Source organism: Pseudomonas sp. 18173 (assembly GCF_050432945.1).
In the GTDB taxonomy this organism is placed as follows: domain Bacteria; phylum Pseudomonadota; class Gammaproteobacteria; order Pseudomonadales; family Pseudomonadaceae; genus Aquipseudomonas.
The window spans coordinates 1-455,986 of sequence record NZ_JBKFTN010000001.1 but is presented as its reverse complement, the minus strand read 5'-3'; the positions used below and the strand labels follow the sequence as shown (position 1 = coordinate 455,986).

The following is a 455,986-nucleotide window of genomic DNA, read 5'->3' as shown; positions in this document are numbered from 1 at the left end:
CGTTGAACGAGAACGCCACCAGCACCACGATTGGCGCGTAGAGATACAGGTAGAACAGGAAGCTGAAGCCGCCGAAACCGGGGAAGTCCTGCACGCCCAACGTATTGCGTTTGAACAGGCCGATCATCATGCACCTCCTTTGGCGATGCGCTGGCGCTCGGCACGCAGGGCATAGACCGTCAGAACCAACATCACCGCGGCCATCAGCACCAGCGACAGGGCTGCACCGAAGGGCCAGTTACGGGCATCGCTGAACTGCCGGAAGATCAGGTTGCCAAGCATCATTCGCGTGCCGCCGCCGAGCAGTTCCGGGGCGATCATCGCTCCCAGGCAAGGCACGAAGGTGAGGATGGCGCCGGCAAGAATCCCCGGTTTGGCGATCGGCAACACCACCTTGCGCAAGGTACGCACGCGCCCGGCGTAGAGGTCCTGGGCAGCCTCGAGCAGGCGGGTGTCCATTTTTTCCAGGGTGGCGTAGATCGGCAGCACGACGAAGGGCGCATAGGTGTAGACCAGCCCCAGCAGCACTGCGCCGTCGGTGTAGAGCAATTGCAACGGCTGATCGATGACCCCGAGCCCCATCAGGCTGTTGTTGATCACCCCGGTGTTGCGCAGCAGCAGAATCCACGCATAGGTGCGGATCAGCAGGTTGGCCCAGAACGGCACGGTGATCAGGAAGATCAGCAGGCCTCGGCGATGGGCCGGTTGCATGGCCAGCCACACCGCGACCGGAAAGCCGATCAACAGGGTGATGATGGTCGTCAGCCCGGCGATGCCGATGGAGCGCAAGGCGATGATCAGGTAGGAGTCGGCGAAGGCCAGGCTGTCATCCAGTTGCCGCTCGAACAGCAGTGAGGTGTAGGCGTCGCCGCTGAATACCTTGTTCACTCCGCCGTAGGGGTTGGCTTCCATCAGCGAATAACCGATGACGATGAGGATCGGCACGATCAGAAACAGGCCGATGGCAATCAGTGCGGGGCTGACACCGAGAAAACTCTGGAAAGCCCGCCGACGTTCCAGCGTGTTGGCAATCGGTAAAGCGTGCATGGCAATTCCTCGTGCTCAATCGTGCAGGACGCTGGCGCTACCCTGGTCGAACAACAGGCCGGCCTGGCTTCCTGGTGCGAAGCGTTTGCTCTGGTCGACGCAGTTGGGGGTGCGCACGGTGAGGCGTGAACCGTCACTCAGGCTGACCTGGTATTGCAGGTCGGTGCCGAGGTAGATCTGCGCTTCGATCCGGCACGGCAAGGCGCCGTCGGTATTGCCTGGCACCAGATGCAAACGCTCGGGGCGCACGGACAATGCAACGTTGGCGCCGACCCGCACATCGCTGCACGGCTGCGCGGGTAGCGGATGTCCGGCCGGGCCGGCGAACCAGGCCAGGCCATTTTCGACGCGAGTGACCGTGCCTTCGATGAAGTTGGTTTCACCGATGAAGTCCGCGACAAAGCGATTGCGCGGGCGCTCGTAGATGTCTTCCGGGCGGCCGACCTGCTGCACTTCGCCTTCGGACAACACGGCGATGCGGTCGGACATGGTCAGGGCTTCTTCCTGGTCGTGGGTGACGAAGATGAAGGTGATGCCGGTACGCGCCTGGATGGTTTTCAGCTCTTCGCGCATGGCCTGGCGCAGCTTGAGGTCCAGCGCCGAAAGCGGTTCATCGAGCAGCAACACTTTCGGGTGTGGCGCCAATGCACGAGCCAGGGCAACGCGCTGTTGCTGACCGCCGGAAAGTTGCGCCGGCTTGCGGTTGGCGAAACGTTCCATCTGCACCAGGGCGAGCATCTCGCGCACCCGTTCGGCCATTTGCGTTTTGTTCAGGACTTTGCCCATCGGGTGGGATTCAAGGCCGAAGGCCAGGTTCTCGGCGATGGTCATGTGCGGGAACAGCGCGTAATGCTGAAACACCGTATTGACCGGGCGCTGGAAGGGCGGGCGGTCGGCGATGTTTTCGCCGTAGAGCAGAATCTCGCCTTCGGTAGGGAATTCGAACCCGGCGATCATCCGCAGGAGCGTGGTCTTGCCGCAGCCCGAAGGGCCGAGAAGGGTGAAGAATTCGTTGTCACGAATGTCCAGGTCGATGCTTTTCAGCGCCACCGGACCGGTGCTTGGATCACCGTAGACTTTGCGCACTGAGCGGATGGACACCGCCAGCGTTTGCAGCGAATGCAGGGCATTCATGCGTTACCTCCGATTCCCCCATCGCCCGCGAGTGCTGTAGACAGCTGAGCCGTCGGACCATGGATATTATTTTTCTGGGCAGGATCGAGATTGCGTTCGGGTGTTGTAACCAGCTGTTTTTTTGTTCTGCTGTGGCTCGATTATCAGCGAGGGGTTGCGGCGGGCGAAACTTCAATTTTAACATAGGGGCTGTTAAAAAATTTAACAGCCAAAGGCGTACACAAGCCATGCCTGACCACCGTTTGCCGCCGCTCAACGCGGTGCGTGCCTTTGATGCCGCGGCCCGGTTGGGCAGCTATGTCGAAGCCTCCAAGGCCTTGCACGTGACCCAGCCGGCCATCGGCCGCCATGTGAAGTTGCTGGAGGACTGGCTGGGCATTCAACTGTTCGAGCGCACCTCGCGCGGGGTCAACCTGACGGCGGCAGGGGAGAAGTACCACCGCAAGATCAGCGCTGCCCTGCAACTGATCATCGATGCAGGAAAGGAGGCGCAGCCCAAACACGCCGAGCGCTGGCTGCGCATCATGGTGGTGCCGGGGTTCGCCAAGCGCTGGCTGATGCCGCGCATCGAGACCATGCGCCATCTGCGTCCGGGATTGAAGTTCGCCATCGAACCCAATTCGACCTTCACCGAAGTGGATGGCAAAAGCGCGGACCTGGGCATCGTCTACGGGGTGGACGGCCAATACGCCAACTCGCGCACCAGCCTGATTTGTCCTCGGGTATTTCCGATCTGTTCCCCCGAGTATCTGGCCAGCGTCGAACCCATCGACAGCCCCGCGGACCTGGTGCAACACAACCTGATCCACGTCGATGACGGCGAGTGGTGGAACCTGTGGTTCGCCGCCAACGACCTCGACATGCACCTCAATTCGGACATGCTCTACGTCAACAACGACCACGCGCTGTCGGTGGCCGAGAGCGGGCAGGGCATTGCGCTGGCCAATGAAGTGCTGGTGCGCGAAGAACTCCGTAGCGGCAAGCTGGTGCGGGTGGTGGACGCGCAAGTGAAGCTGGAAAGCTATCGGGTGCTCACGCCGTCCGCCGAGCTCTCGGCGGACGTGGCGTGGTTTATCGACTGGCTCAAGACCGAGCTGGAGCAGGACTTCCCGGAGGCGGTGATCCGCGTCTGAGAAGTCCGACTGCACTCAACTCAAACGGAAACGCCCGGTGTTGTCGCTGAGGGCCTTGCTGCCGTGGCTCAAGGTGTCCGCTGCCTGGTTCACCGCGCGGGCGCCTTCAAGCAGACGCACCGCCGCCTGATCGACCTGCTGGATATTACCGCTGACTTCGTCGGCGGTACTGGCCTGTTCCTCCACCGCCGTGGCGATTTGCGCCAGGGTATCGGTGACGCTTTGCACTGCACTGGCGATATCCCCGAGCCGCTCACCCAGGCCTGTCACTGCCTGTGCATCGGATTGCGCCTGACCACAGGCCGATTCCATCAGGCTCACGGCTTCGTTCACCGTGTTGCGCAAGCTATCGACGGTGCCGGCAATCTGCGCAGTCGAAGATTGCGTACGTTGCGAGAGGCTGCGCACCTCATCGGCCACCACCGCAAAGCCGCGACCTTGTTCGCCGGCCCGAGCCGCTTCGATTGCGGCGTTGAGTGCCAACAGGTTGGTCTGCTCGGCGACGCCGCGAATGGTGTCGACCACCAGCTGGATCTGCTGCCCCTGCTCGCTGACCCGGCCCAGCGCCGCTGCGGTTTCATTCAGGCGTTGGTTGAGTTGCTGGATGCTCGCGGTGGTGCGCTGGCTGTCACGGCTGCTGTCGGCGGCAATGCGCCGGGTGTGCTGGGCGCTCCCGGACGCCTGTTCGCAACTGTGGGCCACCCCTTGTGAGGTGGCGGCCAGTTGCGTCGCCGCGGCGGCAATCTGGCTGATCTGCAACTGCTGGGCTTCGACTTCGCCCAAGGCGTCGCTGGCGTGATGGTTGAGGGTTTGCACGGCGTGGCTCAATTGCAGGGTTTCGTGATCCACCCCTTGCAGGCTGGTGCGCAGTTGCACCACGGCGACGTTCAGTGCGGTGCTGATGGCCGCGAGTTCATCGCGACCCTGAACCGGTACTTGCAGGCTCAAGTTGCCATCGCGCAAGGCCTCGGCCAATACCGTGATGCCGCTGGCGCTGCGACGGATCGAAGCTTGCAAACAGATGAACAGATACAGCGCGGCCAACAGCAGGCAGCCCAACACGGTGGCCACCACAATGAACTGGCGGATCGCCGAGCTGTGGTAGTAATCCAGGCGTTGATCCAGCGACACCAGCGACTGCTGGCGCAATGAGGCGAGGTCAGAGAGCAGGGCGTCAAGACTGCGTTCGAAGTCATCCGGCTTGAGGTTGATGCTGCCGCCGAACACGCCGTCATCCAGCACCTTCAGGCCGGCGTCCAGGTGCTTGAGGCTGTCATGGTATTGCCCGGCCCAGGTTTGCAGGGCGCCGGGCAGGCGCGCTTCGAGCAGGCCTGCGGTTTTCACCAGCTGCTCGCGCGCATCGCCGATGCGGCTGCGCAAGTCGCGCAGTTGCAGGCGGCTTTGCAGAGTGAACTGCCCGGATACTACCGATGCCTGGCCCACCGCCGCCAGGCGACCGACTCGCTCGATCAGGTCCGGCGCATGCTGGGTGGAGATCTGCGTCAGCAAGTAGGTTTCCAGCCACGGGGCCAGCGTCAGGCGATTGTCCATGGCGATCTGCTCACGCAAGGCTTGCAGGGCGCTCAAGGCGTTGGTGAAGCGATCATAGCCATCCGGCCACCAACCGACATTGCTCAGGCTTTTTGAGTCGAGGCCATCGAGGGTGGTTTGCAGGGCCTGGTAACGCGACAGCGTTTCACCCTCGGCACCTTCTTTTTGCAGGGCATTGCCCAACTCGGCAGTGGCCTGGCTGACGGCGGGTTGAGCCGCATCGAACGCCGCCATCGCCGCGAGGGTGGCGGGTGTCGGTTGGCGATTGGTTTCCGTGGCGCGCCAGCGGGCGGCGCGATCACGCTGGGCGGCGAGCAGGTCATCCAGTGCATCAAGTGCAAGCAGTTGCCGCACCCCGGCGCGTTCGCCGGAAATCAGGCTGAGTTTGTCGCGATAGTCCTGGCCGATCAACCACAAGCTGCCGGCCAGCGGCAGGATAAACAGCAGAAACAGCAGCTGGAATTTGCGTGCAAAACCGAAACGCCCCAGCAACCCGATCCCCGGTGATAAAAAAGCCTGCATGCCCCATGACTCCTCTGGACACCACGCACCATCGGCGTGCGTCGGAGGTTGTTGCACCGCCGACTCGTGCCCTCTTAAAAGGCCTCGAAAGTTCACCCTTGTCCGCTCTGTGGGCCGACTCTGTGGCGAAACTTCCCATTGTCGGCCTCCTTTGTAAGGAAGCCGCGTTCAAGCAGACAAGCAAGGCAAGATTCAGACCATGGCTATGCGCCATCAACGCTGCGGCGATGAAAATCGAAGTCGTTAGCAGGCTAAGGGGATGGCGTTGCTGCACTGAAAAATGGCACATTGACGGACCTGCCCGTTTGCACCCACCTGTTGTACGGAAAACCCCATGGCTATCAGCAACGCCCAGACCGGTTCAGTGCCGGCGTCCCAAAGCAGCCCCCTGGTGATGCGCATCATTGGCGCGGTGGCGCTGGCGCATTTGATCAACGACCTGATCCAGTCGGTATTGCCGTCGATCTACCCGATGCTCAAGGCCAACTATGGCCTGACCTTCACCCAGGTCGGCCTGATCACCCTGACGTTCCAGTTGACGGCCTCGTTGCTGCAGCCGTGGGTCGGTTACTACACCGACCGCCATCCCAAGCCGTGGCTACTGCCGGCGGGCACGGTCTGCACCTTGATCGGGATTCTGATGATGTCGGTGGTCGGCAGCTTCCCGATGATTCTGCTGGCGGCGGGTTTGATCGGCATCGGATCTTCGACCTTCCACCCCGAGGCATCTCGCGTGGCGCGCCTGGCTTCAGGCGGGCGCTTCGGGCTGGCGCAATCGACCTTCCAGGTCGGGGGTAACGCAGGCTCGGCGTTCGGCCCTTTACTGGCGGCGGCGATCATCATTCCCTTCGGTCAAGGGCACGTGGCGTGGTTCGGCCTGTTCGCGGTATTTGCGCTGTTCGTGCTCTACCGGATCAGCCGCTGGTACGCCAACCACTTGAACCTGTTCAAGCTCAAGCAAGGTCAGGCGGCGACTCACGGCCTGTCCAGGGGGCGAGTGATCAGCGCGCTGGTGGTGCTCGGGTTGCTGGTGTTCTCCAAGTATTTCTACATGTCCAGCCTCACCAGTTACTTCACCTTCTACCTGATCGAGAAATTCGACCTGTCGGTCGCCAGTTCGCAGTTGCACCTGTTCCTGTTTCTGGGCGCGGTAGCGGCGGGGACATTCTTCGGCGGGCCGATCGGCGACAAGATCGGGCGCAAGGCGGTGATCTGGTTTTCGATCCTCGGCGTTGCACCGTTCACCTTGCTGCTGCCCCATGTCGACCTGTTCTGGACCACCATTCTCAGCGTGGTCATCGGCTTCATTCTCGCCTCGGCGTTCTCGGCCATCGTGGTGTACGCCCAGGAATTGGTGCCGGGTAATGTCGGGATGATCGCCGGGGTGTTCTTTGGCCTGATGTTTGGCTTCGGCGGGATTGGCGCGGCATTGCTGGGCCATCTGGCGGACATTCACGGCATCGAGTACGTGTACTACCTGTGTTCGTTCCTGCCGTTGTTCGGGGTGCTGGCGATTTTCCTGCCGCGAACCAAAAAGGCCTGACCCGACACCAATCCCCCCTGTGGGAGCGGGCTTGCTCGCGAAGAGGGCGTGTCAGTCGACGTCTATATCGCCTGAAACACCGCTTTCGCGAGCAAGCCCGCTCCCACAGTGGTTCAGTGGTGGGGCGGGTGATTGTTTCAGGCACAAAAAAGCCGCGTATCAAACGCGGCTTTTTTGTGGGCGGTGTGCTTACACGTTGAAGCGGAAGTGCATCACGTCGCCGTCTTTGACGATGTAATCCTTGCCTTCCAGGCGCCATTTACCGGCTTCCTTGGTACCGGCTTCGCCCTTGTACTGGATGAAGTCGTTGTAGGCGATCACTTCGGCGCGGATGAAGCCTTTTTCGAAGTCGGTGTGGATCACGCCAGCGGCTTGTGGTGCGGTGGCACCGACGCGGACGGTCCAGGCGCGAACTTCTTCGACACCGGCAGTGAAGTAGGTCTGCAGGTGCAGCATTTCGTAGCCCGCGCGGATCACGCGGTTCAGGCCAGGCTCTTCGAGGCCCAGGGCTTCGAGGAACATGTCTTTTTCTTCGCCGTCATCGAGCTCGGCGATTTCCGCTTCGATCTTGTTGCACACCGGAACAACCACGGCGCCTTCTTCTTCGGCGATGGCCTTGACCACGTCCAGGTGCGGGTTGTTTTCGAAACCGTCTTCAGCGACGTTGGCGATGTACATGACCGGTTTGGTGGTCAGCAGGTGGAAGCCCTTGATCACCGCTTTCTCGTCGGTGCCCATGTTCTTCATCAGGCTGCGCGCCGGCTTGCCTTCGGTGAAGTGAGCGATCAGTTGCTCCAGCAGGCCTTTCTGGACCACTGCGTCCTTGTCACCGCCCTTGGCGTTGCGCGCGACTTTCTGCAGTTGTTTCTCGCAGCTGTCGAGGTCGGCGAAGATCAGTTCCAGGTCGATGATTTCGATGTCGCGTTTCGGGTCGACGCTGTTGGAGACGTGAATCACGTTCTCGTCTTCGAAGCAGCGGACCACGTGGGCGATGGCATCGGTTTCACGGATGTTGGCCAGGAACTTGTTGCCCAGGCCTTCACCTTTCGACGCGCCGGCAACCAGGCCCGCGATGTCGACGAATTCCATGGTGGTCGGCAGGATGCGCTTTGGATTGACGATGGCCGCCAGGGCGTCCAGACGCGGATCCGGCATCGGCACGATACCGCTGTTCGGCTCGATGGTGCAGAAGGGGAAGTTCTCGGCCGCGATCCCGGATTTGGTCAGGGCGTTGAACAGGGTGGACTTGCCGACGTTAGGCAGGCCGACGATGCCGCAATTGAATCCCATGGTGTTTCCCCTCGGATAAGAGTCAGGCCTTCTGGCTGTGCAGGTTTTTCATCGCGCGGTTCCATTCACCGGCGAGGATATCCGGCAGCACGCCGAGGGCAAAGTCGATGCTGGCATCGAGTTTTTCCTGTTCGGCGCGTGGCGCACGACCCAGGACGAAATTTGAAACCATACTGGCGACGCCCGGGTGGCCGATGCCAAGCCGCAGGCGATGAAAGGTATTCTGATTGCCCAGTTGCGCAATGATGTCGCGCAACCCGTTGTGACCGCCATGGCCGCCGCCCACTTTGAGTTTGGCAACGCCCGGAGGCAGATCGAGTTCGTCGTGTGCCACGAGGATTTCTTCGGGCTTGATGCGGAAGAAACCTGCAAGGGCCGCCACGGCCTGGCCGCTGCGGTTCATGTACGTGGTGGGAATCAGCAGACGAACATCCTGACCCTGATGCGAAAAGCGCCCGGTCAGGCCGAAATATTTGCGGTCCGCCACAAGGTTCACGCCTTGTGCGTTCGCGATGCGCTCAACAAAAAGGGCCCCTGCGTTATGCCGGGTCTGTTCGTATTCAGCGCCTGGATTTCCCAGGCCAACGATCAGTTTGATGGCAGTCACGATAGGGGCCCTTCATTGGAGTGGTGGATAACATCGCCGCAATCAGGGTGTGCGGCGAAAGTGGACGAAAATTGCTCATTTACCATGATGTAAACTCCGCGTTCTCGCCCGCTTTCTCGCTACGCTCTAGTCCGCGATGTTTCCGGTCACTCCGGCAGCGCAGAGTAAATTACTCTGCAGCGCCTTCTGCAGCTTCTGGAGCAACACGTGGAGCGTGGACGTTGGCAACAGCCTTGTCATCACCGTGTGCCAGAGCAACGAACTCAACGCCTTTAGGGGCTTTGAGGTCGGACAGGTGAATGATCGAACCGATTTCAGCGTTAGCCAGGTCGACTTCGATGAACTCAGGCAGATCTTTCGGCAGGCAGGAAACTTCGATCTCGCCAACAACGTGGGAGATTTCGCCGCCTTTCTTGGTTGGTGCTTCTTCGTTGATGAAGTGCACTGGAACGATAGCGGTCAGTTTCTGGCCAGCTACAACGCGTACGAAGTCAGCGTGCATCACGTGGCCTTTGGCCGGGTGACGCTGCAGGGCTTTGATCACGACGTTCTGCTTGGTGCCACCAACGTTCAGCTCGATGATGTGGCTGTAAGCCGCTTCGTTTTCGAGCAGTTTGGCAACTTCTTTGGCCAGCATGCTGATGGATTCAGGGGCTTTGTCGCCACCGTAAACTACAGCTGGAACCAGGCTTGCGAGACGACGCAGGCGGCGGCTCGCACCTTTCCCCAGGTCGGAACGCACTTCAGCATTCAGAGTAAAATCGTTCATGTTGTATCTCCAAAATAACCACACTCGCCCCAGCGTTTGCGACCAGCGCTAAAGGCGATATGGGCAAAAAAGCCCCGCCCCGACAGGAATGCCGGGGCGGGGCGCTTTTCGTCAACGAGACATTTCGAGAAGGGCAGGGCCCTTAGCGGAACATCGCGCTGATCGATTCTTCATTGCTGATGCGGCGGACCGCCTCGGCAACTACCGGTGCGATATCCAGTTGGCGGATACGCGCACAGGCTTGTGCTGCAGCGGACAGAGGAATGGTGTTAGTCACCACCAACTCGTCCAGCACGGAATTTTCAATGTTTTCGATCGCCCGACCCGACAGCACCGGGTGCGTGCAGTAGGCGAAAACCTTGGCTGCGCCATGCTCTTTCAGGGCCTTGGCCGCGTGGCACAGGGTGCCGGCGGTATCGACCATGTCATCGACCAGAATACAGGTGCGCCCTTCGACATCACCGATGATATGCATCACTTCAGAGTGATTGGCTTTCTCACGGCGTTTGTCGATGATCCCGAGATCCACGCCCAGGGATTTGGCAACGGCACGTGCACGCACGACGCCACCAATGTCCGGGGACACGATCATCAGGTTTTCGAAGCGCTGATCTTCGATGTCATCCACCAGAACCGGGGAGCCGTAGATGTTATCTACCGGAATATCGAAGAAACCCTGGATTTGGTCAGCATGCAGATCAACCGTGAGAACACGGTCGATGCCGACTACGGTAAGCATGTCAGCCACGACTTTCGCGCTGATAGCCACACGTGCGGAACGCGGACGGCGATCCTGACGGGCATAACCAAAGTAAGGAATAACAGCAGTGATACGAGTAGCCGAGGAGCGGCGGAAGGCATCAGCCATCACTACCAGTTCCATCAGGTTATCGTTGGTCGGAGCGCAAGTCGGCTGAATAATGAAGACATCTTTACCGCGGACGTTTTCATTGATCTCGGCTGTAATTTCGCCGTCGGAGAATTTACCGACAGAGATGTCACCGAGAGGGATATGCAGCTGACGTACGACACGCCGAGCCAGATCGGGGTTAGCGTTCCCCGTAAAGACCATCATCTTGGACACGCGCAGTACCTGAAGGCTGAGGGTAACCTGGATGAGTATAGGAAAATGGCAGGGGCGGCTGGATTCGAACCAACGCATGGCAGGATCAAAACCTGCTGCCTTACCGCTTGGCGACGCCCCTGTATCTGTTGCAACGATTACCCTGTAATCGGTTCCTTTAGAGCAGACTTTGCAGCTTGCGATGCAACATCGAAACGTTGCTTCCTTTTGCTACAAACCCTGTAAGGGTCTCTGTAAGAAGGGCCGAGACTTTATCAGCTTCAGCTTTGCTTGGGAAGCCCCCAAACACACAACTTCCAGTTCCGGTGAGTTTTGCTTCGGTAAATTTACCTAACAAATTCAAAGCGTTACGTACCTCTGGATAACGCCTTGTTACCACCGGCAAGCAGTCATTTCGACTGTTTCCCTTGGGAACGGGGCGCACTTTAATGGGAGGAGTGTTACGTGTCAACAACGGATCTGAAAAAATTTCTGCCGTACTTACAGAGACTTGCGGCACCAGCACGAGATACCACGGTTCTTCCGGGTCGACAGGGGTCAGTTTTTCCCCCACGCCCTCAGCGAAAGCCGCGTGGCCACGCACGAAAACCGGGACGTCGGCGCCCAGGGTCAATCCCAGGCCAGCCAGGCGATCTTCATCCCAACCCAATTGCCACAGGTGATTGAGGCCGAGCAAAGTCGTTGCGGCATTCGAACTGCCGCCGCCAATGCCGCCGCCCATGGGCAGGATTTTTTCGATCCAGATGTCGACACCCAGTGCGCACCCGGACTGTTCCTGGAGTTTTTTCGCGGCCTTGACGATCAGGTTGCTGTCGTGGGGCACGCCTGCGAATTCGGTGTGCAGTTCAATGACGCCGTCATCACGCAGGGCATAGGTGATTTCGTCACCGTAATCGAGGAACTGAAACATCGTTTGCAGTTCGTGGTAACCGTCTTCGCGGCGACCGAGGATGTGCAGCATCAGGTTGAGTTTGGCCGGCGAGGGCAAAGTCAGGCGATTGGCAGGCATGTCACGACCCCAGTTTGCGTGGTTGCCAGGCCTTGATCACCAGTGTGACGTCAAGGTCGGTGCCATGCAGCTTGATTCGCTCGGGCAGCCAGTAACCGTTTTGCTGGGTGTAGTCGGTGTATTCGACCTTCCAGCCATCCTGTTCGAGGTTGGCCAGGCGGCTGTCGGCATCCAGTGTCAGGTGGCTCTTGCTGTCCGGAGCCGGAAGCCCGCGGACCCACCAGGCCAGGTTGGACACCGGCAACTTCCAGCCCAGCTGCTCTTCGAGCAGCACTTCGGGGTTCGGTGCGTCGTAACGCCCCTGGTTGGCAACTTCCAGCGAAACCTTGCCCGGCCGGCCGGTCAGGCGTGCCGCGCCACGACCCAGCGGGCCGGAGAGGCGAATGTCGTAGTAGTCCTGGCGTTGCAGCCAGAACAGCGTGCCGCTGCCGGAGTCTTTCGGCGCGCGAATGCCGATCTTGCCGTCGATCTGCCAGCCATCGAGACTGGTCAGTTGCTGTTTGTGCTCACGCCATTGGGCTGGATTGCCGTGCCCCTCGACCGATTCGCGGGGACCCAGCCCGGCGCAACCGGCGAGCAGGGCGATAAAGCTGAAAACGATGAAATGGCGCAAAAACATAATCCTAAAGAGTCTCTGATCCGGTCAGGCGTTTGATGGTGCCGCGCAATGTCGGGCTGTCAGGCTGTTCCTTGAGGAACTTGCCCCAGACTTGTCTGGCTTCACGCTGTTTGCCATTGGCCCACAGGACCTCGCCCAGGTGAGCGGCGACTTCCTGATCGGGGAAGCGATCCAGGGCCTGACGCAACAGGCGCTCGGCTTCGTCGAGGTTGCCCATGCGGTAATTCACCCAGCCAAGGCTGTCGAGTACCGCCGGGTCTTCCGGACTGATCTGGTGCGCCTGTTCGATCAGGGCCTTGGCTTCGGCATAGCGCGTGGTGCGGTCGGACAGGGTGTAGCCCAGGGCGTTCAACGCCATGGCATTGTCCGGGTCGCGCTTGATGATCGTGCGCAGGTCTTTTTCCATCTGCGCCAGGTCATTGCGTTTTTCTGCCTGCATGGCGCGGGTGTAGAGCAGGTTCAAGTCGTCCGGGTATTTCTGCAAGGCCTGTTGCAGAACATTCCAGGCCTTGTCGCCCTGATTGTTGGCGGAAAGGGTTTCGACTTCGATCAGGTACAACTGGATGGCGTAATCCGGCTGCTCATCGCGCTCTGCCGCCAGTTTGCGTTGAGCTTCGGCGGTCTTGCCGTTGTTCATCAGGATGTCGGCCTGACGCAATTGCGCCGGCAGGAAATCACTGCCCGGGCCAACCTTGGCATATTCGATCAGGGCGCCTTGCGGGTCGTTTTGTTCTTCGGCGATGCGGCCGAGATTCAGGTGCGCCGAGTCGACATGGCTTTCCCGGGCGATCAGGTCTTCAAGATGGCCCCTGGCCTCTTTCCAGTCCTTGGCTTCCAGACAGACCAGCGCCAGGGAGTAACGCAGTTCGTCGTCTTCAGGGTATTGCTGGACCAGGCTCGAGAACTCGGCCTTGGCGTCGTTCATGCGGTCCTGTTCAACCAGCATGCGTGCGTAAGTCAGGCGCAGGCGCTTGTCATCCGGGTATTTCTTGATGCTTTTCTGCAGCAGCGGCAGGGCTTCGTCACCGCGATTGAGGGTTTGCAGCAGGCGTGCGCGCAGCAGGATCGGAGCGATTTCGCCATCGTCCGGCGGATTGTTTTCCAGCAGCGTCAACGCGCCTTTGGCGTCGCCATCCTGTTGCATCAGCAGCGCCTTGCCGAAAATCAGCTGGCTGTTGTTCGGATGACGCTGCAGCAAACGGTCGAAGCTTTGCATCAAGCCGTTGCGGGTGTCCTGGTCGGTGTCGGCCGCGGACAGCGCGAGGAAGTCGAAATGGGTGTCGCCCTTGCCTTGCAGGACTTTCTCCATATAGGCCATGGAGTCGTCATAACGCCCGGCGCGTGCCAGTTGCACGGCGGCGGCACGTTGCGCTTCGAGGTCGTCGGGGGCGTTCCTGGCCCAGATCAGCGCGGTATCCAGGGCGGCCTGGTCGGCGCCCAGGTATTCGGCGATACGGAATGCCCGCTCGGAGATGCCCGGATCCTGGGTGTTGATGGCCTGGGTCACATAGTTGTCCAGCGCAATGTCGAAACGATTGCGTTGGCCAGCCAGTTCGGCGCTCAACAGGCTGAAGATGGTTTCCTCGCTGAAGGAGCTGTAGACCTTGGGCTTTTCTGGAGCCGGGGTGCTGTCTTCAACCGGCGGCGTACCGTCCGGCGAAACGGGTGCCAAGGCCTGGCAGCCGCTGAGGAAGACAAAAGCGAGGAGCAACGCGGAAGATCTATTCATATAGGAAGAGGACGACTAACCTGCGGTCAGATCATCATGACACAAGCTTTCGGCCAAACATAACCGGCCCGCCAATTTACCCGCGCGGCGGATCCGGCGAAACCTGGGAGGCCTTTAAACGAGAACCGCTCGCAACCTCGGCGTTGCCTACCGGCGCGATAGATATCCAATAGTTGTTCTGATTCCGTCGAAGTAGGACAATTACCGGCTTCACGTCACAATCAGCGACTTTGAATGGCCTTCCTTGCACTCGGTATTAACCACAAGACTGCTTCAGTAGACGTCCGCGAGCGCGTGGCTTTTACCCCTGAGCAGCTGGTTGAGGCCCTGCAGCAGCTCTGCCGACTCACCGACAGCCGCGAAGCTGCGATCCTCTCCACCTGCAATCGCAGTGAACTTTATATAGAACAGGATCACCTGTCGGCGGATGTCGTGCTGCACTGGCTGGCCGAATATCATCATTTGAGCTTCGATGAGCTGCGCGCAAGCGCCTATGTGCACGAAGATGATGCGGCAGTTCGTCACATGATGCGGGTGGCTTCCGGGCTCGACTCGCTGGTGTTGGGTGAACCGCAGATCCTCGGCCAAATGAAGTCGGCTTATGCCGTGGCCCGCGAGGCTGGCACCATCGGGCCATTGCTCGGGCGGCTGTTCCAGGCCACGTTCAATGCGGCCAAGCAGGTGCGCACCGATACGGCGATCGGCGAGAACCCGGTATCGGTGGCGTTTGCCGCGGTGAGCCTGGCGAAACAGATTTTCAGCGACCTGCAGCGCAGCCAGGCCTTGCTGATCGGAGCCGGCGAGACCATCACCCTGGTCGCCCGCCATCTCCATGACCTGGGTGTAAAGCGCATCGTGGTCGCCAACCGTACCCTGGAGCGCGCGAGCATTCTGGCCGAACAGTTCGGCGCCCATGCCGTGTTGCTGTCGGATATTCCGGCGGAGCTGGTACGCAGCGATATCGTCATCAGTTCCACTGCCAGCCAGCTGCCGATACTGGGCAAGGGTGCAGTGGAAAGCGCCTTGAAACTGCGCAAGCACAAACCAATATTCATGGTGGACATCGCCGTTCCGCGCGACATCGAGCCAGAAGTCGGCGAGTTGGACGATGTTTACCTCTATAGCGTCGACGATCTTCACGAAGTGGTCGCCGAGAACCTCAAGAGCCGCCAGGGCGCAGCCCAGGCCGCCGAAGAGATGGTCTCGGTCGGCGCCGAAGACTTCATGGTCCGCCTGCGTGAATTGGCGGCGGTGGACGTGCTCAAGGCCTATCGTCAACAGAGCGAACGCCTGCGTGACGAAGAATTGCAAAAGGCCCAGCGCCTGCTGGCCAACGGCAGCAGTGCCGAAGAGGTGCTGGTGCAACTGGCTCGCGGGCTGACCAACAAACTGTTGCACGCACCGAGCGTGCAGTTGAAAAAGCTCTCTGCCGAAGGTCGCCTGGATGCGTTGGCGATGGCCCAGGAACTCTTTGCCCTCGGTGAGGGCTCATCGGATAGCTTTTCGGATAAAAAACCGCAATGAAAGCGTCACTGCTCAATAAGCTGGACATTCTCCAGGACCGTTTCGAGGAATTGACCGCCCTGCTGGGCGACGGCGAGGTCATTTCCGATCAGAACAAGTTCCGCACCTATTCCAAGGAGTACGCGGAAGTTGAACCGATCGTGAACGCCTATAAACAGCTGCTGAAAGTGCAGGCCGACCTTGAAGGCGCCCAGGCTCTGCTCAAGGACAGCGACCCGGACATGCGTGAAATGGCCGTGGAAGAAGTCCGCGAGGCCAAGGAGCGCCTGGTCACGCTCGAAGCCGACCTGCAGCGCATGCTGTTGCCCAAGGACCCGAATGACGGGCGCAACGTGTTCCTCGAAATCCGTGCCGGCACCGGCGGCGACGAGGCGGCGATTTTCTCCGGCGATCTGTTCCGCATGTATTCGCGCTACGCCGAACGTCGTGGCTGGCGAGTGGAAATTCTCTCGGAAAACGAGGGTGAACACGGCGGTTATAAAGAGGTGATCGCCCGGGTCGAGGGCGACAACGTCTACGGCAAGCTGAAATTCGAGTCTGGCGCCCATCGCGTGCAGCGGGTGCCGGCGACCGAGTCCCAGGGCCGTATCCACACGTCTGCCTGCACCGTGGCGGTATTGCCCGAGCCGGACGAACAGGAAGCCATCGAGATCAACCCGGCCGACCTGCGCATCGATACCTATCGCTCCTCCGGCGCCGGTGGCCAGCACGTCAACAAGACCGACTCGGCTATCCGTATCACGCACTTGCCGTCCGGCATCGTGGTCGAATGCCAGGAAGAACGTTCACAGCACAAGAACCGTGCCCGGGCGATGTCCTGGTTGTCGGCCAAGCTGAACGACCAGCAGACCTCGGCCGCGGCCAACGCCATCGCCAGTGAGCGCAAGTTGCTGGTCGGTTCCGGTGATCGCTCCGAGCGCATCCGCACCTACAACTTTGCCCAGGGCCGGGTCACCGACCATCGGGTCAACCTGACCTTGTATTCCCTCGACGAGATCCTCGCCGGCGGCGTCGAGGCGGTGATCGAGCCGTTGCTGGCCGAGTACCAGGCCGATCAACTGGCAGCGATAGGTGAGTAAATGACGATCATTGCCAGTTTGTTGCGCGCCGCCGATTTACCCGACTCGCCGACGGCGCGTCTGGATGCCGAATTGTTGCTGGCGGCGGCGTTGGGCAAGTCCCGCAGTTTCCTGCACACCTGGCCGGAACGCATCGTGCCGAGCGAAGCGGCGCTGACGTTCGCCGAGTATTTGCAGCGCCGCCGCAGCGGCGAGCCGGTGGCCTATATCCTCGGCCAGCAAGGTTTCTGGAAGCTGGATCTGGAAGTGGCGCCGCACACGCTGATCCCGCGCCCGGATACCGAACTGCTGGTGGAAGCTGCGCTGGAGTTGTTGCCGGCCACTCCGGCCAAGGTCCTCGACCTGGGCACCGGCAGTGGCGCGATTGCCCTGGCCCTGGCGAGCGAGCGTCCGGCCTGGAGCGTCACGGCCGTGGATCGCGTGCTGGAAGCGGTGGCCCTGGCCGAACGCAATCGCCAGCGCCTGCATCTGACTAACGCCAAGGTCCTGAGCAGCCATTGGTTCGGTGCCCTGCAAGGTCAGCGTTTTCAACTGATCATCAGCAATCCGCCGTACATTGCCGCGGCCGATCCGCATCTGGTCGAAGGCGATGTGCGCTTTGAACCGGCCAGCGCCCTGGTGGCCGGTGTCGACGGGCTCGACGATCTGCGTCTGATCGTCGCCCAGGCGCCAGACCATCTCGACGCTGGCGGCTGGTTGATGCTCGAACATGGTTATGATCAGGCCGAGGCGGTCCGCGATTTGCTGCTGACCCGTGGTTTCGAGGAAGTTCACAGCCGCACCGATCTGGGCGGTCACCAACGCATCAGTCTGGGGCGCCTGCCGTGCTGAATGATCAGGAGTTGCTGCGTTACAGCCGGCAGATTCTGCTGCAACACATCGATATCGACGGCCAGTTGCGGCTCAAGGACAGCCGCGTATTGATCGTCGGCCTCGGAGGCCTCGGCGCGCCAGTGGCGCTGTACCTCGCCGCCGCAGGCGTCGGCGAGTTGCATCTGGCGGACTTCGACACGGTCGACCTGACCAACCTGCAACGCCAGATCATTCATGACACCGACAGCATCGGCATGGGCAAGGTAGATTCGGCGATCAAGCGCCTGACAGCGATCAACCCCGAGATCCGCTTGATCGCTCATCGTGCGGCGCTGGATGAAGATTCCCTGGCCGCTACGGTAGCCGCCGTGGACCTGGTGCTCGATTGCTCGGACAATTTCTCCACCCGTGAAGCGGTCAATGCCGCTTGTGTGGCGGCTGGCAAACCGCTGGTCAGCGGCGCGGCGATTCGCCTCGAAGGGCAATTGTCGGTGTTCGATCCGCGGCGGCCAGAGAGCCCGTGCTACCACTGTTTGTACGGGCACGGCAGCGAAGCCGAACTGACCTGCAGCGAAGCCGGGGTGGTGGGGCCGCTGGTGGGGCTGGTCGGCAGCCTGCAAGCGCTTGAAGCGCTGAAGTTGCTGGCCGGATTCGGCGAGCCGCTGGTGGGGCGCCTGCTGTTGATCGATGCCTTGGGCACGCGTTTTCGCGAATTGCGGGTCAAGCGCGATCCGGGCTGCAGCGTCTGTGGATCTTCACATGCGTGAGGCGCCAATCGGCGTATTCGACTCCGGCGTCGGTGGGCTCTCGGTGCTGGCCGAGATCCAGCGCTTGTTGCCCAACGAGACGCTGATGTACGTCGCCGATTGCGGAAATGTTCCCTATGGCGAGAAAACCCCGGAATTCATCCAGCAGCGTTGCAGCGTCATGGCCGACTTCTTTCAGCAACAAGGCGCCAAGGCCCTGGTGCTGGCCTGCAACACGGCGACGGTGTCCGGCGTTGCCGACTTGCGCCGCGACTATCCCCAATGGCCCATCGTCGGCATGGAGCCGGCAGTCAAGCCGGCCGCCGCCGCCACCCGCTCCGGCGTGGTGGGGGTACTGGCAACCACCGGCACCTTGCAGAGCGCCAAGTTCGCCGCATTGCTCGACCGTTTCGCCACGGACGTGAAAGTGATTACCCAGCCATGTCCCGGGCTGGTGGAACTGATTGAAAACGGTGATCTGCGCAGCCCCGAGCTGCGCCAGCTGTTGGCCAGGTATGTCCAGCCATTGCTCGCCGCCGGCGCGGACACCCTGATTCTCGGCTGCACCCATTACCCCTTTCTCAAGCCGATGCTCCGGCAGATGATCCCCGAGGACATCAGCCTGATCGACACCGGTGCTGCCGTCGCACGGCAACTCCAGCGGCTATTGGCCGAAGGCGAACTGCTCGCCGAAGGGCCTGCCCGTGAGGCGCAGTTCTGGACCAGCGCCGATCCGCTTCATTTCAGAAATATCTTGCCGATACTGTGGAATACCCATGGCGTTGTGCGAAGCTTCAACAGGTAAAAGATTGGCCGGGGGAATACGAAAAATCGGGTGAACTTCTGATTGATCGCTGACTTCTATAAGCGTTGCAGGGCTTGGCAACATAAAAATCATACGAAATCGTTCGGAAAAGGAAGTTTCTCGTGAAGCGACTATTCTGTTTGGCCGCGATTGCGGCCGCATTAATGGGGCACACCTTTACTGCGCAGGCGGCAGGTGTGGAATTTGCGGTTGGTCAGACCAGCGATTCGACCATGACGTATCGACTGGGCATGCAGTTCGATTGGGACCAGAGCTGGTGGCAGAGTGACGTCGGTCGCGTGACCGGCTACTGGAGCGGTGCGTATACCTACTGGGAAGGCGACAAGACCTCGAGCAACAACAGCCTGTCGTTCTCTCCTGTGTTCGTCTACGAATTTGCCGGTCAGAACGTCAAGCCGTATGTTGAAGCAGGCATTGGCGTGGCGGTGTTCTCCCATACCCGGCTCGAAGACAACAACATCGGCGGTGCTTTCCAGTTTGAAGACCGTATCGGTTTTGGCCTGCGCTTCAATGGCGGCCATGAAGTCGGGATCCGCGCGACGCACTATTCCAACGCCGGGCTCGCCAGTTCCAACGACGGTGTAGAAAGTTACTCGCTGCATTACACGTTGCCGTTGTAAGACACGGTGCTGTTTTGGATGTGGGAGCGGGCTTGCTCGCGAAAGCGGATCAGCATTCAACAGTAATGTTGACTGGTACGCCGCTTTCGCGAGCAAGCCCGCTCCCACATTTGTATTTTGGTGACTTCAAAACTAGCGATACGCCGTCGAAATCCCCTGGCGTTCGTCGATGCACTCCGGTGCGCCCATCTCGAACTCCCGGCAGATCAGCGGGCGTTTTTCGTAGATGGTGCACATCATCGTGTTGCGATCCAGTGCCGCACACCAGCCGTCGTCCAGGCGCAGCATGACTTCCCCGCCCCAGTCATCGGTATCGATGAACCGTTCAGGCACACCCGTATCGGTGATCAGCATGACTTCGAGCTGACAGCAGCAGGCTGCGCAGCTCGAGCAGGTGATTGCGGGTTCCGCGATTTGCGTATGGGGGATGGTTTTCATGGCGCGCAGTGTAAGGCAGTCGCCGGGAGCTGTGTGAAAGGTCGGACGGACGCAGGTCAGCCCCCGGGGTACCGCTGCCGATGATGGCGTTTTTCAAGGTTGATCCTTGCCCGGTGGCTGGCTACGCATCATGCGTTTGCCGATCTCCAGTTTCACTTGGTCCGGCTGTCTGGAGAGCGGCCAGAGGGTGGCCATGAACGCTGCCGGGAAAGTGATTTCGAGAGGGCGGTCCTGGAGTTTTTCGAAGATGTGTCGTGCGGCTTTCTCCACGGGCCAGCTCAAGGGCATGGGGAGTCCGTCTTTCATCGTCAGCGGCGATTCGACGCAACCGGGGCTGATCACCGTGACTTCTATGCCTTCGGGAGCCAGGTCGATGCGCAGGGAGTCGAACAGATAACGCAGCCCTGGCTTCGAGGCGCCGCAGGCTTCTGCCCTGGGCAGCGGCAGGTAAGTCACGGTACTGGCCATGGCCACCATATGCGGGGCGGTGCCGGCACGCAGCAAGGGCAGGGCGGTGTCGATGCAATAGCTGCTGGCCAACAGGTTGGTGCGCACCACATGCTCGACAATTGACGCGTCGAACTGCCTGGCGTCCACATATTCGCTGGTGCCGGCGTTGAGTATCACGGTGTCCAGCGAGCCCCAGTCCTCTGCTATCTGCTCGCCAATTTCGCGGACGGTCTGGCTGTTGGTCAGGTCTCCGGCGACCACCAGCACTTGTCCCGGATAACGTAGCGACAAGACTTTGAGCGGTCCCGGCGAGCGTGCACTGACGGCCAGGTGCCCACCGGTCTTCAGGATTTCTTCGGCCAGGGCGGCACCAATGCCGCTGCTGGCGCCGGTCAGCCAATATCGGCGTGGAGGTGTACGACTCATCCCAAGCTCCTTATCAGCCAGGCAATTGCCCGGTCCGCCAAATGTTCCAGGTTGTCTTTTCCAAGCGTCATCAAGTGCCGGGCAAACGGCTTCAGGAGACTACTCATGGGCACTCCCTGCCAGCTCGGCGGAGTGTTGCCGTGAGGGCAGGTTCTTGAACGCCGTCAATGCGCGCGTTCGGGAGGTACTCAAGTCGACGATCGGTGAGGGGTAATCCACCACACCAAAAAGGCCGCCGAGACTGGCGGGGTTGTGCACTTCTTTCTTGTTCAGCCCAGCCAGTTCCGGCAGCCAGTGTTTTATGAACAGGCCTTCCGGGTCGAATTTTTCCGACTGGCTCAACGGGTTGAAAATCCGGAAGTAAGGCGCCGAGTCTGTGCCGGTGGAGGAACTCCACTGCCAGCCACCATTGTTCGCCGCCAGGTCGCCATCGATCAGGTGGCGCATGAAAAAACGTTCGCCTTCGCGCCAGTCGATCAGCAGGTTCTTGGTCAGGAACATCGCCACCACCATGCGCAGGCGGTTGTGCATCCAGCCGGTAGCCAACAGTTGGCGCATGGCCGCGTCGATGATCGGCAAGCCGGTACGCGCCTGTTGCCAGGCGGCCAGCTCTTCGGGGGCGTGGCGCCAGGCCAGCGCTTCGGTTTCCGGGCGAAACGCGCGGTGCCGGGACACCCGTGGATAACCCACCAGGATGTGTTTGTAGAACTCGCGCCACAGCAGTTCGTTGATCCAGGTGACGGCGCCGGTCTTGCCGCTTTCGAACTCACCCTGATTGCTGTTCAAGGCGGCGTGCAGGCATTGGCGAGGAGAAATCACCCCGGCGGCGAGATAGGCCGAGAGCTGGCTGGTGCCGGGTTTTGCCGGGAAGTCGCGTTCGTGATGGTAATGCTCGATCTGTGCATCGCTAAAACTGTCGAGGCGACGCCGGGCTTCGGTTTCGCCCGCCGGCCACAGGCCGCGCAGGTTATCAGCGGGCGTCGCGAATCCTTCGACACTCAAGGGGATCGCATCGCTGGCAATGTTAAGCGGCGCTTGCTTGTGCGGTGCGCGGACCAGGCTGGGCAGCGAGTGGTGCAGGCGTTCGTAGCAGACTTTACGGAACTGGCTGTAGACCTGAAAGTAAGTGCCGGTCCGGGTCAGCACACTGCCTGGCTTGAACAGCAACTGATCGAGGTAGTGATGAACTTCGATGCCTTCGGCCTCGAGCGTGCTGGCGACCGCGGCATCGCGACGGGATTCATGGATGCCGTACTCTTCGTTGAGGTGCACTGCATTGACTTGCCATTGTCGGCACAGCTTCAGCAGCGCGGCTGGAGCGTCCTCCCAGCGAGGGGCCCGGCGGACCAGCAGGGGAATGTTCAGTTGACCCAGTTCGCGGCTCAACTCGCGCAGGTTACGCAGCCAGAAGTCCACTTTGCAGGGCGCGTCATCGTGTTCCAGCCATTGTTCCGGACTCAGCAGATACACAGCCACGCACGGGCCTCGAGCCGCGGCAGCCGAGAGGGCGGTGTTGTCATGCAGGCGCAAGTCGCTGCGCAGCCAGATCAGTTGCATGTCGGTAGCCACGCGATTCATCTAAATCAGCCCGCGCTGAATGAGTGCCTGATGTGCCGACAATGGATCCTCGGCCAGGTACAAATCAGCGATCCCGATAGTACTTGCGGACAACTCGGAGTGGTGGATGCACACCGTTGGTCCGGCAATCATTTTTGGGCAACCGACACCTTTGAAAAGTTTCGGCAGTTGCGTCAGGTTAATAGCCTGGCTGGAGTACAGCAGAACACCACAGGGTCGCAGTAGTTCAACCGCCAATGCCAGTTCACCGACAGGCAGCGATCCGTCGAAGACCTCCACCGGGCAATCGGCACTGCTGATCAGCCAGGCCGTTAGCCACAGCTGAGGCTCCATGGGCAAGTCCGAGTGGTTGATCAACAGCAGCGGCGCGGCGCGCAGCTGACGATTGTTATGGTAAATGCGTGCGCCGAATTTGCTGCGCAGCCAGGCACAAAAAAACACCCGCTCCATCTGCGCACCGAACTGACCTTGCCAGCGTAGCTCCAGAGCGGCGAGCAGGGGCATCAGCAAGTGCTCGCACAGGGTTCGCGGCGGATACAGCGCCATTGCCTGATTCACGCTGTCATCGAGCGCGCGTTCCTGCAATTCGCTGACCGCCTTTAGCAACGTTTGCAGCAAGGTGTGCCATTCGTTGTCGACGGGCTCGCCGAAGGCTTGCGGTGTGTCGAGCAATTGCTTGACCTGGCTGACGGCAACACCACGGTTGAGCCAGGTAAGGATGGCCTGAATGCGTAGTACATGGTCGGCCGAGAACAACCGGTGCCCCTTGGGAGTGCGTTGCGGCACGATCAGGCCGTAGCGCCGCTCCCAGGCGCGCAAGGTCACGGCATTGACACCGGTTTGCCGCGCCACTTCACGAATCGGCAGCCAGCCTTCGTCCAGCGCCTTTTTTATGTCATCGCCAAGGTCTTCGCGGGCGCTGGTGTCGAGTACTTTTTTCATCAGATGGCATTTCGCAGGCTGAGGTTTTCCGGGTGCGGTTGCAGGTAAACCTGCTGTGCGATGTAAGGATCCGGGTATTGGCGGAAATAGTGTTTGAGCAGTGTCAGCGGCACCACCAGCGGCACGATGCCCAGGCGATACTGGCTGATCACATGCTGCACTTCGTGCTTGTCTTCGCGGCTGATGGCCTGTTTCAGGTAGCCACTGAGGTGCTGCAGGACATTGGTATGGGTACCGCGGGTGGCGCACTTTTTCAGGGCCGCCATCAGTTCACTGAAATAACGCATGCCCAGTTCGTTCGGATCGGTATGGCCCATGTTGCCCAGCAGGTTGCCGAGCACTTTGTATTGCTGCGGGTTGTGCGCCATCAGCAGGTATTTGTAGCGCGAGTGAAAGTCCGTGAGACCACGCCGGGTCAGGCCTTCCTGGCACAGCTGCTGCCAGGCGCTGTAGGCGAATACGCGAGTGAGGAAGTTTTCCCGTAGCACCGGATCGTTGAGCCGGCCGTCTTCCTCTACCGGCAAGTCTGTGTGCAGCAGGCAGAAAGCCCGGGCGTAGATCCCGCGACTGCCACCGTCTGCCCGTGCGCCGTTGGCGTGGTAGACCTTGACCCGCTCCAGGCCACAGGACGGGGAATTCTGCATGAAGATATAGCCGCAAATATCCCCCAACTGTACCGCCATGTCGCGGCCGTAGGTGGCCAGCCGCTGTGTCACGTTAAGGCTGTGATCGAGGGTTCCCACGGCTTCGGGGTAATCGGCACCGCTCACCAACCGAATCGGTTGACGTGGCACGCCGAGGCCGATGGCGACTTCCGGGCAGACCGGGATGAAATCGAAGTAATCAGTGAGGGTGCGGCTGCACAGCCGCGACTCCTTGTGCCCGCCGTTGTAGCGCACGTCGAGCCCCATCAGGCAGGCGCTGATGGCTATTTTCGGTTTGGCGGGGGAGTGGGGCATCGGAGCACCTCGAATCTGAACCTGTACAAACACACGGGTCTGTACAAGATAACTTCATCATAGATTCGAAGTTATACAAGTCAAATTTTATGTATAGATTTTTGACCGGCTGCTGTCCATGGCGACAGCAGCGACTTACTCGGGTCGATGCCCTTTACTGCAGATGTTCATGCAAGCGGCGGGCGGCTTCCTGACCGCTGAGCCAGGCCCCTTCAACGCGCCCGGACAGGCACCAGTCGCCACAGGCGTACAGCCCCAGGTCGGCATCGGCCAGGGTGCCCCATTCGTGACTGCTGGCGGGGCGGGCGTAGAGCCAGCGGTGGGCGAGGCTGAAGCTCGGCGCGGGCATGGAGTCGTGCAACAGTTCGGCGAATGCGCCATGCAGTTGTTCGATCACGGCCTCCTTGGACAGGTCGATGTGCTGGCGACTCCAGGCGCTGGTGGCGTGTAGCACCCAGGTGTCGAGGGTGTTGTCGCGCCCGGGTTTGCTGCGGTTGCGGGCCAGCCAGTCGAGTGGGCTGTCCTGTACGAAGCAGCCTTCCATGGGGGTTTCCAGTGGCGTTTCAAAGGCCAGGGCAATGGCCCAGGTCGGGTCCATTTTCACTCCGGCGGCGGCGCCCGCGAGCTTCGGCGCCGATGCCAGCAACGCCGTGGCTTGTGGCGCTGGCGTGGCAATGACCACGTGGCTGAACGGTCCGTGGGTGAAGCCCTCGGCGTCCTGCAGATGCCAGTGTTCTTCACCGCGATAGACCTCGGTGATCCGGCAGGCGAAATGCACTTCAAGGTCACCGAGCAGGGCGCGGGTGATGGCGCTCATGCGGGGCGTACCGACCCAGCGGGTCTGCTCGTCCGGCGACAGGTTGAGCTGGCCGCCATGGTAGGTGTACAGCTGCGGTGTCCATTCGGCGACCCAGCCGTTGGCTTGCCAGCGCTGGACTTCCGTGACAAAGCGGCGGTCGCGGGCGGTGAAATATTGCGCACCCATGTCCAGGGCCCCCGCATCGCTGCGCTTGCTCGACATGCGTCCGCCGCTGCCGCGGCTTTTATCGAACAGGTGAACCACATGCCCGAGGTCGGTCAGGGCCTGGGCGGCGGAGAGTCCGGCAATGCCGGTGCCAATGATTGCGATAGGTACAGTCATAGGGGCCTCGTTTACCTTTCTGTACAGACTACGCCGGGGTTCAAACCTGTACAATATTGTTTTTTGGTATAACTTTTAGCGTTCTTGTTCTCATAGCTTGGCCTATTGTTAAACATAGAGCCTGCTCGATACCAAAGATCCCTGCTTATAAAAATAGACTAATGGACAGGGTAAAACGCCACGCGAGGAAGAAGTCATGCACATATTGCTGACCGGCGGTACTGGTTTGATAGGACGTCAGCTTTGCCGGCATTGGTTGGGGCAGGGCCATCGCCTGACAGTCTGGAGTCGCAAGCCGGAAAAAGTCGCGAAAATATGTGGTGTCCAAGTGCGTGGAATTGCTCGTCTGGAGGATCTGGGGCAGGAGCCGGTGGATGCGATAGTCAATCTTGCCGGAGCGCCGATTGCCGATCGGCCCTGGACACACAAACGTAAAGCCTTGTTGTGGAGCAGCCGGATCACACTGACCGAAACCTTGCTGGCGTGGCTTGAAAGTCGCGAGCAGAGACCACGGGTCCTGATTTCCGGCTCTGCTGTCGGCTGGTATGGCGATGGAGGCGAGCGTGAACTGACCGAGGACTCGGCGCCGGTCAGCGAAGACTTCGCCAGCCAGTTATGCATCGCCTGGGAGGAGACGGCGCAGCGGGCTGAAACCCTGGGCATTCGCGTCATGTTCATCCGTACCGGGTTGGTGCTGTCGGCGCAGGGCGGCTTTTTGTCGCGTCTGCTGCTGCCGTTCAAGCTGGGCCTGGGAGGCCCGATCGGCAACGGCCGGCAGTGGATGCCGTGGATTCATATCGACGATCAAATCGCCCTGATTGATTTTCTTCTGCACCGCAACGAGGCCAGCGGTCCCTATAATGCGTGCGCGCCCAAACCGGTGCGCAACCGCGAGTTTGCCAAGGCGTTGGGCAGCGTGCTGCATCGCCCGACGTTCATGCCGATGCCGGCCTTCGCATTGAAGGTGGGGTTGGGCGAGCTGTCGCTGTTGTTGCTGGGTGGTCAACGGGCCACGCCGGTTCGCCTGTTGAAGGCGGGTTTCACCTTTCAGTTCACGGATTTGCGCGCGGCTCTGGACGATCTGTCCGGTCGCCTTTGAATAGGACGTTGCATGACCGATCACGCGTTGCTTCTGGTCAACCTGGGTTCACCTGCCTCCACCTCGGTGGCGGATGTACGCAGCTACCTCAATCAATTTCTGATGGACCCGTACGTAATCGACCTGCCATGGCCGGTTCGACGCTTGCTGGTGTCGCTGATCCTGATCAAGCGCCCCGAGCAGTCGGCCCACGCCTATGCCTCGATCTGGTGGGACGAGGGCTCGCCGCTGGTGGTGCTCAGCCGTCGCCTGCAACAAGCCATGACCGGCCAGTGGCAGCACGGCCCGGTCGAACTGGCGATGCGCTACGGCGAGCCGTCGATCGAGTCGACGCTGGTGCGCATGGTCGCGGCGGGGCACAAGCGAATCACGCTGGCGCCGCTGTATCCACAGTTCGCCGACAGCACCACCACCACGGTCATTGCGGAGGCCAGGCGTGTTGTGCGCGAGAAGAACCTCGACGTGCAACTGTCGGTGCTCCAGCCTTTCTACGATCAACCGGAATACCTCGATGCGCTGGTGGCCACGACCCGGCCGCATTTGCAGCAGGACTTCGATCACTTGTTGATGAGTTTTCATGGCTTGCCGGAACGGCATCTGAAGAAGCTCAACCCAGGGCACAGCTTCGAGGGTGGCGGTGATTGCTGTGCCGGGGCGCCACCTGAGGTGGTCGCCACCTGTTATCGCGGCCAGTGCCTGCGTACGGCGGCAGAGTTTGCCAGGCGCATGGGGTTGCCGGAGGGCAAGTGGTCGGTGTCATTCCAGTCGCGTCTGGGGCGCGCCAAATGGATCGAACCCTACACCGAAGCACGCCTCGATGAACTGGCCAAGAGCGGCGTGAAAAAGGTTCTGGTGATGTGTCCGGCGTTCGTTGCCGATTGCATCGAGACCCTGGAAGAGATCGGTGATCGCGGCAAGGAGCAGTTCCGCGCAGCAGGAGGAGAGGAGTTGGTGCTGGTGCCGTGCCTCAACGATGACCCGCATTGGGCGAAGGCGTTGAGTACGCTGTGCGAAAGGGCGCCGTTGGTGCTTTAAAAGTATCGCGAGCAGGCTCGCTCCCACAGGGAAATGCATTTCAAACTGTGGGAGCGAGCCTGCTCGCGAAAGCTATTTCATAAACAGCAAAGTTCTTGAAGCATTACAGCAGCGGCTCATCCGCCTTCTTGTGCTTCCAGCTGTCATTGCCCGGCAGGATCAGATTCAAGCCGATTGCTACCACCGCGCACAGCGCGATGCCCTTGAGGCCGAAATCGTCCGGCCCGGTGCCGGTGCCGATCAGCACGCCACCGATCCCGAATACCAGGGTCACCGAAACAATCACCAGATTGCGCGCCTCGCCCAGATCGATCTTGTGGCGAATCAGCGTGTTCATCCCCACTGCGGCAATCGAGCCGAACAACAAGCAGAGAATCCCGCCCATCACCGGCACCGGAATGCTTTGCAGCAGTGCGCCGAACTTGCCGATAAACGCCAGGCTGATAGCGAAGATCGCCGCCCAGGTCATGATTTTCGGGTTGTAGTTCTTGGTCAGCATGACTGCGCCCGTCACTTCGGCGTAGGTGGTGTTGGGCGGGCCGCCGAACAGACCGGCCGCCGTGGTGGCAATGCCGTCGCCGAGCAGAGTGCGATGCAGGCCGGGTTTCTTCAGGTAATCGCGACCGGTCACGCTACCCACGGCAATCACGCCACCGATGTGCTCGATGGCCGGGGCCAGCGCCACCGGAACAATGAACAGGATCGCCTGCCAGTTGAATTCCGGCGCGGTGAAGTTCGGGATGGCGAACCACGGTGCCGCAGCAATCTTCGCAACATCGACCACGCCGAAGTAGAACGACATGCCGAAGCCGACCAGCACGCCGGAGATGATCGGCACCAGGCGGAAGATGCCCTTGCCGAAAACCGCGACGATCAGCGTGGTCAGCAGCGCTGGCATCGAGATCAGCATCGCCGTCTGGTAATGAATCAGCTCACTGCCGTCGCCAGCCTTGCCCATGGCCATGTTGGCGGCAATCGGCGCCATGGCCAGGCCAATCGAAATGATCACCGGACCGATCACCACCGGTGGCAGCAGGCGGTCGATGAAACCGGTGCCCTTGATCTTCACCGCGAGGCCGAGAAAGGTGTAGACGAAACCTGCCGCCATCACGCCGCCCATGGTCGCGGCCAGGCCGAACTGGCCCTTGGCGAGAATGATCGGGGTAATGAAGGCAAAGCTCGATGCCAGGAACACCGGCACCTGACGCCCGGTGACGATCTGGAACAGGATCGTCCCCAGGCCGGCCGTGAACAGCGCCACGTTCGGGTCGAGACCGGTAATCAGCGGCATCAACACCAGGGCGCCAAAGGCCACGAACAGCATCTGTGCACCCGACAGCACCGTGCGCCAGAGCGGATCGTTGAACTCTTGCTGCATGCTCACGCGTCCTTCTGCTTGGTGCCGAAGATCTTGTCACCGGCGTCGCCAAGCCCCGGGATGATGTAGCCGTGCTCGTTCAACTTCTGATCAATGGACGCGGTGTAGATGATCACGTCCGGGTGTGCCTTCTCGACTACAGCGATGCCTTCCGGCGCGGCGACCAGCACCATGGCGCGGATGTCCTTGCAGCCTGCCTTTTTCAGCAAGTCGATGGTGGCAACCATCGATCCGCCGGTGGCGAGCATCGGGTCGATGATCATGGCCAGCCGCTCGTCGATTTCCGGCACCAGTTTCTCTAGATAGGTGTGGGCTTCGAGGGTTTCCTCATTGCGGGCAACGCCCACGGCGCTGACCTTGGCGCCCGGGATCAGGCTGAGCACGCCTTCGAGCATGCCGATGCCAGCGCGCAGGATAGGGACTACAGTGATTTTCTTGCCGGCGATCTTCTCGACCGACACGGTGCCGCACCAGCCTTCTATATCGTAGGTTTCCAGCGGCAGGTCCTTGGTGGCTTCATAGGTCAACAGGGCACCGACTTCCTGAGCGAGCTCGCGAAAATTCTTGGTGCTGATGTCTGCACGGCGCATAAGGCCAAGTTTATGACGGATCAGCGGGTGGCGGATCTCTTGGATGGGCATGGGGAAAGGCTCCGGCGGCGGGCAAAAAAACCGGCCTAGATTAATCTATCCGAGGGTGTTGTCCTATAGACATACAGTACGTTAGTCCACAAACGCTTGATCTGGCCGTGCGGGATGCGTACCTTTGCCCGCTTTTCCTGACTTCCAACCCCCCCTGGAGAGCGCCATGTCCGCTGATCTCGAGCATATCCGTCAAATCATGCGAGAGGCTGACTGCCTGTACACCGAAGCTGAAGTCGAGGCGGCCATCGCCCGCGTCGGTGCACAAATCAACGAACAAATGGCCGACAGCAACCCGGTGGTGTTCTGTGTGATGAACGGCGGGCTGATTTTCTCCGGCAAGCTGCTGACCTATCTGCAGTTCCCGCTGGAAGCGTCCTACCTGCACGCCACCCGCTATCGCAACGAAACCAGCGGCGGCGACCTGTTCTGGAAAGCCAAGCCGGAAGTGTCCTTCATCGACCGTGATGTGCTGATCATCGACGACATCCTCGACGAAGGTCACACCCTGGGCGCAATCATCGACTTCTGCAAACACGCTGGCGCACGTAAAGTGCACACCGCCGTGCTGATCGACAAAGACCACGACCGCAAGGCTCGTCCGGACCTCAAGGCCGATTTCGTCGGTCTGCCGTGTATCGACCGTTACATCTTCGGTTACGGCATGGACTACAAAGGCTACTGGCGTAACGCCAACGGGATTTTCGCCGTTAAAGGAATGTAAGACATGGATACGCCGCGCTTTCTGGATCAGACCTTGTTTACCGAGCTGGCCGGGAAAGCCGCGGCCAATCCTCGTGGGCGCCAGCATCACAACTTCCATCAGATGGAAGACGCTTGCCATCGCATGGCGGTGGGTTTGCAGCCGTCCACCTATGTCCCGCCGCATCGGCATTTGGGCGACAACAAGGCTGAAACCCTGTTGGTGCTCAAGGGCCGGCTGGGCGTATTGATCTTTGACGAGGCCGGTGCGGTGCTGAGCAAGACCGTGCTTGAGGTCGGTGGCGACTGTGTTGGCGTGGACCTGCCAGCCGGTGTGTTCCACGGTCTGGTGGTGCTGGAACCCGACAGTATGATGTTCGAATGCAAGGCCGGCCCTTACCGGCCGGTCGGCGAGGGTGAGCAGGCACACTGGGCACCACGTGAAGGCGAGCCCGGTGTTGCCGGGTATCAGGCCTGGATGCGCGCGCAGTTCGATTGATTGATTTTTCACCCTGTAGGAGCGAGCAGGCTCGCGATGGTCGTCAACGATAACGCTGGGAGCCTGATACCCCGCGGCGTTCCTGCGTCCATCGCGAGCCTGCTCGCTCCTACAGGGACGCGTTCATCCTTGGAGCCAGCCATGAGCCTTTTGATCCGCAGTTGCGCCGCTTTGTTGCTGACCCTCAGCCTGCCTCTGGCCGCAGCGCCTGCGCCTATGCATGCACAGTTCCTGCCGCCCGATGACTTGACCCTGCGTGACAGCGAACCCGAGCAGCAACAACTGCTGCAGGTTACCGAATACTCGGTGGTGGTCGGCAGCCAGCGTCAGTCCAGTCAGCAGCCGATTCCGGTCACTTCGCCGCTGCTGGTTCGACTCAAGGGCAAATCCCTGAACAAAGGCGCCACCATCAGTCAGGTGCTGGTCAACTTCGACGGCGAAAGCAAAAGCCTGAAGAAACCGGTCTATGACGCGCCAAGCAAGACCCTGACGCTCTATTACCCGCTGGCGCAATACCGGGTGGTAATCGACTTGTTGCGCAACGACACGGTGTATTGCCAGTTTCTCAGCTATGCCAATGGGCATGTCTGGGCCGATCTGCACACCGGCAGCACTCGTGCGCGTTGAGCCCTGTGCCTGCGCAGGGGTAAACTGCCCGCCCCGTGAAATGTCTGCGAGCTGGAGTCGGCAATGCGTAAAGATAAAAAACAAGTGATTGGTGACGAGATCGGCGATGAGCAGATCAAGTTGTTCCTCGATTTCGAACCGGTCGACGCGACTTCTCCGTCCCTGCACAAGCTGGTCAAGGCCTACCGTGGCCTGCGCATCGATGATTTCGAGCGTTTCCTGACGTTTTTCGTCGAGGCGGGTTACGACGTGAACGGCAAGGACGAGCACGGCAATGACTTCGTTGCCCTGATCAAGGATCAGCGCAACGCGGCGGATTACATCGAATTGATCGAAAAAGCTCGCGGCTGAATAAATGCAGCCATAAAAAAACGCCCTGTTCTCAGTGAGAGCGGGGCGTTTTTCATGGTGCCGAATCAAGCGTAGCTTTCGGTCTCGCTGCTGGCTTCAACCAGTTCCAGGGCGACGTTGTTCTGCGCGTTGATCTTGCGATACAGCGCAGCGTCGGTTTCCAGAACCTTTTCCCGGGCCGGGAAAATTTCGGCCAGTTTGGTGGCCCATTCGCCCTTGGCTTTGCTCGGGAAGCATTTTTCGATCAGCTCGAGCATGATCGAAACGGTGACCGAAGCACCTGGCGAAGCGCCGAGCAGTGCCGCCAGGGAACCGTCCTTGGCTGCGACCAGTTCGGTGCCGAATTGCAGGATGCCGCCTTTTTTCGGGTCTTTCTTGATGATCTGCACCCGCTGGCCGGCCACTTCCAGGCGCCAGTCCTCGGGTTTCGCCTGCGGGTAGAAGCGACGCAGGGAATCCAGGCGCTGCTCCATCGACTGCATCACTTCGCTGACCAGATACTTGGTCAGGTCCATGTTGTTTTTCGCCACGGCGAGCATCGGGCCGATGTTGCCGGCACGAACCGACATCGGCAGGTCCATGAAGGAGCCGTGCTTGAGGAACTTGGTGGTGAAACCGGCATACGGTCCGAACAGCAGGGACTTCTTGCCATCGACCACGCGGGTGTCCAGGTGCGGCACGGACATCGGTGGCGAACCCACCGCCGCCTGGCTGTAGACCTTGGCCTGGTGGTGCTTGACCACTTCCGGGTTGTCGCAGCGCAGCCACTGGCCGCTGATCGGGAAGCCGCCGAAGCCTTTGCTTTCTTCGATGCCCGAGGCTTGCAGCAGCGGCAGTGCCGCGCCGCCAGCGCCCAGGAAGACGAATTTGGCGTCGACTTCACGGGTGTTGCCGCTGTTGACGTCCTTGATGCTGACAGTCCAGCCGCCGTTGCTGCGCTTGAGACCGGTCACGCGCTTGCAGTACTTGACCTGGGCATCGGGTGCGCTGGTCAGGTGCTTGAGCAACTGGTTGGTCAGGGCGCCGAAGTTGACGTCGGTGCCGTTGATCACGCGGGTGGCGGCCAGGGTTTCGCCAGCGTCGCGGCCAGGCATCATCAATGGCATCCACTCTGCCATCTTTGCCTTGTCTTCGGTGTACTCCATGTCGGCGAAGGCGTGGTGCTTGCTCAGCACCTTGAAGCGTTCCTTGAGGAAGGACACGCCGCTGTCGCCCTGCACGAAACTCAGGTGTGGCACCGGGCTGATAAACGATTTGCACGAGCCGAACGTGCCTTTTCGGGTCAGGTACGACCAGAACTGCTTCGACACCTCGAACTGGGTGTTGATGTGCACGGCTTTCTTGATGTCGACGGCGCCATCGGCTGCCTGCGGCGTGTAGTTGAGCTCACACAGCCCGGCGTGACCGGTACCGGCGTTGTTCCACGGGTTGGAACTCTCCGCGGCACCGGAATCCATCAGCTCGACGACTTCCAGCTTGATCGCGGGGTCGAGCTCTTTGAGCAGTACCGCCAGGGTGGCACTCATGATGCCGGCCCCAACCAGTACTACGTCGACTGCTTCGTTATGCGCCATTTAACGCGTCTCCAAAATCTGCAGCACCAAATTGACGGCATGGCTGCCAGGAGTGACGGGGCGTGTCTGTGTTGCCCCAGGTACCCATGGCAGGATCGCCATGTCCGAATCTTCGCAATTTTTTGCAACTTCGACGGACGCTACCTGCCGGGTCTAAAGAGTCCCATGAACTCATTTCAACGAGCGGCTGGCAATTCGACTTATGGTCGATACATCCGTTTGTGCAACCAAATCCGTAGCGGACAGGCTTCAGGCTCCGGTATTCGAGGAGTACTCGGTCCTGTGTCGTCGGGCTGTTGTAGACGCTAATGGTGCATGTTCAGACGCAAAACTATTCATTTGCTCGCCACACTCTTGTGAAGTTGTGAAAACCCGTTTTTTTCACGCTCTTTTGAAGACGTGAACCTCAAAAAGGGCTGTCCCAGCCTGGCACCGTGCCCGGATGGTTGGCCGCCAGGCAATACGTGGCGGGCAAATCGGGCAAACAGCTCAGTGACCGAGCGTAATGACAGCTCTGCAGATTCGCGAAAAGTGGAGGTTTTGCTCGACAAAACAGCAAGCGCGCCAGCTTCACTCGATCTGTGTGGGCGGCTCTCTGTGGGCGGTGCGGGGTGTCAATACAAGCGCATTGACGATGCTGCGAGGCCCGATCAGGAGACGTCCTTATAATCGGGGGGAGATTGTATCTAAGAAACGCAGGGAATTGGTCGTGTTTAATGACTTTTATTAGGTGTTTGGTCAGGTCGACATCAGTTGCCGGGTTCGCGAGCCTGGCTGGTGCTGTGGCGAAAGGACGCGGGTGCTGGCAGGCAGCGGCTGATTCAGCCAGTTCAGGCGGATTTCATCGATTTCAACCCAGCCATCGCCCATGGGCTGGAGGCTGCACTGCCTGAAGGCCTGGCAGTGGCCATTGTGGTCGAGCAGGGCAAAGCAGCGATGCAGCGGGCGCGGCGCGAACAGGGAAATCAGATGGCGCATGGTGGAGTACCTTGTTGTTTTTCTGTAGAAAACGATAATCGCAAGCCATTACATGCAAGTGTATGAGTGGTGACATCTGTGTGACAAGGTCTGCTTTTCAAGGGGGGGGCAGAGATTTCAGTAAACACTGTGAGGCGCTGGTTACCCGCAGTGGCGCACCGCTATACTGCAAGCCTGTTTGTGCCTGATTCTGGAGAGAAAAGCATGTTGCAACGCCTGTTGTTCGGTTTGATCACTGTGACCAGTTTGACCCTGGTTGGCTGCGCCCACAGCCCGCAACAACTGAGCCCGGAACCCAAGCTGACCGCGCAGTTGGCCCCGGTCGGCCATGGCCAGCCCGTTGTGGTGCGTGTAGTGGATGGTCGTCCGTCGCCGACACTGGGCACCCGTGGCGGCCTGTATCCGGAGACCAGCGCGATCACCGTGCAGGGCGCGCAGATCCTGCCGAAGCTGCAGGCCCAGGCTGAAGCCGCCGTGCGTCTGTTGGGCTTTACCCCGACGAACAACGCCATGAATGCACCGCAACTGACCGTGACCCTGGCAGAGTTGAAGTACCAGTCGCCCAAGGAAGGCATGTACGTGACCGAAGCCACCATCGGCGCGACGTTCCGCTCTGATGTACAGAACGCCAACCGTCGCTACAGCGGCCGTTATGGTTCGTCCCTGGACCAGCGCTTCGGCATGGCGCCGAACCAGGAAACCAACACCAAGCTGGTCAGCGATGTGTTGAGCGATGCGTTGACCCGCCTGTTCAAGGACCCGACCGTGGGTCAGATTCTCGGCGAGTAATGCGAGCCACTGTAGGAGCGAGCTCGCTCGCGATGGACATAAGGGCGCCGCGGAGCATCAGAATTCCCGCGTAATCGTTAACGTCTATCGCGAGCAAGCTCGCTCCTACAGGGGGCAAGGGAATCACGCCGCCTGCGAGTAGAAATCCAGCACGCTCACACCGGTCAGCAAATCCGTTTCCGGCAAATCCGCATGTTGATGTCCACCCAAGGCGCAATACACCAGCCAATGGCGGTCTTGAACGTTGAAGGCGAGGCTGCCGACGAGGGCTTGTTGTTCTTCGCTGGGGGTGATGAGGTAAAGACGATCCTGGTTTTCGGCGTGGAGCATGACGTAGTCCGTGTCGGTTTCGAGGCGCGCATGGTCGCCGATACAGATGACGAAGCCGTGACGCAGGACAGCCATTGATCACTTGCTTCGTTATTTGTCGGAAACCGAGGGCAGGTGCGCAGGCTTTCGGTAGAATCCGCGCCGCGGTCGCCGGTCCGGCGCGTGCCACCTGTTTTGCTTGAGGTTTGTGATGTCGCTGCACTTGATGACGCTGTTTACCGCCCATCCCGCCAAATTGATCAATCTGCTGGCCTTGCTCTTTGCCTTTCCGGGCGGCTGGTTGCTGCACGCCACCCGTCGTCGTGAAATGCGCGCGATGGCCAGCTTGCAGGCACAGCGCCAGAGCAGCCCCCGCGTGGAGCCCACGCTGGATTGGGCGACCTTGCGCATGAACCGGTTTTTCTACATTTTCGGTTTTGCCTGCATGGGGATGGCATTGCTGGTGTCGTGGATCAGTACTCAGGTTTGAATCTGAAGTAAACCCTGTGGCGAGGGGGCAAGCCCCCTCGCCACAAGTCGGCGCCGTTTTTGCATCTGGCCGAAACCGCTTACAGCGGCAACCCTGCCTTCACCCGGTACTGGTTGCGCACCGGTGTCGCATATTGCAGCACCAGGAATGGACGATGCTCTTCAGGGCAGGCGTCCAGGCGGCGTTGCCATTCTTCCTGGGCCTTGGCCAGTTCCTCGGCCGGGAACACTTGCGCAGCTTTTGGTACCGGCAGTTGCGGGTCCGCGTCTTTCCATTGTGCATAAGCCAGGTAGTGCACCGGGAACAGGCGATAGCCACTGAGGATTTGCTTGTCCATCTCGACCGCCAATTGTTTGGTGTCTTCGAACAGGTCGGTGATCGGTGCGGCAAAGTTCACATGCACCCGGCCCTTGTAGCCGGTGATGCCCTTGGCGATGCTCACGTCATCCTCGCCCGGCACCTTGGTGTAGCTGCCGGTGGTGGCGCGGATGTAAAGCTCGCGGGCCTTGGCCTGATCGCACGGGTCGTATTCGTAGCTGATCGACACCGGGGTCAGGTTCAGCGATTGAATGACTTCACCGAACGGCTCGTCCTTGCGACTCATGTGGAACATCTTGAGGATCGCCGATTCGGTACGGTCGTCACCGTCCTTGGCGCGTCCCTCGGCCTGGGCGATCCAGATCGAGGCGCAATCGTTGCGGATCGAATGGTTGATGTACGCCGACAGCAATTGATAGGCCGCCATTTTCTCCCGGCGTCCGCTGATCGAGCGGTGCACGATGAAGCTCTTGTTCAGGCGCATCAGGTCGCTGACGAAAGGCTTTTGCAGCAGGTTGTCGCCAATGGCGATGCGCGGGGTCGGCAGACCGGCGTGGTATACGGCATAGTTGACGAAGGCCGGGTCCATCACGATATCGCGGTGGTTGGCGATAAACAGGTAGGCGCTGCCGGACTTGAATTGCTCCACCCCGGTATAGGTGACACCGTCGGTGGCGCGCTCGATGGTGTGGTCGACGTAATGCTCGACTTTGTCCTGTAGCGTGGCCACGGAAGTAATGCCGGCAAACTCACGGCGCAGGCGATGAGCTATAAGAGGTTTGAGCGCCCAGCCTAAAGCGCCGGCGAAACGCGGGAAGCGGAAGTGGGTGAGGATATCTAGAAACGCCTTGTCGCCAAGCAGCCGTGCCAGCACTGCCGGGACTTCACTGTCGTCGTAAGGACGGATGGCATCGAATTCGCCCATCATGCTCTCTTGTTAGAAACGGCTAGGGTAAGTAAAGGTTTTCATCGAAAACCGGCGGGGCACGGTCTGAAAAAGTAGCCAGACAAAAATAGCCCTGCAAATAGACCGGCGATTATACGCACAAGTCACTTGGGAGACCGCGATGCTGGAAAGCGCAGTATATGAATGTCCGTATTGTGGTGAGGAGGTCGAGACCTCCGTGGATCTGTCGGGGGGCGATCAGACCTACATTGAAGACTGTCAGGTGTGTTGCCGGCCGATCACCTTTGTACTGCAGGTCGATGGCCAGGACTGGTTTCTGGAAGTCTTCAGCGAAAACGAGTGAGGTGCGCCCATGCAGCGAATCTACGAACCGGAAAACCTGATGGAAGGCGAACTGCTGCAAGGCATGCTCGCCAGCGAGGGCATCGAGGCGCATCTGGTTGGGCGAGATTTGCTCGGCGGCAGTGGTGAATTGCCGATCTATGGCCTGCTCGGGCTGTCGGTCGAGAACGACCAGGCCGAATACGCCCGCGAGCTGATCACCGCGTACAATGCCGCGCTGCCGCTGTCCGGCGATGAACCGGACAGCTTTCCCGGCACGCTGGTCTGTTAGGCTGGCGTTCGTTTGATCAAGAGCCGTGTTGCCCCATGTGTGGACGTTATGCCCTGTTTCGCTGGAATCCCGCCTTTGCGGCACTGCCCGGTTTTCCCGCCGACCAGCAGGCGCAGTGGAACATTTCCCCCAATGATTCGGTGTTGATGCTGCGGGCCGCGCCTGACGGCCAGCGCACACTTGCCCGCGCCCGCTGGGGTCTGACGCCGCCGTGGCTGACCGATCTGTCCCGAACGCCGGCCCACGCCCGTGCCGAAACCGTTGCTGAACAGCCGATGTTTCGCGAAGCCCTGCGCTTGCGCCGCTGCCTGTTGCCGGCCAATGGTTTCTACGAATGGCGCGGCACCACCCGCAAGCGGCCGTACTGGCTGACGCCGGGGGAGGGCTCGTCGCTGTTTTTCGCAGCAATCTGGGAGGCGTATCCGGTTCAGGAGCAGGTGTGGCTGAGTACGGCGGTGATCACGCAACCGGCGGCGAGCCAGCGGCGACCATTGATTCTTGATGAGGCGGGGCAGGCGGCATGGCTGGATCCGGATACACCGCTGCACGCCTTGCAAGCCTTGCTGGCCAGTGAACCCGCCGCGTTGCGCGAACGGGTGCTGGCGAACATGGTGAATGATCCGAAGCTCAATGGGCCGGAGTGTCTTACTCCGGGTTGAGTTATCTGGTGTCTGTGCTGGCCCCTTCGCGAGCAAGCCCGCTCCCACACTGGAACTCTGTTGTACGCATATCCTGTGTTCACAGAAGATCAAATGTGGGAGCGGGCTTGCTCGCGAAGGGGCCTTCGGATCAGACCCTGAACTGATTGATCAACCGCCGCTGCTGCTCGGCCAGTTTGGTCAAATCCGCACTGGCGGCACTCGACTCATCCGCGCCGCCCGCCACTTCATTGGCCACTTGCCCGATGTTGATCACGTTGCGGTTGATGTCGTCCGCTACCGCACTTTGCTCTTCGGCCGCGCTGGCAATCTGGGTGTTCATGTCGTTGATCACCGACACCGCCTGAGTAATGGTTTCCAGTGCTTCGGCGGCCTTGGCAGCGTGCTGCACGCTTTCGTCCGTGCGGTTCTGGCTGTCTTCCATGACTCGCACCACATCCCGCGTGCCCTGCTGGAGTTGCTGGATCATGGTCTGGATTTCTTCGGTGGCCTTTTGTGTCTTCTGCGCCAGGTTGCGCACCTCGTCGGCCACCACGGCGAAACCTCGGCCCTGTTCTCCGGCGCGGGCGGCTTCGATGGCGGCGTTCAAGGCCAGCAGGTTGGTCTGCTCGGCGATCCCGCGAATGGCGGTGAGGATGGCGTTGATGTTTTCGCTGTCCTTGGCCAGGGTTTGCACCACGCCGACGGCCCGGCCGATCTCCACGGCGAGGGCGCCAATCGAGTCCGACGTGTCGCGCACGATCTGCATGCCCTGGCTGGCGGCCTGATCGGCATGGCTGGCGGCCTGTGCGGCCTGGGTCGCATTGCGCGCCACGTCCTGGGCGGTGGCGGTCATTTCCTGCACGGCGGTGGCGACCTGATCGATCTCGGCCATTTGTTTGTGTACACCGGTGTTGGTGCGGATGGCGATGTCGGCGGTGTGTTCCGACGAATCGCTGACACTCTGCACCGAAGTCACCACCTGGGTGATCATCGCCTGCAACTTGGCCAGGAACGTGTTGAAGCCTTTGGCGATCGAACCCAGTTCATCGGCGCGGTCGCTGGTCAGGCGCCGGGTCAGGTCGCCTTCGCCCTGGGCGATATCGTCGAGCATGGCCACCATCTGCTTGAGTGGACGGGCGATGCCGTGGCCTACCAGCCAGATCACCAGCAAGCCGATACCGGCAATCACCAGGCCGACCATCGCCATGCCGAAGGTGTCGGATTTGCGCTGTGCGTTCAGGTCGGCCTGGAGTTTTTGCAGGTCGGCCATCACGGCGTCCAGCGGCAGTTGCAGCATCAAGGTCCAGCGGGCGTCGGTCTGGCCGATGCCGAAAGGCAGGTACAGCTCGATCCGGCCCTGGGCCTTGTCGACGCTGTAGGTGACTTCGCCGCGCTTGAGGCTGGCCATGTTGGCGATCTGCTTGCTGTCGAGGATGTCGCTGACTTTTTCACCGAATTTGCTCGGATCCTTGGTGTACGCAACGATCCGGCCATTGCCGCCAACCAGGGCCATTTCACCTGCGCCGCCGTAGAGCTTCTGGTTGGCGCCCAGGAGCATTTCCTGGATGAAGTTCACCGACAGGTCAGCGCCGACGATGCCCTGGAAGGCACCGTTGAGCATGATCGGTTCAATAAAGGAGGCGAGCATGACGATTTTGTCGCCCACCTTGTAGGGCGCCGGATCGATCACGCAGGATTTTCTGGTTTCTTTCGAGCACAGGTAGTACTCGCTGGCGCGCACGCCTGTGGACAGGGTTTTCTGGTCGTCGACGTCCACCAGTTTGTCCAGGCCCAGGGTGCCGTCGTCGTTGCGGAACCACCAGGGCAGGAAGCGCCCGTTGCTGGCGTCGATGCCGACCACCGGGGTGCCGACGTAGGCTGCATCGTTGTGATCCAGTGCGTCTTTTTCCCAGCCGATGTAGGTGCCGAGGATTTTCGGGTTCTTGACCACGTTTTCCTTGATCAGGCCGATCAGTTGCTCGCGGCTGAGGCTCAGGGCGGGTTTGCCATCGGCACCCGGTGTGCCGATCAGGGCGTTGACCCGCACCAGTGCGCCGGCAATCAGCAGCGGCGCTTCGAGTTCGCGCTGGATCTGGCTGACCTGGGTTTGTGCCAGGGACGTCAGGCGTTGTTCGATGACTTGCTCGAATTGGGCCTGGGTCCGCTCCTGGACCATGTCTTGCGTGCGTGCCCCGGAAAACAGCGCGTACACCACCAGCGCTGCCACGACACTAAGGACGATGGCGCCGGCAAGGGCCGCCACGGAAAACTGGATCGACTTGAATTTCATGGGGGGGCTCCACACGCGAAAGGACGTCTGCGGAGGTGTATCGGCAGGGTGTCGGGCGAGCATGAGTGCGGGCTTTTGAAATGGCTGCTTTTGCGTGGCGGATGTCGCAATTGAATCCGTGCGCGGCGTGATGGGCTGCGGCTCGCCGCGGAATGTGAATTTTTTCCTGCACGGATGAGAGCTTTGTCCGAATTGTGCGTCTTATGTCCGTTGTATCTGGCGTCGATACAATTCCACGCCTAGGATACGTGCATGTTTTCAGGGAGTTTTTCGATGAACAAGATATTGACTTTGTGTGCGCTGAGCGCAGGCCTGCTGCTCGCCGGTTGCCAGTCGGTCAATACCACCAGTGGCGGCGCTGTCGGCGTCGAGCGCAAGCAGTACATGTTCAGCATGTTGTCCTCGCAAGAGGTTGACCAGATGTATGCCCAGTCCTACCAGAAGACAGTGGGCGAAGCGTCCAGCAAAGGTGTGCTGGACAAGACCAGCAATGAAGCCCGGCGGGTTCAGGCGATTGCCGACCGGCTGATTGCCCAGACGCCGAACTTCCGTCCGGACGCGGCCCAGTGGAAGTGGGAAGTCAACCTGATCAAGAGCGATGAACTCAACGCCAACTGCGGGCCCGGCGGCAAGATCATTTTCTACACCGGGTTGATCGACAAACTGCAGCTGACCGACGATGAAATTGCCGCGGTCATGGGCCATGAAATCGCCCACGCCCTGCGTGAGCACGGTCGTGAGGCCATGTCCAAGGCATATGGGATCGAGATGGCCAAGCAGGGCGCCGGCGCCTTGTTGGGTCTGGGCCAGGACAGCCTGGCACTGGCGGACACGGTCGCCAACTATGGCATGACGTTGCCCAACAGTCGTGAAAACGAGAACGAAGCGGATTTGATCGGCCTTGAGCTGGCTGCACGCGCCGGCTACAACCCGAACGCAGCGATCAGCCTGTGGGGCAAGATGAGCAAGGCCAACGAAGGCGCGCCGCCGGAGTTCATGAGCACTCACCCGTCTTCCAGCAGCCGGACCGCTGCGTTGCAGGCGGCGATACCGAAGGTTATGCCGCTGTACGAGCAGGCCAGGAAGTACTGATAGTCATGCGGTGAGGCTGCTGGCCTCTTCGTCGGAACGCCGCCTGGAGCAAGCCCGTTCCCGCACTGAATCTCCATTGATTGCAAATTTTGTGTGCACTGGAGATCAAATGTGGGAGCGGGCTTGCCCGCGATGAACGATAGCGCGGTCTTACTGACTTACCGCGTCAAACCCACCCGCTGCTCTGCATCGCCTTGTACACCGCGACAATCGCCAGGATGAAGAACGCTGACGCCGCCAGTCGACGGATCAGGGTCAATGGCAATTTGTCCGCGGCAAAGTTACCGGCCAATACCACGGGCACGTTGGCAATCAGCATGCCGAGGGTGGTGCCGATGATCACCAGCCACAACTCCGGATATTGCGCAGCCAGCATCACGGTTGCGATCTGGGTCTTGTCGCCGATTTCCGCCAGGAAGAACGCGATCAGCGTGGTCAGGAACGGCCCGAACTTGCGGGCGGTGCTGGCTTCGTCGTCATCCATCTTGTCCGGCACCAGGGTCCACAGTGCGGTTGCGGCGAAACTCGCGGCGAGGATCCAGTGCAGCATCGTGTCCGAAAAGAAACTGCCGACCCAGGCACCGACTGCACCGGCGGCCGCGTGGTTGGCCAGGGTCGCGGCGACGATACCGGCGATGATCGGCCAGGGCTTGCGGAAGCGGGCAGCGAGAATGAGCGCGAGCAGTTGCGTCTTGTCGCCGATTTCGGCCAAGGCAACGATTGCGGTAGGTACGAGTAGTGAATCCAGCATCAGGGGGTTTCCTAAGGGGCGGGTCGACACGGCTATGACACGTACAGCCTTCCCGCCCCGGGTAAGGTGTTCGTGTCATAGGTCTTGTCAAACCCTGCGATCCATCTGATGTGGATGCTTGGGTCGCATACGCCATGGTCTGAGGACCAAGTATGTTGACGCATGCCGGACGAGCGTGGCGCTCGTGGGAGACTACTCCCCTAGGACGGAGCGGATTCTGCCTAGGCAAAATCCATTCGGCAAGCCTTCTTTTTCAAAAAGGCTTCAGCCGCGTTTGGCCCGGTAGATGCGAAACCCCTGGCCTTCGGCCTTGATCGTACAGGGGCCCAGATGTTCTTCGATCAGCGGCTGGTATTTCAGGAAACTGTTCGCCACCAAGCGCAGTTCGCCGCCGTTTTTCAGATGTTTGGCTGCTTTTCGCAGCAAGTTTTCCGTTGCGAAATAGTCGGTGTGCACGCCGACATGGAACGGCGGATTGCTCAGGATCGCACTCAAACCCATCGGTGCCGCATCGATTCCGTCACCGGTAATCACTTCGGCTTCCAGACCATTGGCTGCCAGCGTCAGGCGGCTGCTGGCGGCGGCAAAGGCGTCCACATCCAGCATCGTCACTTGATTGTGCGGGTAGCGACGTTTCACCGCCGCGCCCAGGACCCCTGCGCCGCAACCGAAATCGAGCAAGTGACCGCCAGGCAGCTTGTCCAGATGCTCCAGCAGCAGCGCGCTGCCGCGATCGAGGCGACCATGACTGAACACCCCCGGCAGGCTGATGACCTTCAACGGGCCTTCGGCCAGCGGCAGTTCGTAGGTCTGCGCCAGGCTTTCCAGCGGTTTGGCTTGCGGGGCATTGGCCACGGTGACTTGCCAGAGCTGGCAATGCCGTGCGCTGTCGAGCTTGCGTGGCTTGCCGAACGGGTTGAGTTGTTTGGCGGCACCTTCGATGCCGCTTTTTTTCTCGCCCACCAGATACACCTCGCGACCTTCCAGCTGTGAGGCCACCGCGTTGAGGACGTAGTCGGTCAGGTCCCTGGCCTTGGGCAAAAACACCACGGCGCCATCGAACCCGCGCTCAGGCGCGCTCACGCCAAAATGGCTACGCCCGGCAAAGCGGGCTTCCAGCACGGCCTGATCGCCGGCGTGCCAGCACCAGCCGTGAGCCTCGGGCAAACGGCCCAGCAAGTCGTCGGCGGGTAAACCGGCCAACAGCACCGAACCCTGGAATAACTCGGCCTGACGAAGCAGTACTTCACTGCGCGGATCCATAACTGCTCCCGTGAAAAAAAGTGCCGCAGTTTATCAACTGACGACCCGCAGCGCCTTACCGCTGAAGTACCCCAGTGCGTTTTCGGTGACTTGGCCAACGATTCGCTGGCGCGCTTCACGGCTGCCCCAGGCATTGTGCGGGGTGACGATCAGGCGCGGGATGTCGTGGGCCAGCAGCGGGTTGCCATTGATCGGAGGCTCGACGCTCAATACGTCCGTGGCGGCGCCGCCCAGGTGCCCGTTGCGCAAGGCGTCGGCCAGCGCCTGTTCGTCGATCAGGCCACCGCGCGCGGTGTTGACCACGAACGCGCCGGGCTTCATGGAGGCCAGTTCACGGGCGCTGATGAAATGCCGGGTATGTTCGTTGAGCGGGCAGTGCAGGGTCAGGGCATCGACCTGTGGCAGCAGTTCATCCAGTGGCAGGCGGTCTGGCCGGGCAGGGCGCCCGGGAATTTGCCCCAGCAGGACGCGCATGCCGAAGGCTTCAGCCAGCCGTGCGACTGCGCCGCCCAGTTCGCCGTGGCCCAGCAGGCCAAGGGTTTTGCCTTGGAGTTCGACAATCGGATAGTCCAGCAAACAGAACTGTTTGGCCTGCTGCCAGCGGCCTGCGCCGACGGCTTTCTGATAATCGGCCAGGCGCGTGGCCAGGTTGAGCAGCAGCATGATCGTGTGCTGCGCCACCGATGGCGTGCCGTAGCCCTGGCAGTTGCACACGGTAATCCCGTGGGCGCGGGCGGCGGCGAGGTCGACGTTGTTGGTGCCGGTGGCGGTGATCAGGATCAGCTTGAGATCAGGGCTGGCGGCCATGGCGGCGGCATCGATCAGGATCTTGTTGCTGATGGCGACGGTAGCGCCCTTGAGGTGTTCGATGACTTGATCAGGCAGCGTCTGGGCGAACAGCTGCAGTTCGCTGAAGCAGCTGCGCAGCGGGTCGAGGTCAAGGTCGCCGAGGTCCAGGGACGGGTGGTCGAGGAAAACGGCGCGGCGAGTGTTCGTCATCAACTGTACCTTTTGTGCAATGAACTGAAGGCGTAACCTGCCGAGCCTACCAGATGGAATTAATAGTTACGCTTGGCCTGAAGGAGCCCCCATGTACTGGACAGAGTTCTTGACCGTTGCCCTGATTCACCTGCTGGCCGTGGCCAGCCCCGGCCCGGACTTCGCCGTGGTGGTGCGCGAGAGTGTTACCCACGGTCGCCGTGCGGGCACCTGGACCGCGCTGGGCGTGGGTTCTGCGATTTTCCTGCACGTGGGTTATTCCCTGTTGGGCATCGGCCTGATCGTGTCCCAGTCGATCGTGCTGTTCAATGCCTTGAAATGGGCCGCCGCCGCTTACCTGCTGTACATCGGTTACAAGGCACTGCGCGCGCAACCGGCCAAGCCTGTGGCGGACGATCTGCACAAGGAAGCCGGCGAACGCACGGCCCGGGGTGCCTTCACCTCGGGTTTCGTCACCAATGGCCTCAACCCGAAAGCCACGCTGTTCTTCCTCTCGTTGTTCACCGTGGTGATCAACCCGCACACACCGCTGGCGGTGCAGGCCGGTTACGGGGTTTACCTGGCGGCGGCGACAGCGACCTGGTTCTGCCTGGTAGCGATGTTGTTCAGCCAGCAGCGCGTACGCGCCGGATTCGCACGCATGGGTCACTGGTTCGACCGGACCATGGGCGCGGTGCTGATCGCGATTGGCGTGAAGCTCGCTTTTACCGAGATGCATTGATTCCGTAAGTACGACAGGCAGCAAATCTCTGTAGGTGCTGGCGCAACGCCAGCATTTGCAGGCCCCTGCAAATCATTCCTTTGGCTGATTTGGCTGACGATCAAGGGCACTACAGTGCGTACTTTCAGTCACGTCCGTGCAGTCAGAAAAAGGGATTCTTATGTTGCAGACTCGCGTTATCCCCCCGGCCGAAGGTGCGTACCAGTATCCGCTGCTGATCAAGCGGCTGCTGATGTCCGGTGCCCGTTATGAGAAAACCCGCGAGATCATCTACCGCGACAAGTTGCGCTACAGCTACCCGACCCTGATCGAGCGGGTGGCCCGTCTGGCCAACGTGCTGACAGCGGCCGGGGTCAAGCCCGGGGATGCCGTGGGTGTGATGGACTGGGACAGCCATCGTTACCTGGAGTGCATGTTCGCCATCCCGATGATCGGTGCGGTGATCCACACCATCAACGTGCGCCTGTCGCCGGAACAGATCCTCTACACCATGAACCACGCCGAGGACCGCTTTGTGCTGGTCAACAGCGAGTTCGTCGGCCTCTACAAGGCCATCGAAGGGCATCTGACCACCGTCGACAAAACCCTGCTGCTGACGGACCTGCCGGAAAAAACCGCTGACCTGCCGAACCTCGTCGGCGAATACGAGCAACTGCTGGCCGCAGCGAGCCCGCAGTACGACTTCGAGGATTTCGACGAAAACTCGGTCGCGACCACGTTCTATACCACCGGCACGACCGGCAATCCCAAGGGCGTGTACTTCACCCATCGGCAACTGGTGCTGCACACCATGGGCGTGTCGACCATCATGGGCGCGATCGATAGCGTGCGCCTGCTGGGCACCAACGACGTGTACATGCCGATCACCCCGATGTTTCACGTGCATGCCTGGGGTTTGCCGTATGTGGCGACCATGCTCGGACTCAAGCAGGTGTACCCCGGTCGCTATGACCCGGAATATCTGGTGGAGTTGTGGCGCAAGGAGAAGGTCACGTTCTCCCATTGCGTACCGACCATCCTGCAAATGGTCCTCAATGCCAAGGCTGCGCAAAACGTCGATTTCGGCGGCTGGAAAATCGTCATCGGCGGCAGCGCCCTGAACCGCACGCTGTACGAGGCGGCCAAGGCCAAGGGCATTCAGTTGACCGCTGCGTACGGCATGTCGGAAACCGGGCCGCTGGTGTCGTGTGCGCACCTCAACGACGAATTGATGGCCGGCACCGAGGACGAGCGCACCACCTACCGGATCAAGGCTGGCGTACCGGGGCCGCTGGTGGAGGCGGCGATCGTCGACACCGAAGGCAACTTCCTGCCCGCCGACGGCGAGACCCAGGGCGAACTGGTGTTGCGTGCACCGTGGCTGACCGAGGGGTATTTCAACGAACCGCAGAAGGGCGCCGAACTCTGGGCTGGCGGCTGGTTGCACACCGGCGACGTGGCGACCCTGGACAGCATGGGCGTGATCGACATTCGTGACCGCATCAAGGACGTGATCAAGACCGGTGGCGAGTGGATTTCCTCGCTGGACCTCGAAGACCTGATCAGCCGTCATGTGGCGGTACGTGAAGTAGCAGTGGTGGGGATCCCCGATCCGCAATGGGGCGAGCGGCCATTTGCCCTGGTGGTGCTCCGCGAGGGTCACGTAATCGGGGCCCGGGAACTCAAGGAGCACCTCAAGCCGTTTGTGGAGCTGGGGCACCTGAGCAAGTGGGCGATTCCGAACCAGATCGCCCTTGTTACTGAAATTCCCAAGACCAGCGTCGGCAAACTCGACAAGAAGCGCATTCGTGTCGACATCACCGAATGGCAGGCCACCAACAGCACCTTCCTCTCGACGCTTTAAGCGCCTCTCGGCGTGCCCGAAAGGGCACGCCAGCCCCACCAAGCAAGCGCTTGGCTTGTCAAATCGAAATTTTCAGCCATCCTTGCCGGGCCGACGGGTGTCGGACTGGCGAAAGGACTGTTCCAGAGTGGCTGGCAGCTGCAAATCACACTTTAGAGGGATCAAGCACTACTACCTGCTGGCTATAGTCCGCTCAAGGATTTTTAAGAACGGAGCAACCGCACAAACGGGGGCGATGCAACTTTGGAGTGACTTTGGGATGCCATGGCTCCCTGTTATCCACAGCGTTTTTAGAAGTGCTCACTGCCATAACAATAAAATGCACATGGAGTAGCGTCGATGACATCAGTAAACCAGTTCTGGCGCCGGGCGAAACTGCCCCTGGCCGTCAGTCTTGCCTCTACGCTCGCCGGGCCAGCATTCGGCGTCAGTTTCAACGTAGGTGAAATCGAAGGTCAGTTCGACTCATCCCTGTCGATTGGTGCCAGCTGGTCTACTCAGCAGCCGAACAAGAACCTCATCGGTGTCAACAACGGCGGCAAGGGTTTGTCCCAGACTTCTGATGACGGTCACCTGAACTTCAAGAGCGGGGAAACCTTCTCGAAGATCTTCAAGGGCATCCATGACCTTGAACTGAAATACGGCGATACCGGCGTTTTCGTCCGTGGCAAATACTGGTACGACTTTGAGCTGAAGGACGAAAGCCGTCCGTTCAAGGACATCAGCGATGACGGTCGCAAGGAAGGCGCCAAGTCCGCCGGTTCCGAACTCCTCGACGCCTTCGTCTACCACAACTACTCCATTGCCGATCAACCGGGCTCCGTGCGTCTGGGCAAGCAGGTCGTGAGCTGGGGTGAAAGTACCTTCATTGGCGGTGGCATCAACTCGATCAACCCGATCGACGTGTCGGCATTCCGCCGTCCGGGTGCCGAGATCAAGGAAGGCCTGATCCCGGTCAACATGTTCTATGTGTCCCAGAGCCTGACCGAAAATCTTTCGGCCGAAGCGTTCTATCAAATTGAATGGGACCAGACCGTCGTCGACAACTGCGGCACGTTCTTCTCCCAGCCAGACATCGTTGCCGACGGCTGCGATAACAACCTGCGCGTGCTGGCCAAGCGCTCGCAAATTCCGGCCATTGCCTTGGGGCCTTTGGCCGCCAATGGCGTCAACGTCAACGAAGAAGGCGTTCTGGTACAACGTGCCGGCGATCGCGATGCCCGTGACAGCGGCCAGTGGGGCGCGTCCTTCAAGTACATGTTCGATCCGCTGGACACCGAGTTCGGCGCCTACTTCATGAACTACCACAGCCGTGCGCCGATCTTCAGCGCCACCGGTGCGCCGCAGTCGGTCTATAACACGGCAGCGGGGCTGCCAGGCCCGTTCGCCGCGCTGGCGCCATTGCTGGTGGCCGGTAACTCGAAGTACTTCATCGAATACCCGGAAGACATCCGCCTCTACGGCCTGAGCTTCTCCACCACCCTGCCTACCGGTACGGCGTGGAGCGGTGAGATCAGCTACCGTCCGAACGCTCCGGTGCAACTCAACACCACCGACATCCTGTTCGCCGGTGTACGCCCTCTGGGCAATGGCAACGCGAACAATCCGTTGACCAATGCATCGCTGCTTAACGGCGTGCCTGGTCAAGACCTGCACGGCTACCGTCGCAAGGAAGTCACCCAGTTCCAGACCACCCTGACGCACTTCTTTGACCAGGTCATGGGCGCCAGCCGTCTGACCCTGGTGGGTGAAGTGGGTGTGACCCACGTTGGTGGCCTGGAAAGCTCTTCGGATCTCCGTTATGGCCGCGATCCGGTCTACGGCCCGGGTGAGTTGCCAGCCTCTGGCGCGCTCGATACCTGCGTGGCGCTCAACACCAGCACCATCAACGGTGCAGGTCCAGGTACACCGACCAACAACCGCAGCCGCAATTGCACCAACGAAGGCTTCACCACCCCGACTTCGTGGGGCTACCGCGGTCGCGCCATCTGGGAATACAACGACGTGTTTGCCGGTGTGAACCTCAAGCCGAACGTTGCCTGGTCCCACGACGTGAGCGGTTATTCGCCTGGCCCTGGCGGCAACTTCGAGGAAGGCCGCAAGGCGGTGAGCCTGGGTGTCGACGCCGAGTACCAGAACACCTACACCGCGAGCCTGGCCTACACCAACTTCTTCGACGGCAAGTACACCACCGTGGATGACCGCGACTTCGTTGCGCTCAGCTTCGGCGTGAACTTCTAAGCACTGTATTTTCAGGACGAACACACATATGAAAATAACAAAGAGTCTGTTCCACGCCGGTGTTCTGGGCCTTTCGCTGCTGGCGACCAGTGTCATGGCAGCGGTTCCCCAGGCCGAAGCCGACAAGCTGGGCAAGAGCCTGACCCCGATGGGCGCCGAAATGGCGGGTAACGCCGACGGTTCGATCCCGGCCTGGAAACCGATGCCGAAGAATGCCGGCAGCGTCGACAGCAAAGGCTTCCTGTCCGATCCGTATGCCAGCGAAAAACCGCTGTTCACCATCACGGCGCAGAACGTCGATCAATACAAAGAGAAGCTCGCCCCGGGCCAGTACGCGATGTTCAAGCGCTACCCGGAAACCTTCAAGATGCCGGTGTACCCGTCCCATCGCGGTGCCACCGTGCCGGATGACGTGTTCGCCGCCATCAAGAGGAACGCAACCAACACGGAGCTGGTGTCCGGCGGTAACGGGCTGAAAAACTTTGAAACTGCGGTACCGTTCCCGATTCCGAAAACCGGTGTGGAAGTCATCTGGAACCACATCACCCGCTATCGCGGCGGCAGCGTGACCCGTCTGGTGACCCAGGCCACGCCACAGCCGAACGGTTCGTTCAGCCTGGTGTACTTCCAGGACCAGTTCGTGTTCCGCGACAAGATGAAGGATTACGACCCGAAAAACCCGGGCAACATCCTGTTCTACTTCAAGCAGAAAGTAACCGCTCCGGCGCGTCTGGCCGGTGGTGTTTTGCTGGTGCATGAAACCCTCGACCAGGTAGCGGAACCACGCTCGGCGTGGGTCTACAACGCCGGCCAGCGTCGTGTGCGCCGTGCACCGCAAGTGTCCTATGACGGCCCGGGTACCGCAGCTGACGGCCTGCGTACTTCCGACAACCTGGACATGTACAACGGTGCGCCGGATCGTTACGACTGGAAACTCGAAGGCAAGAAAGAGATGTACATCGCCTCCGACGCCTACAAACTCGATGATCCGAAGCTCAAGTACACCGACATCATCAAGGCCGGCCACATCAACCAGGACCTGGCTCGTTACGAGTTGCGTCGTGTGTGGCATGTGGTTGCAACCCTGAAGGAAGGTCAGCGTCACATCTACGCCAAGCGTGACTTCTACATTGACGAAGACACCTGGCAAGCTGCGGTGATCGATCACTACGACGGTCGCGGTCAACTGTGGCGCGTCGCCGAAGCCCATGCCGAGAACTACTACGACAAGCAAGTGCCGTGGTATGCCCTCGAAGCTCTGTATGACCTGCAGTCGGGTCGTTACCTGGCGCTGGGCATGAAGAACGAAGAGAAGTCGGCCTATGACTTCGGCTTCACTGCCACCACCAGCGACTTCACCCCGGCAGCCCTGCGTCAGGATGGTGTTCGCTAAGGTGAACTGAGTAGCGACGCACCCTCTGAAAACGCCCCGACTGGTTCGGGGCGTTTTTTTTGCTTGTAGACTTTTTGTAGCCATTTGTAGCAATTACCTTCATTCCCTATCCGTTTACGGCTAGTCTGCGGACATCTGCAACGCCGCCACCCGCAATTCAAACAAGAGCCGGCTATGACTGATTTGTCTACACCCCCAGGTTCTGCACAGGTTGCCGTCGCGACACTCGACGGGCGCTTCTTCCGCCCGCCGTTGCCCGACGGCCACGTGCTGCGTCCACGTTTGTGCGAGCGCCTGAGCGCCGGGCTCGCGGGCAGGTTGTTGCTGGTCAGCGCACCGGCAGGGTTCGGCAAGAGTTCGTTGGCGGTGGAGTTTTGTCAGGCATTGCCGGCGCACTGGCAAAGTCTCTGGCTGGGGTTGAGCCCGCGGGACAGTGACCCCGGGCGTTTTCTCGAGCGCCTGCTCGAAGGCCTTCAGGACTATTTTCCGCACCTGGGCAGACAGTCCCTCGGGCTGTTGAAAATGCGCCAGCGCCATCAGCCGTTCGCGTTCGAAGAATGGCTGGACGGCCTGCTCGACGAGTTGGCCGTGCACCTGTCCACCGCGACGCCATTGCTGCTGGTGCTGGATGATTACCATCTGGCCCAGGGGCCGGTACTGGACCGTTGCCTGCAGTTTTTTCTCAATCATCTTCCCGATGGTTTGCTGGTGATGGTCACCAGCCGGCAACGTCCCGACTGGCACCTGGCGCGGCTGCGCCTGTCGCGACAACTGCTTGAATTGCATGAACAGGATTTACGCCTGACCCACGACGAGGCCTTGAGCCTGCTCGACCGGCACAGCAGTTCCCTGCGCGGTGAGGCACTGGAAAACCTGATCCAGCGCAGCGAAGGCTGGGTTGCGGGACTGCGCTTCTGGTTGCTGGCCGCTTCGGAGGCGGGCAGCGATGGGGCGCTGCCGCAATCCTTGCACGGTGGGGAAGGGCTGATCCGTGATTATCTGCTCGAAGAAGTCATCGATTGCCTGCCCGCCGAGGTCCAGTCGTTCCTCTATGACACGGCGCCCCAGGAACGTTTTTGCAGCGAATTGTGCGATGCCGTTCGCGATGCCCATGACAGTGCGGAGATCCTGCGCTTCCTGTCGGCTCACCAGGTGTTCCTGGTGCCTCTGGACGAACATGGCCACTGGTACCGCTACCACCATCTGTTTTCCGATCTGTTGCGCACGCGGCCGACTTCCCAGTCGATGGTCCCGGCCGCCAGCCTGCACCTGCGTGCCTGTCGCTGGTTCAATGCCCAGGGACTGCTCGATGAGGCTGTGGAGCAGGCCTTGCGTGCCGGACACCTGGACGTTGCGGCGAACCTGGTGCAGAACCTCTCCGAAGAGCAGCTGCTGGCCGAGCAGAATGTCGGCATGTTGTTGCGCTGGAAAATGGACTTGCCCGACAGTTTGCTGATCAGCACACCGCGCCTGATCGTGCTGTATAGCTGGGCGCTGGGGATGGCTTGCCAACTGGATGCCGCCGAGGAGCTGGCCAGCCATTTGAGCCGCTTCCTGCCCGCTCCCTCGGCCACCGCCCAGAAGTCCATGCTGGCTCAGTGGCTGGCGCTGAGCGGCATCATTGCCCGTGGGCGCGGCAACCGCGAACTGACATTGCGGTACTGCCGCGAAGCGCTGGAAAGTCTGCCGTCCAAGCGTTACGGCCAGCGCCTGATGTGCCTCTCGACCCTGTCCAACCTGGCCATTGCCGACGGTGATTTGTGGCAGGCACGAGGGCTGAACCGCGAGTCGCTGGAGCTGGCGCAACGGGTCGGCAACCCGTTGTTCGAAGCACTGGCGCACTACGACCGCGCCCGGGTGTTGCAAGCGCGCGGGGAAATCTGTCGGGCACTGGAGGAAGTCCGTCAGGGATTGCAGCGCCTGCAGAGCCTGTCCGCACAACGGCTGTATGCCGTCCGCGCCCGGCTGACTTTGTACGAAGGCTTTTTGCTGGCCCAGCGCATGCAACCGCAATTGGCCAGGGTGCGGTTGCAGGCTGGCTTGAGCGAGGCGCGCGCCTGTCGTGACATCAGCGTGCTCATTGGTCACTGCGTGATTGCCAGGCTGGAAGGCAGCAGCGGCGAGTTCGCCAAGGCCTTTGCCGAACTCGCCGAAGCTGAACGACTGATGCACATCTGGGACGTGCCGCCGATCTACTACCTGGCGATGATCACCCTGGTCAAATGTGAACTCTGGCTGGCCCAGGGGCGCACCGATCTGGCCGAAGCCTGGCTGGCACGTCTGGGGCAGACCTATAACGGCGAAAACGGGGCAGCACCACCAGAGTTCCACCCGCAATTGCCGCTGCATATCGAATTGCAACAAGCCTTGCTGGATGTCATCCAGGGCCAGCCGATGCTGGCTGAAGGGCGTTTGAATGCGTTGCTTGAGCATGGTCAGCAAAGCGGTCGGCAGATGCTCAGTGCCATGGCGTTGACCCAGAAAGTGGCGTTATTGCTGGGCACCGGACGGGAACCGGAAGCACGCAAGGCACTGGCGCAGGCGCTGGACGCTGCCGGTGGAGGGGTGCTGCAACCCTTTGAATCCTTGCTGGCCGAGTACCCGGACTGGCTACGTGGGCAACTTCAACTCTGTCCGCCAACCCCCGTTTCCCTGAATCTCAGTGAAAAACTGCCGGCACTGGCTGCCCGTTCCGGACTGGAGTCCTGCATGGCCGCGGAACAGCTCAGTACGCGGGAGTTGGCGGTATTGCGATTGATTGCCCAGGGCTGTTCGAACCAGGAAATCAGCGATCAGCTGTTTATCTCCCTGCACACGGTCAAGACTCACGCCAGCCACATCAACAGCAAGCTCGGTGTGGAGCGGCGTACACAGGCTGTAGCTCGGGCCAAGGAGTTGGGGGTGTTGGTGTAAAGTACAGCGGACTTTCTAGTGTGGGGGCGGGTATTAGTGACTCTGTGCTGCAAGAGTGGAGTTGTAGTAAAAAAACGGGCCAAGTTTGAAAATATTGGCCAGTAATCAACCCGGGAGCGCCCCACACTGTTCAATGCGGTTACTCTCGGTGCGACTCTCAATTTCTCCGTCTGGCCCAATGTAGATATCTGTGTTTGGCCATTTCGGTTTGACCCGTATGCAGTGTGATTTACCTCCGTTATTCCAGTAAAACTCCATAAAAAATTTCGCGTCTGGGAAGATATGACCGGGGCCTCCAGTCACTTCACCAGGGTAAAGTTCTCCCTTCGAGATCTCGTGCTGCACATTCAGGATGTAGCCTAGGCGCCCTTGGCCTTTTTCAGAAAAGTAGAAGTTCACCTGAGGTGCGGCGAAGTACCAAAAGAGGATGGGTGCGAGCAATAGAATGACCCAGCCGCACCATGTATTCCTGGAATGGGGCTTATTTACAGATATGGTCACGAATACCATCACCCCAGCTTGTGCGTGGTAAACCCAAGACCTCATCCATCAGCATCTTCACTGTTATCCCGCCGTTCGGTTGAAGTCTGTAGAGTTTGATACCAATGCTGATAGATACCCTGTCTCCGATGTCGTCCCACGCTCGCATCCCTTCGATGTCCGCCGACCGACGTGGACCCGGTCTTTTATCCCATTTTTGTATTTTACGGATGGAATCTGAGGCAATTTGTTCGACTCCAGCTCCATCCAAAAGGAGACTTTCGGAAAGTCCTCCCGCCATCCCTACGTATCCATAGTGCACGTTTGACCATATGTCGTAGAAGTAGTCGAACATACCTTGTTTCTGCCAGGGTCCGCCAAACTGTAGCCCTATCGTAACCTTGTTATCCCAGGGTCTGTTCTGACCTACGCGCTCTGCCCAAAGAGCCATGGCCGTCAACCTGTTTCCTGACTCAATTGCTTTGAAGTTGGGTGGGGAAAGGCGTGCGTACCAAGGTAGTTTTCTGAACTTCTTATGCTCAGCATCAGCGTCAAAATTGTTGAGGTTCTTCATCTTCACTATGGACGGATGAGTAATATTGCGGTTCATTTCCCCGGCAATGTAGCTCGCTACCTCTTCCATCATGTCCGGGTCGTTGCAATCGACAGGTCGCGTTTTTATCTCAACTGGTTTTTGATCACTTTGTAGAGATTTTGTCGTCGATATTTGATCAGAATGCCTCGTCGGATGAGTAACACTTTGAGTGTGCTCGGAGCGGGTGGCGCGAGGCGAAGGTGCGGGAGCAATCAGCCGATTGGTACCTGGTGGGCAGCCGCAGTGAACTGCTGCACCGTCCAGTACAGTTGGAACGCCGTGCCATTTCATAGCGGGTAGGCTGTCAACGATAACGCCGGTTCTTCCGCATTTTTTACATGCAGTGGTCTTGTCCCCGAGTCGTAGCACAGCACGCCCTCCATGTGTCGCACAGGGCAAGCTACTGATACACATGGCTCCTGTCGTGGTCAGGTCGCCGTGCAATCCTTGTCCTAACCCGTTAGCTGTTCCTCGCCCCATGATTCAGTCCTTGTGTTGTTTGCAGGGACGAGCACGCTAGGTTTGGCGGCACAGGAGTTAAATCAGACGTTTCCTTGAATGATGTAGGCGGATTCTGCAATCAGGCAGGTGATAGGCGGCGGACGGCATCGGCGATGTCGACGGGCTGTGCCAGAATAGGCCATCCATTTACTCCAGGAACGCCCATGGACGCTGTCAAACCTGCGCTTATCCGCGAAACCTTCCCCGTCGGCCCTTTGCAGTGCAACTGCACGATCATCGGCGATCCGGTGACGAAAAAGGCCATCGTTGTCGATCCGGGTGGCAATCATGAGCTGATCCTGGCGCGTCTCGATGCCCTGGGGCTGAAAGTGGTCAGCATCATCCATACCCATGCCCACCTCGATCATTTCCTCGCTTCCGGTCAACTCAAAGAGAAAACCGGCGCGACGCTGCACCTGCACAAGGAAGACCAGTTTCTGTGGGACAACCTGGAAATGCAGTGCCAGATGTTCGGTGTGCCTTATACCCCGGTGCCGTCACCGGATCGCTGGCTGGCCGATGATGAAGAGCTGGCCTGCGGCTGCGGTGTGGCGCTGCACACGCCGGGTCATACGCCGGGCTCCATGAGTTTCTGGTTTTCCGAGGCCAGGCTATTGATTACCGGCGACACGCTGTTTCGTCGCGGAGTCGGGCGCACGGACTTGTGGGGTGGCGATCAGGCGACCATAGTGCGTTCGATCAAGCAGCGTTTGTACACCCTCGACGAAGAGGCGACGGTGGTAACCGGGCATGGTCCGGACACCCGCCTGGGCGATGAAATGCGCGAAAACCCGTTTGTACGGGCCTGATTTGTAACGAGCGGAATTTTTAATCCAGGAAGTGATCCAACGCCCGCAAAGGCTGATGCCTCGGTCCGTTGCACCACAGAATGCAAAAAAGTAGGAGCTTTACATGTTCACCACGCGTCGTTTGATTATTCTCGCTACAGCTGTGGCCGTTTTGTCCGGTTGTGCCACGCCTAACCCTTACGGCGGTCAGGGCCAGGCTCAGGGCCAGGCGGATAGCAGCTCCGAAGGCATGAGCAAGACCGCGAAATACGGTGGCCTCGGCGCGCTGGCCGGTGCGCTGGCCGGTGCTGCCATCAACCACGATAACCGTGGCAAGGGTGCGCTGATCGGTGCTGCAGTGGTCGGTGCTTCCGCCGCCGGTTACGGCTACTACGCCGACCAGCAAGAGAAAAAGCTGCGCGCCAGCATGGCCAACACCGGTGTTGAAGTGCAGCGCCAGGGCGACCAGATCAAGCTGATCATGCCGGGCAACATCACGTTCGCGACCGATTCGGCGAACATTGCTCCAAGTTTCTATCAGCCGCTGAACAACCTGGCGGGCTCGCTGAAAGAGTTCAACCAGAACCAGATCGAGATCGTCGGCTATACCGACAGCACCGGCAGCCGCCAGCACAACATGGATCTGTCCCAGCGTCGTGCGCAAAGCGTGGCAACCTACCTGACCTCGCAAGGTGTCAGCGGGACCAACCTGAGCGCTCGCGGCGCCGGTCCCGATAGCCCGGTTGCCAGCAACGGCGACGTCAATGGCCGGGCGCAGAACCGCCGTGTAGAGGTCAACCTCAAGGCGATTCCGGGTCAGGAGTATGGTGCTCAGCAGGGTGCGGTTCAGTAATACCTATAAGCTCTGACTGAATCCTGGGTGTAAAAGAACCGTTCGGTCCTTCTGGGTCGAGCGGTTTTTTGTGTCGTCGATTCCGGCCCCTTCGCGAGCAGGCTCGCTCCCACAATTGATCTTCAATAGACACGAATTCTTTGATCAAAGAAGAACCCTGTGGGAGCGAGCCTGCTCGCGAATAGGCCAGTACAGGCAACAAAGAACGCAGAAACAAAAAAGCCCCCGGACAATCACTTGTCCGGGGGCTTTTTATTGCGCGGGTCTGATTACTTCTTCAGGCCGTAATGCTCATCGAGCATGCCCGGCGCGTTCGGGGCTTTCGGGGCGTAGTCGCGAGGCGGCTCCTGATTGCGCGGCGGCGTCAGGCGTTCCCGTGGAGCCTGCACCGCATCGGCGTGCAGGGAGGCCAGCAGGCGTTGGCGAGTCTGTTCGTCCAGGGCCAGGCGGTTGGCGCCCTCGGCGAGATGATCCTGCACTTCCTGATAGCTCGCAGTCAGTTTCTTGACCAGCGTTGCAGTGCTGTTGAAGTGGGTCACCACTTCGTTCTGATAACTGTCGAAACGTTCCTGAATGTCGTCCAGCTGACGTTGCGTGCTGCTAGGCGCGGCATTCGGCGCAAGGCGAGCGATCAGAAACCCAATGGCGACACCCACAACCAGGGCAAGAGTCGGTAACAACCAAACTAAGAGCGAGTGTTCCACGAGTCCTTCCTCTATAAACGGCTTTGCTTTACGTTAACGGCTCGAACCTGCGCTGTATACCGCGATTCACTCGCAATAGACAGCCACAGACAATTTGCTAGACGAGTCGACCCGATTCGAGGTCACGGAGTTCCTTCCTTGCTGATGCGTGAAACCCCTGTAGTGATTGATGGCCCGGTGGGTCAACTGGAAAGTCTGTATCTGGACAATGAGCAGCCGCGCGGTATTGCGCTGATCTGCCACCCGAACCCGGTGCAGGGCGGCACCATGCTCAACAAGGTTGTCTCGACCCTGCAGCGCACGGCACGTGATGCCGGTCTGATTACGCTGCGCTTCAACTACCGAGGCGTCGGTGCCAGCGAGGGTGTCCACGACATGGGCACCGGTGAGGTCGATGATGCCCAGGCCGTCGCCGCATGGCTGCGGGAAAAGCACCCGGATTTACCACTGACCCTGTTCGGTTTTTCCTTCGGCGGTTTTGTTGCAGCAAGTCTCGGCGGCCGCCTGGAAGCCAGGGGCGAACAGCTCAAGCATTTGTTCATGGTCGCGCCAGCGGTCATGCGCCTCGGCGATCAGGATCAGTTGCCGCGGCACGGCGAACTGACCCTGATCCAGCCGGAAACCGACGAAGTGATCGATCCACAAGTCGTTTACCAATGGTCCGAGAAGCTCGAACGCCCCCATGAGCTGCTGAAAGTGGCAGAATGCGGACACTTTTTTCATGGCAAGCTGACCGATCTCAAGGATCTGATCCTGCCGCGTCTCTCGAATTGATTGCAGTCTGACAAGCGATTACCCATGACGACTCGTACCCGTATCCTCACCGGCATCACCACCACCGGCACGCCGCACCTGGGCAACTACGCTGGCGCCATCCGCCCGGCGATCCTTGCCAGCCGTGACAGCAATGCCGATTCGTTCTACTTCCTGGCCGACTACCACGCCCTGATCAAGTGCGATGACCCGCTGCGCATCCAGCGCTCGCGTCTGGAAATCGCCGCGACCTGGCTGGCCGGTGGCCTGGATGTCGATCGCGTGACCTTCTACCGCCAGTCCGACATCCCGGAAATCCCCGAGCTGACCTGGCTGCTGACCTGCGTCGCCGCCAAGGGCCTGCTCAACCGCGCCCATGCCTACAAGGCTTCGGTGGACAAGAACGTCGAGACCGGCGAAGACCCGGACGCGGGCATCACCATGGGCCTGTACAGCTACCCGGTGCTGATGGCGGCGGACATTCTGATGTTCAACGCACACAAGGTGCCGGTCGGTCGTGACCAGATCCAGCACGTGGAAATGGCGCGGGACATCGGTCAGCGCTTCAACCACCTGTTTGGCCAGGGCAAGGAGTTCTTCACCATGCCCGAGGCGCTGATCGAAGAGAGCGTCGCCACGTTGCCGGGCCTGGATGGCCGCAAGATGTCGAAGAGCTACGACAACACCATTCCGCTGTTCAGCAGCGCCAAAGAGATGAAGGACGCGATTTCGCGGATCGTCACCGACTCCCGCGCGCCGGGCGAAGCCAAGGATCCGGACAATTCGCACCTGTTCACCCTGTTCCAGGCATTCGCTACCCCGGCGCAGGCCGACGAGTTCCGCAGCGAGCTGTTGCAGGGGCTGGGTTGGGGCGAGGCGAAGAATCGTCTGTTCCAGCTGCTGGACGCCGAACTGGGCGAATCCCGCGAGCGCTACAACCAGCTGATCGAGCGTCCTGCGGATCTGGAAGACATCCTGCAACACGGCGCGAAAAAGGCCCGTGCTGTCGCGACGCCGTTCCTCAACGAACTGCGAGAAGCGGTGGGCTTGCGCTCATTCGTTGCTCAGGCTCAAGTGGCGGCGACCACCAAGAAGAAAGCCGCGAAAGCCGCGCGTTTTGTCAGTTTCCGCGAAGACGACGGCAGTTTCCGCTTCCGTCTGCTGGCGGCCGATGGCGAACAACTGCTGCTGTCGTGCAACTTCGCCGATGGTAAAACCGCCGGTCAGGTGACCAAGCAACTGCAGGCGGGCCAGGCATTGGATGTGCGCAGTGACGAGCTGGGCTTCAGCGTCTGGCTCGAAGGCCAGTGCGTTGCCGACAGCCCGGCCTTCGCCGACAGCGCCGCACGCGACGCGGCCATTGAAGCCTTGCGCATTGCCCTGACACCGGTTCAGGAATAAACAACGGTTCGGCCTGACCAAGGGCCGATTGCCATTCCGGCGGGCCGTCGCTACAGTGTCGGCCCGTTTTTGTTGCCTTGCTAACGAATTATGACGCCCCTAGAACGATATCAAGCTGATCTGAAACGCCCGGAATTCTTTCATGACGCCGCGCAGGAAACTGCCGTGCGCCATTTGCAGCGCCTGTACGACGACCTGGTCGCGGCCGAGCAAAACAAGCCGGGCCTGCTGGGCAAGTTGTTTGGCAAGAAGGATCAGGCCCCGGTCAAGGGCTTGTACTTCTGGGGTGGCGTAGGTCGCGGCAAGACTTACCTGGTGGACACCTTCTTCGAAGCGCTGCCCTTCAAGGAAAAGTCCCGTACGCACTTCCACCGCTTCATGAAGCGCGTGCACGAAGAGATGAAGACCCTGGGCGGCGAGAAAAACCCGCTGACCATCATCGCCAAGCGCTTTGCCACCGAAGCCCGGGTGATCTGCTTCGATGAGTTCTTCGTCTCCGACATCACCGACGCCATGATCCTGGGCACCCTGATGGAAGAGCTGTTCAAGAACGGCGTGACCCTGGTCGCGACTTCGAACATCGTGCCGGACGGCCTGTACAAGGACGGCCTGCAACGCGCGCGCTTCCTGCCGGCCATTGCGCTGATCAAGCAGAACACCGAGATCGTCAACGTCGACAGCGGCGTCGACTACCGTTTGCGTCACCTTGAGCAGGCGGAACTGTTCCACTTCCCGCTCGACGAGGCGTCCCACGAAAGCCTGCGCAAGAGCTTTCGCGCGCTGACACCGGAATGCACGGCAGCCATCGAGAACGATGTGCTGATGATCGAAAACCGCGAGATCCGTGCCCTACGCACCTGTGATGACGTGGCCTGGTTCGACTTCCGCGAACTGTGCGACGGCCCGCGCAGCCAGAACGACTACATCGAACTGGGCAAGATCTTCCACGCCGTGCTGCTCAGCGGTGTCGAGCAGATGAGCGTCACCACCGACGACATCGCCCGACGTTTCATCAACATGGTTGACGAGTTCTACGACCGCAACGTGAAACTGATCATTTCTGCCGAGGTTGAGCTCAAGGACCTGTACACCGGTGGCCGCCTGAACTTCGAGTTCCAGCGGACCCTGAGCCGACTGCTGGAAATGCAGTCCCACGAATTCCTGTCCCGGGCGCACAAGCCGTAGGACGATTCGGAAAATGAAAAAGGCCTGCAAATGCAGGCTTTTTTTGTGCGCCGAAGAACCCTGGAGTTCATCACAATCCCCTGTGGGAGCGGGCTTGCTCGCGAAGGCGTCGTGTCAGTTGATACTCTTTTTGCTGACACTCCGCTTTCGCGAGCAAGCCCGCTCCCACATGGGAAAATTGTTGGGCTGAGACCTACGCAGCCTGCTGAAACTGCTGCCGATACTGGTTCGGCGACAACTCCGTGTGCTGGCGGAACAGTCTCGCAAAGAAGCTCGCGTCGTCGTAGCCGACCTCGTAACTGATGGTCTTGATGCTCTTGCGGCTGCCGGACAGCAGGCCCTTGGCGGTTTCGATGCGCAGGCGTTGCAGGTAATGCAGCGGCTTGTCGCCGGTGGCGGTCTGGAAGCGGCGCATGAAGTTGCGGATGCTCATGCCGTGTTCGCGGGCGACGTCTTCGAAGCGGAACTTGTCGGCGAAGTGTTCTTCGAGCCAGTGCTGGATCTGCAGGATGATCACGTCCTGGTGCAGCTTCTGGCCGCCAAACCCGATGCGTCCAGGTGAGTAGCTGCGCTGCACCTCATACAGAATGTCCCGCGCCACGGCCTGGGACACATTGGCACCGCAGAAACGCTCGATCAGGTAAATGTACAAATCGCACGCCGAGGTGGTGCCGCCGGCGCAGTACAGGTTGTCGGCGTCGGTCAGGTGCTTGTCCTGATTGAGCTGAACCTGGGGGAAGCGTTCGGCGAAAGCATTGAAGAAGCGCCAATAGGTGGTCGCTTCCTTGCCATTGAGCAGCCCGGCTTCGGCCAGCCAGAAAACACCGGTGGCCTCGCCGCACAGCACGGCACCGCGCGCATGTTGCTGGCGTAGCCAGGGCAGGACTTGCGGGTAACGTTTGCAGAGGCTGTCGAAATCGTCCCAGAACGCGGGAAGAACGATGATGTCGGCGTTTTCCAGGCCGCCATCCACCGGAATCATCACATCGCTGAAAGTGTTGACCGGTTTGCCGTCGGGGCTGACCAGGCGGGTTTCGAACGCCGGTGTCAGGCCCTGGCCCAGCTGTTTGCCGTAGCGCAGGCTGGCGAGGTGGAAGAAATCCTTGGCTTGCATGAGGGTGGAAGCGAAAACCCGGTCGATGGCCAGGATGCTGACGCGCCGCAGGGGCGTGGAGGCTTGGTTAGACATAATTCAACTTTATTTTTATAGGGGGAAGTGGTCACCAGACGGCTGGATCGTCTTATTTTTTGTCGGATGTGTCCAGTGTCCTGTATCGGAAGCGAGGCATAGTCTCTGAAGGTCAACTCCTTCTAAAAACAAAGAAAAGGTGCCGCATGATCCCCAGAACCTTGTTCAGTCCCGAGCACGAGCTTTTCCGCGACAGCGTGCGCACGTTCCTCGAAAAAGAGGCGGTGCCGTTCCATGGGCAGTGGGAAAAACAAGGCTATATCGACCGTCAGCTGTGGAACAAGGCAGGGGAGGCGGGGATGCTGTGCTCGCACCTGCCGGAAGAGTACGGCGGTCTGGGGGCGGACTTTCTCTACAGTGCGGTGGTGATCGAAGAGGTCGGGCGACTTGGCCTGACCGGCATCGGTTTTTCCCTGCACTCGGACATCGTGGCGCCGTACATCCTGCATTACGGCAGTGAAGCGCTGAAACACAAATACCTGCCCAAGCTGGTGTCCGGCGAGATGGTTACCGCGATCGCCATGACCGAGCCGGGCGCCGGTTCCGATCTGCAGGGCGTGAAAACCACGGCCGTGCTCGATGGTGACGAGTATGTGATCAACGGCTCCAAGACTTTCATCACCAACGGTTACCTGGCTGATCTGGTGATCGTCGTCGCCAAGACCGATCCGAAGGCGGGCGCGAAGGGCACCAGCCTGTTTCTGGTGGAGGCCAATACGCCGGGCTTCGACAAGGGCAAGCGCCTGGAAAAGGTCGGGATGAAAGCCCAGGACACCTCGGAGCTGTTCTTCCAGGACGTGCGTGTGCCCAAGGAGAACCTGCTGGGCCAGGCCGGGATGGGGTTTGCCTACCTGATGCAGGAGTTGCCCCAGGAGCGCCTCACGGTGGCCGTTGGCGGGCTGGCTTCAGCTGAAGCGGCGCTGCAATGGACGCTGGACTACACCCGCGAGCGCAAGGCGTTCGGCAAGTCGATCGCGGATTTCCAGAATACCCGGTTCAAACTGGCGGAGATGGCCACGGAAATCCAGATCGGCCGCGTCTTCGTCGACCGCTGCCTGGAGCTGCACCTGCAAGGCAAGCTCGACGTGCCGACGGCGGCGATGGCCAAGTACTGGGGCACCGACCTGCAATGCAAGGTGCTCGACGAGTGCGTGCAGTTGCACGGTGGTTACGGGTTCATGTGGGAGTACCCGATCGCACGGGCATGGGCGGATGCGCGGGTGCAGCGGATCTATGCCGGGACGAACGAGATCATGAAGGAGATCATTGCGCGGTCGCTTTGATTGGCGCTGACTGCCAGTCCGTCTTCGCGAGCAGGCTCGCTCCCACAGGTACGGCGTAAACCTTGTGGGAGCGAGCCTGCTCGCGAATGGCACTATGAATCAATCAAGGTGCCGGATTCGGATGATCCTTGTGAATCGCCTCGATTCCTTCCAGCACTTCCTCCGACAGTTTCAGGTCGAAACTGGCAATGTTGCTCTCCAGTTGTTCCATGGTCGTGGCGCCGATGATGTTACTGGTCACGAATGGCTGCTGCGTGACGAACGCCAGGGCCATTTGCGCCGGATCCAGGCCGTGTTCGCGGGCCAATGCCACGTAACGGCTGCAGGCGGCTTCCGACTGCGGGTTGAAATAGCGGCTGAAGCGGCTGTAGAGGCTCAGGCGGCCCTTCGGCGGGCGAGCGCCACCTTCGTACTTGCCTGACAGGAAACCGAACGCCAGCGGCGAATAGGCGAGCAGGCCGCATTGTTCGCGGATGGCGATTTCCGCCAGGCCGACTTCAAAGCTGCGATTGAGCAGGTTGTACGGGTTCTGGATCGACACGGCACGCGGCCAGCCCCGGGCTTCGGCCAGGGCGAGAAAGCGCATGGTGCCCCATGGCGTTTCGTTGGACAGGCCGATGTGGCGGATCTTGCCGGCGCGGACCTGCTCGTCCAGCGCTTCGAGGGTGTCCTCCAGCGGCGTCAGGTTGGCTTCGATCTTGTGCTTGTAGCCAAGCTGGCCGAAGAAGTTGGTGCTGCGCTCCGGCCAGTGCAACTGGTACAGGTCGATGTAGTCGGTCTGCAGGCGCTTGAGACTGGCATCCACGGCTTCGGTGATGTGCTGTCGATTGTGTCGAAGGTTCTTGTCGCGGATGTAGTCGATGGTGTTGCCCGGGCCAGCGATCTTGCTGGCCAGGATCCAGTCGGCGCGGTCGCCGCGGCTCTTGAAGTAATTGCCGATATAGCGTTCGGTGGTGGCGTAGGTTTCGGCCTTGGGTGGCACCGGGTACATCTCGGCTGTGTCGATGAAATTGATTCCGGCACTCTTGGCCCGTTCAATCTGGGCGAAGGCGTCTGCCTCGCTGTTTTGCTCGCCCCAGGTCATGGTTCCGAGGCAGATGGCGCTCACGTTCAGGTTCGTTCGGCCTAGCTGGCGATAGTCCATCGGGTGCTCCTTGGGCAAAACAATCATAAAAGCAGGTTGAAATATTTTTCGCAATCTGCATAATTGCGCACCTCTTTCTGCAGTGGAAGTGATGCGCCGCCGCCGAAGAATCTTGCCGTTGAACGGACGCGCCGACCCGAGCCCCCGAAAGCGTCTGTATCCGGCTGCCTTTGACTTGTCAAAGTACGCACTATTCAGTAAGATCCGCCGTCTAATTTACAGGGCGGCCCCTGAGGCTATAAAGAATGAAAACTTTTACTGCTAAACCGGAAACAGTAAAGCGCGACTGGTTTGTCGTCGACGCTGCTGGTCAGACCCTGGGTCGTCTGGCCACCGAAATCGCGAGCCGTCTGCGTGGCAAGCACAAGCCTGAGTACACTCCTCACGTTGACACCGGCGACTACATCGTCGTAATCAACGCTGAGCAGATCCGTGTTACCGGTGCTAAAACCACTGACAAAATGTACTACTCCCACTCCGGTTTCCCGGGCGGCATCAAGTCGATCAACTTTGAAAAGCTGATCGCCAAGGCCCCTGAGCGCGTGATCGAGACCGCGGTCAAAGGCATGCTGCCTAAGAACCCGCTGGGTCGCGACATGTACCGTAAGCTGAAAGTCTATGCGGGCGCTGCACACCCTCATACTGCTCAGCAGCCCCAAGAACTGAAGATTTAACGGAATAGTTCATTATGTCGGCGACTCAAAATTACGGCACTGGCCGTCGCAAGACCGCAACCGCACGCGTTTTCCTGCGTCCGGGTACTGGTAACATCTCCATCAACAACCGTTCGCTGGATAATTTCTTCGGCCGCGAAACTGCCCGCATGGTAGTTCGTCAGCCGCTGGAATTGACTGAGACTGTCGAGAAGTTCGACATCTACGTCACCGTGATCGGCGGTGGTGTAAGTGGTCAGGCTGGCGCAATCCGCCACGGCATCACTCGCGCTCTGATGGACTACGACGAGACTCTGCGCAGCGCCCTGCGTAAAGCCGGCTTCGTAACCCGCGATGCTCGTGAAGTTGAACGTAAGAAAGTCGGTCTGCGTAAAGCGCGTAAGCGTCCGCAGTACTCGAAGCGTTAATTCGCTTTCACGTTCAAAAAAGAACGCCCAGTATCCTCACGGAGCTGGGCGTTTTTTTATGCCTGCGATTTATCAAAGAATTGCGCTGTGACAACTTGCCACATCCGCAGACGCCCTATACTACAAGGCTTGGGGGTGATGGGCTCCGGTAATTACCTTGTCAGGATTGGGGCTTTTCATTACCATTCGGCAAAATTTTTATAAGTACATAGATTTACTTAGTAGATGCCTGATTTAACAGGCCACAAAGCTGATGGGAGAGGACTGAATGAGCAATGACGGCGTGAATGCAGGCCGGCGTCGCTTCTTGGTAGCAGCCACATCCGTGGTGGGTGCTGCAGGAGCGGTGGGGGCTGCGGTCCCGTTCGTGGGGTCATGGTTTCCCAGTGCCAAGGCGAAAGCCGCCGGTGCACCGGTGAAAGTGAATGTCAGCAAAGTCGAGCCAGGCCAGCAGATGATTGCTGAGTGGCGCGGCCAGCCGGTGTTCATCGTCCGCCGTACACCGGAAATCCTGGGGAATCTGAAGAAGATCGAGGGCCAGCTCGCCGATCCGACCTCCAAGAACTCGACACAACCGACTTACGTTGATCCGGAAATCCGTTCGATCAAGCCTGAGGTACTGCTGCTGATCGGTATCTGCACGCACCTGGGTTGCTCGCCGACCTTCCGTCCTGAAGTGGCACCTGCGGATCTGGGTAAAGACTGGGTAGGCGGTTATTTCTGCCCTTGCCACGGTTCCCACTACGATCTGGCTGGCCGCGTCTACAAGTCGCAACCTGCGCCTTTGAACCTGCCAGTTCCCCCGCATTCCTATGAGACCGATGAGATCATTGTCATTGGCGTCGATACGGAGAAAGCGTGATGAACAAATTCATGGATTGGGTTGACGCGCGCTTTCCCGCAACCAAGATGTGGGAAGACCATCTCAGCAAGTATTACGCTCCAAAAAACTTCAACTTCTTCTATTTCTTTGGCTCCCTGGCGCTGCTCGTTCTGGTCAACCAGATCGTTACCGGTGTCTGGCTGACCATGAGCTACAACCCGTCGGCGGAAGAGGCGTTCGCCTCCGTCGAATACATCATGCGCGATGTCGAGTACGGCTCGATCCTGCGTCTGCTGCACTCCACCGGCGCTTCGGCGTTCTTCATCGTGGTCTATCTGCACATGTTCCGTGGCCTGCTCTACGGTTCGTACCAGAAGCCGCGTGAGCTGGTGTGGGTCTTCGGCATGCTGATCTACCTGGCGCTGATGGCCGAAGCCTTCATGGGCTACCTGCTGCCGTGGGGGCAGATGTCCTACTGGGGTGCCCAGGTGATCATCTCGCTGTTCGGTGCGATCCCGGTCATCGGCAACGACCTGACCCAGTGGATTCGTGGTGACTACCTGATTTCCGGCATTACCCTGAACCGCTTCTTCGCCTTGCACGTGGTTGCCCTGCCGATCGTTATCCTGGGTCTGGTGGTGCTGCACATCCTGGCGTTGCACGAAGTCGGCTCGAACAACCCGGACGGCGTGGACATCAAGAAGCACAAGGACGAAAACGGCATACCGCTGGACGGCATTGCCTTCCACCCGTACTACACCGTGAAAGATATCGTCGGTGTGGTGGTGTTCCTGTTCATCTTCTGCTCGATCGTGTTTTTCTTCCCGGAAATGGGCGGCTACTTCCTCGAAAAGCCGAACTTTGAAGTGGCGAACGCCTTCAAGACCCCAGAGCACATCGCTCCGGTCTGGTACTTCACCCCGTTCTACGCCATCTTGCGTGCGATTCCGGACAAGCTCCTGGGTGTGATCGCCATGGGCGCGGCCATTGCCGTGCTGTTCGTCCTGCCATGGCTGGACCGTAGCCCGGTCAAGTCGATGCGCTACAAGGGCTGGCTGAGCAAGATCTGGCTCTGGGTGTTCTGCATCGCGTTCGTGATCCTGGGCGTGCTGGGCGTATTGGCCCCGACCCCTGAGCGTACGTTGCTGTCGCAGGTGTGTACCTTCCTGTACTTCGCCTACTTCATTCTGATGCCGTTCTACACCAGGCTCGAGAAGACCAAACCGGTTCCGGAAAGGGTGACTGGCTGATGAAAAAACTATTTGCTGTATTGATGCTTGCTGCGCTGCCAGTGTTCGCTTTCGCAGCTGAACACGGTGGCCCCGAGCTGGAAAAAGTCGACATCGACGTTTCCGATAAAGCCGCCATGCAAGACGGCGCGCGTACGTTCGCCAACTACTGCATGGGTTGCCACAGTGCCAAGTTCCAGCGCTATGAGCGTGTTGCCGATGACCTGGGCATTCCCCATGATTTGATGATGGAGAAGCTGATGTTCACCGGTGCCAAGATCGGCGACCACATGAGCATCGGCATGCAGCCGGCGGACGCCAAGGCCTGGTTTGGCGCGGCGCCACCGGACCTGACCCTGGTTGCCCGTGTTCGCGGTACTGACTGGCTCTACGGTTACCTGAGGTCGTTCTACGAAGATCCTGCGCGCCCATGGGGTGTGAACAACAAGGTCTTCCCGAACGTGGGTATGCCTAACGTCCTGGCCGGCCTGCAAGGTCGCCAGGTGGTTGGCTGCAAACAGGTTCCGATCGTCGAGGGCGGCAAGACGCAATATGACCCTCTGACTGGTACGGCGCTGACTCATGAAGCGTGCGACCAACTGACCATCGTGCCGAAAAGCGGTGCCCTGACTACAGAGCAGTTCGATGAGAAGGTCAAGAATCTGGTAACCTTCCTGGCTTACTCGGCTAACCCGGTTAAGCTGCAACATCAGCGCATCGGTACATACGTATTGCTGTACCTGGCGTTCTTCTTCGTATTCGCTTACCTGCTCAAGCGCGAATACTGGAAAGACGTGCACTGATAAAGCTTCAAGCTATTGCTGTTAATCGCGCGCGCCCAAGGGCGCCTCTGAGGATGTAGCGAAACTGGTGATCCAGTCGTTACGGGAGGCGCCCTCTGGGCGCGCTCGTTTTTCCGCGTTCGATTATTTCTACAAGCGAGGAGGATCGCCATGGGCGTGACCAATCGGTTGGCCTGTTACTCCGACCCCGCCGACCACTATTCCCACCGAGTGCGCATCGTACTGGCAGAGAAGGGTGTCAGCGCCGAGATCATTTACGTGGAAGCTGGACGCCAGCCACCTAAACTGATTGAAGTGAACCCTTACGGCAGCTTGCCCACCCTGGTCGATCGCGACCTGGCGTTGTGGGAGTCGACTGTGGTGATGGAATATCTGGATGAGCGTTACCCGCACCCGCCGCTACTGCCGGTTTATCCCGTGGCGCGTGCCAACAGTCGCCTGCTGATGCATCGCATCCAGCGTGACTGGTGTGGCCTGGTGGATCTGATTCTTGATTCGCGGACCAAGGAGGCGGCCCGTGCCGTGGCCCGCAAAGAGTTGCGCGAAAGCCTGACGGGTGTGTCGCCACTGTTCGCCGACAAGCCGTTTTTCCTCAGTGAGGAACAAAGTCTGGTGGATTGCTGCCTACTGCCCATACTCTGGCGATTGCCGATTCTGGGTATAGAACTGCCGCGGCCGGCCAAGCCGCTGCTTGATTATATGGAGCGCCAGTTTGCGCGTGAGGCTTTCCAGGCGAGTCTGTCTGGTGTCGAACGCGACATGCGCTAAGGCTTAAGGAGCCGCTATGAACTCCAGTCGACCTTATCTGGTCCGCGCGCTCTATGAGTGGATTGTGGACAACGATTGCACCCCGCACATGCTGGTCAATTCCGAGTATCCGTCGGTACAGGTGCCTCAGGGGTTTGCCAGTGACGGCCAGATCGTCCTGAACGTATCGCCCCAAGCTGTGCGTCACTTGCACATGGACAACGAGGCGGTCAGTTTCGAGGGGCGCTTTGGTGGCGTGCCGCATACCCTGTACGTGCCGATTGCTTCGATCCTGGGTATCTACGCCCGGGAGAATGGCCAGGGCATGGTGTTTGATCTGGAATCGCCGATGGGCGAGGACGATGAGATCGAACCGGATGACGATCTTCCGCCACCGGACAGCGAGCCGCCGCGCCCAAGCGGTCGGCCGAGTTTGAAGGTGGTGAAATAAAAAAAGGGTGATCCGCAAGGGTCACCCTTTTTTATTTCGCCACCTTCAAACGATGTAGGAGCGAGCTTGCTCGCGATGGACGTGAACGATGATGCGTGCAGTCTGAATGAACGCAGTGTCATTGCGTTTTTCGTCGGAACGCCGCCCGGAGCTAGCTCGCTCCTACAGGGTCAGTCGATGTACTCGAACAGCTTCACAATCTTCTGCACACCGGAAACCCCTTGCACCAGGTTGGTCGCCTGCGCGGCTTCCTGTTTGGTCAGCAGGCCCAGCATGTAGACGATGCCGTTTTCAGTGACAACCTTGATGCGCGAGCCGGGGATGTTCGCATCGGCGAGCATCTGGGTTTTGATCTTGGTGGTCAGCCAGGTGTCGTTCTGGCGTGCCAGCAACGAGGAGGGTGGCAGGATTTGCAGTTCGTTGTGCACCTGTTTCACACGCTGGACGGCGGCGGCAGCCTGTTCGGCCTTGGCCTTGAGGTCTGCGCGTGGCGTTTGCCCGGCGAGCAGCACGACGCCGTTGAAGCTGGTGACGACGATGTGCGAATCCTTGTCCAGGGCCGGGTCGGCCTTGGCGACGTTCACGCCAACCTTGGTGTCGATCAGGGAGTCATCGATCTTGCTGCCCAGTGTGCGAGTACCGCGGTCATCTTCAATCGGTGCTTCACGGCTGGCCGTCACTACCGAGGTGCAGCCACTGATGCCGAGGCACAGGGTCAAGGCCAACAGGCCAAGGCGATTAGGGGTCATTCTTCACTCCCGAACAATTGGCTGTCGATCAAATCGCAAAGGCAATGGATCGCCAGCAGGTGGACTTCTTGAATACGAGCGGTGACGTTGGCCGGTACGCGAATCTCGACGTCCTCGGGCAACAGCAGCGACGCCATGCCGCCACCATCACGACCCGTTAATGCTACGACAATCATTTCGCGATCATGTGCGGCCTGGATCGCCTGAATTATGTTGGCCGAGTTGCCGCTGGTGGAGATAGCCAGCAGCACATCGCCCGGTTGGCCGAGTGCGCGGATCTGCTTGGAGAAGATTTCGTTGTAGCTGTAGTCATTGGCGATCGAGGTGATCGTCGAGCTGTCGGTCGTCAGGGCGATGGCCGGCAGGCTCGGGCGCTCGCGCTCAAAGCGATTGAGCAGCTCGGACGAGAAGTGCTGGGCGTCGCCGGCAGAGCCGCCGTTGCCGCAGGAAAGCATTTTGCCTTCGTTGAGCAGGGCGTTGACCATGACCTGGCTGGCTTGCTCGATGTGCGGTGCAAGTACTTCCATCGCCTGTTGCTTGGTGTCGATACTGGCCTGAAAAAGCTGGCGAATTCGGGATTGCATGTCCATCTGTGTGACCTTAAGTAGCGCGGCTGTTCGGCACGTGAATGTGCAGCCCGCAAAGCAAAGAGCAAAAGTGTTGGGTGGTAGTGTCCGGTTCGCAATGCCGACGATCAGCCGTCGAAGGCATTCTGTAGCCAGTTCAACTGATCGAGATTGCTGTCGATGGCAATCACGTCGAAGCGGCAAGGGGAATTGGCCCAGCGCGACTCGCACTGAAGAAAATACTGCGCGGCGAAAATCAGTTTTTGCCGTTTGCGCTCATCGATGCTATCGAGCGCGCCACCCCATTGAGTGTTTTTTCTGTAGCGGACTTCAACGAATACTACTGTATCGCCATCTAGCATGACCAGATCAAGCTCGCCGCGTTTACACAACCAGTTCTGCGCCAGCAGGCGCAGACCCTGTTGTTGAAGATGCTCGAGCGCATGGCGCTCGGCATCCTTGCCGCTTTGCTGGCGTGACCTGTCGGGCATCAGCGAGTGGTGTCCGGCAGGCGCTGGACCTGGCCATTGGCGAACTGGGCCCATGGCAACTGGCGCACGACACGCTGGCTCTGGGTCATGCCAAGGCTGCCCGACTCGCCGTCGATTCGGCTGTCCGGCAGAGACTTGAGCTGGCCCAGGCGTGGCGCCAGTCGATAGGCGTCCACGCCCATGGCATACAGGCGCCCCAGGCTGCCGGCGGCTTGTGGCCACTGGGCGGTGACCTGGCGGCGCAGCGGGTCGTTGGCGTCCAGCAACCATGGCGTCTCGCAGAAGCGGATGCCATTCATGTCGTTGTACTGGTTGACGTCACCGCTGGCACTGAACACGTGGGAGGTGGCGTAGACCGGAACATCGCCTGCGTACTGGAAGTTCAGGGTCGGTTTGATCTGCTGGGCCTGTTGCGGTGTTGCGGCCAGGAAGATGAACTCGATGTCCTGGCGGCGCGATGGCTGGGCGGCGACTTGCGAGCCAACAGTGCTTTGCAGGCTCTTGGCGCGACCTTCGCTCTGACGCAGCTGGAACATGTCGGCAATCTGCTGGGCCAGCTGGACCGGTTGATCGACGCGTTCGGTGGCAATGATGGTGCCGCCATTGGCTTGCCAATCCTGGCTGAACGCCTTGAGCACGCGGTCGCCCCATTCACCTTTCGGCACCATGATGGCGGCGCGATGCAGGCCGTCGGCGCGAGCGCGGCGCGACACTTCACGGGCTTCGTCTTCAGCGGCCAGACCGAACTGGAACAATTGCGCCGGACCTTGGTCACCCTCGCTGTAGTTCAGCGCCAGGGTGGTGATCGGCAATTGCGGGCGGGTGCTCAGCTGTTTGACCAGCGGCTTCTCCAGCGGCCCGACGACCAGTTGCACGCCATCGGCCTGGGCCTTGCGGTAGAACTCGTCCATGGAGGTCAGGTGCGAGCTGTCATAAAACTCGATGGCGGGCGGCTTCTGCCCGGCCTGTTGTGCCTGGTAGTGAGCGGCCATGAAACCGTCGCGCAGTGCTTTACCGACCGAGGCCAAGGGGCCGTCCTGAGGCAGCAGCAGGGCGATTTTGCTCAGGGGCTGGCTGGCCAGCTCCTTGAGTTGGGTCAGTGGCTGCGGCAATTGGATGGCGGCCGGGTGTTTCGGATGCTGTGCGCGCCAGTTATCGATGGCGGCCTGTTGCTGCTCAAGGGTGCCGGCGGACTTCACGGCCAGCGCCAGGGCCATCCAGCCACCGAGATCGTCGGTGGTGTTGGGCTGCAGCTGGTCGGTCGGCAGCGAAGCGATCAGGGCCCAGATGGCTTCGTGGTTTTTGCTCGCGGCTTCACCTTTGAGCATCGGGGCAATGAAAATGCGCTCGCGAGCAGCGGCGAGGGGCTGGCCATCAGCTTCCAGGGCGCGGGCGTGAACGGTGCCGGTGCGCACCTGTTGCTCTACCGGCAGTTCGCTCAAGCGCTGCAGGCTTGGGTGGCTCAAGGCCGTCAGCGCTGCCTTGGGCTGATTGCGGGTCATGGCCAGTTCAGCCGCCAGGGTGTTGGCGAAAACCTGTTGGCCCGGCTTGAGTTGCTCGATCGGAACCTGTTGCAGGATTTGCGCGGACTGGCCGGCATTGCCCTGGTGATAGGCCAGGTCGGCAGCACTCAAGCGCAGCAGGGCGGCATCTTCCGGTGATTTGCTTTGGGCGGCTTTCGCGAGCAGTTGCTCGATACTGGCGTCCGGTGTCCGTGGAAGTTCGCCAAGGCTGGAGGAGGGCGAGCTGGCGCAAGCCGCCAGCAAGGCAGCGAGGCAGAGGGCAGATAACAGCCGCAGGCAAGCGATCATGTAAGCGTTCCTGATACTCGATCAAATTAGCGTGGAATTGTACCCAAGCACTGGCCGGGGCGCGATGTTAGTGGCGTGAATCGATCAATTTAGCTGGTGAAAATGTTGCGCCAGTGCACAAACGGTCGGCGATACCTCGTTTGCTTGCGCGTATCGTGAGTCTCGCTACGCGCTACAATGGCGACTTTTACCGATCATGAGGTGTGCGCTTTGACTGCTCCAGGTGCTTTGAATTCCGCTGCTGGCTCGCTTTATGTGGTGGCGACGCCCATCGGCAACCTGGATGACATCAGTGCGCGGGCGCTGAAGATCCTGCGTGAAGTGGCCTTGATCGCCGCGGAAGACACCCGTCATTCCCAGCGCTTGATGCAACACTTCGGCATTTCGACGCCATTGGCAGCCTGCCATGAGCACAACGAGAGGGATGAAGGTAGTCGCTTTATCACGCGTCTGCTTGCCGGTGACAACGTGGCGTTGATCTCCGACGCCGGGACGCCGCTGATTTCCGATCCGGGATATCACCTGGTGCGGCAGGCCCGGGCAGCGGGTATCGATGTGGTGCCGGTTCCGGGGGCCTGCGCTTTGATCGCAGCGTTGTCGGCGGCGGGGCTGCCTTCCGACCGATTCATTTTCGAAGGTTTCCTGCCGGCCAAGGCGGTGGGGCGGCGAGCGCGCCTGGAGCAGGTAAAGGAAGAGCCTCGCACCTTGATCTTCTATGAGGCCCCGCATCGCATTCTGGAATGCCTGCAAGACATGGAGCTGGTGTTCGGCCCTGAGCGCCCGGCGCTGCTTGCCCGTGAGTTGACCAAGACGTTTGAAACGCTCAAGGGGCTGCCGCTGGCCGAGCTGCGCGAGTTCGTCGAGTCAGACAGCAATCAGCAGCGTGGCGAGTGCGTGGTGTTGGTGGCGGGCTGGTCTGCCCCCGAGGAGGAGGGCGCCGTCAGCAGCGAGGCGATGCGCATCCTCAACCTGTTGCTCGAAGAAATGCCGCTCAAGCGTGCGGCAGCTTTGGCGGCGCAGATCACCGGCGAGCGAAAGAATGTGCTGTACCAGATTGCCCTGGATAAACAGAAAGGCGAGTAAAACCCGACGCGCAGGCGTGCTGAAGGGCGCTTGGTGCTTGTTCTTCGGGCGCTCTGCCGGTAACCTTCGCGGCGGAGAGTCGATCGGACAGTCGCTGCCCTCTATGAAAATTAGGGGGGGGAGGAAAGTCCGGGCTCCATAGGGCGAAGTGCCAGGTAATGCCTGGGAGGCGTGAGCCTACGGAAAGTGCCACAGAAAATAACCGCCTAAGCGCTTCGGCGCCGGTAAGGGTGAAAAGGTGCGGTAAGAGCGCACCGCACGTCTGGTAACAGTTCGTGGCTAGGTAAACCCCACTTGGAGCAAGACCAAATAGGGTCCCAAGGCGTGGCCCGCGCTGGGACCGGGTAGGTTGCTAAAGATGTCCAGTGATGGCCATCGTAGACGAATGACTGTTCAAGACAGAACCCGGCTTACAGATCGACTCTCCACCTTTTTTCACCCCTCTGCTTAAATTGTTGAGCAGGGTGCTGGTGGTAGCAATGAGCGCGTAATTGGGGTGGTCGCATAAACTCCCCGTAGTAGCCAATTCCCTCCTTGCACAATCGTCAGCAGAACCTCTTTTGTAATACCAAAAAAATCTTACTCTTAATAAATCACTTTAACTTCTGAATGCAGCCTCCTGTGCTGATTCAAGTTATCGGGCAGTTTCATCTGCCGGATTCTCGTTACCCCTCCGTTAATGCTCCTAAATCTCAGTTCTGTAAGGGTTTTCCTTTGATCCGCGCCTTGACGGTGTGGTGGGCGCATTCCTATAGTGTGCGCAAGTGGCGGAAAGTGGCATGAAGTGGGTTTTTTGAACTCAAAACGCTAAAATTTGGAGAAACGCTGACGTGTTTCGCGGAGCCAACGCTATCAGTCTCGATGCAAAGGGCCGTCTCGCCATGCCGAGCCGGTACCGTGACGAGCTCGATTCGCGTAGTTCCGGTCAATTGATCGTAACAATTGATGCCGTTGATCCTTGTTTGTGTGTTTACCCCCTCGATGAGTGGGAAATTATTGAAACCAAACTGCGCGCACTGCCTTCGCTTCGCGAAGAAAACCGCCGCCTGCAACGTTTACTGATTGGCAATGCCGTCGACCTCGAGCTCGATGGCAGTGGTCGTTTCCTGGTTCCGCCGCGTCTTCGCGAATATGCCAAGTTGGATAAGCGCGCGATGTTGGTGGGCCAACTGAACAAGTTCCAATTGTGGGACGAGGATGCCTGGAACGCGGTTTCTGCCGCTGACCTGGCTGCTATTCAACAACCGGGCGCCATGCCTGATGAACTGCGTGATTTGATCCTGTGACTATTGATAGCGGCTTTAACCACATCACCGTACTGCTTGACGAAGCCGTCGAGGCTCTCGCCGTACGTCCTGATGGCTGCTATCTGGATGGCACGTTCGGGCGCGGCGGGCACAGCCGGTTGATCCTCAGCCAGCTCGGTCCCGATGGCCGGTTGCTCGGATTCGACAAAGATCCACAAGCGATTGCCACCGGGCAGACGCTAGCGGCCGAAGACGGCCGCTTTGTCGTTGTGCAGCGCAGCTTTGCCGAGCTCGGTTCGGAAGTCGCCGAACGCGGTCTGGCCGGCAAGGTCAGCGGGGTTCTGCTGGATCTTGGCGTGTCTTCGCCACAGCTCGACGACCCTGAGCGCGGCTTCAGTTTCCTCAATGACGGCCCGCTGGACATGCGCATGGATCCGTCCCGTGGCATCAGCGCTGCCGAATTCGTCAACACCGCACCCGTGGAAGAAATCGCCCGCGTGTTCAAGGAATACGGCGAAGAGCGTTTCTCCGGTCGCATGGCCCGTGCCGTGGCCGAGCGTCGCGATATCAAGCCATTCGAGCGCACCGGTGACCTGGCCGAAGTCCTGAAAGTCGCCAACCCGGCGTGGGAAAAGGGCAAGAACCCTGCAACCCGTGCATTCCAGGGATTGCGTATTCACGTCAACAACGAACTGGGTGATCTGGAGACCGGCCTCGAAGCCGCGCTGGAATGCCTGGAAGTGGGCGGTCGCCTGGTGGTGATCAGCTTCCATTCGCTGGAAGACCGCATCGTCAAACTGTTCATGCGCAAGCTGGTGAAAGGCGAAGCCGACAACCTGCCGCGCAACCTGCCGGTTCGGCACGTCGCCTTCGAACCGAAAATCAAAGTCCATGGCAAAGCGCAGACGGCCTCCGACGCCGAACTCAAAGCCAACCCACGTTCCCGTAGCGCTGTCATGCGTGTGGCGGAGAAGCTGCGGTGAGCAAGCTTTTCGCCAAGCCATTGCCCGGCGGAAGCTTCTTCATGCTGCTGCTGTTTGTTGCCGTGCTCGTTTCGGCCATCGGCGTGTCTTATAGCGCCCACTGGAATCGCCAGTTGTTGAACACGCTGTACAACGAATTGAGCGTGCGCGACAAGGCGCAGGCCGAGTGGGGCCGGTTGATTCTGGAGCAGAGCACCTGGACCGCCCACAGCCGTATCGAAGTGCTGGCCACCGAACAGTTGAAAATGCACATCCCCGGTGCCGCTGACGTGAAGATGGTGGCGCCATGATGAAACTCGAGGGGGCACTCTTTCCCTGGCGGTTCCGCGTGGTCCTGGGTTTGCTCGGCGTCATGGTGGCTGCGATTGCCTGGCGCATCATCGACCTGCAAGTGGTCGACCGTGACTTCCTTAAAGGTCAGGGCGATGCACGCAGTGTCCGTCATATTCCGATTCCGGCTCACCGCGGTCTGATCACCGACCGTAACGGCGAGCCTCTGGCCGTCAGTACTCCGGTAACCACGCTGTGGGCCAACGCCAAGGAAATGCAGCTGGAAAAAGACAAGTGGCCAGCATTGGCCGCCGCGCTGGGGCAAGATCCCAAGGCCCTGACCGAGCGTCTTGAAGCCCAGGCCAACAAGGAATTCATCTACCTGGTGCGCGGGCTGACGCCTGAGCAGGGGCAGGCCGTGCTCGACCTGAAGGTGCCGGGTGTCTATGGCATCGAAGAGTTCCGGCGTTTTTATCCTGCCGGCGAAGTCACCGCCCATATGGTCGGGTTTACCGACATCGACGATCACGGTCGTGAAGGTGTCGAACTGGCCTACGACGAATGGCTGGCCGGGGTCCCCGGCAAGCGCCAGGTGATCAAGGACCGGCGCGGCCGGTTGATCAAGGATGTCCAGGTCACCAAAAACGCCAAGGCCGGCAAGCCCTTGGCGTTGTCCATTGACCTGCGCCTGCAATACCTGGCCAACCGCGAATTGCGCAACGCGATCATCGAGAACGGCGCCAAGGCCGGCAGCCTGGTGATCATGGACGTGAAGACCGGCGAGATTCTCGCGATGGTCAACCAGCCGACCTACAACCCGAACAACCGTCGCAACCTGCAACCGGCGATGATGCGCAACCGCGCGATGATCGACGTGTTCGAACCCGGTTCGACCATGAAGGCGATCTCGATGAGCGCCGCGATCGAAACCGGCCGCTGGAAGCCGAGCGACACGGTCGAGGTGTATCCGGGTTCGTTGCAGATCGGCAAGTACACCATCAAGGACGTATCCAAGACCGAAGGCCCGGTGCTCGACCTGACCGGCATCCTGATCAACTCCAGTAACGTCGGCATGAGCAAGGTCGCGTTCGACATCGGCGGCGAAACGATTTTCCGCCTGGCGCAGAAAGTCGGCCTCGGCCAGGACACCGGCCTGGGCTTCCCGGGCGAGCGCGTCGGCAACCTGCCGAACTACCGCGAATGGCGCAAGGCGGAAACCGCCACGCTGTCCTACGGCTACGGTATCTCCGTGACCGCGATCCAGTTGGTCCACGCCTTCTCGGCCCTGGCCAACAACGGTCGCCTCGCCCCGTTGACGCTGATCAAGACCGACAAGGCGCCGCAAACCACCCAGGTGTTGCCGGAGGCCGTCGCGAAAACCATGCAAGGCATGCTGCAACAAGTGATCGAGGCCCCGCGCGGTGTGTTCCGTGCGCAGGTGCCGGCCTATCACGTGGGCGGCAAATCCGGTACTGCGCGTAAAACCTCGGTGGGCACCAAGGGCTACGCCGAGAACTCCTACCGTTCGCTGTTCGCCGGATTCGGCCCGATGAGCGACCCGCGCTACGCCATCGTGGTCGTCATCGATGAGCCGACCAAGGCCGGTTACTTCGGTGGCCTGGTTTCCGCACCGGTGTTCAGTCGAGTGATGTCGGGCACCCTGCGCCTGATGAATATTACCCCGGACAACCTGCCACCCACTCAACAAGCGAACGCTACACCGGTCGTTCCGCTGAAAGCCAATGGAGGGCGCGGCTGATGTCTCTGAGCCTGAACAAGATTTTCCCTCACGCCGGCCACGATCTGCTGATTCGCGAGCTCGCCCTGGACAGCCGCAATGTGCGCGCGGGTGATCTGTTCCTCGCCGTGCCTGGCGGGAAGTTCGATGGGCGTGCGCACATTGCCGACGCCTTGCAACGCGGTGCTGCTGCAGTGGCCTATGAAGTCGAAGGCGCCACGGTCCTGCCGATCACTGAAGTGCCGCTGATTCCGGTCAAGGGGCTGGCGGCCCAGTTGTCGGACATCGCCGGGCGTTTTTATGGCGAGCCAAGCCATCACCTGAACCTGGTGGGCGTCACCGGCACCAACGGCAAGACCAGCGTGACTCAGCTGGTGGCCCAGGCGCTGGACCTGCTTGGTCAGCATTGTGGTCTGGTTGGCACACTTGGTTGCGGTTTCTACGGCGCGCTGGAAAGCGGCCTGCACACCACGCCGAACCCGATTGCCATGCAGGCGACCCTGGCGGACCTGAAAAAGGCCGGGGCCAAAGCCGTGGCGATGGAAGTTTCTTCCCATGGCCTGGACCAGGGTCGTGTGACGGCACTGGCCTTCGATGTGGCGGTGATGACCAACCTGTCCCGCGATCACCTGGATTACCACGGCACCATGCAGGCCTATGGCGAAGCCAAGGCCAGGCTGTTTGCCTGGAATGATTTGAAATGCCGCGTGGTCAACCTCGACGACGAGTTCGGTCGGCAACTGGCCGCGGACAAGCGCGAGTCGCGACTGATCACCTATAGCCTGGAAGACTCCAGTGCCTACCTGTATTGCCGTCAGGCGCAATTCGACGACGAAGGCGTGCGCGCCACGCTGGTCACGCCACAGGGCGAGCATCTGTTGCGCAGCGCCTTGCTCGGTCGTTTCAACCTGAGCAATGTCCTGGCGGCGGTCGGCGCGTTGCTCGGTCTGGATTACGCGCTGGACGAAATCCTCCAGGTGCTGCCGAAACTCGAAGGCCCGGCCGGGCGCATGCAGCGTCTGGGTGGTGGCTCGCAGCCGTTGGTGGTGGTCGATTACGCGCACACCCCGGATGCCCTGGAAAAAGTACTGCTGGCTCTGCGTCCACACGCCAAGGGCAAGCTGCTATGCCTGTTCGGCTGTGGCGGTGACCGTGATCGCGGCAAGCGTCCGCTGATGGCGGAGGTGGTCGAGCGTCTGGCCGATCGCGTGCTGGTCACCGATGACAATCCGCGTACGGAAGACCCCTCGGTGATTTTCGATGACATCCGCGCCGGTTTCACCGCTGTGGATAAAGTGGAGTTCGTTGCCGGTCGCGGTCAGGCGATTGCCCGGTTGATCGCCAGTGCCTCTGTGGATGACGTGATTGTCCTGGCCGGTAAAGGTCACGAGGACTATCAGGAAATCAACGGCGAGCGTCATGCCTTTTCCGATCTGGTCGAGGCTGATCGCGCCTTGACCGCGTGGGAGGTGGCCCATGCTTGAGGCCTTGAAACTGAGCGAACTGACTGGCGCGCTGAATGCTCGCCTGGTGTCCACCGATGCCAGCTTCGACGGCGTCAGCATCGACAGCCGCGCGATCAAGCCTGGCCAACTGTTCATTGCCCTGGCCGGTCCGCGTTTTGACGGTCATGACTACCTGAATGAAGTCGCCGCCAAAGGCGCGGTCGCCGCGCTGGTCGAGCGCGAAGTCGCCGATAGCACCTTGCCGCAATTGCTGGTCAAGGACGCCCGCCAGGCCCTCGGCCAGTTGGGCGCGCTCAATCGTGCGGCGTTCACCAAGCCTGTCGCCGCCGTCACCGGTTCCAGCGGCAAGACCACGGTCAAGGAAATGCTCGCAAGCATCCTGCGTACCCGCGGTTCGGTACTGGCGACCCGTGGCAACCTGAACAACGACCTCGGCGTGCCGCTGACCCTGCTCGAACTCGCCCCGGAACACGACGCGGCGGTGATCGAGTTGGGCGCATCGCGTCTGGGTGAAATCGCATACACCGTGGGGCTGACCAGGCCACACGTGGCGATCCTCAATAACGCAGGGACCGCCCACGTAGGCGAGTTCGGCGGGCCGGAGAAAATCGTCGAGGCCAAGGGCGAAATCATCGAAGGGCTGGCGGCCGATGGCGTCGCCGTACTCAACCTCGATGACAAGGCGTTTGGCATCTGGAAAGCCCGCGCAGGCAACCGCAAGGTGCTGACGTTTGCCCTGAGCAACACACAGGCGGATTTCCACGCCAGTGACCTGGCCACCGATGCCCGTGGTTGCCCGGCGTTCAATCTGCATGGCCCGGAAGGTGTGGAGCGCGTTCAATTGAACCTGCTCGGCACCCACAACGTCGCCAACGCCATGGCCGCCGCCGCTGCCGCCCATGCCTTGGGTGTGTCGCTGTTCGGCATCGCCACCGGTCTTGGCGCGGTGCAACCGGTCAAGGGCCGGACCGTCGCGCAACTGGCCACTAATGGCATGCGCGTTATCGATGACACTTACAACGCCAATCCCACCTCCATGTGCGCCGCCGTTGATATACTGGCCGGCTTTTCCGGTCGCACCGTCCTGGTGCTCGGAGATATCGGCGAGTTGGGCGAATGGGCGGAGCAGGGGCACCGCGACGTGGGCGCGTACGCCCGTGGCAAGGTTTCTGCGCTGTACGCCGTCGGGCCAATGATGGCTCACGCCGTGAACGCCTTCGGTCCTCAGGCTTTTCACTTCAGCACGCAGGCTGAACTGATCAAGGCCCTGGGCGCCGAACAAGACACAAACACCACCATTTTGATCAAGGGATCGCGCAGCGCTGCGATGGAAAACGTCGTCGCCGCCTTGTGCGGGTCCAGTCTGGAGAAACATTAATGCTGCTGCTGCTAGCGGAGTATCTGCAACAGTTCTACAAAGGCTTCGCGGTCTTCCAGTACCTGACCCTGCGCGGGATTCTCGGTGTACTGACCGCGCTGGTCCTGTCGCTGTGCTATGGCCCCTGGATGATTCGCACGTTGCAGAACCGTCAGATCGGTCAATCCGTTCGCAACGACGGCCCGCAGTCGCACCTGTCCAAGTCGGGTACGCCGACCATGGGCGGCGCGCTGATTCTGTCGTCCATCGGTGTCAGCACCCTGCTCTGGGCTGACCTGAGCAATCGTTACGTCTGGGTCGTGTTGCTGGTGACCTTGCTGTTCGGCGCCATCGGCTGGGTCGACGACTACCGCAAGGTCATCGAGAAAAACTCCCGCGGCCTGCCAAGCCGCTGGAAGTATTTCTGGCAGTCGGTGTTTGGCCTGGGTGCGGCGATCTTCCTTTATGTGACCGCCGCCACTCCGGTGGAAACCACACTGATCCTGCCGATGCTCAAGGACTACAGCATTCCGCTGGGCGCAGGCTTCATCGTCCTGACCTATTTCGTGATTGTCGGTTCGAGCAACGCGGTCAACCTGACCGACGGCCTCGACGGCCTGGCGATCATGCCGACGGTGATGGTGGGCGGTGGCCTGGGCATTTTCTGCTACCTGTCGGGTAACGTGAAATTCGCCGAATACCTGCTGATTCCCTACGTACCGGGCGCGGGTGAGCTGATTGTGTTCTGCGGCGCGTTGATTGGTGCGGGCCTGGGTTTCCTCTGGTTCAACACCTATCCGGCTCAAGTCTTCATGGGCGACGTCGGCGCACTGGCGCTAGGCGCGGCCCTGGGCACCATCGCGGTGATTGTTCGTCAGGAAATTGTCCTGTTCATCATGGGCGGCGTGTTCGTGATGGAAACCCTGTCCGTGGTCATTCAGGTCGCCTCTTTCAAACTGACCGGTCGCCGCGTATTCCGCATGGCGCCCATTCACCACCACTTTGAACTCAAGGGCTGGCCCGAGCCACGCGTGATCGTCCGTTTCTGGATCATCACCGTGATTCTCGTGCTGATCGGCCTTGCCACCCTGAAGCTGAGGTAGAAACTCGTGTCTCTGATCGCTTCTGACCACTTCCGCATCGTTGTCGGCCTCGGCAAGAGCGGCATGTCCCTGGTTCGCTTCCTGGCGAACCGGGGCGTGGCGTTTGCCGTGGCCGATACGCGGGAAAATCCGCCGGAACTGGCCACGCTCAAGCGTGACTATCCGCACGTGGAAGTGCGTTGTGGCGAGCTGGATGTCGAGTTCCTGTGCCGTGCCGACGAGCTCTACGTGAGCCCCGGCCTGGCGCTGGCGACCCCGGCCCTGCAGGCCGCCGCAGCCCGTGGCGTGAAATTGTCCGGCGACATCGAGCTGTTCGCGCGTAACGCGAAGGCGCCGATCGTGGCCATCAGCGGTTCCAACGCGAAAAGCACCGTCACCACCCTGGTCGGCGAGATGGCGGCTGCGGCCGGCAAGCGCGTCGCGGTGGGCGGCAACCTCGGCACCCCGGCGCTGGATCTGCTCAGTGACGACGTCGAGCTGTACGTGATGGAACTGTCGAGCTTCCAGCTGGAAACCACCGACCAGCTCAACGCTGAAGTGGCGACCGTGCTCAACGTCAGCGAAGACCACATGGATCGCTACAGCGGTCTGCCGGCGTACCACCTGGCCAAGCACCGGATCTTCCGTGGTGCCCGGCAGTTCGTGGTCAATCGCCAGGATGCCCTGAGCCGTCCCCTGATGGGCGAGGGCCAGCCATGCTGGACCTTCGGCCTGAGCAAACCGGATTTCAAGGCCTTCGGTATCCGTGAAGAAGACGGCGAGAAATACCTGGCCTTCGAATTCCAGAACCTGATGCCGGTGCGCGAGTTGAAGATTCGCGGCGCCCATAACCAGTCCAACGCCCTGGCGGCCCTGGCCCTGGGCCATGCGGTCGGCCTGCCATTCGATGCCATGCTGTCGAGCCTGCGCACCTTCGCTGGCCTCGAGCATCGCTGCCAATGGGTCCGTGACCTCGACGGCGTGGGTTACTACAACGATTCCAAGGCCACCAACGTCGGTGCTGCGCTGGCCGCCATCGAAGGTCTTGGCGCAGACATCAAGGGCAAGGTCGTGCTGATCGCCGGTGGCGACGGCAAGGGTGCGGAGTTCAAGGACCTGCGCGATCCAGTGGCGGCCAACTGCCGCGCCGTGGTGCTGATGGGCCGCGACTCCGACAAGATCGGCGAGGCCATCGGCGACGCCGTGCCGCTGATCCGCGCCGGTTCCCTGATCGAAGCGGTCGAGCAATGCCGCGCCGCCGCACAGCCGGGCGACGTGGTACTGCTGTCGCCAGCCTGCGCCAGTTTCGACATGTTCAAGAACTACGAAGACCGTGGTCACCAGTTCGTCCAAGCCGTGGAGGATCTGGCATGAGCCTCAAAGGCATCATCAAGCCGTATCCGTCGCCGATCATCACCGGTCGCGGTATCGACCTCGATTTCCCGATGCTCGCCGGTTGCCTGGCGTTGCTCGGCCTGGGGCTGATCATGATTGCCTCGGCATCGACCGAAGTGGCGGCCGTGCAGTCGGGCAGCGCCCTGTACTACATGATTCGCCACCTTATCTACGTGGTGCTGGGCCTGGGTGCCTGCATCGTCACCATGATGATCCCGATTGCCACCTGGCAACGCCTGGGCTGGCTGATGCTGCTGGGTGCGTTCGGTTTGCTGGTGATGGTGATCGTTCCGGGGATCGGCCGTGAGGTTAACGGCTCGATGCGCTGGATCGGCTTCAGTTTCTTCAACGTCCAGCCCTCCGAGATCGCCAAGGTGTTCGTGGTGATCTACCTCGCCGGTTATCTGGTGCGTCGCCAGAAAGAAGTGCGGGAAAGCTGGATGGGCTTTTTCAAGCCGTTCATCGTGCTGTTGCCGATGGCGGGCCTGCTGCTGATGGAGCCGGACTTCGGTGCCACCGTCGTGATGATGGGGGCGGCGGCGGCGATGCTGTTCCTTGGCGGCGTCGGGCTGTTCCGTTTTTCCCTGATGGTGGTCCTGGCCGTCGGAGCGGTGGTGCTGTTGATTCAGATGCAGCCGTATCGAATGGCGCGCCTGACCAACTTTGCCGACCCGTGGGCGGACCAGTTCGGTGCCGGCTATCAGTTGTCCCAGGCATTGATCGCATTCGGTCGTGGCGAATGGCTGGGCGTTGGCCTGGGCAACAGCGTACAGAAACAGTTCTACCTGCCGGAAGCCCACACCGACTTCGTGTTCTCGGTGCTCGCCGAAGAGCTGGGTGCCGTGGGTTCGCTATGCACCGTGGCACTGTTCGTCTTCGTGTGTATTCGTGGCATGTACATCGGTTTGTGGGCTGAGAAGGCCAAGCAGTTTTTCGCCGCTTATGTCGCCTACGGCTTGTCGTTCCTGTGGATTGGTCAATTCCTGATCAACATCGGCGTGAACGTGGGCTTGCTGCCGACCAAGGGGCTGACCCTGCCGTTCCTCAGCTATGGCGGCAGCTCGTTGGTTATTTGCTGTGCCTGTCTCGGCTTGTTGCTGCGCATCGAGTGGGAAAGTCGAACCCACCTGGGCAGCGAGGAGATGGAGTTCCATGAGAGCGACTTCGCCGAGGAGCCGAACCATGGGCGCTAACGTGATGATCATGGCTGGCGGCACCGGTGGCCACGTGTTCCCGGCGCTGGCCTGTGCCCGCGAATTCCAGGCGCGCGGCTATACCGTGCACTGGCTCGGCACGCCGCGTGGCATCGAGAACGATCTGGTGCCGGCGGCCGGTATCGAGTTGCACCGGATCAATGCCAGCGGTCTGCGCGGCAAGGGCAAGCTGTCACTGCTCAAGGCACCGTTCATGTTGCTCAAGTCGGTCTGGCAGGCGCGCGCGATCATTCGCCGTCTGCAACCGGTCTGCGTCGTGGGCTTTGGTGGTTTTGTGACCGGTCCTGGTGGTGTTGCGGCCAAACTGGCCGGTGTGCCGGTGATCGTTCATGAGCAGAACGCCGTGGCCGGTACCGCCAATCGGTTGCTGGTGCCGTTGGCCGCCCGAGTCTGTGAAGCGTTCCCCGACACCTTTACCCTGTCCAGCAGCCGGCGGACCACCGGAAATCCGGTGCGCACCGAACTGTTCCTCGAGACATCGCGACCTGCCCTGGCCGGTCGCAAGGCGCGTTTGCTGATTCTGGGCGGAAGCCTGGGCGCAGAACCGTTGAACAAGTTGCTGCCTGAAGCCCTGTCGCAAGTCGCTGCCGATTTGCGTCCGGAAGTGTTCCATCAGGCCGGCAAAAACCACGATGAAGTGACTGCAGAGCGCTATCGCGCGGCTGGCGTCGAGGCGCAGGTGCAGCCTTTCATCAAAGACATGGCCCAAGCCTATGGCTGGGCCGACCTGGTGGTATGTCGCGCAGGCGCGCTGACCATCAGTGAACTGGCCGCCGCCGGTCTGCCCTCGATGCTGGTGCCTTTGCCTCACGCCATCGACGATCACCAGACCCGCAACGCCGAATATTTGGCCCGTGAAGGCGCAGCCTTCCTGATGCCGCAGAGAACGACTGGCGCAGCGGATCTTGCCGCTCGCCTGACAGAGGTCCTGATGCAACCACAACGACTCAACGAAATGGCTAGCGCGGCACGCCGCCTCGCCAAACCCGATGCCACCCGTAACGTGGTCGACAGTTGCCTGGAGGTGGCCCATGGTTGAGAGTCAGAAAGCCATGCCACAACCGGAAATGCGCCGTATCCGTCGCATCCACTTCGTCGGTATCGGCGGCGTGGGCATGTGCGGGATTGCCGAAGTGTTGCTGAACCTGGGTTATGCCGTGTCCGGTTCCGACCTCAAGGCTTCGCCTGTGACTGAACGCCTGGAGTCCTTCGGGGCGCAGATCTTCATCGGCCACCGCGCCGAGAACGCTGCGGCCGCTGACGTGCTGGTGGTGTCGAGTGCCGTCAACACCTCCAACCCGGAAGTCGCTACCGCGCTGGAGCGCCGTATTCCGGTGGTGCCGCGTGCAGAGATGCTGGCCGAGCTGATGCGTTATCGCCATGGCATCGCCGTTGCCGGTACCCACGGCAAAACCACCACCACCAGCCTGATCGCTTCGGTGTTCGCCGCCGGTGGCCTGGACCCGACGTTCGTGATCGGTGGCCGCCTGAATGCCGCGGGTACCAATGCCCAGCTCGGCACCAGCCGTTACCTGATCGCCGAAGCCGACGAAAGCGACGCCAGCTTCCTGCATTTGCAGCCGCTGGTGGCCGTGGTCACCAACATCGACGCCGATCACATGGCGACCTACGACGGTGACTTCAACAAGCTGAAGAAAACCTTCGTCGAATTCCTGCACAACCTGCCGTTCTACGGTCTGGCGGTAGTGTGCCTGGACGATCCGGTGGTGCGTGAAATCCTGCCGCAGGTGAAACGTCCGACCGTTACCTATGGCTTCGGCGAAGACTGCGACGTGCGCGCCATCAATGTACGCCAGCAAGGCATGCAGACCTTCTTCACCGTGCTGCGCCCTGACCGCGAGCCGCTGGATGTTTCGGTCAACATGCCGGGTAACCACAACGTATTGAACGCTCTGGCAACCATCTGCATTGCCACCGACGAAGGCGTCAGCGATGAAGCCATCGTCCAGGGCCTGTCCGGGTTCCAGGGTGTCGGCCGACGCTTCCAGGTCTACGGCGAACTGCCGGTGGAAGGCGGCAATGTGATGCTGGTCGATGACTACGGTCACCACCCGACGGAAGTCGCGGCCGTGATCAAGGCCGTACGCGGTGGCTGGCCGGAGCGCCGCCTGGTGATGGTCTACCAGCCGCATCGCTACAGCCGCACCCGTGACCTGTACGACGATTTCGTCAATGTACTGGCCGATGCCAACGTACTGCTGCTGATGGAAGTCTATCCGGCCGGCGAAGAGCCGATTCCGGGTGCCGACAGCCGCAAGCTGTGCAACAGCATCCGTCAGCGTGGCCAGCTCGACCCGATCTACATCGAGCGTGGTGTCGACCTTGCGCCAGTGGTCAAGCCGCTGCTGCGCGCCGGTGACATCCTGCTGTGCCAGGGCGCCGGTGATATCGGCGGTCTCGCACCAAAACTGCTGAAGAGTGAGCTGTTCGCCGGCGCCGTAGCCGCACCGGAGAAGGGGAAGTTGAAATGACTGCTGCCTACGCCAACCTGGTCTCCACGATCGCGCCGAAAGATTTCGGCCGCGTCGCCGTGCTGTTCGGCGGCAAGAGTGCCGAGCGCGAAGTCTCCCTGAAGTCGGGCAACGCCGTACTCGACGCGCTGCTGAGCGCCGGTGTGGATGCATTCGGCCTCGACGTGGGCGATGACCTGCTGCAGCGTCTGCAGAGCGAAAAGATCGACCGCGCCTTCATCATCCTCCACGGTCGCGGCGGTGAAGACGGCAGCATGCAGGGCCTGCTCGAATGCCTGGGCATTCCGTACACCGGCAGCGGCATCCTGGCCTCGGCCCTGGCCATGGACAAACTGCGCACCAAGCAGGTCTGGCACGCTCTGGGCATTCCGACGCCACGTCACGCGGTCCTGTGCAGCGAGGCTGATTGTATTTCGGCGGCGACGGAACTGGGCTTCCCTTTGATCGTCAAACCGGCCCATGAAGGTTCAAGTATCGGGATGGCCAAAGTGAGTTCCTCTCCTGCGTTGATCGACGCATGGAAAGCGGCCAGTACCTACGATTCGCAAGTGTTGGTCGAGCAATGGATCCACGGTCCGGAGTTCACCATCGCCACCCTGCGTGACCAGGTGTTGCCACCGATTGCCCTGGGCACGACGCACAGCTTCTACGACTACGACGCCAAGTACATCGCCAACGATACCCAGTACCGCATTCCGTGCGGTCTGGACAGCGCCAAGGAACGGGAACTCATGGACCTCACGGCCAAGGCCTGTGAAGCGCTGGGTATCGCCGGTTGGGGCAGGGCAGACGTAATGCAGGACGCCGACGGGCAGTTCTGGTTCCTGGAAGTCAACACCGCACCGGGCATGACCGATCACAGCCTGGTGCCGATGGCGGCCCGTGCCGCCGGTCTGGATTTCCAGCAACTGGTCCTGGCGATTTTAGCCGCAAGCATCGAGCCACGAGGTTAAGACCATGCAAGGCGCTCAGCTCAGACATCAGCCTCCCGCACCCGGCCGCAAGCCGGTGCCACGGGGTGCCAGCCGAATGGTGGCCAAAGAGCCGATGTCCGTGCGCCTGCCGAAAGCCAACTTCGGTTTTCTCAAAGCGTTGTTCTGGCCGGTGCTGCTGGTGGCTTTGGGCTTCGGTACTTACGAAGGCGCGACACGGTTGTTGCCCTATGCCGACCGGCCGATCACCAAGATCAACGTGCAGGGCGACCTGAGTTACATCAGCCAGCAAGCGGTGCAGCAGCGAATCGCCCCGTACGTGGCGTCGAGCTTCTTCACCATCGACCTGGCGAGCATGCGCACCGAGCTGGAACAGATGCCATGGATTGCCCACGCCGAAGTGCGCAGGGTGTGGCCGGATCAAGTGGTGATCCGCCTGGAAGAACAACTGCCGGTGGCTCGCTGGGGCGACGAATCGCTGTTGAACAACCAGGGGCAGGCGTTTACGCCGCGCGAGCTGGCGAATTACGAACATCTGCCGCAGCTGTTCGGCCCACAGCGGGCCCAGCAGCAAGTGATGCAGCAATACCAGGTATTGAGCCAGATGCTCAGGCCGCTGGGCTTCTCGATTGCGCGCCTGGAGTTGCGTGATCGCGGCAGCTGGTTCCTGACCACCGGCCCCGGCAGTGCCGGCCCGGGTATCGAACTGCTGCTGGGACGCGGCAACCAGGTGGAAAAGATGCGCCGCTTTATTGCCATCTATGACAAGACGCTCAAAGAACAGATTACGAACATTGCGCGCATCGATCTGCGCTACGCCAACGGCCTCGCCGTTGGCTGGCGGGAACCTGTAGCGCCTACGACAGCCCAACCCGCTGTCGCGAAGAATTAAGAGAGGCAGGACCCCATGGCAAACGTGCAAAGCGGCAAAATGATCGTCGGTCTCGATATCGGCACCTCCAAGGTGGTGGCGCTGGTGGGTGAGGTTTCGGACGACGGCACGCTGGAAATCGTCGGGATCGGTACCCATCCGTCCCGTGGCCTGAAAAAAGGCGTGGTGGTGAACATCGAGTCCACCGTGCAATCGATCCAGCGCGCCATCGAAGAAGCGCAGCTGATGGCGGGTTGCCGTATTCACTCGGCGTTCGTCGGTGTGGCCGGCAATCACATCCGCAGCCTGAACTCCCACGGCATCGTGGCGATTCGCGATCGCGAAGTCAGCTCGGCGGACCTTGAGCGCGTGCTCGACGCGGCCCAGGCCGTGGCGATCCCGGCTGACCAGCGCGTGCTGCACACCCTGCCGCAGGATTACGTGATCGATAACCAGGAAGGCGTCCGCGAGCCACTGGGCATGTCCGGCGTGCGTCTGGAGGCCAAGGTCCACGTGGTCACCTGCGCCGTCAACGCCGCACAGAACATTGAAAAATGCGTGCGTCGCTGCGGTCTGGAAATCGACGACATCATTCTCGAACAGCTGGCTTCCGCGTATTCGGTGCTGACCGATGACGAGAAAGAGCTGGGCGTGTGCCTGGTGGACATCGGTGGCGGTACCACCGACATCGCGATCTTCACCGAAGGCGCGATTCGTCACACCGCAGTGATCCCGATTGCCGGCGACCAGGTGACCAACGACATCGCCATGGCGTTGCGCACCCCGACCCAGTACGCCGAAGAAATCAAGATTCGCTACGCCTGCGCCCTGGCCAAGCTGGCCGGTGCCGGTGAAACCATCAAGGTGCCAAGCGTTGGCGACCGTCCGCCGCGCGAGCTGTCCCGCCAGGCCCTGGCCGAAGTGGTCGAGCCGCGCTACGACGAACTGTTCACGCTGATCCAGGCCGAACTGCGCCGCAGCGGCTACGAAGACCTGATCCCGGCCGGCATCGTGCTGACCGGCGGCACGTCGAAGATGGAAGGCGCAACCGAACTGGCCGAGGAAATCTTCCACATGCCGGTCCGCCTGGGTGTGCCGCATGGCGTGAAAGGTCTGGATGACGTAGTGCGCAACCCGATCTATTCCACCGGCGTCGGCCTGTTGATGTACGGCCTGCAGAAGCAGTCCGACGGCATCTCGTTCTCGGGCATCGGCAGCCGCGACAGCTACAGCAACGAAGAGCCACAGGCTCCGCTGCTGGACCGCCTGAAGAAGTGGGTCCAGGGCAATTTCTGAAGATATACCGCAACACCGTTACACCGAAGCACGCAGTAGGCGAAAAAACTAGAGAATGTAAAGGAGAGGGAAAATGTTCGAACTCGTAGACAACATCCCCGCAAGCCCGGTAATCAAAGTTATCGGTGTCGGCGGTGGCGGCGGCAACGCTGTCAACCACATGGTCAAGAGCAACATCGAAGGCGTCGAATTCATCTGCGCCAACACCGATGCTCAAGCGCTGAAAAACATCGGCGCGCGCACCATCCTGCAACTGGGCACCGGCGTGACCAAGGGCCTGGGCGCTGGCGCCAACCCTGAAGTCGGCCGTCAAGCCGCCCTGGAAGACCGTGAGCGCATCGCCGAAGTGCTGGCCGGCACCAACATGGTGTTCATCACCACTGGCATGGGCGGCGGTACCGGTACCGGTGCTGCGCCGATCATCGCCGAAGTGGCCAAGGAAATGGGCATCCTCACCGTTGCGGTGGTGACCCGTCCGTTCCCGTTCGAAGGCCGCAAGCGTATGCAGATCGCCGACGAAGGCATCCGCATGCTCTCCGAAAGCGTCGACTCGTTGATCACCATTCCGAACGAGAAGCTGCTGACCATCCTCGGTAAAGACGCCAGCCTCTTGTCGGCTTTCGCCAAGGCTGACGATGTACTGGCCGGTGCCGTTCGCGGTATCTCCGACATCATCAAGCGTCCGGGCATGATCAACGTCGACTTCGCCGACGTGCGTACCGTGATGAGCGAAATGGGCATGGCGATGATGGGCACTGGCTGCGCCAGCGGTCCGAACCGTGCACGCGAAGCCACCGAAGCGGCCATTCGCAACCCGCTGCTCGAAGACGTGAACCTGCAAGGCGCTCGCGGTATCCTGGTGAACATTACCGCCGGTCCGGATCTGTCCCTGGGCGAATACTCCGACGTGGGCAGCATCATCGAGGCATTCGCCTCCGAGCACGCGATGGTCAAGGTCGGTACCGTTATCGATCCGGACATGCGCGACGAGCTGCACGTGACCGTCGTTGCCACCGGTCTTGGCGCTAAAATCGAGAAACCTGTTAAGGTCATCGACAACACCGTCCACACCTCGATGGCTGCACAGCCACAACAACAGGCCCCTGTTCGTCAGGAAGCTCCAGCGGTGAACTACCGTGACCTGGACCGTCCGACCGTCATGCGCAACCAGGCCCAGGCCGGTGCTGCGACTGCCGCGAAGATGAATCCGCAAGATGACCTGGACTACCTGGACATCCCGGCTTTCCTGCGTCGTCAGGCCGATTGATGAAATGTATCAGGGGTATTCGGGTGATTGGTGTTCAGCAAAGGTCTGGTCTGCTATCATCGCCAGCCTTTGTTGATACCAGTTCGCAATTTGCGCTGAAGCGGCCCATGCCATGATTAAACAACGCACCCTGAAGAATATTATCCGTGCCACAGGTGTCGGCCTGCACTCCGGGGAGAAGGTCTACCTGACCCTCAAGCCAGCGCCTGTCGACACCGGCATTGTGTTTTGTCGCGCCGACCTCGATCCCGTGGTGCAGATTCCTGCCCGCGCGGAAAACGTTGGTGAAACCACTATGTCGACCACGCTGGTTAACGGTGACGTCAAAGTGGACACGGTAGAGCACCTGCTCTCGGCCATGGCAGGCCTGGGCATCGATAACGCCTACGTCGAGCTCTCCGCGTCCGAAGTCCCGATCATGGATGGTAGCGCCGGACCTTTCGTATTCCTGATTCAATCGGCTGGCCTGGAAGAACAGGACGCCGCCAAGAAGTTCATCCGCATCCTGCGTGAAGTGACAGTGGAAGATGGCGACAAGCGCGCTACTTTCGTCCCTTTCGACGGGTTCAAGGTGAGCTTCGAGATCGATTTCGATCACCCGGTTTTCCGTGACCGCACCCAAAGTGCAAGCGTGGATTTTTCCAGCACTTCGTTCGTAAAAGAAGTCAGCCGCGCCCGTACCTTTGGTTTCATGAGTGACATCGAGTACCTGCGCAAGCACAACCTCGCACTCGGCGGCAGTGTTGAAAACGCTATTGTGGTCGACGCCGATGGCGTACTGAACGAAGACGGCCTTCGTTATGAAGACGAATTCGTGAAGCACAAGATTCTCGATGCAATTGGTGACCTCTACCTGCTGGGCAATAGCCTGATTGGTGAGTTCAAGGGCTTCAAGTCCGGCCACGCACTGAACAACCAGCTGCTGCGCAAGTTGATTGAGCAGACAGATGCCTGGGAAGTCGTGACGTTCGAAGACGCCAGCACTGCACCGATCTCTTACATGCGCCCGGTTGCGGCCGTGTAAGCAAAAAACCTCTCTAGTTTTTTAAAGGCTACCTTCGGGTGGCCTTTTTTTATGCCCTGATTTTATGTTGTCTGGCAGGCCGCCTTCGTCGGAACGCCGCCCGGAGCAAGCCCGCTCCCACAGGGGGACGCGGTCAACTGTGGGAGCGGGCTTGCTCGCGAAGAGGCCGGTCCATTCAGCATAGAGTTCACTTGGCACAAACAACCCGATTACGCCCCGCATCCTTGGCCTGATACAGCGCCTTGTCCGCACTGAACAGCAATTGCTCCAGGCTGATATCACTGGTCGCCGTCCACGTGGCAATGCCGATACTCACGCTCATCGGCGGCTCACCCGGGTCCACCAGCGGCAGTTTTTGCACCGCCTCACGGATATGTTCGGCGATCTTGCGCGCGCCTTCACTGTCGGTTTCGGCCAGGATCACCGAGAACTCCTCACCACCGTAGCGTGCTACCAGATCTGCCGGGCGGTGCACATTGGCGCGGATGACCTCGGCCAATGCGCGCAAGGCTTCATCGCCTGCCTGATGCCCGTGCCGGTCATTGAAGGCCTTGAAGTGATCGGCATCGATCATCAGCAATGACAACGGCTTGCCGCTGCGCTGCGCCCGAAACCATTCATGACGCAGGGTCTGGTCAAGGGATCGACGGTTGGCCACGCCGGTCAAGGCGTCAGTGGCCGCCAATTGCGCCAGTTCCTGCTCGGCACCGTGGCGCAGGCGCAGCTCGCGGCAGAGCAACCAGGTCAGCCACAACAAACCGATGCACAAAACCCCGGTAGCACCGCTGATCACATAGGCGGTGCGGTTCCAGGTGGCGAACACGTCATCGATGGAAAGGGCAACGATGACGGTCAGCGGCAGATTGCCGACCCGGGAAAAGGTGTACAGGCGTCGTTGATGGTCGACACTCGACACGCTTTCGAAAGTTCCACTGCGCTCCTTCAGCATGCGCACGACGTTGGGGCGGCTGGAGAAGCTTTTACCGATGGAGTTCTGTTCCCGGTACGGTTTCTGCGCCAGGAGAATCCCGTCATCGTTGATGATCGCCAACGTGCTGCCGATGCCGATGTCGAGGCTGTTGAACAACTGATCGAAGTAGCTCATGCGCATCGACGCCACCGCGACCCCCATAAACTCACCGGTGGGCGAGGAAATGCGCCGGCTGAAACTGATGCGCCATTCGTCACTGTCATCACAGTCGCAGCGCGGCTTGAACGGTCGGCTGATGAACATGCCGGTGTCGTGATTGGAGACATGGGCCAGGAAATAGTCGCGATCGGCGAAGTTGCCCGGTTTCGGTTCGATCAATGACGAGTCGGCCAGTACGTCGCCGTGCTTGTCCAGCAGCAGGATGTCGCCCTTGTAGCGCGCGGTGGTGGAGCGGTCGAACAGCACCAGGTGACGGATCTGTGGCGAGACCTGTTTCAGATCGTCCCGTTGGGCGGCGGCAATCAGGCCCTGCAAGGTCAAATCATAGAGTTCGACCGTGCGCAGGACATCGGCATCGATCAGTTGCGCAATGGTGGTCGCGCTGCGTGTGGCGGTCTGTTGGGCGTAGGCATGTTCGCGGATCAGCAGGAACGTGACGATGCACAGGATCGAGATGACCGTCAGGGTACTGCCGAAGATCACCATGATCTCGGGTCGCCCGGGCGGGCCTTGAACATGTGGGGTGCGACTTGCGGTCATAGGGCTGACGTCTGCTGGATGGACGTAGTAAGCGTAGTTGCATAAACGTGGCAGCCGGGTGAATCGTTCCTGATGCTCGAACGATTGATCAATGACAGGGGGGCAGTAAGTTTCTTTGCAAAAGCTGCAATGAAAGTTGAGTCGCCACGATAAAAAAAAGCCGCTGACAGCAGCGGCTTTAAGACAACTTTTCAAAGGGAAGAGCCAATGAAAGTGTCGAGGGAAACAGGTGTGACAGCTACGGATCAGCTGTCTTTTTCGGCCTGTGGCTGGGCCTGGGCGCTGGATGCTTGCGGAGCTTGGGCGTCTTGCGCAGCCTTGGCCGTCATCTCGACCTGATGCTCTTCGAACGCCGCGGAGCGTGCGGCGCCATGCGCGACGAAAGTCTGCGATTCTTCCGCCATCGCCAATGGCGACAGGAACAAAGAGGACAAAACGAAAGCGCTGGCAATACCCATACTGTTGGACATCTTTAAAACCTTCTTGCTTGGCAAGTGCTGTTTGGTGCGGGCAAAGATAAGGATCTGGAGCGAAGGGAAAAAGAGCGGATTCATGAAAGGACTGTTGCGGTAACAGCAATAGTTGGTTGACCGCACACTTGTGTTCACCCGAACTTCATGTGGGAGCGAGCCTGCTCGCGAAAGCAACACCTCGGTCCTTGGGTTGCACCGCGTTGCCTGATTCGCGAGCAGGCTCGCTCCCACAAAGGAGAGGTGTCAGACAGGCAGATGAATGCCGAAGGTATTCATCCCGTGGTCGCTGCGCACGAACACATCGCCGCCATGCATCAATGCAATCGCCTTGACGATGGCCAGTCCCAGGCCGTGATTGTTGCCGCTGTTGCTACGCGAAGCATCGACTCGATAGAAACGCTCGAACAGCCGTGGCAGGTGTTCACGGGCAATCGGCGAACCGGGGTTGGCGACGCCGATGCTGACCTGGTGTTCTGCAGCTTCAATGCGCACTTCAATCACCTGCCCCGGCGCGGTGTGCTGCACCGCATTGTTCAGCAGGTTGATCAGCGCCCGGCGCAGATGGGCAATCTCGATGCGCACTTGCGCGTCACCACTGACCTCGACCCGGACCTGAGCGTCTTCGAGAATGAAATCCAGATATTCCAGGGTCGTGGCCACCTCATCGGCCAGCGAGGTGGCGGTGAGTTTGGTCGCCTTGCTGCCCTGGTCGGCGCTGGCGAGGAACAGCATGTCGTTGATGATCGAACGCAGCCGCTCAAGCTCTTCGAGGTTCGATTGCAGCACTTCGAAGTAATGCTCGGCGGAGCGTCCGCGGGTCAATGCGACCTGGGTCTGGCCGATCAGGTTGGTCAGTGGCGAGCGCAATTCGTGGGCGACGTCGGCATTGAACGATTCAAGGCGCGAGTAGGCTTGCTCGACCCGTTCCAGGGTCGAGTTGAACGAGCTGACGAATTGATCGAGTTCCGGCGGCAAGGGTGACAATCGCAAGCGTCCCGAGCGCAACGGCGGGGCCAGGCGCTGGGCTTCCTGGGACAGTTTGATCAGCGGCTTGAGGCCGATCCGCGCCACCCAATAACCCAGCGCCGATGCCAGCAGCACGCCGACGATCGCCAGGCTGATCAGCGCGATCAGCAGTTGATGCTGGGTATGGAAAAACGTTTCGGTGTCGATGGCGATCATGAAGCGCAGCGGTGGGCGCTGGTCCTTGGCCGGGAACTCGCTGACCAGCACTTTCAGCGGATACGGGTGATCCGCCAGTTGCATGTCCCGCGTGCCCAGCGGCCCTTGGGCAAAGGCGCGGACCTGCGGGGTCAGGTTGCCGTATTCGTAGTGCGGATCGCCGCTGATGATCCAGAAACTGATGCGCTTGTCTTCTTCGCTCAGCAGGTTGAGCTTGTTGTTGATCTTCACCCAATGCTCGGGCGTGCCGTAACGGCCGACCGTGGATTCGAGCACGCTGTAGCGCGCATCCAGTTCGGCTTCGGGTAACAGGCCAAGGCCTTTGTCGACCTGCTGGTACAGCGCCCAACCGATCAACAGAAACACCAATAACGCCACCAGGGTGAACATCCCGCTCAGCCGCAAGGCGATTGAATTACTAGACACCACGGCTCTCCAGCACATAACCCATGCCGCGAATGGTGTGCAGCAGTTTCTCTTCGAACGGCCCGTCGAGCTTGGCCCGCAGGCGTTTGATCGCGACTTCGACGACGTTGGCGTCACTGTCGAAATTGATGTCCCAGACCATTTCGGCGATGGCGGTTTTCGAGAGGATTTCACCCTGGCGGCGAGCCAGCACGCTGAGCAGCGAGAACTCCTTGGCGGTCAGGTCCAGCCGTGTGCCGCCACGAGTAGCCTTGCGACTGATCAAATCTATCCACAGGTCGGCGATGCTCACTTGCACTGGCTCATGGCCGCCGCTGCGCCGGGTCAGCGCTTGCAGGCGTGCCACCAGTTCAAGGAAGGAAAACGGTTTGCCCAGATAGTCATCGGCGCCGTCACGCAGGCCTTTGATGCGATCTTCCACACGTTCGCGGGCGGTGAGCATGATCACCGGGGTTTGCTTGCGCGCACGCAAGGCGCGCAACACGCCGAAGCCATCGAGGCCCGGCAACATCACGTCGAGGACGATCACCGCGTAGTCGCTCTCCAGCGCCAGGTGCAGGCCTTCGACCCCGTCCCGCGCCAGATCCACGGTGTAACCCTGTTCCGTCAGACCGCGGTGCAGATAATCCGCGGTTTTTTCCTCGTCTTCGATAATCAGAACACGCATGACCCTGCCTCAGTCTGTGCTCGCCAGCGCTGGCACTGGCGAAGGTTTGGGCCTGTGAAACAACCGCTCCAGCCACAAGTATATGACCGGCGTGGTGAACAGCGTCAGGGCCTGGCTCACCAGCAAGCCGCCAACCACCGCGATCCCCAGGGGCTGGCGCAGCTCGGCGCCGGTGCCGTAGCCGAGCATCAGCGGCAGGGCGCCGAGCAGGGCGGCGAGGGTGGTCATGATGATCGGCCGGAACCGCGTGAGACAGGCCTTGAAGATCGCTTCCTCAGGCGACAATCCGGCATTGCGCTGCGCTTCGAGGGCGAAGTCGATCATCAGGATGCCGTTTTTCTTGACGATACCGATCAACAGCACCAGGCCGATCAAGGCCATGATCGAAAAGTCCTGGCCGCAAATCCACAGCATGATCACCGCGCCGAGACCCGCCGAGGGCAAAGTGGAAATGATCGTCAGCGGATGCACGAAGCTCTCGTAGAGCACGCCGAGAATGATGTACACCGCCACCAGCGCCGCCAGAATCAGCCACGGCTGGCTGGCCAGAGAACTCTGGAACGCCTGGGCCGCACCCTGGAAATTGCCGCTGATGGCGCTCGGCATGCCGATGTCGACCTTGGCCTGGTTGAGCATGATCACCGCATCGCCCAGCGCCACGCCCGGCGCCAGGTTGAACGACAGGTTGGCGGCCGGGAACATGCCGTCATGGGCGATGGACAGCGGGCCGACAGTTGGCGCATCGAATTTGGCCAGGGCCGACAAGGGCACCATTTGCCCGCTCAGGGGCGAGCGCAGGTAGAAATAGTTGAGGCTTTCGGCCTTGCCGCGCTGTTTGGTGTCCAGTTCCAGAATCACGTTGTACTGATTGACCTGGGTCTGGAATTCGTTGATCTGGCGCTGGCCGAATGCATCGTACAGGGCTTCGTCGACGTCGCTGGCGGTCAGGCCGAAACGCGCCGCCGCGCTGCGGTCGATGCTGATGTGGGTAATGCTGCCGCCCAGTTGCAAATCGTTGGAAATGTCGCGGAACGCCGGGTTGGCGCGCAGTTTTTCCGTCAGGCGCTGGGTCCAGGTGCTGAGTGTGCCGCCGTCGTTGCTCTTGAGTACATATTGGTACTGGGCACGGCTTGGCCCGGAGCTGAGGTTGATGTCCTGGCCGGCGCGCAAGTACAGGACAATGCCCGGCACTTTCATCAGTTGCGGACGAATCCGGTCGATGAACTGACTGGCCGAGACATCGCGGTCGCTGCGTTTTTTCAGGGTGATCCAGAAGCGGCCGTTGGCGATGGTCTGGTTGCTGCCGGAAACCCCGACCGAGTGCGAGAACGTTTCCACCGCTGGGTCGGCGGCGACAATTTCCGCCATTGCCAGGTGTTTTTTCACCATGTCGCCGTAGGAAATGTCGGCAGCGGCTTCGGTGGTGCCAAGGACAAAACCGGTGTCCTGGATCGGGAAGAAACCTTTCGGGATCAGAATGTACCCGGTAACGGCCAGGCCCAGTGACAGGCAGAACACGCCGATCATCAAGCGTTGATGGGCGAGGGCACGGCGCAGGCCTTTTTCGTACCATGCCAGCAGGCGCTCGCCAAAGCCTGGTTTGTCGTGGGCGTGATGCACCGGCGCGCGCATGAACAGCGCGGCCATGGTCGGCGCCAGGGTCAGCGACACCACCACGGAAATCAGGATGGTCGAGGTGGCGGTCAGGGCGAATTCCTTGAACAACCGCCCGACCACGCCACCCATGAACAGCAGCGGGATGAACGCCGCCACCAGCGAAAAGCTGATCGAGACCACCGTGAAGCCGATCTCGCCAGCACCCTTGATCGCCGCTTCGCGCATGCCGTCGCCGGCCTCCAGGTGCCGGTGAATGTTTTCCACCACCACGATCGCATCGTCGACCACAAAGCCCACGGCCACCACGATCGCCACCAGCGTCAGGTTGTTCAGGCTGAATCCCATGACGTACATCAGCGCAAAGCTGGCGGTCAGCGAAACCCCGAGCACCGCCGAGACAATCAATGTTGCCGACAACTGGCGCAGGAACAGCGCCATCACCGCCACCACCAGCATGATTGCAATCAGCAGGGTGATTTCCACTTCATGCAGCGAGGCACGGATGGTCTGGGTGCGGTCGATCAGCGTCTTGACCTGCACCGAGGCGGGGAGCATCGCTTCCAGTGCCGGCAAGGCGGCCTGGATGCGGTCCACGGTTTCGACGATGTTGGCCCCCGGCTGGCGGAAGATCACCAGGTTCACCCCCGGTTGCGTGCCCGCCCAAGCCTGGACGTAGGCATCTTCCGAACCGTTGACGACTTTGGCGACGTCGCGCAGATGAACCGGTGCACCGTCCTTGTAGGAAACAATCAGCTGGCTGTAGTCCTCCGGATGGAACAACTGGTCGTTGGTGGACAGGGTCGAGATGCTCGATTCCCCGTACAGCGCGCCCTTGGCCAGGTTGAGGCTGGTCTGCTGGATCGCCAGGCGGATGTCGGCGAGGGTCAGGCCGATGGCCGCGAGTTTGTCCGCCGACACCTGGACGCGGATCGCCGGACGTTGCTGACCGGTGATTGCAACTTGGCCTACACCGTCGACCTGGCTGAGCTGACGGGACAACAGGGTTTCCGTCAGGTCGCTGAGCTCCGGGCCGGGCATCTGCGAGGAGTTGACGCTGAGGATCAGCACCGGGCTGTCGGCCGGGTTGACCTTGCGCCAGGTCGGCAGGTTCGGCATGTCCTTGGGCAGCTTGCCCGCGGCGGTGTTGATCGCCGCCTGCACTTCCTGGGCGGCGGTGTCGATGCTCTTGTCGAGGGTGAATTGCAGGGTCAGGTTGGTCGAGCCCAGTGCACTGCTCGAGGTCATCTGGGTCACGCCGGGAATGGCGCTGAATTGCACTTCAAGGGGTGTGGCCACCGAGGAAGCCATGGTTTCCGGGCTGGCGCCGGGCAGTTGCGCGGCCACCTGGATGGTCGGGAACTCTGCCTCCGGCAACGGCGCTACCGGCAGGCGCGGAAACGCGATGACGCCCAGCAGCACCAGGGCGAACGTCAGCAGGACCGTGGCCACCGGGTGGTCGATGCACCAGGCTGATATCGAACCGTGGCCCTTCATTGCGCCGCCTCCGATTGCACCACTTGCGACGGCTCGGTCAGTACCTGCACCGTCGAACCCGGTTTGAGCCGCGACTGACCATCGCTGACCAGCACGTCACCGGGCTTCACGCCCTTGATGATGTCCTGGCCGCTGCCTTGATAGACCATCTGCACCTGCACGGCTTCGACTTTGTCACCATTGACCCGGTACACGAAGTGCTGGTCCAGGCCACGTTGTACGACGGTTGGCGGTACCACCAACGCATTTTTGTCCAGGGCTGTCTGAATCTTTACCGTCACCAGCAGACCCGGCCACAGCTTCTGGCCCGGGTTGTCGAATTCGGCCTTGGCGCGGATGGTACCGGTGCTGGCGTTGATCTGGTTGTCGATCAGGGTCAGGTGACCTTCGCCGAGCAGGTTGCCGGTTTCGCCGTCGGTGTCGGCGCCGATGTAAGCCTTGACCTGGGCGTGCTGTGGGTCGTTGATCAGGCCCTGCAAGGTCGGCAGCATTTGCTGCGGCAGGGAGAACTCCACGGAGATGGGGTCGATCTGGGTCACGGTGAACAGGCCCTGGACGTCGCTCATGCGCAGGAAGTTGCCTTCGTCGACGGTGCGAATACCGACACGACCGCTGACCGGGGAGTGTATTTGCGTGTAGGAAAGCTGTACCTCGGCGGAATCAATCGAGGCCTGGTTGCCTTGGGCGGTGGCCTTGAGTTGGTTGACCAGCGCCTGTTGCTGATCGTAGGTCTGCTTGGAGACCCCGTCGTCGACGCTGAGCAATTTGTAGCGCTTGAGGTTGACCAGCGCCACTTGCAGTTGCGCCTGGTTTTCGCCCAGTTGTGCCCGGGCCTGGTCGAGGCTGGCGCGGATCGACCGGTCGTCGATGGTGGCCAGCAGGTCGCCTTTTTTCACCAGTTGGCCTTCCTTGACCAGCAGTTTGGTGAGAATGCCGTCGATTTGCGGACGGACCACGACGCTGTGCAGGGACAGCACCGAACCGATGCCGCTGACATAGCGCGGCACGTCTTTTTCGGCGACGGCGACCACGCGCACGGGGATGGCGCTGGGGGCGGCGAGCTTGGCCTTGGCCGGTTTGGCGGCATACCACAGGCCCAGCGCTGCCAGGACAATCAGAAGGGCGACGAGCAGGGCGGGTTTTTTCTGGATTCGCATGCGAGTGGGGCGCCGGGGCTGGGTGGTCGGTGGGTCGGTGGGGCGGTGGGTATTTTCCTTTATAAACCTGTTTGACGGTCAGGAGGGTGACGGCTAACTGACGGCGCTGTCAGTTTGGCCTTGGCGGCCTCTGGGCCGACCATGTTCTTGGTTGACCGTGTATATATCCGTTTTTTGGGTTGTGGCGGCTGGTGGTTTCGCCCTTACGGCGACTCACTTTTTTTACAGGCGCCTAAAAAAAGTAAGCAAAAAAACGCTCGCCCCGAACGTCCGGCCCCTCGCCAGGGCTCGGGGTTCCTTCGCTCCGGTGTCCATCCGGGGGCATTGCCCTCCGGTCGGCTTCGCGCGACCTACATGCAATGAGTTCGCCTGCGTCGAACGGCGCTGCGCGCCCATCCCCGGATGAACGCCTCCGCTCAGCCTGCCGAGGGGGCGGGTGGATCAAGATCAAGAGCGGCAGGCGAGCTAACGCTCGGCCTGCTCTTCTCTTCTGTAGGAGCGAGCTTGCTCGCGATAAACGGCAGAACACCGCGGGATGTCAGGCTGCCAGCGTCATCGTTGACGACCATCGCAAGCAGGCTCGCTCCCACAAAGGCTCAGTTCGCCACCCGAACCCCACCCAGGCTCCCGCTCAATTCATACGCCGCCAATTCCGCCTGGTGCGCGGCCAGCAATTCCGGCAACGATCCACGCAAGTACTCGACCCAAGTCTTGATCTTCGCGTCCAGGTATTGGCGCGACGGGTAGATGGCGTACAGGTTCAGCTCCTGCGAGCGGTATTTGGGCATCACGCGCACCAGCGTACCGTTGCGCAGGCCGTCTATTGCGGCGTACAGCGGCAGGACGCCAACGCCCATGCCGCTGATGATCGCGGATTTCATCGCGTCGGCGGAGTTCACCAGGAACGGTGAGCTGTTGATGGTGACCATTTCCTGGCCTTCAGGGCCGTCGAAGGCCCATTTCTCGAGCGGAATCACCGGGCTGACCAGGCGCAGGCAGGCGTGGTTGAGCAGGTCGCTGGGTTTTTGTGCGCAGCCATTGGCTTTGACGTAGGCCGGCGAGGCGCAAACGATGCTGTAGGTGATGCCCAAGCGCTGGGAGACGAAACCCGAATCCGGCAGTTCGCGGGCAAGGACGATGGACACGTCGTAGCCCTCGTCCAGCAGATCCGGCACGCGGTTGGCCATGGTCAGGTCGAAAGTCACGTCCGGGTGGGTCTTGCGGTAGCGGGCGATGGCGTCGATCACGAAGTGCTGGCCGATGCCGGTCATGGTGTGCACTTTCAGTTGCCCGGCCGGGCGTGCGTGGGCGTCGCTGGCCTCGGCTTCGGCTTCTTCGACGTAGGCCAGGATCTGCTCGCAGCGCAACAGGTAGCGCTTGCCGGCTTCGGTCAGGGCGATGCGACGGGTGGTTCGGTTGAGCAGCCGGGTTTGCAGATGGGCTTCCAGGTTGGAGACCGCGCGCGAGACGTTGGCCGTGGTGGTGTCCAGTTGTACGGCGGCGGCGGTGAAGCTGCCGGCTTCGGCCACGTAACTGAAGGCGCGCATGTTTTGCAAAGTGTCCATGGGGTGCTCTCGGGTGCGATGGCAAATTGTGACACGAAGTTTCAGGGGCGGTGACCCCCTACCTACGGATTATCTCGTTAACGGTAACAAAGATTCACAGGAATCCCAGCTTATCGCCCTTCAGGCCGCCCCATAGAATTGCGCTCACCTCAAGAACACCCCACCTCAGGAAATCGCAGCAGTGCCGCGTCGCATCAGCAGAGCGCTTCAGCCGCTCAGTGTTTTGGCTTTAACCCTGGCAATCAGCGGCTGCATCGGAACCGGAGGTATTGCCCCGCAGGACAAGGCGCTGGAGGCCAATTCACTGGCCACCGACGAAGCGATCCAGAGCGCCGCGCAAGATGCGCACTGGCCCACCGCGCAATGGTGGCAGGCCTATGGCGACCCGCAACTGAACCGCTGGATCGACCTCGCCCTGCAAGGCAGCCCGAGCCTGGCCATGGCCGCCGCCCGGGTCCGTCAGGCCAGGTCCATGGCGGGCATAGCGGAAGCGGCCGAGTCGCTGCAGATCAATGGCGAGTCCACCCTCAAACGTCACAACTGGCCTACCGACCAGTTCTATGGCCCCGGCGAGCTGGCCAACAGCACCACCTGGGACAACAACGCCGCGCTGGGTTTCAGCTACGCCCTCGACCTCTGGGGCCGCGAAAGCAATGCCACCGAGCGCGCCGTGGACATGGCGTACATGACAGTGGCTGAAGCCCGCCAGGCACAGCTCGAATTGCAGGACAACATCGTGCGGGTCTACATCGAGCTTTCGCTGTATTACGCACAGCGGGACATCGTCGAAGCGACCCTCAAGCAGCAACAGCAGATCCTTGAGCTGGCGCAGAAACGTCTGAATGGCGGCATCGGCACTCATTTCGAAGTCAGCCAGGCTGAAACCCCGTTGCCGGAAACCCATCGCCAGATCGATGCCCTCGACGAAGAAATCGCCTTGAGCCGCAACCAGCTCGCCGCCCTCGCCGGCAAGGGCCCGGGGGAAGGCGCGCAGTTGCAGCGGCCGACGCTGTCGCTGGGTGCGCCACTGAAACTGCCGTCCGCGCTGCCGGCGCAATTGCTCGGGCAGCGTCCGGACGTGGTCGCCAGCCGCTGGCAAGTGGCGGCGCAGGCGCGGGGCATCGACGTTGCCCATGCCGGTTTCTACCCCAATGTCGATCTGGTCGGCAGCCTCGGTTACATGGCCACCGGCGGCGGGGCGCTGGAGTTCCTGACCGGCAAGAAGCTCAACTACAGCGTGGGACCGGCGATTTCGTTGCCGATCTTCGATGGCGGACGTTTGCGCGCGCAATTGGGCGAAGCCTCGGCGGGGTATGACATCGCCGTGGCCAAGTACAACCAGACCCTGGTCAATGCCCTGAAAAACATCTCTGACCAGTTGATCCGCCGCGAGTCCATGGACAAGCAACAGGCATTCGCCGCTGAGTCGGTGGCCACTGCGCAGAAGACCTACGACATCGCCATGATCGCCTACCAGCGCGGCCTGACCGACTACCTCAACGTGCTCAATGCCCAGACCCTGCTGTTCAAGCAGCAGCAAGTGCAGCAGCAGGTCCAGGCGGCGCGCTTGACCGCCCATGCCGAATTGGTGACCGCGTTGGGCGGTGGTCTCGGTGCCGGTAATGACGTACCGAAAGCCGAGCAGACCCAGGCGCCGAAAACCCCGAGCCTGTTGCGTTGAACACAAGACCTGTGGGAGCGAGCCTGCTCGCGATGAGGGCGGCATATCCACCATTGATGCCGACTGATGCTCCGCTATCGCGAGCAAGCTCGCTCCTACATTTTTTTTGAGCAGGATTTCATGACTCCCTTGCCCGCACCCTTGCGCTGGCTGTATTCCCTGGAATGGCGCCGGGGTTTCTTCGACTGGGCACGCAGCGACGGCGTGACCTGGGTGTACATTTTCAAGGTGCTGATTGCGGCATTCCTCACGCTATGGCTGGCCATGCGCCTGGAACTGCCGCAACCGCGCACGGCGATGATCACCGTGTTCATCGTCATGCAGCCGCAAAGCGGTCACGTGTTCGCCAAGAGCTTCTATCGCTTTCTCGGCACACTGGCCGGGTCGTCGGTGATGGTCGCGTTGATTGCGCTGTTTGCGCAGAACACTGAACTGTTCCTCGGTTCGCTGGCGATCTGGGTCGGTATCTGCACGGCCGGCGCCGCCCGCTGTCGCAACTTCCGCGCCTACGGTTTCGTACTCGCCGGATACACCGCGGCGATGGTTGGCTTGCCCGCGTTGGCCCATCCGGAAGGGGCGTTCATGGCGGCGGTCTGGCGGGTGCTGGAAATCTCCCTGGGGATTCTGTGCTCGACCTTGGTCAGTGCCGCGATCCTGCCGCAATCGGCCAGTGCCGCGATGCGCAATGCCTTGTATCAGCGCTTCGGCGTGTTCGCCTTGTTCGTTACCGATGGCTTGCGCGGTCGCAGCCGGCGTGAGGCGTTCGAGGCCGGCAACGTGCGCTTCATTGCCGAAGCCGTGGGCCTGGAAGGGCTGCGCAGTGTCACGGTGTTCGAAGACCCGCACATGCGTCGACGCAACGGTCGGCTCAGTCGCTTGAACAGCGAATTCATGGGCATCACCACCCGCTTCAACGCCTTGCACCAGTTGCTGGAGCGCCTGCACGACAGCGGCACCGATCATGCCGTGGCGGCGATCAAACCGGGCTTGCAGGACCTCGCCGAATTGCTCGATGGCTTCAGTGGTCGCGCCCTGACCAGTGCTGATGCAGCGCGCCTGGTCACGGCTTTGACAGCCTACAAGGCAGGGTTGCCGGCGCGGGTGCGCCACCTGCGGGCGATTTTTCAAGAGAGCAACCCGAGCGACGCCGAGCAGCTGGATTTCCACACGGCCTACGAACTGCTCTATCGCTTTGTCGACGACTTGCACAGTTATGCACAGACCCACGCATCCCTGGCCGATCACAGTCACGAACGGGAGCGCTGGGACGAACCGTTCACCCCGCAAACCAACTGGCTGGTGTCGGCGGCTTCGGGGATTCGCGCCGCGTTCATTCTGGTGGTGCTGGGCAGTTATTGGGTGGCCACGGCGTGGCCGAGCGGGGTGACCATGACCCTGATCGCCGCCGCGACCGTGGGCCTGTCCGCCGCCACGCCGAACCCGAAACGCATGGCATTCCAGATGGCCTGCGGGACGTTTCTCGGGGCGCTGATCGGGTTTGTCGAGATGTTCTTTATCTTCCCGTGGATCGATGGCTTCCCTTTGCTGTGCGTGATGCTCGCACCGGTGATCGTGCTCGGCGCGTTTCTGGCATCGCGGCCGCAATACGCTGGCGTCGGGGTGGGCCTGCTGATCTTCTTCAGCATCGGTTCGGTACCGGACAACCTTACGGTCTACAACCCCTACACCTTTATCAACGACTACATCGCCATGGTGCTGGGCATGTTGGTATGCGCGGCGGCGGGGGCGATCATTCTGCCGCCCAACAGCCGCTGGTTGTGGCGGCGCCTGGAGCAGGATCTGCGTGGCCAGGTGGTGTATGCCATCAGCGGCAAACTCAAGGGGCTGGCGTCGAGTTTCGAAAGCCGCACCCGTGACCTGATGCATCAGGCCTATGGTTTCGCGGCGGGTCAGCCACAAGTGCAGCGCAATCTGTTGCGCTGGATGTTCGTGGTGCTCGAGGTCGGTCACGCCATCATCGAGTTGCGCAAGGAACAGGCGATTCTGCCGGTGCATCCAGCCTATGCCGAATCCCAGCCATGGCGGCAGTCGATCCGGGTGATGGGGCGTGCGCTGGTGCGGCTGTTCCTGCAACCGAACGGCAGCAACCTCGAGCGTGCGCTGATCGCTGTCGATCACGCGATCAGTCGTGTGCAGTCCACCGACGAACCCTTCGCCCCCCACTTCGATACCTCGGCGTTGCGCCGGGTGAAGAGCTACCTGCACTTCATCCGCACCTCTCTGCTCGATCCGCAATCACCGCTGGCCGGCTACATGAATGCCAACGCCAAGCCGCAAGGACTTGAACATGCCTCGTGAAATTGCCTTCCACGGCCTGTACATGCCGACCATGACCCTGATGTTTTTCATTGCGGCGGCATTGGCCTGGGCACTGGACCGCTTCCTCTCCGGGTTCGACCTGTACCGCTTCTTCTGGCACCCGGCGTTACTGCGCCTGAGTCTGTTTACCTGTCTGTTCGGCGCGTTGGCGCTGACTGTCTACCGTTGACTCTCTATTACTGAGAATGCCCCGATGAAAAAGTTTTTCAGCCTGCTCGCGACCCTGTTGGTGCTGGCCCTCGCGCTGTGGATCGGCCGCTCCTTGTGGGAGCACTACATGAACACGCCATGGACCCGTGACGGCCGCGTGCGGGCCGACATCATCAACGTCGCCGCCGACGTCACCGGCGAAGTGGTGGACGTGCCGGTGCGCGACAACCAGTTGGTGAAGAAGGGTGATTTGCTGATGCAGATCGACCCCGAGCACTACCGCCTCGCGGTGAAGCAGGCGCAAAGCCTGGTGGCCTCGCGCAAGGCGACCTGGGAGATGCGCAAGGTCAATGCCCACCGTCGCGCCGATATGGACAACCTGGTGATCTCCCGGGAAAACCGCGACGACGCCAGCAATCTCGCCGACTCGGCCCTGGCCGATTACCAGCAGGCCCAGGCGCAACTGGAAGCCGCTGAACTCAACCTCAAACGCACTGAAGTGCGCGCAGCGGTGGACGGCTACGTCACCAACCTCAACGTGCATCGCGGCGATTACGCGCGCATCGGCGAGGCGAAAATGGCCGTGGTCGACATGAACTCGTTCTGGGTCTACGGCTTCTTCGAAGAAACCAAGCTGCCCCACGTGCGCGTGGGTGACAAGGCCGACATGCAACTGATGAGCGGCGAAGTGCTCAAGGGCCACGTCGAAAGCATCTCGCGTGGCATCTACGACCGCGACAACCCGGAGAGCCGCGAGCTGATCGCCGACGTCAACCCGACCTTCAACTGGGTGCGCCTGGCACAGCGGGTGCCGGTGCGCATTCACATCGATGAAGTTCCGGAGGGCGTGCTGTTGGCGGCGGGGATTACTTGTACGGTGGTGGTGAAGCAAGGCGATGGTGCTTAACCCATTCCCCTGTAGGAGCGAGCCTGCTCGCGAAAAAACTGAGAGCGACGCGTGCTTTCGGAATGCCTGCGTTATCGTTGACGTCCATCGCGAGCAGGCTCGCTCCTACAGTTGATCAGCAAAACGTCTCATGCAGATGTCGCCAGATCACCCGGCCATCCGCCTGTTTTTCAAACACGACCGTGGAGCGGCGATCCGAGTGCAGCCCGGTCGCATCGGTCTGTTGCTCGCGGTAACTCACGGTCGCGCCGCCGTCGTGCAGGGCAATGCCACGCAATTCGCTGAGCTCGATGCGGAACCCGAGCTTCTTGCCGCCGGCCAACGTGAACAGTTCGTTCAGCGCGTCAAAATCCAGCACCCGACCGAGTGGCGAGACCATGGAAAACTGCGGCGAAAAACGTGTCAGCAGGTGTTCGAGTTCGGACAGGTCCCGTTCTTCGGCCAGCCATTGTTCGATGGCTACGTGGGCCTGGATCACTTCTTCGAAGTATTCGGTGTAGTCGGTCATTTTGTTTCCTGAAATTCTTTGGTGTCTGTTCTGACGCCTTCGCGGGCAAGCCCGCTCCCACAGGTCATGCGCAGATTTTGAAATGGCGCTAATCCTGTGGGAGCGGGCTTGCCCGCGAAGAACGATGACTCGGATTCAGAGCTGCCCACGCAGCCCGAACCGCTTCATCAACCCGGATTCGAGCAACCCCTTGGGCAGCAAACTCGCCATCAGCGGCAACGCCCGACTGCCATTGCCGAGACGAAGCAACCGCGGCGGTTTGGCCTGCTGCACAGCCTTGAGCAATCCGGCGGCAAACTCGCTGGCCGGGGTCGGCCTGTCCTGGGACGCCCTGGCCCGGGCGCGTATGCCTTCGCGCAGGGGGAACCACGGCGATTGTTCACTGATCAGCTGCTCGGCTTCGTGGCCGGCATTCTTGGCGAAACTGGAAGCGATGGCCCCCGGCTGGACTTCCATGACCCGCACGCCGAACGGCGCCAGTTCCATGCGCAAGGCATCGCTCAAGGCATGCACGGCGGCTTTCGAGGCGCAGTAAGCGCCGGCAAATGGCGTGACCAGTACGCCGGATACGCTACCGATGTTCACCACCAGCCCCTTGGCCCGACGCAACACCGGGAACAAGGCGCGGGTAACGCCGACGATGGCGAACACATTGGTTTCGAACTGTCGCTGCATGGCTGGCACACCACCATCGAGCAGCGGCCCCATGGCGCCATATCCTGCGTTGTTGACCAGCACATCGAGGCCACCGGTCTGTTGGTTGATCCGCTCGCTCAAGGCTTCGAGCGCCACGGCGTCGTTGACATCCAGTTGCACGGCCGTGAAGCCGGCGGCGGTGAGTGCCGCGACATCTTCGGTCTTGCGGGCGCTGGCCCAGACCTCATAGCCGGCGACCTTGAACGCATCGGCAAGGGCGCGGCCAATGCCGCTGGAACAACCGGTAATCAACGCAACGGGCATGGCGCATTCCTTGTGCAGATAGTGGGGGGGAGGTCAGTCGGAAAAACTACCCTGCAATCGCTCGGCGCGAAACTCCAGGGTTTCCGGACGGTAGCCGGGGCGCAATGGCGGCAGCGGCAAGCAATCTTCCCAGTTGCCACCGGCCTGCAATTCGCCGGGGCCACGATAGCGCGGGGCGGTGTATTGATTGTCGGCCAGGTTCACCGTGTCGCCCGGTGCATAAGCCGCGACCCGCCAGCGCAGTTCCGTCAGTGGCACGTCGTTGCCGTTGTTCAGGGTCAATTGCAACGGGCGGTCGGCGGGACACTGCTGCGGCGCATAACTGATGCGCAACTCCAGGCGTTGCAGTTGCTTGAGTTCGCGGTGGTCCATCCAGATGACCCAGGTCGCGACAATGCCCAGCCCCACGGCGGCGGCCATGGAAACGGGCAAGGCCTTGGCCGGATAGCGCAGCAACAGGATCAGCCAGGTGATGACCAGCAGGACGCCGATGAACATGGGGCGCAAACCTCGGTGATGTAGAAGACCATCGTACCTAAGCGCGGGTGGGATTGGCGATAAGCGAGATTTTTGTGGTGGATGTGATGGCCTCATCGCGGGCAAGCCCGCTCCCACAGCATTGGAGTGAGCACAAGATCTGTGACCAACTCATAACTTGTGGGAGCGGGCTTGCCCGCGATGAGGCCAGCCGAAGCAATAGAAAATCCAAAAAAAAAAAAAGCCCCCGGTCCAGCCCGCTGCGGATAGGGAACGCAGCAGGTGGGTCGGGGGCTTAATGTTTACAGATGTTTACTGCGCGATAGTCTTCACCGAAACCCCACGCTCAACCGGCGTCGACCGCCCGTAGATATCCTCGAACCGCTCGATATCGTCCTCGCCCAGATAGCTACCGGATTGCACCTCGATGATCTCCAGCGGAATCTTCCCCGGGTTACGCAGGCGATGCACCGAAGCAATCGGAATGTAGGTCGACTGGTTCTCGGTCAACAGGAACACGTTCTCGTCGCAGGTCACCTCGGCGGTGCCGCTGACCACGATCCAGTGTTCGGCGCGGTGGTGGTGCATCTGCAGCGACAGGCACGCGCCCGGCTTGACCGAGATGTGCTTGACCTGGAAGCGGCCGCCCATGTCCACCGAGTCGTAGGAGCCCCATGGACGATAGACCTCGCAATGGTTCTGGGTTTCGCTGCGGCCCTGTTCGTTGAGGGTGTTGACCATCTGCTTCACGCCCTGGACCTTGTCCTTGTGGGCGATCATCATGGCGTCCTTGGTTTCGACCACGACGATGTTTTCCAGGCCGATCACCGACACCAGCTTGCCGTTGCCGTGGATCATGCAGTTGCGGCTGTCCTGGATCACCACGTCGCCTTTGCTGACGTTGCCGTTGGCGTCCTTTTCATTGACTTCCCACAGCGACGACCAGCAGCCGACATCGCTCCAGCCGGCGGTCAGCGGCACGACGCAGGCACGTCGGGTTTTTTCCATTACCGAGTAGTCGATGGAATTGTCCGGGCAGCAGGCGAAGGTCGCTTCGTCGAGGGTGACGGTGTCGGCATCCTGCTTGCTGCGTTCCAGGGTCAGCAGGCAGGTGTCGTAGATGTCCGGATCGTGCTTTTTCAGCTCTTCCAGGAAGCGGCTGGCGCGGAACAGGAACATGCCGCTGTTCCAGAAGTAACCACCGGACTGGACGAACTCGGTGGCGCGCTTGACGTCCGGTTTTTCGACGAAGTGCGAGACGCGGCTGACGCCTTCTGGCAGCAGCGAATCGTTGGTCGACTTGATGTAGCCATAACCGGTTTCCGGCTTGGTGGCCGGCACGCCGAACAGCACCATTTCACCGTTTTCGGCAGCGACGGTGGCCAGGGCCAGGGCGCGCTGCAGGGCTTTCTGGTCTTCCAGCACGTGGTCGGCCGGCAGCACCAGCATCAGCTCGTCGCGACCTTCGTTGACCAGCATCATCGCGGTCAGGGCCACGGCCGGCGCAGTGTTGCGACCGAACGGCTCCATCAGGATGCGCTGGGTTTCCAGTTTGCGCGCAGCCAACTGCTCGTTGACGATGAAACGGTGGTCCTTGTTGCAGACCACGATAGGCGTGTCCATACCTTCGAACACCAGGCGTTCCAGGGTTTGCTGGAACAACGTGTGTTCGCCGGTCAGGGCCAGGAACTGCTTGGGGAATTGCTTACGGGAAAGCGGCCAAAGACGTGAGCCGCTACCACCTGACAAGATCACCGGAATCATGTTGTTACTCCTTGAATATCGATTGGTTAGAGCTACTGCGTTCTGTCGTTTCACTCTTGTTTTTGTTCCGTGTCCGACCTGACACCTCGGTCCCTTGTAGGAGCGAACTTGTTCGCGATGTACGTCAACGAAAACGCGGGCTGTCTGGATAGACGTGTTGCCTTTGCGTTTTTCGCGAGCAAGCTCGCTCCTACAGGGGGACATGGGTCAGTCCGGAAAATTGATTAGCGCGTCGATACCGGGCGTTTCACCCAGACCGGCGACAGGCTGCTGCCGTTGCCGGTGACGTACAGCACCGCGGCTTCACCGCGTTCCAGGGCAACCGGTTTCACGTCGCCGACTTTGGTTGCGCCGTCATAGAGCGCCAGGCTGACTTTCACCGGGTTGATTTCACGTTCGCCACGGCCCTTGGCGGCCACGTTCGGCACCACGTCGGTCTTGCCGTCGGCGGTTTTCAGGGTCAGCGTCTTGTCGCTGAGGTTCTGTACGCGTACCAGGGATTTCTGCTTGTTCTTGAACGGCGGTTCCTCGATCAGTTGCGGTGCGCCGCTGGCGTTGTTGACCAGGGTGTAATAGTGGTCGCCGGCCAGTTTCACCGGCAGGGTCTGGCTACCGACCTTTGCGCTGTAGTCACCGCCCGGCATGAAGCTGAAGTCACTGCTGGCCAGTGGCGCGACATCGCTCAGGTTGGTGCTGCCGACGGTGGCGCTGACTTCGGCGTTGCTGGCGTTGTAGATGCGCACGAAGGTCGAGCCTTTCGGTGCGGTCGGGCCGTAGAGTGCTGCGTCGCCACCGGCGAAGGCCTGGGTCGACAGAACGCCCATGCCGGCAACCAGTGCAAAGGTCTTGGCGAGACGACGAGGAGTAGTGAAAGTCATGGAAGTACCTCTCTCTTTCAGTTTTGCGCCCGGTCGGGCGTCTCGGATTTGTTGTTGATGGCTACGTTTTGTTGGCGCGCGCCGGCTTGTTTAAGCTCTGCGACCCACTGCGGGTCGGCGTCGCCGATTTCGTTGTTCACGGGCAGATATCGTTCTGGAAACTCCCAGATCAGCACCTGTGGCGGGCTGTTCTTGAAGGCATCGCTTTTGAGGTAGCTGAGCATCGGCAGAATCGGGCCGTGGCCGTCTTCGGCGTAATTGACCACGTCACTGTGCAGCGCTTGCTTGAGCGCACCGACGAAGTTCCAGTTTGGGTTGGCGCTGTAGCTGGTGCCGATCAGGGCCACCGGCACTTCGGTGTTGGCGAACAGGGCATCGTCACCGGCCGGCTGGTCATCGGCTGCCACGGTGTTGCGCTTTTGCAGCGACTCTTGTGGCGGCATCAGGTTTTCGAACAGCGGGTCCAGCGGCAGGAACAGACGCAGGTCGCCCTTGTGGGTGATTTTCTCCGCAGGTTCGGTGACGAAGCGCTGTGGCTCGCCGCTCAGCGGGTACTTGTCGGCAATGGTCCGGGCCAGGCGGTTGGCGGCGATTTCGGCGCCTTCCGGGGTCCAGTGAGTATCGGTGCGCAGGAACACTTGCTGGCCATTCTGCTTGGCCTGTTGCAGCGGGCCGAGCAGGTCAGGGGCGGGAATCCGGTCGGCGGCCAGGCGCTGGTGGAAGTCCTTGTAGAGGTTGGCGTGGATGCTCGCCGGTTTCACCTCGCCGAGGTGTTCCGGGTACAGGCGCACCTTGGCTGGCACCACGGCCATGACCAGTTGCACGCCTTTTTCCTTCAGGGTCTGGCGCACGCCTTCGACCAGCGCGTAGTTGCCTTGCAGGTTCAGTTCTTCGTTGACCACCGGGTGGAATTCTTCATCGCTGTACAACCACTGGTCGCGGCCGAGCACCACGCCCGGACGACCTTCGTTGAACAGTTTGAAATCCAGCGCAGCCCAGAGATTGGTGCCCAGGCGCTTGATCGGGAACTCGTCGTCGTAGTGGGTTTCCACGGCTTTGGTCCAGCGACCGTTGAGCACCGTTGCATCGGCGTTGGTGCTGAAGCCGAAGAAGCTGCGCACCGACCACAGACCGAGCACCAGCAGGGTCACCAGGAACAGCGCGATGTAGAAGATGCGTAATGAGCGGGTCATGGTCAGATCCCTCAGAACTGGAAGTAAAGGAACGGCGAGAAGCTTTGCGCCGAGAGTTTGAGAATCGAGGCGATGAACAGCAGCAGCACCAGCGCACGCATCACGTAGCGCGACCAGTCAGCGGTCCAGTAGGCCGGTTGCACCTGGGCTTCGACGCCAACGGTGTAGCCAGGCTGATGGATGCTCGCCGGGTTATCCCCAGGCACGGCCTTGATCGTTCCCGCTGTCGCGGCGGCCGGGCCGTCGGCGTCGACGTTCACGGCAGGCTTGGTCTTGGCCGGTGGCTGATTGGTGTAGAAGTCGCGCAGGCCGAAGAACGCCAGGGTCACGTAGGCCACGATCAGCGTTGCCACTTGCAGGCCGGTGAGGCTGGCCTGGTTGAGTTCCGACAGCGACCAGTCACCAAAGCTGAACATCGCGCCGTACATGCGTGCGGCGACGTGCAGGTTTTCTGCGCGGAAGATCACCCAGCCCATCACCACCAGCAGGAAGGTCAGCACCCAGCGGATCGGGTTGAAACTGCGCGGCGAGGTGTTCAGGCCGATGGCTTTTTCAATGGCCAGCCAGCTGCCGTGCCAGGCGCCCCAGACGATGTAGGTGATGTTCGCGCCGTGCCACAGACCACCGAGCAGCATGGTCAGGAACAGGTTGCGATAGGTCATCAGCGTGCCTTTGCGGTTACCGCCCAGGGTGATGTACAGGTAGTCACGCAGCCAGGTCGACAGGCTGATGTGCCAGCGCCGCCAGAACTCGGTGATCGACTGACTGACATACGGCTGCTTGAAGTTTTCCATGAAGCGGAAACCCATCATCAGGCCCAGGCCGATGGCCATGTCGCTGTAACCGGAGAAGTCGAAATACAACTGCGCGGTGTACGCCAGCGCGCCGAGCCAGGCATCGCCCGTGGTCGGGTTCTGCAGGGCAAAGCAGTGGTCGGCCACGACGGCCAGGGTGTCGGCGATGAAGACTTTCTTGATGAAACCCTGCATGAACCGCGTGCAGCCCTCGGAGAACTTGTCGAGGGTGTGGGTGCGGTTGTTGAACTGGTCGGCCAGGTCGCGGAAACGCAACACGGGGCCGGCGATCAAGTGCGGGAAGATCGCCACGAACGCCGCGAAGTCGATCAGGTTACGGGTCGCCGGGGTGTCGCCACGGTAGACGTCGATGATGTAGCTGATGGACTCGAAGATGTAGAACGAGATCCCGATCGGCAGCAGCACGTGGGTCAGGATGAAAGGCGAAAGACCCACCGAGGTCATCATCGCGTTGATGCTGTCGACGCCGAAGTTGGCGTACTTGAAGTAGCCGAGGATGCACAGGTCGACGGCCACGCCGAGCAGCAGCCAACGCTGCGCCGGTTTGGTCCTGACCCCGGCGGCACCGACTTTCAGGCCGATCCAGTAGTTCCACAGCGTGACGCCGGCGAACAGCGCGAGGAAGTCCACACGCCACCAGGCGTAGAACACGTAGCTGGCAATCAGCAGCAGCAAATTGCGATAGCGTTGCCCGCTCAGGTAGTACAAGCCGAGAAAGATCGGCAAGAACAAAAACAGGAACACGTTGGACGAGAAAACCATCCCGATCTCTCCTTGTTTGAATCAACAGTCAAGGGCCAACGGCCCCCCCAAACCCCCCATGAAAAACCGGGGGGCAACACACAAAACTCAAACCTTGCACTGGACCCCTGTGGGAGCGGGCTTGCTCGCGAAAGCGGTTTGTCAGTCGACATCAATGTTGAGTGTCAGACCACATTCGCGAGCAAGCCCGCTCCCACATTGGGAATGTGTTTGTCTTAAGAACCTTTGTTGCCTTTTTCATTGGCCGGGTCGTAGACCTTGGTCAGGTCACCGCCGAGGCGGAAGGTCTTGAACGGCTGCATCTGGTGTTTCTTCGCCAGCACCTCGGGCGAGCAGGTGTAGAGCGAGCAGTACGGTTCGAGCCAGGCAAATTTCATGTCCTCCTTCAGGTCGGTCATGTCCTGTTCCTTGCCGTTCTTTTTCTCGAACTGGTCCGGGTCCTTCACCCCGGACAGCACCCGGTCAGCCAGGCGTTTGAGCGCGCCGTTGTTTTCCTGGCGAAGATCCACACCGTTGACCTGGGCGAAACTGGCGATCATCGCCAGCGGCGGCAGGGCGTAGTTGTGGTAAGCCAGGGCTCGCTGCTGACGCTTGAGTTCGTTGGGCAGGTAGCCATCGGCGTCGACCTGGTTGGTGCCGACCTTGAATTCCTTCACCGCCCAGTCGAACAGGTCGCGACGGTTGGTGGCGACGGAGGTGGCCATCACCGACCACGCCGCCCAGTACGAGTGGTTGTTGGTCTGGTCGAGCGGCAGGTTGTCCCAGTCGCTGACCACCTGGTCGGCCATCTTGCTGAACCAGGCTTCGATCAACTGCGCTTGCTGTTGATGGGTGGCCAGCGGGTGGGAGTCGGAAAACTTCAGGCGGATATAGGCCGAAGCCATGCTGCCCAGCGCCCATTTGCGCATCGACTTGCCGGTGTGGTTGAAGTCCTTGGACATCAGCGCGTCGGCCTGGGCCCAGGCGGTCAACCAGTCGAGCGTGCACTCCAGCTGTTCCGGGCGACCGTCACGCATGAACTGCATCACGCGCTTGCTGGTGCCGCGCTCGATCTTGGTGATGTCGGCGGTGCTTTCGCGGAAGGCTTTTTCCGACTGCACGTTCAGAGTCGCGCGGGCCTTGTCCGAACCTTCGTACTTGCTGCGAAATTGCAACGAGCCGGTGTACGGCGTCGGCATCGCATCGCAGCCTTCGCTTTTGTCGCCCGTCTTGAATTTATCCACAGGCGCAAAATAGCCCTGGGGTGGACGCAGTGGCGCGGCCGCTTGCGTGACCCCGGCGAACATCGCCAGACTCAGGAGCGTCGGTGCCAACAGGGTTGAACATTTCGGATAGCGCATGGCAGACCTCATTGCCCGACCGAAGCAGTACGCTGCTCGGCGCCCGGGAATACGTTGCGTTTGCAGATTTTCGCTTCGACTTTCCGAGGCGCGGCACCGGCTTCGGGGCCCTGGACTTCAACGGCCAGCAGGTTCTGCGAGGCCCAGTCTTCATCCGTGCGCAATTCGAAAGCGAAACGCCCGTCAGTCTCGGAGGTTTCCGGTTTGTCGATCTTGATGTCCTCGTGGCGACCGTTCATGTACCAGAGGGTGGCTTGCAGGGTTTTCACCGAAGTGTCGGCGAAGCGGATGTCGACCTGGTGGCTGCTGTTGCGCAGGTCCATGTTCTTGCTGTTGACCATCAACTCGTTTTTGCCCGGCTTGAGCGTGGTGCTGCCGGACATCTGCGCCTCCTTGCCTTCGCAACCGTTGTCGAGCAACGCCATCATCTGGCGGTAGATGGTTTCCTGGTCGAGGCGGTACAGCGGCGAGAATTCCCAGATGAGAATCTTCGGCGGGTTCTTCTGGAACTCGTCGCTGCCCAGGTACTGCAGCATCGAACCTTCCAGGCCGCCGCCGGGGAACGCCACGTTGAGGATGTCGGCGCCGATGGCCTCCTCTAGGAACCCGGCGAAGTTGTAGTTCTTGCCGCTGTGGGAGGTACCCACCAGGGTGATTTGCGGATTGCCGGAGTCGCCGAACAGGTCGCCATCGCCCGCTTCGCCCTTCGGCTCGGTGGTGAACTGATCCATGTACTGGATCGCGTAGCTGGTGCCACAGAGTTGACCGGCCATGTTGTGCAGGGTTCCGGTCTTGCCCATGCGACCCGACTTTTTGGTCTCGAATTCGCGCTTGGGAATGTCGGCGAATTCAGGCATCTGCTTGACCTTTTCGGCGACGATTTTCGCCGTGCGCTGGGCACCGTACGGCGTCCAGTGCTGGTCGCCACGGAAGTAGAAATCGTGGGCGGGCAGGGTGTCGGGCAACGACTCGTTGGTCAGCGGCGAAAGGTCCGGGACGACATAGCCCATCTGCGCGAAACGACCGAGCATGCTCTTGTAGTTCTGCAGCGCCTTGTCGAAGTTGAAGCTGGCTTTCTCCGCCGGGTTGAGCTTGTTGCGGTTCACCAGGCCACGGGTCGGCTGGTAGACGATGACCAGTTCCACGCCTTTGCTCTTGAACGCATCGTGCAGTTGTTTCATGCGTTTGTAGCCGGCGGGCGTGGTATCGAATTCGGTGCGCAGGTCTTCCTGGGTGCGGAACAGCCAGTCGCCCTGGGCCTGTACCAGGGTGGTGAAGTTCTGCTGGTAACGGGTGGTGTAGTTCTTCGCGTCGTGGGCGGCCGGGCACAGGCTGCAGCACGGTTCGGCACTGAACTTCGGTGCCTGGACTTCATCGGCACGCGCGCCACCGCTGGCCGCGAGAATGCCGGCGGTCAGGGCCGACAGGCTGAGTAATTTGATCAAGTGTGGGTGCATAAGATTGTCCTCAGTCCCGCATTTCGGTCTGGCGTTCGACAGGGTCGATCAGCACGGCTTTCTGCTGGCGCACCAGCAGGTCGAGAATTTCATCCTGGCGATCGCCAAGGATGCCGGTGAAGCTGATGCCGCTGGATTTGGTCGGTGCGAGCATCGACACGCGATACAGCTCGACACTCAGCGGCGAGTCGATGGACAGCGGCCCGCTGCCGTTGGCCGCCAGTTCACCACCGACCACGATCAGCGATACCTGGGCATCGAACGGGTCGAGCTTGATGTCACGGTCGGTGTTGGAGAGGTCCTTGATGTGCCCGTAGACGCCGGTCAGGCCGTTGGCCATGGCGACGTTTTCGTACAGGCGAATGTTCACGCTGTTACGAATGCGGATGCCGTGGCGCTTGTTGCTCAGCACACGGTTGCCCCACAACAGGTTGTCGGCACTCTCGTAGAGGGTGATGCCGTCGGTGTGGTTCTGGTAGATCTCGTTGTGGGCGATCAGGTTGTTCACGCTGTTACGGTCGATCACCAGCCCCGAGAGGTGGTTGTCGTAGCTGCGGTTGTTGAAGATGAAGCTGTCGTTGACCTCACGGGAAATAATGATCCCGTGCTTCTTCTTGGTCCCGTACACCGTGTTGTCGGCGATGATCAGGCCGTGGGAGCGGTCGTGCGGGTCGATGCCGTAGACGATGTTGTCTTTGTAGGTGTTGCCCTTGACCACGAAGTCGCGGGTTTCATAGCAGTAGAAGCCGTACCACATGTCCGAGAATTCGGAGCCGACGATCCAGCCTGTCGGTTCAGGACGCTTGAGCACCTTGGCCATGTTCGGCGTGTACTGGGAAATACTCACGCCATAGGACTTACTGTTGGCGTAGCCGAAACTGGCGATCTTGCTGTTGGCGATGTAAGTCTCGGTGCCGCCCCAGGCGAGCAGGAACGGACGGAATTCCTTCGGCGAGTTGAACGTCGCCGGACCGTTGTCCTTCTCGCGCCAGCCGGTGATCTTGGTGTCGCGCACGAACAGCTGGCCGTCGTTGACCAGGAACGAACCGGCCTCCTGGGACAGGCGCAGTTCCTGGGTCTGTTTGTCGATTTCCAGGATGCCGTGGCGACCGACCACGATCGGCAACTTCGCCAGGTAAACGCCAGGCGCGGTTTCGATGACGTACCTGGGTTGCTTCTTCGCCAGGTCCTTGAGGTTCATGTAGCCGTCGTCGACGAAGATCGCCTGGGGGATGCCGTGCTGACGCACTACCCACTCGGCCATCTTGTTGTCGCCGCCGATGAAGTCCTTCAGGGCGTCTTCCTGCATCATCCGGCGCACGCTGATCTTGCCGGCCTTGCTGCGCACGACTTTCGCGGCGACGGCCTCGGCGGTATAGCCCGAAATATCCGGCAGCTTCGGCGTGGCCAGTTCCAGCGGCGCGATCGGCGCGCTGCTGACGGTGTAGGTCTTGGCCTGTTGCAGTTCCTTGGCGATGGTGGCCGCGTGTGCCGGTTTGGCCGGCTCTACATTGGCAGGCTCTGCATTGGCGAAGGCGGCCGAGCTTGCCAGCAGCATCGCGCCGGCCAACAAGGTGAGCGAACCTCGCTTCGAATTGTTCATGTCGGGCACTCCCTTCGCGGCTTGCATCAGAAGCGCCAGATCACGTCGATGAACGCGCGGTGCATGTACGAATCGACCTGACTGCCGTAGGCATCGCCCGGCTTGAACACACCGCCACGGAAGCGCACCAGGGCCGAAGGCTCATCGATGGACTGGCTCAACGCCGCCGGCAACAGGCCTTGCTTGAAGTACTTGGTGACCACCAGGTCCATCTCCTGACCGAGGTCCTTCTCGCCATCGTTCAGCGGCAGCGAAGTACTGGAGAGGATCGCGCCGGTGACGTCGTCGGTGTTGTTCTCGACGGCGTTGATGCCGTTGTTGCCGATCGGTTTGTTGCCGTCGACGCGCCAGAATTTGTGATAGATCAGGCTGGCGTCGTATTCGTCGTTGAGCATCCACGAGCCGAACAGCGTGGCGGTCTGCATGTTGCTCATTTCGCCACGGAAGGCTTCGCCGAAACGGTGCACCCGCGAGCGGGTGCCGGTGTAGTTCGAGCGGTTGCTTTCCAGGCCGTTCTGTTGGTACTCGGCGCTGGCGCGGGCATAGGCGGCACCGACTTGCCATTGTGGATCGAGGCGCAGGCGCACGCCGACATCGGTGGCCCAGCCGTTGAGGTCTTCACCGCGCTTGGCTTCAGCCGGCGGCGTGCCATTGGCGTTCAGTGGGTTGACCGTATCGGTGTCGCCGCGCATGCCGGTGATGCTGCCCCAGTAGTTGACCGTGTTGGTGTTGCGCCAGTTATAGGCATCACTGTCGGCGGTCAGGCCGATCCAGCTGATGTCGCCGTTCTGTTTCTTGTCCAGCGAATCGGCCGGTACACCTGGCTCCGGGAAGTCGAGCTTGCCGTTGTCATGGGTGTGATGACCGCGAATGCCGACCCAGTTGCCGGGCGTCCACTGATAGGCGGCATCGGCGTAGGCGTGCAGGCGATCCTTGTCCTTGGGCGACAGTTCGGTCAGGTCGGTGCGGTACTCGCTGAAGCGTTCGGCGATACCGACGTTGGCCCGCAACAAGGTGGTGTCGAAGGTCCAGTTCAGGGCTTCGATGTTGGTGTCGCGCCATTGACCGTCGTCGTTGCGCAGGCGCTGGCGACCGAACTTGAGAATCTCGCCGGGGTAGGGCGTAAAGCCGCTGTAGCCGACCCAGAACTCACGCATGGCCAGGTAGTTTTTCTTGGCCTTGCGATCACCGTTGTCGGTGGTCTGGGTACCGTCGGACTGTTGCAGGGTATCGGTCTCGATGATGTCGGTGGACGTCACCGCCTGACCCATGGCGTAGGCACTCCACGCGCCGCTTTCGCCATAGACCCACGGACGCAGGTCGAGGCCGACGCCATTGACGTCGCCACCAGGAGCGGTGCCCAGATCACTGTCGTCTTCGGATTGGCCGGTGATTTTCACTTCCAGGCCAAAGTTCTTGGTTTCAGTCATCGCAGCAAGCGTCGGGCAGGACCAGATCAGTGCGAACGTCAGGCCAATGCCGGCCTTCATGAATGGATTCAACTTCATAGGGATTCCTCGCCGTCTTCGTCTTGCAGGGCTTTGAGTTCCGGCGTGTTCGGGCTCAGGGCACCGCGCACGGCCTGTTCTTGTTTCAACAGGCGTTGGGCCTCGGCCAGCCGGTCAGGCGGCAGTTGCGTTTGGAGTGTTTGCGCAAGCTCGGTGGCTTGCGGCGTGTTCTGGGCCAGGGCCAGTTGGCTGAAGACATAGGCATTGAGCGGATCAGGCTTGGTGCCCTTGCCTTGGGAAAACAGTTGGGCGATGGCGAAGTCGGCGCTGTTCTGGCCGTTACGCGCAGCGGTCAACAGATGGTCGAGCGCTTTCTGCGGATAGACCTTGCCCAGGTAGCCACGGCGATAGATCTGGCCGAGGTAGTAATCGGCGGCGACTTCGCGGCCGACGGCTTTCTGGAAGTGCGCTTCGGCGACCTTGGCATCAGCCGGCACCAGTTTGCCTTCGTAGTAGAGCTTGCCCAGCAACAGTTCGGCGCGGGGCTGGTCGGCGGCGCGGCCGTTGTCCAGGTACTTCATCATCTGGTCGACGTCGCCCAGTTCGGGGAAGTCGTAGAGCAGTTGCGCAAGGGAGACCCACGAGGCCGGGTAGCCCGGTGCGATCGGCTCGAGCAGCGACTGTGCGGTTTTCTCGTCGGTCTTGCCCAGGGACGAATCGGCGAGCACACGGGCGACGCTGTCGACGCGCTGCGCCGAAACGCTGCCGCGAGCGTGAGCCGCTTGCAGCTGCTTGATCAGCTCGGCCTGTTGCTCAGGCCTGGCCTGTTTCTGATAGACCGTGGCCAGTTCGACGTAGCAGATGTCGTTGGTGTTGAGTGCGGCCTTGCAGATTTTTTCCACATCATCCAGATGTTGGTCATAAGTGCCCTGGGTGCGATAGAGCAGCACTTGCGCCAGGCCGGCTTCCGGTTTGTTCTCGGCGCGCCATTGGCTGATTTGCTGCTGCGCGTTCACGTTGGGAAAGCTGTGCGGGTATTGCAGGTACAGCATCGCCAGCGGGATCAGCGTGTTGCCTTCGCCCGCGGCGGCGGCTTTTTTCAACAGGGTTTCGGCTTCGTGCTGCTCGGCTTCGGTGGAGCCGGGCTTGGCCACCAGCAGACGACCGAGGCGTGCCTGGGCGCGCGGCGAAACGCTGGCCGCGGCGCGGTAAGTCGCCTCGGCCTGTTTCATCTGCGCCGGGTCACGGCTGTCGACCTGGATGTCGGCCAGACCGACCTGGGCTTCGCTGTAGCCCAGGTCTGCCAGTTGCCGGTAATTCTGCGCCGCGGTGACGGTATCACCGCGCTTGAGCGCTTCGTTGGCCAGACGCTGGTCGGGCAGGCCGGCGCAACCGGCAAGGCTTACCGCCAATGCAACGGCACACAGAGACCCCATGTGGGAGCGGGCTTGCTCGCGAAAGCGGTGTGTCAGTCGGCACTGATGTTGAATGTCAGAACGCATTCGCGAGCAAGCCCGCTCCCACAGGGGCTGCGGTGTGTTCAGGATAGGTGGAGTCGTCACAGGCATGTCCTCCGGTTACAGACCAACAGCCATGGCTTTGTCGATCAGCCAGTTCAGGTTCGGGCCACGGTCGCTGCTCACTTCCACCGGACGACCGGCGAGGGAGCTGTCCAGGGTTTCGTCCGGCTGGATCAGCACGCGGATGTCGGAGGACAGGTCGGCGCTTTTCAGGCTGGTGCTGCTGACGATCTTGCCGGTGCGAGAGTGGTCTTCGCCGGCGATCTGGAAGCGCACCGAAGTACCCGGGCGCACGTCGCTGAACTGGCGATAGGAGAAGCGCGCTTCGACGTTGGCTTCACTGCCCCGCGGGACCAGCTGGAAGATCACGTCACCCTTGCTGGCGTACTGGCCGTTGGCGACCATTTGCTGGGCCACGGTGCAGTCGCAAGGCGAGGTCAGGGTGCCGGTCATTTGTTTGCCGAACAGCTCTTCAACCTTGGCCGGTTGCAGTTGGTCTTCGTCCAGATGGCCCTTGAGCACGTCGAGCATGCTGGTGCTGAAGGTCGCCAGCGGTGCACCTTTGGCGGCCACGCCGTCGGTTTTTATCAGGCTCTGCACGGTACCGTCGCGAGGCATGGTGATATTCACGCCAGGCACACTGACCAGGCCGGCCTGGGCGTGGCTGACGAAGTACATGCCGTACACCGATTTGAAAACAAAACCGAACGCGGCCAGGCCAACCACGAAGACCCCGAGGCTGAAGGTCACGGCTTTCATGCGCCCGAACGCGGTCATGCCATGGCCGCCGTCCTTGACCTTGCGCGCCTTGGTGAAGTTGTCGCGCTGCAGGGTCGCGAGCATTTCACCCACGCTGACGATGTCGCCGGCCAGGTGCGAAGTGATCAGGTGGCGCAGGGTCGAGATGTCCCGTGGTTCCAGGTTCTGGAACTGGCAACCGGCGCGTCCGGTATCGCGATCGTAGGAACGCACCTGCAGTTCCACATCCATGGCCAGGCCGAGGTTGTCGATGAGAAATTGCAGGCGGGCCTTGTACACGTCGCCGGTCTTGAGCGGCAGTTGACCGGCATTGAAGGCCAGGCCACCAGCGGACAGGTCGATCACCCGGGCTTCGACCGGTGTCCGGTCAGGGCCGAAGAAGCGCAACTTGGCCGGGATTTTCACTCGGGCGTGTTGGCGCTGGGCTTCGGATTCATGCACTACGTTGGCGTTGACGGCGGTATTCATAAAGGCGATTTCCTGGTTAATTCAATAAGGGGGCGGTCAGACCATCAACAGCAGCACGGCGACAAAGATGCTGCCGGCAGAGAAGGTCATGGTCCGAGACGACCAGGTGTTGAACCAACGTTGAAAGCTGGCGAGATCACGGGTCAGGGAAGTGGGCTGGCGAGTCCAGGATTGTTGGTCGAGGCGGAAGAACACGTAGATCTTCACCAGCGCGCCGACGATCTGGTTGTAATAGAGAATCGCCGGGTAGGCCGGGCCGATCCGGTGTCCGGAGCACGACAGCAACAAGGTCAGGATGAACCGGGTGATGCCGATCCACAGCAGGTACACCAGGATGAACGCGGTGCCGTACTTGAAGCTGGCGATCAGTGCCACGGTCAGGCCCAGCAGCGAGGTCCACATCGATACGCGCTGGTCGAACAGCACCACCGAGGTGAACACGCCGAGGCGTTTGATCCCAAGGCCCAGGGCACGGGAGTTCTGCCGCAGGTTGTTGCCGTACCAGCGGAACATCAGTTTGCGGCTGGCCTTGATGAAGCTCTTTTCCGGCGGGTGTTCAACGGTGTTGATCGCCGCGTCGGGTACGTAGAACGTGTCGTAGCCAAGGCGCATCAGGCTGAACCAGCTCGACTTGTCATCGCCGGTGAGGAACTTGAAGCGACCCAGGCGCCAATGTTGCAGCGAGTCGCTTTCCACGTCGGCGATGAAGTCCGGGTTGGTGACCACGGTAGCGCGGAACACCGACATGCGGCCGGTCATGGTCAGCACGCGCTTGGACAGGGCCATCGAGCACATGTTGATGTGGCGCTGGGCGAAACGCAGCTTGTGCCATTCGCTCATGATGTAGCCGCCGCGCACTTCGCAGAATTCGTTGGTGGTCAGGCCACCGACGTTGCCGAACATCTGGAACCACGGCACGGTCTTGAGCACCACGCCTTCGGCCAGCACGGTGTCGCCATCGATCACCGCGACCACGGCGCGATCATCCGGCAGGTGCCGGGAGATGGCGCGGAAGCCGTAGGCCAGGCCGTCGCGTTTGCCGGTGCCGGGAATGCGCACGAAGTCGAGCTTGACCCGGGACGGCGGGTTCATCCGGTTCCACAGGCTCTTCACCAGCAGCTCATCGGACATTTCCACGATGGAGCAGACCACGGTGGTCGGCAGGCCGCAGTCGATGGCCTCGCGGATCACCGAGCTGTAGACCTGCGCAGTGGTCAGGGCGTCGATGCGGAAACTGGTGACCATCAGGAACACGTGGGACGGGTCAGCCGCTTTGCCCAGCTTGCGCACTTTGCGCCGCAGGTACGGGTAGACGATGTACAGAAAAATCATGCCGCGCACAAAGTGAGTGGCACCCATCGAGTAGCGCCAGATACCCACGGCGCCAATCAGGAAAATGAAGTCCTTCGACTCGGAGTCGAACGTGGACACGGGCAACGCCATGGCGAGGCCCATCAGTAAACTCAGGTAGAACAGCCAACCGGCGGCCTGGAGTAGGCCGTGTTTTAGCCTGTGCATAATCGGAATCCTTAAGTCAGTTGCAAGCCCCAAGCTTCAAGCCCCAAGCGAGGAGCCTTGAACTTGCGGCTTGGAGCTTGAAGCTTGCGGCTGCCTTACCAGCAGATACCTTCGGCGCGGCCAGTGGTGCTGGTGGCCTTGGACATGAAGCCGACCAGGTCGATCACTTGCTTGCCGTGTGGAACTTCCTGCACCAGCGCGCGGAATTTCTCGTCGCGGTTGCCGAGGATGATCACGTCGGAGTTGTTGATCACCGCGTCGAAGTCGGAATTGAGCAAGGACGAGACGTGAGGGATCTTCGACTCGATGTAGTCCTTGTTGGCTCCGTGAACGCGGGCGTACTCGACGTTGCTGTCGTAGATGCTCAGGTCATAACCCTTGCCGATCAGCATTTCCGCCAGGTCAACCAGCGGGCTTTCGCGCAGGTCGTCGGTGCCGGCCTTGAAGCTCAGGCCCAGCAGGGCGACTTTGCGTTTGTCGTGGCTGGAAACGATGTCGAATGCGTTCTGTACCTGGGATTCGTTGCTGCGCATCAGCGAGTTGAGCAACGGCGCTTCCACGTCCAGGGAACCTGCGCGGTAGGTCAGGGCACGCACGTCTTTTGGCAGGCACGAGCCACCGAAGGCGAAGCCCGGGCGCATGTAGTACTGGGACAGGTTGAGGGTCTTGTCCTGGCAGACCACGTCCATCACTTCGCGACCGTCGACACCGACTGCCTTGGCGATGTTGCCGATTTCGTTGGCGAAGGTGACCTTGGTGGCGTGCCACACGTTGCAGGTGTACTTGATCATCTCGGCGACCGCGATGTCCTTGCGGATGATCGGCGCGTCGAGCTCTTCGTACAGCGATTGCAGAACGTCACCGGACGCTTTGTCGAACTCGCCGATGACGGTCATTGGCGGCTGGTCGTAGTCGGCGATGGCGGTGCTTTCGCGCAGGAACTCAGGGTTCACGGCCACGCCGAAATCAACGCCGGCCTTCTTGCCGGAGCAATCTTCGAGAATCGGGATGACCACGTTGGCGACGGTCCCCGGCAACACGGTGCTGCGCACGACGATGGTGTGGCGGGTGGTCTTGTCACGCAGGACGAAACCGATTTCGCGGCACACTGCCTCGATGTAGTTCAACTCCAGATCGCCGTTCTTTTTGCTCGGCGTGCCCACGCAGATCATCGACAGGTCGGTGTCGCGAATCGCCTCGGCGAAGTTGGTGGTGCCACGCAGACGACCGGTCTGGATGCCCTGGGCCAGAAGTTCGCCCAGGCCAGGTTCGACAATCGGCGATTTGCCGGCATTGATCATGTCGATCTTGTCTTTGGCCACATCGACGCCAACGACGTCATGACCCCGTGCAGACAGGCAACCGGCACATACTGCGCCAACGTAACCCAAACCGAAAATGCTGATGCGCATCGCAATTACCTCTGTATTGATCAAGCCATTAGATGGCCGGAGTTAATGGTGTTCAGCGGTGATAGTGCACTCGCAAGTACGCCGTACAGGCGCAACGATGCCGTGTGCTGGCATATAAGTTACGAGTGTCTAAATAAATGCACTCAAGGTGTGCGCAACTAGGCCTTGTTGTTATGAATTGCCCTGTTATGCAGCCGATCCTCTTTTCAAAAGGTGCAGGTGCAAAGGCCTTGCACGCTTGATGTCAGGCCGAAAGCCCGTAAATCAGGCGCTTTGGTGCTCGGGTGAGCACGTTTGTAGGGGCGCTGCCTTGGCCTTGTAGGGGATAGTCATATCGCGTTATCTCCTGTCCGCTCGCTGTTGTCCAAATCAGTGATTAGTCGGCACAAGTTATTATTACAACTTCGCTACACGAATCGCTTATCTGCGTAAGTTATCTCGTACAAGCTCGGCGAGAATCGTTACCGGTGGTATGAACGGCACGTTTGGACATAGTTCCAGTCCACTCATCGTGAAAACTGAAATTTTTTGAAATATTGAGAAAGATGGCACTGCTCTCAAATTGATAGCACTTGCCGTTTCGCCCTTTATATATAGGCGGATAATTGCAGCGGATAGTTTTTTGCCACTACTGTTAAAAAAAGTCAGTGCCACTACGCAAAAAAATGATTGAAGTCGAGTGAAACTAAAGTTAGAAAACAGGGCGATGTGTTTTTGGCGCCAAGAAAATGGCGAAATGGCGAGGGAAGGTTGAAGTGGATCAAGGGTCGACGCACGAGGGCTGTGAAGGTCGTGCGCCGACCGAATGCATCACTCTGATGCGTGATCGCGCAGGAACACCAGGTTGTCCGGTTTGGATAGTTCGGCGCTGTAGCGATAGCCTTGAACGTCGAATTGCTTGAGGGCGGCCGGATCGTTGATGCGTTCTTCGATGACGAAGCGGCTCATCATGCCGCGGGCCTTTTTCGCGTAGAAGCTGATGATCTTGTACTGGCCGTTCTTCAGGTCCTTGAATTCGGTATTGACGATGCGTGCGTTCAAGGCACTGCGTTTGACCGCCGAGAAGTACTCGTTGGACGCCAGGTTGAGCAGCACCTCATCGCCTTGATCGACCAGGGCTTCGTTCAGCCATTCGCTGATGCGTGTACCCCAGAAGGCATACAGGTCCTTGCCCCGGGCGTTGGCCAGTCTGGTACCCATTTCCAGGCGATAGGGTTGCATCAGGTCCAGCGGGCGCAGCAGTCCGTACAGGCCGGACAACATGCGCAAATGTTGCTGGGCATAGTCGAAATCGGCTTCGCTGAAGGTTTGCGCATCCAGCCCGGTGTACACGTCGCCCTTGAAAGCCAGTAGCGCCTGTTTGGCGTTTTCCGGGGTGAACGCAGGCGTCCAGCTGCCGAAACGCGCGGCGTTGAGCCCGCCGATCTTGTCGGAAACGTGCATCAATTCGCTGATCTGCGCCGGGGACAACTCGCGCAATTGCAGGATCAATTCCTGGGAATGGTCGAGGTACTGCGGCTGGGTGAAGCGCTGGGTCGCCGGCGGTGTTTCATAGTCGAGGGTCTTGGCGGGTGAAATCACCATCAGCATGAAGTCGTCTCCTTTAATCGTGGCGGCGATTCTAGGGGGTTGCCGGCGTTGACTCCAGCTATCAAGTCCATAGGTGATGGCCGGTGGCCTTGCACCAAACCCTGTGGGAGGGGGGGGGGGGGGAGGGGGGGGGGGGGGAGGGGTAAGAGAGGAGGGAGGGGGGGGGGGGGGAGGGGTAAGAGAGGAGGGAGGGGGGGGGGGGGGAGGGGTAAGAGAGGAGGGAGGGGGGGGGGGGGGAGGGGAAAGACAGGGGGGGGGGGGGTGGGAGGTGGGATTGGACCAAACCCTGTGGGAGCGGGCTTGCTCGCGAATGCGGTGTATCAGTCGACATTTTCGGTGAATGTCATACCGCATTCGCGAGCAAGCCCGCTCCCACAATGGTTCGTTGTTGCTGCGGGAGTTGTATCTGGATCAGCTATAGTGCCGCGCGGGTTTTGTTATGGAGACATCCCATTGCGCAGTGTTTTTCTTATTTCGATCTGGCTACTGAGCTTCGGCGCCCTCGCGGCACCGGGCGATGTGGCGACGCTTGATCGCAGCACCTGGCCGGAAAAACTTGGCAACCCGACGCTGTTCGACGTGGCGTCGAGGGCCGAGATCCTCATGTTTTCCAGTGTGCTGTTGGCCAGCGAGTCGCTGGATGAACCCGCCCTGGCCCAGCGTCTGGGCCTGCGCACGATCAACCTGGAGTCGGTCAACCGGGTTCGCCAGCGCATGTGGCAACGGCTGCTGAGCAACTACAACCACGCCCAACAGAGTTGCGACCAGGATGCTTCCTTCTGTTTTCTGGTCGAGGACATGCCCACCTTGCGCGAGCAAGCTGCCAAGTTCCAGGTCAGTGCAGACAGCTACTACATCAAGTGGGCCGACCCAGGCCGTGCGTTCCACACCCAGTACCTGGACGAGCAGTTGCGCAAGGCTGCGCTGTTCCCGCAAACCAGCAGCGAAGTCGATCGTTTTGGCGACTATGAGCGCACCGGCGAGCAAATGCATGACCGGCTGTTTCTGCTGACCTTCGACAGCGCTGCCAACGCCGCGCCGGACAATACGGCCTGGGTCAGCGAGTACCTGCGCAAGTCGAACATGAACGGCACGTTCTTCGTTCTCGGCAAGGACATCCAGGCCCGTTTGACGGAGCATTCGGTAAGTAACCTGCAAGCGACCTACTCGACCCAGTGCATCGGCGTGCAGGGCTGGGAATTCCGTTCCCACAGCCACTGGCAGGACTGGCAGGACTCGGTGCGCCGCAGCGCCGAGCTGGTCAAGAGCAAGCTGCCGGAGAACTACGTGCCACTGTTCCGCCCCCCCGACGGACAGCGCCGTTCCGATGCCGAAAGCTTCTTCAAGACCCAGGGTTTGCAGGTAGCGCTATGGGACATCGATGCCCAGGACGGCGCCGGCAAACTCAAGGGCAACCAGAGTGCGCAACGGGTGCTGACCCTGATGCTGCTGTGGCGGCATGGGGTGATCAATTTCAATGCGAAGCAGGATGGCGTGAAAACGGCGTTGCCGTGGCTGGTGACGCAAACGGCGCCAGTCGGGATCGGCTGGGAAGACTGTCAGGACGCGTTTCGCTGAAAGCGGCGAAAGCCCGTAAACATTGGGTTTATGGCGATTTTGGAGGGGAATTCGTTGCAGGTGGACTTCCGACTTTAAACGGGTGATGGCAGTCCGCCAAGTGTTATTGGTCACTCTGAAAAATAAACTTCAAAAAAGCGTCAAAGTACTTTTTTCTGTCACACGTTTTGGAGTATTACGAAGACAGACCGCCGAAACCTGCAACACAGGTGGCGTCTCCCAAGACCCCGCATGTAGGCAGAACACTTGAGTCCCCGCAGGTGTATTCGGCAGTCACTTCGAGGCGCAGCACCGTCAGGGTATTGCGTCGACTGGCTCCCACAAAGGTGACCGAGTATGGATGATCACGGACGTAGCTCTTCTTCCAACCAGCCAATCCTTTATGTACTCGATACCAACGTATTGATTCACGATCCAAACGCGCTGCTCAACTTCGAAGAACACCACGTCGCGATCCCGATGACCGTGCTTGAAGAGCTCGACAAGCTCAAGAGCGGGCATCACAGCGTTGCCGCAGAATGCCGCCAGGCCATTCGGCTGATCGACAAGACCCTGGGCGATGCCTCACCCGAGGACGTCGAGCAGGGTGTGCCGATCCAGCGTGGCAAAAGCGGCCCCAAGGGTTTGCTGTCAATTCTGATGAGTCGCAATGCCGAGCCGAACCTGATTCTGCCCGAGCACCTCAATGACAACAAAATCATCAACCAACTGATCGACCTGCACGCGCGCGACCCGAAGAAGCCCGTGGTGCTGGTCACCAAAGACATCAACATGCGCCTCAAGGCGCGCGCCTGCGGGATCGCGGCCGAGGACTACAGCACCGACCAGCTGGTCGACGACGTGTCCTTGCTGCCCAATGGCTACCACAACATGACCGGCTCTTTCTGGGACCGCGTGAGCAAGGTCGAAACCCGTCAGGACCATGGCCGCACCTGGCACCAGGTGCAGTTGATCGACAACCTGCCGGCGGTGCACATCAATGAATTCATCATTGATGAGCAAGGCTTTGTCGGCTGGATCAAGGAGATTGAAGAAGACCGTTTGCTGATCCTCGACCTGCACCAGGAACCGCTGCTGCACCAGGAGGCCTGGGGCCTTAAGCCGCGGGATATCTATCAGAGCCTGGCGTTATACGCCTTGCTCGATCCGGACATCCACCTGGTCAACCTGTCGGGTGCAGCAGGCTCGGGTAAAACCATCCTGGCGCTGGCTGCCGCGATTGAGCAGACCATGGTCAGCAAGCGCTATCGGCGCATCATCGCCACCCGTAGCGTGCAGGGCCTGGACCAGGAAATCGGCTTCCTGCCCGGCACCGAAGCGGAAAAAATGGAGCCGTGGCTGGGCGCCATCACCGACAACCTCGAAGCCTTGCACATGGATGACGAAAGCACCCATGGCAGCGTCGACTACATCCTCAGCAAAGTGCCGTTGCAGTTCAAATCCCTCAACTACATCCGGGGCCGCAGTTTCCAGCAGAGCCTGATCCTGATCGACGAATGCCAGAACCTCACGCCGCACCAGATGAAAACCATCATCACCCGTGCCGGCGCCGGTTCCAAAGTGGTGTGCCTGGGCAACCTGGCGCAGATCGACACCCCTTACCTGTCCGCGACCAGCTCCGGGCTGACCTACCTCACTGAACGCTTCAAGGACTTCCCGAACGGTGTGCACATCACCCTGCAAGGAGTGCCACGTTCGATCCTGGCCGAATACGCCGAATCGCATCTGTAACTGTCCACCGGAACCGGGCGGCCTCACAGCCGCCCGGTTTTTTGTGGAAGTATGAAAAACCTGTGGGAGCGGGCTTGCTCGCGAAAGCGGTAGATCAGTCGATGTATGTGGTGACTGGAATACCGCTTTCGCGAGCAAGCCCGCTCCCACATTGTTTGTGGTGGGCCGACAATCGTGCGTGCGAAAAATTGACCCGCAGGTTTACAATCGAGGCTCCTGATCAGGAGTAATCCCGTGCTGACTCATCTCGATTCCCAAGGTCGCGCCAACATGGTCGACGTCACTGAAAAAACCGTGACATTCCGTGAGGCGACGGCCCAAGCGCTGGTGCGCATGCTGCCCGAGACCCTGCAGATGATCGTCAGCGGCGGTCACCCCAAGGGTGATGTGTTTGCCGTGGCGCGCATTGCCGGCATCCAGGCGGCGAAGAAAACCAGCGACCTGATTCCCCTGTGCCATCCGCTGATGCTGACTGGCGTCAAGGTCGAGCTCAGTGCCGAAGGTGACGACTCGGTGCGTATCGTGGCGCGCTGCAAGCTGTCCGGGCAGACCGGTGTCGAAATGGAAGCCCTGACCGCTGCCAGCGTCGCCGCGCTGACCATCTATGACATGTGCAAGGCCGTGGACCGCGGCATGACCATCGAAAGCGTGCGTCTGCTGGAGAAGGTCGGCGGCAAGAGCGGACATTTCCAGGCGGAACAGCCATGAACGTGACCGTGAAGTTTTTCGCCCGTTACCGTGAAGCGTTGGGGCTGGACTCGGTGAAGGTCCAGGGCGATTTCGCCACTGTCGACGATGTCCGTGCACTGCTGGTCCAGCGTGACGGTGCCGAGGTATTGAGCGAGCAAAACCTGATGTGCGCCCGCAATGAAGACCTCTGCCAGCTCGACGAGCCGGTGAGCGAGGGCGATGAAGTGGCGTTCTTTCCGACCGTGACCGGAGGCTGAGGCATGGCGATTCGCGTGCAGTCCACCGCGTTCGACCCGGGTGCCGAAGTCAATGCCATGCACGACGCCAATGTCGGCGTCGGCGCGGTGGTGAGTTTTGTCGGCTACGTGCGCGACTTCAATGACGGCCTCGACGTGGCCGGGATGTTCCTCGAGCACTATCCGGGCATGACCGAAAAAGCCCTTGGCAAGATCGCCATCGAGGCCGAACAACGCTGGCCGTTGCTCAAGCTGGAAGTGCTGCACCGCATCGGCGCCCTGGAGCCGGGCGAACCGATTGTCTTCGTCGGCGCGGCCAGCGCCCATCGCCAGGCGGCATTCGACGCCTGCGCCTTTGTCATGGATTACCTGAAAACCCGTGCACCGTTCTGGAAGAAAGAAAACACCAGCGACGGGCCGCGTTGGGTCGAGGGGCGTGACAGCGATCATGCGGCGGCGGATCGCTGGAAGCAGTAGATCCTGCGGCGTTCTTTAGTCAGTCTTCGCGGGCAAGCCCGCTCCCACAGGTCCGGTGGTGTACATAAAATTTGTGTACGACTTGGACATTGTGGGAGCGGGCTTGCCCGCGATGAGGCCATCTGGTTCACCCTATAACCTCCTGAGACACCACCCGACCATCGGCCGGTACGGGCCGCATTTGCCTCATTGACGACTTATACATAAAAGTCCAGTATGGAATTATAAGTACAAAAAAGGTTTCCACCGTTTCAGCTTTTTCTTCTCTCTTGCCAAACCAACAACAACCCGCGAGAAAACGAACATGAAGAAGTTCCCCCTCATCACCGGTCTGGCCCTGAGCCTGTTGGCGTGCAGCAGCGTGTTCGCCGCCGAGAAAACCCTGCGTATCGGCATCGAAGCTGCTTATCCACCATTCGCCTCGAAAACCGACAAAGGCGAAATCGTCGGTTTCGACTATGACATCGGCAACGCCCTCTGCGCGCAGATGAAGGCCAAGTGTGTGTGGGTCGAAGGCGAGTTCGACGGTCTGATTCCTTCCCTGAAGGTGAAGAAAATCGACATGGCGCTGTCGTCCATGACCATCAACGAAGACCGCAAGAAGTCGGTGGACTTCACCCACAAGTACTATTTCACCTCGTCGCGCCTGGTCATGAAGGACGGCGCGGTGGTGGATGACCAGTACGCCAGCCTCAAGGGCAAGACCGTCGGCGTGCAGCGCGCCACCACCACTGACCGTTACGCCACCGAGGTGTTCGAGCCCAAGGGCATCAACGTCAAGCGCTACAGCAACAACGAAGAAATCTACATGGACCTGGCGGCCGGTCGTCTCGACGCGATTTTTGCCGACACCATTCCGCTCAATGACTTCCTGTCGATGCCGCGTGGCCAGGGTTATGCCTTTGTCGGGCCGGAGCTCAAGGATCCGAAGTATGTGGGCGAGGGGGCCGGGATTGCCGTGCGCAAGGGCAACACCGAACTGGTCAGCGAGCTGAACACGGCCATTGATGGCATTCGTGCCAGTGGTGAGTACCAGAAGATTTCCGAGAAGTACTTCAAGTCTGATATCTACGGCGACTGACAAACCGCCATCGCTGGCAAGCCAGCTCCCACAGGTTCAGCGGTGTACATGAGTTTTGTGTACGGCTCGGACACTGTGGGAGCGGGCTTGCCCGCGATGAGGCCGGAGATACCACCGCAAATCTTCAGCCTTTCAATTCCTTCAAATGCTTGTACACCGTCGCCCGGCCCATGTTCAGCACATTGGCCACGTAGTTCGAGGCGCTTTTACCCTTGAACGCGCCTTCGGCGTGCAACGCCAGCACCAGCTCGCGTTTGTGATCGCGGGTCAGCAGGTTCAGGCTCAACTGGCGCTCTCGCAGCCAGGCGTGGAGGAAGGTGTTGATCCGCTCCTGCCAGTCATCGCGGAACAGTGCATCCGGTTGCGGGATCAGCTTGGTCGGCGACAGGAACAGATCCAGGGCGGCCTTGGCATTCTCGAACAGCGAAATATTCAGGTTGATGCACAGCACGGCCAGCGGATGCCCCTCGCTGTCGCGCAGGACGGTGCTGAGGCTGCGAATCTTCTGACCATCCCAATTGAGCTTTTCGTACGGCCCGATGTTTCGTTCGCTGACATCGTCGCTGAGCATGTCTTCCAGCGCCGAGTCGTCGCCGATTTCCCGCTTGGACAGGTTGTTGGCGATGTAGTCGACCTTTTGCGTGCGCAGGTCGTGCAGCACCACTTCGGCGTGGGGGAAAAACAGCGTGGCGATGGCGTCGGCGATCGCGTGGAAGTTATCCAGCGACGTGTCATTCAGGGCCGAGTCTTTTTCGGGGGCGTTCATTTGATGGAACTCCAGGCAGCGTCAACGCCCCGGCAAAGGGGCGCTGAAAGTGTGCCGTAATCGTATGGGCACGTCACCTGAGGATCAGGATCGGCCGAGGCGGGCAGGGGAGAGCATTTCGGCGTTCAGGCCGAAACGGCCGAGCGATTCGGGCAATGCCGCGCCGCGCACCAGTGCCGCGCCGGCCTGACCCATGGCCGGCGAAGTCTGGATGCCATAACCGCCTTGCGCCGCGACCCAGAACAGCCCCGGCACCTGTGGATCGAAGCCGGACAGCAGGTCGCCGTCGCTGACGAAGCTGCGCAGGCCGGCCCAGGTCCGGGTCGGGCGGCGAATGGTCAGGGTCGTGGCCTCTTCGATCTGGTAGATGCCCATGGCAATGTCCAGCTCTTCGGGCTGCACGTCGTGGGGTTCGACCGGGTCGGCGTTGGCCGGCGAGCCGAGGAACATCCCGGCGTCGGGTTTCATATAGAAGGATTCGTCGAGGCTGACCAGCATCGGCCAATGGTGGATGTCCACGCCCTCCGGGCCGGCGAAGATGAACGCGGCACGGCGTTTCGGTTGCAGGCCCAGCGGCTGCGCACCGGCCAGTTCACCGATCTTGTCGGCCCAGGCGCCGGCGGCGTTGATGATGACCGGGGCGCTGAAGGTTTGGGTGCCGGTCTGGACCTGCCATGCACCTTGGCCGTCGCGGCTCAGGCTGACGACTTCGCTGTCGGTATGCACTTCGCCCTGGTTGCGACGGATGCCGCGCAGGTATCCCTGATGCAAGGCATCGGTGTCGATGTCGCTGGCGGTCGGGTCGTAGATGGCGCCGTGGACCTTTTCCCGGCGCAGGATCGGCACCAACGCGCAAGCTTCGTCGACGCCGAGCAATTGCATCTCTGGCACCGTGGTTTTTGCGCTCTGGTACTGGCGGTTCAATTCGTCCGGGTCACCGGTGAAATCCACGGTCATTTCGCCGCGCGGGGTCAGCAGCGGGTGTTCGCAGAAACCGCTGGGCGGGTTGTCGAAAAAGTCCCGGCTGGCCAGGGTCAGCGCCCGCACTTGTGGGGTGCCATAGGCTGCGGTGTACAGAGCAGCCGACCGGCCGGTGGAGTGATAGGCCGGATGGGATTCGCGCTCGAGCACGATCACGCGGCCGTGCTGCGACAGCCAGAAACCGGTGGAAGCCCCGGCAATCCCGCCGCCGATGATGATGAAATCTGCCTGGCTCATGAACGTCTCCTGATAACGCGCGATGCCAATGGTTCGGTACCTTGTAGGAGCGAGCTTGCTCGCGATGGTGTGTCAGTCGACACAGTGTTGCTTGATCCACCATCGCGAGCAGGCTCGCTCCTACAGGGGATTGTGGTGTTAGTGAGATAGGCGATAGATCGCATTGGCCAGCGAAATGTCTTCCAGGCCCAGGCCGATGGAGCGGAAGTACACGTGACGGTCGTAGTCGGGGCGCTGCACCTTCGCACTGAGCAGGTCAGGCAGGTCGCCGACAATCGCGCTCCTGTCCCAGCGGTGCTGTTCGGCGGCGATCAGCATTTCGCCGGCCGAGCCTGGGGTGGTCAGTCGATAGTCGCAGAACACCTGCATGTCATTGAGGCTCTGCGGCGGCACTTCGTGGGCACGCGGCGCGTTGGTGCTGATGGAGGTGATCAGCGCCGGTTTGCGCAAGCTCGACGGATCGATCACCGGCCCGGCGGACGAGGTGCAGAGCATGATCACGTCCGCGTCCTGTACGGCAGCTTCACGATTGTCGACGACGTTCAGGCGTGGCTCGATGTTTTTCAGCAGGCTCACGGTTTCGGCATCTTCGTGCAGGCTCGGCGAGTACAGGCTGATGCTCTGCCAGTCGCGCAGGCCTTTCACGTAATGCAGGTGCGCCTGGGCCACTTTGCCGCTGCCGATAATGGCCAGGCGATGGGCTGTGGGCGGCGCGAGGGCGTCGACCGCCACGGCAGTGGTGGCCGCAGTGCGTGCGGTGGTCAGTTCTGCGGCATCGCATAGCAACAGCGGCTGCCCGGTTTGCATCGACATCAGCAGCGTCCACGCCGTCACCAATGGCCCTTGGTCACGGACGATGTATGGCGAAGTCTTGATCCCGTACACGCCGTCTTCGGCCAGCACGCCCAGGTAATTGATGAAGTCGCCGGCGCCCTGCGGGAACTCCACCAGTTGCTGCGCCGGTTGCACCGCTTGCCCGGCGGCCAGGTCGCGGAACAGCTTGCGCAGGATCTGCGGCACATCGACTTGCGCCAGATACTCGCGGGCCTGGGCTTGGGTGATCACTTGGGGCGTGCTGGACATGGTCGGCTCCGGGATTCGAATTAAACTAATTTGTCTATTATGGACTTTTAGTTCTCGCGAACAATATCCGGACGAAAAAAAAGCGCAGTCCGTTTCCGGCTGCGCTTGTTCGTGCAACGTCACTCAGTGTGGACGTTTGCGCTCAACCGCCCGCAACAGATGCGTCGGCGGTGTTTCACAGCTGATCTTGCGCCCCAGCTTTTCCTCGATGGACGGTAGCTGGTAGGAGTCGTCTTCACCGGCAAAGCTGATGGACACGCCGTCGGCGCCGGCACGTCCGGTACGTCCGATTCGGTGCACGTAGTCGTCCGGCACTTCCGGCAGGGTGAAGTTGATCACATGGCTGATGCCGTCGATGTGGATGCCGCGACCGGCCACGTCGGTGGCGACCAGCACGCGGATCTTGCCTTCGCGGAAACCTTCCAGGGTCTTGATGCGCTTGTGCTGCGGCACGTCGCCGGACAGTTGCGCGGCGTTGATGCCGTCACGCACCAGGCGTTCTTCGATGCGTCGCACTTCATCCTTGCGGTTGGCGAAGACGATGACCCGCTCCCAACCGTTGTCGTTGACCAGGTTGTAGAGCAGTTTGTATTTGTCGGCAGCGGCCACCGCGTAGATGTGCTGCTCGACGTTTTCGTTGGCCACGTTGGTGACTTCGATTTCGACGATGGCAGGGTCGGTGGTCCATTGCTTGGCCAGGTTCATCACGTCTTCGGTGAAGGTCGCGGAGAACAGCAGCGTCTGACGCTCGGACTTCGGTGGCGTCTGGCGAATGATCTGGCGCACCTGCGGGATGAAGCCCATGTCGAGCATGCGGTCGGCTTCGTCCAGCACCATCACTTCGACCATGTCCAGATGCACGTCGCCGCGCTGGTTGAAGTCCAGCAGGCGGCCCGGCGTGGCCACGAGGATGTCGCAGTGGCGGGCTTCGAGGTGCTTGAGCTGCTTGTCGAAGTCCATGCCGCCGACGAACGTCATGACGTTGAGGCCGGTGTACTTGGTCAGGTCGGCGGCGTCCTTGGCGATCTGCACCACCAGTTCGCGGGTCGGCGCGATGATCAGCGCCCGTGGCTCACCCATGTAGCGCTCTTTCGGCGGCGGGGTTTGCAGCAACTGGGTGATGATCGAGATCAGGAACGCAGCGGTTTTGCCGGTACCGGTCTGGGCGCGGCCGATGGCGTCCTTGCCCGCGAGGGTAAAGCCCAGCACCTGTGCCTGGATCGGCGTGCAATACGGGAAGCCCAGGTCCTGGATGGCATGCATCAGTTCAGGGGCGAGCTTGAAATCGTGGAAGCGGGTTTTGCCTTCCTGGGGTTCGACGACGAAGTCTTCGAGTTTCCATGGGATGACCGGCGCCTTGGGCTTGGGTTCGCGGCGCGGTTTGGCGGGTTTCGGCGTGTCGCTGCGCGGCTGCTCCTGGGCTGTGATCGCCGCAGGCTGGGCTGCTTCTACGGTCTTCGGCTCATGCTTGGGTGCCGTCGTGGTGGCAGCCCGTTCAGACTGACTGCCGTCGGTGCGGTGGCTGGAAGCGTGAGACGCAGCGCTGGGGACTGGCGCGAGTTGCTCAGTCTCGCTTTTACCGAACATTTTCTTGAGTGCTTTGAGCACGGTCATCTCATCAATTGGTTAAGGAATGTACGCCGGGCAGTGTAATGCAAGAATCGGGCGCGGCGTAGAGGGATGGATCAAAGGGCGCTTTTAATCCTGAATGCTTAACGCAAGCGCTCGGTGAGCCAGGTGCCGATGTCGCGAATTTCTTCGGGTAACACTTCGTGACCCATTGGGTACTCCTGCCATGTCACGGTGACACCACGCTGCTTCAAATGCTCGTAGGCACTGCGTCCCATCGAGTTTTGCACCACATCGTCAAACTGGCCGTGCATCGACAGCACCGGAATGCGTTGCTGGCTCGCGGACAGTTCCAGTCCGCCGCTGAAGGTGGGGGCATAAGTAGAAAGGGCAACGACGCCACCCAGTGGTCCCTGCCATTTCAGAAACGCGGTATGGAACACCACGGCGCCGCCCTGGGAAAAGCCGGCCAGGAAAATCCGCGAGGCGTCTATTCCGATAGCTCGCTGGGTGTCGATCAGCTTGATGATCCTGTCGGACGACTCTTCCAGCTGCTCGCGGTTGATCGCCCGTGCCGGGCTCATGGCCAATATGTCGTACCAGCTCGGCATCTCGTAGCCGCCATTGATAGTGACAGCACAGGTGGGGGCCTGAGGGAGAACGAAGCGGGTGCTCAGCAAGGTTTCCTGCAGCGCTTCGGCCACCGGCAGGAAGTCGTAGCGATCGGCGCCCAGGCCGTGCAGCCAGATGACGCAGGCGTCTGCGGGCTTTACGGGTTCAAGAATCAGGGGCTCGGTCATGTCTGCTCCAAAGTTGTGCGTGCGCGCTCATTAAGTGCGTGATCCAAGTGCGCGCCAGGTTGATCCGTTAAGAAGATGTCGCAAGGTTACAAGTTTCGCTATTGACCTGTCTCGCAAGTGCCTCGGGAAGAGGTCTGGTACGGGCTTTGCTATGGAAAAGCCTGTACGAAAAATCCCACGTCTGTCGGTAACACTATCAGGCCATTGTTGGCAGTGGGATAGCAAAAAATTCCGGTGATGGATGTTCGCCAATGGCCGCTACGGGGCTTCGCGAACGTGAAAGGGCTACAGCCCGTTCGGCCGACTGGTGAGGGTGAGTTTTCCATGATGTGGATTTTCTCCTACTAGACTCATAGCTAACGTCTTACGTCGGTTGACCCCAAAACAAGCCAACACGGGTCGACTACGCCTCAAAAGGGTGCGACAGGACTCACGCTCCGACACAACAAGAGCAAAACTGGAGGTTTGAATGAAGATGTTGAAATCCACCCTGGCTATCGTGACTGCAGCCGCAGTACTCGGTGTCAGCGGGTTTGCCCAGGCGGGCGCAACCCTGGATGCAGTGATGAAGAAAGGCTTCGTGCAGTGTGGCGTCAGCGATGGCCTGCCGGGCTTCTCGGTTCCGGATTCCACCGGCAAGATCGTGGGTATCGATGCTGACTACTGCCGTGCAGTAGCGGCTGCTGTCTTCGGCGACGCGACCAAGGTCAAGTTCAGCCAGTTGAACGCCAAGGAGCGCTTCACCGCGCTGCAGTCCGGCGAAATCGACATCCTTTCGCGCAACACCACCATGACCAGCTCCCGTGACGCGGGCATGGGCCTGAAGTTTCCAGGCTTCATCACCTACTACGACGGCATCGGCTTCCTGGTAAACAACAAGCTGGGCGTGAAAAGCGCTAAAGAACTGGACGGTGCAACCATTTGCATCCAGGCCGGTACCACTACCGAGCTGAACGTTTCCGACTACTTCCGCGGCAACGGCCTGAAGTACACCCCGATCACCTTCGACACCTCCGACGAAAGCGCCAAGTCGCTGGAATCCGGTCGTTGCGACGTACTGACCTCCGACAAGTCCCAGCTGTTCGCCCAGCGCAGCAAGCTGGCAACGCCTACGGACTACGTGGTTCTGCCGGAAACCATTTCCAAGGAACCTCTGGGCCCGGTCGTGCGTAATGGCGACGACGAGTGGCTGGCCATCGTGCGCTGGACTGGCTACGCCATGCTCAACGCGGAAGAAGCCGGCATCACTTCGAAGAACGTCGAAGCCGAAGCCAAGGCCACCAAGAACCCTGACGTTGCCCGTCTGCTGGGTACCGACGGTGAATACGGCAAAGACCTGAAAGTGAAGAAAGACTGGGTCGTGCAGATCATCAAGCAGGTAGGCAACTACGGCGAAGTGTTCGAGAAAAACCTCGGCAAGAGCACTCCGCTGGAAATCGACCGCGGGCTGAACGCTCTGTGGAACGCTGGCGGCATTCAATACGCACCACCAGTGCGCTGATGGTTCTGTCACCCGGTGGGCCAACCACCGGGTGATGTTCTGTTCCATTATTTCCGGGGCACTTCATGCAAAATTCAATCGGCGCACCAAAGCAGAGGCTCAGCCTCAGCGATCCGAAAGTGCGTGCGTGGCTATTCCAGATCATCACCATTGTCGCGGTGGTCTCGATGGGCTGGTATCTGTTCGATAACACGCAGACCAACCTTCAGCACCGGGGCATTACCTCGGGCTTCAGTTTTCTGGAGCGCAGTGCCGGTTTCGGCATCGCTCAACACCTGATCGACTACACCGAAGCGGACACTTACGCCCGGGTGTTTGTCATCGGCCTGCTCAACACCTTGCTGGTGACCTTCATCGGCGTGATCCTGGCGACGATCCTCGGCTTCATCGTCGGTGTGGCGCGGCTGTCGAAGAACTGGATCATCGCCAAGCTGGCGACGGTGTACGTGGAAGTCTTCCGCAACATTCCGCCATTGCTGCAGATCCTGTTCTGGTACTTCGCGGTGTTCCTGACCATGCCGGGGCCGCGCAACAGCCATAACTTCGGCGACACCTTCTTCGTCAGCGCCCGCGGCCTGAACATGCCCGCCGCGCTGATGGCGGATGGTTTCTGGCCATTTGTCGCCAGCATCGTGGTGGCCATCGTCGCCATCGTGCTGATGAGCCGCTGGGCCACCAAGCGCTTCGAAGAGACGGGTGTACCGTTCCACAAGTTCTGGGTCGGCCTGGCGCTGTTCCTGGTGATCCCGGCCTTGTGCGCGCTGATTTTCGGCGCACCGCTGCACTGGGAAATGCCGAAGCTGCAGGGTTTCAACTTCGTCGGCGGCTGGGTGCTGATCCCGGAACTGCTGGCGCTGACGTTGGCCCTCACCGTGTACACCGCAGCGTTCATCGCCGAGATCGTGCGTTCGGGCATCAAGTCGGTCAGCCATGGCCAGACCGAGGCGGCGCATTCCCTCGGCCTGCGCAACGGTCCGACCTTGCGCAAGGTGATCATCCCGCAAGCCCTGCGCGTGATCATTCCACCGCTGACCAGCCAATACCTGAACCTGGCGAAGAACTCCTCGCTGGCGGCCGGCATCGGTTATCCGGAAATGGTCTCGCTGTTCGCCGGTACCGTGCTCAACCAGACCGGTCAGGCGATCGAGGTGATTGCCATCACCATGAGCGTGTACCTGGCGATCAGTATCAGCATTTCCCTGCTGATGAACTGGTACAACAAGCGCATTGCGCTGATCGAGCGGTAAGGAAAAGCGCATGAGTACTCATACTTTCAAACCTGACATGCCTCCACCGAGCAGCAGCATCGGTGTGGTGGCGTGGATGCGCGCGAACATGTTCTCCAGCTGGCTCAACACCCTGCTGACCCTGTTTGCGTTCTACCTCATCTACCTGGTGGTGCCGCCGATCCTGCACTGGGCCATCCTCGACGCCAACTGGGTGGGCACGACCCGCGCCGACTGCACCAAGGACGGCGCCTGCTGGGTGTTCATCCAGCAGCGTTTCGGCCAGTTCATGTACGGCTATTACCCGCCGGAACTGCGCTGGCGCGTGGACCTGACGGTGTGGCTGGCGATTGTCGGCGTGGCGCCGTTGTTCATCTCGCGTTTTCACCATAAAGCGGTGTACGGGCTGGGCTTCCTGGTGCTGTACCCGATCTTTGCCTACTTCCTGTTGCATGGCGGCATCTTCGGCCTGACCAACGTGGCGACCAGCCAGTGGGGCGGCCTGATGCTGACCCTGGTGATCGCCACTGTCGGCATCGCCGGTGCGCTGCCACTGGGGATTATCCTGGCCCTGGGTCGTCGTTCGAACATGCCGGCGATTCGTGTGGTCTGCGTGACCTTCATCGAGTTCTGGCGCGGCGTGCCGTTGATCACGGTGCTGTTCATGTCCTCGGTGATGCTGCCGCTGTTCCTGCCCGAAGGCATGAACTTCGACAAACTGCTGCGGGCCCTGATCGGCGTGATCCTGTTCCAGTCGGCCTACGTGGCCGAAGTGGTGCGCGGTGGTCTGCAAGCGATTCCCAAGGGGCAGTACGAAGCGGCCGCCGCGATGGGCCTGGGCTACTGGCGCAGCATGGGTCTGGTGATCCTGCCGCAAGCCCTGAAGCTGGTGATCCCCGGCATCGTCAACACCTTCATCGCGCTGTTCAAGGACACCAGCCTTGTGATCATCATCGGCCTGTTCGACCTGCTCAACAGCGTCAAGCAAGCCGCTGCCGACCCGAAATGGCTGGGCATGGCCACCGAAGGCTATGTGTTCGCCGCCCTGGTGTTCTGGATTTTCTGTTTTGGTATGTCGCGCTATTCCATGCATCTGGAACGCAAGCTCGACACTGGCCACAAGCGCTGAAGCGCCGTACCTAATTTAGGAAGTTCTTTTATGAGCGAAGCAATCAAACAGCCTGTGGGCCCTGAAGGCATTATTCAGATGCAGGGCGTGAACAAGTGGTACGGCCAGTTCCACGTGTTGAAAGACATCAACCTCAACGTCAAGCAGGGTGAGCGTATCGTCCTGTGCGGGCCGTCGGGTTCGGGCAAGTCCACCACCATCCGCTGCCTCAACCGCCTGGAAGAACACCAGCAGGGCCGCATCGTGGTCGATGGCACGGAACTGACCAACGACCTCAAGCAGATCGAAGCGATCCGCCGTGAAGTCGGCATGGTGTTCCAGCACTTCAACCTGTTCCCGCACCTGACCATTTTGCAGAATTGCACCCTGGCGCCGATGTGGGTGCGCAAGATGCCCAAGCGCAAGGCCGAGGAAATCGCCATGCACTACCTGGAACGCGTACGCATTCCGGAGCAGGCGCATAAATACCCGGGGCAACTGTCCGGCGGTCAGCAGCAGCGTGTGGCGATTGCCCGCGCACTGTGCATGAAGCCGAAAATCATGCTGTTCGACGAGCCGACCTCGGCACTCGACCCGGAGATGGTGAAGGAAGTGCTCGACACCATGATCGGCCTGGCCGAAGACGGCATGACCATGCTTTGCGTAACCCACGAAATGGGCTTCGCCCGCACCGTGGCCAACCGTGTGATCTTCATGGACAAGGGCGAAATCGTCGAACAGGCCGCGCCGAACGACTTCTTCGATCACCCGCAGAACGATCGCACCAAGCTGTTCCTGAGCCAGATTCTGCATTGATCGAACCCAGGCACTGAAATAAACCCGGACATGTTCCGGGTTTTTTTTACCCGCGATTTAACGTCCGAATGCAAAACCTTGTGGGAGCGGGCTTGCTCGCGAAAGCGGAGTGTCAGGCAACGTACTCGTTGAATGTTATGCCGCCTTCGCGAGCAAGCCCGCTCCCACAGGGGGGTGCTACCGACTCCATTGATCATGCGTCAATTTTGAACGGTTGCCCTCTTGGAGCAAGCTGACTACCATGTCAGAAAATTCATCCTATGATTGGATGAAAGGGCGAATTCCATGTCAGAAATTTCTCCATTAGTGAAACGATCCTTGGTCGATCAGGCCCTGGACCAGTTGCGCCTGCGGATCAACCAGGGCGTTTGGGCCGTGGGCCAGCGCTTGCCCACCGAGCCCGAGTTGTCTGCCGAGCTGGGCATCAGCCGCAACACCGTGCGCGAAGCCATGCGCGTGTTGGCGTTTTCCGGGTTGATCGAGATCCGCCAGGGCGACGGCAGTTACCTGCGGGCGGTGGTCGATCCGCTCGATACCTTGAAGGCGCTGTCGCGCTGCTCCCTTGAGCAGGCCCGGGAAACCCGGCACATCCTTGAAGTCGAGGCGATCGGCCTGGCAGCCTTGCGCCGCACCGATGAAGACCTGGTGGCATTGCGCGAGGCGCTGGGTGTCAGCGGCAGCCACTATCACGGCGATCTCGATACCTACATCGCCTGCGATCTGGTGTTCCACCGTCGTCTGGTGGACGCCGCGCACAACCCGACCCTCAGCGAGTTGTATCGCTATTTCTCCAGCATCATCGGCGCGCAATTGCGCCAGACCCTGAGCATCGTCCCGCGCCGCCAGGAAGTGTTCGACCTGCACATCGAGTTGCTCGATGCCGTCGAACAACGCGACCCGGAACGGGCCAAAGCCCTGTCGAGGCAGTTGATCAATGAACCTTGAAACCGAGAAGCCCATGCGACGCAGTGATTTATCCACAGCGCAAAAACGTTCGGCAGAGCTGGAAGAGCTGCTGATCGACGCCGAGGCCGATGACGAACAGGTGCAGCAAACTCACCCGGTCCTGCGCCGGCCGTGGCTGTTGCTGCTGGGCCTGATTCTGGTGGCGCTGAACCTGCGCCCGGCGCTGTCAAGCATGGCGCCGATGCTCAGCGAGGTCTCGAAGACCCTCGGCTTGTCGGCGTCCACGGCGGGATTGCTGACCACGTTGCCGGTGCTTTGCCTTGGCCTGTTTGCACCGTTGGCGCCGGTGCTGGCGCGCCGCTTCGGTGCCGAGCGGGTTGTGTTGGGCATTCTTCTGACCCTGGCTGGCGGGATCATCCTGCGCAGTTCGTTCGGTGAGATCGGCCTGTTTGCCGGAAGCGTGCTCGCCGGTGCCAGCATCGGCGTGATCGGTGTGTTGCTGCCGGGTATCGTCAAGCGCGATTTCCCGAAACAGGCCGGGACCATGACCGGCGTCTACACCATGGCCCTGTGCCTGGGCGCAGCGATGGCGGCGGGTGCAACCGTGCCTCTCAGTGAGCATTTCGACAAGAGCTGGGCGCTGGGCCTTGGTTTTTGGGTGGTCCCCGCGTTGGCGGCGGCAGTGTTCTGGCTGCCGCAAGTTGGCCAGAAACACGGTGCGCACAACGTCGCCTATCGCGTTCGCGGCTTGCTGCATGACCCGCTGGCCTGGCAAGTGACCTTGTACATGGGCCTGCAATCGTCCCTGGCCTACATCGTGTTCGGCTGGTTGCCGTCGATCCTGATCGGGCGCGGCCTGACCCCGACCGAGGCCGGGCTGGTGCTGTCGGGTTCGGTGATCGTGCAACTGGTCAGCTCGCTCGCGGCACCCTGGCTGGCAACCCGTGGCAAGGACCAGCGGCTGGCGATCGTGATCGTGATGGCGCTGACCCTCGGCGGCTTGTTCGGTTGCCTGTATGCGCCGATCGAAGGTTTGTGGGGCTGGGCAATTGTGCTGGGGCTGGGGCAGGGCGCCACGTTCAGCCTGGCATTGACGCTGATCGTGCTGCGCTCGCGTGACTCCCACGTCGCGGCGAACCTGTCGAGCATGGCCCAGGGCTTCGGTTACACGCTGGCGTCCATGGGGCCGTTCGCAGTCGGCATCGTGCATGACTGGACCGGCGGCTGGACGGCCGTGGGCTGGATTTTTGGCGTCATTGGCCTCGGTGCGATCATCGCGGGGCTCGGTGCCGGGCGGGCGCTGTACGTGCAGGTGGTCAGCGAGAAAATTTAAACGCGGTCAAACGCTACAAATACAAGATCTCCAGCGTCGCCGAACCATCGAGGATCACCTTGTCGGTGAGGTCCAGGGTCGAGGTGGGGGCGATGACAGCCTCGACCGTTACCGTGGTGGTGAGCTTCTGGATCGGTACCGGGCCTGAAATGCTGCCGGCATTATGGGTAAACCCCAGGAAGCTTCTCTGCCCCATCGGTATCGGGTTCGAACTGGCGCGGCTCCAGGCCATGCCGCCGGTGGTCGAATCGGTTCGGTACAGGCGGGGGAAGTTGTCGGCGCTGGCGTCGGTGGGGTCGACGCTCAGCGAATACAGGCCGATCTTGTTGCTGCTGTTGTCCAGGCCGAGGCCGTAGTAAATCTCGCTGTTCACGGTGGCCGAGCCAGCGCGGTTGTCGTGCATGAGCAGGGCAAAGGGTGTCGGGGCATCGCAGCCAACCTGCAGGGTCAAGCTTTTGGGGGGCAGGCGCGTGCTGTTGTCGCGGTCAAGATCGTTTTTCGACATCCGACCGAAATCCACCCGACCGCCATTGGACAGTTCCACGTGACAGGCGGCGGGCGCAAAACCCGCACGCAGGGTTATCGCCGCGGAGCGACCCTCCGCGATCGGGTCGAACAATCCGGTGGCCTCCCAGGCAACGGTGTCACGCAACGGCGACGCCTGCACCTGTGCCCAGGCGGTCAACTGAAGTTGAGCTGACAGGTTTTGCCCTTGCACCGCGATACCGCTGCGCACTGGAACAATGGCCTGCCCGGGTCGCCAAAGCAGATCTGAGGCTGTGGCCTGCGGTGTCTGGCTGACGCCGGAAATCATTCCCAGGTCCACCGATTGCCCATCAAGCACCGCATCACTGATGTGCACGGTGTAGGTGCCGTGGTCGGCCAGTCGAAAACGCTCCTCGGTCGCGGCCATGGCGCGATAGAACACACTCATGTCGGTCGGTTGTGGGCAGTTCAGGTTCAAGCTCACGCGACGCTGACCCAAGGTTCTCTCCCGGGGTTCGGGAGTACGAATTTCCCTTTGCATCAAACCGTAGTCGAGTACCGACTGGCTCAGGCTGAGCCGGCACTCATCGGCGTGGGCCCGGGCGCTGGGCATGAGTCCGCCCAGCGTCAGGGTGGCGAAGGTCAGCATCAAAGGTCCGGGCAGTTTCATGGGGTCATCCTTATGGCGTGCGGCACTGGGCGAGGGCCGTTTCGTAGTACGCCTGGGTGTTGGCCTTGGTCGGCAGCTCGAAGTGCAGCTCACAACGGTCCAGGCCGGGTGCGGTTATCCACAGGGTGGGAGATGCCAGGGCGTTGGGCAGAAATACCAGCCCGCCTTCCTGTACGAGCGTGACGAACTCGCCATCGCTGGTGTTTACGGTCGCGCCACGGGGTAGCGATACGCCGTTGTCCAGGGAGACTTTGAGCAAGGCGCGGCGAGTCTGGGTGACCCCGAACTCGACCTTGTCGACGGCGCCGCGCCCGGCGGATATCACCGCCAGGCCGTTGTTGATATCGATGTTGCGCGGCAATGAGCGGGTGTCGACTTCCACCGGGTTGCGGCCATAGGCCGTCACGTGTGGAACCACGGCTCGCCCCTGCCAATCGGTCCACACCGGTCCGCTGGGGGTGGAGACTTTGATGGCGGCGGCATCGCCAACCGACAGCAACGCGAAGGTGTCACGCACGGGGTAAGGCGACAGCGTCAGGCCATCGCCATGCAGGACGGCCCCACCGCGTGCTCCCACCTGGTAGCTGGGGCGCTCGGCATCTGTGCGGGTGTAGCTCACGTCCAGTTGGCTGTAGCGAGGCAGGAGCGAAACACCGGCGGAAGACTGAACCTGCTTGTCGCGACTGTCATGTTCAACGCCGACCTGGTAGCTCAGGTGATCGTTGAGTTGTTCGTTCAATCCGACACCACTGCGATATTCGCCGGCAGAACTGCGGACCCAGGTTCGCCCTCGACGGTTTTCACCCAAAGGAATGCTGAGGTTCAGATAGGCGCTGTCATTGATGTTCCGGGTGCCGCTGACTTGCCATTGCACCGAGGCCGAGACCGATACACCGGCGATAAGGGTGCCCCAGGACGCCTGGGCACGGCTGCTGCGTTGCCCCTCGAAAGACGTTGAACGGCTGAAGCTTGCACTGAGCGCACCTGCCCCGGGCGGCGACCAGGAGAGCCCCAGGCTTTGCTGGTCGCGATTATGGGAGCGATTGCGCTGCGAATCGGTTTCGAGCACCGCTTGCGTCAGTTCGCGATAACCGAAGGTCCGGTAGGACGTCCCGGCATTCATCGACCATTGCTCAGCCAGGCGATGCGACAGGTTCAGATCGCCCTGAATTCCTTTTTCGGAGTGGCCGGAACTGGCTTCGGACGTTTGCAGGGTTGTCTGGAGCTGTGTATCGGTCCATGGCAGCAAGCCCACGCCAGCGCCCGCTGCACGATAATCGGCGGCACCCATGGCGCCCGCGCTAAGAATGACGTGCGGATTCAATGCCCCGCTCCAGCTCCCGCTGATCAGCCAGGGGTCGTTGGTCTGTGTATCGCCCAAGTGACGTAGCTGCCCGGCAGTCAGCGAAAAGCCAGACGCCGGGAGGCCCACCCCGAGCAGAGCCGCGGGGACGGTGAAGCGCTGCTCGCTGCCAGCGATTTCCTTGACCACGACTTCAACATCCGAACGGCTATCGAGACGCTGAACGTTGCTCAGGGAGAACGGGCCTGCGGGCACCACGGTCGAGTGGATCAGCGACCCGTTCTGCCAGATTTCGACCTGGGCCTGGCCATGGGCTATGCCATCGATGGTCCTGCTTTGGCTTTCGGTCTGCAACGCCTGCTCGGTCGTCAGTTGCACGCCGGTGAGCTGCGCAGTGGTCAGCACCGGGTTATAGAGATTGATCTGGCCGGCCTGAAGCACCGCTTGATGATCGGTAAAGGTGCGTTGGGCGTACGCCGCCAGGTGGCTGGTGCGGGACACATCGTTCTGCCAGGTCTGCACCTGGCGGCTGCGGACGATCCAGTCGCCGGCATTGAAACCGACTTCGGTGTTGGCCGAAATGAAGCGATTCGATTGGTCACCATAATGGCTATAAAGGCTGTTGACGTCATAGTTGAGCAACCCGGCGACGCCACCGGTTCGATAGCCCGAGAAGTCCCGGACCTTCGCACGCAGGGCTTGGGTGGGCACGATCAATGACAGACCGAGATTGGCGGGGTCCTGTTCGATCCGGGTTTGCGGCCAAGTGCCGAGAACGTCAAGACAACGATGGTCGTTGGCAGGGGTGGTGGGCTCGTTCAGGTTTGCCGCATCCAGCAGGGCCTGGTCAAAGCACAAGTCGCCTTCCTTGTTGAACGTAACGTCTACACGTCCCTGGCGCTGACCGTTGACGGTAAGCGTGATCGGATGGCGACCGGCGGTGAAGCGTGGGGCGTTCAGCAGTTGGGTCGCCAGCGCCGGATCGATACCGCGTTGGGCCAAGGTCTTCTGATCGAACGAGGTCACCAGCGAAGCGCTGCCGGGATCTTCGGCGCGAGCATCGAGCACCATCAGCGTGCTGGTCATCAGCAACACTACGCTGGTGCGCAGCTTGGGCAGGCGAAGGCGAGTGTCGGCAACCCTGAAAACAGGCACGGCTTCGCCATCACGGTATTTCAATACAGTGTTCATGGGGTTCACTTGGGTTGACCTGTGCGCTGGCTTGAACCGCTGCGGCATCAGGTCCGCGTTGGAACATCAGCGCCCGCTCTTCCAGGTTGGCGCTATCGGTGGTCCGGCTCTATCGGGTGATCGGGGCGTCGTAGGACGGCACTGCAAAGCCGTAGACGGTTGCCGGTTGAATACGTACCTGGGTGGCGGTCGTTGCGGGCACCGACACGCTGATCCGCTCACCGGGCAACAAATAGGTTCGCGGCAAAATTGCCGGGGCCCCGGAAGGCAGCAATTGCAGTTCCTGAGCCAGCCGTACGACGTAAGGTGTCTGGTTGCTCGCGGTCAGCTGGCCATCCTGCAGCGACCATCGCAGGCCGGTCCAGGGTGTGCGGTTGGGCGCAAGGCCGGCCGGGTGAAGGATGACCGGCAGGTTCTGGCGCACCGTTACACCCACCCGGGCATGTCCGGCCTCGGCAGCGGGCCTGCGTTGGGGGATGCCTTCAAAGATCACGCGTTTCAACCGCTGGGTGAGCAGGGGCTTTTCCGACTGCAGGATGAAACGGATCAACTGGGTCCCGGACGGTTCAACCCGTGCCAGCGGTGGCGTCACGAACACCAGGGGCTCGGTGTCTTCCGGAATGTTTTCAAGGGTGACGTGCAGCAACACCAGGCTGTCATCGGTGTTGGTCACGGATACGGATGCCTCACCGTCGACCTCGTTGACGATCACCACGGAGGTGTCGGGCACCATGCCGTCGGCTTGAGCCAGCAGGGGCGGGAACCATGCAAATGCACCGACACCGAAAGGGATCAAATAGCGTGCGAATTTTAAAAATATCGTCATGACGTGCCTTATTGATGGTCACGAAAAAAGGTCGCGGACATGGGGCGTACTCGGGAATCACCGATAGCACGACAGGCAGAAGCGAGGTCTTCGGCGGGATTCCTTCGGAGCGCGGGCAACGGCTGCAATCAGCCGTTGCCCGACGACACTATCGAGTTACAGGTAAGTGATCTGGAAAGTTGCCGAACCGTCGATTTTCTGTTCGTCGGTCAGCGTAAGTCCGCTGGNGCTTCTTTGGGGGGGGGGAAAACGGCGACAATCATCTTTTCCCCCACGACACTATCGAGTTACAGGTAAGTGATCTGGAAAGTTGCCGAACCGTCGATTTTCTGTTCGTCGGTCAGCGTAAGTCCGCTGGCTGGAGCGATGGCGGTCAAGAGCAAAACGTCCACGATGACATCCTGAACATTGTGAGGGGTCGTGGCGCCACTGGTCCTGCTGCCGAACGACATCAGGCCGTCAGGTTGCAATGCAGAGTTGCTAAGTTCAAACCAGGTTTGGCCGTTGTTCTGAGACTGAATCGCCATGGAAGGAACATCGGCGACCGGATTCAGGAAGTGCAAAAAATAACGTCCGAGCTTTTCATTCCCGTTGATCAGGCCTAAGCCGAAGGCACCGGCAGAAGAGGAGGTACCGGCTCTGTTATCGACAGGAACAATTGCAAACCTGACCGGTGAGTTGCAGCTCACGGTCAGTTGGAGGGTTCTGTCCTGGAATGGGGTGTGAGTGTCCGGTAGCAGATCCTTTGAAGAGATTTTTCCATAATCCACAACACCGCCACCGGACAGGCTCGGTGTGCAGGCAGCCGGTGTAATCACGCCCTTGACGGTCAAGTCGGTGCTTGAACTGCCGTAAGCGAACGAAGTCATGCCAAGGAGTAATGCAGTGCCAAGGGTTGTCAGTGTCTTGTTCATATATTCACTCGTTCTTGAAAAAGTTGGATGAGGTGACGGTGAGTCCGACACAACGCCGGTGCAGCCAGGCTGCTCGAAAGACACAACTTAGCGAGAGGAGTGTTTGGGCAGAATGCAACAAATACGAAAAGGGGTGACTGTCTGTATGAAAGAGTGTTTCGACAAAATAAGTAAACTTTCGGAAGACGGTCAGGAGTTCGTCCAACTCTGTAGCCTTTCGCGTGAATCGATGTAGGTCACTTCTGTTGTTTGATAGGTAAAAAGATCCAGCCCTTGAATACATTGATGAAATAAGAAACGAGACGTTTTCAGGGCGTTGCGGAGGGTGGAGAACGACGCTATTTTCCGACTCTTCCAGCCGCAAGTAGGAGACTTCCCACAGTGCGAGTCGTAATTGCTGATGACCATTCCGTCGTTCGCATCGGTCTGCGGATGCTCATCAGTGCCAGCCGGCAATGTGAAATTGTGGGAGAGGCTGATGGTGCGGACAGCCTGATGAACCTGCTCGCAGAAACGCCCTGTGATTTGCTGATTACCGATTTCGCCATGCCAGGCGGACAGCATGCCGATGGTTTGAAAATGCTGAGTACGATTCAACGACGCTATCCGAAATTGCCGATCATTCTGGTGACGATGTTCAGCAGCGTGACGACGGCGAGGGCTGCGTTGGCTCTAAGGGTGTCGGGCATCGTCGCCAAAGCAGACTCGGCAACCGAGCTGCTCCTGGCGATCAACGCCGTGAGTGACGGAAGACGCTACCTCAGTGAGCGCTTGCGCACGATGCTGGCCAATACGAGCAGTCAGTTGCACGAGTCGCGGCTGTCGGCCAGAGAGCATGAAGTGGTCCGGCTGCTGGCCAGCGGCATGACCGTCAGCGAAATCGCCAACCACTTCAATCGCAGCGTTTCAACCATCAGCAAGCAAAAAAACATGGCCATGCTCAGGCTGGGCATTTCCACGGATGTCGATCTTTTCTCCTATGCCCGTGATAACGGAATGTCGCCCTAGGACCGTGGTAGATAGGCAGTCCGGATATTTGTGTGGCGAATGCCAATAGTGTTCGGTGCATTTACGGATTATCGTGCGGGCATTCTCAATTTTACGGAGCTTGTCCATGAGTGAAGCCCACAGCGCGTTGATCACCCGGTTCTATCAAGCCTTCCAGCGCCTGGACGCCGAAGCCATGGCGGCCTGCTACACCGATGATGTGGTGTTCAGCGACCCGGCGTTCGGCGAGCTTCGTGGTCGCGACGCCGGTGACATGTGGCGCATGCTGACTACTCGGGCCAAGGACTTTTCCCTGACCTTCGATCAGGTTCACGCCGATCAGCGCAGCGGTGGCGCCCATTGGGTCGCGACCTATCTGTTCAGCCAGACCGGCAACATCGTGATCAACGACATTCAGGCGCGATTCGTCTTTCGCGACGGCAAGATCTGCGAGCACCACGACCGCTTCGACCTGTGGAAGTGGTCACGTCAGGCGTTGGGTTTCAAAGGCTTGCTGCTGGGCTGGACGCCGCTGGTGAGAAACGCCGTGCGCGCCCAGGCATTGAAAGGCCTGAAGGCATTCCAGGCCAGTCGCTGATAAGATCGCGGCTTTCCTTCAAGCCTGATCGTTACGTGACCACCCTCAGCGAAAGCCCTGTCGACGCCGACACCCCGGCGAGCAAAGCCTGGTTCGTGTACCTCGTTCGCGCGGCCAACGGTTCGCTCTATTGCGGGATCAGCGATGATCCCGTGCGCCGCTTCGCCAAACATCAAAGCGGCAAGGGCGCACGATTCTTTCTGTCCAGCCCTGCCATGGCCCTGGTCTACACCGAACGCTGTCGCGACAAAAGCGATGCGTTGCGTCAGGAACGGCTGATCAAGAAACTCAAGAAGAGCGCCAAGGAATGCCTGGTGGCGAGCGCAGCGAGCGCCGCGAGCAGCGCCCCTGACTTATCACTCTGATTGATCGGTTCCCATCAGGCGGATCTGTAGGCTGTCAGGTGATTGCGCGCTAAGCTGCTGGCTACTGATCCTTGCGGCGGAGCCGAGCATGTCCGAGTTGATTCTGCATCATTACCCGACGTCCCCCTTTGCCGAGAAGGCCCGCCTGCTGCTGGGCTTCAAGGGCCTGTCCTGGCGTTCGGTGAAGATCTCGCCAGTGATGCCCAAACCGGATCTCACGGCGTTGACCGGCGGCTACCGCAAGACCCCGGTGTTGCAGGTGGGTGCGGATATCTATTGCGATACGGCATTGATCGCCCGGCGACTGGAGCAGGAAAAAACCTTGCCGGCGTTTTTCCCGGAAGGTCAGGAAATGATCACCGCGACGTTTGCCGCCTGGGCCGACTCTGTGGTGTTCCAGCATGCGGTCAGCCTGGTGTTCCAGCCGGAATCGATAGCGGTGCGCTTTGCCAATTTGTCGCCGGAAGCGATCAAGGCGTTTATTGCCGATCGCGCCGGGTTGTTCAGTGGGGGTAGCGCGACAAAACTGTCTACCGAACAGGCGAAGCACCAATGGCCGACGATCATGTCGCGGCTGGAGCAACAGTTGCAGCGCGAGGAGGGTGACTACCTGTTTGGCGAGCCGTCGATTGCCGACTTCGCTCTGGCTCATTGCCTCTGGTTCCTCAAGGCGACACCGGTGACGGCTCCGCTTGTCGAAGCTTATCCGGCTGTCAATGCATGGCATGCGCGGGTATTGGGTTTCGGTCATGGCGCGTCCAGCGAGATGAGCTCAGAGGAGGCTCTGGAGGTCGCGCGCACGTCCACGCCAGTGGCATTGCCGGATGAGCAGTTCGTCGATCCCAACGGGTTTATGGCGGGTCAGCAAGTGGTCATCGCAGCCACGGACTACGGTGTTGACCCGATCGCGGGAGAGCTGCTGTTTTCCGGCCGCGAAGAGCTGATCGTGCGGCGCGAGGACGAGCGCGGCGGTGTGGTGCATGTGCACTTCCCGCGCCTGGGCTTTCGTATCGAAGCCTGCTGACGCAGACGCACACCTGTGGAGGGGGCAAGCCCCCTCGCCACACGGATTGTGTAAACCCGATGGGTTACTTCAAGGCCGCAAGAATCGCATCCGGGTCGTACCCGCGAATCAGCGTCCCGTTCACATCGATGACCGGAATGCCGCCACCGCCCAGCGCCCGATAGTCCTCGCGCGCGGCAGCATCCTTCTCGATATCGAACTCCTTGTACGCAATGCCTTTCTGATCGAGAAAGCGCCGGGTCAACTTGCAGTAACCACACCATTCGGTGGCGTAGAGCACGACGTTGGCCTGCGCCTGCGTCTGTGCGGGCACCACTTGCGAAGGGTTGAATACCCGCTCGATCTTGCCCCAATTCTGGTAAGCCACGACCACCAGCAGGATCAGCAGGCACTTTTTCAGTACGCCGCCGAGCATCAGTTGCGACGCTTCAGCTGATCGGTGAGCGAAGTGGGCAGGCCCTTGATGATCAACGTGCCGGCTTCTTCGTCGTACTCGATCTTCGAGCCCAGCAGGTGTGCTTCGAAACTGATCGACAGGCCTTCGGCGCGGCCGGTGAATCGTCGGAACTGGTTCAGGGTGCGTTTATCGGCCGGGATTTCCGGCGAGAGGCCGTAATCCTTGTTGCGGATGTGATCGTAGAAGGCCTTCGGGCGCTCTTCGTCGATCAGCCCCGACAGTTCTTCCAGGCCCATCGGCTCACCGAGCTTGGCTTGGCTGCTGGCGTAATCCACCAGGGTCTTGGTCTTCTCGCGGGCGTCGTCTTCCGGCAGGTCTTCGCTTTCGACGAAATCGCTGAAGGCCTTGAGCAGGGTGCGGGTTTCACCAGGGCCGTCGACGCCTTCCTGGCAGCCAATGAAGTCGCGGAAATACTCCGAAACCTTTTTGCCGTTCTTGCCTTTGATGAACGAAATGTACTGCTTGGACTGTTTATTGTTCTGCCACTCGGAAACGTTTATCCGCGCCGCCAGGTGCAATTGGCCCAGGTCCAGGTGACGGGACGGGGTCACGTCCAGCTCATCGGTCACGGCCACACCTTCGCTGTGGTGCAGCAGGGCGATGGCCAGGTAGTCGGTCATGCCTTGCTGATAGTGTGCGAACAGCACGTGGCCGCCGACCGACAGGTTCGACTCTTCCATCAGCTTTTGCAGGTGCTCAACCGCTACGCGGCTGAACGCAGTGAAATCCTGGCCGCCATCGAGGTATTCCTTCAGCCAGCCGCTGAACGGGAACGCGCCGGATTCCGGATGGAACAGACCCCAGGCTTTACCCTGTTTGGCGTTATAGCTTTCGTTGAGGTCGGCGAGCATGTTCTCGATGGCTGCGGACTCGGCCAGTTCAGAGTCACGGGCGTGGAGAACTGCGGGTGTGCCGTCGGGTTTTTTGTCGATCAGGTGGACGATGCAATGACGGATCGGCATGGGCTTCTCGGCTGAATGAAGAGAGGAGGGCGTGCTCCCCCGAAAAAGCGCCCAGTGTACCGCAACCGCTGGTTTTGGCGCGGCGCGAAGGGCAATTGGCAGGCGACCGGCGGCGCTTATGCGTTTTTTTCCTGTTTTAGCGCAATAAAGCTGACCAAATGGGTAGCTAGAGGCGGATATTTCCACGTCTGTGTGCTAGCTTTGCCCGGTCTTGCGCGAAGTCACTGCGTTAAGCGTGCAGTCAGCATTTGTCAGGTCGAACCAAACCCTGATTTCGGTATCTATAACCCCGATCCCGAGGTTATTTGGCCGAGGGTGCCAGATCCAGAAGATCGGGCTCGATGGCTGACATTGCACTCTGCAATCCATATGAATTTGATAGGGAAGGAACACTAAATGGCTCTTACTAAAGACCAACTGATCGCCGACATCGCTGAAGCTATCGACGCGCCGAAAACCACCGCGCGTAACGCTCTGGACCAACTGGGCCAAATCGTTGCCGATCAGCTGGAAAACGGCGGCGAAATCACTCTGCCAGGTATCGGCAAACTGAAAGTGACTGAGCGCCCTGCCCGTACTGGCCGTAACCCTTCGACTGGCGCTGCCATCGAAATCGCTGCCAAGAAAGTGATCAAGCTGGTTGTGGCCAAAGGCCTGACCGACGCTGTCAACAAGTAAGACTTGTTAAAAAACCGTGCGCCGGAGCGATCCGGGCACGGTTTTTTTGTGCGCGTTGTAACGGTTTACGCAAGGTAAATTGTTGGAATAATCCATTTGTTTGAAAGCAGTTGTTACCAGTGTGTCTGGCTGGGATAGCCGTATGCGCGGAATAATACTTTTCCCTCCGTATATAACGAACGCTCCTACAGAACTGATAGTTGAGTCTGCACCTTGGGTCGGTAGTATCAATAAGGCGTGGTGCTTGGCTTTACTTGAAAGCCAAAACCAAATTTCAGCTGTTCTTTACAGGGACGTTTTTATGAAAGTTAAGCAGTTGTTGATGTGCGTATCGTTTCTCATGTCCGGTCAGGCCTTGGCAAATGTTACCGAATACTGCCCAAGCCCAACTGACATCAAAGAGTTGGCGGCCGGTACCTATAAAGCCCCGACAGCGAGTGGAGATGGTGAATGGTACGGTGTTTCGCAAACCGGGCGTGGACCGGTAGGTGAGTTCGAGTTGGCGATATTCGCACCGCGCATGGCGGCGGAAGGCGGCACTGTTGCCGGCGAAGTTCTGCGTTGTGGTTACAAGCTGCAACATGGAGGCGAGCTGGATATGAGATACAAACGAGTAGGAACTATTGTAAGTATTGAGACCAACGGGTCGTGGGAAGAGTGGCGTGGTCAGTATTATTGCGATAACAAGGTAACCCGTGCCTGTGCGTTCAAGGAAATTGTTCGTAAAACAAGTCGTTGAAACGAAAATGTCTGAACTTTCCTGTTATCGAGGTTGCCCGCAAAAGTGAGGTAGTTTGTGGTTACAGATATGAACGTCACTGTTAACCGCTAAAGCTTGTTAAAAAGCCGTGTGCAGGCGTCATCCTGGCACGGCTTTTTTGTGCTTTTGACTTCTTACTCGGTTGCAGGCTTGGCCCACCGTGCCTGACGCCAGGCCTGTTGCTGCGCCTTGGTCTGGAAGGTCCAGGCGACGAAGCGACTCTGTTTCTGTCCCTGACCCATTTCCACCACCTGACTGTCCAGCGCGCCGGCCTTGCTCAGGGCCGTCTGGATCGCCGGCAGGTTCGACGCCTTCGACACCAGTGTGCTGAACCACAGCACTTGTTGCGCCACCTGCACGCTCTCGCTGACCAGTTGCGTGACGAAACGCACCTCTCCGCCCTCACACCACAATTCCGCCGCTTGGCCGCCAAAGTTCAGCACCGGCAGTTTGCGTTTCGGATCGGCCTTGCCCAGGGCTCGCCATTTGCGCGTGCTGCCCCGTGTGGCCTCGTCCAGCGAGGCGTGGAATGGCGGGTTGCACATGGTCAGGTCGAATCGCTCTGCGCTCTCCAGCAGGCCTGTGAGGATCTGCTTGGGGTTGCTCTGCTGGCGTACCTGGATCGCTTTGTTCAGGCCATTGGATTGAATGATCGCTTTCGCCGCGGCGATGGCGGTCGCATCGATATCTGACCCGAGGAACTGCCAGCGATAGTCGCTGTAACCGATCAGCGGATACACGCAGTTGGCACCCATGCCGATATCCAGCACCTTCACCGCGGCGCCACGGGGGATCACGCCGTCGTTGCCACTGGCCAGCAGGTCAGCGAGGAAGTGCACGTAATCGGCACGGCCTGGCACCGGAGGGCACAGGTAGTCGGCCGGAATGTCCCAGTGAGCGATGCCATAGAACGACTTGAGCAACGCCCGGTTGAATACACGCACGGCTTCCGGGCTGGCGAAGTCAATGCTTTCCTTGCCGTAAGGATTGATGATCACGAACTTCTTCAGTTCCGGGGCGCTTTTGATCAGTGCCGGAAAGTCGTAGCGCCCCTGATGCCGATTGCGCGGGTGCAGGCTGGCCTTTTCCTTCGGGGCGACGGCCGTGGCCGGGGTCTTCGGGGCAGGCTTTTTGCGCGCTGGCTTGGGGGTGCGAGGGGCGGTCATGGCAGTGGTCGATTCGGGCATGGCTGAAAGTGGCGGGCATTGTCCCACATCTGTGGTGCAACACCGATCAATTGTAGGAGCGAGCTTGCTCGCGATGGCGGTGTACCCATCAACGAAGATCGCGACTGACCCACCGCATTCGCGAGCAGGGGATCTTCATTGGGTGCAAGAAAATGGCAGGCATAAAAAAGGGAGGCCGCATGGGCCTCCCTCTTTCAGTGCGATTTGCCGTTACAGGCTGGCAATCCGCGCATGCTGCTCGGCCAGCTTGCCCAGGGCCTGTTCGGCCTCGGCCAGTTTGGCGCGTTCCTTGTCGATGACTTCGGCCGGGGCCTTGTCAACGAACCCGGCGTTGGACAGCTTGCCGCCGACACGTTGCACTTCACCTTGCAGACGCTGGATTTCCTTGTCCAGACGCGCCAGTTCCGCACCTTTGTCGATCAAGCCGGCCATCGGCACCAGCACTTCCATCTCGCCGACCAGTGCGGTGGCGGACAGCGGGGCTTCTTCGCCAGCCGCCAGCACGGTGATCGATTCCAGACGCGCCAGCTTCTTGAGTAGGGCTTCATTCTCGCTCAGGCGACGCTGATCTTCGGTGCTGACGTTCTTCAGGAACAGCGGCAGCGGTTTGCCCGGGCCGATGTTCATTTCGCCACGGATGTTACGGGTGCCGAGCATCAGGCCCTTGAGCCATTCGATGTCGTCTTCGGCCGCCTGATCGATGCGTGTTTCGTTGGCCACTGGCCAAGGTTGCAGCATGATCGTCTTGCCTTCGATACCGGCCAGTGGCGCGATGCGCTGCCAGATTTCTTCGGTGATGAACGGCATGAACGGGTGCGCCAGGCGCAGGGCGACTTCCAGTACGCGCACCAGGGTGCGGCGGGTGCCGCGCTGGCGTTCGACCGGTGCGTTTTCGTCCCACAACACAGGCTTGGATAGCTCCAGGTACCAGTCGCAATACTGGTTCCAGATGAACTCGTACAAGGCTTGCGCCGCCAGGTCGAAACGGAACTGGTCGAGCTGGCGGGTCACTTCGGCTTCGGTGCGTTGCAGTTGCGAAATGATCCAGCGATCGGCCAGGGACAGCTCATAGGCTTCGCCGTTCTGGCCGCAGTCTTCGCCCTTGTCCAGCACGTAGCGCGCCGCGTTCCAGATCTTGTTGCAGAAGTTGCGATAGCCTTCGACGCGGCCCATGTCGAACTTGATGTCACGACCGGTGGACGCCAGCGAGCAGAAGGTGAAGCGCAGGGCGTCGGTGCCGTAGCTGGCGATGCCTTCGGCGAACTCGTCGCGGGTCTGCTTCTCGATCTTTTTCGCCAGTTTCGGCTGCATCAGGCCGGAAGTACGCTTCTGTACCAGCTCTTCCAGCTCGATGCCGTCGATGATGTCCAGCGGGTCGAGGACGTTGCCCTTGGACTTGGACATCTTCTGGCCCTGGCCATCACGCACCAGGCCATGCACGTACACCGTCTTGAACGGAACCTGCGGCGTGCCATCTTCGTTTTTCACCAAATGCATGGTGAGCATGATCATCCGGGCAACCCAGAAGAAAATGATGTCGAAGCCGGTCACCAGCACGTCGGTGGAGTGGAATTTCTTCAGGAATTCGGTTTTTTCCGGCCAGCCGAGGGTGGAGAACGTCCACAGGCCCGAGCTGAACCAGGTGTCGAGTACGTCGTTGTCCTGTTGCAGCGCGACGTCCGGGCCGATCTTGTGCTTGGCCCGCACTTCGGCTTCGTCGCGACCGACGTAGACTTTGCCCGACTCGTCGTACCAGGCCGGAATCCGGTGGCCCCACCACAGCTGACGGCTGATGCACCAGTCCTGGATGTCGCGCATCCACGAGAAGTACATGTTTTCGTACTGTTTTGGCACGAACTGGATACGGCCGTCTTCAACGGCGGCAATCGCAGGCTCGGCCAAAGGCTTGGTGGACACGTACCACTGGTCGGTCAGCCATGGCTCGATGACGGTGCCGGAGCGGTCGCCTTTCGGTACTTTCAGGGCGTGATCGTCAACGCTGACCAGCAGGCCGGCGGCGTCGAACGCGGCCACGATCTGCTTGCGGGCTTCGAAGCGGTCGAGACCGGCGTATTCGGCCGGGATCTTGCCGTCGATGGTTTCGTTCAGCGTGCCGTCGAGGTTGAACACCTGGCAAGCCGGCAGGACCGATGCGTTTTTGTCGAAGATGTTCAGCAGCGGCAGATTGTGACGCTTGCCGACTTCGTAGTCGTTGAAGTCGTGGGCCGGGGTGATTTTCACGCAGCCGGTGCCGAATTCAGGATCGCAGTAATCGTCGGCAATGATCGGGATGCGGCGGCCGACCAGCGGCAGCTCGACGAATTTGCCGATCAGGGCTTTGTAGCGGTCATCGTTAGGGTTAACGGCCACGGCGGAGTCGCCGAGCATGGTTTCCGGGCGAGTGGTCGCGACGATCAGGAAATCGTTGCCTTCAGCGGTCTTGGCGCCGTCGGCCAGCGGGTATTTCAGGTTCCACAGGAAACCTTTCTCGTCGTGGTTTTCCACTTCGAGGTCGGAAATCGCCGTGTGCAGCTTGGTGTCCCAGTTGACCAGGCGCTTGCCGCGGTAGATCAGGCCGTCTTCGTGCAGACGGACGAAGGCTTCTTTTACAGCTTCCGAGAGACCGTCGTCCATGGTGAAGCGCTCGCGGCTCCAGTCAACGGACGAGCCGAGGCGACGGATCTGACGGCTGATGTTGCCACCGGATTCATCCTTCCACTCCCAGACTTTCTCGAGGAATTTCTCGCGACCCAGGTCATGGCGGTTCTGGCCTTTGGCTTCGAGCTGACGCTCCACCAGCATCTGCGTGGCGATACCGGCGTGGTCGGTGCCCGGCTGCCACAGGGTATTGCGGCCCTGCATGCGGCGGAAACGGATCAGTGCGTCCATGATCGCGTTGTTGAAGCCGTGACCCATGTGCAGGCTGCCGGTGACGTTTGGCGGCGGGATCATGATGGTGTAGGACTCGCCCGCGCCTTGCGGGGCGAAGTAATTCTCTGACTCCCAGGTGTTGTACCAGGAAGTTTCAATGGCGTGCGGCTGGTAGGTCTTATCCATGCGCGGCGGGACCCTATTGGCATTTATTCAGGAAAAGCCGGGAAGTATAGCGGGGATGAGCGTTTGCGCGTAGAGCGAGGTGACAATGGGCAGGGGAAAAGTTGTGATGGGTGAGTTGTCAGTGAGGGCCCCTTCGCGAGCAGGCTCGCTCCCACAGGGATATGCGATCACTGTGGGAGCGAGCCTGCTCGCGATGACAATGTGTCAGGTAACCTGATTCAAATCGTTATGCCGCGTTTCCTTCAGGCACAGAACGGCAATCAGGCTCAACACCGCCGCCCCGGACACATAACCGCCGACATAGCCCAACCCGCCCATCGCCACCAGCTTCTGGGCGAAGAACGGCGCCGCCGAGGCGCCGACGATACCGCCCAGGTTATAGGCCGCCGAGGCGCCGGTGTAGCGCACGTGGGTGGGGAACAGCTCCGGCAGCAGGGCACCCATTGGCGCAAACGTCACACCCATCAGAAACAGTTCGATGCACAGGAACAACGCCACGCTCGAGGTCGAGCCCTGGGTCAGCAGCGGCTCCATGAGGAAGCCGGACAGGATCGCCAGTACGCCACCGACGATCAGCACCGGCTTGCGCCCGTAACGGTCGCTGGCCCAGGCCGACAGCGGGGTGGCGGCCGCCATGAACAATACAGCGAAGCACAGCAGGCCGAGGAAGGTTTCGCGGCTGTAGCCGAGTGTTGCCACGCCGTAACTCAGGGAAAACACGGTGGAGATATAGAACAGCGCGTAGCACACGACCATCGCGCCGGCGCCCAGCAATACAGGGGCCCAGTATTGACCGAACAGCTCGAACAGCGGGATCTTCACCCGCTCCTGGCGCGCCATGGCGTTGGCGAACACCGGGGTTTCATGTAGCTTGAGGCGCACGTACAGGCCGACCATCACCAGTGCGGCGCTGAGCAGGAACGGTATACGCCAGCCCCAGGAGCGGAACTGTTCATCGTCCAGAACCACGGCCAATGTCAGGAACAGGCCGTTGGCCGCGAGAAAACCAATGGATGGCCCCAGTTGCGGAAACATGCCGAACCACGCGCGTTTGCCTTTGGGCGCGTTCTCCGTGGCCAGCAATGCCGCGCCACCCCATTCACCGCCCAACCCCAGGCCCTGGCCGAAGCGCAGCACGCAAAGCAGGATCGGTGCCCAGGCGCCAATGCTGTCGTAACCCGGCAGCACGCCGATCAGTGTGGTGCACACGCCCATCAACAGCAGTGAGGCGACCAGGGTCGATTTACGCCCGATACGGTCGCCAAAGTGGCCGAAAAGCGCCGAACCCAAAGGGCGTGCAAGGAAGGCGATGCCGAACGTGAGAAACGCCGAAAGCATCTGGGCGGTGCCGGATGTCTGCGGAAAGAACACCGGGCCGATCACCAGCGCGGCGGCGGTGGCATAGACATAGAAATCGTAGAACTCGATGGCGGTGCCGATGAAGCTTGCGGTGGCAACGCGGGTGGCAGAGTTCGTCGGTTGCGCAGGTGTGGAGTCGTTGTAAGTCGTGCTGGTCGTCATGCGGTTATCCCTGACTGTCATGTGCTCCAGTGGAGCGAATTATTATGGTCGAGAACCCAGGGATGTGGGTGGAGGCACGGTCGCTGTTCAAGGTAGGAACAGGCGTCGGTTTGCTGCGGGCTTTGCTGATGGACGGGCCGGAAGCTGCGAGGTGCGGGGTAAGCACGGGGCCGGCGAGGCTTGGGTAAGCGCTTCGATTATAGGAAGGTGGCTAACGATCGAACAAGAGGCCTGAGTTATCACGGACCTTTGTGGCGAGGGAGCTTGCTCCCGTTCGGGCGCGTAGCGGCCGCAAATGGGTTGGATGCGTTTGGGCCTGCTGCACAGGCCAGCGGGAGCAAGCTCCCTCGCCACAGGTCAGATGAGCGCTGGCATCGAGCTCGTCTGCCAGATCAGCACCCGCGTGACACGGTTGTCCTCGGTCTCGAGAATTTCCAGGCGATAGCGACCGATCTTCAGGCACACCGCGCTTTCGGGAATGGTTTCCAGCGCCTCGGTGACCAGGCCGTTCAGGGTTTTCGGGCCATCGCTGGGCAGATGCCAGCCCAGGCTCTTGTTCAGCTCGCGAATGGACGCGGCTCCGTCGATCACCAGGCGTCCGTCGGCCTGCGGATGAATGTGCGGGTTGTCCAGGCTGTGCTGGCTTTCGAACTCGCCGACGATTTCTTCAAGAATGTCTTCCAGGGTGACGATGCCCAGCACTTCGCCGTATTCATCGACCACCATGCCCAGGCGCCGCTGCTGCTTGTGGAAGTTGAGCAGTTGCAGCTGCAACGGAGTGCTTTCCGGCACGAAGTACGGCTCGTGACTGGCCGCCAGCAACGCTTCCCTGGTCAGGCTCGCATCGGGCAGCAAGTGAAGAATGTGCCGGGTGTTGAGGACGGCTTCGACCTGGTTGATGTCGCTGTGGAACACCGGCAGGCGGGTACGCTTGTTGTGGCGCAATTGTTCGATGATTTCTTCGAGGGGGTCATCGAGGTTGATGCCGTCCACGTCACTGCGCGGCACCAGGATGTCATTGACCGTGATGTTGTCCAGTGCGTGGATGCCTGGCAGCGGGTGAGGGCGGGTTACGGTCTCGGGAGGTGTATGACGCTCCGTGAGCGTTTCGTCCTCACTGCGTTGCACCACCTTGGCTTTACGGGCGAATGGTCGCGTCAGCAATTGACTGATGCTGTTGAGCAACCATGCCGCGGGGTAGATGACTTTCAGTGGTATGCGCAGCAGATTGTTGCCCTGGGCCAGGATCGCATCCGGATAGCGGGTGGCGAGCGCCCGTGGCAAATAGTCGGAAAACACCAGCAAGATGGCGCCCGCCCCAAGGCAGGCGACCCACGGGCCGTTCTCGGCCCAGGTGAAAATGGCCAGCAAGGTGCTGATGACCACCACAAGCGCGCGGCAGAGGGTGTTGCAAAAGATCAGGCTGGCAAGCGGGAAGCTGAGTTTCGCCAGCGGTTTGTCGCTGGAGCGCGTGGCGGTGCGCTGGGCCAGCAGGTGCTGGTGCGCCGCCTCGATGGCGGTAAACAGCCCCGACCATAAAATCAGCAGGGTCACTACCGCGAGCATCGGCCCTATGGGCAAGTCGTCCATTAATGCCGCCCGTCAGATATGCAGGATGTATTCACGAACCAGTTTGCTGCCGAAATACGCCAGCATCAGCAGGCAGAAACCGGCCAGGGTCCAGCGAATGGCTTTGTGCCCGCGCCAGCCGAGACGATTGCGCCCCCACAGCAGCACGCTGAAAACGATCCAGGCCAGGCAGGCCAGCAGGGTTTTATGCACCAGATGCTGGGCAAACAGGTTTTCGACGAACAGCCAGCCGGAAATCAACGACAGCGACAACAGCGTCCAGCCGGCCCAGAGGAAGCCGAACAGCAGGCTTTCCATGGTTTGCAGCGGCGGGAAGTTCTTGATCAGCCCGGATGGGTGCTTGTGCTTGAGCTGGTGGTCTTGAACCAGCAGCAGCAAGGCCTGGAACACCGCGATGGTGAACATGCCGTAGGCAAGGATCGAAAGCAGGATGTGGGCAAGGATACCCGGCTCCTCATCGATGACCTGCACCGTGCCGGCCGGGGCGAAATGCGCCAGCAATACGGTCAGGGCCCCCAGCGGGAACAGCAGGACCAGCAGGTTCTCCACCGGAATCCGCGAGCAGGCCAGCAGGGTCAATGCGATGACCGCCATGGCAATCAGGCTGGCGGCAGTGAAGAAATCCAGGCCCAGGCCGGTCGGGGTCAGCAGGTGGGAGAGCAGGCTGGCGCCATGGGTCAATACGGCGAACACGCCAAGCATGACCAGCAGGCGTTTGTTGGCCTTGGTACCGGAAGCCAGGTGAGTGCCCTGATATATGGTCGCAGCGGCATATAAGCAGGCGGCGGCGAGGGTAGTAAGCAAGCTGGGTGACAAGGGGAGCATAAATCCTGTTAGGCAAGCCCGAAAGTCGCTGAGTTTGGCATAGAACCCACGCTACACGAAAGACCGCGCAACCCGACAGCGAGGTGTCCGCCAGCCACAGTCTTCGCTATAATCCGCGACCTGCCCACGCCGCAGGCTCGCCGAGCACACGTTTAGTCCGGTCCGGGCCGCCATTATCCCGGTCTACACAGGGCCTGAAAGGATCGCGCAATGTTTGAAAACTTAACCGACCGTCTCTCGCAGACGCTGCGCCATGTCACCGGCAAGGCCAAGCTGACTGAAGACAACATCAAAGACACCCTGCGCGAAGTGCGCATGGCGTTGCTCGAAGCCGACGTCGCCCTGCCGGTGGTCAAGGACTTCGTCAATTCGGTCAAGGAACGTGCCGTCGGTACCGAGGTGTCGCGCAGCCTGACGCCGGGCCAGGCCTTCGTGAAGATCGTCCAGGCCGAGCTCGAAAGCCTGATGGGCGCGGCCAACGAAGACCTGAACCTGAGCGCCGTTCCACCCGCCGTCATCCTGATGGCCGGTTTGCAGGGCGCGGGTAAAACCACCACCGCCGGCAAACTCGCGCGCTTCCTTAAAGAGCGCAAGAAGAAATCGGTCATGGTTGTGTCCGCCGACGTTTACCGTCCGGCGGCGATCAAGCAGCTGGAAACCCTGGCCAACGACATCGGCGTGACGTTCTTCCCGTCCGACCTGAGCCAGAAGCCGGTCGACATCGCCCAGGCGGCTATTAAAGAAGCAAAGCTCAAATTCATCGACGTGGTCATCGTCGATACCGCCGGTCGCCTGCACATCGATGAAGAGATGATGGGCGAGATCAAGGCGCTGCATGCCGCGATCAACCCGATCGAAACCCTGTTCGTGGTCGATGCCATGACCGGCCAGGACGCCGCCAACACGGCCAAGGCCTTCGGCGATGCATTGCCGCTGACCGGTGTGATCCTGACCAAGGTCGACGGCGACGCCCGTGGCGGTGCCGCTCTGTCGGTGCGAGCGATCACCGGCAAGCCGATCAAGTTCATCGGTATGGGCGAGAAGAGCGAAGCGCTCGATCCGTTCCATCCTGAGCGTATCGCCTCGCGCATCCTCGGCATGGGCGACGTGCTCAGCCTGATCGAGCAGGCGGAAGCGACCCTCGACAAGGACAAGGCCGACAAGCTGGCCAAGAAGCTGAAGAAGGGCAAGGGCTTCGACCTCGAAGACTTCCGCGATCAGCTGCAACAGATGAAGAACATGGGTGGCCTCGGCGGGCTCATGGACAAGCTGCCGAACATGGGCGGCGTGAATCTGGCGCAGATGGGCAACGCCCAGGGCGCGGCAGAAAAGCAATTCAAGCAGATGGAAGCCATCATCAACTCGATGACCCCGGCCGAGCGCCGCGATCCCGAGATGATCAGCGGTTCGCGCAAGCGCCGGATCGCCATGGGTTCCGGCACCCAGGTGCAGGACATCGGCCGCTTGATCAAACAGCACAAGCAGATGCAGAAGATGATGAAGAAATTCTCTGCAAAAGGCGGAATGGCCAAGATGATGCGCGGCATGGGCGGAATGTTGCCCGGCGGCGGCATGCCAAAGATGTAAAGAATCCGCGCCGGTCATCGCACCGGCGCAGACCCGCAAGGAAGCGGGATCTCCAGCAAACCCGCACTTGGCGGGAGCTGACCGGCCGTTTTCAACGACGGCTCTATAGCAAATCTGCATGGCGGCCGATAGACCGCCGGAAAAAGTCATTTGCAAAAGTCCGGATATTCCTTAGAATATGCGGCCTTTCGGGCACCCATGCCCGCTGTGCCTTTAGATTTGCAGCACCGACTACAGGAACGATGTTCACATGCTAACAATCCGTCTTGCCCTTGGCGGCTCCAAAAAGCGCCCGTTTTACCACTTGACCGTAACCGACAGCCGCAACCCGCGCGACGGTTCGCACAAGGAACAGGTTGGCTACTTCAACCCTGTTGCTCGTGGTCAGGAAGTTCGTCTGTCCGTGAACCAAGAGCGCGTAGCCTACTGGCTGAGCGTTGGTGCACAACCTTCTGAGCGCGTTGCTCAGTTGTTGAAGGAATCTGCCAAGGCTGCGGCCTGAGCAATATGAACGCGACGCCAGCCATTGCTGATGATTTGATCGTTATCGGCAAGATTTATTCTGTTCACGGCGTTCGCGGCGAAGTGAAGGTGTACTCCTTTACTGATCCGATCAAGAACCTGCTGGATTACAAAACCTGGACGCTCAAGCGTGACGGCAATGTAAGGCAGGTAGAGCTGGTCAGCGGACGCGGGAACGACAAGTTCCTGGTCGCAAAGCTCAAGGGTCTCGATGATCGCGAAGAAGCTCGTCTTCTGGCCGGTTATGAGATCTGCGTGCCGCGCAACCTGTTCCCTGAACTGACCGACGGCGAGTACTACTGGTACCAGCTGGAAGGTCTCAAGGTTATCGACACTCTCGGGCAACTGTTCGGGAAAATCGATCACCTGCTGGAGACCGGCTCGAACGATGTCATGGTGGTCAAGCCTTGCGCTGGCAGCCTGGATGATCGCGAACGCCTGTTGCCCTATACGGAGCAATGCGTGTTGGCCGTCGACCTGGCCGCGGGCGAGATGAAGGTGGATTGGGACGCGGATTTCTAAGCGTGGCTAACTTGCGCGTAGAAGTGATCAGTCTGTTTCCCGAGATGTTCTCCGCCATCAGCGAGTACGGCATCACCAGTCGTGCGGTGAAACAGGGGCTCTTGCAGCTCACCTGTTGGAATCCGCGAGACTACACGACGGATCGACATCACACTGTGGACGATCGCCCGTTTGGCGGTGGTCCGGGCATGGTGATGAAGATCAAGCCCCTGGAAGATGCTCTGGTTCAGGCCAAGGCAGCAGCCGGGGAGGCGGCGAAGGTAATTTACCTGTCCCCCCAAGGCCGTCAGCTGACTCAGTCGGCGGTACGCGAGTTGGCGAATCTGGATGCATTGATCCTGATTGCCGGCCGCTATGAAGGCATTGACGAGCGTTTTATTGATGCTCATGTCGATGAAGAGTGGTCGATTGGCGACTATGTACTGTCTGGCGGCGAGCTGCCGGCGATGGTCCTGATCGATGCGGTTACACGACTGCTGCCTGGAGCTTTAGGGCATGCGGACTCCGCCGAGGAAGATTCCTTTACGGATGGTTTGCTGGATTGCCCGCACTACACCCGACCGGAGGTGTATGCGGATCAGCGTGTTCCCGACGTATTGCTAAGTGGCAATCACGCGCACATCCGGCGTTGGCGTTTACAGCAGTCCCTTGGTCGGACCTTTGAACGACGCGCCGATCTTCTGGAAAGCCGCTCGCTTTCTGGAGAAGAGAAGAAGCTGCTCGAGGAATATATCCGCGAGCGGGACGATAGTTAACAACGTATCGATGGTAGATCCGACGATTTACCTTAGGAGCACAGCATGACTAACAAAATCATCCTTGCACTCGAAGCAGAGCAGATGACCAAAGAGATCCCTCCCTTTGCCCCGGGCGACACCATTGTCGTTCAGGTGAAAGTGAAGGAAGGCGACCGTTCGCGTCTGCAAGCGTTCGAAGGTGTTGTTATCGCCAAGCGTAACCGCGGCGTAAACAGTGCATTCACCGTTCGCAAAATCTCCAACGGTGTTGGCGTAGAGCGTACTTTCCAGACCTACTCCCCGCAAATCGACAGCATGGCTGTCAAGCGTCGCGGTGACGTACGTAAAGCCAAGCTGTACTACCTGCGTGACCTGTCGGGTAAAGCAGCTCGCATCAAGGAAAAACTGGCTTAAGTCCAGCTTCCGATGCAGAAAAAAGCAGCCTACGGGCTGCTTTTTTGTTGCCTGTGATTTATTCCTCGGCACAGGACCTGATCGTGCCCTTCGCGAGCAGGCTCGCTCCCACACAAGCTTTCTGACGAGCCGAAAGTTTGTGGTCACAGGAAATCTCCTGTGGGAGCGAGCCTGCTCGCGATGCGATTTAGCCGACGCCAACGGTCTCCGGCTGTATCAACGCCAGCAGTGTCCATCCGGCAGCAGGTCTCAGCGAGCTGTCCGGTGTCACCACGTGCACCCAGCCGCTCTCATCGCGCACGAACAGCAAGGTCGCGCGTTCGCCATGCAACGCGCGGTAGTCGTCCCAACTGAAGCCATCGGTCAATGTCGTACTGTAAAGCTCGGTACCCTGGCTCAATTGGCTGGCGAGTTTGGCGTAGGTCAGCGCTTCGCTGCCCAGTTGATTGCCGCGATGTTCCAGGCTGGTGCGGTGCTTGTCGGTGCGGCGGCTTTCCTGGCCGCTGGCCAGGCCGAACATGCGCTGATGGCCCAGTTCATGACGAAAGCGCATCAGCGCCAGGGTGTTCATCTCACCGGAGGGTGACAGTGCCAGCAAATGCCCGAGGCCGACCAGGTCCAGGTGTGCATCGGCATGTTGCGACGCCGGGTTACCAAAATAGGTCGGCAAACCTTCCATTCGGGCTGCACGAATGTTCTCCCAACTCGAATCCGTCAGCAGCACCCGGCTGCCCAGTTGTTGCAGTGCCTTGCCCAGCGTGCGTGCAGGTCCGTTGGCGCCGATGATCAGGAAACCGCTCGGTGCCGGTTCCGCCACATTCAGCAGGCGTGCCAACGGTCGTGCCGTCGCGCTTTGCAACACGACCGTACCGATGATCACCGCAAAGGTGAGCGGCACGAGCAGCAGTGCCCCCTGATGACCGGCCTCATGCAGGCGGATGGCGAAAATTGCCGACACCGCCGCTGCCACGATGCCCCTTGGGGCAATCCATGCCAGCAGGGCCCGTTCGCGCCAACTGAGGCTGGAGCCCGCGGTGCACAGCAGCACATTCAAGGGGCGGGCGATGAACTGGATGACCAGCAGCAAAATCAGCACCAGGGGCCCGAGGCCGATCATGGCATTCAGGTCCAGCCGTGCCGCCAGCAGAATGAACAGGCCGGAGATCAGCAGCACGCTGAGGTTCTCCTTGAAGTGCAGGATGTGCCGCACGTCCACGCCTTTCATGTTGGCCAGCCACATGCCCATCAGGGTCACGGCCAGCAACCCGGACTCATGGGTGACTTCGTTGGAGGCAATGAAAATACCCAGGACTGCCGCGAGCGCTGCCAGGTTGTGCAGGTATTCCGGCAGCCACTGGCGACGAATCAGGGTGCCGAGCAACCAGCCACCAATAGTGCCGAAGAGGCTGCCACACAAGATCACGCCACCGAAGGTCAGCAGGCTTTCCTTGAGCCCATTGCCTTCGGCGCTGGCGATTATGAAGCTATAGACGACCACCGCCAGCAGGGCGCCGATGGGGTCGATGACGATGCCTTCCCAGCGCAGGATGTTGGCAATCGAGGCTTTCGGGCGCACGACTCGCAGCATCGGTACGATCACGGTCGGCCCGGTCACCAGGGTCAGGCTGCCGAACAGGATGGCCAGCATCCAGTCGAAACCCAGCAGCCAGTGAGTGGCAACCGCAATCACTGCCCAGGTGGATAGGGCGCCAATGGTGACCAGGCGGTGGACGACGCTGCCGATTTCGCGCCATTCGGACAAATGCAGGGTCAGGCTGCCTTCGAACAGGATCAGCGCCACCGCCAGGGACACCAGCGGCATCAGCAAGGGTCCGAACATTTCCTGCGGGTCGAACAAGTGCAGTCCGGGGCCGACCAGGATGCCGGTCAACAACAGGAAGAGGATTGCCGGCAGCTTCAAGCGCCAGGCCAGCCATTGGCAAAGCAGCGCTGCCGCGCCTATCCCGCCAAATGCCAATAAAATCTGCTGCTCGCTCATTGCTGCTCCCTGTTCCTTGAAGTGGCGGCCTATGAAAGACTAGCGGCCGTTTCCATGTGTGTTTTTAATTTTGTGCGCAGTCCCGAGACTGCATGACTTGAGTGCCCATGCCTGCCATCGATCACCCGCTGATAGACCAATTCCTCGATGCCTTGTGGCTGGAGAAAGGCCTTTCCGACAACACCCGTGATGCCTATCGCAGTGACTTGGCGCTGTTCAACGGCTGGCTGCAGGACAAAGGACTGGAGCTGGTCAACGCCGGGCGCGAGTTGATTCTCGACCACCTGGCCTGGCGCCTGGAGCAAAACTACAAGCCTCGTTCCACCGCGCGATTTCTCTCGGGTGTGCGTGGCTTCTATCGATATCTGTTGCGGGAAAAGATGATCGCTGTCGATCCAACGTTACGGGTTGATATGCCGCAGCTCGGCAGGCCGCTGCCAAAGTCCTTGTCGGAGGCCGATGTAGAGGCACTGTTGAAGGCGCCTGATTTGAGCGAAGCCATCGGGCAGCGCGATCGTGCGATGCTTGAAGTGCTGTACGCCTGCGGTCTGCGGGTGACGGAGCTGATCAGCCTGACGCTGGAGCAGGTCAACCTGCGCCAGGGTGTATTGCGAGTGATGGGCAAGGGCAGCAAGGAGCGGTTGGTGCCAATGGGCGAGGAGGCGATTGTCTGGGTCGAACGCTACATGCGTGATGCCCGCAGCGATCTGCTTGGCGGGCGTCCCAGCGACGTATTGTTCCCCAGCCAGCGTGGCGAGCAGATGACCCGCCAGACCTTCTGGCACCGGATCAAGCACCAGGCCCGGGTGGCCGGGATCGGCAAGTCGCTGTCGCCGCACACACTGCGCCATGCTTTTGCCACGCACTTGCTCAATCACGGTGCCGACCTGCGGGTGGTGCAGATGCTGCTGGGGCACAGCGATCTGTCGACGACCCAGATCTACACCCACGTCGCCCGGGCGCGTTTGCAGGACCTGCATGCCAAACATCACCCCAGAGGCTGACCGTACCGCCTCCTGTAGGAGCGAGCTTGCTCGCGATGGTCGCAAGAGCGCCGCGTTAAACCAGCCAGTACGCATGATCGTTAACGACCATCGCGAGCCAGCTCGCTCCTACAGAAAGCATTCGCCAATGCCTTGTATCACCGGCATTCGGCCCCACGAACCTTATGTGATAGGCTTGACCGGTTTGCACGATGGGCGGTTATGACCCGGTGTCTTGGCACGGGCGTTCTGATCGTCCCATATGTTCGCCTTCAGGAGTTCTCATGCGTCTGACCCAGATTTTCGCCGCCGCAGCCATTGCGTTGGTCAGCACCTTTGCCGTCGCCGACGATGCGGCCGACAAAGCCATTCGTAAGAGCCTGGAAAACCTCCAGCTCGAAGTACCGGTGGAAACTATCACCGCCAGCCCGTTGCCAGGCCTGTACGAAGTCAAGCTCAAGGGCAGCCGCGTGCTGTACGCCAGTGCCGACGGCCAGTACGTGGTCCAGGGCTACCTGTTCGATCTCAAGGACGGCAAGCCGGTCAACCTGACCGAGAAGACCGAGCGCCTGGGCATCTCCAAGCTGATCAACGACATCCCGGTTGCCGAAACCGTTGTCTATCCGGCCATTGGCGAAACCAAGTCGCACATCACCGTATTCACCGACACCACCTGCCCGTACTGCCACAAGCTCCACGCCGAAGTGCCTGAGCTGAACAAGCGCGGCATTGAAGTGCGCTACGTCGCGTTCCCGCGTCAGGGCCTGGGCTCGCCGGGAGACGAACAGCTGCAAGCGGTGTGGTGCTCGAAAGACAAGAAAGCGGCCATGGACAAAATGGTCGACGGCAAGGAAATCAAGGCCGCCAAGTGCGATAACCCGGTTTCCAAGCAGTTCGCCCTCGGCCAGTCGATCGGCGTGAACGGCACACCGGCCATCGTTTTGGCCGACGGTCAGGTCATTCCGGGCTACCAGCCTGCGCCACAAGTCGCCAAACTGGCGCTGGGCGCGAAGTAAATTCGCATCGTCACGGCAAGCCTTGACGATCATGGTCCGGCAGCGACATCGCCGGGCCATCAATAGAGAGCCGCGAGCCTGCGGTTGTTTTCACGGCCGGCCTCGAGTCGGCCGTTTTATGGGGAGTTCACAGTGAAACCGGTCAAAGTAGGCATCTGTGGGTTAGGAACCGTCGGTGGCGGTACCTTCAACGTACTTCAGCGCAACGCCGAGGAAATTGCTCGTCGTGCCGGGCGTGGGATCGAAGTGGCACAAATTGCCATGCGCACGCCAAAGCCTCAGTTCCAAACGACCGGTATTGCGATTACCAACGATGTCTTCGAAGTGGCCACGAACCCTGAGATCGACATCGTTATAGAGCTGATGGGCGGCTACACCGTTGCCCGCGAGCTGGTACTCAAGGCCATCGAGAATGGCAAGCATGTGGTCACCGCGAACAAGGCGCTTATCGCCGTTCACGGTAATGAAATTTTCGCCAAGGCCCGCGAGAAGGGCGTGATCGTTGCGTTCGAAGCGGCGGTAGCCGGTGGTATTCCGGTGATCAAGGCGATCCGCGAAGGCCTGTCTGCCAACCGCATCAACTGGGTGGCCGGCATCATCAACGGCACAGGCAACTTCATCCTGACGGAAATGCGCGAGAAGGGTCGCACCTTCGAAGACGTATTGGCCGAAGCCCAGGCCCTGGGTTACGCCGAAGCCGATCCAACCTTCGACGTTGAGGGTATCGACGCCGCCCACAAGCTGACGATCCTGGCCTCCATCGCGTTCGGCATCCCGCTGCAATTCGACAAGGCCTACACCGAAGGCATCACCAAGCTGACCACCGCTGACGTGAACTACGCCGAAGCGCTGGGCTACCGCATCAAGCACCTGGGCGTGGCGCGCAGCACCGCGGCCGGTATCGAGTTGCGCGTGCACCCGACGCTGATCCCGGCCGATCGCCTGATCGCCAACGTCAACGGCGTGATGAACGCCGTGATGGTCAACGGCGATGCTGCCGGTTCGACCCTGTTCTACGGTGCCGGTGCCGGTATGGAGCCGACCGCTTCGTCGGTGATCGCCGATCTGGTGGATGTGGTTCGCGCCATGACCTCCGACCCGGAAAACCGCGTACCGCACCTGGCGTTCCAGCCGGATTCGCTGTCGGCTCACCCGATCCTGCCGATCGAAGCCTGTGAAAGCGCCTACTACCTGCGTATCCAGGCCAAGGACCATCCGGGCGTATTGGCTCAGGTCGCGAGCATCCTGTCGGAGCGCGGCATCAACATCGAGTCGATCATGCAGAAGGAAGCCGAGGAACACGACGGCCTGGTGCCGATGATCCTGCTGACCCACCGCGTGCTGGAGCAGCACATCAACGACGCCATTGCTGCTTTGGAAGCCTTGGCGGGCGTGGTCGGTCCGGTTGTACGGATCCGCGTCGAGCACCTGAACTAAGCCGTTATCGTTCGCCGGGCCCGTGCGCGGGCCCGGCTTTACGAACACTGTCCATTGGAGTCAGTCATGCGTTACATCAGTACCCGCGGCCAGGCACCGGCCCTGAATTTCGAAGACGTCCTGCTGGCCGGTCTTGCCACCGACGGCGGTCTGTACGTCCCGGAAAACCTGCCACGTTTCACCCAGGAAGAAATCGCTTCCTGGGCCGGCCTGCCGTATCACGAGTTGGCCTTCCGCGTCATGCGCCCGTTCGTCACCGGCAGCATTCCGGATGCCGATTTCAAAAAGATTCTTGAGGAAACCTACGGCGTGTTTGCCCACAGCGCCGTCGCGCCGCTGCGTCAGCTGAACGGCAACGAATGGGTGCTGGAGCTGTTCCACGGCCCGACCCTGGCGTTCAAGGACTTCGCCCTGCAACTGCTCGGTCGTTTGCTCGACTACGTGCTGGAAAAGCGCGGTGAGCGCGTGGTGATTGTCGGTGCCACTTCCGGTGATACCGGTTCGGCCGCCATCGAAGGCTGCAAACACTGCGAAAACGTCGACATCTTCATCCTGCACCCGCACAACCGGGTGTCCGAAGTACAGCGTCGGCAGATGACCACCATTTTCGGTGAGAACATTCATAACATCGCCATCGAAGGCAACTTCGATGACTGCCAGGAAATGGTCAAGGCGAGTTTCGCCGACCAGGGTTTCCTCAAGGGCACTCGCCTGGTGGCCGTGAACTCGATCAACTGGGCGCGGATCATGGCCCAGATCGTTTACTACTTCCACGCAGCCCTGCAACTGGGCGGCCCGGCACGTTCGGTGTCGTTCTCGGTGCCGACCGGCAACTTCGGCGACATCTTCGCCGGTTACCTGGCGCGCAACATGGGCCTGCCGATCAACCAGTTGATCGTCGCCACCAACCGCAACGACATCCTGCACCGCTTCATGAGCGGCAACCAGTACGTCAAGGAAACCCTGCACGCCACGCTGTCGCCATCCATGGACATCATGGTCTCGTCGAACTTTGAACGCCTGCTGTTCGACCTGCACGGTCGCAATGGCGCGGCAATCGCCGGGCTGATGGATTCGTTCAAGCAGGGTGGCGGTTTCAGTGTCGAGCAAGAGCGCTGGACCGAAGCCCGCAAGTTGTTCGACTCGCTGGCCGTGGATGACGCACAAACCTGCGAAACCATTGCCGAAGTCTATGAGCAGACCGGCGAAGTGCTGGATCCGCACACTGCCATCGGCGTGAAAGCCGCGCGGGAATGTCGTCGTAGCCTGGACATTCCAATGGTGATCCTGGGCACCGCCCACCCGGTCAAATTCCCGGACGCCGTGGAAAAAGCCGGTGTAGGAAAAGCTCTCGAGCTGCCTGTACATCTTTCTGATTTGTTTGAACGAGACGAACGTTGCACCGTATTGCCAAATGACCTGAAGGCCGTGCAGGCCTTTGTCAGTCAGCATGGCAACCGCGGCAAGCCGCTCTAAGCGGTCAGCGTTGTTACATTTTGAAGCCCGTCTCCTGACGGGCTTTTTCATTTCTGCATGCACACTTGTCGTGTTATCGCCGCGAAAGGACAGGCGAATGGATCACCAAGGACGTGGGAATGCTCTTTACAAGTTTGTTCAAGCCGGTCGCGCGCTGGCTGATGTTATTCGGCGTTTTGGGAACCGCCGAATGGGGAGGGGCGAGCCCTGCATCGATTCAGGAGCGCGGGAAGTCAGTTGCACGCTCGATGGTCGTGCTGAATGACCAGGAGTTGCAGTGGATGGCCAGCCATCCACGGGTCGTGGTTACGGCACTGGAATACCCGTTGTACCTGTACAAGGATGAACAGGGCCAATGGACGGGCTTGAACAGTGATTTGCTCAAGCGCATCAGTGACATGACCGGGCTGCAGTTCGTTTACGAAGAGTCGTTTTCCACTGATCAGATGCTGGCGCATCTGGAGAGCGGCGCGGCGGATTTGAGCACGACCCTGGCAATGAATGACGAGCGCAGGGCGTTTCTCGATTTCAGCCATGCGTTCGGTGGTGCGGGATGGGTCTTTGTCGGGGGGGGCGGGACACCACCGGTGCAGTCGCTGGAAGATCTGGCGAAGCGGGTGCTGGTGCTGCCGACCCGGCATGCACTGGAAGCGATGATCCGGCGCGATTATCCGTCCATCGAATTGCGTTCGGTTAAAACCTACGCCGAAGCCCGTGCCTGGGTTGAAAGCGGCGAAGCCTACGCCACCATCGAAAACGAAATCGGCGCCCGGCTTTTTCCGTCCGGCCGGCTGCAGGTCGGGGCTGCGGTGCCGGGTAAATGGGATGCGGACTTTCTGGCGGTGCGCAAAGGTCAGCCGCAGTTGCTGAGTATCCTCAACAAGGCGCTTGATGCGTTTCCTGAACAGGAACTGCGCAGCCTTCGCCTGAAGTGGTTCGGTGGCGCTATCACGCCACAGGCGCCTGGTTTCTGGCTGCAGCTTGACCAGTGGGTCTGCTGGGGCATGTTTGTGATCAGCCTGTTCGGCCTGTTGTCCCTGCTCTGGAATCGGCGGTTGGCGGTGGTGGTCAGGCAACGGGGCGAGGCCCAAAGCAGCCTGCGCGATCAGCTCGCATTCCAGCACGCCCTGATGGATGCCATGCCTGACCCGATGTTTGTCCGTGATCTGCAAGGGCGCTTGATCATGTGCAACAAAAGTTACGAGGACGCATTGTCGACGCGATTTGACCGGATGCAGGGGCGGCAATTGATGGAAGTCGATGTCATGCCCAGACAAACCGCGGAACTGCTGCATGCCGAATTTCAAGCGCAGTTGAGCACGCGAAGGACACGCTTCTTCGAGCGTCAATTGATGTTCAAGGACGGTGTCCGGGATATCTATCAGTGGACAGTGCCGTTTTACACGGCGGATGGCGAGCTGCGTGGATTGCTGGGGGGCTGGGCCGATATCGCCCGGCGTACCCGACAGACGTGATGGTTGCGTTTTTTCTCTGTCATGTTCGCCGTGCATGCTCTCTTGACCGAGCTGCAGATTTGCTTGCGGTCGGTTTCCAGAACTTTCTTCTCGGGCCAGTGGTCATCTGTTGTATGCATGCCCCAGGCACATTGTTTCGGACTATTGAGTGGTGATCGGGATGGAAAGTATCAGTCTGTTGCTCGGTGAGGCACTGAGCCCGTATCAGGTCACATTGACCCCGTCAGGTGTTCGTGGCGAATGCCGGGTGACCTTGAAGAACGCCATTGGCGCGACTGTAGTCGAGCGCGAGTTCAATCAGGCCCAGTTGAATGACAAACGCCTGCTGACCGATGTGGTCGACGGTTTGCATCGTGACGTGCTGATCGCTGAAGGACGCCTTGAGCCTTGTGTCATTGCGGCATTGCGCAATGCGGCGCAGGACAAGCTGCTGGCCAGCCGCAATTGAACGGATTTTTGTGGGAACCTTCCCGCGCCCAGGTCAGTCAGACTTTTTAACAGCAGGATCAAGCATTGTGCTCCGGTGCTTGTAGCTTGCTGCTACTGGTCTCCAGGCAGACCACGTTTAACCCCGGGTCGTCTCCCCACTTCCCGGGGTTTCTTTTTGCCCGGGATTTGTCATGGCTGCGCCAGGTTGTCGAAAAACGCCTTGGTGTCTTTCAGGTAGTCGCTGCGGCTTTGCGGATCCAGCCAGGCGGCGTAGGCCTCATCAAGGCGTTCGCGGGGAAGGGTGCGCAATACCTGGTTGATCTCGACAATGGCCTGCCGGCCCTTTGGCGTATCGGTACAGCCGATGTAGCCGGACAGGTATTTGCCCGTGCCGTGAATCGGATAGAACTGCAACTCATCCTCGGCGATGCCTTGCAGCGCGGCCTGGTAGCGAATTTCCGGGCGATAGCCCAACAACAGGCGCAAGCGTCCCAGGCGCTGCATTTGCAGCAGGCTGCCCAAGGCGTCGTTGCCGTAATGAGGGGTCAGTGAGTCGGCCGGCGCTTGCTTGAGCAGCCCGTCGAGGTATTCGCCGTAATTGCGCTCGGCAATAATCCCCAGTCTTTCGCTGCCACTGGCAAGCAGCGCTGCCAGGTCCACCTCGCCATCCTTGATAAAGGGGGCCAGCACTTTCTGGTCAACGCGTCGCACGGCCAGGCCATTGCTCATGGCACGGAAGACCGGTATGGAAAAGGCAATCCACTGTTCCCGCTCCTTGCTCCAGTTCAGCGCCGCATCGCAGACCAGGGACGATTCGTGGAGCATTTGCAGGCCACGTGCGCGATTGACCCTCATCACGCTGTGCTGGTATTGCGGCATGCCGGCAATCAACAGTGGAAGCAGTTGATCGATGACCCCCTGGCCCTTTTTCGGCCCATCGAAGATCGTCAGCGGCGGCAGGTCGCGTTTGAGCCAGATCAGGCTTTCCCCGGGTTGCGCCAGGGCTGAAGGGAGCGGCTCAAGGAACAAGAGCAAAATCGCCAGCAGACACAGTGGCCATCCGCCGTGCGATGGGCGATGTCTGATGGGCCATGCAGGCAGGCGCCCCAGCTCAGATGGCTCCGTCTTTGCGCAACTGTGCGATCTGCGTCGCGTCATAGCCAAGTTCCTGGAGTACCTGTGCGTTGTGCTCACCCAGTTGTGGTCCGACCCATTCACATTCTCCGGGTGTCTCTGAGAGTTTCGGCACAATGCCCGGCATCTTGAAGTCTTTGCCGTCCGGCAGCCTGGCTTGCAGGAACATTTCCCGCGCCAGGTACTGAGGGTCATTGAACATGTCTTCGGCGCTGAAGATCCGGCTGGCCGGCACATCGGCCTGATTGAGCAGCGCCAGCACGCTGTCCAGCGGCAACGAGTTGACCCAGCGATCGATGACGCCATAAATCTCGTCGCGTCGGGTATCGCGGCCATCGTTGCTGGCAAGCAGGGGGTCGTTGGCCAGGTCCTCCCGGCCAATGATCAGCATGAAGCGTTTGAAAATCGCGTCGCCATTGGCGCCGATCTGCACGTGCTTGCCATCGGCACTGGTGTGGATCGAGGACGGGGTGATGCCCGGCATGATATTGCCCGTGCGTTCGCGAATGAAGCCGAACACATCGAACTCCGGGACCATGCTTTCCATCATCGCGAAGATGGCTTCATACAGCGCCACGTCCACCACTTGCCCCTGGCCGCCATTGACCTCGCGATGACGCAGGGCCATCAGTGCGCCGATCACGCCCCATAGCGCGGCAATCGAGTCGCCGATAGAGATACCGGTACGCACAGGTGGCCGGTCTTCGAAGCCGGTGATGTAGCGCAGGCCGCCCATGGATTCGCCGACCGCGCCAAAGCCCGGCTGGTCTTTCATCGGGCCGGTCTGGCCGAAACCCGACAGCCGCACCATCACCAGTTTCGGGTTCAGCGCGTGCAGGACTTCCCAGCCCAGGCCGAGCTTTTCCAGCACGCCGGGGCGAAAATTCTCGATCAGGATGTCCGCTTCACTGAGCAGCTGCTTGAGGATCGCCAGGCCATCCGGGTGTTTCAGGTTCAGGGTCAGGGATTTCTTGTTACGCGCCTGAACGAACCACCACAGCGAGGTGCCTTCGTACAACTTGCGCCATTTGCGCAACGGATCACCGCCGTCCGGAGACTCGATCTTGATCACTTCGGCGCCGAATTCGCCGCAAATACGCGAGGCAAACGGCCCGGCAATCAACGTACCCAATTCGATGACTTTCAGACCCGAGAGCGGTTTATTGGAGAACGGCATGCGAAATCCTGTAGGACAAAGGCTGAGCGAAAGCAGAGTTTTATCATAGGCCGACATCCATCGCCCGAAGTTGATCGCCTTCAATTCGTTGATTGCCTCTTGCATCGGTTAGACTTGCCGCCTTTCCTCGTATCAAGAAGCCCGTTCATGGCCCAGCCGTCCACGACCTACAAGTTTGAACTGAACCTCACCGACCTCGACCGCAGCGTCTATGAGAGCGTGAAGCAGACCATCGCCCGTCACCCTTCGGAAACCGAAGAGCGCATGACCGTGCGCCTGCTGGCCTATGCCCTTTGGTACAACGAGCAATTGTCGTTTGGCCGTGGTCTGTCGGAAGTGGATGAGCCTGCCTTGTGGGAAAAAAGCCTGGATGACCGCGTCCTGCACTGGATCGAAGTCGGCCAGCCGGATGCCGAGCGCCTGACCTGGTGCTCGCGCCGCACTGAGCGTACCAGCCTGCTGGCCTATGGCAGCCTGCGCGTGTGGGAAGGCAAAGTGGTGCCAGCGGTGAAAAACCTGAAAAACGTCAACATCGCTGCCGTGCCTCAGGAAGTCCTGGAAACCCTGGCCAAAGACATGCCGCGCGTTATCAAGTGGGACGTGATGATCAGCGAAGGGACGATCTTCGTCACCGACGACCGTGGTCAGCACGAAGTCCAGTTGCAGTGGCTGGCCGGTGAGCGCGGCTGATTTTTCGCCGCTTTAGCGTGTCACCCGGTTTTATCCTACGTATTGAAGAGAAGCATCTTTCACCCCATGCGCATCGAACCTCGCCTGCTGCCCGACACCCTGCCATTCCTCGGTGATATTCCGCCACTGCTGACCCGCCTGTATGCGGCGCGGGGCGTGCAATCCGAGGCGGAACTGGACAAGAGCCTGGCGCGGTTGATTCCGTTCCAGCAGCTCAAGGGCATCGATGCCGCGGTTGACCTGCTGGTGACGGCGCTCGAACAGCGCCAGCGCATTCTGATCGTCGGCGACTTCGACGCCGACGGCGCGACGGCCAGTACCGTGGGTACGCTGGGCCTGCGTTTGCTGGGGGCGGCGCATGTCGATTACCTGGTGCCGAACCGTTTCGACTACGGCTACGGCCTGACACCGGAGATCGTCGCGGTCGCGCTTGAGCGCCAGCCTCATTTGCTGATCACCGTCGACAACGGCATCTCCAGCGTCGAAGGCGTGGCCGCGGCGAAAAAGGCCGGGCTCAAGGTGCTCGTCACCGACCACCACTTGCCCGGTGACGAGTTGCCGTTGGCCGACGCCATCGTCAATCCGAACCAGCCCGGTTGTGAGTTCCCGAGCAAGGCGCTGGCCGGTGTCGGGGTGATTTTCTATGTGCTGATGGCCCTGCGTGCGCGGTTGCGCGAGCTGGGCTGGTATACCAGCAAGCCGCAGCCGAATATTGGCGAATTGCTCGACCTGGTGGCCTTGGGCAGCGTGGCCGACGTGGTGCCGCTGGATGCCAACAACCGGATTCTGGTGCATCAGGGCCTGGAGCGGATTCGCGCCGGGCGTGCCCGGCCGGGGGTCAAGGCGATCCTCGAAGTGGCCAAGCGCGATCATGCGCGCATCACCTCCACCGACCTGGGTTTCATTGTCGGCCCGCGCCTGAACGCCGCAGGGCGCCTGGATGACATGAGCCTGGGCATCGAATGCCTGCTGACCGAAGACGCCGGTCTGGCCCGTGAGATGGCGGCTCAACTGGACGGCATGAACCAGGATCGCAAATCCATCGAGCAGGGCATGCAGCGCGAAGCGCTGGCGCAACTCAAGGATCTGCCGGTGGAGTCGATGCCGTTCGGCTTGTGCCTGTTCGATCCCGAGTGGCACCAGGGCGTCATCGGTATCCTCGCGTCACGGATGAAAGAGCGCTATTTCCGCCCGACCATCGCCTTTGCCGATGCCGGAGACGGCCTGCTCAAAGGCTCGGGGCGTTCGGTCCAGGGCTTTCACATCCGCGATGCCCTGAGCGTGGTGGCGGCGCAGCATCCGAATCTGATCACCAAGTACGGTGGCCACGCGATGGCGGCCGGCCTGACGCTGCCGGAGGCGAATTTCCCCCTGTTCGCCGAAGCCTTTGACGCTGAAGTGCGCCGGCAATTGCGCGAGGAAGACCTGACTGGCCGCCTGCTGTCGGACGGCACCCTGGCGGTGGAAGAGTTTCACCTGGAACTGGCCCGCGCCCTGCGGCATGCCGGCCCCTGGGGGCAACACTTCCCGGAGCCGTTGTTTCATGGGGTGTTCCAGTTGGTCGAGCAGCGGGTGGTGGGTGAACGGCACCTTAAAGTGGTGCTGAAAAGTGAATGTGGTTCGGTGAAACTCGACGGCATTGCCTTCGGGATCGACCGCGACATCTGGCCGAATCCCACCATCAAGTGGGTGGAGCTGGCCTACAAACTCGACCTCAACGAGTTTCGTGGCAACGAGACGGTTCAACTGATGATTGCCCACATCGAACCGCGTTGACCCGACACTTGTAGGAGCGAGCTCGCTCGCGATGGACGACAGGGCACCGCGGGGTATCAGGTCCCCAGCGCCATCGTTCACATCCATCGCGAGCTCGCTCCTACAAGGGGGGCGACATCCTTCGATGTCGACTAGGCTCTAAGCACTGCTTGATTATCCTTGTGACGTCTTGTCAATTTTTTGCCCGCGGGGGCGGGTGTTGTACCTTTTTCCTGTCACTCGTCGACTATTCAAACAGAACCTGGAGCCTGCCCACTGATACGAGAGGTGCCCCATGAGTCTGCTGCTTGAACCCTTTACCCTTCGCCAATTGACCCTGCCGAACCGCATCGCGGTATCGCCGATGTGCCAATACTCCAGCGTCGATGGCCTGGCCAATGACTGGCACCTGGTCCACCTTGGCAGCCGCGCTGTCGGCGGGGCCGGGCTGGTGTTTACCGAAGCCACGGCGGTCACCGCCGACGGGCGTATCTCGGCTCAGGACCTCGGCCTGTGGAATGACGAGCAGATCGAGCCCCTGCAACGCATCACCCGTTTCATCAACGCCCAGGGCGCCGTTGCCGGCATTCAGCTGGCCCATGCCGGGCGCAAGGCCAGCACTCACCGGCCATGGCTTGGCAAGCATGGCAGCGTCAAACCCGACGATGGCGGCTGGGTGCCGGTCGGCCCTTCACCGATTGCGTTCGATCCACAGCACACCCAGCCCAGACAACTCGATGAGGGCGAGATCGCCAAGGTGATCCAGGCCTTTGTCGATGCGGCAAAGCGCTCGCTGACGGCCGGTTTCAAGGTGGTCGAGGTGCACGCCGCCCATGGTTACCTGCTGCATCAGTTCCTGTCACCGTTGAGCAATCAGCGTCGCGATCAATATGGCGGTTCGTTCGAAAATCGCATTCGGCTGGTGCTGCAGGTCACCGAAGCGGTGCGTGCGGTATGGCCTGAGGAGTTGCCGGTGTTTGTCCGGGTCTCGGCCACCGACTGGGTGGAAGACGGCTGGAACCCCGATGAAACCGTGGAACTTGCGCGTCGTCTCAAAGCCCTGGGGGTGGACCTGATCGACGTATCATCGGGCGGGACCGCGGTGAATGCCGAGATTCCCACAGGGCCGGGTTACCAGACCCGCTTCGCCGAGCGTGTGCGCAAGGAGTCGGGCATGTCCACCGGCACGGTTGGCATGATCACCGAGCCGGCGCAGGCCGAGCACATCCTGCGCACCTGTCAGGCGGACATCATCTTCCTGGCCCGCGAGTTGTTGCGTGATCCGTACTGGGCGCTGCATGCAGATGACGATCTGGGCGGGCACAAGGCCGTGTGGCCGGCGCAGTATCAGCGGGCGACTCACCGTGAGCAGCCGATTCACGAATCGGATTTGCGCGACTGACATCCATCGATACGAAAAAGCCCCTGAGTCGTGAGGCCCAGGGGCTTTTATTTATGTCAGTGACAGATCAGGCCGCTTCGATCTTGCTGCGGTTCTGTTCGACCTTGTTCAGATAGTCCTTGAGCTTTTCCTGTTCGGCCGTCGTCGTGAACAAGCCGAGCTTGCTGCGACGCCAGAGGATGTCGTGGGCGCTGGTGGCCCATTCTTCGCTGCACAGATAGTCGACTTCCCGGGTGTAGAGACCACCGCCGATATGCTCGCCCATATCGCTGAGGTCCTGTACGCCTTCGAGCATGCGCCAGGTACGGCTGCCGTAGGTGGTGGCCCAGCGGCGAGCGATTTCGCTCGGCACCCAGTCGAACTTGTCGCGGATACGCGAACTCAAGGCTTGCGGGGTGGTCATGTCTTCACCGCCCGGCAGCGTGGCGCTGGCAGTCCAGGCTGGCTGGATGTGCTTGAAGTACGGTGCCAGTTGCGCCAGCGCCGACTCGGCCAGTTTGCGATAGGTCGTGAGCTTGCCGCCGAACACCGAGAGCAACGGCGCTTCTTCGCCGGTGCCGGACAGCGCCAGGGTGTAATCGCGGGTCACGGCCGACGGGTTGTCGGATTCGTCGTTGCACAGTGGGCGCACCCCGGAATAACTGTGCAGGATGTCGTCGCGGCTGATCTGCTTTTTGAAATGGGCATTGACCACGTTCAACAGGTAATCGGTTTCGCCGTCGGTAATCGCAACGGCTGCCGGATCGCCGGTGTACTCGCGGTCGGTGGTGCCGATCAGGGTGAACTGATTCAGGTACGGAATGGTGAACACGATGCGCTGATCTTCGTTTTGCAGGATGTGCGCGTGTTCGCCTTCGTACAGTTTCGGCACGATCAGGTGGCTGCCCTGGATCAGGCGGATGCCATAAGGCGATTCCATCTTCAGGTCATCGCGAATGAACTTGGCGACCCATGGCCCGGCCGCATTGACCAATGCCTTGGCGCGGATGGAAAACAGGCTGCCATCGGCGCGTTCCAGGTGCAGGTGCCACAGGCCCTTGGTACGGCGCGCGCTGACGCAGCGGGTCTGGGTGTGCACATGGGCACCTTTTTCCCGTGCTGCCATGGCGTTCAACACCACCAGGCGCGCATCGTCGACCCAGCAGTCGGAGTATTCGAAGCCCTTGGTGATCTCGCTTTTCAGCACGCTGTCGGGGCCGAATTTCAGGCTCTTCGAACCTTCGAGCTGCTCGCGTTTGCCCAGGTTGTCATAGAGAAACAGGCCGGCGCGGATCATCCAGGCCGGGCGCAAGTGCGGGCGGTGCGGCAATACGAAACGCATTTGCTTGACGATGTGCGGGGCCTTGGCCAACAGCACTTCACGTTCAGCCAGGGCTTCACGCACCAGGCGGAATTCGTAATGTTCGAGGTAGCGCAGGCCACCGTGAATCAGTTTGCTGCTGGCCGACGAGGTATGACTGGCCAGGTCATCCTTTTCACAAAGGAACACCGAGAGACCGCGACCGGCGGCATCCGCTGCGATCCCCACGCCATTGATCCCGCCACCGATGACGGCGATATCGTAGACCTCAGAGAGAGGGGGCGTAGGCAAGGTGGAAGTGGGCATCGGCTCGGCCTCGGAATTCTTTGATGTTTTGTATTTGAATTCGAACATTAATGTTCATTTGCGAAAATACTAGCCCATAAAGACGCCCACAGCCAGTCGGCTTCGATTGAAAATACTCATCGAAGGGCCGTTAAAGGAAAATTTACGAACATTTAGAGGTGCGGCATGGCACAAGAGAGTGGTGCAACGTAGATCGCTTTCGCGAGCAGGCTCGCTCCCACAAGGGAGGCGCAGGGCCTGTGGGAGCGAGCCTGCTCGCGAAGGCGTCAGTACAGACGATGAAAATCCAGAGCGGTTAAACGACTTCCAGCCGAACCTTGTGCTGGTTCAACAGCTGCGCCAGCGCTGGCGAAGGCTGCTGATCGGTGACCAGGCAATCGACCAGGCTGATCGGCCCCAGGCGAATCATGGCGTTGCGCCCGAACTTGCTGGAGTCGGCCGCGAGGATCACTTGCCGGGCATTGGCGATGATCGCCTGGGATACCCGCACTTCCTGATAGTCGAAGTCCAGCAGGCTGCCGTCTTCATCGATGCCGCTGATGCCGACCAGGGCGAAATCGACCTTGAACTGGTTGATGAAGTCGACACTGGCCTGACCCACCACGCCACCGTCACGCCGTACGTTGCCGCCGGTCAGCAGCACGTCGAAGTCGTCCTTGGCGCTGAGCATCGACGCCACATGCAGGTTGTTGGTGATGATCTTCAGGTGACTGTGGTTGAGCAGTGCCCGGGCGATGGATTCGGTGGTCGTGCCGATGTTGATGAACAACGAGGCATGGTCGGGAATCTGCGCGGCAATGGCTTCGCCGATACGCTGTTTTTCATCGCGCATCTGATCGGCGCGCATGGCGTAGGCGGTGTTTTCGACACTGGAGTCGTAAGCCGCGCCGCCATGATAGCGACGCAACAGATTGGCTTCCGCGAGCTGGTTGATATCGCGGCGGATGGTCTGCGGGGTAACGACGAACAGCGTGGCCATTTCCTCGATGCTGACATAGCCGCGTTCGCGGACCAGCTCGAGGATTTGTTGCTGACGGGGAGGCAGATTCATGGGGCGTCCTTTGGGCTGCCGTGCAAAATTTGCCCATGATGCCGCAGGAATCTGCTCCCGACCAGTTACATACAGATACGGGGAAGGGAGTTCGTTTATTCAGCCTCGTCTTCTGCCGCCCAATCGCGGGTGCGACTGACCGCTTTTTTCCACCCGGCGTAGAGTTTTTCCTTCGCCGTTTCATCCAGTGTCGGCTCGAACTGGCGCTCGATCACGGCCTTGCCGCGCAACTCTTCCAGGCTGCCCCAGAAGCCACAGGCCAGGCCTGCCAGGTAAGCGGCGCCGAGTGCCGTGGTTTCGCGCATTTGCGGGCGCTCGACCTGGGTGCCGAGGATGTCGGCCTGGAACTGCATGAGGAAATTGTTCGCGACTGCGCCACCGTCCACACGCAGAGCCTTCAGGCGTTCGCCGGAGTCCTGCTGCATGGCATCGAGCACGTCGCGGGTCTGGTAGGCGATCGACTCCAGGGCTGCACGAATGATGTGGTCCACACGCACGCCGCGGGTCAGTCCGAACAATGCGCCACGGGCGTACGGGTCCCAGTACGGTGCGCCAAGCCCGGTGAAGGCCGGCACCAGATACACGCCGTTGCTGTCCTTGACCTTGTTGGCAAAGTATTCGGTGTCGTGGGCGTCGTTGATGATCTTCAGCTCGTCACGCAGCCACTGCACGGTGGAGCCGCCGTTGAATACCGCGCCTTCCAGCGCGTAGGCCACTTCGCCACGCGGGCCGCAGGCGATGGTGGTCAGCATGCCGTGCTTGGACTTCACCGCTTTGTCGCCGGTGTTCATCAGCAGGAAGCAGCCGGTGCCGTAGGTGTTTTTCGCCTGGCCTGGCTCGACGCACATCTGGCCGAACAGGGCAGCCTGCTGGTCGCCGGCAATACCGCCGATGGCAATGCCGCTTTTGGTGTGACCATAAATTTGCGACGAGGATTTCACTTCCGGGAGCATTTCGCGCGGGATATCCAGCACCTCCAGCATCTTCGCATCCCACTCCAGGGTGTGGATGTTGAAGAGCATGGTGCGCGAGGCGTTGGTGTAGTCGGTGACGTGGACCTTGCCACCGGTAAATTTCCAGATCAGCCAGCTGTCGACGGTGCCGAACAGCAGCTCGCCATTGCGCGCGCGTTCGCGGCTGCCTTCGACGTTGTCGAGGATCCACTTGAGCTTGGTGCCGGAGAAATACGGGTCGGTGACCAGACCTGTGGTTTCACTGATGTATTGCTCGTGGCCATCGCGTTTGAGTTGCTGGCAGATTTCGGTGCTGCGGCGGCACTGCCAGACGATTGCGTTGTAGATCGGGCGGCCGGTGTTCTTGTCCCACACCACGGTGGTTTCGCGCTGGTTGGTGATACCGATGGCTGCCACCTGGTCATGATGCAGGCCGGCTTGAGCCAGGGCCTCGACCATCACGGCGCTTTGCGTGGCGAAGATCTCCATCGGGTCATGCTCGACCCAGCCGGCTTGCGGGTAATGCTGTGCGAACTCCCGTTGGGCGGTGCAGACCACGTTCGCGTCGCGGTCGAAAATGATCGCACGGGAGCTGGTCGTACCCTGATCGAGGGCAATGATGTAGTTCTTATTCTGTGTGTCGGTCATGTCGATTGCCTTGGACGAAATAAGGGAGTGAGGTCTGGCGCGTGATCAAAGGGCAGGGGCACGCGCCAACGGTATCAGGAAGTTCTCGGTTTGCCGTCGATGGCAGGTACTGCTTCCTTTGTAGCAGGTGTGGCGTTTGGCAGATGACGGGCAATCAGCCCGCGATAGGCCGCCGCGCCGAGGCAGGCACCGACAATCGGTGCGAAAACCGGAATCAGGAAATACGGAATGTCGCGTCCGCCAGTGAAGGAAATTTCACCCCAGCCGGCGAAGAAAGTCATCAGTTTAGGGCCGAAGTCTCGTGCCGGGTTCATGGCAAAACCGGTCAGCGGTCCCATCGAACTGCCGATCACCGCAATCAGCAGGCCGATCAGCAGCGGTGCCAACGGGCCTTTGGGCAGGCCATTGTTGTCGTCGGTCAGGGACATGATCACGCCCATCAGGATGGCCGTAATGATCACCTCGACCAGAAATGCCTGGGCGCTGGTCAGCGCAGGGTTCGGGAAGGTGGAGAACACGGAGGCCAGTTCAAGGCTGGCTTGAGTGCCACGAACCATGTGCTGCGTTTGTTCGAATTCGAAGAATAGATTGCTGTAGAGCGTGTAAACCAACAATGCTCCGCAGAAGGCTCCCGCCACTTGGGCGAGTACATAGAACGGCAGTTTACGCTTTTCGAAGTCGGCGAAAATGCTCAGGGCAATGCTGACGGCTGGGTTCAGGTGAGCCCCGGAAACCCCGGCGGTGAGGTAGATCGCCATGCTGACGCCGACGCCCCAGATGATGCTGATTTCCCACAAGCCAAAACTGGCACCCGCGACTTTGAGCGCGGCAACGCAACCCGTACCAAAAAAGATCAGCAGCGCCGTACCCAGGAACTCGGCCATGCATTGGCTCGAGAGCGACGGTTGTTGTAAAGCAGTTGTCATTGAAACCTCAATTTTTTTTGTTGTCTGGCGCTTTTTTCCATCATGGTCGAAGCGCGGTTTTCGCCGAGGCAGGATCCCCATCCTGGTCGCGGTTTACTGCCGGGTATTGCGGTAGGACATTTCGTACAGTTTCAGAAACGAAAAAATATAGACAAGAAACACTGCTGTCAAAGGTCGAAAGTGAACCGTCGGTCATAAAGAAACTATTCGTCGCATGAATGAACGAGTCCTTGGGCAACGGGATGGCCAGGCAATGGCATTACGGATGTGCTGACGTAGAGCCTTTTAACGATCAATGTCCTAGAATCCGGCGCAGTATTTTTCTTCTGCCGCCCAGTCTGGAGCTGCCATGACCCCCGCATTGGATTTGTTGAAAAAGGTTCGGGCCGAACATCGCGTACACAGTTACGAACATGACCCGAAGGCTGCCTCCTACGGGTTGGAGGCGGCAGAAAAGCTTGGGCTCGATCCGGCGCAAGTGTTCAAGACCTTGCTGGCGGCCAGCGAAAAAGGCGAGTTGCTGGTGGCCGTGGTACCGGTTGTCGGCAGCCTGGACTTGAAAGGGCTGGCCCATGCCGCCGGCGTGAAAAAGGTCGAAATGGCCGATCCGGCGGCAGCGCAGCGCTCCACTGGCTACCTGTTGGGCGGGATCAGTCCGCTGGGGCAGAAAAAGCGTTTGCGTACGTTCATCGATAATTCAGCCCAACCCTTCGCCAGCATTTTTGTCAGCGCGGGCCGACGGGGGCTGGAAGTCGAACTGGCACCGGCCGTGCTGGCCGAACACACCCAGGCGAAGTTTGCCGACATCGGCCGTGCGTGAGCGTCGGCGTTCACGCGGCGCTGTATGGTGAAAATCAGCCGGCTCTGTCACTGGTGCCGGTTTGGCCGGCGCTGCATGCTCAGCGGTCTGACAAAGGGAGAAGGTTATGCAGCTAGAGTTCCATCAGGTCGACGCGTTCAGCCACCAGCCATTCAGCGGCAACCCGGCGATGGTCTATCGGCTCGATACCTGGCTTGCCGATGAGTTGATGCAAAAGATAGCCGCCGAACACAACCTCGCCGAAACAGCGTTTGTCGTGCGCGAAGGGCAAGGCTGGCACATCCGCTGGTTTACACCGACCACCGAGGTGCCATTGTGCGGTCATGCGACGCTGGCTAGTGCCCATGTGCTGTTTGAGATCTACAAGGAACCCGTCGAGCGACTGGGCTTTGTATGCAAATCCGGTCCGTTGAGCGTAACGCGCGAAGGTGGCCGCCTGTGGCTGGACTTCCCGTCGATCATTCCCACGGAAATCGGCGTGACCCTGGATGTCGAACGCGCCCTCGGCGTTGAGGCTGTCGATGTGTTGGGCTCGAATGAGTTGTTTGTGGTGCTGGAGTCCGAGCAAGCGGTGCTCGATTGCAAACCGGACATGGTGGCCCTGGCGAAATTGCCGTGGCTGGGCGCCATCGTCACGGCACGCGGCAACCAACACGATTTCGTGTCCCGTTATTTCGCACCGGCGATCGGCATCAATGAAGATCCGGTCACCGGGTCGACCCATTGCAGCCTGATTCCGTACTGGTCGAAACGTTTGGGCAAGTCGAGCCTGACGGCCTGTCAGCGTTCGGCGCGAGGAGGGGAGTTGTTTTGCCGGCTGGATGGTGATCGGGTGAAGATCGGCGGGAATGCGACCCTGGTGGCCAGCGGTACGCTGATGCTGGGATAACTCAAATCCATTGTAGGAGCGAGCTTGCTCGCGATGGACGACAACGATAACGCGTGCTGCCTGAATGCTCGCGTTGTCCTGGCGTTTTTCGTCGGAACGCCGCCCGGAGCAAGCTCGCTCCTACAGGTTTTTTTGTGTATCAGTTGGCCGTGCTGTAGCGCCGGACACCTGATTCAACGACAGGAATCTGGGCCGCCGTGCTGCCTGACGCCTGGAACAGCACCAGGTGTTCGGCCGCGACACGAATACCCACATCCGCCCCGACCTGACAATCGACATGGCTCGGGAAGATCGATTCCAGTTGCGCGCCTGTCGGCAGCTGCAAGCGATACAGGGTCGAGGCGCCCAGGAAGGTCTTGCCGACGATTCGCGCCTTCAATGCGCTGTCCGGTGCATGGACGATATCGTCCGGGCGCAGCAGCACGTCCACGGCACCGCCGACCGGCCAGGTGTAGGCCCGGTTGCCGCGCAGCTCACCCAGCTCGGTTTGCACCGATTCGGGGCTGCTCAACTGACCGCGAATGAAATAGCCCTGGCCGATGAAACTGGCCACAAAGGGCGTCAGTGGTTCGTGGTAGAGGTTGTAGGGCGTATCCCACTGTTCCAGTCGACCTTCCTTGAACACGCCAACGTGGTCGCTGACTGCGAAGGCTTCTTCCTGATCGTGTGTCACCAGAATCGCGCTGGTGCCACGGGCCTTGAGGATGTCACGCACTTCATGGCTGAGCTTGCGGCGCAATTCGCCATCGAGGTTGGAGAACGGCTCGTCGAGCAGCAGCAGTTGCGGTTCCGGCGCCAGTGCGCGGGCCAGGGCGACACGTTGCTGCTGCCCACCGGAAAGTTCGTGGGGGAAGCGTTTGCCGAGGTTCTTCAGGTTGACCAGTTCCAGCAGCTCTTCGGTCACGCGATCCTTTTGCGGATGCTTGCGAATGCCGAAGGCGATGTTGTCTGCCACGCTCAAGTGCGGGAACAGCGCGTAGTCCTGGAACACCATGCCGATGCGACGTTTCTCCGGGGCGAGGGTGAAACCGGCGCTGGAGATGGTCTCGCCAGCCAGCTGGATTTCGCCTTCGTGTACCGGTTCGAAACCGGCAATCGCCCGCAGCGTGGTGGTCTTGCCACAGCCGGAAGAGCCCAGCAGGCAACCGATGTCGCCGGCGTTCAAGTGCAGGTTCAGGTTCTGTACCACACGCTGGTCTTGATAACCGCAGGCGAGGTTGCGCAGGTTAAGCAGTAATGGCTGGCTCATGCGTGGTGGTACGAAGGCGGAACGAGGAATTCGAGCAAGGCCTTTTGCGCATGCAGACGGTTTTCGGCTTGATCCCAGGCTACCGAGCGCGGGTCGTCGAGGAGGTCGACGCTGATTTCCTCACCACGGTGCGCCGGCAGGCAATGCATGAACAGCACATCGTCAGCCGCCAGGTCGAGCAGGGCACGGTTGACCTGATACGGTGCGAACAGTTGCAGACGCTTGGCGGTTTCCTCTTCCTGGCCCATGGAGGTCCAGACGTCGGTGCTCACCAGGTGTGCTCCCCGCACGGCATCTTTCGGGTCGCGAACAATGGTGATCCGGTCGCCGGCCCTGGTCACGAATTCAGGATTGGGTTCGTAGCCTTCCGGACAGGCAACGCGCAGCTGGAAGTCGAACTGGATCGCCGCTTCTATATAGCTGTTGCACATGTTGTTGCCGTCGCCGATCCAGGCCACGGTCTTGCCCTGGATGGAGCCGCGATGCTCAAGGTAAGTCTGCATGTCCGCCAGCAACTGGCACGGATGCAGGTCATCGGACAGGCCGTTGATCACTGGTACGCGGGAGTTGGCGGCGAACTCGGTCAGGTTGCTGTGGGCAAAGGTACGGATCATCACCGCGTCGAGCATGCTCGACATGACGATGGCGCAGTCGCCGATCGGCTCGCCACGGCCCAGTTGGGTGTCACGTGGCGACAGGAAGATTGCCTGGCCGCCGAGCTGGATCATGCCGGCCTCGAAGGAGATTCGGGTGCGGGTCGAGGATTTCTCGAAAATCATCCCCAGGACGCGGTTTTTCAGAGGCTCGAACAGTACGCCGCGGTTACGCAGGTCCTTGAGCTCAACGCCTCGACGGATCACGCTGACCAGCTCTTCGGGCGTGCAATCCATCAGGGAGAGAAAGTGCCTTGCGCTCATCATTGACTACCTTTTTGCTACAAACCGCAGATGCTCAAAGCCTTGTTTAACGGAACAACGGGCGAGACCTGCGGCGTAAGCCGCACGGGGCGACGAAATAGGGGAAGGCGCGATCTTATAATTAAATGTCGCGTCTTACCAATAGGGCTACAGTTTTTAGGGAGTTTCAGAGGTGCTACGGGTTCACCGAGGTAGCGCTTTTGAAGCCTGTTTCCTGATAGCAGCGGCTCATTTGTACACCGGCCTCTCCGGGCTTGGCAATCAGGCGGGGCGGCAATGGTGCGCTGACAGTCGGTTTCTGACCTGTCATTCCAGTCGTTGGGGGGGGGGGTGTCGCCAGCCTGAAATATTTGCGAATGCAAAGTGCTGGGTTATAAATAAATCTCGAGCGACGCAGGAAGCTTCCCGATGGAATCCAAAGAACAGTTGCTTATGGAACTACTGGGCCTCACGGCACGCTCGCTGACCCACCTCACCGCTTCGATGACGACGATGTCCTTCGAATTGTTGCGCAGCGAAGACGAGGTCACCCGAGCCGCCGGCCGCCACATGATCGACCGCATGGCCACCATCAGCGCCGGGCTCGATGAACACTGGCGCCTGATCGCTGAGTTGACCGGCGTGCAGGGCCCCCACGGGCCGATTGAACCCCGCCAGGAGATCCAGTTGCAGGTGCCGCCCAGACTGCCTTCGAACTGATGCCGGGCGGTCATCGGCCGGCCTGATAACCTTCGATTCACAAGACAAACGTCGCTGGCGTGGCGACGGGTCTGGCGCCATAGTTTTGTTTCCGCGGCCATTGTTGCCCGCCCATGACAAGACAGAGACTGGCCATGACCAAGACTCTCCATCACCGTGCGTGCCATTTGTGCGAAGCCATCTGTGGCCTGACCATCGAAACCACCGAAGCCGAAGGCGGCAGCGTCCAGATCACTTCGATCAAGGGCGACCCCCAGGACACGTTCAGTCGTGGGCACATCTGCCCCAAGGCCGTGGCGCTGCAAGATATCCAGAACGATCCGGACCGCCTGCATCAGCCCATGCAGCGGGTGGGCAACGAGTGGCAGCCCATTGAGTGGGAAGCGGCTTTCAATCTGGTCGCCGAACGCCTCGCCCCCATTCAGGCGCACCATGGGCAAAACGCCGTGGCGGTCTATCAAGGCAACCCCAGCGTGCACAATTACGGGCTGATGACCCACAGCAATTACTTTCTTGGCCTGCTGAAAACCCGCAACCGTTTTTCCGCGACGTCAGTCGATCAGTTACCCCATCACCTGACCAGTCATTTGATGTACGGCCATGGTTTGTTGCTGCCGATCCCGGATATCGATCACACCGATTTCATGCTGATCCTGGGCGGCAACCCACTGGCTTCGAACGGCAGCATCATGACCGTGCCGGATGTGGAAAAACGCTTGAAGGCGATACAGGCCCGGGGCGGCAAAGTGGTGGTGGTCGACCCGCGCCGCAGTGAAACGGCGGCCATTGCCGATCAGCACCTGTTCGTGCGCCCGGGGGGTGATGCGGCGCTGTTGTTCGGGCTGCTCAACACCCTGTTCGCTGAAGGTCTGACCCGTGACGGCCATCTACCGGTAGACGGTCTGGAGGAGGTGCGAAAGGCCGTCGCACCGTTCACCGCCGAGGCCATGAGTCCGTTGTGCGCCGTTCCCGCCGAACAGATTCGTCAATTGGCGCGGGACTTCGCCGCGGCACCGAGTGCTGTCTGCTATGGGCGCATGGGCGTCTCGACCCAGGCCTTCGGTACGCTGTGCCACTGGGTGGTGCAGTTGATCAACCTGGTCACCGGCAACCTCGATCGCGTGGGTGGTGCCTTGTGCACGGAGCCGGCGGTGGACCTGGTGGCGACGACTTCGGGCGGGCATTTCAATCTGTGGCAGAGCCGGGTTTCCGGGCGCCCGGAGTACGCCGGAGAGCTACCGGTGTCGGCGTTGGCCGAAGAGATGCTCACCGAAGGGGAAGGGCAAGTCCGGGCGTTGATCACCGTGGCGGGCAATCCGGTGCTGTCCACGCCCAACGGACGAAAGCTCGAACAGGCGCTGGACGGGCTGGAGTTCATGGTCAGTATCGACCTGTACATCAATGAAACCACGCGTTACGCCGACCTGATCCTGCCGTCCACATCGGCGCTGGAAAACGACCATTACGACACCACCTTCAACCTGTTCGCGGTGCGCAATGTCAGCCGTTTCAACCGCGCCATCCTCGCCAAACCCGAAGGTGCATTGCACGACTGGGAGATCTTCGTCGGGCTGGCCAAGGCATTTGCCGCCAGGACCGGCAAGGAGTTGAAGCCCACCATCGCTCCGGCGCAAATGATCGATCGCGGCCTGCGCATGGGGCTGTACGGCGACACTTCAGAGCACAAGCTGTCGCTGGCGACTTTGTTCGATCATCCCCATGGTGTTGATCTGGGAGCGCTCAAGCCTAACCTGGCGCCACGCCTGAAGACGGCCAATCAACGGATACAGGCCGCTCCTGCGGTGATTCTCGCCGACCTTGTGCGCTTCGCCGCCTTGCAGGCGCCGGCCGCCGACGAGTTATTGATGATTGGTCGCCGGCATGTACGCAGCAACAACTCGTGGATGCATAACTATCATCGGTTGGTGAAGGGCAAGCCTCGTCACCAGTTGCTGATGCACCCGGACGACCTGGCCAGTCGCGGGCTCAGTGACGGGCAGCGCGTGCGGGTCAGCTCACGGGTGGGGGTGATTGAAGTCGAAGTGCTTGGCAGTCTGGACATGATGAAAGGCGTGGTCAGCCTGCCTCACGGCTGGGGTCATGCGCGGCCCGGTGTGCAAATGTCGATTGCCAGCAGTCAGCCGGGCTCCAGCGCCAACGACCTGACCGACGAATGCCGGATTGACGAACTGTCGGGAAATGCTGCGCTCAATGGCGTGCCGGTGACCGTGGCCGCTGCATGAATCATACTGACGGAGAGACCGAGCAGGGCGCTCGGCTTTCCGTTACAATGCGCCACCGTGCCGACCCGTGAGTCGGAAAGTTCAGCCGAGGTGCTCCATGGATATCATCGAAACGATTAAAGAGCAGATTGCCAACAACACCATTCTGCTTTACATGAAAGGCTCGCCGAATGCCCCGCAGTGCGGCTTCTCCGCAAAAGCTGCACAGGCCGTGATGGCGTGTGGTGAAAAGTTTGCGTACGTGGACATCCTGCAGAACCCGGAAATCCGCGCCAACCTGCCAAAATACGCCAACTGGCCAACCTTCCCACAGCTGTGGGTTGCCGGTGAGCTGGTCGGCGGTAGCGACATCATGACCGAAATGTCGGCTGATGGTTCGTTGCAGGCGCTGATCAAAGACGCTGCTGCAAAAGCCGCAGCAGCCAAGACTGAAGCCTGACCGACACCTCCTGTAGGAGCGAGCTTGCTCGCGATGGACTCAAGAGCACCGCGGGGAACCAGACTCCCCGCGTTATCGTTGACCACCATCGTCGGAACGCCGCCCGGAGCAAGCTCGCTCCTACAGAAGCAGATATAAAAAAGCCCCGCCTCTTCAAAAGAGAGCGGGGCTTTTTATTGCGTAGAACTTACTCGTCTTCGCCCATCTGCGATTGCAGGTAGTTCTCGATCCCGATCTTGTCGATCAGGCCCAGCTGGGTTTCCAGCCAGTCGATATGCTCTTCTTCGGACTCGAGGATATCTTCAAGCAGCTCACGGCTACCGAAGTCACCGACTGTTTCGCAATGAGCGATAGCCACCTTGAGATCCGCGTGACCAATGCGTTCGATACGCAGGTCGCACTCAAGCATTTCCTTGGTGTGTTCGCCGATGTGCAGCTTGCCCAGGTCCTGGACGTTCGGCAGGCCCTCAAGGAACAGGATGCGCTTGATCAGCTTGTCCGCGTGCTTCATCTCGTCGATGGATTCGTGGTACTCGTGCTTGCCGAGTTTGTTCAGGCCCCAATCTTCATACATGCGCGCATGCAGGAAATATTGATTGATCGCGACCAGCTCATTGGCGAGGATCTTGTTGAGATGCTGGATGACTGTAACGTCGCCTTTCATGATGGGGTCCTGCCCTTTATTAGCTGTCAATAGAGCAGAGTTTGGGCCGCGTATTTAATAGTGTCAAACCTAAGTTATTGAAACTTAAATGAAAATTAATCGGAATAAGAATGTTTGTGTTCCGCGTCTAGAGCATAACTAGTTGATTTTGAGACATAAAAAAACCGGACATTTGTCCGGTTCTTTGAAATTCGATGTTCAAGCGGCTGTAAATTCTGCCGGATATGGAATGGCAGCCTGGGCCGTTTGCAGTTTTGTCAGGGTCTCGCGGACCACTTCCTTGGCGAGGCAGGCACATTTGCCGCATTGACTGGCAACGCCCGTGGCCACGCGGACTTCCTTGTAGCTGCAGCATCCTTCATAGATCGCATCGCGGATTTGACCGTCGGTGACGCCAGTGCAGAGGCAAACATACATAAGGAAGGACCGTCGCTGATTGTGACTCAATTGCGATGGATCTTAATGTTAACGAGAATGATTGTCAAAGTGGTTTCAGTGCACTTTTCACAATAAGCGTGTACGGCTGACGAACGGTCTCCCCGGCAAATCGGTGATACAAAACCGTTGTGGATTTCATCGTACAGGGAAAAAACAGCTAAGCCAGCTCAAACACGCGGTGTATGATGACCGGTCTTTTGCGACCGGGGGTCGTGTCACAGGGCTGTCGCCTCAGGGTGGCAGGCTGGTGCGAACCCTGTTTCTCACGCTATTACACCAGGAGATATCCAATGAGCGTACTCGTAGGCAAACAAGCCCCTGACTTCACCGTACCGGCCGTACTCGGCAATGGCGAGATCGTTGACAGCTTCACCCTGTCTTCGGCGATCAAAGGCAAATACGGCCTGGTGTTCTTCTACCCGCTGGACTTCACCTTCGTTTGCCCGTCCGAGCTGATCGCTCTGGACAACCGCATGTCCGAGTTCAAGGCGCGCAACGTTGAAGTGGTCGCCGTGTCGATCGACTCGCACTTCACCCACAACGCCTGGCGCAACACTCCGGTCAACAATGGCGGTATCGGCGAAGTTCGTTACACCATGGCTGCCGACATCAAGCAGGAAATCATGAAGGCCTACGACGTTCAGTCCGCTGACGGCGTGGCTTTCCGTGGCGCGTTCCTGATCGACGACAAAGGCGTTGTCCGTTCGCAGATCATCAACGACCTGCCGCTGGGCCGTAACATGGAAGAGCTGCTGCGTCTGGTCGACGCCCTGCAATTCCACGAAGAGCACGGCGAAGTCTGCCCTGCCAACTGGAAGAAAGGCGACAAAGGCATGAACGCTTCGCCAGAAGGCGTTGCGGCTTACCTGACCGAGCACGCTGCCGCTCTGTAAGGTACGTTCCAGATACAAAAAAAACCGGCCATCGAGGCCGGTTTTTTTATGTGCGGGATAAACCAGCGATTCCTGCAACATCAATCGTCGAAATCTTCCCAACCGCCCATCTGCTTCCAGCGATTGACGATGCCGCAGAACAGCTCTGCCGTCTTCTCGGTGTCATAACGGGCCGAGTGAGCCTCACGTCCGTCGAAGTCGATGTCCGCTGCCTGGCACGCCTTGGCCAGTACGGTCTGGCCGTACGCGAGGCCTGCGAGCGTGGCGGTATCGAAACTGGAGAACGGATGGAACGGGTTGCGCTTCATCTCCAGGCGCGCAACCGCCGCATTCAGGAAGCCCAGGTCGAAGCTGCTGTTATGCCCGACCAGGATCGCCCGTTTGCAGCCATTGGCCTTGAGGGCCTTGCGCACGCCGCGGAAGATATCGTTCAGGGCAGACTCTTCACTCACAGCCATGCGCAGCGGGTGATCGAGCTTGATCCCGGTGAACTCCAGGGCCGCCGCTTCGATGTTCGCGCCTTCGAACGGTTCGACCCGGAAGAAGTAGGTGTGATCCGGGTAGACAAAGCCCTTTTCATCCATGGCGATGGTGGTCGCGGCGATTTCCAGCAGGGCGTCGGTGGCCGAGTTGAAGCCACCGGTTTCTACGTCGACGACCACCGGCAGGTATCCGCGAAACCGCGCGGCCATTGGATGACGCGAACCGCCTCCGCCACCATTGCCTTCCAGTTCGTCATCGAAATGGTCTTCACTCACGCGTGTTCCTCCAGCAGGCGCCAGCGCAGTTTTTCACCGGCGCGCAGCGGGATAACGGTCAGCTCGCCAAACGGCAGGCTGGCAGGGGCGGTCCATTCTTCGCGGACCAGGGTGATGCGATCGGTGTTGGCCGGCAGGCCATAGAACCGCGGGCCGTTGAGGCTGGCGAAGGCCTCCAGCTTGTCCAGCGCATTGCGCTGTTCGAAGGCTTCGGCGTACATCTCGATGGCAGCAAAGGCGGTGTAGCAACCGGCGCAGCCGCAGGCCGCTTCCTTGGCGTGCTGGGCGTGGGGTGCCGAGTCGGTGCCAAGGAAGAATTTCTCGCTGCCGCTGGTGGCTGCATCGAGAAGGGCTTCCTGGTGGGTATTGCGCTTGAGGATCGGCAGGCAATAGAAGTGCGGCCGAATCCCGCCCACCAGCATGTGGTTGCGGTTGTACAGCAGGTGATGCGCGGTGATGGTCGCGCCAACGTTGGCCGGGGCCGAGTTGACGAACTGCACGGCGTCAGCGGTGGTGATGTGTTCGAACACCACTTTGAGGGTCGGGAAGCGCTCGACCACGCGACGCATGTGCTCATCGATGAAGATTTTTTCGCGGTCGAACACGTCGACATCGCCACGGGTGACTTCACCGTGAATCAGCAACGGCATCCCGACTTCGGCCATGGCCTCGAGTGCCGGGAAAATCTTGTCGATGCTGGTAACACCGGAGTCCGAGTTGGTGGTCGCGCCGGCCGGGTACAGCTTGGCGGCGTACACGAATCCGCTGGCCTTGGCCTCGCGAATTTCCTCGGGTTGGGTGCGGTCGGTCAGGTACAGGACCATCAGCGGCTCGAACGTGCTGCCGGCCGGGCGGGCAGCGAGAATCCGCTGGCGATAGCCGTCGGCTTCGGCCGCGTTGCGCACTGGTGGAACCAGGTTGGGCATGATGATGGCGCGGCCAAAGGTGCGCGCGACATCCGCGACGGTATTGGTCAACACGGCACCATCGCGAAGATGAATGTGCCAGTCGTCGGGACGCAGCAGGGTCAGGCGGTCGGACATGAGGGGATTCCAGGCGGGTCAAACTCAGGGGAATGCTACCGGAAAAGACACTTGCAGGCACTCGCTATCAAGTTTTACGGGAAGCTTCCGATATCCAACAGGTATGCCGTTAACATATGTGTGTCGGTCTTTTAGTTGTAGAAGCCAGTGGAGCCTCCCGTGCGCCAGCGTTATTTAGCCTTGCTCAGTGTGTTTGCCAGCCTTCCCGCGATGGCGCTCACTTTCCAGACCCGTCTGGAGAGCATTGAGTGGACGGTTGAAGGTGACAAGTTCGAATGCCGCCTGGCTCAGCCGATTACCGACTTCGGTTCGGGCGAGTTCGTGCGTCGTGCCGGCGAGCAGGCGACTTTTCGTCTGAAAACCTACAACCCGATGATCGGCGGCGGTTCGGCGACCTTGCTGGCCGCTGCTGCACCGTGGCAACCGGGGCGTGACGATATCAATCTGGGCACGGTAAGAATCGGCAGCGGCAATGTGTTATTTAACAGTTCACAGGTTCAGGCCGGACGCCTGATCAGCGGATTGATGGACGGCCGCAGCCCGGTGGTTCGCCATTCTTCGGGGGATGGTCGGGTGTCGGAAGTGCGCCTGCTGCCGGTCAGGTTCACCAAGGCGTTTGCCGATTACCAAAGCTGCGTGGCCAAGCTGTTGCCGCAGAACTTCGAGCAGGTGAAGCAATCCGAAGTCGGCTTCCCTGGCGGCGGAATCGAGCTCGACAGCGCCGCGAAGGCCAAATTGCAGGTGATGCTGGAGTACATGAAGGCCGATCCGACGGTCAATCACATCGAACTCGACGGGCACTCCGACAACAGCGGCAACCGCCTGACCAACCGCGACCTGTCGCGGCGCCGGGCCCTGGCGGTGATGGAGTTCTTCAAGGCCAACGGCATCCAGGAGTCGCAAATCACCCTGCGGTTCCATGGCGAACGTTATCCGCTGGCGCCTAATACCAACAACGCCAACCGTGCGAAGAACCGACGGGTGGCGGTACGCCTGGAGCGTGGAGCACCTGCGGAACAAGTCGCCCCGCAAGCGACGAAGGCGGCTACTTCGGCCACTTCCTGACTATTTGGTCATCGTCGCCCTCTCGACATAATCTGTCGCTTCGTCGTCATAAGCTGTCGCGCCACTGTAAATTATTCTGCATGAGCGGTAGACTTCCCGGCTTTCCGTAGAACCCCGTGGAGTGATGGCATGGCGGACGTAAACAAGGTCGTTCTGGCGTATTCCGGCGGCCTGGACACTTCGGTGATCCTCAAGTGGCTGCAGGATACTTATAACTGTGAAGTGGTGACCTTCACCGCTGACCTGGGTCAGGGCGAAGAGGTCGAACCTGCACGCGCCAAGGCTCAGGCCATGGGCGTCAAAGAGATCTACATCGACGACTTGCGCGAAGAGTTCGTGCGCGATTTCGTTTTCCCGATGTTCCGCGCCAACACCGTTTACGAAGGCGAGTACCTGCTGGGTACTTCCATCGCTCGTCCGCTGATCGCCAAGCGCCTGATCGAAATCGCCAACGAAACCGGCGCTGACGCCATTTCCCATGGCGCTACCGGCAAGGGTAACGACCAGGTTCGTTTCGAACTCGGCGCCTACGCCTTGAAACCAGGCGTGAAAGTGATTGCTCCCTGGCGCGAATGGGACCTGCTGTCCCGTGAGAAGCTCATGGATTACGCCGACAAGCACGCGATCCCGATCGAGCGCCACGGCAAGAAGAAATCCCCGTACTCGATGGATGCCAACCTGCTGCACATCTCCTATGAAGGTGGCGTGCTGGAAGACACCTGGACCGAGCACGAAGAAGACATGTGGCGCTGGACCGTTTCCCCGGAAAACGCTCCAGACAAGCCGCAGTACCTGGAGCTGACCTACCGCAACGGCGACATCGTCGCGCTGGACGGCGTCGAAATGACTCCGGCTACCGTGCTGGCGACCCTGAACCGTATCGGTGGCGAACACGGTATCGGCCGTCTCGACATCGTCGAGAACCGCTACGTGGGCATGAAGTCCCGTGGCTGCTACGAAACTCCGGGCGGCACCATCATGCTGCGTGCCCACCGTGCGATCGAATCGATCACCCTGGACCGCGAAGTGGCTCACCTCAAGGACGAGCTGATGCCCAAGTACGCCAGCCTGATCTACACCGGCTACTGGTGGAGCCCTGAGCGTCTGATGCTGCAACAGATGATCGATGCCTCCCAGGTCAACGTGAATGGCGTTGTGCGCCTGAAGCTGTACAAGGGCAATGTGATCGTGACTGGCCGCAAGTCCGACGACTCGCTGTTCGACGCCAACATCGCGACCTTCGAAGAAGATGGCGGCGCATACAACCAGGCGGATGCAGCGGGCTTCATCAAGCTCAATGCCCTGCGCATGCGCATTGCGGCGAACAAAGGCCGGAAGCTGTTCTGAGACCTTTGATATCGTGACGGGAGCCTGACCTTGTCGATGACGAGGTCAGGCACCTGAAAATGGGGGGGTGACGCCAGTTACTGTGTTGTCGCGTATTTTCATTACCGCTGACGACCTCCTGTTTTTTCCTTCCAGTGGTCTGTCTTGTTCTATGGGTTGTTGTTTGCCGGTTGCCCGGCTAGATCAATGACCGTCAACCTGTGCGAGTCCAGATTGTAGGCGACATGAGAGGCGGCACTGTGCTTCCTGGTCTGCCTCGAATGTTTAAGCGCACTGGCTTTCAGCAAAGCCTGCGAAGCGGTACAGGTGACAAACAGAATCACGCACGCCGTTTCCCGTGGCCGCTGGATCGTTTCCAGCAGCGCTGCAAATTCGATCTCCTTGCTCATCCAGCGCACATCAACGATGCACAGGTCTTTTACAAGCTCCGGTAACTGAAGTTGATGCTGGACAAAGACAGTGGATTGCAGACCAATCTCCGTTGGCGGGTCCTGTGCGCCGCAGGGGGATCGGGCTGATTGCCGGTCATTCGTTGACGTTTCCGGAACGGCCTTTGCGGACGACTTTTTTTCCGAGCGCCCAGCATCATCCATGACCTTCATGAAATGTTTTCCCTTTTCAAAGTCGGAGGGCGCATACAGTGATCGGTAGTTGAAGTTGAGTGTCGCGAAAAAAAGCAAAAGCAAATAGAACGGAAAGCTGATCAGAAACCATACATAGAGTTCTTTTTCTTCCTGGTCCAGGAAGGGTAGAGAAACGGCGGCCGAGGTTTCAGAGAGTGCTGCGAATATCGCGATAATTGTCATTGGGTTGGCGATTCGTTTTTTATCATGTTCTGTATTCATGCTGTGCTGCCCTTTCTTGAGTGGTTTATGAAGTTTGTTTGGCGTGTCGGTTGTTATAGTAATTTTATTGTTTTTTTGGGTTCTACGGGGTTTTGTTGTGTTGTGCTTTATTTTTTCATGTTGGTGGTTTTTTAATGATTGCTCAAAAAATATTGTTTGCTGTAAGAGTAAATGGATGCTTGGTGTGTGATATTTCTGGTGTGACTGTTGAACGTGTAAATATCAGTTACGTTTTAACGGGGGAGTAGGGGCTTACATTTGTCCGGGTACAGTCGTTCAGGCTGGATCTCGGAAAATTTTGGTCATGAATCGATAGAGGTGACTGCTGGAAAGTGCGACACACTGACGCTGATACAGTTTTCAGCTCATTCCGTTCGAGGGATTTTTGTAGGAGGAATCCGTGTTGTTTGTAGGGGATGTCTCTTGGTGCAGGTGGCTGGAAGGGGCGACATGCCATGGGTGAAACGACTAGGCTATTGTGCGGGCTCTAAAAATTCGAACAGCGAAAATTGGACTTGCCCATGAATAAAGTGCTGATCGTGGATGATCACCCCGTCATTCGTCTTGCGGTGCGTATGCTAATGGAACGTCATGGCTACGAAGTTATTGCAGAAACCGATAACGGTGTGGATGCACTGCAACTAGCCCGTGAACTTATGCCGGATATTGTCATTCTGGATATCGGGATTCCGAAGCTGGACGGGTTGGAAGTCATCGCGCGTTTGTCTTCGACCTCAATGCCGATGAAAGTCCTGATTTTGACTTCCCAGGCGCCAGGGCATTTTTCCATGCGTTGCATGCAATCGGGTGCGGCCGGCTATGTTTGCAAACAACAAGACCTGACAGAATTGCTCAGTGCAATAAAGGCCGTGTTGTCGGGTTACAGTTACTTTCCCAATCAAGCCTTGCATACCGTGCGTTGCAGTTTAGGGAACGCCAGTGAGGCCGATATGGTTGATCGATTGTCGGGACGGGAAATGATGGTCCTGCAACAGTTGGCCAGAGGAAAGACCAATAAGGAGATTGCCGATGGAATGTTTCTCAGCAATAAAACTGTCAGTACCTACAAGACCCGCCTGTTGCTCAAGCTGAATGCGAGGTCTCTGGTCGACCTGATCGAGCTGGCACAACGCAATGGTCTGGTGTGATGGCGTAGCTGCGCGACAAGGGGGGGCGTCTGACAGGGTATGGCACTTAGTAAAAAGCCTCCGTTTCGGGAGGCTTTCAGGTGTCATAAGTCAAAATCGTAATCGGCCAATTGCTTTTGCAGTCGGCGCTCCTCCAGCAGATTGTCGATGGTGCGGCGTTTGCTCAGATTCGTTTTCGCTACTTCAACCACCGGCTCGGTGTCGTCGGTTTCGGTGGTGGTGAAGTCGTCTTCTACGTCCAGTTGCTCTTTGCCAGTACTCATTTAGTTACTCCAGGCTAAGAAGGCCTTTGGCGCTCCTTATATCGACAATCTCCCGGCGGGTAAAAAAGATTTTTTCAATCGACAATTCAATAATCCCAATAGCGGCTCAATCGTCGGAGGTTTTGTGCTTGTATTCGCACAAGTCCTCGATCCGGCAGCTTCCGCATCGGGGCTTGCGGGCGAGGCAAACATAGCGGCCGTGAAGGATCAGCCAGTGATGGGAGTCGAGCAGGTACTCCTTCGGCACGAATTTCATCAGCTTTTTCTCGACCTCGACCACATTTTTGCCGGGAGCAATACCAGTTCGGTTGCTGACCCTGAAAATATGCGTGTCGACGGCCATGGTCAGCTGGCGGAATGCTGTATTGAGTACCACATTGGCGGTTTTTCGGCCGACACCGGGCAGCGCTTCCAGCTCCTCGCGGGTTTGCGGCACTTCACCGGCGTGACGCTCGACCAGCAAGCGGCAGGTTTCGATCACGTTTTTTGCCTTGCTGTTGTACAGGCCGATGGTCTTGATGTACTCCGACAGCCCCTCGACACCCAGGGCATGAATCGCTGCCGGGGTATTGGCGACCGGGAACAGCCTGGCTGTGGCCTTGTTGACGCCGACATCGGTGGACTGCGCCGAGAGAGTCACGGCAATCAGCAATTCGAACGGTGAGGAATAGGCCAGCTCGGTCTTTGGTTCCGGGTTGTCCTCGTGCAGTCTGCGGAAAATTTCCAGACGTTTTGCGGCATTCATGGGCGGTGCGTGTCCTCGAGGGCAATCAATGTGTGGGCGTGGGGCGCCAGGCCTGCCAGGCGGCGATCAGCAGTCCGAGCAGAATGAATCCGCCGGGGACCAATGTGGCCAGGCGCAGGCCGCCATCGGCCGCCAGCACCCAGCCTTGCCAGTCAGTTTGCGTTGCGCCAAGCAGCCACGATAGATGGTTTCCAAGTGTTCCGTTACCGATGAGTTCGCGCAGCAGGCCCAGCGAGATCATCAGCGTGGCAAACAGGCTCTCGAGTCGCAGGCGTTGGCGCCAGTCGCGCTGAAAGAACCCGCTGTGTTCAAGTACGACGCATTGCAAGGCGATCAAGGCGCCATAAAACCCCAGATGCTGCTGCCATTGCAGCGACCAGGTTTGTGCCAACAGTTCCGCGCAACTGGTGAACGTGGCCGCCAACAGAATGCTGGCCAGCAGATGAGTCGCCGGGACCAGCCGGGATCGCAAGGCACCCATGGCCAGGCTAAACAGCCGGGTCACCAGCATGAACATCAGGCACAGGCCAAGTGCGGCCATCAGCGAGTGAGTGGTGCCGATCAGCGGCGTCAGCATCAAGGCGTTGCGCAGAGTCGACGAGTTATTCATGGGCAGGTTTTCCGAGCAGTGCTTGCCGATGTTCATCGAAGTAGCGCAAGGCATCGTGGACAGCATTGATCACTGCTCTTGAGGTGATGGTCGCGCCAGCGATCTGATCGAACTGCCCCTGATCCTTTTTCAGTGCCCAGCCGCTGTCACCCGGTTCTGTTCGGGTTTTGCCGGAAAAAACCTGCAGCCAGGCGTTGGGCCAGTCGGCGATCCGTGCGCCCAATCCTGGTGTTTCCGATTGTTTGAGGGTTTTGACGCCCAGCAACCTGCCATTGGCGTCGATAGCGATCAACAGTTCGATGGCACCGGCGTAGCCAAGGGTTTGACTGCGCAGTAACACCGTGACGGGTTGATCGGCCCGGGTCGCCAGATAACCACCCAGCAAAGTGCTGCTGGTCAGGGCGGCTGTTTCGAAACTGATGGGGTGTTCGAGTGGTTGATTGTCGTAGCTGTCTGACGGGATCAGGTCCAGCAGATTCCGGCTGTCGATCAGGCGCTGTTCGGCTGCAATATGCGGCGCGCTGCCGAGCTGCAAGACGTACGTCACGCCAAAGCCTAGTGCAGCCAATAGCACCAGAAGGCCGATGCTCGATGTCCGGCTCATGGCGCCTCCGGCTGTTGTCTGGCCGCCACGAACCGCTCCAGCGCCGGCACGCACAGGTTCATCAACAGTACAGCGAAGGCGATGCCGTCGGGATAGCCGCCCCAGGTACGAATCAGATAAGTCAGAAGCCCGACGCCAACGCCGAACAGCAGCCGAGCGCGAGGGCTTCTGGCGCCGGATACCGGTTCGGTGACGATGAAAAACGCCCCCAGCATGGTCGCGCCGGTCAGCAGGTGAAACAGCGGTGAGCCATGGGAGTCCGAGCCCGACCCGTTCCAGCACAGCAGGCTGATGATGAACAGGCTGGTGAGCAGGCCGACGGGGGCATGCCAGCTGATGACCTTTCGTTGCAGGAGAAACATTCCACCCGCCACAAACGCCAGGTTCATCCATTCCACCCCCCGGCCGCCAAAGTGGCCGAATGCCGGGTTGCCGGCAAACAGTTCATCCATGGTCAGGCTTTTGTTGATCCGCAGGCTGTCCAGTGCCGTGGCCTGTACCCACGCATCCGGCGCATGGCCGACACCGAACACTTGCTGCAGGGCACCCGGCAGGTCCATGCCATGGGACGATGGCCAGAGGGTCATCGGTTGGGGAAAGGTCACCAGCACCAGGGCAAAACCAAGCATCGCCGGATTGAAGGGGTTCGAGCCAACGCCGCCATACAAGTGCTTGCCAAACACCATCGCGAAAGCGGCAGCACTGAGGGTCAGCCACCATGGGCAGTAAGGCGGCAGCGCCAGAGCCAGCAACGAGGCACTGACCAACGCGCTGCCGTCACTCAGGGTTGGCCTCAGTGGTCGCTTGCGCCATCGCACGACGGCAGCCTCAACGGCCAATGCAGCGGTGGACGCCAGGACCAGGTTGATCAACACGCCCCAGCCGTACAGCCAGAACGCCACCAGCATTCCCGGTAGCGTGGCCAGCAGCACCAGTTTCATCGCCTGTTGCAGGCGATCGTCCACTGCTTCAAGGGCTGGCATGGGCGTCCACCTGGCGTTCGGCTTCGCCGAGTGCGCGCTCCAGGGCTTCGATCTGTTCCGCTGGTGCTTCGTTGGCCTGAGCCTTCTTGAGTTCGGCGCGGCGCATGGCCAACTGGATCTTGGCTCGCTTCAGATCGGCATCATTTGACGATACGGCGGCGATCGTCGGCGCAGGGGACGATGGGGCGGCGCTTTCCAGTTGTGCCAGGTTCTGTTCGGCGGCCTCGAACTGCTGTTGCAAGACGATCAATTGAGATTGCTGTTCGAAGGTCGGTGGATGTCCGAAAGCCTTCAGCGATTTGTGCAGCTGCGCCCGACTCATCGCCACATCGATTTTCGCCTTTTTCAGTGCGGCATCGGCATTGGCGGCTTTCTGTGCGCGAACACGCTCGAGGGCGGCCTGCACCGGGTCGACTGCCGCTACGGCAGGTTGTGCGGCTCGCTGCCGGGCCAGTCGCTCGGCGACTTTCTGTTGCTCCTCTCGCTGCAAGCGGGCATTGCGTTGTTCGAAGCGGCGTCGTGCGTGATCGCGCTTGAGGGTGCGGGCCTGCATTGCCTGCGGTGTATGGGCCAGGCCCCCGACCACGGGGAGTACCGTGTCCGGTGGCAGTGGACGCATTTCAATGCAGTCCACCGGGCACGGCGCCACGCAGAGGTCGCAACCGGTGCACTCATCGATGATCACCGTGTGCATCAGTTTGGCTGCACCGACGATGGCATCGATCGGGCAGGCCTGAATGCACTTGGTGCAACCAATGCACTCGGCTTCGCGGATATAGGCGATCTGCGCAGGTGCCAAGCCGCGAGTGGTGTCCAGCTCCAGCACCGGCACCTTCAGCAACTCGGCCAGGGCCGCAATGGTTTCGTTGCCGCCGGGCGGGCACTTGTTGATCGCCTCACCGCTGGCAATGCCTTCGGCGTATGGCTTGCACCCGGGGTGGCCGCACTTGCCGCATTGGGTTTGCGGCAAGAGTGCGTCGATGCGTTGAATCAGACTCATGTTTTGATCAGTCCGCTGAATCCGAGAAAGGCCACTGCGATCAGGCCTGCACCGATCAGGTCGATCGGCAAGCCGCGAAAGGGCAGGGGAATATCGTTGTCGGCCGTGCGTTCACGCAAATCGGTGAACAGGCTCAACACCAGCCAGAAGCCCAGCCCTGCACCGAGGCTCAAGGCGGTGGCGTGAAAGAAGCCTTTGTCCTCCTGGGCATTGAGCAAGGCCACGCCGAGTATGCCGGCATTGCCCAGCAACAACGGCCAGAGGCCCTCGAACGGCAGTGTCGAAAACACTCGCGCCAGCCACTTCAGCACTGGGCTGATCAGCAGCACGCTCAATGGCAGAAACACGAACAGACGCAGGGTCGTCAGTTGCAACGGCACCAGCAGCCAGAAATAGAGTGCGTAGCCAAGCGTACCCACGACCAGTATCAGGCATGTTGTGGCAATGCCCAAGGCATGGACTTGACGGCGCTGGCCGGTCAACAGCGGATCCACACCCAATGGCCAGTGCAACACGAGGTTGTTGATCAGGGCGGCGCTGATGAGCGTAAGCAGGATTTCGGTCATTGTTCGTGCCGGCAGGAACAGTAGTTTTTTGTAGGAGCGAGCTGGCTCGCGATGGACTCAAGAACGCCGCGTTCAACCTGTGGACACGCATGATCGCTGACGACCATCGAGAGCCAGCCCGCTCCTACAGGAGACGGTCTAAAAAGCTTAGGCATTATCCGGCAAGGCGGGAGGGTGGGCCAGACATGAAAATCCCACAGTCACGCCAGGCACGACTGTGGGATCGGTTTGCCGCAGAACTTACTTGATGCGCTGGCCCGGCTTGGCGCCGCTGTCAGGGCTTAGCAGGTAGATCTCTTCGCCGCCAGGGCCGGCAGCCATCACCATGCCTTCGGACATGCCGAAGCGCATTTTGCGTGGCTTGAGGTTGGCGATCATCATGGTCAGGCGACCTTCGAGCTTCGACGGGTCCGGGTAAGCGCTCTTGATCCCGGAGAACACGTTGCGTTGCTCGTCACCGATATCCAGGGTCAGGCGCAGCAGCTTGTCGGCGCCTTCCACGTGTTCGGCCTTGAGGATCAGGGCAACACGCAGGTCGACGGCGGCAAAGGTGTCGAACTCGATTTCCGGCGACAGCGGATCCTTGGCCAGTTCGCCATTGCCGGCAGGTGCGGCTTCGCCGGTATCGGTCTGGCTGGCGGTCAGGTCTTCCTTCGAGGCGTCGGTCATGGCTTGCACCTTGACCGGGTCGATACGGGTCATCAGCGGCTTGAACTCGTTCAACTGATGGTTGGCGAGCAAGGTCGCGTGGTCGTTCCAGGTCAGCGGCGCGACGTTCAGGAACGCCTCGGCATCGGCGGCCAGCAACGGCAGGACCGGCTTGAGGAAGATCACCAACTGGCGGAACAGGTTGACGCCCGTGGCGCAGATGGCCTGGACTTCATCCTGCTTGCCTTCCTGTTTGTTCAACGACCACGGCGCCTTGTCGGCGATCCAGGCGTTGGCGCGGTCGGCCAGGCCCATGATCTCGCGCATGGCGCGGGCGAAGTCGCGGGCTTCATAGGCGTCGGCAATGCCAGGCGCGGCGGCCAGGAATGCTTCGGTCAACTCGGGCGCCGCGTTGGTGTCGACCATCACGCCGGCATTGCCTTTGTGAATGAACCCGGCGCAACGGCTGGCGATGTTGACGACCTTGCCCACCAGGTCGGAGTTGACCTTCTGCACGAAGTCTTCGAGGTTCAGGTCGAGGTCATCGACGCCACGGCCCAGCTTGGAGGCGTAGTAGTAGCGCAGGTATTCCGGCGACAGGTGATCCAGGTAGGTCCGGGCCTTGATGAAGGTACCGCGGGACTTGGACATCTTCTGGCCGTTGACGGTCAGGTAGCCGTGCACATTGATCCCGGTCGGCTTGCGGTAGCCGGCGCCTTCGAGCATGGCTGGCCAGAACAGGGCGTGGAAGTTGACGATGTCCTTGCCGATGAAGTGGTACAGCTCGGCGGTGGAATCCTTGCCCCAGAACGCGTCGAAGTCCAGCTCCGGCGTACGGTTGCACAGGTTCTTGAAGCTCGCCATGTAGCCGATCGGCGCATCCAGCCAAACATAGAAGTACTTGCCCGGCTCGTCGGGAATCTCGAAACCGAAGTACGGTGCATCGCGGGAGATGTCCCACTGTTGCAGGCCGGCGTCCAGCCATTCGGCGATCTTGTTGGCCACGGCATCCTGCAGGGTGCCGCTGCGGGTCCAGGTCTGCAGCATGGCCTGGAAATCCGGCAGCTTGAAGAAGAAGTGCTGGGAGTCCTTGAGCACCGGAGTGGCGCCGGAGATCGCCGACTTCGGATCCTTCAGGTCGGTGGGGGCGTAGGTCGCGCCGCATTTTTCGCAGTTGTCGCCGTACTGGTCTTCGGTGCCGCATTTCGGGCAGGTACCCTTGATGAAGCGGTCGGCCAGGAACATTTTCTTTTCCGGGTCGAAATACTGAGTGATCGAGCGCTGGGCAATGTGCCCGGCGTCACGCAGCTTCAGGTAGATCTGGCTCGACAGCTCACGGTTTTCTTCGGCGTGAGTGGAGTGGAAGTTGTCGAAGTCCACCAGGAACTCGGCAAAGTCGGCGCTGTGTTCAGCCTGGACGTTGGCGATCAGTTGTTCCGGGGTGATGCCTTCCTTTTCCGCGCGCAGCATGATGGCCGAACCGTGGGCGTCGTCGGCGCAGACATAGATGCATTGGTTGCCGCGGTGCTTCTGGAAGCGCACCCACATATCGGTCTGGATGTATTCCAGCATATGGCCGAGGTGAATCGAACCATTGGCATAGGGCAGGGCGCTGGTGACGAGGATCTTGCGTGGCTCGGACATGGGGCTCGGCTACTTGATGAAACGGAGGTCGGCCACTATAAAGCGCCGGCACATATTTTTCACCCCATGAGCCTGTTTCATTGGATGAGTAACGGGTCGATGCAATCTTTTGTGCATCCCGTCGAACGCTCAGAACAGGTACGATAGCCTTCATCTTTTCCAGTCCTGTTTTCGGAGTTGCCCATGAGCGCCGTCAATCGCGCAGCGGTGGAAGCCGTCCTTCGCCAATACACCGACCCTTACCTGAACCAGGACCCGGTCAGCGCCGGGTGCGTGCGCAACATCGAGATCCAGGGCGACCGCGTCAGCGTTCAGCTCGTATTGGGTTACGCCGCCGGCCTGTTCAAGAGTGGCTGGGCGCAGATGCTGGAAATGGCCATTCAGGGGCTCGATGGCGTGGCAAGTGCCCGTGTCGAGATCACCAGCGTGATTGCCGCACACAAGGCCCAGGCACAGGTTCCGGGGCTGGCCAACGTCAAGAACGTGGTGGCCGTGGCGTCCGGCAAGGGTGGCGTGGGCAAATCCACCACGGCGGCCAACCTGGCCCTGGCCCTGGCCCGCGAAGGCGCCAGGGTCGGGATTCTCGATGCGGATATCTACGGTCCGAGCCAGGGCATCATGTTCGGCATACCGGAGCGCACCCGTCCCGAGGTCAAGGATCAGAAATGGTTCGTGCCGCTCAAGTCCCATGGCGTGGAAGTGATGTCCATGGCCTTCCTCACCGATGACAACACGCCGATGGTCTGGCGTGGCCCGATGGTTTCCGGCGCCCTGCTGCAATTGGTGACCCAGACGGCCTGGGGCGACCTGGACTACCTGGTCATCGACATGCCGCCAGGCACCGGTGACATCCAGCTGACCCTGGCGCAGAAAGTGCCGGTGGCCGGTGCAGTCATCGTTACCACCCCGCAGGACCTGGCGTTGCTGGACGCACGCAAAGGCGTGGAAATGTTCCGCAAGGTGAACATTCCGGTGCTGGGCGTGGTGGAAAACATGGCCGTGCACATCTGCTCCAATTGCGGACATGCCGAGCATCTGTTCGGTGAGGGTGGTGGCGTGAAGCTGGCCAACCAGTATGGCGTCGAGTTGCTGGCCTCGTTGCCGCTGTCGATGGTCATCCGCGAACAGGCCGATGGCGGCAAGCCAACGGTGATCGCCGAGCCTGACAGCCAGATCGCCATGGTCTACCAAGAACTGGCCCGCCATGTCGGCGCGCGGATCGTGTTGCAGGAAGCGTTGACGCCGGCGATGCCGAACATCAGCATCAGCGACGATTGATGGTGTGAACGCAATCCCCTTGTGGGAGCGAGCTTGCTCGCGATGGTGTGTCAGTCGCCACAGAGGTGCCTGACCCACCATCGCGAGCAAGCTCGCTCCTACAGTTGTTTTGCGGAGGGACTTAGATCCGCAACCCGCCATCCATCTCCAGAATCCGGCCGGTGTAGTAGTCGTTCTCGAAGATATACGCCGCCGAGTGGGCGATCTCTTCAGGTTTGCCCATGCGCTTGAGCGGGATCCCGGCGGTCATTTTTTCCAGCGCTTCAGGCTTCATGCCCAGGGTCATTTCGGTCTCGATGAAGCCCGGTGCAATGCCGGCTACGCGAATGCCGTAGCGCGCCAGTTCCTTGGCCCAGGTCACGGTCGCCGCAGCGACACCGGCCTTGGCGGCTGAGTAGTTGGTCTGGCCGACGTTGCCAGCACGGGAAATCGACGAGATATTGATGATCGCGCCGCTGTTCTTCAGCTCGACCATCTTCGCTGCGACTTCACGGGTGCACAGGAACACGCCGGTCAGGTTGACGTCGATGACCGCCTGCCACTGGGCCAGGCTCATCTTGGTCATTTCGCCATCCTTGACCTTGAGCAGCAGGCCGTCGCGCAGGATCCCGGCATTGTTGATCAAGCCATGGATCGCGCCGAAGTCGTCAGCGACCTGGGCAACCATGTGCGTCACTTGTTCTTCATCGGCCACGTTGCACAGGTAGGCGCGGGCCTCGACACCCTGGGCCTTGCAGGCCGCGACGGCGGCGTCGAGTTTTTCCTGGTTGAGGTCCACCAGCGCGAGCTTCGCGCCCTTGCCTGCGAAATACTCGGCCATGGAACGGCCTAAACCCTGGCAACCGCCAGTGATAATGATTACTTTGTCAGTGAGTTGCATTCGCATGCCCCCGGCAGCAGGTCTGAGTGGTTTCCTTGAAGAGAGCCTCTCGATCTGCGCCTGACATGGCCCGGCTGCACATGAGAACTGCCCCGATGGCGTGCTGGGACTTTCACCAGCAGCTCGTCCGTTTTTCTGACGGATTCTTTTTAAGGAGTCATAAATTGAGCGTTGAAGCGGCTAAGCATGCACGAGAATTGCTTCTCAAGGAATACCGTGGAGTGCTCTCGACGCACTCCAAATCGATGCCCGGTTTCCCGTTCGGCTCCGTGGTTCCGTACTGCCTGGACGCGCTGGGCCGGCCGCTGATCTTGATCAGCCGCATTGCGCAGCACACTCATAATCTGCAAAAAGATCCGAAATGTTCACTGTTCGTGGGCGAGCGTGGCGCTGAAGATGTCCAGGCCGTTGGTCGACTGACCTATCTGGCCGAAGCGCAGCAGCTTGAAGACGAAGCTGCCATCGAAGCCGCCTGCGAACGTTACTACCGCTACTTCCCGGAGTCGCAGGGTTATCACAAGGCCCACGATTTCGACTTCTGGGTGCTCAAGCCCGTACGCCACCGTTACATCGGCGGCTTTGGCGCGATTCACTGGGTCAATGACCTGACCCTGGCCAACCCTTTCGCCGGCAAGGCTGAACTGAGCATGGTCGAGCACATGAACGCCGATCACGCCAAGGCCATCGCCCATTACGTCGAACTGGCCGGATTGCCGAAAAACGTGCCGGCACAAATGGCCGGAATCGACGCCGAAGGCATGCACCTGCGCATCGGTCAAAGTCTGTACTGGTTGCCGTTTCAAGCCCCTTGTAATACGCCGACACAAGTCCGCGAAGCCTTGGTTTCTCTGGCTCACGCCGATCATTGGCCGAAAAATGAAGCGGCCGACGCTTGAATTCACGAAACGGCGACGTCATCTAAGGTGAACTGGCAAGGCATTCTTGCGTTGAGGAACCATTTGATGCGCCCTTTTTTGTTGCTCTTTCTGCTGTTCCCGGTGTTGGAGCTGTTCGTATTCGTCAAGGTGGCAGGGTCCATCGGGTTTTTCCCGGCCCTGCTGCTGATCATTCTCGGCTCGATGTTCGGTGTGTTCGTGCTGCGCATCGCCGGCCTGGCCACGGCCCTGCGTGCCCGTGAAAGCCTGAGCCGCGGCGAGTTGCCGGCCCAGACCATGCTCGAAGGCCTGATGCTGGCATTGGCCGGTGGCCTGTTGATTCTTCCGGGTTTCATCAGTGATGTGGTCGGCCTGCTCATGCTGCTGCCGTTCAGTCGCCGCCTGCTGGCGGGTAAAATGCGTCAGCGCGCCGAAGAACAGGCCATGCGTCAGCGAGCGTTCGCCGACGACCTGCAAGCGCGCGGCGGTCCAGCCCCCCGCGAGCCACTGGGGCGTGAGCCGACCGTGATCGAAGGCGAGTTCGAACACCGCGACACCAAGTAAAAGCACACCATGCACGGCACCTTCGGGTGCCGTGTTCGTTTGCGGGGCATCGACCTGAAATTTTTTCGATCCCCACCCTTGTAATAAGCTTATGCGCCCTTATGTAACGGTCACCGCAAGGTTTCTGGCGAACACGCCAGACAGACTTCCGCGGTTCGCTTGACGAGCCGCAACCGGCTACGCCGGCCTTTGTTAAACCCGCCGGGACTACACCGGCCGATGAAAACCACAATTAGGAGAGATCGACAATGAAGCTTCGTCCTCTGCATGACCGCGTCGTCATCCGTCGCAGCGAAGAAGAAAAGAAAACCGCTGGCGGTATCGTCCTGCCAGGTTCGGCTGCTGAAAAAGCCAACAGCGGCGAAATCCTCGCTGTAGGCACCGGCCGCGTACTGGAAAACGGTGAAGTGCGTGCACTGTCCGTGAAAGTGGGCGACAAGGTTGTGTTCGGTCCTTACTCCGGCAGCAACACTGTGAAAGTCGACGGCGAAGACCTGCTGGTAATGAGCGAGAACGAAATCCTCGCTGTTATCGAAGGCTGATTACCCGCTCATTTTCCCGCTACTTCAAAGTATTTAAGGAATATCGATCATGGCTGCTAAAGAAGTTAAATTCGGCGATTCCGCCCGCAAGAAAATGCTCACCGGTGTCAACGTCCTGGCTGACGCAGTAAAAGCGACCCTGGGCCCGAAAGGCCGTAACGTGATCATCGAGAAGAGCTTCGGCGCTCCGACCATCACCAAGGACGGCGTTTCCGTCGCCAAAGAAATCGAACTGGAAGACCGTTTCGAAAACATGGGCGCGCAGCTGGTCAAAGACGTTGCCTCCCGTGCCAACGATGACGCAGGCGACGGCACCACCACCGCTACCGTTCTGGCTCAGTCGATCGTCAACGAAGGCCTGAAAGCCGTCGCTGCCGGCATGAACCCGATGGACCTGAAACGCGGTATCGACAAAGCGACCATCGCGATCGTCAAGGAACTGAAAGCCCTGTCCAAGCCATGCGCTGACACCAAGGCAATCGCTCAGGTAGGCACCATCTCCGCCAACTCCGACAACTCCATCGGCGACATCATTGCCGAAGCCATGGAAAAAGTCGGTAAAGAAGGCGTGATCACCGTTGAAGAAGGCTCGGGCCTGGAAAACGAACTGTCGGTTGTTGAAGGCATGCAGTTCGACCGTGGCTACCTGTCCCCGTACTTCGTCAACAAGCCAGAGACCATGGTCGCTGAGCTCGACGGCCCGCTGATCCTGCTGGTCGACAAAAAGATCTCGAACATCCGCGAAATGCTGCCAGTCCTGGAAGCCGTTGCCAAAGCCGGCCGTCCACTGCTGATCGTAGCCGAAGACGTTGAAGGCGAAGCCCTGGCGACTCTGGTTGTGAACAACATGCGTGGCATCGTCAAAGTCGCAGCCGTCAAGGCTCCAGGCTTCGGCGACCGTCGCAAGGCCATGCTGCAGGACATCGCCGTTCTGACTGGCGGTACCGTTATCTCCGAAGAGATCGGCCTGAGCCTGGAAAGCACCACCCTGGAGCACCTGGGTAACGCCAAGCGCGTAACCCTGTCCAAGGAAAACACCATCATCGTTGACGGTGCTGGCGTTCAAGGCGACATCGAAGCACGCATCAACCAGATCCGCGCCCAGGTTGCCGAGACTTCCTCGGACTACGACCGTGAAAAACTGCAAGAGCGTCTGGCCAAGCTGTCCGGCGGCGTTGCAGTGATCAAGGTTGGCGCTGGTTCCGAAGTTGAAATGAAAGAGAAGAAAGCCCGCGTTGAAGACGCCCTGCACGCTACCCGTGCAGCCGTTGAAGAAGGCGTGGTACCTGGCGGTGGCGTGGCCCTGATCCGTGCTCTGGAAGCACTGACCGAACTCAAAGGCGACAACGCCGATCAGAACGTGGGTATCGCTGTACTGCGTCGCGCTGTTGAAGCGCCGCTGCGCCAGATCGTTGCCAACTCCGGCGACGAGCCAAGCGTAGTGGTCGACAAGGTCAAGAACGGCGAAGGCAGCTTCGGCTACAACGCTGCGACTGGCGAATACGGCGACATGATCGAAATGGGCATCCTGGACCCAACCAAGGTTACCCGTTCGGCTCTGCAAGCCGCAGCCTCGATCGGCGGTCTGATCCTGACCACCGAAGCAGCGGTAGCTGACGCACCGAAGAAAGAAGGTGCAGCTGGCGGCGGTATGCCAGACATGGGTGGTATGGGCGGCATGGGCGGCATGATGTAAGCCAGCCTTACCCCTGTACGAAAAAACCCCGCCTGCGAAAGCAGGCGGGGTTTTTTATTGCCCGGACTCTGAAGCCCGTATCGCTCCCACCTTTGATCTGTGTTTCAGACGGCTACAGGTGCCGCACTTGCCTCACGTTCAGCCTTCAACGCCGGTCGATACAGAACGAAGTAATAAGACCCCAGGCAAATCAGCCAGCAGAACACCGCCGTCCACACGTTGTGCGAGAAGAAGTGCGCGCCCTGCATCATCCGCCCGATGGAGAACACCGAGCCGAGGGCGAAGGCGAAGACAAATGCGGCGCGAGCCATGCGCGGGCGACGGTCACGCAATACGAAAAACAGGGCAAACAGGGTGAAACCGGTGGCAGCATGGCCGCCGGGCCAGCAACGTCCCGGTTTGTCGGTGTGCGGGCGAGGGCTGAGCAATTCGCTGTAGGTCTCGTGACCACCGAATTGCTCGAGGCTCCATGGGCATTGCACCGCAGTCACCGCTTTCATGGGCGTGACAAAGGAAGTTGCCAGGCCCAGTGACAGCACCAGGCAACCCAGTTCGCGCTTCAACGGCTTGAGCCTGGCCATGAAGAACGAAGCGACGTAGCCGAAGATGGCGAACACTGAAAACGCAATGACGACCTGCTTGGCGCGGGTATGCAGGATGTTTTCCAGGAAGTAACTGTGTCGTCCGATGAAGTCACCCGCGACCGGGTCGTAGAACAGCTTGGCAAGGTCCATGTCCAGTGAGGTCAGTTCGAGCAACACCAGAACGATCGCCGCGACGGCGGGAACCCCCAGGCACACCCAGAAATTGAGCGGGCGAGGGGCAGGGCGGACAGCAGTTGATGACATGGTGGATCCTGAACAAAGGAAAAAGCCCCGGGGCATCAGCCCGGGGCGATTCGGTTAACGTTCGCCGACTTGACCGGCACCCTCCTTGGGCGCCTTCCAGCCAAGCAGCTGTTGCTTGAAGCCATAACTGGCCGTTTGGTAATAGGTGATTGCACGGGTAATCAGCGGGTCATCGGTGCCAGACCGGGACTCGCGACTTTCCGTCAGCGCGTCATCGTGACGACGCAAGCCCTGGCGTGGGCTCAAGATCGCCAGGTCCTTGCCGTCGAACAACCCCAGGTGCTGGTAGTTGCCAACCACCACGCGTGGCGGCAATGGATTGTCCTGCAGCAGGTTACGGCCAAAGAACGTCGATTCATAATCCAGGTTGAGCAACCCCAGCAACGTTGGCGCCAAATCGATCTGGCTGGCCAATTGTGCAGTTTCCCGGGCTTCGATCAACTTTGGCGCATAGATGAACAGCGGAATCTGATAGTTGGCGATGGGCAAGTCTTCCTTACCGGCGCTGCCAGCGGTGTGGTCGGCGACAAAGACGAAGATTGTATTGTCAAACCAGGGTTTTTGCCGCGCCTGGTCGAGAAACTGACCGATGGCGTAGTCGGTGTATTTCACTGCGCCGTCACGGCCGTTGCCGGACTTGATGTCGATCCGGTTGTCCGGGTAGGTGTAAGGGCGATGGTTGGACGTCGTCATCAGTTGCAGCAGGAATGGCTGCTGCTTTGCGTAGTCGGCATCGGCCAGTTTCAGTGTCTGCTTGTAGAGATCTTCGTCGGCCATGCCCCAGGCATTCTTGAAGTGAATCTCCGACTCCTCGACGCTGCTCTGGTCTACAACGCGATAACCGTTGCCGCTGAAGAACGCATTCATGTTGTCGAAGTAACCGCGCCCGCCATAGACAAACACACTGTCGTAGCCCACGGCATTGAGCTGTTGGCCAAGGCTGGCAAAGCCGCTTTCACGACCCACGCGCTTGACGATCGAGCGACCGGGTGTTGGCGGGATCGCCAGGGTGATGGCTTCCAGGCCGCGGTCGGTGCGGGTGCCGGTGGCGTAGAAATTGTTGAAATACAGGCTCTGCTTGCGCAAGGCATCAAGGTAGGGGGTCAGGTTGCGGGTGTCACCGTTGCTGCCCATGTACTTGGCGCTGAAGCTTTCAATGGTGACCAGCACGATATTGGGTTTGCGCGGTGCACCCGGGTTATCGATCTGCCGGCGAATGTCCTGCGGGTCCTCACCCACGAAGCGGGCATTGGGCTCTGCCAGTTCGCTACGAATCTGCTGGCCAACCACGGCCGACGGCAGCGTGCTGTAGAACTGCGGATAGTCCAGTTCGTTGTTACGGAACGCGGCGAAGAACTGGTAGGGACCATTGCTCGCCAGTTCGTTCTGATAGGCATTGCCGCCTTGAGCGCGCGGGGCGTCCTGGCTGAGCAGTTGCAGGCTCAGGCCAGCGACGATCAACAAACCGAGCGCGTTCAGCAGTCGACCACGCAGCGGCGGCAACGGTGCCGCCAGTGCGGCGTTGAAGGGTTTGCGCAATGCAAGGCTAAGGGCCACGGCCAGCACGGCGAGGATGCTCAGTAGCGTGCCGATCGGGTATGACTCGAGCAGGTTGTTCAGTACTTCGTCGGAATACACCAGATAGTCGACGGCGATGAAGTTGAAGCGCACGCCGAATTCATCCCAGAACAGCCATTCGGCCACTGAAGTGAACAGCATCGCGAACAGACTGACCGTCAGCAGCCCTTGAAGGAACCAGCGATGGCCACGGGTGCGCCACAGGGCCGGCGGGCACAGCAACAGATAGAGGCCCATGGGCAGTGCTGCGTAGGCAATGAAACCCAGGTCGTAGAGCAGGCCGATGCCGAAAACCGACAGGAATCCGCTGCCGGCCTCATTCAGGTGAGTGAGCAGCAGGACTGTTCGAGTCAGAAAAAAAATCACCAGCCAGGAGCCGGTCACCAGCAGTAAAAAGCGCATGGGGGCCGTCTTCAAATAGTCCATTTTTTGTATTCCTTATTATAAGCGCGTGTGAGTCTCGGCTGAGCACTGTAGTCAGCCCGTGAATCGATAGTGAAAAACTTGTTAATCATACCTTTCGGTTGATCGAATTGATTCCCCCCTGGCCTTCCCCTAGCCGTGGGCCACACTTGGCCTTAAGCTGCGCGGGCCATGACGGCCGTTACTGTGTACGGAGAAGATGCCCATGAGAATTCTATTGGTTGAAGACAACCGCGATATCCTCGCCAACCTGGCCGATTACCTGGGGCTCAAAGGCTATACCGTGGATTGCGCGCAGGATGGTCTGTCTGGCCTGCATCTGGCGGCCACCGAGCACTACGACTTGATCGTACTCGATATCATGTTGCCCGGCATCGATGGCTACACCCTGTGCAAGCGCCTGCGCGAAGATGCCCGCCGCGAAACGCCGGTGATCATGCTTACGGCCCGTGACCAGCTGGATGACCGTCTGCAAGGCTTCAAGTCCGGTGCCGATGATTACCTGATCAAGCCCTTTGCCCTGTCTGAGCTGGCGGCCCGGATCGAAGCGGTCATGCGCCGGACCCAGGGCGGTGGGCGGCGGACCTTGCAGGTCGGCGACCTGAGCTATGACCTGGATACCCTTGAAGTCACCCGCGAAGGCCGGTTGTTGAAGCTCAACCCGGTCGGCCTGAAGTTGCTGGCCGTGTTGATGCAGAAAAGCCCGCATGTGTTGCGCCGTGAAATTCTTGAAGAGGCACTTTGGGGGGACGACTGCCCGGACAGCGACAGCCTGCGCAGCCATGTCCACCAACTGCGCCAGGTGATCGACAAACCGTTCGCCAAGCCTTTGCTGCAAACCGTGCACGGTGTGGGGTATCGCCTGGCCGAGGGCCGTGATGGAGTTTAAGCAGAGCCTTGCTCAACGAATCATCATCGCCTTTGCGCTGATGAGCGCACTGGTGGCGGGTGCCTTTGCCATGGGTATTGTGGCAACCGTGCACCTGGTGGAAGAAAAACTGATTTCGGCAGGCCTGGGCGGCGATTTGCAGCGCCTGTTGCTGATGGACAACGTTGCGGACTGGAGCCACCGTCCCGAACCGGACCAATTGTTCTACTTTAGCAACGGGCCGGGTGATTTCAGGCTACCCAAGGATCTGCGGCACCTGGAGCCGGGGTTCCACGAAGTGTTCCGTGAAAACCTGTCGTACCACGCCATGGTCGAAATCGTCGACGGCCGACGGTACGTGTTGTTGCAGGACCAGAGCGACTTCGAAGAGCGTGAGCGGGTGCTGTTTGCCGTGGTGCTGGTGGGGTTCGTGCTGAGCCTGGCGCTGGCGGTGTTTCTCGGCTGGGTCCTGGCACGCAAGGTCATGGCGCCGGTGGTGCGGCTGGCACGCCAGGTACGCCATCGCGATCAACTGCTCGGTTTGGCCCCCCCTTTGGCCCCGGACTATGCCGCCGACGAAGTGGGCGAGCTGGCCGTGGCCTTTGACGCCACCCTCGGGCGTTTGCGTCAGGCCCTGACCCGCGAGCGGTTGTTCACCAGCGACGTCAGCCACGAATTGCGTACGCCCCTGATGATCCTGGCCAGTTCCTGCGAGCTGTTGCTGGAAAACCCCGGGATCGATCAACGCGGTCGCGCCCAGGTCGAGCGCATTGCCCGGGCATGTGAAGAAATGCGCGAACTGGTACAAACCTTCCTGATGCTGGCCCGTGCCCAGCGCGAAGATGCCAGCATGTCGCCGCAACAATCCCTTGGCCAGGTGGCCGAGGGCCTGCTCGGTCTGTGGCGCGAACCCATCGAAAACAAAGGGCTGGAATTGATTTTTGAACCGGGCAACCCCGAGCCCAAGGGTTACAACGCGACGTTCCTGCATGCGGTGATGGGGAACTTGCTGCGCAATGCCTTGCATTACACCGAACAGGGCTTCATTCGCCTGACCCTGACAGGCACGGGCTTTCTGGTTGAAGACAGTGGCGTGGGCATTCCCGAGGAAAAACGCGAGGCGATGTTCGAACCGTTCGTGCGGGGCAGCGAAAAGCGCGGCGAAGGTTTGGGCCTTGGGCTTTCACTGGTGCAGCGGATCTGTGAAAACCAGGGCTGGAGCGTTAGCCTGACTACCATGGAGCCTAATGGCTGCCGTTTTCAGGTGGAGTTGTCCAAAACCGCTTGAGCAGAGGTTCGGCCAACACTACCAATCTTGTAAAACCCTGTAATACTTAAGGGTTTCACCTAACGAAATTTTCACAAGTGGATCACCTGTCACCTACACCATGAAACCTAAGGTAGTTGCTATCAGAAGTTCAGGAGACCTGACGATGGATGGCCCGATCAAACTCGATTTTTCCGAAAAGTACGACGACCAGCACGCGCAACGCTATTTGCGCAAACACCAGGATGGTCTCGGCCGTCGCTTGTCCCATTGGCGTGACGAACAACTGGCACGCAAGGCGCTGGCCCTGGCCGGCGAGCCTGGCCTGGTCCTCGACTTGCCGTGTGGTGCGGGGCGTTTCTGGCCCTTGCTGGCGGAAAAACCCAACCGCGTGATCATCGGCGCCGATAACTCGGAGTCCATGCTGAAGATCGCAACCCAGGCGCAACCTGCCGACGTGGTGAAACGGGTACAACCCTTGCACACTTCTGCATTCGACATCGCCTTGCCGGACAACGCCGTCGACAGCATTTTTTGCATGCGCCTGCTCCACCACATCGGTGAAGCCGAGCATCGCATGGCCATTTTGCGTGAATTCGAGCGCGTTTCCCGTGACAGCGTCATCCTTTCGCTGTGGGTCGATGGCAACTTCAAGGCCTGGAAACGCAAGCGTTCGGAGAGAACCCGTGGGCAGGAAGGTTACCAAAACCGGTTTGTGTTACCGGCGGCTACCGTAGAAAAGGAATTTGAACAGGCGGGTTTCCGCATCCAGGAACAACTGGACTTTTTACCGCTCTATGCCATGTGGCGAGTTTACGTATTACGCAAGACGAGGTAACAGGATGGCAGTGCAGTGTGCAGCAGAAACGGAAGTCGCTCCTGAGGATCGCTTCGATTATTTTTGGAATCAGCGCGGTGAATGGGTCGAGGAACCCAACGTCCGTCGCGGTGGGGAAAGCGGCGTTCAACGAGTGGTGGGCAGTGATGGTCAGCTGCTCTACGTCAAGCGTCAGACCGGGCATATCCATCGTAGCTGGCAGCACCCTTTCGGGCGGCCTACAGTACTGCGCGAGCGTGCTGCGCTCACCGGTGTGACCGCACTTGGCGTACGGGTTCCGCAAATCGTTTTCTGCGGCGCACAGCGCGATCCTGTGCACAAATGGCGTGCCTTGCTGGTCACCAGGTCGCTGGATGGCTTCGAAGAGATCGAACACTGGTACGCCGGTGGTGGCCGTGAACGTCATGGTGAAGCCGTACACGACCGCGTGCTCAAGGACCTGGCTGAAAACCTGGCCCGCATGCACAAGGGCCGCTGGCAGCACAGCTGCATTTACATCAAGCACGTATTCGTTCGGGTGACCGGTGAGGGCGAGTCGGCCAAGGTCGAAGTTGCCCTGATCGATCTGGAGAAATGCCGACAGCGTTTGACGGCCTATCGCGCTGCGGCCCATGACATGAAGCAATTGCGTCGCCATTCGTCGTTCAGCGAAGCAGACTGGAAAAAGCTTGTCTACTTTTATGAGACGGCGTTTGGCAGCGCTATCAAGGGTTTATAGCGATGAAACTCGAAATTGCACGAGGTTTGTTCCTGGTAGGAGCCTTGGCAGTTGCATCGATCGCGATGGCAGCCTGGGAGCAACCACGCCCCCAGGTTCTCAGCTCGATAAACGCAGAAGAACATTGTCCGTTGCCACGGGTTGCGAAGGCATCCGTGGCCGCTCAACCCGATCATGATTTGTTGCTGTTCATGTTCGGGCTTTCTCAGGGATTGAGGCCGCAAAGTTGAACCGATTGAAGCCCAAATGAAAGGCCTCGCTGATGCGAGGCCTTTTTTTTGCCCAGATTTCAGGTTCAACGCTGACCTGTGTGGGAGCGGGCTTGCTCGCGAATGCGGCCTGTCATTCAACAACTATGTTGTCTGACACCCCGCATTCGCGAGCAAGCCCGCTCCCACAGGTTTTACTGCATCAGCGTTTATCCGGTTTGGCCAGCAACGTGTAGATGCAGGGCAACACAAACAGGGTGAACAGTGTGCCGATCGACATGCCCGTCGCGATGACCGTGCCGATGTCGAAGCGGCTGACCGCGCCCGCACCGCTGGCGATGATCAATGGCACCATGCCGAATACCATCGCCGCGGTGGTCATCAGCACCGGCCGCAGGCGGATGGCCGCCGCTTCCTCCACGGCCTCCCGTGCCGTCAGGCCCTTGTCCTTGCGTAGCTGGTTGGCGAACTCGACGATCAGAATGCCGTGCTTGCTGATCAGCCCGATCAACGTCACCAGCCCGACCTGGGTGTAGATGTTCATGCTCGACCAGCCCAGGAACAGCGGAATCAATGCACCGCAGATAGACAGCGGTACCGTGACCAGGATCACCAGCGGGTCGCGGAAGCTTTCGAACTGGGCCGCCAGGACCAGGAAAATCACCGCCAGTGCCAGGGCAAAAGTGACCCACAGGGCACTGCCTTCCTGAACGTATTGCCTCGATGCGGCGGCGTAGTCGAAGGCAAAACCGGCAGGTGCCTCTTCCCGGGCGATCTGGCTCATGAGGTCGACGGCTTCCCCCATGCTCACCATCGGCACTCCGGACAGGGTGGCCGAGTTGAGTTGCTGGAACTGGTTCAGCTGTCGCGGTCGAGCCCGGTCAGAGACGGTGATCAGGGTCGATAGCGCCAACAGTTCGCCCTTGGCGTTTTTCACGTAGTAATTGTTCAGCCAGTGCGGATTGTCGCGAAACGGCCGTTCGACCTGGGCAATGACTTTGTAGCTGCGACCTTCAATGGTGAAACGGTTGATCTCGGCTTCACCCAGCAAGGTTGCCAGGGTGCCCCCCAGGTCCTGCATGGAAACCCCCATCTGCGCGGCCTTGGCGCGGTCGATATCCACCACCACTTCCGGCTTGTCGAAGGCCAGGTCAACGTGCACAAATGCAAACTTGCCGGATTCCATCGCCCGTTTTTTTACCCGGTCGGCCACCTGCAGCAGCAATTCGTAATCGTTGGCGGAGTTGATGACGAACTGGAACGGCAGGCCTTCGCCGGTGCCCGGCAGGGATGGCAGGTTGAAGCCGAAAATCTGCAACCCCGGGATCTTTTCCAGTTTGGCCTGGACGTCGGGCAGGATCGACATTTGCGTGCGGCTGCGCTCGTTCCACGGCTTGAGCAGGAAACCGCCGATGCCTGATTGCACGCCGTTGAAACCATTGATCTGGAACGACGAGTAGTACTCGGGAAACGCCTTGAAGATCGAGACGAACTCGTCGGTGTAGGTGTTCAGGTAGTCGAGGTTGGTCGGTTGCGGGGCATTGGCGATCATGAAAATGATGCCTTGGTCTTCATCCGGTGCCAGCTCCGACTTGGTGAATTTGAGAAAGACCGGAATCAGGCACAACACGATCACCGCGAACACCAGCACCACGGGGCGGGTGCTGAGGGTGCCGTGAAGCATGCTCTGGTAGCGGCGCTTGAGGCCTTCGAAAATCAGGTCAAGGCGATGGGCCAGGCCACTGGGGTTCTCATCGTGGCGCAGCAGGAATGCACACATCATCGGCGACAGGGTCAGGGCGATGATTCCGGAAATCACCACCGCGCCCGCCAGGGTCAGGGCGAACTCCTTGAACAGCGCCCCGGTCAGGCCGGTCAGGAAGCCTATCGGCGCATACACCGCCGCCAAGGTGATGGTCATCGAGACCACCGGCATGGCGATTTCCCGGGCGCCTTCAATGGCGGCGTCCAGCGGTGTCTTGCCTTCCTCGATGTGGCGGTGAATGTTTTCCACCACCACGATGGCGTCGTCCACCACCAGGCCGATGGCCAGTACCATCGCCAGCAGGGTGAGCAGGTTGATCGAGTACCCCATCATCTGCATGAAGAACATGACGCCGATCATCGACAGCGGGATGGTCACCACCGGGATCACCACCGAACGCAGGGCGCCGAGGAACAGGAACACCACCACGATCACGATCAGCACCGCTTCGAACAGGGTTTTCACCACTTCGTCGATCGAGGCCTGGATGAACCGGGTGGCGTCATAGGCGATTTCACCCTTGAGGTTCGGCGGTAGCTGGGCCTCGAGTTCCGGCATGATCTTGCGCACTTCCTTGATCACATCCAGCGGGTTGGCGCCGGGCGTCGCCTTGATGCCGATGTACACCGAAGGGGTGCCACCGAACGAACTGATGGTGTCGTAGTTTTCCGCGCCCATTTCCACCCGCGCCACATCCCGCAGCAGCACGCGGCTGTCGCCATCGATCTTGAGCGGAACGGCCCCGAAGGCTTCGGCGGACTTGAGTTCGGTATTGGCGTTGATGCTGGTGACCACGTATTCGCCTTTCACCTCACCCGCGGCCGAGAGGAAATTGTACTGGCGCACCGCGTTGGTCACATCGCTGGCACTGAGGCCGAAACCCGCGAGCTTCGCCGGGTCCAGCCACAGGCGCATGGCAAATACCTGATTGCCGAGGATCTCGGCTTCGGCCATGCCGGGCAAGGTCGCCAGTTTCGGCTGGATCACCCGTGACAGGTAATCGGTAATCTGCGGGTTGTTCAATTCCTTGCTGAAGAAGCTCATGTACATCAGCACGGACGCATCGGCAGATTGCTTGCTCAGCACAGGGTCTTCAGCGTCCTGGGGCAGCTTGCTCTTGACCTCGTTGGCCTTGGCCAGCAGTTCGGTGAACAGACGGTCGCTGTTGGAGCCGACGCGTGCGTAGATCGAGATCACCGAAAAGTTCTGGCGACTCACCGAGGTCATGTAGTCGATGCCCTCGGCGCTCGCCAGGCTTTGCTGCAGCGGTTGCGTGATATAGCCCTGGATGGTCTCGGCGTTGGCCCCGGGGTAGGCGGTGGTCACCGTGATCAGGGCGTTTTCCATTTGCGGGTACTGGCGCAGCGGCAGTTTGCCCCAGGCCTGGAAGCCCAGCAGCACAATCAGCAGGCTGACCACGGTCGCGAGGACCGGGCGGCGGATGAACGGGTCGGTAAATGCCATGGGGATTCCTTGATCAGTCCGCGCGTGGCGGGCTGCTCTGCTCAGCCAGGGTCTTGTCATCGCTGATGGCAATGTGTGCGCCATTGTCCAGTTTGAGCTGGCCGGCGGTCACCACTTTATCGCCGCTCTGCACACCTTTGGTGACCATCACCAGCCCGTCGCGGCGTTCGCCGGTTTCGACAAAACGCCGTTCGGCGATCAGCACCGGCTGGCCCTTGTCATCCTTTTGCGGGCTGCCGTCTTCGGCCTTCTTGGGGACGGCCACATACACCGAGTTGCCGTAGAGCGTGTAGGTAATCGCGCTTTCCGGTACCACGATGCGCGGCTGCGGGTCGGGCATGAGTACCTGGAGGCTGGCGAACATGCCGGGCAGCAACTTGCCATCGGGGTTGGCCAGGGTGGCGCGAACCTGCACGTTACGGGTGCTGTTCTCGACTTTGGGGTTGATTGCACTGATGGTGGCAGGGTACTCCAGGGTCGGATACGCCGCGACAGTGACCTGCACTGGCTGGCCGAGGGCAATCCTGGGCACCGACTGCTCGGGCACGAAAAAGTCGACATACAGGCTACTGATGTCTTGCAGGGTGGCAATCATGGTGCCGGTGGCCACATAGTCGCCAACGTCCACCTGGCGAATGCCGATGGTGCCGGTGAACGGCGCGATGATGCGTTTTTTCTCGAGCGCAGCCCTGAGCTGATTGACCGTGGCCCTGCTTTTTTTCAGGACCGCCGAGAGCCGGTCGAACTCACCTTTGGAAATCGCCTGGCTGCCCACCAGCTGGCTGCCTCGGTTGAAGTCCACCTGGGCCAGCCCGAGGTCGGCCAGGGCAGTTTCGAGCAAGGCACTTTCCACGGCACTGTCGAGCCGGACGATGGGTTGACCGGCCTTGACCTTCTGCCCTGACTCGAACTGGACGTCAATGACGGTGCCATCGGTCTCCAGGCTCAGGTCCACGCCTTGCAAAGCCTTGAGCGTGCCCACGGTAGGCAGGCGGGCTTGCCATGGGCGTTCGGCGGCGGTGGCCACGGCAACGCTGATGGCCGGCCTGGGTGCTGCGTAGCCTTGAACCATCGTATAGATCGAGAAGGCTTTGTACGCAGCCAGGACCAGCACAATCAACAGAACCACACCTAACATGATCAGCATGCGGCGACGCAGCATATTCCAGTTCCTTGGAGGAAATCAGGTGAGACAGCGGGGCACATTACCGGGAGTGTAGAGGGTAATCCGGCTGCCGTTTTTACAGGTTGTGATGTATTAGAGGGGGGAAAGCCTGAAAAAATTCGCCGCCTTGGGCCGCGCCTGCGGGGTGTCCGTCATCCCGATGCAGGCGCGGCCCAAGGCGGCGATTTTCTCAATGAATCAGGCCATCAGATGCAGATGGTTGTCCCAGAGCCCTGCGGGTAGCTCCAGCGGTTTTGCAACAAGAGTTGTCTGGCGGCAATCGTAGTAGCGGCAGCGGCCCTGACCCGAGGTCACGACAAAACCGTCGGCCACGGCGCCGACCCCGGCGCAATCGGGCAGTGGTGCATCCAGGCGTACTTCGCCGCTGTCCAGGTCCCAGATGAAAAAACGGTTGCCCCGCGGTGCCGTCAACGCCACCAGGCGCAAGTCGCTGTGTATCGCGACGCTGGCGGTGTAGTGCCCCATGGCCTGCAACTGGTGCTCGGGCACCGGGAACGCAACAAAAGGCTGACCGGGGCGCTTGATCGCCAACAGCTCCGACGACTCGTGGGCCGCGCCCATGAACTGCTGGCTGGCGACGATGGTGCCGTCGCTGGCGATGGCGAGATGACGCACGCTGTTCATCTGCTGGGCGAGGGTTTCCTTGCTCAGCAGGGTGCCGTCGCGCTGCATCAAGACCAGGCTTGGTTCCATGGCGTTGAGGTTCATCTCCACCCGGCTTTCGGCCTCGGTGCGGATCCCGCCGTTGGCCACCACCAGGGTTTCGCCGTCGGGCATCCACGACACCTGGTGCGGCCCGAGGCCGTGGGTGGAAATTTCACCGCGGTGCACCAGTCGTTCGCCTTCGAATTGATACACGCCGAGCAGGCCGCGCCCCGGATCGGTGGTGTCGTTTTCGGTGGCGTACAGCCAGTCGCCGCCGTGGTGAATGACCGCGTGCCCGTAGAAGTGCCGGTTCGGCTGTGACACCACGGTTTGCAGGAGCGCGCCGTCGCGCAGGTCGATCAGGTAGCTCTCGGTACCCGGACGGCGGGCGACAAACAGCGCAATCGGCTGTGTCGGGTGGTTGATGATGTCGTGGCAACGCTGGCCGACCCGGGTGGCGAACACCTGGGTGCCGTCCAGCCGATAACCGACGGCGTAATGCTGGCCATCGGTATCGTCCCGTGCCGAAAGCAACAACGGACTCTTGTCCTTTTGCTTGAACAGCTTCCAGCCGCCCAGCGTCACCGCACCCAGCAACAAACTACCTAATGTCAGAACCTGGCGCCGCAGCATGGAACTCGCCCTCATCAGTCACCGTCGTTGGCGTTGAAGCCCAGTTGGATGCCCAGCGCCTTGGCCAGATCAGCCTCGTGCAGGCGATGTACAGCGTTGAGGCTTTCGTACAGGTCATTGAGCTGTTGACGACCGGCGTCGTCACCAAGCATTTCGGTCAGCGAGCGCTGGTTGCCGGCGAACAGTTTCAGCGAGGCGGCGTAGGCTGCATCGATCTTGTCGGCCAACGGTTTCTGCTCGCTCGGCAACAGGCTGCGCAGGCCTTTGTTATCCACACCTTCCCAGACCGTTTTAGCGGCCGCGAGGCTGGCCTCAAGGCTGGTCAGGGATGACTGGCTACGCCACGCATCGGCCTGGAACGGCTGCGGAACGCCCTTGGTCTGGCGGCCCATTGGCGTGCCGAGTTTTTTCTTCAGGGTGTCGATGGCGGTGACCTGCACGCGCAGCAGATCGGCGATCGCTTCGTGGGAGTCTGCGTAGCGCTGGTTCGGGAACTTGCTCATTTGCGCGAGCATGCCGTCGGTGTTGTTCCAGGTTTGCAGAATCTCTTCGGCCAATAGCTTCTGGCGTTCGCCAATCGCGACCAACAGCGGGCAGTACCTGGCCTTCTGTTCAGCGTTGGCGACGTCAGGCTTGCTGTCGAACAGAATGTATTCGTAGGCCGAGAGACCCTGTACCACAACGCTGGACTTGGCCAGTGCGGCGGCATCGATCTGCGGCTGGGCGGTGACCAGTTGCTCGACCTGACGGCCGACCAGGTTTTTCTTGTCCGGCCAGAACTGTACTTGCCACGAACGGTTGCCTTCGGCCAATGGCCCGATCAGCAAGGGTTGCAGCTCGGCCCAGGCCTTTTGCGCATGCAGGAAATCGGCACGGGCGGTTTCCAGGGTTTCCTTGCCTTCGCAGTAGGCGAGGGCGCTGATTGCCAATTGACGGTCGGCTTCAACCCAGCGGGTGTAGGTCGGCAGGATCACCGATTTGGCGATGGCCGCCGACGTGACCGCTTGCGGGTCCTGCGGCGAGCAGGCGCCCAGGGCGAGTGCGGCAAGGCTGGTGAACAACAATTTCGGACGGAACATGTCGGGCTCCCGCGAGTGGAATGCGTGTTAAAGGGAATTCAGGAACGCCAGCAACGCGGTGCGCTGCTCGGCATTGAAAGACAAAACCTGTTGCTGCGCCGCAGTCGCTTCGCCGCCATGCCAGAGCACGGCTTCGAGCAGATTGCGGGCGCGGCCGTCGTGCAGGAACTGGGTATGGCCGCTGACCGCTTGCGTCAGGCCGATGCCCCACAACGGCGGGGTACGCCATTGGCGGCCGCTGGCCTGGAATTCCGTACGGTTGTCCGCCAGGCCTTCGCCCATGTCGTGCAGCAGCAGATCGCTGTACGGGCGAATCACTTGATTGGCCAGTTCAGGTTCGGCGGCGTTGGCGGCGGTGGTGTATTTCGGTGTGTGACAGGACTGGCAACCGGCCTGGTAAAACAGGGTCTTGCCGGCCAGCACTTCAGGGGCGTTGACGTCACGACGGGCCGGGACGGCGAGGTTGCGGCTGTAGAACAGCACCAGGCGCAGGATGTTATCGCTGACTTCCGGCTCGCCATTCGGGCCGTTGCCACTGGGTGCCTGCTTGCAGGCAATTTGCGCGTCCGTGCAGTCATCAAAGGGTCTCAGGCTGGTCGTGAGGCCCATGTCACCGGAAAACGCATGAACATTTTGTTGATTGAGGTTCGGTTGTCCGGCTTTCCAGCCAAAGCGTCCCAACACGGTCTTTTGCCGCGCATCGTCCCACACCTGGTTAGGACGCCCGCTGATGCCGTTGTTCGCCCTGGCTTGTGCCTCGGCGTTGGCCAGGATCGCCTCATCGGGGATCGCTTCGAGCAGGCCCAGGCCAATCATCGGCGGTGCCACACGCGCCGAGAAACGGGTGTCGGGGTGCATCGGTCCATAACCCAGTTGGGTGATGTTCAGGCTTGGCTTGCGCAGCTCGACTTCGGTGCCGTCCTTGAAACGCACCGGCACGGCGGTGTAATCGACCCGCACTTTGCCTTCGGGGGCCACACCGGGCACGGCCATGTCCTGGAACTGACCGCCGTAGACGGGCTCCGGCACCACGCCGAGCTGCTCGATGACCTTGGCATACGCCGGGGCGTCGGGAATCGACAGGCGTACCAGCATCGACACGGCATTCGCATCGTTCGGAGTCGGCGGATGGCCGCGCCCGTCCTTGATGTGGCAGCCCTGGCAGGCATTGGTGTTGAACAGTGGGCCGAGGCCATCGCGGGCGGTCGTCGTCGACGGGGCGATCACCCAGGGGCTGCGGAAGAAACTGTTGCCGACGCTGAAATCCACACGCCGAGACGGCGCCAGGTTCGCCGAGGGCATCGAAAACGCGTTCTGATCGGTCTTGCGCACCGTCGCACCGCCGCCGGAGCGGGCTTCACCGGGTTCAGCCCGGGTGAATTTCGGGGCGTCATCGCAGGCACTCAGGCCCAGGGCCAGAAACAGTGCGGACAAGCGAAGAGGCAGCGGGGGCATCAGACATCCTGCAAGACGAGCAAAACAAGGGCGCAAAGTCTAACAGGGGATACGAATTTGAATAAGAGGAATTATCGTTTGCTTGATGTGGGGCAGGGTTTATCTACAAACCACGATCCCCTGTAGGAGCGAGCTTGCTCGCGATGAATTCGAAGGCAACGCATTTTTCCAGACAGCACGCGTCACCGTTCACGTCCATCGCGAGCAAGCTCGCTCCTACAGGCGGGCTCATTCGGGCAGGTACAAAAAAGGCGACCCGCAGGTCGCCTTTTTCATTCAGCCAGCGTTGATCAGAATTCGTGATCAGCGTTGTCCGGGTTCAGGTCGTTGATGCCCAGTTTGCCAGCGGCGGCTTCGATCGAACCGGTCTGCTTGACCAGCGACGCGATGGCGTCACGGACGATCTGGTTGCCCGCGGTGTTGCCGGCAGCGATCAACTGGTCGTAGTGCTCACCCTTGTTGGCGTGATCAACCATCAGCTGGATCTTGGCTTCGGTGGCGGCCAGGTCGGCTTTCAGCGCGGTGTCGGCAGCCGGGTCGGCCTTGGCCACCAGGGACGACAGGCTGGCGCCGGTCATTTTGGTGCCGTCGACACGGGTGTATTCACCCAGGTACACGTTACGAATGCCCTTGGCATCGTAGAAGTGCGAGTTGTGGGTGTTGTCGCTGAAGCAATCCTGTTCGTCTTCCGGGGAGTTGGCTTCCAGGGAAACCTTCATGCGCTCGCCCGCCAGTTCGCCCAGGGACAGGCTGCCCATGCCGAACAGCATTTTGCGCAGGCCGGACTCAGCCGGTTCCGCTTCCAGGGTGGCGCGGTAGTTGTCGGCCACGTTCGGCTTCCAGTTGCCGACCATTTCTTCCAGGTCGCTGACCAGCAGCTGGGTCACGGCTTTCAGGTAGGCACGACGACGGTCGTTGTGGCCACCGGTAGCGCCTTTGCCTTCCAGGTAGTCCGAGGCCGGACGGTTGCCGGCGCCTGGGCCGGTGCCGTTCAGGTCCTGGCCCCAGAGCAGGAATTCGATGGCGTGGTAGCCGGTGGCGACGTTGGCCTCGGAACCGCCCAGCTCGTTCAGGCTGGCGAGTTTTTCCGGGGTGATGTCTTTGACATCGACCTTGTCTTCGCCGATCTGCACTTCAGTGTTGGCGATGATGTTGGCGGTGGCACCCGGGTTGCCCAGGGCGTGTTCGTAGGATTTGTCGACGTAGTCGATCAGGCCTTCGTCCAGCGGCCAGGAGTTCAACTGACCTTCCCAGTCGTCAACGATGGTGTTGCCGAAGCGGAATACTTCGCTCTGCAGGTAAGGCACGCGAGCGGCAACCCAGGCAGCCTTGGCGGCTTTCAGGGTGTCGGCGTTCGGCTTGGCGAGGAAGGCGTCGATGGCGGTTTGCAGGGTCTTCGCGGTGGATTCGGCATCGCTGTAAACGGCGAAAACCATGTCGGCGTAGTGCGCGACAACGGCTTTGCCGGCGGCTTCGTCGACTTTACCGGCAGCGGCAGGCGCAGCGGCTGGAGCAGCCGGGGCAGCCGCAGTGCTGGCAGCTGGCGCAGGCGCGGCAGCTTTTTCTTTGTCTTTGCCTTCGCCGCAACCGGCGAGGGAAATAGCGATGGCCAACAGACTGGCGGTAGCCAGAGGCATACGAATCATGGCGAACATCCTGCTTCGATAGAGGGTGGAGTCGTGCTATGCGCACGCAAAACTGCGACATAATGCAAATCTTTCGCATTATGTGTAAAGGGTTGTACCTGGAAATATTTCTTATTCACAGAACGCGGGTCGCAACTCTGTAGGAGCGAGCTCGCTCGCGATGAACCTGAGAACAATGCGCTCATCCAGAATGAGTGCGTTATCGTTCACGACCATCGCGAGCAAGCTCGCTCCTTCAAAAAACAGGGTTGCGGGTTTTTTACAAAATAGCGGCGTTACTGCGTTGGGCCTGCTTCAGGTACAGACCCAGTTCCCGTGCCGGCAACGGCTTGCTGTAGTGATAGCCCTGACCTTCGTGGCAGCCTTCGGAAATGATATAGGCCTCTTGCTCGGCGGTTTCCACGCCTTCGGCAATCACCTGCATGCCCAGGCTCTTGCCCAGCTGGATGATGGCGCGAACGATGGTTGCATCGTCGTCGTCATCGAGCAGGTCCTGAACGAAGCTCTTGTCGATCTTGATCTTGTCCAGCGGCAGGCTTTTCAGATAGCTCAAGGATGAATAGCCGGTTCCGAAGTCATCGATGGCGATCAGCGCGCCGGAGCGACGCAGGCTGAGCAGGTGCTGGGCCGCCGTGCTGATGTCTTCCATCAGGCCGGTTTCGGTGACTTCCAGCTCCAGGCTGCGGGGCGGCAGGCGGTACATCTGCAGCAGGTTGTTGACCACCCGTGGCAGTTCGGCGTGGTGCAATTGGACCGTGGACAGGTTGACCGCCATGCGCAGGTCGCTGAAGCCCTGGTCATGCCACTCGCGTAATTGCTTGCAGGCCTGGTCCAGCACCCATTCGCCGATGGCAATGATGGTGCCGTTCTGTTCGGCCAGCGGGATGAACAGGTCTGGCGGCACCAGGCCGTGCTCGGGATGCTGCCAGCGAATCAGGGCTTCGACGCCCACCACGCGGTTGTCGCGGTAGCTGATCTGCGGCTGGTAGACGAGGTAGAACTGATTGCGGATCAGCGCATCGCGCAGGTCTTTTTCCAGTTCGCGGCGGCGGCGCATTTCGGTGTCGACGCTGGCGATATAGAACTGATAGCGGTTGCGCGAGCGGGTCTTGGCCAGCGTCATGGTCTGCTCGGCCTTTTGCAGCAACTTCTCGGTGCTGTCGCCGTCCTCGGGGAACAGGGTGATACCGATGGTGGCGCGCAGGCGGATCTCCTGGTGATCGAGGGCGAACGCCGCCTCCAGGTCATCGAGAATGCTTTGCGCCAGCTCGGCGGCTTCGTAGGGTTGCTCGATATCGGCCTGGACCAGGGCGAACTGGTCGCCACCAAGGCGGGCGAGGGCGCCCAGGCGACCACTGTGACCGCGCAGGCGATCGGCCAGGGCCAGCAGCAACTGGTCGCCGGTCTGGTAGCTGAACTGCTCGTTGATGCCCTTGAAGTCATCGAGGCCGACACACAATACCGCGACCCGGCGTTGCAGCCTGCCGGCGTCGATAAGGATCTTGTCCAGTTGCTGCTGCAATTGCTGGCGGTTGGGCAGTCCGGTCAGGAAGTCGTATTGAGACATGCGCAACAGGCTGTTTTCCGCTTCGTGGCGCAGATGGGTATTGCGTTCGATGGATTCGAGCAATTGGTTGGCGGTGTTGATCCAGATACCCAGTTCGTTTTTCTCGTGCCCCTTGAGCAGCGGAATCTTGTGTTCGCTGGGACGATCCGGATTGATTTCCGTGAGGTGCTCGATGATCCGCGACAGCGGCTTGGTCAGCAGCCAGTGATAGACCAGGTACAACACCAGCCCCATGGCGAGCGCGCGCAACACGCCGGAGATGAAGATGATCACCGAGCTGACGATGAATCCCTGGCCGTAGGTGGCGGTATCAAGGGTGATGCTCAGGTCGCCGTAATACTCGCTGTAAGGGCCGCGACCGACCAGTTGGGTGGTGAAGGTGCGTTCCTTGCCAAGAATCAGGTCGGTCAGCCAGCGACTGTTGGAGTGCTGCAGTTCGCGGGATTTTTGCGCGAGCATGGCTTCGTTGGGATGGCCGATGGAGGCCTGGCGCACGGCGTCGTCCTGAAACAGGCCTTCGATTACCTGCATGCCCATTTCCCGGTCCAGGCTGTAGACGGCCTGGGTCGAGGGGTCGCGAAACATGTCGAGGATGCGCTCGGCATCGTTGGCGACGGCCTGGCGTGTTTTATAGGCATCGAACACGATCTGCGCGCAGCTCAAGACTACGCCGACGATCAATGCCGACAGGAGCACGACCCGGAGCAACTTCACCGACAAGCTGTTCTTGAGTTCCAGCTTCAAAGGGTTATTCCTTGTTCCGTGCGGGTAGCATCAAGTTGCCATGAGTATTGGCAATCCCGTGATGGCAGTCAAAGGGACAATCATCCTTGGGGGATTTTGCCTGCAGCTTGGCCGATTTGCAGTTGTCCTGGCGAGTTTGCCTATTAGTACTGTGTCGGTTGTCGAGTCCTTCAACTTGAGGGGGGGGTGGAGATATTTTCCTTTTGTTTGATGTTAGTCGGCGTGGGCGGGGGAGCAAGGGGCTGGAGGCTGGTTATGTTGTGGGAAATTGGCTTCGTTCGGGTTTTTTTGGGGGTGGGGGACATATCCGTTGCTGCGGTAACGGCGGCTGGTGGTTTCGCCCTTACGGCGAGGCCCTTTTGTCAAACGCCCGGAGTGCCGGCCCAGCCAAAAGGAACCAAAAAGTCTCGCCCCGAACGTACGGCCCCTCGCCTAGGCTCGGGGTTCCTTCGCTCCGGCATTCATCCGGGGGCATTGCCCTACGGTTTGCTTCGCTGCACCTCCCTGCAATGTGTTCGACTGCGTCGAACGGCGCTGCGCGCCATTCCCCGGATGAACGCCGGAACGAGGCCTGCCGAGGGGGCGGGTGGATCAAGATCAAGAGCTGCAGGCGAGCTAACGCTCGGCCTGTTGTTTGGTGAAGAGCAGAGCGGGTGTTCGCCGATCTGCCTTTGCTCTGCTCTTCTGTGGGAGCGAGCCTGCTCGCGATGGACGTCAACGATGACGCGGGCTGCCTGAATGCCCGCGGTGTCCGGACGTTTTTCGCGAGCAAGCTCGCTCCTACAGGGATCTTCAGTGGCCACAGGTCCCGACTAACAACCGGGGAGGTATGACTCACCCACATAGGTAACAAAACAGTTCAAGCACATAGGTAACAGTTTTTAACTGGCCCGGGACGCTCCCGTTACGTTTTGGGAGTTATTGCGGTGTAGGAAAGCGCCAGAAGTTTCCCACGCAGTTTTCAGGTTGTCCGTCGGAAGCGGGCTGAATAGCCTTTGGCGGTCGCTGAAAACTCAGCGACCGGGTGTGAGAACCCGGCTACTTATGGTCATCCAGAACCTGTGCACGCATAATCGCCGCCAGCTAATCCGCTGTCTGTAAATGCGTCATGGCGGCTGTGTGCGGGCAGACTTAGGTCTGGCCCGGGTGTCCATACCGGTTTCTCACCTCGCACATAGCTGCCACCTCTTCACCGCGTGAGAAACGGCAAGTGGTGGCCTCAGCGCTAGAGGAATGGTTTTATGGACAAATTAATCCCCGATCCCCCCTGCAACACCCCCAAACCCTACAGCCCCCGCACCATGTTCATGATCGTCCCCGACATGGACACTGAAAGCCTCCTCGCCCACGCCTGTGAATCACTGGCTTCAGCCAATGTCATGGCGAGTGATTTCGCCACCTGCCTGACTGGCCCCCAGCGCAACACGGCGCTGGCCATTTCGCAGATTGTCATGTTGGCGGAGCTGGCGGTGAATCGCGCGCTGGATAACCTCGATCCGCAGTAGTTGGCCGACTGACCGCGTTATCGTTCTTCGCGAGCAGGCCCTGCCGAACGCTGAAAATCCCGGGCAATAAAAAACCCGGCATAAGCCGGGTTTTTTTGACTGGCATCGAGCTTAAGCGGTGAAGGTTTTGCCTTCGAACTGCTCAGCCACGAACTTCCAGTTAACCAGGTTCCAGAACGCTTCAACGTACTTCGGACGCAGGTTGCGGTAGTCGATGTAGTAGGCGTGTTCCCAGACGTCGCAGGTCAGCAGCGGGGTGTCGCCGTTGGTCAGCGGGTTGCCGGCGCCGATGGTGCTGGCCAGGGCCAGGGAACCGTCAGCCTTCTTCACCAGCCAGCCCCAACCGGAACCGAAGGTGCCGATGGAAGTCTTGCTGAACTCTTCCTTGAACTTGTCGAACGAACCGAAAGCCGCGTTGATGGCTTCAGCCAGTGCGCCGGTTGGTTGGCCGCCAGCGTTTGGCGCCAGGCAGTTCCAGTAGAAAGTGTGGTTCCAGACCTGAGCGGCGTTGTTGAAGATACCGCCCGAGGAAGTCTTGACGATTTCTTCCAGGGTCTTGCCTTCGAACTCGGTGCCTGGCACCAGGTTGTTCAGGTTCACGACGTAGGTGTTGTGGTGCTTGTCGTGGTGAAACTCCAGGGTTTCCTTGGAGATGTGCGGCTGCAGGGCATCGTGTGCGTAAGGCAGCGGCGGCAATTCGAAAGCCATGATGATTCTCCTAGTCAGGTCAGTTGCGGTGAGCGCAAGGCCGATCACGGGCGGCCAGACAAGCGCCGGGGAGTTTGTACTCTTTGCGGCGCAGGGAGTCGGATCATAGCACCGGGGGGGCGGCATAACCACGCAACAACTGTGTGGAATAGAGCTTGTGCGGATCAGATGGCCGCGATCAACTGCAGCGCTACGGCAAACATCATCACCGCCACCAACAGATCGAGAATTCGCCAGGTGCTTGGGCGGGCGAGCCACGGTGCCAGCCATGCGGCACCGAGCGCCAGGGTGAAGAACCACAGCAGCGAGGCACTGGCCGCGCCGACGACATAAGCGCCAGGCTCGGTTTGTTGTGCGCCCAGGGAGCCGATCAGCAAAACGGTATCCAGATAGACGTGCGGGTTGAGCAGCGTGACCGCCAGCGCACTGAGCATCACCGCCCGCAGCGAGCGTACGGTCTGGTTCTCGCCTTGCTCGAGGCTCTGTTTCGAAAAGGCCCGGCGCAGTGCCTGGCTGCCGTACCACAACAGAAACGCTGCGCCGCCCCAGCGGGCGATCGCCAACAGTGTCGGATTCTGTGCCAGTACGGTCGCCAGGCCGAATACCCCGGCCGCCACCAACAGGGCGTCGCAGGCCACGCAGAGTGCCGCTACCGGCAGGTGATGTTCACGCCGCAGGCTTTGCGCCAGGACAAACGCATTCTGGGTGCCGATCGCCATGATCAGGCCGAAGGCCACGAGCAGCCCGTTCACATAACTTTGCCACATGACGTTTACTCCGCGTTGGCTGCCAGATCCCGCAACACTTGCAGGGCACGGTCGGCGTCGGCCTGGCCGACAAACAAATGGTCGTGGTAGTAGCCGGCAATCACGTTGCAGCTGATGCCGGCCTTGCCCAATGCCGTGGCGAACGCGGCGGTCAGGCCGACCGCTTCGAGGGCCGAATGCACGTTCAGGGTGATCCAGGCGGCGATGTAGTCGAAGCTGAATCCGGCTTTTTCGGCGTGGGAGCGTTCGAGAATCACGGTCAGGCCTTCCTGTTCGCGGAAGCTGCCGACAATCTCCAGACCTGTAGGCAATTTGCCGTCGCGCAGGGTGCAGAACACGTATTCGCCGGCATTGAGTTGCGGGCTCATGCTGCGCAGCAGCGTTGCCAATGAAGTTTCGCCAGCCATGTGGGTGATCCTTGTTCAAGAGTTCTTGCTGGTCATTGTCCTTGTGCAGGCTGTATAAGAAAAACAAATCATGCTGATCGCTCATTAGGAAAACTGATGTTCGACTACAAATTGCTTTCCGCCCTGGCCGCTGTGGTCGAACAAGCCGGTTTTGAACGGGCAGCCCAGGTGCTGGGCTTGTCGCAATCGGCAATTTCCCAGCGCATCAAGCTGCTGGAAGCACGGGTTGGCCAACCGGTAATCGTAAGGGCGACGCCGCCAACGCCGACGGAAATCGGTCGACGCTTGCTCAACCACGTGCAGCAGGTGCGCTTGCTTGAACGGGATCTGCAAAGCCTGGTGCCGGCGCTGGATGAAGAGGGCCTGCCGGAACGCCTGCGCATCGCCCTGAACGCCGACAGCCTGGCCACTTGGTGGGCGCAAGCGGTGGGGGCTTTTTGCGCGGAACAACATCTGTTGATGGACCTGGTGGTCGAAGACCAGACCGTGGGCCTCAAGCGCATGCGCGCCGGTGAAGTGGCAGCCTGTGTCTGCGCCAGCGAGCGTCCGGTGGCGGGCGCGCGCAGCGTGCTGCTGGGGGCGATGCGTTACCGTGCGCTGGCCAGCCCTGCCTTTATTGCCCGGCATTTTCCGCAAGGCGTGCGCGCCGATCAGTTGGCGCGAAGCCCGGCACTGGTGTTTGGCCCGGACGATTTCCTGCAGCATCGCTATCTGGCATCCCTCGGCGTCGAGGGTGGTTTCGAACACCATTTATGCCCGTCTTCGGAAGGATTCATCCGTCTGACGGAAGCCGGTCTGGGCTGGGGTCTGGTTCCGGAACTGCAGGTGCGCGAGCAACTTGAAAGGGGCGTATTGCGGGAGCTGCTGCCAGATAAGCCAATCGATGTGCCGCTGTACTGGCATCATTGGCGTAATGGTGGTCAGTTGCTGGGGCTGCTCACCGATCAATTGGTCAGCGCATCAAAGCAATGGCTGGTGCCCTTGGACTGACGCGCAGCGTCAAGACCTCACGTAATACGCAAAACGAAATATTCGGAGCAATTCATGAAGATTCTGGTTACCGGCGCAAGCGGCTTCATCGGCGGGCGCTTTGCGCGTTTTGCCCTGGAGCAGGGCCTGGACGTACGGGTCAACGGTCGCCGGGCCGAGAGTGTGGAGCATCTGGTACGCCGCGGAGCCGAGTTCGTCCAGGGCGATTTGAGCGACCCGGAGCTGGCGCGCGAACTGTGTGCGGATGTCGAAGCCGTGGTGCATTGCGCTGGTGCCGTCGGCCTATGGGGGCGTTACCAGGACTTCCATCTAGGCAACGTCCAGGTCACCGAGAACGTGGTCGAAGCCTGCCTGAAACAACGGGTTCGGCGGCTGGTGCATTTGTCGTCGCCGTCGATCTACTTCGATGGCCGCGATCACCTGGGCCTGACCGAAGAGCAGGTGCCCAAGCGCTTCAAGCACCCTTATGCCGCCACCAAGTACCTGGCCGAGCAAAAAGTCTTCGGCGCCCAGGAGTTCGGTCTGGAAACCCTGGCCCTGCGCCCGCGTTTCGTCACCGGGGCCGGCGACATGAGCATCTTCCCGCGCCTGTTGAACATGCAGCGCAAGGGGCGCCTGGCGATCATCGGCAACGGTCTGAACAAAGTCGACTTCACCAGTGTGCAAAACCTCAACGAGGCGTTGCTCAGCAGCTTGCTGGCCAGCGGTTCGGCGCTGGGCAAGGCTTACAACATCAGTAACGGCACACCGATTCCATTGTGGGACGTGGTCAATTACGTCATGCGCAACATGCAAGTCCCACAGGTCACCCGCTACCGTTCCTACGGCCTGGCCTACAGCGTGGCGGCGCTCAACGAGGGGGCGTGCAAGTTGTGGCCGGGGCGCCCCGAACCGACGCTGTCGCGCCTGGGCATGCAGGTCATGAACAAAAATTTCACCCTGGACATCAGCCGCGCCCGGCATTATCTGGATTACGATCCCAAGGTCAGCCTCTGGACCGCGCTCGATGAATTCTGCGGCTGGTGGAAGGCACAGGATATTCGCTGACGCTCGCTCAACGCGCCCTCACTGAACCGGTACCGGGCTTCAGGGTCAATGGTTACGGCTGTGGGGTTTATACTGCGCGGCATAAAGCCATTATGTGATTGACTAAGGTTGACTCAATGTCCATGCGTAACGATGCCAACGACGACTTCGACGATGTACCGAGCCTGCGTGCAGACGTTCTCGATGACGACTTTCCGCCGACTGCCCGCACGGTCGTGCATTCGCGCACGGCGCCGGTGGTGAAGGTCAAGGCGGCGAGTACCGGTCCCCTGTGGGCGTTGGTCGGGGCGTTGTTCTTTGCGTTCGCGGGCCTGGCGTGGTGGAGCTTCCAGCAGATTTCCCTGATGGAACAGCAACTGGTGGCGACCCAGGAAAGCTTTGCGCGAATCAGCGAAGAAGCGGCGGGGCGCCTGCAGGACATTTCCGGAAAGGTGGTTGCCAGCCAGACCAGTGTCACCACCGACAGCGAGGCCCTGAAGCTGCAAATCCGCCAGCTGGAAAGCAAACTCCAGGACCAGAACGCCCAGCAGCAAGGTGTTGCCGGCCAGGCTTCGGATCTGGACAAGCGACTGGCACAAATGACCGCGCAATCGGCCGAACTGGACAAACGCCTGGTGCAGTTGACTGCACAGGACAATGAACACCAGGCGGCCAATACGCAGTTGCAGGCCCAGGTCAAAGCCTTGAGCGCCGAATTGGCCGCCGTGAAAAGTGCCCCGTCCGACTCGGAAAAACTCGATGCACAGCTCAAGAGCCTGGGCGCCGATATCACCGCGCTGAAGAAACAGGGCAACCCGAGCGCTGCCATCGAGCGACTCGAGCAAGACATGGTCGTGCTCAAAAGCGTGCAGGATAACCGTCCAGCCGCTGCTCAGGGATCGACCAACACCGCCGAATTCGATGCGTTCCGCAGTCAGGTCACCCGCAACATCAATACCCTCCAGGCGCAAATCCAGAACCTTCAGCAGCAACTGCGCACCCGGCAGTAATCAGAACACTTGTGTCGAGGGAGCTTGTTGTGGCGAGGGGGCTTGCCCCCGTTCGGCTGCGCAGCAGTCGTAAATCAGGCACCGCGGTTGATCTGGTAAACCGCGGCGAATGGATTTGGGGCGGCTTCGCCACCCAACGGGGGCAAGCCCCCTCGCCACAAAAGCCTATGACCATGTTCTGGCGAATATTCATACATCCCCCTTGCCGTCTACGCTCTTGAAACACCATCAAGAACGAGGGATGCGCAATGGGGTTTCTGCATAGGTTCGCCTTGCTGTGCGGTATGTTTTTATTGTGCCTGGGCCAGGTGCAAGCCGCCGGGACGGAGAAGGACGACAGCAAGGCGGCCATCGCCCTGCTGGAAAAAGCCCTGGCTTACTACCACCAGAATGGCGACAAGGCCTTGGCGGCATTCAGCCGCCAGGGTGAGTTTGTCGACAAGGACCGTTATGTCTTTGTGCTCGACACCAAGGGCGTGATGCTTGCCAGTGGCGGGCCGTCATCGGCATTGATTGGTCGGGACGTCTCGGAAGTGCTTGGGCCGGATTTGCAGAAAACCTTCAAGGAGGCCCTGAAAGTGCCGGAAGGCAATGGCATTCAGCAGGCGGAGTATCGCTGGCAGAACTGGAATGACGGCAAGGTCGAGCGCAAGCATGTCTACTACCAGCGCGTGGGCCAGCGGATTCTGGCGGTCGGTTATTACCTGCCACGGGCATCCGCCGAACAGGCCATGGCCTTGCTGAACAAAGCGGCAACCGATCTGGCCAAGGACGAAAAGGGCACCCTGACGGCAATCAACTCCCTCAAGGGCGGCTACCTGCAGGATGACCTGTATGTGTTTGCCGTCGACCTGGATAACCGGCGTTATGTGGCCCACGGCACCAACCTGCGGCTGGTCAATACCGACTTCAGCAAGGTCGAGGACCCGGAAGGCAAACCGGTAGGCGAGCCGATTCTGGCGTTGATGGCCGGGCAGGATTACGGCGAATACCAATACCGCTGGAAAAACCCGGTGACCGGCAAGGTCGAGAACAAACATGCCTACCTGAAGAAAGTCGGGCATTTTCTGGTGGCGGTCGGGTATTACAGCACTTGAACCGTAGTGACTGTCAGACCGCTTTCGCGAGCAAGCCCGCTCCCACAGTTGGCCGCGTGTTCATGAAGAACTCGGTCTAATGTGGGAGCGGGCTTGCTCGCGAATACAGGCGACGCGGTCTGCCTACCGAACCTTATCCTCGCGCCCGCGCAACAGCATGTTCGGCATGGCAATCGCCGCCGCCAGCCCCAGCAGCGACACCACCGCACTGACCGTCAGCAAGTGCCGGAACGTCAACAGCAACTCGGCGCGCAGAGCGTTCTGCGCGTCACCCGGTGCGGCGTTCAAGCCGTCGAGCAGCACATTGCCTGAACTGCCCTCGACGATCAGGGAGGAGCCGGCCAGGTGCGCAAAACTTGAATCCTGCAACAACGCCAGCAGCAGCGCCGACATCAACGCCACACCCACGGCACCGCCCAGCGAGCGGAAGAGGTTGGTGGTGCTGGTGGCGACGCCGATGTCGCGCTGGTCCACCGAGTTCTGCGTGCCGACCAATGACGTCGGGAACTGCATGCCGGAGGAAATCCCGCAGAGCAACATGAACAGGCTGCTCACGACGAATGCCTGCGGCGGGCTGAACGCCATGCCAAGTATCGCGATGGGCATCAGTGCAGCACCGCTGAGGATCATCGGTTTGTAGCGTCCGGTCACGGAAGTACGGCGGCCGGCGAAATACGCGCCAATCGGCAAGCCCATGGCCAGAGGCAACAGATGCAGGGCGGCACTGTCGGCACCGGCGCCGGTCACGCTCTGGAAGCGCAATGGCATTAGCACAATCAGCGAGATGGCCTGGAAACTGGTGAAGAAAATCGTGCACCAGCACAGGATCGCATTGCGGTTGGCGAACAGATGCATGGGCAGCAAGGGCTCCCGTGCCCGCCGCTCATGAACGACAAACAGCCCCAGCACCAGCACCGCACAAGCGAGCAACACCAGCACTTCGGTACTGCGCCAGGAATGCCCCTGACCGACCTGCGTGATACCCAGCAACAACGCTGTCAGCCCGATGATCATCAGTACGGTGCCAAGGTAGTCGATGACCGGTTTGCGTTGCGGAATCGGCAGGCCCACCAGCGTGCGATAAGCCACCAGCCAGGCGCCCAGGCCCAGCGGCAGGTTGATCAGGAACACCCAGCGCCAGGACAGGTATTCGGTCATGTAGCCGCCGAGCACCGGGCCGGCCACGCTGGCCACCGCGTACATGCTGCTGAAATAGCCCTGGTACCGGCCGCGTTCCCGTGGCGGCACGATGTCACCGATGATCGCCTGGCTTACCGAAATCATCCCGCCGGCCCCGATGCCCTGGAAAATTCGCGCCAGCACCAGTTGCTCCATGCTCTGTGCCATGCCGCAAAAGAGCGACGCCAGGGTGAACAGGCCCATGCCGAACAGCATCAGCTTGCGCCGCCCGTACAGGTCGCCCAGTTTGCCGTAGATCGGCACCGCCACGGTCATGGCCACCATGTAGCCGGAAATCACCCAGGCCAGCAGGCTGACGTCCTTGAACTGCGCGGAAATGGCCGGCATCGAAACGGCGACGATGGTCTGGTCCAGCGCCCCGAGAAAGATCGCCAGCATCAGGGCGATCAGCACGCTACGGATGGCGGGTTTGGGCATTTCAGGCTGGTGGAGATTGGTCACGGGAAACCTGTGGGCAGTGATTGACCCGCAAGGAGCAAGGCGAGCGGGAGTGCTCGCCAGTGTAAGTCGATAGCAAGCTATTCGATAGTCTCGTATGGAAGCCCGACGTAATTTTCCGCAATGGTCTTGCGACCCGCTTCCGAGCCGATGAAGTACTCCAGTTCCGATTCGGCAATGCGCTGGCTGAAGGCATCGTGGTCGTCGAAACGGTGCAACATCGACGTCATCCACCAGGAGAATCGCTCAGCCTTCCACACCCTGCGCAGGCAAATTTCGGAGTACTTCTCCAGCAAATCGACGCGATCTTCGCGGTAAACCCTGAGCAGAATGTTGAACAGGGTACTGACGTCACTGGCGGCCAGGTTCAGGCCCTTGGCACCGGTGGGCGGGACGATGTGCGCGGCATCGCCGACCAGGAGCATTCGCCCGTACTGCATCGGTTCAACCACGAAGCTGCGCAGCGGCGCGATGCTTTTTTCGATGGACGGTCCGGTCACCAGTTTTTGTGCAAGATCGACTGGCAGACGGGCTTTGAGTTCGTCCCAGAAACGTTGGTCCGACCAGTTTTCGACATGATCGCTGGCGGGCACCTGCAGGTAATAACGGGTGCGTGTCGACGAACGCATGCTGCACAGGGCAAAACCGCGCTCATGACGGGCGTAGACTAGCTCATCGTGGACCGGCGGGGTATCGGCCAGAATCCCCAGCCAGCCGAAGGGATAGACTCGTTCGAATATTTTCAGGCATTCGGCGGGGATCGATTGCCGCGCCACTCCATGGAAACCGTCGCAACCGGCGATGTAGTCGCAATCGAGACGCCAGGTCTCTCCGTCCTTCTCAAAAGTGACAAACGCTTCGTCGGTTTTCAGGCCGTGGGGGACGACGTTTTCGGCTTGATAAATCGTCTGCGCACCGACCTCCCGACGAGCGGCCATCAGGTCGCGGGTGACTTCGGTCTGGCCATAGACCATCACGGTTTTGCCCCCTGTCAGGGCGTGCAGGTCGATGTGTACCCGGCGCCCGTCAAGGGCCAGTTCGAAGCCGCCGTGCACCAGCCCCTCGGCGTCCATGCGCTGGCTTACACCAGCCTGGCGCAACAGCTCTACCATGCCTTGTTCAAGCACGCCGGCGCGGATTCGGCCGAGTACATAGTCCGGGGTCTGACGTTCTAGAATGAGGGTGTCGATGCCGGCGTTGTGCAGCAATTGGCCGAGCAACAAGCCTGAAGGGCCGGCACCAATGATGGCGACCTGGGTTTTCAGTGTTTTCATTGTTTTTATGACTCGCAAGCTTCACGCGACCAGGGCCGGTGAGTGATTTTTATGGATCGAGTGCTTGCATTTTTCCCTTGCGAGTCTGTCAATTGAAGGTGAAAACTGAGTCGATAGCTGTACATTCTGCCAATCGGTGCGATTATCGCCCGTCATCTACTCCGAGGCCTGGATTGAAGTGATGAACAAGCCTGACATGCCTTCGATTCCGGTGTTCAAGCTCTACGGTGAAAGCCTGGATTGGCCGACCCCGGACTTGCTGCACTGTGAAACCATTTCCAAACGCAGTAGCGAACATCATTGGGAAATCAAACCCCACCGCCACGCTGATTTGTGCCAGTTGCTCTTCGTATTCAAAGGTCAGGCAGAGCTTGAAATCGAAGGCAGGCGCACGCAACTGGTGGAACCGGTCATCCAGATCCTGCCGCCGCTGTCGGTGCACGGCTTTCGCTTTGGCGAAGACGTGGAAGGGTTTGTCGTGACCCTGGCCGCACCGCTGATTGCCCACCTGCAGATGCAGCTGGGACAGTCGGTCAACGCCCTGGCCCAGGCCGAAAGTTACTCGGCAGGCGATGACGCCGAGTACCTCAACAGCCTGTTCACTGCCCTGCAGAACGAATACAACAGCCATCAACCGGCGCGGGAAATGCTCATGCATTCGCTGGTCAGCGTGATCGTGGTGTGGGTCAGCCGCCAGGTGATCCAGCGTCGCACCGCGATGGCGCGACCGCAGCGGGCCCGGGAATACCTCAACGGCTTTATTCAACTGGTGGAAGAGACCTACCGCCAGCACGTCAAGGTCGAGGACCTGGCGCACCGGCTGGGGATTTCCGTGTCGCACCTCAACGGCACCTGTCGTGAGCTGGCGGGGCAACCGGCGTTGCAGATCATGCACGAGCGGCAATTGCTGGAGGCCAAGCGTTTGCTGACCTACACCAGCATGACCATTTATGAAATGTCCGACGTGTTGGGGTTTTCCGATCCGACCAACTTCACGCGCCTGTTCCGGCGTCGCGTGGGGATTTCGCCCAAGGCGTTCCGCGACCGCTTGAAGGCCGATCAGGACAACGAAGCCTGACCCCCTTCGTTACCGGAGGGCGTTGAGGGTGGCGTTGTGGGGAATGCAGCGCTCGAAGTTGCAGCTGGCGTAATCACGGGGCAGGTTACGCAGTTGCTCGACGCGCCAGGCGGCAGCGCCATACAACCCTAGCGTGACCGCACAGGTGATGAAGATCGCGAGGTATCTTCGTGTCTTGATGTTCATGGCGTTGACCTCTGAACGAATACCTTTCGGTATTACTTTGAGCATAGGTCAGCGCCGGTGAGTTACCAGCCATAACGCGCCATTCAGACCACTGATGACTTCCACTTGTGGGAGCGGGCTTGCTCGCGAAAGCGATATTTCATGCGCAAAATTTGCATCGGATGTACCGACCTCTTCGCGAGCAAGCCCGCTCCCACAATTGATCCGGTTACAGGCCGATATCCCATTGCGGTTCTTGCGGAAACCTCTCCACCAGAAAGTCCAACAGGCTGCGCAACGCCGCCGGCATGTGCTTGCGCGAGGCATACACCGCATACACGTTCATTTGCCGGGGTTCGGCCGTGGGCAGTAGGCGAATCAGTTCGCCGCTGTGGATGTGCACGCCGGCCTGGTAGGTGGGCAGCATCGCCACCCCGGCACCGGCGATTGTTGCGCGCAACAGCGTGCTGGCCTCGTTGGCGCTGATGTTGCCCTGCACCGGTACTGAAACCTGTTCGCCATCCTGCTCGAAATGCCAGAGGCTTTTGCCGAAGTAGGAATGGGTCAGGCAATTGTGCCGGCTCAGGTCCTCGACCCGTTGCGGCGCCGGATGCTCGCGCAGGTAAGCGGGGGAAGCGCAGATCACCGAGCGGCAAACCGTCAGGCGACGGGCGATCAGGTTCGGGTCCAGGTCGTTGCTGGTGCGGATCGCCAGGTCGATGCGCTCATCCACCAGGTTCACGGTGCGGTCGAGCATCTGCATGTCGATGCTGACGCCGGGGTAGCGTCGCACATAGGCGGCCATGGCATCGGCCAGTTGCGCCTGGCCGAAGGAGGTGCTGACACTGATCCGCAACAGGCCGCGCGGTGCGTCATCCGGCTCGCTGACGGCGGCTTGCATGTCAGTGGACAAGTCGAGCATCTGCCGGCAGCGCGGCAGGATCTCGTTGCCGGCGGCGGTCAGGCTCAATTTACGCGTGGTGCGGTGCATCAGGCGCGCCCCGACCCAGTCTTCCAGTTCAGCCAGATACCGCGACACCACCGGCCGTGACAACTCCAGATGATCGGCGGCGGCCGACTGGCTGCCGAGGTCGACCACCGTGACGAACACACGCATTGCTTGAAGACGATCCATGATTTGCCCGCTTTCAGAAACAAACTATGTTCAAGCATCGCATTTTTTGTACTGAGTCAGGCAACTAAGCTCTGTTCTATCGCCAATCACGGCATCGGACAACGGAGCAACAGATGATCGGACTCACCCTTCTCAAGCGAGTTTTACTGGCAAGCGCTACCCTCGGTTTCGCCGCCCATGCAGCCGCCTCGACCCTGACGCTGGATGTCTACAACCCCGGCGAAAAAGCCATCTTCCCGGTGACCTCGGTGCTGGTCAGCGGCGAAAAGGAAGCGATTCTGGTGGATGCGCAATTCGGCAGGTCCCAGGCCGAACAGGTGGTGGAAAAAATCCGCGCCAGCGGCAAGCAATTGACCACCATCTACATCAGTCATGGTGACCCGGACTACTACTTCGGCCTCGATACCCTGACGGCCGCGTTCCCCAAGGCCAGGGTCCTGGCTTCGCAGCCGACCGTTGACCACATCAAGCACACCGTCGACGGCAAACTGGCGTTCTGGGGCCCGAAAATGGGTGCCGATGTGCCGGCCAAAACCATCGTGCCGGAGGTGCTCAAGGGCGACAGCCTGATCCTCGAAGGGCAGAAGCTGCAGGTGGTGGGGCTTGAGGGCCCGCAGCCGGATCGCAGTTTCGTGTGGATTCCATCGATCAAGGCCGTCGTCGGGGGTGTCGTGGTGGCGCAAAACATCCACGTGTGGATGGCTGACACCCAAACGCCGCAGTCCCACGCCGATTGGTTGGCTACGCTGCATTCCATTGAAACCCTGAAGCCAAAGACCGTGGTGCCGGGTCATTACCTGGGCGACAGCACGGGTTCATTGGGCTCTGTGCAGTTCACCGCCGACTACATCAAGGCCTTCGATGAAGAAACCGCCAAGGCCAAGGATTCTGCCGCACTGATCGCCGCGATGAAAAAACGCTTCCCGACCCTGGGTGATGAAAGCTCCCTGGAGCTGAGTGCCAAGGTCGCGAAGGGCGAGATGAAGTGGTAACCCATTGAGCTACCCAACCTGTTGGAGAATGTCATGAGCAAAATCGCAATCATCGGGGCCACCGGTCGTGCCGGTAGCCAATTGCTGGAAGAGGCCCTGCGTCGCGGCCACAGCGTCACTGCCATCGCCCGCGATACGTCGAAGATCGGCCGGCGTGACGGTGTGGTCAGCAAAAGTGTCGATGCCCTCGATGCCGCTGCCCTGCAAGCAGCCGTCGCCGGTCATGATGTGGTGATCAGCGCGGCGCATTTCGCCACCCTGCCTGCCAGTGCCGTGATCGGGCCTGTGAAGAGCGCCGGGGTCAAGCGCCTGCTGGTGGTAGGCGGCGCCGGCTCGTTGTTGTTGCCGGACGGTACCCGGGTGATCGACAGTCAGGGCTTCCCGGCAGAGTACAAGGCCGAAGCGGGTGCCGGCGCTGAGTTTCTGGAAAACCTGCGTCAGGAAAAGCAACTGGACTGGACTTTTCTGTCGCCGTCGGCGGAGTTTGTCGAGGGTGAGCGCACGGGCAAGTTCCGCATCGGCAAGGACGATTTGCTGGTGAGCAGTGCAGGGCGCAGCTGGATTACCTTTGCCGACTACGCGATCGCGATGCTCGACGAAGTGGAAGCACCGAAGCATTCGCAGCAACGGTTTACGGTCGGCTATTGAAGATCACTGATCTCCTGTAGGAGCGAGCTCGCTCGCGATGATCGCCAACGATAACGCTGGGAACCTGATACCCCGCGGCGTTCTCAGGTTCATCGCGAGCAAGCTCGCTCCTACAAGGTATTGTTCAGCGGCTTTGCGCCTGCTCCACCAGCCAGTCCATCAATTCGCGCAACTTCGGCGAAGGCCCGGGTTTTTCGGGGAACACCAGGTAATACGCCAGCCCCGTTGTCACCTTCAATTCGAATGGCATGACCAGTCGCCCGGCGTTCAGGTCATCGCCGATCAGCGACCAGTCGCCAATCGCCACCCCCGTTCCCTGGGACGCCATCGACATCGCCAGGTCCAGTGTTTCGAAATGCTGGCCCTTGCCGACATTGCTCAACTGTACGTCCGCGGCTTTCAACCAGGCCTTCCAGTCCCGTTCATCGCGGGTCGGGTGCAGCAACAAGTGTTGTTGCAGATCGGCCGGAGTCTGCAGGGGCATGGGGCCTTCGAGCATCGGCCTGGAACACACCGGCGTGAGTTGTTCATCGAAGAGCTTTTGCGACATCAATGAATCGTCCGGCGGTGCGCCGTACATCACCGCCGCATCGAACTGCTCGCGATGAAAATCCACGCCGTGCTTGACCGTGGTGGTCAGCTCCACCGGCACGTCCGGGCGTTCCCTTTGCCATTGCAACAGACGCGGCAGCAGCCAGCGCATGACGCAGGTCGGCGCCTTGAGCTGCAGGGTTTCGCGCTTCTCGCCGATCTGCTCCACCGCCTCGTCGATCAGGCCGAAAATCTGCTGCACCCGTGGCAGCCATTCCCGTCCTTCGGCTGTCAGGTCCAGGCCTCGGGCCTGACGGACGAACAGCTCATAACCCAGAAAATCTTCCAGCCCGGCGATCTGCCGACTCACCGCACCCTGGGTGATAAACAGCTGTTCGGCAGCACGGGTGAAATTGCAGCACTGCGCGGTAATCAGGAATGTGTGCAGCGCCGGCAGGGGAGGCAGTCGTTTCATTGGGATCCAAGGTATGACGTGAGGACATGGCTAGTATGACTTTTTATCCATTGTTGCGGCTACGTGTCGCCCGTTCCAATGAGGCCATTCCCGGGCCTGCGAATCCATCATAAACACAGCGCATGCCCGGCGTCTCAAACGAACAAGAAGGGCAAAGACATGGCGACGTGCGGCGAAGTATTGGTCAAGTTACTCGAAAACTACGGAGTCGAGCAGGTGTTCGGCATTCCGGGGGTTCATACCGTGGAGTTGTATCGCGGGCTGGCCCGTTCGAGCATCAACCACGTCACGCCGCGCCATGAACAGGGCGCCGGCTTCATGGCCGACGGCTACGCCCGCACCAGCGGCAAACCCGGTGTGTGCTTCATCATCACCGGCCCAGGCATGACCAACATCACCACCGCCATGGGCCAGGCCTACGCCGACTCCATCCCGATGCTGGTGATCTCCAGCGTGCAATCGCGCAGCCAGTTGGGCGGCGGTCGCGGCAAACTGCATGAGCTGCCGAACCAGGGCGCGCTGTGTGCCGGTGTCGCGGCATTCTCCCATACCCTGATGTCGGCGTCGGAATTGCCAGGCGTGTTGGCTCGCGCCTTTGCCCTGTTCCAGGCTGGCCGCCCGCGTCCGGTGCACATTGAAATTCCGCTGGACGTATTGGTTGAAGACGCCGACGACCTGCTCACCAGCCTGCCGGTCAACATCGACCGCGCCGGTGCTTCGCCGAGCGCCGTGTCGCGCATGACCGATTTGCTGGCCGGCGCCAAGCGCCCGCTGATTCTTGCCGGCGGCGGTGCAATCGACGCGGCGGTCGAGCTGACCGAGCTGGCCGAGCTGCTGGACGCGCCGGTAGCCCTGACCATCAATGCCAAGGGCATGCTCGCCTCCGGCCACCCGCTGCTGATCGGTTCGACCCAGAGCCTGGTCGCCACCCGTGCGCTGGTCGCCGAAGCCGATGTGGTATTGGCCATCGGCACCGAACTGGCCGAGACCGACTACGACGTGACCTTCGCGGGTGGCTTCGAGATTCCAGGCCAGCTGTTGCGCATCGACATCGACCCGGACCAGACCGTGCGCAACTACCCGCCGCACGTGGCCTTGGTCGCTGACTCGCGCAACGCTGCCCAGGCCTTGCTCAGCGCCTTGTCGCACAAATCCCTGGCCGAGCGCCGCAACGATTGGGGTCAGGTACGCGCCGCTCGTTTGCGTGAAGATCTGGCCGCCACTTGGGACGCGCCGACCCTGGCCCAGACCCGTTTCCTGGAAACCGTGCTGCACGAACTGCCGGACGCCGTGTTTGTCGGCGATTCGACCCAGCCGGTATACACCGGCAACCTGACGTTCAACCCGGAGCGTCCGCGTCGCTGGTTCAACTCGTCCACCGGTTACGGCACCCTCGGTTACGCCTTGCCGGCGGCGATTGGCGCCTGGCTCGGCGGCAGCGCTGAAAGCGGTCATCGCCCACCGGTGGTATGCCTGATCGGCGACGGCGGCCTGCAATTCACCCTGCCGGAACTGGCCAGCGCCGTTGAAGCGCGCACCCCGGTCATCGTGTTGCTGTGGAATAACCAGGGTTACGAAGAGATCAAGAAATACATGGTCAACCGTGCCATCGAGCCGGTCGGCGTGGACATCTACACCCCGGACTTCATCGGTGTGGCCAAGGCCTTGGGTTGCGCGGCCGAAGCCGTCAGCAGTGTCGAGCAATTGCGCGGTGCCTTGCGCGTGGCCACCGATCGCCAGGGCCCGACCCTGATTGAAATCGATCAGACCGAATGGATGAAGGCGGTGTCGAAATGAGTTTCCCGACTACCCTGGATGGCTTGTACATCAATGGCCAATGGTCGGCCGGCAACGAACACCTGCGCGTCATCAATCCGGCGACCGAAGCCCTGTTGACCACGGTGAACGGTGGCGATGAGCGCGCTGTCGATCAAGCGGTGAGCGCGGCGACCCAGGCGTTCGCCGCCTGGTCGAAAACCACGGGCGCCGAACGCGGCGCGATCCTGCGCAAAATCGCCGCTGGCGTGCAGGCCAATCGCGAAAAACTGATGCACCTGCAGTCGAGCAACAATGGCAAGCCGCAGTTCGAAGCCGCGATCGACGTCGATGACGTGATCGCCACGTTCGACTACTACGCCGGTCTGGCCGAAGGCCTGGACGCCAAGCAGGACAGCGCCATCGAGCTGCCAAGCGACGATTTCAGCGCTCGCCTGCGTCGTGAACCCTGTGGCGTGGTCGGCCTGATCGTGCCGTGGAACTTCCCGATGGTCACCACCGCGTGGAAACTCGCCCCGGCCCTGGCCGCCGGTTGCTGCGTGGTGCTCAAGCCTTCGGAAGTGACGCCGCTGCCGGAACTGGAACTGGCGACGATTATTGCCCAAGCCGGCTTGCCTGCCGGTGTGTTCAACCTGGTGTGCGGCACCGGCCTGGCCGTTGGCGCTCCGCTGTCGGCCGACCCGCGCATCGCCAAGGTGTCGTTCACCGGCAGCAATGCGGTCGGCGTGCAGGTCATGCAGCGTGCGGCGGAAACCGTCAAGGGCGTGAGCCTGGAACTGGGCGGCAAATCTTCGCTGCTGGTGCTGGCCGATGCCGATATCGACCTGGCGGTGGAAGTGGCTTGCGGCGGTGGTTTCTTCAACGCCGGGCAAATGTGTTCCGCCACCAGCCGCGTGCTGGTCGCCAATGAGCTGGCCGACGAGTTCCTGACCCGGGTGAAGGCCCGTGCCGAAGCGATTCGCGTGGCCGACCCGTTCGACCCGAACGTGGAAATGGGCGCCCTGGTCAATCAGGCGCAATACCAGCGTGTGCTCGGTCACATCGACCGCGGTTTGAGTGCCGGCGCCAAACTGGTTTGCGGCGGCAATCGCCCGGCCGACCTGCCGCGCGGATATTTTTTGCAGCCGACAGTCTTCACCGAAGTGCCCCTCGACAGTGCGCTGTGGAACGAAGAGATTTTCGGCCCGGTGATCTGCGTGCGCAGTTTCGCCTCTGAAGCCGAAGCGATTGCCCTGGCCAACGACAGCCAGTTTGGCCTGGTCGCCAGTGTGGTCACGCGCAATGCCGAGACCGCCGACCGCGTCGCCAACGCTTTGCAGGCCGGGCTTGTGTGGATCAATGCGCCGCAAGTGATCTTCCCGCAGACCGCCTGGGGCGGCTACAAGCAGAGCAGCATCGGCCGCGAATTGGGGCCGTGGGGCTTGCAGGCTTTCCAGGAAATCAAACACGTGATTCGGGCCGTCTGAAGGCACGAAAAAGGTGAGCGCATGCCTCGTGATGAGGCATGCGCTGACGTCATGGCTTCAATGAGTTTTTATCGATAGTCAGGTGTTTTACACGACCTCAGGATGAACTCGCCGGCTCAGCCTGGCCCCCGAAAACACAGGGGCTAAAGCTGATCCAGCCGCGCGGATGCAACAGTTTCGACCAGCCTCATACCTACAAAAACAAAGGGAGTCCGTAATGGGCGAGCATGATCTGAACAGACGTCAATTCATCAAGACCGTGGGCGTAGCCTCGGTTGCAGCAGCGGCCATGAGCATGCCGTTCATCAAGGCCAATGCCAGCGATACACGTTTTGCCGGCAAGACCCTGCGTTTGCTGACCTGGTCCGATGACACCGGCCTGGCTGCGCTGCGCAACATCGCCGCGACGTTCGAAGACAAGTACGGCTGCAAGGTCATCGCTGACCGCACCGGCAGTACTTCGGAAATGGTCGCCAAGCTCAAGGCCGGTGGTGATCGTCCGCAATACGACATCATCACCCTGGCAGGCGTCGGTGCCGAAGGTCTGGCCGCCGCCAACCTGCTGGAAAAACCCGACCTCAACCGCATTCCCAACCTTGTCGATGTACCGGAGAAGTACCGCACCGGCGCCAATGGCCACGGTATCGGTTACCTGCTGTGGTGCAACAGCCTGGTCTACAGCACCCGCACCCAGAAAGAAGCTCCGACCAGCTACGCGGCCCTGTGGGACCCGGAACTGGCCCCGAACATCTTCCTGCCGCCGCCGAACTGGACCGAGGCCATGGACCTGATCATCATCGCCGCCAAACTGGCCGGTGGTGACGAACACAACATCGAACCGGGCTTCAAGAAACTCGCCGAGCTGAAAGATCGTGTGGTGACGCTGGGTGAAAACCCGAACCAGATCGCCGAGCTGTTCCGCACCGGTTCCCTGGACATGGGCGGCCTGTACGCACCAGCGTTCTTCCCGAAACAGATCCGCGATCCGAACTACGGCCTGAGCGCTACATTCGGCATGAAGGAAGGTTTCTACACCGACCTGATGCAGTCGGTAATGCCCAAGAACCGTCCGGGCGACACCGACATGGCCTACGCCTTCATCAACCACTCCCTGGACCCACTGGTGCAGGGCAAGATGGCTGAAGACATCTACAACGGCCCGGTCAACGCCAAGGCGATCATCTCCGCCGAAGCACGCAAGAGCCCGTACATCCTCACGCCGGAGCAGATTGCCGAGAAGGCGATCATGCACGACAACGCCTTCCTGGCGACTGTGCATGACCAATGGATTCGTCGTTACACGGAAATCTTTTCTTCCTGATCTGTAGGAGCGAGCTTGCTCGCGATGGATGTTAACGATGACGAGGGCTGCCTGAATGAACGTGGCGCCCTCACTTCCTTCGCGAGCGAGCTCGCTCCTACATGGGATCGGGGTCTACACCCCGCTTCCGTGTGCCACTGATCTTCCATTGACGAGACCCTTTGCTATGGAACACCAACCTCTGACCCATCCGGTGAGTGCCGCCCCCGTGCGCGCTGCTCAGGGTGTTTCGCCAACGACGCGGGCCTGGCTTTTCCTCTCGCCGTCGATGCTGTTTCTAGGCGTACTGATTGCCGCCAGCCTGCTGGTACTGCGCATGAGCGTGGGCACCAAAGGCGCGGAATGGTCCGGCTTCAGCCTGGCCAGTTACGCCCAGTTGCTGGAACCCTATTACCTCAAATCGCTGATGCTGACCCTGCGCCTGGCGCTGATCAGCGCGGTGATCGCAGTGATTCTGGCGATCCCGGTGGCCTACACCATGTCGCGCCTGACCTCACCGTTCGTGCGACGGATCTTCCTTGCGGCAGTGTTGCTGCCATTGCTGGTCAACCTGTTGCTGCAAAGCTACGGCTGGCTGGTGATCCTCGGTCCTGGCGGCATGCTCAACCAGACCCTGATGGGCCTGGGCCTGATCAAGCGCCCGATCATGCTGTTGTACAACCAGAACGGCGTATTGATGGGCCTGGTGCAAACCGCCTTCCCGCTGGCCGTGTTGCCGATTGCCAGCGCCATGCGCGGTGTCGCTCGCAGCTATGAAGAGGCCGCCGCCACCCTTGGCGCCAGCCGCTTGCAGGTGTTCCGCCAAGTGGTATTGCCGATGAGTCTGCCGGGGATCATTACCGGTGCGACCCTGGTGTTCGCCTACAACGCCAGCAGTTTCGTGGTGCCGTTGCTGCTCGGTGGCCGGCGCGTGCCGATGCTGGCTGTGATGGTGCACGACCAGATCGCTCCGCTGATGAACTGGCCCGCCGCATCGGCTGCCGGTGTGGTGCTGATCGTTACCACCCTGGCGATCATGACCCTGTCCGAATACATCACTGGCCGTCGTCGCCGCATGCTGGAGGCTTCGCAATGAGTACCCTGATCAAGAAGCGCCAGTCGCTGTTGCCGGGTGAAACCGGCAAGTTTGCCGGCATCCTCTCGGGCTTCATCCTGCTGTTGGCGGTGCTGCCGATCCTGACCATGATCGTGATGTCGTTCAGCGGTGCGTCGAACCTCGACTTCCCGCCGAGCAGCTACAGCCTGCAATGGTACAAAGCCGCCTGGCACACCTTTGTGTCACCGGACGCCAGCGACGTACTGAGCCTCGGCCAGGCCATGACCACCAGCCTGCTGGTGTCGTGCCTGACCATGATCTTCGCCACGCTGATCGCAGTGCCGGCGGCCTACGCGCTGACCCGTTGCGAGTTCCGCGGCAAGGCCGTGGCGCTGCAACTGATGTCGTTGCCACTGGTGTTCCCGATGGTGGTGTTGGGCCTGGCATTGCTGCTGGTGTTCGACAGCCTGCCGTTCCACATGACCACCTCGCGCCTGGTGATTGCCCACGTGATCCTCGCATTGCCGTTCGTGGTGAAGAACTGCACGGCGGCGATGCTCTCCATCGGCAGCGAAGTCGAAGAGGCCGCGCAAATGCTCGGCGCTTCACCGCTGCGGGCGATTGTCGATGTGGTGGTGCCGTTGATGAAGTCGGGGATCCTGGCGGGCATGCTGCTGGCGTTCATCGTCTCGTTCAACGAGTTCACCGTGACCTACTTCCTCTACACCATCGATGTGATGACCGTGCCGATCTGGATGTACAGCCGCACCGTGTCTTCGCTCGACCCAACCGTATTTTCGTTTGCCGTGCTGATCGTGCTGATCGACTTCGTCCTGATCTGGGCGCTGGAGAAGCTGGTTGGTGAAGGTGGCGTTTCGTTCTGATTTCTTGAGGTGCTTCTTATGTCTGGTCTGATTCTGGAAAACGTCGAGAAACATTACGGCTCGGCCTGCGCGGTAACGGATGTGAACCTGCATTTGCCCGAGGGCAAGCTGGTGTGTTTCCTCGGCCCTTCGGGCTGTGGCAAAACCACGTTGCTGCGCATGATTGCCGGCCTTGAAACCCTGACCGGCGGCGAGATCCGCCTGGACGGTGAAGACATCGGTAACACCCCGGCGCACCTGCGCAACTTCGGCATGGTGTTCCAGTCCCTGGCACTGTTCCCGCACATGACCGTGGGCGAGAACATTGCCTACCCGCTGAAACTGCGCGGGGTCAGCAAGGCCGACCAGCAGAAGCGGGTGGTGGAATTGCTGGAACTGATCCAGCTGCAACAAATGATCAATCGTCCGGTGGCCAAGCTCTCCGGTGGTCAGCGTCAGCGCGTGGCGATTGCCCGGGCGATTGCCTCGCACCCGAAAATCCTCTTGCTCGACGAACCGTTGTCGGCGCTGGACGCCAAGCTGCGCGAGTCGATGCAGGTGGAAATCCGCCAACTGCAACAACGCCTGAACATCACCACCATCATGGTGACCCACGACCAGCGCGAGGCCATGACCATGGCCGATATCGTGGTGGTGCTGGGTGAGCATCGGGTGCAGCAAGTGGGCACGCCGATTGAAATCTACCGGCACCCGGCCAACGAGTTCGTCGCCGATTTCATCGGCTCGGGCAACATCTTCCCGGCCACGGCGCTGGGCAACGGCAAGGTCAGCCTGCCAGGTGGCGATGCGCTGCAAGTGCCGATCTGCACCAGCATTGCGGCCGGGGAGAAGCTGAAGATGCTGATTCGCCCGGAAGACTTGCAACTGTCTGCACCGCAGGCAACCGCGGGCAACCGCTTGCTGGGCAAGGTGACGTTCGTGCGCGATATCGGCGCGACCATCGAGACCACGGTCGAGTGTTCCGGGGTGTCGTTTACCGCGCTGAGCACGCCGTGCCAGGGCTTCGGCCTGAGCATCGGGCATCCGGTGTCGGTGACATTGCCGGCGGAGGCTTGCCGGGTACTCGGGGCCTGATCCAAGACTTGTATTGCCTGAGCTGACCTCTTCGCGGGCAAGCCCGCTCCCACAGGGTATGTGGCGTTCACAATACCTGTGGGAGCGGGCTTGCCCGCGAAGGCGTCAGCAACCGCACTGAAAATTCCGGATCAGACACTCAGCCGCAACCGCGCCAGATCCCGCAAAGGCGGCGCACCGAACAGCCGACTGTACTCCCGGCTGAACTGCGAAGGGCTTTCATAGCCGACGCGATACCCCGCCGCCGAAGCCTCCAGCCCTTCGGCCAGCATCAGCCGCCGCGCTTCCTGCAGGCGAAGCTGCTTTTGATATTGCAACGGACTCATCGCCGTCATCGCCTTGAAACGGTGATGCAGCGTCGACACGCTCAGGTTCACCTCTTTCGCCAGATCATCGATGCGCAACGGCTGCTCGAAATTGCCGTTGAGCCATTTGATCGCCTGGCTGATGCGATGGCTCTGGCTGTTGGCGATGGCGATTTCGTACAGCCGATGCCCCTGTTTGCTGCGCAACAGTCGATAGAGAATCTCCCGGCGAATCAGCGGCGCGAGCATGGCGATGTCTTTTGGCGTGTCCAGCAGCCGTGCCAGACGCAGCACCGCATCAAGCATGGCGGTGTCGAGCCGTTCGACATACAGCCCGCGCCCGGTCGGCCGGGTGGGTACACCGAGGGGGCCGGCGTCGGCGATCAGTGCAGTGATTTCCGCCGGGTCGATGTCCAGGCGCAAGGCCAGGATCGGTTCCTCGGCCGAGACATCCACCACCCTTCCACTCAGCGGCATCGAGACCGAGACCACCAGGTAGTTCAACGGGTCGTAATTGAAGTACTCGTCGGCCAGCCGAACTTCCTTGCGCCCCTGGGCCATGATGCACAGCGCCGGTTGCGCCAGCCCCGGGGCGAACTCATGGGACTGGCTGTGGCGGGACATGAACAGCGAGCCGATGGCCGTGGCATAACTGCCGTCTTCGGCGGTGTTACGGCGAATGATCGCGGCCAGTTCCGCGCGCTGCTTTTCCATGTCGGTGTCCAGCGGGGCTTGAAAGTGATCGAGCGACGACATGCGAGGCATCCTCGGCAAGGCAGGGTGGGAATGGAGCAGAGCATAAGTTTGTGCAAGCGACAGCGGTAGACACATCCTGCCGGATGCTTGCCTGATTCTGCCTGGGCACGACCGACGGCGTTAATACTAGAGCCTTGCGCCGGAAAAACTTGCTTGAAACTCGTGTGACAGAACGGTGACGGGGTTTTACCGCTTGTTACAGGCTTGCCATGCAGTTTCGCAGGATTGTGCAACGCGCCGGCAGGAATCGACTAACGAGACCGGCATCGTGGCCCTTAACCTTTGATCCTGTCGCAGCCCGTCCCCCGGCTGCCACGCGACTCCCCGGGAGGGTTGAACATGTCCAAGCAGATCCCCGTCAGTCATATGGCCTTCGTTCGAGCGCGCGCCGGGCGCTCGGCGGAACTCGGTGTGCGCCTCAGTGCCCTGATCGAACCGTCCCGCGCAGCGCCGGGTTGCCTGAGCTTTGCCTTGCAGCATTCGCAGTGCGATCCAGAACTGTGGCTGGTGTCCGGTTTCTGGAGCAATCAACAGGCGATGACCGCGTACTTCAGCACGCCGGCGATGGAAGTTTTTGCCGAGCTGGTACAGGACCTGGTGGTCAACAGTCTGGATTTTCACACCTTCAAGGATGTGTCGGCGGCACAGGCCCTCGGTCAGTCCGGCGCAGCGGTACACAAACTGGCCGGTTGAGGGTTTAATGACAGCATTCTCAACCAGCCAGGACTCGCGACATGGCACGTAAAGCCTTTGAACACTTTGAAGCTGTTTCCGCTGTAGTACCGGGCGAGGGTGGTTACCACGCCGCTATCGCCGTCAAGGCGCTGGGTGGTTCCGGCGCCCCGCGTTTTCACAAAGTGCTGGAAGGCCAGGTCTTCAAGACCGCCCACGAGGCCGATGATGCGGCCGCCAAGGAGCTGACCCGCCTCAAGGACGTCAGAGAAAACACCGACCTGCTCTGGTGATCACTTCACCGCCCCCGGGCGGTACATCTTGAACAACGCCTCAGGCCCCAGCTGGAAGTAATCCGCTGGCCCGCCGCCGCGCAGAATCGGTTCTGCCGCGGCGGTGTCGTATATCCCGTCCTTCAACAGCCATTTGGCGATATGCACGGCGACCACTTCGCCGAGGACCAGCCAACTGGGCACCACATTGCCGTCCGCCCGTTGCAACTGAATGATCTGCGTGACCTTGCACTCGAACGACACCGGGCTTTCGGCCACTCGAGGCACCTGAATGACCTTGGAGGCAACGGGTGTCAGTCCGGCCAGTTCGAATTCGTTGACCAAAGGCCCGACCATGGCGCAGCTCTGGTTCATCTGCTCGGCCAGCGGCCGTGTGGCCAGGTTCCAGGCGAACTCACCGGTCTGTTCGATGTTGTTCAGGCTGTCTTTGCGCCCGACGCTGGAAAAACCAATGATCGGCGGAATGTAGTTGAAGGCATTGAAGAAGCTGTAGGGCGCCAGGTTCAAGCGGCCCTCGGCATCCTGTGAAGAGATCCAGCCGATGGGGCGTGGACCGACGATGGCGTTGAACGGATCGTGGGGCAGGCCGTGGCCGTTGGCGGGTTCGTAGAAGTGGATGTCATCGGGCATCGGGGAGAGTTTCCGGAGCGGGCGGGAGACGCTCATGGTGCAAGCACGCGCCGCGGATTTCCAGCCCGGCCTCACCCCTGTAGGAGCGAGCATGCTCGCGATGGTCGTTAACGATTACGTGTGTTCCCTGGCTGAACGCGGTGCACTTGAGTCCATCGCGATCAAGCTCGCTCCTACAGGTTTGAGGCCGGGCTGTGAATCTCCCTCCACGATCAGCCGATGCTTTCAGCCGTACCGGTTTTGTCGAAACCGTCAGCAGCATAGGCACCCGAGTGGCTGCGTTCGATGGCAGCGCTGGCTCCGGACTCGAAAGAGGCCGAGCCGGTTTTGTCGTAGCCGTCGGCCGCGAAGGTGTTGGCAGCCAGTACGGAAAGGACCAGGGTAAGGATCAGTTTGGTTTTCATGGCGGTAACTCCCGTTTCGTTGGCGTTTTGTGCAATAAAAACTGCGACGCCAGATAATTCGATTTAATTTCGCAAATACATCCTGATAGTGATCGATTAATTAGATATTAAGGTCGTCAGGCTTTTTCGCTTTCAAGGAAGAGTGAGCACATCGCAATCAATCGATCAGGTCGTTAAAGGTTGGGCGGCGAGCATTAACGCGTGATTAATCGGCTCTTTTGCCGGCGTGACAGATTTTTCATAAAGCCCTTACCCATTTTTCACTGCTGCATCGCCAATCTGCGCGCCGGCCGAACCAAGATTTGGCCGTCATGACCATTGGAGTTCTACCCTCGATGAATAAACTTCCTCAAATCACCCTGGCGTTCTGGGTGATGAAAATCTGCGCGACAACCCTGGGGGAAACCGCGGGGGATCTGCTGTCGATGACCCTCAATGTCGGTTATGCCATCAGCTCGCTGATCCTGATCAGCGTGTTCGTGCTGACATTGGTGACGCAACTGATGTCGAAAACCTACAAGCCAGTGCTGTACTGGATCGTGATTCTGTCGACCAGCACGGCCGGCACCACCATGTCGGACTTCATGGACCGCACCCTGGAGCTGGGTTATGCCACCGGTTCGATGATCCTGATTGCGATTCTGTTGGGGATCTTTGCGGCCTGGCGCCTGAGCGGCGATTCGCTGAACGTGACCAAGGTCCAGACGTTCCGTGGCGAGATGTTCTACTGGATGGCGATTCTGTTTTCCAACACCCTGGGTACGGCGCTGGGCGATTACCTGGCCGACGATTCGGGCCTGGGTTTTGCCGGCGGTGCGCTGCTGATCGGTTCGACCATCGCTGTGGTGGTGCTGCTGAAATACTTCACGAAAATTTCGTCGGTTGTGCTGTTCTGGGTGGCGTTCGTGCTGACGCGGCCTTTCGGTGCAACCCTGGGCGACTTCCTGACCAAACCCCATGAAAAGGGTGGGCTGGACTTCGGCACCATCGGTTCGTCGCTGGTGTTGGCGGGGATTCTGGTGGTGATGATTGCCGGGGCTTCTGTTGCACAGAAAAAGTTTGGCAAGCCACAGGTTGCCGAGTTGACCTGATACCGAGGCGAGCCCATCGCGAGCAGGCTCGCTCCCACAGATATCGTGCAAACCTTGTGGGAGCGAGCCTGCTCGCGAAGGGGCTCTATCAGTCACTATTGCAGTGACGGCCAATCCTGTCAGTCAGTGACGATCCGCGAATGTTTGCGGGTGTCTTTCATGGTGACGTACACCAGCAACGACACGGCAATACATGCGGTGACGTACCAGTAGTAACCGGTTTCCATGCCGATGCTCTTGAACCACAGCGCGATGTATTCGGCGGTGCCGCCGAAGATCGATACGGTCAGTGCGTACGGCAGGCCCACGCCCAGGGCGCGAATTTCGGTCGGGAACAGCTCGGCTTTCACCACGGCGTTGATCGAGGTGTAGCCGCTGACGATGATCAGCGCCGCCATGATCAGGAAGAACGCGCCCCACCAGGTCGTAATGGTGTGCAGGGTGGTGAGGATCGGCACGGTGAACAGGGTTCCCAGGATGCCGAAGGCGATCAGGATCGGCCGGCGACCGATTTTATCCGACAGCCCGCCGATGACCGGTTGCAGGCACATGAACAGGAACAGCGTGGCGGCGGAAATGGTGGTGGAGTCGGAAATGCTCATGCCGACGGTGTTCACCAGGTATTTCTGCATGTACGTGGTGTAGGTGTAGAACGCCAGGGTACCGCCCATGGTCAGGCCGACCACGGTCATCAGTTCCTTGGGGTGGCGCATCAAGGTGCGCATCGCGCTTTCCTTGGCTTTTTCCTTCTTGGTGAACGACTCGGTCTCTTCCATGCCGCGACGCAGGTACAACGCAACCACGGCACACAGCGCGCCGATGGCGAACGGGATGCGCCAGCCCCAGGCATAGAGCTCTTCGGTGGTCAGCAGCTGTTGCAGCACGATCAGCACCGCCAGGGCGATGAGCTGGCCGGAAATCAGCGTCACGTACTGGAAGCTGGAGTAGAAGCCGCGACGCTCCTTGGTTGCCATCTCGCTGAGGTAAGTGGCGGAGGTGCCGTATTCGCCACCCACCGACAGGCCTTGCAGCAAGCGCGCGAACACCAGCAGGATCGGCGCGCCGATGCCGATGACTTCGTAGCTCGGGCTCAGGGCGATCAGCAGCGAGCCGAAGCACATCAGGTACACCGAGGCCATCAGGGCCTTTTTGCGCCCGACCTTGTCGGCATACAGGCCCATCAGCCAGCCACCGATCGGACGCATCAGGAAGCCCACGGCGAAGATCGCGGCGGTGTTGAGCAGTTGCGCGGTGGTGTCGCCCTTGGGGAAGAAGGTCTTGGCGAAGTACAGGGAGAACGCGGCGTAGACGTACCAGTCGTACCACTCGACCATGTTGCCGACGGAACCGCTGAAGATCGATTTGATGCGGCTGGAAGTGGTTCTTTCCTTGGCCGGCACGGCAGCCGACCCAAGCGGCAGGGAGTTGGAGTTATCCATTGAAGGATCCTTCATTTAATTGTTTTTGTGGAGCGCGGTGAAACGCAGCCTGCCAGGGCTATAGCAGGAGCTGTGCCAACGGGGAGAGGGCCGGTTTAGAGGGGGGAGGGTGTTTTGGTGAGCGGAAATCCGCTTATCTGTGGCGGGTTGTGAGCGGAAAATTGCTTATCCGGGCTTTAGAGTTTGTGTCGCATGTACCGGCCTCTTCGCGGGCAAGCCCGCTCCCACAATGACCGCGGGTGTTCATAAAATCTGTGTTCCCAGAAGATCCCTGTGGGAGCGGGCTTGCCCGCGAAGAGGCCAGCTCGGACGCTACAGGAACATCTCCCTGCTCAACCCATGCCGCTGCATCTTTTCATTGAAGGTCCGGCGCGGCAGTTGCAGTTCTTCGAGCACCGCTTTCACATCGCCCTTGTGCCGGGTCAATGCTGCGCGCAGGCATTGCGCCTCGAACGCTTCCTGCTGCGCCGCCAGTGACTGGCCTGACTCGATGCCAAAGGGCTCCGGCTCGTCGAGCCCCAATACCTGACGCTCGGCGACGTTTGCCAGTTCGCGCACATTGCCCGGCCAGTCGTGACTCAATAGATGGCTCAACTGTGGACCGCTCAACGGTGGCAGGGTCCGGCCCAGACGCTCGGCAGCGTTGCGGGCGAACGACTCGTAGAGCAACGGGATGTCTTCGCGCCGGTCGCGCAACGGCGGCAAACGCAACTCGGCGACGTTCAAGCGATAGGCCAGGTCTTCGCGAAAGCGTCCGGCCCGCGCTTCGTCGAGCAGGTCCGGTTTGGTCGCGGCGATGATGCGCAAATCCACGCGAATGCTCTGGTTCGATCCCAGTCGCTCAAGCTTCTGCTCCTGCAACACCCGCAGCAGCTTCACCTGCTGGGCCAGCGGCATGCTTTCGATTTCATCGAGAAACAGCGTGCCGCCGTCGGCGTACTCCAGTTTGCCAATGCGCCTGCCGGACGCCCCGGTAAACGCGCCGCTCTCGTGACCGAACAGCTCGGCCTCGAACAATTGCTCGGGGATGGCCGCGCAGTTGAGTGCGACAAAGGGTTTGCCGGCCCGTGGCCCGAAGTCGTGCAGGCAACGCGCAACCAGTTCCTTGCCGCTGCCGGTTTCACCGCGAATCAGCACGTTGACCGGCAGTGCTGCCAGGTCCAGCACCTGCCGTCGCAAGGTCTGCAAACCCCGGGACACGCCGAGCAGCGTGGCATCCAGTCTGGCGCGGTTGTCCGCCTGCTCGTGCAGAGCGCGGTTTTCCAGTACCAGCCGGCGCTTGTCGAGGGCGCGGCGCAGGCTGCCGAGCAGGGTTTCCGGGCTGAAGGGTTTTTCGAGGAAATCGTAGGCACCGTCGCGCATGGCCTCGACAGCCATCGGCACATCGCCGTGGCCGGTCAACAGGATCACCGGCAAATCGGCGTCCCGACGTTGCACTTCGGCCAGCAGTTCCAGGCCGGTCATGCCGGGCATGCGCACATCGCTGAGAATCACCCCGGCAAAGTGCCTGGGCAATTGCGCCAGGCATTCGTCGGCGCGGCTGAACAGCTGCACCTCGAAACCCGACAGGCTCAACCACTGCTCGACGGCACTGCGGATGCTGCTTTCGTCGTCGACCACCATCACTGAGTTCAGCATGCTTGATGCACCTCCAGGTCGATGGGCAGGGTCACGGTAAACACCGCACCCTTGTCATGATTGGCGGCACTCAGGCGCCCGCCGGATTCGTGAACGATGGCAAACGATACGGCCAGACCGATGCCCAGGCCATCGCCCACCGGTTTGGTGGTGAAGAACGGATCGAAGACCTTGGACAGGTTCTCTTCGGCGATACCGCCACCGTTGTCGATCACGCTCAGGCGCCACAATTGCTCGTCGGCTTCGAGGCGGATTTCCAGGCGTTTGCAGGGTTTGTCCTGCATCGCGTCGAGGGCGTTGCGCAGCAGATTGATCAGCACCTGTTCCAGACGAATCGCATCGCCGCGCACCCAGGCCGGGCGGGTCAGGTGCAACACCGTGCTGACCTGTTCGTCACGCAACCGTGTATCGAGCAGTTGCAGCGACTGGTCCACCACCGCCGCCAGGTCCAGGCGTTCGCGCAATCCACTGGGGCTTTTGCGGGCGAAGGTTTTCAGGTGGCCGGTGAGGGCCGCCATGCGCGTGAGCATTTCATCCACCGGTCTGAGCGCCTTGTAGGCGTCGTCGACGCGGCCGTGGTCGAGCAGCAGGCGCAGGGTTGCCAGCTGCATGCGCTGGGCGGTCAGCGGCTGGTTGATTTCATGCGCCAGGGCGGCGGACATCTGCCCCAGTGCCGCGAGTTTGGCCGACTGCACCAGACCCTCCTGGGCGGTCTTCAGGTCGCGCGTCCGTTCTTCTACAAGCTGTTCGAGTTCTTCGCGACTGCGCTGACGCAGTTTGGCCAGGCGCCAGCGCTGGTGGAGAAACAGCAGCAGGAACACCAGGGTCAACCATAGCCCGGCCGCGGCGAGCGCCGCGTTGCGGCTGTCTTCGAAGGCGACTTGCGGGCGCCGCAACAGGTGCAGGGTCCAGCCCTCGGCACCCAGCGGCAGGGATTCCCACAGGTAATCCGCCTTGCCGTCCGGGCCATCGACCCGAGCCAGGTCGCTGTTGTCGTCAAAGCGCCGCAATGATTGAAACTCAAGCGGCGTCAGGGGTTGCTTGTCGTACTGGCGGGTGCTCTTGAGCTCGGCATGATCGCGGTCGTTCAACGGCTTGAGCAGGCGGTAGCGCCAGCCCGGCTGGTTGGCGATGAAGATGATCCCGCGTGCGTCGCTGACCAGCAGCGTGTCGCTGCCCTGGCGCCATTCGCGTTCCAGTTCGGGAAATTCCAGTTTCACCACCATGGCACCGAGGAACTGGCCATCGTCATCGCTGACCGCGCTGGAGAGAAAGTAGCCGGGAATCCCGCTGGTCACGCCTACCGCATAAAAACGCCCGGTACCCTGGGTGCGGGTCTGGCTGAAGTAAGGGCGAAAGGCATAGTTGTGCCCGACGTAACTGCTGGGCAATCGCCAGTTGCTCGCCGCCACGGCCAGGCCGGTGCGATCGAGCAGTTCGAGGGTCGAGGATTGGGCGGCGCCGTTGATCTTTTCCAGTTTGCGATTGAGTTCGTCCTGCCGTTCGGGGCTCACGGGGCCTTTTAGCGCGTCGCGCAATTGCGGGTCCAGCGCCAGCACCGAGGGCAAGGCGCGGTAGCGCTCGATCAGGGTGTGCAGGGACGTGGCGTACAGCCCCAATTGCTGATTGGCACGGGCGGCGTCTTCGACCATTGACTGGCGCACGGCGTGGCGCATGGCCAGGCTCGCGGCGATGGCGGCGCCGGCGATGATGAGCAGGGTGTAGAGCGCCAGGCGCAGGGTTCTGGAGGTCGGGAGCATGCTGTGGGAACAGGCAGGAATAAGGACGGCACCTTAGCATGAGAGGTGATTGCGGCCTATCAATCCCATATGTAAGTCGTGAACACTGCCCCAGAGGATGTTGGGCACTCGGCTATCAATGACGGTTATTAGTTCGCTCTCCACGAACCAAGACTGCCAGGTTTAATGTATCGACCAAGCGGCATCTTCATTTCCATTTTTTCATTAAATCCCTGGGGAGGAGCTACGCCAAAACGTGTATCCCTTTTTTGCCCGAGCATTGGTTCTACTTCGCTATCATGACGCATGATGACGTCAGTAAAAACTCCAGGCCCTACTAGGGATGTCAGTATTTTTGCTCTTTCATTTTTTTCTAATTTGAGAGTGCTGGCTCCAATATAGCCATTGTCATCGGAGTATTTTCCGGAGTCGACAATCTTTTTATATCGTGAGCTCATCTCTTGCATGATGTCATTTAAAATCACGTTTCCGGAATGAGCAGCAAATGAACTGTTGGGTATTTGAGGGGCAGAAACAAAGCCCTCCCAAGGTACAAATACAGGTTCGTGCAAAATAAGTTCGTTAGCCTCTGCCTTTAGGGAGGTTTTACCTAGTTTTTTTGCGTTTTTGTATTTGCCTTTTCATAAATGTCGTCGACATCGGAGTACATCCCGCCAAGCTCTTTCACGATGTAGGGTCGCAAAACGTCTGCCGCAAAAGCGAGGTTTTTCGGGTCACCTGACCTGAAGTCATTATAGATAGTTGCTATTTCGGTTCTCTGGAAGTCGCTGAAAAGCTTACTTTCTCGCAAATAGATTATGTCGTGGATTTTTAGTTTTTTAAGTATTTTGGTGTAGCTGTCTTTGATGGCGGTCTCCAGATACAGGTGAACTTTGTAGCCGCTAGCTTGTTTGGCGGTGTTGTTAATATTTGCTATTTGCGTCTCCAGTTTTTCTGGTGCTTCTCCTATCCAAATCATATGAATGTCTTTGTTGATTTTCTTTTTTTCCTCTCCTGACGGGTCTGTATAAACAATGGGGTTGTTGCCTACCATTTTATAGCGATTAAGCCCATCTATATTCTCCGCCGGATCCGGATTTACCCACCGCCCCAACCACCCCGCGTAATATCGGGCTCCATAGTAGTCAAGCCCGCTGGCATCCCGCTCCTTGCCCGAATACCGAATGGTCTTGTAATCGGCATCGGCCTTCGAGCGGGCAGCCCACCACGCCGTACCACCATAGGGGTAGTAACCCTCGTGACTGATGACGGCGGCCTGTTGATCCAGCTCCAGGCAACTGGAGCCCAGGTGATCTTCGATGCTGTAGCGCACTTGATCGTTTTAGATACCGTCCGGTTGTCCCTTGACCCAATGCAGGCACCGCACGCTGCCACGGACCAGTTGGACGTCAATGACCTGAAACTCTTCGCGCTCATCGGCGGTGCGCACTTCCAGACCCGGGAGGTAGTGGACAATATCCTGATGGGGCATAGTGCGGGCCTGTCGAGTGCTGAACTTGACGACCCGCTCTCCGGCAGCGTTGTAGCGATACCATTCCCCATCATTCACTCTGCCTGGGCGTTGGACGGTGGTGACACTTTGCAATTGATTGCGCGCATCCCAGGTCATCGGTTGGGCGCCTGACGCCAGGTACTGCAAGTTGCCGTTTGCATCAAAGTGACGGCTGAAGTCGGGAACTTCCTCACCCTCATTCCATGGCAAGGCGCGGTTGCTCTGTGGATCGACGTACATTCGGCGACTGAACGGACTCTGGTCACTTTCATGGCGCAACAAGGTCCGGTTGCCGCCAGTGTCGTATTCGTAATGTTCGGTGTCGTTGAGCAATCGGGCGGGATCGATGGGGCTGGGGATGTTCAGTTCCGGTAATCCCGGGGTTTGTCCCGCACCCGCGGTTTCACGACCCTTGGCACTGATCAGTTGGTAGAGGCTGTCGTAGGTATAGGTGTTCTGCGCAACCACGCGCTGGTTGTCGAAATAGTTGTCCGCCTGTGTGTGATCGACCAGCCGGAGGATGTTGCCGACCGGGTCGTATTCGTAACTCATCTCCTGCAAGCGCTGGCGTGTTGAGGTGGTCGCGGTCAGGCGTTCCAGTCGGCCGTTTTCAGCCTGGTAGCTGGCGATGCAGGTGACGTTGTTGCCGGCAACCTGAGTGAGCAATCGTCCCGCGGCATCGTAGTCGGCAGTTTTGAGCAACGACTGCGATGCCCGGCCTTTTAGCGTCAGGTCGATACGTTGCAGTTGCCCGGCGCGGTCGAAGTTGAATTGTCGCAGATGGCCGCTGGCATCGATCTGCTCCAGCACTTCACCTGACGGGCCATATCGATGTTGGCTGGTGTAGCCTGTGCCGGGTTGTAGCAATGCGTCGCGATCAGCTTCGGTCGCCGGCCAGTTGGCTGACAGGTTCGCCTGATCCGGCAGGAAGCGCCGGGTCTGGTGGATCAATCCGCCATTCAGGGCGATTTGCCTGAGCCACAGCGTACCGGCCGAATCGTCATGACGGATCAAACTCCCGCACTGGTTACGCTCGGCGAATTCAGCGGAGTCGTCGGCATAGGTCATGCGTTCGACGGTGCGCAGGTCCATACCCAATACGTATTCATGGAGAGCGACTGGCCGACGCAATTCGTCGTACTCGTTCTGCCAACGACTGCCTCGGCCATCCCACTGTTCGAGCACTTGTCCGGCGTCACCTGTCAGGTTCAGGCGCCATCCGGCATCGACGTTGTCAGTCAACAGCCTCGCGCCCGACAGGTTGTAAAGCGCTGTCTGGTTCGGCCGGGTTGCAGTTGAAGAAAACCGTGGGTCGCGTTGAGCCACCACCCGCCCGGCAGCGTCATTTTGCCGAGTGGAGATTCGCGCAGCGGGGTGATCAGACTCCACTGCACGAAGGTAAGCCACTTGCCGTACCGCTATGCCACGACCATCGTTTGCAGCCAGCTCTGGCGTCTGGCGATGGATGTTTGCGTTCAATGGATTGTCCAGATGGATGGTCGTTGTGCGGGTGGCGGATCAAACAGGTCGTTCTCGTCAAACGCAATGGTGTACCAGGCGCGATAGCGTTGTTCCCGGCGTAATGGTTTTTCTTCTGGTGGATTGCCCTGCAGCATTTTTTTCGCCAGCACAGTGTGTGTCGGCCGGCCGGCGGCGTCGTAGAACTGCTGGTCGTGGTAGCCCGACTCGCGGATCGAGGCGTCGTTGATGTAGCGGTAGGCGCTGGCGAAGTAGGGGCGATAGATCCGCACGGTCTCGCCTTTATTGTTGTACTCGACCCGTTCGCTGACCCGCCAGCGCCGGGCTGCCTGTTCTTCCTTGGGGCGACCGTTTTCGTCGGGTTCCAGTTCACCGTTGTCGTTGACCATCCAGGCCAGACCGGGTTCGACCTCCTGCTTGGTTTGCAGGGAACGGCCGAAACCATCCCAACAGGCGATGGCTGCGCGGATTTGCAGCTCCGGGTCGCCGGGGTAGCGGTCGGCCTGCAAGGTGACGACATGCACGGGTTCGCGATGCGCGTTGTCGAGATACTGCTGAAGCTGCCGTTCGTTAGCGGAAGGATTTTGCAGGCCTTCAAGGTGCACACGTGCCCGGCTGCAGAGATAGCCGTCGGGCAATGCGAACCCTTCGGCGCGGGCCCAGGCCAGCCATGACTCGGGCGCTGCCGGGGGGATTTTGCCCATCCAGCTGAAGGGCGCAGAGAAGGTGGCCGTGGCGTAGTTGCCGATGGCTTTGTTCTTGTCGGCGATAGCGCCTGCAGGAGTGCGGTCCTCCGGTGGCTGGTAACCGCTGAGCGGATGGAAACCGACCTCGACGCCCAGTTCCGTGCCATGAAAACTGGTCACCAGCACTTCGCCTAACGCGTTGTAGCGAGCCTCCTGGGTATTTTGGTTGGGGTCGATGATGCCTGCTGGCAGGAACGATCGATAGTCGATATCGAAGATGCTTGTGGTGCAGCCATCCGGCAGCGTAACGGCAGTGCTCAGACACCAGTGTTTGTCATACGCGACAGTGGTGATGCCATGGCTCTTGGTCTGCTGGAATTTTTCGACGTTATGGAACCCTTCCAGACCGTGGTAAGTGGGAAAGCTCTTGCGCACGGACCACAGGTAGTTCTTGGCATCGGTCGGGTCTACGGGGTCACCCGCTGGAGCAGCCGGCAGGAACAGGTCCATGATGTGGTAACCGACTTCAGGTGATTCGAGTTTCTCCTTGAGGTTGAACGGCATGTTGCCGTTTTCGTCCTTGAGCTTGTCGTAGGCGCTCAGGGCGGTGGCATCCAGTTCGGCGGTTTCCTGGTAGTCGGGCATGGCGGTGAAGATCAATGCATCCGGGTCCAGTAACTCGCCGGTGGCCGGATTTTGATAACGCTGCAGGTTCAGGCCGGTCAGTATCGCTCTGCTAGTCCACTCTCCCTCGTCTTTGCCGAACTCAAGGGCGTTTTCATAGGAGATCATAAAAGGGTAGAGCTCTTCTTTTTCCACGACGAGCGCATTTGTGCGCTGACGATAGGGCAGCCCCAGACGCCAGCCCTGCTTGTTTTCGAGGTGGCGATACTCAGCCTTGCTCTGGGTCAGGTACCAATTCTGCTGGGCTGGATCATGAGCATCCAGCCACCATCTGTTTTCGTAGTCTTCATCGCTTTCATCGCCGGGCTGATCAAGGTGAAAGGGCGGGTTGTCTTTGTCTGTTTTACGCCGCGCGTAGTGCACGACAAAAGCATGAGTCAGGTTGCCGAACTTGTCCCACTCCAGGTTGATCGTGTGCTGGACCCGCGGGTCGTCGGCGAGTGCTTTTTCGTACTGGTAAGCGATGCTTTCCAGGGGCAGAAGTTGCAGCACGGCGTAAGGATGGTGCGGGCCCTTGGGCCTGAGCTCGCGGATCAGAAAGCGGTTTTCTTGCACGGTATACGGCACTGCTGTCTGCGGATCATCGTCGGCGGCGAAGATCTCCGAGCGCAGCACCGACCCGCTCAGCGTTCGGGCCATCTCGCGGGAAAGATTTTCATCGGGAACGGTCAGGCGACCGGCCGCGTCACTGAGTTGGTATTGCTGCAGTAAGTGACCACTCATCCGCGCGGCTTCCTTGTCGCCGCTGTAATAAGCCGGGTCCCGCATGTTCAGTGATTTGCCCGTATGGAACCAGGTCTTGCTGAGAATCGGCGCAGTGAATCCCGGGCTTGAACGCTCCGCCGCCGAGGCTTCGGTATCGGATTGCAGCAACAGGCCAAAACCACGGAACTCACGTTCGAAACTGTCGTAGAAACCCTGGCGGTAAGTGAAGCCCTGGGTCAGTCGATTGCCAGTGATTTCATCGAGCTGGGTCTGCTGGCTGACCAGGTGCATGGCAAACGGCAGGTGCGAAACCGGGGCTTTGCCGGCCGCGATCAGCTCGGCTTTTTCGTCCAGCCATTCCTGGGCCGAACTGCGGTAACTCACTCCCGTCACGGCGCCCATGTTGTTGTGGCTGGCATTCACCAGATACGGCTTGGCGCTGACGAAATCGTAGCGCCAGTGCCTGGGCTCCATGTGTGGTACGGTCAGGATCAGACTGGAACAACCCAGCCCCTGCAGGTCGGCGATGCTCACCTGGCAGAAGCGGTCGTAACGCACGCCTTGCGGCCACGGCATTTTCACAAAGTCTTCATCGAAGCCTTCGCCGCCATGGTTCATGAACACCCGGAAACCGTCGGACTCCAGGTAGATCAGGTCAACCGCACCCGAACCGTCCAGGTCTGCCAGTCGTACCCGTGATGCATCGAACTCGGCATAGTTGAAGGGCAGCTCGCAAAGCACGAAACCTTTGCCGAACTTTCCATGACCCAGATTCGGCCAGCATTTGACTTCGTTGTGGCGGATGCGGATCAAGTGTTGGGTCGCGCTGCCCAATGGATCGCTGAAGGCCACCAGCTCGGTCTGGGTACTGCTCAACAGGGGTAGCGAGTCGTCGTCGTGAGGGACATTGGCCCCTAGGCTGAACCCGACTGCACGACGGCTTGAATACAGCCGCACGCTACGCGGGCCGATCAAGGCCAGGTCGGTCAGACCGTCGCCCACCAGGTCCGCCAATTGCGCCCCGGGATGAAAAAACTCCGAGGGAAACGCTGCATAGGCCACAAATTTCGACCAGGTTCGGTCGGGATTGAGGGTGAAGAACCCGGACATACCGGGCTGAGCGATCACCCAGTCGAGCTTGCCGTCGCCCGTCAGGTCGCTGAGGGACTGGCGAATCGGTTTGCTGCTATCGGCCACGGGAATGCCGGGCAATAGCGCCCAGTCGCCATAACTCACGTGATTGCCACCACTGTCGGCGCGTAGCGGTTCGCGGTAATACCAGGCCTTGTCACTGCTGAACAGCACACCGGGCATGCCTTCGCCATACAAGTCCACCAGTTGATAGCGCTGACCGTCATTGAGACCAGGCATCTGCGGGAACTCGCGATAACACTCACGCTGCGGATCGAGTTCGAACGGGTTATAGAAAAACTCCATGGGCGGCCGGCTTTCCATCTGTCCCTGATTGTCATACGCCTGAATGTGGGCGGCGGTCAGATGGTTGTAGCCCAACGGACTCTGGCGATGCTCGAGCAGCAGGCGCTGGACCAACACCGGGTCGTTACCGAGCTCTTCGGCGAACTGATGAAACATCAGGACCTGACGGCACAGGCGCCGGGAACCCAATTCAAAACCGTAGGCGTAGTTCCAGAATGGATCCTTGCGCGGTTCGCCCCACTCGCCGCGCTCTATCCCGGGCAGATCGTAAATCGGCACTTGCGTCAGGTCGGCACTGCGTTCGCCGTAATCGAACAGCAAGTGGAAATGCCAGGCTACGTCTTTCCAGCCATCGGCCTTCCATGCATACAGGTTGGCATTGGCCTGGGCGTTGCCGTACAGGACCCGACGCAGGTAGCGCTGGGCACGGTAATCGCGTAACTGCGGGGCGGTCGGCGCATCGACTTCCGCCTGGTACAGGTACACCACATGTTCACCGCGCAGGTTCAGGCTTTCATCGATCAGCCACGCACCGACGCGGGACTTGTCGTTCGAATCGGCCCGACGTGACGCCTCGGTTTTACCGTAGCAGTGCAGGCTGCCGTCGGCACCGTGAATCAGCCAGAAGCCCGCCGGATTTTCCGCATCGTCCTCTTTGGTCCAGTGCTCGATCAAATCGAAAGCGCCTTCGACCCGGGGCCAGTAGCGCACGACCTGGTGCAAGCCGATCTGAATGCCGTTGTACTCGGATACCGCCCTGGAGATCAGTTGGCCGTCGTCGCTCTTCTCGGGCATCCACACGTCACCGCCGGGTCCAGCCACCTGGTCGCTGCCGTCGTACTTCGGCACGCCTTTGGTGGTGCGCAGGGTGATCGCATTGCTGGTCAGGCGCCAGCCGATGCCGAACGGACTGTTACCGACATCGCTGCTGTAACCCAGGTCCAGAGCCGGGACCATGTCACGATTGGGCGCCTTGCTGATGGGCAGCGGCAGTTCCAGCGACGCCGCACCGGTGGTGCCCACACCGCCCCAGCCCTTGCCGATGCTCTGGATGGCGCCGCCGCCCTTGGGGAGGGCGGGAGCGTTGATTTCGAGGGTGCCCTGCTGTTCAGTCGCCATGGGAGTGTCCGCCGTGACAGAGAATGCATCGAGTGCGTTCAAGCTATCAGCGACACGGGCGGCTGTAACCTGTCAGATCTGACAGGTCAGTCGGGATTTTTTAGAACAAACGATGCTTGAGCTTCAGCCTCCCATTGCTTTATCAGGCGTAAAAAAACCGGTCTGCAGTTGCCCGCAGACCGGTTCTTGTTGAGCGCTCTCAGTGCTTACTGCACTTCCACCGCCAGGCTTTCACTGATCTTCTTCTGCCAGATGGCAGGACCGGTGATGTGTACGGACTCGCCCTTGCTGTCGACCGCAACGGTGACCGGCATGTCCTTGACCTCGAACTCGTAGATCGCTTCCATGCCCAGTTCGGCAAACGCCAGCACCTTGGACTTCTTGATCGCCTGGGCGACCAGGTAAGCGGCACCGCCGACGGCCATCAGGTACACGGCCTTGCTGTCCTTGATCGCTTCGATCGCGGTCGGGCCGCGCTCGGACTTGCCGATCATGCCCAGCAGGCCAGTCTGCTCGAGGATCTGACGGGTGAACTTGTCCATCCGCGTCGCAGTGGTAGGGCCAGCCGGGCCAACCACTTCGTCACCGACCGGATCGACCGGGCCGACGTAGTAGATGAAGCGACCCTTGAGGTCCACCGGCAGGGTTTCGCCCTTGTTCAGCATCTCGACCATGCGCTTGTGCGCGGCATCGCGACCGGTGAGCATCTTGCCGTTGAGCAGGACGGTTTCGCCCGGCTTCCAGCTTTGCACTTCTTCCGGGGTCAGGGTGTCGAGGTTGACGCGACGGGCCGACGGGCCGGCTTCCCAGACGATTTCCGGGTAGGCGTCCAACGGTGGCGCCTCCAGCGAGGCCGGGCCGGAACCGTCGAGCACGAAGTGCGCGTGACGGGTGGCGGCGCAGTTCGGGATCATGCACACCGGCAGGGAGGCGGCGTGGGTCGGGTAGTCCATGATCTTCACGTCGAGCACGGTGGTCAGGCCACCGAGGCCCTGGGCACCGATGCCCAACTGGTTGACCTTCTCGAACAGCTCCAGGCGCATTTCTTCAATGCGGTTCTGCGGACCACGGGCCTTGAGCTCGTGAATGTCGATGGATTCCATCAACACTTCCTTGGCCATCACCGCGGCTTTCTCGGCGGTGCCGCCGATGCCGATGCCGAGCATGCCCGGTGGGCACCAGCCGGCGCCCATTTGCGGAACGGTCTTCAGGACCCAGTCGACGATCGAGTCGGACGGGTTGAGCATGGCCATCTTCGACTTGTTCTCGGAACCGCCGCCCTTGGCCGCCACGTCCACTTCCACGGTGTTACCCGGAACGATGGAGTAGTGGATAACGGCCGGGGTGTTGTCCTTGGTGTTCTTGCGAGCGCCCGCCGGGTCGGCGAGGATCGAGGCACGCAGGACGTTTTCCGGCAGGTTGTAGGCGCGACGCACGCCTTCGTTGATCATGTCGTCCAGGCCCATGGTGGCGCCATCCCAGCGCACGTCCATGCCGACACGGACAAACACGGTGACGATACCGGTGTCCTGGCAGATCGGGCGGTGGCCGGTGGCACACATGCGCGAGTTGATCAGGATCTGTGCCATCGAGTCGCGGGCCGCTGGCGATTCTTCGCGCAGGTAGGCCTCGTGCATCGCCTGGATGAAATCCACGGGGTGGTAATAGGAAATGAACTGCAGGGCGTCGGCAACGCTCTGAATCAGGTCGTCTTGCTTGATCACGGTCATGAGTCGCGCTCCTCTAAAAGACGGGAACATTCAATTAAGGTGCTTGCAGCTTGGGTGCATCGGTCGGTTGCAAGCACCTTTCAAGGCACGCCGGGCATGCTGGCGCGACGCTAAAAAGGCGCGGCAGTATACCGCGCCTCGCGGGCAGGCACACGCGCCGGCAGTCAATCGTTGGTCGCATAGGGGCATCCCGAAAATTGAATGGTCATTTATCGGTCACGCCACTAAAGTGACATACGGTCTGTAGAGTAGGACGCTCTGTCAGTCTCCTTTCATTTGGTGAATCAACGATTGACCCATAACGCCATCCAGCGCCTGTTGCTCAAACGTTTCGCCCTCGCGGCCGGCACCTATGCCCTGGCATTGCTGTTGCTGTGGCTGGCGTTTTTTACCGGTCACTACAACGCACCGCTTTCCAGTGTCGTCATCGGCAGCGTACTGGTAGGGGTCAGCCAGGCCATCCTGTTCGCGGTGTTCTACAGCGGCTACAACCTGCGCTTCGCCGACCCCAGCCTGACCGAGGCGCAAGTGCTGCTGGGGCTGGGCTGGCAAACCTGGCTGAGCGCTCATCTGGATGCAGCCCGGGGCGCGTTTCTGGTGTTTTACGTGCTGATCCTGCTGTTCGGCCTGTTCCATCTGTCACGCCGGTCTTTTGTACGATGTGCGCTGCTGGTGTTTTTCAGTTTCAGCGCGATCACGTTGTGGGAGGGCTACCACTTCCAGCTGCCTGACCCGGCCATGGCGGTGTTGCAGGTCTGCGTGCTGTTCATCGTGCTGGTGTGGCTGGTGCTGTATGCCCGCCATGTCCAGGCATCGCGCCAGCGTATGCGCCAGCGGCGTTTTGCGTTGCAGGCGCACCAGGACACGTTGCGCGGGATGATGCGTCAGCTCGAAGACCTGGTGGCCACCGATGAGCTCACAGGGCTGTTCAATCGCCGGCATTTCCTGCGCCTGGCTTCGCGCGAGTTGAACGCCATGGACGTGGGTGTCATGCATGGCCTGGCGTTGATCGACCTCGACCATTTCAAACGCATCAACGACCTGCACGGCCATGCCGCTGGCGATCAGGTGCTGCAAGCCTTTGCCGGCGTTGCCACCGCGTGCCTGCGTGACGGTGACGTACTGGCTCGCTACGGCGGCGAAGAGTTCGTGGTGCTGCTGCCCGATTGTGATGCCGACAGTCTGACTTCGTGCTGCGAACGGCTGCGCATCGCGTTCACCGATGTCGAGTTGATCGGGCTGAATGTGCGCAACCTCAGCCTGTCCGCCGGCATGACGCTGCTGGAACCGGGTGACGACCTCGATGAAGCGCTGCAACGGGCCGATCAGGCGCTCTATCGGGCCAAGCGCGATGGCCGCAACCGATGTGCGGCAGCGTGGGAGAACGTCGATGCCTGAACTGCGGGTTGGCGAGCGCCACTGGTCGGTGGCGGCGGGCAGCAACCTGCTCGATGCGCTGAATCAGAACGGCGTGCCGGTGCCCTACAGTTGCCGCGCCGGCAGTTGTCATGCGTGCCTGGTGCAGTGCGTACGGGGCCTGCCGAGTGACAGCCGCCCGGATGCCCTGAGTGCACAACAACGTGAACAGGGCTGGCGGCTGGCGTGCCAGTGCCAGGTGGTCGAGGACTTGCAAGTGCATGCCTTCGACCCGCTGCTCGATGGTCATCCGGCCGAGGTCGCGGCAGTCGATTGGCTGAGCGCCACCGTGCTGCGCTTGCGGGTGATACCGCAGCGGTCATTGCGCTATAGCGCCGGCCAGCACCTGGTGTTGTGGGCGGGCAGCGTGGCGCGGCCGTATTCCCTCGCCAGCCTGCCGCAGGAAGACCGTTTTCTGGAGTTTCATCTCGATTGCCGCAAGCCCGGGGAATTCAGCGATGCCGCCAGGCAAATGCGCATCGGCGATCCGGTACGTCTCGGTGAACTGCGCGGCGGTGCCTTGCATTACGACCCTGACTGGCACACCCGGCCTTTGTGGCTGATGGCGGCCGGCACCGGGTTGGGGCCGTTGTTTGGCGTATTGCGCGAAGCGCTGCGCCACGATCATCAAGGCGCCATCCGCGTCATTCACCTGGCCCATGATGCCGATGAGCACTACCTGGCCAAGCCTCTGCAAGCCATGGCCGCCAGCCGTCCGAACTTGAGTGTCGAACTGTGGACCCCGGCCGAGTTGCCAGCGGCTTTGGCGCAACTGCGGCTTGTTTCGCGGCAAACCCTGGCCTTACTCTGCGGAGCCCCCGACAGTGTCGACGCCTTCGCCCGGCGTCTGTACCTGGCGGGATTGCCGCGCAATCAACTGCTGGCCGATGTGTTCCTGCCCCGTGGTTGAGCGCTGACTTTTCAGACGCGAGACCTGCCATGACCGATGCCATCCAAGTTGAACGCGAACGCGGCCTGTTGACCCTGCGCCTGAATCGCCCGGACAAGAAAAACGCCCTGACCCGCGCCATGTACAGCCACCTGGCCGAAGCGTTGAAACTGGCCGACAGCGACCCCGGGATCAACGCGGTGCTGATCACAGGCTCCGCCGAATGTTTCACCGCCGGCAACGACATCGCCGATTTCATCCAGCAACCGCCGAGCGGCCTCGACAGCCCGGTGTTCCAGTTCATGCTCAATCTGCTCGAATGCCGCAAACCGGTGATCGCCGCCGTGGCTGGAGCGGCGGTGGGCATTGGCACGACGATGTTGCTGCATTGCGATCTGGTGTATGTCAGCCGGGATGCGCGGTTGCGCATGCCGTTCGTCAACCTGGGTTTATGCCCTGAATTTGGTTCCAGTCTGCTCCTGCCGCGCCTGGTCGGGCACGCCAAGGCGGCGGAACTGTTGCTGCTCGGTGAGGGTTTCACGGGTGAGCAGGCTGCAGCGTGGGGCATTGCGTCCGAGGCGCTGGGCAGTGGCGAAGAGGCCTTGGCCAAGGCACGGGAGATGGCGCTGCGCTTTGAGGGGCTTGCACCGGAAGCGGTGCGTATCAGCAAGCAATTGATGAAGGCGCCGGATCGCGAGTTGTTGCGCAAGGTGATCGAAGAGGAGGGGGCGTTGTTTACCCAGCGGCTGCGTTCGCCGGAAGCGCTGGCGGCGTTGACCGGGTTCATCAAGCGGCATTGAATCTTTCGCTGACTGTACCGGCCTCATCGCGGGCAAGCCCGCTCCCACAGTTTTTGCGGCGAATCCCAATCCCTGTGGGAGCGGGCTTGCCCGCGAAGGGGCCCGATCAGACAACACACCTGTTGGATCAGAAAGCAAAAAGCCCCGCCATTCACATGGCGGGGCTTTTGTTTTTCAGCGAGCGGTCACTCAGACCATCGGGTCGCCAACGTGCAGGATTTTCATGCCGTTGGTACCGCCGGTGGTGTGGTAGCTGTCGCCCTTGGTCAGGATGACCCAGTCGCCTTTCTCTACGACGCCGCGCTTGACCAGCTCGTCGATCGCCTTCTGGCTGACTTCGTTCGGTGCCAGCGAAGCCGGATCGAACGGGATGGTGTACACGCCACGGAACATGGCCGCGCGAGCCTGGGCTTCGCGGTGTGGGGTGAACGCGTAGATCGGCACCGAGGAGCGGATGCGCGACATGATCAGCGGGGTGTAGCCACTTTCAGTCAGGGCGATGATCGCTTTGACGCCCGGGAAGTGGTTGGCGGTGTACATGGTCGCCAGCGCGATGCTCTCGTCGCAGCGCGTGAACTCCTTGCCGATGCGGTGGCTGGAGGTCTTGCTGGTCGGGTGCTTTTCGGCACCGACGCAGATACGCGCCATGGCCTGAACGGCTTCCAGCGGGTACAGGCCAGCGGCACTTTCGGCCGAGAGCATCACGGCGTCGGTGTAGTCGAGCACGGCGTTGGCCACGTCGGACACTTCGGCGCGGGTCGGCATCGGGTTCTGGATCATCGACTCCATCATCTGGGTCGCAACGATCACCGCCTTGTTGTGGCGGCGTGCGTGCAGGATGATCTTCTTCTGGATGCCCACCAGCTCGGCGTCGCCGATTTCCACTCCCAGGTCGCCACGGGCAACCATCACCGCGTCGGACGCCTTGATCAGGCCGTCGAGGGTTTCGTCATCGGCCACGGCTTCGGCGCGTTCGATCTTCGCCACCAGCCAGGCAGTGCCGCCGGCCTCGTCGCGCAGTTGACGGGCGTATTCCATATCGGCGGCGTCACGCGGGAAGGACACGGCGAGGTAGTCGACTTCCATTTCCGCGGCGAGCTTGATGTCAGCCTTGTCTTTTTCAGTCAGGGCCGGAGCGGTCAGGCCGCCACCGCGACGGTTGATGCCTTTGTGGTCGGACAGCGGGCCGCCGATGGTGACAGTGCAGTTCAGTTCGGTGGCCGTGGCGGTATCGACGCGCATCACCACGCGACCGTCGTCGAGCAGCAGCTCGTCGCCCACGCCGCAATCCTTGACCAGGTCCGGGTAGTCGATGCCGACCACTTGCTGGTTGCCTTCGGTCAGCGGATGGCTGGTGGAGAAGGTGAATTGATCACCGATCTTCAGCTCGATCTTCTTGTTGGCGAATTTGGCGATACGGATTTTCGGGCCTTGCAGGTCACCCAGCAGGGCGACGAAGCGACCGTGCTTGGCAGCGAGGTCACGCACCAGCTTCGCGCGAGCCTTGTGCTCGTCGGGGGTGCCGTGGGAGAAGTTCAGGCGGGCGACGTCCAGGCCAGCCAGGATCAGCTGTTCGAGAACTTCCGGCGAGTTACTGGCCGGGCCAAGGGTGGCGACGATTTTGGTACGACGGACGGACATGCAAAGACTCCTGAGTTCAAGCGCTGAGTGAGGCTACTATGCTCCGAGGGTGTAGTCATTGTTCGTCTGCACTACTTTTTTTGAAGAGCTTGGTTTTTTTGAAGAGCCTGGTTTTTTGAAGAGCCTGGTTTTTTGAAGAACCTGGTTAATGCCTTCTATAAAGAGTCAGGCAACTTCTCGCTTCCATAGCCTGAAGATTTCCGACCATGGGTCGATACAGGGTTCAAGACAGGAGATCCCCCATGCGATTCGTACTCATTGCTGCCCTTGCCATTGGTGCCCTCAGTGCCACGGGCTGCACCCGTTGGGCAATGAACCATCATTTGAACAATGCCTACAGCGCCTATGACCGGGGCAATTGCGAGCAAGTGATGCTCGAGTTGTCCAAGGTCGAACGCGACAGCCGCGCGCGGCCTTACGTGTGGCCGGAAGTGTCGATGATGCGTGGCCAGTGCCTGGAACGGCAGATGATGTTTATCGACGCGGCCCAGACCTACCAGTTCATTATTGCCTCGTATCCGCAAAGCGAATATGCCTACCGCGCCCATGCCCGCCTGGAAACCTTGCAGAGCCTGGGCCACTACCCGACGCGCAGTGCCGCAGTGGCAAAACCGACGCAGTTCTGATGGCAGGTATCACTCCACCGCTGGCTCCCCGGCGGGGGTGAGCTATAGTCGAAGAAACCGGTTCTGGGGCCTTGGCACTGAATCGGGGCAACACCTGTGACCGGCACAAGCAAAACTCTGCGCCGCCAGGACTGGCGCACCGGAAACGGGGAGAGCGGGCAAAGACTTGATGCGTACCCGTTCCGAAGCAGTAGTGCGGCTCTGCTTAAGAGCCTTGCATAGCGAAATTTCACATGTTCACCGACCGCCGAATCGAGCGGCATCAACTGCCGTACTTCCTGAAAGTCTTCAACAGCATCACCGGCAAACCCATCGGCTATCTGGGCAATGTCTCCGAAGACGGGCTGATGCTGATCAGCCAACTGCCGATGATGATCGGTGCGGACTTCAACCTGCGCCTGAAAATTCCCGCCAGCGAAGGTGGCCAGCGGATCATCGACCTGCAAGCCTGTTGCCTGTGGTGCCATGAAGACGTGACTCCCCAACATTACGACGCCGGGTTCAGCCTGCAACGGGCACCGCCTGAGTATGGGCAGCTGGTGGAGGCGTTGAAGCAGTATTTCAGTTTTCTGCCGTTGCCAGCGTCTGCGTGAATCGACGCTCTAAAAGTTTCGCGAGCGAGCCTCCCATATTCTCCTGTCTACACAATTTCTGTGCATGACTCTGATCAAATCTTGGGAACGAGCTTGCTCGCGAAGGCGTCAGTACAGGCAACGGAACACATAATAAGACCAACGGCGTTCCGATTCTGGCAGTTTAACGTCCTACCTGTAATGTATGACAGTAGGCAGGCATTGTTTCTGAGCGCTAAATAGAAGCGACAGCCCCCGACCCGGGAGCGCTGCGACCGATAAGGAGCGTTCCAATGGCAACTATTTCCGATTCAATTGCAGCGACCACCGATGTCGGCGATCCCATTACTCCAAAGGCTGAGTGGCTGCCGGATTCGCCCAGGGGGGGCAGCGTCTATGCATCGCCTGTTAAGGTTGAAGGATCGGGAGCCTACTCCGGTCCTATTGCGTGGGTTGACCTGCATTTCAAGACTCAGGGACCTGAAAAGTCAGAGATGACGCCTGGCTACTTTTATTCGATTTTGCAGGATTTACCTACAGGTCCTCATGCCTTGCATTATCGATTTAGTTGGTTGAGAGAGGATATGACTGGTGGAGGTGAAACTCCCTGGTACGACACTGGTTGGTTCTATGTGAAAACTCCGCCCGAGTAACTCTGAGATATCGAACGGACATCGATGAGGTCAGTGCCTTTACCCGACATACCCCTCGGCGGAGACCGACCTCGTCTCTTTGAACTCCACCTTCCCGGCAGCTCCATCACCATCAGGTGCCTGGGCCCGCCAAGTCATGCATTGCCTGCCTGCCTGCCTGGCTTGTACAGGTCCGAGAATGTCATCGTAATTCTACCGTTCGTCTTGACTGTCAATTATGACAGGTGTCTGTCTGCTCGTGGTTGGCGTACAAAGTTGCCAAAGGGCAATCGCAATCAACTTCTCTCTTCCGTGCCGCCGAGGCGCCACTCCCTGGTTTGTAGGAGATTTACAATGAGCAACGACTCGACCTCGCCTCTCAGACAACTCCTGGATCTGACGCCGGGCACAGACGAGCCCGCCGTCCAAAGCAGCTACGAGCGCTTCGTCGCTGAAGGCGGTTCGGTTTTCGACCTGCTGAAGTTGGGGCGTCAAGAAGTCGTGGAGACGTTCGGGCTGCACAGTCGCGCCGCTCAGGCGTTGCTGGACAAGGCCCGGAGTCTTGCGGTGCATACCGCTCGCGAGTTCCGTGAGCAGCGTCTGGTGACTCATGCACCGCCCAATCCCTTGCATCGCACCGGAATCCGGGCGCTGGTGGATACGCCGACGTTCGACGATTTGTTCGATCCCGACTGGGAGGGTGCCAGCCCTTCGCAAAGTCCGGATTCGAGCATCTCGCCAGCGGCTTATTTCGTGAGGCTGGTCATGCTGGCCCGGGACCTGGAACGTCGTGCGGCAGGCGGGACCGGACTCATCAAGCTGAATGATCGGCGACCGGAGCTGGACGACCTTGTTATTGACTCAGTGAGCATGTTCCAGATCAAGCCGACGGTGACCTTGGTCAATGAGGTGCTGGAAAGCATCATCAAATCGTTCATCGATAAAAATCCTGCCCCTGCGAACGCAGACGACAAAGTGGTCGATGACCGCTTGCTGGAAACGCGTTTTCCATTTCGCACCATGCCGTTCGAGTGGTATGCGGAACAATGGAAGCAGGTACTGGAAGAGAACAAGTTGTCGCTGGGGGAAGTGGTGCGGGCCATTGACCTGACGGCGCCGTATTTCAAGCAATCGGGGGTTCAGGGAAACCTTTCGGACATTGCCCTGCGTCAATCCTGCAATATCGGACCGCAGGGCCAACGTATCCTGCTGGAAAACTTTCTGTTTCCAAACAACCCGGACAAAGCAGCGTTCTACAAAAGAGACTTTGGCTCCACTGGGGAGGCATTGAAGGACTCGGTGCACTTCTGCGCCCAGACCTCGATCGATGCGCAGACGCTCACGTCTTTTTTGTCGATCGAAGACTGTTTACCCAAACTGTCGGACAACGTCGCCACGGGCGTTGTACCCGCGGCCTCCCCCAAGGTTTTTGGCTCAGCGTTCATCAACGATGGTGCAACGGCTGCGATGGACCTCAGTACGCCAGCCAATGGCACGCGCAAATTCTCAAACAGTACCGATAACCGCTTTGAGCGCATGAGCCGGATGTTGCGTCTGAGCCGCTGGTTGAAATTGCCGGTGGAGCAAACTGATCGTCTGGTCATGGCCGCAATCCGGGCTGAGCAACGGGCCGACCTCGTCGATTCGCAAGACCTGGCGAATGCGCCGAAGCGGATCACCAACAACACCCTTCGGGCCATCGGTCTGTTCCAGGAGTTTCGTCTGCGCTTCAAGTGCTCTGCCGAGCAATTCGCTGCGTTGATTGACGAAATCTCTCCTTATGGTCGGGGGGAAGAGCCCTCACAATTCGATCGGATCTTCAATGTTCAGGCATTGTTTGACACGCCTTTAACGTTGGATAACGCCAACTTCTCGATCGACCCGCAGACCCGTGCCGACAAACGCATCGTCGATCAGATTTGCAGCAGTCTGGGGATCAACCAGGAAGCCTGGCGCTATATGGCTCGGTTCGTGGCCAAGAGTCACAACCTGACGGACGAATTGCAGTGCAGCTTGCCGGTGCTCTCGTCCATTTATCGCCATGTGTTGTTGGCCGCTTTTCTTGGCATCAGCGCGATTGAACTGGGGGCGTTGCTGGAGGCCTTGAGTGACAAGGGTGGCAGTGAGCTGTTGCAGCGGGTGCTGGGCGAGTCCCGTTTGCGGGTCAGTGGCGCCAGCAGTAACGGCGATGTATTGAGCGTGATGCATGCCGTGCAGTCCTGTGTTCAATGGTGTCAGGACAATGAGTTGAGCGTGTCCTGGCTGGTGCAGCATGTCACCCCGAGGATTGCTCCACCCCTGGCCACCGAAGCCGACACGACGCTGTTGCAGGAACTGCACAAGCGCCTGCAACCGGTGCGGTTCTCTGAAGAGGCGCTGAGGGCAGCAGGTGTGCCCCCCCATAACAACAATTATGAAGGGTGGCTGGAACTGCTCGAAGAGGTCGTCGATCTGAATGGACTGGTGTTGAGTCTCACGGGCGAAACGGATGACTACGAACGGCTGGCACGTGGGGAAATTGAAGCGGCGGTGACCCTGGCGCAGGTTCCGCAAGAAGACTTCGAACGGGTTTGTGAAGTGATCCTGGCTCTGCTACTGCAGGCTCGGGACGCGCAGAATGCGGTGGTTCAGGAAAGCTTGTCCGTGTACCTGAGCCTTTCCCAGGACCTGGTGCTGCCGTTACTCAAATGGGTCAACAAAGGTGGTGTTTACCTGTTGCTGCTTGAGACCACCCGGGCGCTGGAAGCAGTGATTTCGGGCGCTGACAAGGTCAATGTCGGTGATGAGGTGTTAAACCTGCTGGCGCATCTGGTGCAGCGCGCAGACGTCGTGCAAAAACTGGGGCTCAGTTCCGCAATGCTGGTCGCCCTGACCACCCGGCAGAATTGGCAGTGGCTCGGCCTCAGGCATCCGGAGACGATCTCCCTCGGTTCCTTGTATTACCTGACACTGTTTCAGCAAATGGTGGCCTTTACCGGGCAGCCGGCAGAAAAACTGCTGCATTACCTGGAACTGGTAAACGCCTTGCCCACCTATCTGACACCGGAGGACCTGCGCCTGATTCGTGATTCGGCAGCGAGCAAGCTGGCGGAAGTCGTGAAGTGGGGGGTAAGGGAGGTGTTGGAGTGCATTCTCTATCTCAATCCATCAAAGCCGGTAGTGCGTGATCTGTTAGCCCTCGACACATTGATTCGCATTCGAGGTTTGGCATCCGGCAGCGGGCTCGATGCCAAGGCCATTATCGGTTTGGGCACACTCACCCCGGACAGCGACAAACATGCCTGCCGCAGTGCCGCCGAACATGTACTGGAATGTTTGTCCGAATCGGCTGTGCACGGCCAGTCTCAGGTATTCGGTGAAATCGGCCAGAGCGTGACGCACGACATCAGGTGTATCAACGACACCCTGATTGCCAATGTGAGTAATCAAGTCGCACTGGTTGAATTGACGTTGCGCGACCTGACCAATCAGGTATTGCCGAATATCACCGTGACCTGGAGCAGTGATCGTCCAGGGCTGATGGAGTCGGTCTCTGTCACCGATCATGAGGGGCGTGCGGTGATTCGCTTCAAGCCGGAAAAAGGATCCTGGATGGGCGCCGTGCAAGTGAAAGGCACCTACGGTCTGGCTCAAACGGTGTACGCACCGAAAATCCTGATCGATTGCGACGAGTTCTCGCTGGGCTTCAGCCTCGACAGCACTGAGGATCCGGGAAAAGACGAGACATTCCCGGCCGGCGGACAGGCGTTTTTCCCTGTGTATGTTCAGCTTGTCGATACACACGGGAATCCGGGGCGCGGCCGTGCCGTGACATTCGCCGGGAAAGGTGTGGTTGCCGATCCGCTGGTGGTGCTGACCGACGATCAGGGTTATGCCCGTACCAAAGTCAGAAGTATGGAGCCGGTGGAAAAGGCCAGCCTGGTGACGAGCTACAGCACCAAGGACTCCCTGGTCATCAACAACATCACGTTTGTTGACAAGCCGTTTATCAAACTGCTGGAGGCAACCTCGATGGCTGTCGTCGGGCAACCACTTGTTTTGAGTTGTCACGTTATCGGTTTGGCCAAGAAACCGTCGCCTGGTGTGAAAGTCGAGTTCTTCAAGGGAGAGACGAAGCTCGGAGAGGGCACTACATCGGCCGATGGGGTTGCGCAGTACACCGAGGCCACGCCAACCGCCGGAGACCAGACCTACATCGCCAAGGTCGAGATGGGAGAGCAGCGACTTGATATTTACGTGGCGAAAACGGCAGTGATCCATGGTGAGTCTACTGACTACCTGTACCCGGTAGCGGGCTCGGGTACGCCGACGTTGTTGTGGGTCACTGTGCGGGAGGAAGCGAACAACCAGTCCAGATTGATAACCAATAGTCCGGTTGAATGGAAGGTGCAAAAAACCGGAGGGGGCAATCCGACACTGGTCGACATCTCCACCGATGCGTTGGGACGTTCGACCTTTGCGTTCGAGGCGGATGCAGCGGGGGACTACATCGTGACCGCCAGGCTCAAGAGCACCGAAGAGCAAACACGCACATTCAATCTCAAAGTCGTTCCGGCCATTCAGTGGACTTACCAACTGACCGACACCACAACCAAAGTCGTTATCAACCAGGCGCCTTTGACGTTTATCCGCGGGCATCAATACACACTCGAATTCGACCTGCCAGCGTCGGTCGACCTCAAGGACGCCCGGGCGATGTTGGCCTGGAACGGTGATTTCTCGGCCAAAGGCCTGGGGATGATCTTCAGCCCGGCCACCGGGGCCTACGTCACCATTGGCAGCAATAAGAAACTCAGCTGGAGTATCGATTGCAAGGACCTGCGCAATGGCGCCTTCGACTTGACCTTCTACTGCAATCGCCTCGACCAGCGCCTGGTATTGCCGGGGCGGCTGGATGCACCGCCACCAGTGCTGTCGTATCCCGTCAATGGCAACACCGTGGAAGTTCAGCCCTTGCTTAAAGGTACTGGCAGTCCATCGGCGCAGATTTATGTGTTCGAAGGCCGTGACGGGCCACTGTTGGCGCGTACCAGTGTGGGGAATGACGGTCAGTGGTCGGTGCGGATGCCTGAGCCGCTGTCGATGGGGCCGCATGTGATTTCGGTGAAACAGCGGCATATCGATACGACCGAGGCTTGGGCACCGGATGTTCGGGTGACAGTAAACGGCGATATTGCCGCAGCGGCGATAGTGAGACCGGTAGTAAAAGCAAAAGTAGGTCCTGCATCCTGGATTGAAGGGGTGGGGTTGCCCGGAGCGGAAATCAATGTGTGCAAGTCTAATGTCGGAACGGTGTATGCCGCGGGAATCGTTGGTTCGGACGGGCACTGGCGGGTTCAGCTTCAGCCCCCCTTGGCCGTTGGCACACATTTTCTTGAAGCCGTTTTGAAGGTCGGTGCCGTGAACTCCCCCTGGATGGGCTACGGCCATGAGATTGTTGTTGTCGACAGGGGGTGATCGAGTTTCGGAGGCGGTAACTGTCTTGAATACCGCGAGTTTTTTCACGGGCAAGCGAGTCTCAACGATGCATCGGTGCAAATGGCGCTTTATGAGCATCTGAAACGGTTCGAAGAAGTATGCAACCTCGATTTGATTTCGGCTTATATCGACAGTACCGAGGGACATGGAACTGAAAAAGGAACGAATTTCAAAAACTCCGATTATTACTTCATCGGTCGGCAACGGGTTCAACCCTTCGGTTATTTTTGGCGCAAGGCCCATGTTGAGTTGAATGACGCGAGTGAGTTTTTGAACCCGGCCGCGTGGACCGAATGGAAGCCCATCGATATCCCTGCCGCGCCAACCGTGCTGGCGATCCGGCCGGTGTTTTTTGCCGGTCGATTGATGGTGGTTCAGGTTGAGGGGATCAAAGCCCAGGACACGAAGGCGAAAGACAACGACGGTAATGAAGTGATCACCGAAGGGACTTGGCAGGTTGAAGCCAAACTGTCTTATCTTGCCGTGAACGGGATCTGGTCAACGCCGTCGAGCCTGGGCACGAAGGAGTTCACCAAGGCATCGGTGGAGTCCGCTCGTTTGGTGGTTGTAACTTATGCGGGCGCTAGAAAAGACGTCGATGACCTGTTGGCGGTGTGCTTCACCACCACAGATTTGCCAATGCAGCAGGCGACAGCGCAGAACGAGCAGGAACAGGGCTGGATGTTTGCCGCACGCAACGCCTTGTTTGAGCCGCAACCGCCCAACATGGCCAGCCTTAAAGTGTTGGCCAACGGTCGTTTTGCCAACCAATACGGTTTGCAGCACAAGCTCTTGCTCAGTGAAGCGGCCGTGATCACTCAGGCGCGCGTACCGGCATCGAGCGTTGCCGCTGTCGACGATACGCGAGATGGCACACTGAGCAAGTTCCTTTCGTTGAATATCAATTTCAGCAGCCGGCAAACCGTGGTCGACGGTGCCCTTGCGACTGAAAATGTGTTGCAGGTACAAGGTGTCTGCGATTTGACCCGGCCCGAGTACGAGTTGAAGGACATTGCCTTGGTCGCTCAACAGCAGGTGGCACAGCATCTCACCTTCTTCGAAGTATCCAGGGTCGGAACCAAAGGCATCAAGGTGACCTGTTTCCATCAATCCGAATCGGGATTCGATTTTTCATTGTGCCTGGATGACGCTGAAGGAAAGCCTGTCGCATTGGCGACTTTCAAGGCGAATGAGTTCGCTTCGGCCAATGGTTGGGTATCCGTCAAAAAGAACATCGTACTTTCTCATCGGCAACGGGAAATATTGTCGTTGCAAAGCCCCGGACACATCAGAGGCGGGGCCGGTTTTTCCATATTGGCAGGTAGTCAGTACCTGCCATTGGCGGGCAGCGACAATACGTTGTCTGTGCTGCAGAAGCCGGAGACCGTCACGCTGGGCTTGAAAGTGAAGGATGGTGCAACGGTCGCACCAGGCAAGTGGGAAGCGTTGAGCGAATTGAAGGGCTGGTTTCAAACCCCCTGGATTGAATATCGCTGGACCGGCGAACCGGTCGGCAAGACCTTGAGTGTCGTGTGGGGGGAAAGTGCCGATGGTAGTTATGGCCGCGACCGCTATGACATCGTGATCAAGCAGACCCCGAATGCCAGCGCTGTTCCGTTGATCAGTAAACAGCCAACCGGTGCACAGTTCCTGGATATTCAGCCACTGGCATTGACCCGGCTCAAATGGATACGCCTCAACTCCCTGTTTGGTCCGGAGCTGGTAGCCAAAGCCGCCATTTCCATCGACGAGGTATTGTCCTGGGCAACCCAGAACACCTTTGAGCCTCAACCGGCCGGTGTTACGCCCGCCACCGCACCCATCGACTTCAACAGTGCCCACGGCACTTTTTACTGGGAATTGTTCTTCCACTTGCCGTTCCTGATCGCCCATCGTCTGTGCGAGGCACGCGATTACCATGAATCGCAACGCTGGTATCAGTACATCTTCAACCCGCACATTCGCGAGCAGCGTCCGGGAGCAGTCAATCCGAGCGACCGCTACTGGTGGTGTCGCCCATTGCTGGAAAAAGGCGATATCGGCTTTGAAGCCCTGGGGTTGGTGGACCCCGATGCGATTGCCTTTTCCAAGCGCATCCACTACCGCAAAACCATTTTTGTCGCCTATGTGCGCTGCATCATTGCCCACGCCGATTCACTCTATCGGCGGCTGACCCGTGACAGCCTGGCGGCGGCGAAACTGCAGTATGTGCGGGCCTTGTCGCTGATGGGCAACGCCCCCACCGCAAAAGCGATGAGCCATTGGGTGCCAAAATCCGCTGATCAGATCCTCAAACCCACTGCTGCTACCGGCACCTCTTCACTTCTTTCATTCGCCCAGTCACTGGATGTCAATGTGGCGAACCTGCCCGCGCGGGTAGAGGGAACACCTGACTTCGAAATTCTCGCACTGGATGAATTCCGTCCGGCTACCAATGATCGGTTGCTGGGTATCTGGAAGTACATCGATGAATGCCTGTGGAACATGCGACATAACCTGACCATCGATGGCAAACCGATGTCGCTGGCGTTGTACGCCCCGCCGACCAATCCACTCGATCTTCTACGTGCCCAGGCGGGTGGTTCTTCGGGGGCCGCGCGCAGTGCGGGCGGCTGGCTGAACATTCCGCATTATCGATTCCGGACCATGCTGGCCACCGCGCAAAATGCGGTGCAGACGCTTATCGGGTTTGGTCGCGAGGTTCGCCAATTGATGGAGCTGCGTGATCGCGGGCAACTGGAGGAGTTGCAGCAGAGTCATGTGATTGCGTTGGGCGGCCATGCCAGGACCATACAGGAAGAGACGATCAAACAACTGGAGTCGTCGGAAGCGGCGTTGAAAGAAAGTCAAAAGATGATTCAGGAGCGGGCCAGGCATTATGAGGACCTCAATGCTGACCCGTTACTGGTGCTGGAAATAGCCGGGGATGCGATCGGGCTGACTGGCAAGCTGCTGGGCGCTGCGGCTGTTATTCCTGCAACCGCTGGCGCGCTTATCAATGCAACCATAAAGGAGCAAACACTCGCCGGGACTGCAGGTGGGCTCGGCCCAGCGTTGCTTGCCGGTACCAAGGGGGGGGATCGTGGGGAACCGGTGAAGGCAGTGGGTACGGCGTTATCGATATTGGGCGCCACGGCGTATGCGACAGGTGAAGTTTTCCAGCGAACCGCTTTTTACCTGCGTCGAAGCCAGGAATGGAGCTTCGCCGAGGCCCAGGCCAAGAGCGAGTTGCGGGTCATTGACGAACAGCTCAAAGCGCATGAACACACACTCAAGGCCGCTCGAGCCAGCCTGCTGCAAACCCAAAAAGCCAACGAGCAGGCCCAGGAGCTTTACTCCTTCTACAAAACCCGCGCCACCAACGTCGAACTCTACCGCTGGTTGCTGAGCCAGATGGCCACGCTGTACTTCCAAGCCTATGACGCTGTGGTGGGCCTGTGCCTGAGCGCCGAAGCCAGTTGGCAGTATGAAATGGGCGATTTCGACACCCGGGTCATTCGGCCCAATGTCTGGATGGACAACCGGCATGGTTTGAGCGCCGGTGAATCGATGCTGCTCGACTTGTTGCGCCTGGAGCGGGATTTCCTCAATCGCAACGAGCGACGACTGGAGCTCACCAAGACCATTTCCCTGCGTGACCTGTTCGAGAAGGGACAATTCACATCAGCTAAAACCTGGGAAGAGGTACTGGCAGAACTCGGCAAGGGCAAACTGGATTTCGAGCTGTCCCAGAAGTTGTTCGACAGCGATTACCCCGGCCATTACTGCCGACAGATCACAACGGTGGCGCTGTCGTTGCCTGTGGTGTTGGGTCCTTATCAGGATGTGCGCGCGACGTTGACGCAAACCGCCAGTACCACGGTGCTCAAAGCCAGTGTCGATTCACTCGACTACCTGTATGGCGACGGCGACCAGATGCCTCCGGCCGACATCCTGCTCAACCTGCGCAGTCATCAGCAAGTGGGCATCAGCAGTGGCCTGGATGATGCCGGCCTGCACCAGCTGATGTTTGGTGATGAGCGCTACTTGCCATTCGAAGGAACCGGGGCTGTTTCGAGGTGGCAACTGCACTTTCCGCGGCATGCGTCAGAGCAGCAAAAGGCCCTGATCGAAAGCCTGACCGACATCATTGTGCAGGTGCGGTACCTGGCGAAGGCCGGGGGGACGGCTTACACCGAGGCTGTGCTGGATAAGTTGGGGGATTGACGTCGTTTCAACAGTGCCTGGGTGACGTGGTGTCGATTCAGGAATCATGGATCAACAGAGGTGTGAAAGCATCATGAGCAATGACGAAATTCGAGGCCGCAACCTGATTGCAGACGGCAGGTTTTCCTCCGATTGGAAGGAGCACTGGACGCATTTCAATGGCAAGGGCATTGCGCGGACATTCGCGGACCCGGAGTATGGCTTTTATCTGATGATAAATGGCGAGGCCGCCGTTACCCAGACTTTCGATACGGCTCCGCTCACCACTGCGCAACTGGCGAACGCCTGGTATCGGCTGAGCTTTCAATATGAAAACTACGGTGAGGGGGCAAATTCCAAAGTGGTCGTCAGATCGGGGACCGGGGTTGCGGACTCCATTGATCTGAGCGGGAAAATTCCGGATCAACCTCTGGCAGAGTGGAATCCCTTTGAGCCCTATGGGCTCACGGTCGTGGCGGCTGACAATGACATGACCTTCGAGTTGCATGGTTCCAGCCTGGGGGGATCGAACGGTTTACGTATGACCGACCTCGACGTTCAACTGCATCTCGCACCCCTGGAGTTGGCCTGGGCCAAGGTTGACGATCGGACTTATGAGCCTTAATCCGTCGATGCGTGGGGGGGATGCCGCCAGCTGCCTACGCAGCTCCGGCCCGCTTCCTGCTTAAATACTGCGTCACCAGGGCCGGGCCCAACTCCCCGGGCCGTGCATCCATCATCAATACGCCATGAGCGCTTAAGCGCTCATGGAGTTCAGCGCGTGCATTGAGGTAGTCCACGGTCCCGCAATAGGCCAGCGCCTCGGGCAAGGTTTGCACCGGTGACTGACGCAGGGTATCGAGCACGTCTTCGCGCAGGCTGGCGACCAGCACCTGGTGCTGCTGGCTCAGGCGGTTGACCGCCGGGAGCAATTCATCGTCGTCCTCATCCCGCAGGTTGGTCACCAGCACGACCAGCGCCCGGCGTTTTTGCCGCGCCAGCAGTAGCGTTGCCGCCGCTTGATAGTCGGCGCTGCGTTGGGTACTGTTCAAGTCATAAACGCTGTTGAGCAGTGTGTTGAGATGGCTGGTGCCTTTTACCGGTGCAAGGTAGCGCGGCTGTTCGCTGGCAAAGGTACTCAGTCCCACCGCGTCGCCCTGGCGTAGCGCGACGTAGCTGAGCAACAGACAGGCATTGAGGGCGTGATCGAAGTGCGACAGCTCATCATCCTGACTGCGCATGTGCCGGCCGCAGTCGAGCAAGAAGATGATCTGCTGGTCGCGCTCGTCCTGATACTCCCGGGCAATCGGCGTGCGCTGGCGGGCGGTGGCTTTCCAGTCGATCTGGCGCAGGCTGTCACCCTCGCGAAATTCGCGCAATTGATGGAACTCCAGGCCCAGGCCCCGCCGTTGCTTCTGGCGTACACCAAGCTGGTTGAGCCAGTTGTCCACCGCCAGCAATTGCCCTTCATAGAGACGGGCGAAATCGGGGTAGACGCGGGTGGCGTCGGGCAGCTCGAGCAAGCGTCTGTCCGACCAGAGCCCCAAGGGGCTTGGCAGGCTGATTTCGCAGCGTTCGAAGCTGAAATGGCCACGCTGGAGCGGACGCAGGCGATAACCCGCCAGGCTGTGCTGGCCGGGTTGCAGTTCGACCGTCAGGGGCAGGTTTTCGAAACTCAGGCCGGCTGGCACATGGTCGAAGACTTGTACGTTCAGCGGTTGGAGAAAGTCGTGTTCAAGGGTCAGTTGCACCTCGCTCCATCGGCCCAGCGCCAGGCTGCCGGGCAACTGGCGTTTCAGCCGGGGCGAAGGGAGGCGCTTCACGCGAACAGCATCCAGCAGGGCCAGGGCCAGCAGCGCCAGGAGCAACCCCCAATTGATCGCCATGAGATTCGCCGGAACCGTGAACTCCAATGCCTGCAAAGTGCCCGACACAATACTGCAGGCCAGCAGGATCAACAGCCAGGCGAGCATCAGGCGCGACGGTTTCACAGGCGTGGCGCCGGCACTTGGTCGAGCATCTGCTGGAGCACCTGATCGACATCCAGGCCCTCGATGTCCAGCTCCGGCGCGATGCGCACACGATGGCGCAGCACGGCCAGGGCGCAACCCTTGATGTCATCCGGAATCACGAAGTCACCGCCGCGCAGCAGCGCACGGGCCCGGGCGCATCGCACCAGCGCGATGGACGCGCGCGGGCCGGCGCCGAGGAGCAAGCCGGGCCAGTTGCGGGTGGAGCGGGCCAGGCGCACGGCGTAGTCGAGCACCTGATCGTCCAGCTCGAGGTCGCTGGCGATGCGTTGCAGTGCCAGTACATCCTTGGCCTGCAACAACGTGCGCATCGGTTGAACATCGAGCATGTCCGCCCGGGTCGAGCGACTGACCTGACGCACCATGTTCAACTCCTGTTCGGCGTCGGGGTAATCCATGCGCACCTTGAGCATGAAACGGTCAAGTTCGGCCTCCGGCAACGGGTAAGTGCCTTCCTGCTCGATCGGGTTTTGCGTGGCGAGCACCATGAACGGTTGCGCAATCGGCAAGGGACGGCCTTCGAGGGTGACTTGCCGTTCCTGCATGGCTTCGAGCAGCGCCGCCTGGGTTTTCGCCGGGGCGCGGTTGATTTCGTCGGCCAGCAACAGGTTGGTGAACAGCGGGCCTTTGCGCAGTTTGAATTGCTCGGTCTGCAAGTCATACACGGCATGCCCGGTGACATCGCTGGGCATCAGGTCCGGGGTGAACTGGATGCGCGCAAACTCGCCGCCGAAACAACGGGCGAGGGCGCGCACCAACAGGGTCTTGCCCAAACCCGGTACGCCTTCGAGCAGCACATGGCCGCCGGCGATCAGCGCAGTCAAGACGTCGTCGATCACGCTGTCCTGGCCAATCAAGGCTTTTTGCAGTTCATTGCGCACGGCCTGGGCCAGGTAGCTGGCACGCTGACGTTGTTGAGCGGCATGGCTCGGTACGTCGGGCTCGATGGGTTGACTCATAGGGCATTCCTCAAGGATTGCAGATGGGCGACCTGACGGCTGAACTCAACGCTGGAAAGCCGTTGCGGGGGGCGCGGGCTCATGGCCTGGCTGATAGCGCGTGTGGGTTGGCCGGTCAGGCGTGCGAGCACCAGCCATTGCTCGGCAACGCCGAGTTGTTCAAAGCCGGGATGGCGCCGCCGCACACGGCGCAGGATGTCTTGCTGCAAGGCTTGCAACAGGCTGACCTGACCGTTGCGGCGCAACAGGAAGTCGGCACTGGCACGCAGGTGCTCCTGCAGTTGTCGGCGTGCTTTCGGTGCCGGCTCCAGCAATGGCCCCTGTCGTACGCCAAAGTGCCAGAAAACCAGGCCGATCAGGGCAAGCAACGCGACCAGCGCCTGGGGAAAATAACGCAGCAGCAAGGTCGGCAGGCTGTCGTGGTCGGTGTTGAAGATCAGTGTCACGCGGGTGTCGGCGGTCAGGTACCAGAGCAGCCAGGCATTGTCGTATTGGTCGATGGCCGGGGTTTTCCACAAGTCGGCATCGGTGACCACGATGATCGAGCCGAGCCCGTGATCGAGTTGCATCATGTGCGTGGCCCTGGCGCTGTTGGCCCAGGCCCAGGCGAGGTTTTTCGGGTCTTCGAGATGGAACGCCGTATCGAAACCGGCATAGGCCGGGGCGTCTTCGTCTTCCAGATAGAGCTTGGTCAATTGCGGGTACAGATCTTCACCGACATCGGGTGGCGGAGCCTTCAGGTCCTTGCTCAGGAACTGCTGCACTTGCACCCGATCGAGCAACAGGTCGTTGCTATGACCGAGTTTTTCATCCCACAGCGACTCGGCGACGAACAGAAGCCGCCCGCCGGCCCGGGTCCAGTTCATCACCTGGTCGGTCTGTCGTGGCGTCATGTTGTAGCGGTCACCGAGCAACAGCAGGCTGTGTTGATGCGGGTCGAGGCTGGGCAGGACGTCGAGACCATTGGCGTGGTCGACGCTCATGCCTTGCTTGCGCAGAAAGAGTTCCGCGGCCAGATAAGGGTTGGCTTGGGCTTGCGGTGAGGGGCCGTGGTCGATTTCGCGCTGGTAGGGGGTGGCCTTGAGGTACAGATAAACACTCGACGCAGCCACCAGCACGGCGATCAGTGCCCCGGCCATCGCCCCCCAGCGTCGGCTCAACGGACAGCCTCCGAGCCGAACAGAATACGCCAGCCGTTACACAGTTCCTGCTGCACCTGGGCCGGTGGCAGGCGATGACCGTAGGCCATGTTTTGCCAGTGCCCGGTGAGATCCTTGCTGTACGCCAGCAGGGCCGGTCGCTGTAGCCGCTCGACACGCCGAAGTACCTGGCCTTCGGTATCGGCGGCTTTGAGGGTGATGCTGAAATCGTGCATCAGGCGGCTGAGCAGGGCGCGATAAAGCAAGCCGAGCGCTTCGCGTGGCTGGGTCTGCCAGAGACTTTCAGCGCTGCTGGCGATGTCGGCAGGCAGGGACTCGGGCTTGAGGTCCAGGCCGAATGCCTGCTGCGGAAGCGGCCGCGTGGCTTTTTTGTCGAGGCTCGCTCGTCGGCTGACGAACGCTTGCGACCAGTCGCGATAGCGCCAGATCAACAGGCCGACGGCCCCGATGACGGCGCCCCACAGCACGATTTCAATCAGGCTCGCCAATGCCCCGAACTGCTGCCCCTCAAGCAGCTTCAGCAGGGCCTTCAACCATTGCGGAGTCTTGTTGTCGCCCGGAGCTTCAGCGCTTGGCTGATCTTCGCCAAAGCGGTAGCGCGTTACCGTTTCCCGGTTCTTGAAGGGCGGCTGTTCGAGGATCGTCTTGATGCTGTCCCTGGAGGCCTGGCTGGTCAGGGGCTGGCCCAGCAAGCGCGGGCTGTCGGGTGAACGGTCCGGTTCGGCGGCCCACACGCTGTGTGAGGTCGGCATCAGCAAGATCACGGCGATCAACAAGGCAGCGGCTGCGCTGGTGAGGCGTTGGCGCATTCGGCGGAACACCAGTTCGATATCCCAGGCCTCCAGCAGGGTGCGCCGGTTCAGGTAAAGGCTGAAACCGCAGGCGACGTAGACCGGTTCCCAGACCACCAGCACCAGCGCATAGAAGGCATTGGTCAGATGCTCCAGCCAACGCCAGTCCTGGGTGGCCACAGAGATCAGCGATTGCCAGCTCCAGTCGAGCGCGACCTGCTGTGGCAGCAGCAGATAGAACAACACCATCAAGCCGATCCACAACGCGCCCTCCAGGTGCGCGCCGATGATCGTCAACCAGCGTGCAGCGCCGGCATCTCGCTGCAACAGCACCTGCAGTCGCTGTTGCCGTTGCTGCCCATCGAGGCCCTCGAGTTGCGCCACCGGCATCACGAAACTGCGGTGCAGACTCAGGCGTCGCCAGGTCAGGCTGGCCAGCAACTGCGGTTTGAGCAGGCGTGGCCATTGCTGCAGGGCCTGTTTGAGCGTGGGCGTTTCATCGAACATGGCTTTGGACAGAATGTACAAGGGCAAGCGTTCGAACGCCGGCTTCAACCACCAGAAAATCAACACGGCGAGTGAGGGCGAATCCCAGAGTCCCCAACTGAGCAGCGCGAAAACGGGCAAGGTGACCAAGGCCCAACTGGTCATCAACAGGCGTCGGTGGCGCTGGCTCAGGAGTACGCCGAGGTCCATGGCTTCCCAGGTCGGACGCGGGCGAATCACCACCGTGGCATCACTCAGGCGCATGGCGGCGACGTCCGGCAAACACGAGATAAACCATCACCAGCAACCAGAGCGCGGCGCCCACCAGGTACTTGGTCTGGTGCGACGGGCCGGTCATGGATGACCAGTAGGCTTCGATAAACGCGGCAATCAACAGAAACAGCATGACCCCGCAGATCAGCAGCACGCTCTTGCGCGCAGCCAGGCGCAAGGCCTCTGCGCGTGGCAGACACCCCGGGGCGACCAGCGCCCAGCCCAGCTTCAGGCCGGCGGCACCGGCCAGGGCGATGGCGCTGAGTTCGAAGGCGCCATGGCCGATCACGAATGACCAGAAGGTTTGCCCGTAGCCGACGTAGGTCAGGTGCCCGGCCACCGCACCGATCATCAGGCCGTTGAAGATCAGGAAGAACACACTGCCCAAACCCAGCAGCAGACCACTGGCGAAGGTCTGAAAGGCAATGCCGATATTGTGCATGATGTAGTAGCCGAACATCGCCCAGTCCTCGCTGGCGGCTCGTTGCGCCGTGCGCCCGAGGTGACCGGCAACGGGGTCGTACATGCTTTGCATCTCGCTGACCTGCTCGGCGGGGATCAGGTTGTAGACCAGGTCCGGGTACAGGTACACCAGCAATGCGAAACCAGCCAGGCTGACAAAGAACATCAGGCTGGCGGCGAGGACGAAACGCCACTGTTCACGCACCAGTCGCGGAAAGTCGGCCAGGATGAATGCCAGCACGCTGGCGCCCGGATGGCTGCGGTGACGGTAGAGTTGTTGGTGTCCGCGCAGCACTTGTTGCTGCAAGGCGTCGATCAGAAAACTGCTGTAGCCGCGCTCCCTGGCCAGTGCCAGGTGCTGGCAGAGACGTCGGTAGTCCCTGGGGAAATTGTCGGCCCCGGTAGCTTGCCTGCCGTGCTCCAATTGCTCTAGCAGGTGAGCGAATTGCTCCCATTCGGCCTTGTGCCGGTTTTCAAAAAGGCTTTGCTTCATGTCGGCCCCAACAAGCCGCGGGCGATGCCGTTGAGCTCGGTCACCGCCTGCTGCGCCGGGATTTGCAACGGTTGGGCGAGGATCGCAGCCAGTTCATCGGCCCGCGCCTGGGAGAGTTCGCCCTGGCGTTCGGCAAACCCGAGAATGGCTCGTTGCTCGGTGAGTGTCAGGGCAAAGGCCGGACGGCGGGGCTGGGCTTCGGGGAGTTCGGGGCGGGTGTGCGGCTGTTCGCGGTAGATCACCAGGGTCCCGGCGGCGATATCGCCCAGGCGCTTGAAGTGGGGATGCTGCAGGCAACTGATGGCCCCGAGAAAGTAACCGAACGGCAACAGGTCGACCACGCGCAGCAGGTTGCGCAGCAGCGACGCGGACCAGCCGACCGGAGTGCCATCGTCGTGCACCACCCGTAGTCCCATCCATTGCTTGCCCGGCGAGCGACCCTGGTTCAGCACCTCGAACAGCACCATGTACCACCAGTTCACTACGAACAGCAGGATCGAGCCGAGTCCGGCGCCCAGTTTGCCGAGCATCGCCAGTGCAATGAACAGCACGCCCAGGAGCAGGCCGCGCAAACCAAGATCGATGGAGAATGCCAGCGCACGGACCATCAACCCGGCGGGGCGCAGCGGCAGGTCGACGCCCTCCGGCGTTTCGACCTGGTACCGCGTATCCACCGGTGGTGACAGCTGCGCATTCCGTGGCAGTGCTGTGGTCTCGAGCATGGGCAACCTGATGATGTGGCCTGGATCGGGATTGTGTATCCATTCGATGCTAGCAGCCTATGCGAGGGGTGCGGGGTACAAACGGCATAACTATGTATTGCACGGTAAGTCGCGCAAGGTGTTTGAATCACAAGACTACTGGTCGGGGTGGGAGGTGAACGCCTAGACTTTGCCGATCTTCTGTTCAGGAATCGCCCGTGACCTCCATCTTCTGGTACGACTACGAAACCACTGGCATCAATCCCCGTTGCGACCGTCCGTTGCAAATGGCCGGCCTGCGCACTGACTTCGATCTCAATGAAATCGACGAGCCGGTCAATCTATACAGCCAGACCAGCGACGACATCCTGCCGCATCCGGCTGCCTGCGCGATCACGGGTATCACCCCCGGGCAACTGCAGGCGCAAGGCTTGAGCGAAGCCGACTTCATGACCCGGGTGCATGCCCAGCTCGCGGCACCCGGTACCTGTGGTGCGGGGTATAACACCTTGCGTTTTGACGACGAGATGACCCGCTACAGCCTGTACCGAAACTTCTTCGACCCTTATGCGCGGGAGTGGCAGGGTGGCAACAGCCGCTGGGACCTGATCGATGTGGTACGCGCCGCCTATGCCTTGCGCCCCGATGGCATGGTCTGGCCGACGGACGACGAGGGGCGGGTCACGCTCAAGCTTGAACGCCTGACCGCGGCCAATGGCATCGACCATGGCAATGCCCACGAAGCGCTGTCGGACGTTCGCGCAACGATCGCCCTGGCGCGCCTGATACGGGAAAAACAGCCAAAGCTGTACGACTGGCTGTTTCAATTGCGCAGCAAGCAAAAAGTCATGGACCAGATACGCCTGCTGCAACCGCTGGTGCATGTTTCCGGGCGGTTTTCTGCCGCGCGCAGCTATGTGGGCGTGGTATTGCCGCTGGCCTGGCACCCGCGCAACAAGAATGCCCTGATTGTCTGTGACCTGCACCTCGATCCCCAGGGTCTGCTTGACCTGGATGCCGAAAGCTTGCGCCAGCGCCTGTATACCCGCCGCGACGAATTGGCCGAAGGCGAGTTACCGGTGCCGTTGAAGCTGATCCACATCAACAAGTGCCCGGTAGTGGCACCCTTGTCGGTACTTCGCCAGGAAGACCAGCAGCGTCTGGGGCTGGATATGGCGCTGTATCAGCAGCGGGTGTTGCAGCTCAATGACGCCCGGAAAGTTTGGCAGGATAAAATTCTGGCAATTTATGCCCGCGAAGATTTTTCCCAGAGCCAGGATCCCGAGCAACAGTTATACGATGGATTTATCGGTGATCGGGATCGGCGATTGTGTGAACAAGTCAGAACCGTTGACCCGATGCAATTGGCACAAGAGCAGTGGCCTTTCGATGATGAGCGTTTGCCGGAAATGCTGTTTCGATATCGCGCACGCAACTTTCCCGACACGTTGAATTCCGAAGAGCAAGAACGTTGGCGAATATTCTGTCAGAAACGTTTGTCAGATCCCGAGTGGGGGGCGCCAAATACCCTTCAAAGTTTTGCAGAGGCCGCGGCCCAATTGAGCGTTAGTGCTACTCCGTTTCAGCAGGAGGTGCTCTGTGAGTGGCAGGATTATGTGCAGGGACTACGCCAGCGTTTGGGTCTTTGAATTCGAACATGCGAGGGCTTAAATGCCGCGCAAAAAAAAACGCCAGCGTTTGCTGGCGTTTTTTCTTTGTCACGGATCCGTCTGCGACAAGCTCTGAGGCTTAGCCCAGCAGGGTAGCCCAGCCTTCCACCACGTCACCGCCCCACTTGGCTTTCCACTCTTTCAGAGTCTTGTGGTTGCCACCTTTGGTTTCGATGACTTCACCGTTGTGCGGGTTTTTGTATTGTTTAACTTTGCGAGCACGCTTGGTGCCGGTAGTTTTCACAGCACCGCCACGTGGAGCCTTGGTTTTGGATTCTGGGTCCAGCAGCGCGATGATGTCACGCAGGGACTTGGAGTATTCACCCATCAGGGTGCGCAGTTTGCCTTCGAATTCCAGCTCGGTTTGCAGTTTGTCGTCTTGGGACAGGTTCTTCAAACGGGCTTGCAGCTCTTTGATAGCTTCTTCGGTGGCGCGATATTCGTTGATCAAGGACATGTGGACTACCTTATGTTGTGCGCTGGATGGCAGGTGACAGTGCGGCAATAATAGTCACGGTGTTTCACCAAGTAAACATTTGAGTCAACTTTATTTAATTTAATTGCCGTGTCTTTGGCGCACATTGCTAATGCAGTTATTAGTGTGGTCCAGGTCTGTCAGATATACATAAATTAACAAATGACTGGCACTGCCAGAGCATCCGGGTGAGCCTGCACGGGCGCTGTCCACCTTGGCGCAACGCCCTTCGGGCAGGGCAAAACGTCAACAATACTGCAGTTTTGCTGCGCAATCGCTAGAATGGCGGCCTTTGCGAAGTTCTGGAGTTTCCCCCTCATGCGCACTTTTCGTCTGGTGATTTCTTGCCCGGACCGTGTTGGCATCGTTGCCAAAGTCAGTAACTTTCTGGCATCACACAACGGCTGGATCACTGAAGCGAGCCATCACTCGGACAATCTCAGTGGCTGGTTCTTCATGCGTCACGAAATCCGTGCCGACTCCCTGCCATTTGGTATCGAAGCGTTTCGCGAAGCCTTTGCCCCGATCGCCGAAGAGTTCTCGATGGACTGGCGCATCACCGATACCGAGCAAAGGAAACGCGTGGTGCTGATGGCCAGCCGCGAGTCGCACTGCCTGGCCGACTTGCTGCACCGCTGGCACAGCGATGAACTGGACTGCGAAATTTCCTGTGTGATTTCCAACCATGACGATTTGCGCAGCATGGTGGAATGGCACGGTATTCCGTACTACCACGTCCCGGTCAATCCGCAGGACAAGCAACCGGCCTTCGCCGAGGTTTCGCGCCTGGTCAAACAGCACGATGCCGAAGTGGTGGTGCTTGCCCGTTACATGCAAATCCTGCCGCCGGAGTTGTGCAGCGAATACGCACACAAGGTCATCAACATTCACCACAGCTTCCTGCCGTCGTTCGTCGGCGCCAAGCCATACCACCAGGCCTCCCTGCGTGGCGTGAAGCTGATCGGTGCGACCTGCCACTATGTGACCGAAGAACTGGATGCCGGCCCGATCATCGAGCAGGACGTGGTGCGTGTCAGCCACAGCGACAGCATCGAAGACATGGTGCGTTTCGGCCGTGATGTCGAAAAAATGGTGCTGGCCCGTGGCCTGCGCTATCACCTGGAAGATCGTGTGCTGGTACACGGCAACAAAACTGTCGTCTTCTGACAGACCTGCGGAACAGTTGAAATTCGAAGGGCCTGGGCGTTCAATCGCTTCAGGCCCTTCGCCGTTTCTGCACCGAGGACAAAACCATGACCGATCCACTGGACAAAGCCACATCCAAGGCCCCCGCCACGCTGGGTGAGGGCTGCCTGAGCCGCTACGACCCGGATGACATGGGGCCTGAAACCGGAACGGAGTTCCCTGACGCCGCACAGTTGTGGGAACAGTTGCAGCAAGAACCAGAGGACAAGCCTAAGCCTGCCTGAGTTTCATCAGCTTCAGCAGCAGCGGCCTGCCCAGCATCAGCAAAAACACCGGCCCACCGACCAGCAAGTAGAAGTAATACGTCACCGCCCGCCAAATCAGAATCGCCGCCGCTGCCGTGGACTTCCCGACCATGGGCGCCAGCAGCGCAGCGGACGTCAGCTCGGCCGCCCCGGCTCCACCCGGCAGCAGGCTCAATTGTCCGGCGCTCAGGGCCAACATCTGGATCAGAAAGCTCCAGACCCACTGCAAGTCCGCGCCGAGCCCGCGCAACGCCAGATAAAGCACGCTGTAGCGCAGTACCCAATGCACGCAGGTCAGGGCGAATACCTTGATCAGGGTCTGCACGGGCAATTTCAGCGTGTCGGTAAACGCTGCCAGAAACTGCAGGAGCTTGCGCGCCCAGCGCATTCGGGTGGTTGCCTTGACATTCAGTCGGGCGAGCCATCGGCCACCCAGGCGAATCAACAAACGGTGGTAGCGCGCCACCATGGCGCAACAGAGCAGGCCGCCGAACAGCGAAACGGCGCTGACCGTCAGCATCCACTCCATGCGCTGGCTCAGGTGCTGGAACAGGGCGTAAATCAGAATCCCGCTCAGGGCGCAGAGGAAAAACAGCAAGTCACTCAACTGGTCCATGGCAAACACTGCACTGCCCCTGGCCGGACGCACACCGTGACGTGCCAGCAAGGCCATGATCGTCAGGGGCCCACCGCTGCCGCCGGGTGTGGCGCAGTAGGCAAATTCGGCGGCCATCACCACGCCGAGGCTCCTGAGCCAGCTGACCCTGTCGCGTTGATCCCCCAGCAACAGGCGTAGACGCAGGGTGTTCACGCCCCAGCACAGCAGGATCATGGCGAACATGATCAACAGCCACGGCAGTGGAAAACCGCTCAGCCTGGACCAGGTTTCGCTGCCGCCCAACAGTGTTGGAATCAGCACCGCCGCGAGCAGGCCGACCAGCAACAGCAGTCCGCGACTCATGCGGCACGACCCGGTCTGTCGTTTTGCAGGAGCAGCCACCGGGCCTTGGTCATCGGAATGCGTCCGTTGTCGAGCTGGCGTTCCAGGGTTTGTAGCCAGTATTGGCGCGAAAACTCATGGCGCATGTCCACCGGGTGCAGGCCCAGGCGAATGACCGGGGCCTGCTGCCAGTGCTGTTCACGGCGGTCGCTGACGAGCTTCGATAGGCCTCGGCGCCAGGCGCTGCGCGCACTCCAGACCAGCCCGGGTGCCTCGATCGCGGTGAAATCCGGCAACCGGTATAAATGCTGCGAGTCGCTGGTGTAACTCAAAGGCAATTGGCGCAATGCCTGGCGAGTGCCCTGGCTCATCAGCCAGGCAGGGGCGACGAACCCCGCCAGCGGCCAGTCATGGCGGTGGAACATCTCGATGCCCGAACGCAGGCGGGCGAGGGCGGTTTCTGCTGGCAAGCGGTAGAACTCGCCTTCGTGGGTGTAGACCCGCCGCATGAACCAGTCGCGTGGATTGCCGCTCATCGGTCCGTCATCACAGTGGAAGTAGCCATGCAGTGCCAGTTCGTCGCCGCGGGCAATCCTGGCGCTGAGTTGGCGGCAGAATTGCGGGTGAGCCTCCAGATCGTTGTGCTTGTGGAAGTCCGGTACCACCAGCCAGGTGATCGGCACGTCCCCCAAAGCGTCGACGGCTTTGACGAACGGCTGGTAATCGGCCCAGGTCGGTGGCGCCACGTCGTGCAGCACCAGTAGCAAGCCGGGTCTGTTCATGGGCTCAACCATTGGCGGTCAGCGGCCATTGGTTATCGAGCACGGCGTGGTAGTGGCACAGCAGGCTGTTGACCACCGTGTCCCAGGCGTAATGCCGTTCGACATGCAACCGTGCCTGTTTGCCCAGCGTCCTGTTGCCCGACCCGAACAACTCTCGAACGGCACTGGCCATCGCGACAGGATTGTTCGGTGCGCAGAGGCGGCCGCAGTCCTCGGTGATGATCTCCTCGAAAGCCCCGGCTGCCACGGCTACCACCGGTATGCCGCTGGCCATGGCCTCGAGAATGACCAGGCCGAAGGTTTCCTGATCGCCGGCATGCAGCAATGCGTCGGCGCTGGCCATCAGCCTGGCCACTTGCGCCGCTGGTAAGAAATGGTCGATCACCGTCACGTTGGACGGCACGGCAGCGGGCATCGACGAGCCCACCAGCAGCAGGTGGTAGCGTCGGCCCAAGCGTTTCATGCAGTCGAGCAGCACCGCCAGGTTTTTTTCCTTGGAACCGCGCCCGGCGAAGATCAGCAACCGGGTGTTTTCGTCCAGGCCCAACCCGGCCCGCAGCCCGGGGTCCCTGGCTTGGGGATTGAAGGTTTGCAGGTCGACACCGAGCGGCTGCACGAAGACATTCCGGACCCCAAGCCCGGCAAGTTTGTCGGCCATGACCCGGCTGGGCGCCAGGACCCGGTCGAAGTTGCCGTAGAGCTTGCTGACATAGGCCTCGACGTTGTTGGTCACCCAGTTGCCCATGCGGTTGCGCACCAATAGTGGCAGGTCCGAGTGATAAAAGCCGATGACCGGCACGTCGAGCTGGCGCCGCGCATCCAGCGCCGCCCATGCGGTGAGATAGGGATCGCCGACCTCGATCAGATCGGGTTGCAAGTCTTGCAGGACATGGCGCCAGGGCGCGAGACGCAGAGGGAAGCGATAGCCTTTGCCGAAGGGCAGGGCGGGGGCAGGAACGGTGAAGATGCCATCCTGCTCGCTCAAGGTGGATCCTGGGATCAGCAAGCTGTGGCGAATCCCCGGCTTGATGCCCAGGCGACGGTGCTTCGCATCCAGATAAGTACGCACGCCACCGCTGGCTGGGGCATAGAACATGGTGATGTCAGCGATATGCACGATGAGCGGTCCTCCAGTTCCGGTACTCCCTTGGTTGACCTATATGAAGGATAGATGTTCGGTTGGGGTTTGTTATAGGGCGCTGGATGAAGGCTGTTGTGGCGAGGGAGCAAGCTCCCTCGCCACATGGGGTTACTGCATCAGATACGGAAACTGCCCACCAACTGCTTCAACCGCGCCGCCTGCTGCTCAAGGTCCGAGCATGCGCGCAATGTCGATTGCAGGTTTTCCACACCTTCCTGGTTCAGCGTGTTGATCTCGGTGATGTCGACGTTGATCGACTCCACCACGGCAGTCTGCTCTTCAGTGGCGGTTGCGACCGACTGGTTCATGCCGTCGATTTCACCGATACGCAGCGTCACGCTGTTGAGGCGTTCGCCCGCCAGGTTGGCGATTTCCACGCTGTCCTGGCTGTGGCGCTGGCTGTCGCTCATGGTGCTGACCGACTCCCGTGCGCCGACTTGCAGTTCCTCGATCATCTTCTGCACTTGCTGCGCCGATTCCTGCGTGCGGTGTGCCAGATTGCGCACCTCGTCCGCCACCACGGCAAAACCACGACCGGCTTCACCGGCGCGTGCAGCTTCGATGGCGGCGTTGAGCGCCAGCAGGTTGGTTTGCTGGGAAATGCTGGTGATCACTTCGAGGATCTGCCCGATGTTCACCGTTTTGCTGTTCAACGATTCGATATTGGTGCTCGAAGCGCTGAGCATGGTCGACAGCTGATTCATCGCGACAATGCTGCGATCCACCACTTGCTGGCCGTCTTCGGCCAGGCTGCGTGCATCGCTGGCCTGGCTCGACGCTTGAGCGGCGTTGCGCNGACCGACTCCCGTGCGCCGACTTGCAGTTCCTCGATCATCTTCTGCACTTGCTGCGCCGATTCCTGCGTGCGGTGTGCCAGATTGCGCACCTCGTCCGCCACCACGGCAAAACCACGACCGGCTTCACCGGCGCGTGCAGCTTCGATGGCGGCGTTGAGCGCCAGCAGGTTGGTTTGCTGGGAAATGCTGGTGATCACTTCGAGGATCTGCCCGATGTTCACCGTTTTGCTGTTCAACGATTCGATATTGGTGCTCGAAGCGCTGAGCATGGTCGACAGCTGATTCATCGCGACAATGCTGCGATCCACCACTTGCTGGCCGTCTTCGGCCAGGCTGCGTGCATCGCTGGCCTGGCTCGACGCTTGAGCGGCGTTGCGCGCGATTTCCTGGGCGGCGGCGCCGAGCTGGTTGATTGCCGCTGCCACGCTGCTGGTGCGCGAGGCTTGCTGGTCGGAGTTGAACATCGACGAGTTGGAAGCCGCTACCACGCGCAGTGCCACCTCGTTGACCTGGCCGGTGGCCGAGGACACTTCGCGGATCGAGCCGTGGATACGCTCCACAAAACGGTTGAACGCGGTGGCGAGGCTGCCGAATTCATCGTTGTTGACGATGGTCAGGCGCTTGGTCAGGTCGCCTTCGCCGTCGGCGATGTCGGCCATGGCCCGGGTCATGACGTGCAATGGCTGAATCAGGATGCGAATCAGCATGCCGAGCAGGGCAATGATGATGGCCACGGCGATGATGGTCGCGATGACCGCCGAGGTGCGGAACTGGCTGAGCATCGAGAAGGCCTTGTCCTTATCCACCGACAGGCCGATGTACCAGTTGACCGACGACAGGCCTTTGATCGGGGTGAAGGTCACGATGCGGGTTTTGCCGTCGACCTGGATTTCACTCATGTCGCTGCTGATCGCGGGGGTATCTTGCGGGTAGACGTCCTTGAGCGTCTTCATCGCCAGCGCTTTGTCGGGATGCACGAGGATCTTGCCATCGGCGCTGACCAGGAAGGCGTAGCCCATGCCATTGAAGTCCAGCGCATTGAGGCTGTCGGCGATCACTTGCAGGCTCAGGTCGCCACCGACGACACCGATGTTCTGTCCATCCTTGATCACGCTATTGACGATGGAAATCACCAGTTGGCCGGAGGCCAGGTCCACATAGGGTTCAGTCAATGCCGAACCGCTGGAGCCTTGGGCGCTTTTGTACCAAGGGCGCGCACGAGGGTCATAGCCGTCGGGCATCTTGCTGTCCGGGCGAATGATGAAAGAGCCGTCCTTGCTGCCCAGGTAGGCACCCATGAAGGTCGACGTCACGGCTTTTTGCACCAGCAGGCTGGATACGTTGCCCGCCTCGGGGTTGAGTGCGACGGTTTGTGCCAGGTTTTCTATCAACAGGCTGCGCCCGCCCAACCAGGTCTGAATGTTGTTGGCAGTGACCCTGCCCATTTCCTGCAGGTAGTTGTCCAGGTTTTCGCGAATGGCATTGCGCTGCAAATAATCGTTGTACAGCGTGAACGAGGCGAAGGCGGCAATAACGATGAGGGCGGCGGCAAGCAGGATTTTATGACTGAAGCGCAGATTTTTGTTCATGGCTTGGGGTTCCGCTAAGGTCTCTTATATGCTCGAGGCGTGTCTTTACAGGTGCACACGGCAGGGCATGGGTAAAAGGTGAAATTTCCGTCTGTCCTTAGGGAAATATCCGACCGAGTTGTCAGACTGGTCTGTCGTTATGTCTATCGGCCGACCCTGATTAAAGATTAACCATGGGTGAACAAATGCCTGACTCATTGCAACTCGTTATCGGTGCTGACCTTGCGGGGCAGCCGATCGCCCAGGCCATGCGCCTGGCCAACCGCCACGGTTTGATCGCGGGCGCGACCGGCACCGGCAAGACCGTCACTTTGCAACGCATGGCCGAAGCCTTCAGCGATGCCGGCGTGGCGGTGTTCGCCGCCGACATCAAGGGTGACCTTTGCGGCCTCGGCGCCGCCGGCAACCCACAGGGCAAGATCGCCGAGCGGATTGCCGGGATGCCGTGGCTCAACCACAAGCCTCAGGCTTATCCGGTGACGTTGTGGGACGTACACGGTCAGTCCGGTCATCCTTTACGCACAACCTTGAGTGAAATGGGCCCGCTGCTGTTGGGCAGCCTGCTGGAACTGACCGACAGCCAGCAGTCGGCGCTGTACGCCGCGTTCAAGGTAGCCGACCGCGAAGGCTTGTTGCTGCTCGATCTCAAGGATCTGAAGGCGTTGCTCAACCACCTGCGGGACAACCCCCAGTTGCTCGGCGACGATGCGGCATTGATGACCACCGGTTCCAGCCAGGCGTTGCTGCGGCGCCTGGCGACCCTGGAGCAACAGGGCGCCGAAGCCTTGTTCGGCGAGCCGGCGCTGCAACTCGAAGACATCCTCCAGCCCACCGCGGATGGCCGCGGGCGCATTCATCTGCTCGATGCCAGTCGTCTGGTGCATGAAGCGCCGAAAGTCTACGCGACGTTCCTGCTGTGGCTGCTGGCCGAACTGTTCGAGCAACTGCCTGAGCGTGGCGATGCCGACAAACCGTTGCTGGCGCTGTTCTTCGACGAGGCCCACTTGTTGTTCAGCGGTACGCCGCAGGCATTGCGTGATCGTCTGGAACAAGTCGTGAGGCTGATTCGTTCGAAAGGCGTGGGCGTGTATTTCGTTACCCAGTCGCCGGGTGACCTGCCGGATGACGTGCTGGCTCAGCTGGGCTTGCGCATCCAGCACGGCTTGCGTGCGTTCACCGCCAAGGAGCAGAAGTCCCTGCGCGCGGTAGCCGAAGGTTTCCGGCCGAATCCGGCGTTCGATACGTTGTCGGTGTTGACCGAACTCGGGATCGGCGAAGCGCTGGTCGGCACCCTGCAGGAAAAAGGCACGCCGGAAATGGTCCAGCGGGTGCTGGTAGCGCCGCCGCAATCGCGGATCGGGCCTTTGACCGGCGCCGAGCGTACGGCGCTGATTGCCGCTTCGCCGTTGCAGGGGCGTTATGACAAGCCGATTGACCGTGAATCGGCCTATGAGGTGCTGATGGGGCGCAAGGGGCTGGCACCGGATCCTGAAGCGGCGCCGGGCAAACCGGCCGCTGAAGAACCGAGTTTCACCGAGCAGGCCGGGGAGTTCCTTGGCACGGCGGCCGGCCAGGCGCTGAAATCGGCAATGCGCCAGGCGGCCAATCAGCTTGGGCGACAGCTGGTGCGCGGGTTGATGGGGTCGTTGCTGGGCGGCAGTAAACGCCGCTAACTTGAGCGAACACCGTCAATGTGGGAGCGAGCCTGCTCGCGAATCGGTGTGTCAGGCAACATCATTGCTGAATGTTACGCCGCCTTCGCGAGCAGGCTCGCTCCCACATGGGGCCTATGTCAGGTTCTGGTTTTGGCGTGCGCCGCCAGTCGCTCCAGCGCTGCCCGCAGGTTCGGATCACTGATGCCATCAGCCGTGGCCTGTATGGTCGCGGCGGCATCGTCCGACAGATCCATGGTGTGCCCGGCGGCGCCCCGCTGAACGGTAGGTGGCTGCACCTTGAACAGGATTCGCGTGAGATTGTTGAACTCGTCAAACATCTGCAATTGCCGCTGCAGACGCTTTTGCTGGTAACGCAGGCGGGTTGCCCAATGGCCGTCGGTGACAATCAGCAACAAACTGCCTTCGCGCCAGGACGCCACGTGGCAATGTTCGCGAGCGGCGGGCTGCAATTGGCTTTCGAGCAAACGTTGCAGATGACCCAGGCGTTGAGCGTGGCCGAGAATGGCTTTCAGCGGCTTGGCTTCGCGTAGTAGAACGGCAGGTACTTTGGCCGTAAGTGGGCGAAATGCCATGATCAGACACCTGAAGTAACAGAGGCACCATGGTAGCAGAAAGCACCGAATGCACCCGCCCTTGCTTTTGTGGACGCTTTACCCATTAAATCAACAACTAACTTCTGCCTTGAACGGCTTGAAGTTGAGCAAAACGCCCCTATTTTAAGTGAGCCCCGTCAAAGCGCAGTGCCAGCATCGTGGAATATCGCCACTTTCCTCTCCTTCGTTTCCGGGTAGAATGCTCGTTCGCATGCGGCCATGAGGGCTGCACGGGCGACTCACGGGGCCGCCCTCCATCCCTTTAGTGTGGAAGATCCTGCCGATATGTTTGCGCCTTTGTTAAAGAAACTTTTTGGAAGCAAGAACGAGCGTGAAGTCAAACGCATGCTCAAGACGGTGCAACTCGTCAATGCCTTCGAAGAGCAAATGGTGGCCCTTTCGGACGATCAATTGCGTGCCAAGACCAGCGAGTTCAAGGCCCGCATCGCCAAAGGGGAATCCCTCGACAAGCTGCTGCCAGAAGCCTTTGCGGTCGCCCGCGAAGCCGGCAAGCGTGTCATGGGCATGCGTCACTTCGATGTCCAGCTGATCGGCGGCATGACCTTGCATGAAGGCATGATCGCGGAAATGCGTACCGGTGAAGGCAAGACCCTGGTGGCAACACTGGGTGTTTACCTCAATGCGCTGTCCGGCAACGGCGTGCACGTTGTGACGGTGAACGACTACCTGGCCCGCCGTGACGCCAACTGGATGCGCCCGCTGTATGAATTCCTCGGCCTGACGGTCGGCGTTGTCACGCCGTTCCAGCCGCCGGAAGAGAAGCGCGCTGCCTACGCCGCCGACATTACCTACGGCACCAACAACGAATTCGGTTTCGATTACCTGCGCGACAACATGGCGTTCAGCATGGAAGAAAAATTCCAGCGCGAACTCAATTTTGCCGTGATCGACGAAGTCGACTCCATCCTCATCGACGAAGCCCGTACGCCGCTGATCATCTCCGGTCAGGCCGAGGACAGCTCCAAGCTGTACATCGAGGTCAACAAACTGATCCCGCAGCTGAAGCTGCACGTCGAGGAAGTCGAAGGCGAAGTGACCCAGGCCGGTCACTACACCATCGACGAGAAGACCCGCCAGGTCGAACTCAACGAAGCAGGTCACCAGTACGTCGAGGAAACGCTGACCGGCATCGGCCTGCTGGCCGAAGGCGAGAGCCTGTACTCGGCGCATAACCTGAGCCTGCTGACTCACGTCTACGCCGGCCTGCGCGCGCACAAGCTGTTCCATCGCAACGTCGAATACATCGTGCAGGACGGTCAGGTCGTACTGGTCGACGAGCACACCGGCCGTACCATGCCGGGCCGCCGTCTGTCCGAAGGCCTGCACCAGGCCATCGAAGCCAAGGAAAACCTGAACATCCAGGCCGAAAGCCAGACGCTGGCGTCGACCACCTTCCAGAACTACTTCCGTCTGTACAACAAACTGTCCGGCATGACCGGTACGGCCGACACCGAAGCGTTCGAGTTCCACCAGATCTATGGCCTGCAGGTCATGGTGATTCCGCCGAACAAGCCGCTGGCCCGTAAAGACTACAACGACCTGGTGTTCCTGACTGCCGACGAGAAATACGCGGCAATCGTGGCCGACATCAAGGAAAGCATGGCCGCCGGTCGTCCGGTGCTGGTGGGTACTGCCACCATCGAAACCTCCGAGCACATGTCCAGCCTGCTCGTGAAGGAAGGCATCGAACACAAGGTTCTGAACGCCAAGTTCCACGAAAAGGAAGCCGAGATCATTGCCCAGGCCGGTCGCCCTGGCGCACTGACCATCGCCACCAACATGGCCGGTCGTGGTACCGACATCCTGTTGGGCGGTAACTGGGAAGTGGAAGTGGCTTCCCTGGAAAACCCGACTCCTGAGCAGATTGCCCAGATCAAGGCCGACTGGCAGAAGCGTCACCAGCAAGTGCTCGAATCGGGCGGTTTGCAGGTGATTGCGTCCGAGCGTCACGAATCGCGCCGTATCGACAACCAGTTGCGTGGTCGTGCCGGTCGTCAGGGCGACGCCGGTTCCAGCCGCTTCTACCTGTCGCTGGAAGACAGCCTGATGCGCATCTTCGCCTCTGACCGGGTGAAGAACTTCATGAAGGCCCTGGGCATGCAGCCTGGCGAAGCGATCGAGCACCGCATGGTGACCAACGCCATCGAAAAGGCCCAGCGCAAGGTTGAAGGCCGTAACTTCGACATTCGCAAGCAACTGCTCGAGTTCGACGACGTCAACAACGAACAGCGTAAAGTGATCTATCACATGCGTAACACGTTGCTGGCCGCCGACAACATCGGCGAGACCATCGCCGACTTCCGTCAGGACGTGCTCAACGCCACCGTCAGCGCCCACATTCCTCCGCAATCGCTGCCTGAGCAGTGGGACGTGGCGGGTCTGGAAGCGGCGCTGCAGAGCGATTTCGGTGTGACGCTGCCGATCCAGCAATGGCTCGACGAAGACGATCACCTGTACGAAGAAACCCTGCGCGAGAAGCTCATGAACGAGCTCGTCGCGGCGTACAACGAGAAAGAAGACCAGGCGGGCGCCGAAGCGCTGCGCTCCTTCGAGAAGCAAATCGTTCTGCGCGTTCTGGACGACCTGTGGAAAGACCACCTGTCGACGATGGACCACCTGCGTCACGGTATCCACTTGCGTGGTTATGCCCAGAAGAACCCGAAGCAGGAATACAAGCGCGAGTCCTTCACCCTGTTCTCCGAGTTGCTGGATTCGATCAAGCGCGATTCGATCCGTGTGTTGTCCCACGTTCAGGTTCGCCGCGAAGACCCGATCGAAGAGGAGCAGCGCCTGCGCCAGGAAGCCGAGGCATTGGCCGCTCGCATGCAGTTCCTGCATGAAGAGGCTCCAGGCCTGGAGCAACCGGAAGTGTTGGGCGAGGAGATTGACGTTGCTCTCGCTGCCGCACCGGTTCGCAACGAGCAGAAGCTGGGTCGCAACGAACTGTGCTACTGCGGTTCGGGCAAGAAGTTCAAGCATTGCCACGGGCAGATTCAGTAAAACCCGTTTCAAACGCTGAAATACCCGCGCCGCGACCGGCTTCTGCCGTCGCGGCGTTTTACCATTCGAACCACCGTTTCCCTTGAGCGGTGCTGACATCATTTTTAAAGGAGCGCATTCATGGCTGTTGGTCTTGGTCCTTTGCCAACGTTGCACCCGGTTGCCGGTTTTGAACTCGGTATCGCCTCGGCCGGCATCAAGCGCCCGGGGCGCAAGGATGTTGTGGTCATGCGCTGTGTTGAAGGCTCCACGGTTGCCGGCGTGTTCACCTTGAACGCCTTTTGCGCCGCACCGGTGATCCTGGCCAAGCAACGCGTGCAAGGCCCTGTGCGTTACCTGCTGACCAACACTGGCAATGCCAACGCCGGCACGGGCGAGCCTGGCCTGGCCGCCGCCGAGCGCACCTGCGCCAAACTGGCTGAACTGACCGGTGTCGATGCCAGCCAGGTGCTGCCGTACTCCACCGGTGTGATCGGCGAGCCGCTGCCTGTGGAAAAGATCGAAGGTGCACTGCAAGCCGCCCTGGACGATCTGTCGATCCACAACTGGGAAGCTGCCGCCACCGGCATCATGACCACCGACACCCTGCCAAAGGGTGCCAGCCGTCAGTTCCAGCACGACGGTGTGACCGTCACCGTGACCGGCATCAGCAAAGGCGCCGGCATGATTCGCCCGAACATGGCGACCATGCTCGGCTACATTGCCACTGACGCCAAGGTTTCCCGCGACGTATTGCAAAACCTGATGCTCGATGGCGCCAACAAGTCGTTCAACCGCATCACCATCGATGGTGATACGTCGACCAACGACTGCTGCATGCTGATCGCCACGGGCCAGGCCGCGTTGCCGGAAATCACCCGCGCCGAAGGCGAGTTGTTCGCCAAATTGAAGCAGGCGGTGTTCGAAGTGTGCATGGACGTGGCCCAGGCCATCGTTCGCGATGGCGAGGGCGCGACCAAGTTCGTCACCGTTGAAGTCAACGGCGGCGGCAATCACCAGGAGTGCCTGGACGTCGGCTACACCGTGGCTCACTCGCCGCTGATCAAGACCGCACTGTTTGCTTCCGACCCGAACTGGGGCCGTATCCTGGCCGCTGTTGGCCGTGCCGGCGTTCCGGACCTGGACGTGAGCAAGATCGACGTATTCCTCGGTGAAGTGTGCATTGCCAGCCGTGGCGCGCGCGCGGCTACCTACACCGAAGCCCAGGGCGCGGCGGTGATGCAGCAGGAAGAAATCACCATCCGTATCGAGTTGGGTCGTGGCGATTGCAGCGAAACCATCTGGACCACCGACCTGTCCCACGAATACGTGAAGATCAACGCCGAGTACCGTACGTAAGACCGAGTCGATCCGATCGCGGGCAAGCCCGCTCCCACAGGCTCAGTGGCGTGCACAAATGTTGTGTTCAGCGCAGTCACTGTGGGAGCGGGCTTGCCCGCGATGACGGATGACCAGACGCTACAGATTTTGGCCTGTCCACCTCATCAAAAGGTCCCGAACATGAGCCTGCACCTGATCATCGGCGACAAACTGCTTTCTTCCTGGTCCCTGCGCGGCGCCCTGGCGCTGGATCTGACCGGCGCGGCCTACACCGAAGAACTGATCAAGCTGAACCAGCCGGACACCCGCGAGCGTCTGCTCAAGCATTCGCCGACGGGCAAGGTCCCGCTGCTGAAAACCGAACACGGCACCATCGCCGACTCCCTGGCGATTGCCGAATACCTGGCAGAACGGTTCCCGGGGCTCTGGCCAAAGGACATCGCCGCTCGTGCCCAGGCTCGCTCGGCGTGTGCGCAAATGCACAGCGGATTTTTCGCCATGCGCGGCAACATGCCGTTTGACCTGAGCCATGACGCCCCGTTGTCGCCGGTTCCGGCTGACGTTCAGGCCGACATCGAACGCATGTCGGCACTGTGGGCCGAGTGCCGGGCTGCCGCGACGGAAACCGGGCCGTACCTGTTTGGCCGTATCAGTCTGGCGGATGTGTTCTTTGCACCGATTGCCGTGCGCTTGCGCACTTATCAGGTGAAACTGTCTGCCACAGACGAAGCCTATGTCGAGACCCTCTACCAATGGCCGGCGTTCAAGGCCTGGCAGAAGGCCGGACTGGAGGAGTTGCAAAGGTGAAACGAGTTCATGTCGCCGCTGCCGTCATCCGCGATGGCAGTGGCCAGATCCTGATTGCCCGACGTGCTGACTCACAGCACCAGGGTGGCCTGTGGGAGTTTCCCGGGGGCAAGGTCGAGGCCGACGAGTCGGTCGAAACCGCACTGGCCCGCGAACTCCATGAAGAACTGGGTATCGTGGTCGGCGCGGCGCGCCCGCTGATCAGGATTCGCCACGATTACCCGGACAAGCAGGTGTTGCTGGATGTCTGGGAAGTCTCGGCGTTTACCGGCGAGCCCCACGGTGCCGAGGGGCAACCACTGGCCTGGGTCGCACCGCGTGATTTGTCGAATTACGAGTTCCCGGCGGCCAATCAGCCGATCGTCGCGGCTGCGAAATTACCCGCTCAGTACCTGATCACCCCGGAAGACCTGGAAACTCCAGCGTTGCTGCGCGGTATTCAGAAGGCCATTGCCGGCGGCATCAAGCTTATCCAGTTGCGTGCACCGAACGGTTACGACCCGAAATATCGCGACCTGGCTGTTGATGCGGTGGGTTTGTGTGCCGGCAAGGCGCAATTGATGATCAAGGGGCCGTTCGAATGGCTGGGCGACTTCCCGGCCGCGGGTTGGCATATTACCTCGGCACAGCTGCGCAAATACGCAGCGGCCGGGCGCCCGCTACCGGCATCGCGCTGGCTGGCGGCCTCGTGCCATAACGCTGAAGAGCTGGCACTGGCCGAACAGATGGGGGTGGATTTCGTGACCCTGTCGCCGGTTCAACCTACCCTGACTCACCCTGGCGCCGAACCGTTGGGTTGGGAACAGGCGTCGAGCCTGATCGAGGGGTTCAGCAAGCCGGTGTTCCTGCTCGGTGGGGTTGGCCCGGCGCAGGTCGAGAAAGCCCGGGCGGCGGGTGCGCAGGGGGTGGCGGGGATTCGGGCGTTTTGGCCTGAGAGTTGATTCTCTAGCGAGCCTACTGGCCCCTTCGCGGGCAAGCCCGCTCCCACAAGGATTGTTGGTGTTCACGCAGTCTGTGTTTCACCTCGAACACTGTGGGAGCGGGCTTGCCCGCGAAGGCGGCCTGACAGCCACCGACTAAACCTCAGGTTTCGCCGCAGGTTGCCAAAGAATCTCCGCCACGCCCTGTCGCTTGGCAATCAACCGCGCGGCAACAAACAACAAATCCGACAACCGATTGATGTACGCCAGGCCAACCCCGGCCAATGGCTCAATCGCATTGAGTTGCTGACAGCGTCGCTCTGCGCTGCGTGCCAGGCTGCGGCAGACATGGGCCTGGGCAATCAGCGTCGAACCACCGGGCAGGATGAAGTTTTCCAGCGGCCCCAACTCTTCATTCCACACATCGATCGCCGCTTCCAGGCGTTCGATTTCCGCTGCGTTCAATGCCTGGTACACCGGCATTGCCAGTTCGCCACCGAGGTCGAACAAGCGGTGCTGGCAGGGCGCCAACACATCGATCATTTCCTGCAAACCTGCAAAGTCATGCGTCTGCGCCGCCAACCCGGCCAGCAACACGCCGACCTGACTGTTCAGTGTATCGACTTCGCCAATGGCCTCGATCCGCGGGTGATCCTTGGGGACTCGACGGCCATCGCCCAGCCCGGTCTCGCCTTTGTCGCCGGTGCGGGTGTAAATCTTCGACAAACGAAAGCCCATGGTTACCTCGATAGCAGATTGAGTTCTTGCGAGACAGGCGGCGTACTCGCCAGGGGCAGGCGCAAGGTGAAGCAAGTGCCTTGGCCCAGGGTCGATTGCACTTCCATCTGCCCCTTGTGGTTATTGGTGATGATGAAGTACGACACCGACAGCCCAAGTCCGGTGCCCTGGCCGATTTCCTTGGTGGTGAAGAACGGCTCGAAAGTCCGTTTGCGCACGTTTTCGCTCATGCCGATGCCGTTGTCTTCGACCTGGATTTCCGCCCACGGCGGATTCAGCCTGGTGCGCAGGATGATCCGTCCCGGCTCGCTGTCGTCTTCGCGTTGGTGAATGGCTTGCGCGGCGTTTTTCAACAGGTTGAGCAGTACTTGCTCCAGTTCGTTGGCGGTGCCGGGGACCGGTCCCAGCGCCGGATCGAACTGACGAACGATGGCCTGGCCCTTGAAGTCGAAGCCGATCGCCAGGTCGAAATCGTTACCGGCGATCTCCACCGCCTGGTCGATCAGCGCGGGCAGATCGCAGGGGGCCATTTGCCGGGTGCTGCGACGGCTGAAACTGAGCATGTGGGTGACGATTTTGGCGGCCCGGGCACCGGCCTGCTGGATGCCGTCGAGCAACTGTGGCACTTCGCGGATTTGCAGGTACTGATTGACCGTCGCCAGTTCGATGCCGGCCTGTTCGGCCACTTCAAGGTTCTTCGGCAGATCGGGGGACAGGCGTCGCCGAATGTTCTGCACGTTGTGCAGGATCGCACCCAGCGGGTTGTTGATCTCGTGGGCCATGCCGGCGGCAAGCCCCCCGACCGAAAGCATTTTCTCCGACTGCACCATCATCTCTTCCAGGGACAGGCGCTGGGTGATGTCGTCGATCCGGATCACCACGCCACGCCCGGCGCCGCCCATCAACGGATAGAACGTCAGGGCGTAGTGGCGGGGGTCATCGTCCTTGAGCCAGGTGACACGTTCGATTTTGGCCACTGTATGTTGCTCGACCGTTTGCTTGAGTTGCGGCAAGAACGGCTTGAGCGGCTCGAAAGCAAGGAAGATGGGCTGGTTCAGGGCTTCATCGAGGCGAGTGCCGGACAGGGCGCTGGCTTCCTGGTTCCATTGCGTCACGTAGAGCTGTTCGTCGAGGGCGATCAGCGCCGACGGCATGGAGTCGATGATGCTGTTGAGGTAGTTCTGAAAGCCCGTGAGCTTTTTCTCGATCTTGCTGCGCACCTGGACTTCGAGCTCCAGCTTGCGGTTGGTGTGGCGGGTTTCCTCGGCCAGGCCTTGGGCCTGGTCGTAGGCGGCCTGGGAGTCGTCCCGAGCCCGCTTGAGTTGCTGCTCCCTGGCTTCTATTCGCGAGAGCATGGTGTTGAACGCCTCGGCGAGGCTGCCGATTTCATCGTGGTTGCCTCGCGAAGCGCGCAATGCGTAGTTTTCTTCACGGGTTACCTGGCGGGACAACTCTTCGAGCTGGTGGATCGGCCGGGTAATCAGGCGCTTGATCTGGCGGGCGATGATCAGCCACAGCAGCACGCTGAAGATCAGTATGCCCAGGCTGGCCGTCAGGGTCCCGGTGTAGAACGCCACTGGCAGTTCACTCGTGGCCACCAACAGCAGATGACCTGGTGCCGCGCCGGGGCGGGGCAGGGTGATGACTTGATTGGTGCGAAACTCGGTGGCCTGCCAGTCTTCGATATGCCGGAAACGTTTCGGCAACTCCAGGCTGTCGCCATGCTGCAATTGCGCCAGTTGCTCGCCCTTGCCGTCATACAGGACTGCCGCGCGCAGTGGTGAGTAGCTGTTGAGTTCCTGTAGCAGGCGCTCGGCGCTTTGTGGTGACTCCAGGGCCTCGGAGGCCAGGCTCGGGTTGGATACCAGCCGGCCGATGGTCTGCAGGGCCTGGGGTGCCATGCTTTCCTGGGAAATGTAGTAGGCGGCGCTGATAAAGGTCAGGTTGGCAACCAGCAGGACGGTGACCATCAGTACCAGCAGGGCGGCCAGCAGTTTCTGGCCGACGGGCAGGTTTTCGAGGCGCTGGCGCAATGGCATCGGATTCATCGCAAAAAAGGAACAGGTTGCCAGCGTAGCCGCTGCTCAGTCGCTGGGCAATCCAAGGCTTTGCAGGCGGGCAATCAGCCTTGACTCAAGCTGATTGAGATGAGGCAGGTTCAGTTGATGGCGCCCGGCAACTTTACAGGCGTAACCCAGCAGGTAGCTGATTTCTGTGCGGCGCTGGCTGGTGACGTCCTGATGCATCGAGGAGTAGTTGGCGGCTGTGGCGTGTATCACTCGTTCGACCTCCTGCTGCAGGTTTTCGGCCGCTGCCGGCTGACCGCAACGCTCAAGCAACTCCACCAGTTCGCCGCACAGGGTGGCGACTTCGCAGTGATGTTGCTGCAAACCGCCGTTGCGACAATCGTGCAGCACCGTCAGCGGATTGATCGCACAGTTGAGGGCGAGCTTGCGCCACAGCCTGGTCAGGATTTCGGTGCTCCATTCATGGGGGATGCCGGCAGTGCTCAGGTCATCGAGCCAGATCGGCGCGACCGGATGGCTCGCGTCCCCCAGCCAGGTGAAGCCATGCCCGGCAAACACCACGCGCCAATCGCCATCGCGGAAGGCGCCTTCGGTGCTCGACGCATAGATGCAGCGTGCCTGAGGAACCTGTGCAGCCACCGCGTCCTGACTGCCCAGGCCATTTTGCAGCAGGATCAGTTCGGCGCCGGGGGCCAGGCGTGGTGCCAGTCGGGCCACCGCACCTTCGGTATCGTAGGCTTTGCACGCCACCAGCAGGCGGTTGATCGGCTGGCTGTTGTCGGCTGTCTCGGCGGGCACGGCATAGTGATGCGCCTCGCCGTGTTCCACCAGTGTCAAACCACCGGCAGCCTCATAGGCCTGCAGCCTCGCGGTGTCCCGCAGGATCAGCCTGACCGGCACACCGGCCCGTGCCAGGCGTGTCGCCCATAAAGTGCCGAGGCTGCCTGCGCCCAGAACATGCCAGGTGGTAGACATCAGCTTTTTGCTCTGTTTAAGGCGTGCATCGGCAGCTCGCAGTGAATGATGGGAAAGACCCGTTATAATCAGCGCGGATTTTAACCGCAAGCCAGGCGTGCTCCATCAGTGCGCCTTTAATTTTGGAGAGATTACATGCCGTCGTTCGACGTGGTATCCGAACTGGACAAACACGAAGTCACCAATGCGGTCGAGAACGCCGTCAAGGAACTCGATCGTCGTTATGACCTGAAAGGCAAAGGCAGCTTCGAGTTCAAGGAAAAGGACCTGACCGTTAACCTGACCGCCGAGGCGGATTTCCAGCTCGAAGCGATGATTGAGATCCTCAAGCTGGCGCTGGTCAAGCGCAAAATCGACGTGCAATGCCTTGAAGTCAAGGACGCGTTCGCTTCGGGCAAGTTGATGAAGCAGGAAGCCGTCCTCAAGGAAGGCATCGACAAGGAGCTGGCGAAGAAAATCGTCGCTCACGTCAAAGACGCCAAGCTCAAGGTCCAGGCCGCCATTCAGGGCGAGCAGGTTCGCATTACCGGCAAAAAGCGTGATGACCTGCAAGAAGCCATTGCAGTGCTGCGCGCCAAGGAATTCGGTATGCCGCTGCAGTTCAATAACTTCCGCGACTGATCTTGAACGCGGGAACCTCCTGGCGTTTGCGACGTCGGAGGCCCAGACAGCGGCAGAAACGATTGAACTCGTCGCGGTTCAATCTTTCTGCCGCTTTTTTTACGCATGCCGGATAGCCGGAAAGGAGCAAGCAGATGGACTTAAATGCTGAGGTAGACAACCTGGTCAAGGTCTCCCAGACCTGGATCCCGATGATCATGGAATACGGCAGTCGTGTACTGCTGGCGGTCATCACCCTGGCCATCGGCTGGTGGCTGATCAACAAAGTCACGAAAAAGCTTGGCGGCCTGATTGCATTGCGTAATGCCGACCTGGCGCTGCAAGGCTTCATCAGCAGCCTGGCGAACATCATCCTCAAGATCCTGCTGATCGTCAGCGTGGCCTCGATGATCGGTGTGGAAACCACTTCGTTTGTCGCGGCGATTGGTGCGGCGGGCCTGGCCATTGGCCTGGCCTTGCAAGGCAGTCTGGCGAACTTCGCGGGCGGCGTGCTGATTTTGCTGTTCCGTCCGTTTCGTATTGGTGACTGGATTGAGGCTCAGGGTGTCGCCGGTACTGTCGACAGCATCCAGATTTTCCACACCGTACTGCGCACCGGTGACAACAAGACCATCATCGTGCCCAACGGTAACCTGTCGAACGGCATCATCACCAACACCAACCGTCAGCCCACCCGCAAAGTAGTGTTCGACGTGGGTGTGGATTACGAAGCGGACTTGCAGAAGGCCCGTGAAGTGTTGTTGGAGCTGGCCAGGGATCCACGCGTATTGGCAGATCCGGCACCTCAAGCGGTGGTTTCTACTTTGGGTGACAGTTCGATCACTCTTTCGCTTCGGGTCTGGGTAAAGACGGCGGATTACTGGGATGTGATGTTCATGTTCAACGAACTATCCCGTGATCGTTTGAAAGCAGCCGGTGTTGATGTTCCGTTCCCACAGCGGGTTATTCGCGTGGTTCAGGAGTCCGCGGTGCAGTGATGGGGCTTGCCTTTAGTGCCTGACTTTGAAGTCAGGTGCGTACTGCAAGAGATTCGTCAGCAAGTGCTGTACGGCAGACAACGAAAAAGGCCCATCCGAAGATGGGCCTTTTTTTGATTACCGCAAACTAACTTTCTGTGATTACAGAATGTTGAGTGGGTAGTCGGTGATCAGGCGGAACTCAGAGATATCGCCTTCGCCTTCGTCAGCATTGGCGGTGTGCCATGCTTGACGGATGCGGAACGACAGATCCTTGGCTGGGCCGGATTGAATGACGTACTTGGCTTCCACGTTGGTTTCGTGGTGCTTGCCGTCTGCACCGTACAGACCGGTGTAGGTGCTGTTCGATGGAGTGTTGGTACCGTCGATGTTCCAGCCATTCACGTAACGGACCATGAAGCTCAGGCCAGGTACGCCGTACTCGGCCATTTTCAGGTCGTAACGGGCTTGTACCGACTTCTCGCCAGGGGCGTTGAAGTCAGAGTACTGAATGGAGTTGGCGAGGAAGATCGAGTCGCCACCACGGTTGTTGTCACCCACACCGATGTAGTCGAACGGGGTGTCGCCGTTGACCTTCTGGAAAGCCAGGGTCAGGGTGTGTGCTTTCAGGAACGAGTAGGCAGCGGCCAGGGAGTAGGCGGTGTTGTTGATGTCGCCTGCTTTAGCGTTACCGGTGTCGCGAGTGTTGTAGATGTTACCGTCGAAGTTAATCGAGTTGTCGCCGCCCAGTGCGAGGGTGTAGTTCGCGTTGGCGTAGTACTGGTTCCAGACGTCTTCGAGCTTGGCACCGTACAGCGATACGCTCAGGTCCGGGGTAATGCCGTACTTGCCACCGAAGTAGTCGATGGAGTTGGCAGTCACGCCAGCGTAAGTAGCGAACAGCTCGCCGTCACGAGCGTTGCGGTCCTGGCTGGTTGCCGAGTAGAAGTGGCCGGCTTCGAGGTCGAGGTCTTTGACTTCGCTGCTCTGCAGTTGGATACCGCTGGCAGTTTGGTGAAGGATACGGGAACCACCTACAGCGAACACTGGAGAAGTGCTTGGCTGCATGTCGCCGATTTTCAGCTCGGTCTTGGAGATGCGGAACTTGGCGGCAGCGCCGGCTTTGCCCTGGCTGTTGTTGACTTCGCCATCAGAGTCCACGGACATGTTGCCGGAACCTGCGTACTTGTCGGAACCGTCCAGTTTAATGGCCAGTTGACCCCAAGCTTCAACGCCAACGCCGATCAGGCCTTGGGTGTAGCCCGAGCTGTACATGCCCTGGATGCCCTGGGTCCAGTCTTTGTCGTCGGTTGCGCCGTTTTTCTTGTTACGGTTGTAGTAGTAGTTGCGAACCAGCAAGTCGAGTTTGCTGTCTTCAACGAAACCTTTGGCTTCGGCCTGGTCGCTTACGAAAGGTGCGGCTACTGCCAACTGAGTACTGGCTGCTGCTGCAACTGCCAGTGCGATCATGCTCCACTTCATCACGCGCATCGTGATTTGCTCCTTTGGTTTTAGAAGAGTACTGCCGTCCCACCTGTTTTATTATCTGGGCGGCTCTTTCTTTTTGTGTCGGCGCAAACTTATATCACGCCGACAATGTTGGCGATACTTGCGTATCTAACCTTTCGCCTTCTTTACGACCGTGTCGCAAACAGCGTGGTAGATGTCGCAAATTTCCAGCTCCGACGCAACCGGGCTGACAACTTTAATGCTGTTTTCTGAGCCCTGGTGCCGGCAAAAAGAGTCCTGGTGAAACGTTTGAATCTCCATCGGGCTACCTTGCCACTGTCTTTTTTTACCTGAGGACCTCCGCTTCCAGCGGGTGCCACATCAGCTTTGGTTGGGTATGAATGCAACAAGCGTGCACAAATTCACGTTTTGTTGCATTTTTTTTAAAATTGTCCATCTGACGCTATAAAAACCTCATGAAACCGGGGGGTTCAGCGCGTTTAGTTTGGGCTTGACGCCTTGCCTGGCATCATGTTGCACCCATCTGGCCGACTACCTGACATCCAAAAATGTTACCGGTTCACCCCACCAGTGAGTAGATGGCGGATGTCGAAGCGTTCAGCGTAGACCCGCTGTGCAGATTTGGTGCAAAAAAATTTTAACCTGATACTGAAATCATCCCTGTTGATTGCCTGTCTGGCGCGAACACTTCGTTGTGAATCAGTCATTTCGGCGTTTTTGCCGGCTGATTGGTTCTGTAATGGTGCGCAGTTGCGAAAAGTGTCTTATTCGGGGGCGGGTTGTCCGCTTTTCGCTTGAGCTCGGGGTCTCTGTGCAAGGTTCGCCGTGATGCGTGCGCCGTTCGCAGGTAGGCTGCCGTCCGGTCGCTTGGCGCGCTGCTCCTCTGGATGGGCGCTAAGCTGAAAAATGATGGCCCGGCGGGAGTGCGCGCAGTGTTCGCTTTAGATCCACGACTTCAACAAGACACGTTACCGATCGGCGACTTTCCGCTCTGCCGGTTGCTGTTGTCCAACGATTCGAACTATCCCTGGTTCATCCTGGTACCTCGTCGTGAGGCTATCAGTGAGATATTTCAGTTGGATGTCGCCGACCAGCAGCAGCTTTGGCAGGAGACGACGACGCTTTCGCAAGTGCTCAAGGACTCGTTCGATGCGGACAAGTTGAATGTCGCGGCGCTGGGCAATGTCGTCAGTCAGTTGCACATGCATGTGATTGTGCGCAGGCGCGATGATGCCGCCTGGCCAGCGCCGGTTTGGGGAAAGCAACCGGCAAAACCCTATGGTTCGGAGCAGATCGCCGCCATTCGCGAGCGTTTGCGTCTGATATTGACCGATGATTTTACGTTTCTGGAGGGCTGAGCCATGAGCCTGGAAGAGCGCGTTACCGATCTGGAAAGTCGCCTGGCCTTTCAGGATGACACCATCCAGGCATTGAATGATGTGCTGGTCGCGCAGCAGCGCGTGGTCGAACGTCTGCACCTGCAAATGGCCGCGCTAATCAAGCGGCAGGAGGAAATGGTCGGCCAGTTCGAGTCGTTCGAAGAGGAGGCGCCGCCACCGCACTATTAGGTGGTGCGCAGGTATGAAAAAACCGCGGACAGCTCGGCTGTGCGCGGTTTTTTTTAGCCTTGAATCAACGACGTGGCAGTGCGGCGATCACGTCTTCGGCTTGCAGGCCTTTGTCACGATTCATGACAGAGAACTCCACGCGCTGGCCTTCTACCAGGACGCGGTGACCTTCACCGCGAATGGCCCGGAAGTGGACGAAGATATCGTCGCCGGAGTCGCGGGAGATGAAGCCGAAGCCTTTGGATGTGTTGAACCACTTCACGGTGCCGGTATCGCGGTTGCTCATGTCGTAGCTTGGCGAGGCGGCAGCCGGTGACGATTTGTAGAGGCTGATGCCCAGATGCAGGGCAACGGCGATCAGGGCTGCGACCAGGCTGAACAGAACGGCGGGTTGACCGGCGATGACAGGCATCGGCGCGATCAGCGTCAGGGTTTGCAGGACTACCGCCAGAACCAGCAGGGCGCTGACCAGGTTCTGCAACTGGTGGCGCGGACCTTTGTTCCAGTAAGGGATGACAGGTGCAAGTGTGAGGTTGAGCAGACCGAAAAAGGCCAGGTACAGCGCGTCAGGTTGTTGCAGGTAAGGCAAGGCTTCGGATTTCAGGCTAGGGATGAAGGACAGCAGCAAGGCAGCTGCGCCTATCAGTAGATGGACGATTTTCAACATTTTGATTAACTCACGTTAAGACAGCTCACAAGGAAGAGCTGATGGCGCACGGTTCGCTTCAAAACAATAAAGAGGCGTTGGACACGTACCCGGTATCAGCCTATGCGCCATGCCCGGAAAAATAGGCATTGGCGACACGCTGTCTATTTAACAGTAAAGCCGCAGGCTACTCAAATCGTGGCGTCGGGCGGCTGTTTTGCGGTGAGTTGCCGCAGGTTGCCCTAAGTTTCAGGGCTGCGGTAAGGCGGCAGGTCTGCCAGGGTGGTTCGGCACCTATTACTCGACAAAGTCAGTGGCGAACTTGTGGTCGAGGTGCTGATCCAGTGCATGCTGGCGCATGAAAAAATGGCCTGGATGCTTGGTACTCTACTTTCCTACACCATTCAATGCTGTGCTTCTGAAGGGTGGACTCACTTTGTTGTGTGGGAAATTGTCCGGAGTAGGACGTTCTCCAAGGTCCGCCAAAAGTTGTTGGCTAATCCTACGTCGACGGTCATGAAGTCGTCTGGATATACCTTTGCGCCTGCGTTTTTATAAGTCGACAGACAGTTGCTCTTAATGAAGCCAGGATGGCAAAGGAGTGTCAGCGTTATGGTTTGTGAAAGGCAAGAAGAGGGGCGATACGGTTCGCACAGGGAAGTAAGGGTCGATCCTTTCGTTCGCGAGTTCGATATGGGGTTGGTCCAGCCTTTGTCTCGCTCCGTACGATTGAATGGCTTCGCCACCTGTTTGCGGCTTGAGCAGGTGTATTGGGATATCTTGGGGGGGATGGCCCGGGTCAACGGTTGCTCGGTCAGTAACCTGTTGTCTCATGTGGATCGCGAAGTTCACTTGCGTCACGGTGGAGTGAAGAACTTCAGTGGATTGGTGCGGGTTGTCTGTGTCGTGCACAGTCTCAAGGAGGGAAACTGCAACGTCACGGCCTGACCTGGGCGGCGAAAGCAGCAGAGTGTCGGCCCGTGCAGTCTTACGGCTGCACAGGCCGCATTTAATGGATATAATCCCGCTCTTTGCCGCAAAACCCTGCGTTTGCGGTAGCAATCTGATCGCCGAGACAACCTCCATGCCGATGTACGATTATCAATGTGCTTCCTGTGGTCATCAGTTGGAAGCCATTCAAAAGATCAGCGATGCACCGCTGGTCGACTGCCCTGCCTGTCAGGCGCCAGAGCTTAAAAAGTTGCTGTCCATGCCGGGCTTCCGCCTCAGCGGCACGGGTTGGTACGAAACCGATTTCAAGACCGGTTCCAAGAAGAACCTGGCCGGCGGCGACAAAGCTGACTAAGGTCTGGAACCTGAGTTGAACGACACGCGCGAGCTCTTGCATCACCCGGCGACTTTTTAAAGGCGGGGCTGCTGTAGGATCTCCAACCGAATTTCGAATTACGAGAAGTGAAACCACGACCATGATGCGCAGCCATTATTGCGGCCAACTGAACGAAAGCCTGGACGGCCAGGAAATTACCCTTTGTGGATGGGTCCACCGTCGCCGTGACCACGGTGGGGTGATTTTCCTCGATATCCGTGATCGTGATGGTCTGGCCCAGGTCGTGTTCGATCCGGACCGCGCTGAAACCTTCGCCGCAGCCGATCGCGTGCGCAGCGAGTACGTCGTGAAGATCACCGGCAAGGTTCGCCTGCGTCCGGCCGGTGCGACCAACGCCAACATGGCGTCGGGCATGATCGAAGTGCTCGGCTATGAGCTGGAAGTACTGAACGAATCGGAAACCCCGCCGTTCCCGTTGAACGAATTCTCCGACGTCGGCGAAGAAACCCGCCTGCGCTATCGTTTCCTCGACCTGCGTCGCCCGGAAATGGCCGAGAAGCTGCGTCTGCGTTCGCGCATGACCACCAGCATCCGCCGCTTCCTGGACGAGAACGGCTTCCTCGACGTGGAAACGCCGATCCTGACCCGCGCGACCCCTGAAGGCGCGCGCGACTACCTGGTGCCGAGCCGTACTCATGCCGGTTCGTTCTTCGCCCTGCCGCAATCGCCACAGCTGTTCAAGCAACTGCTGATGGTGGCCGGCTTTGACCGTTACTACCAGATTGCCAAGTGCTTCCGTGACGAAGACCTGCGTGCCGACCGTCAGCCGGAATTCACCCAGATCGACATCGAGACCAGCTTCCTCGATGAAAAAGAGATCATGGGCCTGACCGAACAAATGATCCGCAACCTGTTCAAGGAAGTGCTGGGTCTGGAGTTCGGCGAGTTCCCGCACATGACCTTCGAAGAAGCCATGCGCCGCTACGGTTCCGACAAGCCAGACCTGCGCAACCCGCTGGAACTGGTGGACGTTGCCGACCAGCTCAAGGAAGTCGACTTCAAGGTGTTCAGCGGCCCGGCCAACGACCCGAAATGCCGCATCGCCGCCTTGCGCGTTCCAGGCGGGGCAAGCATGCCGCGCAAGCAGATCGACGATTACACCAAGTTTGTCGGCATCTACGGTGCCAAGGGCCTGGCGTACATCAAGGTCAACGAGCGCGCCAAAGGTGTCGAAGGCCTGCAGTCGCCGATCGTGAAGAACATTCCTGAAGACAAGCTCAACGTGATCCTCGATCGCGTTGGCGCGGTCGATGGCGATATCGTGTTCTTCGGCGCCGACAAGGCGAAGATCGTCAGCGAAGCGCTGGGTGCACTGCGGATCAAGCTCGGCCACGACCTGGACCTGCTGACCTGCAAGTGGGCGCCAATGTGGGTCGTCGACTTCCCGATGTTCGAAGAGAACGACGATGGCAGCTTCACCGCCTTGCACCACCCGTTCACTGCACCGAAGTGCACCCCGCAAGAGCTGGAAGCCAACCCGGCTGGCGCTCTGTCCCGTGCCTACGACATGGTGTTGAACGGCACCGAACTGGGTGGCGGTTCGATCCGTATCCACCGCAAGGAAATGCAGCAGTCGGTATTCCGTCTGCTGGGCATCAACGAAGCGGAACAGGAAGAGAAATTCGGCTTCCTGCTCGATGCCCTGAAATACGGCGCACCGCCGCACGGTGGCCTGGCCTTCGGTCTGGACCGTCTGGTGATGCTGATGACCGGCGCCCAGTCGATTCGTGAAGTGATCGCCTTCCCGAAAACCCAGAGCGCGGCAGATGTCATGACCCAGGCGCCGGGCCAGGTGGATGCCAAGGCATTGCGCGAACTGCACATTCGTCTGCGCGAAACGCCTAAGGCTGAGTAAGCTTGACCTGAAGGGCGCATCTCGGGATGCGCCCTTTCTTTATAGATAGAGCTGTTCAAGACTTTTGTTTGTCGGCCGGCGCAATGCAGCGCGGCGGGCAATGTTTCAAAGAGAATTCGGAGCGAGTTATGGCAGGTCATTCCAAGTGGGCGAACATCAAGCACCGCAAAGAACGTCAGGATGCCAAGAGGGGCAAGATCTTCACCAAGTGGATTCGTGAGCTGACCGTTGCAGCCCGTCAGGGCGGTGGCGATCCGGGCTCCAACCCGCGCCTGCGTCTGGCCCTGGACAAGGCCCTGGGTGCCAACATGAGTCGTGACATCATCGACCGTGCTGTCGCCCGCGGTACCGGCGCTGCCGACACCGACGACGTGGTCGAGCTGACCTACGAGGGTTACGGTCCGGGTGGCGTGGCAGTGATGGTCGAATGCATGACCGACAACCGCAATCGCACAGCCGCCGCTGTTCGTCACGCGTTCAGCAAGTGTGGTGGCAACCTCGGGACTGACGGTTCGGTGGCCTATCTGTTCGAGCGCAAGGGGCAGATCTCCTTCGCTGCCGGCGTTGACGAAGACGCGCTGATGGAAGCCGCCATGGAAGCCGACGCCGATGACGTGGTGACCAATGAAGACGGTTCGATCGACGTTTTCACCTCGTTCGCCGGCTTCTATTCCGTGCGTAACGCACTGGAAGCGGCGGGTTTCAAGGGTGATGACGCAGAAATCGTCATGTTGCCGACCACCAGTGCCGAGCTCGATCTGGAAGGTGCCGAGAAAGTCCTCAAGCTGATCGACATGCTCGAAGACCTGGATGACGTGCAAAACGTTTATTCCAACGCGGAAATTCCGGAGTCGGTTGCCGCACAGCTCGGTTGATCCGCTTCCTCCTGTAGGAGCGAGCCCTGCTCGCGAAAAACCCGAGAGCGACGCTGATTTCAAGCGTTGCGTTATCGTTAAGGTCCATCGCGAGCGAGCTCGCTCCTACAGTGAGCGGTGTCATGGCCGACGCGTTATTTCAATTTATCCGCAGGCGTTATGACTTTAATTCTTGGTATCGACCCCGGTTCGCGCATCACCGGTTACGGTGTGGTTCGTGATACCGGCCGTGGCTGTGAGTACGTCGCCTCCGGTTGTATCCGCACCGGTGCCGGCGAACTGTACGAGCGACTGCAGATTGTCTATCGCGGGGTGCGGGAGATCATTCAGACTTACCATCCGGTGACCATGGGGATCGAAAAGGTGTTCATGGCCCGTAACGCCGATTCCGCCCTGAAGCTGGGGCAGGCCCGTGGCGCCGCAATCGTGGCAGGAGCCGAGGAAAGCCTGGAAATTGCCGAATACACCGCAACCCAGGTCAAGCAGGCGGTGGTCGGCACCGGTGCGGCCAACAAGGAGCAGGTGCAGATGATGGTCATGCACATGCTCAAGCTGACCAGCAAGCCGCAGATCGATGCCTCGGACGCCCTGGCCATTGCCATCTGCCATGCTCATACCCGTTCCAGTCTGTTGCCCCATGGTCTGGGAGCAGCACGCAGTCGTGGCGGGCGCCTGCGTCTCTGATAGCATCAGCAATCATTTTTATGGAGCGGGGGCGTTTCGCCTGGGTTGTCGGCGGTATACCTTCGCTCTATCAGTCGCTGGCCCAGAGCTGGCCAACGCTCAAGGATTTGTAACGTGATTGGACGTTTGCGCGGCACCCTGGCTGAGAAGCAGCCTCCGCATCTGATTCTGGATGTAAATGGCCTGGGCTATGAACTCGAAGTGCCCATGACGACCCTTTACCGCTTGCCGTCGGTCGGTGAGCCGCTGACCTTGCACACCCATTTGGTTGTGCGCGAAGACGCCCAACTGCTCTATGGTTTTGTCGGCAAGCGTGAGCGAGATTTCTTTCGCGAGTTGATCCGCCTCAATGGCGTCGGGCCGAAACTGGCGCTGGCCCTGATGTCGAGCCTGGAAGTCGACGAACTGGTTCGTTGCGTACAATCCCAGGACACTTCGGCGTTGACCAAGGTCCCGGGGGTCGGCAAGAAAACCGCCGAACGCTTGCTGGTGGAGCTCAAGGATCGCTTCAAGGCCTGGGAAACCGTACCGGCCATGTTCGCCCTGGTGCCGAACCAGCCGGATGGACCTGCTCCGGTGAACACGGCTGAAAATGACGCCGTCAGCGCCTTGATTTCCCTGGGCTACAAACCCCAGGAAGCCAGCAAGGCAGTGTCTGCGATCAAGGATAAAGGTTTGAGCAGTGAAGACATGATCCGCCGCGCCTTGAAGGGAATGATCTAAGTGATTGAAGCTGATCGTCTGATCGCTGCCACGCACAGCCCGCGTGAGCGCGAAGAAGTCCAGGACCGGGCGATTCGCCCGGTCAGCCTCGCCGAATACATCGGCCAGCCGACCGTTCGCGAGCAGATGGAGTTGTTCATACAAGCCGCTCGCGGTCGTAACGAGTCGCTGGATCACACGTTGATCTTCGGGCCGCCCGGCCTTGGCAAGACCACCCTCGCCAACATCATCGCCCAGGAAATGGGGGTGTCGATCAAGAGCACCTCGGGGCCGGTGCTGGAGCGCCCCGGCGACCTGGCGGCGCTGTTGACCAACCTTGAACCTCACGATGTGCTGTTCATCGACGAAATCCATCGCCTGTCGCCCATCGTCGAGGAAGTGTTGTACCCGGCCATGGAGGATTTCCAGCTCGACATCATGATTGGTGAAGGTCCGGCGGCGCGTTCGATCAAGCTGGATCTGCCGCCGTTCACCCTGGTCGGCGCCACGACGCGGGCGGGGATGCTCACCAACCCGTTGCGTGACCGTTTCGGGATCGTCCAGCGCCTGGAGTTCTACAACAACGCCGATCTGTCGACCATTGTCAGCCGTTCGGCAAGCATCCTTGGTTTGCCGCTGGATCCGGAGGGCGCCTTCGAAATCGCCCGCCGTGCCCGTGGCACGCCACGGATTGCCAACCGGTTGCTGCGCCGGGTGCGCGATTTCGCCGAGGTTCGCGCCAAGGGGCATATCACCAAGCCGATCGCCGACCTCGCACTGAACCTGCTGGACGTCGACGAGCGCGGCTTCGATCACCAGGACCGGCGTCTGTTGCTGACCATGATCGAGAAGTTCGACGGTGGGCCGGTCGGGGTCGACAGTCTGGCCGCCGCCATCAGCGAAGAGCGTCACACCATTGAAGATGTGCTGGAGCCTTACCTGATCCAGCAGGGCTACATCATGCGCACGCCACGGGGGCGAGTGGTGACGCGGCATGCCTACCTGCATTTCGGTTTAAACATTCCGTCACGATTGGGCGAAATGCCCGTGGCAGACGAGTTCGTCGATGCCAGTGACGATTAATTAACCTTGCGTGCTGATTTTTTCGGGCAATGTAGTGTCCCAGGACCGTACTTTCACGAGAAAGCCGCAGATCAATGAAAAAACAGTTGCCTGGCCGGATTGGCAACCTGAGGAGTAAGCACTAGAGTATGCGCGCGCAAAACGGGCTTGAGCCTTTCGCACATCGCTGTCGCGTTTATTACGAGGACACCGATGCGGGCGGCATCGTGTATTACGTCAATTACCTCAAGTTTATGGAACGGGCTCGAACCGAGCGGCTACGAGATCTGGGTTTTGCCCAATCGCAGCTGGCAGGGGAGGACCTGTTGTTCGTCGTGCATTCCAGCGAAGCGCGCTACCACGCGCCGGCGCGACTGGACGACGAGCTTTTGGTAAGCGCTGAAGTAATCGAATTGAACCGTGCCAGCCTGCGCTTCAAACAGCAGGTCAGGCGGGTAACGGATAATGCGCTGCTCTGCGAAGGGCAGTTTTTGGTGGCCTGTGTGCGCACCGACAGTTTGAAACCCCGGGCCATTCCCGAAGCTCTACGAGCGGCCTTTGCCGACGTGAGCGGCGCGGGTACACACTCAAAGCAGGAGATAAAGCGTGGAAGCTAACGTCGTCGACCATTCCTCCATGTGGAGCCTGGTCAGCAATGCCAGTATCGTGGTGCAACTGGTAATGCTGACCCTGGTAGCCGCATCGGTGACCTCGTGGATCATGATCTTTCAGCGCAGCAACCTGCTGCGCGCCGGTCGACGTGCCCTGGAGAGCTTTGAAGAGCGCTTCTGGTCGGGTATCGACCTGTCCAAGCTGTACCGTCAGGCCGGCAGCAACCCGGACCCTGATTCGGGTGTCGAGCAAATCTTCCGTGCCGGTTTCAAGGAGTTCTCCCGTCTGCGCCAGCAACCAGGCGTTGATCCGGAAGCTGTGATGGAAGGCGTGGCCCGTGCCATGCGCGTGGCCATTTCCCGCGAAGAAGAAAAGCTCGAGCAGAGCCTGCCTTTCCTGGCCACCGTCGGTTCCGTCAGCCCGTATATCGGTCTGTTCGGTACCGTGTGGGGGATCATGAACTCCTTCCGTGGACTGGCTACCGCCCAGCAAGCGACCCTGGCCACTGTGGCCCCGGGTATCGCCGAAGCACTGATCGCCACGGCCATCGGCCTGTTCGCCGCGATTCCAGCCGTTATCGCCTACAACCGTTTTGCTGCTCGCAGCGAAACCCTGCTGGGCCGCTACTACACCTTCGCCGACGAGTTCCAGGCGATCCTGCACCGCAAAGTGCACACCAGCGAAGAATAAGCAGGTAATTACCAATGGCTTTAATCGCTCGAGCTCGCAAAAAGCGCAAGCCGGTCGCCGAGATGAACGTGGTGCCCTACATCGACGTGATGTTGGTGCTGCTGGTCATCTTCATGGTGACCGCGCCGATGCTCAATCAGGGCGTGAAAGTTGATCTGCCCAAGGTTTCCAGCGAAGCCTTGCCGCAGGACAACAACACCCAGGTCCTGACCATTTCCATCAAATCCGACAAGACCTACTACTGGAACCTTGGCAGCGAAGTCGACACGGACAAGCAGCAAGACCGGGCCATGACGTTGCCGCAGATGACCGACGCCGTGACCAAGATCATTCGCGTCGGCAATGAAAACGGCAAACACACCCAGGTCTTCATTCGCGGTGACAAATCCGTCGACTACGGTTCCGTCATGGGGGCCATGGGCGGGTTGCAGAAAGCCGGGGTCGGTAATGTTGGCTTGATTACCGAGGCGCCCTGATGCAGCAACAGCGAGAGCCGTCCGCCTCGGAAAGCTACTTCTGGCCTAGTGTCTGGGCGATTGGCTTGCACGTGCTGGTGTTCGGCATGCTGTTCGTCAGTTTTGCCTTTACTCCGGAACTGCCGCCGGCCAAGCCGATTGTCCAGGCGACCTTGTACCAGCTGAAATCGAAAAGCCGGGCGACCACCCAGACCAATCAGAAGATTGCCGGTGAAGCGCAGAAATCTGCTGCGCGTCAGACCGAAGTCGAACAGTTGGAACAGAAAAAGGTCGAGCAGGAAGCGGTGAAGGCGGCGGAACAAAAGAAAGAAGAGGCGGCTCAAAAGGCCGAAGAAGCCAAGAAGGCTGACGAAGCCAAGAAAGCGGACGAGGCGAAAAAGGCTGATGAAGCCAAGAAAGCCGACGACGCGAAGAAAGCCGCGGAAGCCAAGAAGGCAGAAGAGAAACAATTGGCTGATATAGCCAAGAAGAAAGCTGAAGAAGAAGCCAAGAAGGCTGCTGAAGAAGAGGCCAAGAAAGCGGCCGCTGAAGAAGCCAAGAAGAAGATCGTCGAAGACGCGAAGAAGAAAGCCGCGGAAGACGCCAAGAAGAAAGCTGAAGCTGAAGAGGCGAAGAAGAAAGTCGCCGAGGAAGCGAAGAAGAAAGCTGCTGCCGATGCTGCGAAGAAGAAATCGCAGGACGCGGCGCGTAAATCCGCCGAAGACAAGAAGGCTCAGGCCCTGGCAGATTTGCTTTCCGACACGCCGCAGCGTCAGCAGGCCTTGGCCGATGAGCAGGGTGACGAAGTCGCCGGCAGTTTCGATGACCTGATTCGAATACGTGCAGCGGAAGGCTGGGCTCGTCCACCTTCGGCCCGCAAAGGCATGACGGTTCAGCTGCAAATCGGCATGTTGCCGGACGGTACGGTGACTTCGGTCAAGGTGCTCAAGTCCAGTGGCGACGGTCCGTTTGACGCTTCGGCCGTAGCGGCAGTGAAGAATATTGGACGATTGACAGAAATGCAGGGAATGAAGCCGAGCGATTTTGCTCCGTATCGTTCATTCAAGATGACATTCACACCTGAGGATCTAGCCCCGTGAGAAACCTCCTACGAGGAATGCTCGTCGTGATCTGCTGCATGGCAGGGATCGCGATGGCAGATGAGAAAAACATTCTGGTCACCAGCGGCAGCGATCGGGCGACCCCGATCGCCGTTGTGCCGTTCGGCTTCCAGGGCGGTAGCGTGCTGCCGGATGACATGGCCGAAATCATCGGTAACGACCTGCGCAACTCGGGTTACTACTCGCCGATTCCAAAGCAGAACATGATCAGCCAGCCGAGCCAGGCCAGCGAGATCATCTTCCGTGACTTCAAGGCACTGGGTGCCCAGTACGTCATGGTCGGCAGCATCGTTCCGGCGGGCGGTCGCCTGCAGGTGCAATATGCACTGTTCAACGTGGCCACCGAGCAGCAAGTGCTGACCGGCAGCGTGTCGGGCGGCGTCGATCAGTTGCGCGACATGGCGCACTACATCTCCGACCAGTCGTTCGAAAAGCTCACGGGTATCAAGGGTGCCTTCTCGACTCGCCTGCTGTACGTGACGGCCGAGCGTTTCTCCGAGAACAACACTCGCTACACCCTGCAGCGTTCGGACTACGACGGTGCCCGTGCCGTGACCCTGCTGCAATCGCGCGAGCCGATCCTGTCGCCGCGTTTCGCACCGGATGGCAAGCGCATCGCCTATGTGTCCTTCGAGCAGAAGCGTCCGCGGATCTTCATGCAGAACATCGACACCGGTCGCCGTGAGCAGATCACCAACTTCGAAGGCCTGAACGGTGCGCCAGCCTGGTCGCCGGATGGCAATCGCCTGGCGTTCGTGCTCTCCAAAGACGGCAACCCGGACATCTATGTGATGAACCTGGGCTCGCGTCAGATCTCCCGCGTCACCAATGGTCCTGGTATCAACACCGAACCGTTCTGGGGCAAGGATGGCTCGACCATCTACTTCACTTCCGACCGTGGCGGCAAACCGCAGATCTACAAGACCAGCGCCGGTGGCGGCGGTGCCGAACGCGTGACGTTCGTCGGCAACTACAACGCCAACCCTAAATTGTCGGCTGATGAAAAGACGCTTGTCATGATTCACCGTCAGGATGGCTTCACCAACTTCAAGGTGGCGGCCCAGGATTTGCAGCGCGGTAGTGTAAAAATCCTCACTGATAGCACTCTGGACGAGTCGCCTACTGTCGCGCCCAACGGCACCATGGTAATCTACGCCACCCGCCAGCAGGGCCGGGGAGTCTTGATGCTCGTGTCCATCAATGGACGCGTAAGGCTCCCGCTTCCTACCGCTCAAGGCGAAGTCAGAGAACCTTCCTGGTCCCCTTACCTGAACTGACGCGGCGCTATACGTTTTACTTAACACAATTGGGGTTCATTAGGAGTTTCACGATGGAAATGCTGAAGTTTGGTAAATTTGCTGCGCTGGCACTGGCCATGGCTGTAGCTGTAGGTTGCTCGTCCAAAGGCGGCGACAATGCCGGTGAAGGCGCGGTAGATCCAAACGCTGGTTACGGCGCAAACACTGGTGCAGTTGACGGCTCCCTGAGCGAAGAAGCTGCTCTGCGCGCTATCACCACTTTCTACTTCGAATACGACAGCTCGGACCTGAAGCCAGAAGCCATGCGCGCTCTGGACGTTCACGCCAAAGACCTGAAAGCAAACGGCGCTCGCGTTGTTCTGGAAGGCAACACCGACGAACGTGGTACTCGTGAGTACAACATGGCACTGGGCGAGCGTCGTGCGAAAGCCGTTCAGCGCTACCTGGTACTGCAAGGTGTTTCCCCAGCTCAGCTGGAACTGGTTTCCTACGGCGAAGAGCGTCCAGTTGCTACCGGCAACGACGAGCAGTCCTGGGCTCAAAACCGTCGCGTCGAACTGCGTAAGTAATTCGTCATGCGAACGTGCCGTCGTGCTGTAACTGTTCTGGCTCTCAGTCTCGCGCCGCTTGCGGTGTGGGCTGCGGTTCCTGTGGTCGATGACAACTCCGGTTATAACAATAGCGGGAGCAGTTATCCGCCTGCAGGTTACGGTACGAACGGCGCCTATGCCGGGGGAGGGGTTTCGACCCCTGTCTCGGCACAGGGCGAGCTGTTCAACCAACTGCAATCAATGCAGCAACAGATCGAGCGCCAGCAAGGTGCGATTGAAGTTCTGCAAAACGATGTAGCGCGCATGAAGCAGGAAAACCTGGAGCGATACCAGGATCTTGATCGGCGCATAGGAACCGGTGTTGCACCAGCCGCGACTCCTGAAAATTCTTCCGCCGGTGGTGATGTGAACACCCCCGGTGCAGCCGCAGGTGCCGCAGCAGGCGCCGCCGCCGCGCAAGCACCTGCCGCGGGTAGCGAACCGGCAGATCCGGCGAAGGAAAAGCTCTATTACGATGCTGCCTTCGACCTGATCAAGGCCAAGGACTTCGACAAGGCCAGCCAGGCTTTCTCGGCGTTCCTGCGCAAATACCCAAACAGCCAGTACGCGGGCAACGCCCAATACTGGTTGGGCGAAGTGAACCTGGCCAAGGGCGATCTGCAGGGTGCAGGTCAAGCGTTTGCCAAGGTTTCGCAACTGTATCCCAAGCACGCCAAAGTGCCGGATTCGCTGTACAAGCTCGCTGATGTGGAGCGCCGCCTGGGTCATACCGACCGGGTCAAGGGCATTCTGCAGCAGGTGGTGTCCCAGTATCCGGGGACGTCCGCCGCCCAGTTGGCCCAGCGCGATCTGCAGAAAATGTAAGGCTGCCTGGCCCGTTTTGAAGAAACCCGCGCTTGTCGCGGGTTTTTTCGTTAGAATTCATCCCCTTTTTCTGAAACACGCTTTTTGGGATCTGCGCATTGCCGGGGTTCCTTGAAGTGCCTGACGGAGGCGGACAGCCTGTTTAGCTGTTACGCCCGTGGCGACTATGCAAGACACATTGAGAATCACCGAAGTTTTCTACTCGTTGCAGGGTGAAACTCGGACCGCCGGCCTGCCCACTGTTTTTGTGCGCCTGACCGGTTGCCCGTTGCGTTGCCAATACTGCGACAGCGCCTACGCGTTCACAGGCGGAACCATTCGCACGCTCGACGACATCCTCGAGCAGGTCGCCGGTTTCCGTCCGCGATACGTCTGTGTCACGGGCGGCGAGCCCCTGGCACAACCCAACGCCATTCCCTTGCTCAATCGCTTGTGTGACGCCGGTTACGAAGTGTCGCTGGAAACCAGTGGCTCCATTGATATCTCGGCGGTGGATACCAGGGTCAGTCGCGTTGTCGACCTGAAAACCCCGGGTTCGAAGGAAGCGCACCGCAATCGCTACGAAAACATTGAGCTGCTCACGCCCAACGATCAGGTGAAGTTTGTCATCTGCTCGCGGGAGGACTATGACTGGTCCGTTTCCAAGCTGATCCAGTACGGTCTGGACCAGCGTGCCGGTGAAGTCCTGTTCTCGCCAAGCCACCACGATCTCAACGCTCGGGATCTGGCGGACTGGGTGGTGGCGGACAACCTGCCAGTGCGTTTGCAATTGCAGCTGCATAAATATCTATGGAATGACGAGCCGGGGCGCTGAAATGACTGAACAACTGAACACTCCTGAAAAACGTGCGGTCATCCTGCTGTCCGGCGGCCTGGACTCGGCGACCGTCGTGGCCATGGCGCGCGCCGAAGGCTACAGCTGCTACACCATGAGCTTCGACTACGGTCAGCGGTCCCACGCCGAATTGCACGCCGCCGAACGCGTGGCCCGGGACCTGGGCGTGGTCGAGCACAAGGTGATCGGCCTGAACCTGAACGGCATGGGCGGCTCGGCGCTGACCGACAGCAGCATCGACATTCCGGAAGAACTGGGTGAGGGCATTCCGGTGACTTACGTGCCAGCACGTAACACGGTGTTCCTGTCCCTGGCGTTGGGCTGGGCTGAAGTGCTCGGTGCACGCGACATCTTCATCGGCGTCAACGCGGTGGATTACTCCGGTTACCCGGACTGCCGTCCCGAGTTCATCGAATCGTTCGAGCGCATGGCCAACCTGGCAACCAAAGCCGGCGTGGAAGGCAATGGTTTCCGGATTCAGGCACCGTTGCAAAACCTCAGCAAGGCGCAAATCGTCCAGGCAGGCGTGAAGCTTGGCGTGAACTATGGGCTGACCGTTTCCTGCTATCAGGCAGACGATGATGGCCGTGCGTGCGGCAAATGCGACAGCTGCCGACTGCGTGCAGAAGGCTTTGCCGCGGCCGGAATCAGCGATCCAACACCTTATTTTTGATTTATTTCAAAATAGGTGTTGAATAGTCCTTAAAAATCAGTATTATACGCGCCACCACACAGCGGGTCGTTAGCTCAGTTGGTAGAGCAGTTGGCTTTTAACCAATTGGTCGTAGGTTCGAATCCCACACGACCCACCATTTTTAGCTGTTTTAAAAGTCTGGAAGGCCCACGCAAGTGAGGATTTCCGGATTTTTTTTTGCCCGCAAGAAAGTACCCGTGCCACCGCTGCATTGGGCTAGTCACTCGTTGCAATGAAGGTGTCCAGTGCTTGAAGCGTCTCGGCAGGGCGTTCGATCATCGGCAGGTGGTTGCACCCTTCAAGGATGACCGAGTCGTTCGCTGAGTTGGCAGGAAGCCCGTTGCGCAACGTGTCCAGCGCCGAGACATCAATCACTTTATCCTCGCGACACCAGATGCCGAGTACCGGCATGTTCAATTTTTTCAGCCGGTGGTCGAGGGCGAGCCATTGCGAGGCGGGGCGAATCTGCGCCAGGGTGGATTCGATAAACGCTCGCTGTGCGCGGTTGGCCAGGATTGCTTCCTGCACTTGCCGCTCAGACATCTGTGGAGGGTCCAGATAGACGAGGCGGGCAGTGCGTTCAACGCCAGCGCGATCATCGTAGATAAACGGATTGCCTCCAGCATTCAATTCCCGCATGAAATCATTGTCTCTGAAGCTCAGGCCCAGTGCGCCTGCCAATACCAGCCGGCTGACGCGCTGCGGTTGATCGGCTGCGTACACGCCGGCGATGGCTCCACCCATTGAATGCCCGATAAGGGTGATGTTCTCGGCTTCGAGCGCCAGGACAAACTCATGGAGCCGGGTCGCTTGCGTCTCGATGTCATAGTTTGCATGTGCATGGCCGGTGGAGGCTCCCCAGCCCGGGAGGTCAGGGATGATGACGTGGAAGTGCGAACTCAACGCCTGGCCAAGTTCGAACCAGACTTGCTTGCTTGATGAAAAACCGTGGATCAGGATCACCGTTGGCCCCTGCCGCGCGCTTTCGTAATACGACCAGGTGCTGTTGCCTGCCTGGATCAGGCGCGCGCACAGAGGTGGGGTTTCACAATGCCGGGTAGTCGAAGCTGGATTCAGGTCAGTGCCCGCCAGCACGAGCGTTGAAGACATCAACCATGCTGTGAGCAGCAGGGTCGAGGCGGTCATGATCTTGATCAGATGTTGGATCGACATGTGTTCAGTCCTTTGGTTGTTCCGGTTTCGGGCGGGCGGTGTCCTTTAGCCGGCGTCACACCGCTATCCGCCCTGCACAGGTTAGTGGCAAAGCCATTCAGGTTTTGTGCGGTAACTGCAACGGCGAATGTTTTTTCCGAAAGATCAAGCTCATAGGCCTTGTATCAGGGCGCGTCTATTCATCGTCCTGGTCAGAATCATCTTTTGCATCCGTCGGATATTCTGTAGCCTTGCGCAGCTTCAACGCTGTCCGTGCCTGATCAATACCCACTTTCCCGGCGGTACCCCGAAGGGTCCGGAGCCGGGTGTATACTCGACTTTCGCGCGAATGCGCCTGCAGGTCTTGCGAACATGACGCAAATTTCCGAACGCCTTCTGGTTCAAGCCCACCTCGACGCCAAGCAGCCAAAGCCGCTGACCGCCGATGAAGAGGCTTATTACCGTGCTGCCATCGCTGCCGAGCTCAAGGCTCAGGACGCGGTGCTGGTGGCTCACTTCTATTGTGACCCTGTCATTCAGGCGCTGGCCGAAGAGACGGGCGGCTGCGTTTCCGACTCGCTGGAGATGGCTCGCTTCGGCAACGCCCATCCAGCCAAGACGGTGGTCGTCGCCGGCGTGAAGTTCATGGGCGAGACCGCCAAGATCCTCAACCCGGAAAAGCGCGTACTGATGCCGACGCTCGAAGCGACCTGCTCGCTCGACCTGGGGTGCCCGGTGGACGAGTTTTCCGCGTTCTGCGATCAGCACCCGGAGCGCACGGTGGTGGTGTACGCCAACACTTCCGCTGCGGTAAAAGCCCGAGCGGATTGGGTTGTGACTTCAAGCTGTGCGCTGGAAATCGTCGAAAGCCTGATGGACAACGGCGAGACCATCATCTGGGGCCCGGACAAGCATCTGGGTACCTACATCCAGCGCCAGACCGGCGCCGACATGCTGCTGTGGGACGGTGCCTGCATCGTTCACGAAGAGTTCAAGTCCAAGCAGCTTGAGGACATGAAGGCGCTGTACCCGGATGCGGCGATTCTGGTGCACCCTGAGTCGCCGACATCGGTGATCGAGTTGGCCGATGCCGTAGGCTCCACCAGTCAGTTGATCGCGGCGGCACAGAGCCTGCCGAACAAGACGCTGATCGTTGCGACCGACCGCGGCATCTTCTACAAGATGCAGCAGCTGTGCCCGGACAAGGTCTTTATCGAAGCCCCGACGGCGGGTAACGGCGCGGCATGCCGCAGTTGCGCGCATTGCCCGTGGATGGCCATGAACACCCTTGAGCGCACGCTGAAGGCGTTGAAAGAAGGGGCGAACGAGATCTTTGTCGATCCGGCGCTGATCCCGCAGGCGATTCGGCCGCTCAAGCGCATGCTCGATTTCACTCAGGCTGCGCGGATGAAGCTGGCGGGTAACGCTTAATAGCCGTCAGATCGCAAAAAACTGTGGGAGCGAGCCTGCTCGCGAAGAGGGAGTGCCAGCCAACATAAACGTTGCTGATACACCGCTTCGCGAGCAGGCTCGCTCCCACATTGGTTTGTGTGTTCAGGGACTATTTTTGGTCTTCTTCGGAATCCGCACCAGTTCGGTATTGGAATACATGTCATGCCAGCTGCGTTTCCGCTTGTCGAACAGCGACCAGAAAAACCCCAGGCCGACACACAGCAGTGAAGCGATCGACACGACAAAGCGCAGCAGCGCCTGCCACAGGCTGATGGATGAGCCGTCGGCATTCTGCACCCGGATGCACCACACCTGCATGCCCAGGGTCTGACCGGACCAGGTCCAGAATTTGGCGAAAAAGCCGAACAATACGAACAACAGGACCGTGGAGAGCAGGGGATCACCGTCCAGGGCACCCGCTTCGGTCAGGGTGCGCATCCTTTCTTCGCCGATGATCGCCATCTGGATCATCTTGTAGATGCCACTGGTGACGATCAGCAGGGCGGTGCACAGCAGGAAGTCATAGAACATGGCTGCCAGACGACGACCCAGGCCAGCGGCAGGAAAGTCGCCCTGGGGGGTAAGCAGGTGTTTCGACATGACAGGCTCTCGGCGAAAAAGAAGCCATTTTACGGATTTACGCGCACAAAAAAGCCCCTGATGTCAGCATCAGGGGCTTTTTCGTTACAGAAGATTAGCCTTCTGCTTGTACTTCGTCAGCCTGCATGCCTTTCTGGCCCTGCACAGCGATGAAGGTCACTTTCTGGCCTTCTTTCAGGCTCTTGAAACCGTTGCCCTGAATAGCGCGGAAATGCACGAACAGATCCGGACCGCTTTCTGGAGTGATAAAACCAAAACCTTTCTCGTCGTTAAACCACTTGACGGTACCGCTCTGACGTTGGGACATTTCTTATTTCCTTTGACGCAAAAAATTAATGACAGTCTCTTTCTCATGAAAGAGTACTGGGGCTGGTTGCAGGAGAGTAAGAAGACGTCGAACGGGATGTAGCTAACTTGTAGGCTACTGCCCAGGTCACGATTCCAAGCGACCCATGCAAACACAGTGAACAAACTCTACGCCAACTACGGGAGAAAAAACAAGCCCTGTGAAGGCCCCGTATTTCCTCAGGTTGATGGCAAAGTCAGTCCACTAGTGGGGCCTTATACGCTAGCGCTGTTCAAATGTTTTCGATCGTTATAAGCAAAGTTCATAATCGAAGCTTAGAGCCAAACAATGCACTATTTTATGGCGGTTGCGTTACACATTAGTGCGCTGTTAACGCAACCGCGTTACTTATAGGAACATTCAATCAGCCGCGATAGTAGCGTTGTGCAACGAATGGCATTTTGCTTACAAGCAAAGGCACCTTTTTCCCACGAACGATCGCCCAGACGGGGGTGTCCAGTGCGATGTAAGCGCTGTCGACATAACCCATGGCCAACGGCCCGCCCAGGGTCGGCCCGAAACCGCCGCTGCAGACGCTACCGATGATGTCGCCGGCTTCGTTGACGATCTCGGCACCTTCGCGCACTGGCGTGCGTTCCTGCGGTAACAGGCCGACGCGCTTGCGGCTGACACCTGCCTGTTGCTGGGCGAAAACGCTTTCGGCGCCCGGGAAGCCGCCGGCACGCGCGCCATCGGCACGACGTGGCTTGGAGATGGCCCACAGCAGGCTGGCTTCGATCGGGGTGGTGTCGGTGTTCATGTCATGGCCGTACAGGCACAAGCCCGCTTCCAGGCGCAGGGAGTCGCGGGCGCCAAGGCCGATGGCTTCGACTTCCGGCTCCGCCAGCAGGGCGCGGGAAAGGGCTTCGGCATTGGCGGCGGGAACGGAAATTTCGAAACCGTCTTCACCGGTGTAACCCGAGCGGCTGACAAAGCAGTCCACACCCAGCAGCTTCACGCGGGCGAACTGCATGAAGGTCATTTTTGCCACTTCCGGGGCCAGACGCGCCAGTACAGTGACTGCGGCCGGGCCTTGCAGGGCGAGCAGGGCGCGCGCTTCGAACAATGGCTCGATCGTACACTGGTCGCCAATGTGCTGGCGCAGGTGTGCCAGGTCCTGGTCTTTGCAGGCGGCGTTGACCACCAGGAACAGTTCGTCGTTGCCCAGGTTGGCGACCATCAGGTCATCGAGAATGCCGCCGGTCGCGTTGGTGAACATCGCGTAACGCTGCATGCCCACCGGCAGGTCGATGATGTCCACCGGCACCAGGGTTTCCAGGGCCTTGGCGGCATTGGCGCCGGTCAGGCGGATCTGGCCCATGTGCGAGACATCGAACAGCCCGGCCTGGTCACGGGTGTGCTGGTGTTCTTTCATCACGCCCAGCGGGTATTGCACGGGCATGTCGTAGCCGGCGAACGGCACCATGCGCGCGCCGAGCTCGATGTGCAGTGCGTGCAGCGGGGTTTTCAACAGTTGTTCGGTGGACATATTCAGCTCCTGAAGAAGGGTGCAGATGAGCGCACATCAGCACTCGATAATGTTGACCGCCAAACCGCCACGGGCGGTTTCCTTGTATTTGCTTTTCATGTCGGCGCCGGTCTGGCGCATGGTGCGGATGACCTTGTCGAGGGAGACGAAGTGCTGCCCGTCGCCACGCATGGCCATGCGCACGGCATTGATGGCCTTGACCGAGCCCATGGCGTTGCGCTCGATGCAAGGCACTTGCACCAGCCCGCCAATCGGGTCGCAGGTCAGCCCGAGGTTGTGTTCCATGCCGATTTCCGCGGCGTTCTCCACTTGTTGCACGCTGCCGCCCAGCACTTCGCACAAGGCACCGGCGGCCATCGAGCAGGCAACGCCGACTTCGCCCTGGCAGCCGACTTCGGCGCCGGAGATCGAGGCGTTTTCCTTGTACAGAATGCCGATGGCGGCGGCAGTGAGCAGAAAACGCACCACGCCGTCGTCGTTCGCGCCGGGGATAAAGCGCATGTAGTAGTGCAACACCGCGGGAATGATCCCGGCCGCACCATTGGTGGGCGCCGTCACGACGCGCCCGCCGTTGGCGTTTTCTTCGTTGACCGCCAGCGCGTAGAGGTTGACCCAGTCGAGCACCGACAGCGGGTCGCGCAAAGACGATTCCGGGTTCTTGCACAGTTGCCGATGCAGCGCGGCGGCGCGGCGCTTGACCTTCAACCCGCCGGGCAGGATGCCTTCATTGCGGCAACCGGCGGCCACGCAGTCCTGCATCACTTGCCAGATGTTCAGCAGGCCGGCGCGGGTTTCCGCCTCCGGTCGCCAGGCGCTTTCGTTGGTCAGCATCACCTGGCTGATGGACAGCCCATACTTGACGCAATGACCGAGAAGATCCTTGGCGCTTTTGAACGGGAACGTCAGGGGTGTAGCGTCTTCGACGATGCGGTCGGCGCCGGCGGCGTCTTCATCGACCACAAAACCACCACCGACCGAGTAGTACTCGCGGCTGCGGACTTGCAGGCCGGCGGCGTCGAAGGCGCGAAAAATCATGCCGTTGGGGTGATAGGGCAACGGTTTGCGAATCATCGCCAGGTGTTCTTTCTCGTTGAACGCAATGCTGTGTTCGCCGAGCAGGTTCAAGCGACCGCTACCGCGGATGTCTTGCAGACGGGCGGCGACGGTTTCCGTGTCCACGGTGTCCGGATGCTCGCCTTCCAGACCGAGCAATACCGCCTTGTCGCTGCCGTGGCCCTTGCCGGTGGCACCGAGCGAGCCGTACAGCTCGACCTTGACGCAGGTGGTGGCCGTCAGCAGCCCTTCCCGACGCAAACCTTCGACGAAACGCGCAGCGGCGCGCATCGGGCCGACGGTGTGGGAACTGGAGGGGCCGATGCCAATCTTGAACAGGTCGAACACGCTTAACGACATGGTGGTTCTCCGGTTTCTTGTTATTGGAATTTGACGAAAATCTTGTAGGAAGACTGGACCCTGTGGGAGCGGGCTTGCTCGCGAAGGCGGCGTAACAGGCAGCACATGAGGCGCCTGACACACCGCCTTCGCGAGCAAGCCCGCTCCCACAAGGGGATATGCGGTGTTCTTGAGAGGGGCGGGCAAGCCGCCCCTCATTGGTTTAAGCGTAGCTTTCGATCGACGGGCAGGCGCAGACCAGGTTGCGGTCGCCAAACACGTTGTCGACGCGACCGACCGGTGGCCAGTACTTGCCTTCGATCAGCGACGCAACCGGGTAAACCGCTTGCTCACGGCTGTACGGGTGCGACCACTCGCCAACCAGTTCCTTGGCGGTGTGCGGAGCGTTTTTCAGCGGGTTGTCGTCCTTGTCCAGTGTGCCGTTTTCCACTGCGCGGATTTCTTCGCGGATGCGGATCATGGCGTCGCAGAAACGGTCCAGTTCTTCCTTGGATTCGCTTTCGGTCGGCTCGATCATCAGCGTGCCGGCTACCGGGAACGACATGGTCGGTGCGTGGAAGCCGAAGTCGATCAGGCGCTTGGCGACGTCATCGACGCTGATGCCGCTGCTGTCTTTCAGTGGACGCAGGTCGAGGATGCATTCGTGCGCCACCAGGCCATTGCTGCCGGTGTACAGCACCGGATAGTGCTCTTCGAGGCGACGGGAAATGTAGTTGGCATTGAGGATCGCCAACTGCGATGCACGCTTGAGGCCTGCGCCACCCATCATGCGAATGTACATCCAGGTGATCGGCAGAATGCTTGCGCTGCCGAACGGTGCTGCGCAAACGGCGCCTTCCTTGCGCTCCATCTGTGCGTGGCCCGGCAGGAATGGCGCCAGGTGCGATTTCACGCCGATCGGGCCGACACCCGGGCCGCCACCGCCGTGCGGAATGCAGAAAGTCTTGTGCAGGTTCAGGTGCGAAACGTCGCCGCCGAACTTGCCCGGTGCGCAGAGGCCGACCATGGCGTTCATGTTGGCGCCGTCGATGTACACCTGGCCGCCGTTGTCGTGAATGATGCCGCAGATTTCGCGGATGCCTTCTTCGAACACGCCGTGGGTCGACGGGTAGGTGATCATCAGTGCAGCGAGGTGTTCGCGGTGCTCGATGGCCTTGGCACGCAGGTCTTCGATGTCGACGTTGCCACGGGCATCGCACGCGGTGACGACGACACGCATGCCGGCCATTTGTGCGGTGGCCGGGTTGGTGCCGTGGGCCGACGACGGGATCAGGCAGATGTCGCGACGGTCTTCGCCACGGCTCTGGTGGTAGGCACGGATCGCCAGCAGACCTGCGTATTCGCCCTGGGAACCGGCGTTCGGTTGCAGGGACACCGAGTCATAACCGGTTGCAGCGCAAAGCATGGCTTCCAGTTCGTCGGTCAATTGCTGGTAGCCGGCGCTTTGTGCGGCCGGGGCGAACGGGTGCAGGGCACCGAATTCGGCCCAGGTCACCGGGATCATTTCGCTGGCGGCGTTGAGTTTCATGGTGCACGAACCCAGCGGGATCATGGTGCGGTCCAGCGCCAGGTCTTTGTCCGCCAGTTTGCGCAGGTAGCGCATCAGCTCGGTTTCCGAGTGATAGCGGTTGAACACCGGGTGGCTGAGGATCGGCGACTGGCGCACCAGCGCGGCCGGGATGGTGCTCTGCACCGAGGCGGCGAGGGCGGCGAAGTCCGGCAGGGCCTTGCCGTCGGACAGCAAGCCCCACAGGGTTTCAACGTCGGCCTGAGTGGTGGTTTCGTCCAGGGACAGGCCCAGGCGCTCGCCATCGACCACGCGCAGGTTGATGCGCTGGGCGTGCGCCTTGTCGTGCAGGGTGGCGGTATCAGCGCCGGTCTTCACGGTCAGCGTGTCGAAGAAGCTCGCTTGCTCGACGTTCAGGCCCAGTGCGCTCAAGCCCTTGGCCAGGATTGCAGTCAGGTGATGCACGCGATTGGCGATTTGCGTCAGGCCCTTTGGACCGTGGTACACGGCATACATGCTGGCGATGTTGGCCAGCAGTACTTGCGCGGTGCAAATGTTGCTGGTGGCTTTCTCGCGACGGATGTGTTGCTCGCGGGTCTGCATGGCCAGGCGCAGGGCCGGGTTGCCGAAACGGTCTACCGAAACACCGACCAGGCGGCCCGGCATGTCACGCTTGAAGGCGTCCTTGGTGGAGAAGTACGCCGCGTGCGGGCCACCGAAGCCCAGCGGCACGCCGAAGCGTTGTGCACTGCCGATGGCCACGTCGGCACCGAATTCGCCCGGCGCGGTCAGCACGGTCAGGGCCAGCAGGTCGGCAGCCACGGCAACGAGGGCGTTGGCGGCGTGGAAGCGTTCGGTCAGTTCGCGGTAATCGAACACGTCACCGTTGCTCGCCGGGTATTGCAGCAGGGCGCCGAAGAACGGCGTCACGTCGCTCAGTTCACGCTCGTCGCCGACCACTACGTCGATGCCCAGTGGCTCGGCACGGGTGCGCAGTACGTCGAGGGTCTGCGGGTGGCAATGCACGGAGGCGAAGAACGCGTGGCTGCTTTTGTTCTTGCTCAGGCGTTTGCAGAAGGTCATGGCTTCGGCAGCGGCGGTGGCTTCGTCGAGCAGGGAGGCGTTGGCGATCGGCAGGCCGGTGAGGTCGCTGATCAGGGTCTGGAAGTTCAGTAGCGCTTCAAGACGGCCTTGGGAAATTTCTGGCTGGTACGGGGTGTAGGCGGTGTACCAGGCCGGGTTTTCCAGCAGGTTGCGCAGGATCGGCGACGGCGTGTGGGTGCCGTAGTAACCCTGGCCGATGTAGGTCTTGAACAGCTGGTTTTTTGTTGCGATGGACTTTATCAAGGCCAGGGCATCGGCTTCGCTCAGGCCGTCTTCCAGGCCGAGGACGCTGGTGCCCTTGATGCTGTCGGGAATCACGCTGGCGCTCAGGGCTTCCAGGGAGTCGAAACCGAGGCTGTTGAGCATCGCTTGCTCGTCACCGGCACGCGGGCCGATGTGACGGGCGATGAATTCGTTGGCGGTAGTCAGATTGATCTGGGTCATGTCGGTGCTCCTCAGGCTTCGGCTTGGGCTTTGATCAGGCGGTCGTAGGCGTCCTGATCCAGCAGTTGGCCGACGGCGGTGGCGTCGCTTGGTTTGAAACGGAAGAACCAGCCTTCACCCAGCGGATCTTCGTTGACCAGTTCCGGGCTGCTGTCGAGCGCCGGGTTCACTTCCAGTACTTCGCCGTCCAGCGGCATGTACACGCCGCTGGCAGCCTTTACCGATTCCACGGTGGCGGCTTCGGCGCCTTTGTCGTAGGACTGCAGCTCAGGCAGTTGAACGAAAACCACGTCGCCCAGGGCGTTCTGTGCAAAAGCGGTGATGCCGACAGTGACGCTGCCGTCAGCTTCGGTGCGCAGCCATTCGTGATCTTCAGTAAAACGCAACTCGCTCATGGAAACTCCTAAGGGGCCAGACTCGTCTGGTGGACGCGATTGAATGCTTGGGCGATGCCCTGGTTATGGAGGACTACATAGCAAGAACGCGGCCAACGTTGTTTTTATTGTTATTAATCAATGATTTAGGTGATTTAGACAAAGGCTGAAATTCAATTGCTGTAGCGAAATCGATACGGCGTATGTCGAGGATAAAAGCCGAGGTGGATCAAAGCCTTGCACAGCCGTGATCGGAGAGGGGTGTAGCGATATCGTTCCGCTGTAGCGCTTTCAGTACAGGTGGAGGTCGTTTTTGGCGCGGTTTCGCTCCGGACACAAAACCTGTGGGAGCGGGCTTGCTCGCGAAAGCGGTATGTCAGTCGATATCAATGCTGCCTGACACTACGCATTCGCGAGCAAGCCCGCTCCCACATTGACCGAGTGTGGTTCAGGCCTTGCTCGAAATCCCGTACTTGCGCAACCGATGGGCAATCGCCGTGTGGGAGGTTTGCAGGCGGGTCGCCAGTTGCCGGGTCGAGGGGTAGCTGACGTAGAGTTTTTCCAGCAGGGTTTTCTCGAATTCGTCCATGGCCTGCTCCAGGCTGTCGACGTCATGGTCGCTCTGGCGGGCCACCGAGGTGCCGGCGATGTCGAGGTCGCCAATGTCCACCAGGCTGCTTTCGCAAATCGCCGCGGCGCGGAAGATCACGTTCTGCAATTGCCGCACGTTGCCTGGCCAGCGGTTGCCCAGCAGCGCCGGGTAAGTGCCCGGCGCCAGGCGACAGATCGGGCGCTGGATCTGCGCGCAGGCCTGCTGCATGAAGTAGCGGGCCAGCAGCAGAATGTCCTGGCCGCGCTCGCGCAATGGCGGCACTTCAACGTTGAGGACGTTGAGGCGATAGAACAGGTCTTCGCGGAACAGGCCTTCGCTGACCATTTTTTCCAGGTCGCGGTGGGTCGCACTGAGAATCCGTACGTTGACCTTGACCTCACGGTCACCGCCGACCCGGCGAAAACTGCCGTCGTTGAGGAAGCGCAGCAATTTGGCCTGCAGATACGGCGACATCTCGCCGATCTCATCGAGAAACACCGTGCCCTGGTTGGCCAGCTCCATCAGCCCTGGCTTGCCTCCTCGTTGCGCGCCGGTGAAAGCCCCGGGGGCGTAGCCGAACAGTTCACTTTCGGCGAGGTTCTCCGGTAATGCCGCGCAGTTCAACGCCAGAAACGGTGCGCTGTGCCGTGCGCTGATGGCGTGGCAGGCACGGGCCACCAGTTCCTTGCCGGTGCCGGTTTCACCCTGGATCAGCAGTGGTGCATCGAGGGCCGCCACCCGCTGGGCGCGGGCCTTGAGGGTACGGATCACCGGGGACTCGCCGAGCAGTGCATCGAAACCTTCGGCATGGTCATGGTGCAGCGCGGACAGGCGTTCGCCGATGCGGTTCGGTTGGTACAGGGTCAGCAGGGCGCCGGCGTCGGTGATCGGTGTGGCGTCGAGCAACAAGGTCTGGCCGTTGACGGTGATTTCCCGCAGCGGCAGGCGAAAGCCGTGTTCGAGCAGGGCGTCGAGCAAGGCCGGGTCGGCAAACAGGTCGGCCACGCTTTCACCGTCGGGTTCGCGGCCGTACAGGGCGATCAAGGCCGGGTTGGCCAGCAGCACCTTGCCGTCGCTGTCCAGCGCCAGCACCGGGTCGGTCATGGCGGCCAGCAACGCGTCGAGCTGCAGATGCCGGCGCTGGCCGGGCAGGATGTCGACCACCGTCACCGCTTGCACGCCACGCACGCTGAACAGGGCATCGCGCAGTTCTTCGAGGACTTGCGGGCTCAGGGTCGGGGCGTCGATGTAAACATTGGGCGGGACCATTTCCACCGCATCCAGGTTCAGATTACGCCCGCCGAGCAGGGCCAGGACTTCCTGGGTGATACCGACGCGGTCGATGAAGCTGACGTGGATACGCATGGGGCGGTTTCGGGTTCTGCAGTGCGGAGGGTGGCAAGTATGCCTTGGGGCGGGCTAATGGTGAAATCCTGCGCGGACTTCAATGGGGCGATGATCCTCCTGTGGGAGCGGGCTTGCTCGCGAAAGCGGTGTATCAGTCGCCAAGTATGGTGTCTGACACGACGCCTTCGCGAGCAAGCCCGCTCCCACAGGGGAAATGTGGGTTACTCGAATTTCTCGAGATCTATCGGGTCGCCGGATTTCATGTTCAGCTGTTTGCGTATGTCCTCGAACATCAGGTCGTAGTGCTTGTGTGTCGAGCCGATCTGACTATGGGTCTTTGGAATACCGTACTTCTCGGCGATTTTCGTCACGTTGCTGGCGAAGTTGTAGGCCTCTTCCCTGGGCAGGAAGAAGGGCTCCGACATGACCTTGCCCTGAATGCTGCCGTGCATGGTGAACTGGATGCCTTTTTCACCTTTGGCATTCTTGCTGACTTCATAGTCGAGGTGCACGTTGTAGCTGACATCGTCCGGTGTCAGCGCATGACGCTCGATGTGCAAGTGACCAGGCTCAAACTGTGCCATGGGCGTCTCTCCTTACAAGTAGGTTATGCCAGGTGTCGCCGTGCTGATGCGCGTGCCGGCCGTGCCCTGGACGATCGCTTCGATATCCGCGAGTGAGCCGATCACCGCGACCTTTCCAGTATGGCGTGCGAATTCGCAGGCTGCCTGCACCTTCGGTCCCATGGAGCCGGCGGCGAAGCCAAGTTTTTCCATTTCGTCGGGATGCGCCTTGGCGATGGATTTCTGCGTGGGTTTGCCAAAGTCGATGAAAGCGGCGTTGACGTCAGTGGCGATCACCAGCAGATCGGCTTCAAGCTGTTCGGCCAGCAGCGCCGAGCACAGGTCCTTGTCGATGACCGCTTCGACGCCTTCGAGTTTGCCGGGCGAGGTATACATGGTCGGAATGCCGCCGCCACCGGCACAGATCACGATGCTGCTTTTTTCCAGCAGCCATTTGATCGGACGGATTTCGAAGATGCGCTTGGGTTTCGGGCTGGCGACCACGCGACGGTATTTGTCGCCGTCCGGGGCAATGGCCCAGCCTTTTTCGGCAGCGAGTTTTTCCGCATCGGCCTTGCTGTAGACCGGGCCGATGGGTTTGGTCGGGTTTTTGAAGGCCGGGTCGTTGGCGTCGACTTCGACCTGGGTCAGCAAGGTCGCGAAGGGGACCTCGAAGTCCAGCAGGTTGCCCAGTTCCTGCTCGATGATGTAGCCGATCATGCCTTCGGTTTCGGCGCCGAGCACGTCCAGCGGGTAAGGGGTGACGGAAGTGTAGGCCGCCGCCTGCAAGGACAGCAGGCCGACCTGGGGGCCATTGCCGTGGGCGATGACCAGTTGGTTGCCGGGATGAATCTTGGCGATCTGTTCGGTGGCGATCCGGATATTGGCGCGCTGGTTGTCAGCGGTCATGGGTTCGCCCCGGCGGAGCAGGGCATTACCGCCTAGAGCTACGACGATACGCATGGTGCAGTCCTTCTGAGTTCGGTGATCCCCTGTAGGAGCGAGCTTGCTCGCGATGGTCGTCAACGGTGACGCGAAATTTTTTGGAATTACGCGGCGCTCTCGGGCTCATCGCGAGCAAGCTCGCTCCTACAAGGAGGGGGCGTGGATTTACAAGTCAGCCAGCGTCGACACCAGAATCGCCTTGATGGTGTGCATGCGGTTTTCCGCTTGCTCGAAGGCGATGCAGGCCGGCGACTCGAACACGTCATCGGTCACTTCGATGCCGTTCTTCAGGTGCGGGTACTGCTCGGCAATCTGCTTGCCGATCTTGGTGTCGCTGTTGTGGAACGCCGGCAGGCAGTGCATGAACTTGGTGCGCGGGTTGCCGGTGGCTTTCATCAGCTCGGCGTTGACCTGGTACGGCAGCAGTTGCTGGATGCGTTCGGCCCAGGCTTCGACCGGCTCGCCCATCGACACCCAGACGTCGGTGTGGATGAAGTCCACGTTCTTGACCGCCGCTTTCGGGTCTTCGGTGAGGGTGATGCGCGCGCCGCTTTCTTCCCCGTACTGTTTGCAGCGAGCCACCAGGTCGTCCGCCGGCCACAGGGCTTTTGGCGCGCAGATGCGCACGTCCATGCCCAGCTTGGCGCCGATCAGCAGCAGCGAGTTGCCCATGTTGTTGCGCGCATCGCCGAGGTAGGCGTAGCTGATCTCGTGGATGGGCTTGTCGGCGTGCTCACGCATGGTCAACACGTCGGCGATCATTTGCGTCGGGTGATACTCGTCGGTGAGGCCGTTGAACACCGGTACGCCGGCGTATTTGGCAAGTTCCTCGACGATCTCCTGCTTGAAGCCACGGTACTCGATGGCGTCGTACATGCGCCCGAGCACTCGGGCGGTGTCCTTCATGCTTTCCTTGTGACCGATCTGCGAAGAGTTCGGGTCGATGTAGGTGACATTGGCGCCCTGGTCATAGGCAGCAACTTCGAACGCGCAGCGGGTGCGGGTCGAGGTCTTTTCGAAGATCAGCGCGATATTGTTGCCCTTGAGATGCTGCTGTTCGGTGCCGGTGTACTTGGCACGCTTGAGGTCGCGGGACAGGTCGAGCAGGTAGCGCAATTCGCGAGGGGTGTGGTGTTCCAGGCTCAGCAGATTGCGGTTATGGATATTGAACGCCATTTTGGATCTCCTAAGGTGTCGGTTATCCCCTTGGTCCGAGCACATGCCCTTGGATAGAGGGCAGCGCGGGCCAAGGTAAACAGGTTAGTAGTCAATCGGATCGCGGATGATCGGGCAGGTCATGCAATGGCCGCCGCCCCGTCCCCGGCCGAGTTCGCCGGCGCTGATGGTGATCACTTCCACGCCGGCTTTGCGTAGCAGGGTATTGGTGTAGGTATTGCGGTCGTAGCCGATGACCACGCCGGGTTCCACGGCCACTACGTTGTTGCCGTCGTCCCATTGCTCGCGTTCGGCGGCGAAGCTGTTGCCGCCGGTTTCCACCACACGCAGGGCCTTGAGGTTGAGGGCCTGGGCCACGGTGTCGAGGAAGTTGGTTTCTTCACGGCGGATGTCGATGCCGCCGGCTTTGCTTTCATCGGGACGCAGGGTGAAGGCGACAATCTGGTTCACCACTTCCGGGAAGATCGTGACGAGGTCGCGATCGCAGAAGCTGAACACCGTGTCCAGGTGCATCGCCGCGCGGGATTTCGGCAGGCCGGCGACGATCACTTTCTCGACGGCCTTGTTCTTGAACAGGTTCACCGCCAGTTGGGCAATGGCCTGGCGCGACGAGCGTTCGCCCATGCCGATCAATACCACGCCGTTGCCGATCGGCATCACGTCACCGCCCTCGAGGGTGGAGTTGCCATGGTCCTTGTCCGGGTCGCCGTACCAGATCTGGAAGTCGGCGTTGGTGAACTCGGGGTGGAATTTGTAGATGGCGGTGGTCAGCAGGGTTTCCTGGCGGCGTGCCGGCCAATACATCGGGTTGAGGGTGACGCCACCGTAGATCCAGCAGGTGGTATCGCGGGTGAACTGGGTGTTGGGCAGCGGCGGCAGGATGAAGCTGGAGTTGCCGAGGAAGTCGCGGAACATCTCGATGGCCTTGCCACCGAAACTGGTGGGCAAGTCATCGCCCGAAACGCCGCCGATCAGGAACTCGGCGATCTTGCGCGGCTCCAGGCTACGCAGCCACGAGCTGGTTTCGTTGATCAGGCCCAGGCCCACCGAGTTGGCGGTGATCTTGCGTTCCAGGATCCAGTCCAGGGCTTCGGGAATGGCGACGATGTCGGTCAGCAGGTTGTGCATTTCCAGCACATCGATGTTGCGTTCGCGCATCTTGGTGACGAAGTCGAAGTGGTCGCGCTTGGCCTGGGCCACCCACAGCACATCATCGAACAGCAGTTCATCGCAGTTGTTCGGGGTCAGCCGCTGATGCGCAAGTCCCGGGGAGCAAACCATGACTTTGCGCAGTTTGCCGGCTTCGGAATGGACGCCGTACTTAACTTTTTCCTTGGTCATTACCGTGATCCTCCAGATGACAAAACAGGGTTTGTGCTTCCGGCAGTGGAAGCTAAAGGGTCAGGAAGCCGTCGTAGAGTCCGTAGGCCGCCACCACGGCGCCCACGACCACTGCAGCGAAAATCAGCTTCTCGACGTTGGTGAAAACCGGTTTGTTGATTTCCAGCTTGGCCTTGGCGAACAGGATCACGCCGGGGGCATAGAGCAGTGCGGACAGCAGCAGGTATTTGATGCCGCCGGCGTACAGCAACCAGATCGCGTAGATCAGGGCCACCGCGCCGATGACGAGATCCTTGCGCCGCTCGCCCGGCGCGCTTTCGTAGCTTTCGCCACGCACCGCCAACAGCAGGGCGTAGGCCGCCGACCACAGGTAGGGCACCAGGATCATCGAGGTGGCGAGGTAGATCAGCGACAGGTAGGTGCTGGCCGAGAACAGCGTGATGATCAGGAAAATCTGCACCATGGCGTTGGTCAGCCACAGGGCGTTGACCGGTACATGGTTGGCGTTTTCCTTGCGCAGGAACTCCGGCATGGTGTGGTCCTTGGCGGCGGCGAACATGATTTCCGCACACAGCAGCACCCACGACAGCAACGCCCCCAGCAACGAGATGATCAGACCGACGCTGATCAGCACCGCGCCCCAGTGACCGACCACGTGTTCCAGTACGGCGGCCATTGACGGGTTCTGCAGCTTGGCCAGTTCCGGCTGGGTCATGATCCCCAGCGACAGCACGTTGACCAGGACCAGGAACAGCAGCACGGTGACGAAACCGATCACGGTGGCCTTACCCACGTCGCTGCGTTTTTCCGCCCGGGCCGAAAAGATGCTCGCGCCTTCGATGCCGATGAACACCCACACGGTGACCAGCATCATTTTGCGTACCTGGTCCATCACGCTGCCCAGGTCCGGGTTCTTCAGGCCCCAGATGTCGGCGGTGAAGATGTCCAGCTTGAAGGCGAACAACGCGATCAGCATGAACAGCAGCAGCGGCACAATCTTGGCGACGGTGGTCACCAGGTTGATGAACGCCGCTTCCTTGATGCCTCGCAGGACCAGGAAGTGTACGGCCCAGAGCAGCACCGAGGCGCCGATCACGGCAGCGGGGGTATTGCCCTCTCCAAATAGCGGAAAGAAGTAGCCGAGGGTGCTGAACAGCAACACGAAATAACCGACGTTACCCAGCCAGGCACTGATCCAGTACCCCCAGGCAGACGAGAAGCCCATGTAGTCGCCGAAACCGGCCTTGGCGTAGGCGTAGACCCCACCGTCCAGGTCGGGTTTGCGGTTGGCCAGGGTCTGGAACACGAACGCCAGGGTGAGCATGCCGACGGCGGTGATCGCCCAACCGATCAGAATGGCGCCGACATCCGCACTCGCGGCCATGTTTTGTGGCAAGGAAAATATACCGCCACCAATCATCGAACCTACGACTAACGCAACCAGCGCGCCGAGTTTCAGTTTTCCGGGTGCTTCAGACATTGCATGACTCCAATGCAGGAGAAGAGAGGCAGCAGATTAATTCCGTTGCCTGTTCAATCAGCTGACTTAGATCATTAAATGAGAGCGTTCCCAGATTCTTGGCGGAGTGCCATCATCTTCAATGTTCCTGCCTGTAATGCCTGTCCTAGAGCCTTTTTCTGATTATCAAAGCATATTTAGAATTTGTTTCGAATTATGACGCTAGTTGGTTTTTCAGGAACTGCAAGTTTTATTCATGTATTTTTTGTACAGAATTGATGTATTAAAAAATCGTATAAAACAAATGATTATATCGACGCCAAAACAGCCGATTTGTGCAAGTAAAAATCCGTTTGTTGGCGTTATTCAATAAACGTTATTACTCTTCAGCAGTTTGGTTGACGCTCGTTATGTGACGATCCCGCGGCAGGTGTCGCCCCCCAACGAAATGGAGATGCAATGATGTCGCAATCACCGAACAAGCTTCGCCTGAGCGCGTTGATCGCGTTGGTGGTGGGTTCGATGATCGGTGGCGGGATATTTTCCCTGCCGCAAAACATGGCGGCCAAGGCCGATGCGGGAGCGATCCTGATCGGGTGGGCAATCACCGCCGTCGGCATGCTCACCCTGGCGTTCGTGTTCCAGACCCTGGCCAATCGCAAACCGGATCTGGACTCGGGGGTCTACGCCTATGCCAAGGCCGGCTTCGGCGACTACATGGGCTTTTCTTCGGCCTGGGGCTACTGGATCAGCGCCTGGCTGGGCAACGTCGGCTACTTCGTGTTGTTGTTCAGCACCCTCGGTTATTTCTTTCCGGTCTTTGGCGAAGGCAACACACCGATTGCGATCGTCTGCGCTTCGCTGCTGCTGTGGACCGTGCATTTTGTGGTGATGCGCGGGATCAAGGAGGCCGCGTTCATCAATCAGGTGACCACCGTGGCCAAGATCGTGCCGCTGATCATGTTCATCGTGATCGCCGCCGTGGCGTTCAAGGCGGACATCTTTACCCTCGATATCTGGGGTCGCAACAACCCGGAGTTTGGCAGCGTGATGGATCAGGTCCGGCACATGATGCTGGTCACGGTGTTCGTGTTTATCGGGATCGAGGGGGCCAGTGTCTATTCGGCCCGGGCGCAGAAGCGTTCCGATGTCGGTCGCGCGACGGTGATCGGCTTCATTGGCGTGTTGGCGCTACTGGTGCTGGTGAACGTGTTGTCGCTGGGGATCATGACCCAGCCTGAGCTGGCGAAACTGCAGAACCCCTCGTTGGCGGCGGTGCTTGAGCACATCGTCGGCCCCTGGGGTGCGTTGCTGATCAGCGTCGGCCTGGCGATCTCGTTGCTGGGTGCCTTGTTGTCCTGGGCACTGTTGTGCGCCGAAATCCTGTTCGCCACGGCCAAAGACAAGACCATGCCGGCATTCCTGAGCAAAGAAAACGCCAACCGTGTGCCGGTCAATGCGATGTGGCTGACCAACACGATGATTCAGCTGTTCCTGCTGATTACGCTGTTTTCCGCCGGTACTTACACCAGCCTGATTTATCTGGCGTCTTCCATGATCCTGGTGCCGTACCTGTGGTCGGCGGCCTACGCAGTGTTGTTGTGCGTGCGCGGTGAAACCTACCAGCAGGCACCGGGTGAGCGGAGCAAGGATTTGCTCATTGGCGTCATCGCCTTGAGTTACGCGGTGTGGTTGCTGTACGCCGGTGGCCTGAAGTATTTGCTGCTGTCGGCGTTACTGTATGCGCCGGGTGTGATCCTGTTTGCCAAGGCCCGCCATGAGCAGGGCATGCCATTGTTCACGGTCATCGAGAAGGGCATTTTCACCGCTGTCATCGGGGGCGCCGGGCTCGCGGCTTATGGGCTGTATAGCGGGTTGCTGAGTCTGTGAAGGTGTTGCTGGCGTATCAGCCACCCTATGACTGGCCGGCGATGCTGGGTTTTTTGTCGGCGCGGGCGATTGCGGGACTGGAAACGGTTGCCGACGGCGTTTACTCGCGCGGCTTCGAACTGCACGGTACGCAAGGTACCTTTTCCATTCGGCCAGCCACCTCTGATGCCCTTGAGCTGACGCTGGACTTTCCCGACCCGAACGCCGTGCCCGACATCGTCGCAAGCGTGCGGCGGATGTTCGATCTCGACGCGGACCTCGCCACGATCCATCGGCATTTGATAACGGTTGATCCGCTGATGGCCCGCTTGATTGCCCAGCGCCCAGGGCTGCGTGTGCCGGGGGCGTGGGACGGGCTGGAGCTGGCGATCCGCGCGGTGCTGGGGCAGCAGATTACGGTGGCGGCGGCGATCCGCCTGGCGGGGAAACTGGTGACGCAATATGGCGCAGCGCTGGGCAGACCGTTGCCAGGATTGAGCCACGTGTTCCCCACGGCTGAGGTGTTGGCGGGGGCCGATCTGGCGGCGTTGGGCATGCCGAAAAGCCGCGGCCGGACGTTGTCGGGTGTGGCTCAGGCGCTACTCGACGATCCGCGATTGTTCGAGCCCGGCCGCGAGGGGGGCGTAGCGCGGTTGCTGGCGTTGCACGGGATTGGTGACTGGACGGCGCAATACATTGCGTTGCGACAGTTGCGGGAGATGGATGGGTTTCCCAATGGCGATGTGGGGCTGATCAATGCGCTGGCGGCGCTGGAAGGGGGGCCGGTGACAGCGAAGCAGCTGTTGTTGCGGGCTGAAGGCTGGCGGCCTTATCGAGGGTATGCGGCGCAGGTGCTGTGGACTTCGTTGAGTCGGGCGGACTGAGCTGATCCGGAATTTGTACTGGCAGTCCTGACGTCTTCGCGAGCAAGCCCGCTCCCACAGGGACTGCGTTTTTCCTGACTATCGCGATCAAATGTGGGAGCGGGCTTGCTCGCGAAGGCGATCTGGCCGTCACCACCAATGTGCGCGATGCGAACCCAGTTCCGTTGCCGGTAGCGCCCACTGCAACGGCGTCCCGGTTATCTTCAAAGGTGCGTGTAACCGATGCGCCGTCCCCCACGGTGTCTGCTCCACCCTCAACCCCTGGTCCTGCTCATCTTCCGAACGTAATGTTTCACTCGTCCCGGGTCCATGCTCGATCAACAACTTCGCCGTACGCGCCAGCGACAACTGCGCCGAGCCTCCCATGCCGTTGCTCAACCGCTGCGCCAGCAACCTGATCGCACTGGCTGCCATCAAATACCCGGTGGCGTGATCGAGGGCCTGCACCGGCAACGGCGTCGGCTTGTCCGCCTGCTTCCACTGCATGCCCGCTTCGGCAATGCCGCTGCTCATCTGCACCAGGCTGTCGAAGCCCCGGCGGTTTTGCCAGGGGCCACTCCAGCCGTAGGCGTTCAGGCAAACATCAATCAGGCCCGGGTTCAGTTGTCGGCGCTCATTCGTGCCGAAGCCCAGTCGCTCCAGCGCATCGGCACGATAGCCATGGAGCAGGATGTCGGCGTCCTTGAGCAGGCTTTCGAATACGCCGCGGTCGGACCTGTCGTTCAGGTCCAGACGCGCGCAACGTTTTCCCAAAGTGACCTCCGGCACCACCCCCGGCTCGTTCCAGGTCGGTGGATCGATGCGCAAGACATCGGCGCCGAGACCAGCCATGAAGCGACTGGCGATGGGACCTGCCAGTACCCGGGTCAAGTCCAGCACTTTGATGCCGGCCAGTGGTCGAGTGTCTGAACCGGTCCACGGTTTGCGGCTCTGGCCTGGGTGGTTGGCAAATAGAACCAGGGGCTCGGCATTGACTGCCTGGCCCTGAGGATGGGCCTGCCATTGTTCCCTGGTACGCATTTCGGCTGCACAGCCACCGGCATCGACCACCGCCTGTTCCAGCTCGCTCTTCGCCCATTGCACCACTTTGCCGGCCATCGCCGCACGGTCGGCACAGGCACCGAGCACGCTTTCTGCCGCGGCGCGGTGATGGGGCGCGTTGGTGTGCAGGCGAATCCAGCCATCGCGGGTGGCGTAGTCACCGGCTACCGGGTCCCACAGCGGTGGAACGCTCCAGCCGATCGGACGAATCGAGGTGGCGAACCAGAAGGACGCCAGGCGTCGGTCAACTTCAAGGTCGGGCAGGTGTCCGGTTTGTTGGTGCAGCAGTTCGCTGACGGCCTGGCCGGCAGCGGCCACGCTGGAGCAGGCCAGGTCAGTGACGGCAAACGCCGAGGGCAGGGCGCCGCTGGAGGTGAATGGAATGGGGGTGTGCGGCAAACCGAGTGCGGCTTGAATGGACGTGAGCAGATCAGTCATCGAAGGGCCTCCGGAGTGAGAGGCCGAGCATAGATCAAAAAAACTGAGGTCAGATGAAATCCATCTGTGGGAGCGGGCTTGCTCGCGAATGCGATCCATCATTCAACGATGATGGTGACGGATACACCGCATTCGCGAGCAAGCCCGCTCCCACAGGGGATGCGCGGTTGCTTACACGCGGAACTGATCCATCAATTTCATCTGGTGGGTGGTCAGGGCATTGAGCTGGCTGCTGATCTGCGCCGATTCGGTGGCCTGGCCGGTCAGGGTTTCGGTGACGGTGCGGATCGCCGAGACGTTGCGGTTGACCTCTTCGGCCACGGCGCTTTGCTGCTCGGCGGCGCTGGCGATTTGCAGGTTCATGTCGCTGATCACGGTGACCGCGTCGCTGATCTTGCCCAAGGCCTGGACTGCTTGCTGGATCTGCCCGGCATTGCTGTGGGCCTGGGTCTGGCTTGAATGCATGGTGGCGACCACGCCACGGGTGCCGGACTGGATGCGTTCGATCACCAGGCGAATTTCCTCCACCGAATCTTGGGTGCGTTTGGCCAGGTTGCGCACTTCATCGGCCACCACCGCAAAGCCGCGACCGCTCTCGCCGGCGCGAGCGGCTTCAATCGCTGCGTTGAGGGCCAGCAGGTTGGTTTGTTCGGCGATGCTGCGAATCACCTCCAGCACCGAACCGATCTGTTCGCTGTTGACCGCGAGGGCTTCGACTTCGGTCACGGCCTTGCTGACTTCTTCGGCCAGTTGATTGATGTCGCGGGTGCTGCGCTCGATGATCGACATGCCGTCGCGGGCCGACTGGTCGGCGCCCTTGGCGGCATTGGCCGCGTTCGAGGCGCTGTTGGCGACATCGTGGGCGGTGGCGCTCATCTCGTTGGACGCCGTGGCGACCTGGTCGATTTCGCGGAACTGCACCTGCATGCCTTCGCTGGTCTGGCGGGCAATCTCCGACGACTGATCGGCCGTGCCGCGGGCGTCGGCGATGCTTTGCTTGATCTGCGCGATGGTCGGTTGCAGCTTGTCGAGGAAGCGGTTGAACCAGCTCACCAGTTCGCCCAGTTCGTCCTGCTTGCTGTAGTGCAGGCGCTGAGTCAGGTCGCCGTCGCCGCTGGCAATCGCCTTGAGCATCTGCGCCACGCTATTGATCGGCCGGGTGACGCCGGAGGCGGTCAGCCACATCAGCAGCAGGCCGAGTACACCGGCGATCACCGCCACCGACAAGGCCTTGATCGTGCCGCTCTGCTGGGCATCGTCGAGCACCGCCTGGAGTTTCACCGAGTCGGCCAGCAGCACTTGTCTGGGCAGGTCGATCACCACGGCCCAGGCCTTGGCATCGGCAATCGGGCTGACCGGGTACACCGCACGGATCAGGTCGCCTTGCTGGAGAATCTTCGGTGCACCGCTGCCGAGCAATTGCAGGATGTCCTTGCCATCCGCGCCCAGGGTGTCGCCGATGCTCTTGCCGACTTTCGTCGCATCGACGCTGTAGGCCGCCATCACGCCGGTGCCGGAGACAATCAGCATGTGCCCGGCGTTGTTGAACAGTTCACGCTGGGAATCGATCGCTGCCGCTTGCAGGGCGTCGAGGGCGATGTCGATACCGACCACGCCGATGGACTTGCCATCCACCAGCAACGGTACGGAAATGGTGGTCATCAACACTTCCTTGCCGCCGACAGTATCGGCGTACGGGTCGAGCAGGCAGGTGCGCTTGCTGTCCCGTGGGCAGGTGTACCAGACGTTGTACGGTGTGCCGCTGAGGTTCAGGGTGGTCTTGGTCATGTCCTCTTCGACCATGATCGTGTTCAGCGACTCACCCCCGGCACGGCTCCAGTACGTGGCGAAACGCCCGGTCTCGTTGGATTGACGGGCGGCGTCGCCGACGAACTCGCTGTCCTTGCCATCCAGGCCATTGGGTTCGAACGCCAGCCAGATGCCCAGCACTTTGCCGTTGCGCTCGAAGGCGGTTTTCAGGCTCTGGTTCAACTCTTCACGCAGGGCGCCGGGCTCCAGCGAACGCTTGGCGGCGAGGTTGCGCATGTCCTTGATCTGGTCCGCGAGCGCCGTGACCACCGTCAGGGTTTCACCGAATGTCTTCTGTACCCGCACCGCTTGCTCGGCGGCCTTGGCCTGGAGCAGGTCCTGCACACTGGCGGTGAGCATTCTGCTGCTGGAGTCATTGACCAGGTCATCGTTCTGATTGGTCTGGTAAATGTTCATGCCCACTATCAAGGCGACTACACCCAGCAGGCACAGACCGGACAGCAGGACGATTTTCAGGCGGATGGACAGTGAGTCGAACATAGGGCGAACTCGCGAATGGATGACGTGTTGGCTGGGGGCCTTTGCGGCCCGCTGGCTAAATCCGTTTAGCGCCGATCAATGCACATCGGCGTGGCGAAGAGGTTACATGAGGGGTAACCCGACGAACGGTAGTGGTTGAACGTTTGCGCAGAAAAATGTGCCGAAAAGACGGTTAAAACGAGGAAAAATCACGCTATGGGCTCATCAATTTAGTACCGACACCCAAGGTGTTCTTGCGCTTTAAATAACTCTCACGAAATACATATGTACCGCTTCTCATAAAGGGCAGACCGATTAAATGCAGGTGCCACCTCGGTGGAGCGCTCCCGGAAGTTCTGGCTACCGGCATCTGACATTAAAAAACGAGAAGACCCTATGTGGATCACTTGCTTTAAAAGGACCGGGTTGCACTCGGTGTTGTTGTTTTGGGGAATGTTATTGGCGGCAGGCGCGGCACCTGCCATGTCGTTTCTGAACTCGGCCGCGGTTTCGGGTATCGCCTCTCAAATCCCCCCGGCGGCCACGGTACTGCCGGACAAACTGAACACCCTCAAGGAAAGTCTGGCTGACGAAACGGATGTAAAGCATTACCGCTTCATGGCGGTGCGGGGGCAGGACGTGTGGATCAAGGCGACGGGGACCAATGGCGGGTCATTGACGCTGGAATACAATCGCAATGGCGCATGGACCCTAATCCCTTGGGGGAAACCCTTTACGGTGTCTGGCTTGCAGCCGAATCAGGAAGTTCAGGTTCGCATCTCGAAGAAGCCGTCCACTGCGTTCGTGGCGGGTGATATCTACACGCTCGATTTTGGCTCAGCGCCTTATTACGCCGACAGTCGTGTCCGGGGCGATGCCGGTGAGCTGCCGCTGTACTGGGCAACTACGCAGGCCTACAGAGTCTTGAACTGGTCGGTGCGGCTGAGGGATTCGACAGGGCAGCCGCTCGAAGGCGCTAAAGCTACCTTGATATTGAACAAGGGGGGGGATGGAAAAAAATACGACCTTATAACGGACAGCACTGGCAGCGCCGCGCAAGCCCTCGAGTTGGGCAGGTGTTATGGCCAGTTGAAGTCTGAGCCTTTCTGGACCAGCAGTGGCAAGTATCGCTATAAGTGGGAAGTTGAATACAACCTGGGGCATTGGTCGATTCAGGTTCAAGACAAAGAGAATTCGGGTGTAGGAGGTTACAACGTGCCGAATGTTTCATTTGCTCAAATCTGCTATCAAAACATGTTGCGCAACTAGATCTGTCATGTTCCCGGCAAGCGGTCTGCATACCCGCTTTGCCGGGCTTTATCAGTCGATCAGGCCTCGATGTGCAGCCCCGTTTTTTTCTCGATCGGATCCTTTTCGGCTTTTTTATGCAATTGATCCAGCCAGGAGTCGGAATTTCTGAGATCCAGCGCACCTTTGTTCAGCAGTAATCCATAGTCAACCATCTTGTGGAAGTTGCTCAGGTCCAGTTTCACCTTGCCCTCGAACTGTGGCTTATCCCGCTTGACCAGTTCGATCACGGTCTTGGCGTGCTTGACGGTCAGGGATTGCAAGCCTTTTGCCTCATTCAACAGGGCATTCAGTATTTCTTCATCCCTGGCAGTCAGTGTGTTGGGTGGCGAAGTGACTTTCAGCTGACCGTCTTCGGCCACGGTGAACCCCATTGGCTTATTGGCCAGGCCAGACCATTTGTTCTGCAGGTCATTTTTGAAAACGGAGTAAATCTTTTCCATTTCGCGGAGCATGTCTCCTGCGCGGAGTTCGTTAGCCCACTGGATTACAGCTCTAAAGGACTTTATCTCGCTTCGCAGGTCCATGTACTCGCGATCTGGATGAACGACGTCCAAGAATTTTTCCACTTCATCCAGGTCTTCGTTGGTCATACCACCCTGTAGAGGTGTCAGGAGTTTGTCGATGGTCGACTTCACTCTTTTTTCATCAATGATCAGCCCTTCAAATTTCTCGAGTTTGTCTACTTCCGCTTTCGCTTGCACCGCCTGCGGACGCGGAATTTGATACCAGGCAGGACCTATATTCATATCAGTTTCTCGTTGTGGGGGTTCCAAAATGCTTAGCGGCCAGTTCCGGAAATGGATGACCTGATAAACACGTAGGAGAAGTCCGAACAACAAGTAAGTACTTTCATGCGTGCCGTTGTCGGCTGTTACAGGAAGGTCACAAGAGCCTTCAGGTGCCCTGCGGCAGTGATTCCGGCCGTGACCAGATCCACAGATTGCCCAGCCCCATTCCGGCGATCGCCAGATAGACCGGCCAGCCGTGATCGAGCATCACCAGCATCAGGCCGGCACATGCCAGCATGCTGACAGTGGCGCTGAGTTTTGCCCGACGCGCGATGATCTTGCCGTTGCGCCAGTTATGGAGAATGGGGCCGAACAGCCGGTGGTTTTCCAGCCAGGCACTCAGGCGCGGCGAACTGCGGGTCGCGGCCCAGGCGGCCAGCAGGATGAACTCGGTGGTGGGCAGGCCGGGAATGACGATGGCGATCAAGCCGATACCCAGGCTGACATAGGCCAGCAGGCCGAAGAGGAGGCGGGAGAGTCTGGAGGAGGCTGGCATGGGCTCAAGGCAACATGTGGGGCTGATCGAAATCTTACGGATTTGCTTCGTTCCTTGTGGGAGCGGGCTTGCTCGCGAAGAGGTCATCAGCCTCAACATCAACGTTGACTGACACACCGCTTTCGCGAGCAAGCCCGCTCCCACAAGGGGAACGCGTTGGGTCAGGCGGCTTCGGTAGCGTAAGCCCGCTCCAGCAGCACCGTAAAACGGTTGAACGCGTCGATGGCGCCTTTTTCCACTTCGGCTTCTTCCCGGGCGCTGAATTCCAGGCCATCGAGGGTCTTGACGAAGCTCTTCCAGCCTTCAGCGCGGCCACCGGCCGGTTCGCCGAGGTGGCGGGCGCCGAAGGTCTCGCTCAGGCCAAGGCCCACGGCACGCTTGATCAGGAAGGCTGCGCCGAGTTTCGAGCCTTCGGAGACGAAGAGCCAGCCCAGGGCTTGGGCTTTGGTCGGGTTCTTCAGGGCACCGGCAACGGGCGCCGGCACGTCGGTGTCCAGGTCCGCCAGGTCAGCTTTGGCCGCATCGGCACGGCAGCGGGCTGGCAGGTCCGGGACGATGGCGGTCAGTTCGGCATCGTTGTACAGCGAGACCAGTTCCGACTGGAACAGGTACTGCGCCACCACGAAGCGGGCGAAACTGGCCTGGGTTTCAAACGGGGAGTGGGCCTTGACCAGGGCATCGAGCTTGCTGTGCGGCTCGTTGGTGATCTGGTTCAAACGCTGGGAACGCAGGCTGGGGCGTTGCTCGGTGTCTTGGGTGGTCATGGCAATTCCTTGGGGGAAAAAGAGGCGCTTGGTTACGAGACGAACCAGCAGGCGCCTGACAGTAAAAAATCCTCGCCGGACGGCTTCAATCAACCGCCCGGCGGGATGCCGGATCAGATGTCCCAGATCAGGTTGACCGCAAAGTTGCGACCCGGCTGGGTCAGGCGGTCGAGGTTGGCCGGCTGGGTTACCGAGGCTTCGCCGACGCTGTCAAAGCCGCGCACGTCATCCCACAGCCAGTATTTCTTGTCGGTCAGGTTGTAGACGCCGCCACTGACGGTCACCTCGTCGGTCACCTTGTAGAACGCGCTCAGGTCCAGAATGCCGAAGCCCGGGGTCTTGAACTGGGTGCTGGTGCCGTCCGGGGTCTTGAAGCTGGTACTGTCGACGCGGTCTTTCTTCTTCACCAGCGTCCAGCTGAGCAAGCCACCGTAGTTGTCCTGGTCGTAGCCGAGGCCGAGTACACCGGTCAGCGGGTTGACGCTGTTGAGCGGCTCGCCGCTGTCGTCGTTGCGACCGTAGGCATAGGCCACCGAGCCCCGGGTATAGAGGCCCTGCGGCGCGCCGAAAGCGTCGAGGTTCAGGCGGCCCTTGACCTCGGCGCCCTTGATGGTGGCGTGCTTGATGTTGTTGCTCTGGAAAGTGGTCTCGGTGTAGCCGGGCGTGATGGCGTTCTCGTCAATGAAGTCGCGGTATTTGTTGTAGAACACGGCCACGTCAAACGAACCCTGCTCGAAGTTGCCGCGCAAACCCGTCTCGTAGCTTTTGCTCTTTTCCGGTTCGAGGTTCGGGTTGGGCGCGACCTGATAGCCGCCGGCGAGGTTTTCGAAACGACCATACAAGGCCTTGGCGGTCGGGGTACGGAAGCCTTCGGCATATTGGCCGTACCAGGTGTAGTGGTCGTTGAAGCTGTAGGTGGTGCCGAATTTTGGCGACAGGCGATGCCAGGTCTTGGTCTCGTCGCTCACCACACCGTTGCGGCTCTGGTCAGCGGTGGCCAGGAACTCTTCGGTGATGTGCGGCTTGAGCTGGGTGTAGTCGTAGCGAGCACCGGGCACGAAGGTCCAGTTGCCCCAGCTGATCAGATCCTGGGCGAACAGGCTGTAGCTGGTGACGGTCGGGTCCGGGAAGTCACTGGCGGGTACCAGCGTGTCGGCGGCACTAGGGGCGCCGATGACCCGGCAGGAACCGGCCACGGTCAGGCAGGTGCCACTACCGGTGCGCAAGCCGGTGATCTTGTCCTGCTTGATGGTGGTGCCATAGGTGACGAGGTGGTCGGTGTCGGCGATGGCAAACGACTTGTCAGCCTGGGCGTCGAATACCCATTGGCGGTCCTTGTAGGTGGTATCGCGGTTACGCAGCACGGTCCTGGACGGCGGCGCGTAGATTTCCTCGGTGCTCTGGTCGGTCTTGGCGATCTGGTAGTTCAGTGTCCACTTGATGTTGTCGGCCAGGGCGCTGTCCAGGCCGAAGCTGTGTTCCAGGCCAAAGCGTTCGCGGGTGATCGTGTCGTTGCCGGTACGGGACTTGTAGTAGCCGAAACCGCGTCCGGCATTGAACGGGCCGCCCACGGCGCTCAATTGATTGGTATCGCGGTCGTCCTTGTAGTGCTCGTAGGTCAGGCCAAAACGCGCGTCGTCAGCGTAATTCCAGCCCAGTTTGGCCAGCACGCTGGTGGTGCGCACATCCTCGGGGTTGGCTTGCGTACGATTCAGGCCAGTGCCGCCGGTTTCTCCAAAGGACTCGGTTTCATGACCGTTGCGCTGACTGAGATGCAACAGGCCATCGAACTCACCGGTACGGCCTGCGACGGTGCCGGACGTCAGCCAGCTGTCGTCGGCGGAGCTGTAGCCGGTTTTCAGGCGTGCGCCGACATCCTTGCCCGGTTTGATGATGTCGTCCGGGTCCAGCGTGTAGTAGCTGACGGCACCGCCAATGGCGTTGCTGCCGTACAGGACAGAGGCCGGGCCCCGGAGGATTTCCACACGCTTGACGACTTCCGGGTCGACATAGTTGCGGTTGGTCTGTGCATAGGGGCCATTGAAGAAGCCGTCGGGCACCTGCACGCCATCGATCTGGGTCAGCACGCGGTCGCCATCGATACCGCGAATGTTGTAGCCCGTGATGCCGGCGCGCTGGCCCGAGCCACCCACCGAAACACCGGGTTCGTAGCGCACCAGTTCCTTGATGGTATTGACGTTGTTACGGTCCAGATCTTCGCGGGTGTAGACAGAGACTGTGCTGGGAACGCTGTTCACATCCTGTTCGTTTCGGGTGGCGCTGATGGTCACCTGATCCAGATTCAGCGCGCTGTTATTGCTGCGCTTTTCCAGGACGATGCTGTTGTTGCCCAGTTTGCGATAGCTCAGGTTGGTCCCCACCAACAGGCGATCCAGGGCTTTCTCCGGCGACAGCGAACCACGGACGCCCGGCGAGGCCACACCTTGCGCCAGCTCCGACGACACGCCGACCTGCCAGCCCGTCACGGCGGTAAAGGCATTGAGTGCCGACACCAGGGACTGTTGGGGAATGGCGAACGGGTAATCGCCCATTTTGCGGGTCGACTGCTCGGTGGCGGTGGCGGCCATGAGCGGTGCGGCACCGGCCATCAGGATGGCTGCGGTCAGCAGCGACAGCACGCGGGAGGGTGAAGAGGCTGGACGGGTAAGGCGAGAGGACATCGATAGCGCTCCGGGTCGCACGAATCTTTATAGGTGCTGATTGGCAGGGTTAGATGCGAATCAATTGCATTGGCTATAACGAGACGTACGGGATTCAGCTATCGAGTAAAAATAATTCTCATTCAGTTCAGGATGACCAGCGCCGGGAATTCCTGGAGCCGGGCCGAGGTGATGTGGGCCAGGGAGCGAACCACGTCCAGGGGCTGATCGAGGCGGTAGTTGCCGGTCACGGCGACGTCGGCCAGTTGTTCGTTGTTGTTGATGATCCAGCCCGGGTAGTAGCGGCGAAGTTCTGCCAGCACCTGGTTCAACGGGCAGTTTTCAAACACCAGTCGACCCTGGACCCACGCCAGGTCGGTGGCGGCATCCAGCCTGGTCGGGCGGTCGAAACCGTTGGGGCCGATGCGAATGCTTTCCCCGGCGGACAAGCGCACCCGCGCATCGTCACGAGTGGCCCGCAAGTCGACATCCCCGCGTTGCACCCGCACTTGCGCCACACCGTCGAGGTAACGCACGGCAAACGCGGTATCGCGAACGCTGGCGGTGACCGGGCCGGCGTCGATCTCCAGTGGTTGGCCGCGATTGGCCTGCACTTCGAAAAACGCTTCGCCCTGATACAGGCGGGCAACACGCTGCTGGTCGTTGATGGTGCTTGAGAACGCCGAATTGGTGTTGAGCAGGACCCGGGAACCGTCCTCCAGTTGCAGGCGCTGGCGCTCGCCGACCACGGTCAGGTGATCGGCCTGCAGGCGCATCGGCAAATTGCTGAAATTGAACAGGCCGAGCAGCAGCACGGCGGCGGTGGCCAGCGGTTTCCAGTGCGGACGCAGGCGGGCGAGGACCGTGACTTTCGCCGGCCGCGCGGACAGGCTTTGCGCGCATTGCGCCACTTGCGGACCGTCCCAGATCGCCTGGGCCTTGGCGAACGCCTGGGCATTCAACGGATCGGCGTCAAGCCATGCGTGGAATTGGCGGGTCTGCTCCTCGTCGGGACTGCCGAGCACGATCAGCCAGTCCAGGGCCTGGTCCATCGCGCTTGCGGGGTCCTGCGCCGGCGAAGGCTCAGGGGAGCGGTGGTTGTCCGTCACGGTGTTTCCTCGGCAGGGGCTTCTGGAGAGCAGTTTCAAGCGACAAGCGACAAGCTGCAAGCTCGGTTCGGCGTTTGCCTTGCCACTTATGGCTTGCCGCTGCCGTCATTGCGTTCGGCAACACCGATGCAGATCGACATGATCAACTTGAGTTCTTTCTGCACGGTACTGAGGGACACGTTCAGCTCGTCGGCGATTTCCTGGTAGCTGTGCCCGTGCAGGCGGCTGAGGATGAAAATCCGCTGTTGGCGGGCGCTGAGTTCACTGAGGCTCACGTTCAGGCGCTCCAGCAATTGTTCGGCATGGGCGGCGTCTTCGGCGCTGCTGGTGGGGGCGGCGACGCTGTGCATCACCTCCTGCGGCACGTCATCGACCATGGTGCGCGAATGGATGCGCCGCGCGCGCAAATGGTCCAGCGCCAGATTGCGCGCGGTCTGGAAGACAAAGGGCTCAAGATGATCGATGGCCCGTTCGCTCAAGGCGCGGGTCACCCGCAGGTAGGTTTCCTGCAGGAGGTCTTCAGCGGTGCTGTGATTGTTGACCATCCGCTCCAGCGTGCGCAGCAGGGAGGTACGCTGGGTGAGGAAAACGTGGTTGAAGCGCGACTGACTCACGGGAGAACCTGATCCATTTCGAGTGAATGATAATGCTTATCATCTACTCGAATGGTCAAGTACTGATTTACCCAGGTTCAGGCACGCCCCTGCAAATAGCTCGCGTAATCGGGTATTCGGTGGTCGTGCGCCTGATCCATCAGCGGACTGCTGATCAGGTAGTCGGCGCTGCATTCGTTGCAGGCCACCGGGATGTTCCACACGGCCGCGACCCGCAGCAACGCCTTGATATCCGGGTCGTGGGGTTGGGGTTCGAACGGGTCCCAGAAAAACACCAGCATATCGACCCGCTGCTCGGCGATTTGCGCACCGAGCTGTTGGTCGCCGCCCAGCGGCCCGCTGATCATGCTTTGCACCGGCAGGTCGAGGCGTTGTTGCAACAGCAACCCCGTGGTGCCGGTGGCAACCAGGTCATGCCGGGCCAGTTTGTCCTTTTGCCGTTCGGCCCAGTCCAGCAAGAACACCTTGCAGTGGTCATGGGCGACCAGGGCGATGCGCTTGCGCGCCGCCAGGGTCTTTTGCGTAAAGCTGATGCCGATCATCGATGATTGCTCCAGGAAATGACACGCAGCCTGTAGGAGCGAGCTTGCTCGCGATGGACTGTAGAACACCGCGGGGCATCAGGTTCCCCCGCGTTATCGTTCACGACCATCGCGAGCAAGCTCGCTCCTACAAGAAGGAAGGGGCGTGCCGATTATTCGGCGTTGCACAGCGCCAGGCAGTTATCGAGCATGCGGTTGGAGAAACCCCACTCGTTGTCATACCACGCCAGTACCTTGAGCAACTTGCCGCTGGACTTGGTGTGGTTGGCGTCGAAGATCGACGACAGCGGGTTGTGGTTGAAGTCGCTGGAGACCAGCGGCAGGGTGTTGTAGCCAAGGATCTTCGAGTGCTGGCTGGCTTCTTTCATCAGCGCATTGACCTCATCGGCCGAGGCTTCGCGCTTGAGCTGCACCGTCAGGTCCACCAGCGACACGTTGATCACCGGCACACGCACCGACATCCCGGTCAATTTGCCCGCCAGTTCCGGCAGCACCAGGCCGACGGCTTCGGCGGCACCGGTCTTGCTCGGGATCATGTTCTGGGTGGCCGAACGGGCGCGGTACGGATCGACGTGATAGACGTCGGTCAGGTGCTGGTCGTTGGTGTAGGCGTGAATGGTGGTCATTAGGCCGCTTTCGATGCCCAGCTCGCGGTGCAGCACCTGGGCCACCGGGGCCAGGCAGTTGGTGGTGCACGACGCGTTGGAGATGATCTGGTGCGACTGGCGCAGAATGTCGTGGTTGACCCCGTAGACGACGGTGGCGTCGGCGCCTTTGGCCGGTGCAGAGATAATGACTTTGCGCGCGCCCGCCGTAATATGCGCGGCGGCTTTGGCCCGGTCGGTGAACAGACCGGTGCATTCGAACACCACATCAATCTTTTCCGCGGCCCAGGGCAGGTCGGCCGGGTTACGGATGGCGCTGACCGAAATGCGGTCGCCGTTGACCGTCAGGCTCTCCTGGTCGTGCTGGACATCGGCATCGAATGTGCCGTGAACGGTGTCGTACTTGAGCAGATGAGCGTTGATCGCGCTGTCGCCCAAATCGTTGATGGCGACAATCTGCAGATCCTGACGGTAGCCCTGGGTATAGAGTGCGCGCAGGACGTTACGGCCGATGCGGCCAAAACCATTGATTGCGATTCGAAGAGTCATAGTGCGGCGCTACCGTCGTTTTGTTGTTGGAATTACAAGATTATTCGCAAAAAAATAGAAAACAAGCCTTTTTAATGGCAATATTTTGTTCAATCTACAACGAGTGACCTGAATCAACTGGTCCGAATGGTCAACTAAACCGTCTGTCATCCCATCGACACCGGCCTTTGATCAGCATAGACAATCAGGTCGCCACATCCGTTAGCCTGGAGTTCTACACATGCATCCCCGCGTCCTTGAGGTCACTGAACGGCTTATCGCCCGCAGCCGCGCCACGCGTGAGGCCTACCTTGCATTGATCCGCGGTGCGGCCAGCGACGGTCCGATGCGCGGCAAGCTGCAATGCGCCAACTTCGCCCATGGCGTGGCCGGTTGCGGCAGCGATGACAAGAACAGCCTGCGGATGATGAACTCCGCGAACATCGCGATAGTTTCGTCATATAACGACATGCTCTCGGCGCACCAGCCGTACGAAGTCTTCCCGGAGATGATCAAAAAGGCCCTGCGCGAAATCGGCTCTGTCGGCCAGTTCGCCGGTGGCACGCCGGCCATGTGCGATGGCGTGACCCAGGGCGAACCGGGCATGGAGCTGAGCCTGCCGAGTCGCGAAGTGATCGCGTTGTCCACGGCCGTAGCGCTGTCCCACAACATGTTCGACGGCGCGCTGCTGCTCGGCATCTGCGACAAGATCGTGCCGGGCCTGATGATGGGCGCGCTGCGCTTCGGCCATCTGCCGATGATCTTCGTGCCGGGCGGGCCGATGGTGTCGGGCATTTCCAACAAGCAGAAAGCCGATGTGCGGCAGAAATACGCCGAAGGCAAGGCGACCCGCGAAGAGCTGCTGGAATCGGAAATGAAGTCCTACCACAGCCCTGGCACCTGCACCTTCTACGGCACCGCCAACACCAACCAGTTGCTGATGGAAGTCATGGGCCTGCACCTGCCGGGCGCGTCCTTCGTCAACCCGAACACGCCGTTGCGCGATGCCTTGACCCGCGAGGCCGCGCATCAGGTCACGCGCCTGACCAAGCAGAAGGGCGACTTCATGCCGATCGGCGAGATCGTCGACGAGCGTTCGCTGGTCAACTCCATCGTGGCACTGCACGCCACGGGCGGCTCGACCAACCACACCCTGCACATGCCGGCCATCGCGATGGCGGCGGGCATCCAATTGACCTGGCAGGACATGGCCGACCTCTCCGAAGTCGTGCCGACCCTGAGCCACGTCTACCCGAACGGCAAGGCCGACATCAACCACTTCCAGGCCGCGGGCGGCATGTCGTTCCTGATCCGTGAACTGCTGGAAGCCGGGTTGCTCCACGAAAACGTCAATACCGTGATGGGCCACGGCCTGAGCCGCTACACCCAGGAACCGTTCCTCGACAACGGCAAGCTGGTGTGGCGCGAAGGCGTGACCGACAGCCTCGATGAAAGCATCCTGCGTCCGGTTGCCCGCGCATTTTCACCGGAAGGTGGCCTGCGGGTGATGGAAGGCAACCTCGGTCGCGGGGTGATGAAAGTCTCGGCCGTCGCCGTGGAAAACCAGATCGTCGAAGCGCCAGCCATGGTGTTCCAGGATCAGCAGGACCTGGCCGATGCCTTCAAGGCCGGTTTGCTGGAGAAGGATTTTGTCGCGGTGATGCGCTTCCAGGGCCCGCGCTCCAACGGTATGCCGGAGCTGCACAAGATGACGCCGTTCCTCGGTGTATTGCAGGATCGTGGCTTCAAGGTGGCGCTGGTGACCGACGGGCGCATGTCCGGCGCGTCGGGGAAAATCCCGGCGGCCATTCATGTCAGCCCCGAAGCCTATGTAGGCGGCGCTTTGGCGCGGGTGCAAGAGGGCGATATCATCCGCGTCGATGGCGTCAAAGGCACCCTGGAGCTTAAGGTGGACGCCGACGAATTCGCAGCGCGCACGCCGGCCAAGGGCCTGTTGGGCAACAACATCGGCACCGGTCGCGAACTGTTTGGTTTCATGCGCATGGCCTTCAGCTCGGCGGAGCAGGGCGCCAGCGCCTTCACTTCTGCCCTGGAGACGCTTAATTGAAACTGGCTTTGGTCGGTGACATCGGTGGGACCAACGCACGTTTCGCGTTGTGGAAAAACCAGCAACTGGAATCGGTCCAGGTGCTGGCGACGGCAGATTTCCCCAGCCCCGAAGAGGCCATCAGCCTCTATCTGGATGGCCTGGGGCTGGCGCCGGGGGCGATCGGTTCGGTGTGCCTGTCGGTGGCAGGTCCCGTCAGCGGCGATGAATTCAAATTCACCAACAATCACTGGCGCCTGAGCCGCAAGGGCTTTTGCCAGACCTTGCAGGTCGAGCAACTGTTGCTGGTCAATGACTTCTCGGCCATGGCCCTGGGCATGACCCGTTTGCAGCCCGGCGAATTCCGCGTGGTCTGCGAAGGCACGCCGGAGCCGTTGCGCCCGGCGGTGGTGATTGGCCCGGGCACTGGCCTTGGCGTCGGCACCTTGCTCGATTTGGGCGAGGGCCGGTTCGCCGCGTTGCCGGGGGAGGGCGGTCACGTCGACCTGCCGTTGAGCAGTCCGCGTGAAACCCAGCTCTGGCAGCACATCTTCAACGAGATCGGCCACGTCAGCGCTGAAACCGCGTTGAGCGGCGGCGGCTTGCCGCGCGTCTACCGGGCGATCTGCGCGGTGGACGGGCACACGCCCGTGCTCGACACACCGGAAGCCATCACCGCGGCCGGGCTGGCGGGCGACCCGATTGCCGTGGAAGTGCTGGAGCAGTTCTGCTGCTGGCTCGGTCGCGTGGCCGGCAACAACGTGCTGACCACCGGTGGACGCGCTGGCGTGTACATCGTGGGCGGGGTGATTCCACGTTTTGCCGACTTCTTCCTCCAGAGCGGTTTCGCCCGGTGCTTCGCCGACAAGGGTTGCATGAGCGACTACTTCAGGGGGATTCCGGTGTGGCTGGTGACGGCGCCGTATTCGGGGTTGGTTGGCGCCGGAGTAGCCTTGGAGCAATCCATCCCTGCTTGAATGCAATCAATCACTGTAGGAGCGAGCTTGCTCGCGATGGACTTCAGGGCGCCGTGTGCATCCAGAAACCACGCGTTATCGTTGACCTCCATCGCGAGCAAGCTCGCTCCTACAGTTGTTTCCGTGGTGTTTGTAAGTTGATCGCTTAAGGCATAATCCGCCCAATTCCAACAACAAGGACGCCTTCCCGTGAGCTCAGTCAACAAGTCGATTTTGTTGGTCGATGACGATCAAGAGATACGCGAGTTGCTGGACACCTACCTGACCCGTGCCGGTTTCCAGGTGCGTACCACGCCCGACGGCGCCGGTTTTCGCCAGGCGCTGAACGAGGCGCCGAGCGATCTGGTGATCCTTGATGTAATGCTGCCCGACGAAGACGGCTTCAGCCTGTGCCGCTGGATTCGCCAGCACCCACGCCAGGCGCAGGTGCCGATCATCATGCTCACCGCCAGTTCCGACGAGGCCGACCGCGTCATCGGCCTGGAACTGGGCGCCGACGATTATCTGGGCAAGCCTTTCAGCCCACGGGAGTTGCAGGCGCGGATCAAGGCGTTGCTGCGCCGCGCGCAGTTTGGTCAGGAACGTAACGGCGGCGAGGTGCTGGCCTTCGATGACTGGCGCCTGGACATGGTCAGCCATCGCTTGTTTCACATCGATGGCGAAGAGGTGATTCTCTCGGGCGCCGACTTCGCACTGCTGAAACTGTTCCTCGATCACCCGCAGGAAATCCTCGACCGGGACACCATCGGCAACGCCACCCGTGGACGCGACCTGATGCCCCTCGATCGCATCGTCGACATGGCGGTCAGTCGCTTGCGCCAGCGCCTGCGCGACACCGAAAAACCACCACGGCTGATTCGTACCGTGCGCGGCAGTGGCTACCAATTGGCAGCCAATGTGGTTGCCAGCAATGGTCACTGAGTTTCTGCGCAATCTCGCGGCCAGGGTGCCGGTGCCGCGTTCGCTGCTCGGGCGGATGTTGCTGCTGACCTTGCTGGCCGTGCTGTTCGCCCAGACATTGTCGAGCGTGATCTGGGTGTCGCAACTGCGCGCCACGCAGCTCGAGGGCCTGGTCACCAGCGCCCGTAGCCTGGCCCATTCGATGACGGCCAGTGTCAGTTATTTCCGTTCGTTGCCGGTGGCGTTTCGGCCCCTGGTGCTCGATCAGTTGCGCAGCATGGGCGGCACGCGGTTCGTGGTGACGCTCAACGACAAACCCCTGGGCATGGAAGTGCTGCCGGTCACGCCGCGCAAAGAGGCGGTGCTCAAAGCCGTGGACGAGGTGCTGCGCCAGTCCCTTGGCCAGGACACGGACATCTCGGTGACGTTTGTCAGCCCCGAAGACCTGCGGATTTTCAACGCGGGCCTGAAGCTCGATGAGCTGCCGCGTTCCTGGGCGCATTACGCGCTGACCCTTGAACCGGTAAACCCGCCGGTGCTGGTCACGCAAATCCAGATGGCTCCGGGCGAATGGCTGTACATCGCCTCGTTGTTGCCCGAGCCCTATACCAGTCTTGAAGAACAGGGCCTGCCGTCGCAACAGGTGTGGTTCATCGTGCTCACCAGCGGTTTTTTGCTGCTGTTCATTGGCCTGCTGGTGCACTGGCAGAGTCGTCCGCTGAAACGTCTGGCGCGGGCGGCGCGGGATTTGTCACTGGGCGCTGATGTCGAGCCGGTGGCCGAGGGCGGCGGCAGTGAAGTGGTCGAGGTCGGTCGTGCCTTCAACACCATGCGTGAGCGTATCAGCCGTTACCTGACCGAGCGCAGCCAGTTGTTCAGCGCGATTTCCCACGACCTGCGCACACCGATTACCCGTCTGCGGCTGCGGGTCGAATTGCTCGAAGACGAAACGCTGCAAGCCAAGTTCGGCCGTGATCTGGATGAGCTGGAACTGCTGGTCAAAGGCGCGCTGCAATGTGTGAAAGACACCGACATCCACGAAAACATCGAGCCGGTGGACCTCAACCATGTACTCGATTGCCTGGTTGAACCGTACCTGGCGCCCAACGGCAACGGCCGTGTGACCCAGCAGGGACGGGCGCTGGCGGCGTATCCGGGCAAGCCGCTGGCGCTCAAGCGCTGCATTGGCAACCTGATCGACAATGCCTTGAAGTACGGGCAGAACGCGCACTTGCACATCGATGACGATGAAAGTGCGTTCATCCTGCATGTCGATGATGAAGGGCCGGGCGTGCCCGAGCAGCGGCTGGAACAAGTGTTCGAGCCGCACTTCCGCCTGGCCGGGCAGCAGCAGGGTTATGGGTTGGGGCTGGGGATTGCCCGCAACATTGCCCACAGCCATGGCGGTGAGGTGAGTTTGCAGAACCTGCGCGAGGGCGGGTTGCGGGTGACTTTGCAGTTACCCCGCAGCGTTGATTAGCGATACCGCGTTATCGTTCTTCGCGAGCAGGCTCGCTCCCACAGGTTCAGTGAGATCCCTGTGGGAGCGGGCTTGCTCGCGAAGGCGTTAGAAGATTCAACACATCCCTCAAGGTAAATGTCACAGCTCGGTGACATAACCCATCCCCTTCGTTACAAGCCCGCCTTCGTCCGTTGTTTATGCTGCCCGGCAGTCATAACAACAAAAAAGGTACGTCATGGACACCTTCCAACCTGCCTTCAGCAGTTGGCTCAATGCTCCTGCCCATCAGCAATGGCTCGCCGCTGAAGGCTTGCGTTTGCTGGCGTTTGCCAAAGCGTCGAAGCTTGCGCAAGGCTTCGGCAACCTCGATGAAAAGGGCTGCCTCGCGGCCGACGCGCAAGCGCAAACCATGAACACAGCGCGCATGACCCACAGCTTCGCCATGGCTCATATCCAGGGGCTGCCGGGTTTTGCCGGGCTGGTCGATCACGGTGTCGCGGCACTGCGCGGGCCACTGCGCGATGCGCTTCACGGTGGCTGGTTCGCAACCGCCGAACATCGCGACGGCAACACCGGCAAGAATGCCTACCTGCATGCTTTCGTCGCACTGGCCGCGAGTTCCGCGGTAGTCGCGCAGCGTCCCGGTGCGCAGGCCTTGCTCGATGATGCCGTCGACATCATCGACACGTACTTCTGGAGCGAGGAGGAGGGCGCCTTGCGCGAATCCTTCAACCGCGACTGGAGCGAAGAGGAAGCCTATCGCGGCGCCAACAGCAACATGCACGCCACCGAGGCCTTTCTCGCCCTGGCCGATGTCACCGATGACAACCGTTGGCTGAGCCGTGCCCAACGGATTGTCGAGCGCGTGATCCATGGTCACGCCGCTGCCAACGATTACCTGGTGATCGAGCATTTCGATCGCACCTGGCAGCCGCTGCGCGACTACAACCGTGACAATCCGGCCGACGGTTTCCGCCCCTACGGCACCACCCCGGGTCACGGTTTCGAGTGGGCGCGGCTGTTGCTGCATCTCGAAGCTTCGCGGGTGAAAGCGGGGATGCTCACGCCGGGCTGGCTGCTCACCGACGCGCAAAAACTGTTCGAGAACAATTGCCGCCACGGCTGGGACGTCGATGGCGCGCCGGGGATTGTCTACACCCTGGACTGGGACAACCAGGCGGTGGTCCGCCATCGCCTGCACTGGACCCATTGCGAAGCCAGTGCCGCCGCCAGTGCATTACTCAAGCGCACCGGTGATGAGCAGTACGAACACTGGTACCGACTGTTCTGGGAATTTTGTGACAGTCATTTCATCGACCGCGAAGACGGCAGCTGGTATCACGAGCTCGATCCGCAAAACCGCCCGAGTGCCGATATCTGGCCCGGCAAACCCGATCTGTACCATGCCTGGCAGGCGGTGTTGATTCCTCGCCTGCCTTTATCGCCCAGTATGGCCACGGCCTTGGCGCACCTGTCCCAGAGCGCTCCTGTGTAACCATGTGGTGACATTCACGCATCCCTTCGTTACCTGCGAGGGGAGGCGTCCTGTTTAAACTCATTTGCAGCGCAAGCACCAGACTTGCATGCATAACAACAAGAAAGGTACATCTCAGATGAATGCGATTTCTCGCCTCGCTACTGTCATTTCTGTCGCCTCCCTGTTCCCGCTCGCCACCTTGCCGCTCAGTATTTGCGCTGCCGAATCCAAAGGTTCGGTGGAAGTCGTGCACTGGTGGACGTCCGGCGGTGAAAAGGCTGCCGTCGATGTACTCAAGGCCCAGGTTGAAAAAGACGGTTTCACCTGGAAAGACGGCGCCGTGGCCGGTGGTGGCGGTGCAACCGCCATGACCGTGCTGAAAAGCCGTGCCGTGGCCGGCAACCCGCCGGGCGTGGCCCAGATCAAAGGCCCGGATATCCAGGAGTGGGCCTCGACCGGCCTGCTCGACACGGACGTCCTGAAAGACGTTGCCAAAGAAGAGAAGTGGGACAGCCTGCTCGACAAGAAAGTCTCCGATACCGTGAAGTTCGAAGGTGATTACGTGGCCGTGCCGGTGAACATTCACCGCGTGAACTGGCTGTGGATCAACCCGGAAGTCTTCAAGAAAGCCGGTATCACCAAGAATCCGACCACGCTCGAAGAGTTCTACGCCGCGGGTGACAAGCTCAAGGCTGCGGGCTTCATTCCGCTGGCCCACGGTGGTCAGCCTTGGCAGGACAGCACCGTGTTCGAAGCCGTGGTGCTGTCGGTGATGGGCGTTGATGGCTACAAGAAAGCCCTGGTCGATCTGGACAACGCCGCCCTGACCGGCCCGGAAATGGTCAAGGCCCTGACCGAGCTGAAGAAAGTCGCGACCTACATGGACGCCGACGGCAAGGGCCAGGACTGGAACCTGGAAGCGGCCAAGGTCATCAATGGCAAGGCCGGCATGCAGATCATGGGTGACTGGGCCAAGTCCGAATGGACTGCCGCCAAGAAAGTCGCTGGCAAGGATTACGAGTGCGTAGCCTTCCCGGGCACCGACAAGGCCTTCACCTACAACATCGACTCGCTGGCCGTGTTCAAGCAGAAAGACAAGGGCACTGCTGCCGGTCAGCAGGACATCGCCAAGGTTGTGCTGGGCGAGAACTTCCAGAAGGTCTTCAGCATCAACAAAGGCTCGATCCCGGTGCGTAACGACATGCTGGCCGACATGGAAAAGCATGGTTTCGACGCCTGCGCCCAGACCGCTGCCAAAGACTTCCTGGCAGACGCCAAGTCTGGCGGCCTGCAACCGAGCATGGCGCACAACATGGCGACCACGCTGGCGGTACAGGGCGCGTTCTTTGACGTAGTGACCAACTACATCAACGACCCGAAAGCCGACCCGGCCGATGCAGCCAAAAAACTCGGTACGGCTATCAAGGCCGCCAAGTAAAGGTCAGCACCGCTCTCCGTTGTGGGAGCGGGCTTGCCCGCGAAGGCGTCGTTTCAGTTGATGCATCTGTCGTCTGACACACCGTTTTCGCGAGCAAGCCCGCTCCCACAGGGGGAGGGGATGCCCAAGCAATTTCTTTTCCTCGTACTGGATCTTCCCATGAGTTCTGTTGCTGTGTTCAGCAAGGCCTCGCCGTTCGACGCATTGCAGCGCTGGCTACCAAAACTGGTGCTGGCGCCGAGCATGTTCATCGTTCTGGTGGGCTTCTATGGCTACATCCTCTGGACGTTCGTTCTGTCGTTCACCACGTCGACCTTCCTGCCGAACTACAAGTGGGCGGGGCTGGCGCAATACGCGCGGCTGTTCGACAACGACCGCTGGTGGGTGGCGAGCAAGAACCTGGCCGTGTTCGGCGGCATGTTCATCGCCATCACCCTGGTGATCGGCGTGTTGCTGGCGGTGTTTCTCGACCAGCGCATCCGTCGCGAAGGCTTCATCCGCACCATTTACCTGTACCCGATGGCGCTCTCGATGATCGTTACCGGTACCGCCTGGAAATGGCTGCTCAACCCGGGCATGGGCCTGGACAAATTGCTGCGGGACTGGGGCTGGGAAGGCTTTCGCCTGGACTGGCTGATCGACCCGGATCGCGTGGTGTATTGCCTGGTGATCGCTGCGGTATGGCAAGCCTCGGGTTTCATCATGGCGATGTTCCTGGCCGGCCTGCGTGGCGTGGATCAATCGATCATCCGCGCAGCGCAGATCGATGGTGCGAGCATGCCGACGATCTACTGGAAAGTGGTGCTGCCCAGCCTGCGTCCGGTGTTCTTCAGTGCCGTGATGATCCTGGCGCACATCGCGATCAAGAGTTTCGACCTGGTGGCGGCGATGACCGCCGGTGGTCCGGGTTACTCCTCCGACCTGCCGGCGATGTTCATGTATTCCTTCACCTTCAGCCGCGGCCAGATGGGCATGGGTTCGGCCAGTGCGATTCTGATGCTCGGTGCGATTCTCGCAATCATCGTGCCTTACCTGTACTCCGAGCTGAGGACCAAGCGTCATGACTAGTCTCGTTGCCAAACCTCCCGTCAGCCTGAGTCGTATCGCGATCTACGCGGTGCTGATATTCGCTGTCCTGCTTTACCTGATCCCGCTGGTGGTCATGCTGCTGACCAGCTTCAAGCCCCCGGAAGACATCAGCACCGGCAACCTGCTGAGCTGGCCGACCGTGGTCACCGGCATCGGCTGGATCAAGGCCTGGGCCACGGTAGACGGTTACTTCTGGAACTCGATCAAGATCACTGTTCCGGCTGTCTTGATCTCCACCGCCATCGGTGCGTTGAACGGCTACGTGTTGTCGATGTGGCGCTTTCGCGGTTCGCAGCTGTTCTTCGGCCTGCTGCTGTTCGGTTGCTTCCTGCCGTTCCAGACCGTCCTGCTGCCGGCCTCGTTCACCCTGGGCAAAATGGGCCTGGCCAGCACCACCACGGGCCTGGTGTTCGTGCACGTGGTCTACGGCCTGGCGTTCACCACGCTGTTCTTCCGTAACTACTACATCAGCATTCCGGATGCGTTGGTGAAGGCTGCGCGTCTCGACGGTGCCGGGTTCTTCACCATCTTCCGGCGGATCATCCTGCCGATGTCGACCCCGATCATCATGGTCTGCCTGATCTGGCAGTTCACCCAGATCTGGAACGACTTCCTGTTCGGTGTGGTGTTCTCCAGCGGTGATTCGCAACCGATCACGGTGGCGCTGAACAACCTGGTCAACACCAGCACCGGGGCCAAGGAATACAACGTTGATATGGCAGCGGCGATGATCGCCGGTCTGCCGACCCTGCTGGTCTATGTGGTCGCAGGCAAGTATTTCGTGCGCGGGCTGACGGCCGGCGCAGTCAAGGGGTAATCATGGCAACGCTCGAACTTCGCAACGTAAACAAGACCTACGGTGCCGGCCTGCCGGACACCCTGAAGAACATTGAACTGTCGATCAAGGACGGTGAGTTCCTGATCCTCGTCGGGCCATCGGGCTGCGGCAAGTCGACCCTGATGAACTGTATCGCGGGCCTTGAGACCATCAGTGGCGGCGCGATCATGATCGGCGATCAGGACGTCAGCGGCATGAGCCCCAAGGATCGCGACATCGCCATGGTGTTCCAGTCCTACGCGCTGTACCCGACCATGAGCGTGCGCGAGAACATCGAGTTCGGTCTGAAGATCCGCAAGATGAGCCAGTCGGCCATCGATGAGGAAGTGGCTCGCGTGGCCAAGCTGCTGCAGATCGAACACCTGCTCAACCGCAAGCCGGGCCAGCTCTCCGGTGGCCAGCAACAGCGCGTGGCGATGGGTCGTGCCCTGGCGCGGCGGCCGAAGATCTACCTGTTCGACGAGCCGCTATCCAACCTCGACGCCAAGCTGCGGGTCGAGATGCGCACCGAAATGAAACTGATGCACCAGCGCCTGAAAACCACCACGGTCTATGTGACCCACGACCAGATCGAAGCCATGACCCTGGGCGACAAAGTGGCGGTGATGAAGGACGGCATCATCCAGCAGTTCGGCACGCCGAAGGACATCTACAACGACCCGGCCAACCTGTTCGTGGCGAGCTTCATCGGTTCGCCGCCGATGAACTTCATCCCGCTGCGCCTGCAACGCAAGGACGGTCGTCTGCTGGCCCTGCTCGACAGCGGCCAGGCCCGTTGCGAACTGCCGTTGGCCATGCAGGACGCCGGGCTTGAAGACCGCGAAGTGATCCTCGGCATGCGCCCTGAGCAGATCGTTCTGGCCAACGGCGAAGCGAACGGTTTGCCGTCCATTCGCGCCGAAGTCCAGGTCACCGAACCGACCGGACCCGACACCCTGGTCTTCGTCAATCTCAACGACACCAAGGTCTGCTGCCGCATGGCGCCGGACGTGGCACCGGCGGTGGGCGAGACGCTGAACCTGCAATTCGACCCGGCCAAAGTGCTGCTGTTCGATGCCAAGACTGGTGAGCGTTTGGGTGTTGCCGGCGTGCCGAAAGCCGAGACTCACGCTGACAACGTAGCGCAATTCAAAGGCCGCTGAAAAACAAGAAATGTGGGAGCGAGCTTTTGTGGCGAGGGGGCTTGCCCCCGTTGGGGTGCGAAGCGCCCCTGAAACCTGTCACCGCAAACTCAAGCCTGAAGGTGGTGACGGTTTTTACGACCGCTGCGCAGTCGAACGGGGGCAAGCCCCCTCGCCACAAAAGCCATTCCCACGGGGGACATGTGGCGGGTGGAGACATCCGTCGCAACTGATGTAACCGCGTTAAAGAAGAAAAGTTAATAACAATAAAACGAGGATGTAGGGATGAAGATGAAGAACAAGGCCCGGTTGATCTGCCAAGTGTCAGCAGCGGCAGCACTGGTTCTGGCCGGTAATGCGATGGCCGCTGAAGCGTTCAGCTCCGACTCCAAATGGATGACGGGCGATTGGGGTGGTGAGCGAACCAGGCTGATCGAGCAGGGTATCGACATCAAGATGGATTACGTCGGTGAAGTCGGCGCCAACCTGCATGGCGGTTTCAACGATGACAAGACCGCGCGCTACTCCGACCAGTTCGGCCTGGGGGCGGCGCTGGACCTGGAGAAACTGCTGGGCTGGGACAACACCCAGGCCAAGATCCAGCTCACCAACCGTAACGGTGAGAACATCTCCAACGACCGTATCGGCGATCCGCGTGCCGGCACCCTGAGCTCCTCCCAGGAAGTCTTCGGACGTGGCCACATGGTGCGTCTGACCCAGTTGTGGATCCAGCATCAGTTCCTCGACAACAAACTGGACGTCAAGGCCGGTTACTTCGGTGAAGGTGAAGACTTCAACACCTTCCCGTGCGAATTCCAGAACCTGGCGTTCTGCGGATCCCAGGTGGGCAACTGGGCGACCAACATCTGGTACAACTGGCCGGTGATGCAAGCGGCGATCCGCGTCAAGTACAACATCAACGACGAGCTCTACGCGCAGATCGGCGCGTACAACCAGAACACCTCGCAACTGGAGCACGGTAACGGCTTCAAGCTCAGCGGCAGCGGTACCAATGGCACCGTCCTGCCGATCGAGCTGGTCTGGTCGCCGAAGGTCAACAACCTGCCGGGTGAATACCGTGTCGGTTACTACAAAAGTACCTCCGATGCCGACGACGTTCTCAAGGACGACAACGGTCAGGACGCAGCGACCAGCGGCAATCCATTGCGTGTCCACGATAGCAAGCACGGCTACTGGTTCGTCGCGCAGCAGCAACTGACCAGCCACAACGGCGACGCTTCTCGCGGTCTGAACATCGCGGCCAACGCCACTTTCCACGACAAGGACACCAACTTCATCGACAACTACCAGTCGCTGATGTTCGTGTACAAGGGGCCGTTCGACGCGCGTCCGAAGGATGACGTGGGCATCGGTTTCGCCCGTATCCATGTCAACGATGACGTGAAGAAAAACGCCGAGCTGACCAACGCGGCCAACGGTGTTTCGGATTACAACGATCCGGTGTTCTCGCCCATTCGTGAAACTGAATACAACTACGAGCTCAACTATGGTTTCCACGTGACCAACTGGCTGACCGTACGTCCGAACCTGCAATACATCACGCACCCGGGCGGCGTCGATCAAGTCGACAACGCTGTGGTGGCCGGCCTGAAAATTCAGTCGGTGTTCTAACGCTGTTGCGATAAGCTCTCCTCCATGTGCGCATTTTTGCGGACAGCCCTGGCTGTCCGCTTTTTTTTGTGTGGCGAGGGGGCTCGCCCCCGTTGGACTGCGCAGCAGTCCCATTTTGGGGCCGCTTCGCGACCCAACGGGGTGATGCGGCATTCCGACAAGCCCCCTCGCCACAAAAAGCGCTCTACAGGATTGTGAGAATGTTGAGTACACCCATGTTTTTCAGGACCGTGGCACATGCTTGAGCATCCGCTACAACGCTTCTTCAAATCCTTGCGCGAGCGTCCGGTGTTCGCGTGGGAGCGCTATCAGATGCGCGATGTGCTGGTGATCGATCATCCGCTGTGTCAGGCGGTGTTCAGCCGTCAGGGCGCGCAGTTGTTGCACTTTCAACCCAAGGGCCAGAAACCCTGGCTGTGGTGCGCGGCGAAATGGCCGCAGGTCGGTGCCATTCGCGGTGGCGTGCCGGTGTGTTGGCCATGGTATGGCCGGCATCCGAGTGAAAACGCCTGGCCGTCCCATGGCTGGGCACGGTTGCTCGACTGGAAGCTGCTCGACAGCAACAGTGATGACGATGGCGTGCGGTTGCACTGGCAACTGAAGTTGTGCGACTGGCAGGTGGACCTGCACGCGCATCTGGGCGAGCGCATGGAGTTGCGCCTGAGCACCGAGCATCAGGACGACATGCCGTGCCAGTTGAGCCAGGCTTTGCATGCTTACTGGCGTATTGGCGATGTCAGTGAGATAGCGCTGTCTGGGCTGGAAGGTGCGCAGGGTTATGACCAGTTGAGCCGACAGGTTTGTCAGCAGGAAGGCGAGTTGCGCGTGGACGGCGGTTGTCAGCGGGTGTTCCAGCATGACGGCGAATTGCAGCTCAATGACCATGCCTGGCAGCGGGCGTTGTGCATCGACACTGGCGAAACGGCCGACACGGTGGTTTGGCATCCCGGCTCACGGCCGTTGCTTGGCGTGACCTGGAACGAGATATCCGAGTTCGTTTGCGTAGAGGCCGCAAGTGGCGGTACCGACAGCCTGTGCCTGAAACCTGGGGAGCGGGCGCATTTGAGTTTGCAGGCGCGGGTGGGGGGTTAGTTCAAAATTCTCGGTGTCTGGACTGGCCCCTTCGCTGGCAAGCCAGCTCCCACAGTGTCCGCGTCGAGCACAAAACTTGCGGCAGTCATTGAACCTGTGGGAGCGGGCTTGCCCGCGAAGAGGCCAGATCAGGCAATAAAGATCTCGACCTAGTTGAACTCATCCCCAACCGGATACCGGCTGGCATTCAAGCTCTCCTTGATCTTGCGCAAGTGCGGCTGGAAATCCACGCCCCGGCGCAGGGTCATGCCGGTGGCGAGTACGTCCAGCACGGTCAGCTGAATGATCCGCGAGGTCATCGGCATGTAGATGTCGGTGTCTTCCGGCAGCGGAATGTTCAGGCTCAGGGTGCTGGCCTTGGCCAGTGGCGAGTTCTCGGCGGTCAGGCCCAGCACCGATGCGCCGTTTTCCCGGGCGATGCGCGCGACTTCCACCAGTTCGCGGGTGCGACCGGTATAGGAAATGATCACGAACAGCTCGCCGGTGTGGGCCACCGAGGCAATCATGCGTTGCATCAGCACGTCGGCGTGGGCCGTGACGGCGAGGTTGAAACGGAAGAACTTGTGCTGTGCATCCAGCGCCACGGGAGCCGAGGCGCCGAGGCCGAAGAAGTGGATTTGCCGGGCCTGGATCAACAAATCGACGGCGCGGCTGATCAGGTTCGGGTCCAGGGCCTGGCAAGCGCTGTCCAGCGAGGCGATGGCGCTGCCGAAGATCTTCTGGGTATAGGCTTCCGGATTGTCGTCGGCTTCCACCGCACGGCTGACGTACGCGGCGCCACTGGCCAGGCTCTGGGCCAGTTGCAGTTTGAGCTCGGGGTAGCCGCTGACGCCGAACGAACGGCAGAAACGGTTGACCGTCGGTTCGCTGACCGAAGCCGCCTGGGCGAGGGCAGCGATGCTGAACCGGGTGGCCTGCTGCGGGTTGAGCAGGATCACCTCGGCGACTTTGCGCTCGGCCTTGTTCAGCTCTTCAAGGCGATTCTGGATTTGTTCCAGTAAATTTCGCACGCGGTCCATATGGGATTCCTTGATTCACCGGCACCGATAAGCGCGCGGCTAATGCAAAAAGGGCCTTTGGTGAGGCCCGTAACGGTGGCCTATCCTACTGATGGCTCCGACCGACCACCACTCGGAATCTGTATTTTGCGAAAATGTTGTGGTTATTACTACATTTTCCCTTGAGTGATGCCTTGAAAAAAGGTATTTGTAGCTTAACTTGATAAAAGAACAAACATCATGCTCTCGATTACGGTTGAACCGTGCACCTTTGCCTTGTTCGGCGCCCTGGGCGATCTGGCCTTGCGCAAGCTGTTTCCTGCCCTCTATCAACTCGACGGCGCCGGCCTGCTGCACGAGGACACGCGTATTATCGCGCTGGCCCGTGAGTCTGGCAGCGAGCAGGAACACCTGTCGTTCATAGCCTCCGAGCTGCGCCGCTATGTCGGTGCCAAAGAGCTGGACGAAGCCGTGATCGAGCGTTTCCTGGCGCGCCTGAGCTACCTGCACGTCGACTTCCTCAATCCCGACGATTATGTGGCCCTGGCCGAAGCCGCCGGTAGCGCACAGCGAGTCATCGCCTACTTTGCGACCCCGGCCGCCGTCTACGGCGCGATTTGCGAAAACCTGGCCAAGGTCGGCCTGGCGCAAAACACCCGTGTGGTGCTGGAAAAGCCCATCGGTTCGGACCTGGAATCCTCGCGCAAGGTCAACGACGCCGTGGCGCAATTCTTCCCGGAGAACCGCACCTACCGCATCGACCACTACCTGGGCAAGGAGACCGTCCAGAACCTGATCGCCCTGCGTTTCGCCAACAGCCTGTTCGAAACCCAGTGGAACCAGAACTACATCTCCCACGTGGAAATCACCGTGGCCGAGAAGGTCGGTATCGAAGGCCGTTGGGGTTACTTCGACAAGGCCGGCCAGCTGCGCGACATGATCCAGAACCACCTGCTGCAACTGCTCTGCCTGATCGCCATGGACCCGCCGGCCGACCTGTCCGCCGACAGCATCCGTGACGAGAAGGTCAAGGTGCTCAAGGCCCTGGCGCCGATCAGCCCGGAAGGCCTGACCACTCAAGTGGTGCGCGGCCAGTACATCGCCGGCTACAGCGAAGGCAAGGCGGTACCGGGATACCTGGAAGAACCCAATTCCAACACCCAGAGCGACACCGAGACCTTCGTTGCCCTGCGTGCCGACATCCGCAACTGGCGCTGGGCCGGCGTGCCGTTCTACCTGCGTACCGGCAAGCGTATGCCGCAGAAGCTGTCGCAGATCGTCATCCACTTCAAGGAACCGTCGCACTACATCTTCGCTCCCGAGCAGCGCCTGCAAATCAGCAACAAGCTGATTATCCGCCTGCAACCGGACGAAGGCATTTCCTTGCGCGTGATGACCAAGGATCAAGGCCTGGACAAAGGCATGCAGCTGCGCAGCGGTCCGTTGCAGCTGAATTTTTCCGACACCTGGAGTAGCGCACGGATTCCCGATGCCTACGAACGGTTGTTGCTGGAAGTGATGCGCGGCAATCAGAACCTGTTTGTCCGTAAAGATGAAATCGAAGCCGCGTGGAAGTGGTGTGACCAGTTGATCGCCGGGTGGAAAAAATCCGGCGATGCGCCCAAGCCGTACGCGGCCGGGTCCTGGGGACCGATGAGCTCCATTGCTCTGATCACGCGGGACGGGAGGTCGTGGTATGGCGATATCTGATTTGAAACTGCCGCAGGGCGTCAGCGCCCATGCGTTCAAGAGCCCGGTGCTGCTGGCCGAAAGCCTGGCACTGAAGGTGGCCCGACAATTGAGCGATGCAATCGACGCCCAGGGTACAGCAACGCTGGTGGTGTCCGGTGGCCGCAGCCCGGTGGCGTTTTTCCAGCACCTGGCCAAGCAGGCGCTGGACTGGTCCAACGTGGTGGTCAGCCTGGCCGACGAGCGTTGGGTACCGGTGGAGCATGCCGACAGTAACGCTGGCCTGCTCAAGAAATATCTGTTGCAGGGCCCGGCGGCCAAGGCGCAGTTCCTGAGCCTGTACAGCGCCAGTGCCAACCTTGAGCAGGCAGCCGAGCAGGCCGACCGTTTGCTGTCCGAGTTGCCGGTGATCGACGTGCTGATCCTCGGCATGGGCGATGACGGCCACACCGCGTCGCTGTTCCCCGACAGCCCGAACCTGGCCGAGGCCTTGAAAGTCGACGGCACACGTCGTTGCTGGCCGATGCTGGCGCCGACCGTGCCGCGTCAGCGCCTGACCATGAGCCGCGCGCTGCTGGCTTCGGCCAAACACAAGATTCTGTCGATTTCCGGTCAGTCCAAGCTGACCACCCTGAGTTTCGCGCTGGCCGGTGACGATGTCGCCGAAATGCCGGTGCGCGCATTTCTGCAACCCACGTTAGAGATTTACTGGTGCCCATGAGCCAAGGAACAGCCGCTATGACAAACCCATCCCCGACCGTTTCCATGGCGGATAAAGTTGCCCTGATCGACAGCCTCTGCACGAAAGCGCGGATTTTGCCGGTGATCACCATTGCCCGCGAGCAGGACGTTCTGCCGCTGGCCGACGCGCTCGCGGCCGGTGGCCTGACGGCCCTGGAAGTGACCCTGCGTTCGCAATTCGGCCTCAAGGCCATCCAGATTCTGCGCGAGCAGCGTCCAGAGCTGGTGACTGGTGCCGGCACCGTGCTCGATCGCCAGATGCTGGCGGCAGCGGAAGCGGCGGGCTCGCAATTCATCGTTACGCCGGGCATCACCCGCGACCTGCTGGAAGCCAGCGTCGCCAGCCCGATTCCACTGTTGCCAGGCATCAGCAATGCCTCGGGCATCATGGAAGGCTACGGCCTGGGTTACCGCCGCTTCAAGTTGTTCCCGGCCGAAGTCAGCGGCGGCGTTGCAGCCATCAAGGCTTTGGGCGGCCCGTTCGGCGAAGTGAAATTCTGCCCGACCGGCGGCGTCGGCCCGGCCAATATCAAGAGCTACATGGCGTTGAAAAATGTCATGTGCGTGGGCGGTAGCTGGATGCTTGATCCGGAGTGGATCAAGAACGGCGACTGGGCCCGCATTCAGGAATGCACCGCCGAGGCCTTGGCGCTGCTGGACTGATCGCTTCACCCGACACCTCGTTGTGTGTTCTACGGCTTTACGGTGCGCTTGGTCGGTGCACCGTTTTTTTTTGCCCGCGAAAACGTGCGGCAATCAACACCTCTGTAGGAGCGAGCTCGCTCGCGAAAAACCTCCAGGCACCGCTGGCTACCAGGTTCCCGCGTCATCGTTCACGACCATCGCGAGCAAGCTCGCTCCTACAGGCACCGCTGGCTACCAGGTTCCCGCGTCATCGTTCACGACCCTCGCGAGCAAGCTCACTCCTACAGGCACCGCTGGCTACCAGGTTCTCGCGTCGTCGTTCACGACCATCGCGAGCAAGCTCGCTCCTACAGGCACCGCTGGTTACCGGGTTTCAGCGTTATCGTTCACGACCATCGTCGGAACGCCGCCCGGAGCCAGCTCTCTGCCACAAGGACATCGTGCGATACATAGTTACCGCATACCGGAAATTGCCAGGCGTTAACCTGCGTTCATCTTATGGAAGAGAGAACGTCATGGACGCTACCACCTCAGTTGCACCCGCAGCACCGGTCTGCCTGTTGTCCCCCGAACAGATTGCCGGCCCTTATTTTCGCAACCCGAAATTGATCCGCAGAAACATCAGCGAAGGTGCCGAAGGCGTTCCTTTGGTATTGCGCCTGACCATTGTCGATGCGATGACCGGTGAACCGGTCCCCGATGCGCTGGTGGATATCTGGCACTGCAATGCTCGCGGTGCCTATTCGGGCTGGAGCAAGATCAACCCGGATGTCGAGGTCGATTCCGGTGACATTGGCGCAGTCCCGCGAACCGACGACGATACCTACCTGCGCGGCGGGCAATTCACCGACAAGGCGGGCATCGTGCGCTTCACCACGATCTATCCGGGTTTTTACGCTGGCCGTGCCTTGCACATTCATGTCGCCGTGCGCATCACGGCCGGCAACAACTATTTGCAAGAACGACATGTCGCCTGGGTCGGGCAGCTTTACCTGCCCGAGGTGGCCTCGCGCCCGGTACTCAACAGCCGCCCCTACAGCGGCCGAACCGTGCCGGTGCTGACCAACGATCAGGACTTTTTCTACACAACCATGGGTGGCGAAGAATCGACCTTGAGTGTGCACACCCTGGGGCGCGATTCGGCTGAAGACGGATACTTCGGGAAGATGACCATCGGCATCGACACCTTCGCCGTGTCGACCCAGATCAAGCCCGAGGACTTTGACAAGTACACCGTCTGACGTCAGGTCAGTTCAGTCAGTGCGCTGGCCAGCGCATCCATGTCGGCCGCCGTGGTGGTGAGCCCCGGTGTAATGCGGATGCACGGACCGCATGCCGCGCCAGTGCGTACCACGGTGAACAGGTTGTAGTCCTTGAGCAGCCGCTCGACCATCGCCTGCTGATCGGCCTGTGCGGTGAAACGCAGGGCCGTGATGCCGCAGTACAGGCGCGGGTCGTCCGGGGTCAGGACTTCGATGCCCGGCAGTTCGCGCACGGGGCGGACCCACCGATTGCGCAGGTAATTGAGCCGCGAACCTTTGGCCGCAGCGCCACCCATGGCGTGATGCTCCTCGAGCACCAGCGGCAGGGTCAGCAACGCCGGGATGTTGGGGGTGCTGTACGAGGTACGGGCACGGATATCAGTGGCCGGGAAATGCATCTCGCCCATGTCCGGGTCGATGTCGGCCAGGCGTTCGGGGGCGATGTAGATAAAACCGAGCGTCAGCGGGGCGCCGATCCACTTGTGCAGGTTGTAGCCGGCGAAGGCGATGCCCAGTTCGGTCAGGTCAAATTCGAGCTGGCCGAGGGCATGGGCCCCGTCGAGGATGACGTCGATCCCATGTTCCTTCGCCGCCGCGGCAATCGCCTGCACCGGCATCACCAGGCCCGTGCGATGGGTGACGTGGGTCAGGGCCATCAGCTTCAGCCGCGGGAGCCGTGCGAAGGCTTCCCGATAGCCATTGAGCAGGCTGTCGAAGGTGGCCGGGTGCGGGTGTTCGATCTCGATCACTTCGACACCGCGATTGCGTGCCAGCCAGCGCATGGCGCCTTTGACCGTGTCGTATTCCAGATCGCAAAACAGTACCTGATCGCCGGGCTGGAGCCGGTTGTAGTTGCGGATCAGCGACTGCAAACCTTCCGACGCGTTGCGGGTCAGGGCGATGCTGTCGGCGGGTACGCCTGCCAGCCTGGCCAGTTGCGCGCGGATCTTCAGGCTGTCGCCCTGCTCGAAGCGCTGGCGCACGTAGACCGAATTGCTGCGATTGATGAGCTCGATGTTGCGCTGGTATTCCTCGACCACCGTGCGCGACATGCGTGCGAAGTAACCGTTCTCCAGGTTGAGCGGGCCGGGTTCGACATCGTAGCGGTCGGCAAAGGTTCGCCAGAAGGCTTCATCACGGGCGCGGCGGGTGTTGTCGGGCATGGGCTACTCGGTAGGTGATTCAGTGGCGCGGAGCCGGTTTGCCGTGTTTGGCGCGTAGCGGTTCGAGCAGGTCCGATAAACCGTTGTGATCGATTTCCTGCATCAGGGCCAGCAGGCCGCCCAACTCGCCTTGAGGGAAACCCTCCCGGGCGAACCAGTTCAGGTAAGGGCCGGGCAGGTCGGCAATGATTCGACCCTTGTACTTGCCGAAGGGCATTTCGCGGGTGATCAGCAGTTCGAGCTTTTCAGGATTCATCGGTCGGTCGTCTTGATTCAGTCAGTCTGGAAAATACAGGCATTCTGCATGCAGGCCAATTGACAGATCATGCAAATAAAACGGATACAGATTTCTGGATAATAGATAAGTATTTGAAAGATAACGGATAAATATACAGGTCCAGCCTGGCATGCAGGGTGCACCACTCATTGCATCTTTCATCAACCGCGAGGAACTGAAAAATGACCGACATGAATAAAGAAGCGATTTCCGTACTCAACGACCTGATTGAAACCAGCAAGGACGGTCAGGCCGGGTTCAAGACCTGCGCTGAAGACATCAAGCACCCAGAGCTGAAAAACCTGTTCATCGCGCGTTCGGCCGATTGTGCTGCAGCCGCTACGGAACTGCAGTCTGCCGTGCGTTCGATGGGTGGCGATCCGCAAACCTCCACCAGTGTCAGCGGTGATTTGCACCGTCGCTGGGTCGACGTGAAGTCGATGTTCACCGGCAAGGGCGAGGAGGCGGTACTCAATGAAGCCGAGCGTGGTGAAGACCATGCGTTGAAGGCTTACCGGGACGCCATGGAGAAAATCAACAAGCACAACCTGGTGGGCATTCGTGACTTGGTTGAGCGCCAGTACCATGGCGCGCAACGCAATCACGATCAGGTCAAGGCCTTGCGTAACCAGGCGCGTGCCCGTTCGTAATGCCTGGTTGAAACAACTGTGGGGGCGGGCTTGCTCGCGAAGGCGGCGTGTCAGTCACTATCAATGGTGACTGTCAGACCGCCTTCGCGAGCAAGCCCGCTCCCACATTGTTTGTTTTTGACCAGTCAATTAGCCAATGCTGATCGCCGGCAACTCCGTCAACGTCACGCTCTGTTGCTTGCGTGGCGCGAGGATTTCCGCCTCGCCGTCCACCACCAGTTCATCGCGCTGGTTGAACACGCGAGTGGCAATGCGCACGCGAAACTTCGGCAGCTTTTCCAGAATTTCCAGGCGCACGGTCAGGGTGTCGCCGATCTTCACCGGTTTTTGAAAGCTCATTGTCTGGCCGATGTAGATAGTCCCCGGTCCAGGCAACTCGCAGGCGACCGCCGCGCTGATCAGTGCGCCGCTGAACATGCCGTGGGCAATGCGTTCCTTGAACATGGTGTTGGCGGCGTATTCGGCATCCAGGTGCACCGGGTTGTGATCGCCGGACATCGCGGCGAACAACTGGATGTCGCGCTCTTCGACGGTCTTGCTGAAGCTGGCGGTCTGGCCGATTTCGAGGGCTTCGTAAGGGGTGTTGGTAACCTGGGTCATCTGTCTCAATTCCTGTGACGAATTAAAAAATTCACAAAAAAAACTATTCGGATCGGTGCGGCCGAGGCGTGCTCAAGGCCTGCGCGATCCAGTTCAGCACATCGGCGATGATTTCATCGCGGTTGCTCTCGTTGAACAGTTCGTGGCGTGCCTGCGGGTAAACGGTCAGCTGCAGGTGCCGGCTGCCGGCCGCCCGCAGTGCGTCGGCCAGATCCTTGAGACGTTTGCCTTCGCTCACCGGATCACATTCACCGCCAATCACCAGCAACGGCAGGCCCGGGTCGATCTGTGCGAGATTGGACGCTTTGCTGATTTGCTGCAAGCCGCCGAGCAAATCGATCCACAGTTGATTGGTGCAACGGAAACCGCAGAGCGGGTCGTTGACGTAAAGATCGACCTGCGCCGGGTCGCGGCTGAGCCAGTCGAACGGCGTGCGTGCCGGTTTGAACCTGTTGTTGAACGAGCCGAACGACAGCCATTCGATCAATGCGCTGCGGCCTTTGCCGCCCTGGCGCAGGCGTTCGAAACGAGCGATTTGCCGTGCCACGCGATACAGCGCCACAGGCTGGAAGTTCGAGCCGCTGAGGATCGCCCCGTGCAGGCTGGCACTGTGGTGCAGCAGATAAGCCTGGGCAACGTAGCTGCCCATGCTGTGACCGAGCAATACGATCGGTACGCCAGGGTGCTGCTGGCCGATGTGCTGGTTGAGGCAGGCCAGGTCGCTCACGACCTTGGACCAGCCATGCTCATCGGCGAAATGCCCCAGTGTCCCGTTTTCGGCAGTTTTGCCATGTCCACGCAGATCCGGCGCGCACACGCCATAGCCCTGGTCACAGAACTTTTGCGCCAGCGGGCCATAGCGACCGCTGTGCTCGGCCATGCCGTGGGCCAGCAGAATCATTGCCTTGAGGCTGCCCTCGGGTAGCCACTGGTTGACGAAGAGGCGGCTGTGGTCGCTCGTGGTCAGCCAGAAAGTGTCGTGAATCATGGCGGTTCCTTTGCATGAGGCTGCCTGGTCGTAAACAGCTCGTTGCAGTTTATAGCGCATCCTCGGCCGGGCGTCTGATCAGCTTGCGCCACGGCAAGAAGATTCATGGGATCAATGACGGCGGTGGGCATATTTGCCTGCTACGCCATAACTGCTAGTGTCCGTGAAGCTCCGCTTTTTGCATTTTTCTTGAAAAATGACAGAACAGTGGCCCCGGATAGATTCAGGTAAAGAGGACAAGAACAATGCAACCTGATTTCTGGAATGACAAACGCCCTGCCGGTGTACCCCTGGATATCGATCTGGGGGCCTACAAGTCGGTGATCGAGGTGTTCGAGCGTTCCTGCAAGAAGTTTGCTGACCGCCCGGCGTTCAGCAACATGGGCGTGACCCTGACCTACGCGGAGCTGGAACGCCAAAGCGCGGCCTTCGCCGGTTATCTGCAAGCCCACACCGACCTGGTGGCGGGGGACCGCATCGCGGTGCAGATGCCCAACGTCCTGCATTACCCGATTGCCGTGTTCGGGGCCTTGCGCGCCGGGTTGATCGTGGTTAACACCAACCCGCTGTACACCGCGCGGGAAATGCGCCACCAGTTCAAGGATTCCGGTGCCCGGGCGCTGGTGTACCTGAACGTGTTCGGCCAGAAAGTCCAGGAAGTGCTCCCCGACACCGACATCCAGTACCTGATCGAAGCGAAGATGGGCGACCTGATGCCCACCGCCAAGGGGTGGCTGGTCAACACGATGGTGAGCAAGGTCAAGAAAATGGTCCCGGACTATTCCTTGCCCCAGGCCGTTTCCTTCAAGAGCGCGTTGCGCATGGGTCGTGGCCTGGGCATCAAGCCGCTGAACGTCGGCCTCGACGACATTGCCGTGCTGCAATACACCGGCGGCACCACGGGCCTGGCCAAGGGCGCGATGCTCAGCCACGGCAACCTGGTGGCGAACATGCAGCAGGCACGGGCCTGTCTGGGACAGTTCGGCAGCGATGGGCAACCGTTGTTGCGCGAAGGTCAGGAAGTCATGATCGCGCCGCTGCCGCTGTACCACATCTATGCCTTCACGGCGAACTGCATGTGCATGATGGTGACGGGCAACCACAACGTGCTGATCACCAACCCGCGCGACATCGGCGGCTTCATCAAGGAGCTGAAGAACTGGCGGTTCTCGGCGCTGCTGGGGCTCAACACGCTGTTCGTCGCGCTGATGGATCACCCGGACTTCAAGACCCTGGACTTCTCCAGCCTCAAGCTCACCAACTCCGGCGGCACTGCGCTGGTCAAGGCGACAGCCGAACGCTGGGAGCAATTGACCGGTTGCCGCATCACCGAAGGCTACGGCCTGACCGAAACATCGCCGGTGGCCTGTACCAACCCGTATGGCGACCAGTCGCGGATCGGCACGGTCGGCCTGCCGGTGCCGGGTACGGCGCTGAAAGTCATCAGCGATGACGGCGTAGAACAACCTTTGGGCGAACGTGGCGAGCTGTGCATCAAGGGCCCGCAGATCATGAAGGGTTACTGGCAGAAACCTGAGGCCACGGCCGAAGTGCTGGATGCCGAGGGCTGGTTCAAGTCCGGTGATATCGCGGTGATCGACCCGGACGGTTTCGTGCGAATCGTCGATCGCAAGAAGGACATGATCATTGTCTCGGGCTTCAACGTGTACCCCAACGAGATCGAAGACGTGGTGATGGCCCACCCGAAAGTCGCCAACTGTGCGGTCATCGGTGTACCCGACGAGCGGTCGGGGGAGGCGGTGAAGCTGTTCGTGGTGGCCCGCGAAGCGGGTGTCAGCCTTGAAGAGCTGAAGGCTTACTGCAAGGAGAACTTCACGGCGTACAAGGTACCCAAGCACATCGTGCTGCGCGAGTCGCTGCCGATGACACCGGTGGGCAAGATCCTGCGGCGGGAGTTGCGTGATATCGCCTGACCGGTGAATGGCCGCGCTTCGCTTAAACCTGTAGGAGCGAGCTTGCTCGCGATGGACGTCAACGATAACGCGCGCTGTCTGAATGATCGCGTTGCCCGGGCGTTTTTCGCGAGCAAGCTCGCTCCTACAGTTTTAGCGTTAAAGCCCCGGATTTCGGGGCTTTCAGCGACATATAGGTTTTTTGCTCTAAAATGACCGCTTGTCATTCTTGAGTCACAATTGTGACCGTAGAGGCTGCTTTTGGCTCTAGTCGACCCTTTGCAAAGCTGCTACTCTCGGCGCGCTTTGTGACTTCTCGGCCTTCTATCAGCCAGATTCACCAATGGCCAAACACCAATAATAATCGCATCAAATGCGGTGCTGAATTCGCGTTGCTGAGGAGTGGGCTTCCATGATCGAAGACTTTTGGAAGGATAAGTACCCAGCCGGGATTGCTGCCGACATCAATCCCGACGAGTACCCGAATATTCAGGCAGTGTTGAAGCAATCCTGCCAACGCTTCGCCAACAAGCCGGCATTCAGCAACCTGGGCAAGACGCTCACCTACGGTGAACTGTACGAATTGTCCGGTGCGTTTGCCGCTTATCTGCAACAGCATACCGACTTGCAGCCCGGCGATCGAATTGCCGTGCAACTGCCCAACGTGTTGCAGTACCCGGTTGCCGTCTTCGGTGCCATCCGCGCCGGGCTGATCGTGGTCAACACCAACCCGCTGTACACCGCGCGGGAAATGGAACACCAATTCAACGACTCCGGTGCCAAGGCCCTGGTCTGCCTGGCCAACATGGCGCACCTGGCTGAAACCGTGGTGCCGAAAACCGGCGTCAAGCACGTGATCGTCACTGAAGTCGCCGACCTGCTGCCGCCGCTCAAGCGCTTGCTGGTCAACAGCGTCATCAAGTACGTGAAGAAGATGGTGCCGGCCTATCACTTGCCAAAAGCCGTCAAGTTCAACGACGTGCTGAGCAAAGGCCTGGGCCAGCCAGTGGCGGAAGCCAACCCGGCCAGCAGCGATGTCGCGGTGCTGCAATACACCGGCGGCACCACAGGCGTGGCCAAGGGCGCGATGCTGACCCACCGCAACCTGGTGGCGAACATGCTGCAATGCAAGGCGCTGATGGGTTCCAACCTCAATGAAGGTTGCGAGATCCTGATCACGCCGCTGCCGCTGTACCACATCTATGCGTTCACCTTTCACTGCATGGCAATGATGCTGGCGGGCAACCACAACATCCTGATCAGCAACCCGCGCGACCTGCCGGCGATGGTCAAGGAACTGTCGAAGTGGAAGTTCAGCGGCTTTGTCGGCTTGAACACACTGTTCGTGGCCCTGTGCAACAACGAAGGTTTCCGCAAGCTGGACTTCTCTGCGCTGAAAGTGACCTTGTCGGGCGGCATGGCCCTGCAACTGGCCGCGGCCGAACGCTGGAAAGCGGTGACCGGTTGCGCCATCTGCGAAGGCTACGGCATGACCGAAACCAGCCCGGTGGCGACGGTGAACCCGATCCAGCACATCCAGGTCGGCACCATTGGCATTCCGGTGCCGTCGACCCAGTGCAAAGTCATCAACGATGCGGGTGTCGAGCAGCCGCTGGGCGACATCGGCGAACTGTGCGTGAAGGGCCCGCAAGTCATGAAGGGTTACTGGCAGCGCCAGGAAGCCACCGACGAGATCCTCGACAGCGAAGGCTGGTTGAAGACCGGCGACATCGCGCTGATCCAGCCCGATGGCTACATGCGCATTGTCGATCGCAAGAAAGACATGATCCTGGTGTCCGGTTTCAACGTGTACCCGAACGAGCTCGAAGACGTGCTGGCTACCTTGCCGGGCGTGCTGCAATGCGCGGCCATCGGCGTGCCGGACGAAAAGTCGGGCGAGGCGATCAAGATTTTCATCGTTGCCAAGCCGGGCGTGACCCTGACCAAGGAACAGGTGATGGAGCACATGCGCGCCAACGTCACCGGCTACAAGGTCCCGCGCTCCGTGGAGTTCCGCGATGCACTGCCGACCACCAACGTCGGCAAGATCCTGCGCCGTGAATTGCGCGATGAAGAGCTGAAGAAGATCAACGCGAAGAAAGCCACCGCGTAATCAACAAAAAGCCCCGCCGATGCGGGGCTTTTTATTGGTCGGCTGGCAACACCGATCCTCTGTAGGAGCGAGCATGCTCGCGAAAAAGGTACAGACAACGCGGGCATCCAGGCACCCCGCGTTATCGTTTACGTCCATCGTCGGAACGCCGCCCGGAGCCAGCTCGCTCCTACAGGAATGATGGTTATTGGCGAAACGGCGCGAAGTTGACGTTGGTGCCCGCCGGGCGCATGTCCTGCAGGAAGGAGTCCTTGTCAGCGCTCAGTTCCAGGCTCAATGCCGCCTTGCGCTTGCCTTCATTGCGCACCACCAGGCCTTCGAGCTTCTCGCGCAGGAACACGGTCGGCACTTTCAGGTGCAGCAGCTCGTCGGTGTCCGGCGTGTGCATCAGCAGGTGAATCCACTCGTACTGACCCACGGCCAGGCGCGATACCGGGATGTCGAACCACCAGATATTGCGGTTGCGGTTCAATTCGGTGAAGTGGCAGTTGTTGACGCCAAGCACAGCACCGCCGAGTTCCTGGTTTCTGCGGGCAATGGCCTGCTTTTTATCGAGTTTCATAACATTCCTACGGGGTTGGATCTTCAGCGCCATGGCCTGAATGTGTTGCGCATTCTCAGGGGTTGGCCGGCAAACATAAAGCGCAACCTGCACTGAACGATGAAATGCTGTGGCGCAAATAAATGAAACTCCCTGCAAAAGCCCCCGGTCAACCTTGTGTAACGTCTTTTCCTCCCGTTGAAATGCCTTTAATAAAAGAAGAAGCGGTCATCCCCGGATGGCCATTTTTGTGTCAGCCTGAACTTGCGCACTGAATTTGTTTCAAAGTCGCCAACTGGGCTACCTTGGTGAAGGAAACGGCCCCAGAGTCGCCATGACTTCAACCCAGATACGTATGCGGCGAATGGAGACGCTAATGATTTTTCCGGACATGAGAGGCTTGCCCCTGCACCGTGTGATGATGCGCACGGTCACCGAGTTCATCGCCGACGAGATGTCGACCTATGCCTCGGCGCTGGCCTATCAAATGCTGTTTTCGCTGTTTCCGTTCATCCTGTTCCTGATTGCCCTGATCGGCTTCCTGCATCTGCCGGATTTCTTCTCCTGGCTGCGCCTGCAATCGGAACTGGTATTGCCGCCCCAGGCACTGGAGCAGGTCAACCCGGTGATCGACCAGCTTCAGCAATCCAAGGGCGGCTTGCTCTCGGTGGGTATTGTAATTGCGCTCTATACCGCCTCCGCTGGCGTGCGGCTGATGATGAGCGCGATGAACGCTGCCTACGACGTGGTCGAAGGGCGCCCTCTGTGGAAACGCTTTCCGTTGTCGATCATCTACACCGTCGGCATTGCCGGCATGCTGCTGATCGCCGCAGCGCTGATGGTGCTCGGGCCGCAGGTGATGGAGTGGATCGCCAAACAAGTCGGCCTTGAGTACTTTATCGTCACGCTCTGGACCATCGCGCGCTGGCCGGTGATCGTGATTCTGCTGATGGTCGCGGTGGCGTTGATCTACTACGTCATGCCCGACGTCAAACAGGAGTTTCGCTTCATCACCCCAGGCTCGGTGCTGGCGGTGGTCGTGTGGATCATCGCTTCCCTGGGCTTCGGCTTGTACGTCAAGGAGTTCGCCAACTACAACGCCATGTATGGCAGTATCGGTGCGATCATCGTGCTGTTGCTGTACTTCTACATTTCCGCCGCGGTGCTGTTGCTGGGCGCGGAGATGAACGCGGTGATCGAGCACATGTCGCGAGGGGGCAAGGACCCTGGCGAAAAAGTGGCTGGCGAGCATGGTCCCGTCCATGAGGAAAAACACCACGTATCGGGACTGGGGCGCGATCACTCACACAAACCGACCATTGATGAAACCTGATCATGATTCGTGAAATTCTGAAAATGGGCGACGAGCGCCTGCTGCGCATTGCCCCCCCAGTGCCGGCCGAGATGTTCGACAGCCCCGAGCTGTGGCAACTGATCGATGACATGTTCCAGACCATGGAAAGTGTGGGCGGCGTTGGCTTGGCGGCTCCGCAGATCGGTGTCGACCTGCAGCTGGTGATCTTCGGTTTCGAGCACAGCGAGCGCTACCCGGATGCCGAGGCCGTGCCGCAGACGATCCTGATCAACCCGTTGATCACGCCGTTGAGCCCGACCCTGGAAGAAGGTTTCGAAGGCTGTTTGTCCGTGCCGGGCCTGCGCGGCGCGGTGCAGCGTTACCAGCAGATTCGCTACGAAGGCGTCGACCCCAAGGGCGAGCCCATCGTGCGCATTGCCTCGGGGTTTCACGCACGGGTGGTGCAGCATGAATGCGATCACCTGATCGGCCGCCTGTACCCGTCGCGCATCACCGACTTCAGCAAGTTTGGCTTCACCGAGGTGATGTTCCCGGACCTGGACCCCAACGCGGACGACTGACCCCAATCCACTACAAAACCAATGTGGGAGCGGGCTTGCTCGCGAAGACGGCTTGATATTCAACACCTAAATTGACTGACCCACCGCCTTCGCGAGCAAGCCCGCTCCCACAGTTGATCCCCATCAGGTGTGAGTTAAACGCCTGGCTCCAGCCCCATCGCAATCATCGGCTTGCTGCGCGCATACCGGCTAAAGCGTTCAACCATCGCGTAAGGCATCGGCGGATCGAACGTAAAGCCGCGGCGCTCATAAAACCCCCGCAAATCCGGATGACAGAACAACCACACCGGCAGTTCGCAATCCTTCACCGCAGCCGCAATCAACCCGGCGGCAAGCCCTTGTTCGCGACACCCCGGATCGACAAACAACCCGGTCAGCCAATGCCCGCCGGACACCGGCCGCAAGCACAGCGCGGCCACAATCCGGTCACGCCGGGCCACCCACAATTGCGCGTCGCGCACGGCTTTCATCGACGACTGGTGAGCGCGGTAGAACTTGTTCATCAATGGCCATAACGGCTCATCGAGCAAAGTGTATTGGGTGTCGGACATGGTTTTGGATGGTCGGTAGGCAAAGCGGGCGATTATAAAAGAACACACGCGCCGGGATAGGTGTATACCTGATTTCACATCCCCATGAGTGGAGTACGCATCATGTCCAAAGGTCTGGATTCAAAGAAAGCGGCAAAAAAGAAACCAGTGAAAACCGCCATTGAAAAGCGTGCGGACAAGAAAGCCAAAAAGGTCGGCGTGTTCGGTCACTGATCCGGCGTTGATTGATCGCTCCCATGCAACATGGGAGCGATCCTCCTGAAAATAATCTGCAAGATTTGCCAAGGCCATTGCACAGAAAGGGATTGGTCCCGATCTGAGCAACGCCATGCCCCATTACTTCGATAGCGCCCACCAACAGGAAATCGAAACCCTGCGTCGACGCTTCACCGCACGCACCGAATGGCCGACCTGGTTGCTGTTGATCGGTGTGTATGGCGGCTGGTTTGGCATCGTGTTGAACAGCCATCGGCTGGGTTTGTGGTGGAGCACGCTGTTGCTGATTCCGTTGCTGGTGCTGTGGTTGTCCGTGCAACACGAACTGCTGCACGGTCACCCCACGCGCTGGGTAACCCTGAACAAAATCCTTGGCTACGCGCCGTTTGCCGTTTGGTATCCGTACACCTTGTACCGCGATAGCCATTTGCTGCATCACCGCGACGAAGACCTGACGATCCCCGGTCGCGATCCGGAAAGCCGTTACCTGAGCGCCGGGCAGTGGCAGGGCAGTTCACGGTGGGTGCGCAGCCTGCACTGGCTGAACAAAACCGTGCTCGGCCGCTTTGCCTTTGGTGCGCCGCTGGCCTTGCTGACGCTGGCCCACGAAGAACTGCAACGCCTGAGAGCCGGTGAGCGCCAGGCCTGGCTGATGTGGCTGAGTCACGGCGCGATGACCGGGTTGATGCTGCTGTTTATTACAAACTTCAGTGTTTTACCGGTTTGGCATTACCTGTTTTTGATCAGCGTGCCGGCGCTGTCGATCGCCATGATTCGCTCCTACTATGAACATCGACCTCAGGCGGCGCCGGAGCAACGCACCGTGCTCAATGAAGCCGCCTGGCCGTGGCGCTGGCTGTTCCTGAACCTCAATTTCCACCTGGTGCATCACGAGTTGCCGGGGTTGCCCTGGTACGACTTGCCCCACGCCTACAGGGCCCGCCGCGAGCAGTGGCTGGCGCGCAGTGGCGGGTTTCTGGTGCAGGGTTATGGGCAGTTGTGGCGTGAACACGGCGTCAAGGCCATCGACAGCCCGAGGCATCCGTTTCACTGATCTTTGAATCGCCACTGATCTACTGTGGGAGCGGGCTTGCTCGCGAATGCGGTTGGACATCCAACATCTGAGTTGACTGGTACACCGCATTCGCGAGCAAGCCCGCTCCCACATTGGAAATTTGCCGCATGGGATTATTTCGATGACCCGACACATCGCCGAACTACAGATGTACACCGCCCCCGACCCCATCCACCAGGCCAACGAGCACTGGCTGGCGCGCATCCTCGAGCACTTGGGCGACACCCGCCTTGATGCCCAAGGCCTGTCATTACCGGAGCTATGGCTGTCGCCGCAACTGCTGCTCACACAAACCTGCGGCTATCCGCTGATGACCGCATTGCGCGGCAAGGTCCGGGTGCTGGGGCGTCCTCGTTATGAACTGCCGGACAGCCGTGGCGGCAATCATTGCAGCCTGATTCTGGGGCGCATCGAAGATGCGCGGCGAACCTTGCCGGACTTTCGCGACAGCCGAGGCGTGATCAATGGCCAGGACTCCAACAGCGGCATGAATCTGTTGCGCCACCGCTTGGCGCCGTTGCAGCGTGACGGCCGTTTTTTTGCGCAGGTCGGCATCAGCGGCAGCCATCGCGAAAGCCTGCGCTGGTTGCGCGAAGACCTCGCCGATCTGGCGGCCATCGACAGCGTGACCTTTGCCTACCTGGCGCGCCACGCCGCCGAAGAAGTGGCCGGTTTGCGCGTGATCACTCGCAGTGCTTTCAGCCCGACGTTGCCCTACATCACCTCAGCCACCGTCAGCGATCAGCAGGCTGATGCGCTACTGCAGGCGATGAATCAAGCATTGCGTGAGTTGCCTGAGGTCGCCGAAATCCTCGGCTTGCCTGAGGTGTTGCCGGCCAGCGAAAGCGACTATCAGGTGGTGCTCGACTATCAGCATGAAGCCGAGGCGCTGGGCTATGGGAATTTGCGATAGCGATCTATAGGTACTTTCTTTTAATTCCATATGGAAATATAAAAATAAGCTTTAAGTATTATTAAAGAATAAGGCTCCTTGCTAGGATCCACCTCACCGGACCACCGGACATTCAGCGACCCCTAACCCAGGAGCCCCTATGTCCGGCGCCGATATTCTTCATCGCAAACACGTGGACGAACTGTTCCGCGCTCACTACCACTGGCTCTGCACACGCCTGCGCCAGTCCCTGAACGATGCCGCCGGTGTCGAAGACATTGCCTGCGAAACCTTCGTGCAACTGCTTGAAGCCCCAGGCCTGACGGCCATCCGCGAACCCCGTGCCTTGCTCACCACCATCGCCCAACGCCTGCTGTATCAGCGTTGGCGCCGAGGTGATCTGGAGCGCCAGTATCTTCAGCAACTGCAACAGGCCGGGCCGATCCACGCCGAATCGCCGGAAGAACTGGCTCAGCTGTCCCAGACCCTGACCCGTGTCGAGCGCAGTCTCCAGCGGCTGCCGGGCAAAGTGCGCTCGACCTTCCTGCTGTCGCGGATCGAGGGCCTGACCTATCCGCAAATTGCCGCTGCGCTGGGCATCTCGCTGCGTTCGGTCAGCGACTACATGACCCGTTCCCAGGCCCTGTGCGACCGGCACAGCGCCAACCAATCCCTGAACCGTCCACTCCAGAACAAGAGGTCCGCATGAGATCGATCAAAACCCTGCTCGGCAGTTCGCTGCTGGCCCTGAGCCTGTTGTCCCACCCGGCCTCGGCCGCGGAAAAAGCCGCCCCCATTCACTTCGGCGACATCACCTGGGAAAGCGGCAGCCTGATCACCGAAATCCTGCGCCTGATCGTTGAAAAAGGTTACGGCTACCCGACCGATACGCTGCCGGGCAGCACCGTCAGCCTTGAAGCGGCGCTGGCCAAAAACGATATCCAGGTCATCGGCGAAGAGTGGGCCGGACGCAGCCCGGCCTGGGTCAAGGCTGCCGCGGAGGGCAAGGTGTTCGGCCTCGGCGATACGGTCAAGGGCGCCACCGAAGGTTGGTGGGTGCCGGAGTACGTGATCAAGGGCGACCCCGAGCGCGGCATCAAGGCGTTGGCCCCGGAGCTGAAATCCGTTACTGATCTGGCGAAGTACAAGGACGTGTTTCGCGACCCCGAAGACCCGAGTCGCGGGCGCTTCCTCAACAGCCCGACCGGCTGGACCTCGGAAATCGTCAACAGCCAGAAACTCAAGGCGTACGACCTGACCGCCAGCTACGTCAACTTCCGCACGGGGTCCGGTGCGGCACTGGATGCCGAGGTGGCGTCGTCGATCCGCCGTGGCAAACCGGTGCTGTTCTACTACTGGTCGCCGACCCCGCTGCTGGGGCGATTCAAACTGGTGAAACTCGATGAACCGCCGTTCGACGCCGAGGCCTGGAAAACTTTGGCCGACGTCAACAACCCGAACCCCAAAGGCACACGTTCGATGCCCGCCAGCCTGGCCATCGGCGTATCGGCGCCGTTCAAGGCGCAGTACCCGGATCTGGTGACGTTCTTTGAAAAGGTCGACCTGCCGATTGATCTGTTGAACCAGACCCTGGGCCAGATGAGTGAAAAGCGCCAGAAACCCCGTGAAGTCGCCGAAGCGTTCTTGCGTGAGCAACCGCAGGTGTGGAAGGGCTGGGTACCGGGGGAGGTGGCGACCAGGGTGAGTGCCAGCTTGTAGTTTTTTGATATCCGCAAGGTTGCCATCGCGAACAATACCCCCGCCGACAATCCGCTGAACCGTTTTTGTCCTCAATACTGGCCGACTAGTGGCCTTGCAAGCCCTATCTTGCTGTCTATGATCAGGTGTAACTAACTGTGTCGACCGTCGTGAGGCGGTCGATGTCAGGCCGCAAGAGTGCGCAATCGAAGGCACCGACACTTGATGACAGGGAGCTGTCCGCTAAATGGAATTTGTTTTGAATCTGTTAGGGCTGGCCCGCGTGCGGGCTATCAAGAGAAGGATGTCTTGATGAGCGAGTCGCTATAAGGACCCTCCGATTGATCATCATTTATCACCTGACTAGTCCTTCTTTTTGGAGGGATGCGTGTGCCTGTTCCACGGAACGTAGTGGTGGATTTGAAAGACCTGCAACTTTCATCAATCAAAAAACCGCGCGGAAGGTGATACAACCATGTTCAACCTACATCACAAGGCTGACCTGCTGGAAATCGAACGATTCAGCTGTGCGCTGAGCGAGGCCAACGCCAAGCTGGCAGCGGTCAGTCGTTCGATGGCGATGATTGAATTCACCCCGGACGGCATCGTCATCGACGCCAATGAAAACTTTTGCAGTGCCATGGGTTACAGCGCCGAAGAAGTGCGCGGCAAGCATCACCGGATCTTTTGCGAAGAGCAGTATTACCGCAGCGATGACTACACCCGGTTATGGCGCGACCTGGCGCGGGGCGAGCCGCTGAGCGGGACCTTCCTGCGCTTGCACAAAAGCGGCCGGGAGATCTGGCTCGAAGCCAGCTACATGCCGGTGCTGGGCCCCGACCGGCAAGTCAAGAGCGTGATCAAGGTCGCCACCGACATCACCGCCCGGGTCAACAGGGAACACGAAAACGAAAGCCGGCTGTCCGCGATCGGTCGCTCCATGGCCGTGATCGAATTCACGCCCGAAGGCAAGGTCATCAGCGCCAACGAAAACTTCCTGAAAACCATGCAGTATTCGCTCAACGAAGTGGTGGGGCAGCATCACAGCCTGTTCTGCCACCGTGCCGAAGCCGAGTCGCAGAATTACCGGAACTTCTGGGCATCACTCAACCGCGGCGAATATCACTCCCATCGTTTCGAGCGCCGAAACAAACAGGGGCAGACCGTTTTCCTCGAAGCGTCCTACAACCCGTTGTTCGACGCCAAGGGGCGGTTGTACAAAGTGGTCAAGTTCGCCAGCGACATCACCAACCAGATGACCACCCTGCAAACCGCCGCCGAATCGGCCCACAGCACCTCGGTGCAAAACGACGTCTGTGCACGCAAGGGTTCCGAGGTGGTGCAGCAGACGGTGCAGATCATCCAGGACATTTCCCGGGACCTGAACGAAGCGGCGCTGAGCATCGATGCCGTGAGCAAACAGTCCGACATCATCGGCACCATCGTGCAGACCATTCGTGGCATTGCCGATCAGACCAACCTGCTGGCACTCAACGCGGCGATTGAAGCGGCACGGGCCGGTGAGCACGGGCGCGGGTTTGCGGTGGTGGCCGATGAAGTGCGTAGCCTCGCGGCGCGCACCAGCCAGGCGACGCTGGAGATTGTCGAGGTGGTGCGCAAGAACCACGATTTGTCGCTCAGCGCGGTGTCGAGCATGCAATCGAGTTTGAGCCGAACCGGCCTGGGCGTGGAACTGGCGAACGAGGCGGGGGAGGTGATCCTGGAAATCCAGCAGGGCTCGCGGCATGTGGTGGATGCGATCAGTCAGTTCAATTCGACGTTGCAATTGAACTAGGTGGAGCAATTGTAGGAGCGAGCTTGCTCGCGATGGTCGTTAACGATTACGCGGGTTTCCTGGTTGAACGTGGCGCGCTTGAGTGCATCGCGAGCAAGCTCAAACGCTGATCCACTGTAGGAGCGAGCTTGCTCGCGATGGTCGTTAACGATTCCGCGGGTTTCCTGGTTGCACGTGGCGCTCTTGAGTGCATCGCGAGCAAGCTCAAACGCTGATCCACTGTAGGAGCGAGCTTGCTCGCGATGGTCGATAACGATTACGCGGGTTTCCTGGTTGAACGTGGCGCCCTTGAGTGCATCGCGAGCAAGCTCAAACGCTGATCCACTGTAGGAGCGAGCTTGCTCGCGATGGTCGATAACGCTTACGCGGTTTTCCGGGGTGAACGTGGCGCTCTTGAGTGCATCGCGAGCAAGCTCGCTCCTACAAAAAAAAAGCGCGGCAATTAACCACGGGTCCCGGTAGAGGGACCCTTTTTTTTGCGCCTGGATTAAAGCGAGGCGAGGAACTTGTCGACCACCTGGGTACTGCCTTTTTCTGCGCTGCCGTTGTCTTTGTCGGCCTGCGCCAATTGCATTTTGTCTTTCATGCGATCGGCAATTTCCTGAGCGACCGCCTGCTGTTTCTCCGGCGGCATGGCTTTCAAGTCTTCCTCGGTAATGCCCATCTCTTTCAGGATACTGTCGCGCAGGCGCTGTTCAGGCGTTTTGCTCATGTAGTCCTTGAATTCGGCGGTGGCCGAGCCGTCGCTGAGCCTGGTGACGTCTGTCGCTTGCAGGTTCACGCGGGTCTTGGCGAACGCTTCGTCGACGTTGTCGCTGATCTTGCTCGCCCCACTGACTTGCTGAGTGGCGATTTGAGTGGCGGAGTCCTGCACTTGTCGGGTGGCCGTGGTCTGCGCCTGCACATTGTTTTGCATGGCCTGGGCGATGACGGCCTGCATGCCGCCCTGAAGACCCGCGGCGGCATCGGCGGACGGCTCGTCACCGGGACGCTTGGGGAGTGGGGTCACCAATGATTGTTTTGCACTGACCAACATGATGAAGAGACCTTGTGGGTGATGGCGGTACGTGGCCTGAGCAAATAGCGTGCCTCGCGGATAAAAGCCCACAAAATCAAATGGTTGGAGTAAGCATGGTCATGCAGCATCGGTCAGCGGTTGCCGCCGGGCGGCAACCTGCGGCCATTCAGGGCAAGCCGTTGCAGCAATGCTTGAGGAACCCGCGGTGTTGCGCCAGGCGTTTGAAGTATTCATCGACGGCGGGGTAGTCCGGGCGCTCGATCGGGGTCATCAGCCAGCGGTTGACCGACAGGCCGATGACGATGTCGGCCAGGGTAAAGCGCGGTCCGGCAACATAGGCCTTGGTGGTCGCGAGTTGATGCTCGAGGATGCCCATCTTCTGGTTCCAGCCGCGGACGCCGACTTCAAGGCCATGGGGGTCCTGGAATTCCGGGTCCTTGCGCACCAGTGCCATGAACGGGTATCGCCAGGACGGATTGAGCTCGGTGGCTTGCCAGTCCATCCACTGTTCCACCCGGGCGCGTGCCGCCGGTTCAGTGGGCAGCAACTCGCTGTGATGGTGGTGGTGTTTGCCGACCAGGTAACGGCAGATGGTATTGGATTCCCACAGTACACCGGCGTCGTCGATGATCACCGGCACCTGGGCGTTGGGGTTGTACCTGAGAAACTCGGGGCTGTGGGTGGACGCGAAGCCGCTACCCCAGTCCTCGCGTTCGTAGGTTATGCCCAGTTCTTCGCAGGTCCACAGGACTTTTCTGACATTGATGGACGAGGCTTTGCCGAGAATCTTCAGGGTGTGTTCCATTTGAGCAGCTCCATCGCGAATGGCGTGTCTGTAATTGTAGGAGTGGTCTGAAGGAAAGGGGTTTCAGAGAATTTGCGCAGGCAGTGGTTTCTTGCAGAATTGCCTACGACTACGCCAGAATCCGCCGACTTGTGCGCCTGGTATCCGGACTCTATCGTTCCGTGTCGCTGCAAATTCAGCGATCGGGTCTAGCAGCCTGGATACTTTAGACGCATGGCGTCCACCGTTCGTGATTGGTTCACGTTATGGCGGCTGTGTGTGGGAAGACCTTCGGGTCTACCGGGTTCTAGAGTCCTGGTCTGCTAGCCCACGCACGGCTGCCACCTTAATTTCGTCTAGCAGCGAATCGTGGCAGCTCCATCACTCTAGGAGCATTGCCATGTTCAAGCCTACGCCCAACCCCCCACGCAATCCCAGCCCCATGTTCTCCATCTCGCCTGGCATCAACAACGAAACGCTGTTGGCGCACGCCTGCGAATCACTGGCCTCGGCGAGTGTCATGACCAATGACTTTGCTACGTTTCTGGAAGGCAGTCAGCGCAACACGGCGCTGGCAATTGCACAGATCATCATGCTGGCCGAGCTGGCGGTGAATCGCGTACTGGATAACCTTGATCCGCAGGACTGAACACTGAGCGGGGGCGAGAGGCTTTCCCTGTGGCGAGGGGGCTTGCCCCCGTTGGGTTGCGAAGCGACCCCAAAACAGAAACTGCGGTCATACCGTTAAACCAAGTGAACTGGATAACGACTGCTCCGCAGCCGAACGGGGGCGAGCCCCCTCACCACAATGTCCCTTGCCTGACTAAATTGATGTGGGTGCCTATGTACTCTCGCGCACCTTCAACTCAAACCCCATGTCCTGCACCGGCTTGGCCACGGTATTGCCGGCCATCAGCGTAAGCATCTGCTCCGCCGCACGGCGGCCGATGGCCTCGCGCGGGGTATTGATGCTGCTCAGGCGCGGGACCATGTGTTCGGACATGGGCAAGTCGTTGAAACCAAGGATCGCCACCTGCTCGGGAATCCTGATGCCATTGCGCATGGCTTCAAGCAGGGCGCCCTGGGCCAGGTCGTCGTTGCCGAAGAAGATCGCATCGACATCGGGATGACTGGCGAGCAGTTGCAGGAACAGTTCCCCACCCAGGCCGACCGAAGACGAGCGCGGCGTCAGCACTTCCAGGTCCGGGTCATACAAACCGGCTTTTTGCAGGGCTTTGCGGAAGCCTTCGCCGCGCAGCAAGGTGCGCTGGTCCAGTTGCGCGCCGATGTAGGCCAGGCGCTTGCGACCGCGAGAGAGCAAGTGTTCGGCGGCCGTTTCGCCGGCCGCCAGTTGCGAAAAGCCAACGCAATTGAGCCCGGCCGCACTGTCCAGCTCCATCATGTACACGCAAGGAATGTTGCTGGCTTCGATCATCCGCCGTGAACTTTCGGTGCGGTCGAAACCCGTCAGCAACAAACCGCGAGGCTGATAGGCCATGTAGTTGCGCAGCAGGTTTTCTTCTTCATCGCGTGAATAATGGAAGTTGCCGATCAGCACTTCGAAGCCCTTGGGCCGCAAAACCTGATGAATGGCTTCCAGGGTGTCGATGAACAGCAGGTTGGACAGCGACGGCACCAACACCACCACCGAATGGCTCTGGGCCGAGGCCAGGGCGCGGGCGGCTGGGTTGACGACGTAGTTGAGATCCAGCGCCGCTTTCTGCACTTTTTCCACCAGTTCGGTGGCCACGGTGCTGACGCCACGCAGGGCGCGGGAGGCGGTAATCGGGCTGACGCCGGCCAGTCGGGCAACTTCGTTCAGGGTAGGGCGGCCAGTGGTACGGGTATTTTTATCGTTCTTGGTTGTGTTCATCGACGGCTTGCCAAACAAAATTCAAGGCACTAAGGTAGCGCTGTCTCGATGCAGCTGCAAATGCGTGAGCGGGGGTTCGCCTGATCCTCGCTTTCTGGCGTTGAGACTTAACCTGCTGCAACCCACAAAATGACAAGAAAGGCGTCGGCAACTCCTGCTTTTGGTCTAGTGTCATAACTGGCAAAGGTAGCGCTGTCTGCGCGCTGAGGTGTTACATGAATCATCCCATCACCGCCCTGGTCATCATGGGCGTTGCCGGTTGCGGCAAGACGTGCGTCAGCGAGGCCCTGTGCCAACTGAGCGGCGCCACTGCCATTGAAGGCGACTCTTTCCACCCTGCCGCCAATATCGAAAAGATGAGCGCGGGAATCCCCCTGAACGACGAAGACCGCGCCGGCTGGCTCGACAGCCTGTGCGATGAGCTGCGCCGTGTCGACGCCCTGGGCCAGCGCCCGGTGCTGACCTGTTCGGCGCTCAAGCATATCTATCGCGAACGTCTGCGCAGTGCCTTGCCGGGCCTGGGTTTCGTGTTCCTTGAGCTGACCCCCGAGGTGGCCGCTGATCGTGTGTCCCATCGGCCGGGCCACTTCATGCCGTCGACCCTGATCGCCAGCCAGTTCGCCACCCTCGAATCGCCCGTCGGCGAGCCGTTGACCCTGGCGCTGGATGCCTCGACCCACAGCGTCGAGCAACTGGCCGCGCAGGCTCATGTCTGGTGGCAGGCGAATGGCCTGAAGCAGGCGGTATGAGCGTGCTTGCAAAGACAGCGCTGTCCTCACGGCTTCTGATTAACCCGCTTTAATAACAACAACAACCAGGAGACACCCCCAATGTTTGGCATGTCCCACGAGACGTTCCTGCTGCTCGATGCAGTGGTCACGGTGATCGGGCTTATCGTCCTGATCACCAAGTTCAAGCTTCACCCGTTCATTGCCCTGACCATTGCCGCTGCTTTCCTCGGGCTCACCTCCGGCATGCCGATCGGTACCATCATCAAGGCGTTCCAGGACGGTTTTGGTGGCGTACTCGGTTTTGTCGGCATCATCCTCGCGCTGGGCACGATGCTCGGCAAAATGATGGCCGAATCGGGCGGTGCGGATCAGATTGCACAGACGTTGATCCGTGCCTTCGGCAAGGACAAGGTGCAGTGGGCGATGATGTTCGCCGCGTTCCTGGTCGGCATCCCGCTGTTCTTCGAAATCGGCTTCGTGTTGCTGATTCCGCTGGTGTTCATCGTGGCCCGCCGTACCGGTGTGTCGATCATCAAGATCGGCATCCCGCTGCTGGCCGGCCTGTCGGCGGTACACGGCCTGGTGCCACCGCACCCGGGTCCGTTGCTGGCCATCGGCGTGTTCGGTGCCGACATCGGCAAGACCATTCTGTACGGCCTGATCGTGGCGCTGCCGACGGCCATCATTGCCGGTCCGATCTTCGGTACCTTCATTGCCAAGCACATCCCCGGTCATCCGAATCAGGAGCTGGTGGATCAACTGGCGCGCGAGTCGGATTCCGCCGATCTGCCGAGCTTCGGCATCACCCTGGTGACCGTGCTGTCGCCGGTGTTCCTGATGCTGCTCAAGACCTTTGCCGACGTCGTACTGCCGGACGGCAACTTCTTCCGCACCTTCATGGACCTGATCGGTCACCCGATCTCGGCGCTGCTGCTGGCGTTGCTGCTGTCGCTGTACACCTTCGGTCACAAGCAGGGCATCGGTTCGCAACAGATCCTGAAATGGCTGGATGCGAGCCTGGCACCGACCGCCGCGATCATCCTGATCATCGGTGCCGGTGGTGGCTTCAAGCAGATGCTGGTCACCAGCGGCGTGGGTGACGTGATCGGCCACATGGCGGTGGCCGCGCAGATCTCGCCGATCCTGCTGGCCTGGCTGGTGGCGGCGGTGATTCGTATCGCCACAGGTTCGGCGACCGTGGCGACCATTACCGGCGCTGGCATCGTGGTGCCGGTGGTGGGGATGATGCCGGGTGTGAACCGTGAGCTGCTGGTGCTGGCCACCGGTGCCGGTTCGTTGATCCTGTCTCACGTGAATGACGCCGGGTTCTGGCTGGTCAAGCAGTACTTCAACATGACCGTGGCGGAAACCTTCAAGACCTGGACTGCGATGGAAACCATCCTGTCGGTGGTGGGCCTGGGCTTTATCCTGCTGTTGTCGTTGTTCGTCTAAGCGTCACCGCAAAACCCAATGTGGGAGCGGGCTTGCTCGCGAAGAGGGCTTAATATTCAATGAAGATGTTGAATGTAAGTCCGCTTTCGCGAGCAAGCCCGCTCCCACAGTGTTTTGTGCAGGGTGTCAGGATTTGGTTACTAGTCCATCCGCCCGGAACATCCCGCGAATCCCGCGTACGGCCTGACGGATCCGGTCCTGGTTTTCGATCAGTGCAAAGCGCACGTGATCATCGCCGTACTCGCCAAACCCGACGCCCGGCGAGACACACACCTTGGCCTCGGCCAGCAGTTTCTTGGCGAACTCCAGCGAACCCAGGTGCGCGTAGGCCTCGGGAATCTTCGCCCAGACGTACATCGACGCCTTCGGGTTTTCGACCATCCAGCCCAGCTCATGCAGGCCCTTGACCAGCACGTTGCGTCGCTGCCGATACTGCTCGGCGATGTCGCGCACGCACTGCTGGTCGCCTTCGAGCGCGGCAATCGCCGCCACTTGCAGCGGGGTGAAGGTGCCGTAGTCGTGGTAGCTCTTGATCCGCGCCAGGGCGTTGACCAGTTCCGGGTTGCCGACCATGAAACCGATGCGCCAGCCGGCCATGTTGTAGCTCTTGGACAGGGTGAAAAACTCCACCGCAATGTCCTTGGCGCCCGGCACCTGCATGATCGACGGGGCTTTCCAGCCGTCGTAGACGATGTCGGCGTAGGCCAGGTCATGCACCACCAGCACGTCGTACTGCTTGGCGAGGGCGATCACCCGTTCGAAGAAATCCAGCTCCACGCACTGGGCGGTGGGGTTGGACGGAAAGCCGAGGATCATCATCTTCGGCTTCGGGATCGAGCCGCGAATGGCCCGCTCCAGTTCGGCGAAGAAATCCACGCCCGGCACCAGCGGCACCGACCGCACCTGGGCGCCGGCAATCACGGCACCGTAGATGTGGATCGGGTAGCTCGGGTTCGGCACCAGCACGGTGTCGCCCTGGTCCAGGGTGGCCAGCATCAAGTGCGCCAGGCCTTCCTTGGAACCGATGGTGACAATGGCTTCGCTTTCCGGGTCGATGTCGACCTCGTAGCGTTCCTTGTACCAGTTGGAAATCGCCCGGCGCAGACGCGGAATGCCCTTGGAGGTGGAGTAACCGTGGGTGTCTTCGCGTTGGGCCACCGTCACCAGTTTTTCGACGATGTGCGGCGGCGTGGCGCCGTCGGGGTTGCCCATGCTCAAGTCGATGATGTCTTCGCCACGACGACGGGCGGCCATCTTCAGCTCGGCAGTGATGTTGAAAACGTAAGGGGGGAGTCGATCGATGCGCGCAAAGCGGCGCGGCGAACCTTGTTCGGCCATTGTTGCCTCGGATAACGTAAGCGCCCGGAACCGTCCGAGCGACGCAGGTCACTGCGGTGACCTGTGGCGGAATGTACGGGCAGCTGTGGCAGACTGTCCAGCCTCCATGTAAACAAATTTTTCCGAAGGAATTGGGTCGATGGAATTTTCCAGTGGCTTCTTGCTGAGCCTTTCGCTGTGCCTGGACATAGGCGTCGCCAACATCGCGATGATCACCCTGGCCATGCAGCGCGGTTATTTCCAGGGCTTTGCGCTGGGGCTGGGGACTTGCGTCGGCGACCTGATCTACGCCGTATTGGCACTGGCCGGCATGACCGTGTTGCTGCAGTACGAAAGCGTGCGCTGGGTGTTGTGGATCGGTGGCTCGGCGCTGCTGGTGTACTTCGCGGCGAAGATGATCTATTCGGCGATTCACCACGAGGCGTTGCTGGCCGAGACGGCGGAGGTGGGGAACAATTCCCACCGCAAGGAATTCTTCCGTGGGATTTTTCTCGCCATGTCCTCGCCCAGCGCCATTCTCTGGTTCGCGGCCGTTGGCGGCACGCTGATCGCCCGTTCCGGTGGCGGTGGCCCGCTCAGTTCGGCACTGTTTCTCGGTGGTTTCCTCTGTGCCGGGCTGCTCTGGTCGGCAGGCTTGTGCTTCGCCGCGAGCCACGGCGGCAAGTTGCTCGGTGACAAACTGCTGCGCTATTCCTACATGGCATCGGCGGCGATCTTCTGCTATTTCGCGGTCTACGTGATTCTATCTGGCTACAACGAGTTCGTCGGTGCCGCCGCCGTAGAGCAGCTGCACGCGCTGTAATTGGGCGAATCGGGTTTGGCTTCTATACTCCCAGCCGAACCCATTTTCATGCGTCAGGAGTCGAGCCATGGATGAGCAAACACGCGTTGAAGTGACGGAACCACGCTTCGAACACGGACACTTCCTGCTGATTGCGGGGCTGGGCGGAGCATTCACCCAGCAAACCATACAAGGCATTCCCGAACTCTGGGAGAAGTTCATCCCCCACATCGGCAATGTTCCGGGACAGAAGGGCGAAGTCACCTACGGCGTCTGCTGCAATTTCGACGGCAAGGGCGGCTTCGATTACATCGCTGGCGTCGAGATCAGCAAACTCGACGACTTGCCGGAAACCTATCGCTGGGTGGAAATTCAGCCGCAGCAGTACGTGGTGTTTGAACACAAGGGACCGCTGGACACCCTGCCGCAAACCTTCCAGTACATCCATGGTACGTGGCTGCCGCAGTCCGGCCACGAGCTGTTGGCGGCCCCGGAGTTCGAACGCTACAGCGAAGACTTCAACCCCAGGCTCAACACCGGCAAGCTGGAAATCTGGTTGCCGATCAAGGCCTGACACCGGCAGCGGGAGGCGGATCAGCCGATTCGTCTCTCGATGTCCCACGGCAGCTGATTTATCATCCCCAGCCTTACCCACGCTGATCCCGAGCTGCCATGAACACCGTCATCCGCAACGTCACCCCTGCCGATCTTGACCGCTGCTTTGCCATCGAAACCCTCGCCTATGAAGGTGACGAAGCCGCGACCCGCGAGAAGATCGCCACCCGCATCGCCACCTGGCCCGAGGGTTTTATCGTCGCTGAAGTGGACGGAGTCGTCGCCGGTTTCATCAATTCCGGGGCGGCGTTTCAGGTGGAAATGTCGGACGAGGCGTTCAAGGAACTGATCGGCCACGACCCGGCCGGGCCGCACGTGGTGATCATGTCGGTAGTGGTGCATCCGGATTTCCAGGGGCAGGGCCTGGCCAAACGGCTGATGGGCGATTTCATCGAGCGCATGCGCGCGCTGGGCAAGGTCAGCATCAACCTGATGTGCAAGGAACGGCACATTCCGCTGTACGCCGGGTTCGGTTTTGCCTACATCAAACCCTCGGCGTCCGACCACGGCGGCATGGCGTGGCATGAGATGGTATTGAAGTTGTAAGACTGTTGGAGATCCCTTGTGGGAGCGGGCTTGCTCGCGAAGGGGTCGGCACATCCAACATCAATGTGTCAGGCAGACCGCTTTCGCGAGCAAGCCCGCTCCCACATTCGGTCATCTCAAAAGGTCAGGCCCATCCGCCGCTCATAGCCGATCCGGCCCTTGTACGCCTCGCCGCTGTCGACAAAGCCAAACCTGGCATACAGGGCGATGGCCGCCTCGTTGTCGGCATCCACCGACAGCTCCAGCCCCTTGATTTCCGGCCAGGCTCGGCGCGCCGCCTCGGGCAGTGCCTGCAGGCAGGCCTTGCCGTAGCCTTTGCCCTGCGCGCGTTGATCGACTTGCAGGGCATGCAGGGTGGCGCTGTGTTCATCGGCCCAGGCCGGCAACACCGGCGGGCGCTTGAGCAGCAGGAACGCGACGGGCACACCTTCGGCCAGCAGGGCGAATCCCTTGACGCCGGGGCCGGGCCGAGACAGCAGGGTGTGCAGGGCACCGTGGATATCACCGCAGAACCTGATTTGCTCCGGGTGCACTTCGATGGCCTCGACCTGTTGGCGTTGCAGCGCGTTCAGGCTTTCATAAGGCACGAGTCGAGCTGTCACGGGATTGTCCTTTTTCCTACATGAATGAATCCCGGATTCTAGCGAGTCTGGTGGTTTGGATTATTTTTATTTCACCTGTCGATTTGCCGGATCGCCGGACGACTAAGGGTGTCTTCACTATAAAAACCACGGAGAACCACCATGAACTCGCAAACCCAGATCCAGAACCTGATCGAGACCTATCGTCAGGCCGTGATGGCCAAGGACGTGGATAAAGTCATGACCCTGTATGCCGACGACATCGTCTCCTTCGACGCGGTCAAGGCCCTGCAATTCAAAGGCAAACCGGCGTATCGCGCGCATTGGGAGGATTGCATGAAGATGTGCCCCGGCCCGCACATTTTCGAATTCCATGACATCCGCATCGAGGCGTCCCAGGAAATCGCCTTCGCCCATTGGCTGGCCCACTGCGGCGGTACCAACGACAAGGGCGAAACCCAGGCCTGCTGGATGCGCGGCAGTGCGTGCTATCGCCAGGAAGACGGGCTGTGGCAGATTGTCCACGAACATTGGTCGGCGCCATTCGACATGGCCAGCGGCGCGGCGCTGTTCGACCTCAAGCCCTGATCGTCGGGAAGCCGAGCCGCAATGCCAATCGGCGGCCATAGTTGATCGTTCGAAAAGGAGCGCGTGATGAAGTACTTATGCCTGGTCTACAGCGATGAGCATCTGCTGCATTCGCTACCGGAAAGCCCCAAGGACGCGGAGTGCATGGCCTACGCCGAATCGATCCAGGGCAGCGGCCGGATGGTCGCCGCCGAGGCGCTGGAATCGGTGCAGACCGCCACCACGGTGCGCATGCGCAACGGCAAGATGTCGATCACCGATGGTCCGTTCGCCGAGACCAAGGAGCAACTGGCCGGCTTCTACCTGATCGATGCCAGGGATCTCAACGAAGCCATTCAAGTCGCCGGCAACATTCCGGCGGCCCGGGTCGGCAGTGTCGAAGTGCGCCCCGTTCGGCAGTTGAATCCTTAGATGCCGGGGTTGCCGGTTCAGGCCCAGGTCGAGCGGGTCTATCGTGAAGACTCGCGGCGGATTCTCGCGACCCTGATTCGCTTGCTGGGGGATTTCGACCTCGCCGAAGAAGCCTTGCACGAGGCGTTTTTCATCGCGGTCGAACGCTGGCAGCGTGATGGCGTGCCGGACAATCCGCGGGCCTGGCTGGTGTCCACCGGGCGCTTCAAGGCCATCGATGCCTTGCGCCGGCGTGCGCGTTTTGCCGCGTCGCAACCCCTGTTGATCGCGCAGCTGGAGGCGCTGGAACAGGCCGACTGGAGTGATGAAGACGTGGAAGACGATCGCCTGCGGCTGATCTTCACTTGCTGCCACCCGGCCCTGGCCGCGGACGCGCAAGTGCCGTTGACGCTGCGGGAAGTCTGCGACCTGACCACGGAAGAAATCGCCCGGGCCTTTCTCTCGGCCCCGGCCACCATCGCCCAGCGCATCGTGCGCGCCAAGGCGAAGATCCGCGACGCGAAAATCCCTTATCAGGTGCCGACGCTGGCTGAGTTGCCCGAGCGTCTGGACAGCGTATTGTGGGTGATTTACCTGGTGTTCAACGAGGGCTATTCGGCGTCCGTCGGGGCCGAGCTGATCCGCGAGGAATTGACCCGCGAGGCGATCCGTCTCGGCCGGTTGCTGGTGGAGCTGTTGCCGGAGCCGGAGGTGATGGGCTTGCTGGCGTTGATGCTGTTGCACGAGTCGCGCCGCCCGGCCAGGACCTCGGCGAGCGGCGAGTTGATTGTGCTGGATGAACAGGACCGTTCGCTGTGGGACGCCGGCTTGATCACTGAAGGCTGCACGCTGATCGAGCAGGCGTTGGGCATGGGGCGATTCGGACCCTATTGCCTGCAAGCGGCCATCGCGGCGGTGCATGCCGAAGCCCCGACGGCGGGGGAAACCGATTGGCCGCAGATTGTCGGCCTGTATGACGTGCTGCTGCGGGCTGTGCCGTCGCCAGTGATCGAGCTGAATCGGGCGGCGGCGATTTCGAAACGGGATGGACCACTGGCGGGGCTGACGTTGGTGGACGCCATTCTGGAGCGCGGAGAGCTGCTCGACTATCACCTGGTGTATTCGGCGCGGGCGGAGTTTTGTCGGCAACTGGGCCGCAAGCAAGAGGCGCGGGTAGCGTGGGAGCGGGCGCTGGCGTTGACCCGGCAAGAGCCGGAGCGGCGGTTTATCGAAGGGCGGCTCAAGGACTTGGATTGATGTGATCTTACTGGCCTCTTCGCGAGCAAGCCCGCTCCCACAATGACGGTGGTGCACACAGATTTTGTGATCGACACAATGACCTGTGGGAGCGGGCTTGCTCGCGAATGGCCGCACCACTATTCCAGCATCTTGCCCAGCAACCAGCTTCCCGCCGGCCCCGGTGGATTCAGCCGCGACCACAACGCATCCACCGACACCGTTTTCGGCCATCCACGCACCACCAGTTCCTGTAACGAACCAGGCCCGAAGCGCTCGACCAGCCAGCGGGGCAGCGGCGCCCAGCCGAATCCGCCCTGGGCCATTTCCAACAGCATCAGGTAGCTCGGGGCCGACCAGACGCGACCCTTCGCCCGGCTTTCATAGGGATTGATGATGGTGGCCAGGCGCAGCTCGCGGTGCTGCTGCAGTGCGTCCTGATCGACGTAGTCCAAAGTTGCCAACGGGTGTGCCGGGGACACGAACAGGGCGATTTCCGTGCGTTCGTCCACCGTCGAGCTGACCAGGTCCGGCGGGTAGCTGTCCTGCATTTCGGCGAAGGCGATCTGCGCCCGGCCGCTTTGCACCAGGGACACCAGGTCATCGCATTCGGCGATCAGGCATTCGAGTTCCAGGTCCGGGTAACGCTGCTCGAAGGCACTGAGTGACGCCTCGAAGCGGTCCGACTGATAGGTGTCTGACAGCGCCACCGTCAGCTTCGCCTCCACCCCTTGGGACAATTGGCTGGCGGTCATTTCCAGGCGACTGGTGGCGGCCAGGATGTCCTCGGCCCGTTGCAGCATCACGCGCCCGGCCGGGGTCAGCCCGGGCTTGCGGCTGCTGCGGTCGAACAGCGTCAGGTTCAAGTCGATTTCCAGGCTGGCCACCGCCGCGCTGATGGTCGACTGACTGCGGCCCAGCTTGCGCGCCGCCGCGGAAAACGAGCCTTGGGTCGCGGCTTCGACAAACGCCAGCAACACTTCGTGAGAGGCCATGAACTATCGCCTTGATCGATGGTTATTGGTTATGAAGTATCGGTGTGATGACAGATCATGGCAACCACAGTCACTCAAGGGAGTTCGGCCATGAGCGCCAACAAATCCATTACTGAACGTATTTTCCAGGCCATCGGTTTCGAACTGCTGGCGATCCTGATCTGTACCCCGTTGCTGGCCTGGATCATGAACAAACCGATGCTGGAAATGGGCATGGTCACCCTCCTCATTGCAGCGCTGGCCCTCGCCTGGAACGTGGTCTTCAACGGCCTGTTCGACCGGGTGCTCAAGCGCTTCGCCATCGTGCACAACGCCTGGGTCCGGGTGGTGCATGCGCTGTTGTTCGAAGGCGGCCTGGTCGCCCTCGGCGTGCCGCTGATTGCCTGGTGGCTGAATGTCAGCCTGTGGCAGGCGTTCCTGCTGGATATCGGCGTGCTGCTGTTCTTCCTGCCGTACACCTACGTCTATCACTGGGTGTATGACGTGGTCCGCGAGCGGATGGTGGTGGCTCGCGAGGTTTGCTAAATAGCGAACCAGGTTTTGTGGCGAGGGGGCTTGCCCCCGTTTCGGCTGCGAAGCAGCCGCAAAGCTTGGGACCGCTTCGCGCTCCAACGGGGGCAAGCCCCCTCGCCACAGGGTATTCCAATCGCCGTTGTTAGGCGTCTTATAGAAACATCCCTCCCGACGCCTCGATGCGCTGGCCATTGATCCACTGGCTACCCGGCGCCAACAGCAGCGCAATCGCGGCACCGATGTCATCCGGCAAGCCGGCGCGCCCCAGGGCGGTGTTGTTCGCCACCAGCGTGTTCAACTCGGGGTTGTCGCGCACGGCGCCGCCACTGAAATCCGTTTCTATCGCCCCCGGTGCCAGGATGTTCACCGCGATGTTGCGCGCGCCGAGTTCCTTGGCCTGGTAGCGGGTCAGCACTTCCATCGCGCCTTTCATCGCCGCGTAGGCACTGTGCCCCGGCAGGCTGAAGCGGGCCAGGCCACTGGAAATGTTGACGATGCGCCCGCCGTCATTAAGCAATGGCAACAGCGTCTGCGTCAGGAAAAACGGCCCCTTGAAGTGGATGTTCACCAACAGGTCGAACTGTTCGACGGTGGTGTCGACGAAGTTGGCGTGCAGGCCGATCCCGGCGTTGTTGACCAGAAAGTCGAAGCGCTCGCGTTCGAAGTGGCTGTGCAGGACCTTTGCCACGTCGCTGGCGAAGGCGTCGAACTGCTCACTCCGGGCGACGTCCAGTTGCAGCATGACGGCGCGACCGCCGAGGCTTTCGATCTCGGCCACCAGTGCCTGCGCCTCATCGGCGCGGCTGTTGTAGGTGCCGATGATGTCGATGCCTTGGGCGACCAGGTGCAGGGCTGCGTTTTTGCCGAGGCCTCGGCTGGCGCCGGTGATCAGTGCGATTTTACGGTTCATGGGACTTCCTCAGGTGCAGTGGGCGGTTGATGTGAGGAAGTTTATTTATCCGCTTGGTGGTGATAAACAGAGTGAAACCGGAATCACTGGTCGGTTAATCCGAACAATAAAAGAGCAGGCCGATGAACAAACTGGAACTGTTGCGCACCTTTGTCCGTGTCAGCGAGATGTCGAGCTTCACCCTGGCTGGCGAAAGCCTGGGCCTGCCACGCTCAACGGTGTCCGAGCATGTGAAGGCCCTGGAGGTCTTGCTCGGCACTCGCCTGTTGCAACGCACCACGCGCAAAGTGCAGGCGACCCAGGATGGCCTGGTGTTGTACGAGCGCAGCAAGGACCTGTTGTCGCACATGGACGAAATCGAGGGATTGTTTCGCCAGGACGAGGCGTCGCTGGTCGGGCGGATTCGCATCGACCTGCCGAACATTCTCGCGCGCCGGGTGGTGATGCCGCGCTTGCCGCAGTTCATGGCGCGGCACCCGTTGCTTGAACTGGAAATCAGCAGCACCGACCGCCGGGTCGATCTGCTCGCCGAAGGCTTCGATTGCGTGCTGCGCATCGGCGCCCAACCGGATCAATCGGTGGTGGCGCGACACCTGTGTGACTTCACCATGGTCAACTGCGCCAGCCCTGCGTATGTGCAGCGCTATGGCGTGCCCGAGCGCCTGGAAGACCTGGCACAGCATCGGCTGGTGCACTACGTCGGCGTACTGGGCGGGCGTTCGGAAGGGTTTGTGTACGTCGACAAGGGGCAGGTGCAGCGAATGCCGATGGCCGGCAGTGTCACGGTCAACAGCACTGATGCCTACGAGGCCGCCTGCCTGGGTGGTTTCGGCCTGATCCAGGCGCCGAGGATGGGCATGCAGCAATACCTGCAAAACGGTGAATTGGTGGAGGTGTTGCCGCAATTCAACGCGCCGTCCATGGAGGCATCACTGCTCTACGCCCGGCAGCGGCATTTGCCGTTGCGGGTGAGGGTGTTCATGGACTGGCTGGGGGAGGTGATCCGCTCGCAAGCCTGAACCCGGGCTTTTTGTGGGAGCGGGCTTGCTCGCGAAAGCGGTATGTCATTCAGCAATGATGGCGACTGACACTCCGTCTTCGCGAGCAAGCCCGCTCCCACAGGGTTTTGGGTTGGTTCCAGGCCTTTGGATCAGACGTGGAAGTAACCCACGCACGAATCGAACGGCAGGCGTTTGAGTTCGATCTTGTTCAGGTCGAGCACTTCACGCAGGGCCTTGGTTTCGCCCGGGAAGTTGCGGTAGGCCACTTCGTCGAGCACCACGATCGCGCCTTTGGGCATGTACGGCAGGAAGGTTTCCAGCGCGACTTTGGTCGACTCGTACAGGTCGGTGTCGAGGATCAGCATGGCCACGACCAGATCGGGACGGGTCTTGACCCACTCCGGTACGGTCTTGACGATGTCGCCCTTGACCAGCTCGCAACGCGGAATGCGGTTGACCGGGCGCAGCAGGTCGTTGGCGTCGATCATGTCCTGGATCAGCGACTGGTCGGTGTCGGCGAACATGGTTTCGTTGACGTCGGCCGGATCTTCTTTCTTGTCGATGCTCTGGAAGCCTTCGAAGGTGTCGAAGCCGACGATCGAGCGGTTGATCGCATACGGCTCGAGAATCATCGACAGGTGCATGTAGAGCATCAACGAGTTGCCCTTGTACACGCCGCACTCGATGATTGCGCCCGGTACTTCAGCGACCTTCTTGAACAGCTCCATGCGCGACAGCGCAGCGGTCACGCCAATGCGGTTGGCGAAGACGAATGGGGCGTCGGCCACGTATTCGGCATCGACTCGTTTCAGGACGCCGGAACGGGTTTCGTTGTACTGGGCCTCGGCAGGCGTGATGCGACGCTTGGTCATTGCGGGATTCCTTGGAAGTTCGAAAAGTCGTGGACGTGGAAGTAGTCTTTGAAGCCGGCGCCGACATCCGGGCAGGCGCTGTCGACGTTGATCGCGCCGCGCCGGTGCTTGAGGTCGTCGAGGTGCATCAGGCGAAAATCCACGCTGAAGCGGGTTTGTTGCGTGTAATTGGGCACGGTGCCGTGCAGGTGCGAACCGGAGAACACCAGCATCTCGGCGGTGTTGCCGGCAATGCGCAGTTCGCTGGCATCGTTGATCGATTCGGTGGGCACCGGGTGCTGGCGTGCCTCTTCCTTGACGTTGTCCTTGGCGCGCTGGCGTTGTACGTCGATCCAGTCAGACAGGCTCCACTGCGCCGAGGTGTTTTTCACCGGGACATCGAAGTAGGCCGGGTTGATCATCATCGTCTGGTCCGGCTGGATGGTGTAGACCGGCATCCAGGTATTGATCTGGCAGTCGACACCGCCGTACCAGGTATCGCGATGGGGCTTGTAGGCATAGCTGACGCCGGCGTGCAGGTAGTCGTAGTTGGGCACGACACGGATGCGCGGTACGTCGAAAATGAATTCCTCGGGAGCGGCACCGATTTCGTCGGTGAAGCTGCGGATCAGCTCCTTGGCCCGCAGGCTGTTGGTGAACTGGCCCTTGAGGCGGGTGACCAATACCACGAACTCTTCCACCGGCATCAGCGTGTGCAGCGCCTGGTGGTTGGTTTCGCCATCGAAGGCGGCCGTGATGCTTGCCTGCGCGAAAGCACAGAGTTCTTTGGCTGCGCGTAACTGCGTGTTCAGGAAAATATCGCCCGCGTAAATGGCTTCTTTAAAGTCAGCTTTCTGTTGCAGCTGATTGATGTACAGATTCACGGTTCCTCTCCTGAATACATCGAGTGTCTTATGAGTCGGCATCGCGCTAACAAACTGAAGGGTTGCCGGAGGCGTGGTGCGTCAATAAAGCGCAAGCCCTCGAGTTTGTGAGCAAATGCCGTGCCGCTGGACGAAAAAAATCCCGGCGGGAAAACCCGCCGGGATGATGTGCTTCGAACCTGTACCCTGTGGGAGCGGGCTTGCTCGCGAAGGCGGTCTGACCTTCAGCATCGATGTCGACTGACACGCCGTCTTCGCGAGCAAGCCCGCTCCCACAATCAGAACAACTGCGTGAACAACCAGTACAGGCTGCCCGACAGCAGGATCGCCGCGGGCAAGGTCAGCACCCAGGCCATCAGCAGGTTGCGGATGGTCTTCATCTGCAAACCGCCACCGTTGGCGACCATGGTCCCGGCCACACCCGAGGACAGCACATGCGTGGTCGACACCGGCAGGCCGAACATGTCGGCGGCGCCGATGGTCAGCATCGCCACGGTTTCTGCCGAGGCGCCCTGGGCGTAGGTCAGGTGGGTCTTGCCGATTTTCTCGCCGACGGTCACCACGATGCGCTTCCAGCCGACCATGGTGCCCAGGCCCAGGGCGATGGCCACGGCGATCTTCACCCACAACGGAATGAACCGCGTGGCGTTGTCGATCTGTTGCTTGAACAGTTGCAGCTTGCCGTTGGTGTCGGCGTCGAAATTGCCGACCTTGTTCTTGTCCATCAGGCGAATGGTTTCGCTGCTCAAATACATGTCGTTACGCACGTTGCCCACGGCTTCGGCCGGGACTTTGGACAGCGAGCCATAGCTTTTCACCTGGGCGCCGATGCTGCCGGTCAGCGCGGCCAGCGCCGGCACCAATTGCGGGGTCGCCTGCTTGGAGCGCACGTATTCGGACAGCACCGGCCGCGGGTCGGCGGGTGCTGGCAGCGGCGCAGCTTTCACCAATGCTTGCTGGGTGACTTCGGCGACCGCGGCGAACTGCAACGCTTGATCCGCCGGCATGGTGCGGTTCAACGCATACGCCATTGGCAGCGTGCCGACCAGGATCAGCATGATCAGGCCCATGCCTTTCTGGCCGTCGTTCGAGCCGTGGGCAAACGACACACCGGTGCAGGTCATGATCAGCAGGCCGCGAATCCACCATGGCGGCGGGGTCTGGCCCTTTGGCTCCTTGTACAGCGCACGATTCTTGACGAACGCGCGCAGGGCCAGCAACAGCAGCGCGGCGCAGCCGAAGCCGACCAGCGGCGAGAGCAGCAGGGCGTAACCGATCTTGGTCGCCTGGGCCCAGTCCACACCGCTGGTGCCGTCGCGGCCGTGCATCAGGGCATTGGCCACGCCGACCCCGATGATCGAGCCGATCAGGGTGTGCGATGACGACGCCGGCAGCCCCAGCCACCAGGTGCCGAGGTTCCACAGGATCGCGGCGATCAGCAGGGCGAAGATCATCGCGAACCCGGCGGACGAGCCGACTTGCAGGATCAGCTCCACCGGCAGCAGGGCGATGATGCCGAACGCCACCGCGCCGCTGGACAGCAGCACCCCGAGGAAGTTGAAGAACCCGGACCAGACCACCGCCACGTTCGGCGGCAGCGAGTGGGTGTAGATCACCGTGGCCACCGCGTTGGCGGTGTCGTGGAAGCCGTTGACGAACTCGAAGCCCAGGGCGATCAGCAGCGCCACGCCGAGCAGCAGGAACGGCGTCCAGGTGGTCACCACCGTGCCGAGTTCGTTCATGTCGTGCATCAGGCTGTAGGCGGTAAACAACAAGCCGATGGCCAGCACGGCCACAAACACCACGACGGTGATCAGGCTGGGTTTTTTGTCGAATTGCAGTCTGGCGCTACTGGCGGGTGTCGGGGCGGCGGTGAAGGAGGGCGTAGCCATCACAGACATTCCTGAGGAGGGAAGGAGTACCAGTGATAATCGTTGCCAATTGTTACAGGGAGACTGCTCTGGGTCAGTATTTGGTTTTTTTTGCAGGGCCGCTGATCTGAAGTCGAGCGCGGAAAACTGTGGGAGCGGGCTTGCTCGCGAAAGCGGTGTGTCAGCCGACAACAATGTTGGATTTGCCGACGCCTTCGCGAGCAAGCCCGCTCCCACAGGGACTGCAGTTGCGTTCAGTAATCCTGCTGCTTGCGAAACGCCCAGCGTCCGGCGATCACGGTAAAGGTCGCGACCAGCGCCACCAGGATCCAGAAACCTTCCGGGTCACCGGCCAGCGGAATGCCGCCGACGTTCATGCCGAAGAAACCGGCGATGATATTGATCGGCAGCGCCAGCACCGTCACCACCGTCAGGGTGAACAGCGTGCGGTTGGTCTGCTCGTTGATGTTGGCGGCGATCTCTTCCTGCAGCAGCTTGATCCGCTCACCCAGCGCCGTGAGGTCGTTGATGATCAGCGCAAACTCTTCGGTGGATTTGCGCAATTCCTTCACGTCTTCCTTTTGCAGCCATTGCGGGGGTCGGTTGAGCAGGCGCAGCAACGAGCCTGGCTCCAGTGCCAGCAGCCGTTGCAATCGCACCAGCACCCGGCGATTGGCGCCCAACTCGGCGCGGTTGGTCGACAGCCGCGAGGAGAGCAATTCGTCTTCGATCTGATCCACGCTCTGGCTGGTCCTGCGCACGATCTGGGTCAGCACTTCCCCCTGATCGCGCAGCAGATGCACCAGCAGTTCCAGCGGCGAGCGAAAGCATTCCCGGGCTTTCACCGACGAGCGCAATTTGTCCACCGAGTGCAGCGGTTGCAGGCGGGCGCTGATGATCAGCCGGCTACGGGCGCACACCCACAGGGTCGAGACATCCGAGGACACCATGTTGCTGAGGTTGAACACCACGTCGTTGACCACCGCCAGCAACGCGGAGTCGACATGCTCGATGCGTGTAGAGCGCGAGCCCTCGTGCAGGGCTTCGAAAAACTCCTCGGGCAATTCCAGATGGCTCTTCATCCAGCGTTCGCACGCAGCGTGGGCGAGGTTCAGGTGCAGCCACAGGAATTGCTCGTCGCTCTCCGGTTGTTGCAGGTACTGCAAGGCCTCGGCGGAATTGATTTCCCGGCCGGCCTCACCGGGGCGAAAACTGAAACCGTAGAGCAGGCCGAACAGATCCGTGTCGCGATGGCTTTGATCGATGCTGTGGTTCATGAGGACTCGCAAGGGGAGGCGCCTGTCACGTGTTTTACAGGTTCACTTGAGCGGCATGATCGCAAGCCGTGATGACGTTTTTGTGACAGGAAAATAACGTAAACGATTGCTCTACCGGCGGTCGGATTTTTCTCAAGAACCGCTCTGGCACTCCGATCACGCTTGGGTTCAGTTGCGCGCCGCAGGCCTCGGCCGTGATCGCAGACAGGGATGTCCGGACACCTTTCACGCCTTGCCTGGGCGTGCCTCATTCCTGTCATGAGTACCCTCCGATGCTTTTGCAAAAGTCCCTGAGAGCACAAATTCTCGCCCTGTTGAGCGGCAGCCTGCTGGCGATGCTGTTGATTGCCCTGGCGTGCTTTCACTTGCTGTCCAGTGGCGTGCAGCGCTACGCCAATCTGATTGAAGGCCCGCTGCATACTTCGCAATTGATCGATGAAGCCAACCTGCAATTCAAGGTGCAAGTTCAGGAATGGAAAAACGTGTTGTTGCGCGGCAAGCAACCGGCGGACCTGAGCAAGTACTGGGGGCAATTCGAAGAGCGTCAGCGCGATGTGCAAAACATCCTTGGCGAACTGGCCGGGCAGAAGGGTATCGACCCGCAACTCAAGCGCCGCATTGAACGCCTGCGTGACGAACATCGTCAGTTGGGCGCGGCCTATCAGAAGGGCCGGGACGCGTTCGTTGCCGCAGGCGGCGACCCGACGGCGGGCGACACGGCAGTCAAGGGCGTGGACCGCGCCACCAGCGACCAGATGAGTGAACTGGTCAGCGAGTTGCGCAAGCAGGGCGCCGAGCAATCGACCCTGATCAGCGCCAGTGCCGATCGCACGGTGTTGCTGGGGCTTGTCGTGATGCTGGTGTCGGGGCTGCTGATCGGCCTGCTGAGCCTGTGGCTGGTCAACCGCAATCTGGTCGAGCCGATCCGCAAGCTGATCGAATATGTGGCGCAGCTCAGCCAGGGGCGTGTTGCCGAGCGCGTGGCCAGTACCCGTCAGGACGAGTTGGGCAAACTGGCGATGGCCGCCAACACACTGCGCGATTTCCTCGCCGACACTTTCAGCCGCTTGCAGCGCAGCGCGTCGGACCTGGACAGCGCCAGCGGCGAGTTGAATTCGATTGCCACCGTGATGGCGGGCGGCACCAACGAGCAGTTCAACCGCACCGATCAGGTGGCCACGGCGATGAACGAAATGTCCGCCACGGCACAGGAAGTTGCCCGGCATGCCGCCGAAGCGGCGCGGGCCGCCGACGATGCCGACCAGTCCGCCCAGCAGGGCGAAAAAGTCATGCAGGGCACCATCCACACCATCACCCGGATGCGCGGTGAAATCGCCAACACCGCCACGGTCATCCGCCAACTGGAAACCGACAGTGGGCGCATCGGCAAGGTCCTGGAAGTGATTCGCGGCATCGCCGAACAGACCAATCTGCTGGCGCTCAACGCAGCCATCGAAGCGGCCCGCGCCGGTGAGGCCGGGCGCGGCTTCGCGGTGGTGGCCGATGAAGTGCGCAGCCTGGCCCAACGCACGGCGGCGTCGATCATCGAGATCAACCAGATCATCCAGACCGTGCAGACCGGCGCGGTGGAAGCAGCCCAGGCGATTGAAAGCGGTCAATCGCGCAGCGAAGAAAGCGTGCAGCAAGTGACCGAGGCTGGCGCCATGCTCGAACGCATCACCCTGGCCGTGGAAGCCATCCGCGACATGAACCGCCAGATCGCCACGGCCGCCGAAGAGCAGACCTCGGTGGCTGAAGACATCTCGCGCAACCTCACCGAGATCACCAGCATCGCCAGCACCAACCTGGACAACGTACAGCGCACTGAAGCGGCCAGCAGCAACCTGCACGGTTTGTCGGGGCAGTTGAACGAGGTGACGGCGCGCCTGAGCGCCTGAATCCCGAACACAAAAAAGCCGCACGATTGCTCAATCGTGCGGCTTTTTTGTGTTTCGGGATCAGGTGTCCTGTTTGTTTTTCAGGACCTTGCCGTTGGAGGCATCGATGTCCACATCCCACTCGACGTTCTTGGCGTCGCGCAGTTCGATTTCGTACTCGTAACCGTTGAAATGGTTGTCCAGTTCGGTCTTGGTGATCGTTGCACCCGGGTGCAGCTCCAGCGCGATCTTGTTCAAGTCTTCCAGCGGCTTGATCTTGCCGTCCTTGACCAGTTGCGGGATCTCATCGACCCGCACATCGGCCTGGGCCAGGCCCGCGGTGAGGGTCAGGGTTGCAGCGGTCAACAAAACAGTCAGGGTTTTCATGGGATTCTTTCCTTGGGCGATCCGTTCAAGTGAGATCAGGTTAGCGTGAGTAACTTAATCCACCCTTAAAACCCCCTGCATGTCCTGCATCAATCCCTGTGGGAATGTGTGTTCGCCGCAAATTTTGCTGGCACACGCATAACCTGTGGGAGCGGGCTTGCTCGCGAAGACGGACTTACATTCGACATCGATGTTGGCCGGCAAACCGCTTTCGCGAGCAAGCCCGCTCCCACAGGTTTTGTGCAGTTGCGGATCAAAAGCCGTTGCTCTTCAACACCTGATCGACACTCGCCACCGGACGTTTATAAAACTTCAACAACTCACTGGCGCGGTTGGTGAAAATGCCGTCGACCCCGGCGTCCATGACTTTCCGGTAGTCCACCGCCTCGTCGATGGTGTAGACGTGCACCAGCAGCCCCTGAGCGTGGGTGTACTGGTTCATCCACGGTTGCACCAGGTCCGAATAGCTCTGGTCGCCACCCTGGGTCAGTGCGGCGGACGGTCCGGTGCCGATGGCACCCTGGGCCTTGGCGTAGTCGATCCACTGCTGGAACTCGGCTTTGTCCTTCGGTTCCTGTGCGGCGTAGTAAGCGGCTTTGTCCTTTGCGCCGGACTCGGCAAATGTCACCTTGGACTTGGGCTCGATACTGCCTTCACCGACCCACAACAGCAGGATCTTCGGCACCGCCGGCATTTCCTTTTGCAGCAGTTCCAGGCTGCTCTTCTCGAAGGTCTGCAGGACTACCTTGCCTTTACCCTGGCCGACCGCCAGCTCGCTTTTCGCCAGTTTCGAACCGGTCGGGCTCAGCCAGCCGCGGTCCTGAAGTTTTTCCCTGAGGTCATGTTCGATGCCGGGAAACTGCTTCGGCTCCTTGGTCTCGATGTACAGGCCGGGCTTGTGCAGGGCATTGCCCTCGGCGATGTCGATGATTTCATCAAGGGTCAGGATCTTCAGGCCGGCGAAGGCCGGGCGCGCGCGATCCGGGTACGCGGCGTTGAACCAGCTGCCCGCATCCAGGGTTTTCAGCTCGGCCATGGTGAAGGCATTGGCCGGGCTGTCCTTGCGCTCGGGGAATTTGCTGGCGACGTCGGTGGTGCGTTGCAGGTTGTTGTCATGCAGGGCAAACAGCACGCCATCCTTGCTGCGTTGCAGGTCCATTTCCAGGTAGTCGGCACCCAGGTCGCGGGCAGCCTTGTAGGCGGCGGCAGTGGATTCCGGAGCATCGAAAGACGCGCCACGGTGGGCGATCACCGCGGGGTGCGGAATCCCCAAACGGCTTGCCAGTGCCGTGGGGCCGGGTTCGCTGGCGGCCTGGGCCTGGCCGAAGCCGAGCAACAGGCTCAGTAACAGGGCGCTTCTGGTAAAGGGTGCAGGCATGGTCGAGTTCCTTTCGCAATGAGGGGGCGGTTCCTTTTAACAACTGATCATTGCACGCGCTATCGCGATAGCGACACAAACCTGTTCAACGCGGCACTTTTTCAGCGCATTTGTGCGCTTCTTTGCAGTAATCTTGGCCTCGGCCATTTCCCCGGCAGAGGGAAACCCATGCACCTGCCTTGCGTGTAGACCATCGATCAGCGGTCCGTTGCGACCTTATGTGAGGTTTACCATGCGCATCACTTCCCAGCTCATCTGCCAGGCGGCCGACCAACTCAAGGGCTTCGTCGGCCTCAACCGCAAGACCGGGCACTACATCGTGCGCTTCAGTGAAGACTCGTTCGGCATGGACGTGGCGGACGACGGCATCATCCCGACCAGCGAGTTCGTCTGGGTTGCGGGGCCCGGGCAGGCCATGACACTCAAGCGCGAATTGATTCAGTTGTTGCTGGAGCAGAACATCGATGAGCGGGTCAACATCACCGAGCCTTTGCGGGTGTACATGAACCGGCGGGATGTGCCGGAGATTTCAGCGGTTCGCAGCCTTGTTCAGGGCTGAGTTTTTGCGGTGATTTGACGGGCCCTTCGCGAGCAAGCCCGCTCCCACAAGTCTGATGGCAGCACACGAAACCTGTGGGAGCGGGCTTGCTCGCGAAGACGGCCTCAAGCACACCACATCATTTACAAGCTGAACCCGTAGACCCGCTCAACCCGACACACCCGCGTATGACACCGCGCATACCAGGTCGAGCGCCCACGCTCGCGAATCGCACTGTGCTCCGGGTGATGCTTCCACGCCAGAATCGCCGCCTCACTGGCCCAGTACGACACGGTGATGCCCAGCCCGTCCTCGCCCCGAGCCGATTCCACCCCGAGGAACCCCGGCTGTTCACGGGCCAGTTCCAGCATCCGTGCGGCCGCTTCTGCGTAACCCAGGTCGCCCTCGGTGCGCACCGAGGTGAAGATCACCGCGTAATAAGGCGTCGCCGGCGTATCGGCGATCATGCTGGCTGCCCTGCACAGGCGGCGACAAAGGCACCAACCAATGGCGGCAAGACGCCCTTGAGCGCCTCTCGCTCAGGCTGGAACAAGGTCGCGACAAAAAACGGATGGCCGCTGAGTTCGACTGCGCGCAGGCCTTGCTCCGAATCGTGGCCGACGGCGTGAAGTTCACGCTTGAGCAGCTCCCCTTCGAACTGTGGATTCACCCCATAACGACAGCGATAGCCTTCACGAATCTCGGCGCATCCGTACGCCTCGGCGATCAATGAGCCTTCACGCAAATGAATGCTATCGACGGCTTCCACCAGCGCGCACGTCAGCGGTGTCAGCAGCGCCCGCGTTGCATCGGGCGCCATCTCGCCGTGCTCGGCATCCGACCAGCCCAGCACATTGCGCGCATATTCCAGCACCGCGTGTTGAAAACCGCCGCAGGTGCCGAGGAAAGGTCGCCGTTGTTCGCGGGCAAAACGGATCGCGTGTAATGCGCCGTCCATGTTGCGATACGGGCTGGCCGGTACACACCAGAAGCCGTCGTAGGTGTGCAGCGGTGTCCCGGTATGGATTTCATCGGTGGCCAGCCACTGCCATTGCAGGTTCAGGCCGGTGTGTGCGGCGACCTTTTCGAGGGCGATGGGTATGGCCTGGTGGGCGGTGACCTGTGGGTCGTGGTCGCCGATCAGGGCGATGCGAATCGGGCTGTTTTCCATGGGGGGCCTCTGCACTTGTTGATTCCTGGTGCCCACTATAGATTGGCGCTCACGCACTCAATATTGGCGTTTTCCCAAGTGATCAATGCAGCGACGCACTATCGACTGGACTACCCGGACCTGGCCCTGATCCTTGCGCTGGTGCGCGGCGGCTCTCTGGCCCGGGCTGCGCAGCTGTTGAAGGTGGATGTCTCGACGGTGTTTCGAGCGGTTCGCCGGCTGGAGGCTGCACTGGGTCAGCAACTGTTCGAAAAGAGTCGCGCCGGTTACCTGCCCACCACCCTGGCGCAGTCCCTGGCTGAACAGGCCGAGCGCGCCGAGCAGGCGCTGGAGGCGGCGCGCATCGGTGTGGAGCAGGGCGGTGAAGTGATCAGCGGCATCGTGCGCCTGACCTGTACCGATTCGGTCCTGCAAGGTTTGCTGTTGCCGGCGCTGGCGCAGTTCATGCCGAACTATCCGGCGCTGACGCTGGAACTCAGCACGTCCAATGATTTTGCCAACCTTAGCCGTCGGGATGCCGATATCGCCCTGCGCCTGACCCGCACGCCACCGGAGCACCTGGTGGGACGGCGACTGGCGGATATTTCCTACCGCGTGTGCGCCAGCGAGCGATACCTGCAATCGATCAACAACACAGACCTGGCCGCATTGACCTGGATCGCCCCGGACGACTTCCTGCCCGATCACCCCACCGTTACCTGGCGCCGCCAGGCCTTGCCGGGCGTAACGCCGGGCTACCGCTGCAACAGCATGCTGTCGGTGACCGAACTGGTCAGGGCGGGGCTGGGTGTCGCGGCCTTGCCGGACTTTCTGATCGGCGACGAATTACAGCCGCTGGGCGAGCCGCTGCACGGATACGACACCGCGCTGTGGCTGCTGACCCGTCCCGACTGCCGCGCCTTGCGCTCGGTGGTCACCTTGTTCGACGAGTTGGGGCGGGCGCTGAAACTGCCGTGAAGCCGTTCAGGCTTTTGGCTCATCCTGGCGCACGAAGTGTTGATGCATTTCGCTGGTCAGGTTTTCGATGCGCTCGGTGAGGGCCTTGGTCATCTCCGTGAGGCGGGTGTTCTGCTCAAGCAGTTCCAACAGTTGCGCGGTGTTTTTCGCAGCTTCCGCCTGCCGTTCGCTGTTGGCGATTGCCAGCGCTTCGCGATGCTGTGCATCGGCATCGGTCTGGGCTTTGTCCCGCGCGGCCTGGCGAGTCTGGGCCAACAGGATCAATGGCGCGGCATAGGCCGATTGCAGGCTGAAAGCCAGGTTGAGCAGGATGAACGGGTACGCATCGAAGTGGGTGAAACCGGACAGGTTGAGGCACACCCAGGCCACCACGATCAGCGTTTGTGCGCCAAGAAAGGTCGGGGTGCCAAAGAATCGGGCAAAGGCTTCGGCGCGCAGGGCAAACTTGTCATTGCCAAAGGTCGGCGCCAGGTGGGCATGGGGGCGATGGAAACGCAGGTGATCGACGGCGGCGGTTGCGTGGTTCGTGGTGGTCATGATGCTCTCTGATTGTCGCTGGGACTGAGGCTCACTATAGCTCCAGCGTCATTCAGGCAGTGCTATCACCCGGATTGCATCATACGGCCGACGTTTGCAGGCAGGTGTTGCCGGTGTTGACACTGACCTTGTTGCGCCCGGTGTTCTTCGCGGTGTACAGGGCTTTGTCAGCGTCATCGAGCCAGGCCGTTGCATCGGTAAAAGACGCTTGATAGGCCGCCAGGCCGATACTCAGGCTGACCCGCAATTCGGGCACTTCCCGATGCCGATAGTCCTGCAGCACTTTGCGCAAACGTTCCATGACGTCCATGGCCTGATTCAGCGGCATGTTGGGCAGAATCACGCAAAACTCGTCACCGCCATAGCGACCGGCCAGATCACCTTCACGCAGGTTGCATTGGAGCTCGATGCTCAACTGACGCAATACCGAGTCACCAATGATGTGACCGTAGGAGTCATTGATGGCCTTGAAGTGGTCGATGTCGATCAGTGCGATGCAGGCTTGCTCCTGACGCTGGCTGCACTCGCGAAACTTCAGTTGCAGCAAGTCCTTCCAGGCACCGTGGTTCAGAAGCCCGGTCAAGCTGTCGGTGCGGCTCAAGGCGCTGAGCGTGCGTTTATGCTCCGATAATTTGATCGTCAACCGATAGCAGACCATGCCCAACACCAACGGGTAGAGCGTCAGCATCGGCAAGCACGCCCACACCTGCAATTGCGTGGTCGACAGGGTGTATGCCGCGCCAAACAGCGACCAGGAAATCATTACGCCCGCCGCCTGGCTGAGACTGCCCAGCAGGAACACCCGTTGGCCACCGGCAGCGACGTTGTTCATCGCCATCATCGCCAGAATGGTCACGGTGCAAAGCGGATTGAACTGAAAGGTCGCGACCCAAAAGCCTCCGCACAGCGAATCGTAAAGCAGATTGCGCCGTTCGGCCTTGTAGGGAAACGCCGAGCGACTCGACAGTTGATACGCGAGATGAGGCCAGACAAAACCATTGAGCGCCAGCACAACCCAGATCCAGGCTGGCAGGTGCAGCGGATACAGTGCGGCGGCCACACTGACGCTGCCGATGCCCAAACCGATGGTTCGAGGCATGTAGATGCGTCTGGCGAATGACAAGCCCTTGCCGTGTTGTTTATCCATAATTTCCTGCGCCAGATTCATTCTGAAACACTTTATAGCATGGGACCCAGTATTACCGTTCACCGGTAAAAACGGCGCACATTGTCACTTATTCCAGCCGAAATAATCAGCGTACTTCGAAGCCATCGGGTTGTGGCAAGTGCTGCAAGCCGGGGATCTAGAGCTGGTAACAGGCCAGGAACATGTCCAGTGCGGAATCCGCCACCGTGGTTTGCTCCTCGGCTGACAAGCTGGGCTGCCCCATGGAAATCTGTGGCCAGAATGCAAAGGACTTGAGCAGGCCATGGATCTGCTGAGCGGCGAATTCGGGAGCCACGGCCTTCAATCGGCCATCGGCCTGGGCGGCGCGAATCCACACCGTCAGCCCTTCTTCGCGTTCGCCCATTCGCGCCACCATGTCCTGCGCGCGCCCCGGGGAATGAATCGCCGCCGCTATCGCCACCCGAGCCAGGTCAAGAAAGTTGTCATCGCCCAACATTTGCAGTTTGGCCATCAGCAACACGCGCAGTTGATCGCGCAGCGGCAGGTCGGGACGGTAGGACGTTTCCTGTTTTGCCGTTACCCGGGTCCATAACTGTTTGAGGATCTCGGCGAACAACTCTTCCTTGCTGGGGAAATGGTTGTACACCGTGCGCTTGGACACCCCGGCAGTGGCCGCAATCTTGTCCATGCTGGTGATCTCGAAACCGTTGTCACGGAATTCGTTGATCGCCGCCTGAATGATCGCTTGGCGTTTTCGGTCGGTGAGGCGCTGTGGAGCTGTCATAAGTACGCTTCGGCAGGAAGAAGGGTGGAATTACACTCGGTAGTTTACTTGTCACCGACTTTGATGCAACCTAGAAACTACACTGTGCAGTGTAATGTTTTGTTAATCCTGCCCAGTCAAAAATAGAAAGTCCGGCTGATGCGTGCGTGCCTTGGCCATTTATCGTCCCAAAGCGGAAAATCGCGTTGTGCGCGGTTTTTCTGGAGTCATTCAGACATGGCCAATTCAAACTCCCCGGCGGACAACGCCTCCACGCCTGAAGCGTCCCGACAGGCTCAAGGGCAGTATCAGAACTTCACGCCGATCCAGCGTTTAGGCTTTGGCAAAACCATGGGCATCCTGTGGAACGCGTTGTTCCACAAACCGCAAAACACCCGCCCGAGCGCGCCCGTCCCGGTGCAAGCCCTGACTCAAGCCGCACTGATCGCAGCGCCCAACCACAGCGTCTATCGCCTGGGCCACTCCACCGTGTTGCTCAAGCTGCGCGACAAGTTCTGGATCACCGACCCGGTCTTCGCCGAGCGGGCCTCGCCTGTGCAATGGGCCGGCCCCAAGCGTTTCCACCAGCCACCGATCAGCCTGGAACAATTGCCACCGATCGAAGCGGTGATCCTGTCCCACGATCACTACGACCACCTGGATCATCAGGCGGTGTTGAAGCTCGCGGACAAGACCAAACACTTCCTGACCCCGCTGGGCGTAGGCGATACCCTGATCAAGTGGGGCATCGACGCCAGCAAGGTCCGCCAACTGGATTGGTGGCAAGGCACGGAAGTCGATGGCATCCAGTTCATCGCCACCCCGTCGCAGCACTTCTCCGGCCGTGGCCTGTTCGACAGCAACAGCACCCTTTGGGCGTCGTGGGTGATGATCGACGGCGACACGCGCATCTTCTTCAGTGGCGACAGTGGCTACTTCGACGGCTTCAAACGCATCGGCGAACAGTACGGCCCGTTTGACCTGACCCTGATGGAAACCGGCGCCTACAACGTCGACTGGCCGCACGTGCACATGCAACCCGAACAAACCCTGCAAGCCCACCTCGACCTCAAGGGCCGCTGGCTACTGCCGATCCACAACGGCACGTTCGACCTGTCGATGCATGCCTGGTACGAACCCTTCGACCGCATCCTGGCCCTGGCCTGGGAGCGCAACGTATCGATCACCACACCGCAGATGGGAGAAGCGTTCAACCTGATGCATCCGCAGCGTGGTGGGGCGTGGTGGCTGGCAGTGGAAGGGGAGAGTGATCGTGTGGTGGTGCAGAACGCGTAGAGAGATGGGCCTCTGTAGGAGCGAGCTTGCTCGCGAAAAACATCAGGACAACGCGATCATTCAGACAACACGCGTTATCGTTAACGTCCATCGCGAGCGAGCTCGCTCCTACAGGGGGGCATTTATGGTCGGTCAGTGAGTTGGCTCACTCCACCATCGCAAAATCCGCCCGCCCAACCGGATTCGGCGTCGACCCTCTCACATTCATCCCTCGCCCCGGCGCAAACCCCGGGAAGAACACCAACCCTTCGGCTTCAAGCCGATAGGCCAGCGCCAGGCGCGTGACATCCAGCACCTCCTGGCGTGCCTCGAAGCGTTGAATGGCCTCCACCGAGACCCGGGACTCCCGCGACAGCTCTTGCACGCTCCAACCCAGCATCGCTCGGGCCTGGGCGCAGTGGGTCGGGGTGAATTGGAAGAGGGCGATACGTTCCAGGGTGATTTTCATCGCTTGAGAGGCCATGGTGTTCTCCGGGCTCGAGAGTGCTGGTTCAAAATGTACTGTGTTTTTGTACAGTTGTTTTGAGCCCGGATCAAACGCATTTTTTGATTTGTCTTTTCAGGCAGACGAACGGCGCTGCGCTTACTTGCCCGCCAACCCCGGCGCCTCCCGCACGATAAAGTGATCCAGATTCTCGATGTTGGCGCTGAACACCCCGAACGTCTGCTCGGGGTTTTTCTTGCTCGGCACCTGCTTCAGTTCCGGCGTCACCCCATAAAAGAAGCAGTACAACGCCCGCCCGCTCTCGATGGCGTGCTTGATCTCCTCCAGGAACGCCTTGCGCTTGCGGTAGCTGTCGATCAGCTTTTTGCTCAGGTAGACATTGACCGAATAAGGCTTCTTCTCGAACCAGACCTTCTTCTCGAAGTCGATGCGCAAACTCAGGGTGTAGTCCTTGATCTCCTTGACCTTGCCCCAGTAGATCAGCCCCTTGTTGTCCTGCAGATATTCGATCTTCTTGAAAAACGAGCCGTAGGGCGCGGTGTGCTCGCCAACCTTCAGCGGCACGCGCTTGAGCAAATCCTTGTCGTCGAAGTTCGACACAAAACACTCCACCGGGTGGGCGAAAACGCTGGTCTTGTCCGGTGCCGATTCCCTGCCCGGTTGCTCGACATTGCCTGGCGCCGAAGGCGTCAGCGACGCATCCCGCCCCCCATCCGCCGCGAGCTTCGGGCTGGACGGCTTGCGCACATACTCGCGTCTGGTCAGTAACAATTCTGACGGGAAATGCTCCTCGCGAATGTCATCCGTTTCCGCATCCTCCACACCCGACGCCGGCGTCTTCAGGCTCGCATAAGGGCACCCCTCGACATGCCGCGTACTCGGCAGGTTCTTGAAGTGTGGCGTGCGCACGTAATTCACATTCTTCGCGTTGAAGGTGCCCAGCTCATTGCTCGCATCGAACGCCAGACGACAGGCATCGTTGGGGCACTGGAAATGCTCCCTGGACGAATCGAACGCCATCGTCTCGTCGAAATTCAGGTCCCGAACGTCATAGATCGACAACTTGTCGTCAAGGCTGAGGCAGTAGGCGAGGTCGAATTTCATGTCGGGTTCCAGGTCCTTTAGATGAACAGCTTCCAGTGCTGACGCATTCGAAGCAATAGCTACACTGAGATCACTTCAAGATCGCCAGGTCTGCACAGTCCCCCAAAGAGGGCGGTTTCATGAGCCAATCAGATGCTTCGCCGCCCCTCCCGGAGCCGGGCCGGATAGCACGCCGGGATGAACAGACCGGATGGCGCCGCTGGCTACCGGGGCTGGGCATGCTGCGCGAATACCAAGCGGCATGGTTGCGTTACGACATCGTGGCCGGCCTGGTGCTGACCACGATGCTGGTGCCGGTCGGTATCGCCTATGCAGTGGCGTCGGGCGTGCCCGGTATTTATGGCCTGTACGCGACCATCGTTCCGCTGCTGTTCTATGCCTTGTTCGGCCCCAGCCGGATTCTGGTGATGGGGCCGGACTCCTCCCTGGTGGCTGTCATCCTTGCGGTCATCATTCCACTCTCCGGCGGCGACCCGCAGCGAGCCGTCGCCCTGGCGGGGATGATGGCGATCGTTTCGGGAGCGGTGTGTATCCTGGCCGGCATCGCGCGCCTGGGTTTTATCACCGAGCTGCTGTCCAAGCCGATCCGCTACGGCTACATGAACGGCATCGCACTGACCGTATTGATCAGCCAGCTGCCCAAGCTGTTCGGTTTTTCGATTGAGTCTGACGGTCCTTTGAGCAGCCTGTGGGCCATCGCTTCGGCGGTAATGGAAGGAAAGGTCAACTGGACCACCTTCACGGTCGGCGGGCTCACCCTGGCAGTGATCCTGCTGCTCAAAAGAAGACCGCAATTGCCGGGCATCCTGATCGCCGTGGCAGGCGCGACGGTCGCCGTGGGTGTATTCGACCTTGCGACACGCGCCGGTGTGTCGGTCCTCGGTTCGCTCCCGCAAGGCTTGCCGGGCTTCGCCATCCCCTGGATCACCCGCGCCGATATCGTTCCGGTCGTGATCGGCGGCTGCGCCGTCGCGCTCGTCTCGTTCGCCGACACCAGCGTGCTGTCCCGTGTCTACGCGGCGCGCACCCGTACCTACGTCAACCCGAACCAGGAAATGGTGGGCCTCGGCATCGCCAACCTCGCAGCCGGTTTTTTTCAAGGCTTCCCGATCAGCAGCAGTTCGTCACGGACGCCCGTGGCCGAGGCCGCCGGTGCCAAGACCCAAATGACCGGGGTCGTCGGCGCACTGGCGGTGGCCTTGCTGCTGGTGGTGGCACCGGACCTGCTGCAACACCTGCCGTCCAGCGCACTGGCGGCGGTCGTGATCGCCTCGGCCATCGGCCTGATCGAGATCAGCGACCTGCGCCGGATCTATCGCATCCAGCGCTGGGAATGCTGGCTGTCGATTGTCTGCACGGTCGGCGTGGCCGTGTTTGGCGCGATCGAGGGCATCGGCCTGGCCATCGTCATCGCAATCGTTGAATTCCTCTGGGATGCCTGGCGCCCGTATTCCGCGGTATTGGGCCGCGCCGAGGGGGTCAAGGGCTACCACGACATCACACGCTATCCCGACGCACACCTGATACCCGGCCTGGTCCTGTTTCGCTGGGATGCGCCCTTGTTTTTCGCCAACGCCGAGCTGTTCAACGACCGCGTGCTGGACGCCGTGGCGGCATCGCCCACACCCGTGCGCTGGCTGGTGGTCGCCGCAGAGCCGGTCACCAGTGTGGACGTGACCTCCGCCGACATGCTGGCCGAGCTGGACGACACCCTGCACGCGGCGGGAATCGAGTTGTGCATTGCCGAGATGAAAGACCCGGTCAAGGACAAGCTCAAGCGCTTCGGGCTGTTTGCGCGACTGGGGGAGACGGCGTTTTTTCCTACGATCGGGACGGCTGTGGAGAGCTATGTGGCGAATTACCAGGTGGATGACAGGGAGCGGGAGGATGAAGGGAAGTGATTGCCGTGAAACCCGCGAGATCGAAATAGAAACTTCACATCAAGGAGCGAACCATGCCGAACAACTGGCCCGCCGGGATTGAACACGTCGTCGTGCTGATGATGGAAAACCGTTCGTTCGACCATTTGCTGGGGGACTACACAAGCATCAATCCCGCGTGTGACGGTATCAACCGCAAGGCGCCCAGCACCAACCCGCTGAAGCTGGCCAACGGCAGTTCGACGGTGATCACCCAGGCGTCGGAGTTCCCGGAGAACTACAGCCTGTGGGCGCCGCCGCCCCCTCTGCCTCCGGCGCTGCCGCCGGGCAACAGCGAGGGTTTCGACCTTGGCCACGAGTTCGTCAACGTGGAGAAGCAACTGGGCGTGTCCTTCAAGACCAGCCCGGCCAACCCCACGCTCGCCGGCTTTGCCCAGGACGCCTACGACAAGGCCCGCAGCGACCTGAAGGTGTACAAAACCTGGTCGCAGTCCATGGCCCAACGGGCGATGAACTACATCCCGTTCGGCGCCACGCCAGCGCAGGATACGTTGCCGGCCATCCAGGGACTGGCGCGTAATTTCACCGTGTGTGATCGCTGGTTTTCCTCAGTGCCGGGCCCGACCTGGCCGAACCGTTTTTTTGCCATGCTCGGCAGCTGCAATGGCCACCTGCTGATGCCTTCCACCGGCACGGTGTTGGCCGGCATCAAAAGCCTGATCGCGCAGTTCGGTGGCGAGAGTATTTTTTCGCTGCTGCGCAACAACGGCCACGACGCGCGCATTTATTCCGATGGCGCGATCCCGCTGGCGGCGCTGGTCAAGGGTGGTTTGCAGCACCTGAGCATCGACGACTTCAAGTCGGACGTCGCCGGTGACAGGCTCCCTGAACTGTCCTGGATCGAGCCGAGCTATGGCCTGCTCAATGGCAAGCTCGGGCCCAATGTGTCGCATCATCCACCCGAAGATCTGCGCTTCGGCGATCAGTTTGTCGGTGAGGTGTTCAACGCCTTGTCGGCCAATACCGCTGTCTGGAACAAAACCCTGTTCGTGCTGCTGTACGACGAACATGGCGGCTTCCATGACCACGTGGTGCCGCCAACTTGCGTGGCGACCGGTTCAACGGCCGATGTCCCGTGGAAAAATCCCTTCACCCGTCTCGGCGTTCGGGTGCCGGCGATCCTGGCTTCGCCGTGGCTCAAGCCAGGCTTGATTCCCTGGACGGGCAACGTCCAGGCCCAGCATTACGATCACACCAGCCTGCTGGCGTTTCTTTGCGATCATTTCAAATTGCCGCGCAGTGCCCTCGGTCCACGGGTGGTCGCCGCGCAGCACTTCGGCAATGCGCCCATCTGGCGCGCTGCACCGGGCGTAACGGCTGCGCCAAAACTGGCGGCCACCGTGGTGCCAAGTCGTGTTGGATTGCCGTTGATCGAGTCCGAACTGGCGACCCAGAGTCGGCAAGTGGTGGACAGCGCCACCGGTTACCTCGACGGCCTCGACCCAGAGCAGATCTGGAAGAGCAGCGCGCAATGGGTCAGCGGTTTTCTCGGCAACCGCAGCCGCGCCTTGGCTGATCCGGCTCAGGCCGCGCTCACGCCGGCCGCGCCCAGTGCGGACAGCCTGGAGGCGAAACTGCGGCGCCTGCAGGATTTGATGGTCACCGCCCAAGGTCAAACCGTTCGACCTGTTGCAGTACCTGCGAGCAGAGCCTTGGCAGAACCGGGAGCGGAAATCGCACCAACACGGCTGCGCGTCCTGTGCCTGCCGGGTGTCGGCTACACGCCAGCCGGCCAGGGGCAGGGCGGCATCGATGCGAACTGGCAGGACCAATGGCGCACATTGATCCGTACTCAACTGGCACAGAACGGTCGCCCCATCGATGACCAGGACATCGACTTCCTGTCCTTCGACGAGCAACTCAAGGAGGGGCCGGACTTCGCCCAGATCACCCGAGGCCTGGCAATGCTGAGCTCCGACGCCAGGGGCAAGGCCGACGAGAATTTCGGCAGTTGGGGCCTGCCGGTCAACCAGATGTTGCGCACCACCGTCGGCGCCATCGTGCAATGGATCGAAGACGCCGAGTTGCGCACTGAGCTGACGCAACATCTGTTGGCGAAGGTCGAGGCATTCAATCCGCAGATCATCTTCGCCCAAGGGCTGGGCAGCCTGATCGGCTACGACGCCCTGCGCCGCTCGGTGGCAAAAAAAGGCTCGGCCCTCAAGCGCATCGATGGCCGAGTGTTCGTCAGCTTCGGCTCACCGATCGCACTGCCGCTGGTGATGCGCGAAGTGTGGGGAGGGCGGGTGCTGCGCCTGAGCGAAAACGGCCGAGGCATCCGCCGCTGGTTCCACCTCCACAACCCCAACGACGGCTTGCTGACCCGGCCGATCACCTCGCCGGATTCAGCGCGGGTCGACCTGCAAACCGAGTTCATCGTGCCGCTGCGCGATGACCTGCTCGACCTCAATCACGCCGCCCAGGCCTACTTGTCCTCACCCACCAGCCAGACCGACCTGTGGCCGCAACTGGCCCGCGATGTGGTGGCGGCGCGAGCGCTGGAAGTGCCGGCGTTCCTGTCCCGTAGCGGCCAACGCAAACGCCGCGCCCTGGTGGTCGGCATCAACGACTACCTCGACCCGAGCGCACGCCTCGAGGGCTGCATCAACGACACCTACCTGATCAGCCGCATGCTTCAGGAAAGCGGCTACGACGCCGGCGACATCCGCTTGCTGCACGACGCCCGGGCGACCCGGGCCAACTTCGTCGAACGCCTCGAATGGCTGGTGGAAGGCGCTCGTGCCGGCGACGAGCGCGTGTTGTTCTACTCCGGTCACGGCACCCAGTTGCCCGTCTACAGCAGCAGCGGCGAAGCCGACTGCATGGACGAGACCCTGGTGCTCCACGACTTCGACTGGGACGACGAAAGCACCCACTTCACCGACAAACTGTTCCGCCAGTTCTACAGCCACCTGCCATTCGACCCGGACGGCCATGGCGCCAAACTCACCGTCATGTTCGACTGCTGCTACGCCGGCGGCATGACCCGCGGCAATGGCCGCGTGCGCGGCATCACCCCACCCAGCGACATCCGCCACCGCATGCTGCGCTGGGACCCCTACGCCGGCGACTGGGACCGCCGCGTCTACGCCACCGACGCCGACCGCCGCGACTTCAGCGAACAAGACAACAAAACCCGCGGCCTCACCCGCACCCGCACCACCCAAGGCGCCGCCACCGGCCTGCGCCCCGAGAAAAAAGCCCAATTGCTGCGCCAAACCAGACTCTACGGCCACCACGGGCCCTACATGCCGCTGATGCTCTATGCCGCGCGGGAGAACGAAAAGGCCAGTGAATGTGTGGTGGGCTCCAACCACTACGGCGCCTTCACCTATGCCCTGGTTGAACAACTGCGCAAGTTGCATCAGGAGGATGCGACGTTGGGGTTTGATCAGTTGATTGAGCGAGTGGGGAGTGTGTTGAGCGCGAGGTCGTTGGGGCAGACGCCGGAGGTTGTTGGGCCTAGTGGGGTTAGGGGGGCGGTTTGTCCTTGGCGGATTAGTGGGTTGGGGAGGTGATCTCGTAACCGCAATCACAGCCAAAGAATAGGGTCGCAGGATAATCCTGCGGCCCTGATACATAGACGTTTCCAAGCCAGCCGCTGAACCCCTGTGGGATCGAGCCTGCTCGTGATGGCACCGGTGAATTTGACGCATAAACAAAACCAGTAACTGGAATCCCCGAGTGGAGTTCGTCCCGCAGAACGTCTGCTTGATAACCAGTGGTCGAATGCTTCCAATCTCCGCAGCAGATCTACCTATCTGTACTGCTTTACCCGTGATGGCAATGTAGTTACCGTTGTAGGATTAATCTCCTGCGGCTGTAGCCTGTTTCCATTGTCGGGTTTTGGTTCCTATAACTCCTACCGACTTTGATCGAGCCGCCACCACGCGATGCCCCTTTTTTGCTCACGTAGCCAAGGAAAGCGACTCGATGACCTCGCCTGCACTCAACCAGATTTTGTTTGGCCCCCCCGGTACCGGGAAGACTTTCGCCACCATTGAGGCAGCGCTAGAAATCCTCGCCCCTGAGTTTCTTCAGACCAACAAAGAAAATCGGGCTGCGCTGAAGAAGCGCTTCGATGAATTAGCTGCAGACGGACATGTCGAGTTCGTCACCTTTCATCAAAGCTTCAGCTACGAAGACTTCGTTGAAGGCCTACGCGCGGAAAGCGGAGACGACGGACAATTGCGCTATAAAGTTGTTGATGGTGTGTTCAAAAAATTATGTACCACTGCCAAAGTAACCCAACAAGCGCCCGCAGCAGAAGTGAGTCATGGTGCTCTCTTTACTAAGGGCGAAACCTTTGGTTCAGGGTACGTAGTCACAAGCTCATCCACAGAGTTACTCAACTTAGTTAAGCCCAACGGTAAAGAGTTGCCGGTTGGCATGAACATGCTTAACACGCTTGCTGAATATGTGCGCGCAGGACGTTTAACCGTCGCAGATATTCGCAACAAGCAGGTTTTTGACAAGGTGCCAGAGACTATGCTGGAGCCGTATCTCATCAATGGCTACAACAATATTTTGCCGCTTTTGGTGGCGCGCATATTGGATGGGCGATCCAAAGTCACCGAGGTTGAGCCTAAAACTCAACCTTACAATGCTCATGTACTCATCATCGATGAAATAAATCGCGGCAATATTTCTCGGATCTTCGGTGAATTGATTACGCTAATTGAACCGTCCAAACGTGCCGGGGCTGACGAGGCTTTGAAAGTAACGCTGCCGTATTCGAAGAAGCATTTCAGCGTACCGAACAATGTCTATCTCATTGGCACCATGAACACCGCTGACCGTTCATTGTCCGGTCTAGATGTCGCTTTACGTCGTCGTTTCACTTTCCGCGAAATGCCGCCTAAGCCTGAGCTGTTGGAACACATTACCGTGGGTGAACTCAATATTGGCAAGCTCCTGAGAGTGATGAACCAGCGAATCGAAATGCTGCTAGATCGAGATCATTGCCTAGGACACGCGTACTTTATGCCGCTAGACAGCGACCGTACGCTGGAACGATTGGGGCAAATCTTTCGCGAGCAAGTTCTCCCGCTGCTGCAAGAGTATTTTTTTGAAGATTGGCAGCGGATTCAGTGGGTATTTAATGATCATCGCAAGTCCCCTGAAAATTGCTTTATCGAACAGCCGTCATTCAAGCCAGATTCGCTGTTTGGCGATCAAGTAGTTCTCAACAACCAAAATAATCAATGGCTGATCAACGAAAAGGCCTTTTCCCGGATCGAGTCTTATTGGGGTGTCATCGATCACCAAGCAGTGCTTCCACAGCTGCAAGACGCTATTGAAACTGAAAAAGGTGACATCCAGATTCATCAGCTTGAAAAAGGCGTGACGGCGTGAAACCCGTCATCACGGTTCGCGAATACGCGAGGCTGACGACAGATTACATCGCTGTGCCTACGCTAGATCTTGCTCAAGTATCGGTTTCAGCTTTTGACTGGTTGTGTAAATTAAATACCTCCTTCAGCAACGCTGGGGCGGGGCTTGTCCAGCTCGAAAACCGTTGTTTGCTCAAGCTCGACAACTACATCGGCGTATTGGAAACACCCTGTGGTACGCGTCTTGAAATTCTTCCCAAGCATTTCGAGAGCGAGGACTGCATCAAGCAGAGCAGAGCGTTGCTGAGGCGCATGATCCAAGCCTCCCTAGATTTGCCCACCCGTGAAGTCGGTGCGGCGGATCTTCAAAGTTTCGATGCGCCGTTGAGCGAGTGGGTCATGGGCCGATTCCTATTGGCTCTGGATCACTTGATTAAACGAGGCCTACGTTTTGATTACCAGCGAGTGGAGGAGGAGCAACGCTTTCTGCGTGGCCAATTGGATGTGGTCAAGCAAATGCGCCAGCCACCTGGGCACCAGCATCATTTTCAGATCCGGCACGATATCTATTTGCCTGACCGACCGGAAAATCGCTTACTCAAATTCGCGTTAGATCAGGTCTGCAAAGCCACAAAAGACGCTGGTAACTGGCGACTGGCTCACGAGCTAAGAAGTGTGTTGTTAGAGGTTCCAACAAGCTGCGACGTGCAGCAGGACTTCAAGCAATGGAGTAACGAGAGACTGATGGCGCACTACGTACCGGTGAAACCATGGTGCGAGCTGATCATCAATCAACAAATGCCTTTAGCGGTCGCTGGGGATTGGCACGGCATGAGCTTGTTATTCCCTATGGAAAAGCTATTTGAGCGATATGTAGCTGCGAGCCTAAATAGGGATTTGCTGCACGATGCGCGACTGCTCACCCAAACCCGCAGCGAACATCTGTGTCAGCACAGGGGTGAAAACTTCTTCCAGCTGCGGCCGGACCTGATGATCCACCATCAGCAGAAAATCTGGGTGCTCGACACAAAATGGAAGCGACTGAGTTCTACGGGAGGGGATAAAAATTACGGTTTGAAGCAGTCCGACTTTTATCAGTTGTTCGCTTATGGTCATAAATACCTAGCGGGGGATGGAGAGTTGGTGCTGATCTACCCTAGGCGAGCTGCGTTTGATGCTCCATTGCAGGTGTTCGAGTTCACACCACAACTCAAGCTCTGGGTGCTGCCATTTGATTTGGAGCAGGGCATTTTGATGGGTGGGCCTGAGGGATTGCCGCTGCAATCTCAGTGGTCACAGACGGCCAGTGGTTAGTCGATTGGACGTTCGGCGGGCCAAATCTATATAGGGTGCGGAAGGTTGCACCCTTTTTGTGACAGCCTGTTAAAACAGAAAAAACTGCGAAACCTTCCGCCACCAAGACGTCTGCTGCTGGCCCAGCAGTAAACAAGGCATATCCCGCAACCGTATCCACGGCTCATCCTGCCAATGCAGCAAGCTCAACGACATCTCCGGCCAATCCAACAAACTCAGCATCGGCCGATCCGAATTGTCCGACTGCTCCGCGTCACGTAAGGCCGGCACCACTTGATGGGTGATCCACTCACGCAGCAACCGATTTCCAGGCGCGTAGTGATACACCAACAGTGCATACACGCCAGATTCACTGAGCATCAACTGTTTTTCCGGTTGCCGGTAATATTCAATCCACAATGTCCGGTGCTGGTCCTTGTCTAGCTTGTTGACCATTCGCTCACTTAGATGGAAACCCATCAAGCGGCCGATATCACGGGCGCAGAACCAAGGCTGGTTTTCAAGGAGGAGGGCGTGTAGAGGGAGGTTGTGGCGAGTGAAAAATGTCGAAATGTACGGATCAGATATGACTGATCTTTGAGGTGCCGCAGAGCGGTGGTGCGTGTCGGCTGGCATTTCCATTACCCCTACGTATGAAGTTGATGAGGGCCGAACCCGACGTAGAGGATCTAAGAAATCCCAACAAGCTATCCCCTTCGGACACAGGAATACGCATTTATAGCTGATGACAGCATGCGGTCTGTGTGGCGAAGTTAGCTTCTACGTTGGGCGTTTCTTAGGCACCTGGGATAGATCTTAGAGTCGCTTTGAATGGTCTTCAATGCGGAAGGAGCTGGAGTTTCCGTAGGAGTTTTAACGATTGCTGGAGCTGCAAGTAAGAGTTTTCCTACCCCACCAAAAAGCCCCGATCAGATCGGGGCTTTTTGGTTTTCGATTTGTCGACTCAAGTCGTCAAATCGCGGCTAGCTTAGGAATCAATCCCAGCTCAAAGCCCCACCAGTCTGATACTCAATAACCCGAGTCTCAAAGAAGTTCTTCTCCTTCTTCAAGTCCATGATCTCGCTCATCCAAGGGAACGGGTTAGTGGTCCCTGGGTACTCTTCCTTCAACCCAATCTGCGACAGACGACGGTTAGCGATGAACTTCAGGTAGTCCTCCATCATCGCCGCGTTCATGCCCAACACGCCGCGAGGCATGGTGTCACGCGCGTATTCGATCTCCAGCTGAGTGCCCTGCAGGATCATCTGCGAAGCTTCTTCCTTCATTTCGGCGTCCCACAGGTGTGGGTTTTCGATTTTGATCTGGTTGATCACGTCGATGCCGAAGTTCAGGTGCATGGATTCGTCGCGCAGGATGTATTGGAACTGCTCGGCGACGCCGGTCATTTTGTTACGGCGGCCCATGGAGAGGATCTGGGTGAAGCCGCAGTAGAAGAAGATGCCTTCCAGAACGCAGTAGTAGGCGATCAGGTTGCGCAGCAGTTCTTTGTCGGTTTCGACGGTGCCGGTTTCGAACTTCGGATCGGAGATCGAACGGGTGTATTTCAGGCCCCAGGTGGCTTTTTTCGCGACCGACGGGATCTCGTGGTACATGTTGAAGATCTCGCCTTCATCCATGGCCAGCGATTCGATGCAGTACTGGTAGGCGTGGGTGTGGATCGCTTCTTCGAAAGCCTGGCGCAGGATGTACTGGCGGCATTCCGGGTTGGTGATCAGGCGGTACACGGCCAGGACCAGGTTGTTGGCAACCAGGGAGTCGGCGGTGGAGAAGAAGCCGAGGTTGCGCATCACGATGCGGCGCTCGTCGTCGGTCAGGCCTTCCGGGTTTTTCCAGAGGGCGATGTCGGCGGTCATGTTGACTTCTTGCGGCATCCAGTGGTTTGCGCAGCCGTCCAGGTACTTCTGCCAGGCCCAGTCGTACTTGAAGGGTACGAGTTGGTTGAGGTCGGCGCGGCAGTTGATCATGCGTTTTTCGTCAACGGCGACACGGGCGGAGGCGCCTTCGAGTTCGGCGAGGCCTTCGGCAACGTCGAGGGAATCCAGGGCGGCCTTGGCGCGGGCAACGGCGGCGGAGTCAGCGGCGGTCACGGCACGGGCTTCCAGGGCGGCGGCACCGCCAGCGCTGTCGAGACGGTCCATGTTGGCTTCGGCGGCGTGGCCAGCGTTGGCGCTCTTGACTGCTACTTCCGTGTCTTCTTTGTCGAATTCGTCCCAGCTCAGCATGACGTGTCGTCTCCTGCGTGAGGGCCAGTGTGCCCGTGTGAAATTGGATAGGTCGGTTTTTCACACGGCCTTACTGGCCGCGTTGGATGTCGTTTTTTGCCGCGGTGCACGCAGGCAAATAAACCTGATTTTGTACGGGGTTCCGAGAGCCTCTGAGGGGCGCGGAAATCGGTGAGGATTTCGGCGTGGGCTTCAGACTGGCTGTTGTCCCTGTAAGGGAATATTGCAGGCCCGTTTAAGGCGGCATTATAGGGAAATTTTTCCGGTCGTGGTGGGGCGAATCCGCGCATGGAGCGGCCGAGAGGGCAGGTTTTTCGGTCAGAGCGAGGGTTTATGGGGCTTTGCCGGGGGAAGATTTTTTTTCGTAAAAATGGCTTGACTCAGGTTTTGCTTAAAAAATGAGCAGAAAAAGCGATTTTTTACTACATGTTGTGTTTTGGATGGCTTTTCGGCGACTCCAGACACAACTAGGCCCGGCCGAAGCCGGGCCATGAAGTCACGCTGGTGGCTCAGCTCAGGCGAGCGGCACCGACGTGATCGGCACCATCGGCGGCGAGGCGGGCGGCGCCGGTGTGGTCAGCGCCGTCGGAAGCGAGTTTGCCTGCGCCAATGTGGTCTGCGCCATCGGCTGCGAAGGATGCTGAGCCGGTGTGGTCGTAACCGTCGGAAGCGACGGAGGCTTCGCTGGTGTAGGCGGCCGAGCCGGTGCGATCGTAACCATCGGCGGCGAAGGTGTTGGCAGCCAGCACGGAGAGGGTAAGGGCGAGGATCAGTTGGGTTTTCATGGTCAGTGCTCCAGATTCTTGGGCGTCGTTTGTCTTGGGTTGCAATTGATACTACGCCGACTATTTCGATTAAAAAGCGCAAATAAATGCTTAAAATAATCGAATTAATCGATCATAAAGGTTCGGCGCTTCATCTGCCTGATTGCGGCGGGTGGGTCGAACCTTTTCGGGGGAGGGGTGTAGCAGGAGGTCAGCCGTTAGAGCAGCCGTTGCCCATCGCGCTGTAACGCAGGATATGCCGTTGACCGTTGGAATCTTCGTATTCCATTTTCATTGGCACAACTTCACAAACATTCGGGGCTTCGCTCATGGAGATCACTTTGGCGATGTCCAGGTTCATCGAGTAAGTGTATTCCTCAATGGGTGGTTGTTGCTGCGCGACATCAGTCGGGACCTCGCTTGCCATGGCACTTACGCACACGCTGCTGAGGGCCAGAACCAATAAAGCTTTCATTTGAGTTTTACCTTTCTAAGGTCGAGTGGGTTCACGCAACCTTTTTGGGGTTGCGTGTGGAGCTGAACTACTGGGTTTGGGTTAACTGCCTTCGTGGGGGCTGTAACTTGGTTAACTCAGGTTGCCGGGTTGGCGTGGCAGATTTTAGGGGGGGCGGATACGTTCATATAGACGTGGTTTTGATAAACACCTTTGACAGATCCTGTAACAATCCCCGAATAACGTTGTAGGAGCGGGCTTGGCCGCGATGAACCTGAGGGTTCCGCGGGGTGTCAGGCTTGGCGCGTTATCGTTGACGACCATCGCGAGCAGGGCTCGCTCCTACAGGGAGCTGTGGGCGGAGTAGAGCTATTCACGACATTTTGTAGGGACTTGTTACTACCATCGTCGAATGGTTCTATAGGCCCGGCCCGGGCTACAACAGGGTCATACAAAAACAACTATTCCACCGAGGTAAGAAAGATGAGTG

At 60.1% G+C, this 455,986-nt stretch carries 407 protein-coding genes, 2 tRNA genes, 1 other RNA gene, 6 pseudogenes and 1 riboswitch (1 of these 417 cut by a window edge); of the genes and pseudogenes, 215 read left to right on the top strand and 201 right to left on the bottom strand.

The window, feature by feature from the left end; genetic code table 11:
- The 3 genes in view from ACLD1X_RS02080 to ACLD1X_RS02070 are tightly spaced (at most 15 nt apart) and all read right to left on the bottom strand, a layout consistent with a single transcriptional unit that may run on beyond the window.
- On the bottom strand, positions 1-127 hold the start of the coding sequence (locus ACLD1X_RS02080; protein WP_008016604.1) for an ABC transporter permease. Its footprint begins 680 nt before the window's first position; 127 of the gene's 807 nt are visible here — the first part of the coding sequence; it begins with the start codon at positions 125-127; its stop codon lies beyond the left edge, outside the window.
- Positions 127-1,047: an ABC transporter permease gene (locus ACLD1X_RS02075; RefSeq protein WP_429365899.1), complete on the bottom strand. Its 921-nt coding sequence runs from the start codon at positions 1,045-1,047 to the stop codon at positions 127-129. The genes ACLD1X_RS02080 and ACLD1X_RS02075 overlap by 1 nt, the downstream gene beginning before the upstream one ends.
- 15 nt (positions 1,048-1,062) lie before the next feature.
- Positions 1,063-2,181: an ABC transporter ATP-binding protein gene (locus ACLD1X_RS02070; RefSeq protein ID WP_429365898.1), complete on the bottom strand. Its 1,119-nt coding sequence runs from the start codon at positions 2,179-2,181 to the stop codon at positions 1,063-1,065.
- 227 nt (positions 2,182-2,408) lie between these two features.
- Between ACLD1X_RS02070 and ACLD1X_RS02065 the strand changes: the two genes are divergently transcribed.
- Positions 2,409-3,314 carry a LysR substrate-binding domain-containing protein gene (locus ACLD1X_RS02065; RefSeq protein WP_429365897.1) on the top strand — a complete coding sequence of 302 codons (906 nt, stop codon included), beginning with the start codon at positions 2,409-2,411 and terminating at the stop codon, positions 3,312-3,314.
- Positions 3,315-3,329: 15 nt separating this feature from the next.
- Here ACLD1X_RS02065 and ACLD1X_RS02060 read toward each other — a convergent pair whose 3' ends face one another.
- Positions 3,330-5,387, bottom strand: coding sequence for a methyl-accepting chemotaxis protein (locus ACLD1X_RS02060; RefSeq protein WP_429365896.1), 2,058 nt, complete (start codon positions 5,385-5,387; stop codon positions 3,330-3,332).
- Positions 5,388-5,721: 334 nt separating this feature from the next.
- Between ACLD1X_RS02060 and ACLD1X_RS02055 the strand changes: the two genes are divergently transcribed.
- Positions 5,722-6,930, top strand: coding sequence for an MFS transporter (locus ACLD1X_RS02055; RefSeq protein WP_429365895.1), 1,209 nt, complete (start codon positions 5,722-5,724; stop codon positions 6,928-6,930).
- A gap of 189 nt (positions 6,931-7,119) precedes the next feature.
- On the opposite strand, the gene ychF is transcribed toward ACLD1X_RS02055, so the two are convergent.
- The 8 genes from ychF to ACLD1X_RS02015 form a co-directional block, all read right to left on the bottom strand.
- Positions 7,120-8,220 carry a redox-regulated ATPase YchF gene (gene ychF, locus ACLD1X_RS02050; protein WP_413427041.1) on the bottom strand — a complete coding sequence of 367 codons (1,101 nt, stop codon included), beginning with the start codon at positions 8,218-8,220 and terminating at the stop codon, positions 7,120-7,122.
- Positions 8,221-8,242: 22 nt separating this feature from the next.
- Positions 8,243-8,827, bottom strand: a complete 585-nt coding sequence (pth, locus tag ACLD1X_RS02045) for an aminoacyl-tRNA hydrolase (protein WP_020799735.1) — start codon at positions 8,825-8,827, stop codon at positions 8,243-8,245.
- A 169-nt stretch (positions 8,828-8,996) separates the two neighbouring features.
- A complete protein-coding gene (locus ACLD1X_RS02040) occupies positions 8,997-9,596 on the bottom strand; it encodes a 50S ribosomal protein L25/general stress protein Ctc (protein WP_008016617.1) in 600 nt (199 codons plus the stop codon).
- A 142-nt stretch (positions 9,597-9,738) separates the two neighbouring features.
- Positions 9,739-10,680 carry a ribose-phosphate pyrophosphokinase gene (locus ACLD1X_RS02035; protein WP_003171603.1) on the bottom strand — a complete coding sequence of 314 codons (942 nt, stop codon included), beginning with the start codon at positions 10,678-10,680 and terminating at the stop codon, positions 9,739-9,741.
- 46 nt (positions 10,681-10,726) lie between these two features.
- A tRNA-Gln gene (locus ACLD1X_RS02030) sits at positions 10,727-10,801 on the bottom strand.
- Between the two features lie 36 nt (positions 10,802-10,837).
- On the bottom strand, positions 10,838-11,689 hold the full coding sequence (gene ispE / locus ACLD1X_RS02025; RefSeq protein WP_429365894.1) for a 4-(cytidine 5'-diphospho)-2-C-methyl-D-erythritol kinase: 852 nt from the start codon (positions 11,687-11,689) through the stop codon (positions 10,838-10,840).
- Position 11,690: 1 nt separating this feature from the next.
- Positions 11,691-12,308 carry a lipoprotein insertase outer membrane protein LolB gene (gene lolB / locus ACLD1X_RS02020; RefSeq protein WP_429365893.1) on the bottom strand — a complete coding sequence of 206 codons (618 nt, stop codon included), beginning with the start codon at positions 12,306-12,308 and terminating at the stop codon, positions 11,691-11,693.
- Between the two features lie 4 nt (positions 12,309-12,312).
- The gene (locus ACLD1X_RS02015) at positions 12,313-14,037 is read right to left on the bottom strand and encodes a tetratricopeptide repeat protein (protein WP_429365892.1); all 1,725 of its coding nucleotides are present in this window, start codon (positions 14,035-14,037) and stop codon (positions 12,313-12,315) included.
- A 234-nt stretch (positions 14,038-14,271) separates the two neighbouring features.
- Between ACLD1X_RS02015 and hemA the strand changes: the two genes are divergently transcribed.
- The 6 genes from hemA to ACLD1X_RS01985 all read left to right on the top strand — a co-directional run bounded on the left by hemA (position 14,272) and on the right by ACLD1X_RS01985 (position 19,645).
- On the top strand, positions 14,272-15,561 hold the full coding sequence (gene hemA / locus ACLD1X_RS02010) for a glutamyl-tRNA reductase (protein ID WP_429365891.1): 1,290 nt from the start codon (positions 14,272-14,274) through the stop codon (positions 15,559-15,561).
- Entirely contained in the window at positions 15,558-16,640 is a 1,083-nt protein-coding gene (gene prfA, locus ACLD1X_RS02005; protein WP_008016625.1) for a peptide chain release factor 1, read from the top strand. The genes hemA and prfA overlap by 4 nt, the downstream gene beginning before the upstream one ends.
- Positions 16,641-17,471: a peptide chain release factor N(5)-glutamine methyltransferase gene (gene prmC / locus ACLD1X_RS02000; protein WP_429365890.1), complete on the top strand. Its 831-nt coding sequence runs from the start codon at positions 16,641-16,643 to the stop codon at positions 17,469-17,471. It abuts the gene before it with no gap.
- Positions 17,465-18,220 (top strand): molybdopterin-synthase adenylyltransferase MoeB, encoded by a 756-nt coding sequence (locus tag ACLD1X_RS01995; protein ID WP_429365889.1) that lies wholly within the window; start codon positions 17,465-17,467, stop codon positions 18,218-18,220. Before prmC ends, ACLD1X_RS01995 begins: the two co-directional genes overlap by 7 nt.
- Positions 18,213-19,004 carry a glutamate racemase gene (gene murI / locus ACLD1X_RS01990; RefSeq protein ID WP_429365888.1) on the top strand — a complete coding sequence of 264 codons (792 nt, stop codon included), beginning with the start codon at positions 18,213-18,215 and terminating at the stop codon, positions 19,002-19,004. Before ACLD1X_RS01995 ends, murI begins: the two co-directional genes overlap by 8 nt.
- Before the next feature lie 122 nt (positions 19,005-19,126).
- Positions 19,127-19,645: an acyloxyacyl hydrolase gene (locus tag ACLD1X_RS01985; RefSeq protein WP_429365887.1), complete on the top strand. Its 519-nt coding sequence runs from the start codon at positions 19,127-19,129 to the stop codon at positions 19,643-19,645.
- Between the two features lie 132 nt (positions 19,646-19,777).
- On the opposite strand, the gene ACLD1X_RS01980 is transcribed toward ACLD1X_RS01985, so the two are convergent.
- The 6 genes from ACLD1X_RS01980 to ACLD1X_RS01955 form a co-directional block, all read right to left on the bottom strand.
- Positions 19,778-20,083 (bottom strand): YkgJ family cysteine cluster protein, encoded by a 306-nt coding sequence (locus tag ACLD1X_RS01980; protein ID WP_429365886.1) that lies wholly within the window; start codon positions 20,081-20,083, stop codon positions 19,778-19,780.
- A gap of 93 nt (positions 20,084-20,176) precedes the next feature.
- Positions 20,177-20,959: an SDR family NAD(P)-dependent oxidoreductase gene (locus ACLD1X_RS01975; protein ID WP_429365885.1), complete on the bottom strand. Its 783-nt coding sequence runs from the start codon at positions 20,957-20,959 to the stop codon at positions 20,177-20,179.
- A 99-nt stretch (positions 20,960-21,058) separates the two neighbouring features.
- A complete protein-coding gene (phrB, locus tag ACLD1X_RS01970) occupies positions 21,059-22,516 on the bottom strand; it encodes a deoxyribodipyrimidine photo-lyase (RefSeq protein ID WP_429365929.1) in 1,458 nt (485 codons plus the stop codon).
- Positions 22,517-22,537: 21 nt separating this feature from the next.
- Positions 22,538-23,479, bottom strand: coding sequence for a MerR family transcriptional regulator (locus tag ACLD1X_RS01965; protein ID WP_429365884.1), 942 nt, complete (start codon positions 23,477-23,479; stop codon positions 22,538-22,540).
- Positions 23,479-24,438 carry a YbgA family protein gene (locus ACLD1X_RS01960; RefSeq protein WP_429365883.1) on the bottom strand — a complete coding sequence of 320 codons (960 nt, stop codon included), beginning with the start codon at positions 24,436-24,438 and terminating at the stop codon, positions 23,479-23,481. Before ACLD1X_RS01960 ends, ACLD1X_RS01965 begins: the two co-directional genes overlap by 1 nt.
- A 154-nt stretch (positions 24,439-24,592) precedes the next feature.
- On the bottom strand, positions 24,593-25,579 hold the full coding sequence (locus tag ACLD1X_RS01955) for an NAD(P)/FAD-dependent oxidoreductase (RefSeq protein ID WP_429365882.1): 987 nt from the start codon (positions 25,577-25,579) through the stop codon (positions 24,593-24,595).
- 196 nt (positions 25,580-25,775) lie between these two features.
- Between ACLD1X_RS01955 and ACLD1X_RS01950 the strand changes: the two genes are divergently transcribed.
- Positions 25,776-26,678, top strand: a complete 903-nt coding sequence (locus tag ACLD1X_RS01950) for a TIGR01777 family oxidoreductase (RefSeq protein ID WP_429365881.1) — start codon at positions 25,776-25,778, stop codon at positions 26,676-26,678.
- 12 nt (positions 26,679-26,690) lie between these two features.
- Complete coding sequence (hemH, locus tag ACLD1X_RS01945) at positions 26,691-27,713, top strand: ferrochelatase (protein WP_429365880.1); 1,023 nt, start codon at positions 26,691-26,693, stop codon at positions 27,711-27,713.
- Between the two features lie 103 nt (positions 27,714-27,816).
- On the opposite strand, the gene ACLD1X_RS01940 is transcribed toward hemH, so the two are convergent.
- Together ACLD1X_RS01940 and upp are read right to left on the bottom strand one after the other, a co-directional pair.
- Positions 27,817-29,091, bottom strand: a complete 1,275-nt coding sequence (locus ACLD1X_RS01940) for a uracil-xanthine permease family protein (RefSeq protein ID WP_429365879.1) — start codon at positions 29,089-29,091, stop codon at positions 27,817-27,819.
- Between the two features lie 2 nt (positions 29,092-29,093).
- Positions 29,094-29,732, bottom strand: coding sequence for a uracil phosphoribosyltransferase (gene upp / locus ACLD1X_RS01935; RefSeq protein WP_429365878.1), 639 nt, complete (start codon positions 29,730-29,732; stop codon positions 29,094-29,096).
- A gap of 166 nt (positions 29,733-29,898) precedes the next feature.
- On the opposite strand from upp, the gene ACLD1X_RS01930 reads away from it, so the two are divergent.
- The 4 genes from ACLD1X_RS01930 to ACLD1X_RS01915 all read left to right on the top strand — a co-directional run bounded on the left by ACLD1X_RS01930 (position 29,899) and on the right by ACLD1X_RS01915 (position 31,911).
- Positions 29,899-30,456 (top strand): hypoxanthine-guanine phosphoribosyltransferase, encoded by a 558-nt coding sequence (locus ACLD1X_RS01930; protein ID WP_007981338.1) that lies wholly within the window; start codon positions 29,899-29,901, stop codon positions 30,454-30,456.
- A 3-nt stretch (positions 30,457-30,459) separates the two neighbouring features.
- Entirely contained in the window at positions 30,460-30,933 is a 474-nt protein-coding gene (locus tag ACLD1X_RS01925; protein ID WP_429365877.1) for a WbuC family cupin fold metalloprotein, read from the top strand.
- A gap of 141 nt (positions 30,934-31,074) precedes the next feature.
- Positions 31,075-31,560, top strand: coding sequence for a hypothetical protein (locus ACLD1X_RS01920; RefSeq protein WP_429365876.1), 486 nt, complete (start codon positions 31,075-31,077; stop codon positions 31,558-31,560).
- A 63-nt stretch (positions 31,561-31,623) separates the two neighbouring features.
- On the top strand, positions 31,624-31,911 hold the full coding sequence (locus ACLD1X_RS01915; protein ID WP_008016652.1) for a PA4642 family protein: 288 nt from the start codon (positions 31,624-31,626) through the stop codon (positions 31,909-31,911).
- Between the two features lie 65 nt (positions 31,912-31,976).
- Here the strand turns inward: ACLD1X_RS01915 and mqo are convergent, their stop codons facing one another.
- Positions 31,977-33,485: a malate dehydrogenase (quinone) gene (mqo, locus tag ACLD1X_RS01910; RefSeq protein ID WP_429365875.1), complete on the bottom strand. Its 1,509-nt coding sequence runs from the start codon at positions 33,483-33,485 to the stop codon at positions 31,977-31,979.
- A 738-nt stretch (positions 33,486-34,223) separates the two neighbouring features.
- On the bottom strand, positions 34,224-34,463 hold the full coding sequence (locus ACLD1X_RS01905; RefSeq protein ID WP_429365874.1) for a hypothetical protein: 240 nt from the start codon (positions 34,461-34,463) through the stop codon (positions 34,224-34,226).
- Positions 34,464-34,667: 204 nt separating this feature from the next.
- Here ACLD1X_RS01905 and ACLD1X_RS01900 point away from each other — a divergent pair, with 204 nt between their 5' ends.
- Positions 34,668-35,252 carry a YajG family lipoprotein gene (locus ACLD1X_RS01900; protein WP_007973847.1) on the top strand — a complete coding sequence of 195 codons (585 nt, stop codon included), beginning with the start codon at positions 34,668-34,670 and terminating at the stop codon, positions 35,250-35,252.
- A gap of 123 nt (positions 35,253-35,375) precedes the next feature.
- Here the strand turns inward: ACLD1X_RS01900 and ACLD1X_RS01895 are convergent, their stop codons facing one another.
- Positions 35,376-35,582 (bottom strand): hypothetical protein, encoded by a 207-nt coding sequence (locus ACLD1X_RS01895; RefSeq protein ID WP_085724026.1) that lies wholly within the window; start codon positions 35,580-35,582, stop codon positions 35,376-35,378.
- 190 nt (positions 35,583-35,772) lie between these two features.
- Here ACLD1X_RS01895 and ACLD1X_RS01890 point away from each other — a divergent pair, with 190 nt between their 5' ends.
- Positions 35,773-36,051 carry a hypothetical protein gene (locus ACLD1X_RS01890; RefSeq protein ID WP_429365873.1) on the top strand — a complete coding sequence of 93 codons (279 nt, stop codon included), beginning with the start codon at positions 35,773-35,775 and terminating at the stop codon, positions 36,049-36,051.
- Positions 36,052-36,130: 79 nt separating this feature from the next.
- Here the strand turns inward: ACLD1X_RS01890 and ACLD1X_RS01885 are convergent, their stop codons facing one another.
- Positions 36,131-37,297, bottom strand: coding sequence for a 1-acyl-sn-glycerol-3-phosphate acyltransferase (locus ACLD1X_RS01885; RefSeq protein ID WP_429365872.1), 1,167 nt, complete (start codon positions 37,295-37,297; stop codon positions 36,131-36,133).
- A gap of 139 nt (positions 37,298-37,436) precedes the next feature.
- On the opposite strand from ACLD1X_RS01885, the gene ACLD1X_RS01880 reads away from it, so the two are divergent.
- From ACLD1X_RS01880 to ACLD1X_RS01870, 3 genes are read left to right on the top strand one after another with little or no spacing between them, the layout of a single operon-like run.
- Positions 37,437-37,619 carry a CPXCG motif-containing cysteine-rich protein gene (locus tag ACLD1X_RS01880; protein ID WP_096822777.1) on the top strand — a complete coding sequence of 61 codons (183 nt, stop codon included), beginning with the start codon at positions 37,437-37,439 and terminating at the stop codon, positions 37,617-37,619.
- 9 nt (positions 37,620-37,628) lie between these two features.
- Positions 37,629-37,889, top strand: coding sequence for a putative signal transducing protein (locus ACLD1X_RS01875; protein ID WP_429365871.1), 261 nt, complete (start codon positions 37,629-37,631; stop codon positions 37,887-37,889).
- Positions 37,890-37,924: 35 nt separating this feature from the next.
- Entirely contained in the window at positions 37,925-38,548 is a 624-nt protein-coding gene (locus ACLD1X_RS01870; protein WP_429365870.1) for an SOS response-associated peptidase, read from the top strand.
- 130 nt (positions 38,549-38,678) lie between these two features.
- Here ACLD1X_RS01870 and ACLD1X_RS01865 read toward each other — a convergent pair whose 3' ends face one another.
- Both ACLD1X_RS01865 and ACLD1X_RS01860 read right to left on the bottom strand, forming a co-directional pair.
- The gene (locus ACLD1X_RS01865) at positions 38,679-39,422 is read right to left on the bottom strand and encodes a methyl-accepting chemotaxis protein (protein ID WP_429365928.1); all 744 of its coding nucleotides are present in this window, start codon (positions 39,420-39,422) and stop codon (positions 38,679-38,681) included.
- A 111-nt stretch (positions 39,423-39,533) separates the two neighbouring features.
- Positions 39,534-39,731 (bottom strand): annotated as a pseudogene (locus ACLD1X_RS01860) (HAMP domain-containing protein); the annotation flags it as partial.
- A gap of 1,362 nt (positions 39,732-41,093) precedes the next feature.
- Between ACLD1X_RS01860 and ACLD1X_RS01855 the strand changes: the two are divergent.
- Positions 41,094-41,912 carry a M48 family metallopeptidase gene (locus ACLD1X_RS01855; protein ID WP_429365869.1) on the top strand — a complete coding sequence of 273 codons (819 nt, stop codon included), beginning with the start codon at positions 41,094-41,096 and terminating at the stop codon, positions 41,910-41,912.
- Between the two features lie 166 nt (positions 41,913-42,078).
- Here the strand turns inward: ACLD1X_RS01855 and ACLD1X_RS01850 are convergent, their stop codons facing one another.
- The 3 genes from ACLD1X_RS01850 to ACLD1X_RS01840 form a co-directional block, all read right to left on the bottom strand.
- Entirely contained in the window at positions 42,079-42,663 is a 585-nt protein-coding gene (locus ACLD1X_RS01850) for a TMEM165/GDT1 family protein (protein ID WP_008016665.1), read from the bottom strand.
- Between the two features lie 89 nt (positions 42,664-42,752).
- Positions 42,753-42,877, bottom strand: a riboswitch (yybP-ykoY riboswitch).
- A gap of 50 nt (positions 42,878-42,927) precedes the next feature.
- Complete coding sequence (locus ACLD1X_RS01845) at positions 42,928-43,926, bottom strand: methyltransferase (RefSeq protein WP_429365868.1); 999 nt, start codon at positions 43,924-43,926, stop codon at positions 42,928-42,930.
- A 33-nt stretch (positions 43,927-43,959) separates the two neighbouring features.
- Positions 43,960-44,925, bottom strand: a complete 966-nt coding sequence (locus ACLD1X_RS01840; protein WP_429365867.1) for a 2-hydroxyacid dehydrogenase — start codon at positions 44,923-44,925, stop codon at positions 43,960-43,962.
- A 91-nt stretch (positions 44,926-45,016) separates the two neighbouring features.
- Between ACLD1X_RS01840 and ACLD1X_RS01835 the strand changes: the two genes are divergently transcribed.
- The 5 genes from ACLD1X_RS01835 (at position 45,017) to ACLD1X_RS01815 (ending at position 54,036) form a co-directional block, all read left to right on the top strand.
- Positions 45,017-45,646 (top strand): LysE family translocator, encoded by a 630-nt coding sequence (locus ACLD1X_RS01835; protein WP_429365866.1) that lies wholly within the window; start codon positions 45,017-45,019, stop codon positions 45,644-45,646.
- 160 nt (positions 45,647-45,806) lie between these two features.
- Positions 45,807-47,489: a fatty acid--CoA ligase gene (locus ACLD1X_RS01830; protein WP_429365865.1), complete on the top strand. Its 1,683-nt coding sequence runs from the start codon at positions 45,807-45,809 to the stop codon at positions 47,487-47,489.
- Between the two features lie 339 nt (positions 47,490-47,828).
- A complete protein-coding gene (locus ACLD1X_RS01825; RefSeq protein WP_429365864.1) occupies positions 47,829-49,730 on the top strand; it encodes a DUF1302 domain-containing protein in 1,902 nt (633 codons plus the stop codon).
- 28 nt (positions 49,731-49,758) lie between these two features.
- On the top strand, positions 49,759-51,123 hold the full coding sequence (locus tag ACLD1X_RS01820) for a DUF1329 domain-containing protein (protein WP_429365863.1): 1,365 nt from the start codon (positions 49,759-49,761) through the stop codon (positions 51,121-51,123).
- Between the two features lie 174 nt (positions 51,124-51,297).
- On the top strand, positions 51,298-54,036 hold the full coding sequence (locus ACLD1X_RS01815; protein ID WP_429365862.1) for a LuxR C-terminal-related transcriptional regulator: 2,739 nt from the start codon (positions 51,298-51,300) through the stop codon (positions 54,034-54,036).
- Between the two features lie 481 nt (positions 54,037-54,517).
- Here ACLD1X_RS01815 and ACLD1X_RS01810 read toward each other — a convergent pair whose 3' ends face one another.
- Positions 54,518-55,162: a polymorphic toxin type 44 domain-containing protein gene (locus ACLD1X_RS01810; RefSeq protein WP_429365861.1), complete on the bottom strand. Its 645-nt coding sequence runs from the start codon at positions 55,160-55,162 to the stop codon at positions 54,518-54,520.
- Between the two features lie 614 nt (positions 55,163-55,776).
- On the opposite strand from ACLD1X_RS01810, the gene ACLD1X_RS01805 reads away from it, so the two are divergent.
- Both ACLD1X_RS01805 and ACLD1X_RS01800 read left to right on the top strand, forming a co-directional pair.
- Positions 55,777-56,421, top strand: coding sequence for an MBL fold metallo-hydrolase (locus ACLD1X_RS01805; protein WP_429365860.1), 645 nt, complete (start codon positions 55,777-55,779; stop codon positions 56,419-56,421).
- Between the two features lie 103 nt (positions 56,422-56,524).
- Positions 56,525-57,253, top strand: a complete 729-nt coding sequence (locus tag ACLD1X_RS01800; protein ID WP_429365859.1) for an OmpA family protein — start codon at positions 56,525-56,527, stop codon at positions 57,251-57,253.
- Positions 57,254-57,522: 269 nt separating this feature from the next.
- Here ACLD1X_RS01800 and ACLD1X_RS01795 read toward each other — a convergent pair whose 3' ends face one another.
- Positions 57,523-57,957, bottom strand: coding sequence for a YhcB family protein (locus ACLD1X_RS01795; RefSeq protein WP_429365858.1), 435 nt, complete (start codon positions 57,955-57,957; stop codon positions 57,523-57,525).
- A 144-nt stretch (positions 57,958-58,101) separates the two neighbouring features.
- On the opposite strand from ACLD1X_RS01795, the gene ACLD1X_RS01790 reads away from it, so the two are divergent.
- The 3 genes from ACLD1X_RS01790 to zapE all read left to right on the top strand — a co-directional run bounded on the left by ACLD1X_RS01790 (position 58,102) and on the right by zapE (position 61,296).
- Positions 58,102-58,731 carry an alpha/beta hydrolase gene (locus ACLD1X_RS01790; RefSeq protein ID WP_429365927.1) on the top strand — a complete coding sequence of 210 codons (630 nt, stop codon included), beginning with the start codon at positions 58,102-58,104 and terminating at the stop codon, positions 58,729-58,731.
- A 24-nt stretch (positions 58,732-58,755) separates the two neighbouring features.
- Positions 58,756-60,111, top strand: coding sequence for a tryptophan--tRNA ligase (locus ACLD1X_RS01785; protein ID WP_429365857.1), 1,356 nt, complete (start codon positions 58,756-58,758; stop codon positions 60,109-60,111).
- A 90-nt stretch (positions 60,112-60,201) separates the two neighbouring features.
- Positions 60,202-61,296, top strand: coding sequence for a cell division protein ZapE (gene zapE, locus ACLD1X_RS01780; protein WP_043302216.1), 1,095 nt, complete (start codon positions 60,202-60,204; stop codon positions 61,294-61,296).
- A 193-nt stretch (positions 61,297-61,489) separates the two neighbouring features.
- Here zapE and ACLD1X_RS01775 read toward each other — a convergent pair whose 3' ends face one another.
- A complete protein-coding gene (locus ACLD1X_RS01775; protein WP_178120848.1) occupies positions 61,490-62,410 on the bottom strand; it encodes a GlxA family transcriptional regulator in 921 nt (306 codons plus the stop codon).
- A gap of 221 nt (positions 62,411-62,631) precedes the next feature.
- On the opposite strand from ACLD1X_RS01775, the gene ACLD1X_RS01770 reads away from it, so the two are divergent.
- Positions 62,632-63,768, top strand: coding sequence for an acyl-CoA dehydrogenase family protein (locus tag ACLD1X_RS01770; protein ID WP_429365856.1), 1,137 nt, complete (start codon positions 62,632-62,634; stop codon positions 63,766-63,768).
- A 103-nt stretch (positions 63,769-63,871) separates the two neighbouring features.
- Here the strand turns inward: ACLD1X_RS01770 and ACLD1X_RS01765 are convergent, their stop codons facing one another.
- Entirely contained in the window at positions 63,872-64,912 is a 1,041-nt protein-coding gene (locus tag ACLD1X_RS01765) for an NADP(H)-dependent aldo-keto reductase (RefSeq protein ID WP_429365855.1), read from the bottom strand.
- 245 nt (positions 64,913-65,157) lie between these two features.
- Here ACLD1X_RS01765 and rplM point away from each other — a divergent pair, with 245 nt between their 5' ends.
- The 7 genes from rplM (at position 65,158) to ACLD1X_RS01730 (ending at position 70,046) form a co-directional block, all read left to right on the top strand.
- Positions 65,158-65,586, top strand: a complete 429-nt coding sequence (gene rplM / locus ACLD1X_RS01760; RefSeq protein ID WP_003228062.1) for a 50S ribosomal protein L13 — start codon at positions 65,158-65,160, stop codon at positions 65,584-65,586.
- A 14-nt stretch (positions 65,587-65,600) separates the two neighbouring features.
- Complete coding sequence (rpsI, locus tag ACLD1X_RS01755) at positions 65,601-65,993, top strand: 30S ribosomal protein S9 (protein ID WP_003228056.1); 393 nt, start codon at positions 65,601-65,603, stop codon at positions 65,991-65,993.
- 268 nt (positions 65,994-66,261) lie between these two features.
- On the top strand, positions 66,262-66,855 hold the full coding sequence (petA, locus tag ACLD1X_RS01750; RefSeq protein WP_085715926.1) for a ubiquinol-cytochrome c reductase iron-sulfur subunit: 594 nt from the start codon (positions 66,262-66,264) through the stop codon (positions 66,853-66,855).
- Positions 66,855-68,066, top strand: a complete 1,212-nt coding sequence (locus ACLD1X_RS01745; protein WP_429365854.1) for a cytochrome b — start codon at positions 66,855-66,857, stop codon at positions 68,064-68,066. The genes petA and ACLD1X_RS01745 overlap by 1 nt, the downstream gene beginning before the upstream one ends.
- The gene (locus ACLD1X_RS01740) at positions 68,066-68,848 is read left to right on the top strand and encodes a cytochrome c1 (RefSeq protein ID WP_429365853.1); all 783 of its coding nucleotides are present in this window, start codon (positions 68,066-68,068) and stop codon (positions 68,846-68,848) included. The genes ACLD1X_RS01745 and ACLD1X_RS01740 overlap by 1 nt, the downstream gene beginning before the upstream one ends.
- A 150-nt stretch (positions 68,849-68,998) precedes the next feature.
- The gene (locus ACLD1X_RS01735; protein WP_007989864.1) at positions 68,999-69,616 is read left to right on the top strand and encodes a glutathione S-transferase N-terminal domain-containing protein; all 618 of its coding nucleotides are present in this window, start codon (positions 68,999-69,001) and stop codon (positions 69,614-69,616) included.
- Positions 69,617-69,632: 16 nt separating this feature from the next.
- Positions 69,633-70,046 (top strand): ClpXP protease specificity-enhancing factor, encoded by a 414-nt coding sequence (locus ACLD1X_RS01730; RefSeq protein WP_007998247.1) that lies wholly within the window; start codon positions 69,633-69,635, stop codon positions 70,044-70,046.
- 170 nt (positions 70,047-70,216) lie between these two features.
- Here the strand turns inward: ACLD1X_RS01730 and ACLD1X_RS01725 are convergent, their stop codons facing one another.
- The 4 genes from ACLD1X_RS01725 to ACLD1X_RS01710 form a co-directional block, all read right to left on the bottom strand.
- On the bottom strand, positions 70,217-70,795 hold the full coding sequence (locus ACLD1X_RS01725; RefSeq protein WP_007989868.1) for a BON domain-containing protein: 579 nt from the start codon (positions 70,793-70,795) through the stop codon (positions 70,217-70,219).
- Positions 70,792-71,385, bottom strand: coding sequence for a phosphoheptose isomerase (locus ACLD1X_RS01720; RefSeq protein WP_007972584.1), 594 nt, complete (start codon positions 71,383-71,385; stop codon positions 70,792-70,794). Before ACLD1X_RS01720 ends, ACLD1X_RS01725 begins: the two co-directional genes overlap by 4 nt.
- A 104-nt stretch (positions 71,386-71,489) precedes the next feature.
- Entirely contained in the window at positions 71,490-71,852 is a 363-nt protein-coding gene (locus ACLD1X_RS01715) for a YraN family protein (protein WP_111279712.1), read from the bottom strand.
- Positions 71,852-73,663 carry a penicillin-binding protein activator gene (locus tag ACLD1X_RS01710; protein WP_429365852.1) on the bottom strand — a complete coding sequence of 604 codons (1,812 nt, stop codon included), beginning with the start codon at positions 73,661-73,663 and terminating at the stop codon, positions 71,852-71,854. The genes ACLD1X_RS01715 and ACLD1X_RS01710 overlap by 1 nt, the downstream gene beginning before the upstream one ends.
- A 177-nt stretch (positions 73,664-73,840) precedes the next feature.
- Here ACLD1X_RS01710 and rsmI point away from each other — a divergent pair, with 177 nt between their 5' ends.
- The 18 genes from rsmI (at position 73,841) to lpxC (ending at position 93,380) form a co-directional block, all read left to right on the top strand.
- Complete coding sequence (rsmI, locus tag ACLD1X_RS01705) at positions 73,841-74,746, top strand: 16S rRNA (cytidine(1402)-2'-O)-methyltransferase (RefSeq protein ID WP_413427714.1); 906 nt, start codon at positions 73,841-73,843, stop codon at positions 74,744-74,746.
- Positions 74,747-74,821: 75 nt separating this feature from the next.
- Positions 74,822-75,175, top strand: an RNA gene (gene rnpB / locus ACLD1X_RS01700) — RNase P RNA component class A.
- A gap of 401 nt (positions 75,176-75,576) precedes the next feature.
- Positions 75,577-76,032, top strand: a complete 456-nt coding sequence (gene mraZ, locus ACLD1X_RS01695) for a division/cell wall cluster transcriptional repressor MraZ (protein WP_007917012.1) — start codon at positions 75,577-75,579, stop codon at positions 76,030-76,032.
- Positions 76,029-76,976: a 16S rRNA (cytosine(1402)-N(4))-methyltransferase RsmH gene (gene rsmH, locus ACLD1X_RS01690; RefSeq protein ID WP_007972589.1), complete on the top strand. Its 948-nt coding sequence runs from the start codon at positions 76,029-76,031 to the stop codon at positions 76,974-76,976. Before mraZ ends, rsmH begins: the two co-directional genes overlap by 4 nt.
- Positions 76,973-77,266, top strand: coding sequence for a cell division protein FtsL (gene ftsL, locus ACLD1X_RS01685; protein WP_008016694.1), 294 nt, complete (start codon positions 76,973-76,975; stop codon positions 77,264-77,266). Before rsmH ends, ftsL begins: the two co-directional genes overlap by 4 nt.
- Positions 77,266-79,005 carry a peptidoglycan D,D-transpeptidase FtsI family protein gene (locus tag ACLD1X_RS01680; protein ID WP_177323553.1) on the top strand — a complete coding sequence of 580 codons (1,740 nt, stop codon included), beginning with the start codon at positions 77,266-77,268 and terminating at the stop codon, positions 79,003-79,005. The genes ftsL and ACLD1X_RS01680 overlap by 1 nt, the downstream gene beginning before the upstream one ends.
- A complete protein-coding gene (locus ACLD1X_RS01675) occupies positions 79,005-80,468 on the top strand; it encodes a UDP-N-acetylmuramoyl-L-alanyl-D-glutamate--2,6-diaminopimelate ligase (protein WP_429365851.1) in 1,464 nt (487 codons plus the stop codon). Before ACLD1X_RS01680 ends, ACLD1X_RS01675 begins: the two co-directional genes overlap by 1 nt.
- Positions 80,461-81,828 carry a UDP-N-acetylmuramoyl-tripeptide--D-alanyl-D-alanine ligase gene (locus ACLD1X_RS01670; protein WP_429365850.1) on the top strand — a complete coding sequence of 456 codons (1,368 nt, stop codon included), beginning with the start codon at positions 80,461-80,463 and terminating at the stop codon, positions 81,826-81,828. The genes ACLD1X_RS01675 and ACLD1X_RS01670 overlap by 8 nt, the downstream gene beginning before the upstream one ends.
- Positions 81,828-82,910, top strand: a complete 1,083-nt coding sequence (gene mraY / locus ACLD1X_RS01665) for a phospho-N-acetylmuramoyl-pentapeptide-transferase (RefSeq protein ID WP_007998264.1) — start codon at positions 81,828-81,830, stop codon at positions 82,908-82,910. Before ACLD1X_RS01670 ends, mraY begins: the two co-directional genes overlap by 1 nt.
- A 6-nt stretch (positions 82,911-82,916) precedes the next feature.
- The gene (gene murD / locus ACLD1X_RS01660; protein WP_429365849.1) at positions 82,917-84,263 is read left to right on the top strand and encodes a UDP-N-acetylmuramoyl-L-alanine--D-glutamate ligase; all 1,347 of its coding nucleotides are present in this window, start codon (positions 82,917-82,919) and stop codon (positions 84,261-84,263) included.
- On the top strand, positions 84,260-85,477 hold the full coding sequence (gene ftsW / locus ACLD1X_RS01655) for a putative lipid II flippase FtsW (RefSeq protein ID WP_429365848.1): 1,218 nt from the start codon (positions 84,260-84,262) through the stop codon (positions 85,475-85,477). The genes murD and ftsW overlap by 4 nt, the downstream gene beginning before the upstream one ends.
- Positions 85,467-86,537 carry an undecaprenyldiphospho-muramoylpentapeptide beta-N-acetylglucosaminyltransferase gene (murG, locus tag ACLD1X_RS01650; protein ID WP_429365847.1) on the top strand — a complete coding sequence of 357 codons (1,071 nt, stop codon included), beginning with the start codon at positions 85,467-85,469 and terminating at the stop codon, positions 86,535-86,537. The genes ftsW and murG overlap by 11 nt, the downstream gene beginning before the upstream one ends.
- Positions 86,530-87,990, top strand: coding sequence for a UDP-N-acetylmuramate--L-alanine ligase (gene murC / locus ACLD1X_RS01645; protein ID WP_056726218.1), 1,461 nt, complete (start codon positions 86,530-86,532; stop codon positions 87,988-87,990). Before murG ends, murC begins: the two co-directional genes overlap by 8 nt.
- Positions 87,987-88,943 (top strand): D-alanine--D-alanine ligase, encoded by a 957-nt coding sequence (locus tag ACLD1X_RS01640; RefSeq protein WP_429365846.1) that lies wholly within the window; start codon positions 87,987-87,989, stop codon positions 88,941-88,943. Before murC ends, ACLD1X_RS01640 begins: the two co-directional genes overlap by 4 nt.
- 4 nt (positions 88,944-88,947) lie before the next feature.
- Positions 88,948-89,814, top strand: coding sequence for a cell division protein FtsQ/DivIB (locus tag ACLD1X_RS01635; protein ID WP_429365845.1), 867 nt, complete (start codon positions 88,948-88,950; stop codon positions 89,812-89,814).
- Positions 89,815-89,829: 15 nt separating this feature from the next.
- Positions 89,830-91,089, top strand: coding sequence for a cell division protein FtsA (gene ftsA, locus ACLD1X_RS01630; protein ID WP_053123630.1), 1,260 nt, complete (start codon positions 89,830-89,832; stop codon positions 91,087-91,089).
- A gap of 73 nt (positions 91,090-91,162) precedes the next feature.
- Positions 91,163-92,356: a cell division protein FtsZ gene (ftsZ, locus tag ACLD1X_RS01625; RefSeq protein ID WP_008016708.1), complete on the top strand. Its 1,194-nt coding sequence runs from the start codon at positions 91,163-91,165 to the stop codon at positions 92,354-92,356.
- A 112-nt stretch (positions 92,357-92,468) separates the two neighbouring features.
- The gene (lpxC, locus tag ACLD1X_RS01620; RefSeq protein ID WP_008016709.1) at positions 92,469-93,380 is read left to right on the top strand and encodes a UDP-3-O-acyl-N-acetylglucosamine deacetylase; all 912 of its coding nucleotides are present in this window, start codon (positions 92,469-92,471) and stop codon (positions 93,378-93,380) included.
- A gap of 187 nt (positions 93,381-93,567) precedes the next feature.
- On the opposite strand, the gene ACLD1X_RS01615 is transcribed toward lpxC, so the two are convergent.
- The 7 genes from ACLD1X_RS01615 to ACLD1X_RS01585 form a co-directional block, all read right to left on the bottom strand.
- Entirely contained in the window at positions 93,568-95,070 is a 1,503-nt protein-coding gene (locus ACLD1X_RS01615) for a sensor domain-containing diguanylate cyclase (RefSeq protein ID WP_429365844.1), read from the bottom strand.
- A gap of 245 nt (positions 95,071-95,315) precedes the next feature.
- Positions 95,316-95,540: a hypothetical protein gene (locus ACLD1X_RS01610; RefSeq protein ID WP_429365926.1), complete on the bottom strand. Its 225-nt coding sequence runs from the start codon at positions 95,538-95,540 to the stop codon at positions 95,316-95,318.
- A gap of 246 nt (positions 95,541-95,786) precedes the next feature.
- Positions 95,787-97,151, bottom strand: coding sequence for a heavy metal sensor histidine kinase (locus ACLD1X_RS01605; protein ID WP_429365843.1), 1,365 nt, complete (start codon positions 97,149-97,151; stop codon positions 95,787-95,789).
- The gene (locus tag ACLD1X_RS01600) at positions 97,144-97,818 is read right to left on the bottom strand and encodes a heavy metal response regulator transcription factor (protein WP_429365842.1); all 675 of its coding nucleotides are present in this window, start codon (positions 97,816-97,818) and stop codon (positions 97,144-97,146) included. Before ACLD1X_RS01600 ends, ACLD1X_RS01605 begins: the two co-directional genes overlap by 8 nt.
- A 9-nt stretch (positions 97,819-97,827) precedes the next feature.
- Positions 97,828-100,929, bottom strand: coding sequence for a multidrug efflux RND transporter permease subunit (locus ACLD1X_RS01595; protein ID WP_429365841.1), 3,102 nt, complete (start codon positions 100,927-100,929; stop codon positions 97,828-97,830).
- Positions 100,926-102,086 (bottom strand): efflux RND transporter periplasmic adaptor subunit, encoded by a 1,161-nt coding sequence (locus ACLD1X_RS01590; protein ID WP_429365840.1) that lies wholly within the window; start codon positions 102,084-102,086, stop codon positions 100,926-100,928. The genes ACLD1X_RS01595 and ACLD1X_RS01590 overlap by 4 nt, the downstream gene beginning before the upstream one ends.
- Positions 102,087-102,682: 596 nt before the next feature.
- Positions 102,683-103,651, bottom strand: a complete 969-nt coding sequence (locus tag ACLD1X_RS01585) for a LysR family transcriptional regulator (RefSeq protein WP_429365839.1) — start codon at positions 103,649-103,651, stop codon at positions 102,683-102,685.
- Positions 103,652-103,832: 181 nt separating this feature from the next.
- Here ACLD1X_RS01585 and ACLD1X_RS01580 point away from each other — a divergent pair, with 181 nt between their 5' ends.
- The 4 genes from ACLD1X_RS01580 to ACLD1X_RS01565 all read left to right on the top strand — a co-directional run bounded on the left by ACLD1X_RS01580 (position 103,833) and on the right by ACLD1X_RS01565 (position 108,729).
- Positions 103,833-105,332 (top strand): efflux transporter outer membrane subunit, encoded by a 1,500-nt coding sequence (locus ACLD1X_RS01580; protein ID WP_429365838.1) that lies wholly within the window; start codon positions 103,833-103,835, stop codon positions 105,330-105,332.
- Positions 105,333-105,452: 120 nt separating this feature from the next.
- The gene (locus tag ACLD1X_RS01575) at positions 105,453-107,651 is read left to right on the top strand and encodes an FUSC family protein (RefSeq protein ID WP_429365837.1); all 2,199 of its coding nucleotides are present in this window, start codon (positions 105,453-105,455) and stop codon (positions 107,649-107,651) included.
- On the top strand, positions 107,641-107,841 hold the full coding sequence (locus tag ACLD1X_RS01570; RefSeq protein ID WP_429365836.1) for a DUF1656 domain-containing protein: 201 nt from the start codon (positions 107,641-107,643) through the stop codon (positions 107,839-107,841). Before ACLD1X_RS01575 ends, ACLD1X_RS01570 begins: the two co-directional genes overlap by 11 nt.
- 24 nt (positions 107,842-107,865) lie before the next feature.
- Positions 107,866-108,729, top strand: a complete 864-nt coding sequence (locus ACLD1X_RS01565) for an efflux RND transporter periplasmic adaptor subunit (protein ID WP_057395860.1) — start codon at positions 107,866-107,868, stop codon at positions 108,727-108,729.
- A gap of 115 nt (positions 108,730-108,844) precedes the next feature.
- Here ACLD1X_RS01565 and ACLD1X_RS01560 read toward each other — a convergent pair whose 3' ends face one another.
- The 16 genes from ACLD1X_RS01560 to yaaA form a co-directional block, all read right to left on the bottom strand.
- The gene (locus ACLD1X_RS01560; protein WP_429365835.1) at positions 108,845-109,237 is read right to left on the bottom strand and encodes a DUF4440 domain-containing protein; all 393 of its coding nucleotides are present in this window, start codon (positions 109,235-109,237) and stop codon (positions 108,845-108,847) included.
- A 135-nt stretch (positions 109,238-109,372) separates the two neighbouring features.
- A complete protein-coding gene (locus ACLD1X_RS01555) occupies positions 109,373-110,197 on the bottom strand; it encodes an SDR family oxidoreductase (RefSeq protein WP_429365834.1) in 825 nt (274 codons plus the stop codon).
- A 33-nt stretch (positions 110,198-110,230) separates the two neighbouring features.
- Positions 110,231-110,695 (bottom strand): hypothetical protein, encoded by a 465-nt coding sequence (locus ACLD1X_RS01550; RefSeq protein ID WP_007998302.1) that lies wholly within the window; start codon positions 110,693-110,695, stop codon positions 110,231-110,233.
- Between the two features lie 291 nt (positions 110,696-110,986).
- On the bottom strand, positions 110,987-112,438 hold the full coding sequence (locus ACLD1X_RS01545) for a mannose-1-phosphate guanylyltransferase/mannose-6-phosphate isomerase (protein WP_429365833.1): 1,452 nt from the start codon (positions 112,436-112,438) through the stop codon (positions 110,987-110,989).
- 224 nt (positions 112,439-112,662) lie between these two features.
- On the bottom strand, positions 112,663-113,316 hold the full coding sequence (locus ACLD1X_RS01540; protein WP_429365832.1) for an alginate O-acetyltransferase AlgF: 654 nt from the start codon (positions 113,314-113,316) through the stop codon (positions 112,663-112,665).
- 17 nt (positions 113,317-113,333) lie between these two features.
- The gene (locus ACLD1X_RS01535) at positions 113,334-114,509 is read right to left on the bottom strand and encodes an alginate O-acetyltransferase (RefSeq protein ID WP_429365831.1); all 1,176 of its coding nucleotides are present in this window, start codon (positions 114,507-114,509) and stop codon (positions 113,334-113,336) included.
- 11 nt (positions 114,510-114,520) lie between these two features.
- On the bottom strand, positions 114,521-116,086 hold the full coding sequence (locus tag ACLD1X_RS01530; protein ID WP_429365830.1) for an MBOAT family O-acyltransferase: 1,566 nt from the start codon (positions 116,084-116,086) through the stop codon (positions 114,521-114,523).
- Positions 116,087-116,301: 215 nt separating this feature from the next.
- A complete protein-coding gene (locus ACLD1X_RS01525) occupies positions 116,302-117,426 on the bottom strand; it encodes a mannuronate-specific alginate lyase (protein WP_429365829.1) in 1,125 nt (374 codons plus the stop codon).
- 8 nt (positions 117,427-117,434) lie between these two features.
- Complete coding sequence (locus ACLD1X_RS01520) at positions 117,435-118,883, bottom strand: alginate O-acetyltransferase (protein WP_429365828.1); 1,449 nt, start codon at positions 118,881-118,883, stop codon at positions 117,435-117,437.
- Between the two features lie 10 nt (positions 118,884-118,893).
- Complete coding sequence (algG, locus tag ACLD1X_RS01515) at positions 118,894-120,486, bottom strand: mannuronan 5-epimerase AlgG (RefSeq protein ID WP_429365827.1); 1,593 nt, start codon at positions 120,484-120,486, stop codon at positions 118,894-118,896.
- 26 nt (positions 120,487-120,512) lie between these two features.
- Positions 120,513-121,994 carry an alginate export family protein gene (locus ACLD1X_RS01510; protein WP_429365826.1) on the bottom strand — a complete coding sequence of 494 codons (1,482 nt, stop codon included), beginning with the start codon at positions 121,992-121,994 and terminating at the stop codon, positions 120,513-120,515.
- Positions 121,991-123,502, bottom strand: coding sequence for an alginate biosynthesis TPR repeat lipoprotein AlgK (gene algK / locus ACLD1X_RS01505; RefSeq protein ID WP_429365825.1), 1,512 nt, complete (start codon positions 123,500-123,502; stop codon positions 121,991-121,993). The genes ACLD1X_RS01510 and algK overlap by 4 nt, the downstream gene beginning before the upstream one ends.
- 9 nt (positions 123,503-123,511) lie before the next feature.
- The gene (locus ACLD1X_RS01500) at positions 123,512-124,681 is read right to left on the bottom strand and encodes a PilZ domain-containing protein (protein ID WP_429365824.1); all 1,170 of its coding nucleotides are present in this window, start codon (positions 124,679-124,681) and stop codon (positions 123,512-123,514) included.
- A gap of 36 nt (positions 124,682-124,717) precedes the next feature.
- Positions 124,718-126,199 (bottom strand): mannuronan synthase, encoded by a 1,482-nt coding sequence (gene alg8 / locus ACLD1X_RS01495; RefSeq protein WP_411736572.1) that lies wholly within the window; start codon positions 126,197-126,199, stop codon positions 124,718-124,720.
- A 95-nt stretch (positions 126,200-126,294) separates the two neighbouring features.
- A complete protein-coding gene (locus ACLD1X_RS01490; protein WP_102671021.1) occupies positions 126,295-127,611 on the bottom strand; it encodes a nucleotide sugar dehydrogenase in 1,317 nt (438 codons plus the stop codon).
- 810 nt (positions 127,612-128,421) lie between these two features.
- A complete protein-coding gene (gene yaaA / locus ACLD1X_RS01485) occupies positions 128,422-129,201 on the bottom strand; it encodes a peroxide stress protein YaaA (RefSeq protein ID WP_429365823.1) in 780 nt (259 codons plus the stop codon).
- 453 nt (positions 129,202-129,654) lie between these two features.
- Between yaaA and ACLD1X_RS01480 the strand changes: the two genes are divergently transcribed.
- The 6 genes from ACLD1X_RS01480 (at position 129,655) to ACLD1X_RS01455 (ending at position 134,994) form a co-directional block, all read left to right on the top strand.
- The gene (locus tag ACLD1X_RS01480) at positions 129,655-130,779 is read left to right on the top strand and encodes a polysaccharide deacetylase family protein (protein WP_429365822.1); all 1,125 of its coding nucleotides are present in this window, start codon (positions 129,655-129,657) and stop codon (positions 130,777-130,779) included.
- Between the two features lie 336 nt (positions 130,780-131,115).
- Entirely contained in the window at positions 131,116-132,510 is a 1,395-nt protein-coding gene (locus tag ACLD1X_RS01475; protein ID WP_429365821.1) for a PhoH family protein, read from the top strand.
- Positions 132,511-132,744: 234 nt separating this feature from the next.
- Positions 132,745-133,218 carry a cyclic pyranopterin monophosphate synthase MoaC gene (gene moaC / locus ACLD1X_RS01470; protein WP_429365820.1) on the top strand — a complete coding sequence of 158 codons (474 nt, stop codon included), beginning with the start codon at positions 132,745-132,747 and terminating at the stop codon, positions 133,216-133,218.
- Positions 133,215-133,457, top strand: coding sequence for a MoaD/ThiS family protein (locus ACLD1X_RS01465; protein WP_414874963.1), 243 nt, complete (start codon positions 133,215-133,217; stop codon positions 133,455-133,457). The genes moaC and ACLD1X_RS01465 overlap by 4 nt, the downstream gene beginning before the upstream one ends.
- Positions 133,458-133,460: 3 nt before the next feature.
- Entirely contained in the window at positions 133,461-133,913 is a 453-nt protein-coding gene (moaE, locus tag ACLD1X_RS01460) for a molybdopterin synthase catalytic subunit MoaE (RefSeq protein ID WP_007989960.1), read from the top strand.
- Between the two features lie 304 nt (positions 133,914-134,217).
- Positions 134,218-134,994 (top strand): ABC transporter substrate-binding protein, encoded by a 777-nt coding sequence (locus ACLD1X_RS01455; protein WP_413425820.1) that lies wholly within the window; start codon positions 134,218-134,220, stop codon positions 134,992-134,994.
- A gap of 124 nt (positions 134,995-135,118) precedes the next feature.
- Here the strand turns inward: ACLD1X_RS01455 and ACLD1X_RS01450 are convergent, their stop codons facing one another.
- From ACLD1X_RS01450 to ACLD1X_RS01430, 5 genes are all read right to left on the bottom strand, one after another.
- Entirely contained in the window at positions 135,119-135,760 is a 642-nt protein-coding gene (locus ACLD1X_RS01450; RefSeq protein ID WP_429365819.1) for a helix-turn-helix transcriptional regulator, read from the bottom strand.
- Between the two features lie 84 nt (positions 135,761-135,844).
- A complete protein-coding gene (locus ACLD1X_RS01445) occupies positions 135,845-136,978 on the bottom strand; it encodes an NAD(P)/FAD-dependent oxidoreductase (RefSeq protein ID WP_429365818.1) in 1,134 nt (377 codons plus the stop codon).
- A gap of 138 nt (positions 136,979-137,116) precedes the next feature.
- Positions 137,117-138,061, bottom strand: a complete 945-nt coding sequence (locus ACLD1X_RS01440; protein ID WP_429365817.1) for an ornithine cyclodeaminase family protein — start codon at positions 138,059-138,061, stop codon at positions 137,117-137,119.
- Positions 138,062-138,184: 123 nt separating this feature from the next.
- Entirely contained in the window at positions 138,185-139,675 is a 1,491-nt protein-coding gene (gene rhlB / locus ACLD1X_RS01435; protein WP_429365816.1) for an ATP-dependent RNA helicase RhlB, read from the bottom strand.
- Between the two features lie 98 nt (positions 139,676-139,773).
- Positions 139,774-140,430 carry an alpha/beta hydrolase gene (locus tag ACLD1X_RS01430; RefSeq protein WP_429365815.1) on the bottom strand — a complete coding sequence of 219 codons (657 nt, stop codon included), beginning with the start codon at positions 140,428-140,430 and terminating at the stop codon, positions 139,774-139,776.
- 469 nt (positions 140,431-140,899) lie between these two features.
- Here ACLD1X_RS01430 and ACLD1X_RS01425 point away from each other — a divergent pair, with 469 nt between their 5' ends.
- The 6 genes from ACLD1X_RS01425 (at position 140,900) to ACLD1X_RS01400 (ending at position 147,320) form a co-directional block, all read left to right on the top strand.
- Entirely contained in the window at positions 140,900-141,931 is a 1,032-nt protein-coding gene (locus ACLD1X_RS01425; protein WP_429365814.1) for an amino acid ABC transporter substrate-binding protein, read from the top strand.
- 65 nt (positions 141,932-141,996) lie between these two features.
- Positions 141,997-143,178 carry an amino acid ABC transporter permease gene (locus ACLD1X_RS01420; RefSeq protein WP_429365813.1) on the top strand — a complete coding sequence of 394 codons (1,182 nt, stop codon included), beginning with the start codon at positions 141,997-141,999 and terminating at the stop codon, positions 143,176-143,178.
- 10 nt (positions 143,179-143,188) lie between these two features.
- On the top strand, positions 143,189-144,286 hold the full coding sequence (locus ACLD1X_RS01415) for an amino acid ABC transporter permease (protein ID WP_429365812.1): 1,098 nt from the start codon (positions 143,189-143,191) through the stop codon (positions 144,284-144,286).
- Positions 144,287-144,316: 30 nt separating this feature from the next.
- On the top strand, positions 144,317-145,081 hold the full coding sequence (locus ACLD1X_RS01410; protein WP_429365811.1) for an amino acid ABC transporter ATP-binding protein: 765 nt from the start codon (positions 144,317-144,319) through the stop codon (positions 145,079-145,081).
- A gap of 285 nt (positions 145,082-145,366) precedes the next feature.
- Positions 145,367-146,026 carry a FadR/GntR family transcriptional regulator gene (locus ACLD1X_RS01405; protein ID WP_429365810.1) on the top strand — a complete coding sequence of 220 codons (660 nt, stop codon included), beginning with the start codon at positions 145,367-145,369 and terminating at the stop codon, positions 146,024-146,026.
- On the top strand, positions 146,016-147,320 hold the full coding sequence (locus ACLD1X_RS01400) for a CynX/NimT family MFS transporter (protein ID WP_429365809.1): 1,305 nt from the start codon (positions 146,016-146,018) through the stop codon (positions 147,318-147,320). The genes ACLD1X_RS01405 and ACLD1X_RS01400 overlap by 11 nt, the downstream gene beginning before the upstream one ends.
- A 13-nt stretch (positions 147,321-147,333) precedes the next feature.
- Here the strand turns inward: ACLD1X_RS01400 and ACLD1X_RS01395 are convergent, their stop codons facing one another.
- The 4 genes from ACLD1X_RS01395 to ACLD1X_RS01380 form a co-directional block, all read right to left on the bottom strand.
- Positions 147,334-148,476: a DUF1120 domain-containing protein gene (locus ACLD1X_RS01395; RefSeq protein WP_429365808.1), complete on the bottom strand. Its 1,143-nt coding sequence runs from the start codon at positions 148,474-148,476 to the stop codon at positions 147,334-147,336.
- Between the two features lie 10 nt (positions 148,477-148,486).
- Positions 148,487-150,970, bottom strand: coding sequence for a fimbria/pilus outer membrane usher protein (locus ACLD1X_RS01390; protein WP_429365807.1), 2,484 nt, complete (start codon positions 150,968-150,970; stop codon positions 148,487-148,489).
- Positions 150,971-151,079: 109 nt separating this feature from the next.
- Entirely contained in the window at positions 151,080-151,796 is a 717-nt protein-coding gene (locus ACLD1X_RS01385) for a fimbria/pilus chaperone family protein (protein ID WP_429365806.1), read from the bottom strand.
- A gap of 287 nt (positions 151,797-152,083) precedes the next feature.
- The gene (locus ACLD1X_RS01380) at positions 152,084-152,710 is read right to left on the bottom strand and encodes a DUF1120 domain-containing protein (RefSeq protein WP_429365805.1); all 627 of its coding nucleotides are present in this window, start codon (positions 152,708-152,710) and stop codon (positions 152,084-152,086) included.
- 381 nt (positions 152,711-153,091) lie between these two features.
- Here ACLD1X_RS01380 and ACLD1X_RS01375 point away from each other — a divergent pair, with 381 nt between their 5' ends.
- From ACLD1X_RS01375 to ACLD1X_RS01360, 4 genes are all read left to right on the top strand, one after another.
- Positions 153,092-153,718, top strand: coding sequence for a response regulator (locus ACLD1X_RS01375; protein ID WP_429365804.1), 627 nt, complete (start codon positions 153,092-153,094; stop codon positions 153,716-153,718).
- 106 nt (positions 153,719-153,824) lie between these two features.
- A complete protein-coding gene (locus ACLD1X_RS01370; RefSeq protein ID WP_429365803.1) occupies positions 153,825-154,295 on the top strand; it encodes a nuclear transport factor 2 family protein in 471 nt (156 codons plus the stop codon).
- A 35-nt stretch (positions 154,296-154,330) separates the two neighbouring features.
- A complete protein-coding gene (locus tag ACLD1X_RS01365) occupies positions 154,331-154,660 on the top strand; it encodes a GIY-YIG nuclease family protein (protein WP_429365802.1) in 330 nt (109 codons plus the stop codon).
- 88 nt (positions 154,661-154,748) lie between these two features.
- On the top strand, positions 154,749-155,684 hold the full coding sequence (locus ACLD1X_RS01360) for a glutathione S-transferase family protein (protein WP_429365801.1): 936 nt from the start codon (positions 154,749-154,751) through the stop codon (positions 155,682-155,684).
- 64 nt (positions 155,685-155,748) lie between these two features.
- On the opposite strand, the gene ACLD1X_RS01355 is transcribed toward ACLD1X_RS01360, so the two are convergent.
- Positions 155,749-156,099 (bottom strand): glutaredoxin family protein, encoded by a 351-nt coding sequence (locus ACLD1X_RS01355; RefSeq protein ID WP_429365800.1) that lies wholly within the window; start codon positions 156,097-156,099, stop codon positions 155,749-155,751.
- On the bottom strand, positions 156,099-157,103 hold the full coding sequence (gene yejK, locus ACLD1X_RS01350) for a nucleoid-associated protein YejK (RefSeq protein ID WP_057396732.1): 1,005 nt from the start codon (positions 157,101-157,103) through the stop codon (positions 156,099-156,101). The genes ACLD1X_RS01355 and yejK overlap by 1 nt, the downstream gene beginning before the upstream one ends.
- 396 nt (positions 157,104-157,499) lie before the next feature.
- Here yejK and ACLD1X_RS01345 point away from each other — a divergent pair, with 396 nt between their 5' ends.
- Entirely contained in the window at positions 157,500-157,781 is a 282-nt protein-coding gene (locus ACLD1X_RS01345; protein WP_007905514.1) for an HU family DNA-binding protein, read from the top strand.
- A 244-nt stretch (positions 157,782-158,025) separates the two neighbouring features.
- Positions 158,026-158,520, top strand: a complete 495-nt coding sequence (locus tag ACLD1X_RS01340; protein WP_429365799.1) for a DUF3757 domain-containing protein — start codon at positions 158,026-158,028, stop codon at positions 158,518-158,520.
- Between the two features lie 155 nt (positions 158,521-158,675).
- Here the strand turns inward: ACLD1X_RS01340 and rlmF are convergent, their stop codons facing one another.
- The 5 genes from rlmF to ACLD1X_RS01315 form a co-directional block, all read right to left on the bottom strand.
- A complete protein-coding gene (gene rlmF / locus ACLD1X_RS01335) occupies positions 158,676-159,707 on the bottom strand; it encodes a 23S rRNA (adenine(1618)-N(6))-methyltransferase RlmF (protein ID WP_429365798.1) in 1,032 nt (343 codons plus the stop codon).
- A 231-nt stretch (positions 159,708-159,938) separates the two neighbouring features.
- Positions 159,939-162,785, bottom strand: a complete 2,847-nt coding sequence (locus ACLD1X_RS01330; RefSeq protein ID WP_429365797.1) for a valine--tRNA ligase — start codon at positions 162,783-162,785, stop codon at positions 159,939-159,941.
- Between the two features lie 204 nt (positions 162,786-162,989).
- The gene (locus ACLD1X_RS01325; protein WP_429365796.1) at positions 162,990-164,306 is read right to left on the bottom strand and encodes an MFS transporter; all 1,317 of its coding nucleotides are present in this window, start codon (positions 164,304-164,306) and stop codon (positions 162,990-162,992) included.
- Positions 164,307-164,663: 357 nt separating this feature from the next.
- Positions 164,664-165,896, bottom strand: a complete 1,233-nt coding sequence (locus tag ACLD1X_RS01320; protein WP_429365795.1) for a transporter associated domain-containing protein — start codon at positions 165,894-165,896, stop codon at positions 164,664-164,666.
- A gap of 12 nt (positions 165,897-165,908) precedes the next feature.
- A complete protein-coding gene (locus ACLD1X_RS01315) occupies positions 165,909-166,721 on the bottom strand; it encodes a cytochrome C assembly family protein (RefSeq protein WP_429365794.1) in 813 nt (270 codons plus the stop codon).
- Positions 166,722-166,931: 210 nt separating this feature from the next.
- Here ACLD1X_RS01315 and ffh point away from each other — a divergent pair, with 210 nt between their 5' ends.
- The 5 genes from ffh to rplS all read left to right on the top strand — a co-directional run bounded on the left by ffh (position 166,932) and on the right by rplS (position 170,503).
- Positions 166,932-168,308 (top strand): signal recognition particle protein, encoded by a 1,377-nt coding sequence (gene ffh / locus ACLD1X_RS01310; RefSeq protein WP_429365793.1) that lies wholly within the window; start codon positions 166,932-166,934, stop codon positions 168,306-168,308.
- Between the two features lie 250 nt (positions 168,309-168,558).
- Positions 168,559-168,810 carry a 30S ribosomal protein S16 gene (gene rpsP / locus ACLD1X_RS01305; protein WP_007972721.1) on the top strand — a complete coding sequence of 84 codons (252 nt, stop codon included), beginning with the start codon at positions 168,559-168,561 and terminating at the stop codon, positions 168,808-168,810.
- Positions 168,811-168,815: 5 nt separating this feature from the next.
- Positions 168,816-169,352, top strand: a complete 537-nt coding sequence (gene rimM, locus ACLD1X_RS01300; RefSeq protein ID WP_429365792.1) for a ribosome maturation factor RimM — start codon at positions 168,816-168,818, stop codon at positions 169,350-169,352.
- A 2-nt stretch (positions 169,353-169,354) separates the two neighbouring features.
- Positions 169,355-170,107, top strand: coding sequence for a tRNA (guanosine(37)-N1)-methyltransferase TrmD (gene trmD, locus ACLD1X_RS01295; protein ID WP_007897583.1), 753 nt, complete (start codon positions 169,355-169,357; stop codon positions 170,105-170,107).
- 45 nt (positions 170,108-170,152) lie between these two features.
- Positions 170,153-170,503 (top strand): 50S ribosomal protein L19, encoded by a 351-nt coding sequence (gene rplS / locus ACLD1X_RS01290; protein WP_003440273.1) that lies wholly within the window; start codon positions 170,153-170,155, stop codon positions 170,501-170,503.
- A gap of 187 nt (positions 170,504-170,690) precedes the next feature.
- On the opposite strand, the gene ACLD1X_RS01285 is transcribed toward rplS, so the two are convergent.
- Entirely contained in the window at positions 170,691-172,502 is a 1,812-nt protein-coding gene (locus ACLD1X_RS01285; protein ID WP_429365791.1) for a cation:proton antiporter, read from the bottom strand.
- A gap of 107 nt (positions 172,503-172,609) precedes the next feature.
- Between ACLD1X_RS01285 and xerD the strand changes: the two genes are divergently transcribed.
- The 6 genes from xerD to ACLD1X_RS01255 all read left to right on the top strand — a co-directional run bounded on the left by xerD (position 172,610) and on the right by ACLD1X_RS01255 (position 179,337).
- Positions 172,610-173,506 (top strand): site-specific tyrosine recombinase XerD, encoded by an 897-nt coding sequence (xerD, locus tag ACLD1X_RS01280; protein ID WP_429365790.1) that lies wholly within the window; start codon positions 172,610-172,612, stop codon positions 173,504-173,506.
- Between the two features lie 263 nt (positions 173,507-173,769).
- A complete protein-coding gene (dsbC, locus tag ACLD1X_RS01275) occupies positions 173,770-174,501 on the top strand; it encodes a bifunctional protein-disulfide isomerase/oxidoreductase DsbC (protein WP_007971283.1) in 732 nt (243 codons plus the stop codon).
- A 132-nt stretch (positions 174,502-174,633) separates the two neighbouring features.
- Positions 174,634-175,938 carry a homoserine dehydrogenase gene (locus ACLD1X_RS01270; RefSeq protein ID WP_007998527.1) on the top strand — a complete coding sequence of 435 codons (1,305 nt, stop codon included), beginning with the start codon at positions 174,634-174,636 and terminating at the stop codon, positions 175,936-175,938.
- 66 nt (positions 175,939-176,004) lie between these two features.
- Positions 176,005-177,414, top strand: coding sequence for a threonine synthase (gene thrC / locus ACLD1X_RS01265; RefSeq protein WP_075945553.1), 1,410 nt, complete (start codon positions 176,005-176,007; stop codon positions 177,412-177,414).
- Positions 177,415-177,533: 119 nt separating this feature from the next.
- The gene (locus ACLD1X_RS01260) at positions 177,534-178,889 is read left to right on the top strand and encodes a transporter substrate-binding domain-containing protein (RefSeq protein ID WP_429365789.1); all 1,356 of its coding nucleotides are present in this window, start codon (positions 177,534-177,536) and stop codon (positions 178,887-178,889) included.
- A gap of 160 nt (positions 178,890-179,049) precedes the next feature.
- On the top strand, positions 179,050-179,337 hold the full coding sequence (locus ACLD1X_RS01255; RefSeq protein WP_429365788.1) for a DUF3509 domain-containing protein: 288 nt from the start codon (positions 179,050-179,052) through the stop codon (positions 179,335-179,337).
- A gap of 170 nt (positions 179,338-179,507) precedes the next feature.
- Here ACLD1X_RS01255 and ACLD1X_RS01250 read toward each other — a convergent pair whose 3' ends face one another.
- Positions 179,508-180,476, bottom strand: a complete 969-nt coding sequence (locus ACLD1X_RS01250; RefSeq protein ID WP_429365787.1) for a TIGR02285 family protein — start codon at positions 180,474-180,476, stop codon at positions 179,508-179,510.
- Positions 180,430-181,629, bottom strand: a complete 1,200-nt coding sequence (locus ACLD1X_RS01245) for a CaiB/BaiF CoA transferase family protein (RefSeq protein ID WP_429365786.1) — start codon at positions 181,627-181,629, stop codon at positions 180,430-180,432. Before ACLD1X_RS01245 ends, ACLD1X_RS01250 begins: the two co-directional genes overlap by 47 nt.
- Before the next feature lie 147 nt (positions 181,630-181,776).
- Here ACLD1X_RS01245 and ACLD1X_RS01240 point away from each other — a divergent pair, with 147 nt between their 5' ends.
- The 3 genes from ACLD1X_RS01240 to ACLD1X_RS01230 all read left to right on the top strand — a co-directional run bounded on the left by ACLD1X_RS01240 (position 181,777) and on the right by ACLD1X_RS01230 (position 185,476).
- Positions 181,777-182,319: a YaeQ family protein gene (locus tag ACLD1X_RS01240; RefSeq protein WP_007971297.1), complete on the top strand. Its 543-nt coding sequence runs from the start codon at positions 181,777-181,779 to the stop codon at positions 182,317-182,319.
- Positions 182,320-182,385: 66 nt separating this feature from the next.
- Positions 182,386-184,095 (top strand): single-stranded-DNA-specific exonuclease RecJ, encoded by a 1,710-nt coding sequence (gene recJ / locus ACLD1X_RS01235; protein ID WP_429365785.1) that lies wholly within the window; start codon positions 182,386-182,388, stop codon positions 184,093-184,095.
- Positions 184,096-184,369: 274 nt separating this feature from the next.
- Entirely contained in the window at positions 184,370-185,476 is a 1,107-nt protein-coding gene (locus tag ACLD1X_RS01230; RefSeq protein ID WP_429365784.1) for an NADH:flavin oxidoreductase/NADH oxidase, read from the top strand.
- 67 nt (positions 185,477-185,543) lie between these two features.
- On the opposite strand, the gene glpD is transcribed toward ACLD1X_RS01230, so the two are convergent.
- From glpD to ACLD1X_RS01210, 4 genes are all read right to left on the bottom strand, one after another.
- Positions 185,544-187,082 carry a glycerol-3-phosphate dehydrogenase gene (gene glpD, locus ACLD1X_RS01225; RefSeq protein ID WP_429365925.1) on the bottom strand — a complete coding sequence of 513 codons (1,539 nt, stop codon included), beginning with the start codon at positions 187,080-187,082 and terminating at the stop codon, positions 185,544-185,546.
- A gap of 295 nt (positions 187,083-187,377) precedes the next feature.
- The gene (locus ACLD1X_RS01220; RefSeq protein WP_007971301.1) at positions 187,378-188,133 is read right to left on the bottom strand and encodes a DeoR/GlpR family transcriptional regulator; all 756 of its coding nucleotides are present in this window, start codon (positions 188,131-188,133) and stop codon (positions 187,378-187,380) included.
- A 95-nt stretch (positions 188,134-188,228) separates the two neighbouring features.
- On the bottom strand, positions 188,229-189,734 hold the full coding sequence (gene glpK / locus ACLD1X_RS01215) for a glycerol kinase GlpK (protein WP_429365783.1): 1,506 nt from the start codon (positions 189,732-189,734) through the stop codon (positions 188,229-188,231).
- A 74-nt stretch (positions 189,735-189,808) separates the two neighbouring features.
- A complete protein-coding gene (locus tag ACLD1X_RS01210; RefSeq protein ID WP_429365782.1) occupies positions 189,809-190,660 on the bottom strand; it encodes an MIP/aquaporin family protein in 852 nt (283 codons plus the stop codon).
- A 349-nt stretch (positions 190,661-191,009) separates the two neighbouring features.
- On the opposite strand from ACLD1X_RS01210, the gene ybaK reads away from it, so the two are divergent.
- Both ybaK and ACLD1X_RS01200 read left to right on the top strand, forming a co-directional pair.
- The gene (ybaK, locus tag ACLD1X_RS01205; protein ID WP_007971306.1) at positions 191,010-191,480 is read left to right on the top strand and encodes a Cys-tRNA(Pro) deacylase; all 471 of its coding nucleotides are present in this window, start codon (positions 191,010-191,012) and stop codon (positions 191,478-191,480) included.
- Between the two features lie 106 nt (positions 191,481-191,586).
- On the top strand, positions 191,587-192,369 hold the full coding sequence (locus ACLD1X_RS01200; RefSeq protein ID WP_429365781.1) for a PhzF family phenazine biosynthesis protein: 783 nt from the start codon (positions 191,587-191,589) through the stop codon (positions 192,367-192,369).
- 139 nt (positions 192,370-192,508) lie between these two features.
- On the opposite strand, the gene ACLD1X_RS01195 is transcribed toward ACLD1X_RS01200, so the two are convergent.
- Entirely contained in the window at positions 192,509-193,618 is a 1,110-nt protein-coding gene (locus ACLD1X_RS01195; RefSeq protein ID WP_429365780.1) for an ABC transporter ATP-binding protein, read from the bottom strand.
- On the bottom strand, positions 193,615-194,535 hold the full coding sequence (gene argF, locus ACLD1X_RS01190) for an ornithine carbamoyltransferase (RefSeq protein WP_429365779.1): 921 nt from the start codon (positions 194,533-194,535) through the stop codon (positions 193,615-193,617). The genes ACLD1X_RS01195 and argF overlap by 4 nt, the downstream gene beginning before the upstream one ends.
- Positions 194,536-194,943: 408 nt before the next feature.
- On the opposite strand from argF, the gene ACLD1X_RS01185 reads away from it, so the two are divergent.
- The 3 genes from ACLD1X_RS01185 (at position 194,944) to grxD (ending at position 197,916) form a co-directional block, all read left to right on the top strand.
- Entirely contained in the window at positions 194,944-195,234 is a 291-nt protein-coding gene (locus ACLD1X_RS01185) for a hypothetical protein (protein ID WP_429365778.1), read from the top strand.
- Positions 195,235-195,368: 134 nt separating this feature from the next.
- The gene (locus ACLD1X_RS01180; RefSeq protein ID WP_429365777.1) at positions 195,369-197,477 is read left to right on the top strand and encodes a molybdopterin oxidoreductase family protein; all 2,109 of its coding nucleotides are present in this window, start codon (positions 195,369-195,371) and stop codon (positions 197,475-197,477) included.
- A gap of 97 nt (positions 197,478-197,574) precedes the next feature.
- Positions 197,575-197,916, top strand: coding sequence for a Grx4 family monothiol glutaredoxin (gene grxD / locus ACLD1X_RS01175; RefSeq protein WP_007938922.1), 342 nt, complete (start codon positions 197,575-197,577; stop codon positions 197,914-197,916).
- Positions 197,917-198,103: 187 nt separating this feature from the next.
- Here grxD and bfr read toward each other — a convergent pair whose 3' ends face one another.
- Both bfr and ACLD1X_RS01165 read right to left on the bottom strand, forming a co-directional pair.
- Positions 198,104-198,580, bottom strand: a complete 477-nt coding sequence (bfr, locus tag ACLD1X_RS01170) for a bacterioferritin (RefSeq protein WP_007997488.1) — start codon at positions 198,578-198,580, stop codon at positions 198,104-198,106.
- Between the two features lie 198 nt (positions 198,581-198,778).
- Positions 198,779-198,997: a bacterioferritin-associated ferredoxin gene (locus ACLD1X_RS01165; protein WP_007985869.1), complete on the bottom strand. Its 219-nt coding sequence runs from the start codon at positions 198,995-198,997 to the stop codon at positions 198,779-198,781.
- 311 nt (positions 198,998-199,308) lie between these two features.
- On the opposite strand from ACLD1X_RS01165, the gene ACLD1X_RS01160 reads away from it, so the two are divergent.
- Positions 199,309-199,911 carry a peroxiredoxin gene (locus tag ACLD1X_RS01160; protein WP_007971324.1) on the top strand — a complete coding sequence of 201 codons (603 nt, stop codon included), beginning with the start codon at positions 199,309-199,311 and terminating at the stop codon, positions 199,909-199,911.
- 80 nt (positions 199,912-199,991) lie between these two features.
- On the opposite strand, the gene rnt is transcribed toward ACLD1X_RS01160, so the two are convergent.
- Entirely contained in the window at positions 199,992-200,669 is a 678-nt protein-coding gene (gene rnt, locus ACLD1X_RS01155) for a ribonuclease T (protein ID WP_429365776.1), read from the bottom strand.
- Positions 200,666-201,712 carry a dihydroorotase gene (pyrC, locus tag ACLD1X_RS01150; protein WP_429365775.1) on the bottom strand — a complete coding sequence of 349 codons (1,047 nt, stop codon included), beginning with the start codon at positions 201,710-201,712 and terminating at the stop codon, positions 200,666-200,668. The genes rnt and pyrC overlap by 4 nt, the downstream gene beginning before the upstream one ends.
- 159 nt (positions 201,713-201,871) lie before the next feature.
- On the opposite strand from pyrC, the gene ACLD1X_RS01145 reads away from it, so the two are divergent.
- On the top strand, positions 201,872-202,777 hold the full coding sequence (locus ACLD1X_RS01145; RefSeq protein WP_429365774.1) for a flagellar protein MotY: 906 nt from the start codon (positions 201,872-201,874) through the stop codon (positions 202,775-202,777).
- Between the two features lie 129 nt (positions 202,778-202,906).
- Entirely contained in the window at positions 202,907-204,124 is a 1,218-nt protein-coding gene (locus tag ACLD1X_RS01140) for an argininosuccinate synthase (protein ID WP_007985864.1), read from the top strand.
- 149 nt (positions 204,125-204,273) lie between these two features.
- Here the strand turns inward: ACLD1X_RS01140 and ACLD1X_RS01135 are convergent, their stop codons facing one another.
- Positions 204,274-204,969, bottom strand: a complete 696-nt coding sequence (locus tag ACLD1X_RS01135) for a hypothetical protein (RefSeq protein ID WP_429365773.1) — start codon at positions 204,967-204,969, stop codon at positions 204,274-204,276.
- Between the two features lie 521 nt (positions 204,970-205,490).
- On the opposite strand from ACLD1X_RS01135, the gene ACLD1X_RS01130 reads away from it, so the two are divergent.
- Positions 205,491-206,117, top strand: a complete 627-nt coding sequence (locus ACLD1X_RS01130; protein ID WP_008053528.1) for a response regulator transcription factor — start codon at positions 205,491-205,493, stop codon at positions 206,115-206,117.
- 83 nt (positions 206,118-206,200) lie between these two features.
- On the opposite strand, the gene ACLD1X_RS01125 is transcribed toward ACLD1X_RS01130, so the two are convergent.
- The 8 genes from ACLD1X_RS01125 to metG form a co-directional block, all read right to left on the bottom strand.
- Positions 206,201-206,380 (bottom strand): PA3496 family putative envelope integrity protein, encoded by a 180-nt coding sequence (locus tag ACLD1X_RS01125; RefSeq protein ID WP_429365772.1) that lies wholly within the window; start codon positions 206,378-206,380, stop codon positions 206,201-206,203.
- Between the two features lie 106 nt (positions 206,381-206,486).
- Positions 206,487-207,125, bottom strand: coding sequence for an endonuclease III (gene nth / locus ACLD1X_RS01120; protein ID WP_429365771.1), 639 nt, complete (start codon positions 207,123-207,125; stop codon positions 206,487-206,489).
- Between the two features lie 25 nt (positions 207,126-207,150).
- Positions 207,151-207,735, bottom strand: a complete 585-nt coding sequence (locus ACLD1X_RS01115; protein ID WP_429365770.1) for an Rnf-Nqr domain containing protein — start codon at positions 207,733-207,735, stop codon at positions 207,151-207,153.
- Positions 207,728-208,339 carry an RnfABCDGE type electron transport complex subunit G gene (locus tag ACLD1X_RS01110; protein ID WP_429365769.1) on the bottom strand — a complete coding sequence of 204 codons (612 nt, stop codon included), beginning with the start codon at positions 208,337-208,339 and terminating at the stop codon, positions 207,728-207,730. Before ACLD1X_RS01110 ends, ACLD1X_RS01115 begins: the two co-directional genes overlap by 8 nt.
- Entirely contained in the window at positions 208,336-209,322 is a 987-nt protein-coding gene (locus ACLD1X_RS01105) for an RnfABCDGE type electron transport complex subunit D (protein ID WP_429365768.1), read from the bottom strand. Before ACLD1X_RS01105 ends, ACLD1X_RS01110 begins: the two co-directional genes overlap by 4 nt.
- Positions 209,309-210,322 carry an electron transport complex subunit RsxB gene (rsxB, locus tag ACLD1X_RS01100; protein WP_429365767.1) on the bottom strand — a complete coding sequence of 338 codons (1,014 nt, stop codon included), beginning with the start codon at positions 210,320-210,322 and terminating at the stop codon, positions 209,309-209,311. The genes ACLD1X_RS01105 and rsxB overlap by 14 nt, the downstream gene beginning before the upstream one ends.
- A complete protein-coding gene (locus ACLD1X_RS01095) occupies positions 210,319-210,888 on the bottom strand; it encodes an electron transport complex protein RnfA (RefSeq protein ID WP_429365766.1) in 570 nt (189 codons plus the stop codon). Before ACLD1X_RS01095 ends, rsxB begins: the two co-directional genes overlap by 4 nt.
- A 240-nt stretch (positions 210,889-211,128) precedes the next feature.
- Positions 211,129-213,180, bottom strand: coding sequence for a methionine--tRNA ligase (metG, locus tag ACLD1X_RS01090; protein ID WP_429365765.1), 2,052 nt, complete (start codon positions 213,178-213,180; stop codon positions 211,129-211,131).
- Between the two features lie 183 nt (positions 213,181-213,363).
- Between metG and apbC the strand changes: the two genes are divergently transcribed.
- On the top strand, positions 213,364-214,458 hold the full coding sequence (gene apbC, locus ACLD1X_RS01085) for an iron-sulfur cluster carrier protein ApbC (RefSeq protein WP_429365764.1): 1,095 nt from the start codon (positions 213,364-213,366) through the stop codon (positions 214,456-214,458).
- A 121-nt stretch (positions 214,459-214,579) separates the two neighbouring features.
- Here the strand turns inward: apbC and ACLD1X_RS01080 are convergent, their stop codons facing one another.
- A complete protein-coding gene (locus ACLD1X_RS01080) occupies positions 214,580-215,338 on the bottom strand; it encodes an SDR family oxidoreductase (RefSeq protein WP_429365763.1) in 759 nt (252 codons plus the stop codon).
- Between the two features lie 164 nt (positions 215,339-215,502).
- Here ACLD1X_RS01080 and ACLD1X_RS01075 point away from each other — a divergent pair, with 164 nt between their 5' ends.
- The 4 genes from ACLD1X_RS01075 to groL all read left to right on the top strand — a co-directional run bounded on the left by ACLD1X_RS01075 (position 215,503) and on the right by groL (position 219,015).
- Positions 215,503-216,234, top strand: a complete 732-nt coding sequence (locus ACLD1X_RS01075) for a HugZ family protein (RefSeq protein WP_429365762.1) — start codon at positions 215,503-215,505, stop codon at positions 216,232-216,234.
- Positions 216,235-216,300: 66 nt separating this feature from the next.
- A complete protein-coding gene (locus ACLD1X_RS01070; protein WP_429365761.1) occupies positions 216,301-216,777 on the top strand; it encodes an FxsA family protein in 477 nt (158 codons plus the stop codon).
- 248 nt (positions 216,778-217,025) lie between these two features.
- Positions 217,026-217,319 (top strand): co-chaperone GroES, encoded by a 294-nt coding sequence (locus ACLD1X_RS01065; RefSeq protein WP_007985847.1) that lies wholly within the window; start codon positions 217,026-217,028, stop codon positions 217,317-217,319.
- Positions 217,320-217,368: 49 nt separating this feature from the next.
- Positions 217,369-219,015, top strand: a complete 1,647-nt coding sequence (gene groL, locus ACLD1X_RS01060) for a chaperonin GroEL (RefSeq protein WP_093226434.1) — start codon at positions 217,369-217,371, stop codon at positions 219,013-219,015.
- A gap of 104 nt (positions 219,016-219,119) precedes the next feature.
- On the opposite strand, the gene ACLD1X_RS01055 is transcribed toward groL, so the two are convergent.
- On the bottom strand, positions 219,120-219,863 hold the full coding sequence (locus ACLD1X_RS01055) for a phosphatase PAP2 family protein (RefSeq protein ID WP_429365760.1): 744 nt from the start codon (positions 219,861-219,863) through the stop codon (positions 219,120-219,122).
- Positions 219,864-219,917: 54 nt separating this feature from the next.
- Complete coding sequence (locus tag ACLD1X_RS01050; protein ID WP_429365759.1) at positions 219,918-221,867, bottom strand: LTA synthase family protein; 1,950 nt, start codon at positions 221,865-221,867, stop codon at positions 219,918-219,920.
- Between the two features lie 202 nt (positions 221,868-222,069).
- Here ACLD1X_RS01050 and colR point away from each other — a divergent pair, with 202 nt between their 5' ends.
- From colR to ACLD1X_RS01025, 5 genes are all read left to right on the top strand, one after another.
- Positions 222,070-222,753, top strand: coding sequence for a two-component system response regulator ColR (gene colR, locus ACLD1X_RS01045; RefSeq protein WP_007985839.1), 684 nt, complete (start codon positions 222,070-222,072; stop codon positions 222,751-222,753).
- Positions 222,743-224,020 (top strand): sensor histidine kinase, encoded by a 1,278-nt coding sequence (locus ACLD1X_RS01040; RefSeq protein ID WP_429365758.1) that lies wholly within the window; start codon positions 222,743-222,745, stop codon positions 224,018-224,020. Before colR ends, ACLD1X_RS01040 begins: the two co-directional genes overlap by 11 nt.
- Positions 224,021-224,165: 145 nt before the next feature.
- Positions 224,166-224,837 carry a class I SAM-dependent methyltransferase gene (locus tag ACLD1X_RS01035; protein ID WP_429365757.1) on the top strand — a complete coding sequence of 224 codons (672 nt, stop codon included), beginning with the start codon at positions 224,166-224,168 and terminating at the stop codon, positions 224,835-224,837.
- A 4-nt stretch (positions 224,838-224,841) separates the two neighbouring features.
- On the top strand, positions 224,842-225,555 hold the full coding sequence (locus ACLD1X_RS01030; protein ID WP_429365756.1) for a lipopolysaccharide kinase InaA family protein: 714 nt from the start codon (positions 224,842-224,844) through the stop codon (positions 225,553-225,555).
- A 2-nt stretch (positions 225,556-225,557) separates the two neighbouring features.
- Positions 225,558-225,785, top strand: coding sequence for a hypothetical protein (locus ACLD1X_RS01025; RefSeq protein WP_429365755.1), 228 nt, complete (start codon positions 225,558-225,560; stop codon positions 225,783-225,785).
- A 181-nt stretch (positions 225,786-225,966) separates the two neighbouring features.
- On the opposite strand, the gene ACLD1X_RS01020 is transcribed toward ACLD1X_RS01025, so the two are convergent.
- From ACLD1X_RS01020 to ACLD1X_RS00990, 7 genes are all read right to left on the bottom strand, one after another.
- Positions 225,967-228,993, bottom strand: coding sequence for a multidrug efflux RND transporter permease subunit (locus ACLD1X_RS01020; RefSeq protein WP_429365754.1), 3,027 nt, complete (start codon positions 228,991-228,993; stop codon positions 225,967-225,969).
- A 13-nt stretch (positions 228,994-229,006) separates the two neighbouring features.
- Positions 229,007-230,155, bottom strand: a complete 1,149-nt coding sequence (locus ACLD1X_RS01015; protein ID WP_429365753.1) for an efflux RND transporter periplasmic adaptor subunit — start codon at positions 230,153-230,155, stop codon at positions 229,007-229,009.
- A 201-nt stretch (positions 230,156-230,356) separates the two neighbouring features.
- The gene (locus tag ACLD1X_RS01010; RefSeq protein WP_429365924.1) at positions 230,357-231,457 is read right to left on the bottom strand and encodes a DUF1513 domain-containing protein; all 1,101 of its coding nucleotides are present in this window, start codon (positions 231,455-231,457) and stop codon (positions 230,357-230,359) included.
- Positions 231,458-231,471: 14 nt separating this feature from the next.
- Positions 231,472-232,536, bottom strand: coding sequence for an imelysin family protein (locus ACLD1X_RS01005; RefSeq protein WP_429365752.1), 1,065 nt, complete (start codon positions 232,534-232,536; stop codon positions 231,472-231,474).
- Positions 232,537-232,563: 27 nt separating this feature from the next.
- On the bottom strand, positions 232,564-233,991 hold the full coding sequence (locus tag ACLD1X_RS01000) for a di-heme oxidoredictase family protein (protein ID WP_429365751.1): 1,428 nt from the start codon (positions 233,989-233,991) through the stop codon (positions 232,564-232,566).
- A gap of 290 nt (positions 233,992-234,281) precedes the next feature.
- A complete protein-coding gene (locus ACLD1X_RS00995; RefSeq protein WP_429365750.1) occupies positions 234,282-235,637 on the bottom strand; it encodes an imelysin family protein in 1,356 nt (451 codons plus the stop codon).
- A gap of 259 nt (positions 235,638-235,896) precedes the next feature.
- Positions 235,897-237,948, bottom strand: a complete 2,052-nt coding sequence (locus ACLD1X_RS00990; RefSeq protein ID WP_429365749.1) for a putative bifunctional diguanylate cyclase/phosphodiesterase — start codon at positions 237,946-237,948, stop codon at positions 235,897-235,899.
- A 1,241-nt stretch (positions 237,949-239,189) separates the two neighbouring features.
- On the opposite strand from ACLD1X_RS00990, the gene ACLD1X_RS00985 reads away from it, so the two are divergent.
- The gene (locus tag ACLD1X_RS00985) at positions 239,190-239,453 is read left to right on the top strand and encodes a DUF6124 family protein (protein WP_429365748.1); all 264 of its coding nucleotides are present in this window, start codon (positions 239,190-239,192) and stop codon (positions 239,451-239,453) included.
- Positions 239,454-239,564: 111 nt separating this feature from the next.
- Here ACLD1X_RS00985 and ACLD1X_RS00980 read toward each other — a convergent pair whose 3' ends face one another.
- From ACLD1X_RS00980 to ACLD1X_RS00970, 3 genes are all read right to left on the bottom strand, one after another.
- Positions 239,565-240,161, bottom strand: a complete 597-nt coding sequence (locus ACLD1X_RS00980) for a superoxide dismutase (RefSeq protein ID WP_008022038.1) — start codon at positions 240,159-240,161, stop codon at positions 239,565-239,567.
- A 164-nt stretch (positions 240,162-240,325) separates the two neighbouring features.
- Positions 240,326-240,928 (bottom strand): LysE/ArgO family amino acid transporter, encoded by a 603-nt coding sequence (locus tag ACLD1X_RS00975; protein WP_429365747.1) that lies wholly within the window; start codon positions 240,926-240,928, stop codon positions 240,326-240,328.
- 5 nt (positions 240,929-240,933) lie between these two features.
- The gene (locus tag ACLD1X_RS00970) at positions 240,934-241,335 is read right to left on the bottom strand and encodes an ACT domain-containing protein (RefSeq protein WP_429365746.1); all 402 of its coding nucleotides are present in this window, start codon (positions 241,333-241,335) and stop codon (positions 240,934-240,936) included.
- A 96-nt stretch (positions 241,336-241,431) separates the two neighbouring features.
- On the opposite strand from ACLD1X_RS00970, the gene ACLD1X_RS00965 reads away from it, so the two are divergent.
- The 4 genes from ACLD1X_RS00965 to ACLD1X_RS00950 all read left to right on the top strand — a co-directional run bounded on the left by ACLD1X_RS00965 (position 241,432) and on the right by ACLD1X_RS00950 (position 245,458).
- Positions 241,432-242,325 carry a LysR family transcriptional regulator ArgP gene (locus ACLD1X_RS00965; protein WP_429365745.1) on the top strand — a complete coding sequence of 298 codons (894 nt, stop codon included), beginning with the start codon at positions 241,432-241,434 and terminating at the stop codon, positions 242,323-242,325.
- 54 nt (positions 242,326-242,379) lie between these two features.
- Positions 242,380-243,372, top strand: coding sequence for an NAD-dependent epimerase/dehydratase family protein (locus ACLD1X_RS00960; protein WP_429365744.1), 993 nt, complete (start codon positions 242,380-242,382; stop codon positions 243,370-243,372).
- Between the two features lie 116 nt (positions 243,373-243,488).
- On the top strand, positions 243,489-244,361 hold the full coding sequence (locus ACLD1X_RS00955; protein WP_429365743.1) for an ATPase: 873 nt from the start codon (positions 243,489-243,491) through the stop codon (positions 244,359-244,361).
- Between the two features lie 248 nt (positions 244,362-244,609).
- Entirely contained in the window at positions 244,610-245,458 is an 849-nt protein-coding gene (locus tag ACLD1X_RS00950; protein ID WP_429365742.1) for a cache domain-containing protein, read from the top strand.
- A 123-nt stretch (positions 245,459-245,581) separates the two neighbouring features.
- On the opposite strand, the gene ACLD1X_RS00945 is transcribed toward ACLD1X_RS00950, so the two are convergent.
- On the bottom strand, positions 245,582-247,099 hold the full coding sequence (locus ACLD1X_RS00945; protein WP_429365741.1) for an MDR family MFS transporter: 1,518 nt from the start codon (positions 247,097-247,099) through the stop codon (positions 245,582-245,584).
- 77 nt (positions 247,100-247,176) lie between these two features.
- Complete coding sequence (pobA, locus tag ACLD1X_RS00940; protein WP_429365923.1) at positions 247,177-248,361, bottom strand: 4-hydroxybenzoate 3-monooxygenase; 1,185 nt, start codon at positions 248,359-248,361, stop codon at positions 247,177-247,179.
- Positions 248,362-248,551: 190 nt separating this feature from the next.
- Here pobA and ACLD1X_RS00935 point away from each other — a divergent pair, with 190 nt between their 5' ends.
- Positions 248,552-249,448: a helix-turn-helix domain-containing protein gene (locus tag ACLD1X_RS00935; protein ID WP_429365740.1), complete on the top strand. Its 897-nt coding sequence runs from the start codon at positions 248,552-248,554 to the stop codon at positions 249,446-249,448.
- Positions 249,449-249,457: 9 nt separating this feature from the next.
- On the opposite strand, the gene ACLD1X_RS00930 is transcribed toward ACLD1X_RS00935, so the two are convergent.
- Both ACLD1X_RS00930 and ACLD1X_RS00925 read right to left on the bottom strand, forming a co-directional pair.
- Positions 249,458-249,634, bottom strand: a complete 177-nt coding sequence (locus ACLD1X_RS00930) for a hypothetical protein (protein ID WP_172901564.1) — start codon at positions 249,632-249,634, stop codon at positions 249,458-249,460.
- Positions 249,635-249,842: 208 nt separating this feature from the next.
- On the bottom strand, positions 249,843-250,748 hold the full coding sequence (locus ACLD1X_RS00925; protein WP_429365739.1) for a LysR family transcriptional regulator: 906 nt from the start codon (positions 250,746-250,748) through the stop codon (positions 249,843-249,845).
- A 113-nt stretch (positions 250,749-250,861) separates the two neighbouring features.
- Here ACLD1X_RS00925 and ACLD1X_RS00920 point away from each other — a divergent pair, with 113 nt between their 5' ends.
- Positions 250,862-251,740 carry an MBL fold metallo-hydrolase gene (locus tag ACLD1X_RS00920; RefSeq protein ID WP_429365738.1) on the top strand — a complete coding sequence of 293 codons (879 nt, stop codon included), beginning with the start codon at positions 250,862-250,864 and terminating at the stop codon, positions 251,738-251,740.
- A 33-nt stretch (positions 251,741-251,773) separates the two neighbouring features.
- Positions 251,774-252,388 (top strand): NAD(P)-dependent oxidoreductase, encoded by a 615-nt coding sequence (locus ACLD1X_RS00915; protein ID WP_429365737.1) that lies wholly within the window; start codon positions 251,774-251,776, stop codon positions 252,386-252,388.
- Between the two features lie 124 nt (positions 252,389-252,512).
- Here the strand turns inward: ACLD1X_RS00915 and ACLD1X_RS00910 are convergent, their stop codons facing one another.
- On the bottom strand, positions 252,513-253,394 hold the full coding sequence (locus ACLD1X_RS00910; RefSeq protein WP_429365736.1) for a LysR substrate-binding domain-containing protein: 882 nt from the start codon (positions 253,392-253,394) through the stop codon (positions 252,513-252,515).
- Between the two features lie 159 nt (positions 253,395-253,553).
- On the opposite strand from ACLD1X_RS00910, the gene ACLD1X_RS00905 reads away from it, so the two are divergent.
- The 6 genes from ACLD1X_RS00905 (at position 253,554) to ACLD1X_RS00880 (ending at position 260,951) form a co-directional block, all read left to right on the top strand.
- Complete coding sequence (locus tag ACLD1X_RS00905; protein ID WP_429365735.1) at positions 253,554-255,191, top strand: 5-guanidino-2-oxopentanoate decarboxylase; 1,638 nt, start codon at positions 253,554-253,556, stop codon at positions 255,189-255,191.
- Positions 255,188-256,636, top strand: a complete 1,449-nt coding sequence (locus tag ACLD1X_RS00900; protein WP_429365734.1) for an aldehyde dehydrogenase family protein — start codon at positions 255,188-255,190, stop codon at positions 256,634-256,636. Before ACLD1X_RS00905 ends, ACLD1X_RS00900 begins: the two co-directional genes overlap by 4 nt.
- A gap of 217 nt (positions 256,637-256,853) precedes the next feature.
- A complete protein-coding gene (locus ACLD1X_RS00895; RefSeq protein WP_421139419.1) occupies positions 256,854-257,957 on the top strand; it encodes an ABC transporter substrate-binding protein in 1,104 nt (367 codons plus the stop codon).
- A gap of 166 nt (positions 257,958-258,123) precedes the next feature.
- On the top strand, positions 258,124-259,032 hold the full coding sequence (locus tag ACLD1X_RS00890; protein ID WP_429365733.1) for an ABC transporter permease: 909 nt from the start codon (positions 258,124-258,126) through the stop codon (positions 259,030-259,032).
- Positions 259,029-259,877 carry an ABC transporter permease gene (locus ACLD1X_RS00885; RefSeq protein WP_085714459.1) on the top strand — a complete coding sequence of 283 codons (849 nt, stop codon included), beginning with the start codon at positions 259,029-259,031 and terminating at the stop codon, positions 259,875-259,877. The genes ACLD1X_RS00890 and ACLD1X_RS00885 overlap by 4 nt, the downstream gene beginning before the upstream one ends.
- Positions 259,878-259,895: 18 nt before the next feature.
- Entirely contained in the window at positions 259,896-260,951 is a 1,056-nt protein-coding gene (locus tag ACLD1X_RS00880; protein ID WP_429365732.1) for an ABC transporter ATP-binding protein, read from the top strand.
- A 131-nt stretch (positions 260,952-261,082) separates the two neighbouring features.
- Here the strand turns inward: ACLD1X_RS00880 and ACLD1X_RS00875 are convergent, their stop codons facing one another.
- A complete protein-coding gene (locus ACLD1X_RS00875) occupies positions 261,083-262,012 on the bottom strand; it encodes an AraC family transcriptional regulator (RefSeq protein ID WP_429365731.1) in 930 nt (309 codons plus the stop codon).
- 339 nt (positions 262,013-262,351) lie between these two features.
- Between ACLD1X_RS00875 and ACLD1X_RS00870 the strand changes: the two genes are divergently transcribed.
- Both ACLD1X_RS00870 and ACLD1X_RS00865 read left to right on the top strand, forming a co-directional pair.
- Positions 262,352-262,705 carry a putative quinol monooxygenase gene (locus tag ACLD1X_RS00870; RefSeq protein WP_429365730.1) on the top strand — a complete coding sequence of 118 codons (354 nt, stop codon included), beginning with the start codon at positions 262,352-262,354 and terminating at the stop codon, positions 262,703-262,705.
- 41 nt (positions 262,706-262,746) lie between these two features.
- Positions 262,747-262,977: a hypothetical protein gene (locus tag ACLD1X_RS00865; RefSeq protein WP_429365729.1), complete on the top strand. Its 231-nt coding sequence runs from the start codon at positions 262,747-262,749 to the stop codon at positions 262,975-262,977.
- Here the strand turns inward: ACLD1X_RS00865 and ACLD1X_RS00860 are convergent, their stop codons facing one another.
- A complete protein-coding gene (locus ACLD1X_RS00860) occupies positions 262,978-263,607 on the bottom strand; it encodes a flavin reductase family protein (RefSeq protein WP_429365728.1) in 630 nt (209 codons plus the stop codon). It abuts the gene before it with no gap.
- 212 nt (positions 263,608-263,819) lie between these two features.
- Positions 263,820-264,011: a hypothetical protein gene (locus ACLD1X_RS00855; protein WP_429365727.1), complete on the bottom strand. Its 192-nt coding sequence runs from the start codon at positions 264,009-264,011 to the stop codon at positions 263,820-263,822.
- A gap of 335 nt (positions 264,012-264,346) precedes the next feature.
- Here ACLD1X_RS00855 and ACLD1X_RS00850 point away from each other — a divergent pair, with 335 nt between their 5' ends.
- Positions 264,347-265,102 (top strand): COG4705 family protein, encoded by a 756-nt coding sequence (locus ACLD1X_RS00850; RefSeq protein ID WP_429365726.1) that lies wholly within the window; start codon positions 264,347-264,349, stop codon positions 265,100-265,102.
- A 119-nt stretch (positions 265,103-265,221) separates the two neighbouring features.
- On the opposite strand, the gene ACLD1X_RS00845 is transcribed toward ACLD1X_RS00850, so the two are convergent.
- From ACLD1X_RS00845 to ACLD1X_RS00810, 8 genes are all read right to left on the bottom strand, one after another.
- Positions 265,222-266,541 carry an MFS transporter gene (locus ACLD1X_RS00845; protein WP_429365725.1) on the bottom strand — a complete coding sequence of 440 codons (1,320 nt, stop codon included), beginning with the start codon at positions 266,539-266,541 and terminating at the stop codon, positions 265,222-265,224.
- Between the two features lie 312 nt (positions 266,542-266,853).
- Complete coding sequence (locus ACLD1X_RS00840; RefSeq protein WP_429365724.1) at positions 266,854-268,179, bottom strand: sigma-54-dependent transcriptional regulator; 1,326 nt, start codon at positions 268,177-268,179, stop codon at positions 266,854-266,856.
- Positions 268,173-269,939, bottom strand: coding sequence for a sensor histidine kinase (locus ACLD1X_RS00835; RefSeq protein WP_429365723.1), 1,767 nt, complete (start codon positions 269,937-269,939; stop codon positions 268,173-268,175). Before ACLD1X_RS00835 ends, ACLD1X_RS00840 begins: the two co-directional genes overlap by 7 nt.
- Positions 269,940-270,067: 128 nt before the next feature.
- On the bottom strand, positions 270,068-270,490 hold the full coding sequence (locus tag ACLD1X_RS00830) for a hypothetical protein (protein WP_429365722.1): 423 nt from the start codon (positions 270,488-270,490) through the stop codon (positions 270,068-270,070).
- Between the two features lie 38 nt (positions 270,491-270,528).
- Positions 270,529-271,251, bottom strand: a complete 723-nt coding sequence (locus ACLD1X_RS00825) for an RHS repeat-associated core domain-containing protein (protein WP_429365721.1) — start codon at positions 271,249-271,251, stop codon at positions 270,529-270,531.
- A 9-nt stretch (positions 271,252-271,260) separates the two neighbouring features.
- On the bottom strand, positions 271,261-272,910 hold the full coding sequence (locus ACLD1X_RS00820) for an RHS repeat domain-containing protein (RefSeq protein ID WP_429365720.1): 1,650 nt from the start codon (positions 272,908-272,910) through the stop codon (positions 271,261-271,263).
- Positions 272,907-277,541, bottom strand: coding sequence for a SpvB/TcaC N-terminal domain-containing protein (locus ACLD1X_RS00815; RefSeq protein WP_429365719.1), 4,635 nt, complete (start codon positions 277,539-277,541; stop codon positions 272,907-272,909). The genes ACLD1X_RS00820 and ACLD1X_RS00815 overlap by 4 nt, the downstream gene beginning before the upstream one ends.
- Before the next feature lie 206 nt (positions 277,542-277,747).
- Positions 277,748-279,271: a fumarate hydratase gene (locus tag ACLD1X_RS00810; protein WP_429365718.1), complete on the bottom strand. Its 1,524-nt coding sequence runs from the start codon at positions 279,269-279,271 to the stop codon at positions 277,748-277,750.
- 291 nt (positions 279,272-279,562) lie between these two features.
- Here ACLD1X_RS00810 and ACLD1X_RS00805 point away from each other — a divergent pair, with 291 nt between their 5' ends.
- Genes ACLD1X_RS00805 through ACLD1X_RS00795 form a run of 3 tightly spaced genes read left to right on the top strand, consistent with a single transcriptional unit; the run spans position 279,563 to position 282,376 of the window.
- On the top strand, positions 279,563-280,669 hold the full coding sequence (locus ACLD1X_RS00805; protein ID WP_429365717.1) for a GGDEF domain-containing protein: 1,107 nt from the start codon (positions 279,563-279,565) through the stop codon (positions 280,667-280,669).
- A complete protein-coding gene (locus ACLD1X_RS00800) occupies positions 280,662-281,597 on the top strand; it encodes an iron-sulfur-binding ferredoxin reductase (protein WP_429365716.1) in 936 nt (311 codons plus the stop codon). Before ACLD1X_RS00805 ends, ACLD1X_RS00800 begins: the two co-directional genes overlap by 8 nt.
- Before the next feature lie 29 nt (positions 281,598-281,626).
- Positions 281,627-282,376, top strand: coding sequence for an enoyl-CoA hydratase-related protein (locus tag ACLD1X_RS00795; RefSeq protein ID WP_429365715.1), 750 nt, complete (start codon positions 281,627-281,629; stop codon positions 282,374-282,376).
- A 189-nt stretch (positions 282,377-282,565) separates the two neighbouring features.
- Here ACLD1X_RS00795 and pyk read toward each other — a convergent pair whose 3' ends face one another.
- Positions 282,566-284,017, bottom strand: a complete 1,452-nt coding sequence (gene pyk / locus ACLD1X_RS00790; protein ID WP_150703008.1) for a pyruvate kinase — start codon at positions 284,015-284,017, stop codon at positions 282,566-282,568.
- A 242-nt stretch (positions 284,018-284,259) separates the two neighbouring features.
- On the opposite strand from pyk, the gene ACLD1X_RS00785 reads away from it, so the two are divergent.
- The 6 genes from ACLD1X_RS00785 (at position 284,260) to ACLD1X_RS00760 (ending at position 296,135) form a co-directional block, all read left to right on the top strand.
- Positions 284,260-284,643, top strand: coding sequence for a tetratricopeptide repeat protein (locus ACLD1X_RS00785; RefSeq protein ID WP_429365714.1), 384 nt, complete (start codon positions 284,260-284,262; stop codon positions 284,641-284,643).
- Between the two features lie 233 nt (positions 284,644-284,876).
- Positions 284,877-285,236, top strand: a complete 360-nt coding sequence (locus ACLD1X_RS00780; protein ID WP_429365713.1) for a PilZ domain-containing protein — start codon at positions 284,877-284,879, stop codon at positions 285,234-285,236.
- 272 nt (positions 285,237-285,508) lie between these two features.
- Entirely contained in the window at positions 285,509-285,868 is a 360-nt protein-coding gene (locus ACLD1X_RS00775) for a hypothetical protein (RefSeq protein WP_429365712.1), read from the top strand.
- Between the two features lie 333 nt (positions 285,869-286,201).
- On the top strand, positions 286,202-291,304 hold the full coding sequence (locus tag ACLD1X_RS00770; RefSeq protein WP_429365711.1) for a Tc toxin subunit A: 5,103 nt from the start codon (positions 286,202-286,204) through the stop codon (positions 291,302-291,304).
- An 81-nt stretch (positions 291,305-291,385) separates the two neighbouring features.
- On the top strand, positions 291,386-295,531 hold the full coding sequence (locus ACLD1X_RS00765; protein WP_429365922.1) for a neuraminidase-like domain-containing protein: 4,146 nt from the start codon (positions 291,386-291,388) through the stop codon (positions 295,529-295,531).
- A gap of 73 nt (positions 295,532-295,604) precedes the next feature.
- Positions 295,605-296,135 carry a hypothetical protein gene (locus tag ACLD1X_RS00760; RefSeq protein WP_429365710.1) on the top strand — a complete coding sequence of 177 codons (531 nt, stop codon included), beginning with the start codon at positions 295,605-295,607 and terminating at the stop codon, positions 296,133-296,135.
- 34 nt (positions 296,136-296,169) lie between these two features.
- Here the strand turns inward: ACLD1X_RS00760 and ACLD1X_RS00755 are convergent, their stop codons facing one another.
- The 6 genes from ACLD1X_RS00755 to ACLD1X_RS00730 are packed head-to-tail and all read right to left on the bottom strand — an operon-like array spanning position 296,170 to position 302,886.
- A complete protein-coding gene (locus ACLD1X_RS00755) occupies positions 296,170-297,501 on the bottom strand; it encodes a DUF58 domain-containing protein (RefSeq protein ID WP_429365709.1) in 1,332 nt (443 codons plus the stop codon).
- Positions 297,498-298,499 carry an AAA family ATPase gene (locus ACLD1X_RS00750; RefSeq protein ID WP_429365708.1) on the bottom strand — a complete coding sequence of 334 codons (1,002 nt, stop codon included), beginning with the start codon at positions 298,497-298,499 and terminating at the stop codon, positions 297,498-297,500. Before ACLD1X_RS00750 ends, ACLD1X_RS00755 begins: the two co-directional genes overlap by 4 nt.
- A complete protein-coding gene (locus ACLD1X_RS00745; protein ID WP_429365921.1) occupies positions 298,496-299,638 on the bottom strand; it encodes a DUF4350 domain-containing protein in 1,143 nt (380 codons plus the stop codon). The genes ACLD1X_RS00750 and ACLD1X_RS00745 overlap by 4 nt, the downstream gene beginning before the upstream one ends.
- Positions 299,639-299,655: 17 nt before the next feature.
- Positions 299,656-301,200, bottom strand: a complete 1,545-nt coding sequence (locus ACLD1X_RS00740; protein ID WP_429365707.1) for a DUF4129 domain-containing protein — start codon at positions 301,198-301,200, stop codon at positions 299,656-299,658.
- Positions 301,187-302,164 (bottom strand): stage II sporulation protein M, encoded by a 978-nt coding sequence (locus ACLD1X_RS00735; protein WP_429365706.1) that lies wholly within the window; start codon positions 302,162-302,164, stop codon positions 301,187-301,189. The genes ACLD1X_RS00740 and ACLD1X_RS00735 overlap by 14 nt, the downstream gene beginning before the upstream one ends.
- Complete coding sequence (locus ACLD1X_RS00730; protein ID WP_429365705.1) at positions 302,161-302,886, bottom strand: RDD family protein; 726 nt, start codon at positions 302,884-302,886, stop codon at positions 302,161-302,163. The genes ACLD1X_RS00735 and ACLD1X_RS00730 overlap by 4 nt, the downstream gene beginning before the upstream one ends.
- Positions 302,887-303,083: 197 nt before the next feature.
- On the opposite strand from ACLD1X_RS00730, the gene sbcB reads away from it, so the two are divergent.
- Positions 303,084-304,514, top strand: coding sequence for an exodeoxyribonuclease I (gene sbcB, locus ACLD1X_RS00725; RefSeq protein WP_429365704.1), 1,431 nt, complete (start codon positions 303,084-303,086; stop codon positions 304,512-304,514).
- A 100-nt stretch (positions 304,515-304,614) separates the two neighbouring features.
- Here sbcB and mvaT read toward each other — a convergent pair whose 3' ends face one another.
- A complete protein-coding gene (gene mvaT / locus ACLD1X_RS00720) occupies positions 304,615-304,992 on the bottom strand; it encodes a histone-like nucleoid-structuring protein MvaT (protein ID WP_007933316.1) in 378 nt (125 codons plus the stop codon).
- Positions 304,993-305,328: 336 nt separating this feature from the next.
- On the opposite strand from mvaT, the gene purU reads away from it, so the two are divergent.
- Positions 305,329-306,177, top strand: coding sequence for a formyltetrahydrofolate deformylase (gene purU / locus ACLD1X_RS00715; RefSeq protein WP_429365703.1), 849 nt, complete (start codon positions 305,329-305,331; stop codon positions 306,175-306,177).
- Positions 306,178-306,263: 86 nt separating this feature from the next.
- On the top strand, positions 306,264-306,440 hold the full coding sequence (locus ACLD1X_RS00710) for a hypothetical protein (protein WP_181456678.1): 177 nt from the start codon (positions 306,264-306,266) through the stop codon (positions 306,438-306,440).
- On the opposite strand, the gene ACLD1X_RS00705 is transcribed toward ACLD1X_RS00710, so the two are convergent.
- The 5 genes and pseudogenes from ACLD1X_RS00705 to ACLD1X_RS00685 all read right to left on the bottom strand — a co-directional run.
- Positions 306,427-307,422, bottom strand: coding sequence for a lysylphosphatidylglycerol synthase transmembrane domain-containing protein (locus ACLD1X_RS00705; RefSeq protein WP_429365702.1), 996 nt, complete (start codon positions 307,420-307,422; stop codon positions 306,427-306,429). The two genes, ACLD1X_RS00710 and ACLD1X_RS00705, sit on opposite strands and share 14 nt — an antisense overlap.
- Positions 307,419-308,195: a DUF2334 domain-containing protein gene (locus ACLD1X_RS00700; protein WP_429365701.1), complete on the bottom strand. Its 777-nt coding sequence runs from the start codon at positions 308,193-308,195 to the stop codon at positions 307,419-307,421. The genes ACLD1X_RS00705 and ACLD1X_RS00700 overlap by 4 nt, the downstream gene beginning before the upstream one ends.
- Positions 308,188-309,300, bottom strand: coding sequence for a glycosyltransferase family 4 protein (locus ACLD1X_RS00695; RefSeq protein WP_429365700.1), 1,113 nt, complete (start codon positions 309,298-309,300; stop codon positions 308,188-308,190). Before ACLD1X_RS00695 ends, ACLD1X_RS00700 begins: the two co-directional genes overlap by 8 nt.
- A gap of 140 nt (positions 309,301-309,440) precedes the next feature.
- Positions 309,441-310,121: pseudogene (locus tag ACLD1X_RS00690) on the bottom strand (methyl-accepting chemotaxis protein); the annotation flags it as partial.
- Positions 310,121-311,710 (bottom strand): annotated as a pseudogene (locus ACLD1X_RS00685) (methyl-accepting chemotaxis protein); the annotation flags it as partial. The pseudogenes ACLD1X_RS00685 and ACLD1X_RS00690, both read right to left, overlap by 1 nt.
- A gap of 185 nt (positions 311,711-311,895) precedes the next feature.
- Between ACLD1X_RS00685 and ACLD1X_RS00680 the strand changes: the two are divergent.
- Positions 311,896-313,383 carry a helicase HerA-like domain-containing protein gene (locus tag ACLD1X_RS00680; RefSeq protein ID WP_429365699.1) on the top strand — a complete coding sequence of 496 codons (1,488 nt, stop codon included), beginning with the start codon at positions 311,896-311,898 and terminating at the stop codon, positions 313,381-313,383.
- A 119-nt stretch (positions 313,384-313,502) separates the two neighbouring features.
- On the opposite strand, the gene ACLD1X_RS00675 is transcribed toward ACLD1X_RS00680, so the two are convergent.
- On the bottom strand, positions 313,503-313,958 hold the full coding sequence (locus tag ACLD1X_RS00675; protein WP_429365698.1) for a DUF721 domain-containing protein: 456 nt from the start codon (positions 313,956-313,958) through the stop codon (positions 313,503-313,505).
- A gap of 306 nt (positions 313,959-314,264) precedes the next feature.
- On the opposite strand from ACLD1X_RS00675, the gene secA reads away from it, so the two are divergent.
- The 4 genes from secA to ACLD1X_RS00655 all read left to right on the top strand — a co-directional run bounded on the left by secA (position 314,265) and on the right by ACLD1X_RS00655 (position 320,068).
- Positions 314,265-317,000, top strand: a complete 2,736-nt coding sequence (secA, locus tag ACLD1X_RS00670) for a preprotein translocase subunit SecA (protein ID WP_429365697.1) — start codon at positions 314,265-314,267, stop codon at positions 316,998-317,000.
- Positions 317,001-317,120: 120 nt separating this feature from the next.
- A complete protein-coding gene (argJ, locus tag ACLD1X_RS00665; RefSeq protein ID WP_413425951.1) occupies positions 317,121-318,338 on the top strand; it encodes a bifunctional glutamate N-acetyltransferase/amino-acid acetyltransferase ArgJ in 1,218 nt (405 codons plus the stop codon).
- Positions 318,339-318,500: 162 nt separating this feature from the next.
- A complete protein-coding gene (locus ACLD1X_RS00660; RefSeq protein ID WP_429365696.1) occupies positions 318,501-319,127 on the top strand; it encodes a glutathione S-transferase family protein in 627 nt (208 codons plus the stop codon).
- Positions 319,124-320,068, top strand: a complete 945-nt coding sequence (locus ACLD1X_RS00655; RefSeq protein ID WP_429365695.1) for a Nudix family hydrolase — start codon at positions 319,124-319,126, stop codon at positions 320,066-320,068. The genes ACLD1X_RS00660 and ACLD1X_RS00655 overlap by 4 nt, the downstream gene beginning before the upstream one ends.
- Before the next feature lie 135 nt (positions 320,069-320,203).
- On the opposite strand, the gene ACLD1X_RS00650 is transcribed toward ACLD1X_RS00655, so the two are convergent.
- The 3 genes from ACLD1X_RS00650 to ACLD1X_RS00640 are packed head-to-tail and all read right to left on the bottom strand — an operon-like array spanning position 320,204 to position 323,787.
- Positions 320,204-320,785: a cob(I)yrinic acid a,c-diamide adenosyltransferase gene (locus ACLD1X_RS00650; protein WP_429365694.1), complete on the bottom strand. Its 582-nt coding sequence runs from the start codon at positions 320,783-320,785 to the stop codon at positions 320,204-320,206.
- 2 nt (positions 320,786-320,787) lie between these two features.
- Positions 320,788-322,824 carry an ATP-binding protein gene (locus tag ACLD1X_RS00645; protein WP_429365693.1) on the bottom strand — a complete coding sequence of 679 codons (2,037 nt, stop codon included), beginning with the start codon at positions 322,822-322,824 and terminating at the stop codon, positions 320,788-320,790.
- A 45-nt stretch (positions 322,825-322,869) separates the two neighbouring features.
- Complete coding sequence (locus ACLD1X_RS00640; protein WP_429365692.1) at positions 322,870-323,787, bottom strand: putative 2-dehydropantoate 2-reductase; 918 nt, start codon at positions 323,785-323,787, stop codon at positions 322,870-322,872.
- A 135-nt stretch (positions 323,788-323,922) separates the two neighbouring features.
- Between ACLD1X_RS00640 and ACLD1X_RS00635 the strand changes: the two genes are divergently transcribed.
- Together ACLD1X_RS00635 and ACLD1X_RS00630 are read left to right on the top strand one after the other, a co-directional pair.
- On the top strand, positions 323,923-324,408 hold the full coding sequence (locus ACLD1X_RS00635; protein WP_007977344.1) for a YajQ family cyclic di-GMP-binding protein: 486 nt from the start codon (positions 323,923-323,925) through the stop codon (positions 324,406-324,408).
- 134 nt (positions 324,409-324,542) lie between these two features.
- The gene (locus ACLD1X_RS00630; RefSeq protein WP_429365691.1) at positions 324,543-325,385 is read left to right on the top strand and encodes a mechanosensitive ion channel family protein; all 843 of its coding nucleotides are present in this window, start codon (positions 324,543-324,545) and stop codon (positions 325,383-325,385) included.
- Between the two features lie 141 nt (positions 325,386-325,526).
- Here ACLD1X_RS00630 and ACLD1X_RS00625 read toward each other — a convergent pair whose 3' ends face one another.
- A complete protein-coding gene (locus ACLD1X_RS00625) occupies positions 325,527-326,855 on the bottom strand; it encodes an OprD family porin (RefSeq protein ID WP_429365690.1) in 1,329 nt (442 codons plus the stop codon).
- 911 nt (positions 326,856-327,766) lie between these two features.
- Here ACLD1X_RS00625 and ACLD1X_RS00620 point away from each other — a divergent pair.
- Complete coding sequence (locus tag ACLD1X_RS00620) at positions 327,767-328,192, top strand: HIT family protein (protein ID WP_429365689.1); 426 nt, start codon at positions 327,767-327,769, stop codon at positions 328,190-328,192.
- A 3-nt stretch (positions 328,193-328,195) separates the two neighbouring features.
- Positions 328,196-328,402 carry a SlyX family protein gene (locus ACLD1X_RS00615; RefSeq protein WP_429365688.1) on the top strand — a complete coding sequence of 69 codons (207 nt, stop codon included), beginning with the start codon at positions 328,196-328,198 and terminating at the stop codon, positions 328,400-328,402.
- Positions 328,403-328,466: 64 nt separating this feature from the next.
- Here the strand turns inward: ACLD1X_RS00615 and ACLD1X_RS00610 are convergent, their stop codons facing one another.
- A complete protein-coding gene (locus ACLD1X_RS00610; RefSeq protein WP_429365687.1) occupies positions 328,467-329,069 on the bottom strand; it encodes a cold shock domain-containing protein membrane protein in 603 nt (200 codons plus the stop codon).
- Positions 329,070-329,660: 591 nt separating this feature from the next.
- Here ACLD1X_RS00610 and ACLD1X_RS00605 point away from each other — a divergent pair.
- The 17 genes from ACLD1X_RS00605 to ACLD1X_RS00525 all read left to right on the top strand — a co-directional run bounded on the left by ACLD1X_RS00605 (position 329,661) and on the right by ACLD1X_RS00525 (position 342,773).
- The gene (locus ACLD1X_RS00605; protein ID WP_429365686.1) at positions 329,661-329,996 is read left to right on the top strand and encodes a ribbon-helix-helix domain-containing protein; all 336 of its coding nucleotides are present in this window, start codon (positions 329,661-329,663) and stop codon (positions 329,994-329,996) included.
- Between the two features lie 136 nt (positions 329,997-330,132).
- Entirely contained in the window at positions 330,133-330,354 is a 222-nt protein-coding gene (locus ACLD1X_RS00600; RefSeq protein ID WP_032829812.1) for an FmdB family zinc ribbon protein, read from the top strand.
- Positions 330,355-330,475: 121 nt separating this feature from the next.
- Positions 330,476-332,251 carry an aspartate--tRNA ligase gene (gene aspS / locus ACLD1X_RS00595; RefSeq protein ID WP_429365685.1) on the top strand — a complete coding sequence of 592 codons (1,776 nt, stop codon included), beginning with the start codon at positions 330,476-330,478 and terminating at the stop codon, positions 332,249-332,251.
- A gap of 128 nt (positions 332,252-332,379) precedes the next feature.
- Positions 332,380-333,126: a YebC/PmpR family DNA-binding transcriptional regulator gene (locus ACLD1X_RS00590; protein WP_007995641.1), complete on the top strand. Its 747-nt coding sequence runs from the start codon at positions 332,380-332,382 to the stop codon at positions 333,124-333,126.
- A 159-nt stretch (positions 333,127-333,285) separates the two neighbouring features.
- Complete coding sequence (ruvC, locus tag ACLD1X_RS00585) at positions 333,286-333,810, top strand: crossover junction endodeoxyribonuclease RuvC (RefSeq protein ID WP_429365684.1); 525 nt, start codon at positions 333,286-333,288, stop codon at positions 333,808-333,810.
- A gap of 114 nt (positions 333,811-333,924) precedes the next feature.
- On the top strand, positions 333,925-334,533 hold the full coding sequence (ruvA, locus tag ACLD1X_RS00580) for a Holliday junction branch migration protein RuvA (protein WP_007990731.1): 609 nt from the start codon (positions 333,925-333,927) through the stop codon (positions 334,531-334,533).
- Complete coding sequence (ruvB, locus tag ACLD1X_RS00575; RefSeq protein WP_429365683.1) at positions 334,534-335,595, top strand: Holliday junction branch migration DNA helicase RuvB; 1,062 nt, start codon at positions 334,534-334,536, stop codon at positions 335,593-335,595.
- A 128-nt stretch (positions 335,596-335,723) separates the two neighbouring features.
- Positions 335,724-336,191: a tol-pal system-associated acyl-CoA thioesterase gene (gene ybgC / locus ACLD1X_RS00570; RefSeq protein ID WP_429365682.1), complete on the top strand. Its 468-nt coding sequence runs from the start codon at positions 335,724-335,726 to the stop codon at positions 336,189-336,191.
- Positions 336,181-336,876, top strand: a complete 696-nt coding sequence (gene tolQ, locus ACLD1X_RS00565; RefSeq protein WP_007995636.1) for a protein TolQ — start codon at positions 336,181-336,183, stop codon at positions 336,874-336,876. Before ybgC ends, tolQ begins: the two co-directional genes overlap by 11 nt.
- A 23-nt stretch (positions 336,877-336,899) precedes the next feature.
- Positions 336,900-337,352, top strand: a complete 453-nt coding sequence (gene tolR, locus ACLD1X_RS00560; RefSeq protein ID WP_162130292.1) for a protein TolR — start codon at positions 336,900-336,902, stop codon at positions 337,350-337,352.
- Positions 337,352-338,431, top strand: coding sequence for a cell envelope integrity protein TolA (tolA, locus tag ACLD1X_RS00555; RefSeq protein WP_008015803.1), 1,080 nt, complete (start codon positions 337,352-337,354; stop codon positions 338,429-338,431). The genes tolR and tolA overlap by 1 nt, the downstream gene beginning before the upstream one ends.
- Positions 338,432-338,448: 17 nt before the next feature.
- Positions 338,449-339,729, top strand: a complete 1,281-nt coding sequence (tolB, locus tag ACLD1X_RS00550) for a Tol-Pal system beta propeller repeat protein TolB (RefSeq protein WP_177323544.1) — start codon at positions 338,449-338,451, stop codon at positions 339,727-339,729.
- A gap of 53 nt (positions 339,730-339,782) precedes the next feature.
- Positions 339,783-340,280 (top strand): peptidoglycan-associated lipoprotein Pal, encoded by a 498-nt coding sequence (pal, locus tag ACLD1X_RS00545; protein WP_003178634.1) that lies wholly within the window; start codon positions 339,783-339,785, stop codon positions 340,278-340,280.
- A 6-nt stretch (positions 340,281-340,286) separates the two neighbouring features.
- Positions 340,287-341,126 (top strand): tol-pal system protein YbgF, encoded by an 840-nt coding sequence (gene ybgF, locus ACLD1X_RS00540; RefSeq protein ID WP_429365681.1) that lies wholly within the window; start codon positions 340,287-340,289, stop codon positions 341,124-341,126.
- Positions 341,127-341,292: 166 nt separating this feature from the next.
- Positions 341,293-341,940 (top strand): 7-carboxy-7-deazaguanine synthase QueE, encoded by a 648-nt coding sequence (gene queE, locus ACLD1X_RS00535; RefSeq protein ID WP_429365680.1) that lies wholly within the window; start codon positions 341,293-341,295, stop codon positions 341,938-341,940.
- Between the two features lies 1 nt (position 341,941).
- Positions 341,942-342,634 (top strand): 7-cyano-7-deazaguanine synthase QueC, encoded by a 693-nt coding sequence (queC, locus tag ACLD1X_RS00530; RefSeq protein ID WP_057398977.1) that lies wholly within the window; start codon positions 341,942-341,944, stop codon positions 342,632-342,634.
- 63 nt (positions 342,635-342,697) lie between these two features.
- Positions 342,698-342,773: transfer RNA gene (locus ACLD1X_RS00525), tRNA-Lys, on the top strand.
- Between the two features lie 98 nt (positions 342,774-342,871).
- Here the strand turns inward: ACLD1X_RS00525 and ACLD1X_RS00520 are convergent.
- Positions 342,872-343,828, bottom strand: coding sequence for an alpha/beta fold hydrolase (locus ACLD1X_RS00520; protein WP_429365679.1), 957 nt, complete (start codon positions 343,826-343,828; stop codon positions 342,872-342,874).
- 351 nt (positions 343,829-344,179) lie between these two features.
- On the opposite strand from ACLD1X_RS00520, the gene nadA reads away from it, so the two are divergent.
- Positions 344,180-345,238, top strand: a complete 1,059-nt coding sequence (gene nadA / locus ACLD1X_RS00515) for a quinolinate synthase NadA (RefSeq protein ID WP_007995624.1) — start codon at positions 344,180-344,182, stop codon at positions 345,236-345,238.
- A gap of 123 nt (positions 345,239-345,361) precedes the next feature.
- Here the strand turns inward: nadA and ACLD1X_RS00510 are convergent, their stop codons facing one another.
- The 12 genes from ACLD1X_RS00510 to arcD (ACLD1X_RS00455) form a co-directional block, all read right to left on the bottom strand.
- Positions 345,362-345,859 (bottom strand): RDD family protein, encoded by a 498-nt coding sequence (locus ACLD1X_RS00510; protein WP_429365678.1) that lies wholly within the window; start codon positions 345,857-345,859, stop codon positions 345,362-345,364.
- A 94-nt stretch (positions 345,860-345,953) separates the two neighbouring features.
- A complete protein-coding gene (locus tag ACLD1X_RS00505; RefSeq protein ID WP_007931076.1) occupies positions 345,954-346,166 on the bottom strand; it encodes a cold-shock protein in 213 nt (70 codons plus the stop codon).
- 403 nt (positions 346,167-346,569) lie between these two features.
- Positions 346,570-347,694, bottom strand: coding sequence for a glycine cleavage system aminomethyltransferase GcvT (gene gcvT / locus ACLD1X_RS00500; protein ID WP_429365677.1), 1,125 nt, complete (start codon positions 347,692-347,694; stop codon positions 346,570-346,572).
- A gap of 36 nt (positions 347,695-347,730) precedes the next feature.
- A complete protein-coding gene (locus ACLD1X_RS00495) occupies positions 347,731-349,107 on the bottom strand; it encodes an L-serine ammonia-lyase (protein ID WP_429365676.1) in 1,377 nt (458 codons plus the stop codon).
- Between the two features lie 202 nt (positions 349,108-349,309).
- Positions 349,310-352,162, bottom strand: a complete 2,853-nt coding sequence (gene gcvP / locus ACLD1X_RS00490; RefSeq protein WP_429365675.1) for an aminomethyl-transferring glycine dehydrogenase — start codon at positions 352,160-352,162, stop codon at positions 349,310-349,312.
- Positions 352,163-352,173: 11 nt separating this feature from the next.
- Entirely contained in the window at positions 352,174-352,557 is a 384-nt protein-coding gene (gcvH, locus tag ACLD1X_RS00485) for a glycine cleavage system protein GcvH (protein WP_007982298.1), read from the bottom strand.
- Between the two features lie 427 nt (positions 352,558-352,984).
- On the bottom strand, positions 352,985-354,493 hold the full coding sequence (locus ACLD1X_RS00480; protein ID WP_429365674.1) for a sigma-54-dependent transcriptional regulator: 1,509 nt from the start codon (positions 354,491-354,493) through the stop codon (positions 352,985-352,987).
- A 203-nt stretch (positions 354,494-354,696) separates the two neighbouring features.
- Positions 354,697-355,059: a DUF5064 family protein gene (locus tag ACLD1X_RS00475; RefSeq protein WP_429365673.1), complete on the bottom strand. Its 363-nt coding sequence runs from the start codon at positions 355,057-355,059 to the stop codon at positions 354,697-354,699.
- Between the two features lie 12 nt (positions 355,060-355,071).
- Positions 355,072-356,001 (bottom strand): carbamate kinase, encoded by a 930-nt coding sequence (gene arcC, locus ACLD1X_RS00470; protein ID WP_429365672.1) that lies wholly within the window; start codon positions 355,999-356,001, stop codon positions 355,072-355,074.
- Between the two features lie 147 nt (positions 356,002-356,148).
- A complete protein-coding gene (locus tag ACLD1X_RS00465; protein ID WP_429365671.1) occupies positions 356,149-357,159 on the bottom strand; it encodes an ornithine carbamoyltransferase in 1,011 nt (336 codons plus the stop codon).
- A gap of 84 nt (positions 357,160-357,243) precedes the next feature.
- On the bottom strand, positions 357,244-358,500 hold the full coding sequence (arcA, locus tag ACLD1X_RS00460; protein ID WP_429365670.1) for an arginine deiminase: 1,257 nt from the start codon (positions 358,498-358,500) through the stop codon (positions 357,244-357,246).
- A 52-nt stretch (positions 358,501-358,552) separates the two neighbouring features.
- Entirely contained in the window at positions 358,553-359,980 is a 1,428-nt protein-coding gene (arcD, locus tag ACLD1X_RS00455) for an arginine-ornithine antiporter (RefSeq protein WP_429365669.1), read from the bottom strand.
- A 441-nt stretch (positions 359,981-360,421) separates the two neighbouring features.
- Here arcD (ACLD1X_RS00455) and arcD (ACLD1X_RS00450) point away from each other — a divergent pair, with 441 nt between their 5' ends.
- Positions 360,422-361,849, top strand: a complete 1,428-nt coding sequence (gene arcD / locus ACLD1X_RS00450) for an arginine-ornithine antiporter (RefSeq protein ID WP_429365920.1) — start codon at positions 360,422-360,424, stop codon at positions 361,847-361,849.
- Positions 361,846-362,712 (top strand): DNA-3-methyladenine glycosylase family protein, encoded by an 867-nt coding sequence (locus ACLD1X_RS00445; RefSeq protein WP_429365668.1) that lies wholly within the window; start codon positions 361,846-361,848, stop codon positions 362,710-362,712. Before arcD (ACLD1X_RS00450) ends, ACLD1X_RS00445 begins: the two co-directional genes overlap by 4 nt.
- Positions 362,713-362,841: 129 nt before the next feature.
- Here ACLD1X_RS00445 and ACLD1X_RS00440 read toward each other — a convergent pair whose 3' ends face one another.
- From ACLD1X_RS00440 to ACLD1X_RS00430, 3 genes and pseudogenes are all read right to left on the bottom strand, one after another.
- Complete coding sequence (locus ACLD1X_RS00440; RefSeq protein ID WP_429365667.1) at positions 362,842-364,191, bottom strand: CoA transferase; 1,350 nt, start codon at positions 364,189-364,191, stop codon at positions 362,842-362,844.
- 171 nt (positions 364,192-364,362) lie between these two features.
- Positions 364,363-364,893 (bottom strand): annotated as a pseudogene (locus ACLD1X_RS00435) (methyl-accepting chemotaxis protein); the annotation flags it as partial.
- A gap of 375 nt (positions 364,894-365,268) precedes the next feature.
- A pseudogene (locus ACLD1X_RS00430) lies at positions 365,269-366,237 on the bottom strand (chemotaxis protein); the annotation flags it as partial.
- A gap of 726 nt (positions 366,238-366,963) precedes the next feature.
- On the opposite strand from ACLD1X_RS00430, the gene ACLD1X_RS00425 reads away from it, so the two are divergent.
- Positions 366,964-367,749: a hypothetical protein gene (locus ACLD1X_RS00425; protein ID WP_429365666.1), complete on the top strand. Its 786-nt coding sequence runs from the start codon at positions 366,964-366,966 to the stop codon at positions 367,747-367,749.
- Positions 367,750-367,808: 59 nt separating this feature from the next.
- On the opposite strand, the gene ACLD1X_RS00420 is transcribed toward ACLD1X_RS00425, so the two are convergent.
- From ACLD1X_RS00420 to gap, 8 genes are all read right to left on the bottom strand, one after another.
- Positions 367,809-368,537, bottom strand: coding sequence for a hypothetical protein (locus ACLD1X_RS00420; protein ID WP_429365665.1), 729 nt, complete (start codon positions 368,535-368,537; stop codon positions 367,809-367,811).
- 148 nt (positions 368,538-368,685) lie between these two features.
- Positions 368,686-369,075: a YbaN family protein gene (locus tag ACLD1X_RS00415; protein WP_429365664.1), complete on the bottom strand. Its 390-nt coding sequence runs from the start codon at positions 369,073-369,075 to the stop codon at positions 368,686-368,688.
- Between the two features lie 161 nt (positions 369,076-369,236).
- Complete coding sequence (locus ACLD1X_RS00410; protein ID WP_429365663.1) at positions 369,237-369,839, bottom strand: biliverdin-producing heme oxygenase; 603 nt, start codon at positions 369,837-369,839, stop codon at positions 369,237-369,239.
- Between the two features lie 113 nt (positions 369,840-369,952).
- Positions 369,953-372,520, bottom strand: coding sequence for a TonB-dependent receptor (locus ACLD1X_RS00405; protein ID WP_429365662.1), 2,568 nt, complete (start codon positions 372,518-372,520; stop codon positions 369,953-369,955).
- Between the two features lie 122 nt (positions 372,521-372,642).
- Complete coding sequence (locus ACLD1X_RS00400) at positions 372,643-373,608, bottom strand: FecR family protein (protein ID WP_429365661.1); 966 nt, start codon at positions 373,606-373,608, stop codon at positions 372,643-372,645.
- 86 nt (positions 373,609-373,694) lie between these two features.
- A complete protein-coding gene (locus ACLD1X_RS00395) occupies positions 373,695-374,222 on the bottom strand; it encodes an RNA polymerase sigma factor (RefSeq protein ID WP_429365660.1) in 528 nt (175 codons plus the stop codon).
- Positions 374,223-374,299: 77 nt separating this feature from the next.
- Complete coding sequence (locus tag ACLD1X_RS00390) at positions 374,300-374,764, bottom strand: methylglyoxal synthase (RefSeq protein WP_429365659.1); 465 nt, start codon at positions 374,762-374,764, stop codon at positions 374,300-374,302.
- Positions 374,765-374,916: 152 nt separating this feature from the next.
- A complete protein-coding gene (gene gap, locus ACLD1X_RS00385; RefSeq protein ID WP_007974423.1) occupies positions 374,917-375,918 on the bottom strand; it encodes a type I glyceraldehyde-3-phosphate dehydrogenase in 1,002 nt (333 codons plus the stop codon).
- Between the two features lie 220 nt (positions 375,919-376,138).
- Here gap and edd point away from each other — a divergent pair, with 220 nt between their 5' ends.
- The 11 genes from edd (at position 376,139) to ACLD1X_RS00330 (ending at position 389,970) form a co-directional block, all read left to right on the top strand.
- Entirely contained in the window at positions 376,139-377,965 is a 1,827-nt protein-coding gene (gene edd, locus ACLD1X_RS00380; protein WP_429365658.1) for a phosphogluconate dehydratase, read from the top strand.
- Positions 377,962-378,921 (top strand): glucokinase, encoded by a 960-nt coding sequence (locus tag ACLD1X_RS00375; RefSeq protein WP_429365657.1) that lies wholly within the window; start codon positions 377,962-377,964, stop codon positions 378,919-378,921. The genes edd and ACLD1X_RS00375 overlap by 4 nt, the downstream gene beginning before the upstream one ends.
- Before the next feature lie 189 nt (positions 378,922-379,110).
- Positions 379,111-379,842 carry a response regulator gene (locus tag ACLD1X_RS00370; protein ID WP_007996002.1) on the top strand — a complete coding sequence of 244 codons (732 nt, stop codon included), beginning with the start codon at positions 379,111-379,113 and terminating at the stop codon, positions 379,840-379,842.
- Entirely contained in the window at positions 379,832-381,301 is a 1,470-nt protein-coding gene (locus ACLD1X_RS00365; RefSeq protein ID WP_429365656.1) for an ATP-binding protein, read from the top strand. The genes ACLD1X_RS00370 and ACLD1X_RS00365 overlap by 11 nt, the downstream gene beginning before the upstream one ends.
- Before the next feature lie 217 nt (positions 381,302-381,518).
- Entirely contained in the window at positions 381,519-382,778 is a 1,260-nt protein-coding gene (locus ACLD1X_RS00360; RefSeq protein ID WP_429365655.1) for an AGE family epimerase/isomerase, read from the top strand.
- A gap of 118 nt (positions 382,779-382,896) precedes the next feature.
- On the top strand, positions 382,897-384,198 hold the full coding sequence (locus ACLD1X_RS00355; protein ID WP_429365654.1) for an ABC transporter substrate-binding protein: 1,302 nt from the start codon (positions 382,897-382,899) through the stop codon (positions 384,196-384,198).
- Between the two features lie 159 nt (positions 384,199-384,357).
- Positions 384,358-385,266: a carbohydrate ABC transporter permease gene (locus tag ACLD1X_RS00350; protein ID WP_429365653.1), complete on the top strand. Its 909-nt coding sequence runs from the start codon at positions 384,358-384,360 to the stop codon at positions 385,264-385,266.
- Positions 385,259-386,104 carry a carbohydrate ABC transporter permease gene (locus ACLD1X_RS00345; RefSeq protein ID WP_429365652.1) on the top strand — a complete coding sequence of 282 codons (846 nt, stop codon included), beginning with the start codon at positions 385,259-385,261 and terminating at the stop codon, positions 386,102-386,104. The genes ACLD1X_RS00350 and ACLD1X_RS00345 overlap by 8 nt, the downstream gene beginning before the upstream one ends.
- Before the next feature lie 2 nt (positions 386,105-386,106).
- The gene (locus tag ACLD1X_RS00340; RefSeq protein WP_429365651.1) at positions 386,107-387,267 is read left to right on the top strand and encodes an ABC transporter ATP-binding protein; all 1,161 of its coding nucleotides are present in this window, start codon (positions 386,107-386,109) and stop codon (positions 387,265-387,267) included.
- Positions 387,268-387,531: 264 nt separating this feature from the next.
- Complete coding sequence (locus ACLD1X_RS00335) at positions 387,532-388,878, top strand: carbohydrate porin (RefSeq protein ID WP_429365649.1); 1,347 nt, start codon at positions 387,532-387,534, stop codon at positions 388,876-388,878.
- A gap of 237 nt (positions 388,879-389,115) precedes the next feature.
- Entirely contained in the window at positions 389,116-389,970 is an 855-nt protein-coding gene (locus tag ACLD1X_RS00330) for a D-hexose-6-phosphate mutarotase (RefSeq protein WP_429365648.1), read from the top strand.
- 149 nt (positions 389,971-390,119) lie between these two features.
- Here the strand turns inward: ACLD1X_RS00330 and ACLD1X_RS00325 are convergent, their stop codons facing one another.
- Positions 390,120-390,980 (bottom strand): MurR/RpiR family transcriptional regulator, encoded by an 861-nt coding sequence (locus ACLD1X_RS00325; RefSeq protein ID WP_170948639.1) that lies wholly within the window; start codon positions 390,978-390,980, stop codon positions 390,120-390,122.
- A 228-nt stretch (positions 390,981-391,208) separates the two neighbouring features.
- On the opposite strand from ACLD1X_RS00325, the gene zwf reads away from it, so the two are divergent.
- The 4 genes from zwf (at position 391,209) to ACLD1X_RS00305 (ending at position 395,284) form a co-directional block, all read left to right on the top strand.
- Entirely contained in the window at positions 391,209-392,678 is a 1,470-nt protein-coding gene (gene zwf, locus ACLD1X_RS00320) for a glucose-6-phosphate dehydrogenase (protein ID WP_429365647.1), read from the top strand.
- Positions 392,665-393,378, top strand: a complete 714-nt coding sequence (gene pgl, locus ACLD1X_RS00315; protein WP_429365646.1) for a 6-phosphogluconolactonase — start codon at positions 392,665-392,667, stop codon at positions 393,376-393,378. Before zwf ends, pgl begins: the two co-directional genes overlap by 14 nt.
- 17 nt (positions 393,379-393,395) lie before the next feature.
- Positions 393,396-394,061, top strand: a complete 666-nt coding sequence (locus tag ACLD1X_RS00310; protein ID WP_429365645.1) for a bifunctional 4-hydroxy-2-oxoglutarate aldolase/2-dehydro-3-deoxy-phosphogluconate aldolase — start codon at positions 393,396-393,398, stop codon at positions 394,059-394,061.
- A gap of 497 nt (positions 394,062-394,558) precedes the next feature.
- A complete protein-coding gene (locus ACLD1X_RS00305; protein ID WP_429365644.1) occupies positions 394,559-395,284 on the top strand; it encodes an intradiol ring-cleavage dioxygenase in 726 nt (241 codons plus the stop codon).
- 2 nt (positions 395,285-395,286) lie between these two features.
- Here ACLD1X_RS00305 and ACLD1X_RS00300 read toward each other — a convergent pair whose 3' ends face one another.
- Together ACLD1X_RS00300 and ACLD1X_RS00295 are read right to left on the bottom strand one after the other, a co-directional pair.
- Complete coding sequence (locus tag ACLD1X_RS00300) at positions 395,287-396,468, bottom strand: aminotransferase class V-fold PLP-dependent enzyme (protein ID WP_429365643.1); 1,182 nt, start codon at positions 396,466-396,468, stop codon at positions 395,287-395,289.
- A 19-nt stretch (positions 396,469-396,487) separates the two neighbouring features.
- Complete coding sequence (locus ACLD1X_RS00295; RefSeq protein WP_429365642.1) at positions 396,488-396,724, bottom strand: DUF3820 family protein; 237 nt, start codon at positions 396,722-396,724, stop codon at positions 396,488-396,490.
- Positions 396,725-396,927: 203 nt separating this feature from the next.
- Here ACLD1X_RS00295 and ACLD1X_RS00290 point away from each other — a divergent pair, with 203 nt between their 5' ends.
- Positions 396,928-397,395, top strand: coding sequence for a ferritin-like domain-containing protein (locus ACLD1X_RS00290; RefSeq protein ID WP_429365641.1), 468 nt, complete (start codon positions 396,928-396,930; stop codon positions 397,393-397,395).
- A gap of 129 nt (positions 397,396-397,524) precedes the next feature.
- Here ACLD1X_RS00290 and ACLD1X_RS00285 read toward each other — a convergent pair whose 3' ends face one another.
- Both ACLD1X_RS00285 and ACLD1X_RS00280 read right to left on the bottom strand, forming a co-directional pair.
- Positions 397,525-397,995: a MaoC family dehydratase gene (locus ACLD1X_RS00285; protein ID WP_429365640.1), complete on the bottom strand. Its 471-nt coding sequence runs from the start codon at positions 397,993-397,995 to the stop codon at positions 397,525-397,527.
- A 43-nt stretch (positions 397,996-398,038) separates the two neighbouring features.
- A complete protein-coding gene (locus ACLD1X_RS00280) occupies positions 398,039-398,983 on the bottom strand; it encodes a lysophospholipase (protein WP_429365639.1) in 945 nt (314 codons plus the stop codon).
- 245 nt (positions 398,984-399,228) lie between these two features.
- Here ACLD1X_RS00280 and fadD2 point away from each other — a divergent pair, with 245 nt between their 5' ends.
- Together fadD2 and fadD1 are read left to right on the top strand one after the other, a co-directional pair.
- On the top strand, positions 399,229-400,917 hold the full coding sequence (fadD2, locus tag ACLD1X_RS00275; RefSeq protein WP_008019267.1) for a long-chain-fatty-acid--CoA ligase FadD2: 1,689 nt from the start codon (positions 399,229-399,231) through the stop codon (positions 400,915-400,917).
- A gap of 391 nt (positions 400,918-401,308) precedes the next feature.
- Positions 401,309-403,009: a long-chain-fatty-acid--CoA ligase FadD1 gene (fadD1, locus tag ACLD1X_RS00270; RefSeq protein ID WP_429365638.1), complete on the top strand. Its 1,701-nt coding sequence runs from the start codon at positions 401,309-401,311 to the stop codon at positions 403,007-403,009.
- 184 nt (positions 403,010-403,193) lie between these two features.
- Here the strand turns inward: fadD1 and ACLD1X_RS00265 are convergent, their stop codons facing one another.
- Positions 403,194-403,571 (bottom strand): hypothetical protein, encoded by a 378-nt coding sequence (locus ACLD1X_RS00265; RefSeq protein ID WP_008019269.1) that lies wholly within the window; start codon positions 403,569-403,571, stop codon positions 403,194-403,196.
- A gap of 355 nt (positions 403,572-403,926) precedes the next feature.
- Between ACLD1X_RS00265 and ACLD1X_RS00260 the strand changes: the two genes are divergently transcribed.
- A complete protein-coding gene (locus tag ACLD1X_RS00260; protein ID WP_008019270.1) occupies positions 403,927-404,883 on the top strand; it encodes a YihY/virulence factor BrkB family protein in 957 nt (318 codons plus the stop codon).
- 2 nt (positions 404,884-404,885) lie between these two features.
- Positions 404,886-405,425: a peptide deformylase gene (gene def, locus ACLD1X_RS00255; protein WP_103397564.1), complete on the top strand. Its 540-nt coding sequence runs from the start codon at positions 404,886-404,888 to the stop codon at positions 405,423-405,425.
- A gap of 134 nt (positions 405,426-405,559) precedes the next feature.
- On the opposite strand, the gene ACLD1X_RS00250 is transcribed toward def, so the two are convergent.
- Positions 405,560-405,976: a GNAT family N-acetyltransferase gene (locus tag ACLD1X_RS00250; RefSeq protein ID WP_429365637.1), complete on the bottom strand. Its 417-nt coding sequence runs from the start codon at positions 405,974-405,976 to the stop codon at positions 405,560-405,562.
- Between the two features lie 328 nt (positions 405,977-406,304).
- On the opposite strand from ACLD1X_RS00250, the gene ACLD1X_RS00245 reads away from it, so the two are divergent.
- The 6 genes and pseudogenes from ACLD1X_RS00245 to ACLD1X_RS00220 all read left to right on the top strand — a co-directional run bounded on the left by ACLD1X_RS00245 (position 406,305) and on the right by ACLD1X_RS00220 (position 411,652).
- Entirely contained in the window at positions 406,305-407,246 is a 942-nt protein-coding gene (locus tag ACLD1X_RS00245; protein ID WP_429365636.1) for a fatty acid desaturase, read from the top strand.
- Between the two features lie 142 nt (positions 407,247-407,388).
- Positions 407,389-408,180: a phosphate/phosphite/phosphonate ABC transporter substrate-binding protein gene (locus ACLD1X_RS00240; RefSeq protein WP_429365635.1), complete on the top strand. Its 792-nt coding sequence runs from the start codon at positions 407,389-407,391 to the stop codon at positions 408,178-408,180.
- A gap of 139 nt (positions 408,181-408,319) precedes the next feature.
- Positions 408,320-408,868 (top strand): sigma-70 family RNA polymerase sigma factor, encoded by a 549-nt coding sequence (locus ACLD1X_RS00235; protein WP_429365634.1) that lies wholly within the window; start codon positions 408,320-408,322, stop codon positions 408,866-408,868.
- Positions 408,865-409,878: an ABC transporter substrate-binding protein gene (locus ACLD1X_RS00230; RefSeq protein ID WP_429365633.1), complete on the top strand. Its 1,014-nt coding sequence runs from the start codon at positions 408,865-408,867 to the stop codon at positions 409,876-409,878. Before ACLD1X_RS00235 ends, ACLD1X_RS00230 begins: the two co-directional genes overlap by 4 nt.
- A gap of 454 nt (positions 409,879-410,332) precedes the next feature.
- Positions 410,333-411,106, top strand: a pseudogene (locus ACLD1X_RS00225) (PAS domain-containing protein); the annotation flags it as partial.
- A 6-nt stretch (positions 411,107-411,112) separates the two neighbouring features.
- Entirely contained in the window at positions 411,113-411,652 is a 540-nt protein-coding gene (locus ACLD1X_RS00220) for a methyl-accepting chemotaxis protein (protein ID WP_227698141.1), read from the top strand.
- A 487-nt stretch (positions 411,653-412,139) separates the two neighbouring features.
- Here ACLD1X_RS00220 and ACLD1X_RS00215 read toward each other — a convergent pair whose 3' ends face one another.
- Both ACLD1X_RS00215 and ACLD1X_RS00210 read right to left on the bottom strand, forming a co-directional pair.
- Positions 412,140-412,688 carry a hypothetical protein gene (locus tag ACLD1X_RS00215; RefSeq protein ID WP_429365632.1) on the bottom strand — a complete coding sequence of 183 codons (549 nt, stop codon included), beginning with the start codon at positions 412,686-412,688 and terminating at the stop codon, positions 412,140-412,142.
- 148 nt (positions 412,689-412,836) lie between these two features.
- Complete coding sequence (locus ACLD1X_RS00210) at positions 412,837-413,475, bottom strand: glutathione S-transferase family protein (protein WP_429365631.1); 639 nt, start codon at positions 413,473-413,475, stop codon at positions 412,837-412,839.
- Positions 413,476-413,854: 379 nt separating this feature from the next.
- Here ACLD1X_RS00210 and ACLD1X_RS00205 point away from each other — a divergent pair, with 379 nt between their 5' ends.
- The gene (locus ACLD1X_RS00205) at positions 413,855-414,103 is read left to right on the top strand and encodes a DUF6124 family protein (protein ID WP_007974480.1); all 249 of its coding nucleotides are present in this window, start codon (positions 413,855-413,857) and stop codon (positions 414,101-414,103) included.
- A 192-nt stretch (positions 414,104-414,295) separates the two neighbouring features.
- Here ACLD1X_RS00205 and ACLD1X_RS00200 read toward each other — a convergent pair whose 3' ends face one another.
- Positions 414,296-415,327: a LacI family DNA-binding transcriptional regulator gene (locus tag ACLD1X_RS00200; RefSeq protein ID WP_429365630.1), complete on the bottom strand. Its 1,032-nt coding sequence runs from the start codon at positions 415,325-415,327 to the stop codon at positions 414,296-414,298.
- A gap of 215 nt (positions 415,328-415,542) precedes the next feature.
- Between ACLD1X_RS00200 and ACLD1X_RS00195 the strand changes: the two genes are divergently transcribed.
- Together ACLD1X_RS00195 and ACLD1X_RS00190 are read left to right on the top strand one after the other, a co-directional pair.
- Positions 415,543-416,076, top strand: coding sequence for a gluconokinase (locus tag ACLD1X_RS00195; protein WP_429365629.1), 534 nt, complete (start codon positions 415,543-415,545; stop codon positions 416,074-416,076).
- Positions 416,077-416,157: 81 nt separating this feature from the next.
- On the top strand, positions 416,158-417,510 hold the full coding sequence (locus ACLD1X_RS00190; RefSeq protein WP_429365628.1) for a GntP family permease: 1,353 nt from the start codon (positions 416,158-416,160) through the stop codon (positions 417,508-417,510).
- Between the two features lie 126 nt (positions 417,511-417,636).
- Here ACLD1X_RS00190 and alaC read toward each other — a convergent pair whose 3' ends face one another.
- Positions 417,637-418,848 (bottom strand): alanine transaminase, encoded by a 1,212-nt coding sequence (gene alaC, locus ACLD1X_RS00185; protein WP_429365627.1) that lies wholly within the window; start codon positions 418,846-418,848, stop codon positions 417,637-417,639.
- Positions 418,849-418,987: 139 nt separating this feature from the next.
- On the opposite strand from alaC, the gene ACLD1X_RS00180 reads away from it, so the two are divergent.
- From ACLD1X_RS00180 to ACLD1X_RS00170, 3 genes are all read left to right on the top strand, one after another.
- The gene (locus ACLD1X_RS00180) at positions 418,988-419,650 is read left to right on the top strand and encodes a LysE family translocator (protein ID WP_429365626.1); all 663 of its coding nucleotides are present in this window, start codon (positions 418,988-418,990) and stop codon (positions 419,648-419,650) included.
- 67 nt (positions 419,651-419,717) lie between these two features.
- Positions 419,718-420,203 carry a GyrI-like domain-containing protein gene (locus ACLD1X_RS00175; protein ID WP_429365625.1) on the top strand — a complete coding sequence of 162 codons (486 nt, stop codon included), beginning with the start codon at positions 419,718-419,720 and terminating at the stop codon, positions 420,201-420,203.
- 98 nt (positions 420,204-420,301) lie between these two features.
- Positions 420,302-420,790, top strand: a complete 489-nt coding sequence (locus tag ACLD1X_RS00170) for a GNAT family N-acetyltransferase (protein ID WP_429365624.1) — start codon at positions 420,302-420,304, stop codon at positions 420,788-420,790.
- A 116-nt stretch (positions 420,791-420,906) separates the two neighbouring features.
- On the opposite strand, the gene ACLD1X_RS00165 is transcribed toward ACLD1X_RS00170, so the two are convergent.
- On the bottom strand, positions 420,907-421,392 hold the full coding sequence (locus tag ACLD1X_RS00165) for a GNAT family N-acetyltransferase (RefSeq protein ID WP_429365623.1): 486 nt from the start codon (positions 421,390-421,392) through the stop codon (positions 420,907-420,909).
- A gap of 141 nt (positions 421,393-421,533) precedes the next feature.
- Between ACLD1X_RS00165 and ACLD1X_RS00160 the strand changes: the two genes are divergently transcribed.
- The 3 genes from ACLD1X_RS00160 to ACLD1X_RS00150 all read left to right on the top strand — a co-directional run bounded on the left by ACLD1X_RS00160 (position 421,534) and on the right by ACLD1X_RS00150 (position 423,606).
- On the top strand, positions 421,534-421,959 hold the full coding sequence (locus ACLD1X_RS00160) for a YybH family protein (protein WP_429365622.1): 426 nt from the start codon (positions 421,534-421,536) through the stop codon (positions 421,957-421,959).
- A gap of 66 nt (positions 421,960-422,025) precedes the next feature.
- Positions 422,026-422,370 carry a YciI family protein gene (locus ACLD1X_RS00155; protein ID WP_429365621.1) on the top strand — a complete coding sequence of 115 codons (345 nt, stop codon included), beginning with the start codon at positions 422,026-422,028 and terminating at the stop codon, positions 422,368-422,370.
- A complete protein-coding gene (locus ACLD1X_RS00150) occupies positions 422,371-423,606 on the top strand; it encodes an RNA polymerase sigma factor (protein WP_429365620.1) in 1,236 nt (411 codons plus the stop codon).
- 119 nt (positions 423,607-423,725) lie between these two features.
- On the opposite strand, the gene ACLD1X_RS00145 is transcribed toward ACLD1X_RS00150, so the two are convergent.
- Entirely contained in the window at positions 423,726-424,580 is an 855-nt protein-coding gene (locus tag ACLD1X_RS00145) for a LysR family transcriptional regulator (protein WP_429365619.1), read from the bottom strand.
- A 90-nt stretch (positions 424,581-424,670) separates the two neighbouring features.
- On the opposite strand from ACLD1X_RS00145, the gene ACLD1X_RS00140 reads away from it, so the two are divergent.
- A complete protein-coding gene (locus ACLD1X_RS00140; RefSeq protein WP_429365618.1) occupies positions 424,671-425,105 on the top strand; it encodes a multidrug/biocide efflux PACE transporter in 435 nt (144 codons plus the stop codon).
- 139 nt (positions 425,106-425,244) lie between these two features.
- On the opposite strand, the gene ACLD1X_RS00135 is transcribed toward ACLD1X_RS00140, so the two are convergent.
- Complete coding sequence (locus tag ACLD1X_RS00135) at positions 425,245-426,003, bottom strand: SDR family NAD(P)-dependent oxidoreductase (RefSeq protein ID WP_429365617.1); 759 nt, start codon at positions 426,001-426,003, stop codon at positions 425,245-425,247.
- Between the two features lie 122 nt (positions 426,004-426,125).
- On the opposite strand from ACLD1X_RS00135, the gene ACLD1X_RS00130 reads away from it, so the two are divergent.
- On the top strand, positions 426,126-427,022 hold the full coding sequence (locus ACLD1X_RS00130; RefSeq protein ID WP_429365616.1) for a LysR family transcriptional regulator: 897 nt from the start codon (positions 426,126-426,128) through the stop codon (positions 427,020-427,022).
- 131 nt (positions 427,023-427,153) lie between these two features.
- On the opposite strand, the gene ACLD1X_RS00125 is transcribed toward ACLD1X_RS00130, so the two are convergent.
- The 4 genes from ACLD1X_RS00125 to ACLD1X_RS00110 all read right to left on the bottom strand — a co-directional run bounded on the left by ACLD1X_RS00125 (position 427,154) and on the right by ACLD1X_RS00110 (position 431,887).
- Positions 427,154-427,876, bottom strand: a complete 723-nt coding sequence (locus ACLD1X_RS00125; protein WP_085717129.1) for a TylF/MycF/NovP-related O-methyltransferase — start codon at positions 427,874-427,876, stop codon at positions 427,154-427,156.
- The gene (locus ACLD1X_RS00120; RefSeq protein WP_429365615.1) at positions 427,873-428,739 is read right to left on the bottom strand and encodes a hypothetical protein; all 867 of its coding nucleotides are present in this window, start codon (positions 428,737-428,739) and stop codon (positions 427,873-427,875) included. The genes ACLD1X_RS00125 and ACLD1X_RS00120 overlap by 4 nt, the downstream gene beginning before the upstream one ends.
- Before the next feature lie 278 nt (positions 428,740-429,017).
- On the bottom strand, positions 429,018-430,631 hold the full coding sequence (locus ACLD1X_RS00115) for an inorganic phosphate transporter (protein WP_429365614.1): 1,614 nt from the start codon (positions 430,629-430,631) through the stop codon (positions 429,018-429,020).
- Positions 430,632-430,864: 233 nt separating this feature from the next.
- Positions 430,865-431,887, bottom strand: coding sequence for a transporter (locus tag ACLD1X_RS00110; protein ID WP_429365613.1), 1,023 nt, complete (start codon positions 431,885-431,887; stop codon positions 430,865-430,867).
- A 272-nt stretch (positions 431,888-432,159) separates the two neighbouring features.
- Here ACLD1X_RS00110 and ACLD1X_RS00105 point away from each other — a divergent pair, with 272 nt between their 5' ends.
- Positions 432,160-433,785: a methyl-accepting chemotaxis protein gene (locus tag ACLD1X_RS00105; protein ID WP_429365612.1), complete on the top strand. Its 1,626-nt coding sequence runs from the start codon at positions 432,160-432,162 to the stop codon at positions 433,783-433,785.
- A 60-nt stretch (positions 433,786-433,845) separates the two neighbouring features.
- Here the strand turns inward: ACLD1X_RS00105 and ACLD1X_RS00100 are convergent, their stop codons facing one another.
- Positions 433,846-434,151 carry a PepSY domain-containing protein gene (locus tag ACLD1X_RS00100; RefSeq protein WP_429365611.1) on the bottom strand — a complete coding sequence of 102 codons (306 nt, stop codon included), beginning with the start codon at positions 434,149-434,151 and terminating at the stop codon, positions 433,846-433,848.
- Between the two features lie 253 nt (positions 434,152-434,404).
- Complete coding sequence (locus tag ACLD1X_RS00095) at positions 434,405-435,529, bottom strand: glycerophosphodiester phosphodiesterase (RefSeq protein ID WP_429365610.1); 1,125 nt, start codon at positions 435,527-435,529, stop codon at positions 434,405-434,407.
- A 232-nt stretch (positions 435,530-435,761) separates the two neighbouring features.
- Here ACLD1X_RS00095 and ACLD1X_RS00090 point away from each other — a divergent pair, with 232 nt between their 5' ends.
- Positions 435,762-436,088: a DUF2025 family protein gene (locus tag ACLD1X_RS00090; protein ID WP_429365609.1), complete on the top strand. Its 327-nt coding sequence runs from the start codon at positions 435,762-435,764 to the stop codon at positions 436,086-436,088.
- Between the two features lie 122 nt (positions 436,089-436,210).
- Here ACLD1X_RS00090 and ACLD1X_RS00085 read toward each other — a convergent pair whose 3' ends face one another.
- Complete coding sequence (locus ACLD1X_RS00085) at positions 436,211-436,534, bottom strand: antibiotic biosynthesis monooxygenase family protein (RefSeq protein WP_429365608.1); 324 nt, start codon at positions 436,532-436,534, stop codon at positions 436,211-436,213.
- Positions 436,531-437,238 (bottom strand): CTP synthase C-terminal region-related (seleno)protein, encoded by a 708-nt coding sequence (locus ACLD1X_RS00080; RefSeq protein ID WP_429365607.1) that lies wholly within the window; start codon positions 437,236-437,238, stop codon positions 436,531-436,533. The genes ACLD1X_RS00085 and ACLD1X_RS00080 overlap by 4 nt, the downstream gene beginning before the upstream one ends.
- 15 nt (positions 437,239-437,253) lie before the next feature.
- Between ACLD1X_RS00080 and ACLD1X_RS00075 the strand changes: the two genes are divergently transcribed.
- Positions 437,254-438,195, top strand: a complete 942-nt coding sequence (locus ACLD1X_RS00075; protein ID WP_429365606.1) for a LysR family transcriptional regulator — start codon at positions 437,254-437,256, stop codon at positions 438,193-438,195.
- A gap of 6 nt (positions 438,196-438,201) precedes the next feature.
- Here the strand turns inward: ACLD1X_RS00075 and ACLD1X_RS00070 are convergent, their stop codons facing one another.
- The 3 genes from ACLD1X_RS00070 to ACLD1X_RS00060 form a co-directional block, all read right to left on the bottom strand.
- On the bottom strand, positions 438,202-438,732 hold the full coding sequence (locus ACLD1X_RS00070) for a DUF1003 domain-containing protein (protein ID WP_429365605.1): 531 nt from the start codon (positions 438,730-438,732) through the stop codon (positions 438,202-438,204).
- A 79-nt stretch (positions 438,733-438,811) separates the two neighbouring features.
- On the bottom strand, positions 438,812-439,879 hold the full coding sequence (locus tag ACLD1X_RS00065) for a diguanylate cyclase (RefSeq protein WP_429365604.1): 1,068 nt from the start codon (positions 439,877-439,879) through the stop codon (positions 438,812-438,814).
- Positions 439,880-440,036: 157 nt separating this feature from the next.
- Complete coding sequence (locus tag ACLD1X_RS00060) at positions 440,037-440,645, bottom strand: TetR/AcrR family transcriptional regulator (RefSeq protein WP_429365603.1); 609 nt, start codon at positions 440,643-440,645, stop codon at positions 440,037-440,039.
- Positions 440,646-440,861: 216 nt separating this feature from the next.
- Between ACLD1X_RS00060 and ACLD1X_RS00055 the strand changes: the two genes are divergently transcribed.
- Positions 440,862-441,920 carry an MBL fold metallo-hydrolase gene (locus ACLD1X_RS00055; protein WP_429365602.1) on the top strand — a complete coding sequence of 353 codons (1,059 nt, stop codon included), beginning with the start codon at positions 440,862-440,864 and terminating at the stop codon, positions 441,918-441,920.
- A gap of 145 nt (positions 441,921-442,065) precedes the next feature.
- Here ACLD1X_RS00055 and ACLD1X_RS00050 read toward each other — a convergent pair whose 3' ends face one another.
- Positions 442,066-442,383, bottom strand: a complete 318-nt coding sequence (locus ACLD1X_RS00050) for an XRE family transcriptional regulator (protein WP_429365601.1) — start codon at positions 442,381-442,383, stop codon at positions 442,066-442,068.
- Between the two features lie 120 nt (positions 442,384-442,503).
- Positions 442,504-443,469 (bottom strand): hypothetical protein, encoded by a 966-nt coding sequence (locus tag ACLD1X_RS00045; protein WP_429365600.1) that lies wholly within the window; start codon positions 443,467-443,469, stop codon positions 442,504-442,506.
- Positions 443,470-443,588: 119 nt separating this feature from the next.
- On the opposite strand from ACLD1X_RS00045, the gene ACLD1X_RS00040 reads away from it, so the two are divergent.
- The 4 genes from ACLD1X_RS00040 (at position 443,589) to ACLD1X_RS00025 (ending at position 452,056) form a co-directional block, all read left to right on the top strand.
- Complete coding sequence (locus tag ACLD1X_RS00040) at positions 443,589-445,370, top strand: SulP family inorganic anion transporter (RefSeq protein WP_429365599.1); 1,782 nt, start codon at positions 443,589-443,591, stop codon at positions 445,368-445,370.
- A gap of 53 nt (positions 445,371-445,423) precedes the next feature.
- On the top strand, positions 445,424-448,927 hold the full coding sequence (locus ACLD1X_RS00035) for an alkaline phosphatase family protein (protein WP_429365598.1): 3,504 nt from the start codon (positions 445,424-445,426) through the stop codon (positions 448,925-448,927).
- 415 nt (positions 448,928-449,342) lie between these two features.
- Complete coding sequence (locus tag ACLD1X_RS00030) at positions 449,343-450,764, top strand: McrB family protein (RefSeq protein ID WP_429365597.1); 1,422 nt, start codon at positions 449,343-449,345, stop codon at positions 450,762-450,764.
- The gene (locus ACLD1X_RS00025) at positions 450,761-452,056 is read left to right on the top strand and encodes an McrC family protein (protein ID WP_429365596.1); all 1,296 of its coding nucleotides are present in this window, start codon (positions 450,761-450,763) and stop codon (positions 452,054-452,056) included. Before ACLD1X_RS00030 ends, ACLD1X_RS00025 begins: the two co-directional genes overlap by 4 nt.
- Positions 452,057-452,125: 69 nt before the next feature.
- On the opposite strand, the gene ACLD1X_RS00020 is transcribed toward ACLD1X_RS00025, so the two are convergent.
- The 4 genes from ACLD1X_RS00020 to ACLD1X_RS00005 form a co-directional block, all read right to left on the bottom strand.
- Positions 452,126-452,671: a BRO-N domain-containing protein gene (locus ACLD1X_RS00020; RefSeq protein WP_429365919.1), complete on the bottom strand. Its 546-nt coding sequence runs from the start codon at positions 452,669-452,671 to the stop codon at positions 452,126-452,128.
- A gap of 359 nt (positions 452,672-453,030) precedes the next feature.
- Complete coding sequence (locus ACLD1X_RS00015) at positions 453,031-454,278, bottom strand: ribonucleotide-diphosphate reductase subunit beta (RefSeq protein ID WP_008022799.1); 1,248 nt, start codon at positions 454,276-454,278, stop codon at positions 453,031-453,033.
- A gap of 509 nt (positions 454,279-454,787) precedes the next feature.
- Positions 454,788-455,063 (bottom strand): hypothetical protein, encoded by a 276-nt coding sequence (locus ACLD1X_RS00010; RefSeq protein ID WP_429365595.1) that lies wholly within the window; start codon positions 455,061-455,063, stop codon positions 454,788-454,790.
- A 190-nt stretch (positions 455,064-455,253) separates the two neighbouring features.
- The gene (locus ACLD1X_RS00005) at positions 455,254-455,517 is read right to left on the bottom strand and encodes a DUF2790 domain-containing protein (protein ID WP_096509435.1); all 264 of its coding nucleotides are present in this window, start codon (positions 455,515-455,517) and stop codon (positions 455,254-455,256) included.
- Positions 455,518-455,986: the final 469 nt, after the last annotated feature.

Excerpts from the sequence above, each read along its gene's own strand:
- ACLD1X_RS02075 (WP_429365899.1), bottom strand. The coding sequence starts at position 1,047 with ATGCACGCTTTACCGATTGCCAACACGCTGGAACGTCGGCGGGCTTTC.
- ACLD1X_RS02070 (WP_429365898.1), bottom strand. The coding sequence starts at position 2,181 with ATGAATGCCCTGCATTCGCTGCAAACGCTGGCGGTGTCCATCCGCTCA.
- ACLD1X_RS02065 (WP_429365897.1), top strand. The coding sequence starts at position 2,409 with ATGCCTGACCACCGTTTGCCGCCGCTCAACGCGGTGCGTGCCTTTGAT.
- ACLD1X_RS02060 (WP_429365896.1), bottom strand. The coding sequence starts at position 5,387 with ATGCAGGCTTTTTTATCACCGGGGATCGGGTTGCTGGGGCGTTTCGGT.
- ACLD1X_RS02055 (WP_429365895.1), top strand. The coding sequence starts at position 5,722 with ATGGCTATCAGCAACGCCCAGACCGGTTCAGTGCCGGCGTCCCAAAGC.
- ychF (WP_413427041.1), bottom strand. The coding sequence starts at position 8,220 with ATGGGATTCAATTGCGGCATCGTCGGCCTGCCTAACGTCGGCAAGTCC.
- ACLD1X_RS02040 (WP_008016617.1), bottom strand. The coding sequence starts at position 9,596 with ATGAACGATTTTACTCTGAATGCTGAAGTGCGTTCCGACCTGGGGAAA.
- ispE (WP_429365894.1), bottom strand. The coding sequence starts at position 11,689 with ATGCCTGCCAATCGCCTGACTTTGCCCTCGCCGGCCAAACTCAACCTG.
- lolB (WP_429365893.1), bottom strand. The coding sequence starts at position 12,308 with ATGTTTTTGCGCCATTTCATCGTTTTCAGCTTTATCGCCCTGCTCGCC.
- ACLD1X_RS02015 (WP_429365892.1), bottom strand. The coding sequence starts at position 14,037 with ATGAATAGATCTTCCGCGTTGCTCCTCGCTTTTGTCTTCCTCAGCGGC.
- hemA (WP_429365891.1), top strand. The coding sequence starts at position 14,272 with ATGGCCTTCCTTGCACTCGGTATTAACCACAAGACTGCTTCAGTAGAC.
- prfA (WP_008016625.1), top strand. The coding sequence starts at position 15,558 with ATGAAAGCGTCACTGCTCAATAAGCTGGACATTCTCCAGGACCGTTTC.
- prmC (WP_429365890.1), top strand. The coding sequence starts at position 16,641 with ATGACGATCATTGCCAGTTTGTTGCGCGCCGCCGATTTACCCGACTCG.
- murI (WP_429365888.1), top strand. The coding sequence starts at position 18,213 with ATGCGTGAGGCGCCAATCGGCGTATTCGACTCCGGCGTCGGTGGGCTC.
- ACLD1X_RS01980 (WP_429365886.1), bottom strand. The coding sequence starts at position 20,083 with ATGAAAACCATCCCCCATACGCAAATCGCGGAACCCGCAATCACCTGC.
- ACLD1X_RS01975 (WP_429365885.1), bottom strand. The coding sequence starts at position 20,959 with ATGAGTCGTACACCTCCACGCCGATATTGGCTGACCGGCGCCAGCAGC.
- phrB (WP_429365929.1), bottom strand. The coding sequence starts at position 22,516 with ATGCAACTGATCTGGCTGCGCAGCGACTTGCGCCTGCATGACAACACC.
- ACLD1X_RS01965 (WP_429365884.1), bottom strand. The coding sequence starts at position 23,479 with ATGAAAAAAGTACTCGACACCAGCGCCCGCGAAGACCTTGGCGATGAC.
- ACLD1X_RS01960 (WP_429365883.1), bottom strand. The coding sequence starts at position 24,438 with ATGCCCCACTCCCCCGCCAAACCGAAAATAGCCATCAGCGCCTGCCTG.
- ACLD1X_RS01955 (WP_429365882.1), bottom strand. The coding sequence starts at position 25,579 with ATGACTGTACCTATCGCAATCATTGGCACCGGCATTGCCGGACTCTCC.
- ACLD1X_RS01950 (WP_429365881.1), top strand. The coding sequence starts at position 25,776 with ATGCACATATTGCTGACCGGCGGTACTGGTTTGATAGGACGTCAGCTT.
- hemH (WP_429365880.1), top strand. The coding sequence starts at position 26,691 with ATGACCGATCACGCGTTGCTTCTGGTCAACCTGGGTTCACCTGCCTCC.
- ACLD1X_RS01940 (WP_429365879.1), bottom strand. The coding sequence starts at position 29,091 with ATGCAGCAAGAGTTCAACGATCCGCTCTGGCGCACGGTGCTGTCGGGT.
- upp (WP_429365878.1), bottom strand. The coding sequence starts at position 29,732 with ATGCCCATCCAAGAGATCCGCCACCCGCTGATCCGTCATAAACTTGGC.
- ACLD1X_RS01930 (WP_007981338.1), top strand. The coding sequence starts at position 29,899 with ATGTCCGCTGATCTCGAGCATATCCGTCAAATCATGCGAGAGGCTGAC.
- ACLD1X_RS01925 (WP_429365877.1), top strand. The coding sequence starts at position 30,460 with ATGGATACGCCGCGCTTTCTGGATCAGACCTTGTTTACCGAGCTGGCC.
- ACLD1X_RS01920 (WP_429365876.1), top strand. The coding sequence starts at position 31,075 with ATGAGCCTTTTGATCCGCAGTTGCGCCGCTTTGTTGCTGACCCTCAGC.
- ACLD1X_RS01915 (WP_008016652.1), top strand. The coding sequence starts at position 31,624 with ATGCGTAAAGATAAAAAACAAGTGATTGGTGACGAGATCGGCGATGAG.
- mqo (WP_429365875.1), bottom strand. The coding sequence starts at position 33,485 with ATGGCGCATAACGAAGCAGTCGACGTAGTACTGGTTGGGGCCGGCATC.
- ACLD1X_RS01905 (WP_429365874.1), bottom strand. The coding sequence starts at position 34,463 with ATGCGCCATCTGATTTCCCTGTTCGCGCCGCGCCCGCTGCATCGCTGC.
- ACLD1X_RS01900 (WP_007973847.1), top strand. The coding sequence starts at position 34,668 with ATGTTGCAACGCCTGTTGTTCGGTTTGATCACTGTGACCAGTTTGACC.
- ACLD1X_RS01895 (WP_085724026.1), bottom strand. The coding sequence starts at position 35,582 with ATGCTCCACGCCGAAAACCAGGATCGTCTTTACCTCATCACCCCCAGC.
- ACLD1X_RS01890 (WP_429365873.1), top strand. The coding sequence starts at position 35,773 with ATGTCGCTGCACTTGATGACGCTGTTTACCGCCCATCCCGCCAAATTG.
- ACLD1X_RS01885 (WP_429365872.1), bottom strand. The coding sequence starts at position 37,297 with ATGATGGGCGAATTCGATGCCATCCGTCCTTACGACGACAGTGAAGTC.
- ACLD1X_RS01880 (WP_096822777.1), top strand. The coding sequence starts at position 37,437 with ATGCTGGAAAGCGCAGTATATGAATGTCCGTATTGTGGTGAGGAGGTC.
- ACLD1X_RS01875 (WP_429365871.1), top strand. The coding sequence starts at position 37,629 with ATGCAGCGAATCTACGAACCGGAAAACCTGATGGAAGGCGAACTGCTG.
- ACLD1X_RS01870 (WP_429365870.1), top strand. The coding sequence starts at position 37,925 with ATGTGTGGACGTTATGCCCTGTTTCGCTGGAATCCCGCCTTTGCGGCA.
- ACLD1X_RS01865 (WP_429365928.1), bottom strand. The coding sequence starts at position 39,422 with ATGGCCGAGATCGATCAGGTCGCCACCGCCGTGCAGGAAATGACCGCC.
- ACLD1X_RS01855 (WP_429365869.1), top strand. The coding sequence starts at position 41,094 with ATGAACAAGATATTGACTTTGTGTGCGCTGAGCGCAGGCCTGCTGCTC.
- ACLD1X_RS01850 (WP_008016665.1), bottom strand. The coding sequence starts at position 42,663 with ATGCTGGATTCACTACTCGTACCTACCGCAATCGTTGCCTTGGCCGAA.
- ACLD1X_RS01845 (WP_429365868.1), bottom strand. The coding sequence starts at position 43,926 with ATGGATCCGCGCAGTGAAGTACTGCTTCGTCAGGCCGAGTTATTCCAG.
- ACLD1X_RS01840 (WP_429365867.1), bottom strand. The coding sequence starts at position 44,925 with ATGACGAACACTCGCCGCGCCGTTTTCCTCGACCACCCGTCCCTGGAC.
- ACLD1X_RS01835 (WP_429365866.1), top strand. The coding sequence starts at position 45,017 with ATGTACTGGACAGAGTTCTTGACCGTTGCCCTGATTCACCTGCTGGCC.
- ACLD1X_RS01830 (WP_429365865.1), top strand. The coding sequence starts at position 45,807 with ATGTTGCAGACTCGCGTTATCCCCCCGGCCGAAGGTGCGTACCAGTAT.
- ACLD1X_RS01825 (WP_429365864.1), top strand. The coding sequence starts at position 47,829 with ATGACATCAGTAAACCAGTTCTGGCGCCGGGCGAAACTGCCCCTGGCC.
- ACLD1X_RS01820 (WP_429365863.1), top strand. The coding sequence starts at position 49,759 with ATGAAAATAACAAAGAGTCTGTTCCACGCCGGTGTTCTGGGCCTTTCG.
- ACLD1X_RS01815 (WP_429365862.1), top strand. The coding sequence starts at position 51,298 with ATGACTGATTTGTCTACACCCCCAGGTTCTGCACAGGTTGCCGTCGCG.
- ACLD1X_RS01810 (WP_429365861.1), bottom strand. The coding sequence starts at position 55,162 with ATGATGGAAGAGGTAGCGAGCTACATTGCCGGGGAAATGAACCGCAAT.
- ACLD1X_RS01805 (WP_429365860.1), top strand. The coding sequence starts at position 55,777 with ATGGACGCTGTCAAACCTGCGCTTATCCGCGAAACCTTCCCCGTCGGC.
- ACLD1X_RS01800 (WP_429365859.1), top strand. The coding sequence starts at position 56,525 with ATGTTCACCACGCGTCGTTTGATTATTCTCGCTACAGCTGTGGCCGTT.
- ACLD1X_RS01790 (WP_429365927.1), top strand. The coding sequence starts at position 58,102 with ATGCGTGAAACCCCTGTAGTGATTGATGGCCCGGTGGGTCAACTGGAA.
- ACLD1X_RS01785 (WP_429365857.1), top strand. The coding sequence starts at position 58,756 with ATGACGACTCGTACCCGTATCCTCACCGGCATCACCACCACCGGCACG.
- zapE (WP_043302216.1), top strand. The coding sequence starts at position 60,202 with ATGACGCCCCTAGAACGATATCAAGCTGATCTGAAACGCCCGGAATTC.
- ACLD1X_RS01775 (WP_178120848.1), bottom strand. The coding sequence starts at position 62,410 with ATGCAAGCCAAGGATTTCTTCCACCTCGCCAGCCTGCGCTACGGCAAA.
- ACLD1X_RS01770 (WP_429365856.1), top strand. The coding sequence starts at position 62,632 with ATGATCCCCAGAACCTTGTTCAGTCCCGAGCACGAGCTTTTCCGCGAC.
- ACLD1X_RS01765 (WP_429365855.1), bottom strand. The coding sequence starts at position 64,912 with ATGGACTATCGCCAGCTAGGCCGAACGAACCTGAACGTGAGCGCCATC.
- rplM (WP_003228062.1), top strand. The coding sequence starts at position 65,158 with ATGAAAACTTTTACTGCTAAACCGGAAACAGTAAAGCGCGACTGGTTT.
- rpsI (WP_003228056.1), top strand. The coding sequence starts at position 65,601 with ATGTCGGCGACTCAAAATTACGGCACTGGCCGTCGCAAGACCGCAACC.
- petA (WP_085715926.1), top strand. The coding sequence starts at position 66,262 with ATGAGCAATGACGGCGTGAATGCAGGCCGGCGTCGCTTCTTGGTAGCA.
- ACLD1X_RS01745 (WP_429365854.1), top strand. The coding sequence starts at position 66,855 with ATGAACAAATTCATGGATTGGGTTGACGCGCGCTTTCCCGCAACCAAG.
- ACLD1X_RS01740 (WP_429365853.1), top strand. The coding sequence starts at position 68,066 with ATGAAAAAACTATTTGCTGTATTGATGCTTGCTGCGCTGCCAGTGTTC.
- ACLD1X_RS01735 (WP_007989864.1), top strand. The coding sequence starts at position 68,999 with ATGGGCGTGACCAATCGGTTGGCCTGTTACTCCGACCCCGCCGACCAC.
- ACLD1X_RS01730 (WP_007998247.1), top strand. The coding sequence starts at position 69,633 with ATGAACTCCAGTCGACCTTATCTGGTCCGCGCGCTCTATGAGTGGATT.
- ACLD1X_RS01725 (WP_007989868.1), bottom strand. The coding sequence starts at position 70,795 with ATGACCCCTAATCGCCTTGGCCTGTTGGCCTTGACCCTGTGCCTCGGC.
- ACLD1X_RS01720 (WP_007972584.1), bottom strand. The coding sequence starts at position 71,385 with ATGGACATGCAATCCCGAATTCGCCAGCTTTTTCAGGCCAGTATCGAC.
- ACLD1X_RS01715 (WP_111279712.1), bottom strand. The coding sequence starts at position 71,852 with ATGCCCGACAGGTCACGCCAGCAAAGCGGCAAGGATGCCGAGCGCCAT.
- ACLD1X_RS01710 (WP_429365852.1), bottom strand. The coding sequence starts at position 73,663 with ATGATCGCTTGCCTGCGGCTGTTATCTGCCCTCTGCCTCGCTGCCTTG.
- rsmI (WP_413427714.1), top strand. The coding sequence starts at position 73,841 with ATGGCGACTTTTACCGATCATGAGGTGTGCGCTTTGACTGCTCCAGGT.
- ACLD1X_RS01680 (WP_177323553.1), top strand. The coding sequence starts at position 77,266 with ATGAAACTCGAGGGGGCACTCTTTCCCTGGCGGTTCCGCGTGGTCCTG.
- ACLD1X_RS01675 (WP_429365851.1), top strand. The coding sequence starts at position 79,005 with ATGTCTCTGAGCCTGAACAAGATTTTCCCTCACGCCGGCCACGATCTG.
- ACLD1X_RS01670 (WP_429365850.1), top strand. The coding sequence starts at position 80,461 with ATGCTTGAGGCCTTGAAACTGAGCGAACTGACTGGCGCGCTGAATGCT.
- mraY (WP_007998264.1), top strand. The coding sequence starts at position 81,828 with ATGCTGCTGCTGCTAGCGGAGTATCTGCAACAGTTCTACAAAGGCTTC.
- ftsW (WP_429365848.1), top strand. The coding sequence starts at position 84,260 with ATGAGCCTCAAAGGCATCATCAAGCCGTATCCGTCGCCGATCATCACC.
- murG (WP_429365847.1), top strand. The coding sequence starts at position 85,467 with ATGGGCGCTAACGTGATGATCATGGCTGGCGGCACCGGTGGCCACGTG.
- murC (WP_056726218.1), top strand. The coding sequence starts at position 86,530 with ATGGTTGAGAGTCAGAAAGCCATGCCACAACCGGAAATGCGCCGTATC.
- ACLD1X_RS01640 (WP_429365846.1), top strand. The coding sequence starts at position 87,987 with ATGACTGCTGCCTACGCCAACCTGGTCTCCACGATCGCGCCGAAAGAT.
- ACLD1X_RS01635 (WP_429365845.1), top strand. The coding sequence starts at position 88,948 with ATGCAAGGCGCTCAGCTCAGACATCAGCCTCCCGCACCCGGCCGCAAG.
- ftsA (WP_053123630.1), top strand. The coding sequence starts at position 89,830 with ATGGCAAACGTGCAAAGCGGCAAAATGATCGTCGGTCTCGATATCGGC.
- ftsZ (WP_008016708.1), top strand. The coding sequence starts at position 91,163 with ATGTTCGAACTCGTAGACAACATCCCCGCAAGCCCGGTAATCAAAGTT.
- lpxC (WP_008016709.1), top strand. The coding sequence starts at position 92,469 with ATGATTAAACAACGCACCCTGAAGAATATTATCCGTGCCACAGGTGTC.
- ACLD1X_RS01615 (WP_429365844.1), bottom strand. The coding sequence starts at position 95,070 with ATGACCGCAAGTCGCACCCCACATGTTCAAGGCCCGCCCGGGCGACCC.
- ACLD1X_RS01610 (WP_429365926.1), bottom strand. The coding sequence starts at position 95,540 with ATGTCCAACAGTATGGGTATTGCCAGCGCTTTCGTTTTGTCCTCTTTG.
- ACLD1X_RS01600 (WP_429365842.1), bottom strand. The coding sequence starts at position 97,818 with ATGCGTGTTCTGATTATCGAAGACGAGGAAAAAACCGCGGATTATCTG.
- ACLD1X_RS01595 (WP_429365841.1), bottom strand. The coding sequence starts at position 100,929 with ATGAAGGGCCACGGTTCGATATCAGCCTGGTGCATCGACCACCCGGTG.
- ACLD1X_RS01590 (WP_429365840.1), bottom strand. The coding sequence starts at position 102,086 with ATGCGAATCCAGAAAAAACCCGCCCTGCTCGTCGCCCTTCTGATTGTC.
- ACLD1X_RS01585 (WP_429365839.1), bottom strand. The coding sequence starts at position 103,651 with ATGGACACTTTGCAAAACATGCGCGCCTTCAGTTACGTGGCCGAAGCC.
- ACLD1X_RS01575 (WP_429365837.1), top strand. The coding sequence starts at position 105,453 with ATGACTCCCTTGCCCGCACCCTTGCGCTGGCTGTATTCCCTGGAATGG.
- ACLD1X_RS01570 (WP_429365836.1), top strand. The coding sequence starts at position 107,641 with ATGCCTCGTGAAATTGCCTTCCACGGCCTGTACATGCCGACCATGACC.
- ACLD1X_RS01565 (WP_057395860.1), top strand. The coding sequence starts at position 107,866 with ATGAAAAAGTTTTTCAGCCTGCTCGCGACCCTGTTGGTGCTGGCCCTC.
- ACLD1X_RS01560 (WP_429365835.1), bottom strand. The coding sequence starts at position 109,237 with ATGACCGACTACACCGAATACTTCGAAGAAGTGATCCAGGCCCACGTA.
- ACLD1X_RS01555 (WP_429365834.1), bottom strand. The coding sequence starts at position 110,197 with ATGCCCGTTGCGTTGATTACCGGTTGTTCCAGCGGCATTGGCCGCGCC.
- ACLD1X_RS01550 (WP_007998302.1), bottom strand. The coding sequence starts at position 110,695 with ATGTTCATCGGCGTCCTGCTGGTCATCACCTGGCTGATCCTGTTGCTG.
- ACLD1X_RS01545 (WP_429365833.1), bottom strand. The coding sequence starts at position 112,438 with ATGATTCCGGTGATCTTGTCAGGTGGTAGCGGCTCACGTCTTTGGCCG.
- ACLD1X_RS01540 (WP_429365832.1), bottom strand. The coding sequence starts at position 113,316 with ATGACTTTCACTACTCCTCGTCGTCTCGCCAAGACCTTTGCACTGGTT.
- ACLD1X_RS01535 (WP_429365831.1), bottom strand. The coding sequence starts at position 114,509 with ATGACCCGCTCATTACGCATCTTCTACATCGCGCTGTTCCTGGTGACC.
- ACLD1X_RS01530 (WP_429365830.1), bottom strand. The coding sequence starts at position 116,086 with ATGGTTTTCTCGTCCAACGTGTTCCTGTTTTTGTTCTTGCCGATCTTT.
- ACLD1X_RS01525 (WP_429365829.1), bottom strand. The coding sequence starts at position 117,426 with ATGCGCTATCCGAAATGTTCAACCCTGTTGGCACCGACGCTCCTGAGT.
- ACLD1X_RS01520 (WP_429365828.1), bottom strand. The coding sequence starts at position 118,883 with ATGCACCCACACTTGATCAAATTACTCAGCCTGTCGGCCCTGACCGCC.
- algG (WP_429365827.1), bottom strand. The coding sequence starts at position 120,486 with ATGAACAATTCGAAGCGAGGTTCGCTCACCTTGTTGGCCGGCGCGATG.
- ACLD1X_RS01510 (WP_429365826.1), bottom strand. The coding sequence starts at position 121,994 with ATGAAGTTGAATCCATTCATGAAGGCCGGCATTGGCCTGACGTTCGCA.
- algK (WP_429365825.1), bottom strand. The coding sequence starts at position 123,502 with ATGCCTGTGACGACTCCACCTATCCTGAACACACCGCAGCCCCTGTGG.
- ACLD1X_RS01500 (WP_429365824.1), bottom strand. The coding sequence starts at position 124,681 with ATGAATACCGCCGTCAACGCCAACGTAGTGCATGAATCCGAAGCCCAG.
- alg8 (WP_411736572.1), bottom strand. The coding sequence starts at position 126,199 with ATGCACAGGCTAAAACACGGCCTACTCCAGGCCGCCGGTTGGCTGTTC.
- ACLD1X_RS01490 (WP_102671021.1), bottom strand. The coding sequence starts at position 127,611 with ATGCGCATCAGCATTTTCGGTTTGGGTTACGTTGGCGCAGTATGTGCC.
- yaaA (WP_429365823.1), bottom strand. The coding sequence starts at position 129,201 with ATGCTGATGGTGATTTCACCCGCCAAGACCCTCGACTATGAAACACCG.
- ACLD1X_RS01475 (WP_429365821.1), top strand. The coding sequence starts at position 131,116 with ATGGATGATCACGGACGTAGCTCTTCTTCCAACCAGCCAATCCTTTAT.
- ACLD1X_RS01465 (WP_414874963.1), top strand. The coding sequence starts at position 133,215 with ATGAACGTGACCGTGAAGTTTTTCGCCCGTTACCGTGAAGCGTTGGGG.
- moaE (WP_007989960.1), top strand. The coding sequence starts at position 133,461 with ATGGCGATTCGCGTGCAGTCCACCGCGTTCGACCCGGGTGCCGAAGTC.
- ACLD1X_RS01455 (WP_413425820.1), top strand. The coding sequence starts at position 134,218 with ATGAAGAAGTTCCCCCTCATCACCGGTCTGGCCCTGAGCCTGTTGGCG.
- ACLD1X_RS01450 (WP_429365819.1), bottom strand. The coding sequence starts at position 135,760 with ATGAACGCCCCCGAAAAAGACTCGGCCCTGAATGACACGTCGCTGGAT.
- ACLD1X_RS01445 (WP_429365818.1), bottom strand. The coding sequence starts at position 136,978 with ATGAGCCAGGCAGATTTCATCATCATCGGCGGCGGGATTGCCGGGGCT.
- ACLD1X_RS01440 (WP_429365817.1), bottom strand. The coding sequence starts at position 138,061 with ATGTCCAGCACGCCCCAAGTGATCACCCAAGCCCAGGCCCGCGAGTAT.
- rhlB (WP_429365816.1), bottom strand. The coding sequence starts at position 139,675 with ATGACCGTGCTCAAAGCACTCAAGAAAATGTTCGGTAAAAGCGAGACT.
- ACLD1X_RS01430 (WP_429365815.1), bottom strand. The coding sequence starts at position 140,430 with ATGACCGAGCCCCTGATTCTTGAACCCGTAAAGCCCGCAGACGCCTGC.
- ACLD1X_RS01425 (WP_429365814.1), top strand. The coding sequence starts at position 140,900 with ATGAAGATGTTGAAATCCACCCTGGCTATCGTGACTGCAGCCGCAGTA.
- ACLD1X_RS01420 (WP_429365813.1), top strand. The coding sequence starts at position 141,997 with ATGCAAAATTCAATCGGCGCACCAAAGCAGAGGCTCAGCCTCAGCGAT.
- ACLD1X_RS01415 (WP_429365812.1), top strand. The coding sequence starts at position 143,189 with ATGAGTACTCATACTTTCAAACCTGACATGCCTCCACCGAGCAGCAGC.
- ACLD1X_RS01410 (WP_429365811.1), top strand. The coding sequence starts at position 144,317 with ATGAGCGAAGCAATCAAACAGCCTGTGGGCCCTGAAGGCATTATTCAG.
- ACLD1X_RS01405 (WP_429365810.1), top strand. The coding sequence starts at position 145,367 with ATGTCAGAAATTTCTCCATTAGTGAAACGATCCTTGGTCGATCAGGCC.
- ACLD1X_RS01400 (WP_429365809.1), top strand. The coding sequence starts at position 146,016 with ATGAACCTTGAAACCGAGAAGCCCATGCGACGCAGTGATTTATCCACA.
- ACLD1X_RS01395 (WP_429365808.1), bottom strand. The coding sequence starts at position 148,476 with ATGAAACTGCCCGGACCTTTGATGCTGACCTTCGCCACCCTGACGCTG.
- ACLD1X_RS01390 (WP_429365807.1), bottom strand. The coding sequence starts at position 150,970 with ATGAACACTGTATTGAAATACCGTGATGGCGAAGCCGTGCCTGTTTTC.
- ACLD1X_RS01385 (WP_429365806.1), bottom strand. The coding sequence starts at position 151,796 with ATGACGATATTTTTAAAATTCGCACGCTATTTGATCCCTTTCGGTGTC.
- ACLD1X_RS01380 (WP_429365805.1), bottom strand. The coding sequence starts at position 152,710 with ATGAACAAGACACTGACAACCCTTGGCACTGCATTACTCCTTGGCATG.
- ACLD1X_RS01370 (WP_429365803.1), top strand. The coding sequence starts at position 153,825 with ATGAGTGAAGCCCACAGCGCGTTGATCACCCGGTTCTATCAAGCCTTC.
- ACLD1X_RS01360 (WP_429365801.1), top strand. The coding sequence starts at position 154,749 with ATGTCCGAGTTGATTCTGCATCATTACCCGACGTCCCCCTTTGCCGAG.
- ACLD1X_RS01355 (WP_429365800.1), bottom strand. The coding sequence starts at position 156,099 with ATGCTCGGCGGCGTACTGAAAAAGTGCCTGCTGATCCTGCTGGTGGTC.
- yejK (WP_057396732.1), bottom strand. The coding sequence starts at position 157,103 with ATGCCGATCCGTCATTGCATCGTCCACCTGATCGACAAAAAACCCGAC.
- ACLD1X_RS01345 (WP_007905514.1), top strand. The coding sequence starts at position 157,500 with ATGGCTCTTACTAAAGACCAACTGATCGCCGACATCGCTGAAGCTATC.
- rlmF (WP_429365798.1), bottom strand. The coding sequence starts at position 159,707 with ATGACCGCCCCTCGCACCCCCAAGCCAGCGCGCAAAAAGCCTGCCCCG.
- ACLD1X_RS01330 (WP_429365797.1), bottom strand. The coding sequence starts at position 162,785 with ATGGATAAGACCTACCAGCCGCACGCCATTGAAACTTCCTGGTACAAC.
- ACLD1X_RS01325 (WP_429365796.1), bottom strand. The coding sequence starts at position 164,306 with ATGACGACCAGCACGACTTACAACGACTCCACACCTGCGCAACCGACG.
- ACLD1X_RS01320 (WP_429365795.1), bottom strand. The coding sequence starts at position 165,896 with ATGGACGACTTGCCCATAGGGCCGATGCTCGCGGTAGTGACCCTGCTG.
- ACLD1X_RS01315 (WP_429365794.1), bottom strand. The coding sequence starts at position 166,721 with ATGCTCCCCTTGTCACCCAGCTTGCTTACTACCCTCGCCGCCGCCTGC.
- ffh (WP_429365793.1), top strand. The coding sequence starts at position 166,932 with ATGTTTGAAAACTTAACCGACCGTCTCTCGCAGACGCTGCGCCATGTC.
- rpsP (WP_007972721.1), top strand. The coding sequence starts at position 168,559 with ATGCTAACAATCCGTCTTGCCCTTGGCGGCTCCAAAAAGCGCCCGTTT.
- rimM (WP_429365792.1), top strand. The coding sequence starts at position 168,816 with ATGAACGCGACGCCAGCCATTGCTGATGATTTGATCGTTATCGGCAAG.
- rplS (WP_003440273.1), top strand. The coding sequence starts at position 170,153 with ATGACTAACAAAATCATCCTTGCACTCGAAGCAGAGCAGATGACCAAA.
- ACLD1X_RS01285 (WP_429365791.1), bottom strand. The coding sequence starts at position 172,502 with ATGAGCGAGCAGCAGATTTTATTGGCATTTGGCGGGATAGGCGCGGCA.
- xerD (WP_429365790.1), top strand. The coding sequence starts at position 172,610 with ATGCCTGCCATCGATCACCCGCTGATAGACCAATTCCTCGATGCCTTG.
- dsbC (WP_007971283.1), top strand. The coding sequence starts at position 173,770 with ATGCGTCTGACCCAGATTTTCGCCGCCGCAGCCATTGCGTTGGTCAGC.
- thrC (WP_075945553.1), top strand. The coding sequence starts at position 176,005 with ATGCGTTACATCAGTACCCGCGGCCAGGCACCGGCCCTGAATTTCGAA.
- ACLD1X_RS01260 (WP_429365789.1), top strand. The coding sequence starts at position 177,534 with ATGCTCTTTACAAGTTTGTTCAAGCCGGTCGCGCGCTGGCTGATGTTA.
- ACLD1X_RS01255 (WP_429365788.1), top strand. The coding sequence starts at position 179,050 with ATGGAAAGTATCAGTCTGTTGCTCGGTGAGGCACTGAGCCCGTATCAG.
- ACLD1X_RS01250 (WP_429365787.1), bottom strand. The coding sequence starts at position 180,476 with ATGACGCGACGCAGATCGCACAGTTGCGCAAAGACGGAGCCATCTGAG.
- ACLD1X_RS01245 (WP_429365786.1), bottom strand. The coding sequence starts at position 181,629 with ATGCCGTTCTCCAATAAACCGCTCTCGGGTCTGAAAGTCATCGAATTG.
- ACLD1X_RS01240 (WP_007971297.1), top strand. The coding sequence starts at position 181,777 with ATGGCCCAGCCGTCCACGACCTACAAGTTTGAACTGAACCTCACCGAC.
- recJ (WP_429365785.1), top strand. The coding sequence starts at position 182,386 with ATGCGCATCGAACCTCGCCTGCTGCCCGACACCCTGCCATTCCTCGGT.
- ACLD1X_RS01230 (WP_429365784.1), top strand. The coding sequence starts at position 184,370 with ATGAGTCTGCTGCTTGAACCCTTTACCCTTCGCCAATTGACCCTGCCG.
- glpD (WP_429365925.1), bottom strand. The coding sequence starts at position 187,082 with ATGCCCACTTCCACCTTGCCTACGCCCCCTCTCTCTGAGGTCTACGAT.
- ACLD1X_RS01220 (WP_007971301.1), bottom strand. The coding sequence starts at position 188,133 with ATGAATCTGCCTCCCCGTCAGCAACAAATCCTCGAGCTGGTCCGCGAA.
- glpK (WP_429365783.1), bottom strand. The coding sequence starts at position 189,734 with ATGACCGACACACAGAATAAGAACTACATCATTGCCCTCGATCAGGGT.
- ACLD1X_RS01210 (WP_429365782.1), bottom strand. The coding sequence starts at position 190,660 with ATGACAACTGCTTTACAACAACCGTCGCTCTCGAGCCAATGCATGGCC.
- ybaK (WP_007971306.1), top strand. The coding sequence starts at position 191,010 with ATGACCCCCGCATTGGATTTGTTGAAAAAGGTTCGGGCCGAACATCGC.
- ACLD1X_RS01200 (WP_429365781.1), top strand. The coding sequence starts at position 191,587 with ATGCAGCTAGAGTTCCATCAGGTCGACGCGTTCAGCCACCAGCCATTC.
- ACLD1X_RS01195 (WP_429365780.1), bottom strand. The coding sequence starts at position 193,618 with ATGAGCCAGCCATTACTGCTTAACCTGCGCAACCTCGCCTGCGGTTAT.
- argF (WP_429365779.1), bottom strand. The coding sequence starts at position 194,535 with ATGAGCGCAAGGCACTTTCTCTCCCTGATGGATTGCACGCCCGAAGAG.
- ACLD1X_RS01185 (WP_429365778.1), top strand. The coding sequence starts at position 194,944 with ATGGAATCCAAAGAACAGTTGCTTATGGAACTACTGGGCCTCACGGCA.
- ACLD1X_RS01180 (WP_429365777.1), top strand. The coding sequence starts at position 195,369 with ATGACCAAGACTCTCCATCACCGTGCGTGCCATTTGTGCGAAGCCATC.
- grxD (WP_007938922.1), top strand. The coding sequence starts at position 197,575 with ATGGATATCATCGAAACGATTAAAGAGCAGATTGCCAACAACACCATT.
- bfr (WP_007997488.1), bottom strand. The coding sequence starts at position 198,580 with ATGAAAGGCGACGTTACAGTCATCCAGCATCTCAACAAGATCCTCGCC.
- ACLD1X_RS01165 (WP_007985869.1), bottom strand. The coding sequence starts at position 198,997 with ATGTATGTTTGCCTCTGCACTGGCGTCACCGACGGTCAAATCCGCGAT.
- ACLD1X_RS01160 (WP_007971324.1), top strand. The coding sequence starts at position 199,309 with ATGAGCGTACTCGTAGGCAAACAAGCCCCTGACTTCACCGTACCGGCC.
- pyrC (WP_429365775.1), bottom strand. The coding sequence starts at position 201,712 with ATGTCCGACCGCCTGACCCTGCTGCGTCCCGACGACTGGCACATTCAT.
- ACLD1X_RS01140 (WP_007985864.1), top strand. The coding sequence starts at position 202,907 with ATGGCGGACGTAAACAAGGTCGTTCTGGCGTATTCCGGCGGCCTGGAC.
- ACLD1X_RS01135 (WP_429365773.1), bottom strand. The coding sequence starts at position 204,969 with ATGAATACAGAACATGATAAAAAACGAATCGCCAACCCAATGACAATT.
- ACLD1X_RS01130 (WP_008053528.1), top strand. The coding sequence starts at position 205,491 with ATGAATAAAGTGCTGATCGTGGATGATCACCCCGTCATTCGTCTTGCG.
- ACLD1X_RS01125 (WP_429365772.1), bottom strand. The coding sequence starts at position 206,380 with ATGAGTACTGGCAAAGAGCAACTGGACGTAGAAGACGACTTCACCACC.
- nth (WP_429365771.1), bottom strand. The coding sequence starts at position 207,125 with ATGAATGCCGCAAAACGTCTGGAAATTTTCCGCAGACTGCACGAGGAC.
- ACLD1X_RS01115 (WP_429365770.1), bottom strand. The coding sequence starts at position 207,735 with ATGAATAACTCGTCGACTCTGCGCAACGCCTTGATGCTGACGCCGCTG.
- ACLD1X_RS01110 (WP_429365769.1), bottom strand. The coding sequence starts at position 208,339 with ATGAGCCGGACATCGAGCATCGGCCTTCTGGTGCTATTGGCTGCACTA.
- ACLD1X_RS01105 (WP_429365768.1), bottom strand. The coding sequence starts at position 209,322 with ATGCCAGCCCTTGAAGCAGTGGACGATCGCCTGCAACAGGCGATGAAA.
- rsxB (WP_429365767.1), bottom strand. The coding sequence starts at position 210,322 with ATGAGTCTGATTCAACGCATCGACGCACTCTTGCCGCAAACCCAATGC.
- ACLD1X_RS01095 (WP_429365766.1), bottom strand. The coding sequence starts at position 210,888 with ATGACCGAAATCCTGCTTACGCTCATCAGCGCCGCCCTGATCAACAAC.
- metG (WP_429365765.1), bottom strand. The coding sequence starts at position 213,180 with ATGTCCGAGCCACGCAAGATCCTCGTCACCAGCGCCCTGCCCTATGCC.
- apbC (WP_429365764.1), top strand. The coding sequence starts at position 213,364 with ATGAGCGCCGTCAATCGCGCAGCGGTGGAAGCCGTCCTTCGCCAATAC.
- ACLD1X_RS01080 (WP_429365763.1), bottom strand. The coding sequence starts at position 215,338 with ATGCAACTCACTGACAAAGTAATCATTATCACTGGCGGTTGCCAGGGT.
- ACLD1X_RS01070 (WP_429365761.1), top strand. The coding sequence starts at position 216,301 with ATGCGCCCTTTTTTGTTGCTCTTTCTGCTGTTCCCGGTGTTGGAGCTG.
- ACLD1X_RS01065 (WP_007985847.1), top strand. The coding sequence starts at position 217,026 with ATGAAGCTTCGTCCTCTGCATGACCGCGTCGTCATCCGTCGCAGCGAA.
- groL (WP_093226434.1), top strand. The coding sequence starts at position 217,369 with ATGGCTGCTAAAGAAGTTAAATTCGGCGATTCCGCCCGCAAGAAAATG.
- ACLD1X_RS01055 (WP_429365760.1), bottom strand. The coding sequence starts at position 219,863 with ATGTCATCAACTGCTGTCCGCCCTGCCCCTCGCCCGCTCAATTTCTGG.
- ACLD1X_RS01050 (WP_429365759.1), bottom strand. The coding sequence starts at position 221,867 with ATGGACTATTTGAAGACGGCCCCCATGCGCTTTTTACTGCTGGTGACC.
- colR (WP_007985839.1), top strand. The coding sequence starts at position 222,070 with ATGAGAATTCTATTGGTTGAAGACAACCGCGATATCCTCGCCAACCTG.
- ACLD1X_RS01040 (WP_429365758.1), top strand. The coding sequence starts at position 222,743 with ATGGAGTTTAAGCAGAGCCTTGCTCAACGAATCATCATCGCCTTTGCG.
- ACLD1X_RS01035 (WP_429365757.1), top strand. The coding sequence starts at position 224,166 with ATGGATGGCCCGATCAAACTCGATTTTTCCGAAAAGTACGACGACCAG.
- ACLD1X_RS01030 (WP_429365756.1), top strand. The coding sequence starts at position 224,842 with ATGGCAGTGCAGTGTGCAGCAGAAACGGAAGTCGCTCCTGAGGATCGC.
- ACLD1X_RS01025 (WP_429365755.1), top strand. The coding sequence starts at position 225,558 with ATGAAACTCGAAATTGCACGAGGTTTGTTCCTGGTAGGAGCCTTGGCA.
- ACLD1X_RS01020 (WP_429365754.1), bottom strand. The coding sequence starts at position 228,993 with ATGGCATTTACCGACCCGTTCATCCGCCGCCCGGTCCTCGCGACCGTG.
- ACLD1X_RS01015 (WP_429365753.1), bottom strand. The coding sequence starts at position 230,155 with ATGCTGCGTCGCCGCATGCTGATCATGTTAGGTGTGGTTCTGTTGATT.
- ACLD1X_RS01010 (WP_429365924.1), bottom strand. The coding sequence starts at position 231,457 with ATGCTGCGGCGCCAGGTTCTGACATTAGGTAGTTTGTTGCTGGGTGCG.
- ACLD1X_RS01005 (WP_429365752.1), bottom strand. The coding sequence starts at position 232,536 with ATGTTCCGTCCGAAATTGTTGTTCACCAGCCTTGCCGCACTCGCCCTG.
- ACLD1X_RS01000 (WP_429365751.1), bottom strand. The coding sequence starts at position 233,991 with ATGCCCCCGCTGCCTCTTCGCTTGTCCGCACTGTTTCTGGCCCTGGGC.
- ACLD1X_RS00995 (WP_429365750.1), bottom strand. The coding sequence starts at position 235,637 with ATGATTCGTATGCCTCTGGCTACCGCCAGTCTGTTGGCCATCGCTATT.
- ACLD1X_RS00985 (WP_429365748.1), top strand. The coding sequence starts at position 239,190 with ATGGACAAATTAATCCCCGATCCCCCCTGCAACACCCCCAAACCCTAC.
- ACLD1X_RS00980 (WP_008022038.1), bottom strand. The coding sequence starts at position 240,161 with ATGGCTTTCGAATTGCCGCCGCTGCCTTACGCACACGATGCCCTGCAG.
- ACLD1X_RS00975 (WP_429365747.1), bottom strand. The coding sequence starts at position 240,928 with ATGTGGCAAAGTTATGTGAACGGGCTGCTCGTGGCCTTCGGCCTGATC.
- ACLD1X_RS00970 (WP_429365746.1), bottom strand. The coding sequence starts at position 241,335 with ATGGCTGGCGAAACTTCATTGGCAACGCTGCTGCGCAGCATGAGCCCG.
- ACLD1X_RS00965 (WP_429365745.1), top strand. The coding sequence starts at position 241,432 with ATGTTCGACTACAAATTGCTTTCCGCCCTGGCCGCTGTGGTCGAACAA.
- ACLD1X_RS00960 (WP_429365744.1), top strand. The coding sequence starts at position 242,380 with ATGAAGATTCTGGTTACCGGCGCAAGCGGCTTCATCGGCGGGCGCTTT.
- ACLD1X_RS00955 (WP_429365743.1), top strand. The coding sequence starts at position 243,489 with ATGTCCATGCGTAACGATGCCAACGACGACTTCGACGATGTACCGAGC.
- ACLD1X_RS00950 (WP_429365742.1), top strand. The coding sequence starts at position 244,610 with ATGGGGTTTCTGCATAGGTTCGCCTTGCTGTGCGGTATGTTTTTATTG.
- ACLD1X_RS00935 (WP_429365740.1), top strand. The coding sequence starts at position 248,552 with ATGAACAAGCCTGACATGCCTTCGATTCCGGTGTTCAAGCTCTACGGT.
- ACLD1X_RS00930 (WP_172901564.1), bottom strand. The coding sequence starts at position 249,634 with ATGAACATCAAGACACGAAGATACCTCGCGATCTTCATCACCTGTGCG.
- ACLD1X_RS00925 (WP_429365739.1), bottom strand. The coding sequence starts at position 250,748 with ATGGATCGTCTTCAAGCAATGCGTGTGTTCGTCACGGTGGTCGACCTC.
- ACLD1X_RS00920 (WP_429365738.1), top strand. The coding sequence starts at position 250,862 with ATGATCGGACTCACCCTTCTCAAGCGAGTTTTACTGGCAAGCGCTACC.
- ACLD1X_RS00915 (WP_429365737.1), top strand. The coding sequence starts at position 251,774 with ATGAGCAAAATCGCAATCATCGGGGCCACCGGTCGTGCCGGTAGCCAA.
- ACLD1X_RS00910 (WP_429365736.1), bottom strand. The coding sequence starts at position 253,394 with ATGAAACGACTGCCTCCCCTGCCGGCGCTGCACACATTCCTGATTACC.
- ACLD1X_RS00905 (WP_429365735.1), top strand. The coding sequence starts at position 253,554 with ATGGCGACGTGCGGCGAAGTATTGGTCAAGTTACTCGAAAACTACGGA.
- ACLD1X_RS00900 (WP_429365734.1), top strand. The coding sequence starts at position 255,188 with ATGAGTTTCCCGACTACCCTGGATGGCTTGTACATCAATGGCCAATGG.
- ACLD1X_RS00895 (WP_421139419.1), top strand. The coding sequence starts at position 256,854 with ATGGGCGAGCATGATCTGAACAGACGTCAATTCATCAAGACCGTGGGC.
- ACLD1X_RS00890 (WP_429365733.1), top strand. The coding sequence starts at position 258,124 with ATGGAACACCAACCTCTGACCCATCCGGTGAGTGCCGCCCCCGTGCGC.
- ACLD1X_RS00885 (WP_085714459.1), top strand. The coding sequence starts at position 259,029 with ATGAGTACCCTGATCAAGAAGCGCCAGTCGCTGTTGCCGGGTGAAACC.
- ACLD1X_RS00880 (WP_429365732.1), top strand. The coding sequence starts at position 259,896 with ATGTCTGGTCTGATTCTGGAAAACGTCGAGAAACATTACGGCTCGGCC.
- ACLD1X_RS00875 (WP_429365731.1), bottom strand. The coding sequence starts at position 262,012 with ATGTCGTCGCTCGATCACTTTCAAGCCCCGCTGGACACCGACATGGAA.
- ACLD1X_RS00870 (WP_429365730.1), top strand. The coding sequence starts at position 262,352 with ATGTCCAAGCAGATCCCCGTCAGTCATATGGCCTTCGTTCGAGCGCGC.
- ACLD1X_RS00865 (WP_429365729.1), top strand. The coding sequence starts at position 262,747 with ATGGCACGTAAAGCCTTTGAACACTTTGAAGCTGTTTCCGCTGTAGTA.
- ACLD1X_RS00860 (WP_429365728.1), bottom strand. The coding sequence starts at position 263,607 with ATGCCCGATGACATCCACTTCTACGAACCCGCCAACGGCCACGGCCTG.
- ACLD1X_RS00855 (WP_429365727.1), bottom strand. The coding sequence starts at position 264,011 with ATGAAAACCAAACTGATCCTTACCCTGGTCCTTTCCGTACTGGCTGCC.
- ACLD1X_RS00850 (WP_429365726.1), top strand. The coding sequence starts at position 264,347 with ATGAATAAACTTCCTCAAATCACCCTGGCGTTCTGGGTGATGAAAATC.
- ACLD1X_RS00845 (WP_429365725.1), bottom strand. The coding sequence starts at position 266,541 with ATGGATAACTCCAACTCCCTGCCGCTTGGGTCGGCTGCCGTGCCGGCC.
- ACLD1X_RS00840 (WP_429365724.1), bottom strand. The coding sequence starts at position 268,179 with ATGCTGAACTCAGTGATGGTGGTCGACGACGAAAGCAGCATCCGCAGT.
- ACLD1X_RS00835 (WP_429365723.1), bottom strand. The coding sequence starts at position 269,939 with ATGCTCCCGACCTCCAGAACCCTGCGCCTGGCGCTCTACACCCTGCTC.
- ACLD1X_RS00815 (WP_429365719.1), bottom strand. The coding sequence starts at position 277,541 with ATGGCGACTGAACAGCAGGGCACCCTCGAAATCAACGCTCCCGCCCTC.
- ACLD1X_RS00810 (WP_429365718.1), bottom strand. The coding sequence starts at position 279,271 with ATGACCGTGATCAAGCAAGACGACCTGATTCAGAGCGTTGCCGACGCC.
- ACLD1X_RS00800 (WP_429365716.1), top strand. The coding sequence starts at position 280,662 with ATGCCTGAACTGCGGGTTGGCGAGCGCCACTGGTCGGTGGCGGCGGGC.
- ACLD1X_RS00795 (WP_429365715.1), top strand. The coding sequence starts at position 281,627 with ATGACCGATGCCATCCAAGTTGAACGCGAACGCGGCCTGTTGACCCTG.
- pyk (WP_150703008.1), bottom strand. The coding sequence starts at position 284,017 with ATGTCCGTCCGTCGTACCAAAATCGTCGCCACCCTTGGCCCGGCCAGT.
- ACLD1X_RS00785 (WP_429365714.1), top strand. The coding sequence starts at position 284,260 with ATGCGATTCGTACTCATTGCTGCCCTTGCCATTGGTGCCCTCAGTGCC.
- ACLD1X_RS00780 (WP_429365713.1), top strand. The coding sequence starts at position 284,877 with ATGTTCACCGACCGCCGAATCGAGCGGCATCAACTGCCGTACTTCCTG.
- ACLD1X_RS00775 (WP_429365712.1), top strand. The coding sequence starts at position 285,509 with ATGGCAACTATTTCCGATTCAATTGCAGCGACCACCGATGTCGGCGAT.
- ACLD1X_RS00770 (WP_429365711.1), top strand. The coding sequence starts at position 286,202 with ATGAGCAACGACTCGACCTCGCCTCTCAGACAACTCCTGGATCTGACG.
- ACLD1X_RS00765 (WP_429365922.1), top strand. The coding sequence starts at position 291,386 with ATGGCGCTTTATGAGCATCTGAAACGGTTCGAAGAAGTATGCAACCTC.
- ACLD1X_RS00760 (WP_429365710.1), top strand. The coding sequence starts at position 295,605 with ATGAGCAATGACGAAATTCGAGGCCGCAACCTGATTGCAGACGGCAGG.
- ACLD1X_RS00750 (WP_429365708.1), bottom strand. The coding sequence starts at position 298,499 with ATGAGTCAACCCATCGAGCCCGACGTACCGAGCCATGCCGCTCAACAA.
- ACLD1X_RS00745 (WP_429365921.1), bottom strand. The coding sequence starts at position 299,638 with ATGGCCGGGGCACTGATCGCCGTGCTGGTGGCTGCGTCGAGTGTTTAT.
- ACLD1X_RS00740 (WP_429365707.1), bottom strand. The coding sequence starts at position 301,200 with ATGCGCCTGAGTGATGCCACGGTGGTGATTCGCCCGCGTCCGACCTGG.
- ACLD1X_RS00735 (WP_429365706.1), bottom strand. The coding sequence starts at position 302,164 with ATGAAGCAAAGCCTTTTTGAAAACCGGCACAAGGCCGAATGGGAGCAA.
- ACLD1X_RS00730 (WP_429365705.1), bottom strand. The coding sequence starts at position 302,886 with ATGCTCGAGACCACAGCACTGCCACGGAATGCGCAGCTGTCACCACCG.
- mvaT (WP_007933316.1), bottom strand. The coding sequence starts at position 304,992 with ATGTCCTTGATCAACGAATATCGCGCCACCGAAGAAGCTATCAAAGAG.
- purU (WP_429365703.1), top strand. The coding sequence starts at position 305,329 with ATGCGCACTTTTCGTCTGGTGATTTCTTGCCCGGACCGTGTTGGCATC.
- ACLD1X_RS00710 (WP_181456678.1), top strand. The coding sequence starts at position 306,264 with ATGACCGATCCACTGGACAAAGCCACATCCAAGGCCCCCGCCACGCTG.
- ACLD1X_RS00705 (WP_429365702.1), bottom strand. The coding sequence starts at position 307,422 with ATGAGTCGCGGACTGCTGTTGCTGGTCGGCCTGCTCGCGGCGGTGCTG.
- ACLD1X_RS00700 (WP_429365701.1), bottom strand. The coding sequence starts at position 308,195 with ATGGTTGAGCCCATGAACAGACCCGGCTTGCTACTGGTGCTGCACGAC.
- ACLD1X_RS00680 (WP_429365699.1), top strand. The coding sequence starts at position 311,896 with ATGCCTGACTCATTGCAACTCGTTATCGGTGCTGACCTTGCGGGGCAG.
- ACLD1X_RS00675 (WP_429365698.1), bottom strand. The coding sequence starts at position 313,958 with ATGGCATTTCGCCCACTTACGGCCAAAGTACCTGCCGTTCTACTACGC.
- secA (WP_429365697.1), top strand. The coding sequence starts at position 314,265 with ATGTTTGCGCCTTTGTTAAAGAAACTTTTTGGAAGCAAGAACGAGCGT.
- argJ (WP_413425951.1), top strand. The coding sequence starts at position 317,121 with ATGGCTGTTGGTCTTGGTCCTTTGCCAACGTTGCACCCGGTTGCCGGT.
- ACLD1X_RS00660 (WP_429365696.1), top strand. The coding sequence starts at position 318,501 with ATGAGCCTGCACCTGATCATCGGCGACAAACTGCTTTCTTCCTGGTCC.
- ACLD1X_RS00650 (WP_429365694.1), bottom strand. The coding sequence starts at position 320,785 with ATGGGCTTTCGTTTGTCGAAGATTTACACCCGCACCGGCGACAAAGGC.
- ACLD1X_RS00645 (WP_429365693.1), bottom strand. The coding sequence starts at position 322,824 with ATGCCATTGCGCCAGCGCCTCGAAAACCTGCCCGTCGGCCAGAAACTG.
- ACLD1X_RS00640 (WP_429365692.1), bottom strand. The coding sequence starts at position 323,787 with ATGTCTACCACCTGGCATGTTCTGGGCGCAGGCAGCCTCGGCACTTTA.
- ACLD1X_RS00635 (WP_007977344.1), top strand. The coding sequence starts at position 323,923 with ATGCCGTCGTTCGACGTGGTATCCGAACTGGACAAACACGAAGTCACC.
- ACLD1X_RS00630 (WP_429365691.1), top strand. The coding sequence starts at position 324,543 with ATGGACTTAAATGCTGAGGTAGACAACCTGGTCAAGGTCTCCCAGACC.
- ACLD1X_RS00625 (WP_429365690.1), bottom strand. The coding sequence starts at position 326,855 with ATGCGCGTGATGAAGTGGAGCATGATCGCACTGGCAGTTGCAGCAGCA.
- ACLD1X_RS00615 (WP_429365688.1), top strand. The coding sequence starts at position 328,196 with ATGAGCCTGGAAGAGCGCGTTACCGATCTGGAAAGTCGCCTGGCCTTT.
- ACLD1X_RS00610 (WP_429365687.1), bottom strand. The coding sequence starts at position 329,069 with ATGTTGAAAATCGTCCATCTACTGATAGGCGCAGCTGCCTTGCTGCTG.
- ACLD1X_RS00605 (WP_429365686.1), top strand. The coding sequence starts at position 329,661 with ATGGTTTGTGAAAGGCAAGAAGAGGGGCGATACGGTTCGCACAGGGAA.
- ACLD1X_RS00600 (WP_032829812.1), top strand. The coding sequence starts at position 330,133 with ATGCCGATGTACGATTATCAATGTGCTTCCTGTGGTCATCAGTTGGAA.
- aspS (WP_429365685.1), top strand. The coding sequence starts at position 330,476 with ATGATGCGCAGCCATTATTGCGGCCAACTGAACGAAAGCCTGGACGGC.
- ACLD1X_RS00590 (WP_007995641.1), top strand. The coding sequence starts at position 332,380 with ATGGCAGGTCATTCCAAGTGGGCGAACATCAAGCACCGCAAAGAACGT.
- ruvC (WP_429365684.1), top strand. The coding sequence starts at position 333,286 with ATGACTTTAATTCTTGGTATCGACCCCGGTTCGCGCATCACCGGTTAC.
- ybgC (WP_429365682.1), top strand. The coding sequence starts at position 335,724 with ATGCGCGCGCAAAACGGGCTTGAGCCTTTCGCACATCGCTGTCGCGTT.
- tolA (WP_008015803.1), top strand. The coding sequence starts at position 337,352 with ATGCAGCAACAGCGAGAGCCGTCCGCCTCGGAAAGCTACTTCTGGCCT.
- tolB (WP_177323544.1), top strand. The coding sequence starts at position 338,449 with ATGCTCGTCGTGATCTGCTGCATGGCAGGGATCGCGATGGCAGATGAG.
- pal (WP_003178634.1), top strand. The coding sequence starts at position 339,783 with ATGGAAATGCTGAAGTTTGGTAAATTTGCTGCGCTGGCACTGGCCATG.
- ybgF (WP_429365681.1), top strand. The coding sequence starts at position 340,287 with ATGCGAACGTGCCGTCGTGCTGTAACTGTTCTGGCTCTCAGTCTCGCG.
- queE (WP_429365680.1), top strand. The coding sequence starts at position 341,293 with ATGCAAGACACATTGAGAATCACCGAAGTTTTCTACTCGTTGCAGGGT.
- queC (WP_057398977.1), top strand. The coding sequence starts at position 341,942 with ATGACTGAACAACTGAACACTCCTGAAAAACGTGCGGTCATCCTGCTG.
- ACLD1X_RS00520 (WP_429365679.1), bottom strand. The coding sequence starts at position 343,828 with ATGTCGATCCAACATCTGATCAAGATCATGACCGCCTCGACCCTGCTG.
- nadA (WP_007995624.1), top strand. The coding sequence starts at position 344,180 with ATGACGCAAATTTCCGAACGCCTTCTGGTTCAAGCCCACCTCGACGCC.
- ACLD1X_RS00510 (WP_429365678.1), bottom strand. The coding sequence starts at position 345,859 with ATGTCGAAACACCTGCTTACCCCCCAGGGCGACTTTCCTGCCGCTGGC.
- ACLD1X_RS00505 (WP_007931076.1), bottom strand. The coding sequence starts at position 346,166 with ATGTCCCAACGTCAGAGCGGTACCGTCAAGTGGTTTAACGACGAGAAA.
- gcvT (WP_429365677.1), bottom strand. The coding sequence starts at position 347,694 with ATGTCCACCGAACAACTGTTGAAAACCCCGCTGCACGCACTGCACATC.
- ACLD1X_RS00495 (WP_429365676.1), bottom strand. The coding sequence starts at position 349,107 with ATGTCGTTAAGCGTGTTCGACCTGTTCAAGATTGGCATCGGCCCCTCC.
- gcvP (WP_429365675.1), bottom strand. The coding sequence starts at position 352,162 with ATGACCCAGATCAATCTGACTACCGCCAACGAATTCATCGCCCGTCAC.
- gcvH (WP_007982298.1), bottom strand. The coding sequence starts at position 352,557 with ATGAGCGAGTTGCGTTTTACTGAAGATCACGAATGGCTGCGCACCGAA.
- ACLD1X_RS00480 (WP_429365674.1), bottom strand. The coding sequence starts at position 354,493 with ATGCGTATCCACGTCAGCTTCATCGACCGCGTCGGTATCACCCAGGAA.
- ACLD1X_RS00475 (WP_429365673.1), bottom strand. The coding sequence starts at position 355,059 with ATGGCACAGTTTGAGCCTGGTCACTTGCACATCGAGCGTCATGCGCTG.
- arcC (WP_429365672.1), bottom strand. The coding sequence starts at position 356,001 with ATGCGTATCGTCGTAGCTCTAGGCGGTAATGCCCTGCTCCGCCGGGGC.
- ACLD1X_RS00465 (WP_429365671.1), bottom strand. The coding sequence starts at position 357,159 with ATGGCGTTCAATATCCATAACCGCAATCTGCTGAGCCTGGAACACCAC.
- arcA (WP_429365670.1), bottom strand. The coding sequence starts at position 358,500 with ATGACCAAGGAAAAAGTTAAGTACGGCGTCCATTCCGAAGCCGGCAAA.
- arcD (WP_429365669.1), bottom strand. The coding sequence starts at position 359,980 with ATGTCTGAAGCACCCGGAAAACTGAAACTCGGCGCGCTGGTTGCGTTA.
- arcD (WP_429365920.1), top strand. The coding sequence starts at position 360,422 with ATGTCGCAATCACCGAACAAGCTTCGCCTGAGCGCGTTGATCGCGTTG.
- ACLD1X_RS00440 (WP_429365667.1), bottom strand. The coding sequence starts at position 364,191 with ATGACTGATCTGCTCACGTCCATTCAAGCCGCACTCGGTTTGCCGCAC.
- ACLD1X_RS00425 (WP_429365666.1), top strand. The coding sequence starts at position 366,964 with ATGTCGTTTCTGAACTCGGCCGCGGTTTCGGGTATCGCCTCTCAAATC.
- ACLD1X_RS00420 (WP_429365665.1), bottom strand. The coding sequence starts at position 368,537 with ATGAATATAGGTCCTGCCTGGTATCAAATTCCGCGTCCGCAGGCGGTG.
- ACLD1X_RS00415 (WP_429365664.1), bottom strand. The coding sequence starts at position 369,075 with ATGCCAGCCTCCTCCAGACTCTCCCGCCTCCTCTTCGGCCTGCTGGCC.
- ACLD1X_RS00410 (WP_429365663.1), bottom strand. The coding sequence starts at position 369,839 with ATGACCACCCAAGACACCGAGCAACGCCCCAGCCTGCGTTCCCAGCGT.
- ACLD1X_RS00405 (WP_429365662.1), bottom strand. The coding sequence starts at position 372,520 with ATGTCCTCTCGCCTTACCCGTCCAGCCTCTTCACCCTCCCGCGTGCTG.
- ACLD1X_RS00390 (WP_429365659.1), bottom strand. The coding sequence starts at position 374,764 with ATGATCGGCATCAGCTTTACGCAAAAGACCCTGGCGGCGCGCAAGCGC.
- gap (WP_007974423.1), bottom strand. The coding sequence starts at position 375,918 with ATGACTCTTCGAATCGCAATCAATGGTTTTGGCCGCATCGGCCGTAAC.
- edd (WP_429365658.1), top strand. The coding sequence starts at position 376,139 with ATGCATCCCCGCGTCCTTGAGGTCACTGAACGGCTTATCGCCCGCAGC.
- ACLD1X_RS00365 (WP_429365656.1), top strand. The coding sequence starts at position 379,832 with ATGGTCACTGAGTTTCTGCGCAATCTCGCGGCCAGGGTGCCGGTGCCG.
- ACLD1X_RS00360 (WP_429365655.1), top strand. The coding sequence starts at position 381,519 with ATGGACACCTTCCAACCTGCCTTCAGCAGTTGGCTCAATGCTCCTGCC.
- ACLD1X_RS00355 (WP_429365654.1), top strand. The coding sequence starts at position 382,897 with ATGAATGCGATTTCTCGCCTCGCTACTGTCATTTCTGTCGCCTCCCTG.
- ACLD1X_RS00350 (WP_429365653.1), top strand. The coding sequence starts at position 384,358 with ATGAGTTCTGTTGCTGTGTTCAGCAAGGCCTCGCCGTTCGACGCATTG.
- ACLD1X_RS00345 (WP_429365652.1), top strand. The coding sequence starts at position 385,259 with ATGACTAGTCTCGTTGCCAAACCTCCCGTCAGCCTGAGTCGTATCGCG.
- ACLD1X_RS00340 (WP_429365651.1), top strand. The coding sequence starts at position 386,107 with ATGGCAACGCTCGAACTTCGCAACGTAAACAAGACCTACGGTGCCGGC.
- ACLD1X_RS00335 (WP_429365649.1), top strand. The coding sequence starts at position 387,532 with ATGAAGATGAAGAACAAGGCCCGGTTGATCTGCCAAGTGTCAGCAGCG.
- ACLD1X_RS00330 (WP_429365648.1), top strand. The coding sequence starts at position 389,116 with ATGCTTGAGCATCCGCTACAACGCTTCTTCAAATCCTTGCGCGAGCGT.
- zwf (WP_429365647.1), top strand. The coding sequence starts at position 391,209 with ATGCTCTCGATTACGGTTGAACCGTGCACCTTTGCCTTGTTCGGCGCC.
- pgl (WP_429365646.1), top strand. The coding sequence starts at position 392,665 with ATGGCGATATCTGATTTGAAACTGCCGCAGGGCGTCAGCGCCCATGCG.
- ACLD1X_RS00310 (WP_429365645.1), top strand. The coding sequence starts at position 393,396 with ATGACAAACCCATCCCCGACCGTTTCCATGGCGGATAAAGTTGCCCTG.
- ACLD1X_RS00305 (WP_429365644.1), top strand. The coding sequence starts at position 394,559 with ATGGACGCTACCACCTCAGTTGCACCCGCAGCACCGGTCTGCCTGTTG.
- ACLD1X_RS00300 (WP_429365643.1), bottom strand. The coding sequence starts at position 396,468 with ATGCCCGACAACACCCGCCGCGCCCGTGATGAAGCCTTCTGGCGAACC.
- ACLD1X_RS00295 (WP_429365642.1), bottom strand. The coding sequence starts at position 396,724 with ATGAATCCTGAAAAGCTCGAACTGCTGATCACCCGCGAAATGCCCTTC.
- ACLD1X_RS00290 (WP_429365641.1), top strand. The coding sequence starts at position 396,928 with ATGACCGACATGAATAAAGAAGCGATTTCCGTACTCAACGACCTGATT.
- ACLD1X_RS00285 (WP_429365640.1), bottom strand. The coding sequence starts at position 397,995 with ATGACCCAGGTTACCAACACCCCTTACGAAGCCCTCGAAATCGGCCAG.
- ACLD1X_RS00280 (WP_429365639.1), bottom strand. The coding sequence starts at position 398,983 with ATGATTCACGACACTTTCTGGCTGACCACGAGCGACCACAGCCGCCTC.
- fadD2 (WP_008019267.1), top strand. The coding sequence starts at position 399,229 with ATGCAACCTGATTTCTGGAATGACAAACGCCCTGCCGGTGTACCCCTG.
- fadD1 (WP_429365638.1), top strand. The coding sequence starts at position 401,309 with ATGATCGAAGACTTTTGGAAGGATAAGTACCCAGCCGGGATTGCTGCC.
- ACLD1X_RS00265 (WP_008019269.1), bottom strand. The coding sequence starts at position 403,571 with ATGAAACTCGATAAAAAGCAGGCCATTGCCCGCAGAAACCAGGAACTC.
- ACLD1X_RS00260 (WP_008019270.1), top strand. The coding sequence starts at position 403,927 with ATGATTTTTCCGGACATGAGAGGCTTGCCCCTGCACCGTGTGATGATG.
- def (WP_103397564.1), top strand. The coding sequence starts at position 404,886 with ATGATTCGTGAAATTCTGAAAATGGGCGACGAGCGCCTGCTGCGCATT.
- ACLD1X_RS00250 (WP_429365637.1), bottom strand. The coding sequence starts at position 405,976 with ATGTCCGACACCCAATACACTTTGCTCGATGAGCCGTTATGGCCATTG.
- ACLD1X_RS00245 (WP_429365636.1), top strand. The coding sequence starts at position 406,305 with ATGCCCCATTACTTCGATAGCGCCCACCAACAGGAAATCGAAACCCTG.
- ACLD1X_RS00240 (WP_429365635.1), top strand. The coding sequence starts at position 407,389 with ATGACCCGACACATCGCCGAACTACAGATGTACACCGCCCCCGACCCC.
- ACLD1X_RS00235 (WP_429365634.1), top strand. The coding sequence starts at position 408,320 with ATGTCCGGCGCCGATATTCTTCATCGCAAACACGTGGACGAACTGTTC.
- ACLD1X_RS00230 (WP_429365633.1), top strand. The coding sequence starts at position 408,865 with ATGAGATCGATCAAAACCCTGCTCGGCAGTTCGCTGCTGGCCCTGAGC.
- ACLD1X_RS00220 (WP_227698141.1), top strand. The coding sequence starts at position 411,113 with ATGACCACCCTGCAAACCGCCGCCGAATCGGCCCACAGCACCTCGGTG.
- ACLD1X_RS00215 (WP_429365632.1), bottom strand. The coding sequence starts at position 412,688 with ATGTTGGTCAGTGCAAAACAATCATTGGTGACCCCACTCCCCAAGCGT.
- ACLD1X_RS00210 (WP_429365631.1), bottom strand. The coding sequence starts at position 413,475 with ATGGAACACACCCTGAAGATTCTCGGCAAAGCCTCGTCCATCAATGTC.
- ACLD1X_RS00205 (WP_007974480.1), top strand. The coding sequence starts at position 413,855 with ATGTTCAAGCCTACGCCCAACCCCCCACGCAATCCCAGCCCCATGTTC.
- ACLD1X_RS00200 (WP_429365630.1), bottom strand. The coding sequence starts at position 415,327 with ATGAACACAACCAAGAACGATAAAAATACCCGTACCACTGGCCGCCCT.
- ACLD1X_RS00195 (WP_429365629.1), top strand. The coding sequence starts at position 415,543 with ATGAATCATCCCATCACCGCCCTGGTCATCATGGGCGTTGCCGGTTGC.
- ACLD1X_RS00190 (WP_429365628.1), top strand. The coding sequence starts at position 416,158 with ATGTTTGGCATGTCCCACGAGACGTTCCTGCTGCTCGATGCAGTGGTC.
- alaC (WP_429365627.1), bottom strand. The coding sequence starts at position 418,848 with ATGGCCGAACAAGGTTCGCCGCGCCGCTTTGCGCGCATCGATCGACTC.
- ACLD1X_RS00180 (WP_429365626.1), top strand. The coding sequence starts at position 418,988 with ATGGAATTTTCCAGTGGCTTCTTGCTGAGCCTTTCGCTGTGCCTGGAC.
- ACLD1X_RS00175 (WP_429365625.1), top strand. The coding sequence starts at position 419,718 with ATGGATGAGCAAACACGCGTTGAAGTGACGGAACCACGCTTCGAACAC.
- ACLD1X_RS00170 (WP_429365624.1), top strand. The coding sequence starts at position 420,302 with ATGAACACCGTCATCCGCAACGTCACCCCTGCCGATCTTGACCGCTGC.
- ACLD1X_RS00160 (WP_429365622.1), top strand. The coding sequence starts at position 421,534 with ATGAACTCGCAAACCCAGATCCAGAACCTGATCGAGACCTATCGTCAG.
- ACLD1X_RS00155 (WP_429365621.1), top strand. The coding sequence starts at position 422,026 with ATGAAGTACTTATGCCTGGTCTACAGCGATGAGCATCTGCTGCATTCG.
- ACLD1X_RS00150 (WP_429365620.1), top strand. The coding sequence starts at position 422,371 with ATGCCGGGGTTGCCGGTTCAGGCCCAGGTCGAGCGGGTCTATCGTGAA.
- ACLD1X_RS00145 (WP_429365619.1), bottom strand. The coding sequence starts at position 424,580 with ATGGCCTCTCACGAAGTGTTGCTGGCGTTTGTCGAAGCCGCGACCCAA.
- ACLD1X_RS00140 (WP_429365618.1), top strand. The coding sequence starts at position 424,671 with ATGAGCGCCAACAAATCCATTACTGAACGTATTTTCCAGGCCATCGGT.
- ACLD1X_RS00135 (WP_429365617.1), bottom strand. The coding sequence starts at position 426,003 with ATGAACCGTAAAATCGCACTGATCACCGGCGCCAGCCGAGGCCTCGGC.
- ACLD1X_RS00130 (WP_429365616.1), top strand. The coding sequence starts at position 426,126 with ATGAACAAACTGGAACTGTTGCGCACCTTTGTCCGTGTCAGCGAGATG.
- ACLD1X_RS00125 (WP_085717129.1), bottom strand. The coding sequence starts at position 427,876 with ATGACCAAGCGTCGCATCACGCCTGCCGAGGCCCAGTACAACGAAACC.
- ACLD1X_RS00115 (WP_429365614.1), bottom strand. The coding sequence starts at position 430,631 with ATGGCTACGCCCTCCTTCACCGCCGCCCCGACACCCGCCAGTAGCGCC.
- ACLD1X_RS00110 (WP_429365613.1), bottom strand. The coding sequence starts at position 431,887 with ATGAACCACAGCATCGATCAAAGCCATCGCGACACGGATCTGTTCGGC.
- ACLD1X_RS00105 (WP_429365612.1), top strand. The coding sequence starts at position 432,160 with ATGCTTTTGCAAAAGTCCCTGAGAGCACAAATTCTCGCCCTGTTGAGC.
- ACLD1X_RS00100 (WP_429365611.1), bottom strand. The coding sequence starts at position 434,151 with ATGAAAACCCTGACTGTTTTGTTGACCGCTGCAACCCTGACCCTCACC.
- ACLD1X_RS00095 (WP_429365610.1), bottom strand. The coding sequence starts at position 435,529 with ATGCCTGCACCCTTTACCAGAAGCGCCCTGTTACTGAGCCTGTTGCTC.
- ACLD1X_RS00090 (WP_429365609.1), top strand. The coding sequence starts at position 435,762 with ATGCGCATCACTTCCCAGCTCATCTGCCAGGCGGCCGACCAACTCAAG.
- ACLD1X_RS00085 (WP_429365608.1), bottom strand. The coding sequence starts at position 436,534 with ATGATCGCCGATACGCCGGCGACGCCTTATTACGCGGTGATCTTCACC.
- ACLD1X_RS00080 (WP_429365607.1), bottom strand. The coding sequence starts at position 437,238 with ATGGAAAACAGCCCGATTCGCATCGCCCTGATCGGCGACCACGACCCA.
- ACLD1X_RS00070 (WP_429365605.1), bottom strand. The coding sequence starts at position 438,732 with ATGACCACCACGAACCACGCAACCGCCGCCGTCGATCACCTGCGTTTC.
- ACLD1X_RS00065 (WP_429365604.1), bottom strand. The coding sequence starts at position 439,879 with ATGGATAAACAACACGGCAAGGGCTTGTCATTCGCCAGACGCATCTAC.
- ACLD1X_RS00060 (WP_429365603.1), bottom strand. The coding sequence starts at position 440,645 with ATGACAGCTCCACAGCGCCTCACCGACCGAAAACGCCAAGCGATCATT.
- ACLD1X_RS00055 (WP_429365602.1), top strand. The coding sequence starts at position 440,862 with ATGGCCAATTCAAACTCCCCGGCGGACAACGCCTCCACGCCTGAAGCG.
- ACLD1X_RS00050 (WP_429365601.1), bottom strand. The coding sequence starts at position 442,383 with ATGGCCTCTCAAGCGATGAAAATCACCCTGGAACGTATCGCCCTCTTC.
- ACLD1X_RS00045 (WP_429365600.1), bottom strand. The coding sequence starts at position 443,469 with ATGAAATTCGACCTCGCCTACTGCCTCAGCCTTGACGACAAGTTGTCG.
- ACLD1X_RS00040 (WP_429365599.1), top strand. The coding sequence starts at position 443,589 with ATGAGCCAATCAGATGCTTCGCCGCCCCTCCCGGAGCCGGGCCGGATA.
- ACLD1X_RS00035 (WP_429365598.1), top strand. The coding sequence starts at position 445,424 with ATGCCGAACAACTGGCCCGCCGGGATTGAACACGTCGTCGTGCTGATG.
- ACLD1X_RS00030 (WP_429365597.1), top strand. The coding sequence starts at position 449,343 with ATGACCTCGCCTGCACTCAACCAGATTTTGTTTGGCCCCCCCGGTACC.
- ACLD1X_RS00020 (WP_429365919.1), bottom strand. The coding sequence starts at position 452,671 with ATGCCAGCCGACACGCACCACCGCTCTGCGGCACCTCAAAGATCAGTC.
- ACLD1X_RS00015 (WP_008022799.1), bottom strand. The coding sequence starts at position 454,278 with ATGCTGAGCTGGGACGAATTCGACAAAGAAGACACGGAAGTAGCAGTC.
- ACLD1X_RS00010 (WP_429365595.1), bottom strand. The coding sequence starts at position 455,063 with ATGAAAACCCAACTGATCCTCGCCCTTACCCTCTCCGTGCTGGCTGCC.
- ACLD1X_RS00005 (WP_096509435.1), bottom strand. The coding sequence starts at position 455,517 with ATGAAAGCTTTATTGGTTCTGGCCCTCAGCAGCGTGTGCGTAAGTGCC.